We start from the raw sequence: 456041 nt of genomic DNA, 5'->3' as shown, positions 1-456041 counted from the left end.
GCCCGTGGCCGAGACCGTGTGCGGCGGGTCCGTGCCCTTGACCGGCCACTGGCTGCACACGACCGAGCTCCAGGCGATGTTGCGGCCGAAGATCGGGGCAGCCTTCGCCGCGGCCGCGGCCGAGGCGCGGAAGAAGGCAAGGTCACCGGTCTCGGGCCGGTCGACGCAGTTCACGGCATACAGCACCTCGAGCAGGTTGCCGGTGTACTGCCCCCCGGGGGTGCGCCGGGCGTAGGCGTCGGCGATGCGCATCATCTGGTTGCCGTCGCCGTTGACCGCCGCCTTGAGGGCCTCGGTCAGCGGCGCCCAGAACGACTGGTCGTACATCGCCTCGGCCAGGGCGATCGAGGCCCAGCCCTCGTCGAGACTGGTCACCCGCTGGTCGTCGGTCACCGGCACCGGCTGGGCGTCGACCCGCGCCAGGAAGTCGGCGAGCCAGCGCATGCCGTCGTCGACCGTCGTGCCGACGGGGCAGCCCTGCCTCTGGACGCAGTCCTGCACGTAGGCCCGGGTCGCGCGCTCGAAGCCCTCGGCCTGGCCGAGGTTGACCTGCTGCGAGGTCAGCTCGGGCGCCACCACCCCGTCGAGCACCATGCGCCCGACCTTGAGGGGGAACAGGTCGGCGTAGGTCGAGCCGATGAAGGTGCCGTAGGACTTGCCCAGGTAGTTGAGCCTCGACTCCCCGAGGGCGGCCCGGAGCACGTCGAGGTCCTTGGCCACGTCGACGGTCGAGACGTGGGCCAGCAGCTGCGGGTTCTTGGCCTCGCACCCCGCGCCCAGCGCCCGGCCCTGCGCGACCAGCGCCTGCTCCTCCGCACTCGTGTCCGGCGTGGGGTCGGTCGCCAGGAAGGTGTCGAGACCGACGTCGTCCAGGCAGTCGACCGGGGCCGACCGGCCGACCCCCCGCGGGTCGAAACCGACGACGTCGAAGCGGTCGCGCACCGAGGCACCGACGATGCGGCTCGCGTCCCTGGCGTAGTCGACGCCCGAGCCACCCGGCCCCCCCGGGTTGACCACCAGCGACCCGATGCGCTGCGAGGGGCTGCCGGCCGGCACCCGCAGCAGGGCCAGCTGGATGCTGCCGGCGTCAGGCTTCGCGTAGTCGATCGGCACGGTCAGGAATGCACACTCGCCGCCCGAGCACGACGCCCAGGTCAGTCGCTGCGTGTAGAACGACCTGAGCCCGGCGCTCGACGCCGGCGGCTCCTGGCTGCCGGCGGCCGGCGCCGTCGAGGCCGGCGGGTCGCCCTGCGACCCGAAGGGCAGACCAGCGCACGAGCTGAGGGCGACGGCCGCCGCGACAGCACCTGCGGCCAGTCGGCCGACCCTGCGTATGCGTGTGGAGCGCCCGCGGGCGCGACCTGCCTGACCACGGGTCATGGGTGCAGAAAACTCCTGGGTCAGGGGGGCGTCGACCCCTCGGCACGTCGTGCGAGCACGGTACCCCGAGACCCGAGGTGTCGCCTGTGGTGGCCTCACTGGGTGTGTCCTATTTCGGGACTCACCGGCTTCCCTTGACCACTCCCATGAGGGGTGTGGTGGGTGGTTGCCGTCCGAGCGCCCGCCGCACCCTGGTGGCGGGTCTTGCCTCGGTTCCGACCCAGGGCCTCTTGGTGGTGCGAGGTGGCGGTCGGCTCTACGGCCCGGTCCATCCGGGCGCGGACACGCTACGTGGTGTCAGGCGGCTGGCGTCGCACGCGAAGACGACGAAGGTGGTGGAGATGACGAGAGTGGGGGCGATAGTGGTGGGGTGTAGCGGGCGAGGTTGATGGCGGCGTTGAGGTCGCGGTCGAGGACCAGCCCGCAGGCCGGGCAGGTGTAGGTGCGCTCGGCTAGGGTCAGGTCGGCCTTGTGTGCATCGCAGCCGGAGCAGGTCTTGCTCGAGGGGAACCACCGGTCCGCCACGACCAGGATCGTGCCGTACCAGGCGGTCTTGTACTCCAGCTGCCGGCGCAGCTCCCCGAACGCCGCGTCCGAGACGACCCGGGCCAGGCGCCGGTTCGTCAGCATCCCGGCCGTGTTGAGGTCCTCGATGACCACGGCCGTGTAGCCGCGGGCGAGGTCACCGCTGATCTGGTGGAGTAGCGCGCTCCGGACTGCGGCGACCAGGGCGTGGACGCGGCCCAGGCGTCGTGCCGCCTTGCGCCGGCCGACGGAGTCTCTCTTGGTTCTCGAGTAGGACTGGTTGGCCAGCTTCAGACGGGCCTGGGCGTGCTGCAACGCTTTCACTCCCTGGTACGCCTGCAGCTGGCGTCCGGTCTCGTCCGCGACCACGGCGAGGGTCTTGATGCCGAGGTCGACCCCGACCCGCACCGGGTGCCGCCCCGTGGCGTCGGTGCCGGTGGCGCTGTTGGCGCGGCGTTGATGGTGGAAGGGTGCGGCGACCCCGGTAACGGACACGACCCACCGACCCCGCTCGAACCGGAACGATGCCGCGTACACGTGGAACCGACCCCCGTCGAGCAGACGGCGCAGCTGCCGGGTCGTCTCCCGGACCCGGACCGGCCCGAGCTTGGGGAACCGCACCGCCCGCGGCCCAACCGGGCGCACCGACGGGGTGGAGCCTTCGGTGTACTTCGCCCGCAGCCGGAACGCGGGGGTCGTGCGGTGCCTGGCCTTGAACCGCGGGAACCCTGCCGCCTTGCCTGCCCGCAGGCCGCGGCGGGAGTCGGACCAGTTCTTCAACGCCTGGGCGGCGTGGACCGACGCGGTCTCGAACACGTCTGCCGACACCTCCGCCCGCCAGGGCAGGCCACGAACGCCGTCCTCACCCACGGGTGCGTCGGGGGCGCGGCCGTCCTTCCACGCGTTCACGTGGTTGATGAACGACACCTTCGACCACGACAACGGCGGAGTCAGGTCAGCCGGCGCGACCCCATAGGTGGTCTCGGCGGCGCGTTGGTCGAGGTTGGCCTTGACCCGGGCTAGGTGGTGGTTGAACGCTAACCGGGAGGCTCCCGCGTGCGCCAGGAGCAGCTGGTGCTGGGCCGCGGTCACGTCCAGGGTGAACCGGAACGTCGTCGCCCGGGTCAACGCCACCCCGGCATGCGAGACCACGACAGGATCGTGCTGCGCAGCGGGCGTGGGCGCCGTCACCGGTGCCGTCCGGGAGACCTTCAGGGGCATGAGGCTCATGCTGCCGCCGACCACCGACATCCCCTCGACACCCATCTCGACGCCCAGCTCGAAACGTGGACGGGCTGCGGGGCACCCGGCTACGGGGAGAGTGCTCAGAAGTCAGCACAGGGGTGGGCAGGGTCGCGCACAGGCGGGCGCGGCGCTCTCCCGCTGACTGTGCTCGATCTCGTAGGCGCACTCCCCGCAGACCCCGTCGACATCGTTGCCGGTGCCGAGGTGCTCACTCCACAGGTGCCGGCACACGTCGCAGTCACCGAGTTCGGCCAGCCGACGCGCCACGTCACGCCGCGCACGCCACCGCTGCCACCAGGCCGTCATGACCTCAGCATCTCCCATCCACGCGCAACCGGGCCGCCCTGTGTCGCAACCACCCGGACCCGACCGGACCTGACCTCGTCCTCGTACCGTCATGACCTCCCGCCTATCGCACCCGATGAGGTGCGGGCAGAAGACCTTCCGCCAGCGTTCCGCGACAGGTGCTGCAGCGTCGTGGCGATGCACGCGACCTGCAACCAGCCCGTCGCCGAGACCGTGGTGTTCTCGAACGACTTCGCCAACCGCCGGGCCCGACCGAGACGGCCGTGGGCGACCTCGACCCGCCACGCATGCCGGATGGGCCGGAACACCGGCTGCTTGTCGTCCCACCCGACCCGGCGGACCTCCAGCCCGTGGTCGCGAGACAGGGTCCGGGCCGCGGTCGGGGTGACCCCCGGTCGACCAGCACCAGCTCCAACCGGTCCGTGACGCCCTGCCCCGCCAGATGAGTCAGCAGGAGGTCACTGGCCCGGTTCTCGTGGGTGGAGGGCGGCACCACGAGAGCACCGATCGGCAGCCCCGTCACGTCGACCGCGACAACCCGCTTCGCGCCCTTCGTGCGCCCGAACGGGCCGCCCCGGTCATGAACGTCGAACCACCGTTCGACGAGCCCCGCGCGAGATGGGTGTCGATCACCACCATCGACGGGGTCGCCTCGACCCGACCCTCGACGGTGCGGGCCGCCGCGTGCAGCACGGTCAACGCCCACGCCCACGTGCCGTTACGAGACCAACGGCGGAACTGCGACCACACCCGCGTCCACGGCCCGAACGACTCCGGCAGGTACCGCCACTGACACCCGGTGTGCGAGATGTACAGCATCGCGTCCACCACCCTGCGGAGGTCTGGGCCGTGCTTCGGGCCCCGCTTGCGCGGGCCAGTGAACACCGGCCCCAGGAGGGCCCACTGCTCGTCGGTCAGGTCACTGGAGTACGCCATGGCCCGCATCGTGCTTGCCGTCGTCCACGGCGCAGTCACCGTCGGCCAAATAGGACACACCCAGTCAGCCCGGGCCGAGCACGAAGGTGATGGCCATCGCCTCGAGCGCCAACAGCGGCGGCACGTTGGCGCCGATCCGGCTGCGGGCCTCGCCCACCGCGTCCATCGCCACCAGCAGCTGCTCGGGCGACGCCGACGAGGCCAGCGCCCTCACCACGTCGAGGCTGTCCTCGTTGACCAGGGCCACCCGGCTGTCGAGGTGGAGCACGAGGGCGTCGCGGTAGACCGACAGCAGGTCGAGCAGCGAGCGGTCGACGACGTCGCGGGCCAGACGCGTGGACCGGGTCTTCTGCTCCTTCTCGAGCGCGGTCACCTGGGAGCGCACGTGGGGCGGCTGGGTGCGGGCGGCTGGGTCGGCGCCGAGCGTCTCGAGCAGACGCGTCTTCTCGGTGGCGTCACGCTCGGTCGCGGCGGCTCCCGACTCGTCGTCGGCGATGGCGGCGAGGTCGGCCGCGGCACCGACGGCGTCACCGACGCTGCGGATCCGCACCGGCATCGAGATCACCTCGTGGCGGCGGATGCGGGCGCCCTCGTCGCGCGCCAGCCGCCGCGCCAGGCCGACGTGCGACTGGGCCGCGCGGGCGGCATACATGGCCATGGAGGGGTCGACGCCGTCGCGGCGCACGAGCAGGTCGGCGACCGCCTGCGTCGGGGGCGTGCGCAGGCGCACGTGCCGCGAGCGCGAGCGGATGGTGATGATGACGTCGTCGAGCGAGGGCGCGCAGAGCACCCAGACCGTGCGGGGGGTGGGCTCCTCGAGGGCCTTGAGCAGGGCGTTGGCGGGAGCGTCGGTGTAGGACGTCAACCGGTCGGCGTCCTCGACGATGATCACCCGCCAGCGCCCGACGGACGGTCGCAGCGCGGCCTCCTGGACGAGCTCGCGCATGGCGGCGACCTTGAGCGACAGACCTTCGGTGGCGACCACGTGCACGTCAGCGTGGGTGCCCTCGAGCGCGGTGCGGCACTCACGGCAGGTGCCGCAGCCGCCGTCGGGGCACTGCAGGGCGGCGGCGAAGGCGCGCGCCGCGACGCTGCGGCCCGAGCCGGGAGGGCCGGTGAGCAGCCAGGCGTGGGTCATCGCGGCCGGGTGCGTGGCGGCGTGCGAGAGAGTGGCCACGGCGTCGGGCTGGCCGATGACGTCGTCCCAGACACTCCCCACAGCACCCACGCTCACCCGAGCACCCCCGCCGCGGTGACCCGCTCCATCACGAACGTGTGCAGGGCCGTCGCCCCCAGGCCCGCGTCGAGCACCAGGTAGCGCCCGGGGTCGGCCGCCGCCAGCACGAGGAAGTGCTCGCGCACCGCCGCGTGGAAGGCGTCGCCCTCGGCCTCGAGCCGGTCGGGTGCGGCCTCTCCGCGACCGACGCGGCGGGCCCGGCCGACCTCGGGCGTCACGTCGAGCACGACGGTCAGGTCGGGCAGCAGGTCGTCGACGGCCCACCGCTGCAGGCGAGTGACGTCGTCGGCGCCGAGGTCGCGCCCCGCGCCCTGGTAGGCGACCGAGCTGTCGACGTACCGGTCGGTGACGACCACCCGGCCCTCCGCGAGGGCGGGCCGGACCAGCGTGTCGACGTGCTGGGCCTTGTCGGCCGCGTAGATCAGCGCCTCGGCCCGTGGCACGACGTGCTCGCCGTGCAGCACGAGCTCGCGCAGCGCCGCCCCCAGGGGGGTGCCGCCGGGCTGGCGGGTGACGAACACGTCGCGGCCGGCGGCCCGGAGCGCGGCCACGAGCAGTGCCACCTGGGTGGACTTGCCCGCGCCGTCTCCGCCCTCGAAGGCGAGGAAGAAGCCGGTGGGGCTCGCGGGCGTCGTGGTCACGCCCGCGAGCCTAGGCCAGTGCGGCGACACAGCCCGTCAGCCCTCAGGCGCCGCCCGCCTCCTCGCGGCGGTCGGCGTTCGCGTGGATGGCGTCGCGCAGGTAGGACGCCAGCCCCGTCGCAGCCTCCTCGTAGGTCGCGGTGAAGCGCGGGTCGGCGACGTACATGTCGCCGAGGCCGCGGTGCACCGCGAGCGGCACGTCGTAGAACCAGCGGGTGATGTGCTGGCGGTGCGCCTCGGCGGCTGCGGTGGCGGCGTCGGACGTGGGCGCGGCGCCGGAGCGCAGCGCCGCGACGAGCCGGGAATTGACCTCGTCGACCTCCGCCTTGATCGCCTCCCAGTCGGCCTTGGTGTAGTCCGTGGTCCGGGCCGTGGACTGCGTCCAGGCGTCGGTCTCGCCCCAGCGCTGTTCCGCCTCGGCGGCATACTCGTCCTGGTGCTCGGCGAACGGGCCGCCGAACAGCAGCTTCTGCTCGTCACGGGTGAGCTTCATGCCTGACTCCTCCTTCTGTAGTGCTGCGTCGATCGCGTCGACCAGGTCGTGCAGCTGACCCAACCTGGCGATGACCGTGTCGCGCTGTCGCTGCAGGTGGCCCCGCAGGTCGGCCGCGTCGGCGTCGAGCAGCTCGGCGACCTGCTCGAGCGAGAAGCCGAGCCGCCGGTAGACGACGACGTGCTGCAGCCGCTCCAGGTCGGCCTGCGTGTAGAGGCGGTAGCCCGCGGGCGTGCGGCCCGACGGGGTCAGCAACCCGATCTCGTCGTAGTGGTGCAGGGTCCGCACCGTCACGTCGAGCTCGTCAGCCACCTGACCCACGGTGAGCGCGTCCTGTCGGGTGCTCCTGGTCGACATCGTTCCTCCGGTCATGCCCTCGAGCCTGCGGCCTCACGTCGCGTGAGGGTCAAGACCATCGTGCCCGCCACCGTGGCCGACCACCCTCGTCCCACCGATCGAGCCTGTGGCCTTCTCGACACCCCGCTGTCCGGTATGCCGCACAGCTGGGGTGGCGCACAACGGACAGGTGGGTGCCGAGGAGACCGCCGTGAGTGCGTGCCCTGCCGCCGGGCGCGGCATACGGTGGGAGCGGGGCGGGTTGTTCCGGGGGCAACCTCACCCCAGACCCCAGGAGTCGCCCCATGCGCGCCATCGTCTTCACCGCCCCCGGATCCTCCGACGTCCTCCAGCTCGTCGAGCGTGAGCCCGGCACCCCCGGGCCGGGGGAGGTGCGCGTGCGCGTCGTGCGCTCAGCCGTCAACCCCACCGACTGGAAGTCGCGCACGGGCGCCGGTCAGCCGCTCGACTTCGACGAGGTCGTGCCCAACCAGGACGGTGCCGGTGTGGTCGACGCGGTCGGTGAGGGAGTGACCGCCCTCGCGGTGGGTGACCGGGTGTGGGTGATGCTGGCGCAGCACCAGCGCCCCACCGGCACCGCGCAGGAGCTGACGGTGCTGCCGGCCGACCGGGTGGTGCTGCTGCCCGACACGGCGAGCTTTGACCTCGGCGCCGACCTGGGCGTGCCGGCCGTCACCGCCCACCGCGCTCTCACCACCAGCGAGGGCGGCCCGACGCGCCTGACCGCCGGTGCCCTGAGCGGACGCACGGTGCTCGTTGCCGGCGGTGCGGGGGCCGTCGGCAACGCGGCGATCCAGCTGGCCGTCTGGGCGGGGGCGACCGTCGTCACGACCGTCTCGGGCGCCGACAAGGGCGCCCTCGCGACCGCCGCGGGGGCGCACCACGTCGTCAACTACCGCGACGGCGACCAGGCCGACACGGTCGCGGCGATCCGCGCCGTCGTACCCGACGGCGTCGACATCGTCGTCGAGGTCGCGCCGGCACAGAACCTGCGCCTCGACCTGCAGGTCATCCGCCCGCGCGGGACGATCGCGATCTACGCCAACAACGGTGGCGACGAGGTCACCCTCACGGTGCGGGAGACCTTCGGCACCAACGCCCGCTTCCAGTGGGTACTGCTCTACACCGTGGGGCAGGAGGCGCTGACCGCAGCCGCCGAGGACATCAACGCGGCCGTGGCGGCCGGGGCCTTCGGGGTCGGCGACCAGCACGGCCTGCCGCTGCACCACTACGCGCTCGAGGAGACCGCCGCGGCCCACGCCGCCGTCGAGGACGGCGTCGTCGGGAAGGTGCTCATCGACGTCAGCGCCGGCTGACAGGGCCCCCGCGCACCCCGGCAGGTAGGTGACATCGATGGGCGCTTGATGACACCTCTCTGGTTTTTCCAGGATGTGGACCCAGATGTTGCGTGGATGCCATAGTGTGGCAACATCGCTTCTGCCAGCCAGACCGGCAGTGGCCATTCCGGTCCGACGTGCTCGACGACTCCTGACCCAGATCAGGGGCCATCGCACGACGGGACTGGTCCACGAACGCGGTGCCCATGGCGAGACCCCCCGAGCCGTCATGGGCACCGCTTTCGTTTTCCCCCGGCGGTGACAGGCCCCGGGGGTGAGCGGCCTCGCCGCGGTCAGGCCCGCGACTCCAGCGCCAGCAACGTGGCCTTGGCCTCCGGCCCTCCCCGATAGCGGCCCGCACTGCCGTCCGAGCGCACCACGCGGTGGCAGGGCACGAGCAGGGGCAGCGGGTTGGTCGCGCAGGCCGTGCCCACCGCCCGCACGGCCCGGGGGCTGCTGGTGCGGGCCGCCAGTGCGGCATAGCTCGCCGTGCCGCCGTACGGCACGTCGGTGGCCAGGTGGTGGAGCACCTCACTGCGGTAGCCCGCCACCAGCCGCCAGTCGAGCGGCAGCTCGAACTGCCGTCGCCCCCCGGCGAAGTAGTCGTCGAGCTGGCGCGCAGCCGGGTCCAGCCGTCGGGGGGCGACGAGCACCCGAGGGCTGACCCGATCGGCGAGCTCGGCCTGTACGGCGTCGAAACCCTCGCTGGAGAACGCGACTCGCACCACGCCCTCCACCGTCGCGGCCAGCAGCAGGGCACCGACGGGGCTGTCCACCGTGCGGATGGCGACGTCGAGCAGGTCGTCCCTCTCGGCCGCCTTCGCCAGTCGCTGGCGGAGCCGGTCGAGGTCGCCGGGGGGGACGGCATACGCCGCACCGAGGGCCGTGGCGAGGTCGAGGGGGTCGGTCGTGCGGGGGTCGGTCATCTGTCCTCCAGGGACGTCGTGCGGCGCAGGGCGGCGACACCGTCAGCAGCAGCCCGCCGCACCGCGGCGGGAGTGCTGCCCACGAGGGCGGCGACCTCCGCGTGCGGCAGACCGGCGAGGTGGTGGTAGGCCACGGCCTCGCGCTGGCGGCGGGGTAGCGCCGCGACGGCGGCGGTCAGGTCGAGCGCGTCGGCGTGGGCGCCGGAGCCCACTGCCGCTCCCCCGCCGGGCCACCCGGCCGCGGGGTGGGCGCCCGCGGTCTCCGGCAGGTCGGCCACGGGCACGGCGTGGCGGGCCCGGCGGCGCGTGACGTCGACCGCCTTGCGGTGGGCGACGGTCACCAGCCACGCCTCGACGTGCGTGTCGGCCGGCAGGTCGGGCCAGGCGCCGAGCGCGGCCAGGAAGGTCTCGGACCAGGCGTCGTCCGCGTCGTCCCCGGCACCCAGCACGGCGCGCACGACCCGCAGCACCATGGCACCGTGGTCGGTGACCACGCCCTCGAAGGGCTGGCGGCCTCGCCCGACGCCTTGCCCGACGCCTCGCTCGACGTGGGCGCTCACAGCGCGAAGAGCGTCGGCCCCCGGGGCACGACGCTCTCCCCCTCGCCCAGCACGCCCTCCAGCACCAGCAGGTGCTGCTTACGGGCAAGGCCGCCGGCGTACCCGGTCAGGCTCCCGGTCGCGCCGACGACGCGGTGGCAGGGGACGAGCAGCGAGACGGGGTTCTGCCCCACCGCGTGGCCGACGGCCCGGGGGTGGGCCGAACGGCTGGCGAGGCGAGCCGAGAGCGCTCCATACGTCGTGGTCTCGCCGTGGGGGATCTGCGCCAGCAGCGCCCACACCTGCTGCTGGAAGGGCCTGCCATCGAGGCGGACGGGCAGGGTGAAGCGGCGGCGCGTGCCCGTGAAGTACTCCCCCAGCTCGCTCGCGAGCTGCTCGAAGCCGTCGGCGCGCCGCTCACCCCAGCGCGCGACGTCGGGCCGACGCGAGTGGCCCTCGAAGTAGAGGCCGGTGACCGCGCCGGCGTCACGCACGACGCTCAGGCGGCCGACCGGCGAGTCGAGCTCGGTGTGCCAGGTGGTCGGGTCCACGGGTGCCATCGGTCCTCCTGGTCGCGAGTGTCTCACCTTCCGTAGACGCGTCAGGTGCCCCGGATGTGAGGTGGCGTCAGCGGCGGTCGGCGACCGCCCAGGACGCGCCGGCGCTCACGGCGGCGACCGCGAGCACGGCCGGCCAGGCCCCGACCTTCTTGGCGAGGGGGTGCGAGGCGCCCATGCCGCCGACGTAGAGCGCGAGGAGGCCGGCCGTCGCGGGGCCGCCGGCCTTGGCCAGCCAGGTGCGGGCGGCATACGCACCGACCCCGGCGAGCACGACGCCGCCGAGGGGGCGCACCCCCGTCTCGCGGGCCAGGACGTAGCCCCCGAGCAGGCCGAGGGCGGCGAGGGGGGCGGTGGTGACGTCGGTCGCAGGGCGCATGCGGCGATCGTATGCCGCACCCGTCGGCGGCCACGGGGGAACACCCGTCTGCGGTCCGGGCGTTGTGCGGACGTGTCAGGAGAGCAGTCGGCGCGCGACGGGACGGACCAGCCGGCCGAGCTGGTCGAGCTGCTGGCGGCCCGACGGTCGCTGCAGACCGAGCGCGACCGGCTCGAGACCCGGGTGCGGGCCCTCGACGCCGACATGGCTGAGCTGGTCGAGGCCTCTCGGGACTCCAACGCTGACGACGAGCACGACCCCGAGGGTCAGACCATCGGCTACGAGCGGGCCCAGCTCGCGGCCCTGACGGCCGCGAGCCGGCGCCGGCTCGTCGAGGTCGACGCGGCGCTGGAGCGGGTGGGAACCAGCGCACACGGCCGGTGCGCCCAGTGCGGGGGACCCGTGGGGGCCGCTCGGCTCGAGGCCCGCCCGACCGCTCGCACCTGTGTGACGTGCGCGCAGCAGCTCGAGCGGGCGGGCATCCGCGGGCGTTGGGGCTGACCGCTCAGATGCGGCGGCGCGGCCTCTCGTGCTTGCTCTCCATGTCGACCACCGCGGAGGTGTATCCGCGCAGCGACGACGCGACCGTGCGGAAGAGCTCACCGGCCGCCTCGACCTCGGCGTCGGCCACGGACTCGAGGGCGTTCGTCATCCAGTGCCGCACCCCGGCGAGCTCGTGCTCACCCGTCTCGGAGAGGGCGACGATGCTGCGCCGCCGGTCCGAGGGGTCGCTGCGACGCTCGGTGTAGCCGCGGGCCTCGAGCCGGTCGATCATGGCGGTCAGGGTGCTGGTCGTGAGGTTCATCGCCCGGGCGAGGTCGGTCTGCCCCATCGGGCCGTTGACGAAGAGATAGCTGAAGACCTGGCTCTCGTTGACGGTGACGCCGAGGTGCACCGCCACGGCGAGCCGGTAGTGCTCCCCGGCGAGGATCAGCTCGCGCAGCGCCCTGACCGTCGTCAACCGCTGTTCGTCGTGCCCCTCGGTCGCGGCGCGCTCGTCGGTCGTGATGGTGGATGGTGCGGTCGCCTCGTCCATGTGGAGTCCCTGTCGTGAGTGCTGGGTGGCCACCGGGGGTCGCCCGTGGCTGAGCCGGTCGTTCGCTGTGCGACCAGTGTCACAGATGGACGACCACCCCGAGTGCCAGATACTCCCCAGAACTCTGACTCTTTGGACATTTATTGGCGCGATCGGCCCCCGGGCGCCTATCGCAGGTGGCTGGCGCCGTTGAGGTCGACCACCGCGCCCGACATCCACTCGGCGCCGGGGTCGGCGAGCGCGACGATCGCGCGCGCGACCTCCTGGGGGGAGGCGACCCGGCCGTAGGGGCTCTGGGCCCGGATGCCGTCGCCCTCGGGCCCGTCGAGCAGGGCCGCAGCCATCTCGGTGGCGACGAAGCCGGGTGCCACCGAGACGACGCTGATGCCGACCGGGGCGAGAGCGACCGCCATCGACTGGCCGAAGGCGTGCAGCCCGGCCTTGCTCGCGCCGTAGGCCGGCACGTGCGGCTCGCCCCGGTAGGCGCCTCGGGAGCCGACGTTGACGACGCGCCCGACCGGGAGACCGCCCCGCGGAGGAACCTCGCCCATGTGCCGGGCGACGCACCAGGTGAGGTTGGCCGGGCCCAGCAGGTTGGTCGCGATCGTCGTCTGCCACGCGCGCACCCAGTCGTCGTAGTCGACGTCCGTCACGCGGTGCTCGCCGCGGCGGCTGCCGCCGACCCGGGCCGGGTCCGGGTCGAGGAAGAGCGCGGCGTTGTTGACCAGCACGTCGACCCGCCCCAGGCCCGCCACCGTCTCGTCGGCCAGGTGCCGCACCTGCTGCGGGTCGGCGAGGTCGGCCTGCACCAGCACGTGCCCCTCACCGGGCAGGTCGGCCAGCACCGCGCGGGCCTGCACCTCGCCGGACCGGTAGTGCACCGCCACCCGGTCGCCCTGCGCCGCGAAGGCCTGCGCCGTCGCGGCGCCGATCCCCCGCGACGCCCCGGTCACCAGCACGCCTCGCCCGTCGTCTCGCATGCGACGAGCCTAGGTCCCGTAGGGGGTCGTGCCGGCCCGCGTCTCAGGCGAAGGCGTCGACGCCGGTGCGCTGGGCCGACAGCTGCCAGAGCCGCTCGGCCTCGGCGGGGTCGACGGCATACGGCATCACGCCGGCGCGTGGGCCGCCCTCGTGCCTCGGTGACGCGATGTCGCAGTCCTCGAGGTAGACCCCACCCAGGCCGTCGAGCTGCGCCGACGTCGCGGCGAAGGTCGCGGTGGCGGCCCCGGCCTGCGGCGACTTGAAGGCGGGGTGGAGCGAGCGACCCTGCTCGTCGATCCATCCCATCTCGACCTGCTCCTCCCGCGAGAGGTGGCGCTGGAGCGGAGTGAGGATGCCGCCGGGGTGGACCGCGAAGGCGCGGACACCCCGGTCGGCGCCGACCGCGTCGAGGTGCACCGCGAAGAGGGAGTTGGCCGTCTTGGCCTGGCCGTAGGCCGCCCACTTCTCGTAGCCCGTGGCGAAGTCGATGTCGTCCCACCGGATCGCCGAGCGGTGGTGACCGATCGACGAGACCGAGACGACCCGGGCGCCCGAGCCGGCGGTGAGGGCGGGCATCAGCCGGTTGACCAAGGCGAAGTGCCCGAGGTGGTTCGTGGCGAACTGCGCCTCCCAGCCCGGGCCCACCCGGGTCTCGGGGGTGGCCATGACCGCCGCGCTGTTGATCATCAGGTCGAGGTCGCGCCCGGTGGCGAGGAAGCGCCCGGCGAAGGCCTCCACCGAGCCCAGGTCGGCGAGGTCGAGCTCGTCGACCTCGACGCCGGCCAGACCGTCGAGCTGCTCGCGAGCGGTGTCGGGACGGCGGGCAGGGACGACGACGTGGGCGCCGGCCCGGGCGAGGGCGCGGGTCGTCTCGAGGCCCAGACCGGAGTAGCCACCGGTGACGAGGGCGATCCGGCCGGTGAGGTCGACACCGGCGAGGACCTCGTCGGCCGTGGTGTCGGCGCCGAAGCCGGTGCCGAGGGGCAGTTGGGGGGTGCTCATGACCTCAAGGCTAGGCACGGCAGCAAGCACCCGTCCACGACGGGTCCCGCCCCCACCCCCGGGGGTCAGTGCCAGCCGCTGCCGTCGACGCCACCGGGGATGTCGCGCGCCGGGTCGTAGGGCTCGCGGGTGAGCCGGAACGACGCGAGGTCGAGGTGGCTCACCGCCCCGGCACCGTCGCGGACCACCCGCAGCGGCTCGGCCGCGTAGTAGCCGTCGACGCCGACCCACTCGTCGGTGCCCGCGGGCCGGAAGCGCGAGCCACGGCCCTCGCCCGGCAGACCCAGCACGAGACCCCCCTCACCGTCGGCCCGCAGCTCCTGGCGGGTGGGACCCCAGTGCCACGACCCGACGAGCTCGACCGCCTCGCGGGACGAGCCGCCGGCGCGCCACACGACCGGGTCACGCGGTTCGCGCTCGGCGACCAGCTGCAGCAACTCACGACCGAAGGGCGACATGCCCGAGGTGGTGTTGGCGAAGCTGACGACCCCGTCGCCGCTCTCGAGGTCGACCTGCAGCCCGGCGAGGAATCCGGGCATGGAGCCGCCGTGCCCGACGTAGCGCCGTCCGTCGACGTTCCAGACCTGCCAGCCGAGCCCGTAGGCACCCGTCCACGGCAGGCCCGGCAGGTCGACGACCGCCTGCGGCTCGAGCATCTCGTCCATCGTGTCGCGGGAAAGGACATCGCCGAGGTCGCCTCCGAGGAAGGCCGCCCATCGCGCGAGATCCTCGACGGTGGACCAGAGCTGGCCCGCCGGAGCCATGGCGCCCGCGTCGTGCTCGGGCTCGCTCAGCAGCTGGTCGGTGAGCGGGTGCACCGCCAGTCCCTGCGCGGCCTTGCCACTGGGGCGGGTCGTCGTCCGGCCCATCTGCAGCGGTGTCAGGAGGTCTCGGGCCACGACCTCGTGCCACGGTATGCCGTGGGCCCGCGCCACCAGCTCGCCGAGGGCGGCGAAACCGACGTTCGAGTAGTGGAAGCGACGGCCCGCGCGGGTGCGCTGTCGGGGAGCCACGGGCGAGACGAGGTCGTCCCAGCCGCCGCCGGGGGTGCGCTCCCACCAGGGCCCGTCGGTCTCCGCCTGGAGCCCCGAGGACTGGGACAGCAGCTGGGCCACCGTGGCCCGCCCGAAGGCGCTGCCGGGCACGTGCTCCTCGAACCGGTCGTCGAGGTCGAGCGCCCCCCGGTCACGCAACCGCAGGACCGCCACCGCGACGAAGGTCTTGGTGATCGAGCCGATGCGGTACTGGGTGTCGGTGTCGGCTGCCGCACCCTCGGCCCGGCCGTCCACGGTGCCGACCGCGTCGGACCACACCAGTCGGCCCTCGCGCACGAGGCCTGCGGCCACGGAGGGCAGGCGGCTGCCCGCCTGCTCGACCCGCAGCCGGTGGCTGAGGGCCTGCCGCGTCGACGACTCGAGGACCGGCTGGGTCTCGCTCACGACTTCTTGACGGCGGTCTTGGTCGTGGTCGCCTTGGTGGTCGTCTTCCTCGGTGTGGCCTTCTTGGCGGCGGTCGTCTTCTTCGCCGCCGTCTTCTTCGTCGTCGTCTTCTTCACGGCCCGCTTGCGGGTCGACGGGCCGGCAGCCCGCTTGTCGGAGAGCAGCTCGAAGCCGCGCTCGGGCGTGATGGTCTCGGGGTCGTCCTCCCGACGAAGGGTCGCGTTGGTCTCGCCGTCGGTGACGTAGGGCCCGAACCGGCCTTCCTTGACCACCACCGGCTTGCCCGACACGGGGTCGGCCCCGAGCTCCTTGAGCGGCGCGGCCGCCGCTCGCCCGCGCTGCTTGGGCTGCGCGTAGATCGCCTGCGCCTCCTCGAGGGTGACGGTGAAGAGCTGGTCCTCGGTGACGAGCGAGCGGCTGTCGGTGCCCTTCTTGAGGTAGGGCCCGTAGCGGCCGTTCTGCGCGGTGATCTCCACCGGCTTGCCCTCGTCGTCGACGACGGTGCCGACGACCCGGGGCAGCGACATCAGCTGCAGGGCGGCCGCGAGGTCGATCGTCGCGAGGTCCATGTCCTTGAAGAGCGAGGCGGTGCGCGGCTTGACCTTGTTCTTGCCCTTGAGGTCGACGAGCTCGGGCGGCAGCACCTCAGTGACGTAGGGGCCGTATCTTCCGGCGCGCGCGATGATCTCGCGGCCCGACTCCGGCTCGATTCCCAGGACACGACCGTCGTCGGCCGCAGCCTCGAGCAGCTCGCGCGCCCTCGCCGGGGTCATCTCGTCGGGGGCGATGTCGTCGTTGATGGTGACGCGCCTCGGCGTCACCACGGGTGCGTCTGCGTCGTCGGCCGTGACCTCGCCCGTGGAGGGGTCGACGCCCTGGGGGACCACTTCCTCGACGTACGGTCCGTAGCGTCCGACCCGGACGACCATCCCGTCGCCGAGGTGGATGGTCGAGATCTCCTTGGCGTCGATCTCGCCGAGGTCGGCGACGAGGTCGCGCAGACCCTCGCTCGACGTCGCCTCGTCGCCGAAGTAGAAGCGCTTCAACCACGCGACCCGCTGCTCGGTGCCGCCGGCGATCTTGTCGAGGTCCTCCTCCATCGCCGCGGTGAAGTCGTAGTCGACCAGGCGGGGAAAGTGCTCCTCGAGCAGCCGGGTGACCGCGAAGGCGAGCCACGAGGGCACGAGGGCGTTGCCACGGTTGGTGACGTAACCGCGGTCGGCGATGGTCTCGACCATCTGCGCGTAGGTCGAGGGTCGTCCGATCCCCTTCTCCTCCATGGCCTTCACCAGCGTGGCCTGGGTGTAACGCGGCGGCGGCGACGTCTCGTGCCCGTCGGCCTCGGTGCGCAGCGTCGCGAGCGGCACCCCGACCGACAGCCGCGGCAGACGGCGCTCGTCGCCGTCGTCGCCCTTGCGGGCGGGAGCGGTGTCGTCCTTGCCCTCCTCGTAGGCCGCGAGGAAGCCCTTGAAGGTGATGACCGTGCCGCTGGCGCTGAACTCGGCGGCCGTGGCCACGGCGGTCGCGTCACCCGTCAGGGTGGCGGTGAGGCGGATCGTCGCGGTCGAGCCCGTCGCGTCGTTCATCTGGGACGCGACGGTCCGCTTCCAGATCAGCTCGTACATCGCGTACTCGTCGCCACGCAGCTCACCGGCGACCTGGGCCGGGGTGCGGAAGCGGTCACCGGCAGGGCGCACCGCCTCGTGCGCCTCCTGGGCGTTCTTGACCTTGGAGGCGTAGACGCGCGGCTCCTGCGGGACGTACTCGGCGCCATACAGGTCACGGGCCTGGCTGCGGGCGGCGGTGAGGGCCGACTGCGACAGGGTCGTCGAGTCGGTGCGCATGTAGGTGATGTAGCCGCCCTCGTAGAGGCGCTGGGCGACGCGCATCGCGTTGCGGGCGTTGAGCCGCAGCTTGCGCGAGGCCTCCTGCTGGAGCGTGGAGGTGGTGAACGGCGCGGCCGGGCGCCGCGTGTAGGGCTTCTCCTGCACGTCGCTGACGGCGACGACCGACGACGGCACGGCCTCGGCCACGACCCGGGCCATGCGCTCGTCGAGGGCCACGACGGTGGACGACTTCAGCACGCCGGCGTCGGTGAAGTCGCGACCGCTGGCGACGCGGCGGCCGTCGACCGCGGCGAGACGTGCGGTGAAGGTGTCGGAGGCATTGACCTCGCCCGAGGAGGAGCGGGTGGTGAAGTCGCCCTCGACATCCCAGTACGACGCGCGCACGAAGGCCATGCGCTCGCGCTCGCGCTCGACGACGATGCGGGTGACGACCGACTGCACGCGACCCGCCGACAGGCCTTGGCGCACCTTGCGCCACAGCACCGGCGAGACCTCGTAGCCATAGAGGCGGTCGAGGATGCGGCGGCTCTCCTGCGCGTCGACGAGGTCCTTGTCGAGCTCGCGGGTGTTGTTCACCGCGCGCTGGATGGCCTCGCGGGTGATCTCGTTGAAGACCATCCGCTTGACGGGGACGCGGGGCTTGAGCGTCTCGAGCAGGTGCCAGGCGATGGCCTCGCCCTCGCGGTCCTCGTCGGTCGCGAGGTAGAGCTCGTCGGCGTCCTTGAGGGCCCGCTTGAGCTCGGCGACCTTCTTGCGCTTGTCCGCGTCGACGACGTAGTAGGGCGCGAAGTCGTTGTCGACGTCGATGGCGAACTTGCCGAAGGGGCCCTTCTTCATGTCCGCGGGAAGCTCCGACGGGTTGGGCAGGTCGCGGATGTGCCCGACCGACGCCTCCACGTCGTACTCGCCGCCGAGGTAGCCCGCGATCGACTTGACCTTGTTGGGCGACTCGACGATGACGAGCTTGCGCCCCTTCCCTGCAGCCACGTGAAGACCTCTGTTCCTGCAGAGCCTCGTGCCGTGGATTCGTCACGGCGTGGACGACGCTCTGCGATGCAGACGATAACCCCAGTCCCATTTGTCCCTCGACCGCTGTCGAGAATGTGAGACTAATTGAACATTTAACTTGTTGCGCGTAGGCTCTCCCCATGACCACCCAGCCCGTGCTCTACCTCAGCCACGGGGCGCCGCCGCTCGCCGACGACACCCGCTGGACCGCCGAGCTCGCGGCCTGGTCAGCCGACCTCGCCGCGACGACCGCGAGGCCCACCAACGTGCTGATGGTCTCCGCCCACTGGGAGAACGCGCCGCTCGCGCTGTCGTCCACCACCAGTGCCCCCCTCACCTACGACTTCTGGGGCTTCCCCCAGCGCTACTACGACGTGACGTACGACGCGCCGGCCGCGCCACAGCTCGCCGACGACGTCACCGCCCTGCTCGCCGGCCCGGGCACCGAGGTCGTGCGCGACGAGGCCCGCGGCCTCGACCACGGCGCCTACGTGCCGCTCGTCGAGATGTTCCCCGACGCCGACGTGCCGGTGCTGCAGATGTCGATGCCCACCCTCGACCCGCGCACGCTCTTCGGCATCGGGCAGAGGCTCGCCCCCTTGCGCGAGCAGGGCACGCTCATCGTCGGGTCGGGCTTCACGACCCACAACCTCAGCGCTTTCCACCCCGAGCTGGGTCCCGACTACGCGGCCCCGGGCTGGTCGATCGAGTTCGACCAGTGGGCGCAGGAGGCGATGGAGCACGAGGACGTCGACGCGCTGCTCGACTTCCTCGACAAGGCGCCCTCGGCGCGCGTGGCCCACCCCCGCACCGAGCACTTCGCTCCGCTCTTCGTCGCTCTCGGGGCTGCGCACGGCCGGTCCGGCGGCGGCGCCGTGGCGAGCCGCAGCGTCATCGACGGCTTCTGGTTCGGCCTGAGCAAGCGCAGCTGGCAGCTGACCTGAGCGGCCGGCAGTGCGGCACCCGGGAATGAAGCGGGTGCGAGCAGTCTTGGTATCTGCGTGACCGACCTCGCCGACAAGACCGCCCAGGACCGTCGCGACGGTGTCGGTCTGCGCTCGGAGCGTGGCCCGATCCTGCTCGCGCTCATGGTCTCGACCGGCATCATCGCCGTCGACGCGACCATCCTCGCCACCGCCGTGCCGTCGGTCGTCAAGGACCTCGGCGGCTTCGCGCAGTTCCCCTGGCTCTTCTCGATCTACCTGCTCGCGCAGGCCGTGTCGGTGCCGGTCTACGCCAAGCTGGCCGATACCTACGGCCGAAAGCCGTTGATGCTCCTCGGGATCGGGCTCTTCCTGCTGGGTTCGGTGCTCTGTGGGCTGGCCTGGAGCATGCCGGCCCTCATCATCTTCCGAGCCGTGCAGGGTCTCGGCGCCGGAGCCGTGCAGCCGATGTCGATCACCATCGCGGGTGACATCTACTCGGTCGCCGAGCGCGCCAAGGCGCAGGGCTACATCGCGAGCGTGTGGGCCGTGTCGTCGGTCGTGGGGCCGACGCTGGGCGGGCTCTTCTCGCAGCTCGGCATCTGGCGGTGGATCTTCTTCGTCAACGTGCCGGTGTGTCTGCTCGCGGGCGGTCTCATCTGGCGCAACCTGCACGAGTCGGTGGAGCGCCGCCAGCACCGGATCGACTACCTCGGCTCCGTGCTGCTCACCGTGGGCATGACCCTGGTCATCCTCGGCGTGCTCGAGGGCGGTCAGGCCTGGGCCTGGGGCTCGCCGGTCGGCGTCGCGGTCTTCGTCGTCGGGGCGGCGCTGCTCGCGGGCTTCGTGGCCGTGCAGCGGCGGGCGGCCGAGCCGGTGCTGCCGCTGTGGGTGCTGAGCCGTCGGCTGCTGCTGACGAGCAGCCTGCTCTCGCTCGGCGTCGGCGCCATCCTCATCGGCCTGACCTCGTTCGTGCCGACCTACCTCGAGAACTCGCTCGGTGTCACGCCCCTGGTCGGGGGCCTCGCGGTCGCGGCCCTGACGATCGGGTGGCCCATCGCGGCGACCCTGTCGGGGCGGCTGCTCTACCTGCGCTACGGCTTCCGCCCGACGATCCTGGTCGGGATGGGGTTCACCGTGGCCGGAGCCGTCGTGCTCGCTGTCGCCGGTGGGCGGCCATCGGTCGCCGTCGTGGCCGCCTCCTGCTTCGTCATCGGCATCGGCCTGGGTCTGGTCGCCAGCCCGTCCCTCATCGCCGCGCAGGCGAGCGTCGACTGGGACCAGCGCGCCGTCGTCACCGGCTCCAACCTGTTTGCCCGGTCCATCGGCTCGGCCGTCGGCGCCGCGATCTTCGGCGCCGTCGCCAACCACGTCGTCTCGGCCAGCGGTCGCCCCGAGACCGACCCGGCGACGGCGACGTCGGCCGGGGCGGCGGTCTTCTGGGCCGTGCTCGTGGCCGCGGTGCTCAGCATCGCCGCCGGCGTGGCCATGCCCCGCGTCCGCGCCTGACCCCGTCGCCTTTCTGCACCCCTCACTCCGGCCGGAGCACCCGCTGCACCAGCCACGCGACGTCGTCGGCCGTGCGGGCAGGGGTCTGCGACGGGCGCATGACGTGGCTGAGGGTCAGGCGCACGACCATCTCGATGGTGGTCTCGACCTCCGGGGGCGTCAACGGCAGGTCGTCGTGCGCGAACCGTGCGGCGATGACTGCCCGCGCTGCGTCGAGCAGCGGCTCCGACCGGGAGGTCAGCAGGGGCAGGAGGTCTGACTCGGCGCCGTGCCCGGCGGACAGCACCGCGTGCAGGAGGGGGTTCGCGAGCGCCATCTCGAGCACCGACCGGGCTGCTGCCCGCACCGCCGCGACGAGGTCGTCGGGGTGGTGCCCGAAGGCGTCGTCGACCGCCGCGAGGAAGACGGCCAGCTCGTGCATCACCAGCGCCTCGGCGAGCGCGGGCTTGGAGCCGAGCTCGTTGTAGACCGTCTGCCGGCTGACCCCGACGCGGGCGGCCAGCCCGGCCATCGTCACGGCCGCCCAGCCCTCGGCACGGGTCATCACGGCAGCCTCGGCGATCAGCAGGTCGCGCCACCCGGGCCGGGCCGCCGCACCACTGGTCATGGGCGAAGTGTAGGTGTCTTCACCACCGACGGTGGTGAAGGCCGAGCCTGCGCGACCTCGCCGGCAGAGCATGGCGAAGCGCGCCCCCGGGTCTCAGGGTTGCTGCGGTGTGGGACGGTGGCCGCATGCCGGCCGTGACGAAGGTGATGTGGGCCTCGGTGACGCCGCTGGCCTCGATCCTCGGTTCCGGCCTGTTGATCATCGTGCCCGTGCTGGAGCGCATTCTCGGGTCGTTGTCGGTGGTCGGTGCCGCCGTCGTGTGCGCGGTGGCCTGGGTGGTGGGCACCTCGGTGCGCCACTGTGTCCGGGTCGTGGAACCAGCCCTCGCCGCCGGGTCGCCCGACCCGGTCACCGCGAGGCTCGACCGAACCGGGGACGCGGTCATCGTGGTGGCCTACGTCATCTCGGTTGCCCTGTACCTACGGATCATGGCTGAGTACGTCGTCGACTACGCCGTTCCGGGCGGCTCCGCGGCCTGGTCCCGGGGGCTGGCCTGCGCCGCCGTCGTCCTGATCGTGGCGGTAGGGGTCACCCGCGGGTTCGCGGGCTTGAACGCCCTCGACCGGTTCAGCGTGGGAGTCGTGCTGATTCTGACGACCGTGCTGGGCGGGACCCTGCTGTTCCACGACGGCCGTGGCCTCCTCGTCCCCGGGCTGGTCCTACCCCCGGTGCCCGACGTCGGGATCGGCGAGATCCTGCTGGTGCTGGGCGGCATCGTGATCACGGTGCAGGGGTTCGAGACGGTGCGATATCTCGGCGACGAGTACGACGCCGAGACCCGGGTCTGGGCCTCAAGGTTCGCGCAGCTGCTCGCGGCCTCGATCTACCTCGGTTTCGTCGTGGTCGCCACTCCGGCAATGGGGCTGGGAACCTCAGACGGTCCCGACACCACACTGCTTGACGTCACCGCCCGGGTCGCCCCGTGGCTGGCGCTACCACTGGTGCTCTCAGCCGTGCTCAGCCAGTTCAGCGCGGCGGTGGCCGACACCGTCGCGGCCGACGGCAACCTGCGGGGGCTCTCGCGCTCCATGCGCGGACCCACCCCGTACCTCGTCAGTGGTGGCGCCGCGATCCTCCTGGCCGCCACCGCGTCGACCTTCACGATCATCGCGGTCGCCTCACGGGCGTTCGCCGCGTACTACGCCATCCAGGCGATCCTGGCGATGCGCACCTCACGCGGCCTCGTCCGCAGGACCGGCTACGGCTTGCTGGCCGTCGTGATGGCCGCCGTGACCGTGTTCGCCCGGTCCGCGGGATGAGTTCCCACCCAGACCGGTGACCGCGTCGCGCCTCCCCCGCCCCCGCCGAGCGCAGGGCCACGAAGTCGGCCTTCTCGCGCACCCCGCAGTCGGGGCAGTACCAGTCGCTCGGGATGTCGGCCCACGCGGTGCCGGCCGCGACCCGGTGGTGTCACCGCGGCCGTCGGGCTCGACCGGCGCCGCAGGGGCTCCCCACCGGGCCAGCACCGCCTCGCGCCGGGCGGGCTGGATGTTGGCGCGGCTCACGTCACCGCCGAAGTGGGCCACGACCCGGAGGTCCATGACGCGACGCCAGAGCGGCGGAACGAGCGCGAGCAGGAGCATCCCGGCGTAGCCGGTGGGCAGCACCGGCGACTCCTGGACGTCGCGCAGCGTCTGGTAGCGGCGGGCGGGGTTGACGCGCTCGTAGCGGGTGCGACCCGCCGCACCGACCAGCTGCCGGCACATGCCGTAGTGCTCCATGTGGTTGACGTCCGCTCGAGCACGTCGACCGTCTCGAGCCGGTCGACGCAGGAGTGGCGCGACAGCAAGCGCCACCTCTGGCTCATCGGCCTGCTCATCCCCTCGCTGGCGTTCATCGCCTTCGGGATGTAGGCGCTCACCGGCTGGGGGTCTGCTACTGGATCACAGGTTCGCCACGGCGCGACCTCCGAATTGACACAGTATGCCCGAGTGTAAAGCAGCGGTCGAGCACTGGCGCCTGTCTGGCTGCTTGACAAGAGGTCACCATCTGTCAAGCACTCAGCCCGTCACCTAGGGTGAGTGCGTGACTGAGGCCGGGACGTCGTACGGCGAGACGTCGCCCGCTACCCGGCGCCACCTCTGGCGCCTGACCGTGGCCCTCGCCTGCGTGGCCTTCAGCACCCAGTCGCCGTCGCCGATCCTGCTCTTCTACACGCAGGATCTCGGCCTGTCGGCGACCGAGCTCACGGTCTTCTTCACCGTCTACGCCGCGGGTCTGCTGCCCGCGCTGCTGCTGGGCGGCCCCTTCTCCGACCGTCGCGGGCGACGCACCGTCGTGGTGCCGGTGATCGCGCTGTGCGTGCTCTCGCAGCTGGCCCTGCTCTCCGCTGCGCTCGTCGGCGAGCCGGGGCTCTACGTGGGGCGGGTGCTGCAGGGCCTGACGAGCGGCGCGGTCTTCACCGTCGGCACCGTGTGGATGCGCGAGCTCGCCGGCCCGTCGCGAGGGTCCGCGGCCGCGATGCGGGCCGGCGCCGCGATGGCCGTCGGTTTCGCTCTCGGCCCCCTCGTCTCAGGCACGCTCGTGCAGTGGGCTCCCGCACCCAAGGTGCTCGGCTTCGTCGTCCCGATCCTGTTGCTGGGCCTGGCTTTCCGACTGGTGCGGCCGCTGCCCGAGACCATGACCAGCCACCTCCCGGGCCGCCTGCAGATCGGCGTGCCCCCGGGCGCCGGGCGCGCCTTCGCCTGGTACCTGCTGCCGGCCGGCCTGCTGGTCTACACGTATGCCGTGCTGGGCCTGACCATCTTCCCGCTGCAGATCGCCCGGGCGGGCTTCGGCGCACCGATCTTCCTCACGGGCGTCTGCGCCCTGCTCGTGCAGGGCAGCGCCGCCCTCGCCACCGGGCCGGCCCGACGACTTGGCCCAGCCACGAGCGGGTGGCTCGCCGCCCTGCTGGCTGCCGTCGGCGCCGGCCTGGGCTACCTCGCGGTCCAGCCCGGCGGCTGGGCCTGGCTGCTGCCCGCATCCCTGCTCATCGGGGTGGGCGAGGGCCTGGCCCTCACAGCGGGCGTCGTCGTCTGCGACCTGGTCGCTCCACCCACCCGTCGCGGCGGTCTGCTCTCGGCCTTCTACATCGTCGTCTACTTCGGCTTCACCGTGCCGACCCTGCTGTCGGTGACCGCGGGGCAGGCGGCCCTCGACACGGGAACACCGGTCCTCGCGCTCGGCGGGATCGCGCTGCTCCTCACGCTCGTCCTCGCCGGCCCCGGCCGCCGCGTGGCGTTGCGCGCCACCTCACCCTGACCGGCCCTCGAGGTCTTCCCCCGGGGTTCATCGCGCAGCCACCCTCGGCACCGGCGTCGTTCACCACCCACCCGCGATGGTGGACCCCATGCGACGACTCTCCTTCCTCACCACCATGATCGCCACCGCCGCGGTCCTCCCGCTCACCGTGGCCGCCGTCCCCGCCCGGGCGTCCACACCGGCCGACGTCACCCGTGCAGCCCCGACCTTCGCCGTCATCGGCGACCTGCCCTACAGCACCACCGACCTCGCCTCGCTGCCCGGCTGGATCGACGACATCAACGCCGCGGACCCGCAGTTCACCCTGCACCTGGGCGACATCAAGAGCGGCTCCACCCGCTGTGACACCGCCTACTTCCAAGCCATTCGCCAGCAGTTCGACGCCTTCACCGGACCGCTGGTCTACACGCCGGGCGACAACGAGTGGACCGACTGCCACCGCACCGCCGCCGGCGCCTACAACCCGATCGAGCGGCTCGCGACGATCCGCAAGATCTTCTTCGACCAGCCGGGGGTGACCCTCGGCCAGCACCCGATCGCGGTCAACAGCCAGGCCAACCGCGGGCTCCCCGAGAACGTCAGCTTTGCCCGCGACGACATCTCCTTCGCCGCCCTGCACGTGGTCGGGTCCAACAACGACCTGCTCCCGTGGGACGGGATCGGCCACACCGCAACGACCTATCTGCAGCGACAGGAGCAGAAGCGTCGTATGTCGGCCACCATCGACGAGATGAACGCGACCTTCGCCAACGCGACCGCCCGGAGCAACCGCGCCGTGGTGCTCTTCATGCAGGCCGACATGTTCGACCCGACCTACACCCCCACGCCGGCCGACATCTCGGCCTTCACGCCGCTGGTGCGCAACCTCGTCAAGGCCGCGCACGCCTTCCCGGGCGAGACCTACCTGCTCAACGGTGACAGCCACGCCTACAACTCCGACCACCCGCTCGCGGCCGGCTCGGTCTGGCTCGACCGCTACCAGGTCAAGGGCTCAGCCGACACGCTGCAGCGGATCACCCTCGACGGCTCGTCGAGCGCCAACCTCGACTACCTCAAGGCCACGGTCAACCCCGAGGGTGCCGAGCACGTGCTCGGCTTCGAGCGGGTGCCGTACTCCACCCCCGCCTCCTGACCCGCCGGCACCGACGACGTCAGACCGGCTCGGCGACCCAGGGCATCGGGTCGCCCCAGCCCAGCGAGCCGCGGCCGTGCCGGTCGAGCGCAGCCGGACGAGTGCGTCCACGAACGCGGCGAAGGTGTCTGCGGGGGCGGACTCCGTTCGTCGCGCTGGCCGTGTCGGTGCTGCTCACGAGTCGATCCTCCCGCCGATGCCCCCTCGACGCCTGACCGTGCTTGCGCTGGTCCTCAGGCGCCGACCCCGACCCCCGTGGTCGCGGGCTCGAGATCGGCGGCTGAGCCGGCGAACTGCGCGGCATACAGGCGGGCGTAGGCCCCTCCGCGCTCGAGCAGCGCGGTATGCGTGCCCTGCTCGACGATGCGGCCCGCCTCCATGACGAGGATGAGGTCGGCGTCGCGGATCGTCGAGAGGCGGTGGGCGATGACGAAGCTGGTGCGGTCGCTGCGCAGCGCCGACATGGCCTGCTGCACGAGCAGCTCGGTGCGGGTGTCGACCGAGCTCGTCGCCTCGTCGAGGATGAGCAGGTCCGGCTGCGCGAGGAAGGCGCGGGCGATGGTGAGCAGCTGCTTCTCGCCGGCGCTGATGTTGCCGGCCTCCGAGTCGAGCACGGTGTCGTAGCCGTCGGGCAGGGAGTGCACGAAGCGGTCGACGTAGGTCGCCCTGGCCGCCTCGAGCACCTCCTCGTCGGTTGCCCCCGGGCGCCCGTAGGCGATGTTGTCCCGGATGGAGCCGCCGAAGAGCCAGGTGTCCTGCAGCACCATCCCGATGCGCGAGCGCAGGTCGTGCCTCGTCATCGCCGTGATGTCGACCCCGTCGAGGGTGATCCGGCCACCGTCGAGCTCGTAGAACCGCATGACGAGGTTGACCAGCGTGGTCTTGCCGGCCCCCGTCGGCCCGACGATCGCGACCGTCTGACCCGGATGCGCCACGAGGTCGAGGTCCTCGATCAGCGGCTGGTCGGGGTGGTAGGAGAAGGACGCGTGCTCGAAGGCGACCCGCCCACCCCCGCGCGGGACCGACTGCGCGGCAACGGGATCCGGCAGCTGCTCGGGGGCGTCGAGCACCTCGAAGATGCGCTCGGCCGACGCCACCCCCGACTGCAGCAGGTTGGCCATCGAGGCCACCTGGGTCAGCGGCTGGGTGAACTGCCGGGAGTACTGGATGAAGGCCTGCACGTCACCGAGGCTCATCGAGCCGCTCGCCACACGCAGCCCGCCGACGACCGCGATGGCGACGTAGTTGAGGTTACCGATGAACATCATCGCGGGCATGATGATGCCGCTGATGAACTGCGCGCCGAACGAGGCGTCGTAGAGCGTCTGGTTGGTGGCGTCGAAGCGCTCCTGCGCCTCCTTCTGCCGGCCGAAGACCTTGACGATGCCGTGACCGGTGAAGGTCTCCTCGACGATGCCGTTGAGGCTGCCGGTCTGCTTCCACTGGGCGGCGAAGCGGGCCTGGCTGCGCTTGGCGATGGCGCCCGTCACGAGCACCGACAGCGGGATCGTGACGAGGGCGATGAGGGCGAGCATCCAGGAGATCGAGAACATCAGCGCCACGACCGCGACGACCGTCAGCAACGACGTGAGCAGCTGCCCCATCGTCTGCTGCAGGCTCTGCTGGATGTTGTCGACGTCGTTGGTCACCCGGCTGAGCAGCTCACCGCGGGGCTGACTGTCGAAGTAGGGCAACGGGATCCGGTCGAGCTTGGCCTCGACGTCGGCGCGCAGGTCGTAGACCGTGCGGGTCACGACGTAGGCCAGGATGCGACCCGACACCCACTGCAGCAGGGCGGAGCCGACGTAGAGCGCGAGCACGAGGACGAGCACCTGCCCGAGGGCGGTGAAGTCGATGCCCCGCCCCGGCACCAGGTCGATTCCTGAGATCAGGTCAGCCATCTGGTTGTTGCCCTGGGCTCGCAGCCCGGCGATCACCTCCGCCTTCGAGGTGCCGGCAGGCACCCGCGAGCCGAGGTAGCTGCCGAAGTAGCCCTCGAAGATGATGTCGGTCGCCCGCCCCAGGATCTTGGGACCGATCGCGCTCAGGACCACGCTCACCACGGAGATGAGCAGCACGAAGAGGACTCGACCGCGCTCGGGCCGCAGCCGGCCGAGCAGCCGCCGGGCCGACGGGCCGAACTCGCGTGACTTCTCCCCGCCCATGGCCATGCCCATGGGCCCGTGGCCGCGACCGGCGTTGGAGGGCCCGCGTCGCGCGTCGGCCGCCTTCTCCTCGTCGCTCTTGACTCCCTCGCCACTCATACCGACACCTCCTGCGCCGCGCGCTGCGACTCGACGATCTCCTGGTACGTGGTGCAGCTCTCGACCAGCTCGTCGTGACGGCCCTGGCCGACGACCACCCCGTCGTCCAGCACGACGATGTGATCGGCGTCGATGATGGTCGAGACCCGCTGGGCCACGATGACCACCGTCGCCTCGCGCGTCACGGGCCGCAGCGCCTGCCGCAGGCGGGCGTCGGTCGCGAGGTCGAGCGCCGAGAAGGAGTCGTCGAACAGGTAGACCCCGGGGCGACGCACGAGCGCCCGCGCGATGGCCAGGCGCTGGCGCTGTCCGCCGGAGACGTTGGTGCCCCCTTGCGAGATCGGTCCGTCGAGCCCCTCGGGCATCTCCGCGACGAAGTCGGCGGCCTGCGCGATGCGCAGCGCCTCCCACAGCTGCTCGTCGGTGGCCTGGGGGTTGCCGTAGCGCAGGTTGCTGGCCACGGTGCCGGTGAAGAGGTAGGGCTTCTGCGGCACCAGCCCGATCCGGCTCCACAGCGTGTCGAGGTCGAGGTCGCGCACGTCGGTGCCACCGACGCTGACGACGCCGCCCGTCACGTCGAAGAGGCGCGGCACGAGCCCGACGAGCGTCGTCTTGCCGGCGCCCGTGCTGCCGATGACGGCGGTGGTCTGCCCCGGTCGGGCCCGGAAGGACACGCCCGTCAGGACTGGTGACGCAGCGCCCGGGTAGTGGAAGTCGACGTGGTCGAAGACCACCTCGGCGTCGGACGGCACCTCGGTCACCGGGTGGGCCGGCTCCGCCACCGACGACGCAGTGCCCAGGACCTCGCCGATGCGGTCGGCCGACACGGCAGCCCGCGGGATCATCATCGTCATGAAGGTCGCCATCATCACCGACATGAGGATCTGGATGAGATAGGCCATGAAGGCGGTCAGCTGACCGATCTGCATGTCGCCACTGTTGACCCGGCCGGCGCCGAACCACAGCACGCCGACGGTCGAGGCGTTGAGCAGGATCATCACGGTGGGGAAGATGATCGCCTGGAGGCGACCGACGTTGAGGGCCGTCGTGGTCAGCGACCGGTTGGAGGCGGCGAAGCGCTGCGTCTCGACGTCCTCGCGCACGAACGCCCGCACCACCCGGATGCCGGTGATCTGCTCGCGCAGCACCCGGTTGACGCTGTCGACCGAGGTCTGCATGGTGCGGAACTGCGGGATCATCCGCCGCACGATGAGCCCCACGACCAGCGCCAGGAGCGGCACGGCCACCGCGACGAGCCACGAGAGACCGACATCCTCCCGCAGGGCCATGACGATGCCGCCGACCATCATGATCGGGGCCGACACCATGAAGGCCAGGGCCATGAAGACGACCATCTGCACCTGGGTCACGTCGTTGGTCGTGCGCGAGATCAGGGTCGGGGCGCCGAAGCGGGCCACTTCCTGGGCCGAGAAGTCGAGCACGCGGTGGAAGACCGCTCCTCGCAGGTCGCGCCCCAAGCCCATCGAGGTCTGCGCGGCGAGATAGCTCGCCACCACGGTGACGACGATCTGGACCACGCTGACCCCCAGCATCCAGCCACCGATGCGGAAGATGTAGGCCGTGTCGCCGCGGGCGACGCCCTGGTCGATGATGCTCGCGTTGAGCGAGGGCAGGTAGAGCGAGGCGATGGTGCCGACGAGCTGGAGGACGACGACGACGGTGAGCCGGCCCCGGTAGGGGACGAGGTGCTCCCGGAGGATGCGGAGGAGCATCAGCTGGCCTTTCGGGTGGGGCGGGCGGGGGACGCGCAGGACACGGTGGGGCCGGCGGGGCCGGGGCCGGCGGGGCCGGCGGGATCGGCGGGATCGGCGGGCAGGAGCACCCCGGTGAGGAGCAGGTCGACGATCTCGTCGGGGGTGAGCAGGACGCCGTCGGCGAGGTGCTCGTGGCTGCCGGCGAAGGTCAGCAGCCGCATGTAGTGCAGGAGCCGGCCGGGCGGGCAGCGCAGCCGGTCGGCGTCGGGCTCGAGGAAGGCCAGCAGGTCCTGCAGACGGTGGTCGTGCCCGTCGTGACCGTCGTGCTGACGAGGGTCGCGCCCGGCGGGCCGTCCCCCGGCCGCGGGGTGGCCGTCCCCCGCGGCCCCGCCCACCCGGGGCACGACCCCGACGTGGCCGAGCTCGGGGGTGCAGCACTCGTGGGCGCCGGCAGGGAACCCGGGTGGGGCGGTGAGCCCGAGTGCGGCCATGAGTCCGAAGACCTCGACGAACCTGCGCTGGAGCAGGGTCACGATCGCCACCAGCCGCTCCCGCAGCGGCAGCGCGACGTCGACACCGGCCAGGCCCCGCCGGAAGAGCGCCGGGCAGAAGGCCGACGCCACGACGGCGTCGACAAGGTCGTCCTTGGTCTCGAAGACCCGGAAGATCGTGCCCTCGGCCACCCCGGCCGCCTCGGCGATCTCGCGGGTGGTGGGCACCGTGCCGCGGGCCGCGATGAGGTCGCGGGCGGCGTCGACGAGGCGGGCGCGCCGCTCCACGGGAGGCAGGGCGGTGGCGCGGGGGGTCATGACACGAGGGTAAGTGAGTGAGCACTCACTCAGCAAGGGCGACAGCGGCACCCGGCCACCGTGCACCCGTGCCCGGCCTTCGGGTCAACCGGCTTTCCCGGGGCGGGCGGTCGCCAGGCCCCGAGCTGGACTCGGCGCTCACCCCCCGAAGGTGTCGTCGACCCGCCTCCCGGTAGTGGTCCGCCCGACGACCGTTGCCTCCGCGGCGGAGGCCCGAGACGCCGTCGTACGGCGTGTCGCCGGGGGCAGTGGTCGTCGGGACGCCGCTCGCCATGCCCTCCGAGGCGCTGCGGAGGCTAACGGGGCCGGTCCGCGAGCGCCCGACGCAGCGTCCGGCCCATGACGTCGGCGAGGGGATGACCCCGCGGGGTGTAGTAGACGATGCCGCCCAGCGCCTGCTCGAGCGCGTTGACCCGGGCCCGCTCCCAGGTCGCGTCGTCGGCGCCGACCCGCTCCCGCAGCACCGACCGGGCCTGCGGGCCGAGGAGTGCCCACGCGCAGGCGAGATCGAGAGCCGGGTCCGCCCGCGAGAGGTAGCCCCAGTCGATGACGGCGCGGAGCCGGGAGCCGCGCACCAGGATGTTTCCCGGGATCAGGTCGCCGTGGGTCAGCACGGAGGGGACGGCGCGCGGCGCCTGCTCCGCCACCGCTCGGGAGGCCGCCAGGACCGACGTCACGGCACCGGCATCCACCCACCCGGGCAGGGGACCGGACGCGCCGTCGAGCCAGGCGTGGGCGCGCTGCAGCACGCCTTCGACTGGACCCCCGCGCTGACCCGTGCCCCGAAGGGGCACATCGAGGGCAGGTGCCCCCCGGAGGGCGAGCACCACGTCGGCCAGGTCGTCGGCCAGTCCGACGTCGTCGCGGTCGAGGTCGTGCCGGGCGTCCCACGCGTCCCGGCCGTCCAGCCAGGACAGCACCGCCCACGGGTAGGGGTAGGCCGCGGCCGGCTCCCCGAAATGCACCAGCCGCGGCACGGCGACCGGGACGAGGGGCGCGACGGCCCCCAGCGCCCCGGCCTCCTGGGCAAGGCTCGCCGCGGCACCCTCGGTCCGCGGCACGCGGACGACGAGGTGGTCACCCAGGCGCCACATCGCGTGGTCGGTTCCCGTCCCCCCGAGCGGGCGCAGCGGCCGCTGGGTCCACTGCGGACACTGCTCGAGCAGCAGCGCACGCACCACCGGCTCCCCGGTGTCGACCTCGTCGTCGTGGATCATCCGCATCGGGGACACTCTGCCAGCGCCCGGCGTCGCCGGTACGGGCCTGGCCCGACGACCCGGCAGCTGATGTCGAGGACCCCCGCCCGGACCGCCCGACGACGTTGTCAGGGTTCTTTCAAGGTTTTCTCAAGATCGGTTCAGCAACGTGGGAGTCCCATCCCCTCACCCGAGACTGGCCCGCCATGAACTCACGCCCCAGATCGCCCGCCCTACCGAGCCGGGCACGGCTCCGAGCCCTCGTCGCCAACCGATCCGAATCCCCGTCCCCCCGGCCCGGGAGGGCCCTCGCCGGTGGCACGGCCCTCGTGCTGTCCGCCGCCCTCCTCGCCCAGGTCCCGGGCACCGGGAGGGCGGAGGCCGCCCCCCTCGTGGGCAGCGGCTTCACCGTCACCGCCTCCGACCTCGCCTTCATCCTCAAGCAGATCAAGGTCTCCGAGCGACACGCCGCGACCCAGACCCCGGCCAACCCATGCGGCACGCTGGTCGGCACCCAGCCGAACCAGATCCCCGACCGGCTCACCGCCTACGGCCTGCGTACGGTCGACGGCTCGTGCAACAACCTCTTCGCCGGGCGGGAGACCTTCGCCGCGGCCGACGTGACGTTCCCCCGCCTCACGACGCCCCGCTTCGCGCCCGCCGACCCGGTGCCCCCCGGCTTCGGCCCGGCAGGGACGCCGACCTCGTACGCCCAGAAGAAGGGGTCGGTCTTCGACGCCCAGCCGCGTGAGGTGAGCAACCTCATCGTCGACCAGACCTCGACCAACCCCGCCGCCATCGCGGCGGCCGGCTTCCCGCAGCGCACTCAGGGCAACCCGGGCCTCTTCCCCTGCCAGGTCGACCCCGACCCGACGGCCGTCCCACCGGTGGAAGGCTCCCCGTCGAACTGCGTGCCCTCCCACCACACCCTCGACATCCCCAACGTCACGACCGACGTGGGGCTGTCGCCGCCCTACAACTCGTGGTTCACCTTCTTCGGGCAGTTCTTCGACCACGGCGTCGACCAGACGGTCAAGGGCGGGGGCACGGTCTTCGTGCCGCTGCACGACGACGACCCGCTCGTGACGGTCGGCCCGGACGGCAGGCCCGGCACCGGCGACGAGGTGCCGCCCAGCCAGCGCTTCATGGTGCTCACCCGGGCCCAGAACCAGCCCGGAGCCGACGGCATCCTCGGGGACAACCCGGCGACGCCCGGCGACGAGAGCGCCGACGACGTCCAGAACGCCGACAACACCGACACCCCGTGGGTCGACCAGAGCCAGACCTACACCTCGCACTCCTCCCACCAGGTCTTCCTGCGGCAGTACCTCACGAACGCCACCGGGGCACCGGTCTCCACCGGTCGACTGCTCGGTGGGATGCCGGGTGCGGCGGCGTCGGGCATGGCCACCTGGGAGTCGGTCAAGGCCCAGGCCGCGACGGTGCTCGGGCTGCGCCTCGACGACGCCGACGTGACGAACATCCCCATGATCGCCGCCGACCCCTACGGCAAGTTCCTCCCCGGCCCCGCCCGCGGGCTCCCGCAGTACGTCACCGGCACCGGACTCGTCGAGGGCGACCGGGTCACCCCGGTGCCGGTGCCGGCGAACGTCCTGCACTTCGACACGCCGTTCCTCACGGACATCGCGCACAACGCGGACCCCTCGCCGGCCGACCTCGACCACAACCCCGCGACGCCGCCCACGGCTCCGACGCCCGACCTCGACACCGTCGCCTCGGCCGACTTCGCCCTCCAGCCTGCGGGCACCTATGACGACGAGATGCTCAACGCGCACTTCATCGCCGGCGACGGGAGGGTCAACGAGAACATCGCCCTCACGGCGGTGCACCAGGTCTTCCACTCCGAGCACAACCGACTCGTCGACGCCATCAAGAACACGCTGTCGACCGACACCACCGCCGCCGGCGTCGCGGCCCTGCCGCAGTGGCAGCTCGCGACGGCGGACCACCCCGACGGGTGGAACGGTGAGCGGCTCTTCCAGGCCGCCCGCTTCGTCACCGAGATGGAGTACCAGCACCTCGTCTTCGAGGAGTTCGCGCGCAAGGTCCAGCCCGCCGTCCGGCCGTTCCACGTCTACACCCCCGACGTCGACCCGGCGATCAAGGCCGAGTTCGCCCACGCCGTCTACCGGTTCGGTCACTCGATGCTCGACGACGAGGTGGCCCGGCGCAACGCCGACGGGTCGAACAACTCGGTCCCGCTGCTCACCGGCTTCCTCAACCCGCCGGAGTACTTCAACGGCGGCTCCGCGGGGCGGCTGACACCCGAACAGGCCGCCGGCTCGATCATCATGGGCTCCTCCGACCAGATCGGCAACGAGCTCGACGAGTTCGTCGTCGAGACGCTCCGCAACAACCTGCTCGGCCTGCCGCTCGACCTGGCCACCCTCAACATGGCGCGGGCCCGCGAGACGGGCGTGCCCTCCCTCAACGGGGTGCGCCGCCAGCTCCACGCGGCGACGCTGGACGGTCAGCTCGCGCCGTACACGAGCTGGGCGGACTTCGGGCAGAACATCAAGCACGCCGAGTCCCTGGTGAACTTCGTGGCGGCCTACGGCCTGCACCCGTCGATCACCACTGCGACGACGCTCACCGGGAAACGCGCTGCGGCGAAGGCGATCGTCGACCCCACCACCGCCCCGGCCACCGACCCCTCGCTCATCCCAGCCGACGCCGCCGACTTCATGTTCGGAGCCGGCACGTGGACGGACACCGGCAACGGGACGACGAGCACTGGTGTGGACGCCGTCGACCTGTGGGTCGGCGGGCTCGCCGAGAAGACCAACCTCTTCGGCGGTCTGCTCGGGAGCACCTTCAACTACGTCTTCCAGAACCAGCTGGAGGACCTCCAGGACGGTGACCGGCTCTACTACCTGAACCGCACCGTCGGGATGAACCTGCGCACCCAGCTGGAGGGGAACTCCTTCGCCGAGCTCATCCAGCGCAACACCGAGGGGACCAACTCCCTCAAGGCGGACGCGTTCGCGACCGCGGACTGCCGCTTCCAGCTGGCCAACCTCGCGGGCACCCCCGCGGGCTTCACCCAGTTCGGCTCGACGGTCGCCGACGACCCGTCGACGACGGGTAAGTGCGACGAGTCCGTGCTGCTCCTGCGCAAGCCGGACGGGACGATCCAGTACCGCGCGACGAACGCCATCGACCCTCCCGGCATCAACGGCCAAGGCGTGTACAACGGCACCGACGCGGTCGACCGCATCTGGGGAGGCAACGACAACGACACCTTCTGGGGTGGCGCCGGCAACGACGTCATCGAGGGCAACGGCGGCGACGACGTGGCGCTCGGCGGCGACGGCAACGACCGGATCACCGACCTCGCGGGGGCCGACGTCCTCAAGGGCGGCCCCGGGAACGACTCGATCGACGGAGGGATCGGGGACGACATCCTCCTCGGGGGCGACGGCCAGGACCTGCTCAACGGTGGGGCCAACGACAACGAGACGTTCGCCGGTCCCGGCAACGACTTCGTCATGGCCGGCGCCGGAGCGGATGCCGTGTTCGGCGACGGAGGCGACGACTGGATCCAGGGCGGATCTGGCCAGGACCTGCTCATCGGTGACCACGGCGCGCCGTTCTTCGACGACCCCGCCGAGGTCCAGCCGGGCCACGACGTCTTCATCGGGCAGGTCGGCGAGAACGACTACGACGCCGAGGGCGGCGACGACATCATGTCGCAGAACGCGGCAGTCGACCGCAACGCGGGCGCCGGCGGGTTCGACTGGGCGATCCACCAGTACGACACCGTCGGGGCCGACGACGACATGGCCATCAACAACTTCCTTGCGGGCCAGCCCATCCAGGTCGTCGTCAACCGGGACCGCTGGCAGGAGACGGAGGGGAACTCCGGCTCGGCGCTCGACGACGTCATCCGGGGCGACAACGACGTCCCGAGGGCGATCGGGGGCGGTGGCTTCACCGGGTGCGACGTCCTCGACCAGGCCGGGGTGGACCGCATCGGCGGCCTCGCCCAGATCCTGCCGCCGTTGACCGGCGCCCTCGCCCCGGTGGTGGCGAACTCCGCCGCCGGTGCCTGCCCGCTCACGGGCCCGATCTGGGGTGAGGGCAACATCCTCATCGGTGGAGCGGGCAGCGACACGATCGAGGGCCGGGGGGGCGACGACATCATCGACGGCGACCGGGCCCTCACCGTGCGGATCAGCGTCAGGACCGACCCGGCCGTCCCCGCCACGGAGATCGGCTCGACCGACCTCCTGGAGCGCCAGTACCTCCGGGACGCGGCGGGTGCCCTCACGGGCCCGACCCTGCAGGCGGCCATCGCCGCCGGCACGGTCGACCCGGGCAACCTCGTCGTCGTGCGGGAGATCACCGTGACGCCGAGCGGGAGCGCGGTCGACACGGCCGTCTTCTCGGGACCGCGCTCCAACTACGTGTTCTCCGTCGTCAACGGGGCCCTGACGGTCACCCAGACCGGAGCGAACGTCGTGGGCCAGAGGGTCAGTGACGGGGTCGACACCCTGCGCAACATCGAGGCGCTGAAGTTCACGGACCAGACCCTCACGGTGCGCACCCCCGCGGCTCCCGGCATCGGGACAGCCGTCGCCGGCGACGCGTCGGCCACGGTCAACTGGACCCTCCCGACGCCGAACGGCGGTCCGGCGCCCTTCGGCTTCGAGGTCGTCGTCTCGACCGGTGGCACGCTGGTGAGGACGGTCACGGTGGCCAGCGCCACCGCGACGAGCGTCGTCGTGCGGAACCTCACCAACGGCACGGCGTACACCTTCCAGGTACGTGCGGTGAACACCTTCGGTGCCGGGGCGCTCAGTGCGTCGTCGAATACCGTCGTCCCACAAGGCGTCCCGGCGGCGCCGAGCCTCGTGACCGCGGTGGCCGGCAGCCAGTCGGCCACCCTCAGCTGGGTCCCCGGAGATCCTGGTGGCTCGCCCATCACGGGGTACCAGATCGCGGTCCGCGTGGCCGGGGTCACCGTGCGCACCGACAGCGTCACCGGAGCCGTCTCGGCGGCCACGGTAACCGGGCTGACCAGCGGGACGCGGTACACCTTCGTCGTGCGAGCCGTCAGCGCGGCGGGGCTGGGGGCGGCTTCGGCCCCCTCCAACGGCGTCGTCCCGACAGCCGCTGTCACAGTCCCCGGGGCCCCGGTGATCGGCGTGGCCGCGTCGGGACCCGTCGGCGGAGGACGGCAGGTCGTCGCCAACTGGAGCCCGCCCTCCAGCACCGGAGGGAGCCGGATCACCGGCTACGAGGTCACGGCCCTCCAGATGGCCGCGGACGGCGTGACCCCGACGGGGGTCCAGGTCGTCGTCACCGTGGGTGCCGCCGCCCGGACCCGCACCATCGCGGTCCCGGCCGGCACCTACCGGGTCGAGGTGCGGGCCATCAACGCCATCGGGACGGGCGCCTCCTCGGCCCGCTCGAACCCGGTGGTCGCGAGGTGACCCCCGCCTGAGCGTCGACGCCCCCCGGCCCCACCGGGGGGCGTCGGCGTGACCGGGCTCAGGGCACGAGGAGGCCGTCGGCCACGAGGTCGCGCAGGAACGGGAGGGCCCGCACGACGACGGTGTCGACCTCCTGCTCGAGCAGGTCGGCGATGGCGGCGAGGGCCGCCCCGGCCGTCAGGGTGCCGTCGCACACCGACAGCAACCCCGCGACGACGGTGTCGATCCGGACGACCCGGCGCAGGCCGCCGCCCTGCCGGGCCAGCACGACGCTGGGGTCGTCCTCCCCGAAGCGGCCATGGCTCTCCGACGTGACGTCGTCCGCGCAGCGCCAGGCGACGCCCAGCAGGTCGGCGTCACCATGCTCGGCCAGCCAGGTGCGCGCGGCCAGCGCCGCCTCGACCGTGGCCCCCAGCGCCGGGGAGACCGGGCCGGTCACCTCGAGCAGGTCCACCCAGGGGGCCCGGTCGGTCACCGGGCGCTGGAGGGTGACCACCCCGAAGCCGATGCGCTCGACGCCGCGGGTGGCGAAGTCGGCCAGCCACGCGGCATACAGGTCGGTGAAGCCCGCGACGCCCGGTCGGGAACCGCCGTCGCGGGCCCACAGCTCGGCATACTCCGCCGGGTCCTGGTCCTCGCGCTGCACGACGAGCGCGTCGAGGCCGGTGCCGCCGAGCCAGCCGACCCACCGGTCGCGCCAGGTCGCGCCCTGCGACACCTCCCAGTTGCCGAGGAACTGGGCCACGCCGCCGGGCTCGAGGTGATCCCCTACCCCCCGGACGAGGGCCTCGACGAGGCCGTCGCCGACGAGCCCGCCGTCGCGGTACTCGTAGAGCGGCGCCCCCTCGCTGCGCGGGGTGATGACGAAGGGCGGGTTGCTGACCACGAGGTCGAATCGCTCCCCCGCCACCGGATCGAGCAGGCTCCCCTCGCGCAGGTCGAGGTCGAGGCCGGCGAGCGCGGCGTTGAGGCGGGCGTAGGCCAGTGCGCGCACCGAGACGTCGGTGGCCACGATGCGCGCCGCGTGGCCGGCCAGGTGCAGCGCCTGCACCCCGCAGCCGGTGCCGAGGTCGAGGGCGGAGCGCACCGGTCGCCGGATCGTCCACTGGGCCGCCGTGGTCGAGGCGGAGCCGATGCCGAGCACGTGGGTCGGCAGCAGCGGCTCCCCCGTGGAGGCCTCCACCAGGTCCGAGGCGACCCACCAGTCGTGCTCGTCGTCGCCATACGGTCGCAGGTCGCACCGGGGCTGCACCTGGGCGTCCTCCCCCACCCGGACCAGCCGCAACGCCTCGGCCCCCCGGGCCGTCAGGGTCGGCAGGGCCGCGTCGAGGGCGGCGACGGTCACCGTGCGGCCGAGGGCGAAGAGGCGCACGAGCACCGCCAGGGCCCCTGGTGCGTCACGGGTCACGAGGTCGGCGGGCAGGATCTGCTCGCGCATGAGCGCGGCGCCTGCGACGGGGCCGAGCAGCGCCTCGACCCGGTGGACGGTGTATGCCGCTGCCGCGAGGTCGGCGCGCAGGGCGGCGACGAGCTCGGGCACCTCCGCGGGGTCGAGGGGGCCGCCGTCACCCGGTTGAGGCGTCATGCCGCCAGCGTAGGTGGGCGCCGCACCCCGTCAGACGACGAGGGGCCGCCCGCTCGTGCGGACGGCCCCTCGTGGCGGTGACGACCGCCCGGGTCAGACCCGCGAGCCGACGCCCTCGGACTCGTCGAAGCCGTCCTTCTCGAGGTCGACCGGGCCGGTGCCGGCGCCGGTCGTCTCGCGCTGCATCGGCTCGTCGTCGTCGTCGCCACCGACGGCGATGTCGCGCGACTTCGAGATGGCGACCGCCGCGACGACGATGACCAGCGCGATGGCCGCGATGCCGTAACGGACCAGCAGGTTCTTCCCGTCGCCGATGCTGAGGGTGATGATGGCCGGGGCGATGAGCACCGCCACGAGGTTCATCACCTTGATGAGCGGGTTGATCGCTGGGCCGGCGGTGTCCTTGAACGGGTCACCGACCGTGTCGCCGATGATCGCCGCCTCATGGGCCGCTGAGCCCTTGCCGCCGTGGTTGCCGTCCTCGATGATCTTCTTGGCGTTGTCCCACGAGCCGCCGGAGTTGGCGAGGAAGACCGCCATGAGGGCGCCGGAGCCGATGGCGCCGCCGAGGAACCCGGCGAGCGACCCGATGCCGAGACCGAAGCCGACGATGATCGGCGTCAGGGCTGCGAGCAGGCCCGGGGTGGCCAGCTCACGCAGGGAGTCCCTGGTGCAGATGTCGACGACCCGGCCGTACTCCGGCTTCTCGGTGTAGTCCATGATCCCCGGGTGCTCGCGGAACTGGCGACGCACCTCGACGACGATCGCCCCGGCCGCACGGGTGACCGCGTTGATGGCCAGGCCGGAGAAGAGGAAGACGACGGCCACGCCGAGGATGAGCCCGACGAGCACGTTGGGGGTCGAGATCTGCAGGTCGACGAGCGACGAGATGCTCCGCTGCAGCTCGACCACCTGGTCCTGCGAGATCGTGCCGGCCTGCACCTGCGCCGACAGGGACGCGACGATCGGTTTGAGCGCCCCCTGCCACGCGTCGGAGTAGGACCCGAAGAGCGCCGTGGCCGCGAGCACCGCCGTGGCGATCGCGATGCCCTTGGTGATCGCCTTGGTCGTGTTGCCGACCGCGTCGAGGTCGGTGAGGATCTGGGCTCCCTCACCGTCGACGTCGCCCGACATCTCGGCGATGCCCTGCGCGTTGTCGGAGACCGGGCCGAAGGTGTCCATGGCCACGATGACGCCGACCGTCGTCAGCAGGCCGGTGCCCGCGACGGCCACGAAGAAGAGCGCCAGCGTGGGCACGCCCGCGCCGAGCAGGAAGGCGCCGTAGACCGCGCCCGCGATGATGACGGCGGTGTAGACGGCCGACTCGAAGCCGACCCCGATGCCGGATAGGACCACGGTGGCCGCGCCGGTGCGGGTGGTGCGTGCGACGTCCATCGTGGGGCGCTTGTCGGTGCCGGTGAAGTAGCCGGTCAGCCACAGGATGACGGCGGCGAGCACGATGCCGAGCAGGACCGCGATCGACGCGCGGATCCGCAGCCCGTCGACGCTGGCCTGCGTCACCTGCTGCGTGGCGGCGTCGACCTTCTGCGCCACCGAGGCCGGAAGGTAGAGGAAGACCGCCACGATGGAGAGCACCGCGGCGATGGCCGCCGAGGTGTAGAAGCCCTGGTTGATCGCCGAGAGGGCGTTCTGGCCCGGCTTCACCCGGGTGATGAAGACCCCGAGGATGGCCGTGACGGCGCCGATGGCGGGGATCAGCAGCGGGAAGATCAGGCCGGCGTCGCCGAGTGCCGCGGAGCCGAGGATGAGCGCGGCGACGAGCATCACGGCATACGACTCGAAGAGGTCGGCGGCCATGCCGGCGCAGTCGCCGACGTTGTCGCCGACGTTGTCGGCGATCGTCGCGGCGTTGCGCGGGTCGTCCTCGGGGATGCCGGCCTCGACCTTGCCGACCAGGTCGGCGCCGACGTCGGCGGCCTTGGTGAAGATGCCGCCGCCGACGCGCATGAACATCGCGAGCAGCGCCGCGCCGAAGCCGAAGCCCTCGAGCACCTTGGGGGCGTCGGCCTTGTAGATGAGCACGACGACGGCCGCGCCGAGCAGGCCGAGCCCGACCGTGGCCATGCCGACGGTGCCGCCGGTGCGGAAGGCGATCTTCATCCCCTTGTCACGGTCGCCGTCGCGGGCCGCCGACGCGACGCGCACGTTGGCCTTCACCGCGAGCGACATGCCCAGGTAGCCGATGGCTGCCGAGAAGCCCGCGCCGACGAGGAAGAAGCCCGAGCGCCCCAGCTTGATGGCGACGTCGGGGGCCGGCAGCAGGAAGAGCAGGCCGAAGACGATGACGACGAAGTAGACCAGCGTCTGGAACTGCCGCCGGAGATAGGCCTGCGCCCCCTCCTCGACGGCGTCGCCGATGCTGCGCATGCTCTCCGTGCCGGCGTCGTAGGCGAGGACCTGTCGTCGGAAGTACATCCCGAAGGCGAGGGAGATCACCGCGATGGCGAGGACGGCCAAGACCAACGTGAGGTCCTTGCCGCCCAGAGCCGCAGCAGCGACGGGGGCGAGTTGGGGCATTCGGCACATCCTCCTTGAAGTGCGAGACCACCTCGGGCGCGATCGAGCGCGCACGGGGTGCCTGGTCGCTGGCGACGTTACCGTCCGGTCGCCGCCGCCCCATCAAACCAGAGTGTGACCGCTGTCACCCCATGGGGCCCGCTGCGCCAGCACTGCGGGCACGGTGGGTGACCGGCGCCACCGAAGGGCTAGCGGGCCGCGACGGCCTCGTCGACGGTGCGGTGGATCTCGAAGACCTTGTCGAGCCCCGTGATGGCGAAGACCTTGAGCACGCGCTCGTTGGCGGTCACCAGGCGCATGGAGCCACCGACCGCCCGCACGAGCTTGAGCCGCCCCACGAGCACCCCCAGCCCCGTGGAGTCCATGAAGGTCACCGCCGAGAGGTCGATGACCAGGTGGTGCTCACCGCGCTCGATGACCGCGTCCAACCGGTCGCGCAGCGTCGAGACCGTATAGACGTCGATCTCGCCCGCGACATGGACAACCGTCCGCGCGTCACCCTGTGACGTCGTGATGTCAAGATCCATGGCCGTGTCGTCGTCCCTCGTGTCTCGCGTACACCCTGCCCCGTGCGGATGACGCGAACCTTACTCGCCCTCGGGGAGTGACGGTGTCGGCCCGTAACGTGGGCCGGGATGTCGACCTCCTCCGGCCCGCCCCGGCGACCCCCCGCCGAGCTCCTCACCCTGCTCGCCCGGGGCGAGCGGGCGCCGCGGCTGCGCCACGTGCGCCGGGTGCCGGCGCGTGAGGCCGAGACCGCGCCGCTGCCCGGCTGGGTCACCCCCTCGCTGGGTGCCGCCCTGACCGGGTCAGGGGTCGAGCACCTCTGGAGCCATCAGGCGCTCGCGGCCGAGACGGCCCACGCCGGGGAGCACGTGGTGATCTCGACCGGCACGGCCTCGGGCAAGTCGCTCGGCTACCTGCTGCCCGTGCTCTCCGACGTCGTGGATGGCGCCTCCGCCCCGACGGGTCGGGGGGCCACCGCGCTCTACCTCGCCCCCACGAAGGCCCTGGCCCACGACCAGCTGGCCCGGCTCGAGGCGCTGGCGCTCCCCGGGCTGAGGGCGGCCACCTACGACGGGGACACCTCGCCCGAGGAGCGGCGCTGGGTGCGCGAGCACGGGGCCTACGTCCTGACCAACCCCGACCTGCTGCACCACTCGCTGCTGCCGGGGCACGAGCGCTGGGCCTCGTTCCTGCGGGCGCTGCGCTACGTCGTCATCGACGAGTGCCACGTCTACCGGGGCGTCTTCGGCACCCACCTGGCCCTCGTGCTGCGGCGGCTGCGGCGGGTCGCGGCGCGCTACCACGCCGACCCGACCTTCGTGCTCGCCTCGGCGACGGTCGCCGACCCGGCGGGGCACGCGTCCCGCCTGGTGGGGGTGCCGGTGCGCGCGGTCAGCCACGACGGCTCCCCGCGGGCGGCCCTGACCTTCGGGCTGTGGGAGCCGGGCGCCGTGCCCGGCCCGGCGCCGAGCGGGCCGATGGGTGCGGCGACGCCCGACGGCCGACGACGCAGCGCCGTCGCCGAGGCGGCCGACCTGCTCGCCGACCTCGTGGCCGACGGGGTGCAGACGGTGGCCTTCGCCCGCTCGCGCAGCGGGGTCGAGGTCGTGGCGTCGGCGGCCCGCGAGCGGCTGCGTGGGCGTGACCCCGCCCTCGCCGACAGCGTCGCCGCCTATCGGGGCGGATACCTGCCCGAGGAGCGGCGGGCCCTCGAGACGGCTCTGCGGTCCGGCGAGATCAGGGGCCTGGCCGCGACCAACGCGCTCGAGCTGGGCATCGACGTGAGCGGTCTCGACGCGGTGCTGCTCGCCGGGTGGCCCGGCACCCGGGCGTCGCTGTGGCAGCAGGCCGGGCGGGCGGGGCGCTCGGGTGAGGAGTCCCTCGCCATCTTCGTGGCCGGCGACGACCCGCTCGACACCTACCTGGTGCAGCATCCGGAGGCCATCTTCGACACCCCGATCGAGGCCGCGGTGGTCGACCCCGACAACCGCCACGTGCTGACCCCGCACCTCGCGGCTGCCGCGGCCGAGCTGCCGATCACCGCGGCCGACGAGGCCTGGTTCGGGCCGGGGATGACGGCCGGCCTCGACGACCTCGTGGCCCGCGGCATGCTGCGACGGCGACCGACCGGCTGGTTCTGGACCCGCGCCGACCGGCCCGGCGAGCACCTCAGCCTCCGCGGCATCGGTGAGACCGTGCGCATCGTCGAGGGTCGCACCGGGCGCGTGCTCGGCACGATCGACGCCACCCGAGCCCTCACCGTTGTCCACCCCGGCGCCGTCTACGTGCACCAGGGGCGCAGCTTCGTCGTCACCGACCTCGACCTCGAGGAGGCAGCCGCGGTGGTCGTGCCCGGCGACCCCGGATGGTCGACCCAGGCCCGGGTGGTCAGCGCCTTCGACATCACCGCCACGGAGCGCGAGCACGACCTCGGCGCGGTGCACTGGTGCTTCGGGTCGGTCGAGGTGCGCACCCGGGTGACATCCTTCGTGCGGCGCCTGCCGACCGGCGAGGTGATCGGGGAGCACGCCCTCGAGCTGCCGGAACGCACCCTCGCCACCAAGGCGGTCTGGTACACCGTGACCCCCGAGCGGCTCGAGGCGGCGGGTATCGACGAGGCCACGGTGCCCGGCGCCGCCCACGCCGCTGAGCACGCCGCGATCGGCCTGCTCCCTCTCGTGGCGACGTCGGACCGCTGGGACGTCGGCGGGGTCTCCACCGCCCTCCACCCCGACACGGGGCTGCCCACGGTGCTCGTCTACGACGGCCACCCCGGTGGGGCCGGCTTCGCCGAGCGCGGATTCCAGGCCGGGCGGGCCTGGCTGGAAGGCACCCGCGAGGCCGTGTCAGGGTGCCGCTGCGAGACCGGGTGCCCCTCGTGCGTGCAGTCGCCCAAGTGCGGCAACGGCAACCAGCCTCTGGACAAGGCGGCAGCGGTGCGACTGCTCGACCTGGTGCTGGAGGCCATGGGCCCCCGGACCGCCTCGCCGTCCCCCTCACCGTTCCCGTCAGCGTCCCCCTCACCGTCGCTGGTCGTCACCGCGCCGGCCCCGCCCGGGCCCGGGCCGAGGCCGGCCCGAGTGTGACGTCGACGACGACCCCGCCGCTGCCTTCGTCGGCGCTACAGGCCCGCAGGGTCGCACCGTTGGCTGACGCCACGAGGCTCGCCCTCGCGCAGGCCGCCCCCGCCGATGCTGCGCCCGCGAGGGACCCCGCCGCGGCAAGGGCCGCCAGGTCGGCCGCCGACCTCGCCTGGTGGGTGGCCCGCACCACCCCGGCCAGCAGCAGCGCGCACAACCCGACGACCGCCAGCAGGGCCAGGCCACCGACCACCAGCACGCTGCCCGACCCTTCGTCCCGGCGGCCCACCACCTCACCCTGAGGCCCCGGTGACTCCGACGCCGTGACCCTCACGGGCCGCTCCCGCCCCCGAGGTCGTCCACGGTCTCGAGGTCGGCCACCGCGGTCGACGAGACGTCGAGCCCCCAGCCCAGGAGGGGAAGGGACCGACGAACGGCGACGGTGACGGAGACCTGTGACCCCCCGACCACCGTGCTGGTCCGCGCCCCGGGTGGCCCGGCCTGCGACGCCGAGACCAGGGCCCGCGCCAGGGGGTCGCCCCTGGCCAGGCCTCGCGCGGCGACCCGGGCCGCGTCGACGCACCGCACCCGGTCGACCCCCACGGTCAGGGCCCCGAGCACGACGGCCAGGACGAGGACGAGCGCGGGGATGGCCAGGGCGAGCTCGGCCGTGACCATCCCCCCGTCGCGGACTCGGACGTGGACACCGTCGCGGACATGGCCGCGCGCCCGGCGACGCCCGACGTCCGGCACGTCAGCCCGCCACCCCGAGGGCGGTGGTGATCACCGAGGTCAGCGCCGCCTTCACCGGCCCCGACCGCACGATGGCGAGCAGCACGACGGCGAAGCCGCAGGCGGCCAGCGTGCCCACGGCATACTCCGCGGTGGTCATACCCGCGTCGACCCGGCGCCGCACCAGGCGCCATCGGGTGCTCAAGGACTGCTTCATACGAATCTCCCTCTCCTGCTTGACATCCCGAAGGACGGCGACCGATCGGGCCACTCCCCCATCGTGGGTTCGTCGGCCCTCGAGGGACCGCGTCCGCCAGGGAGGCTGTGGACGAGGCGGCGCCGCCGGGGGGTTGAGGACAACCGGGTAGGTTGACGCGATGGACCTTCGCGTGATCGACGAGAGCAACCACCTGGGAGCCTTCGCGGGCCAGCTCGGGATGACGTTCGAGAAGATGGACGGAGACGGCATCGTGGCCCGGTGGGAGGCTGCCCCTCCGCTGCACCAGCCCTACGGCATCGTCCACGGGGGGGTCCACTGCACCGTGGTCGAGACCCTGGGGAGCATGGCTGGTGCCCTGTGGCTGGGCGACCGGGGCCAGGTCGTCGGCGTCAGCAACTCGACCGACTTCTATCGGGCGGTCTCCTCCGGCTGGCTCACGTCGACCGCCACTCCCGTGCACCGAGGTCGCTCCCAGCAGGTATGGCTCGTCGAGACCCACGACGAGGAGGGCCGCCTGGTCGCGCGCGGCCAGCTCCGCCTGCAGAACCTCACCGCCGCCTCCTCCTGACGGCTCCCTCCACGGCCCGCCGTGGTGGGAGCGGATCCGCCCAGCATGCGCCAGACTGTGCCTGGTGTGGTGGCGCCCGCCGCAGGACCGCAGGTGCCGCACTGCGCTTCGCGCAGGTGGGCACCCGCCCGTGCACGACAGGTCGCGGAGCGCCACCACCGCCCACCGTTCAACGGCAGGACCGTGACCCGTGACCCCGATGAGCATCTGGCCCGCGCGCTGGCCTGGGGCTGCCTCGACGCGCCGGAGTGGACCCAGCGCGGGCTCGTCGCCGCCGGGGCCGAGACCCTCGGTCACCGGTACGGCTGGATGCGTCAGGTCGTCAGACCGGTCGCCGCGGCCTACCACCGCGCACCCGTCGACCGCCCGCACGAGCTGGCGAGGTTCTTGCTCGCGTCCACCACGCTGCTCACCCACACCGGGCGAGCCCGGCAGCGGGGCACGCCGGTCCGCGTCCGGACGATCGCGCTCGGTGCGGCTGGCCCGGGACCCCGACGGTGGCCCGTTCCGCCTGTGCACGACCTCGCATCGCTCGCTGGGCTGCTGGAGCTCCCGCTCGAGCAGCTGACCTGGGCTGCCGACACGAAGGGACTGCAGCGGCGGACCCCGCCCGGACCGCTGCACCTCTATCGCTATCAGTGGGTCTCGCGTCCGGGCGCCGTCCCCCGGCTCCTCGAGGCGCCCACGCCCCTGCTGCGGGCGGTGCTCCGACGCACCCTCGAGGGGGTGCTCAGGTGGGTGCCGGTCGACCCGGCCGCCCACGGGTTCGTGCGCGGACGCAGTGCGCTGACCAACGCGGCCGCCCACGTCGGGGCGCAGACCCTCGTCTGCCTCGACCTGCAGACGTTCTTCGCGACCATCACCGTCGCCCGGGTCAAGGGCCTCTTCCGCTCGATGGGCTACCCGGAGACGGTGGCCTGGACCCTGGCCTGCCTGTGCACCCACCAGAAACCGGTGGCCGTGCTGAGCCGGATGCCCGCGGGGGGCGACAGCTCCGACCGTCATCGGCTCCGGGCTCGGCTGCGCGCCCGGCACCTGGCGCAGGGGGCCCCGACCTCACCCGCCTTGGCCAACCTCGCCTGCGTCACCCTCGACCGGCGCCTCACGGGCTACGCCGCCGCCGCAGGCCTGACCTACACCAGGTATGCCGACGACCTCGCCTTCTCCGGACGAGAGGTCGAATCCGCCCGGCTGATCCGGGTCGCGGGCACGATCGCCCGCGAGGAGGGGTTCATGATCAACACGAGCAAGACGCGCGTCAGGAACGCCCACCAGCGACAGGAGGTCACCGGCCTGGTGACCAACGAGCGGCTGGGAGTGCCGCGCGACTACCACGACCAGCTCCGCGCGGTGCTCCACGACGCCAGGCTCCACGGCGTGGTGGTCGCCAACCGGTCGGGGCACACCCACTTCCGCGCCCACCTCGACGGCCGCGTCGGCTGGGTCGAGTCGGTCAACCCGGTGCGTGGCCGGCGCCTGCGCGCCGACTTCGAGGCGATTGCGTGGCCCGATCGATAGGTGGCTGCTCCGGTTCGGACGGTTGGGCCCAGCCCGGCAGGTCGAGCCACCCGCACAGCCCACGCCGCCACCACCGGTCGCCTCGAGCAGGGTCGTGAGGTCCTCGGGCCGCAGGAGCCAGGAGGATGGACCACGACGCCCCCATCCGCCGAGTGCTGGCCACCGCCTCCGACGGCTCAGGTCTGTCAACGTCTGGCCCGTGCCGCGGCGAGAGCAGGCATCTGCTGCGCCGGGACACCACGGACGCACAAGGACGGTCTCACCCCAGGACCTGCACCGACAGGGCGACCACGAGCGGGACCACGGTGGTCAGGAGGAAGGCCGGGAGGAAGGCCAGCCCCAGAGGCGCCACGAGCAGCACGCCCACCCTGGCCCCCGCCGCGTCGAGGGCGGCCAGCTCGGCGGCACGCTGGTCACGCGACGCCTCCACCAGCAGCCGTGAGGGCGGGATCCCGGCCCGTGCGGCCACGGCCAGGACCCGGGCCACGGACGTCCAGCCCGGGTCGGCCGTCGTCCAGGCCAGGCGCGCCCCGACCCCCCAGCGTCGGGCAGCGGAGACCGAGCGGAGATGGGCCGCCACCGTGCCGTCACTGACCCGGGCGACCGCCTCGATCGCCTCCACCTCACCGCATCCGGAGCGCAGGGCCACGGCGAGCAGCACCATCGTGGCGGCGACGTCGTCGACCTCGAGCGGGCCGAGCCGGCCGGGCGACCGGTCGGAGTCGGGCGTCGAGGACGTCAGGAGCCCGACCCGGACGGCGGACCGCCTGCGGGGCAGCAGCAGGACGGCCAGCGCGACGAGGACCGCCGCGGCGCCCCCGACCATCAGGGCAGCTCGGCAGCGGTGAGCGGGCGGCTGACCGAGCGAAGCAGCCGGGCGCACCAGGCCCGCCCGAGCAGGAGGAGCAGGAGCCCCGCCAGCACACAGACCGAGCCGACGCCGGAGTAGAGCTGCGGCAGCGAGATGCCCATCGCGGTCGCCACGAGGGGGCCGACGAGGGGCAGGAGGGTCAGGATCCGTGCGGTGGCCCGCGGGCCGGCGACGGCGACCTCGAGTCGCTGGCTCCTGGCGATCCGCGCTCGGACGGCCGATGCCGCCTCGGCCACCGACTCGGCGAGCGGCGCACCGAGCGTCTCCGACAGCTCCCACGCACGGGCCACGAAGCCTCCCTCGGTCGACCCGGCCGCAGCCGAGTGGACAGCCCAGACGGGGGCGAGCGGCCGACCGCAGGCGGCCTCCACCCGCAGCTGGTCGGTCAACGAGGCGACCCACCCCGAGGGTCCGGTCGCCTGGTCGTCGAGGTCCCCTCCTCGGTCCACCTCGCCCACCCCTTCCCAGTCCCCTCCGAGGGCCAGGGCGACCGGGAGCCCTGCTCGGAGCGCCGGCACGAGCAGGTCGAGCAGCGCCACCAGATCGGGGTCACCGGCGCGCCGGCGTCCCCGCCACCGACCCGCCCGCGCCGCCAGCCGTCCCGGGGCCCCACGGCGCCGTCGACGTCCCGGGAGTCCAGCGCCCAGCACCGACCCCCACGGTGACTGCCCCCTCGCCGCGTCCACCGACCCCCAGCGCGGGGGCCGGACCAGCACGGCCAGGGTCAGCAGGGCCCCGGCCAGTGCGGCGGCCCCCGTCGTCACGAGCCGACCCCGTGCTGCCGGGAGAGCCCGCCTGTCACGTCGAGACCAGCGAGCGCGGCCAGCTCGGGCCACGCCGGTCCCGTCGTCACCGAACGGCCGTCCCACGTCAGCGCCTCGACCGATCGCGGTGCCCGGTCGGGTGACCCCGCGGGTGCGGGTCGCACCACGGCCACGGTCTCGAGGCGACGACCGCGCCCGGACCGGGGGTCAGCCGCCACGCTCCTGCGCACGTGCAGGATCACCCTGACGGCCGACACCAGCTGGGCGTGGACGGCGGCCGGGGTCATGCCTCCCAGTGCGCCCAGGGCCTCGAACCGGGGCACGACGTCGTGCGCGGTGTTGGCGTGCACGGTGCCGCACCCGCCCTCGTGTCCGGTGTTGAGGGCGCTCAGCAGCTCACGGACCTCGGCGCCCCGCACCTCCCCGACGACCAGACGGTCGGGTCGCATCCGCAGCGCCTGCCGCACCAGCACCGCGAGCGTGACCTCTCCGGCGCCCTCGACGTTGGCCGGTCTGGCCTCGAGGCGCACGACGTGCGGGTGCTGCACGGCGAGCTCGCGCACGTCCTCGACGAGGACCAGCCGCTCGTCGGCACCCGTGAGCGCGAGCAGCGCAGCGAGCAGTGTCGTCTTGCCTGCCCCGGTGCCACCCGAGACGACGAAGGCGACCCGTCGCACCATCAGCGCCTGCAGCACGTCGAGCCACTCGACGGGGAACATGCCCGCCGCGCCGAGCTCGGCGAGCGAGACCCGTCTCGATCCCGGCACCCGGAGGGTGAGGTGGGGGCCGCCGGCGACGAGCGGAGGCAGGATCGCGTGCATCCGCACCCCCGAGGGCAGCTGGCCGTCGACGTAGGGCGCCGTCTCGTCGAGCCGGCGCCCAGCGAGCCCGGCCAGCCGCACCACCAGGTGCCGTCGCGCCTCGACGTCGCCGAGGTCGAGGTCGACCCGCTGCATGCCGGCTCCCCGGTCGACCCAGACCGATCCGTCACCGTTGACGGCGACGTCGGTGACCCCGGGCTCGGCGAGCAGGGGATCGAGCGGCCCGGCGCCCAGCAGCTGCGAGCGCAGGCCCCGGTCGAGCCCGCGCACACCGCCGGTGCCCAGGGTGGCCAGGCCGGTGGTGGCCACCTCGCGGATGGCGTCACCACCGGGGGCGACGCCCCGCCTGATCTGCTGCCAGACCGGGCTCTCGTCGCCGAGGCGGCGGCTCATGCCGGCGCCGGCCGGGGGTGGTGGGCCGGCACGTGGGCCAGCACACGAGCCAGCACCGGGTCGAGGGCGCGGACGAAGGGACCGGGCCGACGCCCGGGAGCGAAGCCGTGGGTCAGGTCGGCCGGCACCGATCGGTCGTCGGGGACGATCCCCCACACCGGCGCGCCCAGCTGGGCCTGCACCACGGGCACGAGCGCACCGGCCTCGGGGTCGGAGGCCGAGCGGGCCCGCAGGAGCACCCCGGTCCCGTCGGGGCGGGAGAGCATGCCGAGCACCGCCGACAGCGCCGCGACCTGCGTCAGGCTCGTGCCGGCCAGCACGAGGTGCAGGTCCAGCGGCGGGGCACCCCCGGGCATCCGGTCGGCGCGGGGCAGGTCGAGCACCACGAGGTCGCACACGGCGACCAGTGCCCGCAGGAGCGCCCCCACCACCTGAGGCGGGACCGGCTCGCCGTGACGCCCGTAGGAGAGCACCCGCACCCCGTCGGCCCGGGGCAGGGTCGGCAGCACCGCCTCGCCGTCGGCCTCTCCGTCGAGCGCACCCAGGTCGCTCCACCGGGTGCCGGGCGTCTGCTCGAGCCCGAGGACGATGTCGAGACCACCGCCGAGGGGGTCGAGGTCCACCGCGACCGTGCCACGCCCCACCGCCACGGCGCGCACGGCCAGCGCCGCGGTCACGACGGAGGCCCCCAGCCCTCCCGATGCCCCGGTGACCGCGAGGAGCGCGCCACCGGGCGGAGGTGGTCGCACCGCGGTGGCGGGGGTCGAGGTCATGACCCGAAGACTTCTGCGACGCGGCCACCGACACCAGCGGGGGGCCCCTCCCCTGTGGACAGCGGAAGCGGGAGCCGGGGTTGGGGATGCCCGGCGTGAGGTGGGCCCCCGCCGGTCAGACCGACGGGGGCCACCGGCGCGCTGACACCGGGGGGAAGTCAGCGGGTCGGTCGCTCGACCCCGAGGGGGAGCGCCTCCATTGTGCTCCCCCACGTGGTGATCACGCCATCTTCGTCACCATCCGGTTCCGCCCTCCCTGCACCAGTTGTCACCCGACCCGTGGACGAAGGTGGTGGCACCCTCCCCGGGGGGAGGATGCCACCGAACCGCAACTTCCTGCGGGTGACCAAGCGTGCACTTCACCGTAGTGTCGCTCCGGGACAAGCCCGGTGGTCGACGGTCCAGACAGGGACTGGCCGCGCGTGGGTGCCCGAGGCAACCGCGGTGGTCCTTCACGACCCTGAGGTCGTGCCCTCAGTTCTACTCCCCCTCGAGCCGGGAAACCAGTCTTGACGGCAGGCGCCCAGAAGAGGACAGTTCGCCCCTCACCCGAGCCGACCGGCCCTGACCGCCTCGCAGATCGCCTCGCCCTCTGCGGCGCCCACCACCACCGCGTCGGCGCACTGACGCAGCCACAGGGCGACCCCGGGACCGCCCCCCGTCGCGTAGGCCGTCAGCGCCCCGAGGTAGGCCGCTGAGCCACCTGCTCCGCCACCCAGGTGCCCGACCTCGGGGACCGCGACCCCGGTGGGGTCGAGCCCACCGGCCTGCACGATGACGCGCTCGAGCGCCCTGGCCACCAGACCGTTCCCGCGCACGAACGGTCGCACGGTGGCGACCTCGGCGTGCGCCAGGCCGGCGAGGACGACCACGGGGATGCCGTCGCGCGGGGCGGTGAGCAGCTCGGCGAGCGCGGCCAGCCGCAGGTCCACGACGGGGGCAGGGGGTGCCTCACCGAGGTCGACGAGCTCGAGCACCGGCTCGTCGTCGCGACGCGGCCGGCCGACCTGCTCGTCGGGCAGCAGCCCGCTCATCGCCGCCACGTGCAGGCGGGCGACCACCTGCAGCGGCGCCGAGAACACCAGCGACGCGAGCGACTCCGCCTCCGACGTCACCCTCGTCGCCGCCCGCACCACCTGCTCGACCGGATCAGGGGACGACGACCAGCCGACAGCTCCGCGCACCCGGTCCCGCACGAGGTCGACCGGCATCGACGCGCCGTCGAGGGCGGCACTGGCCCGGGCCCCCCGCACGCGCGACTCAGCCGCCGCCTCGGGGATCCGACGACGCAGGGCCTCGTGGAACCGCAGGCGGGTGCAGGCCTCCCGGGCCGCGTCAGCCGCCTCGGCGACGCCGGGGAGCCCGGCCAGGGCCGCGAGCGAGGCCCGCAGGGCAGCAGGGTCGGTCACCACGCGACCCTACGGCCCCCGGAGCAGCAGGAGCGTATGCGGTCCGTCACCCATCCACCCATCCACCCGCCCACGCGGGCCCGGGCCCTTCCCGGCGCCGTACGCTGCCCGCGTGAGCTCCAGCCTCGTCGTCGCCGCGCTTGCGGCGCTCGTGGTGCTCCTCGTCGTCGGGTTCGTGCTGCTGCTGCGCCGGCGGCGCTTCGTCGCCGAGGTCGACCGAGCGACCTACGAGACCCTGCACTCGGCCAGCCTGGCGGCCCGGCACCTGCGTGGTGGCCTGACCCCCGAGGCGGCGGCAAAGGCGACCCGGCAGCTGCGCCCGATGCTCGGCAGCCGCGCCATCGCGCTCACGGACCCGACGGCGGTGCTCGCGTGGGACGGGGTCGGCGCGCACCACGGCCCCGATCTGATGCGACACGCCGGCCCGGTGCTCACCGGCGGGGACACCGTCGTGCTCGGTGAGGGCGACGTCACCTGCGGCGATCCCGACTGTCCCATCCGCTCGGGGGTCCTGGCTCCCGTCACCGCGGACGACCACGTCGTCGGGGTGCTCGCGGCCTACGGCCCGTCGGTGTCCACCGGTCTGGTCAGAGCCACCGAGGAGCTGGCTGCCTGGATCTCGACCCAGGCCGAGCTCGCCGCCCTCGAGCGCCAGCGCACCCACCTCATGGAGGCCGAGCTGCGGGCCCTGCGGGCGCAGATCTCGCCGCACTTCATCTACAACTGCCTCAGCGCCATCGGGTCCTTCGTGCGCACCGACCCCGACCGGGCCCGCGAGCTGATCCTCGAGTTCGCCGACTTCACCCGCTACGCCTTCCGCCGCGGCGGTGCCTACACGACCCTGCGCGACGAGCTGCGCAACATCGAGCGCTACCTGGTGCTCGAGCAGGCGCGCTTCGGTGACCGTCTCGTCGTGCAGCTGGTCATCGCCCCCGAGGTGCTGGCGGTCGCGGTTCCCTTCCTCGCCGTGCAACCGTTGGTGGAGAACGCGGTTCGTCACGGGCTCGAACGCAAGGCGGGAATCGGCCACGTGAGCATCACGGCGCTCGACCTGGGGCAGGAGGCCGAGATCACGATCGAGGACGACGGGGTCGGCAGCGACCCGGAGGTGATCCGCGCCGTGCTCGCCGGAGAGAGCGACGCCGACAGCGTGGGGCTCGGAAACGTCGACGCCAGGCTGCGCCAGGCGTACGGTGACCGCTACGGTCTCGTCGTCGAGACCGCACCCGGCGCGGGCACCAAGGTGACCTTCAGGGTGCCGAAGTTCACTCCCGGCGTGCGCGTCGAGAACTAGACCCGAGGGGATCATGCCCGGTATGCCGTCGCCGTCGACCACCTCCGCGGGCCCCACGGGAGTCGCTCGCCTCACGGTGCTGGTCGTCGACGACGAGGCCCCGACGCTCGCCGAGATCACCTACCTGCTCGGTCAGGACCCCCACGTCGGTGAGCTCCTGACGGCCACCTCGGGCACCGAGGCGCTGCGCGTGCTGGAGGGCACCGCCGTGGACGTCGTCTTCTGCGACGTGTCGATGCCCGGGCTCGACGGGCTCGACCTGGCGCGCGTGCTGGCGCGCTTCGCCCAGCGACCCCAGGTGGTCTTCGTCACGGCCTACGACGAGCACGCCGTCGACGCCTTCGACCTGGCCGCGACCGACTACGTGATGAAGCCGATCCGCGAGGCGCGCCTCGCGGAGGCCGTGAGGCGCGTGGTGAACCGGCGCAACGGAGGCGAGCCCGAGGCCCCGCGCGAGCCCGAGGACGAGACCATCCCCGTCGAGCTCGCCGGGGTCACGACGTTCGTCCAGCGCAGCCGCATCCGCTACGCCACCGCCCACGGCGACTACGCCAGGCTCCACACCGACGAGGGCTCGCACCTCGTGCGCATCTCGCTCAACTCACTCGAAGAGCGCTGGGGGCCAGTGGGTTTCGCGCGGATCCACCGATCGACGCTCGTGTCCCTGGCCCACGTCAGCGCCGTCGCCATGGACGGTGGTCGGTGCACCGTGCGCGTAGGCGAGATCGACCTGCAGGTGAGCCGGCGGCACACCCGGGAGCTGCGCGACCGGCTGCTGCGCCCGACCCCGCGCTGAGGCGACCCGTGACCGACCTCGGCGCCCCCGATCCCCCTCCCCCGCTCGACCCCGACCCCGCACCGCCGCGCCGGGTCCGGGTGACGTCGCCGCGCCGTGACGCCCGTCGGCCAGTGGCCCGGCGGCCGGCCAGCCAGGAGCTGGTCGAGCAGACCGCGCTCGGCGAGGTCTACCTCTCGGCGCTCCTGCGGGCGCAGCTGCGACTGTCCCTCGGGATCCTGCTCGGAGTCGGCGTCGTGGTGCTGGGGCTCCCCGCGCTCCTGGTCCTCTCCCCCGGCCTGCGGGCCGTGCACGTCGGCCCCCTCCCGCTGCCCTGGCTGATCATCGGGGTGCTCATCTACCCCCTCGTCGCCCTCGCGGCCCGCGTCTACGTGCGGCAGGCCGGGCGCATCGAGCGCGAGTTCGCCGACCTGATGACGCACCGATGACCCCCCGATGAGGTCACCCGCTGGCGTGGCCGCGATCAGCCTGGTCTGCCTCGTCACCGTCGTGATCGGCGCCTTCGGGCTGCGCCTGTCGCGCACGACGAGTGACTTCTACGTCGCCGGCCGCAGCGTCTCGGCACGCTGGAACGCCTCGGCCGTCAGTGGCGAGTACCTCTCCGCCGCGTCGTTCCTCGGCGTCGCCGGCCTCGTCTACTCCCTCGGCGCCGACATGCTCTGGTTCCCGGTGGGATACACCGTCGGCTACCTCGTGCTCCTCGTGCTGGTGGCGGCCCCACTGCGCCGGTCTGGCGCCTACACCCTGCCCGACTTCGCCGAGCTGCGACTGTCGTCGCGCGGGGTCCGGCTCCTCTCGTCGGCTCTGGTCGTCGGGATCGGGTGGCTCTACCTGCTGCCGCAGTTCCAGGGCGCCGGGTTGGCCCTCTCGGCCGTGACGGGGGCGCCGCCACGGCTCGGTAACCTGATCGTGGCCCTCGTGGTCCTGGCCAACGTCGTCGCCGGCGGGATGCGCTCGATCACCCTCGTGCAGGCGGTGCAGTACTGGATCAAGCTGACGGCGATCTCGGTGCCGGCCTTCGTGCTGCTGGCGGTCTGGCTGCGGGCCGGACAACCCGGGCCACCCTCGGGCGCCGGGTGGGACGCCGCCTTCGCCGGCTTCGGCGCGCGCGACCACCCGACCTACGCCACCTACAGCACGCTGCTCGCCCTCTGCCTCGGCACGATGGGGCTGCCCCACGTGCTCGTGCGGTTCTACACCAACCCCGACGGCACGGCCGCGCGCCAGACGACCGTCATCGTGGTCGCCCTGCTCGGGCTCTTCTACGTGTTCACTCCTGTCTACGGCGTGCTCGCCCGCGTCTACGTCCCCACCCTCCCCACCGGGGTGCGAGCGGATGCCGTGACGCTCCTCCTGCCGTCAGCCATGGTCCCGGGGGGTCTGGGGGGACTGCTGTCGGCCGTCCTCGCGGGCGGCGCCTTCGCCGCCTTCCTCTCCACCGCATCCGGCCTGACCATCTCCGTCGCCGGGGTGATCGACCAGGACCTGCTGGGGCCGCGGCTGCACCGCGCCACCGGCAGTGACCTGCGCGGCATCCAGTCCTTCCGCCTGGCCGCGGTGCTCGCGGTCGTCGTGCCGTATGCCGGCAGCCTCCTGACGATCAACACCAGCCTGGCCGACACGGTCGGCCTCGCCTTCGCGGTGGCCGCGTCGACGTTCTGCCCGCTCCTCATCCTGGGCGTCTGGTGGCGCCGCCTGTCGGTGCCCGGGGCGGCGGCGGGGCTGGTCACGGGCGGCGTGCTCGCCCTGGCCGCGACCTTCACGTCGGTCACGGGTCTCGGCCGCTCGTGGGGTGGGGGCTGGGTCACTGCCCTGCTCGCCCAGCCCGCCGCCTGGACGGCCCCGATCGCCTTCCTCGTCACGGTGATCGTGTCGCTGGCGACCCCCGGCGGGATCCCGCGCAACAGCCTCCAGACGCTGGCTCGCCTGCACTCCCCGGAGGACCTCCAGAGTCCCGCCCACCCGTTCGGCGCGTGACCCAGACCACTCGGCGCGCCCACCGGGCCCACTCACCGAACACCCCTTCCGCCTGCCGCGCAACATCTTCCGCGGGTCGGCCACGGGACCCACGATGGCGTCAGCGCCCGGGGATCCTGGTGCCTACTCGACCCGACATCACCACTGGAGGTGGTCCGTGAGCAACGACGCTCAGGGCAGGACCGTTGACACCACGGACTACGAAGCAGTCCAGGCGTCCCCGGAGTTCACCGAGCTGCGACGCCGGTTCCGCGCGTTCGTCTTCCCCCTCACCGGCGGCTTCCTCGCCTGGTACTTCCTCTACGTCGCCTGCGCCGCGTTCGCGCCCGGCTTCATGGCGCACAAGCTCGTCGGCAACATCAACGTCGGGCTGGTCTTCGGTCTGCTGCAGTTCGTGTCCACCTTCGCCATCACCATCTACTACGTGCGCTGGGCCGACCGGGTCTTCGACCCCGCGGCCGACGCCATCGCCGCCACGATCGAGAGGGACGCCCGATGAGCGCCGCCTTCCCCGCCGTCCTTCCCGCCGCGACCCAGGTGGGCAACCCGGCCGTCAACATCACGATCTTCGCCGTCTTCGTCGTCGTGACCATCGGCATCGTGCTGCGTGCCTCGGGCAGCAACAAGACGGCCGCCGACTACTACGCCGGAGGTCGCGCCTTCACCGGTCGCCAGAACGGCATCGCGATCTCGGGCGACTACCTGTCGGCGGCGTCCTTCCTGGGCATCGCGGGCGCCATCGCCATCAACGGCTACGACGGATTCCTCTACTCCATCGGCTTCCTCGTCGCCTGGCTCGTGGCCCTGCTGCTCGTCGCAGAGCTGCTGCGCAACACCGGCCGCTTCACGATGGCCGACGTGCTGAGCTTCCGCCTGCAGCAGCGCCCGGTCCGGATCGCGGCTGCCATCTCGACCATCGTCGTCAGCTTCGTCTACCTGCTGGCCCAGATGGCCGGCGCGGGCGGCCTCGTCTCGCTGCTGCTGGGCATCAGCAGCAGCGCCGGGCAGAACCTCGTCATCGTGCTCGTCGGCGTCATCATGGTCGGCTACGTGCTCATCGGCGGGATGAAGGGCACCACCTGGGTGCAGATCGTCAAGGCCACCCTGCTGATCATCGGGGCCTTCGTCATGGCCGTCTGGGTGCTCGGAAAATACGGTTTCAACCTCTCGAGCGTCTTCCAGGGTGCCGTCGACAAGAGTGGCAGCGAGGCGATCCTCAACCCGATGAAGCAGTACGGCAAGAGCACCACGACGAAGATCGACTTCATCTCGCTGTCGCTCGCGCTCGTGCTCGGCACCGCCGGCCTGCCCCACGTCCTCATGCGCTTCTACACCGTGCCGACCTCCAAGGAGGCCCGCAAGTCGGTCGAGTGGGCCATCTGGATCATCGGTGGCTTCTATCTCATGACCCTCGTCCTCGGCTACGGCGCCGGCGCGCTCGTCGGGGCCAAGGCCATCAGCGCCGCACCGGGCAAGGTCAACTCGGCGGCGCCGCTGCTGGCCTACCAGCTCGGTGGCACCTTCCTGCTCGGGATCATCGCCGCCGTGGCCTTCGCGACGATCCTCGCCGTGGTGGCGGGCCTGACGATCACGGCGAGCGCCAGCTTCGCCCACGACGTCTACGGGCAGGTCATCAAGAAGGGCCAGATCTCGGCCGACTCGGAGGTGCGGGTCGCCCGCATCTCAGCCGTCGTGATCGGGCTCGTCGCCATCGTCGGTGGCATCTTCGCCAACGGACAGAACATCGCGTTCCTCGTCGCCCTCGCCTTCGCCATCGCGGCGAGCGCCAACCTGCCGACCATCCTGTACTCGCTGTTCTGGAAGCGGTTCAACACCCGCGGCGCGCTGTTCAGCATGTACGGAGGCCTGCTCACCGCCCTCGTCCTGATCATCTTCAGCCCGGTCGTCTCCGGCAAGAAGAACCCCGACGGCACGTCGGCGGCGATGATCAAGGACGTCGGTATCGACTTCCACTGGTTCCCGCTCGACAACCCCGGGCTGATCTCGATCCCGATCGGCTTCCTGCTCGGCTGGGTCGGCACGGTCACCTCGCGTGAGTTCAACGCCCGCAAGTACGCCGAGATGGAGGTGCGCTCCCTCACCGGCAGCGGCGCCGAGACGGAGGCCGTCAGCCACTGACGGGGACCGTCGTCGGCCGCCCGAGCTGCACCACTCGCCGTGCACCCGGGCGGCCGAGGCGTCACCATGGAGGTGCCCGCTGTGCGTCCGACCACCCTGCAGGAGCCCCTCGTGACCCCGACCCTGCTGCTGCATCGGCGCCGGACAGTGCTCGTCACCCTCGCGATCGCCGCGCTGACGGCCGTGCCGATGTCGTCGTCGGCCGGGACCCGGGCCGGCGCCTCGCCCGAGGCTGGCGCCTCGGCCGCAGCACCCGCGGGGGTGGCGAGCCGGTCGACGCCGGCGCCGATCGTGACACCCGACGGGCTCCTGATGAGCTATGTCGTCAACGCGACGGTCGACGGTCCCCAGGACATGGCGGCGGTGCAGCAGGCCGTGGTCGACGCGGGTGGGGTCGTGGTGGCGGCCTGGCCCCAGATCGGCGTCGTCGTCGCCCACTCCTCCCGCAGGCTCTTCCGCTCCCGCGTCGTGAGCCTGTCCAGTGGCACGGTCGGGTCGGCTGCGCCCACCCGCACGGTGTCCGTCAGGGAGGGGACGCCCCGCGGGGCCGCGCCGACGTGGTCGCCGGCGCCGGCCACCGCGGTCAGGCCCACGGCCGCCCCGGCCGCGCCGACACCCGACCCGCGCGAGCCCGAGCAGTGGGACCTGCGGATGATCGGCGCCGACACCGCCCACGACACCACCGACGGGTCGCCCGCCGTCGTCGTCGGGGTGCTCGACAGCGGCATCGACGCCAGTCACCCCGACCTGGCACCCAACATCGACGCGGCCGACTCGGTCAACTGCACCGACGCCGGTCGCCCCGACACCTCGGCCACCGGCTGGCTCCCCACGAACAGTGCTCACGGCACCCACGTGGCCGGCACGATCGCCGCCGCCCGCAACGGGATCGGCATCGTCGGTGTGGCACCGGGCGTGCGCCTCGCCTCGGTCAAGGTCGTCAACGACGACGGCCTGATCTATCCGGAGTACGCGATCTGCGGGTTCGTCTGGGCCGGGCTGCGGGGCATGACCGTGACCAACAGCAGCTTCTACGTCGACCCTTTCGAGTTCTACTGCGACGACCGCCCCGAGCAGGCCGTGCCGGCCGAGGCTCTGCGTCGGGCGGTGGCGTGGTCGACGGCACAGGGCGTGGTCCACGCGGCAGCGGCCGGCAACTCCTCGGTCGACCTGGCTCACCCGACCATCGACCTGCACAGCCCCGACGACGGCACGGCGGTGGCCCGCACCCTCAACAAGACGTGTCACGACCTGCCCGCCGAGCTGCCCGGCGTCGCCGCCGTGTCCGCCCTCGAGCGGGTCGGCTCCTCGCTCAACGGCACACTGGCGTCCTACTCCAACCGGGGCAAGGGCGTCATCGACGTCGCTGCCCCGGGATCGGCGATCCTGTCGACGCTGCCGGGCAACGGCTACGGCACCCTGAGCGGCACCTCGATGGCGTCGCCGCACGTGGCCGGTGTGCTGGCCCTCATGGCGTCGGTCCACCCGGGCGCCACCCCGGCGCAGCTGCTCGGCTGGCTGGCCGACCAGGCTGACGCGAAGTCCTGCACCCCGAGCCCGGGCGGCCCCGCCTGCCTCGGCCGCACCACCCTCAACTCCTTCTACGGCAACGGCGTCGTCGACGCTGCGTCGGCGGTGCGCTGAGCCCGGGTCGACCGGGCCCGTCGCGCGGTGAACCCGCTGGCCCAGACCAGCAGCACCAGAGCCGACAGGACCACGAGCAGCCGCAACGGACCCACCTCGTCGGCGGTCCTGGCCAGGACGGCCTGGGCCGTCAGCGCCGCGTCGACCACGGGGTCGCTCGTGCTCCCGCCACCCAGCACCCGCAGCTCGTAGACGCCGTACCAGGCGACGTAGACTCCGGCGAGCAGCAGCAGCAGACCGCTCGCCCGTCCGACCACGGCGGTCAGCCGACGCATCCGCCGCACGAGGGTGGAGCGGGCGGTGGCGACCGCCACGGCGAGGACGGCGACGAGCAGGCCCATGCCCGCGGCATACGCGAGGACGACGAGCAGGGCGGGCCCGAAGCCCCCCGCCCGGGTGGTCGAGGCGAGCACGGCGAGGAACGGGCCGACCGTGCACGAGAGGGAGGCCAGCGCGTAGCCGACGCCGTGGCCGACCATCGACCATCGACCGGACCCCGGACGCGCCGACCTGGCTGGTCCATGACCCCATCCTGCGGGACCGGTCCGAGCGGCGGGGGGCGACCGGTCTTACGAGAGGGTGACGTCCGGCCAGCCGTGGTGCTGGGTCAGGTGGGTCTCGACCCGGGCCACGTCGTCCTCCGAGGGCAGCTCGTCCGTGATCTTCGAGATCCCGACGGCGATGTCCGTGGCGCTGCCGGAGGGGTAGCGGGTCGCGATCTCGAGCGCGACCGTCGCCACCTCGTCCTGCGTCAGGCGCCGCCGCAGCAGGGCCAGCACAGGGATGTAGTCCTTCGCGGGGATGCCCGACGGATAGCCTGCGACGAGCCAGTCGATGACCCCTCGGAGCCGGTCGTTGAGCGGCATGCGTCCGTCCTACCTGGCCACGAAGGTCGGGTAGACATGCGCGAACGAGACCGCCTTGCCGAAGCCCAAGGCCACGACGATCGTGATCCCGAGGGCCACTCCGACGAGGACCACGAGGAAGCAGAGCACGCCGAGCGCGCGGCCGACGGGGTGGGGACGGGCAGAGACGTCGACCTCCGCCGTCCCTCCCTGCCCGTAGGCCATCGAGCGGATGCCGACCGCGAAGACCAGCGGCAGGCCGGCGCCGAGGGCGAGGCTGACGAGCAGCACCTTCCACGACCCCTGCAGGGCCAGGACGAGCTGGCTCACCGGGCCACCGCCTTCTCGCGGGCTGCGCTGACGGCGGGCTCGGGCAGCTCCCACGCGTCGTTGACGTTGCCGGAGTCCACGGGCTGCCGGCGGGCGCGCACGTAGATCGCCGAGGCAAGGCCGACGAGCACCAGGAAGACGACGACGGCCCCGGCCAGCCCACCGACGAGGTGCCCGAGCCACCACATCGCGGCCCCGACGACCGCAGCGGCAGGCAGGGTGATCAGCCAGGCCGCGACCATGCGCAGCGCGACGTTCCACCGCACCTGCGCCCCCTTCCGCCCGAGGCCGGTGCCGAGGATCGAGCCCGTGGCGACGTGGGTGGTCGACAGGGCGAAGCCGAGGTGGCTGGAGGCGAGGATCACCGCGGCGGAGGCGCTCTCGGCGGCGACGCCCTGCGGCGGGGCGATCTCGACCAGCCCCTTGCCCAGGGTGCGGATCACCCTCCAGCCGCCGATGTAGGTGCCCGCCGAGATCGCCAGCGCACAGACGAGCTTGACCCAGAAGGGGATGCTCTTCGTGTCGCTCCAGTGCCCGCTGCCGATCAGGGCGAGGGTGATCACGCCCATCGTCTTCTGCGCGTCGTTGGTGCCGTGGGCGAGCGAGACGAGCGAGGCGCTGCCGATCTGGCCCCAGCGGAAGCCGCTGTCGGTGAAGCGCTGGGCCACCCCGACGGTCACCCGGTAGACCAGCCAGGTGCCGGTCGCGGCGACGAGGCCGGCGATGAAGGGAGAGGCGAGCCCCGGCAGGATGACCTTGCCGACCACGCCGTCGAGCTTGGTGCCGGTGCCGACCCAGTGGACCCCGCTCAGGCCCAGGGCCGCGATGGCTGCGCCGATGAGTCCGCCGAAGAGGGCGTGGGACGACGACGACGGGATGCCGAGCAGCCAGGTCAGCAGGTTCCACACGATGCCCCCGACGAGACCGCAGAGCACGATCAGCAGCAACGAGTAGCCACCGTCGGCAGTGAGCTCGGGCAGCGGCCGACCCGCCTTGTCCTGGATGTTGATGACGGCGTTGGTCACCGTGAGGGCCACCTCGACGGAGAGGAACGCGCCCACGAGGTTGAGGGCACCGGAGAGGCCGACCGCGACCTTCGGGGTGAGGGCACCCGTGGCGATCGAGGTGGCCATGGCGTTGCCGGTGTCGTGGAAGCCGTTGGTGAAGTCGAAGGCGAGGGCCGTCACCACGACCAGCGCGAGGATGACCGTGGCTGATGTCATGGGGCCAGTGTGTCGGTGATCCACACCGTCGACCGACCCAGGAGTGTCTTGTTCAACTGCTGTTCACCCGACCAGCTCGCAGTACGAGCGGTCAGGCGCGCTTCCTCGCGTCGAGCGCCGCCTGCCGCTTGGCCTCGCGGGCTGCCTCGCGCCGCTGCAGCGACTCCTCCTCGAGCTGGCTGGCGACCTCCCGGGTCGGGGCGTCGCCGCCGCGCACGGCCGGCACCCACCAGCGGTCGCCGGCGTCGCGCGGGTCCTGGGGGTAGTCCTCCATCGCCTGCTCGAGCAGCGTCGCGAGGCGCGCGCGCAGCTCGGCGGTCACGGCATACGGGTCGGCGTCGGGGCCGGGGTGCATCGGCTCGCCGATGAGCACGGTGACCGCGGTGCCACGGCGCAGGCTCCATCGCGGCCCGGTGGTCAGCAGCCGCTGCGACCCCCACACGACGACCGGTAGCAGCGGCACCTGCTCCCAGACCGCGATCGCCGCCGCGCCGGCCTTGGCCCCCTTGATCGTGAAGGAGCGGCTGATCGTGGCCTCGGGAAAGACACCGACGAGCTCGCCCGCGCGGGCGGTGCGCACCCCGGTGCGCAGCGCCGCCACCCCGTTGCTGCGGTCGACCGGGATGTGCCGCATGGCACGCATGACCGACCGCACGACGGGCGGGTCGAAGACCGCCTCCTTGGACATGAAGCGCACCCATCGTCCGCGGCGTCGTCCCGCCCGGCCGACGAAGGTGAAGTCGAGGTACGAGACGTGGTTGCTCGCGAGCACCGCACCGCCCTCGCGGGGGATGTGCTCGTCGCCGCGCACGGTGAAGCGCACGCCGAGCAGCCGGAAGAGCGCGGTGACCGCCCCGTTGACGACCCAGTAGGTGACGTCTCTCATACCCCACCATCCGTTGCCGCACGGTCGGTCGGTTTGGCCTGCCCGTTGGTCGAGGATTTCACCCCGCTCGACGGGTGTCACCCCCACCCCCCTTGAATGCCGTGCGGTGCAGGGAGTTGAGTGGGGGCAGACCCACCCCGCACCGATGCCCGGAGGATGCCCGTGTCCAGCCAGACCCTCGAGAACCTCAGCCACGAGGACCGCTCCTTCCCACCCGATCCGGCGTTCACCGCACAGGCCAACGGCACGCAGGCGATGTACGACGCGGCCGCCGCCGACTACGAGGGCTTCTGGGCCGACCAGGCGCGCAGCCGGATCTCGTGGAGCAAGGACTTCACGAGCGTGCTCGACTGGAGCAACGCGCCCTTCGCCACGTGGTTCGAGGACGGCGAGCTCAACGCGGCCTACAACTGCGTCGATCGCCACGTCGAGGCCGGCCACGGCGACCGCGTCGCCATCCACTTCGTCGGCGAGCCCGAGGGCGACACCCGCGACATCACCTACGGCGAGCTGCAGGTCCTGGTGATGAAGGCGGCCAACGCCTTGACCGACCTCGGCGTGACGAAGGGCGACCCGGTCGCCATCTACCTGCCGATGATCCCCGAGGCGGCGGTGGCCATGCTGGCCTGCGCCCGCATCGGCGCCCCGCACTCGGTCGTCTTCGGCGGCTTCTCGGCCGAGGCGCTCAACACCCGCATCCAGGACGCCGGCTGCAAGGTCGTCATCACCGCTGACGGCGGCTACCGCCGCGGCGCCCCCTCGGCGCTGAAGCCGGCGGTCGACGCGGCCCTCGCGAAGGCGCCCACGGGCGTCGAGCACGTGCTGGTGGTCAAGCGCACCGGGCAGGACGTCGCGTGGACCGACGTCGACATCTGGTGGGACGACGCCATGGAGAAGGCCGCCGACACCCACGAGGCGAAGGGCATGGAGGCCGAGCACCCGCTCTTCATCCTGTACACCTCGGGCACCACGGGGAAGCCGAAGGGCATCTTCCACACCACTGGCGGCTACCTCACACAGGTGGCCTACACCAACGCCGTCGTGCACGACGTGCACCCCGAGACGGATGTCTACTGGTGCACCGCCGACGTCGGCTGGGTCACCGGGCACTCCTACATGATCTACGGCCCGATGGCCAACGGTGCCACCCAGGTGATGTACGAGGGCACCCCCGACACCCCGCACCAGGGCAGGTGGTGGGAGATCATCGAGAAGTACAAGGTGACGATCTTCTACAGCGCCCCCACCGCGATCCGCACGTGCATGAAGTGGGGCGAGTCGATCCCCGCCAGGTTCGACCTGTCGTCGATCCGCCTGCTCGGCTCGGTGGGTGAGTCGATCAACCCCGAGGCGTGGATGTGGTACCGCCGGGTCATCGGCGCCGACCAGGCGCCCATCGTCGACACCTGGTGGCAGACCGAGACCGGCGCGATCATGATCAGCCCGCTGCCGGGAGTGACCGCGCTCAAGCCCGGCTCGGCCCAGAGGGCCATCCCCGGCATCTCGGTCGACGTCGTCGACGACGAGGCGAAGTCGGTGCCCGACGGTGGTGGCGGCTACCTCGTCATCGACAAGCCGTGGCCCGCGATGCTGCGCGGCATCTGGGGTGACCCGGAGCGCTACCGGGAGACCTACTGGTCGCGCTTCGACAACCTCTACTTCGCCGGTGACGGCGCCAAGCGCGACGAGGAGGGCAACATCTGGCTCCTCGGCCGGGTCGACGACGTCATGAACGTCTCCGGCCACCGCCTATCGACCACCGAGATCGAGTCGGCCCTGGTGTCGCACCCGAAGGTCGCCGAGGCCGCGGTCGTCGGGGCGGCCGACGCGACGACCGGCCAGGCGGTCTGCGCCTTCGTCATCCTGCGCGGCGACGCCGTCGAGCTGGCCGACCAGCCCGGCGAGGGCGAGAAGCTGGTGCAGGAGCTGCGGGGTCACGTCGCCACCGAGATCGGCCCGATCGCGAAGCCGCGGCAGATCATGATCGTCAAGGAGCTGCCCAAGACGCGCTCCGGCAAGATCATGCGCCGGCTGCTGCGCGACGTCGCCGAGAACCGCGAGGTCGGTGACGTCACGACCCTCGCCGACTCGTCGGTGATGGACCTGATCAAGAGCGGCGCCAGCTCGGCTGGCTCCGAGGACTGAGGCGCCTCCTCCGACCGACGACCGCCACCCGCCCGGGTGGCGGTCGTCGTGCACGCCGGGGAGGTGGGGGCGCGGTCGAGGTGAGGGTCGGAGTGGGTGAGGTGGGGGATGACCGGCAGGCCCCGACGAGGTGGGGCTACCGCCGGCGGCCCCGCGGTCGCAGCCGCACCGACGGCATCGGCGGGGCGGCGAGCCGCTCCCCGCCCGGGTAGTCGACCTCGCCGAAGCGGGGGTCTCCCCCGGCGTTCCACTGATCCCGCGCCGCCACCACCTCGTCGTGGGTGCGGGCGACGAAGTTCCACCACATGACGATCTCCTCGTCGAACGGCGCGCCCCCGAGCAGCAGCACCCGGGCGTCAGGCGACAGGGTGACCTGCACCGAGGCCCGGTCGGTTCCCCAAAAGAGACCCTGCCCCACCCCGACGGTCACGCCGTCGACGGTCACCTCTCCCGCCATGGGCGCCAGCAGGTGCTCGTAGGCCGCATCGAGCCGCAGGCTCGCCACCGCCTCGCCCCCGCCACCCGCCGACGCCGGCACGAGCTCGACCCCCATGAGCGGGGTGAACCCCCACTGCGGACCCCTCACCCCCGCGAGGTCGCCGGCGAAGACGCTCACCCGGACCCCCTCGACGACCGCCTGCGGCGCCGGCTCGTGCAGCGTGAACGTGCGCGGCGTCCGGCGCTCCGACTCGGGTAGGGCCACCCACAGCTGCGCGCCGTGCAGCACCGACTCCTCCGAGTCTGCCGACTCGACCACCACGTCCTCGGCGTGCGCGATCCCGTCCCCCGCGGTCATCACGGCCACCCGCCCCGGCACCACGTCGGCGACCGAGCCGAGCGCATCGCGGTGACGCACCCGCCCTGACGCCAGCCAGCTCACGGTCTGCAGACCGGTGTGGGGGTGCGGAGGCACGTGCATCGCCTCGCCGTCGGCGACCGGTCGCGGTCCGAAGAGGTCGACGAAGCACCAGGCCCCCACCATCCGCCGCTCCCGGTGCGGCAGCAGCCGCAGCACCTCGCTGCGGGGGCTGATCCACGCGTGCACGCCGTCGAGCACCAGCAGCACACGCTCGTCGGCGCCACCCATCGACTGCTCCCTCCCCGCACGGCGAGCGCTCGGCGTCCCGCCTCCTTCCGAGCAACGGTAGCCCCGAGTGACGAGTAGGCTGGGGGCCTGGTGTGCCGGGAAGTCTGGTCGGCGAGCACGGGGCGCGCTCACGCGAAGCGCCCCACGTCCTGATCGACCCGTGATGACGCCGGTCGGCCCGCACTCCCGCGAAAGGCCCGTCATGCCCGACGACCGCCCGAACGACCAGCCCACCTCGCCCGACACCTCCGAGTCCGCCGAGTCCGCCGAGTCCGCCGACTCGACGGCAGCGGCGGCGGTGCAGGCAGTCGTCCCGGCTCCCGTGCGCCGCCTCCTCAGCCGCGGCTCCTGGCCGGAGGCGCACTACGTCGCGGGCGCCCTGCGCACCGAGACCGTCGGCGGCGCCCTGCTCCTCGGGGCGGCCGTCGTCGCCCTGGTGTGGGTCAACACCCCGTGGCACACGGCATACGAGAGCCTCCGCGAGCTGACCTTCGGCCCCGCCGCACTGCACCTCGACCTCAGCCTGTCGACGTGGGCGGCCGACGGCCTGCTGGCCGTCTTCTTCCTCGTGGCGGGCATCGAGCTCAAGCGCGAGTTCGTCACCGGCGACCTCTCCGACCGCACGCGGGCGGCCCTGCCCATCGCCGCCGCCGTCTGCGGCGTCGCGCTGCCCGCCCTGCTGTATGCCGCCACCGTCGCCCTCTCGGGCGGCTCCGCCGAGCAGCTGCGCGGCTGGGCGATCCCCACGGCGACCGACATCGCCTTCGCGCTCGCCGTGCTCGCGGTGCTCTCGACCCACCTGCCGTCGGCCCTGCGCAGCTTCCTGCTGACCCTCGCGGTGGTCGACGACCTGATCGCGATCACGATCATCGCGATCTTCTACACCGACAGCGTCGACGTCCTCGCCCTCGGCCTGGCGGTCATCCCGCTGGCGGTCTTCACCGGGATGCTGCGCCTGGGCTGCCGCTCGCCCCGGCTGCGGGCGGTGCTGCACCACCCCGTGCTGCTGGCCGTCCCCGCACTCCTCGCGTGGGGCCTGGTCCACGCCTCAGGGATCCACGCGACCGTCGCGGGCGTGCTGCTGGGGCTGCTGGTGCCCGTGAGCCGCGACCACGCCGGCAGTGAGGGCCACACCCTCGCCGAGACGATCGAGCACCGGCTGCGTCCCTTCTCGGCCGGCGTCGCCGTGCCGGTCTTCGCCTTCGTGGCCGCCGGCGTGCGGGTCGTGGGCGGCGGCTTCACCGACTCGATCACCGACGTCGTGGCCATCGGCGTGGTCGTCGGGCTGGTGGTCGGCAAGGCGGTCGGCATCCTCGGCGGCACGTGGCTCTTCGCCCGCTTCACCCGGGCCGAGCTCGACGACGACCTCGCGTGGAGCGACGTCGCCGGGCTGTCGCTCCTGTCCGGCGTGGGGTTCACGGTCTCGCTGCTCATCGGTGAGCTGGCCTTCGGTCCGGGCTCACCCCAGGACGAGCACGCTCGGCTCGCCGTGCTCGTCGGCTCGGTGCTGTCGGCCCTGCTGGCCACGGCGGTGCTGCGGCGGCGCAACCGCCACTACCGGCTGGTCCACGAGCGGGAGAACGAGGACCTCGACGGCGACGGGATCCCCGACGTCTACATCCGGACCGCACCCTCGGCCGGACTTCGTTAGGCTCGCCCGGTGAGCACCGACCAGCAGACCGTCCCGGGCAACGACCGCACCGAGCCCAACCAGCGCAGCATCGGTCAGCTGGTGGCGCAGACCACCCAAGACCTGCGCAGCCTCGTCGCGCAGGAGATCGCGCTGGCCAAGCTCGAGGTGACCGACGGGCTGGCCCATCTCAAGACCGGCGCCCCGCTGCTCGCGGTCGCGGGCTTCTTCGCGCTCTTCGCGCTGGGCTTCCTGCTCACCGCGGCCGCCTGGGCCCTCGCCCTCGTGGTCGAGACCTGGCTCGCCTTCCTCATCGTGGCCGTGGCGCTGCTGCTCGTCGCCGGCATCGCGGCCGCCCTCGGCATCCGCGCGCTCAAGCAGGTCAACCCCAAGCCCGAGAAGGCCATCGCCGGCGTCGGCCAGACGGTCGAGGCCCTCAAGAGCGCCCAGCGCTCGGGCGTCGAGCACGCGGCGGCCCTGCCCCCGTCGCGCAGCGAGGTCGCCCTGCAGCCGCGCAACGGCGCGGGTGGCGCCTGAGCCCCGTCCGGGTCGCTCACGGGTCGCTGGCGAGTCGCGCGTGAGCTGCCCATGAGCGTCTCGGGCAGCAACGACGCCGCCTCCGTCCTGCTGCCCGGCCCCTGGCAGCACCGTTTCGTCTCCGCTGGCGGCACCCGCTTCCACGTCGCCGAGATCGGCGAGGGCCCGCTCGTGCTGCTGCTGCACGACTTCCCGCAGTTCTGGTATGCGTGGCGCCACCAGCTGACGGCCCTCGCCGATGCCGGCTTCCGCGCCGCCGCGATGGACCTGCGCGGCTTCGGGGCCTCGGACAAGCCGCCACGCGGCTACGCCACCTACGCCGGTGCGGCCGACGCGGCGAGGGTCGTGCGCGCCCTCGGGGAGGAGGAGGCCGTCGTCGTGGGGCAGGGCCTCGGCGCCTTCATCGCGTGGACGATGCCGACCCTGCAGCCCGGGGTGGCCCGTGCGGTGGGCGCGCTGTCGATGCCCCATCCGCGCGTGATCCGTCGGGCCTCCTTCCTCGACCCGCGCCAGCGCCGGGCCAGCGGCTACGTCCTGGCCCTGCAGCGGCCCTTCGGGCCGGAGCGCGAGATGACCCGCGACCACGCCTACGTCGAGGGTCTGCTGCGCTCCTGGGCCTCGCCGAGCAGCGACTTCCCCACCACCGACGACGTGCAGCGGTATGCCGACGCGATGGCCCTGCCCTTCGTCGCCCACTCCGCGGCCGAGCACTACCGCTGGTTCGGTCGCAGCCAGCTGCGCCAGGACGGGCCGTTGTTCAACCGCCGCATCAAGCCCCCGGTCGACGTGCCGGTGCTGCTGCTGCAGGGCCGCGACGACGGCTGCGTCGTCGCCCGGGCCACCCACCGCCGCTCCCGCCGCTACGCCGCCGGCGCCTACGAGGAGCACCTGATCGCCGGGGCCGGGCACTTCCTCAGCGAGGAGGCACCGGCCCAGGTCTCGCAGCTGCTGGTCGACTGGCTGCGCCGACTCGAGCCCTGACGGGTCGGTCCGTCAGCCCGCGGCGCAGGACCCGGTCGACACGGGCTGCTGCGCCGTCGCGGCCCGGGACAGGACGGGCTGGGCCTCCGCGAGGGTGAGCGCGTAGCCGGTCGTGTCGTCGTCGAGCGACTTGGCGAAGACGATGCCGACGACCCGGCCCGAGGTCGACAGCAGTGGCCCCCCGCTGTTGCCGGGCTCGACCCGGGCATACAGAGAGTAGATCTCGCGGTCGATGCCGGGCTGGCCGTAGATGTCGGAGCCGCGAGCATCGAGCACTCGCCGCACACGGGCGGAGTCGAGCCGGTAGGGCCCGTCGAGGGGGAATCCGGCGACCACGGCCGTGGCGCCGCCGTCGAGGTCGCTGCCGAGGGCGAGCGCCGGAGCCGGAAGCCCCGGCACCGCGAGCACCGCGAGGTCGCGCTGGGCGTCGAAGACGACGACGGTCGCGGCATACGCGCGTCCGACACCGCCGATCTTGACCGAGGGTGCCTGCATACCGGCGACGACGTGGGCGTTGGTGACGACCCGCCCGGCGGCGGCGACCCAGCCGCTGCCCTCCTGGCCGCGGCTGCAGGCCTGGGCGACCCCGGTGATCTTGACGACCGAGGCCGATGCCGCGCGCACCGCGGGGGTCGCCCCCGCGGTCGCGTCGGGCGGCTGCACCGGAGCGATCGGCTCGGGCGAGAGGCCGTCGAAGACCCGGGGGAAGCCGCTGCTGTCGAGCGTCGAGCGGAAGCCGGCGAAGAGGCGCCCGGTCTGGGGGGGCACGATGCGGTCGATGGCCCCCAGCACCCGCGACTCGCCGATGGCCCGGGCCAAGGGGGCGGGGGCGGCCGGGCGCAGCGCGCCGGCGACGAACCACAGCAGCACCGCGACCGCCGACACGACCGCCAGGGCGCCCAGCATCGAGTCGAGGGTCTTGACCGACTTCCACCGCACCCGCGAGCGCACCCGGGCGCCCAGCTGCACCATCACGCCCTGCCCGACCGAGGCGATGACGAAGACCCCCACCACGAGCGCGACGACCCGCACGACCTCGTGCTCCTGCACCCAGGTCGACTGCTGCAGCAGCGGCGGCAGCAGCCACAGCGCGAGCGCCCCGAAACCGAGGAAGCCCAGCAGTGACAGCGCGCTCACGACCAGGCCCTGCCGCCAGCCGTTGACGGCGTAGGCCAGCAGCCCGAGAGCCAGGACGATGTCGATCAGCGTGCCGCCGGTCATCAGCGCCTCCAAGTGAATCGGTCGGGCAGGGGGCGGGTGTCACCGCGGTCCCAGGGCCGCTCGAGCCCGGCGAGGGTGAGGGCCTTGGTCACCAGCCCCGCGGTGAAGCCCCACAGGAGCAGGTCGTCGCCGAGGTCGACCGCCGGCCCGCTGTAGCCCGACGGGTGGACGACCGTGTGCCGCACGGCCGGGTCGGTGAGGTGGCTCACCGGGGCGAGGATGACGGTCGCGACCTCGCCGGGGTCGCCGACGCCGACCGGTGAGGGCTCGCGCCACCACCCGACGACGGTCGTCACGACGTGGCCCGAGGGCGGGAGGAAGAGCGCCGGCAGGGTGCCGAGCACCTCCACCCCCGCCGGGTCGAGCAGCACCTCCTCGTAGGCCTCGCGGAGCGCAGTCGCCACGACGTCCGTGTCGACGGGGTCGGCGCCTCCGCCCGGCAGCGAGATCTGACCGGGGTGGGAGCGCATGGTGTGACTGCGCTCGGTGAGCAGCACGCTGTCGACCCCGTCGGCGTCCGGGCCGAAGAGCAGCAGCACCGACGACTGGCGCAGGCCGTCGTCGTCGTCGGGCGGCAGGAAGCGGCTGAAGAACTCCGGGTCGACCTGCGCGGCGGCGGCCATCAGGGTGTCGAGGTAGGCGGGGTGCGCGAGGGGTGGGGCACCGGGGGGCGCGGCATACGGCCGGAGGGACTCGCCGTGGCGGGCCAGCGTGGGGGTGGGGCTCACCCTGTGGCCCCCGCCGGAGCCGGGTGAGCCGGGTGAGCTGGCTGGGCCTGAGCGGCAGCGACGAGGGCCGCCCGCTCGTCCTCGCGGCCGGGGGCCAGCTCGTAGGCGAGCAGCCGCGCGGCCCGGTCGGGGTCGGTCTCGCCGACGGCGGAGGACGGGCACAGGCGCGCGACCGGGCAGGCCCCGCAGGCCGGCTTCCTGGCGTGGCAGGTGCGGCGGCCGTGGAAGATCATGACGTGGGACATCATCGTCCAGTCGGCCCTCGGGATGAGGTCTCCGAGGGCCTGCTCGACCTTGACCGGGTCGTCGAGGTCGGTGAGCCCGAGGCGGCGGGCCAGGCGCCCGACGTGGGTGTCCACCGTGATGCCGGGCACCCCGAAGGCGTCGCCGAGCACGACGTTGGCGGTCTTGCGGCCGACACCGGGCAGGGTGACGAGGTCGGCCAGCCGGCCGGGCACCTCGCCGTCGAAGCGCTCGAGCAGCGCCGCCCCCAGCTTGAGCAGCGAGTCGGTCTTGGCGCGGAAGAAGCCGGTGGAGGCCACGATCGTCTCGAGCTCGGTGCGGTCGGCCGCGGCGTAGTCGGCGGCCGTGCGGTAGCGCGCGAAGAGGGTCGGGGTGACGAGGTTGACCCGCGCGTCGGTGGTCTGCGCCGAGAGGATGGTCGCCACCAGCAGCTCGAGCGGGGTGCTGAAGTCGAGCTCGCAGTGGGCGTAGGGGTAGTGGGCGTGGAGCGTACCCACGATCCGCCGGGCGCGGCGCTTGCGGGCGAGCGGGGACTCCTCCGCCGGGGCCGGGGCGTCGGGCGTCGCCGGGCGGCGTCGGCGCGGGGAGGGGGTCGGCACCGGGTCAGCCTACGGCGGTTGCCTCCGAGGTCCCGTCACGCCTGCGGCACCGGCGGGACGCCTCATGGCACACTGAGCGCCGTGGACCATGACGTCGTGCGGCGAGCGCCGCTGTTTGCTGCCCTCGACGACGAGGCGGGCTCGGCCCTGCTCTCCGGGATGAGCACCGTGCGGATGGAGCGCGGCGACGTGCTCTTCCGCGAGGGCGACCCCGGGGACACGCTCTACGTGATCGGCGAGGGCAAGGTCAAGCTCGGCCGCACCAGCCCCGACGGCCGGGAGAACCTCATCGCCATCCTCGGGCCGGGCGAGATGTTCGGCGAGCTCAGCCTCTTCGACCCGGGCCCGCGCACGATGACCGCCACCGCCGTCGCCGAGGTGCAGCTGATGGGGCTCGGCAACGAGTCGCTCACCGGCCTGCTCAGCGGTCGCCCCGAGGTGAGCAAGGCGCTGCTCGCGGCCCTCGCCCAGCGGCTGCGGCGCACCAACGAGCACCTGGCCGACCTCGTCTTCACCGACGTGCCCGGCCGCGTGGCCAAGGCCCTGCTCGACCTGGCGACCCGCTTCGGCCGGCCGGTCGAGAACGGCGTCATGGTCAGCCACGACCTCACCCAGGAGGAGCTGGCCCAGCTGGTCGGGGCGTCCCGCGAGACGGTCAACAAGGCCCTCGCCGACTTCGCCAGCCGCGGGTGGCTGCGCCTCGAGGCGCGCGCCGTGCTGCTGATGGACGTCGAGCGGCTGCAGCGTCGGGCCCGCTGAGCGTCGCTCTCCCGGGGGTGGCGTTTTACCCCGCTGCGCAACGGGGTGAAACGTCGCTCCATACGGCGAGGTTCTACCCCGGAGTCGGGGACGCGACCTTCTACCCCGCTGTTCCGGGGTAGAACCTCGCTCTTAACAGCGACGTTCTACCCCCCTACGCAACGGGGTAAAACGCCCAGCGCCCGCACCCGAACACCTACGCCGAACGGGCACCCCGACGGCCGCCGGCCCGCGCCTTGAGGTAGTCGGCGACGACGTAGGACCCGAGATCTCCCAGCTCGGGGGTGAAGACCCGACCCCCGTTGCGTCGCGCCACCGAGTCGACGAACCGGGCCAGACCCGGGTCGTCGCCGAGCAGGAAGAAGTTCAGCGCAGCGCCGAAGCGGGTCATCGCGTCGACCTCGGCCACGGTGGCGCGCACGGTCTGCGGGGTGGTGGGCCAGTGGAACACCGGTGACCCGTCCGACTCCAGGTGGGCCGTGGGCTCGCCGTCGGTCACGACCAGCACGACGGGCTCCAGCTCGGGGTGCCGGCGCACGTGCCGCCCGGCGAGCATCAGCGCGTGGTGCAGGTTGGTGCCCTGGATCCACTCGGGCTCGACCTGCGCGAGCTGCATCGCGGTCAGCGGCCGCGCCACCCGGTTGAAGCCGATGATCTGCAGGGCGTCCTGCCGATAGCGGGTCGAGATCAGGTGCGCGAGCGCGAGGGCGGTCTGCTTCATCGGCCCCCAGCGGTCCTCCTGGATCATCGAGAAGCTGAGGTCGACGCACAGGGCCACGGCCGCGCCCGAGCGCCGGGTGGTCTCGGCGACGGCGAAGTCCTCGACGTCGAGCCGCACGCCCGTAGGCCGCAGTGCACCCAGCGCACCCGCGGCACCAGTGGCACCCCTCGCGCCCCCACCGGCGGAGCGCAGCACGGCGTTCTGCACCGTGCGCACCGCGTCGATGGGCCGCTCGTCACCGAAGGTCCACGGCAGGAAGGCGCCGGTGCGCTCCTCGGCCGCCCCGGAGTGCGGGTCCTGGTGTGCTCCCGAGCCGCCGGCCTCGAGGTGCGCGAAGATCTGCTTGAGCGCCGTCTCACCGATGCGCCGCAACGCCTTCGGGGTGAGCGTCAGCCCGTCGTCGCCCTGCTGCAGGTAGCCCTGCCGCTCGAGCTCGCGCTGCAGGTCGCGCAGCGCGGCGACGTCGCGCACGGTCGCCTGGGGCAGCTGCCGCTCGAGGGCGTCGACGTCGAGGTCGTCGAGCGAGCCCGGGCCTCCGGCGTGGGACAGCTGCGACTCCAGCGCCTCGATGTCGGCGAGGTCGGCCACCGCGCCGACGGCGTCGGAGAGCCCGAGCGGCTGCCCGCCGCGGATCTGGCCGGGCCGTCCGCGCCCGGTGAACATCCCCGGCCGCAGCGCCCGCAGGTTGTCCGACAGGGCGCCCATCTCGGCCTCGAGACCGGCGTCCTGCAGGGCCTGCTGCATCAGCTGGGCGAGCTCGTCGCGCTGCTGCGCAGACAGCGACTCCATCATCCGCTGCGCGGCCGCCTGACGTCGGGCAAGTGAGTCGATGAGCTCGTCGACGTCCTGCGGGTCGTCGGGGAAGAAGTCACCGTGCCTGGCCATGAAGTCGGCGAACTGCTCCGGTGTGTCGTCGCCGCGCGAGTGGGCGGTGAGCAGCTGGTTGAGGTCGGCCATCATGTCCTTGACCGCCTGCATCGCGGCCGGGTCCTGCCCCGACAGCGCCTGCTTCATCCCCTCGAACTGTGCGTCGAGCACCTCGTTCCGCAGCAGGTCCATCGCGCGCTGGTACGCCTCCTGACCCTCGGCGCTGGCCCACTGGTAGTCGCTGAGGGCCTTCATCATCCCGGCCGTCTCGTCCGGCAGGGTGTCGAGCTCCATCTCCTTGAAGCGGGCGTCGTCACCGTCCTTGCCGGCCAGGAACTCCTGCTCGGCCCGGATGCCGCGGTCCAGCTCCTCGCGCACCTGCTTCATCGTGCCGCCGAGGTCACCCCGCCGCTCGACCTCGCGACGCCGCTTGGCCAGCTGGCGGCGCAGCTCGTCGAGGCCCGGCCGCTCGCCGACTCCCCTCTGCAGCAAGCGTTCCATCGCCTCGCGCATCGACGAGCCCGCCATGACGTCCTGGCCGAGCTCGTCGACTGCGGCGCGCACGTCGAAGGGCGGGGCCAGCGGGTCGGCCCCGCCGTCCCAGGAGCCGTAGCGGTAGCGACCGCGTCGCGACGGGCTCATCGGGTCAGCTCCCGTAGATCGTCTGGCCGTCGGCCTCGACCTTGGACAGCCGGCGGGTCAGGTGCAGACCCTCGAGCACGAACTCCACTGCTGCGGCGACCTGCCCGGGTGAGACCGTCTCCTCGTCGACCCCCAGTCGCTCGAGCACGAGCGCCAGACCGGGCGTCGTGCCGATCTGCTCGAGCACGGTGGCGGCGGGCACGAGGTCGCCGGTCTCGACGGTCGAGCCGTCCTCGAAGTGCGCGGTGAAGCCGGCGAGGTCGGCGCTGCCGATCCGCGCGCGGAAGGTGCCGGCCGTGGCCAGCCGCAGCAGGTGCCCGACGACCTCGAGCTCGCGCCCCTCCTCGCCCATCTCGAACTCGACCTTGCCACGCAGGGTCGGCAGCACGTCACCGAGGTCGCCGATACGCGCCACGGCGTCGGCCTCCCCCGTCATGGCTGAGCGGCGCAGGGCACTGGCCGCGGTGGCCTCGGCGGCGGCGATCGCGAAGCGGGCCGACACGCCCGAGCGCTGGTCGATCGACGACGACCCCCGCAGCTGGTGCACGAGCCGGGCGATGACCTCGACCACGTGGGCCGGCACCAGGGCGACCAGGTCGGCCTCCTGGCGGATGAGCGCGATCTCCTGCTCGAGGTCGTCGAGGTAGTGCGTGCGCACCTCAGCACCGAAGCGGTCCTTCAGCGGCGTGATGATGCGCCCGCGGTTGGTGTAGTCCTCGGGGTTGGCCGAGGCGACGACGAGCATGTCGAGGGGCAGCCGCACGGCATACCCGCGCACCTGGATGTCGCGCTCCTCCAGCACGTTGAAGAGGGCGACCTGGATGCGCTCGGCGAGGTCGGGCAGCTCGTTGAGGGCGAAGACGCCCCGGTGGCCGCGCGGGAGCAGGCCGTAGTGGATCGTCTCGGGGTCGCCCAGGGTGCGGCCCTCGGCGACCTTCGTGGGGTCGACGTCACCGACAAGGTCGCCGACGGAGGTGTCGGGGGTCGCGAGCTTCTCGGTGTAGCGCTCGTCGCGGTGGCGCCACACGACGGGCACGTCGTCGCCGTCGGAGGCCACGAGCGCCTTGCAGCGCGCGCAGATCGGGCCGAGCGGCTCGTCGTGGATCTCGCAGCCGGCGATCTCGGGCGACCACTCGTCGAGGAGGCCGACGATGGTGCGCATGAGCCGGGTCTTGCCCTGGCCGCGCTCGCCGAGGAGCACGAAGTCGTGTCCTGCCAGCAGGGCCCGCTGCACGTCGGGCAGCACGGTGTCGTCGAAGCCGACGATGCCGGGGAAGGCGTTACCACCGGCGCGGAGGGTCCCCACGAGGTTGGCGCGGATCTCCTCCTTGACGGTGCGGGCGGTGTAGCCGCTGTCGCGCAGCTGACCGATGGTGGCGGGAGTCGGGTGCGTGCTGGAGGTGTCGACCACCTCATGACGATACGTCCGGTCCCCAGCCGTGCCAACCGTGCTGGCGCGCAACGACCTGAGGAGTGCTGCTATTCCCGGTCAGGCTGGTGACCCGAGGTAGGCCAGCTGGGCCCGCACACTGAGCTCGGCCGCCGGCCAGACCTCGCGGGGGACGGCGGCATACACCGCCTCGACGACCGCGTGGGCGTCGGTGGCGCCGGCAGCGACGGCCGCCCGCACCTGCTCGAGCCGCTCGAGCCGGTGCTGGCGGTAGGACGCGAGCACCGCCCCGGCCTCGTCGCGCACCGGCCCGTGCCCCGGCAGCAGGGTCGTCACCTCGCCGCTGTCGGTGCGGCCGGTCATCACCGCCAACGACGAGAGGTAGGCCGCCAGCTCGCCGTCCGGGTGGGCCACCACGGTCGTGCCGCGCCCGAGCACCATGTCGCCGGTCAGCAGCGCACGGTCGTCGGGCAGCAGGAAGGAGACCGAGTCGCTCGTGTGCCCGGGAGTGAGGAGCGCCTCGATCGTCAGGCCCCCGGTGTCGAGCCGCTCCCCGTCGGTGAAGGGCTCACCCCGCCCGGCGCCGCGCACGCGCGCCCCGGTCAGCTGGGCGAAGCGCTCGGCCCCCTCGGCGTGGTCGCGGTGCCCGTGGGTCAGCAGCACGAGCGCCACCCGGGCGCCACGCGCCTCGACAGCGGCGGCGACCGCGTGCAGGTGCGGGTCGTCGAGCTCGCCGGGATCGACGACGACCGCGAGGTCAGACCCTGGCTCGAGCAGCACCCAGGTGTTGGTGCCGTCGAGGGTCATCGGCCCGGCGTTCGCCTCGAGCACGCAGGCTGCCCGCGCGGTCACGGCGCGGGAGCCCCAGGGGTCAGGTGAGTCGCTCACCCGGCGACCCTAGCCGTGGGTCACCCGACGCGGGGCCCGTCAGGGCAGGTCGGCCTGCATCACGACCCGGCCGTCGACCTCGACCAGCCGGGGCTCGATCGCCCGCATCGAGCCCGACTGCGCCACGAAGCCAGCGGCCGACGTCGCCGCGGCGACCGACTCGACGCAGACGACCGTCGGCGGCAGCATCATCGCGGCCCCGGTGGCCAGCTGCTCGAGCAGCACCCCCGGCACCGTCCAGTCGGCCACATCGGCCTCGGTGGTGTCGTCGTCGGGCACCTGGCCCTCGGGCAGCAGCGCGGAGAAGAAGAAGGTGTCGTAGCGTCGCGGCTCGAACGGCGGTGTCACCCAGCGGGCCCGCACCCCGAGCAGGTCGGAGCGCAGCACCAGCCCGCGCCGCAGCAGCAGCTGCGAGAGCGACTGCTCGCGGGCCAGCAGCGCTGCCCGCTCGTCGTCCCACTCGGGTGCCCGCAGGTCGGCGACGACGGTGTCGGCGGTCGGCCCGGCCAGGAGCACCCCGCACTCCTCGAAGACCTCACGCACCGCCGCGGCGACCATCGATCGCGCGAGCGACTCGTCGCACCCGAGCCGCTGCGCCCACTCGGTGGCGCTGGGGCCAGCCCAGGGCAGGTCCGGCGCGTCGTCGCGGGGGTCGACCCCGCCGCCGGGGAAGACCCAGGCCCGCGGGGCGAACTCCATCGACGACACCCGCCGCAGCATGAAGACCTCGACGCCGCTGACCCCGTCGCGCACGAGCATCACCGTGGCGGCGTAGCGCACCGGCGGCGGCTCACCGGCCTCCCCCGACAGCCAGGCTCGCGCCCGCGCGTCGAGACGGGCGAAGGGGAACTCGCGCAGCGGCATACGGGCGTGTGGAGGGTGTCGGTGGGGCAGCCGCGTCAGTCGCGGACGGCGACGACGAGCTCGACCTCGACGGGAGCGTCGAGCGGCAGCGCGACGACGCCCACGGCGGAGCGGGCGTGCACTCCCGCCTCGCCGAAGGCCTTGCCCATCAGCTCGCTCGCACCGTTGACGACGCCCGGCTGGCCCGTGAACGACGGGTCGGAGGCGACGAAGCCGACGAGCTTGACCACCCGCACGACCTTGTCGAGGTCGCCGATGACGGCCTTGACCGCGGCGATGCCGTTGAGTGCACAGACCTGGGCGAGCGCCTGCGCGTCAGCCGGCGGCACGAGGCCGTGACCGTCACCGACCTTGCCGGTCGCCGGCATCACGCCGGAGACCATGGGCAGCTGCCCCGAGACGTAGACCAGGTCGCCGTGCCGGACGGCGGGCACGTAGGCCGCGACCGGGGGCACGACCTCCGGCACGACCAGCCCGAGCTCGGCCAGCCGGTCCTCGACGGCCGACATCAGGCCTTCGCCCGCTTGAGGTAGGCCACGAGGTTGCCACCGTCGCCCTGCAGCACCTGCACGAGCTCCCAACCGTCCTCTCCCCACTGGTCGAGGATCTGCTTGGTCGCGTGCACGATGAGCGGCACGGTCGAGTACTCCCACTTGGTCATGCCTCGCACCATATCGGCCCGTCGCACGCTGCGCGCCACCCCGGGCGCCCGCGTTAGCGTCGGGGGATGCCCGCCGATGCCTCCGCCCCCCACCCCGCCAGCCGCACCACCTCCTACGGCGACGACCCCGCGCAGGTCTACGACGTGCGCGAGCCCACCACCACCGCGGACGACACCCGCGGCGTCACCGTCGTCGTCGTGCACGGCGGCTTCTGGCGCGCGTCCTTCGACCGCGCGCACGCGGCGCCCCAGGCGCAGGGCCTGGCCGACCGCGGCTTCCACGTCGCGGTCGTCGAGTATCGCCGGGTGGGCATGCCCGGCGGTGGCTGGCCGGGCACGGTCGACGACGTGACCGCCGCGATCGCCGCCGTGCGCGCCGACGCGACGCTCCCGACGCCCACGGTGCTCCTCGGCCACTCGGCCGGTGGCCACCTCGTCACCCTCGCCGCCTCGCAGCCGTGGGCCCTCGGCCTGCGGGGCGCCGTCAGCCTCGCGGGCTGCGTCGACCTCGTGCGCGGTGTCGAGCTCGGCATGGGCGACGGCGCGGTGGCCGACTTCCTCGGCGGCCCGCCCGCCGCCGACGCAGCCGACCCGCTCGCCGCCGCCGACCCCGCGATGACCACGCCCGCCGTGCCGGTCGTGCTGGTGCACGGCACCGCCGACGACACGGTGCCCCTCGAGGTCTCCCGCTCGTACGCCGCGAAGGTCGCCGCCTCGACGCAGCCCCACGCCCCCGTGCGGCTGGTCGAGCTCGACGGCGCCGACCACATGGTCGTCATCGACCCCGACCACGCCGCCTACGCAGCCGTCGTCGAGGTGCTCGAGGACCTCACGCGGGGCTGACCCGCACCCGCCCGTCCACGACCGCGAAGCGCACGGCCGACAGGTCGCCGACCACGGCGTCGGCGAGGTCGTCGACCGACAGCTCCTGTGCGGTGCTGGTGGTGACCACCGCGAGGGTCGCGCACCCGGCCGCCCGGCCGGCGCGCAGACCCCCGGGGGCGTCCTCGACGACGAGGCAGTCGGCCGGGTCGGCCCCGAGCCGCCGGGCCGCCTCGACGAAGGGATCGGGGTGCGGCTTCCCCCTCTCGACGTCGTCGACCGTCACCACCACCGCGGGCGCGACCAGCCCGCTCGCCCGCAGTCGCGCCCGCGCGAGGTCGCGCGTGCACGAGGTCGCGATGGCCGACCTGCCCTGCGGGGCCAGGGCGGCCAACGCCTCCGCGGCCCCCGGCAGCAGGACCACGCCGTCGGTGTCGTCGATCTCGAGCTGGGTGAGGCGGGCGGTCGCGGCATCCCAGCGGTCGGGCGGCAGCAGCGCCTCGACCGTGGTGCGGGCCGGGATCCCGTGCCGCCCCTCGAAGCGGGCGGGGTCGATGCCCTCCTCCTGCGCCAACCGGGCCCAGCAGCGCCCGACGGCCGGGGTCGAGTCGATGAGCGTGCCGTCCATGTCGAAGAGCACGGCGGCGAAGTCACGGCCCGTCAGGGCGCTGAGGTCGTTTGTCACACCGGTCAGCGTAGGCAGGTGGTGACGGCCCGGGTGACCCATCTCTCCTGCTGACGGCCCGTCGGTGGCGGGGTCTGCGGGACGCCCGAATCGGGCGGCACTAGATTTGACGTATGCCCGACCCCTCCTCCCTGCCCTGGGCCCGGGCACGCCTGCACGTCGTGACGGGCAAGGGCGGCACGGGCAAGACCACCGTCGCGGCTGCCCTCGCGCTGGCGCTGGCGTCGGGCGGCAAGCGGGTGCTGCTGGTCGAGGTCGAGGGCCGACAGGGCCTGAGCCAGACCTTCGACGTGGGGCCGCTGTCGATCGCCGAGACCCGCCTCGCCCGCGCGCCCGGTGGTGGAGAGGTCATGGGCCTGTCGGTCGACGCCAAGGCCGCGCTGCTGGAGTACCTCCAGATCTTCTACAAGCTCGGCCGCGCCGGAGGGGTGCTCGAGCGCTTCGGGGCGATCGACTTCGCGACGACGATCGCCCCCGGAGTGCGCGACGTGCTGCTCATCGGCAAGGTCTACGAGGCGAACCGTCGCCACAAGGACGGCCGCCGCACCGACCCCGTCGAGGGCGACATGGTCTACGACGCGATCGTGCTCGACGCCCCGCCCACCGGCCGGGTGGTGCGCTTCCTGTCGGTCAACGAGGAGGTCGCCGACCTCGCCCGGATGGGCCCGATCAAGGGGCAAGCCGACTCGATCACCAACATGCTCCGCTCGGGCCAGAGTGTCGTGCACGTCGTCACGCTGCTCGAGGACATGCCGGTGCAGGAGACCGCCGACTCCGTCGCCGACCTGCGCGCAGCCCGGATGCCCGTGGGTGCCGTCGTCGTCAACCAGGTGCGCCCACCCATCCTGCCCGACCGGCAGCTGCGCGCGGCCGCCCGCGGGCGGGTCGACCGCGACGCCATCCGGGCCGGGCTCGAGACGGCCGGGCTGGCCACCACCGACGTCGTGGTCGACGGTCTGGTCACCGAGGCCCGCGACCACGCGAGGCGGGTCGCTCTCGAGACCGAGCTGCGCACGAGGGTCGACGAGCTGGGCATGCCGGTCTTCTCGCTGCCGGCCCTTACCGACGGGATCGACGTCTCGGCGATCCGCGAGCTCGCCGACCTGCTGCTGGGTCAGGGGATGGTGTCGTGACCCCTCCCCGTGTGCGCCGTGCGGGCGCGGCCGGCTCCCGCAAGGCGCCCGCCGGTCCCGCCGCTCGGGCGGCGGCGCCCCGCCTCGACGTCGACGCGCTGCTCGCCGACCGCGGCACCCGCGTCATCGTCTGCTGCGGGTCGGGCGGCGTGGGCAAGACGACGACTGCCGCCGCCCTCGGGGTGCGGGCGGCCGAGCAGGGCCGCAGCGTCGTCGTGCTGACGATCGACCCGGCCCGTCGGCTGGCCCAGTCACTCGGGCTGACCGAGCTCGACAACCAGCCCCGACCCGTCGTGGGTCTCGACCTCGCGGCCGGCGGTCGCCTCGACGCGATGATGCTCGACATGAAGCGCACCTTCGACGACGTCGTGCTCGCGCACTCGACGCCCGACAAGGCCGAGCAGATTCTGGCCAACCCGTTCTACCAGGCCGTCTCCAGCTCGTTCGCGGGCACGCAGGAGTACATGGCGATGGAGAAGCTCGGCCAGCTGCGGGCCCAGTCCGACGCCGAGGGCACGTGGGACCTCATCATCGTCGACACGCCGCCGTCCCGCTCGGCCCTCGACTTCCTCGACGCGCCGTCGCGGCTGGGGTCCTTCCTCGACGGCCGCTTCCTGCGGCTGCTGACCGCCCCGGCCAAGGCGGGCGGCCGGGCCTACCTCAAGGTCTTCAACGCCGGCGTCAACCTCGTGTCGTCCACGATGTCGAAGGTGCTCGGCGGCGACATGCTTCGGGACGTGCAGACCTTCGTCGGGGCCCTCGACACGATGTTCGGCGGGTTCCGCGAGCGGGCTGACCAGACCTACGCCCTGCTCAAGCAGGGGTCGACCGCCTTCGTCGTCGTCGCGGCGCCCGAGCGAGACGCGCTGCGCGAGGCGTCGTTCTTCGTCGACCGGCTGAGCGCCGACGGCATGCCGCTGAGCGGGCTCGTGGTCAACCGGGTGCAGTCCATGGCGGCCCGGGGCCTGAGCGCGGGCCGGTCCCGGGCGGCCGCCGAGCAGCTGACCGAGGCGGGCGACCTGCTCACGGCCGCCCTGCTCACGGTGCACGCCGGGGTGGCCGAGGCGTCCGCGCGCCAGCGCAACCTCACCGACCGCTTCTCTGCCGGGCACCCGACGACCCCGGTGGTCGAGGTGCCGGCGCTCGCCGAGGACGTGCACGACCTCGCCGGGCTGCGCTCCGTCGGCGCGTCGCTCGCCGGCGCCTGAGGCGACGACCCGGGCCACGAGGCCACGGGACCCGGGAGCACGCCGTACGACGACAAGGCCGTGCACGCGGCGGGCGGTGGGGCCCTGCTCGCGTGCACGGCTTCCGCCTCGTGAGGCGGATGAGGTCACTCCTGCGGCGACGCCCCCCACGGCCGGCGCCCTCGGCGGGACCTCGTCCCCTGACCGTCACGGGCGCGATGCGCCCGAGCGGTCAGAAGGTGCGGGCCCCCGACGGGGCGGCAGTGCCCTGCTGGCGGTGCTCGTTGAAGAGGATCCACCAGGAGGCGACCCGGGGGTGGCGGCGCAGCATGGCGCGGCGCTCACGCTCGGTCATGCCACCCCAGACGCCGAACTCGGTGGTGTTGTCGAGGGCGTCGGCGAGGCACTCGGCGACGACGGGGCAGCGCTGGCAGATGAGCTTGGCCTGCTGCTGGGCGGCCCCGCGGACGAAGAGTGCGTCCGGGTCGCTCTTGACGCAGTTGCCGAGCGGGGCCCAGTCGGCCTGCAGGCCCGGGCGCGGTCCGCTGAAGTCCTGCGGGCTCCCGGTGGAGCCGATGGTCGTGGTCGTCATGTGCGTTCCCCTTGATTGTCCCCAGATGGTCCCCAGGCACCGGATCATCCTGACCCGGGCCCCCACCGGCCGCTCACCCCTGAGCAGTCCGGCGCCACCTCAAATCTAGGCTCCCCGTCGCCCCGTGCCCATGCTCCGATGGGATGGTTCGGTGGGGCCCGATTAACTAGTCATCCCGCCCACAGGCAGCACCCACCGGTCTCACAGCACCCCCTGCGCAGGTCAGGAGGGGGTCAGTGGTGCGGGTTACCCTTGCCGTATGCGCGCAGGACGAACGACGAACATCGCGAGCGTCATCAGCCTCCTCGGGGCTTTCGTGGCCACAGCGATGGTGATGGGGCTGCTGGCCGCGGGCGTGGCCATCCCGGCCGTCGGGGCCGTGGGCACGGCCGCCCGCTCGGGCATCGACGTCTTCGACTCCCTGCCCGACTCGTTCACCGCCGCCCCGCTCTCGCAGCAGTCGCGCATCATCGCCGCCGACGGCAAGCTGCTGGCCACGCCCTACGACCAGAACCGCGTCATCGTGCCGCTGTCGGCGGTCTCGCCCCTGATGCGCAAGGCCCAGGTCGCCATCGAGGACAGTCGCTTCTACGAGCACGGCGGGCTCGACACCCGCGGCCTCGTGCGCGCGGTCGTCTCCAACGCGCAGGGCACCGTGCAGGGTGGCTCGACCCTCACCCAGCAGTACGTCAAGCTGCTGCTGCAGGAGACCGCGATCAAGAAGGGCGACAAGGCCGCGGCCGACGCCGCGGCCACCCAGCGCGGTCTGGCCGCCTACACGCGAAAGCTCCAGGAGCTCAAGTACTCCATCCAGCTGGAGAAGTCGCTGACCAAGGACCAGATCCTGCAGGGCTACTTCAACATCAGCTACTACGGCGACCAGACCTACGGCGTCGAGGCCGCGTCGAGGCGCTACTTCGGCCACTCCGCCAAGACCCTCAACCTCGTCGAGTCGGCCACCCTGGCCGGTCTGGTGCAGAACCCGAGCACGACCGACCCGGTCAACTTCCCTGTCCGGGCCCAGGCCCGCCGCAACGTGGTGCTCGACCGGATGCTCGAGCTCAAGCTGGTCTCCAAGAAGGACCACGACGCGGCCCGGCGGACGCCGATCGCCAAGACGCTCAAGGTGACGGCGCCGCTGAGCTCGTGCGCCGGATCGGGGCAGTTCGCCTACTTCTGCGAGTACGCGCTGCAGTACCTCCTCACGAGCCCGCAGATGGCCGTGCTGGGCAAGACCCAGAAGGACCGCGAGACCAAGATCTACAACGGTGGCCTGACCATCAAGACAACGCTCGAGCCCGGGCTGGCCCAGGCCATGAAGCAGCAGATCGAGCAGCGCGTGCCCGAGGGCAACGAGCAGCGCGGCATCCGGATCGGGTCGGCCGCCGTGACCCTCGACCCCAACACCGGTGGGGTGCGGGGCATCGCACAGAACACCACCTACGACCCGGGCGGCAAGAACAAGCCGTGGAACTTCACCCAGGTCAACTACGCCGTCGACTACCAGTACGGCGGGTCCCGCGGCTTCCAGTTCGGCTCCACCGCCAAGCTCTTCGCCCTGGTCACGGCTCTCAAGCAGGGCCTGCCGATCACCACCCGGGTGCAGGCCCGGGAAGCCGGTCCGGGGAACCCCACCACCTACACCTCGAAGGACTTCCCGGGAGGGGCCGAGAACTGTGGCCTGTCGGGGTCCGAGACCTACGGCCCGGTCAAGAACGAGCAGAACGGCGAGGGCGGCAACCTCACGCTGACCCAGGCCACCGCGAAGTCGGTCAACACCGCCTTCATCGCGCTCGCCCAGCAGGTCGGGTCGTGCAACGTGCGCGACACCGAGAACCTCATGGGCATGCACCAGTCGATCGGCGCTCCGATGCCGCGCAACCTGTCGGCCATCGTGCTCGGCGCCACCGAGGTCTCGCCCATGACCGTGGCCAGCGCCTACGGGGTCATCGCGGCCAAGGGCAAGCTGTGCACCCCGGTCCCGATCCTGTCCATCACCGACAGCGCGGGCAAGGCGCTCAAGGTCCCGACGCCGGGCAAGGACAACTGCAAGCAGGTCATCGACCCCGACGTCGCCGCCGGTGTGGCCCAGATCGCCAAGGCCACGCTGCTGCCCGGCGGCACGGCGTCGGGCAGCGCCCTGGCCAACGGACACATCGCGGCCGGCAAGACCGGCACGTCCGACGGCAACAAGCAGACCTGGTACGCCGGTTTCACCCCCCAGGTCGTGACCGCTGTGTGGACCGGCACGCCGCTCGACACCAAGTACCCCCTCGACAACATCAACCTCGCGGGCCGGCCATATCCCGTGGTCTTCGGCGCCAGCATCTCGGCTCCCGTCTGGAAGGGCATCATGGACTACGCCCTGCGCAACGAGCCCAACGCCGACTTCCCGGCGCCCTCGGCCAAGATCGCCACCGGAGACCCGCAGCCCTTCAGTCCGTCGCCGATCGGCTACTCCGTCGCCACCGCCACGTCCATCCTGCAGGCCCAGGGCTACCAGGTGGTCGTCGGTGGCAGCATCGCCTCCAACTACCGGCCAGGGATCGTGGCAGGGACGTCACCGCGAGGTGGTGCCCCCGTCGGGAGCACCGTCAACATCTTCACGTCGTCCGGTCCCGGGTCCGGCTTCGTCAGTGGTGGCAACGGGCCCGGCCCGGCCGGTGGGGCCCCCCCGACCGGGCGGTAACAGCGGCTGACCCCTCGGGTCGGCGCTCAGCCAGCCAGCAGGCGCCGTACGACGGCCGAGATGCGGCCGCCGTCGGCGCGACCGGCGACCAGTGGCTGGGCCGCCTTCATGACCTGGCCCATCTGGGCCATGCCCGTCGCGCCGGTGTCCGCGACGGCGCGACGCACGAGGTCCTCCAGCTCGTCGTCGCCGAGCTGCGACGGCAGGTAGCCCTCGAGGACCGCCAGCTCGGCGACCTCCTGGTCGGCGAGCTCAGGGCGGCCGGCGTCGCGGTAGGCGGTGGCCGCCTCCTTGCGCTTCTTGGCCTCCTTGCTCAGCACCTTGAGCACGTCGTCGTCCGTGAGCTCGACTGCGGTGTCGCCGGCCACCTCGGCGTTCGTCACCGCCGTGAGCGCCATGCGCAGGGTGGCCGAGCTGGTCGTGTCGCGCGCCTTCATGGCGGTCGTGAGGTCGGCGCGGAGAGTGTCCTTCAGGGTGCTCATGGCCCCCAGTCTCCCAGCAGGGCGCAAGCGCATTGGTGGGACGTGGCAGCATGTGCCGATGCGACCTCTCGTGCGAGCCGGCCTGCAGCTCGGGATGGGTGCGGCCGGTCTCGGCGCGCTGGGGGTCGGCTACGGCTCGTTCGTCGAGCGAAACGCCTTCGTGCTGCGGCGTCGCGCCATGCCGGTGCTGCCCCGCGGGCACCGCTCCATCCGGGTGCTGCACCTCAGCGACCTGCACCTGATGCCCGGGCAGAAGCGCAAGGTCGAGTGGGTGCGCCGACTGGCGACGCTGCAGCCCGACCTGGTCGTGACGACGGGCGACAACATCGCGCACGCCGACTCGGTCGACGTCGTCCTGCGGGCCTACGAGCCCCTGATGGATGCGCCGGGGGTCTTCGTGCTGGGCTCCAACGACTACTTCGCGCCGGGCTTCAAGAACCCGCTCCGCTACCTCGTGGGTGACTCCATCCGGCTCGACCACTGGCACGAGACCCTGCGGCTGCCGACGCCGCGGCTGGTCGCCGGGATGGTGGCCGGAGGGTGGGCCGACCTGACCAACGCCCGTGCGGTGCTCGAGGTCGCCGGCGAGCCCGTCGAGTTCGTCGGGGTCGACGACCCGCACCTCGACAGGGACCGCTACGACCTCGTGGCGGGCCCCGCCGAGCCCAGCGTGCTGCTCACGATCGGCGTCACCCACGCGCCGTACCAGCGCACCCTCGACGCGATGACCCGCGACGGCGCCAGCGTGCTGATCGCCGGCCACACCCACGGCGGGCAGATCTGCGTGCCCTTCCACGGTGCGCTCGTCACCAACTGCGACCTCGACCCGAGCAGGGTCAAGGGGGTCTCGCGCTGGTGGCCGGGAGCGGGCCGCCAGCACTCGCGCCTGGCCCCGCCCGACGCGGCGTGGCTCGAGGTGTCGGCCGGGCTGGGGACCTCCCCGTATGCGCCGGTGCGCTTCGCCTGCCGCCCCGAGGCGACGCTGCTCACCCTCGAGCCCTCCCGCTGACCTTCCCGTCGGGAGGTCCCGAGCACGGCACCCGGCACCCACGCCTGCGTGGGTCATACCGATTGGGACGACCCGGGTGTGAGCAGATACGATTGGCAGCGCTGCTCGCCCTCGGATCACCCGGAGGTTGGCAGACCAGCCACGGGGTGTGGCGCAGCTTGGTAGCGCGCTTCGTTCGGGACGAAGAGGCCGCAGGTTCAAATCCTGTCACCCCGACCACCGTCTTCGCAGGTCACAGGCCCTTTGCCCGCTTCGGGTGGAGGGCCTTCCCCGTGGGTGAGTGACTAGCTGGGTGAAAGTCGCTCGACGGCATCGAGGGCGTCGAGGCCGAAGAGGGCATCCATGACCGTGGCGCCGGTCTGGATGACCGGGCGGATCTGGTGCCGGTAGACCAGCTCGGTCACGCTGGTGCCGCTGTGACCGACCGGGCGCGAGATGTCCTCCAGCGGGACCCCGGGAGTCGGACAGCAGCGAGACGAACGAGTGGCGCAGATCGCGCGGTGACCACTGCTCGGCGTCGAGCCCGGACACGAGCTCCAGGGCACTGCGGAAGACCCGACGGGCGTTGTCCTTGTCCATCGGAGTCCCGAGCCGGGTCGGGAGGACCAGGTCGGAGTCGACCCAGCGTGGGCCCACCTCGAGCCGCTCCTGGGCCAGCTGCACCCGCTGCCGGCGCAGGGACTTCCACGCCGACCGCACCGGGGCGCCCTCCACCATCAAGGACCTCGACCCACCGACGGTCGAGCAGATCGCCTACCTCAAGAGCCAGATCGACACAGCCGAGACCCAGATCTTCGCCCTGCTGACGAGCAGCACCGCCTACAACAAGCTCAGGCGCGTCATCGACGTGCGCAGCTACGACTCCTGGTACTCCAGCACCTACATGTACAAGCCCCGTCTCGGGAAGCTCGGCATGGGCCCGCTGTGGGACTTCGACCTGTCCATGGGCACCTACTTCTTCGGCACGCAGCCATCGAACGACGCCTGGGTGCGCGGCCGCTCACCGTGGCTCGACGCGATGCTCGACAACCCGACCTTCCTCGCCCTGGTGAAGAAGCGGTATGCCGTCCTGCGACCGACCTTCGCAGGCACGACCACGGCTCACCAGCCGTCGGTCAGCACCGAGTCGAGCGCGTGCAGCACGACGTCGGCGCTGTCCCGCGTCAGGCACATCGGCGGCTTGAGCTTCAGCACGTTGGCCCGCTCCCCCGCCGGCTGCACGATGATGCCAAGCTCGCGCAGCCGCTCGCAGACCGCCGCGCACTCGGCGGCTGCCGGCTCGAGGGTCGTGCGATCGCGCACCAGCTCGACCCCGAGGTAGAGCCCGGTGCCGTGGACCGCGCCGATGAGGGCGTGGCGCGCCATGAGCGCCGTGCAGCCCTCGAGCAGGTGGTCACCGACGGTCACGGCGTTGGCCTGCAGTCCCTCGTCGCGCATGACGTCCAGCACGGTCATGCCGGTGACGCACGAGACCGGGCTGCCCCCGGACGAGGAGAAGAACGAGCCGGCCGCCTCGAAGGCCGTGGCGATCTCGCGAGTGGTGATGACGGCGCCCAGGGGGTGGCCGTTGCCCATCGCCTTGGCGATCGTGATGACGTCGGGCACGACCCCCGACCGCTCGAACGCCCACCACCATCGCCCCGTGCGCCCGTAGCCGACCTGCACCTCGTCGGCGACCGTCAGACCGCCCACCGCCCGCACCGACTCGTAGGCCGCGGCGAGGTAGCCCTCGGGCAGGACCACCCCACCGGCGTTGCCGAGCAACGGCTCGCAGATGTATGCCGCCGGAGGCCGGCCGTCGGCGACCAGACCCTCGACCAGCTCCCGCAGCTCGGCGGCGTAGTCGGCGCCGGCGCTCGCGCCGCGGAAGCGTCCGCGGTAGGCGTTGGGCGCCGAGGCCAGATGGACCCAGTCGGGGCGGCTCTCGAGCGCCGACGGGTTGTCGTAGAGCGACGTCGTCACGGCATCCGAGAGCGCCGTCCAGCCGTGGTAGGCCTCGCGCACGGCGACGACATCGGCTCGGCCGGTGACCGTCTGGGCTATCCGCAGCGCCAGGTCGACCGCCTCCGAGCCGCTGTTGACCAGGAAGACCTGGTCGAGGCCGTCGGGGGCCAGGGCCGCCAGCCGCTCCGAGAACTGCACGATCGCCTCGTAGTGGAACCGCGAGTTGGTGTTGAGCAGGCGTAGCTGCGCGGCCACCGCGTCGGCCAGTCGCGGGTGCCCGTGCCCGATCGCCGCGACGTTGTTGACCATGTCGATGTAGGCGCGACCCTCGACGTCGACGAGGTGGTGGCGCCAACCGCGCTCGACGCGCATCGGCTCCACGTAGTAGCTCTCCTGCACCGACGCGAGTGCGCGGCGCCGTCGACGCAGCAGGTCGGCCGGGTCGGGACGAGGGGCGACGACGTCGACCCCGAGCAGCGGGGACGGGTCGGGGCAGAGAGCCAGCCAGCCCGCCGCCGTCGACGGGGCCGCGAAGGCCGGTGGGTCGAGCTGCGGTGCGACGCTCCACTGCAGGTGGACCGTCTCGCCCGTGACCATCCCCATCGAGGCGCCGACGTCCACCGGCTCACCGTCACCGACGGAGACGCCGACTCCGTCGACCAGGAGGCACAGCCCGCTGTCGTGCACCAGCCGGAAGGACGAATCCCGTTCGTGGACAACGACTCCACCGAGTGGGGCAAGCAGCTCGACGCCTTCCTGAGCAACGACCTCCACACCGAGGGCCACCGTCTCGGGCTCGGTGAGGCTGTCGAGCCGGGTGCGGGTGAGCCTCGCCTCACCCCACCGGGTCACTGCCGACCCTGCCGGCACCACCGGCACCGCCGACACCGCCCCCTTCCCTCGCCCCAGGCGTCCTGCCGCCTCACGCAGGATCTCGGCCTCGGCACCCGCCTCGAGGAACCGCCCGGAGTGCAGCAGGGGGCTGGTCACCGACAGGTCGACCACCGCCGTCTCGCCCGGACCCCCGGCCAGCACGGGCGCTGCCCAGCGTACCGCCGCATGCGCGGCCTCGTGCCGGTCTGCCACGGGCAGCCCGAGCCCGGCCCGCAGGAGCGCCTCGGCCAGGTCGAGACCGACTGCCCGGGCGGAGTCGAGGATGCGCCACTCCCCCTCGAGCGGCTCGGCGAGGTCGGCGTTGTCGGGGTCGAGCCCCAGCTGGTGCTCCGTGCTCGCGACCAATACGGCCCCCCGAAGCACCAGCAGCGGCCACAGCGCGGCGATCTCGGCGTCGGTCAGGGGCACCACCTCGTGGAAGGCGCGCACGGCCGGCAACAGGTCGGCGAGCCCCTGCCCGGGATGACGCAGCACGCAGGAGCAGGTCACCGCGAGGTCGCCCACGAGCCAGCTGCGGCTGAGGTCACCGAAGTCGATCACCGCGTCCGGGCGCACCCGGCCCGCCGCGTCACGCGACCCGACGACGTTGTCGTCGGTGAGGTCGGCGTGGATCGGCCCGGTGCGCAGCCGGTCCGCCACCTCGGCCAGCCGCGCGGAGGCGAGCGCCGCCGCCTCGGCGACCACGGCCCGACGTCCGGGGTCACCCACCGAGGGCAGGAGCTGCTCGATGACGGTGTCTGCGCGTCGCAGGTCCCACTGCGTGGCGCGGTCGAGCCCACTGTGCTCGAAGGCCGACAGAGCCGAGCAGACCTGTGCCGACATCCGCCCCAGGTCGGAGACCACGTCGGCTGAGAGTCGACGGGCACCCGACAGCGGCGTGCCCTCGACGTAGGTGAGCAGGCGCACCAGCACTGTGCCCTCACCGTCGCCCTCGCCGTCGGCCACCTCGTGGAGCAGGCGCCCGTCGAGCGCCGCCAGGGGCACAGGTGCGGTCAGCTCGCGGTGGTGGGTCGCCAGGTGCACCAGCGCGAGGTTCTGGGCCTCGAGCGCCGCGGCCCCCCAGCCGCGGTTGGCGACCTTGAGCACCACCCTGCGCTCACCGGTGTCGATCCGGAAGTTGCGGTCCTGCTGGCTGCCCAGCTCGACCACCGGCCCCGCGACGCCCCACAGCTCACGGGCGATGACAGCGGCGCGGGCCGCGTCGACCGAGGGTCGGGGGGATACCTCGAGGGAGAAGTCGTCGACCTGCATCGGTGTGTGTCGTCCGTCGTCGTGGCAGCCCGAGTCGTCGGGGGTCGATGGAAAGGTCGACCAGCTCGATCGTAGGGGGATCAGCCCCCGGGGACCCCGGACGGCACGACGACCACGGGGCAGTGGGCGTGGTGCAGCACGTGCTCGCTCACCGAGCCCAGGACCAGGCCCTTGAACAGGCCGCGCCCCCGGCTGCCGACGACCACGAGCGTGGCGTCCTCGGACGCGTCGACGAGTGCCCCACCCGGGCCACCCGCCGGCACCAGCACATCGACCGGCAGGCCGGGGAAGGCCGTGCGGGCGGGCTGGAGCATCGCCTCGGTCAGCTCCACCTGGCCGCGACGGACCGCCTCGCGGATCTCGTCGCGCACGCTCTCGACCGCGCGGACGTCGTCGATCGTGATGTCACCGGGCCAGGCGTGCACGACCGACAGCCGGCAGCCGTGCTCGGAAGCCCAGTGGGCGGCGAAGCGGAGGGCGGAGGTCGCGCTGGGCGACCCGTCGAGCCCGACGACGACCCGCGGGGCGGCCGACGGGCGCGGTGCGACCCGCACGACGACGACCGGGCACACGGCGTGCCCGGCGACGCGGGCGGCAGTCGAGCCCACCACCAGCGCGCCCGCCGCGGTGTGGCCCCGCGTGCCCACGACCACGAGGGCCGCGTCGTGCGACGCGCGGACGAGGGCTTGGGTGGGCGTCTCGTTGGACTGCGACGAGGTGGTGGGAAGGTCGGGGGCGATGGCGGCCAGGCGCTCCGCCGCCTGGGTCAGCGACCACTGCGGGTCGTACCACGCCATGGGCGCGACGAACAGCGGTGAGACGGTGACGGCGTCCATCTCGAAGGCGTGGAGCAGATGGAGCGGCCGACGAGCGCGACCGGCCTCCGCTGCCGCCCAGTCGAGGGCGAGCCCGCCGGCCCCGGAGCCGTCGACACCGACGACGATCGGGCGCACCACCGCCGGCGGTGGCTCGGCGTGCGACTGGGCCTCCTCGTGCGACTCGGTCTGCACGGCCTCGTAGGACGCCGCCTCGAGCCGGGTGACGACGGAGCCGGAGACGATCCCCCCCGTGTGCGAGGGCATCAGGCGTCCTGGGCCGGCACCAGCCGGGGTCGCACGACCGCGACCGGGCAGGGGACCCGGCGCAGCACGCCCTGGCTCACCGACCCGAGCAGCAGCCCACGCACGTCACCCCAGCCCCGGCTGCCCACGACCAGCAGCTCGGCGCCGTCAGCCTCGGCCACGAGGGCGTCGGTGGGCGACTTGCGGATGACGTGAGTGCGCACGTCGACGTCGGGGTAGAGCGCGGCATGGCCCGCGATCGACTCAGCGGTCGCGGCGACCTCGAGCTGCCCGGCCTCGCGGAAGCGGTTGCCGGACGGCGTGCGCACGTCGACCCCCTTCACGGCGTCAGGGTTCCATCCGTGAATCACCGTGAGGCCGATGCCGCGGGCGTCAGCCTGAGCGAACGCGAAGTCGACGGCCGCCATGGAGACGGCCGAGCCGTCGACCCCCACGACGACCCGGGGACGGCTCTCCGGGGACGGGACGGGAGCGGAGTGACGCACCACCACCACCGGGCAGGTGGCCTGCGAGACGACCTGCAGCGACGTGGACCCGAGCACCAGCGTGCCGAGGCGGCCGTGGCCGTGCGTGCCGACGACGAGGACATCCGCGGTGCGCGAGGCGTGCACGAGCACGTCGAGCGCGCGCAGGCGCTCTGCCGTGCCGTGGACGGCGTGGCCCGGCGCGAGCTCGTGCACCCGCGCCACGGCGGCGTCGAGCACCTCGGTCGAGCTGTCGTCGGCCGAGTCCATGACGATCGCGCCCGCCATGACGTCGGGGTAGACCGGCTCGGCGGCACAGACCAGGTGCAGGGGCCGGTGGCGGCGCACCGCGTCCTCGACGGCCCAGTCGAGGGCGGCACTGGCCGAGCCGTCGGCGTCGAGCCCGACGACGACCGCTCCGTGGCTCGGGTCGGTGGTCGACGTCAGGTCGGATCGGGTGGTGGTGTCGGCGGTGCTCATGCTGGTGCTCCTGTCGAGATGGGTGGGTGAGGATCCGGCGGGGGTCAGCGCAGGACCGGGAAGCGCCGCACGATGCTCAGCCGCTCGTAGGCAGCAGCGAGGCCCCACGTGTGCCCCGCACCGAGGCCGGCGATCAGCACGAGGGTCATGGCGTAGATGAGGTGGTCGTCCATGAAGATGTTGCTCGACGGGGGCAGGGCGGCCGACCACATCAGCACGAGCAGGAGCACGCCGGAGGTCGTGGCCAGGCGGGAGGCGACGCCGAAGGCGAGTGCCCCACCGATGCCGAGCAGAGCGAGCATGAAGAGCCAGTTGGCCCATCCGGCTCCGGCCATGGCTCCGTACATTCCTGAGAAGGGACCGGTGGCGTGCGAGAGGAAGCCCTTCGTCGGCGAGCCGCCGTGGATCCACGCGGCCGGGCCAAAGAGCGAGGTGACACCCGTCTTCGCGTCCTTGCCGGTCTCGTGGCCGAGGGCGAAGAGCTTGTCGAAGAACGCCCACAGGAAGACGAAGGCGATGCTCAGCCGGATGACGGCGGCGGTGCGGTGCACCAGCGGGCTGTCGTACGGCGAGCGTCCGGCCCGGGCCGGGGGCCCGGCGGTGCGGTCTGCGGTCGGCTGCGGGGCCTTGCGGGAGGTGCTGGTGCTCACGGTGTGCTCCTGGTCTCGGGGTCGGCCTCCCGGGCCGATAACGTCAGCCTCGTCTCCGAAGCGCCTGCGCGACAGGGACCTTGGGCCCCTCCTGCGCTAGTGATGATTCCCAGGAAGGGGAATGAGCCGCACCGGGCACTGCGCTTTGCGCTGGGCTGCGGCCGCGATCGCCGGGAAGGCCCCCAGCTGGTCCTCGCCCAGCACCAGGACACTGGCGCCGGTCGTCCTCGACACGAGCACCGCCACCGGATCCCCCCCGACCACCTCGAAGGTCGCGCGGACCCGGCTGTGCCGGGCCAGGGCGTGCATGGCAGCCGCGAAGGTGCGCTCGTCGGCATCCGGTGCCGTCGACGACTCGGGCAGCACCTGCACGAAGCGCACGGCACACTGGCGCATCGCCGCCTCCTCGACCGCCGCCCGCGCCACCGCGTCGGCGGACCCGTCGTTCACCAGGCCCGCCACCACCTCACGCATCGGCGAACGGCGGTGGTAGACACCCGGCAGTCCCGGGGTGGAGGCGAGCGGACCGGCGGTCTCTTGGTCAGGCAAGACGGATCCCTTCGTGGGTCGTCACCGACGGGCTACCCGACCGGCGAAGCAGCCCGTGGCAGCCACGGGGCTCGTCAGCCATGCTGGGCCAGGTCGACCACGGTCGGACACGGCCGAAGGTCCCGTGACCACCGCGCCGCAGAGCGGCATGATGTCGTCATGACGCCACCCCCACCCCTGTCGCGACCCCTTGGCGGGCCCGTGGGCGGTGGCCTCGCCGGGCTGGGCCACCTCGAGCTGGACGACCTGCTCACCGAGCTGCGCTCGCGAGCCGTCGCCGCCCAGGCCAGCCACGACCGACTGGGGCAGCTGCTGGCGGCGGTCGTCGCGGTCGGCTCCGACCTCGACCTGCCCGAGGTGCTGCTGCGGATCGTCCACTCGGCGTGCGCGCTGGTCGGTGCGCGGTACGGCGCCCTCGGCGTGCTCGGGGGCGACGGTGAGCGCCTCGTGGAGTTCATCACCCACGGGGTCAGTGACGAGGAGCGCGCGACGATCGGGGAGCTCCCCAGCGGTCACGGGGTGCTCGGGCTGCTCATCCGCGACCCCCGCACGCGGCGGATCGCCGACATCGGCGCCCACCCCGACTCCTTCGGCTTCCCCCCGGGCCACCCGCCCATGACCAGCTTCATCGGCACGCCGATCAGCACCCGCGGCGAGGTCTTCGGCAACCTCTACATCGCTGAGAAGATCGGGGCCGAGGAGTTCACCACCACCGACGAGTCGGTGCTGGAGGCGCTGGCGGCCGCGGCCGGTGTGGCCATCGAGAACGCCCGGCTCTACGACCTGTCACGCCGTCGCTCGCAGTGGAGCGAGGTGGCACGCGAGCTGACCCACGCCCTGCTCACCGACGACGACGAGGACGCCGCGCTCGAGACCCTCGTCGGCGCCGTCAAGAGGGTGACCGGTGCGGCCAGCGTCGGCGTCGCACTCGACGACGGGGACCTGCTCGTGCTGCGCCCGGTCGGTGACGCCAGCGAGGCGAGGACGCTGCAGGGTCCCCTGTGGGAGGGGCTGCGCTCGGTTCGCCAACCCGTGCGCTTCACGCCCAGCGGGCCGTCGGGTCTCGCGACCGGGGCGATGGAGGAGCTCGCGACCCTGCTCGGGGCGGACCGGGCCGGCGAGGGGGTCGTCGCCCCGCTGGCCCGCGTCGGCGACCGCACCGGGGTGCTGCTCGCCGTCTGGTCGGCCGCCGGGAGCAACGACGTGCCCCTGCACCTCGACGCCCTCGGTGACGTCGCCCAGCAGGCCGGGCTGGCCCTCCTCGCCGGCCGCGCCCGCCGCGACGAGGCCCGGTTGTCGATGCTCGACGATCGCGCCCGGATCGCCCGGGACATGCACGACCACGTCATCCAACGGCTGTTCGCCACCGGGCTCTCGCTGCAGGCCGCGACCGCCGTGGTCGACCAGGACGTGGTGCGCGAGCGGCTCGACAACGCGGTCGACGAGCTCGACACCGCGATCAAGGAGATCAGGCTCACCATCTTCCAGCTGCAGGACCCCCGCGCCCGACAGCTCGGAGAGCACCTGCGTCACCTCGTGCAGGTGCTGTCGCACAGCGCCGGCCCCACCCCGGTCCTCACGCTCGACCCCGCGCTCGCGACCCTGCCGACCACCCTCGTCGACGACGTCGTCGCGGTGGTCCGCGAGGGCCTGTCCAACGCGGTCCGGCACGCTCGGGCCAGCACGTTGTCGGTCGACGTCGGCGAGCACGACGGGCACATCGTCGTGCGGGTCGACGACGACGGCGTCGGGCTCGACCCCAGCCAGGTGCGCAGCGGGCTGGTCAACCTCGGTGACCGGGCGGCGCGCCGTGACGGCAGCTTCGTGGTCGAGCGGCGCGAGCCGAGCGGCACCACCCTGCAGTGGCGAGCACCGTTGCCGAAGAGCTGAGCCCGGATGGGGTGCCGCACGGTGGACACGGGACCAAGGTCCCGACGGCGCGGCCCCATACGGCGCAGGGTGGGTGGGGGCGCTTCGACGCGCCGACACCCGCCACCCCCCGCCACCACCCGCCACCACCCGCCAGAACAGCCGAGGAGGAAGACGTGCTCGTCCGCGACATCATGACCACCCCCGTCACGAGCGTCGGTGGGACCACCTCGTGCGCCGAGGCGCTGATGCTGCTGGGGCAGCGCCGGCTGACGGCTCTGCCCGTCGTCGACGCACGTGGCGCGGTCGTCGGCCTGCTCAGCGAGGTCGACCTGCTGCGCGCGACCCTCGAGGCCGACCCTCGGTCGCACCTGAGGCCCACCCAGACCCACGGCGAACCCCTGCCACCGGTGGTGGCCGACCTGATGACCCGTGCGCCTGTCACCGTGGTCGAGGACGACGACGTGGCCCAGGTTGCCCACCTCTTCGTCCGCACGTCGTTCAAGAGCTTTCCGGTGGTGCGTGACGGGCTGCTGGTGGGGGTCCTCAGCCGCAGCGACGTCGTCCGGGCCCTGGCCCGCCCGGAGGCGGTCGTCCTGGCCGAGGTGGCGGCCGTGCTGGCCGAGCTGGGCGCCCCGGGCTGGAGGGCGAGCCTCGTCCGGGGCGAGGTGCTGGTCACCGGTCCGGCCACTGCCCGCGACGAGGACCTCGCCACCCGGTTGGCGGCCTCGGTGCTCGGGGTGCGGTCGGTCCGGGTCGCGGCGACGGGAGCGGGGTCGTGATCAGGGTCTACCTGCTCGACGACCACGAGATCGTGCGCCGTGGGCTGCGCGAGCTGCTCGAGGCCACCGGCACGATCGAGGTGGTCGGAGAGAGCGGACTGGCGCACGAGGCGGCCCGACGCATCCCGGCACTGCGGCCCGACGTGGCGATCTTCGACGCACGCCTCCCCGACGGGTCGGGGATCACCGCGTGTCGCGAGGTGCGCGCGGTCGACCCGTCGATCAAGGGCATCGTGCTGACCTCCTACGACGACGAGGAGGCCATCGCGTCAGCGGTCCTCGCGGGCGCGTCGGCGTTCCTGCTCAAGGACATCCGGGGCAACGGGATCGTCGACGCCATCCACCGGGTGGCCGTGGGCGAGAACCTGCTCGACACGGCGCCCGCCCGCCTGCTCGCCAACCGGTGGAACGCGGGCACCGAGACCGACCCGCGGCTGCGGCTGCTCACTCCCCAGGAGCGGCTCATCCTCGATCACGTCGCGCGCGGGCTGACCAACCGGCAGATCGCCGAGGCCATGCACCTGGCCGAGAAGACGGTGAAGAACTACATCACCTCGGTGCTCGCCAAGCTCGGCATGGAGCGACGCACCCAGGCGGCCGTGTATGCGGTGCAGCACCCGAGGACGGGTCGCGGCGGCGGGGGCTGAGCGGGCTGCAGCCGGCCGGCCAGCCCGTCAGCCGTGCTGGCTCGGGGTCTGACGGGCACCGGGTGACAGGACGAGGCGCCGACCGCTGACCTCGACCGGCTCGATGCGCAGGAACCAGGGCTTGCGTCCCTCCTGCCACGGCACCAGCGGCAGGCGCAGCGCCGAGAGGGTCTCCTCCCGCTCGAGGATCTTGCGGGCGGTGCCCCGCACGACGACGCTCCAGGCGGTGCCGGCGGTCAGGTCGTGCCCGTCGACCTCGAAGGCGACAGGACGCCCGGCCGCCGCGGCGAGCTTGGTGCCGGCGGCCGTCCGGATGACGATGCTGCCGTGGTCGACGAGGTGGTTGACCGGGAAGATGTCTGGTGCGCCGAGGTGGGTGACCGCGAGGCGACCGACCCCCTCGCGGCGCAGGAGCTCCCAGCACTCGTGCTGCGCGAGCTCCTCGGTCGAAGCGGTCGGGGAGGTGTCGGTGTCGTCCATGAGGTCGACGATGTCGCCCCGACGCGGTGGTGGGCAGGGACGTTGGTCCCGCCACAGGTGGCGGCGGGACCTTTGGCCGTGGCCGCGACAGGGGCAGGACGCTGACGCTGGGGCCATGCCCTCCCCGGACCAGCTCCCCGCCCACCCCCCGCACCGGCGGGGCACGCCGGTCGAGGTGGTCGTCGGCATCCTCGACGACCTCGGCGCGGTCCCGCTGGTGCACACCGCCCTTGCCGAGGCCCTGGCCCGCCGCGGGTCGGTGCGCGTCGTGCGGGTGCTGCCCCCCGGATCCGCGCCCCACGAGGTGCTCGCGGCCGACTCTCTGGCGTATGCCGTGACCCGCGCCGCGTGGGAGGACGGGGTGACGGTGCCCTCGACCTTCGAGGTCGCCGTCGGCGACCCTGTCGAGGTGCTCACCGAGCGGGCCCGCGACGCGACGCTGCTCGTGGTCGGGGCCGACCGCGACGGCAGCACCGTCGCGCAGCGGTGCCGGGAGAGCGGAGCCTGCACCGTGATGACGGTGGACGTCGGCTAGCGACGGGCCGAGACCGCCGCGGGAACCGTGAGGCGGGCGACCCGGCCCAGCTCGCCGGACGCCCAGCAGACCGAGCCGCTCGTGCACTGCACCGAGTCGAAGGACCCGGTGTCGAAGGTCTGCCAGGTGCGGCCACCATCGGTCGTCACGTCGGAGCCCGTCGGCCCGACCGCGAGGGCCTCGGCGCCCGCGCCGGGCACCCACGAGGAGCCGGAGCGGTAGCCACCGGTGGCGGTCGTCGGCTGCTGCCAGGTGGCGCCGCCGTCGTCCGACCACGACGCGGCGTGGGCCGTCACCTCCGGCTTGCGGAAGTTGCCGCCGACAGCGATCCCGTGGCGGGCGTCGCGGAACTGCACCGAGAAGACCCCCGCCGTCGGGGCTCCTCGCACGGTCGTGTCGGCTGCCTGCCAGACTCGGCCCCCGTCGTCGCTGCGCAGCACGCGGGCCCGGGCCATCGCGCCTCCGGTCGCGAGGTACACCCGCTGGCCCTGGCCGGCGCTGAGGCAGGTGCCGCTGGCGGCGAAGCCCGCCTCACCGTCGAGCGCCGGCGGCATCCCGACGGTCGCCACGCGGGTCCAGGTGCGACCGCCGTCGACCGTCTCGACGAGACGGAACCTGCCGTCGACCGGGTCGCTGCTCGCCACGCCCCGGTTGGGCGTGGTGAAGGCGAGGCAGTCGTAGAAGGCGGTGGCCTCGTGGTTGACGAACGAGAGCGACCACGTGGCCCCGCCGTCCTGCGTGCGGTAGATGCGCGAGTCGGTACCCGTGCCGATCGAGAGGATGACCGCGGTCGTCGCCGAGAAGGCCTCGACGTCGCGGAACTGGAAGGCCGCGTTGGCCCCCGCGAGCCTCGGCCCCACCGACGCCCACGTGACGCCGCCGTCGATGGTGCGCAGCACGGTGCCGTTGGTGCCGCTCACCCACGCCACCTGGTCGTCGACCGCCGAGAGCCCGCGGAAGCGCTCGGCCGACCCGGTCGCGAGGAGCGACCAGGCCAGGGGTGGGGTGTCCGCGCCGGCAGCAGGGGCGGAGGGGGCGGAGACCACGGCCGCCGAGAGCGCCGTCACCCCCGCCAGGAGCAGGGCCAGGAGGGGGCGACGACGGGTCATGGGTGTGAAACCTAGACCCGCGGCGACCGGCTGACCACCGGCGGGCCGCCCCGCGCTGAGCGCGCCGGGCGCATATCATCATGAATCATGACGACCGGGGGGAGAGGTGCGGGTGGCTGAGACACCGACGGGTGCGGCCACCCAGGCGCAGCTCTACTCCTACGCCGTGGAGCACCCGAACTGGACCCGCGAGTCGGCTGCCGACCACTTCGGGCTCGGCCTCGACGACATCGCCCGCGCCGAGGAGGCGCTCGTCGGGCTCCGGCTGCTCCAGCCGACGGACGCGGCCGACCGGTCGTATGCCGCCGTGTCACCCGAGATCGCGGTGGCCGACAGCACCCACGACGACCTGAGACGCATCCGCACCCTCAACGAGGCCGTCGAGACCGCACGGTCGGGGCTGGCCCTCTTCGAGCAGGTCTACGCGACCGCGCGGTCCCGTCGGCAGCAGTCCGACCATCAGATCGAGCTGGTCGACACCCCGGCCACCGTGGCGCGGGTGGTCAGCGACGCCGCGGCCCGCTGCGCGGTGCGGGCGTACATCATGCATCCGCGCGTCGACTTCCGGGCCGAGATGCACCGGGCGTCCGCGATCTACGACCGGGAGCTCGTGGAGCGCGGCGTCGAGCGTCGCAACCTCTACCACGTCGGCACCCTGACCAACGCCGCCACCCGCAAGGCGGTCGCCGAGCTCGAGCCGATCGGGGTGAAGTTCCGCACGCTGCCCGTCGTGCCCGTGCACGCCATCATCTACGACGACGACCTCGCGATCATCTCGCGCCGCTCCTCGGACGACGACCGGGCCGCGATCGTCATCCGGGACCCCCAGGTGGTGCAGCTGGCCCGTCATCTCTACGAGACGGTGTGGGACTGCGCCGCGCCGTTCACCCCCGGTGACACCGGCCCCGCGGGCGTCGGCCCCACCCCGGCCCAGCAACGGATCCTCGAGGGGCTGGCGGCCGGTCTGACCGACGAGGTGGTGGCCCGACGCGCGGGGGTCCACGTGCGCACGGTCCGTCGCAACATCACCGTGCTCTGCGAGCTCACCGGGGTGGAGTCGCGCTTCCCGCTGGCCCTGCGGGCTCGTGAGCTGGGCTGGCTCTAGCCCGTCTGCTCGACGGTGGGGCCGAGGGTGACCCGGTCCATCACGGTGGCTCCGCGCACCCGCCGCAGCCGCAGGAACTGGGTCGGGCCGGCGTCCATCACCACGGCATCGGCGTCGGCGGGCAGTCGCTCGTCACCTCCTCTTCGCAGTCGGCCGAACTGCTCCTCGGCCTCGGGTCGGGGCAGCGGGCCGACGAGCTCGATCTGGTAGTTCGCCGAGGTGCGCTTGTAGCCGGTCTCGATGACGATCGCGTAGTCGTTCATGGTGAATCCTCTCGTGGGACGTGACGGGTCGGGTGGGGTGGCTGGGTGGGGTGGGGGTGGGACGTCAGTCGGCCCAGGCGTCCCTGCTCCAGGTGAGTCTGCCCAGGTGGGAGAGCAGGTCGGCGGACGTCGACTCGTAGTCCACCCGCAGGCCGAAGGGGGCGAGCACACCGTCCACGCCCTCCGCGTCGATCTCCAGGGCGGCGGCGACCTGCGAGCGCACGGCCGCGATGCGGTCAGCCGCGGTCGGCCCAGGCTCGTGCGTAGACACCGAGAACCGCCTCCTCCCGGGGCAGGAAGCCCAGTCGGTTGAGCATCATGTGCCCGTGGTGGAACGTCAGGTGCTGGGGTGAGCGGTCGACCCCGGCCGTCCGCGCCCGCTCGAGGTAGGCGTCGACGGCCGTGCCCCAGCGTCGACGCCAGGCGCCGACGCCGGGCAGTGCGCTGACCCGCTCCATCGAGTCCACCACCCTCTCACGCCGCTCGTCGACGCGCTCACGCATGGTGCTGCGCACGGCGGGCCCCCTGCGCCCGAGCTCGGCCGTCCACCACTGGAGGTGACGGTCCCAGTAGGCGTCGGCATCGACCCGCCGTCGGGAGGGCACCTGCGCGTGGGGTCCGCCCACGAGGGCCGCGACCCCGTCGGCGAGGAGCAGCGCGGCCAGCCCGGCGCGGTCGTGGCCCTTGTCGAGCCGGCCGCACGCCCACAGCCCGAGGTCGGAGGAGAACTCGAAGAGCTCCTCGGCGAGCCCGAGGCCCACGGCTCCGCCGTACTTGGCGACCTCCGGCTCGTAGATCGAGGCCCGCACGCCCGTGGCGGACCGCCCCTCGTAGGCCCGACGATCCACCGGGGCGATGAAGCAGTGCTCGGCGGGTCGGGCGCTCATCAGGTCGCCGAGGTCTGCCTCCAGCTCACGGTGGACCCGTTGGAGGTGGTCGAGCACGGGTCGCCGGCCGAGCACCCGCAGCCGCACGTGCGGACCGTAGTCGTCCAGGTAGCGGATGTAGAACCAGCGGCGGATGCCGTGGGCGCGCGCCTCGGCGATTACGGGCGGGAGCAGGTCGCCGATGAGCGGGTCGGCGCCGTCGAAGCCCTGGGTGTAGATGCGGACGAACCACCACTGGTCGGCGAAGACGTCGTCATCGAGGAGGGCGCCGGGGTAGGCGCTGCGAGCCGTGGTCACCGGCCCGTCCCCGGGTCGTCACCGTCGACCGCGGCAGCCGGGGCCGGCCGGGCCCACCGCAGGTGGGTGAGGTGCTCGACGACGGACGACGTGCCGTCGGTGGCGGTCAGCCACAGGTCGGTGTCGCCCGGGGCGACCTCGGTGAAGGTCAGGCCCTGCACGGCGCTGTCGAGCGGCGTCAGGAGCTGAGCGACGCTGTGGGGGCTGAGGAACGACAGGAACGAGGGCTTGCGCTCGTCGGTGGCGAAGCCTCCGCCGGCGGCCCTCACCCGCAGGAAGACGTGGTCGGGGATGCCCTCCCCGCGCCGCCAGACGTTGAGCCGGCGCAGGAAGGAGGCCGCCGACTCACCCGTCGCTGCCCGTGGCAGGTCGGCCGCCCGCACCGTCCAGGTGGCCCGTCGCACGACCAGCCGTCCGCGCTGGCGCCGGGGCAGGATGCGGGTGCCCTCCCCCTGCGCCGGCAGGGGGGGCAGCCGGCGCCAGGCCGACGAGGCCCCGTTGACCCAGGGGTCGGCCAGCATCGCCAGGACCCGCTCGGCCCCGCCGAGCAGGTGCGCCGGGACGAGACCCATGTAGACGGGGGCGACCGGGCTGCCGTCGCCCGCGCTGAACTCCAGCACCTGCCGCTCGGCGTCGTGCGTGAGCACCAGGTCGCCGAGGTCGAGGGAGCCCACCGGGTCGCCGGACAGCGGTCGCTCCGTGGGCCACCGCAGCCGGGGGAAGGTGCCCTCGCAGGCCGACTGCATGTCGTTGGTGTCGCACGAGGCGACGAACTCCACGACCCGGGCGCCGGGGTAGAGCTGCGCGGACCACGACTGCAGGGCCTGGCGCAGGGAGCCGCGGTCGAGGCCGTGGAAGCGGCTGACCAGCGAGCCGCTCCCGGTGTGCAGCTGGTTGACCACCAGGGCGAAGTCTCCCCGTCGGACGTCCTCGAAAGACGACGCGGCCAGCTGGTAGAGCACCGACGTCGACGGCGGTCCACTGGTGTGACCGACCGGGAGGCTGGCCCGCGGGGTGGGGGTCCCCTTGGTCGCCTCGTCGGCCCGCACGGCGCGCAGGACCCCGGCCAGCCCGTCCGCACCGGTGTCGAACACGGTGGAGAGGAAGTCGACGAGGTCGTCGCAGCTCCCCCCGACCCCGTAGCGAGCCGTGAAGCGATCGAGCAGCAGGTCGTAGAGGTGCGAGCGGAAGACCATGGGGCGCAACGCCGCTCCCAGTGAGAGCAGCTCGTCGTCCACGACCCGGCCCAGGGGCTCGCCCGTCAGGGCCGTCGTGGTGCTGATGTCGGAGTAGACGGTGAAGGCGGCCTCGGAGGCGGCGACGCCGAAGGCGGCGATCGCCTCCTCCGCCCGGGCCCGGACCGCGACGAGGGCCCGGCCCCGCTCGGGCCCGAGCACGGCGGCGAGCGCGGCGACGTCAGCGCCCAGCCCCCGCAGGGTGGTCGCGACGGCCCGGGCCTGCTCGTTGCCCAGCCGTTCGAGCGCCTCGGCCAGACGGCTGAGCCGGTCGGTCTCGCCGTAGGCCCACGGCGCGACCACCCGCAGCACCCCGACGTCGACGAGCCGTCGGACGGCGGCGAAGGCGTCCTCTCCGCCGACCGCGGCGAGGTAGTCACCAGCCGGTCGTCGGCCGAGGAGCTGCAGCTTGCCGAGGATCCGGCCGAGCTCCTGCAGGTGCACCGACCGGTCCTGGCGCCAGGCGAACCCCTCCTGGCGCATCACCTCCGGGACGAGCACGGCGTCGGCCAGCGGGTTGCGGCCGGGCGTCCACAACGGCTCGAGCTCGAAGGCCTGCAGCAGGTGCTCGTCGGCGGCCAGGGCGTCGAGCCATGCGACGAGGTGCACGAGCGAGACGGTGAGGCCCTCGACCGGCGCCCCCCGACGGGCCGCTGGACACTCCCCCAACTCCTCCGACTCCCCCGGCTCGCCGGTCAGGTCGATCGACGCGGAGACCGATGTCAGCCACGAGAAGGGGCTCGTCTTGCGGGCCGCCCGGGTGACGTAGGCCCCGACGCTGCGGGCGGCGCGCCTGCCCGGCCGCAGGTCTGCGGTGCGCAGCGACTGCCCCAGCCAGGGGCTCGCCTGGGCGATGCCCGCCGCCAGCCGCTCGTCGCAGAGCGCCTGCCGCAGCGCCTGCCCGGCCCGCTCGCTCTCGTCGGCGTGGGTCGTCTCGAGCTGGGCCAGCAGCTCCTCGCGCCGTCCGGTCACCAGGACCCACTGGTCGAAGAGGTCGCGAGCGCCCCGGTCGAGGCGGTCCTGCAGGGCCGTGGCCACGCGCTCGGTCTCGTCGGGGCGCGGTCGCCGGGTGCCCGAGGCGCACGTGCGCCGGACGGCGAGGACGATCCGGCGGGTGGCGGTGTCGTCGTCCAGGGCCGGCACCAGCCGGTAGAGCAGGTCGCTGACCGTCTCGGCCAGCTCCTGCACGGAGCGGTCGACGACCTCCAGCTCGGCGCAGACGTCGTCGAACGACGTGGCGTCGAGGTCGAGGGCGGCGACCGACAGGCCGGCGACCCGGTCGACCCGGAAGGGGGCGAGGATCGCCGGCAGCGGGGCCGTCGCCTCCTCGGCGAGGGCGGTGCGGGTGCCGACGGTGGTCATCACAGGGCTCCGATCAGGTGGACGAGCGAGCGGGCGACGGAGAGGGCGATGACGAGGGCGATGACGAGGGCGAAGGCCAGGCAGGCGAGGCCGTAGCCGACCATGACCCGTCGTTCGCGGTCGCTGACCCGGTGCAGGTGAGCAGGCAGGGGGCTGCCGAGCACGCGGTGCACGACCAGGGCGAGGGACTTGCCGCGCAGGTTGACGACGCCGAAGGCGGCGGTGACCGCGTGATAGCCGTCCGACGGGGTGAAGGGGTTGAGGTTCATGGCAGTGAGGAGCACCTGCAGGACGAGCATGACCATGGCGAGCTGGCTGGTGGCGGTGCCGGCGGTCAGCGCGACCACACCGGCGACGCCGAACCAGACCTGGTCGGACAGTGGCCCGGCCAGCGAGATGAGGACCCGGGCCGGCCGACCCTGGACCCGGTGGGAGTCGGTGCGGTCGACGTAGCCGACCGGCATGACGTAGAGCATCAGCCCGACACCCGCCGACCGGACGGGCGCGCGGTGGTACTGGCAGACAAGCGCGTGCGACAGCTCGTGCAGCCCGATCTGCAGGACGAGCAGGGGAAGCAGCAGCCACGCGTGGGCCGGCATCGTCTCGACCCGCACGTGGGTCAGGGCGAAGGCCCCGACGGCCAGGCCGATCAGACCCAGGGTGAGCCAGACGCTGACGATCGCGGTCGCCGAGACGCGTCGCGCCGGCGCCACGACGGGCTCGAGGACTCGACCGACGTCGGTGACGAGGGGGAACCTGACGAGGTGCTCCTTGAGGGCGAAGCGGGAGGCCCTGGCCCGCACGTCCTCGTCCTGCGCCGGCTCGGTGAGGAAGCCGAGCTGCCGCAGCTCGCTCGCCATGACGGCGACCCGGGCGACGACAGGATCACCCTGCGACCACCCGGCCCGGCTCACGATGTCGGCGCCGGTGGTCTGGCCGTCGAAGCACAGGGTCAGGCGGTCGGCCCCGGGGGTCAGCGCGACATACCGGCCGCGGTGGGGGTCGTGCAGCATGGGGCGCCCGTCGAGGCCGGGCACGTGCTCCACGTCGGCGGCGAGCTCGGGGGTCGTCATGAGGAACCAGCGCACGGCGCTCTCGTCGAGGCCGGGCTCGGGTCGGGTCAGGTCCATGGTCATGTCAGGTCCTCGGGCGATGATCCCGGCGGGGCCGGGACGGGGGTGAGCGGGGTGTGGGCGGGTGGGGGCAGGAAGCCGGTGGGGTGGGGGCCGTGGTGGCCCCCACCCCGGTCAGCCGGCCGACGAGGCGGAGCCGACCGTGCTGGCCGACGAGGCCGGGCACGAGGCTGAGCTCCACGAGCTCGCAGAGCCCCAGGTGCCGAGAGCGGTCTCGTCACCGAGACCCTCGACGTCGTAGGCCTCCGTCAGCTCGGCGGCCGTGAGGCCGATGGCCTGGTCCCCGGAGGGGGTGGTGAGGTGGTCCATGGGATGTCCTGTCGTGAGGAGGGCTTCGGCGGGGCGACGGCGTCGCCCCGCCGATTGGGGGGTCAGCCCCCGGCAGAGGAGAAGGAGCTGCCGCTGCTGGCCGACGAGGCCGGGCACGAGGCCGATCCGGCGCAGGCGAAGGAGCCGGCGCAGGTGAAGCCGGCCGCCGTGAGGTCGTCGAGGGCCTCGGCGTCGATGTCCTCGGCGACGAGCACGAGGTCGTCCGAGCCGTCGAAGGTGGTGAAGGCGTCCATGGGATGGGGTCCTTTCGTGGTGGCCCCGCGGGGCCGGGTGAGTGGGTGTGGTGGTGCCGGTCAGCCGAAGGAGGAGGCCGACCCGCCGGTGCTGGCGGTCGAGGCCGGGCAGGAGGCCGAGCTCCAGGAGCTCGCGGAGCCCCAGGTGCCCAGCGCGGTCTCGTCACCGAGGCCCTCGACGGCGAAGCCGTCGGTGAGGTCTGCGGCGGTGAGCTCGAAGGTCGAGCCGGTCTCGTCGTTCGGGGTGGCCATCGTGCTCAGCCCCACGAGCTGGCGGAGCCGGCGGAGCTCGCCGACGAGGCGGGGCACGAGGCGGACGAGCCGGACGACAACGTGCCGAACGAGGCCAGGGCCGCGTCGTCGGGCAGCGCCTCGACGTCGAAGACCGTCAGGTCCTCGGCGAACAGCTCGTCCCCGTTGTCCTGCGTGAGAGTGCTCATGTTGCTTCCTTTCCGGAGGGGTGGTGCAGGTGGTGTGACTGGTGGATCGCCTCCGTCCGCGGCAACGGACGAAGGAGCTGGTGGCCCTGTCCGCGCTCAGACGGGCGGGGTCTCGGGATAGGCGCTCGCACGGCCGAGTGCGACGGCGAAGACCTGGGAGAGGTGGTATCCGTCGGCGACCACGTGGTGGCGCAGGCCGCTGGGCAGGAAGCCGGCGAAGACGCTCCCGGTCAGGCCGCGGAAGGAGGCGGCGAGCAGCGTGGAGTAGCAGACGCTGCCGGCCCTCAGGTGGAGTAGCCTCAGCCCGTGGTCGCCCCGGGAGTGGACGGCGTCAGCCGGGGATCCCACGGCGGCCACGATGACCGGGGCATCGGCATACTCGACCTGCAGCACCATCTGCGCGACCGCGTCGCGGTCGACCTCGGCGAGCAGGACGTAGGTCGAGGTGGGGGCCTCGAAGCGATAGAGCCCCGGGGAGAGACCGACCACGCGCAGGGCGGCGACGACCAGCTGGGGTCGGGTGGCCCACTCCAGGGCTGACGGCCACAGGTCGTCGTCGGCGGCGAGGGCCGACCTCAGCGCCTCGGTGAGGACCTCGAGGCCGACGGGCTCGTCAGTGAAGAAGCGCTCGGAGCGGCGGCGCTCGAGGACCTCGTCGAGGCTCCGGGAGGGCAGCTCGGCGGGATGCCCGGCCGTCAGTCGCACCGGGCTCACGAGCCCACGTCCCCCGAGGGTCCGGGGACCCCCTTCCCGCGCGGGGAGGGGTGGCCGGTGCACGTCCTGGCGGTCGGTGCGCACGGCGGACATGAGCTCGGCGAGCAGCTGGCTCCCGCTGCGGGGGGTGGTGACGACGGCACTCATCGGACGGGTCCCTTCTCGAGGACGCCGAAGACCGCGGTGACGGGTTCGGCGTCGGGGTCGCTGGCCAGCAGCTCGGCGAGCGCGGCGTCGTCCCAGACCGGCACGGCAAGCAGCCGCAGACCGGCCGCGACAGCCAGCGCATGGGCCTGGGCCATCGCCGCGCCCGCGTCGAGGTGCAGGATGCGCCAGGCGAACGCGCCGTACTTCGTCGCGACGGTGTCCAGCCCGCCCGTGAGGACCACGACGGCCGGCACGTCAGGGACACCCGCGAGCGCCGTCTCGGGGTCGGCCCACGGCAGGAGGGCGAGCGACGCATCCTGGCTCTGGAAGCCGTAGACGCCAGGTCGCAGGCCGTCGACCCGACGCGCGACGAGGTAGGCCGACGGCGACCCCAGGTTGCCACCCGTTGCGCACCAGCGGTCGACCCGGGAGGAGCTGCCGGAGGGTCCGTTGCGCAGACCGACGGTCCGCACCAGCAGGTCACCGACGACGTCGAGGCGCACGGGGTGGCCGGCGTCCACCTCCCGAGCCGGCAGCGCGACCCGCGGCGACGCGGGCCACACGCGGTGGCGTCGTTGCAGGGCGATGTTGCCCGACTGGTAGTGCACCTGGTGGTCCTTGGGGTTCAGGCCGTCGCGCGGGGGAAAGGCCACCGAGTGCGTGTAGGCCCAGCCCAGCGGCAGGCCGCCGTCGCCGTCGGAGGCGCTCGGGTCCATGCACACGGGACACGACGGGTGTGGCACGACGACCCGGGCGGTCTGGACGAGGTCGTCGAGTCGCGTCGTCACGACGAAGCGGCTTGCGGCAGTGGTCCCCACGCGGGAGAGCAGGGCGACCACGTCACGCACCACGAGCAGCGCAGCGAGCTCGCGGTCGGCGCTGCCCGGCGTCGACGCCTCGGGCGCCTCGGGCGCCAGGAGCGTGCGCCGTTGGCGCATCGCACAGCTGGCGCAGGTGGTGTGAGCGCCGTCGAGCACCGGACCCGCGTGCACCGCAGCCCCGTCGACGTGGATCGGGAGGACGGACGAGGACCCGCGCGCGGACAACGCGGCCGCCTCGGCCTCGGGACCGTCCCCGACGACCAGCAGCAGGTCGCCCGCGGGTCGGTCGTCGCGCACCCGGTCTTCGACCCAGACGCTGCCGACCGACTCGGCCTCGAGCAGCCGGGCGACCAGCTCGGCCCACGGTGCGTCGGTCGACACCACGCCGACCACCGACCGGCGCAGCCGGTCGAGGGCCTCGGTGCCGTTGCGGTTGACCCGGGTGGTGTCGATCGAGCGGGAGAGGAAGCAGGCAGTGGGGTCGTCGTGGTCGACGGCCGCATCGCCCCGAGCCTCCTCCACCAGCCCGGTCGAGTAGAGCAGCGACAGGATCGTCCAGGCCTCCGCCCGGGCGAGACCGGCCGCCGTCGCGACGGCATCGACGTCGCGGGTGCCGTCGAGCAGGCCCATGACCCGTGGCAGGTGCGTCGCGGAGGCACCCTGGAAGGCCTGTCGGCTCGGTCCGCCGTCGACGATGACACCGGTGGGTGTGGTGACCGTGACGAGGCCGGGGACGGTGCGGGGCATCGCCGGGAAGGAGAACTGCGGGTCGCTCAGGACGGCCCGGGCCATCGCGGTGGCGTCGAGCACGTGCTCAGCCACGGTCGCCACCGCGCGATGCGCCCACGCCGCCCACGCCGACGAGGTCGGTCGCGAGGCCGCGCCAGGTCGAGTCGGCCAGTGGCGGGGTCGTGCGGCACCGGGGGCACCCGTGGACCCCGACGATCCGGTCGCTGCCGCTGGCCCCGGTGTGCAGGTTGAGGTGGGTGACCCGGCCCGCACCGGCCGTGCCCGCGGCCAGCTGCTGCGTGAGCCGCTCCAGCCAGGTGACCGCGAGGGCGACGTGGAGGGGGAGGTGTCCCCTCGGCTCGAGGGAGGGGTCGCGGTCGTAGGCCTGCAGCAGGGGTGCGACCTTGGCGTGGGCGCCGTCGTGCTGGGCCCGACGCACGTGGAGGCATCCGAGGCAGGCTGCCGTGCCGTCGACGAGGGGCCCGAGCCGCAGCCGGGGGTGCTCGACCACGACGGTCGCGGCCGGGGTGCCCGAGTCGACGACGCTGCGGTCGAGGACCCCCTCGAGGTAGGGCGACGGTCGGCCAGCCACCAGCACGCAGAGGTCGGACGGCGGCCAGAAGGCCGGAGCGGCGTGGGGGGTGACGGTGACGTCGCCGCCGGTGACCGCGTGACCCGCGGCGGCGAGGCGGTGGCCGGCCAGGGTGGCGACGGCGGCTCCGAAGGCGCCGAGCCGCAGGATGTGGACTCGCATGGTCAGTCTCCTAGGCGAAGGGCTGGGGGTCGTGGTTGAGGTCGGCCTCGGCGTGGACGGGGTAGCCGAGGCGGGCCGGGGCGTCGTACAGCCGCGGGTGGGCGAGGTAGCGCGCACCGTGGACGAAGGAGAGGGGCATCAGGCCGGGGACGACCACGCGCACCACCCGGAAGCCCGCGTCGCGGGCCTCGTCGGTCGTCAGCTCGACCACCAGCACCTCGTAGCCGGCGTGCGCGAGCCGCGCAGTCACCAGCGCGAGGTCGGCGAGGCTGTCACCGGTGGCCAGGTGCGGGACGTCGACGAGCCGGCGGGACGTGGTGCCGGAGCGGAGGAAGTCGAAGGCGCCGGCCTGCTCGGGTCGGCCCATGTGCACGGCTCCGTGGAAGACGTTGGTGTAGTCGGAGACCTGCTCGGGCAGGACCCGGTCGGCCTGCAGGGCGATGCGGGAGGACGCGGCCTCGCGCAGCATCTTGGCGACGGAGTCCACCGGGTCGAGCGACGTGTTGCACATGACGAGCTGGGTGAGGGTGCGGTGGTGCGGGGTGCGCTCCAGGGAGTAGAAGGTCGGGACCCCGAGGTCGGTGGTGGCGTCGAAGACCGTCACCTCGACGTTGCTGCGGGCGTGACGCTCGGCGAAGGGACGCAGCACGGCGTCGTCCCAGTCGATCTCGAGTCGCGGCCACGGGATGCGCTGCAGCCAGGTGAGCGCGATCGAGTCGCGCTCGATCACCTCGCACAGGCCGCCGAGCACGGCGCTCGCCAGGTCGCTGTGGGCCGCGCACCCGGTCGAGATGCCCGAGGTGAAGCGCTCGGCGGGTGTGCGGGGAGCCAGCCGCATCCAGACGGCCGCCGCCGGGACCCAGCACGGCTCCGCGCGGGTGAGCGACCAGCCCTTCACCCAGCGCTGCCGGCCGTCGATGTCGACGGGGGTGACCGGACCGCCGAGGCGGGACAGCTCGGTGGCCGAGCACTGGGGGAAGCTGGTGAGGTCGACGGCGTCGTCCCCGAGCTCCCTGGCCGTGGCCCAGGTCAGCTGCGTGGTGTCGACGATGCACGAGGCGTAGCGCTCGAGGGCCTCGGCGACGCCGACCCGGCGGGCCCGCTCGGGGTCGAGCGCCCCTCCCGCACCGTCCATCTCGGCCCGGGTGGGGATCCCGCCCACGGCCTCGGCGATGTTCGGCGCCACGGGCGAGAGGTCACCGAGGCTGGCGACGTGGATGGGAAAGGCCGGGTCGCCGGGGAAGGTGGGCAGCCGGCGGATGGACCCCACGACGCCCAGGGGTCCCACGAGGCGGTCGAGCTGCGGGAGGGCGCCGAGGGTGCTCTGGGCCCGACTGTGCTGCGGGACCGGGCGGTGGTCGGCGGGGGTGAGGGCGGTGGGCTCGGCGGGCGTGAGCGCGGCGGGGGTGAGCGCGGCAGGGGCAGGTGCGGTGGCGACCGGTGGGCGGGTCGGTGTCGTGGTCATCGGGCGTCCTTGCGGTCCCAGGTGAAGACGAGGGCCGCAGCCAGGGTGGCGGCGAACGCGATCCCGGCCATCAGGGCCCACTTGGCGGGCAGGCCGGTCGTGGAGCCGTCGCCGACCAGGCTCACGCCGATGGACTGGGAGAGCACCGAGGTGGGCAGGGCGTCGGCGACCCGCCGGACGCCGTCGGGCAGCAGCTGGGATGGCATCATCGAGCCGGCGAAGATCATCGCGACGGGGATCAGGAGCGACGCGATGGTGGTCGCGAGGTCCTGGTTCGACATCCTCGAGGCGAAGAGGTATCCGAGGGCCAGCACCATCACGAGGCCGAGGGCGCACGAGAGCAGGAGGGCCCCGGCAGAGGCGACGTCGAGGTATCCGAGGTAGGCGGCGTAGCCGGCGATCACCCCCACCTGGATGGCGCCCATCGCGAACCGCGCCGGGATCTGCGCGAGGACGAAGGTGGACCGGCGCACCGGTGTCGTCCCGAGCAGCCGCAGGGTCCCGCGCTGCCGCAGACCGACGAGCGGCGCGGCGGTGCCGAGGAACGCCAGCGAGAGCAGACCGAGCATGAGCACCGTCGGGAGGGACCCCCGCACCGGGTCGAAGACGGCCGAGCCGTCGGCGTTGACGACCTCGATCGCCCCCTTGCTCACCCCGGTGCTGTGGACGGCATCGACGACGGGGTTCTTCGAGATGCTGCTGCCCGTGGGGAGAACGATGCTCGCGGTGTCACCGTCGGCTCGGACCCTGATGTTGACGCCGCCGGCAGCGGTAGCGGAGCTGGCGGCGCTGGCAGCGCTGGCAGCGCTGGCGTCGGCGACGACCGTGATGCCGTCGGCTTCGAGAGCGGCGACGACCTCCGCTGCCGCCGGCCCGGTGACCGCAACCACCGGCGGGTCCCCGCCCTTGTCGATCATCACCCCGATCGCGCTGAACATCACGAGGAAGATGAGGGGGAAGACCATGGAGAAGAACAGGCTCTTGGGCTCGCGGGCCAGCTCACGCCAGTTGGTGAGCACCAGCTGGGTGAAGGCCGTCGGTCGCCGTGACGTGAGGGTCGGTCCGGCAGTCAGCGTCGAGGTGGTCATCGTCGTTGCTCCTTCCGCGGGGTCTGGGGATGGGGGGAGTCGGGGTGGTCGCCCGCGACGGAGAGGAAGACGGTCTCGAGGTCGCCGCGGTCGACGCCGATGGACCGGGGGCGCCAGCCCTCCGCGCCGGCGACCACCGCGAGCACGCGGTCGGAGTCGGTAGTGCGGACGCTCACGGTGGTGGCTCCGCGCTCGTCGGAGACCGAGACCGACAGGACGCTCTCCTCCGCGGCGAGGCGGAGCCGGACTTGCGCCGGCCCGGCCGCGGTCTCGAAGGTCACGACCTGCTCGGGGGCCAGCTGGCTGACGAGGCGCGAGGGCCGGTCGAGGGCGCGGACCTGGCCGTCGACGACGAAGGCCACCCGGTCGCACAGGGTCGAGGCCTCGTCCATGTGGTGCGTCGTGAGCAGCACCGTGGTGCCAGCGTCCCGCAGCCCCTCGATGACCGACCACAGGGACCGGCGGGCGGCGGGGTCGAGACCAGCCGACGGCTCGTCGAGCACGATGAGCTCGGGTGAGCCGATCATCGACACCCCGAGGAGCAGCCGGCGCCGCTGACCACCGGAGAGCTTGCGCACGAGCTGGCGCTGCGAGTCGCCCAGCCCGATGAGCTCGAGCACCGCGTCGGTGCCGTAGGAACGGGCATGGAACGAGGAGAAGAGGTCGAGGGCCTCGCGCACCCGGATGTTCTCGAAGAGGCTCGCGTCCTGGGGTTGGACGCTGACCCGCGAGGTGAAGCGGTGCCGGTCGGTCGTCGGGTCCATGCCGAGGACCTCGATGTGGCCCTCGTCCGGCTGACGCAGCCCGACCATGCACTCCACGAGCGTGGTCTTGCCGGCGCCGTTCGGGCCGAGGATGCCGAAGACCTCACCCGCACGGACCTCGAACGAGATCCCGCGCAGGACCTCGCGGTCGCCGTAGCTCTTGCTGACGGACTCGACCCGGGCGGCCGGAGCAGTCGTCGTGTCCACCGTGGCGGGGTGGTTCTCGGTGATGGTCATGGGATCTCCTCGTGGTGCTTCTCGAGTGCGGGTCGTCGACCGGTCGGTGGCGGGCTCACCAGTCCCAGCAGTCCGGTCCGGGGACCGGAGCGGGGACGGGAGCGGGGACGGGAACGGGAGCGGGGACGGGAGCGGGGACGGGAAGGGGAGCGGGGACGGGAGCGGGGACGGGAAGGGGAGCGGGGACGGGAGCGGGAGTGGCGACCGCAGTGGCGACCGGGACGGTGACCGTCGCTGCCGGGGAGGTGGGGCCGGTCGTCGCGGCATGGGCGACGACCGGGACGAGGACCAGCGCACCGCTGGTGAGAGCCAGGGCACAGAGCCTGGTGAGTGAGCGCATCTCGTACTCCTGGGGGGGTGTGGTCTCGGGGTGGAGACCGGTGAACGTGGCTGGCAAGACCCAAGAGTGCTCACTCGATCGACGGCGATCCACGGTTCTGGGCGCCCGGTTCGGGACGTGTCACCGGCAGGACAAATGACCCCTCAACCACTCGTGCGTCGAACTGGCCACCGACCCAGCACCCGACCCCTCCGCTACCGCAAACTCTTTCTCTCACAAGCATTTTCGCGCATTTTTCGGCATCCTCGAGCGCAGCCTGCGCGACGCCGGGGGGTGGCTCAGCCGACCCCGCGACGGTGTGTCCACATCGGGTCATGTCCCTGCCGGGCGACCCGCTGGACGGCCTGTCGAGGTCTGTGAGGATGTCGGGAGGCGCAGGAGGTGCCGGAGGTGCAGGGAGCTGCAGCGGACGCCGAAGACCCCCCGGTGCCCGAGGGCACCAGGGGGTCTGTCGTCAGGGGGAGACCGTCGGCGTCAGTTGACCTGGCGCTCGCGGCCCTCCCAGTAGGGCGCGCGCAGCTTGAACTTCTGCACCTTGCCGGTCGCGGTGCGCGCCAGCGCCTCGCGGAACTCGATGCTCGAGGGGGCCTTGTAGCGGGCGACCTGGCTCTTGCAGAAGTCGATCAGCTCGGCCTCGGTGACCGTCGCACCGGGCGTGAGGACGACGAGCGCCTTGATCGTCTCGCCCCACTTCTCGTCGGGGACGCCGATGACGGCGACCTCGGTGACGTCGGGGTGCGAGAAGAGGGCGTCCTCGACCTCGATCGAGGAGACGTTCTCGCCGCCGGTGATGATGACGTCCTTCTTGCGGTCCTGGATGGTGAGGTAGCCGTCCGGGCCGATGACCCCACCGTCGCCGGTGTGGAACCAGCCGCCGTCGAGGGCGGCCGCACTCTCCGCGGGCTGCTCCCAGTAGCCCTCGAGGATGACGTTGGAGCGGGCCAGCACCTCGCCGTGCTCGTCGATCTTCAGGGTGGCGCCGATCGCAGGCTGTCCCTGGCGGGTCAGCTTGCTCGCGATCTCCTGCGGCGGCAGCTCGTCCCACTCGGAGCGCATCCTGTTGATCGTCAGGAGCGGCGAGGTCTCGGTGAGGCCATAGATCTGGATGAACTCCCAGCCGAGCTCGTCGCGCACGCGCTGCACCGTGCGGGTCGGCGGCGGCGCCCCCGCCACGATGACGCGGACGGTGTCGCGCCCCGGCACCGCGCCGTCCCAGTCGGGCAGTGCGTCGAGCACGGCCGAGACCACTGCGGGGGCGCAGCACATCACCGTGACTCCATGGTCACGCACCCGGCGCAGGATCTCGGCGCCGTCGACCTTGCGCAGCACGACCTGGGGTACGCCCATGCCCGTCATGGCGAACGGCATGCCCCAGCCGTTGCAGTGGAACATCGGCAGCGTGTGGAGGTAGACGTCGCGGTCGGTGACCCCGGCGTGCAGCGCGAAGGTGACGGCGTTGGTCCAGATGTTGCGGTGGGTGATCTGCACACCCTTGGGGCGGGCCGTCGTGCCCGAGGTGTAGTTGATCGTCGCGGTGGCACCCTCGTCGGGCTCCCAGGCGCGCGGCTCGGTGTCGAACGCATACATCTGGCTGTCGTCCTCGCCGATGACGAAGACGTGCTCGGCCTCGATCTCGCCGATGAGCTCCGTCAGCTCGGGGTCGATGTAGACGACCCGGGCGCCACTGTGGTCGATGATGTAGCGCACCTCGGGGACCGAGAGCCGGAAGTTGACCGGCACGAGCACCCGACCAGAGCCGCAGACACCGAAGAAGGCCGCCATGAGGCGGGCGCTGTTGTGGCTGACGTAGGCGACCCGGTCACCCACCTCGAGCCCGAGGGTATCGAGTCTCGCCGCCTGGGCCCGGGCGAGCTCGCCGACCCTCGCGTAGGTCACGTCGCCGAGCGACTCGGCCGGCTGCACGGGCTCGTCGACGACACCTACGCGCTCGCCGTAGACCGCGAGGGCCCGGGCGAGGAAGTCGTCGACGGAAAAGGGAACGATCATCGGTGCCTCCTTGCACTGTGTGGATCTGTCTCCACTCTAGTGACGCCACCAGGACGTCGGGAGGTCTCTTGACAGGTATTCGAACACATGTTCGAATGAGTCATGACACACGAGGTGGCGGTGACCACCCGGGAAGCAGCATCCGACCTCGCCCACGAGGAGGCGGCCGTCATCGCTGCGCGCCTGCACCGGGCCGAGGCCGACCTGATCGACCTGGCCGTCCGCGTCGTCGACGACGAGCTGTGGGCCGGCGGCGGCATCCTGTCCCCGGAGCACTGGCTCGTGCTCCGGGTCGGGCTGTCGCCCACCAGGGCTCACGACGTGACGCGCATCGCGCGTCGGTGGGCGGCGATGCCCACCCTGGCCGCTGCGGTGCGCGCCGGGTCGGTCTCCCTCGACCAGGCCGCGGTCGTGGCCAAGCACGCCCCGCCGGACCACGAGCGCTCCGCCACCGAGCTGGCGGTGCGCGCCACCGTGCCTCAGCTGCGACGCGCCCTGAGCCGCTACCAGTTCGCCCCCGAGACGGCGGTCGAGAGGGCGGCGGAGGCGGAGGGGGCTGCGGAGACGGTGGCTGACGAGGCGACCCTGGAGCCGCAGACCCCGCCTCCGGCGCCAGCAACGGTCGTGATCCCCCCACTGCGCGACCCCGAGGGGGCGAAGACCGCCGGGTCCCTCGCGTGGGCCCTGCAGCCGCCCGAGCTGACGATGGGGCACGTCGACGGACGGTTCTGGATGCGTTTCTCAGCGCCGTCCGACGTCGGAGCCCTCGTCGAGCAGGCCGTGCTCGAGGCGAAGGACGCCCTGTTCCGAGCGGCCAGCACGGCCACCGCGGGCGACGGGCCGGACGGGTCCACGGCCACGGTCACGGGAGCCGATGCCCCGTCGATCACCCTGGGTGACGCGCTCATCGAGGTGGCCAGCCGGTCACTGTCGAGCATCGAGTCCGCGTCCCGGTCCCAGCGCTACCGCGTCTACGTCCACCTCTCGAGCGACGGGTCGTGGATCAACGGCCGAGGCGCCATCCCGCCGAGTCTGGCGGCCAAGTTCGCCTGTGACGGGGTGGTCCAGCCGATCTGGGAGGTCGACGGTGCACCGGTCAGCGTCGGCCGCGACCAGCGCATCGTGCCGGACCGCTCGCGCCGTCTCATCGAGGACCGCGACCGCGGCTGCCGCTACCCCGGATGCTGCGCCACCCGTCACGTCGAGGTGCATCACCTCGACCACTGGGCCCATGGAGGAGCCACGGACATCAACCGAATGCTCAGCCTCTGCCCCCGCCACCACGACGGGCACCACCGGGGGGAGTTCTCGATGGAGGGAGACCCCGACCGTCGCAGCGGGGTGGTCTTCCGCAACCACCGGGGGCGCGAGATCCGGGTGGGACCGCCGCCCGGTGAGTCGGGAGTCGACCTCGCTCCCGCAGCCTCTGCCACGTCCGCCACGTCCCCGACTTCCGCCTCTTCCGCCGGTCACGCCGGCGCGTCCCCTGTGGAGCCCTTGACGCCCTATCGCGGCCCTGCGGGTGACCGACTCATCACCAAGTGGGTCACTCTCCCCTCCGACGCTGCCCTCGGTCGGCAGGATGCCTGGAAGCTCAGGGTCGCCACTCCGGCCTCGGTCCCGCAGGTGTGCTGAGCAACCAGAGACCGCCGGTCCAACCCACGTCGGCCCAACGTCAGGAAGAGGGCGGGGCCAGGAGTGAGCTGAGGACATCGACGAGCACCGGACCGGCATCAGCCGAGAGGAACCCGTCGAGCACCAGGCTGGCGAAGCCGTGGACCGCAGCCCACGCCAGGAGGTCGAGCCCGTCGCGACGCTGCAACGCTCCGAGCGCGTCGAGCCGGTCGAGGGTGTCGACCAGTAGGCCGTAGGCCGAGTCGGTGTCGACGTCGGTGTCGCTCTCGGTCCGCGCGGTGGTCCCCGCGGTGGTCCCCGCAGTGGTCCCTGTGTCCGTGCCGATGTCGACGTGCGGGATCCTGGCGCAGTAGGGGCCGAAGGTGTGTCGGAAGAGGTGTGGCTCGTCGACCGCGAAGCCGATGTAGGCCACGCCGACGGCCGCCAGTCGCGTGAGCCCGGTAGCTGAGTCGTCGACCGTCAGCCCACCGGCGGCCTCGACGGCGCGGCGGTCGAGCTCGTCGGCTCCACGCTCGGCCACCGCGACGAGGATCGCCGTCTTGTCGGCGAAGTGGTGGTAGGCAGCGCTCGGGCTGACCCCGACCGCCTGCGCGACCGCCCGCAGTGACACCGCCTCCGCCCCCTGCGCCCTGACCCGCGACAGGGCCTCGGCCACCAGCGCCTCCCGCAGGTCGCCGTGGTGGTAGGGGGACGCGTCAGCAGACACCCACGCACCCTTCGCGGTGCCGGCACCCCTGGTCTTCCTCATCGGGACAGCATACGAACGGTGGGGAGCTGACCCGAACGGAGGTCTTGACAGTGTTAAGTTCAAGTGTCACCGTCACAGTATGAACACTGTTCAGATGACCCACCAGCGACCCGAGGGCACCAGTCCCTCCCCCTCGACCACCGTGGCGCCCCCCGGTCGCCTCGAGCGATTCGGCGCCCTGGTCGCTCGGCGGCCGCGCGCCGTCCTCGCCCTCTTCCTTGCCGCACTGGCCGTGGCGGGCGTCCTCGGCGCCGGCCTCTTCCCGCGGCTGCAGTCCGCAGGATTCGACGACGCCGACGCCGAGTCCGGACGGGCGTCGACGGTGCTGGGCGCGCGCTTCCACGTCCACCAGCCGATCCTGGTGCTGGCCGTCGACACCCCCGCCGGCGTCGACTCGGCCGCCGGGAGCGCTGCCGCGACCGCTCTCGTGCGGGAGGTGGGTCGCAGCTCCGGCGTCACCGACGTGACGTCGTACTGGACCTCAGGCCGCCCGGGGGCCCTCCGCAGCACCGACGGGCGCATGGGTGAGGTGGTCGTCGGCGTGGGCGCCGCCGACGACACCACCCGGGCCGAAGTGGGCGCCCGGGTGACCGCCCTCGTCGAGCAGCTCGACGCACGTGACCCGCTGCTCACGGTGGCGATCGGCGGCGCCGAGGCCGTCAACCAGGCCATCAACGACTCGATCACGGGCGACCTCGCCCGGGCCGAGTCGATCGCGATTCCCCTGACCTTCGTGCTCCTGCTCCTGGTCTTCGGCAGCCTCGTCTCGGCTGGTCTCCCCCTCGTCGTCGCCCTGGGATCCATCGTGGGAAGCTTCTTCCTGGTATGGGTCATCTCGCTGACCACCGACGTGTCGATCTTCGCCCTCAACCTCATCACCGGCCTGGGTCTCGGACTGGGCATCGACTACGCCCTGCTCGTCGTGACCCGCTTCCGTGAAGAGCTCGCCCTGGTGGACGACCCCTCGCGCGACGGGGTGCGCGCCGCCGTGGCCCGCACGGTCGCGACCGCCGGGCGCACCGTGATCTTCTCCGGTGCGACCGTCACCGTGGTGCTCGCCTCGATGATGTTCTTCCGGCAGTACTTCCTGCGGTCGTTCGGCTACGCCGGCGTGGCCGCCACGGCCATGGCCGTGCTCGCGGCCATCACCGCTCTCCCCGCCGCCCTCTCGCTGCTCGGCACCCGGATCGACCGGCTGCGGGTGCGCGGCCGGGATCTCGCACCACGCGACGACGGAGCCTGGGCGCGGGTAGCGGGGGCGGTGATGCGCCGACCCGTGCCCGTGCTGTTCGCCGTCATCACCCTCCTGGGCGTGCTGGCCTCTCCGGTGCTGGGGGTCAGCTTCACGCAGACCGACCAGCGCGCGCTCCCTGCCGACCACCCCGTGGCCGTCACCTCGGCAACGCTGGCGACGCGGTTCGCTGGGCAACAGGGCTCCCCGGTCGACGTGGTGCTGCCGGGGATGGCCTCGCGGGCGACCGACGTCCGGCAGTATGCCGAGACGCTGTCGCGTCTGCCACACGTCGTCACGGTCACGACCCCTACCGACGTCGTCGCGTCGGGTGCTGTCGTGGCGCCCAACCCCGACCCACGCTCGTGGGCCGCCGGGCCCGACGCCCGACTGGCCGTCGTCTCCGACGTCGAGCCGGTCACGAACGCCGGGCGAGACCTCGTCGCCAGCATCCGCTCGACCGCCCCACCGGTGCCCGACCGGCTCGTCGGGGGGACGGCGGCGCAGTTCACCGACTCGCAGTCAGCCATCGCCGACCGCGGCCGGTGGGCGCTGGCCTGGATCGCCCTCGCCACCCTGGTGCTGCTCTTCCTCTTCACGGGGTCGGTCCTCATCCCGGTCAAGGCCGTCCTGCTCAACGTGCTCAGCCTCACCGCGACGCTCGGCGTCCTCGTCTGGGTCTTCCAGGAGGGCCATCTCCAGTGGCTGGTCGGCGACTTCACCGTGACCGGCGGGGTCGACACGTCGATGGCCGTCCTCGTCGCCGTCACCGCGTTCGCGCTGTCGATGGACTACGAGGTGTTCCTGATCGCCCGCATCGCCGAGGAGCACCACCGCGGCAGCGACACCCAGCGGTCGGTGACCCTCGGCCTTCAGCGGTCGGGACGCATCATCACCGCCGCGGCGGTCCTGCTCGCCGTGGTCTTCGCCACCTTCGTCACCAGCGGCGTCACCAACATCAAGCAGCTCGGCTTCGGCGTGGCCTTCGCCATCCTCCTCGACGCCACCGTGGTGCGTGGGCTGCTCGTCCCGGCCCTCATGCGACTGCTCGGTGAGGCCAACTGGTGGGCGCCGCGCTGGCTGACGCGGGTGCACGGGCGGCTGGGGCTGCGCGAGCACTGACCTGGCCATCGCGAGGTCACAGGGGTCAGGTCGCAGGGGTCAGGTCACCGGGGATCAGCCCACAGTGAGCGCAGCTCTCTCAATCGGAGCCGTCTCCGGGCCAGCTACGGGCGCTCAGGTCGACGTTCTCCAGCACGACCGCGAGAGCCTGGCCCACCCCGATGCAGATGGCGGCCACTCCCCAGCGCTCACCGGTGTCGCGCAGGCGCTTGGCGAGGGTCGCGACGATGCGGCCCCCAGACGCGCCGAGGGGGTGGCCGATGGCGATCGCCCCACCCTTGGCGTTGACGATACCGGGGTCGACCCCCCAGGCGTCGACGCAGGCGAGCGACTGCACTGCGAAGGCCTCGTTGAGCTCGACCGCCGCCACGTCAGCCCATCCGATGCCGGCGCGCCTCAGCGCGGTGTTGGCGGCCTCGACCGGGGCGAAGCCGAACAGCTGCGGCTCCAGCGCGTGCGCCCCCCGACCGGCGACGCGCGCCAGGGGGGAGGCGCCCCCGAGGAGGCCGGACGCGGCCTCCGATCCGATGAGCACGGCCGAGGCACCGTCGTTCAGGGGCGACGCGTTGCCGGCAGTGATCGTGCCGTCCGGCCGGAACACGGGCTGCAGACCGGCCAGCTTCTCGAGGGTCGAGCCCCCGCGGATGCCTTCGTCGCGGGGCAGGTCGACGCCCTCGACCGGCACGACGAGGGCGTCGTAGAAGCCCTCGGCCCACGCCGCGTCGGCCAGGCGGTGGGAGCGCAGGGCGAAGTCGTCCTGCCGCTCGCGGCTGATGCCGAAGCGCTGCTGCAGCTGCTCGTTGCACTCTCCCAGCGACAGGGTCCAGTCGGTCGGCATCCGGGCGTTGACCAGCCGCCACCCCAGCGTGGTCGACACCAGCTCGGCGTTGCCGGCCGGGAACCCCCTGGCCGGCTTGGGCATCACCCACGGCGCCCGAGTCATCGACTCGACGCCTCCGGTCAGCACCAGCTCGGCGTCTCCGGTCTCGACCGAGCGCGACCCGAGCATCACGGCGTCGAGGCTCGAGCCGCAGAGCCGGTTGACGGTGGAGGCCGGGACCGAGACGGGCAGGCCGGCCAGGAGGACCGCCATCCGTGCGACGTTGCGGTTGTCCTCTCCCGCACCGTTGGCGTCACCCAGGACGACCTCGTCGATGCGCGCCGGGTCGAGACCGGGGTGCCGCGCGACGAGCGACGCCAGCACCGTGGCGGCGAGGTCGTCGGGCCGGGTGCCCGCGAGGGCACCGCCGAAGCGGCCGAACGGGGTGCGCAGGGCGTCGTAGACGTAGGCCGAGGTCATGAGGTCGACTCTCCTTCGAGATGGGGCCCCCACCCTCTCACCCTCAGCCCTGCGGCCACCCGGTGTAGCCCTCGGCCAGGTAGGTGCGACCGGCCCGGGACCCGACCAGCGTCGAGAGCTCACCGAGCTGGCGCTGCTCGTCGTAGTCACTCGCCTGCGGCAGGCTGTGGAGCATGGTGGTCATCCAGTAAGAGAAGTGCTGCGCCTTCCAGACCCGCGCCAGCGCGAGCTCGGTGTAGGTGTCGAGCACGCCGAGGTCACCCCCACCGAGCGCCTTCTCGATGATCGGTGCGAGCACCCGCACGTCGGCCAGCGCCAGGTTGAGACCCTTGGCGCCCGTCGGCGGCACGGTGTGCGCGGCGTCGCCGGCGAGCAGGAGCCGCCCGTGCCGCATCGGCTGCTGCACGAAGCTGCGGAAGGGGAGCACGGTCCGCTCGAGCACGGGGCCCTCGTGCAGCCGGAAGCCGTCCTCCCCCGCCACGCAGTGCTGCAGCCGCTCCCAGATCCGGTCGTCGGACCACGCCGACGCGTCCTCGGCAGGGTCGCACTGGAAGTAGAGCCGCTGCACCGTCTCGGTGCGCTGGCTCACGAGGGCGAAGCCGTGGGCCGATCTCGCGTAGACCAGCTCCGGCGCGCTCGGCGGGGTCTCGGCGAGGATGCCGAACCACGCGAAGGGATACTCCCGGAAGAACTGCCTGCGCCCCTCGACGAGGGCTCGACACAGCCCGCGCGACCCGTCGGCGCCGACGACGAGGTCGGCGACGACCTCCTCCGGGCGCCCGTCGGCGTCGCGCCACCGCACCCGGGGCAGCTCGCCTGCGGTGCTGCCGGTGATGCCGACGACCTCGACGTCCGACACGCCGTACCGCAGGTCGCCGCCGTCACGCACCCGGGCCCGGTGCAGGTCGACGAAGACCTCGGTCTGCGGATAGAGCCAGCACGACGCCCCGACGAGGTCCTGGAAGTCGACCCGGTGGCTCACACCGCCGAACCGCAGGTCGATGCCGCGGTGCTCGTGACCGTCGGTGAGCACCCGGTCCGAGACACCGGTCTCCGTCAGCAGGCGCACGCTGTCGCGCTCGAGGATGCCGGCCCGGTGGGTGGTCTCGATCTCCTGCACCCGGCGCTGGTCGAGCACCACGGAGTCGATCCCGGCGCGGGACAGCAGGTGCGAGAGCATCAGCCCGGCCGGACCGCCCCCGACGACGGCCACCTGGGTGCGCGACGGGGTCGGGCGCGGCGGCGTCTGGGGGCTGACGGCGGTGTCCATGGCCAGGACGCTAACGGCACCGGGCGTTCTGCGTCGATGACGGCGTGTCACTGAGTGACATACGCTGCCGAGATGGCCGGACGCTCCGCACCAGGCGCCTCCCTCGTGGCCAGGACCGTGGCGGTCCTGACCGCCTTCGACGAGCACCACCGTCGGCTGCGGCTGGTCGACCTCGCCCAGCGCAGCGGGCTCTGCCCGCCGACGGCCCTGCGGATCGCCCGCGCGCTCGTCGAGGGCGGGTTGCTCGAGCGTCGCGACGACGGCGCCTTCGTCATCGCCCGGGGGCTGTGGGACCTCGGGCTGCTCGCGCCGGCGCCGACGGGTCTGCGGGACCTCGCCGCTCCCTACCTGCAGGACCTGCACGCGGCGACCCGGGCGACCGTCCACCTCGCGGTGCGCGACGGCGACCGCGTGCTCTACCTCGACCGGCTCTCGGGCAGCTCCTCCGCGCCCGTCGTGAGCCGCCCGGGAGCCCGCCTGCCGCTGCACGCCACCGGCGTGGGGAAGGTCCTGCTGGCCCATGCCCCGTCCGAGCTCCAGCAGGAGGCGCTGCAGGACCTGTCACCGGTCACGCGCTACACCGTGACCTCAGCGCGGCTGATGCGCGGCCAGCTGGAGCGCGTACGACGTGACGGCGTCGCGACGACCGTCGACGAGATGACGCCGGGAACCTCGTCGATCGCGGTTCCCGTGCGCGACGGCTCGGGCGAGGTCGTCGCCGCTCTCGGCCTCGTCGTCACCTCGCTGCGCCGGGACCGGCACCGCCTCACTGCTGCCCTCACGGTGGCGGCCGCGGGGGTGTCGCGCGAGCTGCGCCGCGCGCGATGAGCCGTAGCCGACACCCCATTCCGCGCGGTTCCCCTTCCGAAGCCCGCACGAATGAGGCACGCTCAGCCTATGAAGAGCACCATGCAGACGACACCGCTGTTGATCTCACAGATCCTGCGCTACGGCACCACCGTGCACGCCGACCAGGAGGTGGTGACCTGGACGCCCGAGGGTGGGCGCTCGACGTCCTACGCCGAGGTCGGCACCAAGGCCGCCCAGCTCGCGCACGCGCTGCGGGGCATCGGCATCACCGGCGACCAGCGGGTCGCCACGTTCATGTGGAACAACGCCGAGCACCTGATCGCCTACCTCGCCATCCCGTCCATGGGCGCCGTGCTCCACGCCCTCAACATCCGGCTCTTCCCCGAGCAGCTGATCTACACCGCGACGCACGCAGGCAACCAGGCCGTCATCGTCGACAACACGCTGGCGGCCCCCTTCAGCAAGCTGCTCGCCCACCTGCCCAAGATCACCCACGTCATCGTCAACGGCCCGGTCGACGACGAGACCCGGGCGGCCCTCGAGGCCCCCGAGCACGTGCAGCAGGTCGTCGACTTCGAGGCCTTCATCGGCGGGCAGCCCACGACCTTCGACTGGCCCAACGACCTGGACGAGAACGACGCCTCGTCGATGTGCTACACCTCCGGCACCACAGGCAACCCCAAGGGGGTCGTCTACTCGCACCGCAGCAACTACATCCACGCCGTGACCGACGCCCAGACCCTCGCCGTCAAGCAGGGCGACCGCAACCTCGTCGTCGTCCCGCTCTTCCACGCCAACGCCTGGGGCTTCCCCTACATCGTCATGATGGCCGGCAGCTCGATGATCATGCCCGACCGGTTCCTGCAGCCCGAGCCCCTCGCGACGATGATCGCGGCGACCAAGGTCACCACGGGTGCCGGGGTGCCGACCATCTGGAGCGAGCTGCTGCGCTACCTCGACGCGCACCCCGAGGTCGACACCTCGTCGTGCTACCGCCTGATGGTCGGCGGGTCGGCCGCCCCGCCGGCGCTGATGAAGAACTTCCAGGAGCGCCACGGCATCGAGATCATCCACGGCTGGGGCATGACCGAGACCTCACCGGTGGGCTCGCTGGCCATCGCCCCGGTGCGCCTCGAGGTCGGCTCCGAGGACTACTGGTCCTACCGCGAGAAGCAGGGTCGGCTGCTCATGGGCTTCCAGGCCCGGCTGATGGGGCCGGACGGCCAGGAGCAGCCGTGGGACGGCGAGTCGGTCGGCGAGCTCGAGGTCAAGGGCCCGTGGGTCACCGGCAGCTACTACGCCAACGGTGAGGAGAGCGAGACCGACCTCTCCGAGATGGCCGCGAAGTTCAGCGACGACGGGTGGCTGAAGACCGGCGACGTCGGCCTGCTCACACCGGACGGCTTCCTCCAGCTCACCGACCGCGCCAAGGACGTCATCAAGTCGGGCGGGGAGTGGATCAGCTCGGTCGACCTCGAGAACGCGATCATGGCTCACCCGGGCGTGCGCGAGGCCTCCGTCATCGGCGTCCCCGACGACAAGTGGCAGGAGCGCCCGCTCGCCTCGGTCGTGCTCGAGGAGGGCGCCGAGGTCAGCGCCGACGAGCTGCGCGACTTCATCTCGGCGAAGGTCGCCAAGTGGCAGCTGCCCGAGCGCTGGGCCTTCATCGACGAGGTGCCCAAGACCTCGGTCGGCAAGTTCGACAAGAAGGTGCTGCGCAAGCAGTATGCCGAGGGCACGCTCGAGGTCACCCAGCTCGCCTGACCACCTCGTGCCTCCGCAACGGGGGCCGAGACCACGACGTCCGCGTCGCGGAGGGGAAGTACCCTCCGCGACGCGGACGTGAGTGGGAGCGACCGGCTGCCTGCCGGATCAGCCCTTGAGGATCAGCCCTTGAACGCGTCCTTGACGTCGGACGCGGCGTCCTTGACGTCCTCTCCGGCCTTCTTGGCGCTCGCCGACGCCTGGTCCTGCTGACCCTCGGCCTGCAGCTCCTCGTTGTCGGTCGTGTTGCCGGCGGCTTCCTTGGCCTTGCCCATGGCCTCTTCGGCGGCGTTCTTGGCCTTGTCCACGATGCTCATCGTGATCTCCTTCTCTCGGGGTTGGTGTCGACCGGCCGAGGTGGCCGGGGTCTGGAGGGTCAGCCGCGCGCGGTGCGCAGCCAACCTCGCACGGGGGGACAGCTGTCACCCAGTGCGGTGGCGAGGTCGCGGGACCCCGCCTCGAGGGCCGCGACGCCGTCGGCGAGGCGACCACCCTGCGGCAGCACCGCCGTCAGCTCGACGACGACCTGCCCGCGGTCACGGACGAGTCGGGCGGACGAGTCGCCGACCCCACGGGCCGCGGCCACGGCAGCGGCCGCCTGGTCGGCAGCGACCCCGAGGTCGGCGTCGAGACGACCACCGGCTCCGCTGCCGTCGAGGGCCACCCGGCCCGGCACCCGGTGGGGCAGGTGAGCGGCGAGCCAGCGCAGACCCAGCAGGGCGAGCACGACCGCGGCTGCGGTGGAGGCCCACGGCCACCAGGGGGTGCGGACCAGCGTGGGGAGCCAGCCGGCGTCGAGCACCGGGCCGACGACCGCGAGGCGGCCGAGCCACCAGGCGATGGCGCCGGCGCCCACGACGAGGAGCAGGAGACCCGCGACGAGGGTCAGGGCGCGGTCGAGACCGGCGAGCCGACGGGTCATGTCGCGTCCTTCGTGGCTGTGGTGGCGGCCGGCGTGGTCGGCGCAGTGGGCGATGGTCTGTGCGGCGTAGTGGTCGGCTCGGGTCGCGGTGCCTTCATCCGCACGGTGACCCTGGGAGGACGGGCCAGGGCGGCGATGGCCGTCTCCACCGCCTCGCGCACCGGGCTGTCGAGCTCGGTGGTGCCGGTGCGGTCGGTGACGGTCACCTGCACCGTCCGGCGGGAGGCGCCGGTCGTGACCGCCGATACCCCGCCCACCCGGGCGGCCGCCCCCCGGGCGACGCGGGCGACGTCGTGCGGACGCATCCACACGTCGGCCGTCGAGACGACCTCGAGGAACGGAGCCGGTCGTGGACGGAGGGACGCCGCGACGAACCACAGACCGATCAAGGCGAGGACGACGCCGCCGACGAGGACGGCGACGGACGGGGTGGCTCCCGACACGGCGTCGGCCACGGTGAGCACCCACGGGGTGCCGGCGAGCGCGCCGCCGGTGACCAGCGCGTCGCGCACCCCGACCACTCCGAGCCCGACGAGCCCGAGAGCCAGCAGCACGGACGGGACGGCGGCCCTCGGGGCCAGGACCGGCCGACGCGCGGACGGCGCCCGGCTCGAGTCGGTCGACGGATGCGTGGACGACCCCGTGGCCAAGGCGCTCGGGGCACTCGGGGCGCTCGGGGCACTCGGGGCACTCGAGGCACTCGGGGCGCTCGGGGCGATGTCGACGACGACGTCGGTGCGCTCGACGTCGAGCCCGGCATACCGGGTCACGGCGTCGTGGACGGCGTCGCGGGCGGCGGCCGTGGCCCCCGGCAGGGACTGGGGCCAGGTGACCGCGAGGTGCACGGTCAACCCGACCCGGTCGTCGGTGCGGTCGACGTCGACGCGGGTGCCGTCACCGGTGCCTGCCAGCGGGGTGGCCAGCGAGCGCCAGGTGCCGGCGCGGCCGCGGGTCACGGCGTCGACGTCGCGCGCCGCGCGAGCGGCGACCCGCTCGACCACCCGGTCACGCACGACCAGACGGCCGCGTGTGGCCGGGGGGGCGAGCTCAGCCACGACGACCACGCGCCATCTCGGGCAGGTCGATGCTGCCTTCGATCTGGGCGCCGACGAGCCAGCCGGCTCCACCGAGCACGATCGCCACGAGGAACCCGAGGAAGCCCCCGGCAGCGGCGGCGATGGCGAGCAGCAGGCCGGCGAAGAGGCCGATGGTGGCAGTGCGCATGAGGTGCTCCGATGGTGAGAGGTCGAGGGTTCGAGGAGTTCGAGGTTCAGCAGGGGATGGGAGGAGGGGGTGCGGGGTCCGGGTGGGGAGGCAGAGTCCTCAGAGCTGGGTCCAGCCCGAGCCGGAGCGCCGTCGGCGGTCTCGGCGCCAGGCACGCATCCGTCGGCGGGCCCGGTTCGGCAGCTGTCGCCAGCGACGCTGCCGGACCTGCACCGGCGTCACGGGGGTCGGGGCGTCACCGGGATGCGCCAGCAACTGCATGGCGGCGACGTAGGCGTCTGGATCGCCGCCGCGGTCGGGGTGCAGGTCGCGCGCGACCTGCCTGGCCCGGCGCCGGGAGTCGCGGTCGGAGTCATCTCCCGGCACAGGGCTCACGTCGAGGCAGAGGTGGGTGACTCGACGTCTTCGACGACCACGTCGACCGCACCGGGGACGACCAGCGCCACCGCCGTGCGCACCGCGGACGCCGTCTCGCGCACGGGGGCCCCGAAGAGCAGGGTGACGTGGACCTCGGTGGCCTCTGGCCGGAGCCGGATCCCCCGGACCAGGCGCCCCGGGAGGTAGGTGCCCACCTCACCCATGGCGCCCCCGTGAAGGTCGGCGACCCCGGGGACCTGACGCACGGCCAGCGCCACGGCGTCGACCTTGTCGGCCCGTGACCCGGGCAGCGGGGTCACTGAGGTCGACGGGGTCGACGGGGCCACCGGGGTCACGGTGCTCACTGCACCCGGGCCGAGGAGGTGCGCTCGCCGTCGACGGAGGTCTCGTCGTCGTCGTTGTCGTCGTCGAGGTAGACGTCGTGCACCGTGATGTTGACCTCGGTGACCTGCAGGCCGGTCATCTGCTCGACGGCCGCGATGACGTTCTCGCGGATGCCTTCGGCCAGGTCGGCGATGGCCACGCCGTAGTCGGCGACGATGTCGATGTCGACTGCCGCCTGACGCTGGCCCACCTCGACCGCGACGCCCTGCGACAGGTTCGTCTTGCCACCGGGGATGCGCTCGCGCAGCTGGCCGACGACGCGAGCCGCACCGCCACCGAGGGAGTGCACGCCGGGGACCTCGCGGGTCGCGATGCCGGCGATCTTCGAGACGACGACGTCGGCGATGGTGGTGGTGCCGTGACCGGTCGCGGCGGAGGAGTCCACTGCGTCGAGGGAGGTGCCGGGCGTCGAGCCGTCGGTGCTGCTCGAGGGGGAGCTCGAGGCGCTGCCTTCGGTGCTCTTCGTGGTGGTATCTGTCTGGGTCATGGGGTTGGCTCCGTTTCGTGTCGTTGGGTGCCGTGGGCATCGACCGCCGGGGCGACGATCGGCTGTTGGTGTCGGGATACCCCGATCGACCGGCTCTGTCACACATCCCGCCAGCTGCTGGGTCCCGCTCGATCTGCGACGCACTGCCATCACTTGCAGGGACAGCAGTGGGTCGCCGTGACCACGGCGATCCGCACGCACCAGTCCGTGTGACCTGAGTCACGGGTCGGGCCAGCCTCGACCTCCCCCCTCGTGGGCCCGGCCATCGGCATCGCGACCGGGCGAGAGACACCGTCAGACCCGGCGGCTACCCTCGGGGACACCCCCAGCCCCCCGGCGCTGACGACCACCACCAAGGAGCAGCGTGCCCGGTCTCTCGTCCCCGAGCACACCGCCCGGGCGGCAACAGACCCCGGGTGCGGCTTCGGGCAGTGCGTCGAGGCGACCGCCGCAGTGGGCCAGTGACGCGGCCCTTGCGCGGGCCGCGGGCCTGGGGGACCGCCAGGCCTTCGACGTGATCACCGAGCGCCACGGACCGGCGCTCCTGCGCTTCGCCCGCCGGATGCTGCGCGACGCGGACGAGGCCCAGGACGTGGTGCAGGAGGCCCTCGTCGCGGGCTGGCTCTCGGTCGAGCGATGGGACGGGCGGTCGGCCCTGTCGACCTGGCTCTTCGGGATCACCGCCCACAAGGCCAGGGACGTCCGCCGCCGCCACCGTCCGGCTCCCGTCGACCCCGAGGTGCTGCTGCGTCACGAGTCCGACGTGGTCGAGGACCGCGCAGGCAGCACCCCCGAGGAGGCGCTCTTCCGCAGCGCCCTGGCCGATGCCCTGGCCGACCTGCCCGAGCGTCAGCGGGCCTGCTGGCTGCTGACGCAGGTAGAGGGTCTCAGCCAGGCCGAGGCAGCGGCCGCCCTGCGGATGACCCCCGACGCCGTCCGGGGCCAGCTCGCCCGGGCCCGGCAGAGCCTGATCACCACCCTGGAGGACTGGCGATGACCGACGCCCAGCACGACCCCGGCGGCGGCGACGCCGTGCTGCTCCGAGCAGTCGGCGCCCTGCGCGACGAGCCGGCCGAGGGGTGGGCGCAGGCGTCGGAGAGGGTGCGTCAGACCCTCCGCCAGACGTCGCGGCGAGCACGAGCGCTCACGGTGACGGCGGCCGACCTGCCCGACGGCGGTGACCTCGGCCCGACTGACCGGCTGGCCGTGAGTGAGCGGGTCGTGCTCGACGCCCTGAGGCGCACGGTCTCGGGCGCAGCCGGTGTCGCTCCGGCCGCGATCAGGCTGGAGCTCGAGCCCGCCGACGGTGGTCGCCACCTCTGCACCGGCGTGCGGCTCGACCTCGTCGTCGGCTACGGCACGGCACTGATGGCCCTCACCGAGCAGCTGAGGCCGGCCGTCGCCCGGACGATCGACGACCTGCTCGGCCCGGCCCACCGGTTCGTCGACATCGAGGTGGTCGACGTGGAGCCGGACGACCCCACGCTGTGAGGCACGATGTGAGCCACGGGTGAGCAGCCGGTGGGTGACGACATCGCCGGGACCAGCCCCCCGGGCGATGGCCGCGAGCGCCGTGCTCGCAGCTGCCCTCCTCACCGGATGCTCGGGCGGCGCGTCCACGCCGGGCTCGAGCCCGCCCGCCCCGGCGACCCCCCGCCCCGGAGGCAGCTCGCCGAGTGCCGCTCCCCCGTCCACGACCGCCCCACGCGACGAGCCCGTCGTGGCCCCGCCCTACATCGCGAGCGTCCGCTGGGTCACGTTGGCCAGCGGCCGCAGCCTCCAGGTGCGGCCCACCGCCGCCGGTCGCGCGACCGACGCGCTCTAGCCAAAGGCCTGGAGCGAGGTGCTGCGCCTCGCTCCCGGAGCGGGCACCCCGGGGATGGAGGCACAGTTCTCCTGCCACTGGATCTTCGCCCGGATGCTGTCGCCCGGCAAGCCCTCGTGGAACCTCGAGCCCTGGCGCCCGGTCGTCAGCACGCAGGACATGCTCGCCGCCGGGTGCAACCCGGGCGGCGCGGAGGAGTAGCGCCCGTCCGCACGCCAGGGGGTGATCCGTCGCCGCTGGGCGCGACGGACCACCCCGCTGTCGTGGGGACGACGCCGCGGTCAGGCGCCGCGCAGCTCTGCGGCCACGAGCTCGGCGATCTGGGCGGTGTTGAGGGCGGCACCCTTGCGCAGGTTGTCGCCGCAGACGAAGAGGTCGAGGGTGTTGGGGAAGTCGAGGGCCTGGCGCAGCCGTCCGACATACGTCGGGTCTGAGCCGACCACGTCTACAGGAGTAGGGAACTCACCCGCTGCGGGGTCGTCGAGCACGACGACGCTGGGGGCCTCGACGAGCGCCTGACGGGCCGCCTCGACGTCGATGTCGGTGGCGAAGACGGCGTGCACGGCCAACGAGTGGGTGGTGACGACCGGCACCCGCACGCAGGTGGCCGAGACCTTGAGGTCGGCGATGCCGAGGATCTTGCGCGACTCGTTGCGCACCTTCAGCTCCTCGCTCGACCAGCCGCCGTCCCTGAGCGACCCGGCCCACGGCACGACGTTGAGCGCCAGCGGCGCCGGGAAGGGCGACTCCACACCCAGCTCGTCGGTGATCGCCGCACGCACGTCACCGGTGTGCGAGCCCAGCTCGCGGTGACCGGCAACGACCTCGAGCTCGTCGTGCAGCCGGTCGATGCCGGGCTGCCCCGCGCCGGACGCCGCCTGGTACGACGCCACGACCAGCTCGGTCAGCTGCCACTGCCGGTGGAGCGCACCGAGCGCGTCCATCATCGTCAGGGTGGTGCAGTTGGGATTGGCGATGATGCCCTTGGGCCGCACGCGGGCAGCCTGAGGGTTGACCTCGGGCACGACGAGCGGCACGTCGGGGTCCATCCGGAAGGCGCCGGAGTTGTCGACCACGACGACGCCCCTGGCCGCGGCGACGGGTGCCCACTGCGCACTGACCTCGTCAGGCACGTCGAACATCGCGACGTCGACACCGTCGAAGACCTCGGCGGACAGGACCTGGACGGCGACCTGCTCGCCGCGCACCTCGAGCAGCTTGCCGGCCGAGCGCGCCGACGCGACGAGACGGATCTCGCCCCACACGTCGTCGCGGGTCGACAGGATCTGGCGCATCACGGTGCCGACGGCGCCGGTGGCGCCGACGAGGGCGAGGGTGGGGCGCTCCGTACGGTCGCTGTTGCTGCTCTGGCTGTCGCTCATCGTCCGGTCCCTCCGTAGACCACGGCCTCACCCGACGCCGAGTCGAGGCCGAAGGCGGTGTGCACGGCGCGCACCGCGTCGTCGAGCTGGTCGTCGCGGGTGACGACGGAGACGCGGATCTCGGAGGTCGAGATCATCTCGATGTTGACCCCGCTGTCGGCGAGGGCCTGGAACAGCGTGGCCGAGACCCCCGGGTGCGAGCGCATGCCGGCGCCCACGAGGGAGAGCTTGCCGATGTGGTCGTCATAGAGCACGGAGGCGAAGCCGACCTTCTCCTGCACGCGCGTGATGGCCTGCACGCCCTTCTGGCCGTCGGTCTGCGGGAGCGTGAAGGAGATGTCGGTCAGGCCCGTCTCGGTCGCGGAGACGTTCTGCACGATCATGTCGATGTTGATCTCGGCGGCAGCGACGGCGCGGAAGATCTCGGCGGCCATGCCGGCGCGGTCGGGGACGCCGACGACGGTGATCTTGGCCTCGCTGCGGTCGTGCGCGACGCCGGCGATGATCGGGGCTTCCACGGTCTCTCCTTCTGCTGCGTGCGGGTTCGTGCCGGTGTAGGCGGTGTCGGTGACCCATGTGCCCTCGTGGGGCGAGAACGAGGAGCGCACGTGGATCGGCATGTCGAAGCGCCGGGCGTACTCCACGCAGCGCAGGTGCAGGATCTTGGCCCCGCAGGCCGCCATCTCGAGCATCTCCTCGTTGGACATCACCGCGATCTTGCGGGCCGAGGGCACGATGCGGGGGTCGGCGGTGAAGACGCCGTCGACGTCGGTGTAGATCTCGCAGACGTCGGCGTGCAGGGCGGCGGCCAGCGCGACAGCGGTCGTGTCGGAGCCGCCGCGACCGAGGGTCGTGATGTCCTTGGTGTCCATGCTGACGCCCTGGAAGCCGGCCACGATGGCGACGTGGCCCGCCTCGAGCGCCGTCTGGATGCGCCCCGGGGTGACGTCGATGATGCGGGCCCTTCCGTGCGCGGCATCGGTGATGACCCCGGCCTGCGAGCCGGTGAACGAGCGTGCCTCGTGGCCCAGGTTGGCGATGGCCATCGCCACCAGCGCCATCGAGATGCGCTCGCCCGCGGTCAGGAGCATGTCGAGCTCGCGGCCCGGCGGCAGCGGGGTGACCTGGTTGGCCAGCTCGAGCAGCTCGTCGGTCGTGTCACCCATGGCCGAGACCACCACGCAGACGCTGTGGCCGGCCTTGCGGGTCTCGACGATGCGACGGGCGACCCGCTTGATGCTCTCGGCATCGGCGACTGACGACCCGCCGTACTTCTGGACGACGATGCTCAACGTGCACAGCTCCTGGTGGACGGACGGCGGGCCTCGAGTCTAGCTACGCATCGTCCGGTGCCTGGTTCCTGGGTCGACCTCAGGGGTGGAGGGCGTCGAACTCGGCGTCGGCGAGGGTCTCGGCATCGACGTCGAGGCGCAGGTGCGACAGCACGGACTGCAGCACCCGCAGCGAGCTGGCCGCCCGGTCGCCCCAGGTGGAGAGGTAGCTGAACTGCCACCACCACAGGGCCTCCACGTGACGCCCGGTGTCGTAGTGCTCGAGACCGTGGCGCAGGGCGGCGCAGACCTCGACGATGTCACCCGAGAGAGAGCCCCGGGTCAGCTCGGCGGCGGTGAACGGGTCGACGACGTCGGCGTAGTCGTCGAGGCCCTCGAGGAGGTTGGACAGGCCGTCGCGCAGGGGCTCGACGTCGGGGTCGGGACCGAGGTCGGGCTCGAAGCGCTCGGAGGGCACCACGTCCCGGATCGCTCCGAGCCGCGAGCCCGCCAGCAGCAGCTGGGCCGTGGCGAGCAGCAGCACGGGGATCGCGGTGTCGGCGGCCGCACCGGCGGCGACCTCACGGACGGTGCTGAGGTAGATCTGCGCGTCGCGCGCCGACTCGGCGGCGAGGAGCAGCAGCTCGTCGCGCTCGTCGAGGTCGGCGGACGACGCCGCGGGCAGCAGGGAGTCAGGCACCGACGGCCCTCCGTCCCTCGAAGGCCCGGCCCAGCGTGACCTCGTCGGCGTACTCGAGGTCACCCCCCACCGGCAGACCGGAGGCGGGACGGGTCACCGCGAGCCCGAGGTCCTTCATGAAGCGCGAGAGGTAGGTGGCCGTGGCCTCCCCCTGGATGTTGGGGTCGGTGGCGATGATCACCTCGGTGACCGCGCCGTCGGACAGGCGCTGCATCAGCTCGGCGATGCGCAGGTCGCTCGGCCCGACGCCGTCCATCGGCGAGATGGCTCCACCGAGCACGTGGTAGAGCCCACGGAACTCCCGGGTGCGCTCGACGGCCACGACGTCCTTGGGCTCCTCGACGACGCAGATCATGCTCTGGTCGCGCCGCGGGTCGCGGCAGATGCGGCACAGCGCCTCCTGCGACACGTTGAAGCAGCGGTCGCAGAACCGGGCCTTGTCCTTGACCTCGGTCAGCACCTGGGCCAGCCGGGTGACGTCGGCCGGGTCGGCCTGCAGCAGGTGGAACGCGATGCGCTGCGCGCTCTTGGGACCGACCCCGGGCAACCGCCCGAGCTCGTCGATGAGGTCCTGGACCACGCCTTCGTACACGCGCCCACCATAGGCCCGATCAGGCCGCCGGGACGGAGGGGACGAAGAACCGCAGCCGCGTGCCGCCCGTGGGCACCCGCTCGAGACGGCACCAGCCCCCCGTCGCGGTGGCCCGGTCGGACATCGTCGCCACCCCTCGGTGGGCGGCTCGGGCCGGAAGGTGCTCGGGGTCGACCCCCTCGGGCAGACCCACACCGTCGTCCGTCACCCGGATCTCGACCCCGCCGTCGACGCCCTCGACCCGCACCTCGACGTGGGCGGCGCCCGCGTGCTTCCGCACGTTGACCAGCGCCTCCTTGACGATCCGCAGGGCCTGCACGCGCTCGGCCTCGGCCAGCACGACCCCGTCGGCGCTGGTCACCGACCACGCCACCTCGGGATGGTCCTCGAAGACCTGCTCCGCGGTCGCCCGCACGGCGCCGACCCATCCCTCCCCGTCGGGTGGGGGCTCGAGCTCGACGAGCAGGTGGCGCAGACCCTCGGACGCCGCCCGCACCGTATGGCTCACCTGCTCGAGCATCGGCACCAGGTCGGCCGCGGTGCCGCGCATCCGTCGCTTGAGCAGCCCCAGCCGCAGCTCGACCGCCGCGAGCGACTGCACGGAGTCGTCGTGGATGGTGGCCGCGATGCGGGCCCGCTCCGTCTCCTGGGCGGTCACGAGACGACGCATCAGGTCGCGTCGCTGGGCCGTCTCGCGCTGCAGCCGAGCCGTGGCCGCGAAGCCGTCGAGGGCGCGCGAGACGTTGTCGGCGACCTGCTCGAACAGCTCACCGACGCCGTGGTCGAAGGACCCGGGGTGGTCGGAGTAGAGGGTCAGGGCCGCGATGACGGCGCCGTTCTCGCGCAGCGGGAGGGATGCGGAGGCGCGGATGCCCTCGCGCGCCGCCTGCTCGTGCCATGGTGCGGTGGCGTCGTCGTGCAGGAAGTCCGAGCTGAAGCACGAGCGGTTCTCCCGCAGGGCGACCGCCGTCGGCCCCCGACCATGCGGGTCGTCGGGGTCGTCGGGGTCGAGGACGATGTGCAGTGACTCGATGTACGTGCCCAGACGCCCCTCGCGAGCCAGGAGGGAGACCCGGCCAGCGGCATTCGCCCCGGCGACGAACGCGCCGGCGTAGCCTCCCTGCTCGACCGCGATGCGACACGTCTCGGCGTAGAGCGAGGACGCGTCGACCGCCCTGATGACGGCCTGGTTGAGGTGGATCAGGGTCAGGTAGGCGGCGCTCAGCCCGGCGAGCCGCGCCTGCGCGCCGTCGACCACCGTCACGGGCCCGACCGATGGCTCCAGGAAGTCCACGACGTGCTGAGAGGACCCGCCTGACGACGGCTCGGTCGACGTTGCCATACCTGACGTTACCCCGTCGTGGGCCTAGGGAGCCGGACTCTCCACCGTCGGTTGGTGGGTCAGCTCAGCCTGGTGTTCCTGAGGGGCCTGCAGCGTGTGACGCAGCGCCTCGAGGGCATGCGGCACCGCCACCACGACGTGGCCCCGGACGCACCGGATGAGGTCGTCGACGAAGTGCTCGCTGAGGTCGCCCTTGGCGAGATAGGCCGAGGCGCCCGCGTGGAGCAGCTCGCTCACGGTGGCGGTGTCGACCTGGGCCGACACCGCGACGACGACCGGGGGCACGGCCAGGGCCCGGAGCCGACGAGCCGCCTCGGCTCCCCCGTCGGTCATGCGGACGTCGAGGACGACGAGGTCGGCACCGGTCTCGCGGACGAGGTCGGCCAGACCCGTGCCACTCGGGACCGCGCTGACGACGTCGAAGTCGCCGGTGGACTCGAGGACGTCGATGATCGCCGACCGCATCTCGTCGTCGTCGTCGGCGACGACGGTCCTGATCCGACCCATGAGACGACCTTCCCGGCCCCCCAGGGCCTGGTCGGGGCCGTCGAGACAGGCCCACGACCTCAGTATGGCGAGCCGCTGCGGGCGCAGCATGACTCCATTGCGCCATCTGAGTGACGCGTCGGTACTAGAGACGCGGAGGTGGGTGAGGTCGAACCCATCACAAAACCGTCCATTCTGTGGGAGCATCGGCATCGAGCCCGCGTCCGGTCAGCATCGACGCCTCCAGGCGTGGACTCCCGTCCAGAACAGGAGCCCCGTGACCGCTTCACCTCCCGACGACGGGCCGGGTGACCCCACGCCCGTGACCGTGAGGGTCCTCGTCGTCGACGACCACGAGGTGCTGGGCGGCAGTCTGGCGGTCGTGCTCGACTCCGAGGACGACCTGGAGACGACCGGGGTGGCCACGACCATCGAGCAGGCCGCCCAGATGCTGGTCTCGACCGCTCCCGACGTGATGCTGCTCGACCACCGGCTGCCCGACGGCGACGGGATCGCCGCCATCCCCCGCCTGCTCGCGCTGCGACCCGAGGTCAAGATCGTCGTCCTCACGGCCAGCGCCCCCGACCACCTGCTGCTCGCCGCCATCGAGGCCGGCGCCTACGGCTTCCTGTCGAAGTCGCGCAGCGTCGACGAGGTCTCTGCAGCAGTGCGGGCAGCTGCCGCCGGGGAGTCGGTCATCTCCCCCGAGCTGCTGGCCCGGATCCTGCCGCGTCTGCACCGCGGTGGTCCCGCTCCGATCGGGTCCGATCTGACGGACCGCGAGCGCGAGGTCCTCGACCTGCTCGCGCAGGGGATGTCGAATGCGGCGATCGCGACGGCGCTGACGGTCAGCGTGCACACCGTGCGCAACCACATCGCGAACCTCAGCGCCAAGCTGGGCGCCCACTCCAAGCTCGAGGCGCTCTCGATCGCCGTCAACCAGGGTCTGGTCTCTCGCCGCGACGGCTGAGCAGCCCCGGCAAGGCCCCGGTCGCACCGGTAGTCACGGGTGGTGCGGGTGGTGCGGGTAGTACGGCAGCACTAGGGCCTGCCCAACCGTCGCACCAGAGCAAATAGGCACCACTGCCCCATACCGCCTCACGCGTGGTCAGGACATGCTTGACCCTGTCAGCACGACGTGGACACGACCTGCACCGCAGGTCAGACAACTCCATACTCTCCTCCGCCGGACCGGTCCTTCCCCCACAGCCGATTCAGCATCCAGGCCCTCGGGTGGCGCTCCCCCGCCCCCCGCGTGGCACCGGCCTCGCCCACACCCTGCGTCCACGCAGACCTCGTGTCGAGACGACCCCCCTCCAGGGTCGGGCGCTGCCTCCCGACGAGCCCCGTCGACCGACAACCCCACTGTCGGCCGACGGGGCTCGTCTGCGTGCCGGGGCCGAGAGGAGTCAGCCGGTGTTGCGCAGCCCGGCGGCGATGCCGTTGACCGTCAGCAGCAGCGCCCGCTGCACGTCGGCGTCGGGCTCCTCGCCCGGGGGCGTCTGCCGCGACCGGGCCAGCAGCGACGTCTGCAGCGCGTGGAGCGGCGCGAGATAGGTGTCGCGCAGCTCGAGGGTCTGGCGCAGCACCGGCGCCGACTCGAGCAGGGACGACTGGCCGGTGACCCGCAGCACCTCGGCCACCGATCGCTCGTGCTCGGCCCGGATCACCTCGAAGAGGCCCTGAGACTCCTGCGGCACGAGCGTGCGCACGTAGCGGGCGGCGATGTCGAGGTCGGTCTTGGCCAGCGTCATCGCGACGTTGGACAGGAAGGTGCGGAAGAACGCCCACGAGCCGTACATCTCGCGCAGCGTCTCCTCGCGCCCGTCCTCGCGGGCCGCCGCGAGGCCGCTGCCGACCCCGAACCACCCCGGCAGGATCATGCGCGACTGGGTCCACCCGAAGACCCACGGGATGGCCCGCAGGTCGTCGAGACCCCCCTCGCCCCCCGGCCGCTTCGAGGGTCGCGAGCCGATGTTGAGCTTGCCCAGCTCGTCGACGGGGGTGGACGCCACGAAGAAGCGCACCAGCCCGGGGTCGCGCACGAGCGCCCGGTAGGCGGTCTGGCCTGCCCCGGCCACGACGTCCATCGTGCCGTTCCAGCCGTCGAGCACGTCCTGCGGCAGCTGCGAGGCGCGGTGCAGGACCGAGGCCTCGAGCACGGCGGCAAGCGCCCCCTCGAGGTTCCACCGGCCGAGCTGGGGCAGGGTGTACTTGTCGGAGATCACCTCGCCCTGCTCGGTCACCTTGATCGCGCCGCTGAGGCTGCCGTAGGGCTGGCTGAGGATCGCTTCGGCCGTCGGGCCACCGCCGCGCCCCACCGAGCCACCGCGCCCGTGGAAGAGCCGCAGGGTCACGCCGTAGGACGCTGCGACGTCGCGCAGCGCGCGCTGTGCGCGGTGGATCTGCCACTGGGAGGCGGCGATGCCGGCGTCCTTGGAGGAGTCGGAGTAGCCGAGCATGATCTCCTGCACGTCGCCGCGGGCCGCGACGACCCGACGGTAGGCCGGGTCGGTCAGCAGCGCGTCGAGCAGCGGGCCCGCGGCCTCGAGCTCGGCCACCGTCTCGAAGAGCGGGGCGAAGCCGATGCGGGCCGACCCCGCCACCTGCTCGGTGCCCGGGTCGACCAGGCCCGCCTCGCGTCCGAGGACGACGACCGCAAAGAGGTCGTCGACCCCGTGCGTCATCGAGACGATGTAGGTCTCGACCGCCTGCGGCCCGTAGGTGTCGAGCGCGACGCGGATGGTGTCGAAGAGGTCGAGGACGGCCGTCGTGCCCGGTGACAGCACGTGTCGGGCCGCGCCGACGGCGCCCACGAGCGGCCGGCGGCCGGCCATCTCGCGCGAGAGCAGGACGGTGCGCGCCGGCCGGTCGAGCTCGCCGTACGGAGTGTCGTGCTCGCCGAGGCGGTCGACGAGCTCGGCCAGCGCCTCGTGGTGCTTCTCGCTGTGCTCGCGGATGTCGAGCGTGGCGAGCCCGAAGCCGGTCGCCACGGCCGAGCGCAGCAGGCGCAGGATGCCGCCGTTGCCGGTGAGCTCGTCGCCGCCGGCGAGCATCGAGTCGCGGACGAGGGCGAGGTCGGCCACCAGCTCGTCGACGTCGAGGTAGTCGCGGCCCGGCTCGTGCGCGGTGGCCGCCGCCAGCCGGTCGCGGGTGCGCTGCAGGCGCACCCGCACGAAGCTCAGCTTGAGGCGGTAAGGCTCCTCGGCGTTGAGCCGGCAGATGGCGGCATACGTGATCGGCAGGGAGCGGGCGTCTGCGTCGAGGCTGGCCAGCAGGGCGTCGGAGGCCGTGACCACCCGGGTCGAGGAGCCGATCTCGGTCAGCAGGTCCTCGACCTGCTCGACCAGGACCCGCAGGCCCGCCGAGTGCTGCAGGCCGAGCACGTCGAGGGTGACGGCCGGGGTGACGTGCGGGTTGCCGTCGCGGTCGCCGCCCGCCCAGGCGCCGAAGCGCAGCGGTCGGGCGGTCGCGGGCAGCTCGATGCCCACCGTGGCGAGGCAGCGGTCGAGCTCCTCGAGCAGGTCGGGCACGACCTGGGTGGCGATCGACTGCAGGTAGTAGAGGGCGGTGCGGGCCTCGTCGGCGGGCTCGGGCCGCACCACACGCAGCTCGTCGGTCTGCCACAGCAGGTCGACCAGCTCGCGGAGGCGACGCTCGTCGCGGGGGGCCTGGGCGGCCGGGCGACGCGGGTCCTCGGTCGAGGTCACCACGTCGGCGATGCGGCGCAGCAGGTCGAGCACCGAGCGACGGCTCGCCTCGGTGGGGTGGGCGGTGAAGACGGGGCGGTACTCCACGCGGGCGAGCACGTCGACCACCGTCTGCCGCTCGAGGGTGCCGGCGTCGAGCGCGTCACCGATGCGGGCCACGGTCGCCGCCAGCGGGCCGACGGCCGAGCTGCCGGTCAGCTCCTGCCAGCGGTGCAACTGCTCGGTGACGTTGACCAGCTGGAAGTAGGCGGTGAAGGCGCGCGCCAGGAGCACGGCGGTCGCGTCGTCGACCCCGGCCAGGAGAGTGTCGAGCGCCTCGTCGCCGGGCTCGCGCGCCGCCGCCCGCACCTGCTCGACGAGGGCGAGCAGCTCGGGGCCCTCGTGCCGGGTCAGCGCCTCACCGAGCAGCGCGCCCAGCTGGCGCACCGACGCCCGCAGCGCGGCGTGCTGCGCGTCGGACGACACCCCGCCCGCGAACTGCGCGACGTCGGGGGCGCGGCGGTCGGCCTCGATCAGCTGCTCGGTGGCGCGGGAGCGAGGGGTGGTGGGGGGCTGAGACGCCGTCATGGGGCCCAGTGTGCCGATCTCGTGTGACGCCGGTGTGTCGCGGGTCACGTCGTGGACACGGCCCGGTGTCGAGGGCCGGTGCCCGACCGCGCCCGGCGACGAGCAGCTGGGAGAGGATGGAGGCATGAGCCCTCGTGACCTGGTCCCCGACGCGCTGCCCTCGCTCGCCGCGGGGGCGCACGACGCCGACGCCGGCGAGGCGTGCGTCATGGAGTACGTATCGCTTCTCGCGGGAGAGGAGTGGAGCGACCGGCCCGACTGCACCCACCCGCTGCTCGCCCACGAGGCCCGCACGGTCAACGACGAGCTCGGCGACCGCGACCGCCACCTGCTGGTGCCGCTGGTCGGTCGCCTCTTCGGCACGACGCAGGACACGCCCGAGCTGACCGCCCGGCTGCGGCTGCGCCAGGCCCGGTGCGCCGTGCAGCTGCTCGAGCCGGCGTCCCGCCCACGGGTGCAGGTGCTGCTGGACCGGGCGCAGGACGCGGTGACCGGCTCCGGGGTGGGCAGCGCCGAGGTGGGCATCGAGATGAGCGTCGAAGCGGCCCGCACGACGGCTAGGGCCTATCTGCCCGGGCTCGACGCCGCGGGCTCCGGGCCGCACGCCCAGGTGCACCGGCACGCGGCACGGATGGCGTTGGTGGCGCTGGCCGGCGACGTCGACGCCGCGCAGGCATGGGCCCTCACCGCCCTGGTGGGCACCCACACGGTCGCGGCCTCCGACGGGGCGGCCGAGTGCCGCGCCGACTGCGGCGACACCCTCGCCCACGCCCGGCTGAGGGTGCGCGAGCTCGGTCAGCTGCTCGACGAGTACGACGCCGCGACCGGCCGTGAGCCGCGTCGCCTCACCACGGCGGAGTTCACGGCGCTGGCCGACCTCGTCGACGCCTGAGCGCCCTCCTTGGTGGTCAGAGAATCCCCCCGGGGACGGGAGAGTGATTCTCTGACTACCCCACGGGCGCGCGGGGACTACTCGGCGACGAGACCGACCGACCAGCGCTCCTCGACGCGGCCGACCTTCCAGACCGTCAGCGCGATCGCCCACGTCAGCACGAAGAGGGCGACGATGCCGTAGCCCACGTGCTCGAGGTCGAGACCGCCGATCGCAGCGAGCGGGCCGGTGGTGATGCCGGCCTTGTCGGCCAGCAGGCCGATGATCTCGACCCCACCGATGACCAGGGCGACGGCGACCGACAGCGCCGTGACGGTGATGTTGTAGTAGATCTTGCGCACCGGCTGGGCGAAGGCCCAGCCGTAGGCGACCTTCATGAAGCTGCCGTCGATGGCGTCGAGCAGGGACATGCCGGCGGCGAAGAGGATCGGCAGCACGACGATGGCGTACCACGGCAGACCCGACGCCACGGCGCCCCCGGCGACGACGAAGAGGCCGACCTCGGTCACGGTGTCGAAGCCGAGCCCGAAGAGGAACCCCACGGGGTACATGTGCCACGGCTCGCGCACGGCGCGGGTGACGCGGCCGAGGATGCGGTTCAGCAGCCCCCGGTTGTCGAGCTGCCGCTCGAGCTCGGCCTCGTCGAAGTGGCCGTGGCGCATCTTGCGGAAGACCTTGAGGATGCCGACGAGCGCGATGAGGTTGACCAGGCCGAGCAGCAGGAGGAAGACCCCCGAGACCGAGGTGCCCCACACGCTCGTGATCCGCTGCAGCTGCGACTGGTCGTCGGCGAGAGCGCCCGCGAGCGCCTTCACCCCGGCGGCCAGCAGCAGCACCATGACGAAGACGACCGAGCTGTGGCCGAGGCTGAACCAGAAGCCGACGCTCATCGGCTGCTTGCCCTCGGCCATCAGCTTGCGGGTCGTGTTGTCGATCGCCGCGATGTGGTCGGCGTCGAAGGCGTGGCGCATGCCGAGGGTGTAGGCGGTGAGGCCGAGACCGACCCCCATCACCTGGCCGCCGACCTTGTACTGCGCCGGGACGATGAGGGTGAGGAAGACGCCCCATCCGACGACGTGCAGCAGGAGGATGAAGAGGCCCATGCCGGTGAGGCTGCGGCGCTCCTCGGCGGTGAACTGCGGGAATCGGCGGGTGCGGGGGTTCGCCGTCTCGCGGGGCGTGGTCGTCGTCACCTGCTGACCATAAGCAGGCAATCGATTTATTGCAACCAAGTCGCAACAAGAGCCGTTCCGGTGCTCAGGTCGCGATCGCCGGGCCACTGTCGGATGGCAGCTCGTTGTAGTCGCCGGCGAACTCCTGGCCCGACAGCGCGGCGATCGCGGCCATCACCTCGTCGGTGACCTGGCGCCGCGCCTTCCCCTGCGGCACCCCCTGGTAGCGCTCGGTGACGTGGATGGCCGGGCCGAAGGCGACCCCCAGCCGCGCGAGGCGCGGCAGGCGAGAGCCGATCGGCTGCACGTCGGCCGTGCCCGAGAGGGCGACCGGCACGATCGGGACGCCGGCGGTGAGCGCGAGGAAGGCCACCCCGGTGCGGCCACGGTAGAGACGGCCGTCGCGCGAGCGGGTCCCCTCCGGGTAGATGCCGAAGGCGCCGCCCGCCCGCAGGACCTCGAGCGCGGCGTCGAGCGACTCCTGCGCCGCACGTGACGAGCGCCGGTTGACCGGGATCGCCCCCATCGACGTCATGAACCCGCGCCGGGCAGCGGCGACCGGCCCGGACCCGCCCCAGTAGTCGTCCTTGGCCAGGAAGTGCACCTGCCGGGGGGCAGCGAGGGGGATGGTGAAGGAGTCGATGAAGGAGAAGTGGTTGCTGGCCAGGATCACGCCGCCGGTGGGCGGCACGTGCTCGGTGCCGGTGATGCGGGGGCGCCACAGGGCGTGGGTGAGCGGCTTCAGCACGAGGTGGCCAGCCCGGTAGAACATGGGGCGACCCTAGTCGCCCCGAGCGGTGCCCCCGCGCCGACCGAGGTCGCCTCCGAGCGGCGACGGCTCACGGGGTGGCACCTTGAGCACCAGGTGGGGCGCGTACGCGGGAGGGTGAACGCGAGTAGGTCGGGCCCACGCCCGGTTCCCGGACCCACGCGCTGGGTCAGTCCTCGAAGTCCCCCAGGAAGCGGCCACCCAGGACGCGCTCGATGACCTCGCGCCCGACCTTGCCCGACTCGGCGAAGTCCTCGTCGTCGGGGCTGGCGTCCTCGTCGCGGGTCACCACCGGCGTCACCGCCTCGCCACCGGCGCCCGGGTCGGCCGAGACTCGTTCGGCGGCCACGCGACGCACCCGGGCCAGCTCCTCGCGCACACCTGCAGCCTGGACCGACGCCTCACCGGAGGTCAGGCCGGTAGGGCCCGACACCTCGGGCGCGGGAGCTGCGGGCCTCGGCGCCGAGGACGGAGCCGAGGCCCAGTCGGGTCCCGGGCTCGCGGGCGAGGCGCCCCAGTCAGGACGGGCGTCGCCGGAGCCGCCGGGCACCGGTGGTCCCCCCGCGGCTGGCGTGACGGCACGTGGCACCGGTCGAGGTGCCGAGTCGGCCGGAGGGTTCTCCCCGCTCGGGGAGCGGTCAAAAGGGCGCGGCTGCGCCCCACCGGACGAGGCGCCGGGCGTCGACCGGTCTCCCGCCTGATCACCATGACGCGCGCCGCCCTCGTCGCGGGAGGGCCCGCCGTCGTCGGCGGGCAGGGGGAACTCCCTCGGCGGCGGCACGTCACTGGCGGGCACACCCTCGACGACGACGTCGAGGCCGATCTCGTCGATGAGAGCCTGACGCACCAGCTCGGCGTGGTTGCCCTGGCGGAAGGTGTTGGCCAGACCCACCGTGGCGATCCCGAGCACGAGACGGCGCCCGTCGTACTCCTGCACCTGGGCGTGCTGCGAGACGAAGGTCCACGTCGCCCGGCGCATCGAGAAGATCCGGGCCAGCACGTCGGGCCAGACCCGACGGATCGCCATGACGTCGAGGCCTCCGACAGCCGGACCCGGGGCGGGAGAGCTCGTGCGCTCCTCCACGTGCAGGCTCGTCTCCCGCGGCCCGGCCGCCGCGGTCGGCTCGACCGGAGGAGCCGGAGGATCCGGAGGAGGAGACGAGGAAGGCGGGGTGGCTGGGGCGGCTGTCTGGGGCGGGGCGGCTGAGCCCGCCGGAGGGGTCTCGGGAGCAGAAGCCCGCCGCTGGGGCTCACCCGTCTCGCCGGCGGGCCGCGGCGGCGACTGCGGCGGCGACTGCGGCGGCGACTGCGGCGGCGGCGGCTCTCCCGATCCGCGCGCCCCCGCGCCCCCCCCGACCTCGAGGCGACGCTCGATGCGGTCGAGCCGCGCGGCATACCCCTGCTCACCCGAGGCAGCAGGCAGCAGGATGCGCGCGCAGATCAGCTCGAGCTGCAGCCGGGGCGCCGTGGCGCCGGTCATCTCGGTGAGCCCGGTGTTGACGATGTCGGCGGCGCGCGACAGACCGCCGTTGCCGAAGCGGGCCGCCTGGCCACGCATCCGGTCGAGCTGGCCCTCGGGGACGCCCCGCAGCACGGCTCCTGCCCCGTCGGGCACGGCCGCCACGACGATGAGGTCACGCAACCGCTCGAGCAGGTCCTCGACGAACCGCCGCGGGTCGTGGCCCGACTCGACGACGCGGTCGATCTGGGCGAAGACGGCCGCCCCGTCACCCGCGGCGAAGGCGTCGACCGTGGCGTCGATCAGCTCACCGTCGGTGAAGCCGAGCAGAGACGCCGCCATCTCGTAGGTGAGGCCCTCGTCGGTCGACCCGGCGATCAGCTGGTCGAGCACCGAGAGCGAGTCGCGCACCGACCCGCCGCCGGCGCGCACCACGAAACCGAGCACGCCGTGGGCGACGGTGACGCCCTCCTGGTCGCACAGGCCCTGCATGTAGGTCGTCAGGGCCGCCGGCGGCACCAGCCGGAAGGGGTAGTGGTGCGTGCGCGAGCGGATGGTGCCGATCACCTTCTCGGGCTCGGTCGTCGCGAAGACGAACTTCACGTGCTCGGGCGGCTCCTCGACGATCTTGAGCAGGGCGTTGAAGCCCTGCGGGGTCACCATGTGCGCCTCGTCGATGATGTAGACCTTGTAGCGGCTGCTCGCCGGAGCGTAGGAGGCGCGCTCGCGCAGGTCGCGCGCGTCGTCGACGCCGCCGTGGCTCGCGGCGTCGATCTCGATGACGTCGACCGAGCCCGGCCCGCCGCGGGCGAGCGCCACGCACGAGTCGCACACCCCACAGGGGGTGGGCGTCGGCCCCTGCTCGCAGTTGAGGCAGCGGGCCAGGATGCGCGCGCTCGTCGTCTTGCCGCAGCCGCGGGGGCCACTGAACAGGTAGGCGTGGTTGATGCGGCCGCTGCGCAGGGCCTGCATCAGCGGACCGGTCACGTGCTCCTGACCGATGACCTCGGCGAAGCTCTCGGGCCGGTAGCGGCGGTAGAGGGCTGTGGTCACCTGCCGCAGCCTAACCGCCTCCGGTGACACCGCCAGGGCGGCCTGCGCTGGGCAGCGCAGGCCGTGTCGTCGTCGCCGCCCTCGTGGTGTGGGTGGCCACCCTGGTCGACGCGCGCACCAGGGCGCTCACGCTCGCGCCGGGCTGAGCGGTGACCCGCCCCCCCTGTCGGCGAGGACTCAGACCGTGACGGACCCGGTCTCGACGTCCAGCGTGATCTCGACCCGGCCGCCGAGGGCCTTGCTGATCACGCAGTCGCTCCGCGCGCCCTCGGCCAGCTCACGGAACCGCTCGTCGGTCAGCCCCTCGGCCCCACCGCGCAGGGTGATGGCACTGCGTACGACGCGGAGACCCCCCTCGGGATCGGAGCCGAGAGTGATGTCGACGCGCACCCCCAGGGTGGTCGGCGTGCCACCAGCCTGGGTGATCATCCACGCGAGGTGGATCGCGTAGCAGGAGGAGTGGGAGGCGGCGAGGAACTCCTCGGGGCCGGCCATGCCGTCGGCGTCGTCGGCCAGGCGACCGGCGACCGTGACGTAGTCGGGGCTGTCGGAGTCGACCTCGACGACGCCCTGCCCCCGCTCGAGCGTGCCGGTCCACAGGGTGTGCGCGGTACGCGTGGGCATCGGTCCTCCTCGAGCGCGACGTGGCCTGAGCTGACCTGCCGTCGCGGGCTGCGGTGACCACCGGGGTCGGGGTGGACACCACCAGTGAAGCAGCCCACCGCGGAACGTGCCGCCGATCCCGGCCTCACAGGAAGCTCACGGCCGGCGGATGGCACACTGCGAGCACTGCCGCCGGTGAGAGGACCACGATGAGCAGGTCACCCAAGGCCGCACGCCCGAAGGGCCCGGAGCCCACCCTCGTCGCCGCCGGGGTGAGCAAGTCGGTCGACGACCTGCCCCTGCTGGCCCCCGTCAGCGTCTCGGTCGCCCCCGGCCAGTGCCTCGTCCTGCGCGGGGAGAACGGCAGCGGCAAGACCACCCTCATGCGGCTGCTGTCGGGCACGACCGAGCCGACGACCGGCACGGTCACGCTGCAGGGGCGCACGGTCGACGAGCGCGACCCGACCTGCCGCCGCGCGCTCGCGTCCCTCGTCGGGGCACCGACGTCCTACCGCGACCTGACGCTCGTCGACCACCTCGTGCTCGTCGACGCGACCTGGGGGCGCGGCGACGGTGCCGATGAGCGGGCGCTCGCGCTGCTGGCCTCGCTCGAGATCGACCACCTCGACGACCGCTTCCCCCACGAGCTGTCGTCGGGCCAGCAGCAGCTCTTCCACCTCGCCCTCGTGCTCGGCCGACCCAGCGAGGTCCTGCTGCTCGACGAGCCCGAGCAGCGCCTCGACACCCACAAGCGGGCCCTGCTCGGTCACCTGCTCGTCGGGCGCAAGCAGCAGGGCACCTCCCTCGTCGTGGCCTGCCACGACCCCGAGCTGACCGAGGCGATCGCCGACCGGGTCGTCGACATCGAGCCGGCGTGAGCGAGGCCGACGCCACCACCGACCGGCGCAGGCTCGCCGCTGCGCGCCGCGTCATCACCGGCGAGGAGCACCAGGGCGAGGGCAACGCCGTCTACGTGGTCTACGTCGCGGTCATCATCGCCGGCGCCTACGGCGTGCCCGCCTCGCAGCAGCTGTTCCGCTTTCTCGACCCCCAGTGGATGGCCGACCACCTCTCGGGGGGCCGCGGGCTCGTCGCCGGGCTCGTGCTGGTCGTCGCCCTGCTCGCCCTCGCGGTGCGGGCCGGTGCCGTGCGCGGCCCGGTCGTGCCCGAGCTGCCCTATCTCGACCACGTCGCGTCGAGCCCGCTCGACCGCTACGTGGTGCTGCGTCGCTGGTGGCGCCTGGGCCTGACCGGAGGTCTGGTCGGCGGCCTGCTCACCGGTCTCGTCGTCGGCGCGGGCCTGGCCATCGCCCAGGTCACCGGGCCCGTCGTGCTCCTGCCCGCCGTGGCCCTCGGCCTCGTCATCGGCCTGCTGGTGACCGGGGCGTGGCTGCACGGCCAGGTGCACGCCGCCCTCACGGCCGACCGCGGCCGCGGCGGTGGCGTCCACCCCCTCGCCGGCCTCGACGTGTTCCTGCGGGGCGGCCCGGCCCTGCGCGGGCTGCGCCTGCCGGCCCTTCGCGCCCAGTCCGCCAGGTCGGTGACCATCGGCGGGGGGGTCCTGGCGGGCGACCTGCGCGCCGTCCGCCTCGAGGTCGCCTCGCCCACGACCCGCGCGCGCCGCACGCGGCTGCGGGCCCACGGACCGGTGCTCACCCTCGTGCTGCGCGACGTGCTCGGCCTGCGCCGCGCCCCCGGCGCGCTGGTGACGGGGGTCGTGCTGTCGGGCACGGCGGCCTACGGGCTGGCGCATGCCGCGACCCCGGGCGTGCCGAGCGTCGTCGCGCTCGCCGCGCTGCTCGTCGGCTACCTCGGCATCGGGCAGTGGTGCGAGGGGCTGCGGATGCAGGGTGACAACGCCGGCACCCCGCCCCTCATCGGCCTGAGCGCCCGCACCGAGGCGCTCGCGCACCTCGTCGCGCCGACCGCCCTGTATGCCGTCACGGCGCTCGCCGTCGGCGCCGCGGCGTCGGTGTCGGGCGGGGTGGCTGCGCTCGGCGTCGCGTGGGCCGTCGTCATGGTCGCGCCGCTGCTCGGCGGGCAGCTCATGGCCGCCTTCCGTGGGCTGCCGCCGGCAGCGGTCTTCGCGCCCGGACGAGGCATCGGCACGACCGCGCTGTGGTACTCCGTGCCGCTGCTGTCCCCCGCCGTCGTCGGCACGGCGGTGACCGCGATGCTCACCTCGAGCGCTCTGCGGACGCAGGCCCCGGTCGCGCTGGTGCTCGGCGGCTACCTTCTCCTGACGTGGGGCCTGCGCCGGGTGCGGACCCTCACCGACGCCCACCGGAGCTGAGCCGCGGCCGGTCCACCGCCTGGGCACCCTCTAGATTCGTGAGCGTGACGACCATCAACGCGCTGCGGCACCCCCAGGTCCTCTTCCGGGGCTTCGACGCCGACGACCCCCGGCTGCAGCGGATGCGGGAGCTGGCCGGGGCCTCGCACGTCATGCCGGGCGACAGCCTCGACGGGCTGCGGGCCGCCGACTGGGACGTGCTCGTGGTCGAGGGGGTGGAGCTGCCCCCGGCGATCCCCGAGAGCGTGCGCGTCATCGCCTTCGACAGCCCCGGCATGGGGCGGATGCCCGGGCACCAGGCGACGATGCAGTTCTCCGGACGCCAGCCCAGCCCGACCATGCACGTCAACCCCGACCTGCCCCCGGTCCTGCACGACCTGCTGGCCCGGGAGGCCGTGCCGTGGCTGGCGAGCCAGCCGGCGCGCCCCTACCTGCAGGAGGTCGCCAGGCCGCGACCGTCCTACGGGTTCTCCTTCCCCGGACGCGACCTCGGTGAGGGGGCGACGAGCACCTGCCTGCCCCTGGTCACCGACACCGACGGGCACCTGCTCGTGGGCGCCTTCCCGCGGGCGCGGGGTGGCTGGTGCTGGGCAGTGCCCTACCGCTCCGAGCGTCCCGAGCGGTGGCTGGCCGCAGCGCTCGAGTCGTGGCGCGCCGACGACGAGACCCGCTTCACCCGCCGCGACCCGTGGCTCGCCCGCGAGCGGTGGTCCACCCCGAAGGAACGGGCGGCCCGGGCCGAGCTGGCGGCGCTGCGCACGCGACGGGACAAGATGATGGAGTACCTCGAGGAGCAGGAGCAGGCCCTGGAGGCCGCGGTGCAGGCCGCTGCCGAGGAGGCCGAGCAGGGCGCCCGCCGGCTCCTCACCCGCGCCGGCGGCGACCTGGTCGAGGCCACCGTGGCCGGCTTCACCGATCTCGGCTTCGCCGTGGCCGGCGTCGACGAGGGACGGGTGGTCGACGGGGTGCGCGTCGTCGAGGACTTCAGCCTCACCGCCCCCGAGGAGCCGCAGCAGCACGTCCTGCTCGACGTCGTGGGCTACGCCGGTCCGGCCGAGCTCACCGACCTCGTCATGGTGGCCGAGCACGCGGCCCGGCACCTGCGGCGCGAGGGCACGATGCCGCACCGGCAGTGGCTGGTGGTCAACCAGTTCCTCGACATCGAGCCCGACGAGCGTCCCGGCCTCGTGTGGGCCGGCCCGGAGGACATCGCCTCCTTCGCCCACCGAGGCGGGCTGGTCATCGACACCCGCGAGCTGTTCCGGCTCCTCGACGCGGTCGCCAGCGCCCGCCTGTCGGCGCAGGACGCCCGGGCGGTGCTCGCCGACCAGCAGGGTGTGTTCAGTGCCCCCGACAACTGACACCGCGGGCGACTGACGCCGCGGGCACTCGGGTGGCCCGGGGGGACACGGGGGCAGACGAAGACACCCCACGTACCTGGAAGAGCCCACCTGCCCTTGCTGCATTCCTGCCCTGGGGGAGTTCGGTGAGGTACCACCACGCGGGGTGCCGGGCTCAAGCATAGCCCGACCCTGCGGGGCGCTCGTCCGCCCCACCCGCCGGCACCAGCGGCGGCGGGCGCACGCCGTTGACGTGCGGCGGCACCCGCCGCTCCACCGCGAGCGCGAGCACGGCGACGAGGGCGCACCCGCCGACGAGCAGGCCGATGTAGGCCGTGGCCCAGCCCCGCCCGATGAGCAGCCCGGCGACGGGCGGGCCCACCACCGAGGCGAGCTGCCAGGCGATGCTCATCAGCGCGTTGTAGCGGCCCCGCAGGTGGTCGGGAGCGAGGTCGTTGACCATCGCCGGAGCGGTGGGCTGGTAGAGGGTCTCGCCGAGACCGAAGACCGACAGGCACGCCCCGAAGAGCAGGGCCCCCAGCAGTGACCCCGACGCGAGACCGGACGCGCCGAGCGCCAGGAAGGCCACCACCCAGATCCCGCTCATCAGCACCAGCAGCCGGGTGCGTCGGCGTCCCTCGATGCGTTGCAGAACCAGCAGCTGGAGCACGACGATGACCAGGGTGTTGGCGGCGAACGCCCACCCCAGCACCTGGGTGGAGATCTGCGCCTGCGCCCGCCCGAAGGCCGGTATGCCGGTGCTCAGCTGCCCGTAGCCGACGAACGACGCGACGAAGGTCAGCAACAGCACCGGGGCCACCGACCGGTCCCGCAGCAGCGCGAGGTAGGTCGTGCCGCCCGCGGGCTCAGCATCCAGCGGCCGGCTCGGACGAGGCACCCGCCCGGAGACGTGCCGCAGCGGCCCCAGCAGGATCGCCAGCGGGGCCAGGTAGGTCGCGGCGTCGAGCAGGTAGATCGCGACAAAGGACCCCGGCCGGTGGACGTCGACGAAGAGCCCGCCGAGCACGCCCCCGACGCCGATGCCGAGGTTGAGCAGGGTGAAGTTGACGCCGAAGTAGCGCTGCCGCTGCCCGCTCGGCACGACGACCGCGACGAGGGCGTTGATGGCCGGCCACACGACCCCGCCGGAGAGCCCGAGCAGCACCATCGCCACGGCCGCCCGCACCGGGGTCCCGGCGGTCGCGAGCACCACCTGCGCCGCGACCTGGCCGAGCAGCGAGGCGATCACCACGCCCCGGGCGCCGATCCGGTCGATGACGATGCCGGCCGGGCCCACGACCAGCAGCCCCACGACCGCAGGGATCGCGAGCAGCAGTCCCACCTGGCCGAGCGGGAAGCCGCGCACCTCGTGCAGGTAGACCACCGAGAAGGGCAGCACCAGGCCGTTGCCCACGAAGTCGACGATCACGGTCGAGAGCAGCCACTTGCCCGGTCGCGGCAGGTCGTGCCAGAAGGCCGAGAGGGGGACCGGGGGTGGACTGCTCACCCCCGCAGTCTGGGGGGGACCACCGACACCGGCCACCCGATTACGGCCGCACCGTCCTGCTCCGGTAGCCTCCTCGACGGAGGATTCGCATAGTGGCCTAGTGCGCACGCTTGGAAAGCGTGTTGAGTGAAAGCTCTCAGGGGTTCAAATCCCCTATCCTCCGCCAGCAGGTCCTCACGAGGGCGGCTCCGCCGTGCGGAGCCGCCCTCGTCTGTGCTGGCATGGAGCCATGCGCCCACACCTGCTCGCCACCGCCGCCGTCGGGGCCGCCCTGATCGGGGGGTGCGGCAGCGCCACCACGGCGACCACCACCTCGGCCACCTCGGCCACCTCCGCCACCTCCGCACCGGCCCCCTCCCCGGAGGGCGTGTTTCCCGTGGTGCTCGCGCGCACCGGCGGCATCGCCGGGTTCGCCGACCGCCTCACGGTGGCGGCCGACGGCCGTGCGGAGCCCTCCACGAAGCGCGGCCGGGGGGCGCCGTGTCGTCTGACCGCCGGCGCCCTGCGGCGCCTGGAGCAGGCGGTCACGCTGCTGGCTGCCGCGCCGTCTCCCTCACCCACGAGCTCGGCGCGGGTCAGCGACGAGCTCGTCACGACGGTGCAGACACCCGCCTCCCGGCAGACCCTGCGGCTGACCGATGCCCCCCGGGGCACGGCGAGCGTGGTCGGCGAGCTGCTCACCGAGGTCGGGGCCGACCCCGCCTCGCGCACCCTCTGCCCACCCGGCTGACCCGGCTGACCCGGCTGACCCGGCTGACCCGGCTGACCGACGACCGTTCCACGACGACGAGGCCGGTCGCCACCCCAGCGGTGGCGACCGGCCTCGATCGTGGGGGCTGCCCAGAGGTCAGCAGGGGTCAGCTGGCGACCGACGTGTCGTCGACGACGAAGCTGGTCTGCAGCGACGAGTCCTCGGTCATGAGGAACTTGACCGTGACCGACTGCCCGGCGAAGGCCGCGAGCGAGTAGCTCTTCTGGGTGTAGGTCGCGTTGGTCCCGACGTTGCTGAAGGTCGCCAGGGTCGTGGTGGTGGCGCCCGAGACGACCTGCACCTTCATCGTGTCGTAGGCGGTGGTGCCGCTCTCGGACGTGTCGGTGCGCAGCCAGAACGACAGGGCCGGCGCGCCGGTCGACGGCACCGTGACCGTCTGCTGGCCCGACTCGGTGGTCGTCCGCCCGTTGCCTCCGAGCCACAGCTTCCACGAGCCGGTGTGAGCCGGCCGGGAGGTGCTGCTGGTGATGGAGCCGGTCGTCGCGCTCCAGCTGACGTTGCCCGACTCGAAACCGGGGTTCAGCAGGAGGTTGGTGCCGGTCCCACCCGTGGCCGCGCAGGCCTCCGTACCGGCGGGGACGCCGATGGCGGAGAACGAGGCCGCGATGTTGGTGCACACGGTCGGGTCGCTGGCGTAGAGGTCCTTGGCCGACCTGATCGCGCCGTTGCGGGCGGCGGCATAGTTGCTGCTCGAGGTCAGGTAGGTCGACAGCGTGCGGTACCAGATCTTCTCGGCCTTGTCGCGACCGACGGCGGTGACGGTGGAGGCGTTGCAGGTCGGGCTGTTGTAGGCGACGCCGTTGATCGTCTTGGCGCCCGAGCCCTCCGAGGCGAGGTAGAACCAGTGGTTGAGCGGGCCGGAGGAGTAGTGCGGGTTGAGGCTGCCGAGGGTGCTGCTCCAGCAGTCCTTCGACGCCCCGTCCTTGCTCGGCTTGTCCATGTAGCGCAGGGGGGTGCCGTTGCCGTTGATGTTGATCAGCTCGCCGATGGTGTAGTCCGGTACGTCGTTGGGGTTGTTGGCGTAGAACTCGACCGCAGTGCCGAAGATGTCGGAGGTCGCCTCGTTGAGGCCCCCTGCGTCACCCGTGTAGCCCAGGCCAGCGGTGTTCTCCGTGACACCGTGCGACATCTCGTGGCCGGCGACGTCGAGCTCGACCAGCGGGTGGGTGTTGCCCGCTCCGTCGCCGTAGGTCATCTGGGTGCTGTCCCAGAAGGCGTTCGAGTAGTTGTCGCCGTAGTGCACGCGCGAGCGCACGCCGAGGCCGGTGTTGTAGATGCCGGCGCGGCCCAGCACCGTGTTGTAGAAGTCGTAGGTCTTCCCGGCGCCGTAGTGGGCGTCGACCGCGGCCGAGGCGCGGTCGCTGATCGCGCTGTTGCCCCAGACGTCGTCGGCATCCGTGAAGGTGGTGCCGGTGCCCGTGGTGGCGCCCCGCAGGTCGGAGGCGAAGTTCCCGTGGACGTCCCTCATGGTGAAGCTGGGCGCCGATCCGGTCGTGCCGAGCGGCACGGTGCCGACGAAGATGCCCTTGCCGGTGCCCTCCTTGATGTCGTCCCAGCTCGTCAGGGTCCGGCCCGTGCGGGCGTCCACGACGGTGTGCAGCCGGGTCGGCGTCTGGTCGGGCTTGATGCCCTCCGTGACGACGTCGTAGGCCAGCACCGGGGTGGCGGCGGCGGCGTAGACCACGAGCTCACCGCGGGGGGTCTTCGCCTCGCGCAGACCCCTGGCCGAGACCTTCGCGACCGCTGCCGCGGTGGCCAGCGTCGGCGTGATCGAGGCGACGGCGACCGTGCCCGAGGCGTTCCAGGTCACGTTGCGCACGGCTCCCGCGCTGTCCTCGTGGGCGACCAGGTCTCCCCCGATGACCCGCAGCCCGTCGAAGGTGCGGTTGTAGCGCACGTGCGTCGCCCCGTCGGCGTCGCGGATGACGTCCTTGACCACGAGCCTCTCGCCCGCCGACAGGCCCAGGGCCCTTCCCTGCTGGGTGACCCGTGCCTGCGCGGCGCCCATGAGGGTGGCGCGGTCGGGGCGCGGCGCGCCGGCGCCCAGCGCGGTCGGTGCGGCGAGCGCTGGCACGAGGGCGGCAGCAGCGACGGTCGCGACCGCGGTCAGACCCGTGACGAGGTGTTTCACGAAGGCTCCTTCGAGGGGGACAGGGACCGGCAGGGTGGCGGCCCGGACTGCCCTGAATGTGTCGGCCCCCCGGCCTCTCGTCAATGCCCTTGGTGAGGTCTTGAAGGAATGCGGGGTGATTCCGGTGCAGACCCGGGTCAGGGGGTGACGGGGGCGCCCTGCGGAACGAACGACTCGGGCAGGCTCGGCGGCGCCGCATCCGTGACCTCGAGCACCCGGCGCAGACGCAGCGCCGCAAGCAGGGCCAGGACGCTCACGACCACGTGGATCCCGACGAAGACGCCGCCGTGACCGGTGCCGAGGGCCACGGCCGCCAGCAGCGGACCGGCGGCCGAGACGCCCGTCTGCAGGGCCGCGAGCAGGCCCAGGGTCGTGCCCGCCGTGCCGGCCGGGGCGTGGGCGGCGGTGAGCGGCCCCAGCAGCGGCGCGAAGAGCGTCTCGCCGACGGCGAAGATGCCGAAGGTCGTCACGAAGAGGGTCGCGGCGAGCTCCGGGGTGACGCTCGCCACGGCGAGCAGCCCCCAGCAGGCGAGCCAGATGACCCCCACAGCGGCGAGCATCGAGGCGGGCCGGCGGCCGGCGGTCAGCCGGACGACGAGCATCTGCAGGGCGACGATGACCAGGCAGTTGACGGCGGCGGCCAGGCCGATCGTCTGCTCGGGCACCCGCAGCACGGTCAGGGCGAAGGCCGGCAGCCCCGACTCGAACTGCGCGTAGAAACCGAGCGAGATGGCGACGGTCACGACCGCGATCCAGCGCAGGGCCGGCACGGCGAGGACGGCGCGCAGGGCGGCGCCGGTCGAGGCGGGCGAGTCGGATGGGTCGCGGTCGGGCTCGCCCGGGCCCCCGAGGTCGGCGGGCTCGGCGGGCACGGCGGCGCCCAGACCGCGCCCGGCGAGAGCGAGCAGGCCTGCGGAGAGCACGAACCCGCCGGCGGCGAGCGCGAACGCCCCCTGCATACCGTCGAGCCGGTGGAGATCAACGCTCTGCGCGGCGACGAGGGCGCCGAGCGCCATGCCGACCGACGAGCCCGTGAAGGCCCAGGCGAAGACGGTGCGGCGGTCGGCCGCACCCGACCAGCGCAGCAGCAGCACCGACTGGGCCGGCTGGGCGGCCGTGATGCCGAGACCGAGCACGGTCATGCCCACGAGGAAGGCGACCGGGCTGTCGGCCAGCAGCAGCACGACGCCGGCCACGGCTGCGACCAGCTTGGCCGCCACGGCCACGCGCACCGGGGGGTGCCGGTCGGCGAGACGGCCACCGAGCGGCGCCGAGACCAGCGCGGCGACGGAGAAGAGGCTGGACGCGAGAGCCGCCACGAGGGTGCCCCATCCGCGCGTCTGCGCGGCGTAGGCGTACTGGTAGGGCAGCACCGCCCCCCACCCGAGCATCCCGACCGACCCGGCGAGGACGACGGCAACCGGACGACGCTTCATCCCTCTGACCTACGACTTTCCGATCACCACACGTGTGCGCAGCAAGACTTGCTACAGCAATACTTCGACGTCGAAATATTACCATGAGAAGATTCACCACGTGAGAGCCGCGAGCAGCCAGGGCGAGATCATCACGAGCAGCGAGTACTACCGCGCCGCCGTCGCGTCGTACGTCGCTGCCGGGGGGGAGGAGACCGTGCAGCGCGTGGTCACCGCCATCCACGCCCTCCACCGGCGGCTCAACCAGTGGTACGACGCCCAGATGGTCGACCTGCACCTCAGCCAGGGCGAGTGGACCGTCCTGTCGAGCCTGGCCATGGCGGCGGAGGGGACGGCCCTCACCCCCTCTGCCCTGGCCGAGGCAGCGAGCGTGGCCCCGTCGTCGATGACCCACCGCCTCGACCGCATGACCGCGCGCGGGCTGGTGTCGCGCGAGACCGACCCAGCCAACCGCACCCGTGTCCTCGTGCGGCTGACGACCGACGGGTGGGAGCTGTTCACCGAGGTCGTCCGCGGTTCCGACCTCGTGGAGACCGACGTGCTGAGCGCGCTGTCCGGCGACGAGCGCGCCCAGCTCGCGGGGCTGCTGGAGCGGGTGGTCAGCGGCCTCGACGCCCACCTCGCCGAGTGAGTCCGGGGCCGGGGCGGGGTCACCGCGCGGCTAGGAGACGAGCGCCGGAGCCAGCCCCCCGGCCATCTCGGTGACCTCGGTGACCTCGGTGACCTCGGTGGCCCCGGTGGCCCCGGTGGCGAGGAGAGCGGCGAGGGCGGCGGCGAGGATCCCGCCGTGCTGCAGGAGGGCCGAGCGGGCGGCCGTGACCGGCACATCGGCCAGCAGGCACAGCAGGGCCGGCTTGAGCTCGCCGTCGGCAGCCCGCAGGGCGGCGCGGGCGGAGACGTCGTCGACGCCCGCCGCCTCGCAGAGGATGCGCACCACCCGCCCCCGGAGCTTGGCGTTGGTGGCGACGACGTCGACCATCAGGTTGCCGAAGGTGTGGCCGAGCCGCACCATGACGGCGGTCGAGAAGCCGTTGAGCACGAGCTTCTGGGCCGTGCCGGCCTTCAGCCGCGTCGACCCGGTGACGACCTCGGCCCCGGTGTCGGGGGCGATCAGGTGGTCGGCGAGCCAGGCCAGCTCGGCCCGCGGGTTGGCCGTCACCAGGGCAGTGAGGGCGCCGCGCTCGCGTGCCACCTCGAGGGCCCCCTGCACGTAGGGAGTCCTGCCCGAGGCCGTCAGCGCGACGACGACGTCGTGCTGGGCCACCCCGGCCAGGGCCAGCCGCCCGGCCTCGAGGTCGTCCTCGACCCCCTCGACGGCGTCGACGAGGGCCTCGTGGCCGCCGGCGTGGTGGGCGAGGACCACACCCGGAGGCACGTTGAACGTGGGGCGCAGCTCGGCGGCGTCGAGCACGGCGAGCCGCCCCGACGTGCCGGCCCCGACGTAGTGCACCGACCCGCCGGCGCGGATGCGCTCGACCGTCGCGTCGACGAGGCGCGCCAGCTCGGGAAGGGTCGGCGCGACGGCCGGGGCCACCTGCGCGTCGGCCTGGTTGAGCAGGGTCAGGATCTCGAGGGCCGACCCGCGGTCGAGGTCGTGCGACGCGGTGTTGCGTTCCTCGGTGGGCGCGCTGACTGTCACCTCGTCCACCTCGCCCACCTCCTGGTATCCCTCCCTGAGGTTAGTTTCTGTCTGCCAGGCCCGTCAATGAGGTCAATGCATTACCTCGGGCAGCGGACTGTCCGCAGCATGGACTGCTTCGGTCAGTCGACCCGGCGTCAGTCGACCCGGTGCCCAGCCACCGCGGCGCGGGTCTCGGCGACGGCCGCCTGCACCCGGGCCAGGTCACGGTGGGCCACCGCGATGTAGAGGCAGTCGATCACGGTGAGCGCCGCGATGCGGCTGGCCGTGGCGCCGGAGCGCATCGGCATCTCCCGTGCGGCCGTCAGGAGCACGATGTCGGCGTCGCGAGCCAGCCGTGAGAGCGGGAAGTTGGTCAGGGCCACGGTCGTGGCCCCGCGGGACTTGGCGGCGGCGATCGCCTCGACGGTCTCACGGGTCGTGCCCGAGTGCGAGATGCCGATGGCCACGTCACCGGCGCGCAGGAGCGCCGCGCTGGTCAGGCAGATGTGCGGGTCGTTCCACGCGAAGGACACGACCCCGATGCGGTGCAGCTTCTGCTGCGCGTCGGCGCCGACGGTGGCGCTGGCCCCGACGCCGTAGATGTCGACCCGGCTGGCCCCCGCGATCGCATCGGCCGCCCGCTCGAGGGCCAACCGGTCGAGCTGGGCCGCGGTCTCCTCCACCGCGCTGGCGTCGACGAAGGCGACCTTCACGATGATGTCGTCGATCGAGTCGCCCTCGTGGATGTCGGTGTCGGCCACGACTCGCGAGCGGGGCTGGGCCGACTCCGCGGCGAGCGCGAGGCGCAGCTGCGGGTAGCCGGGCAGGCCGAGCCGCTTGCAGAAGCGCAGGACGGTCGTCTCCGAGGTGGAGGCCTGGACGGCGAGCTCGCTGATGGTCAGGGCCGCCGTGGCTCGCGCGTCAGCGAGGACGCAGACCGCGACGCGGTCCTCGGCGGGAGACAGGGACGGCCGCAGCCCCCGCAGGCGCACGAGCAGGCCGGCCGGCGACTCCGGGGTCTGGCCAGGCAGCGTCCGGTCGTCGATGGAGGAGGACATGCAGGTCAACCTAGCGGCGTCGAGCACTGCTGGTCCGGCGAATGAGGTCGACGAGTTTCCTCGTCGCCAGCATTCGAGGCGAAAGGACTAGGCCTTGATCTCTCTCGCTCAGCGACCGCGGCGGGCCGTCCCGAAGAGGCTGCGGGTGATCTCGCGGCCGAGCACGGTGCCCGCCGAGCGCACCATCGAGCGGAAGGCCGACGACTTCACCACCTGCTCCACCATCGACGGCGTCTCCTTCGCGGGGCGCTGGGACCGCGCGGGCGCGGGCGCCGGAGCAGCCGGCGCCGGGGCATCCTGCGGTGCGGCGGCCGAGTCGGCCTGCGGCTCGGGCGCGGTCTGCAGCCGGGCCCGGAGCATCTCGTAGGCCGACTGCGGGTCGACCGCCACGGCATACCGCTGCAGGGGGGAGGCGGCGACGATGGCCGCCAGCACGGCCTCGGGCGCCGGGGCCATCAGCGACTGGGGTGCGCGCATACGGGTCCAGGCGACCGGGGTCGGCGCCCCCCGCTCGGACAGCACGGTGACGACGGCCTCACCGGTGCCGAGGGTCGTCAGCAGCTCACCGAGGTCGTAGGCGCTCTTGGGGTAGGTCGAGACCGCCGCCTTGAGGGCCTTCGCGTCGTCGGGGGTGAAGGCGCGCAGGGCGTGCTGCACGCGGTTGCCGAGCTGCGCGAGCACGTCGGAGGGCACGTCCTTGGGCGACTGGGTGACGAAGAAGATGCCCACGCCCTTGGACCGGATCAGCCGGACGGTCTGCGAGATGGCGTCGAGGAAGTCCTTGCTCGCGTCGCTGAAGAGCAGGTGGGCCTCGTCGAAGAAGAAGACGAGCTTGGGCTTGTCGAGGTCGCCCACCTCGGGCAGCTCGTGGAAGAGGTCGGCGAGCATCCACATGAGGAAGGTGGAGAAGAGCGCCGGCCGGTCCTGCACGGAGGGCAGCTCGAGCGCGGTGATGATTCCCCGGCCGTCGGGGGCCGTGCGCAGCAGCTCGGCGGTGTTGAACTCGGTCTCACCGAAGAAGGCCTCCGCCCCCTGGTCGGCGAAGCCGATGAGCTCGCGCAGGATCACCCCGGCCGTGGCCGCCGACAGCCCACCGAGCTCCTTGAGGTCAGCCTTGCCCTCGGCGCTCGTGAGGAACTGCACGACCTCACGCAGGTCCTTGAGGTCCACCAGCGGCAGCCCGTGCTTGTCGGCGTAGTGGAAGACGAGCCCGAGACTCGACTCCTGCGTGGCGTTGAGGCCGAGCACCTTGCTCAGCAGCACCGGCCCGAAGGAGGTGACGGTCGCGCGGACCGGGATGCCCGTGCCGATGCCGCCGAGCGACAGCAGCTCGACCGGGAAGGCCGCGCCCACCCACTGCTGGCCGACGTCGGCCGCGCGCGCGGCCGTGCGGGCGCTCGGCTCCCCCGCCGCCGCGAGGCCCGACAGGTCGCCCTTGATGTCGGCCAGGAAGACGGGCACCCCCTGCGCCGAGAGCTGCTCGGCCATCAGCTGCAGGGTCTTGGTCTTGCCCGTGCCGGTCGCACCGGCCACGAGGCCGTGGCGGTTGAGCACGCCGAGGGGGATGCGCACCGGCGCCGTCGGGAAGGCCGCGCCGTCGAGCACTGCCGCCCCGAAGTCGAGCGAGGGCCCGGCGAACGCGTAGCCCGCGGCGATCTGCGCCACCTGGTCGGGTAGCGCCGTGGCGGGGAGGACCACCGCGTCCTGCGGGGTCGAGGAGGCGGGAGGCATCGGCGCGTCAGTCACGATTCGAACTCTAGTCAGGGCGTCGGCCCGAGGGGGCCGGATGCCGTCCCTAGACTGCGGCGGTGATCTTCAAGGCCGTCGGCGACTCCCGCCCCTATCCCGACCACGGCCTCGTCACGACGCGTGACTGGTCGGACGTCGCCCCCCGGATGGTGCGGCTGCAGGACCTCGTGACGACCAAGCGCAACCTCGACCTCGACATGCTGCTGGCCGAGGACTCCACCTTCTACGGAGACCTCTTTGCCCACGTCGTCGACTGGCGGGGCGACCTCTACCTCGAGGACGGGCTGCACCGGGCCCTGCGGGCCGCCCTCCAGCAGCGAGCCACGCTGCACGCCCGCGTTCTCGTGCTTGACTGACCCCTGACCCGGCGGGTGACCCCGCCCCGCGAGAGGAGCCGTCATGAGCTACGTCGTCGAGTCGGCGTCGTCCCGACGTGCCCGCCGGCGGCGCCGGACGGCCATCACCCTCCTGGTCGTCGTGGCCATGCTCGTGGGCGCGTTCTACGTCGCGTCGTCCTACCGCAACACGCCCGATGCGGCCGCCGGGGCGTCGGGCTGTCCTCCCTCGAGCACCACGGCGACGGCGACCGGCAAGACCACCGGGACGGCGAAGTCGAAGCCGGTCAGCAAGGCCCCCACCCCGGGCCAGATCACGGTCAACGTCTACAACGCCACGAGCCGCAGCGGCCTCGCGGGTGACACCGCCAGGGCGGTGAAGGCCCGCGGGTTCGTCGTCGGGAAGGTGTCCAACGACCCGTTGAAGAAGACGCTCACCAGCCCCGGCGAGCTCCGCTACGGCAAGAGCGGGGCGGCGGCCGCGGCTGTGGCCAAGGGCCTGCTGCCCAGCGCGAAGTCGGTGGTCGACGGTCGGGCCGACGCCTCCGTCGACCTCGTGCTCGGCAACGCCTACACGGCGCTCGCGGCACCCAGGCCGGGCGCTGCCGCCGTTACCCCGGGCTGCTGACCCCGGCCCTCGACGCGATCACGTCGACGGCGAACTCGTAGCCCTGCACCCCACAGCCGACGATGACGGCGGCGGCGATGTCGCTGAGGTAGGAGTGGTGGCGGAAGGGCTCGCGGGCGTGCACGTTGCTCACGTGCACCTCCACCAGCGGCCCTGCAGCGAGCACCAGCGCGTCCCGCAGCGCGATCGACGTGTGCGTGTAGGCACCGGCGTTGACCACGATGCCCGCGCTGCCCCGCAGCTCCTGCGCCCAGGTGACCAGCTCACCCTCGTGGTTGCTCTGGCGCGCGTCCACCTCGAAGCCGAGCGCGTCCGCCCGGACGCGACACCGCCGCACCACGTCGTCGAGGGTGTCGAGCCCGTAGACCTCGGGTTGTCGGGTGCCGAGGAGGTTGAGGTTGGGGCCGTTGAGCACGGCGATCACGGGCCTGGACACAGGGGGAGCCTAGCCGCACGCAGGAGCCCGAGACGGATCTCGCTGTACCGCTTCACTCGTCATCAGCCCCCCCACGACCCCTCCCACTACGGGTCTGTCGCCCGAGTGGTCGTCGTCCTGGGGCGTCGGGGGCCTGCGAACACGCGGCCTACACGGAGTCGGAGCTGACCGCCCTGCGCTACCTGCCCGGGGTGGGTCTCGTCCTCGACGACAGCGCCGGGGTCGGTGCCGCGATCGACGGGGGTAACGCGGAAGCCGCTCTGCTGCAAAGGGTCGAGCGTGCCCACGTCGACTGGTCGCAGGAGCCGGTGGCGCGCCGCATCTTGCTGCGCTTCCACTCCTCGCCGCTGGAGATCCGGGGTGCGAGCCGCGCCACGGGAGTGGCCCTCGACGCCTTCACCCTCGAGACCCCGCTCGTGGTCACCTCGATCGGCCGCCGCGGACGAGCCCTGCCCGGCCTGCCCTTCGACGAGGCCCGCGGCACGGTGCCGCACTCCGGCGGTCGGGTCGTCGACCCGGCGACCGGTCAGACCCAGCCGGGGATGTATGTCGCGGGCTGGATCAAGCGGGGCTTCGCCAGCGGCATCGGCGCCAACCGCTTCGACGTCGAGGAGACCGTCGACGCCCTCGTCGAGGACGCGGCAGCCGGCGCCGCAAGCTCCTGGGCCTGACCTGCCCCCCAAGTCGACGTGTGGCGTTCCAGGCCCCGAACTGGGGCCCACAGAGCCCAGAAACGGTGCCCTGGACGCAACTAGTCGGGAAGTCGGAGGGTCGGTGAGCATGATGAGGGGGTGACCACTCCCCCCCCGCTCGCGGTCGCCTCGTGGCGACGCGAGGTCCACGCCCTGTACGCCGCCGTCCGCGACGAGCGCGACCCGGCCACCGCCCACGCGGCCTGGGTCGCGGGCCGCGAGGCCCTCTTCGCCACCCACCCCGCCTCGGCGCGGCAGCCGGGTCAGGAGCTGCGGCACGCGGCCTACGACCCGGCGTTCCGCTTCGTGCTGCCGGTGCAGGCGGCGGGCCCGCAGTCGTGGGCACCGCAGACCGGCAGCGACGGCGCCGTGCCCTTCGAGCGGACCGGGCGGCTCGAGCTGCCGGGGCTCGGCGGGCTCGACATGTGGTGGCTGGGGTCCTACGGCGGCGGGATCTTCGTGCCCCTGCGCGACGCGACGGCAGGACCGACGACCTACGGGGCCGGGCGCTACCTGCTCGACACGGTCAAGGGAGCCGACCTCGGCCGGGTCGGCGACGACTGGGTGGTCGACCTCAACTTCGCCTACAACCCCTCGTGCGCCTACGACCCGGCGTGGGCCTGCCCCCTCGCGCCGGCCGGCAACCGCCTGAGCGCGGCGGTACCGGTGGGCGAGCTGCTGCCCACGCACGCACCCTGACCCGAGCACCGTTGCGGGGCAACGCCGGAGAGGCGTCAGTCGGTGCGGGCGAGGGTCGCGCGCGCCTGGCGCAGCACCGGCTCGTCGACCATCCGCCCCTCGTGGCGGAACACGCCCTTCTCGGTGGCCGCGGCGGCGAGCACGGCCCGCGCCCGGTCGACCATCTCGGCCGTCGGCGCAAAGGACGCACGGATGACGCCGACGTGGCTCGGGTGGATGCACGCCTTCGCGCCGAAGCCCACGTCGACGGCCTCGAGCGACTCGCGGCGCAGGCCGGCGAGGTCGCCGATGTCGAGGTGCACGCCGTCGACCGCCGTCTTGCCGGCGGCCCCGGCGGCGAGCAGCACTGACAGCCGGGCGTGCTCGACCACCGGGTGGTATCGCCCGTCGTCGCCGCGGCTGCGTCGTCCACCCAGGTCGGCGACGAGATCTTCCCCGCCCCACATGATGGCCTCGCACGCGGGGTGCGCCGCGATCTGCTCGGCGTGCAGCACCCCGGCCGCGGTCTCGCACAGGGCGAGCACCCGCAGCCCCTCGAGCCGGTCGAGGTCATCAGCGCGAGTAGCCTTGGGCAGCATCACGTGCTGGTGCCCGGCGCGGCGCAGCATGGCCAGGTCGTCGGCGAACCACGCTGTGCCAGTGGCGTTCACGCGGACGAAGACCTGCTCCTCGAGCGCCGGCAGCGCCGCCTCGACAGCGGCGCGAGCCGCCTCCTTGTCGGCCGGCGCGACGGCATCCTCCAGGTCGAGGATCACGGTGTCGGCGCGCTCGAGCGCCTTGGCGAAGCGCTCCGGTCGGTCGCCGGGGCAGAAGAGCAGAGCGGGCCCGAAAGGGTGTGGTCCCAAGGGGTCCGGCGCTCCATACGTCGTCATGCGTGGGCCGGGGTCATGCGCCCGCCGGCGCGCGGCGCATCATCGCCGAGCGCTCCGCGACGGCGACGACCACCCCGTGCTGGTTGCGGGCCGTGTGCTCGAAGACGACGATCCCGACCTCCGGGCGCGAGCGCGACTCCCGCTTCGACAGCACGACCGTGCTGCCCGCGAGCGTGTCGCCCCCGAAGACCGGGGCGGGGAAGGTGACGCGGCCGAAGCCGAGGTTGGCGACCGTCGTGCCGAGGGTGAGGTGGCCGACCGACAGGCCGACGAGGGTCGACAGGGTCAGCATCGAGTTGACCAGCCGCCTGCCGTACTCGCCCTCGGCACCCGCCACCGCGTCGAGGTGCAGCGCAGCGGGGTTCAGCGTCAGCATGCTGAAGATGCCGTTCTCGGCGTCCTCCACCGTCTTGCCCGGGGCGTGCACGTAGCGCACACCCTCCTGCAGCTCGTCGTAGTAGAGGCCACGCTGCGCCACCACCGGCAGGCTCATCGGATCAGGTCGGGAACGTGCGTCGTCGCTCATTCCCGCACGCTATCGCCGATCGCCTCGACGACCTCGGCCGCCAGGCGGCCGAGCTCGGCCTGCTCCGCGCGGGTCAGGGCCCCGGAATGGACCGACCGCACGTGCCGCACGAGGTCGGGAGCCGCGTCCTCGATCGCGCGAAGCCCCGGCTCCAGGAGGATCGCGACGGTCATCCGGCCGTGGGAGGGCACGGGCTCCCGGCGGACGGATGAAGCCCTTGCCCTCCAGGCGACGGGCGAGGTGCGACAGCCGTGACAGCGAGCCGTTGGCCAGCATCGCCAGCTCACTCGTCCGCGCGGTGCCGTCGGGTCGCTCGGAAGGCACCCCGAGGACGGAGTCCTCGAAGAGACTCAGGTCGGCGTCGCGGCCCTCGTCGGGGTTGGGCCACACCTGAACACCTGCCCTGGACAGCCCGCAGAAGCCGGTCGCACCACCCACTCAGCCACTCCGGCCCCAGGCAACGACGAAACCCCCCGCCGAGCGACCTCAAACGGTCGCCCACGAGGGGTTTCGTCACCCACAGGACCTCACGTTTCGTCAAGGTCCCCTGGCGGTGGCGGTGGGATTTGAACCCACGGTGGAATTGCTTCCACACACGCTTTCGAGGCGTGCTCCTTAGGCCGCTCGGACACGCCACCGCCGAGCAGGTTACCGGAGTCGACGGGCCGCGAAGAAATCGAGCAGCAGCTGCGCGCACTCGGCCTCCCGCACGGAGCCCACGACCTCGACCGTGTGGTTCGCCCGGCGGTCGCGCACGAGGTCCCAGACCGAGCCGCACGCACCGGCCTTCGGGTCCCACGCGCCGAGCACGAGGGTCGGCACCCGCGCCAACAGCACGGCCCCGGCACACATGGGGCACGGCTCCAGCGTCACGACCAGCGTGCACCCGGTGAGCCGCCACGACCCCGTGTGCCGCGCCGCCGCCCGCAGCGCCACCACCTCGGCGTGCGCGGTGGGGTCGGTGTCGGCCTCACGTCGGTTACCGCCCTCCCCCACCACGTCGCCCTGCGCCGAGACGACGACCGCGCCGACGGGCACGTCACCGGCCGCACCGGCGCGGGCGGCGAGCTCGAGCGCCCGACCCATCCAGGCGGCATACCGGGGGTCGTGGGGCAGTCCGTCGGAGCCGACCGGCAGGTTGGCGCCGGCGCCGCTCGGCGCAGGCGACGACGCGGGCAACGTGGGCGACACGCGACCACGATACGTTTTCCTCATGCGCGTGCACGTCGCCGACCACCGACTCATCACCCACAAGCTGACCTACCTGCGCGACGAGCGCACCGACTCCCCCACCTTCCGGCGGCTCGTCGAAGAGCTGGTCACCCTCCTGGCGTACGAAGCGACGCGCGAGGTGCGCGTCGAGCCCTTCGACATCGTCACCCCGGTGGCCCCGACGACGGGTATCAAGCTGGCCAACCCCAAGCCGCTGGTCGTGCCCATCCTGCGCGCAGGGCTGGGCATGCTCGACGGGATGGTGCGCATCCTGCCCTCGGCCGAGGTCGGCTTCCTCGGCATGATGCGCAACGAGGAGACGCTCGAGGCGGTGACCTACGCCAACCGGCTGCCCGACGACCTCTCGGGGCGGCAGTGCTACGTGCTCGACCCGATGCTCGCGACCGGCGGCACCCTGGCGATGGCCATCCGCTACCTCGTCGACCGGGGCGCCACCGACATCACCGCGATCACGCTGCTCGCGGCCCCCGAGGGCATCGCGCACCTCGAGAGCGAGCTCGCCGGCCTCGAGACCCCGGTGACGCTGGTCACCGGCGCCGTCGACGAGAAGCTCAACGAGCTCGGCTACATCGTGCCCGGCCTGGGTGACGCAGGCGACCGGCTCTACGGATTGGTCTGAGCCCGGGGGCGCGGCATCCCCACCACAGTCGCCCCTTCTGTCACACTGGTCACTGGGCTATGGGGAGGCCCTCCCACACGTCGGAGGAGAGATCGTGCTCGAGCGCGTCAAGCAGGTCGGAGGGTGGCTCCTCATCGGCTTCCTCATCTACGCCGTGGTCAAGTCACCGACGCAGGCGGCCGACATCGTGCGCACGTCCGTCGACGTGATCATGCAGGGCGTGCAGGCCATCTTCACCTTCTTCAACGCCCTGATGAGCTAGTCGACCCCGTGGTGCGCGGCCCGAGCTATGAGCGCTACCTCATCGCCGACGAACGCCACTTCATCGCCGCGCACCGCCACTGGGGCGTGCTCGCGGTGCCGGTGTCCCGATGGGTCGGGGCGCTCGTCCTGGCCGTGTGGGCCGGCCTCGTCGCCCCTGACGGTGCTGGACCGGTCACCAACGCCCTGTGGTGGGTCTTCTTCGGGGTGACCGGCTGGCTGCTCTGGGACGTGATCCAGTGGCGCCTCGAGTGGTTCGTCGTCACCAACAAGCGCATGTTCGTCACCAAGGGCGCCTTCAGCAAGATCGTGCCCATGATGCCGATGACCAAGGTCACCGACCTGACCTACGTCCGCCCGCTCCTGGGTCGGGTCTTCGGCTTCGGGGAGTTCGTGCTGGAGAGCGCCGGCCAGGACCAGGCGCTGCGCGAGATCCGCTGGATCAAGGACCCCGACGAGACCTACCTCGCCATCTGCACCGAGCTCTTCGGCAGCCCTGACGACGACGCACCGCGCCGGACGGTCCGAGAGGCTGACGACGACGCTGACGACGAGGCCGATGACGCCGCCACCGACGACGCCGACGAGGGCTGGGCCCAGGAGTGGCTGACGCAGGAGCCGTGGGAGCCCGAGGCCGATCCCGCGCCGCGACCCCTCCCCTCCGCGGTCTCGCGGGAGGGCGACTTCTCTCGCCCGGTGCCGATCACCCCGGGTCGCCCCGCCCACGAGGAGCACCGCTACGACGCCTCGCACGAGGTCTACGAGCCGTGGCAGCCCGACCCCACCCGGGCCAGCGACCCGTATGCCAGTGAGAGCGCCGAGGGTGAGTCGCTCTACGCCAGCGACGACCTCGCCCGGCGGCACACCGACGACACCGGCCCGGTCGGCCGCGACGACGACTGACGTCGGCTCAGTGGGCTGCGCGCCCCCCGCACCTCCTCCTCAGAGCGCGCGGATGATGTCCTCGACCCGGTCCTTCGCGTCGCCGAAGAGCATCGCGGCGTTGTCGCGGAAGAAGAGCGGGTTCTGCACACCGGCGTAGCCGGAGGCCATGGAGCGTTTGAAGACGACGACGTTCTTCGCGTGCCAGACCTCGAGCACGGGCATCCCGGCGATGGGTGAGCCCGGGTCCTCCTCGGCGGCGGGGTTGACGGTGTCGTTGGCGCCGATGACGAGCACGACGTCGGTGTCGGCGAAGTCGTCGTTGACCTCGTCCATCTCGAGGACGATGTCGTAGGGGACCTTGGCCTCGGCGAGGAGCACGTTCATGTGCCCGGGCAGCCGGCCCGCGACGGGGTGGATGCCGAACCGGACCGTGATGCCGCGCTCACGCAGCGTGGCGGTGAGGGCTGCGACGGGGTACTGCGCCTGGGCGACGGCCATGCCGTAGCCCGGGGTGATGACGACCGTGGTGGCCTCCCGCAGCAGCTCGGCGACCTCGGCCGCCGAGGTCTCGCGGTGCTCGCCGTAGTCGGTGGCCCCACCGGTAGGGGCCTCGATGCCGAAGCCGCCGGCGATGACGGAGATGAACGAGCGGTTCATCGCCTGGCACATGATGTAGGACAGGTAGGCACCGGAGGAGCCGACGAGGGCGCCGGTCACGATGAGCAGGTTGTTGTCGAGCAGGAATCCCGACGCCGCGGCCGCCCACCCGGAGTAGCTGTTGAGCATCGACACGACGACCGGCATGTCGCCGCCGCCGATCGAGGCCACGAGGTGCCAGCCCAGCGCGAGGGCGACGACCGTGACCGCGATCAGCAGCCCGAGGGAGGGTCGGGCCACGAACCACGCGGTCAGGCCCACGAACCCGGCGAGGGCTCCGAGGTTGAGCAGGTTCTTGCCCGGCAGCATGAGCGGCGCGGAGCTGATCCGGGCCGACAGCTTGAGGAAGGCCACGATCGAGCCGGTGAAGGTGACCGCGCCGATGAAGACGCCGACGAAGACCTCGCCGTGGTGCACCCCGAGCAGCGACCCCGTCAGGGGGGTGTCCTCGAGGTAGCCGTTCCACCCCACGAGCACCGCGGCGAGCCCGACGAAGCTGTGCAGCAGCGCGATGAGCTCGGGCATGCCGGTCATCTCGACGACGCGGGCCCGCCAGAGCCCGATGGCCCCGCCGACGAGGACCGCGACCGCGAGCAGGGTCAGCCCGAGCCCGCTCGGGTGCTGCAGCAGCAGCGCGAGGGTCGCGGCGACCGCGACGGCCATCCCGAGGATGCCGTAGGTCACGCCGCGGCGGGAGGTCTCGTGCCGGCTGAGGCCGGCGAGGCTGAGGATGAAGGCGATCGCGGCGACGAGGTAGGCGGCGAAGGTGGCGCTCTGCGTGGTCATCGCGCAGCTCATCCTCTCGAGAACATGCTGAGCATGCGACGGGTCACGGCGAAGCCGCCGGCGACGTTGATGCTGACCAGCAGCACGGCCACGGCCGCGAGCAGCTGCACGACCAGCTGGGCCGACCCGATCTGCAGCATCGCGCCGACCAGGATCACCCCGGAGATCGCGTTGGTCACCGACATCAGCGGTGTGTGCAGGGCGTGGGAGACGTTGCCGATGACGTAGAACCCGATCACCACCGACAGCGTCAGCACGGTCAGGTGCTCCCCGAGCTGGCCGGGCGCGAAAGCCGTGGCGGCGAAGAGCACGAGCGCGGCGATCCCGAGACCGGTCCACTGCCTGGTCGGGGACGCCGGCGGCTTCACCTCCTTGACCGGCCGGGCCGCCACGGGAGTCGCAGCCGGGGCCGCGGAGACCTGCACCGGCGGCGGAGGCCACATCAGCTCACCCTCGCGCACGACCGTCATCCCCCGCTGGACGACGTCGTCGAGATCGAGCACGACCTGGCCGTCCTTGCCGGGGGTCAGCAGCTTGAGCAGGTTGACGAGGTTCTGCGCGAAGAGGTTCGACGCCTGCGTCGGCAGCCGGCCCGGCAGGTCGGTGTAGCCGATGACCTTCACCCCGTTGTCGCTGGTCACGACCTGCCCCGCCACCGACAGCTCGCAGTTGCCGCCGTTCGCTGCGGCCATGTCGACGATGACACTGCCCGGCTTCATCGACGCCACCATCTGCGCCGTGATCAGCAGCGGCGCCGGACGCCCCGGGATCAACGCGGTCGTCACGATGATGTCGACGTCCTTCGCCTGCGCGGCGTACAACGCCGCGGCACGGGCGTTGAAGTCGTCACTGGTCACCGTGGCGTACCCGTCGGCCGACGCCTGCTGCTCAGCCTCCGTGCGCTCGACCTGCAGGAACGTCGCACCCATCGACTCGACCTGCTCACCCGCCTCCACCCGCGCGTCGAACGCGCGGACCACCGCCCCGAGGCTGCCCGCCGTGCCGATCGCCGCGAGACCCGCAACGCCCGCACCGATGACGAGGACCTTCGCCGGCGGCACCTTCCCCGCCGCGGTGACCTGACCGGTGAAGAGGCTGCCGAACTCGTGCGCCGCCTCGATCACCGCGCGGTAGCCGCCGATCCCCGCCATCGACGACAACACATCCAGGGCCTGCGCCCGGCTGATCCGGGGCACCGCATCCATCGCCAGAACCGTCACCGGTCGCGCCGCGAGCTTGGCCACCAGGTCAGGCTTCAGCGCCGGGCTGATCAGGGACGCCAGCAACGCGCCGTCGCGGAGCATCGCGATCTCGGCGTCATCCGGCGCATTGATCTTCACGACGACGTCACTGCCCCACACGGCATCCAGGTCGGCCGCCCTCACCACCGCCGCACCCGCCGCGGCGTACGCCTCATCAGGGAACGACGCGAGCCGGCCCGCGCCCGCCTCCACCACCACCTCATAGCCCAAACCGATCAGCTTCTCCACCGACGCAGGCGTCGCCGCCACCCTGGTCTCACCCGGGGAGGTCTCACGGGGCACTCCGATACGCATGCGCGAAACCTAGACGCTCGGGAGCCTGGGCGGAAACTCTGCGCTCCTCGCCGCCGCGTGTCGGTGCTCACACACCTCGCGACGGGTACCCCGGGCAAGACTGAAGGCCCGCGAGACTCGGGGCTCATCGCGGGCCTTCAGGGTTCTTGGGAGCCCCGGAGGGTTCTGAGGGAGGTGAGGTACCTCCCGGCAGCGACTGTTGATGTCGCAACCACTTCAGAGTAGCCCCAGCACGCGGCAACTGTCCCGTGAATCGTCGAGATCGACCACCGGTGTGTCGCCGGTCTCGGCATCGGCCGGCCAGCCACCGGCGACCTCGACCGTGCCGTCGAGCCGGACCGCGCGCAGCGGCAGTCCCACCGACCAGGACCCGTCACCCCCACCAGGGTGGTCGAGCAGCCTCGTCGCAACCGCCCGAGCGGTGACGCAGTCGGCGGCGACCACGGTCACTGCACGCCACCGGGCCCGGCCCGGAACGGCGACCGTCGCGAGGGCGAGCCCGGTCGGGACGGCGATTACGCTGGCCGGCCCACCATCGACGTCCTGCACGAGCACGTCCCACCCGGAGTCGGCCGACGCGCCCGCGGGCCCCGCGGTGGAGATGTCACCGCCGAGGCTGACGAGGGTGCCGACCCCGAGCCTGGACGCGACGACCTGCGCGCAGCGGTCCGCGGCCCGGGGTCGGCCGTCAGCCGTGAGGTCCATGCCCGCGAGCACGTCGTCGACCAGCCTCCTCGCCGGCCGCAGCGCCCCCGGCTCTGCGGTCACGACCCGCACGAGCGTCGAGCACCGGCTCCACTCGGATGCCGGTCCGTGCAGCTCGAGGGGCAGGTCGAGCGGGTAGCGGGCCGCGGCGGGCATGGTCATCGGGACTCCTTCGACGTCGGACCCAGGTCCTCCGGGCCGTGGGCTCGACTCTGGGCCGCGGCGCTGGGGGTCGGCTGTGGGGCCGCTGTCGGCTCCCCGTCGGAGTCAGTCCGGCAGGGGGAAGGTGAGAACCACGGTGGTGCCGACGGCCACGGCGCTCTCCACCGTCAGCTGACCGCCGGCGTCCTCGGCCCGGGCGCGCATCGACACCATGCCGAGGTGGCCCTTGCGTGGGCCGATGTCGGCGCTGCCCACGCCGTCGTCCACGACGCTCAGCACGGTCTGGGTGGGCTCGACCTGCACCTGCACGACCACCTGCACCGCGTTCGCGTGCTGTCGCGCGTTGACCAGCGCCTCGCGCAGGATCAGCAGGGCTGCCTGCTGCTGCTCAGCCGTCAGCGGCAACGCCTCGGGGCCTGTACACGTCACCACCGTCTGGGTGCCGCGGAAGGTGCCATCGGCCACCTCACCCAGGGCGGCGACCAGCCCGTCCTCGAAGTCCTGGGGCGAGAGCGCGACGATCAGCAGCCGCAACCGCTCCATCGCGGTCTCGAGGATCGTGCCGATGCGCGCCGTCTCGTCGTGCGTGGGCTGTCGAGCCGGCCCGCCCTCGGCGGCGGCCTCCTTGTCGAGACGTCGGCCCAGGGCCATGACCCGCAGCCTCGCCGCGGCAATGAGCTGGATCGGCTCGTCGTGCACCGCCTCCGCCAGCAGCCGGCGCTCGCGCGACTCCGTCGCCGAGAGACGCTCCACCAGCCCGCGACGCTGGCTGCGGGCGTCGTCGAGCAGGAGGCTCTCGACCCGGCGCCGTTCGCGCTCGTAGATCTCTGACACCACGGCCCGGTCGGAGATGATGGCCGCGCCCGCACGGTCCGCGAGGATCTGGGCCAGGTCGATGTCGGCTTCCACGAAGGGCTCGCTGCCGTCCGTGCGGAGAATGGCCAGGAGGCCCACCACCCGCGCACGGTCGCAGACCGGGAGGATGACGAGGTGCCTCAGACCGGCGAACGGCGGCCGGCCCTCCTCGGCCTCGAACGCCTGCCTCCAGTCGGGGACGTCGTTGCTGTTCCAGGCTCGGCCGGTCTCGATGACCCGCTGCCGGAGGGGCCCCATCGGGCCTGGCACTCCGGTCGCCGAGCCGAACCACCGGGCCATGGTCTCCTTGGTCGCCCCGTCCTGGTGGCTGACGGCGGAGCGCACGAGACCTGAGCCGTCGGCCGAGAGCTCGGCCAGGCTGGTGCCGCCTCCCAGCGCGACCGCCGCCAGGTCGCTCACGGTCTCGATGATGTCGCCGATCGAGAGGTGCGCGGAGGTGAGCACGGCGCTGAAGTCGCGCACCATCGTCAGCCGGTCGGCGTGCACCCGCTGACGGGCCCGCTCGATCTCGGCCGCGGCCCTCGATGCGGCGGTCACGTCGATCTGGGTCGAGACGACCCGCAGGAGCTGACCCTCCTGGCCGATGACCACGTCGATCGTGCACTGGATGCGCCGTTCAGAGCCGGGCCGCACGTCGGCCCCGGGCCTGCTCCGGACCCGGTAGGTGACGGTCGCTCGCCCGCCGTCGACCCGCAGCAGGCGCCAGCTCGCGACGAGCCCCTCTCGGTCCTCGGGCAGCACGGCCTGCTCGATCAGCTCCGCGGCCTCGACCGTCGGGTCGTCGAGCCCCAGCAGGTCCATGGTGCACTGGTCGTGGTGCCACCCCGAGCGCACGTCGTAGGTCGAGACGCCCATGACGTTGAGGGCGGCGGCGTGCTCCAGCTGGGCCTCCTTGGCCCGCATCGCCGACAGGTCGGTCGACCGCGCCACGGCACCGATGACCGTCTCGCCGACCCCACGCAGGGGCCGGATCTCGACCCGGAAGAGTCGCCCGCTCACCTGGTCGACGAACTCGAGGTCGGCGTCCCGTCCCGCCACCGCCGACCCGTAGGCCTCGAGCAGGGCCGTAGGGGCGCTTGGTCCGAGGATGTCGGTCAGCTGCTGGCCCCGCAGCGCGTCCCCGTCCATCCCGGCTGCGGCCAGATCGGGCCCGCTGGCCGACACCATGCGCAGGCCGAGGTCGACCACGAAGGTGGCGCCACCCGACATGTCCTGCGCCAGCCGCAGCGACCGGAGCTCCTGCCCGAGACCACCGTCGCTGTCGGTCACTCGCTCACCCTCCCGAAACGTCCCGGCCCCGGCAAGAGCACGATAGTGGGAACCGGCACCCACCGCGCCAGAATAGCCCGAATTAGCCAGAGTGTGCCTGCTGTGCCTCACCAGCAGGCAACGCGGCCCCGGCCCGCGTGCATCAGCCGCGCAGCTCGCGGCGCAGGATCTTGCCGGTGACGGTCTTCGGCAGCTCGTCGACCACGACGACCTGCCGCGGGTACTTGTAGGCCGCCATCCGCTCCTTGCAGTGCGCGATGAGCTCGTCGGGCTCGGCGTGGGTGCCCGCCTTCAGGCTGACGAAGGCCTTCACCGTCTCGCCCCGCTTCTCGTCCGGCACCCCCACGACGGCCGCCTCCCGCACCGCGGGGTGCTCGGCCAGCACGTCCTCCACCTCGCGCGGCCACACCTTGTAGCCAGAGGCGTTGATCATGTCCTTCTTGCGGTCGACGATGAAGACCCAGCCGGCCTCGTTCATGAAGCCCACGTCACCGCTGCGCAGGGCTCCGCCCGGCAGGTTGGCCGCCGTCTCGTCGGGCTTGCCCCAGTAGCCGGCAACGACCTGCGGGCCGTCGGCGACGATCTCGCCTACCTCGCCGAGAGGCAGGTCGCCCCCCTGCTCGTCCTGGATCCGCACGATCGTGCTGGGGGCCGGCGCACCGACCGAGAGAGCGCCCGACGTCGGGTCGACCGGGGAGTCGGCGCCGAAGGGCGTCAAGGTCATCGGGCTGGTGGTCTCGGTGAGGCCGTAGGCGTTGTGCACCTGCTGCCCGGTGGCGACCCGGAAGGCCTTCTCTGCCGTCGGCGAGATCGCGGCGCCACCGGAGTAGACGGACGTGAACGACGAGAAGGCGTCGCGACTGAAGTCGGGTGACGCCAGCAGCGCGTTGAAGGCCGTGATGGCCCCGATCGTGACGGTCGGACGGTGCTCGACGAGTGCATCGAGCACGACCCCCGCCTCGAAGCGGTAGGCCAGCACGAGGGTCAGCGGCGACAGGAAGCTCACGGCGACGTGACCGATCAGGCCGGTGATGTGGAAGAGCGGCGCGATGCCGAAGACCGAGCCCCCCGAGGCGAACCGGGCGCAGTCGCGGTAGACCATCGCGGTGAAGACGACGTTGCCGTGGGTGTTCATCGCCCCCTTGGGCACGCCGGTGGTGCCGGACGTGTAGGTCAGGAAGGCGACGTCGTCGGCGGCGAGCGAGACCGGTGGGGGTGACTGCCCGGCATACCGGCTGATGACCTCGGAGAGGTCGCTCGTGCCGTCGTGCCGCGTGCGGCCCAGACCGGCGAAGAGGCGCGGGTCGTGGCGGGTCTGGTGCTCGAGCTCACTGGTGGTGAGCACGAGGGTGACGGCGGTGTCGGGCACGACCTCGCGCGCCACCTCGTCGTAGAGCGTCTCGAGCGAGACGAGCACCGTAGCTCCGGAGTCCTTGAGCAGGTAGGACAGCTCGCGCACCCGGCTCATGGGGTTGATCGAGACCATCACACCGCCGGCCTTCCACGTGGCCAGCAGGCAGACGACGAACTGGGGCACGTTCTGCAGGTAGACCGCCAGCCGGTCGCCGCGCTGGAAGCCGTGGTCGAGCAGGGCCACGGCGAGCGCGTCGCTCTGCTCTGCGAGCTCGGCCCGGCTCAGCGCCCCGTCGAAGTAGCGGATGGCGACCCCGTCGGGCTCGGCCGCCAGCCCGGCCTCGAACATCGACAGGGCGTCGACGAACTCCGGCGTGAGCTCGGCCGGCCCGCCGGCGTAGAGGGGCAGCCAGGGGCGCTCGTCGTAGACGCTCACGGCCCCTACTTGATCGCGAGGGGGTTGACCGGCGAGCCGCTGCCGAGAGCCACCTTGAGCGGCGCTGCGGCGTAGAAGAACTCGTAGACACCGTCGGCCGCGCAGTCGTCGGCGAGCAGCTCGAGGTCGGCGATCTCGGTGAGGGTCACGCCGAGGTTGCGCATCAGGGCGTTGTGCAGCACCAGGGCGACGCCGTTGTTGGGGTCGGTCGTCACCTCGTTGGCGATGGTGTCGGTGACGAGGTTGGGGATCTCCATGTCGGCGAACCACTGCACGAGCTCGGGGCTGTAGACCAGACCGGGCTCACAGAAGCCCTCGTAGAACGCGTCGCCGAGCTCGAAGAAGAGCTGGAGGAAGTTGGTGCGGATGACGATGATGTCGCGCTTGCGCAGCTCGACGCCCTGGGCCGCGGCGCAGGCGAGCAGGTCATCGTGCGTGTAGGTCTCGGCCGAGTCGAGGTTCGGCTTGCCGCGGAAGCGCGCCATGTCGAGCAGCACGGCCCGCCCGACGACGCCGCGCTGGGCGATCGGCTCGATGCTCGCCTTCTGCAGGCCGCCGATGGTCGTGCGCGCGTCGTAGCCGTTCCAGAGCTGCCCGTCGTACCAGACGTGCCCGAGGGCGTCGTACTGGGTGGAGCCCTGCAGGAAGGCGTTGATCTTGTCGTCGGCGTAGTGCAGGCCGCCGGGGTAGGCCGGGCCGCCGCCGCCGTCCCACGTCGACTCGTCGAGGATCTGCGTGCGCTCGGCGGGGGTGCGCCCCGGCCAGACCGGGTCACCCTTGGGGTCGCCGATGAGACGCTGGAGGGTGAAGACCTTTCCCGAGCGGATCAGCGAGGCCGCGGCGAGCACCTGCTCGGTGCCGAGGTAGTTCAGGCCACCGACCTCGTCGTCGGCTCCCCACTTGCCCCAGTTCTTCGGGGAGTCCTTGAGCAGGTCGCCCAGGGGCGGGACGACGGGGGTCGCGGGGGTCGCGGAATCAGACATGGGATCCTCCTGGGCCGGTGGGCAGCGTCGTTGCAGCAGACGTGGCCGACCGAGCGATTGCTCGGCATTGGATGTCGTCGGCCAGCCTGTCCAGCCAGAAGTGCTGTGTCAAGAGGTGTGTTCACCGACGGTCTCACCACATGGGATTCAGCATTGCTGAAAGGAGCACGACGTGCGGCGAGACACCGCTTCACGTGGCCGGGGCTCGGCGGCCCCGCTAGCGTGCCGTCATGACCTCGGCTGCGGCACCGACCCCGCCGCCTGCCGCGCCCATCGGTCACCGTGCCGCGCTGGGGGCGAGCATCCGTCGCGTGCGCCAGGGCCGCGGCCAGACCCTGCGCGACCTGGCCCTCCTCGTGGGCGTGAGCCCGGCAACCCTCAGCGGCATCGAGACCGGCAAGACCGGCGTCTCGAGCGAGCGGCTCACCCGGGTGGCGCGGGCGCTCGACGTGCCGGTGGAGCGGCTGCTCGCGCCCCATGGCGCGGCCGGTCACGGACCCGCCGTGCGCCGGTCGACGGAGACGACAGCTGACGTGGCGTTTCCCACCCCGGTCGACTGGCGCGCCTTCCCCCCGCTGAGCCTCGACGCCGCGCTGACGGGGGCGCTCTCCTCCTTCCTGGAGTTCGGCTACCACGGCGCGTCGATGCGCACCATCGCCGAGCGCGCCGGACTGTCGGTGCCCGGCCTCTACCACCACTACCCCAGCAAGCAGGAGATGCTGGTCGCGCTGCTCGACCTGACGATGCACGACCTGCGCGTCCGCACCGAGGCGGCCAGGGCCCAGGGACGCGATGCGGTCGAGCGCTTCGCGCTCGTCGTCGAGTGCCTCGCCCTCTTCCACACCCACCGCCGCGAGCTGGGCTTCGTCGGCGCCTCCGAGATGCGCAGCCTCGAGCCGGGCGAGCGGGCCCGCGTCACCGCCCTGCGGGTGCAGGAGCAGCGCGTCGTCGACGACGCCGTCGAGGACGGCGTGCGCGAGGGAGCCTTCACCACCCCTGTGCCGCACGAGGCGGCCCGCGCCGTCGTGACGCTGTGCACCGCTCTGCCCCAGTGGTTCCGCCCCGACGGGTCGGCGAGCGCCGAGCAGGTCGCCCAGGACTACGTCGCCTTCGCCCTCGATCTGGTGCGCTGTGACCCACCCTCCCACCGGGAGACGTAGGGCGACGCTGGTGCCGGGCGCGGGCCCGCTGGCGGGCCGTCACATCTGCGCGGGCGAACGCACCCCGAGCAGCTCCAGGCCCGCCACCATCACCCGGAGCGTGAGGGCGCACAGGGCCAACCGCGACTCGCGCAGCTGCGTCGTCGGCGCCTTGAGCACCGGGCACTCCTCGTAGAAGGAGGAGTAGGTCGAGGCCAGGTCGAAGAGGTAGGCGCACAGCCGGTGGGGCTCGAGCTCGTCTCCGACGGCGGCGACGACGTCACCGAACCTCAGCAGCGCCACGGCCAGCGCGCGCTCCCCCGGCTCGGTGACGACGACCGCGCGCTCGACGCCCTCGACCTCGACCCCGGCGGCGCGGAAGATCGAGCGCACGCGGGTCACGGCGTACTGCAGGTAGGGCCCGGTATTGCCGGTGAGGGCGAGCATCCGCTCGAGGTCGAAGACGTAGTCGCTGTCGTGGGCGACCGACAGGTCGGCATACTTCACCGCGCCGATGCCGACCTGCGGGGCGATGTCGTCCCGGGTCGCGTCGTCGAGGTCGGGACGCCGCTCGTCGAGCACCGCGTGCGCGTTGGCCACCGCGTCGTCGAGCAGGGCCATCAGGCGCATCGAGTCACCCGAGCGGGTCTTGAGGATCTTGTGGTCGGCGCCCAGCACGCTGCCGATCCGCACGTGCACGACCTCGACGTCGACGGGCAGCCACCCCGCCTTGCGGGCGGTGTCCCAGACCATCGACAGATGCAGCGCCTGGGTCGCCCCGATGACGTAAAGCACCCGGTCGGCGTGCAGGTCGCGCACCCGGTGCCGGATGGTCGCCAGGTCGGTCGTGCCGTAGCCGTAGCCCCCGTCGGACTTGCGGATGATGAGCGGCACGGGCTTGTCCTCGCGACCGGTGTAGCCGTCGAGGAAGACGCACAGGGCCCCGTCGGAGACCGTGGCGATCCCCGCCGCCTCGAGCTCGTCGCAGATCTGCGCCAGCTCGTCGTTGTAGGACGACTCCCCCGCCAGGTCGGCGTCGGTGAGCGTGACGTCGAGGGTGGAGTAGATCCGGTTGAAGTACTGCTTCGACAGGTCGACCAGCCGGTGCCAGATCACGAGCGTGTCGGCGTCACCGGACTGGAGGGCCACGACCCGCGACCGGGCGCGCGTGGCGAAGGGCTCGCCGGCGTCGAACTTCGTCCGGGCGCCCTGGTAGAAGGCGTTGGGGTCGCTTTGCAGCAGGGCGGCCTCGGCCGAGTCGTCACCGACGTCGAGCAGGTGCTCGATGAGCATGCCGAAGGGCGTGCCCCAGTCACCGATGTGGTTCTGCCGGATCACGGTGTGGCCCAGGTGCGTCAGGGTGCGCGCCAGTGCGTCCCCGACGATCGTGGTGCGCAGGTGGCCGACGTGCATCTCCTTGGCGACGTTGGGCGCGGAGTAGTCGATCGGCACGACCTGACGCTCCTGCAGCGGCACCCCGAGACGGTCGTCAGCGCCGAGGTCTGTGGCCCTGGAGGCGATCCAGCTGTCGGCGAGGGTGAGGTTGACGAAGCCCGGGCCACTGATCTGCACGCCGCTGCAGGTGCCGTCCACGTCGAGGTCGGCCAGGGCGGCGACGATCCTGGCCGCGACCTCGCGCGGCGGCAGGCCCAGCCGTTTAGCCAGCGCGAGCGGGGCGTTGCACTGCAGGTCGGCGAACTGACTCGGCCGCAGCACCGGGTCCACGCCGCGCAGGTCCTCGCCGAAGGCTGCGGCGATGGCCGAGGTGAGCAGGGGAGTGAGCGCAGCGGAGGGCGAGACCATGGGCACCAGCCTAGGGTCCGGTGTCACCCGCAATATCCGGGCCCGCCCGCCAGAGCGCGACGTCCGACCCCCCGCCGGAGACGGACCGGGACCGCCGCTCGTGGTCTGGCCCACCTGTGGCAGGACACCGGGTCCTCGCAGGTCGACCGCGCCCCTGATCTCAGGGAGCGGGTGCCAGCCCGAGGTCAGCGACGGTCTTCTCCCTCATCTCGACCTTGCGTACCTTGCCGGTCACGGTCATCGGGAAGTCGTCGACGATCCGCACGTAGCGCGGGATCTTGTAGTGCGCCAGCTTGCCGGTGGCGAAGGCGCGCACCGACTCCGCCGTCACGGGCTCGGCGCCCTCACGCATCCGCACCCAGGCGCACAGCTCCTCGCCGTATCTCTCGTCGGGCACCCCGATGACCTGGGCGTCGAGGATGTCGGGGTGGGTGTAGAGGAACTCCTCGATCTCACGCGGGTAGACGTTCTCACCACCGCGGATGACCATGTCCTTGATGCGGCCGGTGATCTGCACGTATCCCGACTCGTCCATCACCGCGATGTCACCGGTGTGCATCCAGCCGTCCCGCAGCACCTCGGCGGTCTTGGCCGGCTCCTCCCAGTAGCCGATCATGACCGAGTAGCCCCTCGTGGCCAGCTCGCCGGCGCTCCCCCGGGGCAGCACCTCGCCGCTCACGGGGTCGACGACCTTGATCTGCAGGTGCGGCCCCACCCGACCGACGGTGCCGACCTTGCGCTCGAAGGAGTCGTCGACCCGGGTCTGGGTGGAGACCGGTGAGGTCTCGGTCATGCCGTAGCAGATCGAGACCTCGTCGATGCCGGCCGCGATGACCTTCTTCATCATCTCGGCCGGGCACGGCGACCCGGCCATGATGCCGGTGCGCAGGCTGCTCAGGTCGTACGTCGCGAAGTCCGGCAGGGCCCACTCGGCGATGAACATCGTGGGCACTCCGTACAGCGAGGTGCAGCGCTCGTCCTGGACGGCGCGGAGCGTCGCAGCCGGGTCGAAGCCGGGCGCGGGGATGACCATCGCCGCCCCGTGGGTGGTGCAGGCGAGGTTGCCCATCACCATGCCGAAGCAGTGGTAGAACGGCACGGGTATGCAGACCCGGTCGGCCTCGGTGTAGCGGCAGAGCTCGCCGACGAACCAGCCGTTGTTGAGGATGTTGGTGTGGCTGAGGGTCGCGCCCTTGGGGAAGCCGGTGGTGCCGGAGGTGTACTGGATGTTGATGGCGTCGCCCGGACGGAGCCCACCCTGGATCTCGGCGAGTCGCTCTGGTGTGACGTCAGCAGCCTTGTCCAGCAGGGCATCCCACGAGTCGGTGCCCATCAGGACGACCGACTCGAGGGTCTCCACGTCGGGCTGGATCTCGGCCAGCATCGCGGCGTAGTCGCTGGTCTTGAAGGCGGGAGCAGCGACGACCATCGTGATGCCGGCCTGGGTGAGCACGTACTTCAGCTCGTGGGTGCGGTACGACGGGTTGATGTTGACCAGGATCGCGCCCATCTTGGCTGTGGCGTACTGCACCATCACCCACTCGAAACGGTTCGGCGCCCAGATGCCCACCCGGTCACCCGGGCCGAGCCCGGCCCCGACGAAGGCCCGAGCCAGCCGCTCGACCTCGGCGCCCAGCTCGGCGTAGGTCCACCGCCTCGCCTGCGCCACGTCGACGAGCGCCTCGCGGTCGCCGAAGCGGGCCACCGTCGCGTCGAAGCTGTCGCCGATGGTCACCTCGAGGAGCGGGAGGTCGGTCTCGCCGGCCGTCTGGGACAGGGCGGTGGTGGGATCGGACATCGATGGCCTTCCGGAGGGGAGCGACGTGCTGACCGCAGTCCACTACGGCCGGTGCCGTCACCGCAAGAGGCGGGGACGGCAGGCACCGGCCCTGCCACGCAGCGCCGACTACCCCAGGGTCACGACGAGGTCGGCGGCGTCCCTGGTCGCCACCACCCGCCGGGCGTTGGCCTGGTCGGGCCCGAGGGCCCACGCCCGGGCCTCGTCGGCCTCCTTGCCGAAGGCGACGTGCCGCTCGACGAGGCGCCGCAGCCGCTCGTCCTCGTCGAGGTCGACGTACCAGACCTGATCCATCGCCCCCCGGACCGCACGCCAGGCCGGGTCGTCGAGCAGGAGGTAGTTGCCCTCGGTGACGACCAGGCGCACCGACGGCTCGACGACGACGGCTGCGGCGATCGGCTGCTCCAGGTCGCGCTCGAAGCCCGGGGCGTAGACGGGTCGCCCGGCGCCGCTGCGCACCCGCTGGAGCACCGCGAGGTAGCCGTCGACGTCGAAGGTCTCCGGAGCCCCCTTGCGGTCGGCGAGACCGAGACGGGCCAGCTGCACGTCGGCCAGGTGGAAGCCGTCCATCGGCAGGTGGGAGACGACGAGGGGAGGTCGGGCGGGGCCACCGGCCACGAGTGCCGCCACGAGGGCCTCGGCGAGCGTGGTCTTGCCCGCGCCGGGGGAGCCGGTGACCCCGAGGACGACGGGCCGCTGGCCCTGCGCGTCGTCCACCAGCTCGGCAGCCCGGTCGAGCAGCGGAGCCAGCACGGCCTCGGCGAGCGGGGAGGTCGGCGGCGTCGGGACACCAGGTGACGGCATACCGACATTGTGGCCCCCGTCGGGATGTTGCAGAGCCACGAAGAGCGTGCGCGCCCGAGATGATGGTCCAATGGTGTCGTGGTGGACCTGACGGTCTGGTGGGCCCGCACGGGTGACGCCGACCCTGCTCGAGAGCTGCTCGTGCGCGCCGTGGCCCGGCACCTCGAGGTGGCTCCGCTGCGGGTGCGCATCGACTCGCTGTGCCCCGTCTGCGGGTCGTCGGACCACGGGCGCCCCGTGCTCGCCGAGCCGGCGGGCACCCGGCTGCACCTCAGCCTCAGCCGCGCACCCGGGCTCGCAGCGGTCGCCCTGACCGAGGCCGGACCGGTCGGTGTCGACCTCGAGGAGGTCGCCCGCACGGCCTTCGCCGGCTTCGCCGCGGTGGCCCTCCACCCCGCCGAGCACGCCGGGACGCAGCAGGACCGTGGCTGCGTCTGGACCCGCAAGGAGGCCTTCCTCAAGGCCGTCGGCACGGGGCTCGAGCTCAACCCCCGCACGATCCGCGTGAGCGAGCCCGGGCGCCGCCCGGCCGTGCTCGAGGCCCCCGAGGGGCTGACCGACTCACCCTCGTGGCTCGAGGACCTCCCCCTCCCCCCCGGATATGCCGGGGCGACGGCGGTGCTGGCCGCCGCCCGACCGCGACTGCGGTTACGCCGCATCGAGACCGTCGCGAGCGGCCCCCGCCGCTGATCTGCTGTCCGAAGCGGCCCGCCGGGGTGGACCCACGCGTAGGGTCCGTCGCGGGAGATGACGCGCGCGACGGCGGCAGGGTGCCATCACCGGTCGGGCGCCGTCGGCGGTCACCCCCAGGCGTCGGTGGCGGTCTCGACGCGCCCTCGCCGTTGCAGGTAGGCGTGCCACAGCAGCCGGGCCGCGCTGGCCCGCAACGGTTTCCACCGCTCTCCGATGAGCTCGAGATCGCTGGGGCCGGGCACCGCGTCGAGGTGCAGGGCCTCCCCGACCGCCACCTGCAGCGCACGGTCGCCGACCGGCCACACATCGGGCCGCCCGAGGCTGGCGAGCAGGTAGGAGTCGGCGGTCCACCGCCCGATGCCGGGCAGTGCGGTGAGGCGGCGGTGGGCCGTCTCGTCGTCGCAGTCCGACAGCGCGCCGAGGTCGAGCGCTCCCGTCACGACGGCGTCGGCCAGGGCCCGCAGGTAGCGGTCCTTCTGGCGCGAGACGCCGTCCTCGCGCAGCTGCGCCGAGGTGGTGCCCAGGACGCCCTCCGGCGTCATGGCCCCGATCCGCTCGCGGACCCGGCGGAACGCGGCCGCGCCCGACGCCAGCGACACCTGCTGCTCGAGCACCAGCAGCACCAGCGCGGCGAAGCCGGGGGGCCGGGCCCACACCGCCGGTATGCCGTGGACCCGCACGAGCGCGGCGAGGTCGGGGTCGCGCCCGACCAGGTCTCGCGCAGAGCGCTCGAACTCGGCCTGGTCCACCCGACGACGCTACCCCGCCGAGGCGGGATCCGATCTGGTCGCCTCGGCCTGGCGACAGACCGTCAATCCGGGGTGGCCTGGGCCATGGCCCGCCCGACCTCCACCGGCTGGTTCGTTTCGCGCGTCGGCAACCCGACAGGATGCTGGGCGTGCCCCCAGCTGAGCCCGGAGCCCTACGCGTGTCGCGTCACGCCACGCCGGCGGTGCGGGGTCTGCCCCTCGGACGGGCCAGCACCCACCGGGACGCCGGCCCCGGCGGCGTCGTCGTGCCCGGAGGGGTGAGCGTCCAGCGGCTCCTCGAGGGTCCCGTCGATGATGGCGTCGAGGTGGTCGAGGTCGAGGGGGGACGGGGTGAAGAGCTGCATCCAGGCCGGTCGGCGTGCCCGTCCCGCCGTCGCGAGGTTGGCAGCGTCGTCCGCCAGCGGGTCGAGGTGCTCCCACACGAGCGTGCCGACCACCGCGGCGAGCACGCCCGCCACCACTGCCCCGAGCACCACCGCGCGCTGGTGGACCTCCAGGTCCCCGCGGGCCAGGGCACCGACGGCGACCGCGGCCAGCAGCCCGCCGCCCAGCCGGCGGCGCAGGGGGACGAGGAGCGCGGCGGCGACGGCGGCATACGCCGTGAGGTCGAGGGGCAGGCGACCTGCGAGGGAGGCGAGCCCCACGGTGACGCCGACGGCGACGGCCGCACGGTAGGTGAGGGCGGAGCGCTCGGCGCGGCTCAGGGTCAGCCAGGTCAGGGCGACGACGACCAGCGCGACCACCGGCAGGGCGACAGCGCTGATCTGCAGGACCGCGGCGGAGGGGTGAGTGGTCACGCCCCCAGCATCACCCGGTCACCTGAGGGGCGACTGAGACGCCGGTGGGTGATCTCGGGTCAGAGCCGGCCGGCCGCCTGTGACCGGGTGACGAAGTCGACCGCCAGGCGTCGAACCACTGGCCCGAGGTCGGGCCGCCCTGGCACGGCCCGTCGGACTCTCCCGGGCTCTTGACCCAGAGGTCCCGAATCGCCCGCCTACGGATGGTGCGGTCTGGCACCACCGTCATCGGCAGTCTGAGCCGGTCGGCCCGGCCACCAGGTCCACCGCCCGAGGTCGACGGCCAGAGCGGGCACGAGCAGCGAGCGCACGACCAGGGTGTCGAGCAGGACGCCGAAGGCGACGATGAAGGCGATCTGGGCCAGGAAGAGCAGCGGGAGCACCGCGAGCGCGCCGAACGTCGCGGCCAGCACGATGCCGGCACTGGTGATCACCCCGCCGGTGACGGCGAGGGCGGTGAGCACCCCCCGCCTCGGGCCCTGTGTGGCGGTCTCCTCACGGGCCCTGGTCATCAGGAAGATCGAGTAGTCGACGCCCAGGGCCACCAGGAAGACGAAGCCGTAGAGCACCGTCGTCGGGTCCCCTCCGGGGAAGTGGAAGACGTGGTTGAAGACGATCGCCGAGATCCCCATGGTCGCCCCGAAGGACAGGATGTTGGCCAGGACGAGCAGCACGGGCGCGACGAGCGAGCGCAGCAGCAGCATGAGCACGACGAAGACCACGGCGATGATGGTCGGGATGACGACCTTGAGGTCGCGGTCGGCAGCGGTGCGCACGTCGAGGGTCTGGGCGGTCTCGCCGCCCACCAGCACGTCGGGGCTGACCCGCTGCAGGTCGGACCGCACGCGCCGCACGGTGTCGACCGCAGCCGGTGAGTCGGCCGCGTCGGCGAGCGTCGCCTGCACGAGCACCTTGCCCGCCACGACCTTGGCGGGCGCGCCGGGGGCCTGCCCGGCATACGGGTTGGAGACACCGGCCTCCGTGCCCAGGGCGGCGACCACAGCGTCGACGACCGCCGACGGGGCGATCACGAGCACCGGCGAGCCGGACCCGGCGTCGAAGTGGCGGGCGAGCACCTCCTGGCCCTTGACCGCGTCGACCTTGGTGAGGAAGGTGTCGGACTGCGAGATGCCGTCGCTCTTGAGGGTGGGCAGGAACGCCGCCGCCGCGAGCAGCACCAGCGCCGTGACGACCCAGGTGGCGCGGGGGCGGGCACCGACGAAGCGCGCGATGCGACCCCAGCCCCGACCGGCGTCGAGCGAGTCGGAGCGGTGGGCATGGTCGACCCGCGGGATGGCCGGCCAGAAGATCCAGCGGCGCCCCAGCAGGAGCAGGGCGGGCAGCAGGGTGAGAGCGGCGATGAGGGCGCCGAGGATGCCGAGGGCACCCACGGGCCCCAGGCCTGAGGTGCCCTTGAGCTCGGCGAGGGTGAGCGACAGGAGGCCGAGCACCACGGTGGCGGCGCTGGCCGCGATCGGCTCGACCGTGGCCCGCCAGGCGGTGCGCAGGGCGACCCACGTCGACTCCTGGTCGTGCAGCTCCTCCTTGTAGCGCGCCACCAGCAGCAGCGAGTAGTCGGTGGCCGCGCCGACCACGAGGATCGACAGGATGCCCTGGCTCTGGCCGGTGACGGTGATGTGGCCGGCCTCGGCGAGCTTGTAGACCACGAGACCCGCGGCCGAGAGGCCGAAACCGGCCGTGAGCAGCACGGCGAACGGCAGCACCGGGCTGCGGTAGACCACGAGCAGGATCACGAGCACGACGCCGAGGGCGACGAGCAGCAGGATGCCGTCGATGCCGGCGAAGGCCGAGACGAGGTCACCGATGAACCCCGCCGGGCCGGTCACGTAGGCCGTGTAGCCCTGCTTCTGCAGGCCCGTCTCGACGGCGGCCTTGACCGCCGTCGTGATGACCGTCAACGGGGTGGCGTCGCCGATCTTCTCCGCCGTCTTGGTCGTCGACAGGGGGAGCACGACCAGGAAGGCCGTGCCGTCCTTGCTCGGCACCGCGGCCACCTGCGGGGCGACGAGGTAGTCGCCGACCGTGGCGGAGGTGCCGGCGAGGTCGAGGGGCAGCCTCGGGAGCGTCGCAGCGAAGGCCTGGGCCGCGGTCAGGTCGGCCGGGGTGAGGGCGGCGCCTCGCTCGGCGACGACGATCAGGGGCAGGGTGCCCTGGTCGGAGAAGGCCCTGGCCGCCTCGTCGACCTTGGTCGACTCCGCGTCCGGCGGCAGGAACGAGGCGTTGTCGTTCTTCTGCACCGACGACAGCTGGCCGATCGACTGCCCGCCCACGCCGCCGACCGCGAGCCAGGCGAGCAGGACGACCACAGCCCCCAGGACGACTCGGGGACCGATGCGCGGGCGCGGAGGGCGGGCCGCGGGGTCGCTGCGGGTGGCGTTGTCGGTGCGGCGGGCGGCCACGAGAGGTCCTCTCCGGGTGGGATCATCGGCGGGGAGCTACGATGAGTCAACACCTTGGTTAACAGATACGTAAGTTGGTGACCTATTTCTAGCACGCAACCCGGCGCCAAGCGACCTCCGGGCGTCGCCGACGTCATCCCGGGCTGGCGTCCGAGCGAGACCCTGCGCACCCTGCAGACGCTCATCGACGTCGCCGGGTCGGTGCCGGCCGCCGTCGCCCGCCGGGCCGACCTCAGCACCTCCGAGCTGCACGCCCTGCGCCACCTGTCGGTGGAGCCGATGGGCCCCGCCGAGCTGGCGCACCGGCTCGGCGTCACCACGGCCGCGGCCTCGGGCGTGGTCGACCGGCTCGTGGGGCACGGCCACGTCGAGCGGCACCCGCACGCCCACGACGGTCGCCGCACGGAGGTCCACCTCACCGACGGGGGCCGGGCCGAGGTCATCGCGAGGATGGCCCCGATGTTCCAGGCCCTGGCGACCCTCGACCGGGACCTCGGCGACGACGACCGCGTGGCCGTTGACCGCTACCTGGCTGGGGCGATCGCCGCGATCCGCACCCTGCTCTGACCCTCCGGGGCTACTGGATCCCCGTGCGGGCGAACCCCTGCACGAAGTAGCGCTGGAAGACGAGGAAGAGCCCGACCATCGGCGCGACGGTCAGCAACGCGAAGGCCATCGTGGCGCCGTAGTCGGAGCCGAACTGGCCCTGCAGGTAGAGCAGACCGATGGGCAGGGTGAAGAGCTCGTCAGCGGGTGGGGTTGAGCCGCAGGGCCCGCTCCTCGGCCCGACGCACCTCGACGCGACCCGCGACCACCCGCACCTCGAAGGTCGAGGCAGGTCGGGTGGCCGGACCCTGCGCGACACTGCCGTCGTCGAGCGAGAACCTCGCGGCGTGCCACGGGCAGACCACGCAACCGTCCTGGATCTGGCCGTCGTGCAGCGGCGCGCCTCGATGCGTGCAGCGGTCACCGATGGCGACGATGCCCTGCGGACGCCGCACCAACAGCACCGGTGTGCTCTCGACGGTCACGGCGATCCCCTTGTCGGCACTCACGTCGGCCTCCGCGCACGCGTCGGTCCAGTCGGTCGGTGGCTTGAGGAAGGCGGTCGTGTCGACGCCGACCCCCATGGCGAAGGACAGGTGCCCACCGAGCCAGCCCGCACCCCCCATCACGGCGAGACCCGCGACCGACAGCGACCGGCGCACGGCTGGGCGGCCGGCGAGCAGCGACGCGCCGACCAGACCCAGCCCGATCGCGTTGCCCGCCGCGTGCACGAGGCCGACGCGGCGCTCGGCCCCGTTGGTCTCGTTCCAGTCGCTCCAGCCGGTGAGTACGGCCGGGAGCGCGCCGACGACACCGGTGGTCGCGAGCAGCCGGACGGCCTGCTCGTCGCCGCTGAGCAGGTCGAGCAGCGTGGCGCTGCCGATCGCCCCGAGCGGCAGCGTCACGGCGGCCGGGTGGGCCGGGTGACCGAGGGCGGTGCCCGAGAGCAGGTCCTTGACCGGGCCACGGGGGATCTTGCTGGTGACGCGCTTGACCGCGTCAGCGGGCGCGTCGAGCGCCGAGGCGCCCTCCACCGCGTCCGTGAGGCGCTCGAGGGCGCGGGTCAGGCCGGTGAGGAGCGCCATCAGCGACCCCCCTCGATCCGGCGCGAGCGCTGGTCGGTCCCGGGGCCGCCGTAGGGGTAGTCGGCCGCCCCCGGGTCGCTCACCGTGTCGAGGCGCGTGGTCTCCTCCGGCGTGAGGTGCAGATCGGCGGCGCCGAGGTTGTCCTTCAGCTGCTCGAGGGTGCGGGCGCCGAGGATGACCGAGGTGACCGACGGACGGTCGACCAACCACGCGAGAGCGACCTGGGCCATCGTGACGTGGCGCGCGTCGGCGACGGCGCGTACGGCGTCGACGACGTCCCAGGTGCGCTCGACCTTCCCGCGGCGGTCGTAGGCCTCCACCCCGCGCTCAGGGTCTTCCCCCAGTCGCGTTGCCCCCGTGGGCCGCTCGTCGCGGGTGTACTTCCCGGTGAGCCACCCGCCGCCGAGCGGCGACCACGGGAGCAGACCGAGGCCGTTGGCCAGGGCCGCCGGCACGATCTCCCACTCGATCTCGCGGACGAGGAGGTTGTACTGCGGCTGCAGGGTCACGGGCGGAGCCAGGTGGCGGTGCTCGGCGAGGTCGACGGCTCGCTGCAGCTGCCACCCCGTGAAGTTCGACAGCCCCACGTAGCCGATCTTGCCGGCCCGCACGGCGTCGTCGAGGGTGGACAGGGTCTCCTCGAGCGGCGTCAGCGGGTCGTAGGAGTGCACCTGGTACAGGTCGATGTGCTCGACCCCGAGCCGCGCCAGCGATGCGTCGATGGCGCGGGTGAGGTGGCGGCGCGAGAGACCCACGTCGTTGGGCCCGCCCCCCGTGGGGAAGCGTCCCTTGCTGGCCAGGACGACCCGGTCGGTCACCGACGATGGCCGGCTGCCGAGCCAGCTCCCGATGATCTGCTCGCTCTGGCCCCCGGTGTAGACGTCGGCCGTGTCGACCAGCGTGCCCCCGGACTCGACGAAGGCGTCCAGCTGCGAGTGGGCCCCCGCCTCGTCGGTCTCCTGACCGAACGTCATCGTGCCCAGCGTCAGGGTGGAGACGGCTGCGCCGCTCCTCCCCAGGGTCCGGTACTCCATGTGAGCTCCTCGTGCGTCGTCCGGCGGTGCCGCCGCGGTGCGGGCGCACACCCGTGCGTATGCATCTTCGTACCCCTCAAGGCGCCCGCGACACCTGCCCCACCTCGCGGTTAGTGTCGGGCGGTGAGCTCCTCGCGACCCGAGTGGGACGTCGTCGTGGTCGGCGCCGGCCCGGCCGGGGCCAGTGCCGCCCTCTCGGTGCTGCGTCGGGCGCCCGACACCAGGGTGCTGCTGCTCGACCGCGACGACTTCCCGCGCGACAAGTGCTGTGGTGACGGGATCGCCGCCCAGGCGGTCGACGTGCTGGGCCAGCTGGGCGCGGGCGACGTCGTCGACGACTGGTCGCCAGTGCAGGGCCTGCACCTCGCCACCGGGCGCCGCGAGGTGCGGGGCCAGATGGCGCGCCCCGCCTGGGTAGTGCCCCGGGCCGTGCTCGACGCCCGCATCGTCGCGCACGCCGTCGCCGCGGGGGCCGTGCTCGATCGCCACCGGGTGCGCTCCGTGCGGGTCGACCACCGCACCGACGGTGCGGTGGTCGTCGACGGCTCGGTCCGGGCGCAGGTCGTGATCGGGGCGGACGGCGCCCGCTCGGTCGTGCGCGGCGCCGTCGGTTCCCCGCCACGCGGCCAGACGGCGCTCGCGATCCGCGGCTACGCCCCGACGCTGCCGGCCCACCGCGGCCGGCAGGTGATCCGGTGGGGCACCAGACCACAGCCGTCGTACGCCTGGGCCTTCGACCGCGGCGACGGCTTCTCCAACATCGGCTACGGCGAGCTGGCGCACGCCCCGGGGCTCACCCGCCGGCTGCTGCTCGACGAGCTGGACCGGCTGCTCCCGGGCGTCGCCGCGGGCGCCGGGTCGTGGCGGGCCCACCATCTCCCGCTCTCGGGTCGGGGCTGGGGCCCGGAGCAGCCCGACGGTCCGACGCTGCTCGTCGGTGACGCCGCCGGACTGGTCAATCCCCTGACCGGAGAAGGGATCTACTACGCCGTCGCGACCGGGTCGCTGGCCGGGGCGGCCGCGGTGCAGGCGCTCGCCGCCGGCCGGCCCACCTCCGCCGGAGGCCGGCACCGCGCCGCGGTCCGGCGACTGCTCGACCGGCACCTACGGCACACGTGGGCGGCGAGCCGGCTCGCAGGGGTCGCCGGTGTCGTCGACGCGGGGCTCCTGGCATCGGGACATGACCAGGGCGTCTTCGACGACCTCGTCGAGGTGGGGCTGGGCGACGGTCTGCTCACCCCGAGGCTGGTCGGTGGGCTGGTCGGTGGCCTGGCCCGGGGGCTGGTGCGAGACCGCACCGGCAGGCCGACCTTGACCTGACCTAGCCCGACCGGGCCGACCTAGACCCTGAGGACCTCGACGCCCAGCCGCTCGATCTCCCTGGCCTGCTTGGGGGTCGTTCCGGTGTCGGTGACGAGCACGTCGATCGCGCCCACCTCGGCATACGTGAAGACCGAGACCCGACCGAGCTTGGTGTGGTCGGCGAGAAGCACCGTGCGGGCGGCGGTGCGCAGCATCGCGGCCTTCACCGCAGCCTCCGACGCGTCGGGCGTCGACAGGCCGTGCTCGACCGAGAGGGCATTGGTTCCCAGGAAAGCGACGTCGACCCGCACCTCCGACAGGGAGCGCAGCGCCCAGTGGTCCACCTCGGCGAGGGTGGTGGCGCGCACCCGGCCGCCCAGTGTGTGCACCGTGATCCGCGGCCGACCCAGGAGCGCCAGGGCGATCGGAAGCGCGTTGGTGATGACTGTGAGCGTCGCGGTGGGGGGCAGCTGCTCGACGAGGGCCGCGGTGGTCGAGCCCGCGTCGACGAGGATGGCGCCCTCCGTCGGGACGAGGGTGGCGGCGGCCACGGCGATGCGTCGCTTCTGCGCCGCCTCGCTCGTGCGCGCGGTGACGGCCGGCTCGAAGGACATCGGCTCGACGGGCAGCGCCCCACCGTGCACCCGCCGCAGCAGCCCGCGGCCCTCCAGGTGGAGCAGGTCCTTGCGCACGGTCTCGTGGGTCACGCCGAGGTCGCGGGCGACCTCCAGGGCGCGCAGCTGCCCGTCACCACGCAGCCGCCGCAGGATCGCCTCGTGGCGCTGGGTGGCGTGCTGCAGGTCGGTCCCCGAGCCCTGTCGGGGGGTCATAGTCGGACGAGCACCTTGACCTGGTCGCCGCTGGTCGACGCGGCGAAGGCCTCAGCGACCTGCTCGAGGGGGAAGGTGGCGGTGACGATGTCGTCACTGCGCACGGCCCCCGAGAGCAGCATCTCGATGCTCGCGGCGTAGTCCTCCGGCAGATAGGTCGCGGCACCCTGCACCCGCACCTGCTCGTCCTGCACCACCGGCAGGTCGAGGGTGACCGGCTCGGACGGGACCCCGACGATCACGACCGTGCCGGCCTTGCGGGCCAGGTCGACGGCCTGGTCGACGGTCGACTGGATCGCCACGCAGTCGAAGACCACGTCGGCGCTCTCACCGAGGGCCGACCGCACCTGGGCGACGACGTCGGGCGCAGCCGCGTCGACGACGACGTCGGCGCCGAGTCGCAGGGCCCGCTCGCGCTTGCTCTCGAGCACGTCGGAGACGACCACCCGGGCGGCGCCCTGGCTGCGCACGACGGCGAGCACCAGCAGCCCGATCGTCCCGGCGCCGAGGATGGCCACCGTCCGGCCCGCCACCGGCCCGGCGAGACGCACCGCGTGGACGGGGGTCGACAGCGGCTCGACGAGGCTGGCGGTGACGTCGTCCATCTCGTCGGGGATGCGATGCAGACGGTTTGCGGGCACGGTGAAAAGCTGCGCCATCCCGCCCTGGGCGTAGCCGCAGCCAAAGAACGTGAGTCGCTCGCAGAGGTTCTGCCGGCCGGCGAGGCACTGCTTGCACTGCCAGCAGGGCAGGGTCGGCTCGACCGTCACCCGGTCGCCGACGGCGACCTCGGTGACGTCCTCGCCCAGCTCCTCGACGACCCCGACGACCTCGTGACCCGGGGCGTAGGGGAGGGCGATGTGCGGGTGACGGCCGTGCTGCGCGTGGGTGTCGGAGCCGCAGACGCCCGACAGGACCGACCGCACGAGGGCTTCCCCGAGCAGGGGGCGCGGCGCCTCGACCGTGGTCAGGGTGACCTCGTGCTCGGCGGTGACGATGACACGGGTGATGGATGACATGGCTGACCTTTCAGGGGACGGTGAGGGGCACGACGCTGATGCCGTCGACGCCGAGCCGGCCGGGGTGCGGGTCGACGGTGGTCGGGGCGAGGCAGGCCGACCGGCCCCAGGCGACGGCGCGCGCCAGCCGGTCGCGCGGCGTCGGCGCGTCGACCAGCCACCCCGCGAGCAGCGCGTCACCGGCACCTGCGGTGTTGACCGGGGTCAGCACCGGGCCCCACCCGTGCAGCACCTGGCGCCCGTCGGTCCAGAGTGCGCCGTCACGACCGAGGCTGACGAGCAGCTCGGCGCCGCTGGGGCGCGCCAGGTCGCGGGCGATCTGCCCCAGCACGGACGCCGGCTGCGACCGTGTCCCGAGCCCCCCCTCGGGGACGAGGTCGCCGAGCTCGATCTGGTTGGGCGCCAACAGGTCTGCGCCGGCCTCGAGTGCTGCCGCGAGGGCGGGGCCAGACGCGTCGACCGCGACCCGAGCGCCGTGTCGGTGCCCCAGCGCGACGAGATCCGCCACGGCAGAGGGCTCCATACCGGGCGGGAGCGAGCCGCAGACGGCGAGCCAGAGCCCGGGGGCCTCGGCGAGCTGGAGGGCCGCCTCGGTGGCAGCGAGGAGGTCGGCCAGCTCCTGCGCCGACAACGCTGCCCCGGGGCCGTTGAGCTTGAGGGTCTCGCCCCCGGGGCGCAGCGCGGTCGTGTTGACCCGGGTCTCCCCCCGCTGCGCGACGGTGCGGCACGAGACGCCGGCGGCGTCGAGCAGCTCGCGCAGGTGACGGCCGGTGCCGCCCGCGACCGGGAGGACGGCGCACGTGGCGACCGCGACGCCGGCGAGCGCGCGCGAGACGTTGACGCCCTTGCCGCTGGCCTCGAGAGTCGTCGAGCTGGCCCGGTGCACCTCGGTGTCGTCGGTGTCGTGGGTGCCGTGGGTGCCGTGGGTGCGGGGCGGCAGGATGTAGGTGAGGTCGAGCCCCGGGTTGGCGGTGACGGTGACGATCACGGCCGGCCGCCCGCCGGGCCGACCACCGCGAGCAGCGCCGTCACCGTGTCGGCGACGGCCGAGCGCGCCGGCCCGAGGTAGCGGCGGGGGTCGGTGAGCGTCGGCTCCGACGCCAGCCGCTCGCGCACGGCAGCGGTGAAGGCGACGTTGAGGATCGTGCCGATGTTGACCTTGACGATGCCCGCCACCACGGCCGCGGCCAAGGTGGCGTCGGGCACCCCCGACGACCCGTGCAGCACCAGCGGTGGCCCGATGCGCCCGGCCAGGGCCGCGACCAGGTCGAGGTCGAGACCGGCGGTGCGGTCGACCATCGCGTGCGAGCTGCCCACGGCGACCGCCAGGCCGTCGACCCCGGTGGCGGCGACGAAGTCGGCCGCGTCGTCAGGGTCGGTGCGCACCCCCGGCGCGTGGGCGCCGTCCTTGCCCCCGATCTCGCCGAGCTCGGCCTCGATCCACAGGCCGTGATCGTGCGCCCAGGCCGCAGCCTCGCGGGTGGCCGCGACGTTGGAGGCGTAGTCGAGGCGAGAGGCGTCCACCATGACCGAGCTGGCCCCGGCGACGGCCGCCTGGCGCAGCAGGTCGAGGTCCTGGACGTGGTCGAGGTGCAGCGAGAGGGGTGCCGCCGACTCCTCGGCCAGCGCGCAGAGGGCCGCGGCCAGCGGACGGACCCGCCCTCCGTGGTAGCGCACGGCGTTCTCGCTGACCTGGAGGATCACGCCAGCACCAGCCGTGTCGGCGCCCTCGGCGATCGCCTCGGCGTGCTCGAGGGTGATCACGTTGAACGCGGCGACGCCGTGGTGCCCGGCGCGCGCTCGCTCGACGAGGGAGGCGGTGGTGACCAGCGGCATACGAGGGAACCTTCCGGGGAGTCGAGTCAGGTGGTGGTGGCGAGCGGCCAGAGCGGGGCGCTGGGCAGGTCGTCGTAGGAGGCGTAGGTGCCGTGGGCGAGGCCGGCGAGGAGGGCCGCACCGCGCGCGCCGGCCTCGGTCGCGCCGCTGCGGGCGAGGGCTCCGAGCGCCGCGGTCTTGGCCGCCATGAGGGCGGTGCTGTGGGACCAGCCGCCGGTGACCACGAGGTTGGCCCGCGGTCCGGTGGCCGTGCTGATCTGCTCGCTGAGCCGGGCGGCCTGGGCGGTCACCGCCTCCGTGGCAGCGCGCCATCGGTCGGCGGGTCTGACCGATCCGGTGGCGGTGACGGCGTGCCCGTCGTCCGAGACCGTCAGGTGAGCGGCTCCGGGGAGGGCGGCCAGCGCCTCGGCGTCGAGTGCCGGCAGGTCCTCGGTGCGCAGGCCGAGGTCAGCGAGCACCTGCTGCAGCACCAGACCCCCCTGGGTGGCGCCGAGAACGCACCAGCGGTCGCGCACGGCGTGCCACCCGACGGTCACTCCGGCTGTGGCGAGGGCCGCCACGGCGCTGCTCGGCAGGCCTGTCGGGATCGTGCGCACCAGCGCCTCAGCCGTGCCGCACGAGTCGAGCTCGTCGCCCGCGCCATGGGCTCCAGCCCCGACGACGGCCGCCTGGTGGTCGTGCCCGGCGACCGTCAGGGTGGCGCCGCGCGCGGAGACCAACGGGTGGTCGGCCGGGACGGCCCCCCACGAGGAGCCGGCCGTCCGCAGGTCGCCGAGCATCGCGCGGGGGGCCTGCGACCACTCCAGCGTCTCGTCCCACGGCTGCCCGGAGGCCAGGTCCAGCCACCCCGTGCGGGAGGCGAGGGACAGCTCGGTCGCGGCGTCACCGCCGAGTCGTCGCACGACCCACTCGGCGATGTTGTAGCGGCGCACGGCACCACGGGCCGGCTCGTGGTGGTCGACCAGCCAGCGGTGCTTCGTCAGGCTCCACTGCGTCCACAGCGGCAGGCCCGTGCGGGTCGAGAACCGCTCACCGCCGATCTCGTGCGTCAGCTGGGTCAGCAGGTCGGCGTCCCTCGCGTCGTGCCAGGCGATGACCGGCGCCAAGGGGCGGTCAGCAGCGTCGACCAGCACGCCCGACTCGGCCATGCTGGCCACGCCGATGGCGAGCACCTGCGCCCCGGGCACGGCGGACAGCGCCTCGCCGAGGGCCTGCTCGGCGGCTGCGGCGATGGTGTCGGGGTCGGCCTCGACACCGTCGCGCGTCTGGTGCCAGAGCGTCGGGGCACGACCGACCGCCAGCTCCAGCCCGTCGGTCGACATCACCAGGGCCTTGGCCGACGTCGTGCCGACGTCGAGGCCCACGACGACCTGCGAGCCGGTCACGCGTCAGGCCTCCCTTGGACTTGGTTTGATGTCAATGGGTATCGTTGCATTCCGCCGAGGGCCTCGTCAACGGCATCCGGCTGCGTTTGGTATCCAAAGCCCCACAGACACCGAAGGCTGTGGCGTCGAAGGCCCTACGCCCAAAGTTTCATCGACAACGAGCGGAGTACCCTACCGGACCCCGTCGCGGGTACGACACGTGGACCTTCCGTCACGGGGGCCTCCCCTGCACCTTCTTCCGACAGTAGGCAGTCGCTCGCCGACACCACCCCCGTCCACTTGTTGCGCCGGGAGTGCCCGTCTGTGCCCTGTCCACCGGCAGAAAGAGCGCATCTGACGCAACCAGCGGAAGTCACGGCGTGAAGCGGGTGGCCAGCTCTTCGGTGAGAGCCGGCCAGACCACCGGGTCGTGGCCCGGCACCAGCGGGTAGCCCTTGGCCGCAGCGATCGACTTCAGCCGCCGGATCGGCTCGATCGTCTCCTCGGGGGTCACGCCGATGTAGCCACCGATGGCCAGCTCGCCGTCGATGTTCTCCGTGAGGTCGGCCGCGTCGAAGGCGAAGACGAAGCCGCCGCCGCCGACCGACTCGTCGATCTCCACGACGAAGCTCTGGTGCCCCGGAGTGTGGCCCGGCGTGGAGATCGCCGTGACCCCGGTCGCGATCTCGGCGTCGCCGTCGGCCAGCCGCCAGTCGATGCGCGGGTCGTCGAAGTCGACCCGGTGGATCGCGTGCGCCTCGACGGAGGGGTCACCCGACAACCCGAACGTGTGCTCGCGCGCCTGCGCGTGCACCGGCACCCGGCCGGCGAAGAGCTTGAGCCCGCCGGCGTGGTCGACGTGGAAGTGGCTGAGGGCAACGGCTTTGACGCCGTCGAAGGGGATGCCGGCCTTGTCGAGCGCCTCCTCGATCGGCTCCCCCGGCCCCGGCAGGATCGCGGTGTAGCCGGGCACGTCGTGATATCTCGCGTGCAGCCAGGGGTCGCGGATCAGCGCGGTGTTGAAGCCGGTGTCGAGCATCAGCCACCCCGCGTCGGTGTCGAGCAGCACCGAGGGCACGGGCTCACGCATGACGATGTCAGCGCTCGCGCCGTAGACCGAGACCGACTTGGGCAGCTCCTCCCAGCCGAGGGTGAGCAGGACGACACGTCGTACGCCGGGCATGGGTTCTCCTAGAGGTGAGGCGCGAGCAACGAGCGAGCCCCCCCAGCCCCTCTCTTCATACCCCACTCGTTGCGGTGACAGCCGCGTTCGCAGCCTCTTGAGACCGGAATGTCCGGCGCTCACCGCAACAGGTCGGGGTGGATGGCTCCAGCGCCCGAGTCGGCCGCCACAGCGAGGACGGCGTCGACGCGCAGGTAGCTGTCGCGTGCCGGCGCGGGGCCGATCGGCAGGGCTGTGTCGGCCATCCGCACGTGGGGGGACGACCGGTCGACCTCGCTGAAGACGGCGACCGACGTACTGGTCGAGCAACGCCGACTTTCTTGCCCCGCGCCGGCTGGTCACCGGTCGGGCGGATCCACCGGCTCGCGCCCGTCGAGAGGCGGGGCTCAGGGCGACAGCGCTGCCGCGGCCCACCAGCCGAGGCCCGCGGCGACCAGAGCGAGGGCCGTCGTCCCGATCGCGTTGAGCGCGGCGAGCGGCGACTCGCGGCGCTGCGCCAGCCGCAGCGTCTCCACCGTCGCCGTGCTGAAGGTCGTGAAGCCACCGCAGAAGCCGGTGCCGGCGATCGCCGCGAGGTCTCCGCCCAGCACCCGGGCGGCGGTGAGCCCGGTCAGCAGCCCGAGGAGCAGCGACCCGCTCACGTTGATGATGATGGTCGCCCACGGTAGTGCCCACACGCCGCCGACCCGGCCGGCCCGGGCCCGGCGCCGCGTGACGAGGTCGTCGACCAGGAAACGACTGGCGGCGCCCAGCCCTCCTCCCAGCCCGATGAGCACGGCGAGCACCATCAGCCGCCCCCGCCGTCGCCGAGGTCGGTGTCGGGGTCGACCGGCTCGCGCCCCTGCGCCACGACCCGCCGACCGGCCGCCAGCCACACGCCCGCAGCCGCAGCGCCGAGCCCAGCGAGCAGGGTCAGCCCGACGTAGGCAGCGGCGAGGAAGCCGTCTCCGCCCGCGAGGAGCCGATCGGTCTCGACGGCATACGTGCTGTAGGTGGTGTAGCCACCGAGCGCACCGGTGCCGGCGAAGAGCCGCACGCGCCGCCCGACCCGCGACTCCGGTCCTCGCTGGGCGAGGGTCTCGAGCAGCACGCCCAGGGCGAAGGCCCCGGTCACGTTGGCGGTGAGGGTGCCCCACGGCCAGCCCGACCTCGGCGGCAGGAGCGACTCGACCCCGTAGCGCGCGAGGGTGCCGAGCACCCCACCCACGAGCACCAGGACGACCCCGGTGCCCAGGTGGTGACGACGGCTCAGCGGCTGCCCGGACACCCGCGTGACTGTAACCGGTCCGGCGAGACCGGCGATCGTCCGCCGTGACAAAATCGAAGGGCCGAGGACGACCTCGGTCATCTTCCATGCCCAGCCGACCGGAGGTCTCGTGGCCGACGACACCGAGCTCTACGACCGCGTCGCCGACGCGGCCGCGGTCACGGTGATCACGCACTACTCGTCGTCCTTCGGGCTCGCCTGCCGCCTGCTGCGCCAGCCCACCCGGCAGCGCGTGCACAACGTCTACGCCCTGGTCCGCCTGGCCGACGAGGTCGTCGACGGCCCCATCGGGGTGCACGACCCGATCCGCGCGGGGGTGGTGCTCGACCGCCTCGAGCAGGAGACGGCCGAGGCGATGCGCGACGGCTACAGCAGCAACCTGGTGGTGCACGCCTTCGCGTCGACCGCCCGCGCCTGCGGCATCGGCGCCGACCTCGTCACGCCGTTCTTCGACTCCATGCGGGCCGACCTCAGCGTCCACGACCACGACCCCCTCAGCTTCGAGCGCTACGTCTACGGGTCGGCCGAGGTCGTGGGCCTGATGTGCTTGCGCATCTTCGTCAGCGACACCCCCGGTGCGTATGACGACCTGGCCCCTGGAGCGCGCCGGCTCGGCGCCGCCTTCCAGAAGGTCAACTTCCTGCGCGACCTCGCCGACGACGTCGACGACCGGGGTCGGGCCTACTTTCCCGGGGTCGACCCCGACCACCTCACCGAGGCCGACAAGCACCGCATCCTCGACGACATCGACGACGACCTCGCCGCCGCCGCGGTGGCCGCCCGTGGCCTGCCGCCCGACAGCCGCCGCGCCGTCATGGCCGCGCAGGCGCTGTTCACCGAGCTCGCCGTGCGGCTGCGGGCCACGCCCACCGCCTCCATCCGCCGGACGCGCGTCCGGGTGCCCGGCCCGACCAAGGCCCGCATCGCCCTCGCGGCGATGGCCCGAGACACCCGACAAGCCCGCAGCACCCGAAGCACCCGAAGGAAGCAGTCATGAGCAGCAGACGCGCCGTGGTCATCGGCGGTGGGGTCGCCGGGTTGGCGTCCTCGATCCTCCTCGCCCGCGAGGGCTACGACGTCGAGGTCCTGGAGAAGAACGCCGCCCTCGGTGGTCGCGCCGGCACCTGGAGCCACGACGGCTTCCGCTTCGACACCGGCCCGTCGTGGTATCTCATGCCGCAGGTCTTCGAGCACTTCTACGAGCTGGTGGGCACGAGCGCCGCCGAGCAGCTCGACCTCGTGCGCCTCGACCCCGCCTACCGCGTCTTCTACGAGGACACCCCCGAGCCGGTCGACGTGCGCTCCGACCGGGCCGACGCGATCAGGCTCTTCGAGCAGCTCGAGCCCGGAGCCGGTGCCCGCCTCGACGCCTACCTGGTCTCGGCGAAGGAGGTCTACGACCTCGCGGTCGACCGCTTCCTCTACACCACCTACCAGTCGCTGCTCCCGCTGCTGCGACCCGACGTGCTGCGCAACGCCGCCCGCCTCGTACGCCTGCTGGTGCAGCCGCTCGACCGCTTCATCGCGCGCTCGTTCCGCGACAACCGCCTGGCCCAGGTGCTAGGCTACCCCGCCGTCTTCCTCGGCACCTCGCCCGACCGCGCACCGAGCATGTACCACCTGATGAGCCACCTCGACCTCGACGACGGGGTGCTCTACCCCCGGGGCGGGCTCACCGAGGTGGTCGCGTCGCTGACCCGCCTGGCCGAGGCCGAGGGTGTGCGGGTGCGCACCAACGCCACGGTCACCGAGATCGTCACCGAGCCGGTGCAGGCCTCTGCGGCCTCGTCCTGGCGACGGCCGTGGTCGCTCGCCGGCGACCGCCGCCCGGCCAGGGTCAGCGCGGTGCGCGTCGGCGACACCGATGCGACCGACGCGACCGAGCGGCTCGTCGAGGCCGACCTCGTGGTCGGTGCCGCCGACCTGCACCACATCGAGACCCGGATGCTGCCCTCGGCCCTGCGTACCTATCCCGAGAAGTGGTGGCGCAGCAAGGACTCGGGCCCCGGCGCGGTCCTGGTGCTGCTCGGCGTCAAGGGCGCCCTGCCCACCCTCGAGCACCACTCCCTGTTCTTCACGACCGACTGGAGCGAGAACTTCGACGCCGTGCTCGGGTCGCCCTCTCGCGTGCCCGACCCCGCCTCGCTCTACGTCTGCCGCCCGTCGGCGACCGACGCCACCGTCGCCCCACCGGGCACCCAGAACCTCTTCGTGCTCGTGCCCGTGCCGGCGGACCCCCGCATCGGCTCGGGCGGCGTCGACGGCGCGGGCGACCCGCAGGTGGAGGCCATCGCCGACGCCGCCATCGCCCAGATCGCTTCCTGGGCACACATCCCCGACCTCGCCGAGCGCGTCGTCGTGCGTCGCACGATCGGCCCCGGCGACTTCGTCACCGACGTCAACGCCTGGTCGGGGGGCGCCCTCGGCCTCGGCCACACCGCCCGACAGAGCGCGTTCCTGCGTGGTCGCAACGTCTCGCGCAAGGTCGCCGGGCTCTACTACGCCGGTCACAGCACGCTGCCGGGCATCGGTCTGCCGATGTGCCTGATCAGCGCCGAGATCCTGATCAAGGCCGTCCGCGGAGACACCTCGACCGGTCCCCTGCCGACGCCGCTCCCCCGCCAGCAGCCGGTGCGCGACCCGGCGGTCCGCGCGTGAGCACCGAGACGCGTCCGAGCCCGCACAAACCGACCGACATCGGGGTGCCCGGCCCCACCCCCCGCGACATGATGCGCGCCTTCACGGCCGTCCGCGCCGACCCGCTCGCCTTCCTCGGCTCGACCCAGCGCCAGTACGGCGACCTCGCGGCCTACCCGGTGCCGGGGCCGCCGGTGCTCCTGCTCAACGACCCCGCCGACGTGCGCCAGGTGCTGCAGACCGGCGCCCGCCACTGGGGCAAGGAGACGGTGCAGTATGCCGCGCTCGGCCGGGTCACCGGCCCGGGCCTGCTCGCCTCCAGCGACCCCAGCTGGATCGAGCACCGACGCGTCGCCGCCCCCGCCTTCCACCACCGCCGCCTCGACGACGCCACCGACGAGGTGCGGGCCGCAGCGCGGGCCGCCACGGCCAGCTGGTCGCATCTCCCGCCCGAGGGTGAGGTCGTCGACCTCTCGCAGGTCTCGATGCGGATCGCGCTCGACGTCGTGGGGCGCACGCTCTTCTCCGCCGACCTCTCCGACCGAGCCCACGACCTGCTCGACGCGACCAGCAAGGCCGCCAAGCTGATCGTGGCGCTGGGACGCTCCATCGTGCCCGTCCCACCGTGGCTGCCGACCCCGATGAACCTGCGGCTGCGCGCGACCGCCCGTCGCCTCGACGCCCTGTGCCACGACCTGATCGACTCTCGTCGCGCGCACGGCGAGGGCTCGCACGGCAACGACCTGCTGGGGCTCCTGCTCGACGGCGGCCTCAGCGACAAGGAGATCCGCGACGAGCTCGTCACCATGGTCGTGGCCGGGCACGAGACCGTCGCCGCCGCCCTGTCCTGGACCGTCATGCTGCTCGCCGAGGACCAGTCGGCGCAGGACCGCCTGCGGGCGGAGGCGCGTGCGCGGGGAACGACGACGTCCCTGGTCGCGGCCGCCGCCGACCTGCCGTGGACCCGCGCCGTGGTCGACGAGTCGCTGCGCCTCTTCCCCCCGGCCTGGGTGGTCTCGCGTCGCTCGTCGGAGCCCGACCTGATCGGCGGGATCCCCGTGCCCGCCGGCACCACCGTGATCATCAGCCCCTGGCTGCTGCACCGGCGCGAGGAGTCGTGGCCGCAGGCCGAGCAGTTCCGCCCCGAGCGGTTCCTCGACGGCACCGCGACCCGGGCCCGGTCTGACTACCTGCCCTTCGGGCTCGGCCCGCGCCTGTGCATCGGCCGCGAGTTCGCGCTCGGCGAGATGACCGTCGTGCTCAGCGAGCTGCTCGCCGACCACCGGGTCACCACCACCCCCGGCTGGTCACGCCCCCACGCGCAGACCCTGGTCGCCGTCCACCCCCAGGGCGGCATGCGACTGCGCGTGACCCCCGTTGCTCCCGGCACCTCGCAGGCCGCCCCCCGGACGTGAGCACCCTGCTCCTGCTGGCCCTCCTGCTGCTGGCCGGGCTCGTCGCCCACCTCCTGGTCGCGGACGCGCAGGATGTCCCCCGTGACACCGGAGCGGGCCCAGTCGGCGGCAGCGGCGAGGCCGCCGGCCGACTCCCCTCGTCGGTCTCGGTCGTCGTCCCGGCCCGCAACGAGGCGGCGAGCCTGCCGCTGCTGCTCGCGTCACTGTCCGCGCTCCGGACTCCCGCCCGGGAGGTCGTCGTCGTCGACGACGGCTCCGACGACGGCACGGCCGAGATCGCCCGGGCGGCCGGGGCCACCGTCATCGAGTCGGGTGGGCCGGCTCCCGGCTGGACCGGCAAGGCCTGGGCCTGTCACCGGGGCGCCACCACCGCCACGGGCTCGACCCTGCTCTTCCTCGACGCCGACACGGTGCTCGCCCCCGACGCCCTCGACGGGCTCCTGGTGCTGCTGGGGCGGCACGGCGGCCTCGTATCGGTGCAGCCGCGCCATCGGGCCGCACAGCCCTACGAGCAGCTGTCGGCCTACTTCAACGTCATGGCCGTGCTCGCCAGCGGCGCCTTCTCGCGGCGGCGTCCCGACCCACCGATGGCCTACGGCCCCGTCCTGCTCACGTCGGTCGCCGACTACGAGCAGGCCGGCGGTCATGCGGCGGTGCGCGCAGAGGTCCTCGACGACGTTCGTCTCGCCGCGGCCTACTGGCGCAACGGTCTCGGCGTGCGCTGCTTCCTCGGCGGAGGCTCCATACAGATGCGGATGTATCCCGTCGGGCCGCGTCAGCTGCTCGAGGGGTGGAGCAAGAACATCGCCTCCGGGGCCGGTGCCGCCCACCGCTGGTCGGCCCTCGCCGCCGCGCTGTGGGTCGCCAGCCACTGGGCCGTCACCGTGGGGGCGCTCCTCCTGCTCGCCTCGACCGTGGTCGGGCACCGGCTCACCGGCGTCGCCCACCCCGCCCTGTATGCGGTGGCCTGGCCGGCCATCGCCCTGCAGCTGCGGGCGCTCCTGCGCAGGGTCGGCACCTTCCGGTGGTGGACGTGGGCCGTCTTCCCGCTGCCCCTGCTCGCCTTCACCCTGATCTTCGCGCGGTCGACGCTGCTCACGACCGTGCGCCGCGAGGTGACCTGGCGGGGACGCCGCATCCCCGTCGTGCCGGGTCGGCGGGCCTCGCGGTAAGGCGTCAGCCGCAGCGGACGCCGGGCTGACCGGCCCGCGCCGCCGATCGGGACCGCACACCCTCGTCGGTGCAGAACCCCGTGCCGCTCCGCTTGAGGCAGAGCAGCCCCAGCAGGGTGCCGTCGTCGTCGACGACCGCTCGACGCCGCTCGCCCGCCGCCGTCATCGCCGCCCACACCGGCCCCAGCTCGTCGTCGGCCCGCGCTGTGCGGCCGTCCCGGGCGACGGTCAGCGCGAGCGCGTCCGCACCCGAGACCCCGCCCAGGTCCTCCCGCTTCACGGTGCCGAGCAGGCGACCGTCGTCGACGATGAGCAGGAGGTGACGGTGGGGGTTGTCCAGCGAGGCCGCCGCCTCGGCGAGCGTCGTCTCGGGCGGGTGCGTCACCGGGGTCGTCACCATCGCGTCGCCGACCGTGCGGTTCACGCCAGTGAGCAGGTGGACGGTCATGCCCCCATTCTGGGGTCCGTCACCCCTTGACGCCGCCTTCGGTGGCTCCACGCACGAAGTAGCGCTGGAGCGAGAAGAAGAGCACGGCCACCGGGATCGTCGTGAGGAGCGCGGCGCCCAGCTTGAGCGGGTACTGCGTGCCCGCTCCCAGCTGGCCGCTGGTGAGCGAGGCGAGCCCGGTGACCAGGGTCTGGTGCTCGGCCGTGCCCCGGGTGACGACGAGGAAGTGGGTGAACTCGTTCCACGACCCCTGGAAGGACAGGATCGTGAGGGTGATGAGAGCCGGTCTCGCCATGGGCAGGACGACCGACCAGAAGGTGCGGAAGATGCTCGCGCCGTCCATCCGCGCGGCCTCCTCGATCGAGATCGGGACCGAGTCGAAGAACTGCTTCATGATGAAGACCCCGGCCGCGTCGACGACCAGCGGCAGGATCATCGCCGTGTAGGTGTCGTAGATCCCCAGATAGTTGACCATCAGGAACTTGGGCACGAGGAGGGCGACGCCGGGCACGCTCATGACCGCGAGCACCGCGGCGAAGACGAAGCCGCGTCCCCGGAACCGCAGCCGCGAGAGGGCATAGCCCGCGAGGCTGTCGAGGAAGACGCGCGAGACGGTGACCACGACGGCGACCAGCACCGAGTTGCCGATCCACGTGGGGAAGGGCAGCGACGACGAGCCCCGGCCGAAGATGCCCTGCCACGTGGCCAACGAGAACGGGTTGGGGATCAGCGAGAGCGGGTTGTTGACGGCATCGGGGTCGGTCTTGAACGACGTGACGATCTCGACGATGAAGGGGTAGAGGAACAGGATGGAGAAGAGGGCCAGGGCCAGGTAGAGCAGTGCCTGGCGGGTGGGGGACGTGCGGCTGGTCACGAGCCTGCTCCCTTCCGGCGCCGCAGCAGCGACCGCCGCTCGTCCTTGTCGGTGAGGACGTAGCGCTGCATCCGGGTCAGCACGACGATGATCAGGAAGACGACGAAGGCCATCGCGGCACCGGACCCGTACTTGAAGTTGCCGAAGCTCTGCTGGTAGGAGAGGTAGGCCGGGGAGAGCGTCGTGCCCGAGGGCGCCCCCTTGCCCATGACGTAGATCTGGTCGAAGACCTGCCACGTGCCGATGAGGCCGAGGGTCAGCACGAGGAAGACCGCGGGCTTGATCATGGGCACGGTGACGAACCGCAGCTTCTGCCAGCCACTGGTGCCGTCGAGGGCGGCGGCCTCGTCCACGTCCAGCGGCAGGTCCTGCAGCGCCGCGATGAACATGAGCATGAAGGTGCCCGATGTGGTCCAGACGACCAGGATGATGATGACGCACATGGCCACCGACGGGCCGGAGAGCCAGTCCCACAGGCTGCGGCCGAGGAGGTCGTGCGCTCCCCACGCCGGGTTGTCGACCCCCACGGCGTTGAACAGCAGGTGCACCAGACCACGTGAGTCGGTGAACCACTGCGGGCCGTCGATGCCCAGCAGCTTGAGGAACGCGTTGACCGCCCCGCTGTTGGAGAAGAGGAAGAGGAAGACCGTCGAGATGGCGATCGAGCTCGTGACCGAGGGGAAGTAGAACGTCGTCCGGAAGAAGCCCTTGGCCTTGAGCATCCTGTTGGTGACCAGCAGGGCCAGGGCGAGGGCGAGGACGGTCTGGAGCGGCACCACGAGGAGCACGTACCAGAAGGTGTTGCCGATCGACTGCATGAAGTTCGACCGGGTCAGACCGTCCTGCGCGACGAGGGCGGTGTAGTTCTTCACCCCCACGAACTCGGCGCCGGCTCCACCGCCGAAGGGGTTCATCGAGCCGTTCCAGCTGGTGAGGCTGACCCACAGGGCCATGACGATGGGGATGACGAGGAACACCATGAGGATGACCACCATCGGGGCGATGAAGAGCCAGCCCGCGGCGGTCTCGTGCCCGCGCAGCCCCCCGCCCCCGCCGAAGCGGCGGCGGGGTGCAGGGGCCGTGTCGGGGGTGGTCCTGACGTCCGTGGTCCTGACGGGGATGGTCATGACGGAGGTCAGCCGCCGACGGCGGCGGCGCCGTTCTTCTGGAGCTCGGCGAGCATCGGGGCCGGGTCGCTCCCCTTGCCGAGCGTTGCGACCTCGGAGTTGAACTTGGCCATCACGTCGTCGACACCGGCGAGGTTGACCGGCCCCTGCCCGTATGACGCCCCGGCGACGAACGCCGCCGAATCAGGGTAGGCGGTCGCGAAGGCCGTCGCGCCGGCGGTCGTCGACGGCATGACACCGAAGGCCTTGGCGAAGGCCATCTGCTGGTCGGTGGCGATGAGCGACTTCACCAGGTCGACCGCCGCGGCCTGGTTGGGCGACTTGGCCGCGATGCCCCAGCAGTTGGAGAACAGCAGGGTGCCCTTGCCCGCGGGCCCGGCCGGCAGCTCGACGACCTTGTACTTGATCGCCGGGTAGTCCTTCAGACCGCCGGCGATCCAGTTGCCCTCGATGGTCATGGCGCCGATGCCCTTGCCGAACGCCTCACCACCCCATCCCGTCGCCGGCGAGGTGTCCGTGTTGAACTTCAGCGTCCCCGCCTTCATCATCTTCTGCACCTCCTGCAGACCCTGCAGGGCTCCCGGGCTGGTGGCGGTGAAGGCGCCCTCGGGTGAGACCACCCACCCGCCAGCCTGCTTCATGAAGGCCCCGCTGCGGTTGATGTCGTTGCCGATCACCAGCCCGGTGACCTTGCCCGAGGTGAGCTTCTTGGCGACGGACTCGAGACCCGCCCAGTCGGTGGGTACGTCGGCGTCGGTGAGGCCGGCCTTGGCCCACAGGTCGGTGTTGATCTCGAGCGCCAGGGTCGAGACGTCCTTGGGCGCGCAGTAGAACTTGTTGTCGTAGGTGAAGGCCGTCACGAGCGAGTCGATGAAGCCGGCGTCCTTGACCTGGTCGCCGTAGGCGAAGAGGTTGCCGGCCTTGGCGTAGGTGCCGATCTTGCTGGCGTCGGTGTAGAAGACGTCGGGTGGGCTGGTGCTCGCGAAGGCCTGCCCCAGCTGCTGGTTGAGGTCGGAGGCCGCGATCACCTCGACCGTGTTGCCGGTCTTGCTCGCCCACGCGGAGGTGGCCGCCTTGACCGCGGTCGTCTCGGCGTCACCGGAGCTGCCGATCATCACACTGAGCTTGACCGGGCCCTTGCTGGTGTTCTGGGCGGGCGAGCTGCTGCTGAATCCCCCTCCTCCGCAGGCACCCAGCGCCAGGGCTCCGGCGGCGGTCATCGACAGCAGTGCCGTCCCGCGCGCAGTACGTCGTGTCATGTCGTGCCTCTTTCGGTCGCGCGGTCTCCCGCGGGGGACGAGCTGGCCCGGATGACCAGCTCGGGAGTGAGCAGGAGCCCGTGGGGCTGAGGTGGCTCGGTGCCCCACGAGCCGAGGAGGTGCAGGACGCGGTCGGCGACGGCGGCGAGCGGCTGCCGCACGCTGGTCAGGTGCAGCGACGCCGCCAGGTCGGTGTCGTCGAACCCGACCAGCGCGAAGTCCACGCCGACGGCCCACTGCCTCTGGAGGAGCACCTGCCAGGCGCCGACGGCGAGGACGTCCGACGCGCAGACGAGCGCACCACCGCGCCCGATGGCGTCGATGAGGGGTGCGGCCGCCGCGGCCGCGGGCCCGAGGTCCTGCGCGCTCGCAGCGTGCCAGTCAGGGTGCGCGACGCCGAGGTCGGCCACGGTCCGGGCCCACCCGTCGAGGCGGTCGTCGCCGACCGGGGAACCGTCGGGCCAGCCGAGGAAGCCGACCCGGTCGAATCCGGAGTCGACGAGGTGCCGGACCCCGGCCTCCACGCCTGCGGCGCCGTCGACGTCCACCCAGTTGGCCTCGCTCGGGTCGTCCCAGATCCGGCCGAAGGACGCGAAGGGCACCGCGTGGTCGCGCAGCCAGCGCGGTCGAGGGTCACCGTGGCGGGTGTCGGTGAGGACGAAACCGTCGGCGATGCGGGACGCGAGCATGTCCTCGTAGGCCGGGATGGGGTCGTCGTTGTCGGCCGCGGTGAAGGGCACGACGTGGGAGTCGTGCAGGCGCGAGCTGCTCGTCAGGTGCACGAGGAAGGGGTCGAGCACGCTGCCGAGCCGCCCGACGCCGAGCGAGTTCAGCTCGAGACCCCAGGCGCCGGCACGCTCCTGGCGCAGCGTGCGGGCGGCCCGGCTGGGTCGGAAGCCCAGCCGGTCGATCTCGCGCCGCACCCGCTCGAGCGTCTCGGGGGCGACCTTGTGCGGCTGGTTGACGACGTTGCTCACGGTCTGGCGCGAGACCTCGGCGGCCCGCGCGACGTCGACGATCCGCGCTCGGTCGCGACTGCCTCGCTGTGTCGTCACCCTTGACGCCCTCCTCGACGAGTGGAACGTTCATACTGCATCGCGTAGGCGATTTGAACGTTCATACACACGGCAGGTTGGCCCTTCAGACGTCCTCCTGTCAAGACCCCCGACCCCCCGGGAGACCCGATGCCACACACTCGTGACCATGCAGGAGCGCCCGTGAGCCCCGGAGAACACGCCCCACCACCCCGCCAGCCGTGGGTGCACGACCTGGCCGTGAGCGTGCACGGCAACACCACCGCGCTCAGCGCCGCAACCGGCGACATCACGGGTGACGGTGCTCAGGGGCTCTACGTCGACGACGTGCGCGTGCTCTCCCTGCTCGTCGTCGAGGTGGGCGGACAGGCCTGCGTGGCGGTCGGTGGCGCGAGCAGCGGCGACCGCAGCGAGTTCCTCTCGTCGGCGCGCCATCTGGGCAGCCCCGGACCAGACCCGACGGTCGAGCTGCGCCGGCGGCGGCGGCTCGTGCCGGGTGGGCTCATCGAGTCGGTGCTCCTTACCTCCAGCGCGGCAGACCCGGTCGAGACCACGGTCAGCGTCGTCGCGGCAGGCGATGGCGTCGACATCGCGGTCGTCAAGGCCGGCCGCGCGAGCGGGTCGCCCCTGCCGGTGAGCCTCACCGGCTCGGGAGCCTCCTGGCTGTCGGAGCGGCACCGTACGCACCTTCGCGTCGAGCCCGCAGGCGAGACGGTCGCCGACCCCGGCGGCCCGGTCCGGGTCGTCGTCCCGGTGAGCGTGCCGGCCGGAGGCTCGGTCGAGGTGGTCGTCTCGGTCGACGTCGAGCGCACCGGCGCCTCGGGCTTCGACGCCGGGGTCGGATCCGAGGCCGTCGACTGGACGGGAGCCGAGGTCGGCGTCGACGCGTCCGACCCGCGGCTGGCGCGGCTCGTGCGCGCGTCGTTGGACGACCTCCAGCACCTGCTGCTGACCGACCCGGACGCACCGTCGGACGTCTTCGCGGCGGCCGGGACCCCCTGGTACCTCACGCTCTTCGGCCGCGACTCGATCTGGGCCGCCCGTCTCGCCCTCCCCTTCGGCACCACCCTCGCCGCTGGCACGTTGCGCGCGCTCGCCCGTCGACAGGGAACGCAGCACGACGACGCGCGGGCCGAGGACCTCGGCAAGATCCCCCACGAGCTGCGGCGCGCCGACGACGTCGACCCCTCGGCAGACTTCAGCCTCCCGCCGGTCTACTACGGCACGGTCGATGCCACCGCCCTGTGGATCTGCCTGCTCCACGATGCCTGGCGCTGGGGCATGCCGCAGGAGGAGGTGCGAACGCTCCTGCCGCACCTCCGGGCGGCCACGACGTGGCTGACCGACGTGGCGCCCGGCGACGACGGTCTCCTGAAGTACGTCGACACGAGCGGCGTCGGCCTGGTCAACCAGGGCTGGAAGGACTCCGGCGACTCGATCAGGTGGCGGGACGGCACGATCGCCGAGGCTCCCATCGCGCTGGTCGAGGCCCAGGCGTACGCGGTCGAGGCAGCGCGGTCTGCAGCCTCCCTCTATCGGGCGCTCGGCGCTCAGGAGGGTGTCGCGTCCGACCCCTCGGACGAGGCCCGGGCTGCCGCTCTCGAGACGTTCGCCGACGACCTCGCAGCACGCCTGCGAGCCTGCTTCTGGGTGGGACCCGACGACGGGCGCTGGCTGGCCCTGGCGCTCGACGGCCAGGGCCGCGCGGTCGACGGGCTGGGGTCCAACATGGGTCACTGCCTCGGCACCGGCGCGTTGACGACGGCGGAGGCGTCGAGCGTCGTGGCCACGTTGCTCGAGCCCCGGATGCTCGGCGCGCACGGCATCGTCACCTTCGCCCACGACAACGGCGGCTTCAACCCGCTGGGTTACCACACCGGGTCCGTGTGGACCCACGACACAGCCATCTGCGCCTGGGGGATGTGGCGCGAGGGCCACGACCAGGGCGCCTCGATAGTGGCCCGCCGCCTGCTCGACGCCGGTGAGGCGTTCGACTACCGGCTCCCCGAGCTCTACTCCGACGCCGGCGTGCTCGGCGCACCGGTGCCCTACCCCGCCTCGTGCCGCCCGCAGGCGTGGTCGGCCGCCTCCGCAGTCGTCCTGCTCACCGTCGCCCTCGGCCTGTCGGTCGACGTCCCCGCCCGGACGGTCACGGTCCGACCGCCCCGGCCGTCGACCTTCGGTGCCCTCACGGTGCACGGCATCCGGGTGGGCCCCGCCATCCTCACCGTCGCGGTCGGGGCCGACGGGACCGTGCGGGTGGACGGGCTCCCCGAGGACTTCACCCTCGTCAGCGACTGACTCCTGCGCGGCCCCGCCGATCAGGCGGTGGTGAACCTGCTGATCCCCTGACGCAGGTCGGCGGTCATCCGGGCCAGCTGCTCGGTGACGGCCTGGGTCTGGGACAGGGCCGAGGTGGTGGCGCTCGCGGCAGTGGAGACGCCGACGATGTTGGCGGTGATCTCGTCGGATCCCTGGGCCGCCTCGTTGACGTTGCGCGACATCTCGTTGGTGGTGGCGGTCTGCTCCTCGACGGCCGAGGCGATGGTGAGCTGGTAGTCGTTGATCGAGGTGATGATCGCGGCGATCTCACCGATGGCGGCAACCGCACCCCCGGTGTCGGCCTGGATCGCCTCCACCCGGCGAGCGATGTCCTCGGTCGCGCGGGCGGTCTCCTGCGCGAGCTCCTTGACCTCGTTGGCGACGACGGCGAAGCCCTTGCCCGCCTCACCCGCACGGGCGGCCTCGATCGTGGCGTTGAGGGCCAGCAGGTTGGTCTGCTCGGCGATCGAGGTGATCACCTTGACCACGGCGCCGATCTCCTGGCTCGAGGTGCCGAGCTTGGCGACGGCCTCGTTGGTGGAGCTGACCATGGTCACCGCGTCGCCGGCCACCCTGGCCGCCTCGTTGGCCGAGTGGGCGATCTCGCGGATCGCACCGTTCATCTCCTCCGCGCCTGCGGCGAGGGTCTGCACGTTGCGCGACACCTCCTGGGCCGCCCCTGAGACCACGTTCGCCTGCACCGAGGTCTCCTCGGCGCCGACGGCGATCTGCTGGGCCGAGGCCGACAGCTCCTCGGAGGCAGCCGCCACGGAGCTGGCCGAGCCGGCAACCGACACGATGATCTCGCTGACCGCGTTCATCGTCTGGTTCAGCGCCTTCTCCAGGTCGCCGATGTTGCCGGTCGACGTCTCGGGCAGCCGTCGCGTCAGGTCGCCGCCGGCGAAGGCCTGCACCATCGCGACGCACGCGGTCAGCGGTCGCACGAGGCTGCGGGTGATCACGAGGGAGAGCACGAGCAGGAGGGACAGACCGATGAGGACGACGAGGATGAGGGTGGTCGTGGTCGTCGTGTTGGTCGCCTTGAGGAGGGCCACCTGGGCCGCAGCGTCAGCGGTGTAGGCGTCGATCTGCTTGCTCAGCAAGCCGTCGAGGATGTCGTTGGCCGCCTGGACGTCACCGACGGTGGACCGCCCGTGGTCGGCGGTGGCGGCCGCGCGGTCGACGAAGGCGGCGATGCTGGCCTCGTAGGTCTCGAAGCCCGCGGTGATGTCCCTGACCCTCACCTGCTCCGCCCCCGTCGGGTCGAGGGCGGCGATCGCGCTGAGGTCGCCGAGCAACGCGGTCACCGTGGCCGTGTCATCGACGACGTCGACCTTGAGGGTCGCCGGATCGGGGGCCAGCACCGCCTTCAGTCCGTCGACCTTGAGCTCGCTGGACCGGGTGTCGAGGGCGTGGAGGAGCGCCGAGGACCGTTGCGCATCCTGGGCCCGCTCGGAGACCACGGTGACCTTGGCGCCACCCGTCATGCCCACGCCGAACACCGTCAGGCTCGTGGCGACGGCGACGGCCGTGATGGCAGCGATGCGGCGCGCCACGGTCCAGGTCAATCCGGGCATGCTGACTCCTCGAGTGGGGGCGGAGACGGGCGCTCGGGCCGCGTCAAAAAACTACATCGGTCCCTGTCGACAGGACATGAGGAAACGGTCCGGCCGCGATCGGGGTCGCAGGACATGACATAGTGCCGGTGATGGACGTGATCGAGTACGTGCCGACCCGTGACCGCTACGCCTACACGTTCGGGGGAGCCGCCCCGGTGATGCGGGTGACGCCCGGAGCCGTGCTGCGGCTCTGGTCGGACGATGCCTTCGGTGGGGCACTGCGCACCGTGGACGACCTCTCGAGCGCCAAGGTCGACCTGCGGTGCGTCAACCCGCAGACCGGGCCGTTCCACGTCGAGGGGGCCGAGCCCGGCGACACCCTCGCCCTGCACCTGGTCTCCCTCGAGGCCGCTCGCGACTGGGGTGTGTCGGCCGCCATCCCGTTCTTCGGGGGGATGACCGGCACCGACCGGACGGTGACCCTGCAGGAGCCGTTGCCGGACACCACGTGGATCTACGAGCTGGACCGCGAGCGGCGCACCGTCGCCTTCGCGGCCAGGCACAGCGAGCACCGGGTCGAGCTGCCGTTCGAGCCGATGCTGGGCACGATCGGGGTGGCTCCCGCGGGCGGCGAGGTGCGTTCCGCCCTCGTGCCCGATCGCTTCGGCGGCAACATGGACGCTCCGCAGGTGCGGGCCGGCTCCACCGTGTTCCTCGGGGTCAACGTCGAGGGCGCCCTCTTCTCCATCGGCGACGGGCACTACCGCCAGGGTGAGGGCGAGGCGTGCGGCACCGCGGTCGAGGGCGCGATGACGACCACCCTCATCGTCGAGCTGATCAAGGGAGGCGCCCCGGCCTGGCCGCGGGTCGAGAGCGACAGCCACCTGATGACGATCGGGTCCAGCCGCCCGCTCGAGGACGCGTGGCGCATCGGCAACGCCGAGCTCGTGGACTGGGTCGGCCAGCTGACCGGCCTGCACCGGATGGACGCCTACCAGCTGTGCTCACAGATCACCCAGGCCCCCATCGCCAACGTCGTCGACGCCAACTACAGCGTGGTGGTGATGGCGGCCAAGGACCTCCTCCCGGCCGCCGACGCCTTCGGCGGCATGCACGCCGAGCTCCGGGCCCGGGCCCGCGCCCTCACCCGGTAGCACCTCCCCACCTCATCGAAAGGCTCGACCCATGGACCTGATGCTCACCGGCATGCGGGTGCTCGTCACCGGCGGCACGCGAGGGATCGGCCGGGCGGTCGTCGAGGCCTTCCTCGCCGAGGGGGCGCACGTCGCCTTCTGCGCCCGCAACCCCGACGAGGTGTCGGCGACGCAGGAGGACCTGAGCGCGCAGGGCACCGTGCGCGGCGCCGTCGTCGACGTCGGCAACGGGGAGGCGCTCGCGGCGTGGGTGGAGCAGTCGGCCGGCGCGATGGGCGGGATCGACGTGGTGGTCGCCAACGTCAGCGCGCTCGCCATCCCTGACACCGAGGAGAGCTGGCAGTCGAGTCTCAACGTCGACCTCATGCACACCGTCCGGCTGGTGCGGGCGGCCATGCCCCACCTCGAGCGCAGCGAGTCCGCCTCGATCATCGCGGTCTCGAGCGTGTCGGGACGTGAGTCGGACTTCGCCTCAGGCCCCTACGGCACGGTGAAGACCGCGATCGTCGGCTACATCCACGGGCTGGCGATGCAATTGGCCAGCAAGGGAATTCGCGCCAACACGGTCTCGCCGGGCAACACCTACTTCGAGGGTGGGGTCTGGGAGGGCATCGAGACCGGCAACCCCGAGCTCTACACGTTGGCGATGGGGCTCAACCCGACCGGGCAGATGGGCACCCCGCACGAGGTCGCCGCGCCGGTCGTCTTCCTGGCCAGCCGGCTGGCCGGGCGGGTCAGCGGCACCAACCTGTTGGTGGACGGCGCACTGACCCGCGGCATCCAGCTGTGACGACCGGGGGTCCGCGGGGGCGGGCTGAGCGTGGGGTGGGCCGATGAACGGCGCTCACGCTCTGGTCCGCACCCTGGTCGACTCCGGCGTCGACGTCTGCTTCGCCAACCCGGGCACGTCGGAGATGCACTTCGTCGCCGCCCTCGACGACGTGCCGGCCATGCGTGCCGTGCTGACCCTCTTCGAGGGGGTGGCCACCGGCGCCGCGGACGGCTACGGACGGATGACGGGGCGCCCGGCAGCCACGCTGCTGCACCTCGGGCCGGGGCTGGCCAACGGCCTCGCCAACCTGCACAACGCCCGCCGGGCCAGGACCCCGGTGGTCAACGTCGTCGGCGACCACGCGATGCCCCACAAGCGGCTGGACGCCCCGCTCGAGTCCGACATCGACGCCCTGGCCTCGACGGTGTCGGGGTGGACGCGGCGGTCGCTCACCACCGGTGACCTCGGCGCCGACGCTGCCGCTGCCGTGGCCGCCGCCCGCTCGGCGCCCGGCTGCGTCGCGACGCTGGTGCTGCCGGCCGACGTGTCGTGGGGCGAGGGCGGTCGCCCGGCGTCAGCCCGGCGACACCGCTCCCCGGCGCCGGTGCGCGCGGCCGTCGTCCACGACGTGGCGCAGGCACTCACCGGTGGGGACGACCGCGTGCTGTTCCTCGGTGGCAACGCCCTGACCGAGCAGGGGCTGCTCGCCGCGGCGCGCGTGGCGGCTGCGACCGGGGCCCGGCTGCTGTGCGAGACGTTCCCCGCGCGGCTCCCCCGAGGGGCCGGCCTGCCCTTCGTCCGGACGCTGCCCTACCCACCCGAGCCGGCCCTGGCCGAGCTCGCCGGCACCCGGCACCTCGTCGTCGCCGGCGCGCGCGAGCCCGTCGCCTTCTTCGCCTACCCCGGCCTGCCCGGCGGCTTCGTCCCCGACGGGTGCAGCGTGCACGTGCTGGCCGAGGCCGGGGACGACGCCACCGAGGCGCTCTGCGCGCTCGCCGACGAGCTCCGCGGTGACGCGGCCCCCGAGCTGAGCCCGGAGCAGCGACCCGACCTGCCGACGGGTCCGCTGACGACGCGGACGCTGGCCGCCGCCATCGGCGCGCTGCTGCCCGCGGGGGCGATCGTCGTGGACGAGGCCATCACGTCCGGCGCGCACCTGGCCGAGGCGACCGCGGGCTGCCCGCGCCACGACTGGCTGACGCTGACCGGTGGCGCCATCGGGCAGGGGATGCCGGTCGCGACCGGCGCCGCCGTGGCCTGCCCGGACCGACCGGTGGTCTCGGTGCAGGCCGACGGCAGTGCGATGTACACCCTCACGGCGCTCTGGACGCAGGCCCGCGAGCAGCTCGACGTCACCACGGTCATCTGTGACAACGGCGCCTACGCCATCCTCGCCGCAGAGCTGGACCGGGTCGGCGCCGCGAGCGACGGCGTACGGGCGCGACAGCTGCTCGACCTCACCGGGCCCGCCCTCGACTTCGTCGCCCTCGCGACCGGGATGGGGGTGCCGGCCCGCCGGGCCACCACCGCCGACGAGCTCGTCGAGCACCTCCGCTGGGCCCTCGGCGAGCCAGGACCGCACCTGGTCGACGCCCAGCTGTCGTAGCTGCGCCTCACCGGAGTCCGTCAGGTGCGCACGGGCAGGGGCACCGCGCGGTGCATGAAGTCGCGCAGCACCTGCTGGAAGTGCTCGCGCTCCTCGCTCTGGGGCGAGTGACCGGAGTTCTCGAAGATCACCAGCTCGGCGTTCGGCACCAGCGTCGCGATGGTCTCCGACGAGCTCACCGGGGTCACCCAGTCGTGGCGACCGACCGTGACGAGCACCGGTGCCGTCAGGCTGCCGAGCCGGTTCTTGAGGTCGTAGGCGGCCCAGTTGTGCTGGAAGCACCAGTTGTGCGACTCGTGGCGGTAGCTCCCGGCCTCGACCGTCGCGGCGTCCCGCTCCGGGTCGTGGTCGTGGTTGTAGAGCCCGATCATCTCGCTCCAGCACTGCTTCAGGTCGGCGTCATCACGGATCTGCCCGCTCCAGTAGCGGTTGAAGTTGTCCCACTGGATCTCGACCCGGTCCTGGTTGCGGGCGTTCTCGAAGGCGATCTCGAGGTTCGAGCCATCGGCCGCGGTGTCGCGCAGCATGACAGCCTCGACGTGCTCGGGGTAGGCGAGCGCGTACTCCAGGGAGATGAAACCGCCGTAGGAGCCTCCGGCGACCGTGACCTTCTGCGCCCCGGCCCACTCCCGGAGCGCATCGACGTCGGCGGCCCACTGGGCGTGCGAGTAGGGCGGGACGGCCTCGCTCGCACCACACCCCCGAGCATCGAAGACGATGACGCGGTACTCGTCGGCGAGTGGCCCGAAGGTGTCCCTGGGCTCCTGGAGCGACCCGATGCCGCCACCGCCGTGGTGGGCGATGATCAGCGGGGCGTCTCTCGGACCGAGGTCCTCGACGTTGAGTCGGCAGCCGTTGATGGTCAGTTCCATTGTTCACTCCTTGGATCGAGGGGCCGGGGTGCCGGCCCCGCACGGTGGTCCGGTCCCTCAGAAGAGGGAGTGCCCGCCATCGATGGACAGGGTCTGGCCGCTGACCCACCCGGCATCCGGTGCGACGAAGAAGAGCGCTCCCCGGGCGATGTCCTCGGGCTCGCCGGTGCGGCGCACGGCGATCCGTTCGACGAGGCTCGCCTGGCCGTCTGGCCCGTAGCCGTCCCACTGCGCCTGCGTCGTGGGGTTGGACAGCACGAAGCCCGGCGCGATGCAGTTCACCGTGATGCCGTGCGGACCCAGCTCCCAGGCCATCTGGCGCGTGAAGCCGATCAGCCCCGCCTTCGAGGAGGTGTAGGCCTGGACGCCCGTCAGGCTGACGCTGCGACCCGCTCCGGAGGAGATCGTCACGATCCGGCCGAAGCCGCGCGCCTTCATCGCGGGGACCACCGCGCGCACGCAGTTGAACGCGCTGCGCAGGTTGGCGTCCACCACCGCGTCCCAGGCGGCATCGGTGACCTCCTCGACGGGCACATGGGTCTGCCTACACAGCCCCCCGGCCGCGTGCACGAGGATGTCGACCGGGCCGAGGTCTCGCAGGTAGGCCGTCGCTGCCGTCGAGTCGGCGAGGTCGACGTCGGCACGGTCGACCCGGTGCACGACGGCCCCCTGGGCCTCGACCTGCTCCGCGATCGAGCGCCCGATCCCCTGCGCCGTCCCGGTCACGACGGCCTTCCGGCCGGTCAGCACGCCCATGGTTCCTCCTCCAGCGGTCGGCACGGCCCCCGCTCGTCGGCTAGACGAAGGCACGGCTCGTCTCGCCGTCCCAGTAGCCGGCGAACATGGCCTGGCTGTTGTGCACGATGAGCGCGCGCCCGCTCGGGCTCAGGGCGATCGTGCCCCCGGTCGCCCGCCGGGCATCGAGCTCCCGCTCGTACGTGCACCGCAGCGCGTCCTCCAGGTCGACCCCGCCGTAGCGCATCCGCGCGACGACGTCGTGGGCCACGACCCCTTCGATGTAGGCCTCTCCCTCACCGGTGCACGACAGCGCAGCAGCGTCGGCGCTGGCGTAGGAGCCGGCCCCGATCAGCCCGGTGTCGCCGACCCGACCGACCGCCTGGCCCACCATGCCGCCCGTCGACGTGGCGCAGGCGATGCGCCCCTCGACGTCGAGCGCCACCGCGCCGACGGTGCCGTACCGCGGGGCCGTCTCACGCTCGGCCAGCACCCTCTCCAGCTGTGCTTGGCGAGCCTCGGTGACGAAGTACTCCGCCGGGGCGTTGACCAGCCCCCAGTCCACCGTCAGCTCCGGGGCGGGGTCGACGAGCAGGACGTGGTCCGTGCGCTCCAGGACCGCGCGCGCCGCGAGCACCGGGTTGCGTGCGTGCCTGCTGACCGCGACGGAGCCGGCACGGCCGTCTCCGGTCATCACCGCGGCATCCATCTCGGCGGTCCCCCGGTCGGTGAGCGAGGCACCGCGGCCGGCGTTGAAGAGCGCGTTGTCCTCGAGCTGCATGACGGCCGCGCAGACCGCGTCGAGCGCCGACCGGCCCGAGCGCAGCGCCTGCGCCCCGGCCTCCAGCGCGTCGCTCAGCCCCCGCTGGTAGTCCTGCGACTCCTGCAGGGCCAGCTCGGTGTGGCGTGGTCCGGCTCCTCCGTGGATCAGGAGCAGCGGCCCGGGACGGGCGTCGTCGGGCGAGGGTCTGGAGTAGAGCACGTTCACGGCCACTCCCCTCTCAGCGACCGCCGGCTTGGCGGGTGATGTAGTTGACGGCGACGAAGGACGAGAAGACGGCGAGCGCGTCGTCCGACTCGATGCGGATGGTGCGGGTGCCGTGACGCTCGGCGCCCTTGACCCAGCTGCCGATCTCGGCCATGTCGGCCGTCTGCACGTCGAGGTCCAGCTGGTAGGGACGCTCCAGGCCGGGCACGGAGAGCTCGCCCGCTCCGGCTCGGCGCACGCTCTCCTGCGCACCCTCACGGATCAGCCGGCGAGACTCGGCCGGGTGCAGGCTCTTGGCACTGAAGCGGGAGTCCGACCGCTTGGTGACGACCTGGACCGCGCCCCTCGCGAACGGCGCGGTCTGGTCCTGGGTGGCGGCGTCTCCCGTGACGAGCCCGATCGGCACCCCGAAGTGGTCGGCGACGAGGGCGTTGATCCCGCTCTCCCCGACCTCGACACCGTTGACCCGGGCGGCGCTGAAGACCTCGGGGTTGTAGGTGTGCGAGAGCGTGGAGGTCGGCCCCGAGATCGACCCGTGGTAGCCCACGAAGAAGATGACGTCGTAGCTGTCGTCCAGCTCCTGCATCATGTACAGCTGCTTGTGTCGGCCCGAGACGTAGGAGGCCCCGTGGGCGAGCGCGTCCGGGTCGAGGTTGCGCATCGTGGAGTGCGAGTCGTTGAGCACGACCTCGTCGGCCCCGCCCTCGACCGCACCCTCGATCGCAGCATTCACCTCGCCGAGCATCAGCCGGCAGCCGAGCTCGTAGGCGGCTCCACCCTCCACGCACTGCTGCCAGTCGACGATGCCGGCGACACCCTCGAAATCGAACGACAGGTAGACCTTCACTCGTGCTCCTTCTGATGATCGGTCGAGCGGGGCTGAAGACGCCCCGCAAAGAGGCAGGCTGCCGCGTGCCCGAGGCTGACCGCGACCAGCGGGGGGTCGTCGGACAGACAGGTCGGTTGCGCGTGGGCACACCGCGGGTTGAAGCGGCAGCCGGAGGGGATGTCGATCGGGCTGGGCGGCTCCCCCTCGATGGCCGGCGGCTGGTCGAGGTCACGCGGACGCATCCGTGGGACGGAGGCGATCAGGGCCTGGGTGTAGGGGTGCTGCGGTGAGGTGAACAGCTCGGCCGTGGGTGAGACCTCGACGATGCGTCCGAGGTACATCACCGCGATCCGGTCGACGAGGTGCTGCACCACCGCGAGGTTGTGGGCGATGAAGAGCACGGACAGGCCCAGCTCGTTGCGCAGCGACTGGAACAGCTCGAGGATCGTCGCCTGGACCGAGACGTCCAACGCGGACACGGCCTCGTCGGCGATGAGGATCTCCGGTCGGACCGCCAGGGCCCGGGCGATCGCGATCCGCTGTCGCTGCCCGCCGGAGAACTGGCTCGGGTAGGCGTCCAGCGCGTTGTCGTCCAGACCGACCAGGCCCATGAGCCGGGCCAGCTCGGCAGGGACCTCGCTGCGAGGGACCACCTTGTGCACCATGAGCACCTCGGTGAGGACGGCGCGCACCGTCATCCGCGGGTTCAACGACGAGTACGGGTCCTGGAAGACCATCTGGATCCGGCGGCGCAGGTCGGAACCACGGCGCGACGTCATCTCGTGGCCGTCGACGAGGACCCGTCCGGACGTCTGGCTCGCGCCGCCCGCCAGGATCTTGGCCAGCGTCGACTTCCCCGACCCCGACTCCCCGACCAGCCCGAGGATCTCACCACGGTGCAGCGTGAGGTCCACACCGTCCAGTGCCCTCAGCACGTTGCGACGGCTCCCGTAGTGCTTCGAGACGCCCTCGACGCCCAGCACCTCGGTCGCGACGTCCGTGGCGCTCATGACGTGGCTCCGTAGATCGCGTCGACCCGGTCGCAGGCCGACAGCCGACCGAACCCGACGGGGACCAGCGCCTTCGGCCCGGCGTCGCACTGCAGCACGGCGTGCACGCAGCGCGGCGCGAAGGGGCACCCCGGGGGTGGGGCCGTCAGCGACGGCGGCAGGCCCGGGATGGCGACGAGCTTCCGCTCGGGCTCGTCGAAGTCCGGGGCGGAGGCGAAGAGGGCCTCGGTGTAGGGGTGCCGGGGCGCCTCGTAGATGCCGCGCACGCTGCCCTGCTCCATGAGCCGACCGGCATACATCACGCTCATCCGGCTGCACGTCTGGCTCACGACCGCCAGGTCGTGCGTGACGAAGACCAGCGAGCTGCCCATCTCGTCGCACAGCCTGGCGAGGAGCCGGAGCACCTGGTCCTGCACCGTGACGTCGAGGGCGGTGGTCGGCTCGTCGCACAGGACGACAGCCGGCTCGCACGAGAGTGCCATCGCGATCATGGTCCGCTGCCGCAACCCGCCGGAGAGCTCGTGCGGATACGCCTGGGCCCGGCGCCGGGGATCTGGTGTGCCGGTCAGCGCGATCATGTCCACGGCGAGCCGGTCGGCGGCAGCCCTCGACAGGCCCAGGTGCCGACGGGGTCCCTCCGAGACCTGTCGTCCGACCCGCATCGTCGGGTTCAGCGCGGTCATCGGCTCCTGGAAGATCATCGAGATCCTCGGACCCATCAGGAGGCGCCGCTGACCGGCGGGCATCGTCAGCAGGTCGGTGCCGTCGAACTCGATCCGACCACCCAGCACCTCGACCCCCCGGGGCAGCAACCCGGCGATCGCCCGCAGGGTCATCGACTTGCCCGACCCGGACTCGCCCACGAGGCCGTAGCGCTCACCGGGAGCGACGTCGAAGGAGACGTCGTGCACGAGGGTGGTGGCGCTGCCGTCGTCGCGCGGGACCCCGACCCGCAGTCCCTGCAGGCGAAGCAGCGACTCGACGGGCTCGTTCCTGGCCAGGGCGCTCATCACTTCCGCCGTTCCGGGGAGAAGAGGTCGGACAGGCCATCGCCGATGAGTGACAGACCGAGGCCGGTGATCACGACGGCGAGGCCGGGCAGCACCGCCATCCACCAGAGGGTGGTGATGAACTCCTTGGCGTCCGAGATCATCCCGCCCCACTCCGGGGTGGGCGGGGTGATCCCGAGCCCGAGGTAGCCCAGGGTGACGATCACCATGATGTCCATGATGATGTCCGACATCGCGTAGGTGATCGCCTGGCTGATGACGTTGGGCCCGATGTGCCGGCCCAGCACCCGGGCGTGGCTCAGGCCGCCGAGACGGGCCGCCTGGACGTACTCCTGGCGGCGGGCCACGATCACCTCGCCGCGCACGATCTTGCAGTAGGAGACCCAGGAGACGAAGGCGATCGCGAGGTAGATGCTCTGCTCTCCCGAGCCGAGCACGAAGACGAGCGCGATGACGAGGATGTAGAGCGGAAAGGCGTAGAACACGTCGACGACGCGCATGATGACGTTGTCCAGCCAGCCCCCGAAGTAGCCCGCGACCGCCCCGAGGACCGAGCCGACCACGAACGGGATGAGCACGGCGATGAAGCCGATCCGCAGGTCGACCCGGGCACCGTAGAGCAGACGGGCGAGGACGTCCCGACCCAGCTTGTCGGTGCCGAGCCAGTGTGCGCTGCTCGGCGGCTGGAGGGTGTTGAGCAGGTCCTGCTTGATGGGGTCGTAGGGCGTGAGGACCGGTGCCAGGATCGCCAGCATCAGCATGATCCCCACGATGGCGAGCCCCGCGACGAGGTTGCGGTTGTGGTACCAGGGGCGCAGGCCGCGGGCGGTCGGGGCGGTGGTGCGCCGCCAGGGTCGCCTCAGGGCAACATCGGTCATACGTCGCTCCGGTGGGTGAGGTCGACCCGCGGGTCGAGCATGGTGTAGACGACGTCGGTCAGGATCCCGACCGCGACGACGAAGACGGCGACGAAGAGGGTGACGGCCTGCACCGAGGGAAAGTCCCGGGCGAAGATCGACTCGATCATCATGGATCCCAGCCCGGGGATCGCGAAGACCTGCTCGATGACCAGGGAGCCGCCTACGAGGTAGCCGACGTTGACGCCGACGATGCTCACGGCCGGGATGACCGCGTTGCGCAGCACGTGCCCGATGTAGAGGCCCCGGCCTGCGGCTCCCTTGGACTTGGCCGTGGCCACGTAGTCGCTCTCCAGCACCGTGAGCATCGAGGCGCGGAGGCTGCGGATGATGATGGGAGACAGAGAGATCGCCATCGTGAGCGCCGGCAGGAAGAGATACCAGAGGTGCTCACCGAACGTCTCACCGTAGCCACCGACCGGGAACCAGCCGAAGGTGACGGCAAAGATCAGCAGCAGCATGATCCCGACCCAGAACTGGGGCATGCCCAGACCCACCAGCGGGATGACCCGCACCACGTGGTCACGGACGCCGCCCGGCCGCGACGCCGCCGCGATCGCCAGCGGGATGCTGATGACGAGCATCAGGACCACCGAGTAGAGCACCAGCATCAAGGTCGCCGGCACGCGCTCGAGCACCAGACCGAGCACGGGGGTCTGGTAGATGTAGCTCTGCCCCAGATCCCCGTGCAGCAGGCGCACCAGGAAGTGCCAGTACTGCTGCACCAGAGGGTCGTTCAGACCCATCTGCTGCCGCAGAGCCGCCACCCGCTCAGGTGTCGCCTGGGCCCCGAGGAGCGCCTCGGCCGGATCACCAGGGATCAGGTGCACCAGGAAGAAGACCACCAGGGTCACACCGAAGGCCACGGGCACGGCCTGCAACAGCCTCATCGGCACGAACTTCAACCTGGTCAGCATGGCGTCTGCATCCTCGTCCGACTGCGCTTCCTCCCGTCCGGGACGGTCAGTTGCTCTTCCAGACGTCCATGATCGGGTAGTTCCCGAGGGGGGTCACGTTGAAGCCGTGCACCTTGTTGGAGAAGGCGTAGGCGTAGGGGGCGTAGTACAGGTAGGCAAAGGGAGCCTCCTCGGCAGTGACCTTCTGCAGCTGGCTGTAGGCCTCGGTCCGCTTGGCCTTGTCGCCCTCCGCCTCGGCGGCACGGTTGAGGTCGATCGCCTTCGTGCTGTTGTAGTTCGTGTACGCCGACTTCGCACCGCCCGCAGGGTCGACAGCGAACTGCGTCCACTCGTCGGGGTCGGGGATGTCCATCGTCCAGCCCGACAGACCCATCTCGTACTGCATGTTCTGCTGGGCGTTGTGGTTGGCCGTGGGGTCGAGCGGGGTGATGGTCACGTTGATGCCGTAGGGCTTGAGGTCGCCCTGGATGATCTGCGCCGTCGACAGCTTGGAGGCGTCACCCGACGGGATGAGCAGGGTGGTGTCGAAGCCGCTGGGCACGGTCGAGGCCGCCATCTCGGACTTGGCGAGGGCGTCGTCCTTCATGATGCCGGGGGTGCTCTTGTCGTAGAACGGGACGCCAGGCATGAGCAGGGAGTTGGCCGGGGTGCCGTTGCCGAAGAGCACGGCGTTGACGATCGCCTCGCGGTCGATCATCGCCGAGATCGCACGGCGCACGTGCACGTCCGAGAAGGGCTTCTTGTTCTGGTTGAAGGCGAGGTAGTCGAGCTCGGTGGACGGGAAGGTCTTGGCGGTGACGTTGCTCGCCGTGCCCAGCGACTTGAAGCTCGACCAGTCGGGGTACTCGTTGATGTCGACCTGGCCGCCCTGCACCTGCAGCTTGCGGGTGTTGGAGTCGGGCACCACCTTCCACGTCACCGAGCTCAGGTAGGGCTTCCCCTTCTGCCAGTAGGAGGGGTTGGCGACGAGCTTGAGGTACTGGCCCTTCTTCCACTCCCCCCACTTGTAGGCGCCGGTGCCGACCGGGGCCTGGTAGAACTCCTCCATGGTCTTGCCGCCGTAGTCCTTCGGCACGATCGCGTTGGAGAAGAGCGCGAGGTCGGCGATGATGGGCGCCCACGCGTGCTTGAGCTCGACGACGACGGTGTACTTGTCCTTGGCCGTGACCGTCTTGATCGCGCTGTTGATGAAGCCCCAGCCGGTGTCGGCGTGCTTGGTGTCCTCGTCGATGGAGAACTTCACGTCGGCGGAGGTCATCTCCGCACCCGACGAGAAGGTGATGCCCTTCTTCAGCGCAATGGTGTACGTCTTCTGGTCCGCGGAGACCGTGAAGCCCTCCGCAAGGAGGGGCTGCGTGTCCTTGCCGTCCGGGGTCACCGTGAAGAGCGGCTCCAGCATCTGCTCGAAGATGAAGATCGAGCTGTTGTCGAACGTCAGGATGTTGTTCATCGACTTCGCGTCCTGCGCCCGGGCGATCGTCAGGTCCCCGCCCTTGACCGGCGAGCCGGCCGCTGTCGAGCCGCCTGCCGCTGCTCCCCCACTGCTGCCGCGGGAGCAGGCAGTCAGCATCGCGCCGCCCAGCGCCATGGTCCCGACCAATGTCAGACTCACCAGCTTGCTCTTCACCGAAACCCACTCCTTGGTGCACGTCTGGTGCACGTCGCGCGGGGTCCCTCGTGCCGGATCCCCAGTGGTCAGGAGCCTAGGAACAGCGCTCCGTCGGCGATAGGGGGCCGGGCCCGACGTTACTCGATTGTTATTACAGATGTTTCTTGTGGACGGCTGATCTGCCAGTCTTGTAACATCCTGTTCATCACGGGGGGCGATCCGCTCAGCCGGCAGGACGACATGAGGAGCGACGGTGGACTCGATCACGGCCTCCGCCCTGATCCACGACCACATGGACGGGCTCACGGACGCCGAGCGGCGAGTGGCCCGAGAGCTGCTCGCCGACTACCCCGCAGCGGGGCTCGGCACGAGCCACTCCCTGGCGAAGCTCGCCGGCGTGAGCGCGCCGACGGTGGTCCGTTTCGCGACGAGGCTGGGCTTCAGCGGGTTCACCGACCTGCAGCACCACCTGCGCACGGAGATCTCGCAGGGCGGGAGCAGCCCCGTCCTGCGCGCCCTGGCGCACGGCTCGGCTCACCGCCACCACGAGCCGGTCGCGACCGCCATGCACCGGCGGATCAACGCGATCGAGGCGACGCTGCGCCTTCTTCCCCGCTCCGAGATCGACGCCGCAGCGGCGCTGATCGCCCACTGCCCCGCGAGGGTGCTGGTGACCGGGGGGTTCTTCTCCGTGTCGATCGCCCGGATCATGGCCCTCCAGCTGTCGCAGGTGCGGGCCGAGGTCGTCTTCCTCGAGGAGCCCCTGCGCCGGGATGCCGGGCTGACCCTCGACGCCAGGAAGCGGTCGGTCCTCGTGATCTTCGACCTACGGCGATACGAGCCGGCCGCGCTCGTCGTGGCGCAGCAGGCCAAGGCCGCCGGGCACGACGTCGTCCTGATCACCGACCGCGGCATGTCCCCCGTGGCGTCCTGCGCCGACGTCGTGCTCGCGGTCGAGGCCGAGGCCATCCCGTTCGACACCTTCGTGGCCGTGATGGCGCTGGTCGAGGTCGTGGTCGAGATGGTGATGACGCTGGGCGGGGACAAGAGCCTCAAGCGGATGAAGCAGTGGGAGAACCACGCGGTGAGCCACACGAGGACAGCCGGCCGCGGAGGCCTCAACCCCCCCGACGCACCGACAACGAGATCCACCCAACGACGAAGGAGAACCCCGGAATGACACGCATCGACGGCCGCACCGCCGTGGTCACGGGATCGGGCAACGGCATCGGAGCGGCGATCGCCAAGGCGCTCGCCGCGGCCGGCGCCAACGTGATGGTGTCCGACGTCCTCGAGGACGACGGCGAGGCGACGGCTCAGTCCATCCGCGACTCCGGCGGGTCCGCCGCCTTCGTCGCCGCCGACGTGGCCCAGGTGCAGGACAGCTCGCACCTGGTCGACGCGACCCTGACGGCCTTCGGTGGCCTCGACATCCTCGTCAACAACGCAGGGATCGGAGGCGGCCAGGCCCGCCTGCACGAGCTCGAGCCCGACGAGTTCGACCGGGTCATCGACGTCAACCTGCGTGGGACCTTCTTGTGCACCAAGTACGCCATCGGCCACTTCCTGACGGCCGGCGGCGGACGCATCGTCAACATCGCCTCGACCTACGGCCTCATCGGGGCCCCCAAGGCTGCGGCGTACTGCGCGTCCAAGGGCGCGATCATCAACCTCACCCGCCAGCTCGCCGTCGACTACGGCCCGGACGGCATCCGGGTCAACGCGATCTGCCCCGGATACATCGACACGGGGCTCGGACGGCGGCGCGGTCGACTGACCCCCGAGGAGATCGAGGCCGCGACGGCCGTCCGCGAGAAGGCCGCCGGGATGCAGCCGCTGGGCCGCCAGGCCCAGCCCTCCGAGGTGGCCGCCGTGGCGCTCTTCCTCGCCGGAGACGCGTCGTCGTTCATGACCGGGGCGATCGTCCCGGTCGACGGAGGATGCACGACGACCTTCAACTACGGGGAAGCCAGCAACTGACCCCACCTACCGGGGACGCCGCGGTCTCCGGTCGCTGTCGGTCGTGGGCCCCACGCCGGCAGCACCGTCATCCCTTGGCGTAGGTCACCGTCAGCGACGCCGTCGCGGTGGCCGCAGACCGGATGGCCGCCACGACCGCTCGCGGGTCGGCGCCGGCTGTCGCAGTGAACGGCGTGGCGAGTGCGACGAGGCTCAGCACGTAGTGGTGGGGCGGCCCCGCCGGCGGGCACGGCCCGTCGTACGTCGCCTCGCCGAAGTCATTGGTCAGCTCGCGCGCCCCCGGCGCCAGCACGTGCTGCTTGATGCCGACGGCGTCACCGGGCAGCAGCTGGATCCAGTGCACCCGGCCGCCCGGTGCATCGGTGTCGACCATCGTCAGCGCCAACGCGGCCGTGTCGGCCGGCACGCCGACGAAGTCGAGCCCTGGAGAGAGGTCGCCCGACCCCTCGCAGGTCGACTCGCGCGCGAAGGCCGTGGAAGAGGCGAAGCCCGTGGCCGGTGCCAGAGCGAAGCCGCTTCTCCCCGTGGTCGATCCGGAGCCAGGCACCGAGGACAGGTCGGGCGTCGCGGAACATGCGGAGAGCAAGAGGAACAGACCGACGACGACGGGGACGAGCCGGGCGGCCTGGGAGGAGTGTGGCACTGAGTCACCGTAAGCGGCGGGAGCCGACCCCGGCGGTTACGGGCCGGTGACGGCACGAGCAGGCTACGACGCGACGACCGCCGACCGGTAGCCCTCGATGATCGCCATGAACTCGGTGCTCTCCTCGGCGGGGACGCCTAGGTAGGACAGGGTGGACGCGATCTCCATGACGACGGCATCGAAGCCCTGGGCGTCGATGTCGAGGTGCTCGTGCGCCTCGCTCATGTCGTGCCCGATGTAGCAGGCGGGCCCGCCCGTGGCCTCGATCGACCAGGCAGTCACGAGGAACTTGTAGCCGGGGGCGTTCGCGTTGTTGCCATGGTGCTCGTGCACCGTGGCGTTGGCGTTGACGCTGACGTTCGCGAAGAGGCGGTCCACCAGGATGTCGACAGCACCGGCGATGCCGTAGGCGCCGCCCAGTCGCTCGTAGAGGGTCGCTTCCGACGGAGCGGATGCTGCGGCGGTCGACGGGTCGGCCTCGGGGGCGAGGCGTCGGGTGTCAGGGACGTTGAGAGTCATACAGGAGAACGTAGCCCACGTCACACGGGTCCGCACCGGGGAAAGACGAACCGGTCGGGCTCCGGCCGGTCGCGTCGCGGACGACGTCAGACCCCACGCTCCAGCTCGGCCACATCGTCGACGCTCAGCACGACGTCAGCCACGGACAGGTTCTCCTCGAGGTGGGCGACGCTCGACGTGCCGGGGATGAGCAGGACGTTGGCACGGCGTCCGAGCAGCCACGCGAGGCCGACCTGCGCGGCGGTGACGCCGAGCCGGGCGGCGACAGCCCGGACGGCGACGTCGTCCGTCACCTTGGGCAGGTGCGGGAAGGCCGAGCCGAGCGGGAAGTAGGGCACGTAGGCGACGCCGGAGCGGTGGCAGAGATCGAGCACGTCGGCGTCGCTGCGGTCGAGGAGGCTGAAGGCGTTCTGCACGCAGACGATGCCGCCCTGTAGGGCCCCGTGGGTGCACCGGACTTCCTGATGCCCCGGTTGTCGAACCGCACCACGCGCAGTCCGGCGGCCAGCAGGGCCGGGACCTGGAAACCCCAGGAGTCCAGGTCATCCGCCAGACCGTTGACGAGCGCGACCACCGGACCGTCGCTGAGCGAGACGTGGCTCGACGCGATCTGGGCCGCCAGGCCGCCGTCGCCGACGTCGATGGCGTCGGTGAGGGCCTCGTGCTGGAGTGCGGCCTTCTTGCGCGCCTGCGTGGTGTACGGCTCGGCTCCGAGGTGGAGACTGACCCGGGAGCGGATCTGCTCGTCGGCCTGTCGGGAGGCCTCCCTGTCACCAGCCTGCCGGTAGAGCTCGAGGGCCTTGCGGATCGCCTTGACGTCGCTGCGGGTCCGCCGCTCGGCGGCGGTGCGGGCGATGAGGGGCTCGATGAGGCACCGCGCATCGAAGAGCGCCTCGAATCGGTCCCCGTTGGGCAGCAGGTGCCTGCCGACCATCTCGGCGGAGTTGGGACCCCATCCCGAGAGAACGAACGAACCGCCCTGACGACCGCGACGCCCCTCGATGTAGCCCGCTTCAGCCAGTCGGTGCAGAGCCTCTCGCACGCCTGTGCGCGAGACCTGGAGCATCTGCGACAGGTCGCGTTCGGACGGCAGCCGCTGCCCGGGGACGTAGACACCGAGAGCCACCGCGGTCACCATCCGGTCCACGATCTGGTCGGCGACGTTGCGCGTGACGATGCGTCGGCCCAGCGGCTCGCCGGCATCCCGCTCGAGCTCACCGAACGGGTCGATGTCCAGAGCGCCGGTCACCGGTGGGCCTCCTGATCGGCAGAGGCAGGGACCAGGCTGCCCTGGGGCGCGGCATACCAGTCCACGAGGAAACGAGCCAGGGTGCGGGCCCCGGCCACGATCGTGTCGAGATCGACGCCGGCTCGACGCCGTGCGCGCCCTGGTGGGCCCTGGCCATGGTCCGGGTGAGCGCGTGGTCGTCCGAGAGCCAGTAGCCCGGCGCCCGGAAGCCGCTCAACCGGAGCGTGGGCTCGACCGGGAAGCCGCCGTCGCGCCTCGCCACGCTGGCCACCGCCGTGCGAACGGCCGCTGCCGCCTCGTCGGGGGTCCATGACCGGGGGTATCCGACCCGGACGCGGACCGTGGCGTCGACCGGGACGCTCGAGGGCCAGTCACCGCAGCGGATCTCACCGACGTTGAGGTTGTCGGGGCTCTCGGCACCGATCAGCATGTCGTCGGGGTGGTCGACCTGCAGGCAGCCCACTCACGCAGTCCGCCGAGCAGCCGCGCGAGCAGGTCGTAGGGGTTGACCGCCAGGTGCGCTGCCTCAGCGTGTGCCGAGCGTCCCACGACCTCGATGTCGCACCAGAGCACGCCGATCCCCCCGAGCAGCAGGTCCAGCCCGGTGGGCTCGAGCAGCACCACGGCGTCGACGAGGACGCCCTGGTCGGACGCGGCGAGCGTCCCGTCGCCTGTGCGCTCCTCCTCGATGACGACAAGGAAGTGCAGCGGCCCCGTCAGGAAATCCGGGCGCACGGCGAGCAGGGCACGAAGCGCGAGGAGGCCCATCGCGAAGCCGCACTTCATGTCGCCGGCACCACGTCCATGTGGCCGTTCAGCAGCAGTGATCGCCCCGTGCTGGGACCGAGGGTGCCGACGACGTTGTAGCGCTCCCCGGCCACCTCCTGCGGGACACCGGCGCGCGGGTCGGTGCCGAGGTCGTCGCCCAGGAAGACCTTGCGGGTGGTGAAGCCGAGCTCGCGGAGCTGTGCGGCGAAGAGGTCGAGCGCCGGCGCCTCACCGCCGAGCGCGCTGGGTGCCGAGACCAGCCGCGACAGGAAGGCGAAGGAATGGTCCGAGGCCTCGTCTACGGCCCTGTCCAAATCCGCGAAGTCGAGCCCAGCACTCCAATGGCCCATGGTCTAGTTCTTTGACCTCAACCCTCCCAGACCCGTTGCGGTAGAGGGCAGCGCACATTCCCACCGAGCTCCCTGACGCCGACCGCACTAGGCTCACCCGACATGAAGCTGCGCGAGGAGGAGGTGCGGGTCGCCGCGCCGGACTGCGAGATCCGCACGATCTGGATCCGCCCGGTCGGTGACGGTCCGTGGCCGGCCGTGCTGTTCTACAGCGACATCTTCCAGCTCACCGAGTCGACGCTGCGCACCGCGCGGCGGCTGGCGTCATACGGGTTCGCCGTCTTCGCGCCGGAGATCTATCCGCGCACGCTGGCCGGCGTCGCGCTGGAGTTCGACGACGCGGGCAAGGTCGCCGGGATGGCCGGGGCGGCGGCCACCACGACGGCGCAGTTCGACTCCGACCGCGTCGCACTGCTCGACCACCTGGCCGGCCGGGCCGACGTCACCGACGTCTTCTGCGTCGGCTTCTGCATCGGCGGTCACCTGGCCTTCCGCGCCGCGTTCGACGAGCGGGTGTCGGCGACGGTGTGCTTCTACCCGACCGGGCTGCAGGACGGCCAGGTCGGCGCCGACGCCGACAGCAGGACCCTCGCCCGAGCCGCCGACGTGACGGGGCGGATGATGGTCGTGTTCGGCACCAACGACCCGCACGTCCCCGCCGCTGCACGCCTCCAGGTCCTCACGAGCCTGTATGCCGCGGGCTCCGAGCACGTCGAGCTGCACGTCTACGCGGGGGGTGAGCACGCCTTCATGCGCGACATCGGGCCGCGCCACGACCCCGACCTCACCGACGCGTCCCTGGCGGCGGCGGTGTCCTTCATGACCCGTCGCTAAGGCGTCGCGACACCAGGCTCGACCGGTGTCATAGTTGGCGGGTGAGCAGCTGGCCGGTCATCGACGGAGTCCTCGAGCTGGGCGACACACAGGTGGAGCGGGGTGGCGTCATCCATGGTGCGCGCCTCGCGTGGCAGGCCCACGGCACCCTGAATGCCGCCAGGGACAACGTGATCGTCTACCCGTGCAGCTACGGCGCGACGCACACCGACCTCGCCGACCTCATCGGTCCCGACCTGGTCCTCGACCCCGAGAAGTGGTTCGTCGTCGTCCCCGACATGTTCTCCAACGGGCTGTCCTCCAGCGCCGCCGAGGGCGTGGACTTCCCCGCCGTCGTCACAGCCGGCGACAACGTGCGGGCCCAGCGGCGGCTGCTGCACGAGCAGTGGGGCATCGACCGGGTTGCCGCGACCTACGGCTTCTCGATGGGCGCGATCCAGGCCTACCACTGGGCGTCGCTGTTCCCCGACGTCGTCGAGCGCGCCATCGTGGTCTGCGGCAGCGCCCGGACGGCGATCCACAACCGGGTCTTCCTCTCCGGGCTGATGCGCATCCTCGAGGCCGCCCCCGAGCACCTCGGCGGCGGACGGTTCTCGGCCGAGCCCGTCGCCGCACTGCGCGCCTTCGCCCACGTCTACGCCGGGTGGGGCCTGAGCCAGGACTTCTACCGCGAGGAGCTCTTCCGGACGGTGCTCGGGGCGCCCGACCTCGAGACCTATCTGCGCACCGACTGGGAGGCGGGGTTCGCCACCAGCCGGGCCGCCGACCTCTACGCCCAGGCGCAGACGTGGTCCGATGCCGACATCAGCGCCGGCGGCGACCTGCCCGCAGCCCTCGCCGCCATCTCGGCCCGGGTCCTGTTGATGCCGAGCGAGACCGACCTCTACTTCCGCGTCGCCGACAACGCCGCCGAGCTGCCGCACCTGCGGTCCGCCGAGCTGCTGCCGATCCCGACCGTCTGGGGCCACCGCGCCGGCAACCCCGTCGGCCTGCCGGCCGAGATGGCCTTCGTGCGGGACGCCGTGCGGCGGTGGCTCGAGGTCTGACTGGGCGGCGAAGCCCCTCGAAACACCTCCACTCGGAGACGGACCGCGCTGCGCTCGATCATCGCCGCGACGTCACGCCCGGGCTAGCCCTGAGGGAAGATCGCGGCCCGTGCCAGCGCCTGCTGCACCGCTCTCGCCGACTCCCACGGCAGTGACCGACGCGACCCCGCCACCCAGGCCAGGCGGCTGGCCGCGTGGGTGGCGCCACGCCGTACGTCGGTGTCGGTGAGCCCGTCGCCGCCACCGCTCCAGCCCGCACCGACGAGCACCTCGGCCACCTCGACGACGGTGTCGTCGCCGGCCGGGCAGCCCGCGGCGACGTGCAGGAGCAGCAAGACGGAACAGTCGGTCTCGAAGGCGCCGACCGCCTTCGCACCTCGCGGGATCATCCCGTCAGCGACGACGCGCCACAGGGCGGCTGGGTCGTGCCTGGCGTCGCGGGCCAGGGGGGTGGCCTTGAGGCGACCCCGGTGCCGGCGCAGCAGCCCGTCCTGCATGACGATCGTGCGCGCCGCTGCCACCGGCGGGGTGAGGTCCTCACGGTTGCCCTTGCCGATCCACTCTCCACCCAGCCGCAGGGCAGCCCACACCTCCTGCACGACGGCTGGGACCATCCACCCCGCCGTCGTGAGAGGGATGCCGTCGTCACCGGCCGCGTCCAGCAGCACCTGCCACAGGCGTACGGCGCCGCGGGTGTCGAGCGGGGGCACGGTGCGGGGCCGTTCGTGCACCTCCTCACCGGGGCCTGCGGCCGTGGCGTGCGCGAGCCGGGTCAGCTCGGCCAGCGACGCGACGTCGTCCCCATGGGCTCGGGACACGAGATCGGCCAGGGCCGGGTGGAGGACGGGGGCGGCCACCTCGCTCGAGCCGCCCCGGCCGCCCACGCCACCGCTGATGGTGGCAAAGAGCTCGTCAGCAGTCAGGCCGACGAAGGAGAGGGCGATGTTGACCTCGTCGACGTCGAACTGCGCTGGGTCGTAGCCAGCAGGCACCGCGTCGGCTTGCCACTCATCGAGCGGCGGACCGCCGCCGAGGGCCGCGACGACCGCCTCGTGGCCCCAGACGCCACCGCTGTCCTCGAGCGGGCCCGCCCGACGGCCGGTGAGGCAGACCGCCGGGGGCTCGTCGCCGACGGCCGGCCGGACCGCCTCCAGCTTGAGGGTGTGGTCCCAGCTGTCGCCGAAGTCGTAGGTGTAGAAGACCCGGTCGCCGGGCTCACGCAGCACCTGGTCGACCACGACCGCGCTCTCGTGGCCGACGCCGTTGTCGACGGAGTCGTCCTCGTCGAGGTGGTTGACTAGGTGCGGCCCCCTCCAGAGCTGTTTGGTCGGTCCCACCCAGAAGCGGTGCAGGTGGCTGTCGGTCCAGCCCATGACTGCCTGGAGCACCTCGTGCATGGCACTCATGGTCAGGTCGCTCCGCACCTCCACCCGGCGCCAGACCGGAGGACGCGTGCCGTCGAGGTCGACCCGCAGCCGCAGGATGCGCACCTCGTCGGCCGGCTCGGGCAGCTGCAGGGTCGGCTCGAGGCACCGTCGACCGAAGCCGCCGAGAGACGCGAAGTCACCGAGGGACGCCGGTCCTCCCCTGGCCAGCATCTGCTGGGCCATCTCCTCGACGCTGGGCAGACCGGACGAGGCGAGCCAGGCCGCGAGCTCGTCCGAGGTCGCCCGCGAGGAGCCCTTCCCGTCAGGGGTCTCCGGGCTCGTGCGCTTGGCCATGGCGACTACCTTGCCATTCGCCGGACGCTGCCGGTGATGCTCACCGGTGTGTCGGTCGGCAGGCCGATGACGCCGATCCTGCCGACGAGGCCGAGGTGTCACGGTTGATGCCGTTTGCGGGGCTCGAGGGCGACGGCATCCCGTTGCTCGACCAGGTGTGGTTCGACCGGCTGCTCTGAGCGTCGCTCTCCGGGCGTACCCCCCGCGTCCGCGCGAGGTCGCGCCACCGTCGCCTCGTGAGCCGCTCAGTCGCCGCCCTCCACCTTCGACCCCGCGATCCTCTTCCCCAGGCCGACGAGCCCGCGACGCACGAGGGCGCCGTACCCGTCGTCGAGCAGGGCGCTCTGGGCAGTCAGCCCCGCCTCCAGCTGGGCCGCCGCGTCGGCCGTGCGCCCCTGCCGCAGGTAACCGTCGCCGAGGTTGAGGTGCAGGCTGGGGGCCAGCGCACGCGCCGAGGCGATGCCGATCGCCGCCAGGTCGTCCTCACCGACGTGCGCGTATGCCGCCCACGCCCGCTCGTCCCACGTCACCTCGTCGTCGAGCTGGGGCTCGAGGTCGGCGAGGTAGTGGGCCAGCACGCACCGCTGCGCGTGGTCCTGCTCGGAGGTCCCACCCCAGCAGCTGAGCAGCTCGCGTCGACCGTCGACCTTCTCCCCGCCGAGGGCCAGGCCGACTGCGGAGGTGATCTCGTCCCACGTCGTCATGGCCAAAGCCTAGGAGCGTGCTCCGACAGGAGCGCGGTCTCCAGCGCGACGCCGCGCCTCCGCGCCGTCGGACATGCGCCATACCGCCAGATCGGGCCCGTTCAGCGCCGCGGCCCGCACGGCGCATGTTGCGGTGGCCACGACGCAGCCCTGCCCTTGCCGGGCACCCCGACGCACCGGTCAGGGCCGTCGCGCAGAACGGCCCGGCCGCGTCAGGAAATCGAGGAGGTCAGTCCGTCGACGACGTCCAGCGCCCAGTTCAACGCATGGATCGCGGCCAGATCCAGCTCCTGGTCGGTGAAGCCGCTACGGCACGATGGGTTCGGTTTGGCCGACAGGTGATCGATCACGTCGCGGACCAGGCGTCCGGTGGTGCTCTGTTCGCCGAACGCGGCGTCCTGCAGCTCGTCATCCAACGACAGCGTGCTGAGGATTTGCTCAGTCGGAATGCCCATCAGGACATCGATCGCGGACAGCATCCCGGCCGTGAAAGCCAGGCTGGACCGTCCCGTCTCAAGCTGAAGGGCCAGGACCTCACTCATCTTCGCGCGGGTCAACGCGGTCGTGAAGTCATCGGTGCTGGTCACCCGACGATCGACCATCACCAACAGGGCGATCCAGTTCTGCAGGCGTTGCGAACCGATCATGACGAACGCTTCCCGGACGTTGCGAACCCGCCGGCGGGTCCCGGCGAGACCGCCGGCGCCAGCCATCTGCAACAGCTGCAACATCATGCCCGGCTCGGTGGCCACGATCGCCTCGAGCTCGTCGACCTCGAAATCCCGGCCCAGCAGCGCTGAGGCCATCCGGAGCCGACCCAGTTCGGAGGAGCCCAGGGTCTTGCCGGGCAGGATGACCGGACGCGCCAGGGCATAGCCCTGGAAGTAGTCGAAGCCGAGATCGAGACACCGCAGCATCTCCTCCTCGGACTCGACCTTCTCGGCCACGAGCTTGACGTCATACTGACGCAGCCGCTGGACCAAGCCCGGCAGGTCCTGTGGGGCAACGATGGTCAGATCAACCTTGACGATGTCGGCCAGTCCGAGCAGCCGCTCCACACCGTCGAACCACACGAAGTCATCGAGCGCGAGCCGGAAGCCCTGCGCCACCAACCGCTCGCAGCCCTCGATGATCGCGGCGTCGGGGACCACCGTCTCCAGCACCTCGATCACGGTCTGTTCGGGCGGGAGGCTGATCGGCACGGCTCCGGTGAGCAGGCCGCGGTCGGCATTGCAGAACGCGAACCGGTTGCCGATCAGGCGATGCAGCCCGATACCGGTCGCGCTGAACAGCACCATCGAGGTCATCAGATCCCCGCTGAGCGGTCCAGTTGCCGATGCCGAGGCATCGATCGGACGGAACAGCAGTTCATAGCCGTAGACGGCACGGTCACGGTCGAAGATCGACTGCCGGCCGACGACGACGTCCAACGCGGTAATTCCGATCACCAACTCCCCGAGTGCCTGCCCTGACTCTCTGGACCTATCGGCACTGACCCGCACGCTCTGAGCGGTTAGCCAACCCGCATCCTTCGTGGATGCGCTGATGTCGGTCGGGTCGGCGTCGTAGTGGCCATCTGAGGGCCGATTCTGTCTCAGGGGTGCGTCATGTGGCCCGCTGTCGTGCGGGTGGGCGCCGGGTTCCACAGACGGAGCAGCCACGTTGTCGGGGTACACATCGATGCCCACGCTCATCGTGACTTCTCCGGGCGAACGCCGACGGATGCGGAGCCGGCACTCCCGTCCCCCACGGCATCCCCGCGGTGCGGCGCACTCACAACCCGACACGCGTCTGCGGACTACGGGTCATCAGCCAGGCGTCGGTCGCCAGACGGGTGCTACGTGATGCTGTGGGGATGCTCACGGGTCGCCGGCGGCGGGATGTCCATGGTCCGGAGGGTGTCTGCGGACACGACGTAGGCATCCCCCCGCACGACGCCGTCGGCGACTGCTTGGAGCCACGAATTGGGCTTCGCTGGTAATCCGCTCTCGGCGATCCGTTGCCGAAGGTCACCCGCGACATCATCGACCGAGCGGTCCTGCTTGGCCCGCACCATGGCGTCGATGATCTCTTGCAGGGTGCGTTCACGGCACTCCCGCTGCGTCTGGCTGGCGTCTTCCTCGGTCACTGTCTGCTCCTCGGGACCTCTCGGATCGGCGGTCGCCACAGCGCCACGATCTTTCACCTGGGCTGATCCGGGGCGTGTTGACGTCCAGCCCTCGTCCAGCCCCAGGAGTACGAGCAGTGGCGCTGTCGCACCTGGTGGCACCTGGCGACTACCCCGGATCGTCAACCCCCATCGTGACTCCTGTCAATGTCCGTCCGCGAGCCGACCCCGATGTCGATGCGGTCGCTCCGGGCAGGACATGGGCTGGAGAATCGCCTTCTTCATCGGCTCATTCCCCGGCCTGGGCATCATCTCCCTTCGGCGCCACATTCTAGAGGGGACGCTCTCTGACGTTAGCCCCCTCGCCGAGCTGGTGCCCCGAAGAGCCCTTGGTCAACGCATCCATCCGGCGAGACCGCGCCTGAGACCTCGCTGAGACAGCCCTCAAGATGGGCTGAAGCCCTTGCGGTGGGTTGCGTGATCCTGGGAGATTGCGGTTTGTCAGCGAACGGCGGCGCCGTCGGCGCCTTGGGGCGGGAGGAGCACCTCATGGGATCTGGACCGTGGTTGCAGTGGCCGGTTTACCGGCAGTTGACCGGGGGGGATCCGCTGGGACGGGGTGCCGCCGTGGTTTCCTCGACGACGGCGTCGTTGCGGCCCCGCACGGCGACGGCTGACCGGGTCGTGGACTCCGTGTGCCCCTACTGCGCCGTGGGCTGTGGTCAGCAGGTGTACGTCAAGGACGAGAAGGTGGTGCAGATCGAGGGTGACCCCGGGTCCCCGATCAGCCGGGGCCGGCTGTGCCCCAAGGGTTCTGCCACGCTGCAGCTGACCACGGGTAGTGCCCGCGAGCACTTCGTCCTGCACCGGAGGCCGCACGCGACGACGTGGGAGCGGCTGCCTCTGGACGAGGCGCTCGACCTGGTCGCGCAGCGGCTGGTGCAGACTCGGCGCGAGGGCTGGCAGTGGGAGCAGGACGGGGCGCGGGTGCGTCGCACGATGGGAGTGGCCAGCCTGGGCGGCGCCACACTCGACAACGAGGAGAACTACCTGATCAAGAAGTTGTTCACAGCGCTCGGCGTCGTTCAGGTCGAGAACCAGGCGCGGATATGCCACAGCTCGACCGTCGTCGGATTGGGCACCACCTTCGGGCGTGGGGGGTCGACGACGTGCCTGCAGGACCTGCAGAACGCCGACTGCATCGTCATCCAGGGGTCCAACTTCGCCGAGGCGCACCCCGTGGGGTTCCAGTGGGTCATGGAGGCCAAGGCCCGCGGTGCCGTGATCATCCACGTCGACCCCCGGTTCACCCGCACCAGCGCGGTGGCCGACCTGCACGTGCCCATCCGGGCCGGCACCGACATCGCCTTCTTGGGCGGCCTGATCCACCACGTCATCGAGAATGACCTGTGGTTCCACGACTATGTCACGGCATACACCAATGCCTCCACGTTGCTGCGGGAGGACTTCCAGGACACCGAGGACCTCGACGGCATCTTCTCCGGGCTGAGCGAGGACGGTCGCTCGTACGACGATGCCACCTGGCAGTACCGGGGGATGGAGGTCGCGGCGGCATCGGGGGCCCGCGACGCGGACTATCAGGAGTCGGTCCAGCGGTCCGGTCACGGGGAGTCGCACGGCTCGGGCGGACCCGGCCCGCACGGTGACCCGGAGCGTGACGCGACGCTGCAGGATCCTCGCACGGTGTGGCAGACGCTTCGTCGGCACTATTCGCGCTACACCCCCGAGATGGTCGAGCGGGTGTGCGGCGTCCCGCCGCAGCTGCTGGCCCAGGTAGCCAACGCGCTTGTGAGCAACAGCGGACGCGACCGCACGAGTGCGTTCGCCTATGCCGTGGGGTGGACCCAGCACACCACGGGATCGCAGAACATCCGCGCCGCCGGTGTGCTGCAGCTACTGCTGGGCAACGTGGGACGACCCGGGGGCGGGGTCATGGCGCTGCGCGGACATGCGAGCATCCAGGGATCGAGCGACATCCCCACGCTGTTCGACCTGCTCCCGGGGTACCTGCCGATGCCGCACGCCCACCAGCACGAGGACCTCGAATCCTATATCGCAGCGGACTCCGCCCAGCGCGGATTCTGGGCGAACATGCGCGCCTACATGGTGAGCCTGATGAAGGCCTACTGGGGTGACGCGGCGACGGTCGAGAACGACTTCTGCTTCGACTACCTACCGCGCATCACCGGCTCGCACAGCACCTACGAGACCGTGGTGGAGCAGATCGAGGGCCGTTGTCGTGGCTACTTCCTCATGGGGGAGAACCCCGCTGTCGGCTCGGCCAACGCCCGGATGCAGCGCCTCGGCCTGGCCAACCTCGACTGGCTGGTCGTGCGGGACTTCTCCCTCATCGAGAGCGCCACCTTCTGGAAGGACGGACCCGAGATCTCCAGTGGTGAGCGCCGCACCGAGGACATCGCCACCGAGGTTTTCTTCTTCCCCGCGGCTGCTCACACCGAGAAGGAGGGCACCTTCACCAACACCAACCGCCTGCTTCAGTGGCACTCCAAAGCGGTCGAGCCCGCGGACGAGCAGCGCAGCGACCTGTGGTTCATCTACCACCTGGGTCAGCGGGTGCGAGCCCTGCTCGCGGGCAGCGAGGACGAGATGGACCGCCCCGTCCTCGACCTGACCTGGGACTACCCCACGAGCGGGCCGACGGCCGAGCCCAGCGCGGAGTCCGTCCTCCGCGAGATCAACGGTCATGGCGCCGACGGAGCTCCCATCGGCTCCTATACCGAGCTCGCCGGAGACGGCAGCACCAGCTGCGGCTGCTGGATCTACGCCGGTGTCTTCGCGGACGGGCAGAACCACGCGAAGCGGCGCCGACACCGCGACGAGCAGAACTGGTTGGGTCCGGACTGGGGGTGGGCCTGGCCGGCCAACCGTCGGGTCCTGTACAACCGGGCCTCGGCCGACCCCGATGGTCGCCCGTGGAGTGAGCGTAAGGCGCTGGTCTGGTGGGATGAGGACCAGGGTTCGTGGACCGGTCACGACGTGCCTGACTTCGTCGCTGACAAGCGGCCCGACTACGAACCGCCCGAGGGCGGAACGGGGCCGGATGGACTGTCGGGCACCGAGCCGTTCATCATGCAGGCCGATGGTCGTGGGTGGCTGTTCGCGCCGTCCGGGGTCACCGACGGACCGCTGCCCACGCACTACGAGCCGCAGGAATCCCCAATGGCCAACCCGCTCTACCCTGTCGACCGCAGCCCGGTCCGGGGGCTGATCCGCCACCCAGACAACCGGTTCCAGCCCAGCGGCACCGAGCCGGGTGCCGACGTCTACCCCTTCGTGGTGACGACGTACCGGCTGACCGAGCACTTCACCGCAGGGGGGATGAGCCGGTGGACGCCGTATCTGGCCGAGCTGCAGCCCGAGTTGTTCTGCGAGGTCTCGCCGGAGCTGGCCCGGTTGCGTGGGCTGGAGAACGGGGGGTGGGCGACTGTCGTCACGGCCCGGTCGGCCATCGAGGCACGGGTCCTGGTCACCGACCGGATGGCCCCGCTCTCGGTGGGTGAGCAACAGGTGCACCAGATCGGTCTGCCCTACCACTGGGGAGGCAATGGGATGGCGACGGGAGACGCGGTGAACGACCTGACGTCGATCACATTGGACCCCACCGCCCACATCGAGGAGGTCAAGGCGTTGACCGCTGACATCCAGCCTGGGCGACGCCTGCGCGGCCCCGCACTGCGCGCCTACGTCGGGGAGTACCGGCGCAGAGCCGGTGTCACCGAGCACACCGGGATGCCCTCGTGAACCGGTTGAGCGGGCCCGAGCCCGACGTTGCCGCGGACGCGGGCTGGACAGGGGGGACCCCTCGCAAGGGCTTCTTCACCGACACCAGTGTGTGCATCGGCTGCAAGGCGTGCGAGGTGGCCTGCAAGGAGTGGAACGCCGTCCCCGAGGACGGCCTGACGTTCACCGGTATGTCCTACGACAACACGGGTGGGCTGAGCGCCGACACCTGGCGCCATGTGGCGTTCATCGAGCAGGCCGCCCCGGTACTAGCCCCCGTGCCGTTGGGCATGCCCGGGATCGGACCCGCCCCCGCCGCGCCCGCAGACGGGGACCTCCCGGACCAGGGGACCGCCTTTGCGACGTCAGGGGTGCGTTGGCTGATGTCGTCGGACGTGTGCAAGCACTGCACGCACGCGGCGTGCCTGGACGTGTGCCCGACTGGGGCACTGGTCCGCACGGAGTTCGGCACTGTCATCGTGCAGGAGGACGTGTGCAACGGCTGCGGCTACTGCGTGTCCGCCTGCCCGTACGGCGTCATCGCACAGCGTGAGGACGACGGCCGCGTCTTCAAGTGCACCCTGTGCTACGACCGTCTCTCGGTGGGCCAGGAGCCAGCCTGCGCCAAGGCCTGCCCGACCCAGTCCATCCAGTTCGGCGACCTCGACGAGCTGCGGGAGCGGGCCGGGAAGCGTGTCGAGGTGCTGCACGGATCGGGGGTGCCCGAGGCCCGGCTGTACGGCAATGACCCCGAGGACGGAGTGGGCGGGGCGGGGGCGTTCTTCCTGCTGCTCGACGAACCGGAGGTGTACGGGTTGCCACCGGACCCTGTGGTGACCACGCGGGACCTGCCACGGATGTGGGCGCACGCCGCAGCCGCGGCAGCGGGTCTCGCGCTGGCCGGGGTCGCCGCCGTGTGGGGGCGGTCGAGGTGACCGGGGTGACCGAGCGCCGTCGCCGCAGACGGGGCGAGAACCTCATGGTGCCCGAGGCCTCCTTCGAGTCCTACTACGGTCGCCCCATCCTCCAGGAGCCGACCTGGTCGGCCACCGACATCGCCGGGTACCTGTTCCTCGGCGGCCTGGCCGGAGGGTCCTCGGTCCTGGCCGCGGGGGCAGCATTCGCCAAGCTGCCGGGGCTGGCGCGCGTGGCCCGTCTGGGTGCTGCCGGTGCCATCTCCCTCTCGCTCGCCGCCCTCGTCCACGACCTGGGTCGCCCCGCCCGCTTCATCAACATGTTGCGCGTGGCCAAGCCGACCTCACCGATGAGCGTCGGCACGTGGGTGCTCACCGGGTACGCCCCGATGGCGCTGGCGGGCGCGGGGATCGAGCTCACGGGGTGGATGCCCTGGGCCGCACCCGCGACCACTGCCGGCACGGCGCTCCTCGGCCCGGTCGTGGCGGCCTACACCGCGGTACTGATCGGCGACACGGCCGTACCGGCGTGGCACGAGCCGCACTGCGAGCTGCCCTTCGTCTTCGTCGGGTCCGCGGCCAGCGCAGCGGGCGGCCTCGGTCTCCTGCTGGCGCCCACCAGCGAGAGTGGACCCGCGCGACGGCTCGCCCTGATCGGTGCGGTCGCGGAGACGGTAGCCACCCACCGGATGCACGGCGCCGCGGGGCTGGCCGACGAGTGCTACCGCAAGGGTCGGGCCGGCACGCTCATGAAGGGTGCCAAGGCACTGACCCTGGCCGGGTCGGCTTTGGCCGTGGCCGGTCATCGGGCGCCAGTGCTGGGACGTATCGGCGGGGCCGCCCTCGTCGCGGCCTCGTTGTGCACCCGCTTCGGCATCTTCGCCGCCGGCGTCGAGTCCACCCGCGACCCCCGCTACGTGGTGCAACCCCAACGTGCGCGGGCACAGGCCGAGGCAACGGCGGAGGGTCGCTCCACCTCGCGGGATCCGGCGTGACGACCCGCGGCAGCCACGTGGGCCGACGTCAGTGCCGCAGCCATCTGACGACGTCGACCGTCCGGACAGCGAGGCCGACAGCGGCGATCACCACGACCACAGCGCCAATGTCGTACATGGTGTGCTGCACGAGCCCGAGCGCGATGAGGCCGAACCCGGCGAGCAACATCAACGAGGCGGCGATCACCACGAGATCCTTCCCCCTTCGGCGGGCAGACGTGTGGTCCTGCTGCCCCTCGCAAGGCCCGTCCAGTGGACACCCGAAGGCACACCAGATCCCCTGACGGGGGCTCGACGCGACTGGGGCACACCACCAGGCCCGACCCGACCGCAGCACCCCAGGTTCCATTGTTGAACCCATTCTTGGCCCAGGAACCCTCCTCCGGCCTCGACGGACCCCGGGGACGAGTAAGGCCCTGGCCAGCGTCTCCGCTGGTCAGGGCCCCACAAGTCTGTCTCAACACAGAGTGCGCCCGAAGGGATTCGAACCCCCAACCTTCTGATCCGTAGCCGGGCCCCGAGCCCGTCAGGATCCGCCCTCGCACGACCCGAGTAGCGGCGAAATCGCGCATCGTCGCAGGTCAGGGGCGCAATGACGGATCCTGTCGTCCTTTGTCGTTCGTTGTCGGATCGTTACACAAGACCCTCGATTCGAGGCGTCTAGGCCCAGTGTTGGGCCCACGATCGGCGATTCCGTAGAGGGCGATCCGGCGCGCTGGGCAATGGCCTCGAGGATTGCACCGGCAAACGCCTCGACCGCCAGCTGCGCGTCGGTCGCGGCGGTGGCCGCATCGGTCTCGGGGTGGTTGAGCCCGTGCTGGTCGACGTACGCGGTCGTCCCTTAGGCGTCGTCGTCGGCGAAGTTGGCGCGTAGATCCTCGAGCGCCGTTCGCAGCTCGACGGGCGCTCCGAGCCGCGTAGCACCACCTCGGCGGGCGATTCCGTTGCGCCCGAGCCGAGCTCGTCGATCTCGTCGTGGTGCAGCAGCACGAAGGCGATGTCGTAGTAGTCCTTGGCCTTGTGTCGCCCGTAGCCGCCGCGGTCTTGGCCAGCAGGAACCCCGCCAGGCCCGTGACGTGGACGTCGGCGACGCGTCGCGCGCCCTGGTCGTAGGCCACAAGCGTGCGCACGGTGTGGTCCCGTGCCGCGTAGCCCGTGCCCCGCAGGTTCACCGCCCCGAGGGCGGAGGTGCTGGTGAACAGGACGTTGTCGCCCTGGCGGGCGCTGTCGAGGTCGGCCAGCAGCTCGAACTTGATGACGGCCCGGTAGGTGCCGCCCTGGACCGTCTCCCAGCGCCACACCTGACCGCTGTCGGGCGAGAAGTCGGCGTTGCGCAGGGCCGTCTCCAGTCGCGGGGCGTTGTCGGCGCCCGCAGCGATCTCGAGGTCGACCTGCACATCGACGTCGGTGGTGCCGGCGTGCACCATGCCCGAGTCGGCGCACAGCAGCTGCGGTACGAGGCCGCCGAGCAGGACGAAGTTCGGGGTCCCGCCGTAGTGGTGGCACACCCGCACGAGGGCCAGCTCGGCCGCCCGGCGCGCGCGGGTGGTGCGCTCTGGCTCCTCAGGCATCTGCGGGCTCCATCGGCCGGTGGGCGCGCAGGTGCTCGGCTGCTTCTTCCCCGCGGACCCCGGTGCTGCGCAGGTCGGCGTAGACCCGGGGCCACGGCATCACCCGCACACCCGAGACCACGTCACTGAGCGAATCCTGCGCGGGCGTCGGGAACGGGCGCAGGACAAGCCTCCCGCCCGCAGCCTCGGAGAGACCCGCTTGTCGGGCGACCTGACGCAGGTCGGCCAGACTCTGGGCTTGGACGTAGATCTCCAGGGGCACCACGTCGGTCAGGAGCGGGGCCAGGACATCGGCGGCCAGAGCACTGGTCGCACTCCACCGCGTCCCCTGCTTCTCCCACTGCGCGCCGAGCTGTGCGGCCCCCCGATGGGGGTCGCGCCAGAGCACGCCGACGCGGACCGACTGCGGGCTGCGCAGCCGGGCGGCGGCCGCGGCGTAGGCATCGAGCAGCTGGTCCCCGTCGTCAACGACCCGCCGGGCGTGACGCCCGCGCTGGGCCTCAGCACTGAGGAGGTGCTCCGTCTGGAGGAACTTCAACGACGTGGACACGGTCGAGGCGGCGAGACCCGTCCGCTCGCTCACCCGCGCGACCGTCCCTTCGGCGCCCAGCAGAAGCGCCTCGCAGACGGCCAGGGTCGCCGGCGTCCAGCCGAGGTTCTTTCGTGGCGGCTTCGGTGCGGCCCGGCGGGTGTCGACCAGCACGCGCAGCCGGGGAGTGACGATCCGCGCCGCACCCGTCTCGTCGAACCACGAGACCCCAGCCGCAGTAAGGCGATCGCGCGCTCCGGGCGACAGCTCCGGGGCGGCGACGAGGTCCGGCGGGTGGGCGCGCGCCAGCAGCGCCTCGGCCTGGCGCGGCCACCCGACACCGAGCCAGACCGCCACGACCGGCTAACCGTCGAGGCGTGCGTCGAAGGTGTCGGGGTGATCGGTCGGGCCGACCACCTCGAAGTCGACGTCGGCGCCGATCTCGCTCAACGCACCACCGCAGAGACGCCGTAGGCGCTCGGGGTCCATGATGCTAATAGTACGGCAGATCAAAAACTTCGCTAAGGCAGCGAACTATCACTCTCTCCGGAGTCACGAGGATGGGTGCCTTCGTTCCCTGCCACTGACAGCACGGCCGCCAGGCGATGTGGGACGGCCGCTCTCGCGGCGATGTGGGACGGCCGCTCTCGCGGCGATGTGGGACGGCCGCTCTCGCGGCGATGACCGAGCGCCTCCAAAGCGAGTTGGGCAGCGCCTACAGCGTCGAGTACGGGATGTAGCACCTGGAACCAGCAGAAGTCCGCTCATGCCGCGGAAAGGGTGGTCCCTACGCGGCGAAGAGGGGCACCTTGCTCAACGTCCGACTGGCAGTAGGTCCGGGCGGTGCCCCGATGCTACGAGCCGGGTCTGTTCGCGGCAGCGCTGAAGGGCGAGACCGGGCGCTGCTGGATGATGCCGTCGACGGTGATGTCGACGAGTTCGTTGTAGAACGCGATACGGCCTGCCACCTTCTCGACGGCCGGGAGCGGTGACGTGTACGACCACGCCACGTTCTTCGCCTCGACGGATCCGGTGGCGTCCCAGTAGTGGTCCGCTTCACCCTTGTAGGGACAGCGGCTGCGGTTCGTGCTCGGGGACAGGGCTTCGAGGCGGACGTCCTCTCGGGGGAGGTAATAGCGGGTCGGCAGGTCGGTCTCGAACAGCAGGACGGGAGCAGAGCTGTCGGCCAGGACGACGCCGTCGAGGGCGACCGTGACGTGACGGGTGCTCGCCAGGGCTTCGACCCGCTTACGCGGGTCTCGTGGATGGACGTTCACCTCCTCTTCTTCTTCCATCCACCGGTCGATGAGCCCGGGTTGCCAGCTGAACACGAAACGATCCTGCAGATCGGGATCGTCTCGGGTCCAGGCAACGTGAGGGATGAGGCGCCCCCCGGCCTCGAGGTCGAACCAGTGGGAGACCGGGCCCTTGGGCAGGAAGAAGAACGGCTCCCGCGGCGGCTCGCCCTCAGCCGGACGCAGGAGATCCGTGCGTACGTCCGCCCTGGCGAAGGCGTACCCCGGGACGGGGAACGTCTCCTCGTAGAACAGCAGCGGCTCCCGGCTGTCCACGACCGTCGTGTCGCCGACGAAGGCCCTCACCCACTTGTCACTGCGCTCGGTGCGAACAGCCATGCCACTGACCTCCGATAGGACCACGAACCACGGACCACGGACCACGGACCACGAGAAGCGTCCTCCACATCACACCGACTGTCCATATGTCTGGGGGCTGCCCGGAGGGGGCGCGTCCATCGCAGCATCGATGAGGGATGCCCGCCGATCAACGTCCCGCATGTCCATCCGGCGCGGGCAACACTCGCTCCCTCTTCGCAGATCCGGTCAACATCCCATCGCCCACAGGCGGCGGTTAGACGCACCGGCTGACCATCGGTTGGGGTGCCGGGGATAGGCATAGGGTCGGTCGGCATGGATGCCAACCAGCCCGGGCTCTTCGACCTGCCCGACGGCGAGCGGCTGGGCACTGCGGCCGATCGGTCGCTGCGGGGGAGGAACCGGGAGACGTGGGCTTGCACCGTTACCGCGGAGATCACCGTCATCGACGCGGGGGCACTGCAGGAAGCCGTGGCGCAGGCCGCAGGGAACGCGGTGACGATCGGGCTTCGCGTCGATCCTGACGTCGAGGGCACCGAGCCAGGGTCCTCTGACGTGGCGGCTGCCGGCACAGCGTTCGACGCAGTGGGCTGGCTGATCTGGCCTACCACCGGTATGGACGGGCCGCTGGAGAGGGGGGCCTTCAGGGTCCTGTCGCTGGACAGCGAGGTCGTGGGAGAGTCAGTTGACCGGGGCACCGTCAGCTGGACGGTTACGGTCAAGCTCACCGACGTCGACGAGTTGCGTCGGCTCGCTACCCGGGCCCACCCGGAGGCGGCAGGGTTGATCGCGGAAAGCCTCGCGGTCGCCTGGGCGCGCGCGACCGACCCGTTCGCGCCGTTGCGCTCGATCCCGGGGATCGCCTGGCGGCCTGGGCAGGTCGACGTCGAACACCTGCCGGCGAGGGTGGTCCGGAACCGATGAGCCCTCTGCGGTGGCGGACCGTGGGTCGGGTCGTGCGTAGGGTCGAGTCCCAGCCAGGATGGCTGCCATCGTGCTGGCATGGTTGTGGGGTGCGCCCTCAGCTGCGGAGCCTCCGGGCCAACCCTGAGGCAAGGATCGACCTGTCCCGCGTGGCGGGCCGCCGCGTGGCGGCAGCGATGAGGACGCGTGCGGTTGAGGCGCCATACCTTTTGACCGATTGCGGCGGTGAACGGCCGCACCTGCGGCAGAGTGGGACGGCCGCACCCGCGGGAAGGACGCGCTCTCACTCGGGTCTGTGGGACGGTTCGGCGAGCGTGGCCGCCCCCGACGCGGGCATGACCGGAAGGTGGACGCCCTTAACGCGGCAGGTCGGATAGTCGCACTCAGCCAGCGGGGAGGCCGCGGTCATTGCGATAGCCCCGAACCTAACTCAGTGATGAGCCAATCCACCACCGAGAAGACGTGGAACACCATGCCGACGTGGGTGCCGCTGCCCTCGACGATGATTGATAACTGCTCGACGTGCACGTCACCACCGGCCTGCTGAACGGTGACGGTTCTCCGTGCGATCGACGAGGCGTTGTTGATCGGCACCGGCGCCCGCGCCCGCCGGAAAGGGGTTTCACCTTCCACTCGCGTTGAGCGCCGCCCGATAGGTCTGCAGGATCTGCAGTACGGACGCGACCGCCTCGGCAAGTTCTTCTGGTGGCAGTACGACGTCGCGTAGTTCGGCGCGTTCGGGCACGTCAACCACGGCGTCCCTGATGGTGCGGCTCTCCTCCGCCTCCACTTCATAGTCCTGACGAATGACAACCAGTGCGCGCCGCAGTTCTGACTGGCCCCACCCGGTCGCGGAGGACAAGGCCGTGACTGCGGCTCCCAGCCAGCGCGAGTCACCCATGTTGCTGCGCTCCAACGCATCGGTCACGGCGCCGAACAGCATCACGCTGGCCGCGAAGGCAGCCGGCGTCGTCTCCTCGTGATCGTCGTAATTGAGCGCCGTGGCCCGGCCGATCAGGTGGGTGGCGCGTTCCCGATCGCCAGCGGCCAGAGCACGCTCGGCTTTCGTCAACAGGTTCTCCGCTGCGGTCAACCCAGCCCTGCTGAACGGAGCGAGAGTTCGTCCGGACACGAGTTCGACGGCGCCGAACGGCTGGTCAGCCTGCTTTTGCAAGTACGAGTCCATCCGCTGCCGCACCGAATCGTCGCTCATTCGGACACGCTACCTTCGGCGGTCCTATACCAACGCCGGAGTGGGCGTGGGGACGCTGTGACGAGATGCCGGGACGAACCCTGGCTCGCAGACCGGCCTCGTCGACAGTTGGTCGAAAGGGGGACAGCCGCTCTCGCGGCGGTGTGCCTTGGCTGGCAGCTCCCCGCACTCATGCCGAGGACAGGGCGGTGACAGCCCTTGCGCCCAGGCTCGGCGGGCGCCACAATTGTGCCCATGTCTGTTGAGCCCCTGCGCGACGTCCGTAACCACTTCAGCGAGGTCGTGGACCGCGTCGAGCACGAGCACGAGCGCGTCACGGTGACACGCAACGGGCGTCCAGTCGCCGTGATCATCAGCCCAGCCGACCTGGAGGAACTGGAAGAGACGCTCGCGGTCCTGAGTGATCCCGACGCCCTAGGCGACATCCGCGAAGCCGACGCGGCCTATGCCGCCGGTGACGTCGTTCGCGGTTCCGAGGCCGTGCGCGCTCTGCGGTCGTGAGCGACAACAACTACGAGCTGGTCCTGACCCCTCCAGCGACCCGGGCCATCCAGTCTGGCCTGCCCGAGGGAGTGTCGGCGGCCGTCATCGAGTTCCTCACTGGCGCCCTCGTCGACAATCCCCAGCGAGTGGGCAAACAGCTGCGCGGCGACCTCGAGGGCATCCTCGCCGCACGCCGAGGCACCTACCGAGTGCTCTACCGGGTCAACGAGGTCAAACGGGAAGTCGTGGTCCTCCGTATCGAGCATCGGCGCGACGCCTACCGACCCAGGTGACGGCAACGGCCGCGATGTAAAAGTACTGCTCGCGGCGGTGTGGGGCGGCCGCTCTCGCGGCCGGTGTGGGACAGCCGCTCTCGCGGCGGATAGACACACAGCGACTCGTTGAGGGTCGTGGCCGCGCGCGCGTCGCCATCCGCTGCTCGGTTGTTCGCCGTGGCCCTCGAAGCTGGAGGGTGGGTGCCGGGCTGGGCACGGACTTTACCCGGTGAATCTGGTTTGCTCGCGCTGTCGTTCGGGTGGCTGTGGTGCGACGGGTGGCGGACCGCGGCTACTTCGCCTCGGTGTAGGAGATACCGCTGCGATCGTGGTTGATTCAACGGATGCCGTCGTCCTGGGCGGGAAGACGTGCCACGATCTGGTGAGCACGGCCGTAGATCAGGCCCCATTTCGACCCTAAGGACCTTTGTGAGCAACTATCCACACGGACCGGTTGTCGCGCCAGACACTGTTCATACCGTCTCGGTGCCGGAAGGCTGTCCCTCTTCGGCGGGGCTCGGTCGTTGGCGGATAGCTGTGTCGGCTGGTGTCGTGCTCTTGTTGATCAACGCTGCAGCGCTGGGCTACAGCCTGGTGCAGCAGCGGCAGAGCGAGGAGAAGATCTCACGGCTGACGGTCGCCCTTGGCCAGCAGGCGACCTCGGTCACCAACCTGCAGACGGACGTCGGGACCGTCCAGAAGCGTGTCGCAGGAGCAGAAGCCGCGGCTAAGGCAGCCGGGAACGACGCGATCAGCGCCAACAAGTCCGCATCGAAAGCCAACAGCGAAGCCAGCAAGGCCAACACCGAGGCGGGCAAGGCCGCCAAGGCTCAGCAGGAGGCGACCGCGGCCGCTCTCGATCCGAAGAGCGTGGCCGACCAGGCCACTCCTTCGATCGTCACCGTGCACTGCGGCTCAGTTCTTGGATCGGGGTTCGCCATCAAGGCCGACCTTCCAAGCGGCTACCAGACGGCCATACTCACAAATGAGCATGTCGTCGACGAATGCACGCTGTTGGGCAGCCCGGATGCCTACGTCTCGCAAGCCGATACGAAGTTTGCGGGTAGCTTGGGCGAATACGACGTATCCAACGATCTCGCAATCTTGTATATCAAGCCAAAACTTGTGCCCTTGGAGGTTGGCTCCTCAGCAGCAGTGGGCGACCCGGTTGCCGCCATCGGCTCTCCATTCGGTCTCGAAGGCACGATAACTACCGGAATCATTTCTCGAGTCACACAAGACTGGTACCAGACCTCTGCACTCATCAATCATGGCAACTCCGGGGGCCCGCTACTTGACCGCAAAGGTAAGGTCCTGGGCGTCAACACCATTGACGTTGCTGGCGGCGGGAGCGGACTCGGTGGCTCGATCAGGTTCCGCCTCGTGTGCCAAGTCATTGCCAAATCGGCCTGTAATTAACAGCGAGACCTCTGCAGGCCCTTTCGAAAAGATCGCGCAATCGCAAGCGTTAGGGTGTCTTGAAGACAGCGGCCCCCTTATCTCAGCTCAGATAAGTCCGGTAGGACTGGCGCGCCTTGCGCTTCGCAGGGTCCCGGGGCACAGGCCCCAACCGGGTCACCGACCTGGTGAATCCGCCCAGCGCGACACCGCCAACCAGATCTGGCTGCGGCTCTCCCGCCCAAGGTAACTCCGCCTGCGAGTCCACGGGCGAGTCAATCGCGGCGAAGTGGGACGGCCGCTCTCGCGGCGGAAGGGGACAGGGCGAGTTCGACGCGACCAGTAACTGCCGACCTCCGTTAGTCTGGTCAGGTGCTGGAGGTGGACGTCGACCGGGAGGGCTTGCGCGAGGTGTGCGAGCGCTACGGGGTTGCGTCATTGGAGGTCTTCGGTTCGATCGCCCGCGGTGAGCAGCGACCTGAGAGCGACGTCGACCTGCTCTACGTCCTGAAGCCAGAAGCGCGCCTGGGCTTCCGCCTGTTCGAGCTCGAAGACGAACTGAGTGCGCTCTTCGGTCGTCCGGTTGACCTGGTCGCGAGGACGTCCATCAACAAGTACCTGCGCGAACAGGTTCTGGCCGACGTGCAGCCGCTCTATGCGGCGTGAGCTTCTTCTGCTGCGTGAGATGCGGGACGCCGCCGTCGCGGCACGGGACATCGTCGGCACTCGCGCAGTGGAGGAGGTTGCCTCCGACGCGTTGCGGCGCTCAGCGCTGCTGTGGCACGTCACGGTCCTGGGAGAGGCGGCGAGCCAGGTTTCCACCGCCACACGGGAGTCCCACCCGGACATCGCCTGGCGGGCCGCGACCAGGCTGCGCAACCGCATCGTCCATGGCTACTGGGACATCGACATAGCGACACTGGTGGCGACTTCGGTCGACGATCTACCCGGGATGATCAGCCTGCTCGAGGCAGCGATCATGGCCATGCAGGAAAGCGATCAGGACCCCCAGGTGCCGCGTAACTCGCCGGGCGATTGACGGCGCCCTATCTGGGCGGAAGGACGCACCCGCTCATCGGCAGGTGCGCGGCCCTGGCGCCGGCTCCCCCGAGACAAGCACCAGGTGCGGCCGCCCCGCCGGAGATCGTGCTTTCGCGCATCCGTCTCCCCTTGCGGCCAAGCTCAGTGGACGGTGAGTGCGGACTCTGTACTGACGGTGGGCCACAGGGCGGAACCGATGCGGCGGGCGGCCTCGACCCTCAGCTCGTCGACGGCGTGTGAATACCGTTGGGCGGTGCCCATCTCGGTCCAGCCCATGATGGACATCAGGGTGCGCAGGTCGACGCCCTGGACGAGCAGGAGGGTGGCGGCGGTGTGGCGGGCGTCGTGCAGGCGGGCGTCGCGGACGCCGGCCTGCTGCAGCAGGGACTTCCACTCGCGGCGGTCGGTGGCAGGGTCCGTGGGTCGGCCGAGCTCGTCGGGGAAGGTGAGGTCCTGGTCGGACCAGAGCTCGCCAGCGGCGAGTCGTTCCTCGGCCTGACGGCGGCGGTGGGTGCGCAGCTCGTCGACGAGCTGGGGCGACAGGGCGATGGTGCGTCTCGACGCGTTGGTTTTGGTCTCGACCAGCTGGATACCGCCGTTGCGCCGCGAGGGGCAGTCGGCGCCTCGGCGGCGCCCGCAGGTCGGCTCTCGTGACCCCTCGGCCCGGCAGCCGTGGTCGTAGGTGCGGCGCTGGACGGCGCGGCGGATCCGCAGCGTCCCGGCGGTGAGGTCGATGTCGGACCACTTGATGCCCAGGGCCTCGCCCTGCCGCAGGCCCATGGCCAGGGCGACGGACCAGCGGGCGGCATTGCGGCGGGTGCGCGCGGCGGCGAGGATCGCCAGGCACTCCTCGCGGGTCAGGGGCTCGACCTCCGTGTGAGGCACCCGGGGTGGCCGGGCGATGGTCGCGGGGTTGGCGATGAGGCGTTGTCGGCGGACGGCCTCGTTGAGGGCGGAGCGCAGCACCCGGTGGACGGCGTGGACCAGGGCCGGGGAGCGGCCGGCGTCGAGCATCCGGCGGTAGTGCTGCTCGAGGACCTCAGCGCGCACGTCGCTCAGGCGCATGGGCCCGAGGGCGGGGATGACGTGCAGCCGCATCTGGCTGCGGTAGGTCGACAGGGTCTTCCACCGGATCGCCGTGGGGATGACGTTCTCGAGCCAGTGCTCGAGCCACTGGCCCAGGGTGGGGTCGGCCTCGGTCCAGGCGTACTGCCCCCGGTCGCGAGCCCGTTCGAGCGCCCGGACGGCCTGGTCGAGCTCGGCCTTGGTCTTGCGCGAGACGTGTCGCCGGTCGGGGCGGCCGTCGAGCCGGGTGCCCATCGTCACCCGGCCGTGCCAGCGGCCGTCGGCGCCGCGGTAGCGCGTCGACGTGGTCTCCTCCGCGACCAGGCGGCGCCTACCCGGCATCGCCACCACCCGCGCCGCCCCGGACGCCGCCCATGGCAGCGCCACCGAGCGCAGCGCCGCCCAGCTCGAGGTCGCGTAGGGCGGCGAGGTAGCGGTCGAGCTCGCGCCGCTCGACCCGGACGGCGCGCCCGACGTGGACGACGTGCAGGTGGCCGCCGGCGACCTGCCGCTCGACGGAGCGGCGGGTGCAGCGCAGGTGCGCCGCGACCTCGGTCAGCGTCAGGAGCAGCGGCAGCAGCGGGGTCGGGTCGGCGGATCGGTCGGTGAAGAGGTCGAAGGGTCGGCGGTCGGCGGTGAAGGTCTCCATACCTGTTTTACGCCCCGGGAGGCCCGTCCAGTGGACACCCGAGGGCACACCACCAGTCTCCCCACCCGTCCGGAGCACCCCGGTCTCCATTGTTGGGCCCATTCTTGGGCCCAGAGCCCCTCCGACGACCCCACCGGACCCGGCGAACGAGTAAGGCCCTGATCAGCGTTTCCGCTGGTCAGGGCCCCACAGGTCTGTCTCAACACAGAGTGCGCCCGGAGGGATTCGAACCCCCAACCTTCTGATCCGTAGTCAGATGCTCTATCCGTTGAGCTACGGGCGCTGGTGATCTCGCCACCCCCGACAACGTCCAGGGCAACGACGGGTAAGACTACCCGGAGCGCCCGGCTGCAGCGAAATCGGTTTCGACACGCCGAGCCGGCACCCGGCATACGCACGGGGTGGCCGCCGACGGCAGGCGGCCCCGTCGCCCCACGACCCGCTACTAGCAACGGTTTTCGCCGTCTTTCTGCAACTTCTTGCTGGTCAACGTTGTCATCCCTCGACCACACGGCGGTTGTGACTTGATTCACGAGTGAGGAGTCCCTCTGTCCCCTCGCCAGCGGTCGGCGCGGGCGTACCTTGACCGGATCGGCGCCCACGATGTGGACACTCCACCCCCGGGCGCCGCGACCGCGACAACGGAGCAGGCCCGACGCCGACGGCGTCCGGGGCGAAAGGGAACGGCACACTGCGATGACGACCGACACCGGCAACACGAGCACGACCACCGAGACCGCCGAGACCGACAAGCCCGCCGGCGGCACCACCCACGCCCGGCTGCAGGCCTGGGTCGACGAGGTCGCTGCCCTGACCACCCCCGACGACGTCGTGTGGGTCACCGGGTCGCAGCAGGAGTGGACCCGCCTGACCGACAAGCTCGTCGCCGCCGGCACCTTCACCCGGCTCAACGAGAGCATCAAGCCCAACTCGTTCCACGCCGCGTCCGACCCCACCGACGTCGCCCGCGTCGAGGACCGCACCTACATCTGCTCGGTCGACGAGAAGGACTGCGGCCCCACCAACAACTGGATGCAGCCCGACGAGATGAAGACCCTCATGCGCGGGCTCTACGCCGGCTGCATGACCGGCCGCACCATGTATGTCGTGCCCTTCGTCATGGGTCACCTCAACGCCGACGCCCCCATGTTCGGCGTCGAGATCACCGACAGCGAGTACGTCGTCGTGTCGATGCGCGTCATGGCCCGCACCGGTGTCAACGTGCTGCGCCGCATCGAGGAGCTCGAGGCCGACTACGTGCCGGCCCTGCACTCCCTCGGCGCCCCGCTGCAGCCGGGCCAGGCCGACGTCTCGTGGCCGTGCAACGACACGAAGTACATCGTGCAGTTCCCCGAGGAGCGCATGATCTGGTCCTTCGGCTCGGGCTACGGCGGCAACGCCCTGCTCGGCAAGAAGTGCTACGCCCTGCGCATCGCCTCGGTCATGGCCCGCGACGACGGCTGGCTGGCCGAGCACATGCTCATCCTCAAGCTCACCTCGCCCGAGCAGCAGACCTACTTCGTCGCCGCCGCCTTCCCGAGCGCCTGCGGCAAGACCAACCTCGCGATGCTCGCGCCGACCATCCCGGGCTGGAAGGTCGAGACCCTCGGCGACGACATCGCCTGGATGCGCTTCGGCAAGGACGGCCGCCTGTATGCCGTCAACCCCGAGTTCGGCTTCTTCGGCGTCGCCCCCGGCACCAACGAGCACACCAACCCCAACGCGATGCGCACCATCGCCAAGGGCAACTCCGTCTTCACCAACGTCGCCCTCACCCCCGACGGCGACGTCTGGTGGGAGGGCCTGGAGAACATGCCCGACCACGCCACCTCGTGGAAGGGCGAGCCCTGGACGCCCCACTCCGACGAGCCGAGCAGCCACGCCAACAGCCGCTACTGCACGCCGATCGAGCAGTGCCCCATCCTCGCCGACGAGTACGACGACCCCAACGGCGTGCCGATCTCGGCCATCTTCTTCGGCGGTCGTCGCAAGACGACGGTGCCGCTCGTGACCGAGTCCCGCGACTGGATCCACGGCACCTTCATGGGCGCCACCCTCTCGTCCGAGACGACGGCCGCCGCCACCGGCGCGGTCGGCGTGGTGCGTCGCGACCCCATGGCCATGCTGCCCTTCATCGGCTACAACGCCGGCGACTACTTCCAGCACTGGGTCAACCTCGGCAAGGACGCCGACGCGACCAAGCTGCCGAAGATCTTCTACGTCAACTGGTTCCGTCGGGACGAGGAGGGCGGGTTCCTGTGGCCGGGCTTCGGCGAGAACGCTCGCGTCCTCAAGTGGGCCATCGAGCGCATGGAGGGCAAGGCGGCCGCGGTCGAGACCGCCATCGGTCACGTCCCCACCCCCGAGTCGCTCGACGTGGAGGGGCTGGACATGACGCCGGAGGCCATCACCGCCGCCCTCGCGGTCGACGAGGACGAGTGGAAGGCCGAGATCCCGCAGATCGAGGAGTGGTTCGCCAAGTTCGGTGACGACCTCCCGACCCAGCTCCAGGTCGAGCTCGACGGCCTCAAGAGCCGCCTCGGGGTGCTCTGACCACCGCAGGCCCTTCCCCCCGGCCGATGCACCGGCCGGTACGAGCGCCCGATCCCCTCATGGGGTCGGGCGCTCCCTGCGTGGCCCGGTGCGTGAGGAAGATCTGGCCGAAGGCGCTCGTCCGGCACCGACGGCTCTGCGTCGACCTTCGGCCCGGCCGAGCAGGGCGACGTCATCGCCAGCAGCACGGATCTCGGCGCCTTCCGCGTCAACCACCCGGGTGGCACCCTCACCGTCTCGGCCACCCCGGCGGCAACCTCGGCGCCTCAACCTCGGCGCCTCGTCGGTGCCGCTCGCGGCCGGCCCCTCCTCCGTCACGGTGCAGGGTGCCGGGCAGGACGAGTCGCTCCGGACGGGCTACTCCGGCTACGGCAGCGAAGGGCGCTACACGCTGACCACACCCCGACCCCATGGGTGCGGCACGACGACGCCCCCCGACCCAATGGGTCGGGGGGCGTCGCTGACGTCATGTCAGGGGTGATCCTTCACAGGATCGACCGCGTGGTCTCAGACCGCGCGGACCTTCTCGGCCTGGGGGCCCTTGGGGCCCTGGGTGACCTCGAACTCGACGCGCTGGGCCTCGTCGAGCGAACGGTAACCGTTGGTCTCGATGGCGGAGTAGTGGACGAACACGTCCGGGCCGCCGCCGTCCTGGGCGATGAAGCCGAAGCCCTTCTCAGCGTTGAACCACTTCACGGTGCCTTGTGCCATGGGATGTGTATCTCTTTCGTGTGAGCGATGGGCCAACCCTCTGTGTGCTGACCCAGCTGCAACTCGGTCCCACAGCAGCGAGCGAGCTCGTGCTGGTAACCCACCAAAAAAAAGGCCCGCGAGTGGCGGGCCGGTCTTCGACGTGCGAGGAATGAACTGCAACCGCGGGAAGACTAACAGGTCTGTGCCGTATGCCGCGCGTTGAGACCGCGGCGATCTTGGGACGACCGGAAAAACCGGCGCGCAGCCCTCACCGCAGGGTGCGGGCGAAGAGGGCTTCCAGTGTCACGAAGCTGCGCTCCGCGGCGGCGGCGTCGTACATCGAGGTGTCGGCCATCGAGTAGCCGTGGGCGGCGCCTTCATACACCTCGTTGAGGGCGGTGAGGCCGCTTGCGGCGATCGTCTCGCCGAGGGTGGCGACCGCCTCGGGCGGCATCGAGCCGTCGTTGTCGGCGTGACCGAAGGCGAACTCTGCACGGGCAGAGGCGATCTCGAGGTGCGGGCTGTCGTCGTCGACGACCCCGTACGCATGATGTTCACCTCCGGCACCGAGTCGCGGCCCAAGGGTGCGCTGCTGACGAGCCGGGCCCTGATGTGGCAGTACGTCTCGTGCGCGGTCGACGGCGGGATGAGCGGCGACGACGTCGAGCTGCACACGCTGCCGATGTACCACTGCGCCCAGCTCGACTGCTTCCTCGGCGTCGACGTCTACCTCGGGGCGACGAGCATCCTGCTGCCCGGGCCTGACCCGGCGACGATCCTGCGGGCGATCGCGCAGCACAAGGTGACGAAGTTCTTCGCCCCACCGACGGTGTGGATCGGGCTGCTGCGCCACCCCGACTTCGACGCCGCCGACCTGTCGTCGCTGCGGAAGGGCTACTACGGCGCGGCCGCGATGCCGGTCGAGGTGCTGCACGAGATCCTGCGCCGGTTGCCCCAGCTGCAGCTGTGGAACTTCTACGGCCAGACCGAGATGGCGCCGCTGGCGACGATCCTGCGGCCCGACGAGCAGCTCTCGCACGCCGGGTCGGCCGGGCGGGCAGCGCTCAACGTCGAGACCCGCATCGTCGACGACGACGACCGACCGGTGCCCGCGGGCACGGTCGGGGAGATCGTGCACCGCTCACCGCACGCGACGATCGGCTACTACCGCGACGACGCGAAGACCGCCGAGGCCTTCCGGGGTGGGTGGTTCCACTCGGGCGACCTCGGCTACGTCGACGACGAGGGGCGGCTCTACGTCGTCGACCGCAAGAAGGACATGATCAAGACCGGCGGAGAGAACGTCGCCAGCCGCGAGGTCGAGGAGGCGATCTACTCCCTGCCCGGCGTCGCCGAGGTCGCCGTCTTCGCGGTCAGCCACCCCCGCTGGATCGAGGCGGTCACCGCCGTCGTCGTGCCCAGGCCCGGGGTGACGCTGACCTCGGACGAGGTGATCGACCACGCCCGCTCGGTGCTCGCCGGCTACAAGACGCCGAAGTACGTCGTCATCGCCGACGCGCTGCCCAAGAACCCCAGCGGCAAGATCCTCAAGCGTCAGCTGCGCGACGAGCACGGGGCGATCGCCGGGGGAGCCTGACGCCACCACCCCTGCGTCCGCGTCGTCGTGGGCTAGAACCCTCCGGGACGCGGACGCAATGCCTGCGGGTTGGCGTCAGGCGGGCAGCAGCACGCTGAAGCGCGTGTCCCCCGGGCGGCTGTCCATCTCGACCGTGCCGCCGTGGGCGGCGGCGACGGCGGCGACGATCGACAGGCCGAGGCCGGTGCTGCCGCCTGAGCGGTTGCGCGAGGTGTCGCCGCGGGCGAACCGCGCGAAGACCTTGTCCTGCAGGGCCGGCGGCACGCCAGGGCCGTTGTCGTGCACAGAGATCCGCACGCGATCAACCTCCTGCGCGAGGCTCGTGCGCACCACCGTGCCGTCGTCGGTGTGGGTGCGGGCGTTGGCCAGCAGGTTGGCGACGATCTGGTGCAGGCGGGCGCTGTCTCCGCGCACCTCGATCGGCTCGTCGGGCAGGTCGAGCTGCCAGACGTGCGCGGGGCTGGCGGCGTGGGCGTCGCTGACGGCGTTGATCAGCATCTCGGTCAGGTCGACGGTGTCGGTCTCGAGCGGCCGGCCGGCGTCGAGCCGGGCGAGCAGCAGGAGGTCCTCGACCAGCGAGCTCATCCGCTTGCCCTCAGACTCGATGCGCCCGATCGCGTGAGCGACCGAGACGGGCACCGGCTCGGGCTCCTTGCGGGTCAGCTCGGCATAGCCGCGGATGGAGGCCAGCGGAGTGCGCAGCTCGTGGCTCGCGTCGGCGACGAACTGCCGCACCCGCTGCTCGCTCTCCTGCCGCGCCTGCAGGGCCTCGTCGACGTGGTCGAGCATCTCGTTGAGGGCGGCGCCCACCTTGCCGACCTCGGTGCGCTCGTCGGTGTCCATCGGCCCGACCCGCTCGGCCAGGGCCACCTGCCCGCGGTCGAGCGGGAGGTGAGCGACGCGCGTCGCGGTGGCGGCGACCCGGTCCAGCGGGCGCAGGCTCCGGCGCACGATGAGCGTGCCGAGCGCCGCGACGACGAGCAGGCCGCCGAGCACACCGCCGAGGGCGACGGCGGTCGCCTTGCCGACGATGCGCTGGATGGAGGCGACGGGCAGGCCGACGACGGCGGTGCCCGGCACCGAGACGCCCGTGCTGCGGTTGGTCAGCTGCGCCGGTGAGGCGACGAGGCGGTAGGTGCCGATGGCGCCGCCGAGGTCGACGTCGGTGGGCTGACGAAAGCCGGCGACGAAGATCTCGTCGAGCTGGGTCGAGCTGAGGACCACGCGCTGGTTGCCCGAGCCGGAGGCGCAGCCGAGCACGACGCTCTGGTCGAGCGCCTGGAAGGCCGACAGCCCTTGGTCGCCCGGCCCGCGGAACTCGCTGTCGCTGGTCTGGCAGGTGCCGCTCGGGCCGCCCGGCAGGCGTCCGTCGGCCAGCGAGCGGTTCAGCTGGTCGTCCATCTGGGAGTAGAGGAAACCGCGCAGGAAGAAGACCGAGGCCGCGCCGGTCGCGAGCGTGACGACAGTGAAGAGGGCGACGATGGCGACGACGAGCTTGGCCCGCAGGGTCCACGCGCTCGGCTGTGCGGCCCGGGGCAGCCGCCCGGCCGCCACGGGTGGCACCGGCTCGTCCGGTGCAGGCCCTCCCGGCAGCCCGTATGCCGCGGGGTCACCGACCGCCCTCGGCGCCACTGGCGCCACTGGCGCCACTGGCGCCACTGGCGCCACTGGCGCCACTGGCGGAGCCGATGAGCCCTGGCGTCCCGAGAAGAAGAACCGGCGAGGGCCGGAGCCTGCCTCAGACGGTGGGCTTGAGGACATACCCCACGCCTCGCATCGTGTGGATCATCGGCTCTCGCCCGGCGTCGATCTTCTTGCGCAGGTAGGAGATGTAGAGCTCGACGACGTTGGCCTGGCCGCCGAAGTCGTAGTTCCAGACCCGGTCGAGGATCTGGGCCTTGGACAGCACCCGCTTGGGGTTGCGCATGAGGTAGCGCAGCAGCTCGAACTCGGTCGCGGTGAGGGTGATGTTGTCGGCGCCGCGCATCACCTCGTGGCTGTCCTCGTCGAGCGTGAGGTCGCCGACGACGAGCATCGACTCGTTGTCGTCGGCCGCGAGGATCGCCGTGCGGCGCATCAGCCCACGCAGACGGGCGACGACCTCCTCGAGGCTGAACGGCTTCGTGACGTAGTCGTCGCCACCGGCCGTGAGGCCGGCGATGCGGTCCTCGACGGCGTCCTTCGCGGTGAGGAAGAGGACCGGGATGCGGTCGTTGTGCTCGCGCATCCGGCGCAGGACCTCGAGGCCGTCCATGTCGGGCAGCATCATGTCCAGCGCCACGACGTCGGGGTCGAACTCGCGGGCGGCGCGCACGGCGCCCATGCCGTTCGCGGCCGACTTGACCTCCCAGCCCTCGTAGCGCAGCGCCATCCCGAGCAGCTCCGTGAGGTTCTGCTCGTCGTCCACCACGAGCACCCGCGGAGCGGAGCCGTCGGGTCGCTGGAGCTTCTGGGTCTTGGCCTGGGCCTTGTTCATGATGGGAATCCTGAGTGTCTCGGCTTGGCGTGGCGTAGGTCTTCGCTGTGACTTCTCTGTGAGTCCTCTGTGGCGCGACCAGCAGGTCGATATCCGGGCCACAGGTCCGGCACAGCCGCATACGGGAGCGTCAGCGGTGGCGACCGGTGACGGTGAGCGACCCCGTCCCCGAGCAACGCTCGGGGAGGCCACGGGGTTCGCGTGGTCGCCCCAGAGCTAGGTCGCCCGCGGCAGCGCGATGCCCCACGAACAGGAGGGACGAGATGGGCACCTGGTACGACGAGGCCCCCGCCGGGCCGCCCCGACCTGTGACGCTGGTGAGGCTGCCGGCACCCGAAGTCGCCGACGAGACCCCGGCGCGGGGGTTCGGGCGACACCACGGTCAGGGCGGCACCACGACCTGACGCCCCGACGGCGGCGGCGCGTCCACCGGGCAGGTAGCGTCCGGACCATGGACCTCATCACCATCCCTGTCCCCGGCGGCTCGGCCGAGGCATACGTCGCTCGCCCCGAGTCAGGCTCCGGCCCTGGCGTGCTCCTCTTCATGGACGCCATCGGCGTGCGGCCCGCGCTGGCCGCGATGGCCGACCGCATCGCGAGCTGGGGCTATGTCGTGCTCGTGCCCAACGTCTTCCACCGCAGCGGCACGGTCGAGCAGGTCGGGCCGCACGCCGACCTGCGCGCGCCGGGCGAGCGCGAGAAGTTCTTCGGCGAGGCGATGCCCCGCATCGGTGAGCTGACCACCGACCTCGCCCTGCCCGACATCGACGCCTACCTCGAGACGCTCCACGGCCTCGACGGTGTCACCGGCGAGCACGTCGGCGTCCTCGGCTACTGCATGGGCGCGCGCCTCGCCATCCGGGCCGCCACCAGCCACCCCGACGAGGTCGTCGCCTGCGCGGGCTTCCACGGCGGTGGTCTCGTCACGGGTGCACTCGGGCTCGATCGTCGACGCCGGACCCTCGATCGCCGGCAGCCGGGGCGGCCTCCCCGGCGGCGCACCGGGCGGCGCCGCCAATCGCTTCCCGGGAGGTGGCTTCCCCGGGGGTGGCTTCCCCGGGGGTGGCTTCCCCGGGGGCGCACCCCGTACCGGCGCACCGGGCGGCACGGCGACGCAGGGTGGCACCGGCTCGGCCCGTGGGGCCCGCGGTGGCGGCATGGGTGGTCTGCTCGACGCGACCACCCCCAGCACCGCCGTGGTCGCGGCGCTCTCGGCTGACGCGTCGAGCTACACCTGGGTGGCAGCGGCCGTCGGCTCGCAGACCGCAGCCGGCCTCCAGCTCGGCACCCAGCTGCCGGTGATGCCGATCGGAGGCTTCAACGGCAGCGACCCGTCACCCACCCTCGCGCAGTTCCAGCGTGATGTCGCCGACGGCAAGATCCACTACTTCCTCGCCGGTGGCGGCATGGGCGGGGCGAGCACGGGTGGCAGCGACGTCGGCACCCAGATCGCCACCTGGGTCGAGCAGAGCTACACAGCCGTCGACATCGACGGGTCGACGTTCTACGACCTCACCGCACCCCTGGCGGCGGGGTCGGCGTCCACCACGACCGGCGCCGCGACCACCGCGACGACCTGAGGCTGGCCACCCGTGACCACCCAGGCACCCCCGACGAGCGCGACCGCTCCGGCGGCTGGCCGCTCCGGAGGCCAGCTCGCCCGCTTCTCCACCATCGGTCTGGTGAGCACCGTGCTGCACCTCGGGCTCTTCGCCCTCCTGCGGGGCCCACTGGGTGAGCAGGTGGCCAACGGGATCGCCCTCGTGGTGGCGACGGTGCTCAACACGGCCGCCAACCGGTCCTGGACCTTCGGCGTGCGGGGACGACACGGCCTGGGCCGCCACCACGCGCAGTCGCTGACGGTCTTCGCGCTCACCTGGGGCCTGACCAGCGCCGCGCTGGCGCTGCTCGGCACCGGCTGGCCCCACGCCCCTGCCCTCGTGCAGGTCGGGTGCGTGGCGGCCGCCAACGTCATCTCGACGGCGGTGCGGTTCGTGGCCATGCGGCGCTGGATCTTCCGGCCTGTCACCGTCTGAGCGGCCACGCGAGCAGGCCCCGCGACCGAGGTCGTGGGGCCTGCTGGGTGTCTCGGCGGAGGCGGCGAGATTTGAACTCGCGAGGGGTCTTCAACCCCAACCCGCTTAGCAGGCGGGCGCACTAGGCCACTATGCGACGCCTCCAACACCGCCCTGCTCGCCTCGACATGGACTGATCCACGACGCGGGAGGCTGGGCCAGCACACACTACCGGGGGCCCCCACGTGGGCCAAACCGGGCCAGGGGTGACCGCCTCTAGCGGGTGGGGAGCGAACCTTTCTGCCTCCTCGCGCGTCTACCCTCGTGGGTCGCGCTCCGGTGCAGGGGGACGGGCTCCGGGCCCGGTGACCTCGCCGAACGCCCTCGGCCACGCGGGATCAAAAGGTATGCTGCCCACGGTTCGACGAGACAGACCAGGACGAGGACGCATGACCCCCGATGAGCGCCGCGCCCCCTCCGGTGGGGCCCGCACCCGTCGTCGTCGCGAGCAGCGCCACCTCAACCGGCGCTCCGCAGGCCTCACCCTGCTCGCGCTCGTGCCCGGTGCCGGTCTGACCCGCACCCGCTACCGCGCCCTCGGATGGAGCCTGCTCGCGCTCCTCGCGGGCGCCGTCGCCACCGTGGCGGTGCTCGTCCTCACGCAAGGTCCGAGGGCCCTGCTGGGCTCAGCTCTCAAGGTCGCGGTCGACCCCGGCCTGCTGCTGGTGACCGCCGGCCTGCTCGTCGGTGCAGCGCTCGTGTGGGTCGCCACGATCGTCCTCACCCACTGGGCCACCCGCCCCGCCGACGCCGACCCCGTGGCTCGCGCGGGGATGCGCATCCTGACGGCGGCCCTGTGCGTGCTCGTCGTGCTGCCGCTCGCCAAGGCGGTGAGCTACGTCGGGATCCAGCGCGACGTCATTACGACGGTCGCGGCCGGCCAGACGATGCGTAAGTCGACATCGACGGCCACGCCACGGGTGGCCGCCGCCGACCCGTGGGCCTCGACCCCCCGGGTCAACATGCTGCTGCTCGGCTCCGACGCCGGTGCGGACCGCACGGGCCTGCGCACCGACTCGATGGTCATTGCCAGCACCAACACCAAGACCGGTGCCACGGTGCTCATCAGCCTGCCTCGCAACCTCGAGCGGGTGCCGTTCCCGCCGAGCAACCCCCTGCACCGGCTCTATCCCAACGGCTACCACTGCCCCGAGCGCGGGGTCGGCAACGAGTGCCTGCTGAACGCCACGTGGGCCGAGGCCGTCGGCCACAAGGACCTCTTCGGCACCGATCCCAACCCCGGTCTGACCACGATCCGGGGCGTGCTCGAGGAGATCACGGGCCTCACGATCGACGACACGACGATCATCGACCTCGCCGGCTTCGAGTCCCTGGTCGACGCGATGGGTGGTGTCGAGGTCAACAACACCGAGCGACTGCCCATCAACGGCTACCACACCAGCAGGGGGGGGGTCGCCGGCATCGAGGGGTGGATCGAGCCGGGCTTCCAGAAGCTCGACGGCCACCGTGCGCTCTGGTATGCCCGCTCGCGGCTGCTCTCCGACGACTACTCGCGGATGCGCCGTCAGCGCTGCCTGATCGGGGCGATCGTCGACCAGGTCAACCCCGCCACGATGCTCTCGAAGTATCCCCAGCTCGCCCAGGTGGCCAAGCAGAACATCACGACCGACGTGGCGATCAGTGAGCTGCCCGCGTGGGTCGACCTGGTCGAGCGGATGCAGAAGGGCGGCATCCGCTCGCTGACCTTCACCTTCGACGTGATCAACGTGGCGCGACCCAACTTCGACAAGATGCGCGCCCTCGTCCAGGACGCCATCAACCCGCCGACCCCGGTCACGCCGCCGACCACCAGCGGGACGACGCCGACGACCCCGCCCACCCCGAAGGCTCCGGCGACCAGGGCCCCCGACACCGGCACCGCTGTGGACGTCAAGTCCGCCTGCTGAGGCACCTCACCCCGCCTGGGAGACGCCCCGCACGGCGTGGACCGGCATCCGGTCACCGCGCAGGCTCGCGACCATGTCGAGCACCCGCCGGGTCGCCCGTACGTCGTGGGTGCGGAAGACCGTGGCGCCGAGCCAGGCTGCGACCGCGGTGGCCGCGAGGCTGCCCTCCAGCCGCTCGTCGGCGGGCAGGTCGAGGGTCTCGCCGACGAAGTCCTTGCGCGAGATCGCCTGCAGCACGGGGTAGCCCAGCGCGACGACGTCGGCCGTGTGGCGCAGCACCACCAGGGAGTGCGCGGTGGTCTTGCCGAAGTCGAGGGTGGGGTCGACCAGCACCCGACTGGCCGGCACGCCGGCCTCGACCGCCCGCAGCGCCCCGTCGCGCAGGGTGGCAAGGACGTCGGCGTCGACTCCATACGGCTCGGGGGGGTAGGTCACGCCGACCGGGTCGGTGCGCGGCGGCAGGCCCCCCGTGTGCGAGACGACGCACCCCGCGCCGATGCGCGCCGCGACGTGCACCAGGTCGGGGTCGTGACCGGCCCACGTGTCGTTGACCAGGTCGAGCCCCACCACCGAGGCCGCGAGCGCGACCTCCGAGCGCCAGGTGTCGAGGCTGAGGACGAGGTCGGGGTAGGCGGCGCGGGCGAGCTCGAGGAAGGGCAGCACCCGGTCGATCTCCTGCGCGGCGGTGACGACCTCACCCTCCTGCCCGGCGCGGACGCCGCCGACGTCGACGATGTCGGCCCCCTGGTCGACCGCTTCGTCGAGCGCCCTCCGGGCGGAGTCGAGGTCGGTGTGGCGGTTGCCGGCGAAGAAGGAGTCGGGCGTGCGGTTGATGATCGCCATCACCGCCGGCCGGGAGGCGTCGACGGTGCGCCTCCGCAGCGTGAGCGACGCGGGCCGGGGCAGGGAGTCGGTCACGACGCCGATCCTGCCACCGGGCCGAGCCGCGTTCCCGGGTGGTCACGAGCAGGGCGCGGATGCAGGCGTGGCGGTGGGTGTGGGATTTGAACCCACGAGAGGTTGCCCTCTGGTCGCTTTCAAGGCGACTGCACTCGGCCACTATGCGAACCCACCTGGTGGCCCACATCCTCCCAGACGCCCGGCGCCTCCCGTGACCGAGGCCGGTGGTGCGGGTGCGGCGCTGCCCACGTGGCTGCCAGGCCCCCCCTGGGCCCACGGCCCCTCGTCTCGAGGTCGAGGCAGCGCCGCACCGGGACGCGGCTACCTCCGACGAGCGCCGCATCCGGTGTTTCCGACTCCCCCGATGGGCCGGACGAGGGGGAAGAGCCACGCCCAGGGCACCTGATACACCTCCGCGAGAACTTTCTCGAAAGACGTCTCTGCCGTCCGACGACGTATCAGGAGGCACGCATCCGCCTCCTCCGAGACACCCCCCGGGGCCTGCCCTGAGCCCTACGCTGAGCAGGGGGTGGATTCCGCCGATCGACAGGAGATCCGGATCATGGCCTACCGCACCACACCGTCCGACCCGCGACCCGCCGCGCAGCTGCAGCGCCCCCCGCTGCCCCCCATCGCGGACGCCGCCCTCCAGCGCTACCGCGGGCACGTCCTGGTGCCGGAGCAGACGGTCGACCACCTCGGCCGCCGGCCCAACCCCACCGCCTACGTCGCCGACCAGCTGCTGGTGCAGGGGTCGGGGTCCGGAGCGGCGCTCGAGGCGCTGGTCGAGGCGGCCAAGGCGACCGGTCACGTCGTGGGCGCGTCGCCGACTGCGCCGGGCAAGCGCGCGGCCTACGTCGACCAGCTGAGCGAGGCGGCGCTGGCCGAGCTCGCCGACAAGGTGTGGGTGACCCGCCTGCGGCTGCGACCCGACCCCGACTCGTCGGCGCCCACCCCGGATGCCTGGACCGTGCTGCAGAAGTACCGCTCGATGGTCGGCGACGAGCGCCCAGACGAGTGCACCGTCGGGCTCAACCACCTCGTCTCGCTCACCACCACCCGGGTCGAGGGCTCGCCCTACTTCTCCGGCCCGGGTATCCCCGGTGCGCCCTACTTCTCGGGGCCCGGCACCGATGGCGCGCCCTACTTCTCCGGCCCGGGGGCCGGGCAGCCTCCCTACCCCGGGCCCGGTCTCGGAGGTCGTGTGCCGGTGACCTGGCTGGGGCGGCCCCCCGCCCCGACGACGACCACGACCGGACGGCGCCCCGTCGTCGCGGTGCTCGACACCGGTCTCGGCGAGCACGACTGGCTCGTGCCGCCGCACGCCTCCCTCGGGGCGTGGGTCGGCGGGCACCCCATCGGCCTCGCCGACGACGTGCCCGACGCCGAGCTGACCGGCGTGGTCCGCGACCCGCTCCAGGGCGGCCTCGACCGCGACGCCGGTCACGGCACCTTCATCGCCGGCATCGTGCGGCAGGTCTGCCCGGACGCCCGGGTGCTCGCCATCCGCGTGATGCCGAGCGACGGCGTGGTCGACGAGCACCAGCTGACCATCGCGCTCAACATGCTGCTGGTGCGGCAGGCCCGGGCCCAGCTCGGTCGGACCGCGCGGGACCGCCGCGACCGCGACGAGGTCGTGGACGTCGTCTCGCTGTCGCTCGGCTACTACCACGAGAGCCCCGACGACGTCGCCTACAGCAGCGTGCTCGGCGGCACCCTGCGACGGTTTGGCGAGCTCGGGGTGGCGGTCGTCGCGGCCGCCGGCAACGACCACACGATTACCCCGATGTTCCCCGCCGGGCTGGCCTCGAGGTCCGGTGGCGCCGACCTGCACCGGGACGCGGTCCCCCTCACCAGCGTCGGCGCCCTCAACCCCTCGGGCACCGTCGCGCTCTTCTCCAACGCCGGCGACTGGGTCAGCTGCAGCCGCCCCGGCGCCAACGTCGTCTCCACCCTGCCGGTCACCTTCGACGGCAGCCTGCAGCCCGCGATCGCGACCCCCGACGGGCGCGAGGCCATCGACCCCGACGACTACGCCAGCGGCTTCGGCATCTGGAGCGGCACCTCCTTCGCCGCGCCGGTGCTCGCCGGCGAGATCGCGGCGCACCTCGTGGGCCAGGGCGGTCTCGACGACGTGAGCCCGGAAGCGATGGTGTCCCGCGGGTGGGCTGCGGTCGGCGCCGAGGTCGGGTGGCAGCGGCCGTGACGGCCGAGACCCCCGCCGACGTGCCCGCCGACGTGCCCGTGCACCCGCCGCCCGACTCCCTGGTGGAGCGCGCCTCGAGTGCCTTCGCCGCCTACCAGGCCGGTGACGCCCAGCGCCTGACCGAGCTCGTCGAGCTCGTCACGCCCCTGTTGTGGCACACGGTGCGCGCCCAGCGCGTCGAGCACGAGTCGGCGCAGGACGTCGTGCAGACGACCTGGTTGCGCCTCGTGCACCACGCCGAGACGATCCATGAGCCGCACGCCGTGCTCGCCTGGTTGATCACGACGGCGAAGCGCGAGAGCTGGCGGGTGGTGCGTCGCGCCGACCGTGACCGACCGCTGCCGACCGACGACGAGCGCGGCCAGCTGCCCGACCGCGCCGGGCCGGGCCCCGACCACGTGGCCCTGCAGTCGCTCGAGGGGCAGGTGCTCTGGCGGCACGTCGAGGCCCTGACGCCCCGGTGCCAGAGCCTGCTGCGCGTGATCGCCTTCGCCGAACGCCCCGACTACGGCGCGGTCGCCCTCGCCCTCGGGATGCCCGTCGGCAGCATCGGCCCGACCCGCGGGCGCTGCCTCGCCAAGCTCCGACTCCTGCTCGACCACGACCCGCACTGGGGGGACCAGCCATGACCGACCACCTCGACCCGTATGCCGCGGACGCCGCGCTCGACGCCGCCGCCGCCGGCTCCATCGACACCCTCGACGAGGTCGCCCTCACCGTGCTGCGCGCGGTGCACGAGCGACGTGACCCCGTGCCCGCGGGACTGGTCGAGCGGGTGCAGTTCGCCATCTCGCTCGACCACCTGGAGGCGGAGGTCGCCCAGCTGCAGCGCACGGGCGCGCCAGAGCTCGTGTCGAGGTCGGACCTCGACCGGGTCGACGGCGCGCAGAAGGCCCACTCGGTGACCTTCACGAGCGATACGGTGACCACCATGGTCACCATCACCCCCGTCGACGCGGCGTCGGTGCGCCTCGACGGCTGGGCGGCCCCGGGTGCGGGCCTGCGGGTCGAGCTGCGGCTCGGCGACCGCAGCCACCACACCACGGCCGACGAGGACGGGCGCTTCGTCTTCGACCAGGTCGAGCACGGCATGGCGCAGCTGGTCCTGCGTCCGGGTGACCCCACCAGCGGCCAGCGGCCGGTCGTCACCCCGGCGCTCGAGATCTGAGCGGTCGCGACGCCCCCGACGAGCGAGCACCTCCAGCAGGCGGATGAGCTGCACCGGCTCGCCCGCGCCTCGAACGACGCCGGTCACCCCGCGCGGGGGGCGCAGCTCGCCCGGCGGGGTCTGCGGCTCCTGAGCGGGGAGGTGCCGGCCGCGACCTCAGACGCCGACGACCTCGCCGTCGCGGCCCTGCGCGGGCGGGCTCGGCTGCTGCTGACCCTGGCCTTCTCCGACTTCGAGCTGCACGGCCTCGACCGCAGCCGGGAGTCGGTCTCCGCCGCCCTCCTGGCGGCGCAGGAGAGCGGCACGCCGGAGGTCGTCGCCCTCGCCCACGACCTGCGGGGCCTCATCCTCATCCGCGGGGGCGACCTGCGGGGCTCACTGGTCGAGCTCGACCTCGCGGTCGCGCTCGAGGGGCACCTGCCGGAGCGCGAGCGCGGGTCGCTGCTGCTCAACCGCGGCACCGTCCACCTCTTCCGCCGCGACCTCGCGGCGGCACGGGCCGACCTGTCCCGCAGCATCGAGCTCGCTGCTGCCACTGGTGACGGGCAGGTGGAGTTCAAGGCCCGTCACAACCTCGGGTACGCCGAGTTCCTCGCGGGCGACCTGCCCCGGGCCCTCGACACGATGGCCCGGGCCGACGCGCTCGACGTGCCCGTCTCCCGCAGCGTCTGGCTGCTCGACCGCGCGCGGGTGCTGATGGAGGCCGGCCTGCTCGCCGACGCCGAGGCCTCCCTCGCCTCGGCCGTCACCCTGCTCAGGAGCGAGCGGGCCGGTCAGGACCTGGCCGAGACCCAGCTCGAGCGCGCCCAGCTCGCCCTGCTGCAGGGCAACTGGGAAGCGGCCGTCGCGCACTCCACCCGGGCCAAGCGCGAGTTCGTCCGCCGCGGCGCCGCTGGGTGGGCGACCCGCGCCGACGTCACCCGGTGGCAGGCCCAGCTCGACTCGCCCCCCGGAGGACACGGTGCGACCCGGGTGGTGCGGGAGGTGACCCGGGGTGCCACCGACGCGCCCACCGACCCCCCGGACCCGAGGTCGCTGCTGCTGGCCGCCGAGGCCAACCTGCGGCTGGGACGGGTGGTGGAGGCGAGCAGCCTCCTCGAGCTCGCCGGTGCCGGGCGCGCCGACGACGCGCTGAGCTCACGCCTGCACCAGCACCTCGTGCGGGCGCAGGTCGCGACGGCCACGCAGGACCGGACGACGGCGCGCCGCGAGCTGCGAGCGGGACTGACGACCCTCGCGCGCGAGCAGGCCCGCCACCACAGTCTCGACCTGCGCACCGCCATGGCGGTGCACGGGCGACGCCTCGCCGAGCTCGACGTGCGCCTGGCCCTGGAGTCGGGCTCCGGATCGCGCGTCTTCGACGCCCTCGAGCGCTGGCGGGCGATGTCGCACCGCCGCACCGCGGTCACCCCACCCGACGACGACGGCCTGGCCGGGCTGCTCACCGAGCTGCGGCTGGTCGCGGAGGACCTACGCGGCGCGCCACCGGAGGCTCGGGTCGACGGGCTGCGACGACGACAGCGGCGGCTGCAGCAGGCCGTGCGCGAGCGCGAGTGGCAGCTGCGTGGTGACGGCCGCTCCCGCCCCGAGGCGCGACTGCGCGAGGTGCGACCGGTCCTCGCCGCGACCGGGAGCGACCTCGTGGCCTACGTCGTGCTCGACCAGCAGCTGCTCGCGGTCACGGTGCGGGGACCGCGCTGCACCGTCGAGGTGCGCGGCCCCTGGGCCGAGGTCGAGGTCCTGCTCACCCGGGTGCTGGCCGACCTCGACGCGCTCTCGGGGCCGCACCTTCCGGCACCGCTGCGCACAGCCGTGGCAGCCTCGCTGCGGCGGGACCTCGCGCGGCTCGATGCCCTCGTGCTGCCGAGTGGCCTGGCCGACTCGTCGCGTCTGGTCGTCGTGCCGTCGCGCACCCTCGCCTCGGTGCCCTGGACGCTGCTGCCCCGACGGCGGGGGCGGTCGACGACGGTCGCGCTCTCGGCCACGTCGTGGGTGCGGGGCTCGGGGGCCGCCCGTGCCCCCACCAGAGGCAGGCCGTTGTCGGACACGCCGCTGCGCGTCGGCGCCGTGGCCGGACCGGGTCTGCCGCTCGCCGCGAGCGAGGTGCTCGACGTGGCCCGCCTGTGGGCGGGTGCGGGCGCGGAGACCGTCTCGGTGCCGGCTCAGGACGGGGTCGCCTCCGTCCTCACGGATGCCCTGGTGGGCTCCGACCTCGTGCACATCGCGGCCCACGGCACCCACCACCGCAGCAACCCGCTCTTCTCCAGCATCACGCTGACCGGTGGGCCCCTCTACGCCTACGACCTGCCGCAGGACGCCCGCCTCGCCGGTCACGTGGTGCTGGCGGCCTGCGACCTGGGGCTCGTCACACCCCGGCCTGGAGACGAGGTGCTGGGCCTCACCGCCGCCCTGCTCAGTCTGGGGACGACCTGCGTCGTCAGTGCGGTCTCGCGCGTCGACGACGCCACCGCCCTCGCGACGATGCTGCACTACCATCGTGCGCTCGTCGCCGGAGCCGACTCGGCGAGCGCCCTCGCGCAGGCGGTCGACGGCAGCCGTGACCCCGAGGGCCCGGACGACGACCTCGAGCACCCCTCGCCGTTCGTCTGCTTCGGGTCGGCCTGGACGGCGCCGGCGCCGACACCTGCCGCCGGGCAGGCGCGGGGCTGAGCCGCCGACGCTCACGCCACCGCGTGCTCGTGTCCGCCCGTGGGCTCGCGGGAGTGCTCCGGGTCGCGCCAGGTCGTCGGGGCTCGCGCCAGCATGCCGTGGGGGCCGAGCTGGTCGGCGTGCCCGCTGGCGATGTCGGCCAGGCTGTAGAGCGACTCCGACCCCGGGTCGTAGTAGCGGCTGTGGTCCTTCTCGCCGATGAGGTCGAGCAGCCCGGGGCCGTCTCGCTCGACGCTCTCGGCGCGGAAGCGCTGGGCTCTGAAGCCCGGGTCGAGCGGGTCGGCGCCCAGCAGGGTGTCGGACGCGAGGTGGATCAGGTCTCGGCTGGCGGTGGCCACGTGCAGCTGGTCGGGCCGCAGACCGAGGTCGGCGACGTCGCGGGCCGACCCGCCCACCCCAGGGCTGCCGATGAGGGCGACCTGGTCGACGTCGGCGGCGAGACCGTGGTGCTGCAGCGCCAGGCCGGCTGTCGTGCTGCCGTAGGAGTGGGCGACGACCGTGATCACCGGGTCGCCGGCCTGGTGGGTGACAGTCAGCGCGTGGGCATCGGCGGCGAGCAGGGCGCCGCCGACCTCGGCCCGGTCCTGCCCGGCCACGGTGGTCCACTCCGGCGCGTCGTAGCCCTGCCACGCGACGACGGCCGTCGCACCGGCCGGGTCGGCCGCTGCGGCCTCACGCCACAGGGCGACCGCGTCCGTGCCCACCTGGTCGAGGTTGGCCACACGCGACTCGAGCCCGGGCACGCACAGCGCGACGTGCTCGGCGGTGTCGGGGTCTCCGTAGGCTACGGCGGCCCGCCCCTCGGGGACCGACCGCTTGGAGTAGGCGGCCGCGTCGTAGGTCACGAGATAGGCCGCAGGGCCGGCGGTGAGGGCACGAGCCACCGCGAGCGCGTTGCGGTAGACCCCCAGACGCCGCTTCACCTCGGGCAGCAGCATCCGGCCCGCGCCCCAGGGGCCGGGCAGCGACCCGAGCGCGACGACCTGGGCAGGCGACAGGTGGGCGAGCAGCGCGTCGAGACCGCTGACCGAGGTGGGCACCGCGATCCCCACCGACCGCAGCAGCTGCACGCCCTGCGCCTCGTCCGCCGTGCGGACCAGGCGGTTGGCCCGGTCGCGGTCGACCACGGGCACTCCCGCGAGGGCACCGACCATGCGAGGGTCGTTGCGCACCAGCGTCTCTCGCTCGGCGCTGCTGAGGGTGGCCCAGAAGGCGCGCACCTGCTCGGGCGAGGTCGGGAGGGCGGACAGACCGGCTCGCCCCAGGAACGCGGTGAGCCCGCCCGCCGTCAGCAGCACCAGCTGACCGGCGAGCGCCGACGCACCCCGCACCGATCCCAGCAGGGTGTCGGTGGCCGCCAGCCGCTCGAGGGCTCCGGCGCACTCGTCGCGGTGCCGCTCGACCTGACGGGCCAGCGCGGCATACGCCAGGTCGATCTCGGTGGTGGAGCGGAAGCCGCTGCGCGAACGGGCCAGAGCCAGGTCGCTGTCGGCGACCTCCCACTCGAGCAGCCGCTCGGGCGGCGGCGGCAGAGGTATGCCGCCGAGGGTCGCCTCGGCCGGTGCCAGCAGGTCGTGTGCTCGGCCGAGGTCCTCGACCCGGCGGCCGACCACCACGAGCGCGTCGGCGTAGGAGCCGAGGGCCTGGGCCGCGCTCTCGAGGACGGCGGGGGCACGGGCCACGTAGTCGGCGGTGACCCCGACGTCATGGGCGGCCGCCTCACCGGCCGGCCCTTCGGGCCACGCCGCGAGCAGCCGAGGCACGGCAGCGGACACCGAGGCGGCCAGCCGGTGCAGGCCCCGGGCGGCGTCGTCGACGCTCCGCTCCAGCGTCCTGACGGCCCGAGGGTCGTCGCCGATCAGCGCGTAGTGGCCACCCTCATCCGGCTGCGGTGCCCGCATCAGACACCGCCGCGCACTGATCGGCCAGCGGCCCCAGCCGACAGCCCCGCAAACCGGTGACGGGCCCGGTCCTCCTGCGCCTCGACGTCTCGGGCCGACTGCGCGCACCGCTGCTCGAGCAGGAGGAGCTCGGTGCCGAGGGCTCGCAGGCCGTCGGACCAGACCGCGAGCACCGGTGCGATCTCGGGACCGGCGCCCCTACCGTCGGCTGCCGGCGGCAGGTGCAGGCTCTCGAGCTCGCGGGCGATCATCTGGGCCGACGGGCCCAGGTCTCCCACGCTCGCACCGACCGACCGCACGGCCTGCGGATCCATTGCGAACACCGTCTGCCCCCCTGACCTGCCACCGCCGTCGAGTGCCAACGGGTGTGACCAGCATGTCAGTGGTCCAGGGGGCCAAATCCGTTGTCCACAGGGCAGTTTCGGGCCTGGGGCGGACGCCCCCCGTGCCTCAGATCCAGATCGCCGGGCTCTGGTCGAGCAGCTCTTCGGCGCTCAGCCCGGGCACGGGCTGCCTGATCTGGGCGGGGATCCCCACGGCCACCGAGCCCGCCGGCACGTCCTTGGTGACGACGGAGTTCGCGCCGATCTGGGCGTCGTCACCGATGGTGATGTCGCCGAGCACCCGGGCGCCCGCGCCGATGGTCACCCGGTCCCCGACGGTCGGGTGCCGCTTCACGCGCTGGAGCGAGCGGCCTCCGAGAGTGACCTGGTGGTAGATCATCACGTCGTCGCCCACGATCGCCGTCTCACCGATCACGACCCCCATGCCGTGGTCGATGAAGAAGCGACGGCCGATGGTCGCGCCGGGATGGATCTCGACCCCGGTGAGCGCGCGGTTGAGCTGCGACAGCAGCCGTGCGGGCAGCCGGGTGGCCGGGTCGCGCCACAGACGGTGCGCGAGCCGGTGCCCCCAGACGGCGTGCAGGCCCGGCGAGGCGAGGAAGGTCTCGACGCGGGACTGGGCCGCGGGGTCACGGGCGATGGCCGCGTCGATGTCCTGCACGACCTCGACGACGGCACGGGTCAGGACCCCCCTCGCCCGCCTGGGCGCGCCGAGTGAGCCGGCGGCACCGGCGGGGCGGCGGCGGGACGAGAGGTGCCTGACGTCGTGCACGTCAGTCGACCAGGCCCTCGAAGAGGATCGTCGAGAGATAGCGCTCGCCGAAGCTCGGGATGATGACGACGATGGTCTTTCCCTCGTTCTCGGGGCGCTGAGCGACCTGCACGGCCGCCGCGATGGCGGCACCGGAGGAGAGGCCGACGAGCAGACCCTCCTCGGTGGCGGCGCGACGGGCCCACGCGACCGAGGTTGCCGCGTCGATGTCGATCACCTCGTCGTAGATGTGGGTGTCGAGGATCTCGGGCACGAAGTTGGCCCCGATGCCCTGGATCTTGTGCGGGCCCGGTGTGCCGCCGTTGAGGATCGGCGACTCGAGGGGCTCGACCGCGATCATCGAGATGGCGGGGTTGAGCGCCTTGAGGCCCTGCCCCACCCCGGTGATCGTGCCGCCGGTGCCGATGCCGGCCACGACGATGTCGACCCGGCCGTCGGTGTCGTCCCAGATCTCCTGCGCCGTGGTCGCGCGGTGGATCGCCGGGTTGGCCTCGTTGGCGAACTGACGGGCGAGGACGCCGCCCCGCTCGGCCGCCAGCTCCTCTGAGCGCGCGACCGCGCCCTTCATGCCGGTGGCCGGGTCGGTGAGGACGAGCTCGGCGCCGAAGGCGCGCAGCAGCGCCCGGCGCTCCTTGCTCATCGACTCGGGCATGGTGAGCACGACCCGGTAGCCGCGGGCCGCCCCGACCATGGCCAGGGCGATGCCGGTGTTGCCCGAGGTCGCCTCGATGAGCGTGCCCCCGGGCTTGAGCTGCCCGGACGCCTCGGCGGCGTCGACGATGGCGACGCCGATGCGGTCCTTGACGGAGCTCGCCGGGTTGTAGAACTCGAGCTTGGCCGCCACGGTGGCCTTCGCCCCGTCGGTCACCTTGTTGAGCCGCACGAGGGGGGTGTTGCCGATGAGCTTGGTCACGTCGTCGTGGATGGGCACGGTGTGTCTCGCCTTTTCTGTCGTCACGTCGCGGAGGGCGTGCTGGGGGGTCTCCCCCATGAGAACTCACATCTGGTTATCCATGTTCCAAGATCGAGTTATCAATCGGCAAGTCCGTCTCACCCGCTACTGCTGCGGGGTACGCCGCCGTGGAGCTGGTTCCGTCGGTCGTGAGGCCGGCCTTGCGAGTCCGGTGCGGGTCAGGCGCGGACCGCGCAGGCCCGGTGCTGGCTGGAAGCCGGGGCCACGGCTGACGCGCGGCCAACGGCAGCGCGACCCGGATGCAGGGGTGTCGACCCTGTCTGCAGCACTGCTGCGGTCCGATCGATCCGGATGACCGGTCGGCCGACCACGAACGGACTCGTCGGCCCCACCCAGGTGGGACCGACGAGTCCGGTCAGACGTGGGGTGGGCGGGCTGCCCTCCGGCGTCAGCGGGGGGTCACCGCCCAGATGCCACGGCCATGGGTGGCCACGACGGCGGCCCGTCCGTCGGGTGACGTGGTGACGTTGTTGACCGAGACGTTCGGCACTCCCGTCACGTGCGCCCACCGGGTCGGAGTCGAGGCGCTCGCCGTGAAGAGCCCGGTGTCCGTGCCGAGGACGAGCTGCCCGGCCACCACGGCGAGGGCGTCGCCGGGGGTGTCGGGCAGGTTGCCGCTGATGTCGGCCCAGGTGCTGCCTCCGTCACGTGACTCGAAGACGACGCCCTGGCCGCCACCGGGGATCCACCGTCGCGAGTAGCCGTTGTAGACGGCGTAGACGTGGGCCGGGGCGGCCGGGTCGACGGTGAGTCCTGCGACGTAGCGCTGCGGCAGGTTGGGTGCCGCGATCCGGCGCCACGTGCCGCCGTAGTTCGTGTCGATACCCGAGGCATAGGCCGGGCCGGGGTTGCCCCCACCACCGATCCACCCGGCATACGTCGTCACGCCGCTCACGGCGATGGCGGTCGACTGGTTGTGACCGCCGGCCGCGTCGAGACCCAGGTCGTGCGCACGGGTGAAGTCGCAGGTCGCTCCGGCACAGCTGGTGCCCCAGCCCTTGACGGTGTCCCACACCGCCGAGCCACCGACGACCCAGTGGTTCGAGTCGTGCACGTCGGAGGCCAGGGGCGCGATGAAGCGGGCCACCGGGTCGCAGTCGGCGCCGGTGTAGGTGCCGCAGACGGGGCTGAAGGTCGTGTAGGAGTGGCCGCCGTCGCTCGTGCGGTACATCAGCAGGTTGGTGTACTCCCCCACCATCCGCGCAAAGCTGCGCGGGTCGGTGATGACCATGCCGCCGTCGCCACCGGCCGGCTCGACGGCGCCGCCGTTGGGTCCGATCTTGGCAGTCCCGTTGTCCTGCAACCCTCCCCAGTATCCGACCGTCCCCGGCGCCGCGGCTCCAGCCCTGGCGTCGTAGAACTGCAGGGTGCGCAGGCCGGTGTTGTGGTCGGTCCATCGGCCGTAGCCGGACACCGTCAGGGGGCGGGAGTAGACCCCGCCGTCGTTCCCGATGACGACCTGCCCGTCGGCCATGGCCGCGAGCGCGTGCTGGTCGGGGTGCGTGGTCTTCGGGCAGCCGGTGCCGCAGGCGAGTCCGAAGTTCCAGTAGGGGCTGGCAGTGGTGAAGGTCGCCCCGCCGTCGGTGGTCTGGAAGACCTCCTCGAGGCTGACGTAGACGTGCTGCGCGTCCGCTGGATCGACGAGCAGGGCCTGGTTGTACCAGGACTGGATACCGACGTGGTAGCCCGGCGAGCCGTGTTCGAGAGCCGAGCCCGAGGCCCCGAGCTTGGCCGAGTCGGCCAGCAGCGACCAAGGGCCACGGGGGTCACCGGTGGTCGAGACGAAGACGCCCTGCAGGTTGGTCGCCCGACCGGCCAGCAGCTTGCGCGGCGACTCGACGATCGCGTAGAGGCGGGAGCCGTCCGCGGCATACTGCATCGTCGTGCGACCGATGTCGCTCGCGTCGATGGCGCCGGTGGGCGCGTAGGCGGTGAAGGAGCCCGCCCCTCCGCCGGAGGTCGAGCGGTAGAAGCCGTTGTAGGACGAGCCGTTGCGCCACCCGAGCACCGCGGTGACGTCAGCACCTGAGGTGCCGGGGCGCACGACGACGTCGGTGATGATCGAGGTGAGGTAGGGCGAGCCGGTGGGGTTGGGGTCGGGCTTCAGCACGAGCTGCCAGGCACCGGTCGTCGTCGTCGAGCGGTGGCGCCACAGGCCGCGGCTCGTGGCGGCGAAGACCCAGCCGTCGCCGGCGTCGCGCAGCCGGTAGACCTGCGCGTTGAGCAGCTCGCTGCCACCGACGCGGGCGTAGGTGCGACCGTGGTCGACCGAGCGGTAGACCCCGACCCCGAGGTAGGAGTCCTGGTTGGTGTTGGCCTCGCCCGTGCCGACCCACAGGTCGTGGGACGAGTCGACCAGGAGGCTGCCGACCGAGAGGCTGGGCATGGAGTCCCACACCGGCTGCCAGGTCGCGCCTCCGTCCGGTGAGCGCCAGACCCCGCCGTCGGCGGCGCCGGCGTAGAGCCAGCGCCCGTCGGTCGCGAGCGCCGTGACGCGGCCGCTGACCGTGCCGAAGCCGGACCCGCTGTTCGACCACTCGAGGTCGGTGTACCCGCTCGGGTTCGCGTTGTTAGGCGGCGGTGGTCACCTCGGTGACGCGGGCTGACGCCGGCGCCATCCGCTGGGCCGCCGCCCGGGCGGCGAGGACGGCCGCGGCCGAGACGCTCTCGGCGGGGGCGGAGCGCTCGTGCGCGAACTCCTCCGCGCGGTCGGCGACCTCGAGGGCGTCGCCGTCCTCACCGGGAGAGTCACCGGCCTTCGCGGCCTGGGCGGCGGCGACCCGGGCGTGGGCGGCCGCCTCGCGGGCGGCCGCGCCGGTGAGCGGGGTGGGGGAGCCAGCTGCGAGCACCGGCGCGCCGGCGACGACGACGAGCGCGAGAGCGGCGCCCAGGGCGGTGACCACCGCACGGGCCGATCGTGGACGCCGGGTGAGTCGGCGGGTGGGCGGTGACATGGGGGCTCCGGTGGTCCAGGTGTCGTCCGACACGTGCCGGACGAGTGAGACCGTGCCACCGTGCCCGCCAGAGGCAACCCTTCACAGAAAATCCGCAGGCGACGGGCATTATTGACACAGGCGATCGCCGGCCGACCCCTGCGAGGGCTGTCACAGCCGGGCTGAGCGGGCGCTTACCCGACAGTAGAGTGACGGCCATGACCGTGCTCCAGATCATTGCCGCCGTGGTGAGCATCGCCGTGGCCCTCGTCGGCACCGTGCTGCTCGTGCTCGTGGTGGGACGCTTCGTCGCCACCTTCCGCCTGGGCCAGCCGGCACACCGCACCGACCGGCCTGCGGCCCGCACGGCGACGCTGCTGCGCGAGTTCCTCGGCCACACGCGCATGTCGCGGCTGCCGGTCGTCGCGACGGCGCACTGGTTCACGATGATCTCGTTCGGGGTCCTGTTCTTCACCCTGCTCACGGCCTTCGGCCAGCTCTTCTCGCCCGGTTTCGCGCTGCCCCTCATCGGCCACTGGGTGGTCTACGAGTGGGTGACCGAGCTCTTCGCCTGGACCGGGCTCGCAGGCATCCTGCTGCTGATGGCCGTGCGCCAGCGCCAGCACCCGCGCAGCGCCCCGGGCGAGGGCGGCCGCCGGTCGCGGTTCTACGGCAGCAGCTTCTGGCAGGCCTACTACGTCGAGCTGACCATCCTCGGCGTGACGATCTGCATCCTCGGGCTGCGTGGGCTGGAGTACGCGCAGGGACGTGCCGAGGCGGCCCGGTACGGCGCCTTGAACGACGACTACTCCTGGGCCTCGACGACCCACTTCCCCGGCACCTCCTGGATCGGCGACCTCTTCTCCGGGACCGGCCTCGGCACGATCGAGGCGCTCGTCGTCGTCGTGGCCGCGGTCAAGATCCTCATCTCCTTCGCCTGGATGATCACCATCGCGCTGACCCCGACCATGGGCGTCGCCTGGCACCGCTTCCTCGCCTTCCCCAACATCTGGCTCAAGCGCCACGCCGACGGCCGCACCTCCCTGGGAGCGCTCCAGCCGATCCACGTCGCCGGCCAGCCCCTCGACTTCGAGCACGTCGACGACCTCGACGAGGACGTGCCGCTCGGCGTCGGCAAGGTCGAGGACTTCACCTGGAAGGGTCTGCTCGACTTCTCGACGTGCACCGAGTGCGGTCGCTGCCAGAGCCAGTGCCCGGCGTGGAACACCGACAAGCCGCTGTCCCCCAAGCTGCTCATCACCACGCTGCGCGACCACAGCCACGCGAAGGCGCCGTGGCTGCTGGCCGCGGACGAGGCGCGTGGGGGCCTGTCCGACACGGTCAAGGCGGCCGCTTCGCCCGATCTGCTGCTCATCGGCAACACCGGTTACGACGTGTCAGCGCCCCTGGGCGCCTACAACCCGCACGGCCCCGATGCGGTGATCGACCAGGACGTGCTGTGGTCGTGCACCTCGTGCGGCGCCTGCGTCGAGCAGTGCCCGGTCGACATCGAGCACGTCGACGCCATCGTCGACATGCGCCGCTACCAGGTGCTCATCGAGTCGGCCTTCCCCGCTGAGCTGGGTGGCCTCTTCAAGAACCTCGAGAAGAACGGCAACCCCTGGGGCATGGCGCCGCGCATGCGGCTCGACTGGGCCAAGGACCTGCCCTTCGAGGTCAAGATCGTGGGTCAGGACGTCGAGGACCTCACCGAGGTCGACTACCTCTTCTGGGTCGGCTGCGCCGGCGCGCTGGAGGACCGGGCCAAGAAGACGACGCGGGCCGTGGCCGAGCTGCTCGACAGCGCCGGCGTCACCTTCGCCGTGCTCGGCGAGGGCGAGTCGTGCACCGGCGACTCGGCCCGCCGCGCCGGCAACGAGTTCCTCTTCCAGATGCTGGCGACGCAGAACGTCGAGGTGCTCAACGAGGCCAAGGCGACCAAGATCGTCGTGACCTGCGCACACTGCTTCAACACGCTGAAGAACGAGTACCCCCAGAACGGCGGGCAGTACGAGGTCGTGCACCACACCCAGCTGCTCAACCGGCTGGTGCGCGACAAGCTGCTCGTGCCCGTCGCCCGCCCGGGCGACGCGTCGACCGCGGGCGCCGCATCGACCGCTCCTGTCGTGACCTACCACGACCCGTGCTACCTCGGTCGGCACAACAAGGTGTATGCTCCGCCGCGCGAGCTGCTCGGCGCCCTGCCCGGCGTCGAGCTGCGCGAGATGCCCCGCAGCGGCGAGCGCTCCTTCTGCTGCGGCGCCGGTGGCGCGCGCATGTGGATGGAGGAGAAGCTCGGCTCGCGGATCAACATCAACCGCACGCAGGAGGCGCTCGCGACGGGCGCCGACCGGATCGCCGTCGGCTGCCCCTTCTGCAAGGTCATGATCAGTGACGGGCTGACGGGCATGCAGGCGAGCGGCACCGCCCGCGAGGACGTCGAGGTCGTCGACGTCGCCCAGATGCTGCTGGCCGCCGTCCGCCGCGGCGACTGACCGGCATACGCGCTGCACTCGGGCGGAGTGCGCTGGGTCAGGGCGCGACGGGCGTAGGGATAGCCCTCCGCGCCAGGGCGAGGGTCAGGGCGCCTAGGACCAGTGGGACGAGCCCGAACCACAGCGGGCTCTTCGCCCAGGCGTCGCCGATGACCATCGCCCGCACGAGGACGCCGACCAGCACCGCCCCGACGACCACGTCGACGACGGCGAGGGCGGTCGTGGGGCGCACCCCGGCCCCGCCCGCGCGCGCCAGCCCGACGATGGCCACCACGGTCACCGCGAGGTAGGGCAGGGTGACGACCGCCGCCGCCAGGCCCAGCGGCAGGAGCAGCCCCTCGAGCTCGGCATCCGGGCGGCTGCCCGCCACGACCATCGTCGTCTCCACCGCCACGGCGGCGACCGCGAGCAGCAGGCGGACCACGTTGGCGGCGAGGAGGGGGAGGACACCCGGCCGCACGTCAGGAGGTCGCGATCACGTCAGACCTCATCGGGGCCAGCCGGGCCACCCCGAAGAGCACCTCGAGCGCGAGGCGCAGCGCGATGGCCGGGTCGATGGCGCTCTTGGTCTGGTCGATCGCCGACCGCAGGGCGGTGGCCGTGACGACGTGGCGGTCGGCGACGGCAGCGCCGAAGAGCCGCTCGGTCTCGAGCACGGCCGGGCGCAGCTCGTAGGCCTGGCGCAGCGGCGGGCGGGCCGGTGCGTGGTCGGCCCCGACCGTCGTGACCACGGTGCCCGGCTCGGCGCTGATGAGCTGGTGCTCGGTCTGCGCGTAGAGCTGGGCCGCGTCGGGGAACGCCGACTCCGGCACCGCCCGCCCGGCGAGGGGCTCGAGCAGGGACCACACGGTCCCGACGGGGGCAGGGCTGGTCACCGGGTCGCCGGTCAGCCGCGCCCGGACGGCGTCGTAGGTCAGGAGCGAGCCGGGCACGAGGTCGTGGTGCTCGACGTCGAAGCCGGCCGCCGCCAGCGCCGCCTCGGCCGTGGCGGCCGCGAGCGTGGCGACGTAGTCCTCCACACGCACGCCCCCACCGGGCTCCTGCACCAGTCGGATCGCCGCCTCGCGGATGCGTGTCTCGGCGTCGGCCAGTGTGCCCATGCCTGTCCCTCCGTGGTCGTGGTGCCGGGTGCCGTGGTGCAGATCTGCCGGGTTCCGCCGGGGCTCAGCCGAGCCCGTTGGCCGCGAGGAACCCCTTGGCCACCTCGGAAGCATCCTTCTTGTCGATGACGACCTGCTTGACCAAAGCGGCCAGGGTGGTGGTGTCGAGCTTGGCCGAGACCGCGTTGAGCGCACCGTTGACCGTCTCGGTCGACTTGCTCTTGGTGATGAGCGGCACGATGTTCTGCGCGGCGAAGAGCGACTTGGGGTCGTCGAGGACGACGAAGCCGTTGGCGGGGACGTTGGGGTCGGTACTGAAGAGGTCGGCCGCCTGCACCTGACCGTTCTTGAGCGCCTGCACGGTGAGCGGGCCGCCCGCGTCGAGGGCCTTGAAGTCCTTGAAGGTCAGGCCGTAGACCTTGAGCAGGCCGGGGAGGCCGGTGGGGCGGGTCTTCATCTCGGGCGGACCCCCGAACACGACGTCCTTGGCCACGGGCGCGAGGTCGGAGATGGCCTTGAGGCTGTACTTCGCGGCGGTGTCCTTCGTGACGACGACGCTGTCCTTGTCCTCGGCCGCCGACTTGTCGAGCACCAGGAGCGTCGCCGGCAGCGCGGCCTTGAGCTCGGCGTAGACCTCGTCGGAGGTCGTGGCCTTCGCGTTCTTGTCGAAGTAGCTGTCGAGCACGCCGGTGTACTCCGGAACGAGGTCGATCGAGCCGTCCTGCAGCGCGGGGATATAGGTCTCGCGGCTGCCGATGTTGGGCTTGGTCGAGACCTTGACGCCCTTGGCCGACAGCGCGCCGGCGTAGATGTCCATGATCAGCTCGGACTCGGGGAAGTTGGCCGAGCCCACGACGATGGTGTCGCTCGGGGCCGCGGACGCCGAGGCGCCGCCACCGAGCGGGTCACCGGAGCTGCTCGACCCGCAGGCGGCGAGGCTCAGCGCGGAGACGAGGGAGAGTGCGACGAGGGCGGTGGGAGTGGTCTTCATGGGAAACATTCTCTCTTCTGGCGGAGGTCACGTGGTGCACGTGACGTCGGAGGGCGGTCAGGCCGAGGTGGGCAGGGCAGGTCGGTGGGTCGAGACCGCGGCCTCGGCGGGGTCGGCGGTCTCGGGTGATCCCCCGCGGCCCCGGCCGGCGCGGCGGTCGACCCGGCCGCTGACCCCGGGCGAGACGACGAGTCGCTGGACGGTGGCGAGCACGAGGTCGACGACGATGGCCAGCAGCGCGACGAGCAGGGCGCCCGAGGCCATCTGGGTGTAGTCGCGCACGGCGAGCCCGTCGATGAGGAAGCGGCCGAGACCGCCGAGGGCAGCGGTCGCCGCGATCGTCGCCGTGGCGATGACCTGGAGGAAGGCGGACCGCAGCCCCGAGAGCATCAGGGGCAGGGCGACCGGCACCTCGACCTTGCGCAGCACCTCGAGGCCCCGCATCCCCATCCCCTTGGCCGCGTCGCGCGCAGCGGGGTCGACCTCGTCGATGCCGGCGTAGACGCCCGACAGGATGGGCGGGACGGCCAGAATGACGAGCACGAGCTCGTTGGGCAGGTAGAACGCGAGGTCACCGCTCAGCCGGGGGCCGAGGAAGAGCACGACGAAGTAGAGCAGCCCCAGGGTCGGGATGGCCCGGGCCGCGCCGGCCAGCGTCACGACGAGGACCTTGCCCCGGCCGGTGTGCCCGATCCACAGCCCGAGCGGCACGGCGATGATCGCCGCCACCAGCACGGCCACGAGGGTGTACTCCAGGTGCTCGAGCAGCCGGCGACCGATGTCGGCGGCATGGGCCGGGTCGGTGAGCCACCCGAGGACGTCGCCGATCACGACGCCACCCGCAGCCGCTGCCACGGGGTGAGCACCCGGGTGAGCCCGACGATGGTGAGGTCGAGCACGAGCGCGAGGACCACGCAGGCGACGATGCCGATGACGATGGGGTCGAGGAAGTTGCGGTTGAAGCCGTCGGTGAAGAGCGACCCCAGCTGCGAGACACCGATGATCGCGGCGACGCTGACGATGCTGACGTTGCTGACGGCGGCCACCCGCAAGCCGGCGGCGATGACGGGCACGGCCAGCGGCAGCTCGACCCGCACGAGCCGGGCCAGTGGCTTGTACCCCATCGCGGTCGCCGACATCTGCACCTCGACGGGGACCGCCCCGAGCCCGTCGGCCACGGTGCGCACGAGCAGGGCCACGGTGTAGACCGTCATCGCGACGAGCACGTTGAACGGATCGAGGATCTGCGTGCCGAGCAGCCCGGGCAGCAGGATGAAGAGCGCGAGCGAGGGCAGGGTGTAGAGCAGGCCGGTCCCGATGATGAGCGGCGGGTAGAGCCAGGAGTACCTTCGGGCCAGCCAGCCGAGCGGGAGCGCGATGAGCAGCCCGATGAGCAGCGGGAGCACCGCGAGGTAGAGGTGGCGCCCGAGCAGGGTCGCGATGTCACTCAGGTGCGAGGTGAAGTAGCTCATGGATCGTCCTGCGCGGTGCTGCCGCTGCTGCCGGTGCTGCCGGTGCTGGCGGCCGACGCGTGGGTGGGCGACTCGCCGATCGCGGTCACGACCTCCTGCGGGAGGACAGTACCGAGCAGGACCCCGTCGGCGCCGACGACGACCCCGCGACCGGACGGGGACGACAGCGCCGCATCGAGGGCGGCGCGCAGCGAGCCGTCGACGGCCGCCACGGTGCCGCCGCGGTGGATCGACTCCTGGCGGACCACGTCGGTGACCTTCGACGGCTCGACCCACCCCACCGGGCGGTCCTGCTCGTCGACGACGAGCACCCACGGGGCCTGGGTCGAGGCGCGCAGCTGCTCCCCCGGCATACCGAGGGGGATGCTGGGCTCTGGTCGGATCGGCAGCGTGCCGGTGCGGAAGCTGAGCGACCGGTAGCCGCGGTCGCGCCCGACGAAGTCGGCGACGAAGTCGTCTGTCGGCTCCTTGAGCAGGTCTCGCGGGGCGGCGATCTGGGCCAGGTGGCCGCCGACGCGCAGCACCGCCACCTGGTCGCCGAGCTTGATCGCCTCGTCGATGTCGTGGGTGACGAAGACGATCGTCTTGCCGAGATCGCCCTGCAGGCGCAGGAACTCGTCCTGCAGCTGCTCGCGCACGACCGGGTCGACCGCCGAGAAGGGCTCGTCCATCAGCATCACGGGCGGGTCGGCCGCGAGCGCGCGCGCGACGCCGACGCGCTGCTGCTGCCCACCGGACAGCTGCGTGGGGTAGCGCTTGGCCATCGAGTGGTCGAGACCGACGCGCTCCATCAGCTCGAGGGCGCGGTCGCGGGCCTTGCGCCGGTCCCACCCCAGCAGCAGGGGCACGGTGGCGATGTTGTCGACGATCGTGCGGTGCGGGAAGAGACCGGCGTGCTGGATGACGTAGCCGATGCCGCGACGTAGCACGGCCGGGTCGACCGACGTGGTGTCCTGGCCGTCGACGAGGATGCGGCCGCTGCTCTGGTCGATCATCCGGTTGATCATGCGCAGCGAGGTCGTCTTGCCGCAGCCGGAGGGCCCGACCAGGACGGTGATCTGCCCTGACGGGGCCACGAGCGAGAGCTCGCCCACCGCCACCGTGCCGTCGGGATAGGTCTTGGTCACGGAGTCGAACTCGATCATCCGTCTCATCCTTGCGGTCGGGTGCAGAAGGGTCTGACTACGGGCAGCGGGTGAGACGGGCGGGGAGCGGGGCACGATATGCCTTGACGCAGTCGTCGAGCCTGCCACATGCTCCTGCTGGCCTCAACCGCGGCAGTGTCGTGCTCCTCGTCACCGAACACCGCCATACCCGCTCAAGGCTGGAGGAAACGTGCCGTGATCCTGCTCGATGGCGCCCACCTGACCCTCGAGGACGTGGCTGCCGTCGCCGACGGCGGCGACGTCGAGGTCGCCCCAGCCGGTCGTGAGCGGGTCGAGAAGGCGGCGGCGGCCGTGGCCCGGGTCGCCCTGACCCGGGAGGTCTACGGGCGCACCACCGGGGTCGGCGCCAACCGCGACCGCCCGCTCCCACCCACCCAGGTCATCCGCGCGGCCGGCCGCGACCAGCGGCCCGGGCTGGGACTGTTGCGCAGCCACGCGGGCGGGTGGGGCACGACGTACGACGAGCGCGTGGTGCGGGCCGGACTCGTCGTGCGGGTCAACCAGCTGCTCGTCGGAGCCTCCGGCGCCTCGACCGGCCTCGTGGACGCGCTCGTCGGGCTGCTCGCCGAGGAGTCCGGAGGCCAGGCCGTGGTGCACTCGGTGGGGGCCGTCGGCACCGGCGACCTCACCGCGCTGGCCGAGGTCGGGCTGACCCTGCTCGGCGAGCGGCCCCGCGCCGACGGGCAGGTGCGGGCCACGCCGAACCTCGCCCGGCTGTCCCGGCTGCACGACCACGACGCCCTGCCGCTGATGTCGAGCAACGCCTTCACCCTCGGGCGGGCGGCGCTCGGCTGCCTCGAGCTCGAGCGGCTGTCGCGCCGGGCGATGACGGTCTACGCCCTCTCGCACGTCGCCCTGGCGGGCAACGTCGAGGCCCTGGGCGCGGTGGTGGGGCGGGTCACGCCCTTCGTCGGGGCGGCCCGCACCGCGCAGACGGTCACCGGCCTGCTCGGCCCTGACCCGGTGGTGCCGGCGACGCAGCTGCAGGACTTCTTCGGGCTGCGCACATACCCCCAGGTGCACGGGCCGCTGCTCGACCAGCTGGCCGTGCTGCGGAGCGTCGTCGAGACCCTCGCCAACGCCGGGTCGGAGAACCCGGCCGTCGATGCGACGACCGACCCGCCGACGGTGGCGCACCACGGGGGCTTCCACACGGCCTACCTCACGCTCGCGGTCGACGCGACGCTGCTCGCCCTCGCGCGGTCGGCCGCCTCGGGGCTGCCGCGCATCTCGCACCTGCTCACCGACCCCGGCGCGGGGTTGCCCCGCTTCCTCGCCGGGGTCGACGCCGGGGCCTCCGGCCTGCTCATCGCGGAGTATGCCGCCGCCGCGGGCGTCGAGCGCCTGCGCGGTGTGGCGGCCGCCCCCAGCAGCCTCGGCACCGCCTACCTCTCGGCGGCGGTGGAGGACGACGCCAGCCACTCGAGCGCCGCTGCGGGCCGGCTCACCGCGGTCGCCGACGACTACCGGCACCTCCTGGCGTGGGAGCTGCTCACCGCGGTGCACGCGGTGCGGCTGCGCCGGGTGACCCTGCGGGGACCGCTCCGCCAGGTGCTCGACGCGTGTGAGGGCATCGTGGTCGACGAGAGCGACCACGACCCCGGGCCCGACCTCACGGCCGCGCTGACGGTGGTGGACGGGCTTGACGAACCGGCCTGAGAAGCGTTGGGGGACACGGCCGCTCGCAGGGCGTGCCTCAGAGGTGAGCGACCGTGCCCGCCGCGAGAGCAGCGCGCTCGCTCACCGACAGCGCGGGGTCGAGGGGCTCACCGAGCAGCGTCGCCCGCAGGTGGGCGGTGAGCAGCCGGTCCCACAGCCGCCGCCGGCGGATCATCGAGTGCTTGGCGCGGGCCAGCCCGACGAAGCTCGCGGCGACCCCGTCGGCCTGCAGCCGGCGCACGACCGCGCCGCTCGCTCGCGGTGACGTGACGGTGTCGGACAGGCCGTGGACGATCAGCAGCCTCAGCTCTGGGTGTGCCTCGTGCAGCTCGGCCTCGACGTCGGCCTTGGCCACCCACGGGGCCAGGGCCACGACGCTCGACACCCGCTCGTCACCCATCAGGCGCAGGGCGACGCGACCACCCATCGAGTGCCCCACCAGGGCAACCGGCACACCGGGGTAGCGCGCAGCCGCGTCCTCGAGGATCACCCGCACGTCGGTCAGCGGGCTCTGCGCCACGCCGTTCCAGCCGCGCACGGCGTAGCGCACCCGCGCGACGGCGAAGGTGCCGTCGCCGGCACGTCGTACGGTGCGCGCGAAGGGCACCATCCACCAGACCGGCACGGCCCACCAGGCGTTGCGCCGGGTGCTCTCCTCCTGCCCCCCGTGCAGCACGAGCACCACGGCCGTCGGGACGGACGGCTGGGCCTCCCAGCGCACGTCGGCGGTGGGGGTCGGCACGAGGAACATCGTAGGCGTCGGCCCGAGCCGCGAGCCGCCCCACCCGGGAGGTACTACGACCATCGCCCGATGGTGGGCCGCCCCCTCCTGCCGCGACGGTAGAGACATCGGAGCCGGACCGACCGGCCCACCACGTCCCCCCGGAGCGCGACATGTCCACTGCCACCACCGCCCTGCGCCTCGTCGGCGCCGGCGCCGTCACCATCGCCCTCGTCGCCTCGGGCACGGCGGCCGCCAACGCCAAGGGCGGCCACGACGTCCGCACCAGCGGCAGCTGCTCGGCGAGCAGCACCTGGAAGCTCAAGGCGAAGCCCGACAACGCCAAGGTCCAGATCGAGCTCGAGGTCGACTCCAACGTCGTCGGCCAGACCTGGGCCGTCAGCCTCCAGGACAACGGAGCCTCGGTCTTCGCCGGCACCGCCGTCACCGTGGGCCCCTCCGGCTCCTTCACGGCTCGCAAGCTCACCCCCAACCGGGCCGGCGCCGACAGGGTCGTCGCTGTCGCGACCAACGCCGCCACCGGCGAGACCTGCCGCGGCGCACTCACCCTGCGCTGACCCGACCCACCGTCGAGGCCCCTCGGGGCCCGGACCCTCCACTCCACCTCCCGTCCCCCGCCCGGTCGGAGCATCAAGCCCCGCCGGGCCGGGCCATGGGTGACAATCGCCTAAGGAACCCCTGATGAAACGTCTCGCCCTGTCCACCGCTGCCCTGCTCGTCGCGCTCTCACCAGCCGTCGTCGGGCTACTCGGCAACGCCTCCTTCTCCGGCGACATCCCCGTGCGGGTGCCCACCAGCGCCCAGGTCGTCGACGACGAGTCGCCCTCCCCGACGAGCACCCCGGCCCCCTCCCGCACGGCCGCCGCCACCCCCTCCCCCTCACGCACGCTGGAGTCGGCCGAGCCGGGTGACGACCGCGGCGGCGAGCGCCCGCCGGGCACCTCCGACGACCAGCCGACCTCGTCAGCCACCACGCGGGTCGGCGACGACCGCGGTGGGCTGCGCGGCAGCTCGTCAACGTCCGCGCCCAGCTCCTCGGTCGACGACCGCTCCGGCCGGTCCGACCACAGCGGGTCCGACCACTCGTGACGAGCGCCCCCCGGCACGTGGCCCCGCCGTCGGAACCCCCACCGGACCCGGCGGCGAAGGCCACGCGTCCGCTCCCGGTGCTCCCCCAGCCGCAGGAGACGCCGGCCGACAGCGGCCCGCCGCAGTGGGTGACGGTGTCACGGCCCTCCCTGCGCGAGGGCGGGGACGGCACGGTCTCGGCTCGCCGGGTCCTCCTCCAGCTGGTCGCGGGGGTCGTCGCCGTGCTCGCGTCCGTCGCCGTGCTCGGCACCCTCGCGGCGGGCCGACTGGCCGAGCGCGAGGCGGTCAACGACGCGGGCCGGATGACCGACCTGCTCGCGACGACCCTCGTCCAGCCGGTGCTGACCGACGACCTCGCGAGCGGTCAGCCCGCGGCGCTCGCGGCCTTCGACACGCTGGTCCGGGAGCGGATGCTCGGCCCGGACATCGCCAGGGTCAAGCTCTGGAGCCCCACGGGCACCGTCATCTACGCCGACGAGCCGCTGCTCGTCGGCCGTGTCTTCGAGCTCGACCCCGAGCAGAAGGCGGCGCTCGCGCACCCGGCGACGCGCGCCAACGTCTCCGACCTGACCCAGAAGGAAAACGAGTTCGAGACCGGCGGCCGGCTCCTCGAGGTCTACCGTCCGGTGTGGACCAGCACGGGACGCGAGGTGCTCTTCGAGATCTACGCGCCCTACGGCCCGGTCGAGGACCGCGCCTCGCAGCTGACCCGCGGCTTCCTCGGCGTCATCTTCTCGGCCCTGCTGCTGCTGCTCGTGCTGCTCACCCCCCTCGTGTGGAGCCTCACCAAGCGCCTGTCCGCCGCCCAGACCCAGCGCGAGCAGCTGCTCCAGCACGCCGTCGACGCGTCGGCCGACGAGCGTCGCCGGATCGCGGCGACCCTGCACGAAGGCCCGGTGCAGGACCTCGTCGCCACGTCGTACGCGGTCTCGGGCGCAGCCCTGCACGCCCGGACGCAGGGGCGCGAGCCCCTCGGGGTCGAGCTCGACCAGCTGGCCGGCACGGTGCGCGGCACCATACGGGTCCTGCGCACCCTGCTCGTCGACATCTACCCGCCGAGCCTCGCCGACGCCGGGGTCGGCGCCGCCCTCTCCGACCTCGCACAGGGGGTCGCCGCCAAGGGGGTCGACGCCCGGCTCGACCTCGATGCCGACACCGCGGCGTCGCTGGCGCCCGACGAGGAGCGGCTGCTCTTCCGGGTCGCCCAGGAGTGCCTGCGCAACGCGGCGAAGCACGCGGCCCCCTGCACCGCCACGGTGGCGCTGCACCGCGACGGTCAGGGGCGCGTGGTCCTCGACGTGCTCGACGACGGGCCCGGCTTCGACAGCGCCCGACTCACGCAGCCGGAGCACGGCCACTTCGGGCTGCGCGTGCTCCGCGACCTCACCACCGACGCGGGGGCCCACCTCGAGGTGGCCTCCGCGCCCGGCGCCGGCACCCACTGGCGTCTCGTCCTGCCCGAGGGATCCTCATGACCGGCGCCACCACCGTCCTGCTCGTCGACGACCACCAGATGGTGCGCACCGGCCTGGCCACGCTCGTCGAGGCCGCCGACGACCTGCACGTCGTCGGGCAGGCGGCCGACGGGCGCGCGGCCGTCGAGCTCGCCGCGCAGCTGACGCCCGACGTGGTGCTGATGGACCTCTCGATGCCGGTGATGGACGGGGTCCAGGCCACCCGCGAGGTGCTGCTCGCCTCGCCGGAGACGCGCGTCGTGGTGCTGACCTCCTTCTCGGACCGCGAGCGCGTCACCGATGCGCTCGCGGCCGGCGCGATCGGCTACCTGCTGAAGGACTGCGAGCCCGCAGAGCTGCTCGCGGCGGTCCGCTCCGCGGCCGCCGGTCACGTGCCCCTGGACCCGCGGATCGCGCGGGTGCTGCTGCCCACCTCGGGGGCACCCCGGCCGGGCGACGGGCTGTCGAGTCGGGAGCGCGAGGTGCTCGCGCACGTCGCAGAAGGCCTGGCCAACAAGCAGATCGGGCGCAAGCTCGGCATCAGCGAGCGCACGGTGAAGGCCCACCTGGGCCGGGTCTTCCGCGAGATCGGCGTCGCCGACCGCACCAGCGCGGCGCTCTGGGCGCGCGACCACCCCTGACCCGTGTGGCAGTGACGGCATACGGTCGGGGCATGGATCTTGGACTGGACGGTGTCGTCGCCCTCGTCGTCGGGGGTGGCGGGCTGATCGGCCGCGCCGTCGGCCGCGCACTGCAGGCGGAGGGCGCGACGGTGGTGCTCGCGGGGCGCACCCCGCAGACGCTGGCGGCCGCCGCAGAGGCGATCGGCGGGTCCGTCGAGACGATGGTGCTCGACTCGGGCGACGACGACTCCATCCGCCGTGGTGTGGACGAGATCGTCGCCCGTCACGGGGCGATCGGGGTGCTGGTCAACGCGGCTGCGCCGTCGGCACGCACCCTCGACCCGGCGCGCAACAGCGACCCGCAGCAGGTGGCGCAGGCCTTCGAGGCCAAGGCGATGGGCTACCTGAGGTGTGCCAACGCCGTGCTTCCCGGGATGCGGGGGGCGGGCTTCGGCCGGGTCGTCAACGTCAGTGGGCAGAACGCCTTCCTGACGGGCTCGATCACCGGGGCGGTGCGCAACGGCGCAGTGGCGATCCTCAGCAAGGGGCTCGCCGACGAGTGCGCGGGCACCGGGGTGACGGTCAACGTCGTGCACCCGGGAGTCGTCCGGGACGGCGCGGCGACCGAGGTCGCGGTCGGGGCGCCCGGGGAGTCGACGCCCGAGCAGGTCGCGGCGGTCGTGGTGTTCCTGGCGTCACGGGCGGCGGGAGCCGTGTCGGGAGAGTCGGTCGCCGTGGGGCACCGGGTGCGGGGAGTCAGCGCCTACTGACGCCAGGGTCGCACGGGTCTCAGCCGACGACCTCGTGCCTGACCCCGATCGCCTCGTAGGTCAGGCGAGCCCGGCCGTCTCGCGTCGCCAGGACCGCACCGTGGCGCATGGCGGCGAGGGCAACCACTGCGTCGTAGGCCGCACCGCCGACGATGCCTGCTCGCGCCAGCTCGTGAGGCAGATCGACCTGATCCGCTGGGTCGAGCACCAGTGGTGGCCCGAACCTGCTCGACATCAAGCGCGCAGCGTCGACCGCGGACACCCGGGCGTCTCCGGGAAGGCGCGTCAGCACCGAATAGGTCTCGACTGCCGCGTGCCCGCTCAGGACGACGTCTCGCCCGGCCCACCACCGAGCCACCGCGAGGTGCTCCGTGTGACTACGGACCAGCAGGGGGATGGCGACGCTGGTGTCGAGGGCGAGCAGGGTCACCGACGGCCGGAGTCGATGAGCCCGAAGACGATGTCATCGTCGATCGGCGTCACGGCGGCCACCACCAGGACCCCGGAGTCCGCGACGATCCGGGCCGTCCGGCCGGCCGGGACGAGCTGGAGGCCGGCGCCGTAGACCGAGATGTCGACCTTCGACCCGGGGAGCAGGCCCAGGGCATCGCGCATGGCTTTGGGCACCACCACCCGACCAACGGAGTCCATCGTCGCTTCCATGGGAAGACGTTACCAGTCAGATCCCAGTAGAGGTTCGATGGGCCTCATCCACCTCGCGGGCCTACGCCGGGGGGTGCTGCCACGGCTCCACCGGCAGGTGCGACCGGATGAGCGCGTCGAGGTCGACGCGGGCGGGTTCGCCGCAGGCACGCACCTGCGTCGTCGCCTCGAGCGAGACCCCGAGGAGGTCGAGCACCCGCAGGGCCGGCCCGAGGTCGACGCGGTCCTTGCCGTCCTCGAGACCCGAGAGCCAGCGGCTGGTCACCCCGGCCTGGCGGGCGAGCTCGCCCTGGGTCAGCCCCATCGCGCGGCGGGCATCACGCACCAGGTCACCGACGTCGGTCGCGGTGCGCAGTCGCATACAGCCTCCGAGACCGGCCGGGGTGAGGACGGAGGTCCTCACCTGATGTCCGGGAACGACACCTCGCTCCCGTTTCGTCCAGTCTGCCCCACCGCGTGCGCGGTGACCAGCCTCAGGCGGTCAGACCTGCGTGCGGTGGAAGTTCTCGTAGGACCGGCTCGCCGTCGGTCCGCGCTGGCCCTGGTAGTGCGACCCGTGCTTCGCGCTGCCGTAGGCGTGCTCGACCGGGCTGGACAGGCGGAAGAAGCACAGCTGGCCCACCTTCATCCCCGGCCACAGCTTGATCGGCAGGGTCGCGACGTTGGACAGCTCGAGGGTCACGTGCCCGCTGAAGCCGGGGTCGACGAAGCCGGCCGTCGCGTGCGTCAGCAGCCCCAGGCGTCCCAGGCTCGACTTGCCCTCGACGCGCGCGGCGACGTCGTCGGGCAGGGTGACGGTCTCGAGGATCGACCCGAGCACGAACTCGCCGGGGTGCAGGATGAAGGGCTCGTCGCTCGCGACCTCGACCAGCCGGGTGAGGTCGGGCTGCTCCTCGGCGGGGTCGATGTAGGGGTACTTGTGGTTGTCGAAGAGCCGGAAGTACTTGTCGAGCCGCACGTCGACGCTCGACGGCTGGACCATCTCGGGGTCCCACGGGTCCAGTCGGACGCGCCCGGCCTCGACCTCGGCGCGGATGTCCCTGTCGGAGAGCAGCACCTGCGCAGGCTATCGGCCCGCGGTCCCGCCCACACCGCCCGTCCCGTATGCCGTCGTCCCCACCGCCTGCGGTCGGCTCGCGGCAGATCGGTTATGCTGCCTCACGCGTCACCCGGAGACGGATGGCAGTGCGGGCGTAGCTCAATGGTAGAGCGCCAGCTTCCCAAGCTGGACACGCGAGTTCGATTCTCGTCGCCCGCTCCACACGCGAAAGCGCAGGTCACAGGCCTGCCAGTGTCGGCCCGCCTCACTCCCCTTGCTGGGGATCCTTGGCCGCGTGCCCACTACGTGCCCAATGGTCGGCGCGTTCATCGCTGCGACCGGCCGTCCTGCTCGGCCACGACGAGGGCATTCAGCCGCTCGGCCAGGGCTTGGGATCGTGCCTCGGTGGCGTGCTGGTAGATCAGTGCCGCTCGCATCGTGGAGTGCCCCATCCGCTGCATCAGCTCGCGGGTCGAGGCCCCGGCCTGGGCGACGAGGTGGTTCCCGGTGTGCCTCAGGTCGTGGAAGTGGAAGCCCGCCGGGATGCCGGCCTCGGCGACGGCGTCGACCCAGCCGACGTTGGCCCGCCAGTTCCCGCGCCGCGGGGTCGCGCCCCTCTCGCCGGTGAAGACCAGCGACTCAGCGCCCGCCGGCACTCGAGCTGCGAGGTGCAGCGACAGCTCGTCGACGAGCACCCTGGGCAGTGTCACCGTGCGGACGCTGTTGTTCTTCGGTGGGCCGACAGCCAGCCGCCCACCGGTCTCGATGAGACTCCGGTGCACGTAGGCCACGCCGGTGACCAGGTCGAGGTCCATGCGCCGCAGCGCGATCAGCTCGCCCCACCGCAGACTGGTCAGCGCCGCCGTCAGCACGAACGCCCGGTACTGAGGACCAATGGCGTCGGCCAGGGCGAACACCTGTGCCACCGACGCCACCGGGCGTTCGGCTGAGTGCGCAGCGTCGGCGCCCTTGAGCCGGCATGGGTTCCGGCCGATCCGCCCGTCGTCGACGGCGGTGTTCATCGCGGCACGCAGCAGCCGGTACGACTTGGCTACCACACCCTCGGAGCGTCCCGTCCGGAGCAGCTCGGAACGCCAGGCGCGCACCTTTTCCGTCGACATCACCCCCAGCGGGACCGCGCCGAGGTACGGCCTGATGTGCAGCCGGTTCAGCCCCTCGTAGAGATCGCGGGTACGAGGGCTCAACCGGTGCTCGACGATCCACCGTGTCACGTACTCGTCCACCGTGATCCGCCCCAGGTCGGGGTCGAGCCACTCACCACGCAGCAGCTCCGATTGCTTCACGGCCAACCAGGCCAGAGCGTCAGCCTTGGTGCGGAACGTCATCGGGGCCGTCCGCCGCAGACCGTCAGCACCGAGGTAGCGCCCCTGCCACCTCCCCGACGGCAGCTTGCGCACCGACCCGAAGTCCCGCTTCCGCCTCGCGGCGCCAGCCCCTCGATTCACGGGACCCGACCCCGAGCGACGCGCACGATCGGCTCGACGGTCCCAGCCGCCACGAACTCCTCGATGGCCGATTCCGGGATCCGCACGAAGCGGCCCACCTTCACAAACCGGATGCGCCGCTCAGCCACCAACCGGCGGGGAAACTTCGGCCCCACCCCAAGCCGCTTGGCGGCCTCGTTCAAGTCCAGCAAGATCTCCATGCCCTGCACCTCTCCCTCGTTGCTGCCCTCTCGCCTACCTCGCTGCGCTCGACGACATTGCCGAACGCGTATCCCCTCCGCCCAGACCGTCGGGCCGCGTCAGCCCGCCAACGGCACCGCCGCCGGAGAAGCCCGCCCTTCCGCCGCCGCCTTCGCCTCCTCGTACTGCTGTCGCCACCGGTTCGCCTGGCGCAGTGACGCGGCGATGACCGCGACGTAGTCGACGTCCCCGGGTTCGACGTCCCCCCACACGTAGCGGGGGGAGCCGTCGAGCAGGGTGCGGTCGGCGGCCATCTGGTCGGCGTCGCCGGGGTCGATCCCGGCCGCGGTGAGGACGGCGGTGACGACGGCGCGGCGATCGGCGCGGTGCTCGGTCAGGGTCTTGCCCGACCACTGCCGCGAGACCAGGACCCGCCGTCCGCCGAGGCCTAGGTTCTCCCTGTCGTGCGTCGGGGACTGGCACCGGCCGGGGGCGAGACCGGGGCCGGCCTCGGCGGGTTGCACGCCGTAGCGCAGCCAGTTGCCGCACGCAGGCCCGCAGGGCAGCAGTTGCACCTCCGCGTGGAGGCGGTCGATGTGCCGCTCATACGCGGCAGCGACCCAACCGCCGCGGCCACTCTCGCCCGTGTCGTCGCCGTCCGCGTGGTCGGCGGGGTGCTGGCCGATGTAGGTGTCCGCGATGTTCTTGGTCAGGTACTTGCACAGGTATCGCACGGTCCGATCGGAGTCGGGGGTGCCCCCGAGCAGGCCCTTGATGTCGACCTGACTTCCGAACCGGACGACGTGAGCGGGGTCCTCGACCTCGTCGCACGCCTGCTCCCAGGTCGGGAGCGGAGTCAGGGTGTCGGGGTCGACGTACGCCTCCAGCTCGGGCACCCAGAGCGGCACCGCATCGGTGCCAGGCCCACCGAGCACGGGGTAGGCGATCGTGTCGAGCGCCGGCCACCACGCCGCGTGGTACGTCGCCCGGGTGACGGCCTTGATCGTGGCCCGCGGGATCGTGCCGCGAACCGCGGCGTGCAGATGCGGGGCCAGCCGTCGTTGGGCTTCGATGGCGGAGAAGTACTGGACCTTGTAGCCGGCGCATCGGCGCAGGTTCTGCCAGAACCGGTCGAGCAGCCGCGGCCACAGGATCGCATCCAGCGCAGCCCGCCGGTAGTCGTAGCTCGTCGGGTCGGCCGGGACCCCGGTGCCGGGGATGATCCGCCCGTACGAGGGCAGGGTGAGGGTGACGAACATCGACGGCTGATAATGCTTCCCGGTCGCCTCGTCGGTGAAGGTCCGGCCGGTGGTGCGCTGGTTCATCGTAATCGTGGGCAGGTCCGGGAACCCGTCGAGGCGCCGGGTCGAGCGCACCCGCCGAGCGCCGGCAGCTCCGGGAGCCTCGTCGTCGGCCCCGTCCTCGAGCTGCTCTTTGTCAGCCGCCGGCTCGTCGGCCTCGTCGGCACCGTCCGGGTTGTCGTCCGCGAGGTCGGGGTCGGTGGCGCGGTGCCAGCCCTCGCGGCACTGATGCATCCGAAGCCGCTTCGCCTTCGTCGCACAGGGTGCGCAGACCGCTTCGCGGGTCGACCCGCAGGGGATGGGGACGGCGGTGGTCGCGCCGGTGGTGACGTCCGTGACGGTCTTGACGTGCGGGCGCACACACACCCCAGCCGACTCCGCCGCCACCCGAGCAGCGTCAGACCCGACGTCGAAGCCCTCTCCGAGCCGGCCACGGGCGTCGGCCTGAGAACGCAGCATCGGCAGCAAGCTCACGCGGCACTCCCCCCGAAGTCGGGGAAAGCGAACGAGCCCGGTCGACGAGCTGAGGATGGCTTGCCCGACTTCGTCTGCACCGGGGCGCGATGGTGTCCATGGTCAAGGACACGGTCAAGCACTTCCCCAAGTGGGGTCCCATCACGCAGCTGCGCAACGAGCGTGTTCCGTCGGCGGGCGCCGGTCCCAGCCCAGATCCCGAACTCCTCCTCGTAAACCAGCGCAACGGCCAGGCACTGCCGCCGGACGGGGCATTCCCCGCAGACCGTCACCGCCATCCGATACTCGGCGGTGGCCGGGCCAGCGAACCACCACCGGTCATCCTCCCGGGCGCACTCCGCGTCGCCGCGCCAGTCCCCGTGGTCGAGGTCCGCCCGCGACGGTCCCCCCGTGAAGTCAATCGGCACCCGCACCCCATAGGCGGGAGACCACCCCTCGTCCTGGGCCGGGGTCATCACGCCACCCCCGCACCAGTGGCTGCAGGCCGACTCACGTTCTCGTCCAGCGCGACGTCTTCTGCCCCGGCCTCGGTCGGAAGCACCCGCGTGCTCCGGCGCGGAGACCGCGGCTTGCGAGGTGGACGTGGCCGACTGGGCTGCGGCCCGGGCAACGGCGGGACCGGTTCACCCAGGGGGACGGTGTCGCTGCTGGTGTCACGCCCCGAGGACTGAACCGGGATCTCGGTGGTCTCGGCCGTCTCGGTGGTCGCCGCGGCAGGCGCAGCCGGCGACGATCCCCGCAGACCAGTTCCCCCACTGGCCGAGCCACCAGAGGCAGTGGCCACGGTGGGAGACCATCCCACCCGGCCACCACCGCCCGGTGCGCCGTAGAGCCAGGCGGCGTCGCGGATGGTGTCGTCGTCGGTGTATCCGGCCCGGACCCGCACGGGGTTCCCGCCGCCCTCGGGCAGGACGTACCCGGTGCCGGGGGCCTGGCGGGTGATCCGGTGGCAGGGGGCGAGGCCGACCAGGGCGCCGTCGCCGAAGATCATCGCGACCTCGGACGTGTCCCGCAGCCGCAGTCCGATGGTCAGCTGGAACAGTCCTCGTTGGGGGACGACGTCCTTGCGGGGGTCCTGCAGGAACGCCCAGACCACGAACCGTGGCGCCCGCCCCTGCGACAGCAGCAGCGACAGGGCCCGGTCGGCCCGGTCCCGCAGCTGCCGGTCCCCGAGGTACGCGGTGACCGCGGCCAGCTCATCGATGACGAGCAGGTGCAGCGGCTCGGTCACGGTTGGGGTGTGGGTCCGGACCCGCCCCGCCAGGAAATGGGTGCGGGTGACGCACTGCCCGGCGAGGTCCTCCAACAGGGCGACCGCCTCGTCCGGGGTCGTGGCCATCGTGGAGAACATGCCCCGGCCCAGGAGGAGCTCCATCCCGCCTTTGAGGTCGATCCCGTGCAACCGGATCAGCCCGGTCCGCACCCACGGTCCGAGGCCGAGGACGACACCCCACAGCACCGACCCCTTCCCCGCACCGGCCGCACCCGCGACCAAGGTCGAGGGGCCGAGCGGGACGTGCCAGTCGGTGCCGTCCTCGACCCGCCCGACCACCACCGACCCGGGCACCAGCTGCGGCACAAGGCTAGGCGTCGACTCCTGGTCGGGCAGGGTCGTCGGGAAGGGCTGCGCGAGCATGTCCGACGTCGTCAGCGTGAGCCGGGCGCCGTTGTGCCCGTCAGGGTCAACGAGGACCCGGGGCACGTCGAGGGCGACCGCCAGCCGGGGTGCGGACCGCTCGACGTCGAGCAGGGTCAGGCCGGCGACAAGCCGCACCCGCAGCACCACCACCGGCCCGCGGACCTTCACCGACTGCAGCCGCGGGACCACGGTGACCGACGACGGCAGCATCCGCGCCGAGGAAGCCTTGCTGGACCTCGTGGCCCGCCCCGACCAGGGCAACGACGCGGGGAGGAGTCGGGCCAGTCCTCGTCGTCGTCGGGCGAGGTGCTGGTCGGCGCTGCTGCGATAGACGGACAGGGAGACCCGTCCGCAGGTGACCTCCCAGTACCGGTAGTACCACCAGATCGTGTGCCACCGCTCGACCACCGCAGTCCACGACAGCCGGTGCACACCGGGCCAGGCGAGCAGCACCACGGCGACCGAGCCTCCAGCGAGCACCCACGAGGTCCGGTGCTGGTACCAACCGACCAGCACCACCAGCACGAGGGCAAGGTGCACCCGCGCCAGCAGCCGCACAGACCGGGTCACCGACCGCCACGCCACAGCGAGGAGACGCCAGCACCGGGCCAGCACCTGCCGGGCGAGCGTCGGCCATCCCGGCGCCGGGACATCGATCGCCGACGAGGCGGGTGCGGGGGTCGTGGTGCTGGCCGGGGTGATCATCGGTTGCCTCGTTCGTGGCGGGCGAACCCGGCGCGGACCTCGATCAGCTCACCCTCGGCGTCCTCGAGCAGCGACATCACCCGACTCAGGGCGGTCCCGATGTCACCGGGGCAGTCCGACAGCTTCGTCTGCAAGCGGGCCGCCGTCGACTCGATCATCGAGACCCGGAACCGCAGCTCCTCGACCACGCCGATCGCGTCGTCGTCGGTTGTGACCACCAGCGAGCGGGCCCACCCGTCCAGGTCGACGGAGCCGACCATCACGCCGCCGCCTTACCCGACCCACCGGACCCCGACGCCGAGCCCGACGACCCCGACGAGCCCGACGAGCCCGACGAACCCGACGAGCCCGACGAGCCCGACGCGCTGGCGACCGCCGGGACGTCCGCCGAGGCGGTGTCCGCGACACCCTCGGCGCGCCACGACTCCGAGAGGCCGCCGGCCTTCGTCAGCCGAACCTCGACCACCAGCCCCTCGAACGCGACCGTGGCGAACTCGCCCAGCACCGGCCGCACCGGCGACCCGACCCGCACCAGGCCCGTGGTGCTCGCAACCCGCCCGAACGAGGTCTGCTTGTACAGGACCTCGACCTCCCAAAGCGGCATCCCCGTGTCCTCGTCCCGGGCCTGCAGCTCCGACGGGCGACGCCGCCCCTCCGGGCCGTCCACCCACTCCTTGACCTCGTTGACGATCCCCGTCGACCGCATCCCCTGCTGCCGGCCATCCACCGCGTACGACGCCATCGCTTGCCTCCTGATCAAGTGGCCCCAAGGGGGCTCTGTCTCTGACCGGAGAAGCGTGGGGGAGTCGAGGCCGAGTACCTGCGACTTCTGTCCTACCCGCATCTTTGTGCGGTTGGAGGGTTCGGCTACGCGAACCGCGCCAGCAGGGTCGTGGGGTCAAAGGCCGCTGCCAGCGACGGTCCCGACCCTGACTCCAGAGGGCTGATCGTGCCCCTACCGCCTGCCAGGTCGACCATGGTGACCCCGCACCCGAGCAACAACGCCATGCTTGTTGCGGTGGCGGGATGACCCCAGAACCGTCGCCCGATCATGGGGACCGCGACCACGGGACGCCCGAGCGCGACGGCTTCGCAGAGGATGCCGAGGGCGTAGTTGTCGGCGATGCCGAGGGCCCACTTGTTCAGGGTGTTGAACGTCAGGGGAGCAACGATCACCGCTGACCCAGAGAACGCGTCCTGGCTCGGGTTCGCGGGCGATCGCTGCATCGACCTCGGTGCGTGACCAGTTAGAGCCTCGATGGCCTCCGCATCGACCCAGGCCGACGCAGACGGAGTCGTGACAACACAAACCCTCCAGCCCGCCGACGTGAACGCCCCTGCAATGTCCGCTGCCCGCTCAGCCAAGGGCGCCGCGCAGGTAAGCAGCGTCAGGACCCGGGTCGAAGGAGGGGTGGTCACACCAGAACACTGGCACGGACGGCTAGCTTGTCGAGCGCCGACGTCTGCGAGCGGCCCGACCGCGCGAGCATTTCTCTGATCAGCTCCCGGACAGAAACGTTGTAGTGCACCACCTGAGGGGCCACCTGCTCCGCCTCCAACAGGTGCAAGGTGGCCTCGGCGTCACGCTTGCGCTGAGCTTGCGCCCACGCAAGATCCAGGTGGAGTTGAGCCTTACGGCTCTTCAACCCTGCCGGGAAGTTGGTCACGTCGATCTCCATCGCCGCGCGCAGAGCCTCGCCTGAGTCCCCCAGTTCCGTTGCTACAGCTACCCGGTGGAGCGCGACGTTGGTCGGCCCGAACGCGGTCCACAGATGGTTGCCGTCCTCGCCCAGCAGTTGGGCGAGCCGCTCGGCACGATCGAGCCTCTCCAACGCCTCCGTCCGCTCCGTCCGGCGCGCCGCAATCACCGCACTGATGAGCCACAGAGCGCCGGCCACGGACAACGAGGCCGGGTCATCCGAGCGAGCCTCGCGATCGACTTGGGCCGCCATGGTGACAGCAAGATGCTCGGCGTCGTCAGTGCGGTCGGCTCGCAGGAGGGCGCAGGCGACCTGGTAGGCGGCCAGACCTCGCGCGGCGAGGGAGTCTGCCTCCATCGATGCCGCGGCGCATCGGTCCGCGGCGAGCATCGCCAGGTCCGGAACACCTAGCTTAGTCAACAGCTTCGCTCCTGCGACGTAGGCGTACACGTAGGCCAAGAGCGTCTCTCGACGGTTACTGTCCCGGCCGTTGAAGCGGGTGACATCCACGTGGCCCAGTAAATCCGGGAGATCCTCCACCAGGCCCCGGTACTCCGCTGCCTGATAGCGGGTGTGCGCTCGGGCGATGCGAGTCCGTAGGTCCTTCGGTGGCAGCGGGTCCGAAGCCACCCCGGCGAGCTCGTCGTAACGACCGAAGAACCGTCGGATGCCGACCAGCTCGTCCTCCTGAGCGCCACCGTTGGGAGCGAGGTCCCACGGTCGACCGATCAGTGCCTCAACGTCGACGTGGAGGATGCGCGACATGTCGAGGAGAACAGATAGCCGATCCACCGACCGGACGCCGCGCTCGACCTGACTCAGCCATGACTCAGATCTGCCGACCAAGCCCGCCAAGGCGGCCTGGCTGATCCCGCGACGACGGCGGTAAGCCGCGATGCGCTCACCCATCGAACCCGTGCTCGAGCCTGGCATAGCACCACTCTGGCACAGGAGCACGACACCCGGGCCGCCCATGTAGATCGCGACCTCCTATGCCGACACCGAACTGGTGGAGGCAATCGCCGCAAACCCTGGTCGGTTCAGGCTGGCAGCCGTGCCGGCCCCACTACGCCGCCAACCGTATGCCGGTGACACCGAGGTCGATTCGGCTGGCCGTGAAGCTGATCCTGCACTCGTGTGCAACTAGCTCAACCACCCTGCGCGGCCCTGGCGCGGTTCGACCGCGCGGCTTGTTCAAGTCCAGCAAGATTTCCATGTCCTGCACCTCTCCCTGGTCGGACCTCGGCTAACCACAGGACGTCCGCCGGTCTCGGGGTGTCGAACCGGGAGGAACTTAGTAGCCTCAGCGTCATGGCCACCACTTCAGAGACCGCACGTGACCCGAAGCCTACGCCCGAGCGGATTTTGCAGCTCGCGAACAGGGTGCTGATCGGAGACATCGTGCTCCCGGAGTTTCAGCGGCCCTTCGTGTGGAAACGTAAGCAAATCTTGGAACTAATGGACTCAATCTACAAGAACTATCCAATCGGGAGTCTGCTTGTCTGGGAGTCGAGCCAGCGGCTCGAAAGTAAGCGAACCATTGCGGACCTGGACGTGGCGGAGCGTAGCGAAAGCTACCCAGTCAACTACCTGCTGGACGGGCAGCAGCGTCTGTCCGCGGTATGTGGCGCAATCTACTGGAAGCCTGCTGAGGCAAAGGGCGAGGGAGACCAGCCAAATAGCGCCAAAAGTGTGTGGAATGTGATCTTTGATTTGCGGACGGGGCGCTTCCAACACTCCGACATCATCAACGACTACCCCTCACATCAGATCCCGTTGCGACGCCTGAGCAATGCGCCAGAATTCTACAAGTTCTTGGCACCGGTCGAGGATGCCGAACTGAAGGCACGAGCCGATCTGTTGTTCGTGCGTTTTCTACAATATCAAGTCCCATTGGTCACTCTGGGAGATATGACGATTGACGATGTGGCGCCCGTCTTCGAACGAATCAACTCAACCGGGACGCGGCTCACCATATATGACCTCATGCGTGCGGCCACTTGGAGTCCTGACTTTGACCTTGGTAAGACAGTAGATGATATCAAAGCGAACTTGGAGCCGAAGAAGTTTGACGGCCTAGATAATAAGACTTTTCTGCGAACGCTTGGGGCAGCGTCTGGGGGTGACTTCTCAGCGGCGAGCATCGATGGCCTGCGAGAGCTGAGCAAGAAGGAGCTGCAAGAGGCAGCCGACTCCATGAAGCAGGCTTCACTACGAGCGGCGGACTTTCTCACCACCGAGATCGGCGCACCCAGGGCGGAGGCGTTGCCGTACGCCAACCAGTTCGCCGTGCTTTGTGAAGTTTTTCGACTCCTGCCAACGCCAACCGACAGCCAACTGTCGGAAATCAAGCGATGGTTCTGGCTGACGACCCTCTCCGGTTACTTCGGCGGGTGGGATAGCGGGCAAATGACGCAGGACACTAAGCAGATCCGTGAGTTCGTGGCTGGGAAGCAACCCACTCTCGGGGAGGGAGGCGTCGTTCCGTCATCAGCTCTCTGGAGGATGCGTCCCTTCAGGTCCAATAGTGCGGTCTCCAAGATGCTGGGCCTTCTATTGGCTGATCACGGTCCTGTCGACCTGCTCAATGGGCAAAAGATCAGCGTCGACAAATCCTTGGCTTGGTCAAATGACAAGGAATATCACCACTTTTTTCCGAAGGCCTACCTCCAACGAAATGGAGTCGACGCCACCAGTGCGAACGTAGTTGGCAACATCATTCTCCTCACGTCTGCGAGCAACATCTCGATACGTGATTCCGCCCCAAGCGAGTATCTAGGAAGGCTAATCGAGCAGTCTGGCCGAGCTGCGGTAGTGACACGCCTTGCCGCCAATCTTGTCCCCGAGGCGGCGTTAAACGCAGCTCTGAAAGATGATTATCAGCTGTTCCTTGAGATTCGGGCCGATCACCTGCATAAGCATGTCTCGGCGTTGACGGGCCTGACACTCGGTACGGTTGGCGAGGGGGACGAGCTGGTCGTTGAAAACGGCGACGACTCAGATACGGACGCGTCGGACTAGCGCGCCGGCACGGATCGTGTGTTGATTCGGAGCAAAAACGTAGCTCGGGGAGGCAACTTGACCCTCTCCGCGAGGTGCCGATAGCAAGGAAGGCCCCGCTCGCCGGGCCTGCCAAGGCCGAGGATGAGCCGTACCGCAGTAGCGCGTCGGCGCCCAGAGGCCCCACTCGTGACGCAGGGCCGGCCCATCGAGCGATGCAGGCGAGTGCGAGGAGTAGGATCAGTGAGTCCGAGTGCCCAGAACAGCAGCCGAAGCCGAGGCCATCTGACATGACGCCGACCCCCGCTCCAAAAACTCCGTCAGCAGGGGTCGCCAAAGGGCAAATGGCCCCCCATACAGTTGGGCAAAAGAACAGCGGGCCGGATGATATTAATGAATCCGGCCACATAGAACAGGGACAGCGGAGCCCGGAAGAGATGTTGGCGGCCGACATCAAGCTTGAGTTGCGCCGTCTGCGGACTGTCGGAAAGTTGCTTGCTGTGGGCCTTTGCGTGGCCGCGATCGCCCTCATCTTTTATAATGTGGCCGCCAATTTCCTAAGCACCACTTACGGGCCCGCCTTAACGGTTGTTTCTATAGTCGCGTACTTGACTTTCTCGGTGGTCTCCCTGCTGTTCTTAATCGCTGGTTCGCCGAGCCCTTCTAACAAGACCGTGCCTTCCCCCACTGATGCTGAAAATGGTACCAAAGGCGCATCAACGCCCTTCAAAAAGGGGCTTGGTGCGTTGTCGGAGGCGGTCGGTCAATCCACAGCGATCACACTCCTAGTAGTCGTCATCTGGGGAGCCTTCAACGCCGTCATGCGCTATGTTGTGAGCTCTACCGCCATCGGAATCGAGGATATGCGCCTGCAATACATCGATCCGGCGCTTGTGGTGGGACCCCTAATTGGCATCGCATGGTGGATGATCAAGATGCAGGTCGCCCTCTCCATGTCCTCATTGGAAAGCTCAGAACTTTGGAGGCGTCGGCTTAAGGAGGGAGGGCCGCGGCCAATCCTTCAACGGATAATGATTTTGTCGGTTCCCGTAACTTGTGCGGTTCTGTCTGTCTTGGCTGGCACAGCAATCGTCTTTAGTCTGAAGGGCGCATGAATTCGTAAAGCGGTTGCTGGGTTTGAGGTGGGCGTGGGCTTCTCACGTTAAGGCGACGCTCAGGCGACAGATTTGCGCATCGACACCAATTGCGTAGGTCCGCGTTCCACTCATCGGCCTCGGGTACGATCACGGGCTCGTCGGATGCATCAATCATTAGACCTCCATGACCTTCGCCTGCACGAAGCGCCGCGAGAATGCCGTTCTGGTCACGCCGATGGCATCCTTCTGCGCTGCCGAGATTGCACGGCCGTCGGCGGCCTGCGCCTGCTGCTCGCCCAACACCTTGAGCTTGTCGTTGTCGTCAATCAAGGCCTGCCACTCCGCCTTGGCAGTCGCGGCCCCAGCCTTCGCCTCGTCCTGGGTTGGGCGCATCAGGCGACGCCTAAGTTGATGAACTCGTCGGACCAGATGGGTGCGGCGATGGGGTAGCTCCTTACGGTTGCGCGGCATTGGCATATCGCCTGTTGATGCTGCAGCGGGTGAAGAGAGGAAGATGGGGTGCATATGGGGGCATCAGTGGACCAGCGTTTTCTTACACCGCAGTAGAGACGTCGGTCTCGTGGACTCGTAGCGAAGACCCTTAGACGGCTCTTCGGATTTAAGCGTGGGGGCCCGCTCTGACAGGGCCCGGCGTGGCGGTCCGCACATGAGGGTGTCGAGGCCTTCAGGATCAACAGCGACCAAGCAGTTGCTCCAAGAGAAGGCCTCGACGTGGACCACTCTACGTGCGCCTCGAGCGCGACCTGGTGCCCTCGCACCGACCTGTTGTTCGACGTGCCGGGCATGCACGTCCTGACCGTCCAGCGCGACGAGACCAGGTTCGTTCTGACTATCGAGACCGACGCCGATGTCGGCGGTTGCCCGTCCTGCGGGGTCGTCGCGATCGGGCACGGCCGGCGACGACGGGTCGTCGCGGAAGCCCCCGCGTTCGGGGTGCCGGTGCGGCTGGTGTGGCTCGCCCGGCTGTGGCGGTGCCGCGAACCGGCGTGCCCGGTAGGGGTCTTCACCGAGCGTCACGACCTCGTCGCACCCCGGGCGAAGCTCACGAGCAGAGCGGCGGCGTGAGCCACGGACGCGCTCACCCTGGACGACACCACGGTGTCCGCGCTGGCCCGTCATCTTGGCGTCGACTGGCACACCTGCTGGGACGCGGTCGAGGCCGAGGCCACCCGCCGCGTGGCCGACCCGGCCCGCCTGGACGGGGTCGAGGTCCTCGGCGTGGACGAGCACATCTGGCGGTCCTCGAAGATCGGGGACGCCCAACGGGCCGTGACGGGGATGGTCGACCTGACCCGAGACGCCGAGGGGCAGCTGCATGCTCGCCTCCTGGACGTCGTCCCCGGCCGGACCGGCACCGCCTACGCGGGGTGGCTGAAGAAGCAGCCGAACACGTTCACCGCCGGGATCAAGCACGCCTCCCTCGACCCGTTCCGCGGGTACGCCGACGCCATCCGCGACGAGCTACCCGATGCCGTCGCCGTCCTTGACGCCTTCCACGTCGTGAAGCTCGGGACCCAGGTCGTTGACGAGGTCCGCCGCCGGGTCCAGCAGGACACCCTCGGCCGGCGTGGGCACAAGGACGACCCGGCTGTACAAGATCCGTGGGCTACTGCGCCGCGGTCGGGAGCACTTGCCCGAGAAGGCCGCAGCCAAGCTCAACGCGTGCCTCATCGCCGGTGACCCCGGGTGGGAGGTCACCCTCGCCTGGCACGCCTACCAACAGCTGCGGTCGATGTACCAGCAGGACGCCGCCGCCGGCCGCGCCGCCGCCGAGAAGGTCCTCGACTCGTTCCACCAGTGCCCGATCCCCGAGGTCGCCCGGCTCGGGCGCACGCTGCGGATGTGGCGTGAGCACGTCATGGCCCGGTTCGAGACCCACCGCATCTCCAACGGCGGGACGGAGGCCGTCATTATCTGGAGCCCTCCGGAGGGTGTGTCCGACGTAGCTCACGAGGCCGATCCGGTGCGTCAGCGACACGTTATCTGGAGCATGTCTTCGACGTCCCCCACGTGGCTGGCGGGTCGGAGTAGAAGAGTAGGTATCCGGCTGGAAGCCGGTGCAGGCCGACCTCGAGGTGGCGGTGCTGGTGAAGGCGCAACGGGTGCTCATGCCGGTGACGGGGGTGGAGTCGTGGACCGTCGTCGACGACGACTTCGGTCCGGTCGAGGCGGCGGAGCGGTACCTGGCGTTCCTGTCCTCGATCGAGCGGTCGCCGAACACGGTGCGGGCGTACGCGCACAGTCTGGCGTTGTGGCTCGAGTTCCTCGCCTTGAGACGCGTCGACTGGGCCAGCGCCGGAGTCGAGGACGTCTCACGGTTCGTGTCGTGGCTGCGGGCACCGGCCGCGAACGTCATCGTGCTGGATGCTGCAACGGCCCGCCGCAGCGAGGCCACCGTCAACCGTCACCTGGCGGGCGTGTTCGGCTTCTATGACTTCCACGCCCGCACGGGTGTGGCCCTGGCTGAGTCGTTGGTCGCGTGGCGCCGTGTACCGAGGGGGTCGTTCAAGCCGTTCCTGCACCATGTCACCAAGGGACGCCCGATCGCGACCAGACCCGTCAAGCTCAAGGCACCGAGGCGGCTGCCGTCCACGCTGAGCGTTGAGGAGGTCGCGGTGATCCTCGGCGCCTGCACGCGGCTGCGAGACAGGTTCCTGCTCGCGCTGCTGGCCGAGACCGGGATCAGGGTGGGTCAAGCGCTCGGGCTGCGCCACAGCGATCTGATCTCTCGTCGGTGCGAGCTGCGGATCGTGCCGCGTGACGACAACGCCAACGGCGCCCGCGCCAAGACCAAAACCGTTGCCGTGCTGCCCGTTTCAGCGCCGCTGGTGCGCCTGTACAGCGAGTACATGCACACCGAATACGGCGACCTGGACAGCGACTACGTCTTCGTCAACCTGTTCGCGGCACCGGTCGGGCGACCCCTGCGGTACGACGCGGTCGCGAAGCTCGTGGCCCGCCTGCGGGCCGGGACCGGGATCGAGTTCAGCCCCCACATGCTGCGCCATACCCGGGCGACGGAGCTGATCCGGGCCGGTGTCCCGATCGAGATCGTCTCGAACATGCTGACCCACCGCTCGGTCGTGACCACGAGCGAAACGTACGTCCATCTCGGTGTCGAGGACGTGCGGGCCGAGCTCGTCCGCGCGGGATTCTGGGTCGAGCGGCCAGCCACTCGCCCGGTCCTGCAGGCGGACCCGTCATGACCATCGCGCTGCACGCCAACCGGGCTGGCGCGCTGAGCCTGCTGGACAAGCTGGGAGCGGCTGTCCGACCGGAGTTCGCGGTCGACCTGATCCACATCGATCCCACCCACCCCGTCTTCGCGCGCGGGCAGTGCCGCGTCACCGACTGCGAACGCGGCGCCTGGACCAAGTTGCTGTGCAACAGCCACTACGGACGGTGGGTCCACGAGGGCCGCCACGACCTGGACCTGTTCGCGGCCACGACCGGCCCGGTGGTCGGCGGTCACAGCGACCGGATCGACGCGTTCGATCTTCGCGGGTTGCCGTTGCAGCTGCGGTTGGAGGTGGCCTACTCCATTCAGATCCGCCACGATCATCGAACGATCCGCCTCGTCCCGATGATGATCAACCGCCTCGTGAGGCTGGTCAGTACCGCCAGGGTCGACTCGCTGCTGGACCACGGGCTGGAGCGCTGGACCTTGCTGGCCCTCGAGCACGGCCTGACCGACACCGGTGGCCGGGCGATGGGCCAGCTGCGTTTCGCGTGGCGGCAGGTGCTCGACCTGGACGAGGGCATCGACGCCGAGGCCGAGTTCGCTCGAGACACCTGGCGGGCAGCCGCACTCGGGGCGCGACCGTCGCCGAAGAAGGTCCCACCCATTCGGTTCGACCACATCCCACAACCGTGGCTGCGTGAGGCGATCAAGCGAGCCTGCCGCTACCGGCTCGGCGCCGGTAAAGCGTTCGGATCGGTCAGCATCGACGAGCGTGCCCTGCGCTGGTTCGCCGGGTTCCTGCATCACCATCACCCGGACGTCGATGATGCCAGCGGGATCAGCCGGCAGGTCCTGGAGCACTACCTGTCCTGGCTCACCGCGGCGCCGCAGTTGTCGGGCAACACGACGAACACCTACCTGGTCATCCTGCGCAGCTTCCTGCAGGCCTGCCACCGCCACGACTGGATGCCCGGCCTCTCCGGTCACGCCGCGCTGTACCTGGACGAGCTGCCACCGCGGCCGCGTCCCCTGCCACGGTTCATCCCCGAGTTCGTGATGGCCCAGCTCGAGGACCCCAACAACCTCGCCCTGCTCCCCGACGAGACCACCCGACACCTGCTGATCCTCATCCAGGAGACCGGCCTACGCGCCAATGACGCCTGCCTGCTCGAGTACAACCCCGTCATCGTCGACAGCGCCGGCTGGCCCTGCCTGAAGTACGTCAACCACAAGATGTCCACCGAGCAGCTCGTCCCGCTGTCGCAGCGGGCCGCCGACGCCGTCCGCGCCCAACAACTGCACCTGAGCAGCCGCTGGCCAGCCGGATGCCCGAAGCTGTTTCCCTCGCCTCACGCCAATCCCGATGGGGCCCAACCATTCTCCTACGCCACCCTGCGCCAGCGCCTAGCCGACTGGCAGGAGAAGATCAGTCTCCACGACGAAGCCGGCCAGGCCGTGTCCGTCACCGCGCACCAGTACCGTCACACCCTCGGGACCCGGTTGATCAACGCCGGTGTGCCGCAGCACGTCGTTCAGAAGATGCTCGGCCACGCCTCACCCCAGATGACCGCCCGGTACGCCACGATCCACGACGCCACCGTCCGCGCGGCCTTCGACGACTACCAGCAGCGGCGCGTGGACATCCACGGTGACCGCCTCCCGTTCGACCCCCACGGTCCCAGCGCCGACGCCGAGTGGATCAAGCACAACCTCGCCCGGGTGCAGGCCAGCCTGCCGAACGGCTACTGCGGACGACCACCGCAGCAGGACTGCCCACACCCCAACGCCTGCCTGACCTGCCCGGACTTCCAAACCACCACGACGTTCCTGCCGATCCACCGGCGCCAACACGACGACACCCTCGAACTGATCGACCTGGCCGAGCACCGCGGCAACCACCGGCTGGCCGACAACCACCGCAAGGTCGCCGACAACCTCACGAGGATCATCTCCGCGCTGGAAACCCTCGAGACCCTCGGGATCCATGACGCCCCAGCCGGACAGGACACCCCCGATGCGCGCTGACAACACCACAGCCCTCACTGCCGCGAGCCGGCACCGAGCCGAATCGGCTCGGGAGCGGGCCCGCGCGGCCATCCATACCCTCGACCACGCTGGCACCCCCATCACCTACGCCGCCGTCGCTCACACCGCCGGCGTCTCGCGGACCCTGCTCTATCGCGATCCCCAGCTCCGCGAGCAAATCAACCGGCTTCGAGCTCCCGCCACCCGCAGCCCCCGTCAACCCGCAGCCCAACGGATGAGCCAAGCCTCCCGCGACGAACAGCTGACCACCCTCCGCCAGGAACTCCACACCCTGCGAGCAGAGAACCACGCGCTCCGCCTGCAACTCGCCACCCGCATCGGGCAGGACCGCACCGCCGGCCGCGACGCCCCCGTCAGCGACATGTAGCCGACGCAGACATGCAGGTCACCGGCCACATCCGACCAAGTGCTCCAGATAACCCTGAACCTCATCATCGAGAAGACCCGGCGCCTGGCCCACGGCTTCCGCAACTTCGAGCACGACCGCATCCGCATCCTGCTCGCCGTGTCAGGAACCCGCCCCTACCGACGAGGAAGACCCCACGCTTGAATCCGAAGAGCCCCTTAGACTGCGGCCATGACTTTAGGTGACGTGTGGGCGGGCGTGGGACCACTGGTGGGCGTGATCGTGGGTGGAGGTATCACAAGCGGATTCACCGTCTATCAAAGCAATAAGCAGCTGGAGAGCAAGCGTAAACAGGAGTGGCACGATGGGGTGCTAGGGCTAGCAGAGGATTGTGTACTAGCAAGCAATGACATCGCTGCCAACGGGAACTCTGGCGATGCGAAAAAGGACGCTGTGGGTCGCCTCATGCTTGCCCAAAATCGTGCGGTACTTCGGGGATACACCGGTCTCAGAGAGCCTCTGCGACTGCTACAGACCACGGCCATACGAATATTGGCTGACGATCATCTGCAGCTTGGAGAGGCACAGATGCTTGCTGATTATGTGAGCGCTGTCGTGAAGGAGGCTCGAAAGCTGGCTCTTGAGGGGCCGCCGAAAGAGTAAGGCAAAACAACTCAGCCCCGGTCCGTGCGTCGGCTTCCGAATTTCGTGAGACCCGTTCGGCCGATCTGGACCCCTCACCCGCCATACCCTCGCTCCTCACCTAGCTAGTCTCGCCGATGGGCGCGCAGTGGGGGAACAACCGGTGTGGCGATGAAGGCCACCAAATTCTGCATCTAAAAACCACTGCCTTCCGTTCACCTGACCCGTCATCGCACCACCTGACCGCAGGCCTTTGCTGAGTTGACCTATGAATAATCAAGGCGGCGCTTCGCGCCGCTCGGCCGGGGGCCCGCGATGGGGACCCCGCGCTTCGGGCGCTTCGCGCCCTGCGCGCACCCCAACGCACCCCGGCCACCTCACTCTCGACCTCGCGAGCTGACCTGTGGACAGGCCGCCCCGCTGAGGCCGGCACCGCCCCTCGGCTCGCCTTCTCGCAGTCGTCCACCGCGGCACGATGCGCCGACCTCCCAGACCGCGTCAAGGGCGCTCTGCGTCACTGCGTGATGGCCTCCGCCCATCCTTGGGCTGACCACTGCGCTTGGCTGCCTGCTCCGCTCTGGGACGACACCCCATGTGTGGCGGTCAGCAAACCTACAAGGGGCTCCCTGACCCAAGAGCTCTGACAGTCCGCCAGCCGCACCTGCTGGGCGGGCCGTAGGGCACAATGCGGGCATGGTTCTGAATACGTGGTGGAACGGTGATTCAAGGCAGCGCTTTTGGATGGAGGTGGCTACTACGGGTGAGATGGGCGAGCGCCTCATTGCGCCGAAATTTGATGGTGCCACGTGGTCATATGAGCTGGTGAGTCAGGTTCGCATGGGCGATCGCGTCCTCCACTGGGAGTCTGGAGATGAAGGTCGCGGACTGATGGGCTGGTCCGTGGCTACGAGCAATCCAGAGGTTGTGACAGGTTATACCTGGCAACCGCGGGGCACGGCGGGAAGGTCGCTCTTCGGCCCTCGAACCACCGATGCTTGGATGGTTGCCCTCGGCGGGCTCAACCGATTTGCACGCCCGCTGCTATTCGATGATCTTCAACGTGTCATGCGTGGCGTACTGCAGATCGGAGCAGAGCTCGAAAAGACAAACGGCAAGCCTCTTTATTTCCCATTCTATCTGTACGGTGGCCGCCAACTTCGCGCACAACAGGGTTACCTTCTTAAGTTCCCAGTCGAGCTGTTTGGTGTTTTCTCAGGCTTAGGCGCCGCGCAGACTGATTTGCCAGCCGCATCGGACCGTGACTTGGTTGCGGAAGTCCAGGACCGCAAGCAAGCGGTGGCGAGGGGTGCGCTGGCACGAGTTCAAGATCCTGAGCTCCGATCGGCGATTGAAAACCACGCCGTGAGCCGGGCTGTTGAGCTGTATCGCGCCGCAGGGGCCTCCGATATCGTTAAGCTCGGCAAGCCTTATGACGTCAGATTGGTCCTCGACGGAGAGGAGCGGCATGTGGAGGTTAAAGGCAGTTCCCTCCTGATACAGGCGGTGGAGCTTACGATAAATGAGGTATCCCACGCTGAGGACTTCCAGCACACCGATCTGATCGTCGTGGATAAAATTGAGTACACCCGTAAGTCTGACTCAATCGAGACCTCAGGCGGACGGGTGCGTATCTGGCATGACTGGACTCCCAGTGCGCAAGATCTTTCCCCAACGAAGTTTGCATACATGCTACCGCCGGAGTAACCGCCTTAAGGCGGCGCTAGTGCGACTGAAAGGTTGCGAGCAGCCGTGACCTGGAAAAGTTGGCATCAGGTACCGGAGACATTAAGTCCTGGGTGAGGTGTCGTGCCTCTGGCGAACGATGCGCCTTGATGCGTTCTTCAGCAGGGCACGTCATCCGCCATGTGTGACAGTCGAAGCCTGATCGCTGAGGTCCCAGGACAAGCGCACCGCGGCGACGAGCTGGGGAACCCTTGCGGGCGCCACCCTTTGCGGTTGTGCCCGTAACCACTCGGCGAGTTCTTCGCCGTGGACGAAAGCGCAGCGGCCCTGCACTTTCCGCTGCGGGAACTCTGCCCAGACGACCATGACCGGCTGCACCCAGACCCTGATCCTCGTCGACCGGAGAACACGCTCGTGAGTTTCACGGGCCAGACCCAACAGATGGCCGGAGCCAGGGTGCCGATAGACCAGCTCGGGGTCGTCGAGCCGGCGGACAGTCATGACCTCACCCTCCACCACGACGGACCCCCCGACTCGTTTAGAATCAAGCAAGAACACACCACCGGGCCCGACCACCACGTGGTCCACGTTGCCTCGGCCAGTGGGAAGGTCATGCACGACGACCCACCCCTCGGCCTCCATGGGGCCAAGAGCCTTGGCGGTCGCCTCTTCCCCCCACGCACCCAACTGCCAGTTCTCGATCCAGCCCGGCGGACTCAGCCTGGCGACGCCAAAGAAGGTCGCCGCACCCCCTGCGAAGCAGCCCAGCAACCATGACTGCCCCGGCCAAATCCGCGCAAGCAGCAACGAGGCCAAGACGATCAGGCCACAGACGAGCGCTAGCCCAACGAACACTCGACGGTTTCGTCGGCGCCACGAGCGCAGCAACTCCTCATACTTGCGCTGCGCCGAACCACCGGCCACCCCGGGCTGAACCTGCATGGGCCAACGCTGTCACCCATCCACGCACCACCGGATCCTCATTTCGGTTATATCGACCACGTCCGGAGCGCGCACGGACGGGCGCACTGGACGCCTCTCACCGTCCTACGGATCACAAGCACCCGGCTACAGCGCCGAAGTCGGCTTTACCTCCGCCCCCGACCCGTCGCAGTAGCGTCCGGCAGCTCGGGGAGGGTGTCAAGCCCCAGTCCCAGCCCGTCGAGGTGCACACTCCGTGTGCCTGCCCGCTCACCACTCGTCGCGCGGGGGCTTGACACCCTCCCCGCCCCACCGGCTTGCTCCGCTATGGCTCGACGGCTCATCCCTGGTCACGACGACCACACCCTGGCAGCGGCGTGCCCTCTACGTGCCCAATCAAGAGGTCCATATGGGGTCCAAGGGGGTACTGACCGCGCCTACCTAAAGCACGAGGACCATCTCCACGCGGGCCTCAACCGACTTCCCAAGCTGGACACGCGAGTTCGATTCTCGTCGCCCGCTCCACACGCGAAAGCGCAGGTCACAGGCCTGCCAGCGTCGAGCCACCTCGCTCCCTTTGCTTCGAATCCTTCGCCGCCCCCAGTCGGCTCACTCGGACCAGAAGCGCCGCAGGTCGTCACCGACCCCGTAGTCGGTGACCTGCTCAGCTTGAAGCTTGTGGTCCGGTCGGCGACTTTTCACGTCACCAGCCCCCACGGGCTCGGGGCTCTTACGCCGGCTCCGCGCCAACTTTCTGGGCTCGCCCTCCCGCACATAGACCCAGGCCAGAGGACACGCCTTCGCGAACATCATGCTCCCACCCGCAGCCGGGCCAGGGCCGTTGTGGAGAATCCACTCACCCACAGAGCAAACCCGGACCAGGTCGATCTCGGAGCATTGAACAACCCAGTCAGCGGCGTCGTCCTCGCCGTACGCTCCAAGATCCCTCGCCATGGGGCCTACGGAGGCATTCAGCACCCCCAAGGACGAACAGGCACCGCCTCCAACGGTTGCCCTCGATGGGGGGTACGCGGCGGCGTGGGTCACGGAGTGCCGGTTTGCACGGCGCGTCGGGAGATCTGCGGGCGACACCCCCGTAGCCGGCTACTCGACCGTGAGGTGCTGCCGCGCGGCTCCCCGCAGCACCCGCCGCCGGCCGCTCTCGGCCATGGCGGCCACCGTCATCATGGCGATGGCGCCGACTACTCGCGCGGCCACGACGAAGGTCGGCTGCGGGTGCGCGTCGTCGCGCCCGAGGACGAGGGGAAGCAGGTTGAGGACCCCCATCGTCGAGAACAGCCACGGCAGCCACCGCTGGGTCCGGGTCGACGCGACGACGGCCCGAGCCACGTCGAGGTCGTCGCCGGCAACAGGCTCTCCCCGGCGCAGCTGCTTCGCGACCCGTCGGATCGTCGCGCGGTCACCGCTGACGACGAGCCGCTGCAGCGACGTCGACCGGGAGCGCAGCCTGACCCCGACTACCGCCGACAGGCTGTAGAGCACGAAGACCCCGGCAGCGATCCACATCAACCGGATCCAGCGCACCGGCTCGTCCGGATGACGGGCGTGCGCGACGAGCGCCGCGACAACCACGGTGCCGACGGTCAGCACGGCCGCGCCCATCAGCAGCCACCATCGCAGCCGCCGGTCGCGGGCCAGCCCCACCACCTGCTCCTGCGTCAGATCCTCTTCCGACCCTGCATCGCTCGTGGACACCCTTGAACCCACACCCGCCGCTCGGCACCGGCGGGTTGTCCCCAACGACCTCCGCGCGGTGCTCCGAGCGACCACACGCGCCAATCAGGGCGTCGACCAGCCGGCCGACGCGCGCAGCCCTGGGGCAGGATGCTGCTATGACGGACGACGACTGGCCACCCGACTTCTTCGACCGGCAGGACGACGGTGACGACGCCGCCTTCTACGGGCCGCCGCGCCTCGTCACCCACCTCGACGACGGCGCGATCGCCGCGGTCGGCGCGCTGTACGACGAGCTGGGGGTGCCGGACGGCAGGGTCCTCGACCTGATGTCGTCGTGGGTGTCGCACCTGTCGAGGAAGCCGGATGGTGGGCTCGTCGCGCTCGGCCTGAACGCCGTCGAGCTGCGGGCGAACCCTGTGGCCGACGAGGTCGTCGTCCAGGACCTCAACCTCGACCCCCGGCTGTCCGTGGACGACGCGTCGTTCGACGCCGTGGTCTGCTGCGTGTCGATCGACTACCTCATCCACCCGGTCGAGGTCCTGCGCGAGGCTGCGCGGGTGCTGCGGCCCGGTGGAGTGGTCGTGCTCACCTTCAGCAACCGGTGCTTCCCGACCAAGGCGGTGCGCGGGTGGCTCGCCACCGACGAGGACGGCCGCGTCGCGATCGTGCGGGCCTACCTGGAGCGCGCCGGCTTCGAGGGGGTCACGACCGCGCTGCGGACCACGCGGCGGCGTGGGAGCGACCCGTTGTACGCGGCCTGGGCGCGGTCGACCTGACGCGGATCACCCACGAGTGCCCCCTGCCGTACGGAGCGCCACCGGCACCCCGAGCTCGCCCAGCAGCGTGACCACCCGCGCGCGGATCTCGTCGCGGATCAGGCGGACGGAGTCGACGCCATGGCCGGCCGGGTCCTCCAGCACCCAGTCCTCATACCGTTTCCCGGGAAAAATCGGGCACGTGTCGCCGCAGCCCATGGTGATGACGACGTCGGACGCCTCGACCGCCTCGGTCGTCAGCACCTTGGGGGTCTGCGCCGAGAGGTCGATGCCCTCCTCGGCCATGACGGCGACGGCCGACGGGTTGACCGACTGCCCCGGGGCAGACCCGGCCGAGCGCACCTCGACCGCCCCGCCCGACAGTGCCGTCAGGTAGCCCGCCGCCATCTGCGAGCGCCCGGCGTTGTGCACGCAGACGAACAGCACGCTGGGGCGGCTCATGACCTCGCCCCCGCTGTCGACGCCGTGACCACCGGTGGCGGGTCGGCGAAGAACTTCCTGGCCCAGAGCGAGACGTAGACCAGGGCCACGAGCACCGGCACCTCGATGAGCGGCCCCACGACCCCAGCGAGCGCCTCGCCCGACGTCACCCCGAAGACCCCGATGGCCACGGCGATCGCGAGCTCGAAGTTGTTGCCCGCCGCGGTGAACGCCAGGGTCGCCGTGCGCGGGTAGCCCAGCCCGATCGAGCGCCCGAGCACGAACGACGCGCCCCACATCAGGGCGAAGTAGGCCAGGAGTGGCAACGCGATCCGCGCGACGTCGAGCGGCCGGCTGGTGATCGTCGCCCCCTGCAGCGCGAAGAGGACCACGATGGTGAACAGCAGGCCGTAGAGGGCGACCGGCCCGATTCTCGGCAGGAACGCACCTTCATACCAGTCGCGGCCCCTGGCCCGCTCGCCGAGCAGTTGCGTGAGGAAGCCTGCCACCAAAGGGATCCCGAGGAAGACGAGCACCGATCGGGCGATGTCCCACGTCGACACCTCGAGCCGCTGCGTGCTCAGCCCGAGCCATCCGGGCAGCACCTGCAGGTAGAACCACCCGAGCCCGGCGAAGGCGGCGATCTGGAAGACGGAGTTGATCGCCACGAGCACGGCTCCGGCCTCTCGGTCGCCGCAGGAGAGGTCGTTCCAGATGAGCACCATGGCGATGCAGCGGGCGAGCCCGACGATGATCAGGCCGGTGCGATAGGTCGGCTGGTCGGCCAGGAAGACCCACGCCAGGGCGAACATCACCAGCGGCCCGACAATCCAGTTCAGCACGAGCGACGAGACCAGCAGCCGCGTGTCACCGGTCACGGTGCCGAGCTCGGTGTATCGCACCCGGGCCAGGACGGGATACATCATCAGCAGCAGCCCCACCGCGATCGGCAGCGAGACCGACCCGACCGATACCGCCTGGAGTGCGTCGTCGAGCCCCGGCACCCCACGCCCCAGCGCCAGCCCCAGCCCCATCGCCGCGACGATCCAGACCGGCAGGAAGCGGTCGAGCGTCGACAGCTGCCGCAGCACCGGGGTCTGCTCCGCGGTCAGCACGCGCGCCTCGCCGGGGGGCGGTGACTGGCCTCGGCGACCTGCGCCAGGGCAGTGCTCGCCCCGTCGAGGGCGCCGGGGGTGAGCCGGTAGTAGGTGAAGCGGCCGCAGGGCGAGGTCTGCACGAGCCCGGCCTCCCGCAGGATCCGCAGGTGGTGCGACACGAGGGTCTGCTTGGCGTCGAGGACCGCCTGCAGGTGCGTGGTGCACAGCTCCTCGGTGGCGAGAGCGGTGAGGATGCGCCGCCTCATCGGGTCGGCGACGGCGTCGAGCACGAGCCCGGCCGCTGTCAGATCAGCTTCGGTTGATATCAGCACACGCTGATCTGACCAGTGACGACGGGCGCGTGTCAAGGTCACCCCCATCCCCTCGTCTCGGGATCGAGCTCACTCCAGGTCGAAGGCGGCGCGGATCGCGTCGGCCAGTGCTCGCTCCTGGCGGTCGGGGAGGAACCCGACCTGACGACCGAGGTCCGACACGGACACGGTCGTCACGTTGTCGCAGGAGACCACGCTGTCGTGGTCGAGTCCGTTGTGGCGGCCCACCGCCACCTCCGTCGACAGCCCCCGGAACGTCGTCGTGAGCGGGGCGACGGTCACCCGCGTCAGGTGGGGCCGGACCGCCTCCCGGGTGAGCGGCGCCGCGCTCCGTCGCGGCTCGGCGACGCTCCCGCTCCAGGGCCCGACGCACTACCTCTGCCCGGCTGCCGGCGTCCCCGGCGGCGACCACGGCGTCGACGTAGTCGACCAACACATCGGGCAACCGCGCAGTGATCTCCGCAGGGTCGATCCCCCAACCTGCGGGCCACCACCACCACCCGCGGTGCAGACTGGCCCCATGGCCGACACCGACCCCCACATCCAGCAGCACATCAGCGACCTCGTGGCGGAGGAGCACGGTCTGCGCGACCGTCTCGCCAAGGGCAAAATCACCGCCGACGAGGAGCACGCCCGCCTCCGCGCGGTGGAGGTCGAGCTCGACCGCCTGTGGGACCTGCTGCGCCAGCGGCGGGCCAGGCGCGAGTTCGGCGCCGACCCCGACGGCGCCGAGGAGCGCTCGGGCAGGCAGGTCGAGGGCTACCTCGGGTGAGCCGCCTCCCCGCCCTGCCCACCCCCGAGCAGGTCGCGCAGCTTCCCCAGCACCTGGCCCTCGTCGTCCCGCCGGAGTTCACCGACGCGAACGGCCACATGAACATCGCCCGCTACCTCGAGCTCTACAGCCGCTCGGGCTGGGTCGCCTTCTCCCGCTTCGGTCTCGGCGAGGAGACCGCCCTCGCCGGGGGCCCGGCGACCTTCGACGCCGAGCACTACCTGCGCTACGCGGCCGAGGTCCACGCGGGCGACGAGGTCACCCTCCACAGCCGCCTCGTCGGCCGGTCGGCCAAGGCCGTGCACCACGTGCAGCTGATGCTCGACCGCACGACCGGCACGGTCGCGGGCACCTTCGAGGCGGTGTCGGTGAGCATCGACCTCGCCGTACGACGTCCCACCCCGTTCCCTCCCGCCGTGGCCGCGGCCCTCGACGCGCAGCTCGCCGTCGATACGGCGCTGCCGTGGTCGCCGCCGCTGTGCGGCGTCATCGGGGTGCGCTGACGTCCTCCCGGGCCACAGCCGGGGTGATCCGTCGCGCAGGACGGCGACCCTTCACCCCGGTGCCCGAGGGGGTGCCGAGTCCATGATGGGTCGATGACAGACATTTTCTCACGACTGGCGTCGGACCACGGTCTGGAGGACCGTCACGGCCACTCCGCCGAGGGGTTGACCGAAAGATACCTCTACTCGTCGGACATGGTCTTCAGGTACGCCTTCGCCCGGTGGTGGGGGAAGGCCGATCTCAGGACGACCGTCGTGCCGACGACGAGGTGCTTCGCGTCCTCACCGCAGCAGGCGCTACGTGTGCACCGACCTCCAGTGGTCCCACGACGTACGACGCGTCGCGGCCACCGCCGAGGTCCGCCCCGGGGTGCATCAGCTCACTTCACGCAGGGCACCCCGCCGCCCTCGAGCTGCGAGAGGTCGGTGGGCTTGGGGTTCGACCCGGCCGAGACCGGGGGCTTGGCCGTCGTGGGCGCGCTGCTCGGCGTGCCGGACGAGGTGCTGGGGGTGCCCGTCGCGGTCACCACCTCGCCCGGGATCCGGCCCGAGAGCAGCAGCTTGGTCGTGGCCCGCACCTGCTCGAGGTCGACGAGGTTGACGTCCTCGCCGCGGGCGTTCACGCCGAACGACTTCACCGGCAGCGTGTAGTAGCTGACGTTGCCGCCGGCCATGTCACGCGCCTGACCCAGGAACGAGAGCAGGTCGAGCCCGGAGTCGATGGCGGTGTTCTGCTTGATGACGTCGAGGATCCCGTTGATCTTCAAGGGATTCGTGAGGGTGCCGGCGTTCTTCATCTGGGTGGCCACCGACGTGATGAAGGCCTGCTGCCGACGGGAGCGGTCGAGGTCGGTGAACTCGAGCGAGGCGTTCTGGGTGTCGCGCCGCTGGCGCACGAAGGCCAGCGCCTGCGCGGCGTCCAGCTCCTGCGTGCCGGCCCGGAAGTTCGCGCCCGAGTAGGTGTCGACGGTCTTGTTGAGCAGACACACCTTGATCGGGGCGACGACCTGAGCGAGCTGGTAGAACGCGACCATGGTGACCTCGACGAAGTGGTCGATGTGCACCTGGAGGAAGTCCTGCACCGTCTGCACCTGCGCGAGCCGGCCTGCGTCGCGGGCCTTCTGGTACTTCTGCGCGGCGCTGAGCCCGGCACCCACCGACCCCGACAGCCGCCGCTGCTCCTGGTCGACCGCGAGCCCGTAAGCCTGCTTGATCTTGCCGGTGCACTCCTGGTCGGGGCACCCGTGCAGGGCGACCTGGTCGTCGCGGGGGATCGAGATCTCGACCGCCTTGCCCGACGCCGGGATGTGCAGCAGCATCAGCACGTTGGCGTTGAGACCGCCGTCGGTCTGGTCACCGGCGTGCAGCGCGTCGTAGATGTCCTTGGGCAGTGGGTTGCCCTTGACGTCGACCCGGCTGTCGAGACCCATCACCAGCAGGGTCGTCTCCTGGGCCGGCGTCGTCGGCCCGGTCGTCTGGGCGGGGGTGTTGCCCTGCAACGCGTCAGACGTCGTGAGGTCCTTCTTCAGCCCGATGTACTCGTAGGCGGCGAAGCCGATGACGGACACGAGGGCCACCACCACCACCGTGACGATCGTGGTGCGCAGTCGGTGTGATGGGGTGTCGGCGCGGTGGCGGGCCATGATGAGGTGCGGTCCTCCGTCGTGGGGGCAGGACCTCCGAGCATGCCGGGTCCTCCTGTGAGTGTGCTGGAGGCAGGTTGCGGTGACAAGCGGCGGTGCAGCCCCGGTCGCGCCCCTCGGTCGGCACGGGATTCAATGGACCCATGACGACGACGTCCAACGGCCCGGTCCGCGGCTTCACCCGAGACGGCATCCACACCTTCCTCGGCATCCCGTATGCCTCACCCCCCTTCGGCGCCCTGCGCTTCCGCAGCCCGCAGCCGCCACAGCCGTGGAGCGACGAGCGCGACTGCACGGCGTACGGGGCGACGGCGCCCGCGCCGCCCTACCGCGCCATCGTGCGCGACCTGCTCGCCGAGCCGGTCGTGCCCGGTGAGGACTGCCTGCACGTCAACGTCTGGAGCGCCGACCTCGAGGGCAGCGCACCGGTGCTGGTGTGGATCCACGGCGGGTCCTTCCAGAACGGCTCCAACGCCGTGCCGCCCTACGACGGCTCGGCCTTCGCCCGCGACGACGTCGTGACGGTCGGCGTCAACTACCGCCTCGGGGTCGACGGCTTCGCGCACCTGCCCGACGCTCCCGACAACCGCGGGCTGCTCGACCAGATCGCGGCCCTGGAGTGGGTGCGCGACAACATCGCGTCCTTCGGCGGCGACCCGGCTCGCGTGACGGTCTGCGGCGAGTCGGCCGGCGCCATGGGGGTGACGACCCTCGCGGCGATGCCCGCGGCGCGCGGGCTCTTCCAGCGCGTGATCGCCCAGAGCGGCGCCGGGCACCACGTGCTGCACCCGGCCTCGGCGCAGAAGATCACCGCCGGGCTGGCCGAGCTGCTCGGCGTCGAGGGGACGGCCGCGGCCCTGGCCGACGTGCCGCTGCCCCAGCTGCTCGCGGCGCACGACGAGCTGTCGCTCAAGGTGGGCACCGACCCCGACCCGAAGCGGTGGGGCGAGGTCGCGGCCAACATGATGCCCTTCGAGCCCGTCGTCGACGGAGACTCCTTGCCCGGTGTGCCGTATGCCGTGCTCGCCGCCGGCGAGGGCGCCGACGTCACCTTCCTCACCGGCTCCAACGACGACGAGCACGCGCTCTTCCTCCACCCCCTGCTCGAGCAGGTCGACGAGGCGCGGGTGCGAGCGACCTTCGCCGCCTGCCAGGCCGTCGACGACGCCTACGAGACCTATGTCGAGCGGCTCGGCACTGACCACCCCGGGCGGATCATGGTCGCCGGCCTCAGCGACTGGTTCTTCCGCCTGCCCGCGCTGCGCCTCGCCGAGGCGCGTGCTGCTCTCGGGCAGCCGACGTTCGTCTACGAGTTCGGGTGGAAGAGCCCCGTCATGGGCGGCGTGCTCGGCGCGGCCCACGCCATGGAGATCGGCTTCGTCTTCGACACCCTGGCCGTCCCGGAGGGACGCCCGATGGTGGGCGCCGAGCCGCCACAGGCCCTGGCCGACGACATGCACGGCGCCTGGGTCGCCTTCGTGCGAGACGGTGACCCGGGCTGGGCTCCCTACGGCACGGACCGGCAGACCCGCCGCTTCGGCGGCCACGACGACGGGGCTGTGCTCACCGACCCGGAGCCGCAGCGCCGGCAGGCCTGGCCGAGCCGCTAGCTGATCGGCGACGTCCGCGTCCCGGAGGCCTCTTACCCGCCACGACGCGGACGCAACGGGGCGGGGTCTCACGCGGGGCCGCCGCCGGGGCGGGGTCGGCCGACATCCACACCAGGGCGGCGTGGTCGCCGGTGCCCGTCACGGTCACGTGCGGCTACCAGCAGCGAGCGCCCAGGGAGCGTGACGCTCTGGCACAGCGACTGCCACGCCGTCGTCGTCGAGCACGCCTGCCCCGCCGGGCCGCGAGGCACGCACGCCGAGGACGCCTAGGCTGGCGGCACCGCCTGCGGCAGGAGGCGGGCCTCCGACGACGAAGGACGTGCCATGACGGCTCTCGACCGCTTCCGCCTCACCGACAGGGTGGCGATCGTCACCGGGGGCACCCGAGGTCTCGGGGCGGGGTTCGCCCGGGCCCTCGGCGAGGCCGGGGCTCGGGTCGTGATCGGCGGGCGCGACGACGCCGCCGGGGCCGCGCAGGTGGCGTCGCTGGGAGCCTCCGGCATCGAGGCGACCTACGTCGCGGGTGACGTGACGGTGACCGCCGACGTCGAGCGCCTGCTGGCCAGCGCCCTCGACGCCTACGGCCGGGTCGACGTGCTGGTGAACAACGCCGGCGCCTGCGTGCACGCCCCCGCGCTCGAGGTGACCGACGAGGACTGGGACCACGTGATCGACACCAACCTCACCGCGGTGTGGACGGTGGCGCGCACCGTGGGCCGGCACTTCGTCGCCCAGGGCTCGGGGTCGATCGTCAACATCGGCTCGATGTCGGGGATGGTCGTCAACCGGCCGCAGTGGCAGCCGGCCTACAATGCTTCGAAGGCCGCCGTGCATCACCTGACCCGCAGCCTCGCGGCCGAGTGGGGGCCGTCCGGCGTCCGGGTCAACGCGCTCGCACCCGGCTACATCAAGACCGACATGTCACCGGTCGACGACCCGCAGTTCCGCCGGATGTGGATCGACGACGCGCCGATGCAGCGCTACGGCACGGTCGAGGAGCTCGCGCCGGCCGTGGTCTTCCTCGCCAGCGACGCCTCCTCGTTCGTGACGGGATCGGTGCTCGTGGCCGACGGTGGCTACACCGCGTTCTGACCGCCCGCTCCCCTCCACCCTCCCACCACACCACCGAGAGGCCCCCGTGCTCTGGCTCTTCGACATCAACGAGACCCTGCTCGACCTCACCCCGGTCGAGGCGGTGCTGCAGCGAGCCGCCGGGTCCCCGGGCCCACCCCTGCTCACCACCTGGTTCGACACCCTCATCCAGACCGCACTGACGCTCACCGCGGCCGACCGGTACGAGGACTTCGGTCGGCTGGGGGGCGCGGCCGCGGCCGAGGTGGCGGGTCGCACCGGGGGGACCTGGACCGAGGCCGACGGCGAGGCGCTGAGGGCGGCCTTCGGGGCCCTCGGTGCGCATCACGACGTCGAGCCGGCGTTCGCGGCCCTCCGGGCGCAGGGCCACCGGCTCGTGCCCTTCGGCAACTCGCCGCTGGCGACGATCGAGAAGCAGCTGCGGGGGGCAGGTCTGCGCGACCTCGTGGACGACGTGGTCTCGGTGGAGACGGCCGGGGCGCTGAAGCCCTCCCCGCGCGCCTACGCGGCGGCGCTGGAGCAGCAGGGCGTGGCCGCCGCAGAGGCGGTGATGGTGGCGGCCCACGGGTGGGACGTGCTGGGCGCGGCGTCGGCGGGGCTGCGCACCGTCTTCGTCAGCCGTGACGGGCGGCGACCCCTGCCCGCCGAGCCACGACCGACCGCGGTGGTCCCCGACCTGCGGGCGCTGGCCGACCTGAGCCTCTGAGCCGCCCACCGCACCATTGTGGTCGACCTGCTTGCGCACGTTACCCGTCGGTAGCATCATGGTGTTACCGACGGGTAACCGATGGACCACGAGCAAGCGAGGCGACACCTGATGGGCCACTACACGAGCAACGTGCGCGACCTGGAGTTCAACCTCTTCGAGGTGCTCGGTCGTGGTGACGTCCTGGGGCATGGTCCCTACGCCGACGTCGACGAGGAGACCGCCCGCGAGATGATCGCGCAGATGGCGACCCTCGCCGAGAACGAGCTGGCGGAGAGCCTGCTCGACTCCGACCGCCACCCGCCCGTCTACGACCCCGCGACGCACTCGGTGGCCATGCCGCAGTCGTTCAAGAAGACCTACGCGGCCTACGTCGACTCCGGCTTCTGGAACGTCGACGTGCCGGCCGACCTCGGGGGCAGCGTGGTGCCCCCGTCCTTCAAGTGGGCGCTCAACGAGATGGTGCTCGGTGCGAACCCCGCCGTCGCGATGTTCGCTGCGAGCTACTCCTTCGCGCACCTGCTGCACCGCTTCGGCACGCCTGACCAGCAGAGGCTGGGCAAGCTGATGGTGGAGCGCAGCTACGGCGGCACCATGGTGCTGACCGAGCCCGACGCCGGCTCCGATGTGGGCGCGGGCCGCACGAAGGCCGTGCAGAATGCCGACGGCACGTGGAACATCACCGGGGTCAAGCGCTTCATCACCTCGGCCGAGCACGACATGTCGGAGAACATCGTCCACTTCGTGCTGGCCCGCCCCGAGAGCGCCGGCGCCGGCACCAAGGGCCTGAGCCTCTTCATCGTGCCGAAGTACCACGTCGACCTCGGGACCGGTGAGCTCGGTGAGCGCAACGGCGCGATCGTCACCAACGTCGAGGACAAGATGGGCCTGAAGGTCTCGACGACCTGCGAGATCACGTTCGGCGACTCGACTCCCGCGGTGGGCACGCTCTTCGGCGACGTGCACGACGGCATCGCCCAGATGTTCCGCGTCATCGAGCACGCCCGCATGCTCGTCGGCACCAAGGCCATCGCGACCCTGTCGGCCGGCTACCTCAACGCGCTCGACTACGCCAAGCAGCGCGTGCAGGGCTCCGACCTCGCGCAGGCGACGGACAAGGACGCGCCGCGGGTCACGATCACCCACCACCCCGACGTGCGTCGCTCGCTGATGCTGCAGAAGTCGTATGCCGAGGGCCTGCGGGCGCTCGTGCTCTACACCGCCACCCAGCAGGACGTCGTCGACCAGGCGCAGATCGAGAGCGGCTCCGAGGAGCTCGAGGCCAGCTCGCCGGCCGACCTCGCCCGCCGGGTCAACGACCTGCTCCTGCCGATCGTCAAGGGTCTCGGCTCCGAGCGCGCCTGGGTGCTGCTCGGCACCGAGTCGCTCCAGACCCTCGGCGGCTCCGGCTTCCTCAAGGACTACCCGATCGAGCAGTACGTCCGGGACGCCAAGATCGACACCCTGTACGAAGGCACCACCGCCATCCAGGGCCAGGACTTCTTCTTCCGCAAGATCGTCAAGGACCAGGGCGTGGCCATCGGCCACCTGGCCATGCAGATCGCCGAGTTCGCCAAGGACCTCGGGGCCACCGGCGGCTCGCTCGACCGCGAGCGCGGCCTCCTGGCCCAGGGTCTGGCCGACGTGCAGGGGATGCTGGAGTACATGGGGCGTGAAGCTCATCTGAGCGACCCCCGCTCGGGCGGCGACGTGCGCAACATCTACAAGGTCGGCCTCAACACCTCACGCTTCCTGCTCGGCGCCGGCGACCTCGTCGTCGGCTGGCTGCTGCTGCGCCAGGCCGAGGTCGCCCAGACCGCGCTGACCACCCGGGGCGAAGCGCTGTCGGGCGCCGACCGCGCCTTCTACCTCGGCAAGGTGGCGGCGGGCCAGTTCTTCGCCCGCAACGTGCTCCCGCGACTCACGTCCGAGCGGGCCATCTGCGAGGGCACCGACCTCGACCTGATGGACCTACCCGAGAGCGCCTTCTGAGCCGACCTGCGGCTTCGGACGACGAGGAGGCCCCCACCCCTGCCGGGTGGGGGCCTCCTCGTGCTCGCGGCGCGTGGTCAGAGGTCCTCGGCGCGACGCTCGTCGACCACTCGGCGCTCACCGGAGTCGACGACCGTGTCGTTGACCGAGCGACTGCGACGGTCGACCACTTCCTCGTGGCGTGTGTGGGTGCGCTGGTAGTTCTGGATCGTGCCGAAGATCAGGGCCAGGAAACCGCCGGCGATGATGATGAAGCCGACGGTGTCGAGGTTGGAGCCGATGTACTGCGTGTCGAGGGTCGTGAAGCTGAGGACCGCTCCGACGATGATGAGGAACACTCCGAGACCAATGCCCATGTCGCTGCCTTCTCAGTAAAGGAGGTCGTGGCGGGTGCGCCACAACGCGCCCGACCGTACCGGGGGAGGTCCCATACCCACCGATCCCTCCCGGCAAACCTGGAGCGGGGTGAGGCGCATCCCTCCGGCGCTGTGCCGTGCCCCACCAGGTGGGGCACGGCACAGCGCGGCAGACACAGCACGACGGGAGCGGTCAGACGGCACGCAGGTCGAGGGTCAGGTCGTGTGCGCCCGCCTCGAGCACCCGCAGGGGCACGCCCCAGTCCTGCTGGAAGAGGTGGCAGGCGGCGTGCTCGGTGTCTCCGGTGTCGCTGTCGCACGCAGCCGCCTGCACCGAGACGTGCAGCGTCCCCTCGTGGATGCCGGCCGCGAGCCGCAGCGTACGGGTGAGGCCGGGGGCCGTCCCCTCCCCCTCGAGCAGCAGCCCGGGCGGGGTGGCCGAGACGACGAGGCGGGTCGGGTCGCCATACCGGTCGTCCAGCTTCTGCCCCGGCGGCGGGGTGAACGTGACGCGGAGCGCGACGTCGCCGGCCGCGAGGTCGGTCGGGGGGCGCTGCGTGCGGTGGGCGGGACCCTCGACCCGCTGGGCCTGGGTCGGCAGGGCCACGCGCACCAGCCGGTGGGCCGCCGACTCGACGACGACGAGCCGCGAGCCGCCCTCGGGGTCGGTCTCGACGACGGCGTCGCTGGGCTCGAGCAGACCGGTCGCGAGGGTCGTCACCTGGTTGCTCGCCGGGTCGAAGCGGCGGATCGCCCCGTTGTAGGTGTCGCTGACCGCGACCGACCCGTCGGGCAGCACGGTCACGCCGAGCGGGTGCTGCAGCAGGGCGTCGCCGACCTGCCCGGTGCCGACGGGCCCGTGGGCGGTGCCGTCGCGGTGACCGAAGTCGAAGAGGCCGGTGCCGACATGGGTCGTGATGACCGGGCCCCGGTCGCCCTGGGTCAGCGAGCGCAGCGCTGAGGTCTCGGCGTCGGCGATCCACAGCGTCTCGCCGTCGGCGCTGGTGGCCAGCCCCGAGGGCTGGGCGAACCAGGCGGTGGCGACGGCGCCGTCGCGGATTCCCTCCTGGGTGGTGCCGGCCAGCACGTCGACGGTGGCGAGCTCGGGGTCGGCGCACAGGTGCAGCTGCCACAGCTGGTGCACACCGGCCATGGCCACGACGACCCGTCCCTGCCACCACGCGAGGTCCCACGGGGTGGAGAGCGGCTGCCGCAGCGCCCGGCCTCCGCCAGAGCGCTCGCGCAGCTGCTTCCCCGTGCCGGCGACAACGCGGATCTCTGTGTCCGACAACGAGATCCCGACGACCCGGTGGTGGACGGAGTCGGCGACCAGCAGGTCGTAGCCCACGGACGTCGCAACATCGCTCGGCAGGGCCAGCACGCCCTGGGGCTCGGCCAGCTCACCGCGACGGCCCCAGCGGCGGCGCTCCGTCTCGAGGTCGGCCTCGAGGTGCACGACCTGGTGGTGGGTGGTGTCGCTCACCACGAAGGACCCGTCGGGCAGCGCGACCGCCTTGCCGGGGAAGGCCAGGGCGCCGACGCGGGGAGCCGGGGCGACATAGGGCGCGTCGCCGGTGCGCAGGGTGCCCTTGGCGCGGTGCTCCTCCAGCAGCTCCTCGACCAGGGACACCAGGCCGGGGCCGTGGCCCTCACCCGACATCGACGCGACGACGTAGCCCTCGGGGTCGATGACCACGAGGGTCGGCCAGGCGCGGGCGGCATATGCGCTCCACGTGGTGAGGGCCGGGTCGTCGAGCACGGGGTGGTGCACCTCGTAGCGCTCGACCGCCGCCTCGACCGCCGCCGGCTCGCCCTCGTGCTCGAACTTGGGCGAGTGCACGCCGATGATCACCAGCTCGTCGGCGAACTGCGCCTCCAGCGGCCTCAGCTCGTCGAGGACGTGGAGGCAGTTGACGCAGCAGAAGGTCCAGAAGTCGAGCACGACGACCCGCCCTCGCAGCTGCTCCAGCGAGAGGTCGCGGCCCGCGGTGCCGAGCCAGCGGCGGCCGACGAGCTCGGGGGCACGCACGCGCGCGCGGGCGCGCGAGGACGGGGACGGGGTGCTCACGGCTGGGGCAACGCCGGGGTCCGGGCGCGGTGTTCCCGACGCGGCCGACGGCTCAGCACAGGCCCTGCGGCAGGCGCCGGTCACCGAGCACGGGGAACTCCTCGCGCCAGGTCGTGACGAGGTCGAGATCGACCTCGACGCTCAGCACCTGCTCGTCCGCGCCGGCCTCGGCGAGCACGTCGCCGGTCGGGGCGACCACGATCGAGTGACCGCCCATCAGGGTGCGGGCGTGGGTGCCGGCGGTGTTGCAGGCGACCACGAAGCACTGGTCCTCGATGGCGCGGGCCCGGGCCAGCAGGGTCCAGTGCTCGACCCGGCGCATCGGCCAGGCGGCAGGCACGACGAACATCCGGGCCCCGCCGTCGAGCAGGGCCCGGTAGAGCTCGGGGAACCGCAGGTCGTAGCAGGTGGTCAGCCCGGCGCGCACGGTGCCGGGCGTGCCGGGGGTGCCGTCGAGACCGGTGGTGCCGTCGGGCAGGTCGACGAGCACCAGCTCGTCACCGGCCTCCATCAACGCCGGCTCGCCGCCCTGGAAGCCGAAGCGGTGGATCTTGCGGTAGCGGGTGAGCAGCTCGCCGTCGGCGCCGAAGAGCAGCTGCGTGTTCCACAGGTCCTTGCCCTCGGCGCCCACCTCGGACCCGCGCTCGACGATCGACCCGGCGAGCAGGGTGACTCCGGCGTCGCGGGCCGCGGCCGACATCGCGGCTGCGACGGCGCCCGCCAGGTCCTCGGCGCGGTCGGCCCACAGTCGGTAGGAGAAACCGCCGGCGGCCCAGAGCTCGGGCAGGACGACGAGGTCGTGGCCGCGCTGCGCCCGCACCAGGTCGGCTGCGCGAGCGACCCGGTCGACGACGCTCTCGTCGTCTCCGTAGGCGAGCTGGACGAGGGCGATCTTCATACGGCCGATCCTAGGTCGCCGGCGTCGCGGCCCGGGAGGGCGACCTCCACCCGGGAGGACCCGCACCGCGTCGGGATGGAGCGTCGTCAGTCCTGATCGGGCACCCGCTGGGCGCCGCGCTCGCGCAGGCTCGCGAGCCGGGCGTTGTAGGCCTCGAGCTCGGCGCCGCCGTCGCGCGCGGCCTGCCGGTCGCCGCGCTTGGTCTCGGCGGCGTCGCTGCGCACCCAGGAGGCGACGACGAGCATCGCGAGCAGGAGGGTCGGCACCTCGCCGATGCCCCAGGCGTAGGAGCCGCCGAGGCGCTGGTCAGCCAGGATGTCGGGCACCCACGGAATCTGGACCGACTGGAAGAAGTCGGGCGCCAGCAAGGTCTCACCGGTCATCAGCCCGACCCCGAAGAAGGCGTGGAACGAGATCGTGACGAGCAGGACGACGAGCCTCATCGGCGCCGACCACTTCGGCGGGCCGGGGTCGATCCCCACGAGCACCCACACGAAGAGGTAGCCCGTGAGCAGGAAGTGGGCCACCATCAGCACGTGCCCGGTGTGGGTCTCGAGGGCCAGGCCGAAGAGTGGCGAGTAGTAGAAGACGGCGAGGCTGCCGAAGAACAGCACGGCCGCGACGACCGGGTTGCCCATCACCCGCAGCAGCCGGGAGTGGACGAGGCCGAGCAGCAGCTCACGCGGGCCGAGACTGCCGTCGCGCCGCGGCACCATGCCGCGCAGCGCCAGCGTCACGGGCGCCGCGAGCACGAGGAAGACCGGCGCCAGCATGGCGAGCACCATGTGCTCGATCATGTGCCAGGAGAAGGAGACCCGCCCCAGGACGCCGGGCGGACCGCAGACCGTCCAGGCGACGACGGCCCACCCGAGCACCCACGAGCAGGTGCGCAGCACGGGCCACCGGTCGCCACGGCGGTGCAGCCGCACCACCCACACGAGGTAGGCCGCCACCGCCACCACCGCGAGCACGCCCCAGAGCCAGTCGAAGCGCCACTGCGAGAGCCAGCTCAGCCCCACGGGATCCTGGGGCGCGGGGTATCCGGTCAGCCCCTGCGCCGCGTCGAGCGGGGGCAGCGTGTCGGGCACCGGCGGGGCGCTGCGGGCCAGGGCCGTCGCGAAGCCGAACGCGACCCCCATGACCGCGAGCTCGGTCACCGCCATCCGCGCGAAGAGGGCAGCCGAGGTCGGGTCGACCGCGAGCCGGTCGACCACCCGCCGCCGCTGCTGCAGGCCGAAGAGCCCCAGCACCACGAGGCACACCGCCTTGACCACGACCAGCACGCCGTACGCGGTGGCCAGTCCAGCGAGGCCACCGAGGCGCAGCCAGGCGCTGGCGACCCCCGAGACGAGCACGGCCACGAAGCACCACAGGGCGAGCGCGGAGTAGCGCGCGACGACCGGGGCGAGCCGCTTGCCGAGCAGCGGCCGCAGCACGGCGAGCGCCAGCAGACCACCCACCCAGAGCGCGGCACCCACGAGGTGGAAGGCGATGGTGTTGACGGCTGTCTCGTGGTCGCTGCTGCCGGCGGCGTGCCCGGCGAGCGCGAGCGGCAGCAGGGCGCCGACCGCGACGAAGGCGGCGCCGGCCAGACCCTTGCGGGTCAGGGACACGCCCGCGATGGTGGCGGCGACGGCCGCCAGCAGCGAGCTGATGATGCCCACCCGCAGCGTCTCCAGCTGCCAGACGAAGGTCTGCAGCTGAGCCCAGAAGACGGGGCTGGACAGCGGCGTCCCGGCGGCGTCGGCGAAGCCGAGCACGACCCCGACCAGACCGGCCGCGACCCAGACGCAACCCGACCACATCGCGAGCTTTCCCGCACGCAGCATGGTGGGGGGAGCGACCGCGTCCTTGCCCCCCCTGCCCCCCGTCGTGCCCGGCAGCAGCAGGGCGCCGACGACGAGCAGGCCGATGGTCAGCGAGGCAGCCACGTCGTGCACCACGCGCACGACCGGCAGGCCCCAGCGGACGACGGCTCCCGGGTCCTGCAGACCGGCCACCGCGGCCGTCGCCGCACCGCCGATGACGATCGCGACGAGACAGGCGAGCACGGCCACGATCCCGAGGCCGAGCACCGGCACGGTGGTGGGCCCGGATCTGCGCGGCCGGGGAGCGCGGGCGGCCAGGGGCGCCGGGGCAGGGGCTGAAGCCATGACTCCAGCGTAAGGACCTCGGCCGACATCCCCCACCCGGCGGCGAGGCTGGGCAGATAGTTGCTTGGCACATGCAATAGATCTGTGTCATAGTTGCTTGTCCCAAGCAACTTCTCACTGCACGCCGCGGAGCCACCAGACATGAGCGTCACCCCCGAGACCGCCAGTGCGCTCTCGAACACCATCGTGCGGGTCGTGAAGATCCTCACGTCGATGCGCAACCGCATGCCGCTGACGACGATGGTCGATGCGCCCGGCCTCGACCACTCGCACTTCGCGGCGCTCTTCACCCTGGCGCACGAGCCGCAGCGCGTCTCGTCCCTCGCCGAGAGCATCCACTCCGACATCTCGACCGTCAGCCGCCAGGTCACGCACCTGGTGGCTGTCGGCCTCGTCGAGAAGATCCACGACCCCGACGACGGCCGGGCCCAGCTGCTGTCGCTCACCCCGAGGGGCCGTCACGTGATCGACGAGGTGGTCACCCGCCGTGGCGAGTGGTTCGAGCAGATGCTGGCCGAATGGAGCGAGCAGGATGCCACCGACTTCCTCACCCACCTCGACCGCTTCGTCGACACCTGTGCCGCCTTCAAGACCGAGCTCTTCCTGCACCCGGCCGGCTCACCGGCCCTCGCGGCGCCCGCGCCCACCGACCCCATCACGCACACCACGCACCACCAGGAGCACTGACATGGCAGCAGCCACCCCCACCCCGGCCTCGGCCGGACTGCACGAACCCGCCGACGACGGCATCCTGACCCACCGTCAGATCCTCACCATCCTCACCGGCCTGATGATGGGCATGTTCCTGGCCGCGCTCGACCAGACCATCGTCGCGACCTCGATCCGCACGATCGCCGACCAGCTGCACGGGCTCTCGGCCCAGGCCTGGGTGACGACGGCCTACCTCATCACCTCGACGATCGTCACGCCGCTCTACGGCAAGCTCTCCGACATGTACGGCCGCAAGCAGTTCTTCCTGCTCGCCATCAGCCTCTTCACCATCGGCTCGCTGCTGTGCTCCTTCGCGACGTCGATCGGCATGCTCTCGGCCTTCCGCGCGGTGCAGGGCCTCGGCGCCGGCGGTCTCTTCTCCCTCTCGCTCGCCATCATCGGCGACATCGTGTCGCCACGTGAGCGCGCGAAGTACCAGGGTTACTTCCTCGCCGTCTTCGGCACCTCGAGCGTGCTCGGACCGGTCATCGGTGGCTTCTTCGCCGGCCAGTCCTCCATCCTCGGCATCACCGGCTGGCGCTGGGTCTTCCTGGTCAACGTGCCGATCGCCATGGCTGCGCTGGTCGTGGTCACCCGCACCCTGCACCTGAAGAAGCACGAGCGCCGTGAGAGCCGCGTCGACTGGTGGGGCGCCGTCGCGCTCTCCGTCGCCCTCGTGCCGCTGCTCATCGTCGCCGAGCAGGGCCGCGAGTGGGGCTGGGTCTCGGCCCGCTCCATCGCGACGTACGTCATCGGTGTCGCCGGCATCGTCGGCTTCCTGCTCGTCGAGCGGGCCATGAAGGAGGAGGCCCTCATCCCGCTCCGCCTCTTCGCGATCCGCACCGTCGGCGTCTCGTCGATCGCCTCGGTCTTCATCGGCATGGGCATGTTCGGTGGCCTCGCTGCCCTGCCGCTCTACCTGCAGATCGTCAAGGGTGCCTCCCCGACGCAGGCCGGCCTGCTGCTCCTGCCGCTGACCCTCGGCATCATGTTCGGCTCGATCCTGTCGGGTCAGCTCATCTCGCGCACCGGTCGCTACCGCCGCTACCCGATCATCGGCACCGGGCTGCTCACCGGGGCGATGTTCGCCTTCCACTTCGTCGGCGCCGACACAGCGCTGCCGATCACCATGGCGATCATGGTCTTCTTCGGCGTCGGGCTGGGGTTCAACTTCCAGCCGCTGACCCTCGCCGTGCAGAACTCCGTGAGCCCGCGCGACATCGGTGTCGCCACCTCGTCGGCCACCTTCACCCGCCAGATCGGCGGCACGCTCGGCACCGCCGTCTTCCTGTCGATCCTCTTCTCCACCGCCGGAGACAAGATCAGCTCCGCCTACCAGAGCGCGGCGTCGACGCCGGAGTTCCAGCAGGCCGCAGCCACCGCGACGGGCCCGACGAAGGCCTTCCTCGCCCAGCAGCAGAGCGGTGGCACGGGCGCGTCGCTGAGCGACACCTCGTTCCTCAGCAGCCTCGACAAGGCCGTCGCCCACCCGTTCCTCGTGGGTTTCTCGGGGGCCATGTCGACGGTCTTCCTCGTGGCGACCTTCATCCTCGCGGCGTCCTTCTTCGTCGTGCTGTTCCTGCCCCACGTCGAGCTGCGTGGTGGCTCGCCGAGCGCCGAGCGCGCAGCCGAGAGCAACAAGGCGGCTGCCGCTGTAGCCGCCGCGGCGCCGGTCGCTGGCGCGCCGGAGCCTGACCGGGCCCACGAGCCCGCACCAGTGCTGGTGCCGGCCGGTGGCGTCCTCGTCGACGACCCGCAGGCGTTCGCCGACCAGGCCGGTCTCCAGCCGACCAACGGTCACACCCCGGCCCATGGCCGGCACGAGGCCAGCCTCGACGAGCTCGAGGCCATGGCCGGCAGCCGGCCCGAGGTCACCCTCACCGCGGGTGACCCCGAGCCCGGCCGCCACCGCGCCGAGCCCGGCGACCTGGTCTGACCCGCTCGGCGTGAGCTGAGCGTCACGACCACCGCACCACCCCCTCCGGTATGCCGGGTGCCCCTCACGGGCACCCGGCATACCGACGTCGTGCGTGCAAAAGGTGTCGTTAGCACAACCGGGGACGGCAGTTCCTCTTGCCATACCGGCTCCCGGGCAGGAGAGTGGCGGCTGTCGCCGCCGGGCGACCTGACGGGAGACCACACCAGATGCGCACACTGCCACGCCTGGTCGCGATCGGATCGGCCCTCACCCTGGGCCTGACCGCTGCGGCCGCCTCGACCACCGGGGCCCTCGCCGCCGCGGCGACCGACACGACCACCACCACCACGGCGCCGTCCGCGGTTTACGTGCCGCCACCCCTGACGTGGGGGCCGTGCGCCAGCAGGACCCTGCAGTTCTACAAGGGCGAGTGCGCGATGCTCACCGTGCCGCTCGACTACGCGAACCCGCAGGGCACCAAGATCAAGCTCGCGATCTCGCGGATCGCGCACACCTCGTCGGCCGCCAAGTACCAGGGCGTCATGCTGACCAACCCGGGAGGCCCCGGTGGGTCGGGCCTGACCCTGTCGGTCCTCGGGCAGTACGTGCCCAAGGGCGCCGGCAGCAGCTACGACTGGATCGGCTTCGACCCACGCGGGGTCGGATCCAGCGAGCCCTCGCCCACGTGCAACGGTGACTACTTCGGCTTCGACCGCCCCGACTACATCCCGTCCAACCCGACGGTCCAGCGGCAGTGGTTCACCAAGACCAACACCTACGCCCGCGACTGCGCGGCCGCCGCCGGCCTCCTGCTCGACCACGTCAAGACGACCGACACGGTCGCCGACATGGAGAGCATGCGGATCGCCCTGGGGCAGCAGAAGATCAACTTCTACGGCTTCTCCTACGGCACCTACCTCGCTCAGGTCTACGCGACGCTGCACCCGCAGCAGGTGCGCCGCTTCGTGATCGACGGCACCGTCGACCCCCGCGGCGTCTGGTACCAGGGCAACCTCGACCAGGACATCGCCTTCGACGAGGTGATGCCGGCCTTCTGGGCGTGGATCGCCGAGAACGACAGCGTCTACCACCTCGGCACCGACCCGGTCGCGATCCAGAAGACCTACTACAAGATCCTCGGCCAGCTGCGCCAGACCTCCGTCCCGGTGGCGGGGATCGGCACGATCGGCCCCGACGAGTGGACCGACGCCTTCCTCGGCGCGGGCTACTACGTCTACGGCTGGGCCGACACGGCCAGCGCCTTCAGCGCCTGGGTCAACGACAAGAACTACACGCCCGTCGCCGAGGCCTACATCGGCGCCAACGGTCCCACCGGGCCGGGCGCCGACAACGGCTACCTGATGTACCTCGCCACCCAGTGCACCGACGCCAAGTGGCCCTCCCGCTGGACGAAGTGGGCCACCGACAACTGGACGATCTACGGCACCCACCCCTTCGAGACCTGGGCCAACGCCTGGTTCAACGCCCCGTGCCGCACCTGGGCCGCCCAGCCCGGCACGCCGGTGAAGGTCAAGGACAACGGTGCACCGGGGATGCTCATGATCGGTGAGACCCGCGACGCGGCAACGCCGTTCGAGGGCTCGCTCTACGTGCGGTCGATCTTCCCCAAGAACGTCCTCATCGAGGGCGTCGGCGGCACCACCCACGCCGGCTCGCTCTCGGGCATCCGGTGCACGGACAACACCATCGCCGACTACCTCGCGACCGGCGCCCTGCCGGCCCGGGTCGCCGGCAACGTGTCGGACCGGCAGTGCAAGCCGGTGCCCCCGCCGGCCGCCACGCTGACGACGGCCGCCGCCAAGGCGGCCGCCCCGGCGGCGACCGACCTGCAGGCCCTGCGGCGCAGCCTGCTGCCGACGGTGCGCTGACCCCGGGTCCCCACCCCCCGCGCGCCCGACCCCACCCACGTCGGGTCGGGCGCGCGGGTACGGTGAGGCTCGTGCAGCGGACCATCGAGGTGTCAGGACCGGCCTCGGTCGAGCAGGTGTGGCAGCGGTATGCCGTGATCTCGGCCTGGCACACCTGGTCACCACCGATCCGCACGGTCGAGGCCACGGCGCCGCGGATCGCTGCGGGGGTCACCGGCATCGTGCGCGGGGTGGCCGGGGTCTTCCTCACCTTCCGCATCGAGAGCGTCGACGAGCAGGCCCGCTCGTGGACCTGGCGGGTCAATATGGGGCCCCTGACCGCGATGCTGGGACACGGGGTACGACTCGCCGAGGGTGAAGCCGGCTCGGTCGCCACCCTCACGGTCGAGGCCATCGCACCGATCGCCCTGGGCTACCCCCAGGTGGCACGGCTCGCGCTACACCGTCTGGTCGCCGCGCAGACCTGATGCCTCGCCGGCCACGGTGACCGGCACGCCCGGCACTACCTGCGTCTCCGGCACGACCGGCGCAGGGCCGACGTCACCGACCGCACGCTCCGCGCGCGCGAGCGAGCGCGATCCGAGCAGGGCGAGCACGAGGGCGACGACGCTGGCGAGGACGGGCACCGCATACGCCGGCCGTGGCCCGAGGGCCTCGACCGCGGCGCCACCGAGGGCCGACCCGCCGGAGACGCCGACCACGAGACCGGTGAGGACCACGGTCATGCCCTCATTCAGCATCGCGGGCGGCACGAGCCGCTGGGCGAGCCCCATGCTGGTGATCAGGGTGGGCGCGGTGGCGACCCCGGCGACGAGCATCACGCCGGCCAGGGCCCACAGGCTCCCCGAGACCAGGAGCACCGGCACCTCGAGCAGGGCCATCAGACCCACCCCGACGAGCAGCCGCGTGACCACGCCCGAGCGGAACCGGCGGGTGCCGAAGGCCAGTCCCGAGGCTGCCGAGCCGAGCGCGAAGAGGCCGAGCACGACCGAGGCGAGGTTCTCGTGGCCTGCGGCCTCGGCGACCGCGACGGTGACCACCTCGTTGCTGCCGAAGAGGACCCCGGTGAAGGTCATGATCGCGGCGACCACGAGCAGACCGGGACGGGTGACCGCCAGGCCGCCGGGGCGGTCGACGCGGGCGACGACCCGGGGCTCGCTCTCGCGCGCGGAGCAGAAGAGCAGGGTGCCGACGAAGAAGCCCAGGCCCGCGACGATCGCCCCCGTCTCGGGCAGGAAGGTCGTGCTCAGCACGACCGCGAGCGCCGGCGCCACGACGAAGCCCAGCTCGTCGAGCACCTGCTCGAACGACATGGCCACGTGCAACGACTCGGGGTCACCGCGGAAGGCGGTGTTCCACCGGGCCCTGCTCATGGTGCCGAGGCTCGCGACGCCGCCGGAGAGGGCGTAGGTGACGAAGAGGGTCCACACCGGGGCGCGGGTGATCGAGCAGACGACCATCACCGCGAGCATCGCGGTCGCGACCACCACGAGGGGCACGGCGACCCGCCGCTGGCCGTAGCGGTCGACGAGACCACCGATGACGGGAGCGGCGAGGGCGAAGGTGAGGAGTCCGACGGCGGAGACCGCACCGGCCAGGGCGTAGGAGCCCTCGCGGCGGGCGACCATGACGACGACGGAGATGCCGAACATCGCGACCGCGACCCGCCCGAGCGAGGCACCGATGACGAAGCGCCTCGCACCGGCGACGGTGAGGAGCGGCCGGTAGGCGCGCAGCACAGCAGGACTCCTGTTCAGCGGGACGACCGGGTTGCCGGCCTCCTCGAGTGTCGCCCCTGCGGGCGCCGCTGTCCAAGTCGGTGGGAGCATCGCTCGTGCCCTCTCCCCTGCTGATCACGGCCCTCGGCAGCTCGTTCGCCGCCGGCCCCGGTCTCCCGCCGTATGCCGACGTCGCCGCCCTGCGGTCCCTGCACAACTACCCGCACCTGCTCGCCGGGGCGCTGGGGGCCGGGCTCGTCGACCTGACCGTGTCGGGGGCGACGACCGCGAGCATCCTGCGGGAGGCGCAGGTCACCATGGACGGCACGACCTTCGCGCCGCAGCTGGCCGGGGTGCCGGCGGAGGCCGACGTCGTGACGGTGACCGCGGGCGGCAACGACCTGTACTATCTCGGGTCGATGCTCTCGGCCTCCTGGCGACGCCATGACCCCCACCACCCGATGGTCGCGGTGCTCGAGCAGCAGCTGGGGGCGGGCGTGACCGAGCCGACGCCCGCCTCGACGGCGGCGGCGGCCGCAGGTCTGGTGCAGGTCGTCGAGGCCGTGCGCCGGGCTGCTCCCACGGCTCGGGTCGTGCTGGTCGACTACCTGACCGTCGTCGACGAGCACAGCGCCGACGACGCCCCGTTCGACACAGGCGACCTCGCGACCTTCCTGCGCATCCAGTCCGCGCTCGAGACCGCCTTCGAGCAGGCGGCGGCCCGCACAGCGGCCGAGCTCGTCCGCGCCTCCGCGCTCAGCCGCCGACACGCGCTGGGGGCCGACGACCCCTGGGTCTTCGGCTTCGAGACGTCACCGGCCCGGATCCCCGCCTCTTACCACCCGAGTGCCGCCGGGATGCAGGCCGTCGCGCACGAGCTGGCGATGCTGCTTTCGTGAGGGGCCCCGGGTCGGCGAGGATGGGGGCATGAGCGCCTACTGGATCAGCATCTACCGTGAGATCACCGACGAGGCCAAGGTCGCGGCCTACGCCGAGCTGGCGGGACCCGCCCTGAGGGATGCCGGGGGCACCTTCGTGGCCCGCGGGCTGCCCGAGCAGACGTATGAAGCCGGCGAGGCCACCCGCACCGTCGTGCTCCGCTTCGACTCGGTGGACGCCGCCCGGGCGGCGCACGACAGCCCGGCCTACCAGGAGGCGCTCGCCGCCCTCGACGGTGGCGCCGTGAGGGACATGAGGATCGTGCCCGGGGTGGAGTGACCAGGGCGTGAGCTTCACGACCCGCCCGACCCTCGAGGGCACCTTCGGCATGGTGTCGTCGACGCACTGGCTCGCGTCGCAGTCGGCGATGGGGGTGCTCGAGCGCGGGGGCAACGCCTTCGACGCGGCGGTCTGCGCCGGCTTCGTGCTGCAGGTGGTCGAGCCGCACCTCAACGGCCCCGGGGGCGACCTGCCCGCCATCGTCGTGACGGCGGGTGACCCGACGCCACGCGTGCTCTGCGGGCAGGGGCCGGCCCCTGCTGCGGCGACCATCGCCCACTACACCGATGAGGGGCTGTCGCTGGTGCCCGGCTCGGGCCCCCTCGCCGCCACGGTGCCCGGCGCGTTCGACGCCTGGCTGCTCCTGCTGCGGGACCACGGCACGCAGTCGTTGCGCCAGGTGCTCGAGCCCGCCATCGGCTACGCGCGACACGGGCACCCCCTGCTCGCGCAGGTGTCCGCCACGGTGGACGCGGTGCGTGAGCTCTTCACCGACGACTGGACCCCGTCGGCTCGGCTGTGGCTGGCCGCAGGGAGGGCGCCGACGGCCGGGGCCCTCTTCTGCAACCCGCAGTGGGCCGACACCCTCGAGCGGATCGTCGCCGAGGGCGAGGCCGGCGGCTCCGACCGGGTGGGACAGGTGGACGCGGCCCGGCGGGCCTGGTCGCAGGGCTTTGTCGCCGAAGCCGTGGATGCGTTCTCGCGCAGGCCCTTTCGTGACTCGTCCGGTGAGCGGCACGCCGGCCTGCTCACCGGTGCCGACCTCGCCGGGTGGGAGGCGACCTGGGAGCCTGCGACCACGCTGGAGTGGCAGGGCCACACCGTCGCCAAGACGGGCCCGTGGGGGCAGGGTCCGACGTTGCTGCAGGTGCTGGGGACGCTCGACGCCCTCGGTGACCCTGCGGACCTCGACCTGCTGTCCGCCAGCGGTATTCACGCGGTCGTCGAGACCTTCAACCTCGCCGCGGCCGACCGTGAGGCGTGGTACGGCAGCGGTGACGAGCCGATGCAGGCGCTGCTGTCGACCGGCTACGCCCGCGAGCGAGCAGGTCTCGTCGGCGAACGCGCCGACCTCGGCATCCGGCCGGGACGACCCGACGGTCGGGTGCCGCGACTGGCGTCCTTCGTGCTGGGCGGCGGCGGAGCCGAGACGCACGCAGCGCGCGTCGACGCGACCGTCGGGGAGCCCACGGTCGCGGCGTCGGGCGCGACCCGCGGTGACACGTGCCACGTCGACGTCGTCGACCGGGCCGGCAACATGGTGTCGGCGACCCCGAGCGGCGGCTGGCTGCAGAGCTCGCCGACGATCCCCGGCCTCGGCTTCTGCCTGGGCAGCCGGATGCAGATGTTCTGGCTCGAGGACGGGCTGGCGTCGTCGCTCGCGCCCGGGAAGCGGCCCCGCACGACGCTGACCCCGACGCTCGTGCTGCGCGACGGCGTTCCATACCTGGCCTGCGGGAGCCCCGGTGGTGACCAGCAGGACCAGTGGCAGCTGCTCCTGCTGCTGCGCACGCTGGTGCAGGGGCAGTCGCTCCAGGCGGCCATCGACGCACCGGCCTTCCACTCCATCGGGTTCACCGGGTCGTTCTATCCCCGAGGCCGGCAGCCCGGCGGGGTGGTGGTGGAGTCGCGGGTCGGCGCCGCAGGGGTCGCCGACCTCGAGGCGCGGGGACACGCGGTCACCGTGGCCGGCCCGTGGTCGCTGGGCCGGCTCTGTGCCGTGACCCGCTCGCCCGACGGCATCCTGAGGGCGGGAGCGAACCCCCGCGGGATGCAGGGCTACGCCGTCGGGCGCTGAGGCGTGGGGTGACTCAGCCCCAGACCAGCCCCCGGCTCGGGTCCTCGAGCAGCGCCGACAGGTCGGCGAGGAAGCGGCTGCCGAGCTCCCCGTCGATGAGTCGGTGGTCGAACGAGACGGCGAGCGTGGTGACCTGACGGATGGCGAGCTGGTCGTCGCCGTCCGCGTCGGTCACGACCCACGGCTGCTTCCTGACGGCCCCGAAGGCGACGATGGCGCTCTCGCCCGGGTTGATGATCGGGGTGCCCGTGTCGATGCCGAAGACGCCGACGTTGGTGATGGTGATCGTGCCACCGCTCATCTGCGCCGGCTGGGTGCGGCCGGAGCGCGCGGTCTCGGTGAGGGCCCCGATCTCCTGCGCCAGGTGCAGCATCGACATCTGGTCGGCGTCCTTGACGTTGGGCACCACGAGGCCGCGTGGCGTCGCGGCGGCGATGCCGAGGTTGACGTAGTGCTTGACCACGATCTCCTGCGCCTGCTCGTCCCAGACGGCGTTCATCCCGGGGTTGCGGCGGATGGCGACGAGCAGGGCCTTGGCAAGGACCAGCATCGGGGTGACCTTGACGTCTCGGAACTCGCGGTCGGCCTTGAGCCGGGCCACGAGCTGCATCGTCGCGGTCACGTCGATGGTGTTGAACATCGTCACGTGCGGGGCCGTGAAGGCCGAGCCGACCATCGCCTGAGCGGTCATCTTGCGGACACCCTTGACCGGGATCCGGGTCTCGCGCTGGTTCGGGGTGGGGGTCGGGGCCGGGGTCGCCTCAGCTCGAAGGTCTTCGAGCTGTGGCGCGGGGACGGTCCCGGGGGTGTGGGCCTCGAGGTCGGCCCGGGTGACGAGGCCGCCCGCTCCGGTCGCCGTGACGTCGCGCAGGTCGATCCCGCGGTCCTTGGCCAGCTTGCGGACCGGCGGCTTGGCCAGTGCCCGGGCGGATGACGCGACGGGGGTGGGTGGCGCGACGGGGGCGGTTGGTGCGACGGCGGCAGGCGGCATACCGGATGGTGGGGGTGACTCCGGGGCACCCTTGCGGGGACGCCGCTTGGCCTCGGTCTGCTTGACGCCGTAGCCGACGAGGACAGCGGTGCGGCCGGTCGAGGTGGTGCCCCCGATCTTGCCCTCCTCGATGGCCTCCTCGACGGTGTCCGCCGCCACGGGCACGACCACGGGCACGGCGACAGGCACGGGCGGGGCAGGCTCGACGGGCTCGGCGGCACCGATGCCGTCCTCGATCGTGATGATCGTCGTGCCGACCTCGACGGTCGCCCCCTCGTCGACGAGCAGCGCGGTCACCGTGCCCGCGAAGGGCACGGGCAGCTCGACGAGCGACTTCGCGGTCTCGATCTCGACGACCACGTCGTTGACCTTGACGGTGTCACCGACGGCGACCCGCCACGTGACGACCTCGGCCTCGGTGAGGCCCTCACCGGGGTCGGGCAGGCGGAAGCTATGGAGCGCCATGTCGTGGAATCCCTTGTCTCAGTAGGTCGTCAGAAGGCGAGCGCGCGGTCGACACCGTCGAGCACGCGGTCGAGGTCGGGGAGGAAGTCCTCCTCGAGCCGGCTGGGCGGGTAGGGCAGGTTGTAGCCGCCGACGCGCAGCACGGGCGCCTCGAGGTGGTGGAAGCTGCGCTGCGTGACCGCCGCGGCGATCTCGGCGCCGAGGCCGCCGCTGGTCGACGCCTCGTGCACGACGACCATGCGGCCGGTCTTCTCGACCGACGCGCAGAGGGTGTCGAGGTCGAGCGGCGAGAGCGAGCGCAGGTCGACCACCTCGAGGCTGCGGCCCTCCTCGGCCGCGGCCTGGGCGGCCTGCAGACAGGTCTTGACCATCGGGCCGTAGGCGACGACCGTGCAGTCGGTGCCCTCGCGGGCGACGGCCGCCGACCAGAGCCCGCGGGTGGGCGCGTCGATGCCGACCTCGCCCTTGTCCCAGTAGCGACGCTTGGGCTCGTAGAAGACGACCGGGTCGTCGGTGGCGATGGCCTGCTGGATGCCCCAGTAGGCGTCCTCGGGGTTGGAGACGCAGACGACCTTGAGCCCGGCCGTGTGCGTGAAGTAGGCCTCGTTGGACTCGCTGTGGTGCTCGACCGCGCCGATGCCGCCACCGACGGGGATGCGGATGACGATCGGCATCGCCACCGTACCCAGGCTGCGCGCGCGCATCTTGGCGACCTGGCTGACGATGTGGTCGAACGCCGGGTAGACGAACCCGTCGAACTGGATCTCGACGACGGGGCGGTAGCCGCGCAGGGCGAGACCCACCGCCGTGCCGACGATGCCGGCTTCGGCGAGCGGGGTGTCGATGACGCGCTCCTCACCGAAGTCCTTCTGCAGGCCCTCGGTGACCCGGAAGACGCCACCGAGCTTGCCGATGTCCTCCCCCATGAGCACGACCTTGGGGTCCTTCTCCATGGCGGCGCGCAGGCCGTTGGTCAGCGCCTTCGCGATGGTCAGCTGCGTCATGAGTGGCTCCCCTCGAACGAGGCGTGGTAGGCGACGAACTGCTCCCTCTCCGCAGCCAGCAGGGGGTGCGGCTCGACGTAGACGTGGTCGAACATCGACGGTGCGTCGGGGTCGGGCATCTCGAGAGTGCCTCGACGCACGTGCAGGGCGAGCTCGTCGGCCTGCGCCTCCACGGCGTCGAAGAAGGTCGAGTCGGCCCGGCCCTCGCGCGCCAGCCACGCCTTGAAGCGGGCGATCGGGTCGCGCAGCTTCCACACCTCGACGTCGGCCGAGACGCGGTACTTCGTGGGGTCGTCGCTCGTCGTGTGCGCGCCCATGCGGTAGGTGTAGGCCTCGACGAGGAACGGGCCCTGGCCGGAGCGGGCCTCCTCGAGCGCGTGCTTCGTCACCGCGTACACGGCCAGCACGTCGTTGCCGTCGACCCGCACCCCGGGGAAGCCGAAGCCGCGGGCGCGCTGGTAGAGAGGGATGCGGGTCTGGCGCTCACTCGGCTCGGAGATCGCCCACTGGTTGTTCTGGCAGAAGAAGACGACGGGAGCGTTCATCACCGCGGCGAAGGTGAAGGCCTCGCTGACGTCGCCCTGGGCCGTGGCCCCGTCGCCGAAGTACGCGATGACCGCGGCGTCGCGATCGGGGTCGCCCGTGCCGACCGCGCCGTCGCGCTGGATGCCCATCGCGTAGCCCGTGGCGTGCAGGGTCTGCGCGCCGATGATGATCGTGTAGAGATGGAAGTTCTTCTCGGCCGGGTCCCACCCGCCGTTGTTGACGCCGCGGAACATGCCGAGCAGGTTGAGCGGGTCGACGCCGCGGCACCACGCCACGCCGTGCTCGCGGTAGGTCGGGAAGGCGTGGTCCTGGGGGGCGAGCGCGCGGCCGGAGCCGACCTGCGCCGCCTCCTGGCCGAGCAGGCTGGCCCAGATGCCGAGCTCGCCCTGGCGCTGCAGGGCAGTCGCCTCGGTGTCGACCCGGCGGATGAGCACGAGGTCGCGGTAGAAGCCGCGCAGCTCCTCGTCGCTGAGGGCGTCGACGTATGCCGTGTAGTCGGCGGCGTCGGTCCCGCCCTCGACCCGCTGACCCTCGGGCGTCAGCAGCTGGATCATCTCGGGGCCACCGTCACCGACGGCGGGAACACCCGCCGTGAGGTCGGCCGCCGTGATCGGTGCCGTCGTGGTGTCTGCGGTCGTGGTGTCAGGGTCGGCGCTCACCGTCACTCCTTGCTGCCGGTCGGTCAGACCGGCGGTCGGGCCGCGCGCTCCCGGGGTCACCGTGGTGCGCAGGGCTTCGGGGATGGGCAGGCGCGGACGTGGTGTGACCGCACTCACCGTTGAGCCGTTCCCGGTTAATGTATCCCCCCGCCGCTACCGCGCGCCGAACGCCGCCGCGACCTCGAGGAGCCGGTCGTTCGCCTCGGGCTCGGCCACCGTCACCCGCACCCCGTCGTCGCCGTAGCGCCGGACGACGAGACCGGCGGCGTCGCAGGCGGCGGCGAAGGCCGCCGAGTCGGCGCCGATGGGGAACCACACGAAGTTCGCCTCGCTCGCCGACAGCGTCCACCCCTGGCCCTCGAGCGCCGCCGCCATGCGCGTGCGCTCCGCGACGATGGCCTCGACGCGGACGGTGAGCTCGTCGACGGCATCGAGGGAGGCGACCGCCGCCGCCTGCGCGATCGAGCTGACCCCGAAGGGCGTCGCCGTCTGCCGCAGCGCCGTCGCCATCCGGGGGTGCGCGACGGCGTAGCCGACCCGCAGGCCCGCCAGGCCGTAGGCCTTGGAGAAGGTCCGCAGGACCAGCACGTTGGGGTGGGCCCTCCACACGTCGACCGCGTCGGGCGCCTCGGGGTCGGCGACGAACTCGAGGTAGGCCTCGTCGAGCACCACGAGCACCGAGCTCGGCACCCGCGCCAGGAAGGCGTCCAGCTCGTCGCGGTGGACCACCGTGCCGGTGGGGTTGTTGGGCGAGCAGACGATGACGATCTTGGTGCGCTCCGTGACGGCGTCGGCCATCGCCGACAGCCGGTGGCGCGCGTCGGCGTCGACCGGCACCTGCACGGACACCGCGCCAGCGAGGGCCACGACGATCGGGTAGGCCTCGAACGAGCGCCACGCGTAGACGACCTCGTCGCCGGCGTCGCACATGGCCTGCACGATGTGCGCGAGCACGGCGACGCTGCCGGTGCCGGTCGCGATGTTGCCCGGGTCGACACCGACCGCCGCCGCGATCCGCGACGACAGCAGGGCGACCGCCATGTCGGGGTAGCGGTTGACCTCCCCCGCGGCGGCCGCGATGACGGCCTGCACCGCGTCGAGCGGCGGGTAGGGGTTCTCGTTGCTCGAGACCTTGTAGGTCACGACCCCCGGCACCGCGGCGGCCGGCTTGCCCGGCACGTAGGCCGGCAGCTCACCGAGGGCGGCCCGCAGCCGCACCTGCTCGGCCTGCGTCAGGGGCGGCTCACCGGACGTCCGGCTCAGGTCAGCACTCATGACACGACACGGTAGCGCCGCCGTGCCCGCGTGACAGGATGGCCGCATGAGCACCCTGTCGCGGCTGGCCCTGAAGACCGGTGTCAACGCCGTCGCCCTCTGGGTCGCCTCGGCTGTCGTCGCCGGCATCACCTTCGCCCCGCCGCGCTCGACCTGGACCGCGACGGTCGTGTCCATCGTGCTCATCGCGCTCGTCTTCGGGCTGGTCAACGCGGCGATCAAGCCGGTGGTGAAGCTCTTCTCGCTGCCGCTGATCTGGCTGACGCTCGGGCTGTTCACCGTCGTCGTCAACGCGCTGATGCTCGAGCTCACCGCGTGGCTCGCCTCGCACCTCGGGCTGGTCTTCGCCGTCGACAGCTTCTTCTGGGACGCCGTGCTCGGCGCGGTCATCGTCTCGGTCGTCTCGATGCTGCTCAACGTCGTCGTCCCCGACAAGGCCTGAGGCGCCCTGGTCATGGCCCGGTTCATCGACATCCACCCCGACGACCCACAGGCGCGTGCGGTCGCCCAGGTCGTCGACCGGCTGCGGGCAGGGGCCCTGATCGCCTACCCCACCGACTCCGGCTACGCCCTCGGGTGCCAGGTCGGCAACGTCGAGGGCAAGGAGCGGATGGCCGCCATCCGCCACCTCGACGACCGGCACCACTACACGCTGGTGTGCCACGACTTCGCCCAGCTCGGGCAGCTGGTGCAGATCGACAACCGCGTCTTCCGGGCCGTCAAGGCCGCCACCCCGGGGCCCTACACGTTCATCCTGCCCGCCACCAAGGAGGTGCCCAAGCGTCTCCTCCAGCCGAAGAAGAAGACTGTCGGCGTGCGCCTGCCCGACCACGCCGTGACCCGCGCGATCCTCGAGGCCCTCGGTGAGCCGCTGCTGTCGACCACCCTGATCCTGCCGGGCACGACCGACGCGATGACCGAGGGCTGGATGGTCAAGGACGAGCTCGACCACGTGGTCGACGTCGTCGTCGACGGCGACTGCGAGGCCGTGCCGACCACCGTCGTCGACTACTCCTCGGGCCTGCCCGAGATCGCGCGCGTCGGTGCCGGAGACCCCGCACCCTTCCAGTGAGCCGCTGACCGCGAACGGCGTCCCCGGGGAGTGCCCCTCTGAGAGGATGACGCCGTGACCACCGTCCGGCGAGAGCGCATCACGATCAGCGACATCGCCGCGCAGCTCGGCATCTCGAAGGCGTCGGTGTCCTACGCACTCAACGGGCGGCCCGGCGTCAGTGCCGAGACCCGGGCCCGGGTCCTCCACCTCGCCGACGAGCTCGGCTTCCACGCCAGCTCGGCCGCGGTCGCCCTGTCGGCCTCCCGCACCGGCACGATCGGCATCGTCATCGCCCGCGACCCCGCCGTCATCGCCGCCGAGGCGTTCTACATGCGCACGCTCTTCGGTGTGGAGCAGTACCTCAACGACGCCGACGGCCAGCTGCTGCTGCGGCTGACGGGCGAGAGGGGGGAAGACCTCGACGTCTACCGTCGGTGGGCCCGGCAGGGCCGGGTCGACGGCTTCCTGCTCTACGACGAGCACGACGACGACCCCCGCATCCCGCTGCTCGGGGCGCTGCGCATCCCGGCCGTGATGGTCACCTCCGTCGCCCTCGACGACGGCATCGGTCGCCTCGTGACCCCGGAGGCGCAGACCGTCGAGGTGATGCTCGACCACCTGCACTCACTGGGGCACCGCGACGTCGCCCACCTCGGTGGCCCGCTCCTGTATGCGCACGAGCGGGTGCGCGCCGAGACGATGTCGCGCGAGGGCGCGAGCCGCGGTCTGCGGGTCAGGCACGTCGAGGCGACCTACGACTTCGCCTCGGGGGCCGCCGCGACGACGGCACTGCTGGCCCACGGGCCGGGCGCCGCGCCGACCGCGATCGTCGCGGGCAACGACATCATGGCCACGGCGGTGGTCACGACCGCGACCGACCTGGGCGTGCGGGTGCCGACGGACCTGTCGGTCATCGCCTGGGACGACTCGGTGCTGTGCCAGGTGGGGCGCCCACCCCTGACCGCGATGGACCACGGGCTCATCGGCAAGGCCCGCCTCGCGACCGACCTGCTCTACGACCTGATCGCCGGGGGGACGCAGCTCCACCGCGAGTCGCCGGTCGGCACCCTCATCGTCCGCGGGACCACGGCAGCCCCTCCACGCTGATCTCGCCCGACCTCGGATGGTCACGATACGGTCACGAACTTAACCGGTTACGTTGACTCTCTTAACCGGTTAGGTCCATAGTCGCAGCACACCCCTCCCACCTCGCCGTCGGCGACCGGGAGCCTACTCGGACAAGGGAGTCTGACCGTGACTCGACGTGCCTTCCTCGCCGCCGCCAGCACCTGCGTGCTCGCGCTCGGCGTCGCCGCCTGCAGCAGCAGCGGCGGCAGCACCACCAGTGCCGGCGGCGCCACGGGCGCCGACGCCACCCTCACCTACTGGGCCAGCAACCAGGGCACCAGCCTCGACAACGACAAGCAGGTCCTCACCCCCGTCCTCGACGCCTTCACCAAGCAGACCGGCGTCAAGGTCAACCTCGAGGTCATCGGGTGGAACGACCTGCAGACCCGCATCCAGACCGCCATCACGTCTGGCTCCGGCCCCGACGTGCTCAACATCGGCAACACGTGGGCCTCCTCGCTCCAGGCCACCGGCGCGTTCCTGCCTTACGACAGCGCGGCGATGACGGCGATCGGCGGCCCGGACAAGTTCGTCAAGGCCGCCCTCGACACCGGCGGCATGGCCGGGCAGGACCCGACCTCCGTCCCGCTCTACGGCCTGGCCTACGGGCTTTACTACAACAAGGCGATGTTCACCGCCGCCGGTCTCCAGCCCCCGACGACGTGGGAGGAGATGGTCACCGCGGCCAAGAAGCTGACCGTCCCGGCCAAGCAGGAGTACGGCTTCTCGCTCGCCGCGGGCAGCTACACCGAGAACGTGCACTTCGCCTTCATCAACGGCTCACAGAACGGCGGCGCGTGGTTCGACGCCGCGGGCAAGCCGACCTTCACCAGCGACGCCAACGTGCAGGGCGTCCTGCGCTACCTCGACCTCATGCAGACCGACAAGGTGGTCAACCCGAGCAACGCGCAGTACGACAACGGCACCAAGTCGGTCAACGACTTCGCCGCCGGCAAGGTCGCGATGATCCTCAACCAGAACAACGCCGACAGCTCCATCGTCAGCAACGGCATGAAGAGCGATGCCTACGGCGTCGTGCCCTTCCCCTCCCCGTCGGGAGGCCAGAAGATCGCGACCTTCATCGCCGGCATCAACCTGTCGGTGATGAAGTCGACCAAGAACAAGGACGCCGCGCTCTCGTTCGTCAAGTTCATGACCTCGCCCGAGACGCAGAAGACGCTCGACAAGCCCTTCTCCGCACTGCCCGTCCTCCAGGGTGAGACCCCGGTCTTCACCGACAACGCCGAGGAGGCCAAGACCTTCCAGGACATCTACGCGACGATGTCGAAGCCGCTGCCCCTCGTCGCCGCCGAGGACCAGTTCGAGTCGACCGTGGGCAAGGCCATGAACGCGCTCTTCGCCAAGGTGGCCACGGGCGGGACGGTCTCGGCCACCGACGTCAAGACTGCGCTCCAGGACGCGCAGGACCAGGTCACCGCCGCGACCGGCGGCTGAGACCCGGACCCGGTCATGGCCACCTCCACCAGCTCAGCCACCAGCTCAGCCCCCACGGCAGCCCGCACGGCAGCCCCGTCGACCGCCGGGGCGGGCACCACCCGTCCCCGGCGGCGGCGTGGCCGCGCCACCTCGCGTGACCACAAGCTCCTGCCCTACCTGCTGCTCGCGCCGGCCGTCGTCATGGAGCTGCTGATCCACATCCTGCCGATGCTCGTCGGCATCTGGATGAGCTTCGTGCGCCTCACGAAGTTCTTCCTGGCCAACTGGTCAGCGGCCCCCTGGGCGGGTCTGGGCAACTACCGGCTGGCGCTCGACATCAACTCGAGCATCGGCGCCAAGCTCTTCCAGTCGTTCCTCGTGACCATCGGCTTCTCCGTCGCCGCGGTCGTGCTGTCGTGGGGGCTGGGGATGGCCGCGGCCGTGGCCCTCCAGCAACCATTCCGGGGACGAGGCATCGTGCGCACCCTCTTCCTGGTCCCCTATGCGCTGCCTGCGTATGCCGGGATCCTCACATGGAACTTCATGCTCCAGCGCGACACGGGCCTGATCAACCACGTGCTCGCCGACAACCTGCACCTCACCGGCGACCGGCCCTTCTGGTTGCTGGGCAACAACGCGTTCACCTCGCTCGTCGTCGTCGCCGTCTGGCGGCTGTGGCCCTTCGCCTTCCTCACGATCATGGCCGGCCTGCAGTCGGTCCCGACCGAGCTCTACGAGGCGGCCTCGGTCGACGGTGCGGGCAACCTGCGGTCCTGGCGGTCGATCACCCTGCCGTCGCTGCGCCCGGTCAACATCGTGCTCGTGCTCGTCCTCTTCCTGTGGACGTTCAGCGACTTCAACACGCCGTACGTGCTGTTCGGCACGGCCCAGCCCCCGGCGGGCGACCTCGTGTCGTTCCACATCTACAACGCCTCGTTCCTCACGTGGAACTTCGGCATCGGGGCGGCTATGTCGGTGCTGTTGCTGCTCTTCCTCATGGTCCTCACCGCGGCCTACCTCGTCGTCACCAACCGGAGGTCCAGTCGTGCGTAACACCAAGGGCTTCATGTCGTTCCGCGCCGTGACCGTGCTGCTGCTCGGTGCCTTCACCCTCATCCCGCTCTACGCGATGGTGACCGCGGCCCTCAAGCCGCTGCGCGACGTGCAGAGCACCTTCACGTGGTGGCCGTCGACCCTCACCGTCTCCCCCTTCGTCGACATGTGGACGACCGTGCCGCTGGCGCGCTACTTCGGCAACAGCCTGGTCGTCTCCGGGCTGGCCACGCTGGCCAGCGTCGTGCTCGCCGTGCTGGCCGCCTTCGCGGTGTCGCGCTTCAGCTTCCGGGGGCGCTCGATCTTCACCACCACCGTCCTGTCGACGCAGATGTTCCCGGGGGTGCTCTTCCTGCTCCCTCTCTTCCTCATCTTCACCAACATCAACAGCGCCACCGGGATCCAGCTCGTGGGCTCGCGCCTCGGGCTGGTGATCACCTACCTCACCTTCACGCTGCCCTTCTCGATCTGGATGCTCGTCGGCTACTTCGACTCGATCCCGCGCGAGCTCGACGAGGCGGCGATGGTCGACGGCTGCACCCCCCTCGGCGCCCTCTGGCGAGTGGTGCTGCCCGCTGCCCGTCCGGGAGTCATCGCCGTCGCGATCTACTCCTTCATGACCGCCTGGGGGGAGGTGCTCTTCGCCTCGGTGATGACCAACGACTCCAACCGCACCCTGGCGGTCGGGCTGCGGGAGTACTCCACGCAGACCAACGTCTACTGGAACCAGATCATGGCCGCCTCGCTGGTGGTCAGCGTGCCGGTCGTCGTCGGCTTCCTGCTCGCCCAGAAGAGCTTCGTCGCCGGCGTGACCGCTGGAGCCGTCAAGTGAGACAGCTGCTCGACGAGCCCTGGGTGCTGACCGCCACCGACGGCGCGGTGCCCGACGTCCTGCGCGGGGTCGAGGTCGCGGCGACGGTGCCCGGGGTCGTGCACACCGACCTGCTCGCCGCGGGCCTGATCCCCGACCCCTACCTCGACGAGAACGAGGCCGCGCTCCAGTGGATCGGTCGCACCGCGTGGCGCTACCGCACCCGCCTCCACCTGTCGCCCCCCGCGCCCGGCGAGCGGGTCGAGCTCGTCTTCGCCGGCCTCGACACCGTCGCGCAGGTGCGCCTCGACGACCACCTGCTCGGGACACCGAGCAACATGCACCGCACCCACCGGTACGACGTCACGGACCTCCTCGGTGACGAAGGTGCCGCCACGGCCAGGGTGCCGGGCGGGCACGACCTCGTCGTCGACCTCACCGCGCCGCTCGACGCCGCCGAGGCGATGAGCCAGGCGCAGGGGCCACGGGTGCACACCAACGAGCACCCCTTCAACGCGGTGCGCAAGATGGCCTGCAACTTCGGGTGGGACTGGGGCCCCGATCTCGTGACGGCGGGAATCTGGCGGCCGGTGCTCGTCGAGCGCTGGCACACGGCCCGGCTGGGCAGCGTGCGACCGCTCGCCACCGTCGACGGGACGACCGGTCGGGTCGAGGTGCACGTCGAGGTCGCTCGCCCCGCCGGTGAGGGCGCCACCCTCTCGCTGGCCGCGTCGCTCACCGCACCCGACGGCACTCCATACCTCGCGAGCGTGGTCGTCGGCAGCACCGGCAGCGACGTGGTCGTCGCTCTCGACGTGCCGCAGGTGGCGCTGTGGTGGCCCCGCGGCTACGGCGACCAACCGCTCTACGACCTCGTCGTCAGCCTCAGCAGCCTCAGCAGCCTCGACACCCCCGACACCCCCGACACCCCCGACACCCTCGACCCCGAGGGCCACGAGCTCGACCGCTGGCAGGGGCGCACCGGCTTCCGCACGGTCACGCTCGACACCGAGCCCGATGAGCACGGGACGCCGTTCGTGCTCTCGGTCAACCACCACCCCGTCCTGGTCAAGGGGGCCAACTGGATCCCCGACGACGCCTTCCCGCACCGGGTCGACCACGCCCGCTACGCCACCCGCATCGTCGACGCGGTCGAGGCGGGGATGAACCTCCTGCGGGTCTGGGGTGGTGGCATCTACGAGTCCGACGACTTCTACGACCTCTGCGACGAGCAGGGCGTGCTGGTCTGGCAGGACTTCCTCTTCGCGTGCGCGGCCTACGCAGAGGAGCCGCCGCTGCGCGGGGAGGTCGTCGCGGAGGCGACCGAGGCGGTGACCCGGCTCAGCCCGCACCCGAGCCTCGTGGTCTGGAACGGCAACAACGAGAACCTCTGGGGACACGAGGACTGGGGCTGGGCCGCACAGCTCGGCGACCTCACGTGGGGGCGCGGCTACTACCTCGAGGTGCTGCCCGAGCTGCTGGCCCGCCTCGACCCGACCCGGCCCTACTCACCCGGCAGCCCGTGGTCCTTCGACGAGCAGCGCCACCCCAACGACCCCGCTCACGGCACGACGCACCTGTGGGACGTGTGGAACACGCTCGACCACACGCACTACCGCGACTCCGTGCCGCGCTTCGTCTCCGAGTTCGGCTACCAGGGGCCGCCGACCTGGGCCACGCTGACCCAGGCCGTCCACGACCGGCCGCTCACCCCGACGTCACCCGCGATGTCGAGCCACCAGAAGGCGATCGGCGGCGACGACAAGCTCAACCGGGGCATTGCCCCCCACCTGCACCGGCCACCCGACGACCGCTTCGACGACTGGCACTGGGCGATGCAGGTGCAGCAGGCCCGCGCCGTCAGGTTCGGCCTCGAGCACCTGCGCTCGTGGCACCCGGTCTGCTCCGGGGCGATCGTCTGGCAGCTGAACGACTGCTGGCCCGTGACGTCGTGGGCTGCCGTCGACGGCGACGGCCGGCGCAAGCCGCTGTGGTTCGCGCTGCGCCACGCCTACGCCCCGAGGCTGCTCAGCATCCAGCCCCGCGAGGGTGGGCTGGGGCTCGCGGTCGGCAACGACACCGACGAGGCCTGGGTCACGCACGTCGCCGTACGCCGCCTCGACCTCCACGGTGACGAACGTGCCCTCACGACCCTCGCCGTCGAGGTCGCGCCGCGGTCCACGGTCACCGTGCCCCTCCCGGTGGCGCTGTGGAGCGACGTCGACCCGGCGCGCGACGTGCTGGTCGCGCAGGCAGGGATCCAGCGCGCCCTGTGGTTCTTCGCCGAGGACAAGGATCTCGCCCTCGCGCCGGGGTGGGCCTCGACGAGGGCGGAGCGGGTGCCCGGAGGCTACGACGTGCACCTGACGGCAGCGGGGCTCCAGCGCGACGTCTGCCTGCTGGTCGACAAGGTCGACCCTGACGCCACCGTCGACGACGGCATGGTGACGCTGCTGCCGGGTGAGAGCTGCACCCTCCACGTCACCAGCGACCTGACGGTTGCCCCCGAGGCATGGCTCGCGCCGAGCGTCGTGCGCAGCACCAACCAGCTCGTCTCCGCCCCCGACCTCCAAGGAGCCCACCGATGACCGACCTGTCGCCCGCCTCTCCCGAGCTGACCTTCCCCGAGCTGATCTTCCCCGGGGGCTTCCTCTTCGGCTCGGCCACCGCCAGCTACCAGATCGAGGGTGCCGCCGGGGAGGACGGCCGCACACCCTCGATCTGGGACACCTTCAGCCACACGCCCGGTCGGGTGCGGGGCGGCGACACCGGTGACGTGGCCGTCGACCACTACCACCGCATGCCGCAGGACGTCGCCCTGATGAAGGAGCTCGGCCTGCGCTCCTACCGCTTCTCCGTCGCGTGGTCACGCGTGCAACCGCACGGGTCAGGACCGTTCAACCCCCAAGGGATCGCCTTCTACGACCGGCTCGTCGACGAGCTGCTCGGGGCCGGCATCGCCCCCATCGTCACGCTGTACCACTGGGACCTCCCGCAGGAGCTGGAGGATGCGGGCGGCTGGGCCGCGCGGTCCACCGCCGAGGCCTTCGGCCCGTATGCCGCGGCTGTCGCCGAGGCGCTCGGTGACCGGGTGCACACCTGGACGACCCTCAACGAGCCCTGGTGCGCGGCCTACCTGGGCTATGCGTCGGGAGTCCACGCGCCGGGACGAACCGACGGCGCGGCCGCCCTCGCTGCGGTGCACCACCTCAACCTCGCCCACGGCCTGGCCTGCCAGGCTGTGCGGTCGGTGCTGCCGCAGGCGCAGCTGTCGGTGACCCACAACCTGCACGTGATCCGGCCCGCGGACCCGTACTCCGCCGACGACCTCGATGTGGTGCGGCGGATGGACGCCCTGGGCAACCGAGCGTTCCTCGAGCCACAGCTCGAGGGTCGGCTGCCGCAGGACCTCGTCGCCGACACGGCGGCGGTGACCGACTGGGGCTTCGTGCGGGACGGCGACCTCGAGACCATCCACCAGCCGATCGACGTGCTGGGAGTCAACTACTACACGACGTCGGTGGTGCGGAAGTGGGACGGCGTCTCACCCCGGGTCATGGAGGACGGGCACATGGTGAGCGAGCACGTCCCCTGGGTGGGCCTCGACGACTGCGACTTCGTCATCCCGCAGGGACCGCGCACCGAGATGGGCTGGCTGGTCGACCCGGCGGGCCTGACCGAGCTGCTGCTGCGGACCTCGAAGACCTACCCGGGCCTGCCCCTGATGGTGACCGAGAACGGTGCTGCCTTCGACGACGTCGTCGTCGTCGAGGACCAGGGGGCGGGCGCGGAGCGCCGGGTGCACGACGTCGAGCGGGTGGACTACGTCAGGCGCCATCTGGCCGCGGTGCTCGAGGCGATCGACCGGGGCGCCGACGTGCGCGGCTACCAGCTGTGGTCGTTGCTCGACAACTTCGAGTGGGCCTGGGGCTATGACCGTCGCTTCGGCATCACGCACGTCGACTACGCGACGCAGGAGCGCACCCTGAAGGACTCGGCGCTGTTCTACGCGGGCGTCATCCGGGCCAACACCGACGTCGGGGCCTGACCGGCGCGCCCCCGTCTTCGCGACGACGGGGGTAGGAGTCGACTCCTCGGACTCACCCGGAGTTGGGGCCGTGTAGCAGGATGGGCTCATGGAGCCGCTCGGTCACGTCGCAGTCATCGGCACGGGCGCCATGGGCGCGGGCATCGCGCAGGTCGCCGCGACGGCGGGGCACGTGGTGCACCTGGTCGACGCCGTGGACGGAGCGGCGGGGCGAGCCCGCGACGGCATCGCCGCCCGCCTGGACGCCCGGGTCTCGCGCGGCCGGATGACGGCGGCGGACGCGGCGGCGACGGTCGCGCGTCTCGAGGTGGCCGATGGCATCGGCGACCTGCCCGCGTGCCTGCTCGTCGTCGAGGCGGTCCGGGAAGACCTCGAGGTCAAGCGGGCGATCTTCGCCGAGCTGGCCGCGCGTCAACCGGTGACCGCGGTGCTGGCCAGCAACACCTCGAGCATCGACATCGACGCCATCGCCGAGGCCGTGCCCGAGCCGGGGCGAGGGCGGGTCATCGGCCTGCACTTCTTCAACCCGGCCCCGGCCATGGCGCTGGTCGAGGTGGTGGCTGGGCGGGGCAGCGCCGAGCCCGCCCTCGACGTCGGTGCCGAGCTCGTGCGGGCCTGGGGCAAGACCCCGGTGCGCTGTGCGTCGACCCCCGGCTTCGTCGTCAACCGGGTCGCGCGACCCTTCTACGGCGAGGCGCAGCGGCTGCTCGGCGACGAGGTCGCCGACGCCGCCACGATCGACGCCGCCCTGCGGGGGGCCGGCTTCCGACTCGGTCCCCTCGAGCTGACCGACCTCATCGGGCAGGACGTCAACCTCGCTGTCGGCACCAGCGTGTGGGAGCAGACCGGTCGCGACCCGCGCTACGCGCCCACGGCCCTGCAGCAGCAGCTCGTCGCCGACGGCCGGCTCGGCCGCAAGAGCGGCCACGGCATCTACGCGTATGCCGCCGACGGCAACCTCCTGACCACCGGGCCCGACGAGCAGCTGCTAGCCGACCTGGTCGGTGGACCGGTCACCACCGACCCGGTGGCGCGCACCCTGGCCATGCTCGTCAACGAGGCCGTCGACCTGGTCCACCGCGGGGAGGCGAGCAGCGACGACGTCGACCTGGCCATGCGCCTCGGCGCAGGCTATCCCCGGGGCATCCTCGAGTGGGGCCGAGAGATCGGCTTCGACGTCGTGGAAGCCCAGCTCCGCGAGCTGGCCGCGGCCTTCCCGGGGGGCCGCTACCGCCCGAGCCCCGGACTCACCACCGCATAGGCCGACACCAGGGGTGGGGGGTCGGACCCGCCACCAGCACCTCCCTCACGGCGGGTACCCCTGCATCGGCGCACCCCCACACGGAGGATGGCCCACGTACGACGGGAACCGACCGTAACGCCGCACCACGTGCGCCCAGGTGATGTACCGCGCCCACGACCACACGGGCCGCATCACCCACGGCACCCCCCGATGACGCGCCGTCCACCACGTGTGAGGGATCTTCAGCGGATACACGTGCCGATGCGCCGGCGGACGACGACCCGCTGCATCACGCACCCCCTCGTCCTCCACCCGCTGCCGCCAGAACACCACGATCTGCGCCGCCACCGGATCACGCGGACACGGCGGATCCGCCGGCTCACGCTGCCCCTCCGGCCGCCGATCCACCACCCCCACCTCGAACCCCACCCGCTCCAGCACCCCCAGCACCGCGGCGACCGCCCCACTGACGACGCCCGCCTCCCACCGCGCGACCGCCGACTTCCCCACTCCCAGCTGCGCCGCCAGCTCCCGCTGGCTCCACCCCCGCGCATACCGCACCGCGCGCAACGCATCCCCCACCTGACCACCGAACGACGACGACTCACCCATCTCCCGAGTCTCACCCGTCACCCCACCCACCACCCCCCACCCGCCGTCCCCCTGGGGACACCACCGCCGACCCCACCCCCTGTGGACAAACCCACCCCCAGCCGCCGGGACCCACCACCACACCTCGCCCGCCACAGACTGTGCCGTGCCCCACGACGTGGGGCACGGCACAGTCTGTGGCGGGGAAGTCTCCAGGCTACGTCCTAACCCACCCCACCCCCTCTCGGGAACCATCCGTCGCGCGCGGCCTTCAGCCGAAGCCCACCCCGTAGGCCTGCGTCACCAGCTCGGCGAAGAGCACCTGCTCGTCGACGTCGAGGCCTCTGGCCCGGAACCAGGTGCACATGTTGTGGCAGTCACGCAGGAGGAAGTCCTGGCCGGCCGGGTTGGCGACGATGTCGACGACCTGGGGAACGTCGATGACGACCAGGCGCTCGCCGGCGGCAAGGACGTTGTAGGGCGAGAGGTCCCCGTGGGCTGCGCCCATGGCGGCCAGGAGCAGCATCGCCTCGTGCAGCTGGTCGAAGTACGACGCCAACCGCTCGGGATCGGGACGGGTCTGGGCGAGCCGTGGGGCCGGAGTGCCGTCGGGCGAGGTCACGAGCTCCATCAGGATCTCGGTCCCGTCGATCTGCACGGGGTAGGGCACGGGCACACCGGCCTCCCAACAGCGCCCCAGGAACTCCCACTCCGCCCAGGCCCACTGGCCGGCCGCGACGGCGCGGCCGTGGGCGGTCCCCTTCGCGATCGCCCGGGCGTCCCTCGAGCTGCGCACCCGGCGCCCCTGGGTGTAGGTGGCGGCCCGGTGGAACTGGCGGTGCTCGGCGTCGCGATACCGCTTGGCGGCGAGGACCACACCCACATCCGTCCCCGGCACCGCGCGCTCGAGCAGGAAGACGTCGGCCTCCTTGCCCGTCTTGAGGACCCCCAGCTCGGTGTCGACCGCCGCCCGGTCGGTGACCACCCAGTCGGGCGCGGGCTGGGGGCCGCGGCTGAGAGGCTCGACGTCCCAGTAGGTCGAGAAGCGCTGGCCCTCGTCGACGTCCTCCACGGGCCGGAAGTCGAAGGTGAGCACCGGCTCGGCAGCCGCGGGGTGGCCTCCCTGACTCGCGGGGCTCGCGGGGCTGGCTGGGCTGGCGGGGCTGGCTGGGCTGGTGGTGGGGGTGGGCGGTGGGGTGCTAGCCGCGGAGGTCGCGCGGTCGATACCTCGGGTCATGAGAGGGGCTCCGGTGAGAGAAGGGGGCGGCGGGCAGGCCGAGGACAGGGATCGACATGTCACGGCTCCTCTCATCGGGCCGGGCGGACGCCCAGCGATCTGACCCCATCGTGAGAGCCTCGACCTGACGGCGCAACTGCTTTTGTCGGACGGGGTCAGGCAGGCGCTCAGGCCGGTGCGCCGACCGATCGGATGGCGTCGCAGACGACGGCCAGGGCCAGCAGCCGCACGACATCGAGGTCCGCATCGACCTCGCCGGTGGCCGCGGCCACGAAGGCGTCGCCGTCGTAGCGGGTGTGCGGAGGCGTGACCGCCCGGGCCAACCCGTCGTGCGCGCCCTGAGCGACCACGTGACAGCCGGTCTTGTCGAGACGGGCGTTGGTGACGACCACCCCGATGGTCGTATGGAGCCTCTCGCTCTCCACCTCGCTGGCGGGTCCCGTCGCGACGCCACGACGAGCCTCGACGGACCGCTGGAGGTGCTCGGCCACCTCGAGCGACGGGCTCGCCGACCCGTCGGCCAGGTCGCCGAAGGCGTTGACGGCGACCAGCGCCCAGACCACGACGTCGCCGACCTGCCGCACGGCCGTCCCGAGGCCCCCGGGTGAGCGCCCGCTCGGGCCCCGCCACTGACCGGTGTGGGCCCCGGTCCCGGCCCCCACCAGACCGGTGAGCTGCGCGTCGCCAGAGGCGGCGCACGCGGCGGCATAGCCGTCCTGCGCGGTCGGTCGCGCGTGGCGGTCGCCGGCCGTGAGGTCGAACAGCGCGAGGGCCGGCACGATGGGCACCCGGCCTGCCGACGTCGGCACTCCACGGTCGAGCTCCTCACAGCGACGCATCACCCCGTCGGCGGCGGCCAGCCCGAAGGCGGACCCCCCGGTGAGCAGCACCGCATCGACCCGGCTCACCGACTTGTCCGGCTCGAGCACCGTGAGCTCCCGCGACGCGGGAGCGCCGCCACGGCACTCGTAGGAGGCCGTCGTCCCGGGCGGCAGCACGATCACGGTGCACCCGGTCCGGCCGACCGGGTCGGTCCAGTGACCGACCCCCACTCCGGGAACAGGGATCCTCATCGACGTCCCTCCTGCAGGTCACCACCGCCCGCGAGCCACGGTAGCGGAATGCCCGGTGCTCCAGCCGTCGTTGCGACAGGATGAGCGACGCGATCCCCACCCCCACAGCTGCGTCCCCGGATGGCGGGTCGACCCCTGTGCGCAGGGTCCCGACCACAGCCCTGGTCCTCGCGGGCGGTGGGCTGGCCGGCATCGCCTGGGAGCTGGGAGTGCTGCAGGGTCTCGCCGACGTCGACCCCGCCCTCGCCGCGCGGGTGCTGGCCAGCGACGTCGTCGTGGGCACCTCGGCGGGATCGGTCGTCGGGGCCCAGGTCACCGTCGCCACCTCGGCCGACCCGTCGCCGACCCTCGAGCAGCTGTATGCCGCGCAACGGGTCGACGCGACCGCCGAGCTCTCGGCCGACCTCGACCTCACGTCGTTCGCCCAGCGTCTGGCCGCGGCCACCGCCGGTGCGCGGTCGGCGGCCGAGGTCCGGCGAGCCGTGGGGGCCTTCGCCCTCGCCGCCGACACCGTGCCGGCGCAGGAGCGGCTCGCCGTGATCCGCACTCGCCTGCCGCGCCCGCAGTGGCCCGAGCGCGACCTGCGAGTCGTCACGCTCGACGCGCAGTCGGGCGAGCGTCGGGTGCTCGACCGTCACAGCGGCGTCGACCTCGCCCTCGCCATCGCCGCGAGCTGCGCCGTGCCAGGCATCTGGCCCGTGGTGGCGATCGACGGCCACCACTACACCGACGGCGGCGTCCACTCCGGGGCGAACGCCGACGTCGCCGCCGGCTGCGACATCGTGCTCGTGCTCTCACCCACGCTCCCCGACGGGCCGACGATGCTCGGCCGCCCCCTCGCCGACGAGCTCGTCGACCTCGGCCCCGCCGCGGTCCACGTCATCTACGCCGACGCTGACTCCGTGGCCGCCTTCGGCGCCAACCCCCTGTCCCCGACGACCCGGCCCCCCTCCGCTGCGGCGGGCCGGGAGGTGGGACGGGCCCACGCCGCGCGGGTCGCGGCGCTGCTGGGCCCGACCGCCGCGTAGGTTCGACGAGGAGCGCCCCCCGCCTGCGACGATGGGTCGGTGCCCGCTGCCGCCGCTCGTGTCATCGCCCCCCTGGTCGGGATCGGCCTCGGGCTCGGGCTCGCCCTCGCCGCGTGCACCGACGGGTCAGCGCGGGTCGGCCCCACACCGTCGCTCCCGTCCGTCACCGGTCCGAACGCCCCCGTCACGCCGCGCGCCTACACGCAGGCGGCCCTCGACCTGATCGGGGGAGGCCTCGAGGTCGAGTCGAGCTTCGGCGTGCTGCGCGAGATCGCCCTGCGCAAGGCGGGCCCGGCCACGACGACGGCAGGGACGTACGACGCCCTCCGCACCGCCCTGACGGGGGTAGGCCAGAGCCCCGGCGACCTCATCACCCGTGACGCCGTCGCCCGCGTGCCGGCCTCACCCGGCGAGCCCGGCGCCGAGACGGCGGGCGGCATCACCGTGGTCACCCTGCCGGGCTTCGCCGACCTGTCGGCCCGCCCCGGCTCCGGCGCGACGACAGCCGCCGAGGTCGCCTACGCGCGCAGCGGGTCGGCGGCCGTCTCCAACGCCGCGCGCGACACGACCTGTGGCTGGGTCGTCGACGTGCGGGGCAACGGCACCACCGACGTGCCCGTGCTGCTCGGCAGCATCGCCGCACTGCTCCCCGCCGGCCCGGTCCTGTCGCGCGTCGACCGCGATGGCCGGCACTCGGACGTCGTCCTCACCGACGACGGCGTGCACACGGGTGGCACGCTGGCGCTGCCCCTCGACCCGGTCGCCCGGCACGACGAGCCCGTGGTCGTCCTCCAGGACAGCGGCACCTCCCGCGCCGGCGAGGCGGTCGTCCTCGCCTTCCGCTCCCGCAGCGGGAGCCACTCGATCGGGTCGGCGACCTTCGGGAAGGCCACCGACGGCACGACCACGCCTCTGAGCGACGGAGCGATGCTCTACATCACCCGCTGGCGGCTGGGCGAGAGCGCCGGCCCGGTCGCTTCCGGGGCCGTCCTCCCGCAGGAGTCCGCCGACCCCGCCGTGGCCCTCGACGCGGCGCGCGCGTGGCTGCGCGGTCGCTGCGGGCAATGACTCGGTCCGGACACAGGTCGTCGTGATGTCACACCCCCGCAACACGCGGGATGGCAGGATGCCACTCACACGTCCCGCCCCGCCCACGGGACCCTCGAGAGGACCTCACCCCATGACCCGCCGCCTGACCCCCCGCTCGACCCGCTCGACCCGTCGTACGCCCGTCGCCCTCACCGTGCCCGTCGCCCTCGGCCTGACCCTCGGCCTCGCCGCCTGCGGGTCGAGCTCGCTGTCGGGTGGCACCACGGCGCCGGCCAGCAGCTCGGGCGGCAGCACGGCCACCGCGACGGTCGACCCGGCCCTGGTCGCCGCGCTCCCCGCGAAGATCAAGGCCGCTGGCAAGATCGTCGTCGGCACCGACGCGACCTACGCGCCCAACGAGTTCCTCGGCGGCGACGGCAAGACCGTGCAGGGCATGGACGTCGACCTCTTCAACGCCGTCGCCGCGAAGTTCGGCCTGACGGTGGAGTACCAGCCGGCCGGCTTCGACTCGATCATCCTCGGCGTCACCGGGGGGAAGTACGACATGGGCATCTCGAGCTTCTCGGTGACCGCCGAGCGCAAGAAGGTCGTCAACATGGTCAGCTACTTCACGGCCGGAACGCAGTGGGTCACCGCCGCGGGCAACGCCAAGGGCGTCAACCCCGACGACGCGTGCGGCAAGTCGGTGGGGGTGCAGAAGGGCGCCACGCAGGTCGACGACCTCACCGCCCGGAGCAAGAAGTGCACCGACGCGGGCAAGCCGGCGATCAACCTCGTCATCCAGGAGGGCCAGGACCAGGTCACCGCCGACGTCGCCAGCGGCAAGACCGACGCGATGGCCGCCGACTCCCCCGTCGGCCTGTATGCCGCCAAGCAGTCGAACGGCGCGCTCGCCCCCCTGGGCACGCCCTACGACTCGGCGCCCTACGGCTACGTGATCCCCAAGGACGAGACCACGTTCGGCACCGCCCTGGTGACCGCGCTCAAGGCCGCGTCGGCCGACGGTACCTACACCGCCGCCCTGACCAAGTGGGGGGTCGAGGTCGGGGCGATCACCGACTTCGCCGTCAACCCGTGACCGACCTCGCCCCGGGGCCGTCAGCCCCGGCCGACCACGACTCGACCGACCGGCCCGGCGTCATCCACGCCCGGCCGGTCCGGCACCCGGGGCGGTGGGTCGCGCTCGCTGCGATCGCCGTCCTCGTGGCCATGGTGGTGAGCTCCTTCACCACCAACCCCCGGTGGAATTTCTCGCTGGCCTTCGAGATCATGTACCAGAAGCCCGTGCTCGAGGGGCTGCTCAAGGGCACGCTGCTCGGCACCGTCGGAGCCATGATCGTCGGGGTGGGCCTCGGCGTGCCGATCGCGGTGATGCGCCTGTCGAGCAACCCGGTGCTCTCGGGGGTGGCCTTCGTCTTCACCTGGTTCTTCCGCGCCATCCCCCGCTACGTGCTGCTGGTGGTCATCGGGAGCGGCCTCGGCTTCCTCTACCCCCAGACGACCTTCGGGGTGCCCTTCGGACTGCAGCTCGCCGGGTGGTTGAACCTGCCGACCGACCTCACCCTCAGCTCGGTCAGCACCTTCTCCGTGACCGGCTCCATCTGGGGAGGCATCCTCGGGCTCGGCCTGTCGGAGGCGGCCTACATGGCCGAGATCGCCCGGGCGGGGATCGGCTCGGTCGACCGCGGCCAGGCCGAGGCGGCCGAGGCCCTCGGCATGAGCAGCTCCACCGCGATGCGCCGGATCGTCCTGCCCCAGGCCATGCGGGTGATCGTGCCGCCGACCGGCAACGAGACCATCGCGATGGTCAAGGACACCTCGCTGCTGTCGGCCATCCCCATCATCACCGAGCTCTTCTACCAGACCAGGAACATCGGCCTGCGCACCCTGCAGATCATGCCCGCCCTCGTCGCGGCCACCCTGTGGTACCTCATCATCTGCTCGGTCCTGATGGTCGGGCAGTTCTACCTGGAGCGCTACTTCGGTCGCGGCTTCGGGACGACCAAGCCGGCGACGACCCGTCGCTTCGCCCGACCCGGCGGCAGCGGAGGAGCCTGACCATGACCAGCACCGTCCCCGACACGAAGCACGAGAGCCCGCCGGCCGCCCCCCTGGTGCGCGCCGTCAACGTGCTCAAGTCGTTCCACGGCACGCAGGTGCTGAAGGGCATCGACCTCGAGGTGCGCCCCGGGCAGGTCGTCTGCCTGCTCGGGCCCTCGGGCTCGGGCAAGACGACCTTCCTGCGCTGCGTCAACCAGCTCGAGACCATCGACGGTGGCCGCATCTGGGTCGACGGCGACCTCATGGGCTACGCCGAGACCGGCAGCACCCTGCAACGCCTCTCCGACAAGGCGATCGCCCGCCAGCGGGCCGACATCGGCATGGTCTTCCAGCGCTTCAACCTGTTCCCGCACATGACGGCCCTGGCCAACGTCATGGAGGCGCCCTGCCAGGTGCGCGGCGAGAAGAAGTCGGTGGTGCGCGAGCGCGCGCTCCAGCTGCTCGAGCGGGTCGGCCTCTCCGACAAGGCCGACTGCTACCCGGCCCAGCTCTCGGGCGGCCAGCAGCAGCGGGTCGCGATCGCCCGGGCGCTGGCCATGCAGCCCAAGCTCATGCTCTTCGACGAGCCCACGTCGGCCCTGGACCCCGAGCTGGTCGGCGAGGTGCTCGCCGTCATGCGCGAGCTGGCCCGGCAGGGGATGACGATGATCGTGGTGACGCACGAGATGTCGTTCGCCCGCGAGGTCGCCGACACGGTCGTCTTCATGGACGGCGGTGTGGTCGTCGAGGCCGGCGACCCCCGCCAGGTCATCAACAACCCGCAGCACGAGCGCACCAAGGCCTTCCTTCGCCGCATGCACTCCGACGAAGCCCGCGAGCGCGCTACCGAGAGCTGACCCCATGGCCTGGCAGGACGGGACGGAGCTGTCCCTCGACGAGCTGAGGGCGCTGCAGCTGCAGCGCCTTCAGCGCACGGTGACCACGGCGTATGCCGCCGTCCCCCACTACCGCACGGCCCTCGACGCCGTGGGCGTCCACCCCGACGACATCCGGTCACTGGGCGACCTCGCTCGCCTGCCCTTCACCGACAAGGCCGACCTGCGGGCCAACTACCCCTTCGGGATGTTCGCTGTGCCACGCGAGCAGGTCGTGCGCCTGCACGCCAGCAGCGGCACGACCGGCCGGCCGACGGTCGTGGGCTACACCGCCGACGACATCTCGATGTGGGCCGACGTGATGGCCCGCTCGATCCACGCCGCCGGCGGCCGACCGGGCGACCTCGTGCACATCGCCTACGGCTACGGCCTGTTCACCGGCGGGCTCGGCGCGCACTACGGAGCCGAGCGTCTGGGCTGCACGGTCGTGCCCGTCTCCGGTGGCATGACGCAGCGTCAGGTGCAGCTCATCGTCGACTTCGAGCCGCGGGTGATCATGGTGACGCCCAGCTACTTCCTGTCGCTGCTCGACGAGATGGAGAGCCAGGGCATCGACCCGCGCAGCACCTCCCTGCGGGTCGGCATCTTCGGCGCCGAGCCGTGGACCGAGGCGATGCGCCACGAGGTCGAGACCCGCACGGCGATGGACGCGGTCGACATCTACGGCCTGTCGGAGGTCATCGGCCCCGGCGTCGCCCAGGAGTCGGCGCAGACCAAGGACGGCCTGCACGTCTGGGAGGACCACTTCTATCCCGAGGTCGTCGACCCGCTCACCGGTGAGGTGCTGCCCGACGGGGAGATGGGCGAGCTCGTGCTCACCTCGCTGACCAAGCAGGCCATGCCGGTGCTGCGCTACCGCACCCGCGACCTGACCCGCCTGCTGCCGGGCACCGCCCACCCGACCTTCCGCCGGATGCAGAAGGTCACCGGCCGCACCGACGACCTGATGATCGTGCGCGGCGTCAACGTCTTCCCCACCCAGATCGAGGAGCACGTGCTGGCCGAGCCGTCGCTCGCGCCGTACTTCCAGTGCGTGCTGACCCAGCCTGACCGGCTCGTCGAGCTGACCGTGCTGGTCGAGAGCCTCGAGCCGATGGGCGAGGCGCAGGGTCGGGCCGTGGCCGACCGGCTGGTCACCCGCATCAAGGAGCGGGTGGGCACCACCTGCCGGGTCGAGGTGCGCGACCCCGGCAGCATCGAGCGCAGCGTCGGCAAGGCCCGGCGCATCGTCGACGAGCGCGGGACCAAGGTCCCTTCTCGCGGATCTACTACGTGACGTAGTATCTACTACCGACCGTAGTAGATACTTCTTCGCCGCAGGAGCCCCCCGCATGGATGCTGTAGACCTCGCCCGGTGGCAGTTCGCCATCGTCACCGTCTACCACTTTCTGTTCGTCCCGGTCACGATCGGTCTCTCGGCCATCGTCGCCTGGTTCCAGACGCAGTACGTGCGCAATCACCACGAGGAGGACCAGCGGCTGGCTGGCTTCTTCGGCAAGATCTTCCTCATCAACTTCGCCCTCGGGCTGGTGACGGGCATCGTGCAGGAGTTCCAGTTCGGCATGAACTGGTCGGACTACTCGCGCTTCGTCGGTGACATCTTCGGCGCCCCCCTCGCCGTCGAGGCCCTCGCCTCGTTCTTCCTCGAGTCGACCTTCCTCGGCCTGTGGGTCTTCGGTCGCGGTCGGCTGCCCGAGCGGCTGCACGCCGCCACCATGTGGGTTGTGCACGTCGGCACCCTGCTCTCGGCCTACTTCATCCTCACCGCCAACTCGTTCATGCAGCACCCGGTCGGCTTCCGCTTCAACCCCACCACGGGGCGCGCCGAGATGACCGACTTCCTCGCGCTGCTGACCAACCCGGTGCAGCTCGTGACCTTCCCGCACACCGTGCTCGCCTCCTACCTGGTCGGCGGCGCCGTCGTCATGGGCGTCGGCGTCTGGCGCCTCCTCCAGGCCAAGCAGGGCGCGCCCGACGTCGAGCCCACCACGAGCAGCACGACCGTCGTCTCGGAGGCCCGCATGTACCGCCGGGCCGCCCGCGTCGGCGCCCTCGTCACCCTGGTCGCCGGTCTCGCCGTCGCGGTCTCCGGTGACGTGCAGGGCAAGATCATGACCGAGGTGCAGCCGATGAAGATGGCGTCCGCCGAGGCGCTCTACGAGAGCTCCAACGGCGGAGCGCCCTTCTCCATCCTGACGATCGGCTCGCTCGACGGTCAGTCCGAGAAGTTCTCCGTGACCGTGCCGGGTCTGCTCAGCTTCCTCGCGACGGGCAGCTTCGACGGGCCGGTCAAGGGCATCGACGAGCTCAAGGCCGACTACCAGTCGACGTACGGGGCCTCGGGCAACCCGCTGGTCGCCGACTCGGCCTACGTGCCCACCATCCCTGTGACCTACTGGACCTTCCGGCTGATGATCGGCGTCGGCATGCTCGCGGCCCTCGGCGCGATGATCGTCCTGTGGACCACCCGCGGTGGGCGCACACCGACCCCGAGCGGGCGCCGCGCCGCCGTGTGGCGCTGGTCGGCCCTGGTCGTGCCCTTCCTGCCCGTGCTCGGCAACTCCTTCGGCTGGATCTTCACCGAGGCCGGCCGACAGCCCTGGCTCGTCTTCGGCCTGATGTCGACCCAGACCGGGGTCTCCCCGTCGGTGCCGCCCTGGCAGGTGCTGACCTCGATGGTCGTCTTCACGCTCCTCTACGGCGTGCTGGCCGTCGTCGAGATGCGTCTGGTCGTCTCCGCGGTCAAGGCGGGCGCCACCCCGGTCGAGCCCCTGCCCGACAAGGACGACGACAACGCCCCGCTGGCGTACGCCTACTGACGTCGGGCAGCCGACGCACCGACCCTCGACCACCCTTTCGTTCCCAAGGAATCCCGCATGGAGCTCACCACCGTCTGGTTCATCCTCATCGCCGTCCTGTGGACCGGCTACCTCACCCTCGAGGGCTTCGACTTCGGTGTCGGCATGCTGCTGCCGGTGCTGGGGCGTGGGGCGGACGCCGTCGACACCGAGCGGCGACGCCGGTTGCTGCTCAACACGATCGGCCCGGTCTGGGACGGCAACGAGGTCTGGCTGCTCACCGCCGGCGGGGCGACCTTCGCGGCCTTCCCGAACTGGTACGCCACGCTCTTCAGCGGGTTCTACCTCCCGCTGCTGCTGATCCTCGTCGCCCTCATCGTGCGCAACCTCGGCTTCGAGTACCGCCACAAGCGCGATGACCGCTCGTGGAAGCGTCGATGGGACGCCGCGATCATCGCCGGGTCGGTCCTGCCCGCCCTGCTGTGGGGCGTGGCCCTGACCAACATCGTGCACGGTGTGCCGATCGACTCGAGCCAGGAGTACACCGGCAACCTCTTCACCCTGCTCAACCCGGTGGGCCTGCTCGGTGGTCTGACGTTCGTGGCCGTGTTCCTCACGCACGGGGCGCTCTTCGTGGCCCTCAAGACCGACGGCCCGATCCGGGCTGACGCGCGCAGGCTGGCCACCCGCACCGGGGTCGTCGCCGCCGTGCTCGCGCTCGCGCTCCTCGCCACCCTGGGCGCCCAGCGGGGCGGGGCCCTCTCGTGGGTTGCCTCCGGCCTCGCCGCCCTCGCCCTCGTCGGGGGGCTCGCAGCCAACCGGCAGGCCCGCGAGGGCTGGGCCTTCACGGGCACGTTCGTGGCCATCGCCGCCACGGTCGCGGCGTTCTTCCTGCTGCTCTTCCCCGACGTGATGCCGTCGTCACTCGACCCGGCCTGGTCGCTCACGGTGACGAACGCCAGCAGCACCGCCTACACGCTCAAGGTGATGACGGTCGTCGCGGCGATCTTCACCCCGCTGGTCCTGGCCTACCAGTCGTGGAGCTACTGGGTCTTCCGGCGGCGGATCACCGTCGCCCAGATCCCCGCCTGACGCCGGTGGCACGCACCCCCCGCGGGCCCGTCGACCCCCGGCTGCTGACCGCGGTCCCCGAGAGCCGCGCGGCGATCGGGACCCTCGGTGCCGTCGGAGTCGTCACCGGGCTGCTCACCGTCGCCCAGGTGATCGCCCTGGCCTCCCTGGTGACCGAGCTCGTCGCCGGAGCACCGGTCGTCACCCCGGCGATCGTGGTGGCCGTGCTCTTCGTCAGCCGCGGTGCGCTCGCCGGCCTCGGCGAGCGCACCGCGGCGGCCGCTGCCGCGCGCGTGTCGGGAGGACTGCGTCGGCGCCTCGTTGCGCACGAGCTGTCCCGACCGGGCACGGAGGCCGAGTCAGACCTCAGCACGCTGGTGGCCCAGGGCTGCTCGAGCATCGAGGTCTATGTCACGCGATACCTCCCGACCCTGGCCGCAGCTGCCGTCCTGCCCCCGGTCACCCTCCTCGTGCTCGCTCTGGTCGACCCGTGGAGCGCTCTCGTCGTCGTGCTCACCCTCCCCCTGCTGCCGCTCTTCGCGGCCCTCATCGGCCGGGCCACGCAGGACGCCACCCAGCGCCGGTGGCGCGCCCTGGCCGACCTGTCGGGCCACTTCGCCGACGTGCTGCACGGGCTGCCGACCCTCGTGGGCTACGGCCGGGGGGAGGCCCAGGCCACAGCCGTGCGGGCGGTCAGCGAGCGCCACCGTCGCGCCACCACCGCCACCCTGCGCATCGCCTTCCTCAGCAGCACCGCCCTCGAGGTCGTCGCCACCATCTCGGTCGCCCTCGTCGCCGTGATCGCCGGCGTGCGGCTCGCCGCCGGAGACCTCGACCTGCACACCGGCCTGCTGGCCATCCTCCTCGCCCCCGAGGCCTACTGGCCCGTGCGCCGGGTCGGTGCCGAGTTCCACGCCGCCGCCGACGGCGCCCTGGCCCTCGACACCGTGCTGGGCCGCCTCGAGCGACCCGCGGGCGTGACGACCCCACCCCGCCGACCCGGCGCGCTGGTGCTCGACGACCTCACGATCTCGTATGCCGGTCGGCCCGATCCCGTGCTGGAGCACCTCTGCCTCACGATCCCGGCCGGCCCTGGCCTGACCGTGCTCACCGGCCCCTCGGGCGCCGGGAAGACCACGCTGCTCGAGGTCGTCGCCGGGCTCCGGGAGCCCACCGCCGGCACCGTCGAGGGCCCTGCCGCCCACCTGGTGGCCCAGCGACCCTTCCTCCTGCCCGGCACGGTGCGCAGCAACCTCCTGCTCGGCTCGGGAGCCGCCCACCGCGGCCTCGACACCACCAGCGCCCCGACGGACGACGACCTCTGGGCGGCCCTGCGGGTCGTCGGCCTCGACACGGTGGTCGCCGACCGCGAGGGCCTCGACACCGCTGTCGGTGACGACGGCACGGGCTGGAGCGCCGGGCAGCGTGCCCGGCTGGTCCTGTCCCGGGCGCTGCTGTCCACGGCCCCCCTGCTGCTGCTCGACGAGCCCACTGCGCACGTCGACGCCGACACCCGCGACCGGCTCGACGACGTCGTTGCCGACCTCGCCCGCACGCGGTGCGTCGTGGCCGTGGCCCACCGTGCCGGGCTGGTCGACCGCGCCGACCACCGGCTGGTGCTCGCCGACGGACAGCTCACCCGCCGCAGCCCGCTGCCGACGGGAGCGCGGTCGTGAGCACCGGTGTCAGGACGCCGGGAAGTGGCCCGACGGAGCCGGCGGCGAGGCGCCGCCGGGGGTGGTGGGCGGCCTACGGCCCGTCCGTGCTGCTGGGTGCCGGCGCGACGCTGTCGGGGGTGGCGCTCACCGCGACGTCGGGGTGGCTGGTCGTGCGCGCGTCGGAGCGGCCGGTCATCCTCACCCTGCTGACGGCGATCGTCGCCGTGCGCACCTTCGGCCTGGCCCGGCCGCTGCTGCGCTACGCCGAGCGGCTGCGCTCGCACGACCGGGCCCTGCACGCGCTGGCCCGCGCCCGCGAGGACGTCGCCCGACGCCTGGTGCCCCTCACCCCCGCCCGGCTGGGACGCCGCGGCGACCTGCTCACCGGGGTCGTCGACGACGTCACCGACGTCACCGAGGCCGCCGTCCGGGCCGGGGTGCCGGCGGCCGGGGCCGCCCTGACCGTGGTCGTGACCGCCGGGCTGACGGCACTCGTCGCCCCGACCGTCGCCCTCGTGCACCTCGGCCTGCTTGCCGCGGTCGTGCTCGTCGTGCGGCTCGCCCTGGGGGTCGAGCGACGCGGCCAGGCCCAGCTGGAGCAGGCACGGGCCCAGGTGCAGCGGGTCGCGGGGCTCGTCACCGTCCACCGCCGGGACCTGCTCGGCATCGGCGCCGGGGCGGACGCGCAGCGGTGGCTCGACGAGGCCCAGGGCCAGTGGGACGCGGCCGCGCGCGCGCAGTCTCGCGGGCGGGCGCTGACCCAGGCCGCCACCCCGGTGCTGGTGGGCGTCGCCACGGCGGTCAGCGCCGTCGTGGTCGCGGGGCTCGTCGCGTCGCGGGCCACCTCGCCCGCGCTGGGCGCCCTGCTCGTGCTGACCCCGGTGGCCCTCGCGGAGGCGCTCGCCCCGCTCGCCGACGCCGTGCGCGCCCAGGCCCGCGCGGAGTCGGCCGGCCGGCGGCTCACCCACCTGCTCGGCGCGACCCCCGCCGTGTCGCCGACCCGGTGCACGCCCCCTGCCGCGGTCCCCGACGGACCCGTCGGGCTCGAGCTGGTGGGCGCCGGCGCCGCGTGGGCGGCCGGGGGCGGGCCCGACCTCGCACCCGTCGACCTGCGGCTGCCGCCCGGGTCGCGCAGCCTCGTCACGGGAGCCAACGGCACCGGCAAGTCCACCCTGCTCGCCGTGCTCGCCCGCCACCTCGACCCCTCGGTGGGGTCGTACGTCGTCACCGGCGCGGCGCCGTCGGCCGCCGCCCCCGACACGGGTGCCGTCGACACGGGTGCCGTCGACGTGCGCGACCTGCCGCTCGATGCCGTCCGCTCCCGCGTCGCGGTGGTCGGCGACGAGCCCTGGGTCCTCGCGACCTCGCTCCGGGAGAACCTGCGGGTCGCCCGCCCCCAGCCCGACCCGCTCAGCGGCGCCGACCTCGACGAGCGCCTCGTCCAGGGCCTGACCCGGGCCGGTCTCGGGGCCTGGTGGGCGGGTCTGCCCGACGGCCTCGACACCCGGCTCGGCGTCGGCGGCCGCGGGGTCTCCGGTGGCGAGCGGGCCCGGCTCGCCCTGGCCCGGGCCCTGGTCTCCGAGCGGCAGGTGCTCCTGCTCGACGAGCCGGTCGCGCACCTCGACCCCGACACCGCGCGGGCCGTCCTCACCGACCTCGCCCTGGCCACCGCCGGTCGCACCGTCGTGCTGGTCAGCCACGACGCGGTGCCCGAGGGTCTCGTCGACCGCGTCATCACCCTCGGCGGGGCCGTCCCGCGCAGCCGCATAGGGTGAGGCGACATGAGTCCCCTGTCGTCCACGCTCGGCGGTCTCGAGCGGGCCGTCATGGACCAGCTGTGGGCCCGGGCCGACGGCACCGGGGCGACCGTGCGCGAGGTGCACGAGGTGGTCGGTACCGAGCGCGACCTGGCCTACACGACCCTGATGACCGTGCTCGACCGGCTGGCCAAGAAGGGTCTGGTCGACCGGGTCCGCGACGGGCGGGCCTGGCGCTACACCGCCGCCGCGAGCCGCGACCGGCTCACCGCCGACGCGTTGCGCACGATCCTGGCCCCGCTCGACCCCGACGAGCGGCGTTCGGCCCTGCGGCACTTCCTCGACTCCTGTTCCCCCGCAGAGCTCGACGACGTCCGGCGGGCCCTGCACGATCTCGAGGAGCGGCGGGCGGCGGCCGACCAGCCCTGAGCCGACGTGACGAGGCGTCAGGACGCAGCCGCGGCCGGGCGGCACGGCATACGGTAGGCGCATGCGCGTCCTCGTCAGCGGCGGTGCCGGCTACATCGGCTCCCACACCGTCCTCCAGCTCATCACCGCCGGCCACGACGTGGTCGTGGTCGACAACTTCGGCAACGCGAAGCCCGCCGTCATCGGGCGGCTCGAGTCACTGTCCGGGGAAACCATCCCGGTGCATGCGTTCGACCTCACCGACAAGGACAAGACGGAGGCGCTCTTCGCCTCGGAGCAGATCGACGCGGTCATCCACTTCGCGGGGCTCAAGGCCGTCGGTGAGAGCGTCCACATCCCGCTGGAGTACTACGAGAACAACCTCGAGTCGACCTTCTCGCTGCTGCGGGCGATGCGCCGCCACGGCTGCTCGACCCTCGTCTTCTCGTCGTCGGCGACGGTCTACGGCGACAACGCGCCGGTGCCCTACCACGAGGACTACGAGCCGCTCTCGGCCTCGAGCCCCTACGGCCGCACCAAGGTGATGATCGAGCACGTCCTGCGTGACGTGGGAGCGATCGACGAGTCGCTGAAGATCGCGATCCTGCGCTACTTCAACCCGGTCGGCGCGCACGCGTCCGGACAGATCGGCGAGGACCCGCAGGGCATCCCCAACAACCTCATGCCCTTCATCGCGCAGGTCGCGGTGGGGCGCCGCGAGCGCCTGCAGGTCTTCGGCGCCGACTACCCCACCGCCGACGGCACCTGCGAGCGCGACTACATCCACGTCGAGGACCTCGCCGCCGGTCACGTCGCCGCCCTCAACGTGATCGCCGACGCGCCCGCCGACCAGCGGGTGCGCACGTGGAACCTCGGCACCGGCACGGGCACCTCCGTGCTCGAGGTCATCCACGCCTTCGAGCGGGCGTCGGGGCGCCCCATCCCGTACGACGTCGTCGCCCGCCGCGGCGGCGACCTGCCGGCCTACTGGGCCGACCCCACTCGCGCACAGACCGAGCTCGGCTGGCACGCGAGCCGCACCATCGACGACATGTGCGCCGACACGTGGCGCTGGCAGAGTGCCAACCCGCAGGGCTACGACGACGCGGGCTGACGGGGGCCGGAGGAGCCGAGAGCTGCGATAGCAGCCGCCCACAGGGCGATTCGGGGCTCCTGGCCCTGCTGGTGGTGGCCGGCGGCTCGTGGTGGTCGACTCTGCCGCCCGGGTGCTGTCGGCGGGGCCGTTCGAGCAGGACTGGGGGCTCACTGGTTTGATCGGTGGATGCCCCCCGACGACTCCCGCCACCGGCCACCGTTGCACGTGACCTTCGTCTGCTCCGGCAACATCTGTCGCTCCCCGATGGGTGACGTCGTGCTGCGCGACCTGCTCGCCGAGGCGGGGCTGGCTGACGCGGTCACCGTCGACTCGGCCGGCACCGGCGGGTGGCACGTCGGCGACGGGGCCGACCCCCGCACCGTGCGCACCCTGCGCCGGCACGGCCACGACGGGGCCAGTCATGTCGCGAGACACTTCACCCCCGACTGGTTCGACGGGCGCGACCTGGTGCTGGCGTCCGACTCCGGGCACGTCGAGCAGCTGGTCCGGCTGGCCCGCAGTGACGAGGAGCGCGAGCGCATCCACCTCGTGCGCGAGTACGACCCCGTGGCCGTCGCGGCCGCAGACCTCGAGACCGACGACCCCTTCTACGGCGACGACGACGACTTCGAGCGCTGCTACCGCGAGGTCGAGGCGGCCTGCCGCGGGCTGGTCGACGAGCTGCGCGCGCGGCTCGGGCGCGGCGAGGCCGGTCGGGCTGACAGGCCCCGATCGTGAGGCCGCTGCGTCGCGTCGCGGTCTTCACCGGCTCCGCCTCGGGCCACGACCCCCGGTATGCCGCTGCCGCCACCGATCTCGGTCACCACCTCGCGACGGCCGACATCGGCGTGGTCTACGGGGGGGCCCACGTCGGCCTCATGGGTCTGGTTGCCGACGCGGCCCTCGCCGCCGGCGGTGAGGTCGTCGGCGTCATCCCCCAGGCGCTGCACGAGCGCGAGCTCGCGCACAACGGTCTGACCGAACTCGTCACGACTGCGACGATGCACGAGCGGAAAGCCGAGATGGCCTCTCGTGCAGACGCATTCGTCGCCCTGCCGGGAGGGGCCGGCACCCTCGAGGAGATCTTCGAGGTGTGGACCTGGCAGCAGCTGGGCTATCACGACAAGCCGGTCGTGTTCTACGACACCGCCGGCTACTGGCGGCCCCTGCTCGATGCGCTCGCCGGGATGACCGACGCCGGCTTCGTGCGCCGGCCCGCCCTCGACGCCCTGCTGGTCGCCGACCGGCCCGACCAGCTGCTCACCCTGCTGCGCGCGCAGCCCTGACCGGTGGTGGTGCTGCCGGTGGTGGTGCTGCCGATGGCGGCCCTCCCTCGCGTACGCCGGGTGCGTCTCGCTCTGGGAGACTGGGGCCATGAGCCCCAGTGCCACGCCATTCGCTGATGCCGTCCCGCCGATCGCCCTCGGCGCGCTCGACGGTCGCTACCGCGGGGCCGTCGCACCGCTGGTCGAGCACCTGTCGGAGGCGGCGCTCAACCGCACTCGCGTGCACGTCGAGGTCGAGTGGCTGGTCCACCTCACCGACCACGGCGTCGTGCCCGGCGTGCGCCAGCTGACGACGAGCGAGAAGGCCGCGCTGCGCGGCTGCGTCTCCGGCTTCGGCACCGACGAGGTGGCCGAGCTGGCCGAGATCGAGCGCGAGACCGTGCACGACGTCAAGGCGGTGGAGTACTTCCTCAAGCGGCGGCTCGCGGTGGTCGCCCCCGCGCCCACCGACCGCGGTCTCACCGAGCTCATCCACTTCGCCTGCACCAGCGAGGACGTCAACAACCTCTCCTACGCCCTCATGGTCCAGGGGGCCGTGCGCTCGGTCTGGCTGCCGCGCGCGACCGCGCTCGTCGACCAGGTCGCCGACCTCGCCCGCGAGCTGAGGTCAGTGCCGATGCTCGCGCACACCCACGGCCAGCCGGCCACGCCCACCACCCTCGGCAAGGAGCTCGCCGTGCTCGCGCACCGGCTGCGCCGACAGCTGGCGCGCATCGCCACCGCGGAGTACCTCGGCAAGCTCAACGGCGCCACCGGCACCTACGGCGCGCACCTGGCCGCGGTCCCCGATGCCGACTGGCCCGCCATCAGCAGAGCCTTCGTCGAGGGCCTGGGCCTGACGTGGAACCCGCTCACGACGCAGATCGAGAGCCACGACTGGCAGGCCGAGCTCTACTCCGACATGGCGCGTTTCAACCGCGTGCTGCACAACCTCTGCACCGACATGTGGACCTACATCTCGATGGGCTACTTCGCGCAGGTGCGGGGCCAGGGCACGGTCGGCAGCTCGACGATGCCCCACAAGGTCAACCCGATCCGCTTCGAGAACGCCGAGGCCAACCTCGAGGTGAGCAACGCCCTGCTCGACGTGCTGGCCTCGACGCTCGTGCAGTCGCGGCTGCAGCGCGACCTCACCGACAGCTCGATGCAGCGCAACATCGGCTCGGCCTTCGGTCACTCGATCCTGGCTCTGGACAACGTCGCTCGCGGTCTCGCCGGGCTCGACGCCGTGCCCGCGAAGATGGCGGCCGACCTCGACGCCAACTGGGAGGTGCTCGGCGAGGCCGTGCAGTCGGCCATGCGGGCCCTCGGTGCGCAGGGGGTCGCCGACATGGACAACCCCTACGAGCGGCTCAAGGAGCTGACCCGCGGGCGCCGGATCACCGGCGACGACCTGCGCGAGTTCGTCGCCGGTCTCGGGCTGCCCGACGACGTCTCCGCACGTCTCGGCGCCATGACCCCGGCGTCCTACGTCGGCGCGGCGCCAGAGCTGGTCGCATTCCTCGCCTGAGCCCCTGAGCCCCTGAGCATCCGAGGCGTCTCCACGGGTCGACGGGTCACCTCTGCCACCATGGGGCCATGGCCCAGCGAACGATCGTGACCGTGACCGACGACCTCGACGGCGGCGACGGCGCTGAGACCGTCACCTTCTCCTTCAAGGAGACGGTGTGGACGGTCGATCTCTCCAGCCGCAACCAGCAGCGGCTGCTCAAGGCGCTCGAGCCCTTCATCAACGCGGGCACCCTGGTCTCCCGCCCGCCGGCGAGGCTCCCTAGGGGTTGAGCCGCAGGCTCCGTCAGGCGGGCAGGACGGGTACGTCTGGCGCCGAGGCCGGGGGTGTCCGCGGTCGAACCCGGCCACCTCGGTCCCGCGGGTGGACGCTCAGACTGGTAGAGCAGTGTCTGAGTGGAACTGACAGGATGGCCTGCTCAGATGACGACGGGCCCGTCGGGGGTGGAGAACGTCACGGACAGCAGCCCGGGGGTGCCGCGCGGGGCGACGAAGTCGAAGTCGATGACCGTCGAGGTCCGGCTCGCCGGGAGCCCCAGCCACTCGGCGACACGCTGGGGGTCGCCGGCGATCTGGAGCGAGTCGATGTTGACCTCGGTTGTCGCCCCGCTCGACGGGTGGAGGCCCAGGTCGGCCCACTGGATGTAGTAAGGCAGCTGGGGGTCGCTCATCAGGCCCTTGATGCCGATCTGACGCCACCGCAGCTCGACCCCGTCGGGGCGGTGCCGGTTGCCGTCGACGGCCTGGCGGCCGAGCCGCTTCTCGACCGAGGCGATGTCGTCGACCTGCACGACCCAGCCGAGCCAGCCGCCGCCCATCGCCGAGCGGGCCTTGACCGCCTGACCGAAGGGCGCCTTGTCGGACGCGGGGTGGTCGAGGCACTCGACGACCTCGACGTAGCGCTCGTGAGCGAGCGGGAGCACGATGTTGCGGGTGCCGAAGCGCGGGTGGACGCCACCGGCGACCGGCGCGACCCCGATGAGCTTTCCAATCCGCTCAGCGGTGGCCTGGACACCGTCGTGCTCGGCAGCGTAGGAGACGTGATCGACCCGCATACAGACATCGTGACACACGAAACGGAAGCCTCTGACCACTCCCGCAGTGCTGCGCAGCGGGGCCCGGAGAGGGCGCCGTGAAGCCGGTCACTCTGCCCTGCTGTGCCCCGTAGGGCCTCTACCCCGGGATGCTCCGCGGCTGACGCGACGATCGCTGACGCACCGCCTCGTAGAGGACGACCGCCGCCGAGACCGAGACGTTGAGCGAGTTCGCCTGGCCGTGCATCGGGATGCGCACCCGCTCGTCAGCGGCGGCCAGCAGGGTCTCGTCGATGCCGTGCTTCTCCGAGCCGACAGCGATGGCCACGCGCCCGCGGTAGCTGATGTCGGTGTGCAGGGTGCTCGTCTCAGGGGTGGTCACGACCAGCCTGATGCCGTTGCCCTGCAACCAGTCGAGCGTCTCGCGGGTCGACCCGGCGCCCAGCGGCACCGAGAAGACCGTCCCCTTGCTGGCCCGCACCACATTGGGGTTGCCCCAGTCGGTCACCGGATCGGCCGCGACGACCGCCTGGCACCCGGCGGCGTCGGCCGTGCGCAGCATCGCGCCGAGGTTACCGGGTTTCTCGACCCCCTGCGCGACCAGCACGAGGTCGCTGCGGCCCACGCTGAGCGCTCGCACCGGCTGACCCACGGCGTCGACGACCGCGAGCAGCCCGTCAGGCCCCTCGCGGTAGGCGACCTTCTCGAACGCGGCACGACCGAGGTGCACCACCTCGGTGCCCGCCGAGCGCAGCCGCGCGACCAGGTCGTCCTGACGACCGATGTCCTGCGAGCCCGCCATCCCGGCCGGGCTGAAGAGCTCAGGGCATACGTAGGCCTCACGGGGGACGACGCCCGCGTCGAGCGCGAGGGTCAGCTCCTCGTGGCCCTCGACGAGGGTCGTGCCGGTCTCCTCACGGGTGCGCCGCCGCCGGAGGGCGACCAGCGCGCGGAGGCGGGGGTTGGCCGCAGACGTGATGACGAGGTCGTCGTAGGTGCTCACGGCCTGCCCTACCGGGGGTCTGCCAGCAGCGACTCGAGCACGAGCGCGAGCCCGTCGTCGTCGACGTCGGCCGTGACCTCGTCGGCCACCGCCTGCACCTCCGCCGGGGCGTTGCCCATGGCGACCCCCCGCGCCGCCCACTGGAGCATCTCGATGTCGTTGCGCTGGTCGCCGACGGCGACGGTGTCCCCGGGCTCGACCTGCATCAGGCGCCGCAGCAGCTCGAGCGCCGACCCCTTGGTCACACCCTCGGGGTTGATGTCGAGCCACGCGGTCCAGCCCACGGCGTAGGAGACGCCGTGCAGGCCGGCCGCCTCGACCTGGGCCATGAACTCCCCCGGGTCACCCTCGGGCTTGCGCAGGGTCACGCGGGTCGCCGGACGCCCGACGATCTCGTCCCACGACACCACCACCTGCTCGCCACCGAGCTCGCCGTCGGGGAAGGGCGAGCTGACCTTGAAGCCCACGCCGATGTCCTCGACCGCGACGAGCGCGTCGGGAATGGCCTCACGCAGCAGCGAGAGCGCGGGACGCGGGTCGAAGGTCACCGTGTCGGTGACCTCGTACCCGCTGGTCGTGCCCGGGGCGAGACGGATGGTGACGGCGCCGTTGGAGCACACGGCGTAGCCCTCGCGCAGGCCGAGCTGGTGCACGATCGGCATCGTCGCGACGATCGAGCGACCGGTGGCGATCGTGAGGTGGTGACCGGCCTGCACGACCGACGTCACCGCCTGCGCGACCCGCGGCGACAGCGCACCCTCGTGGGTGACCGTGGTGCCGTCGATGTCGATGGCGACGAGCTTGCGCACGGTCACTGGCGGCCTCTCGGTCGGGGTGGAGGGCCCGGCCGGACCCGCCACCAGCCTAGGGCGACGCACCCCCACGGCGTATGCCGGGCTGTCCCCCCGGCGGGCTCAGCCCGCGACGCGCAGCGCCTCTCGGACCGACAGCCGCCGCTGGGTCTGCAGGAGCGAGCGCGAGTAGAGCCGCTCACCGAGCAGCACGGCGCCGAACGCGAAGGCGCAGGTCAGCCCCAGCGACAGCACGGCCTCCCACCACGACGCCGTGCCGGCGAAGAGCCGCAGCGGCATCGCGATCGTCGACACGATGGGCACGTACGACGCCACGACCTGCACCGTGCCCTGCGCCACGAGACCGAGGAACAGGGTGGCGACCAGCACCGTCGTCAGCGCCGGCGTCGTCGACTGCAGGTCCTCGTTGCGGGTGGCCAGCGCCCCGGCCGCCGCCCAGAGGCACGCCAGCGCGGCGAAGTCGACCAGGAAGAAGACCAGGAACCAGCCCGAGGCAGCCGCGAGCGACGGCAGGATCGTGCGGTAGTCGGTGAAGCTCACCCCGACGAGGCCGACGCCGACGAAGAGCACCATCTGCACCATGGCCAGGGCCGTGGTGCCTGCGACCTTGCCCAGCAGCAGCTGCCGCACGGGCACCGCCGCGACGAGGATCTCGATCACCCTCGACTGCTTCTCCTCGACGACGCTCGAGGCGATCGCCATCCCGAAGAGCAGCGACGCGAGGTAGAAGAGGAAGGCGAAGGCGAAGGACACGGCATACCGCGTGGTCGTGTCCTGGGCTGGCTTCAGCAGGCGGTCGTCGACCTGGCTGCCGGCCGTCAGGGCCGTGACCGTGGTGCCGGCCGCAGCCGCGTTCGCGGTGAGGGTGCGCTGCTGCACGCTCTCGCGCACGAGCGCCGCGAGCGCGGCGTCGGGCGCCTCGCGCGAGACCAGTCGCCAGGTCGTGCCGTCGTGGACCAGACCGACGTCGGCCGACTCGTCCTGCACGGAGGCGTCGACCGCCGCAGCGTCGGCGCGGTCGGCGACCGTGATCTCGAGCGGCAGCTGCCGCTGCCCGACCAGCTGCTCGACCTGGGTCAGGACGTCGTGGGCCCCGGGCCCGGTCACCACGACGCTCTGGGCGTTGCTCCCTCCACCCACGACCGCCTGCAGGCCGAACGACCCGGCCAGCAGGGCCAGGGTGACCAGCGTCGAGACGATGAAGTTCTTGTCGGTCAGCCGGACGACGATCTCGCGACCGGCGACGACGATCCAGATCGGGCTGCGGTCGTCGTCACCACCTCGCTCACGGGCGCCACCGCCGGCCGGCGCCTGCTCCTGCGCGCCGTGTTGCTCGTGCGCTCGCTGCTGCTGGTCGCGCAGCTGCTCGCTCGTGTCACTCGTGGATGTGCTCATGCCGTGACCTCCCGGTAGACGTCGTTGAGCGTGGGGACGAGCGGGCTCAGCTCGCGCACCGAGCCGCGGGCCAGGGCCTCACGCAGCACCCGGTCGGCCGCGTCGTCCGAGAGCAGCTCGAGGACGGCCGTGCTCCCGTCGACCTCGAGCACGCTGACACCGTCGATCCCGCGCACCCACCCGACGTCGCTGCCGGCGACCAGGCGGTGCCGCACCCGCCCCCGCGACCGCAGCTGCGCGGTCGTGCCCGAGGCGACGACCCGGCCGCGGACGAGGATGACCAGCGTGTCGCACAGCCGCTCCACGAGGTCGAGCTGGTGCGACGAGAAGAGCACCGGCACCCCTCGCGAGTTGTGCTCGCGCAGCAGGTCGGCCATGGCGTCGACGGCGTCGGGGTCGAGACCGGAGAAGGGCTCGTCGAGCACCAGGGCGATCGGGTCGGTCATCACCGCCGCGATGATCTGCACCCGCTGCTGGTTGCCGAGCGACAGCGACTCGAGCCTTGTCGCCCGCCCGGTCGGCCAGACCGAAGCGCTCGAGGTGGTCGATGGCCGCCCGCGTCGCCGCCGACGACGACATCCGGTGGAGGCGCCCGAGGTAGGTCAGCTGCCGCAGCAGCGGCTGCTTGGGGTAGAGGCCTCGCTCCTCCGGCATGTAGCCGAAGCGCGCGCGGTCGGACCGCGTCGCCGGCCGCCCGTCCCAGAGGACCTCGCCCGACGTCGGCGCGAGGATGCCCATGATCATCCGCATCGTCGTGGTCTTGCCAGCGCCGTTGCCCCCGACGAAGCCGGTGAGCGTGCCGGCCGGCACGCTCAGGTCGACGGTGTCGACCGCCGTGAGGTCACCGAACGTGCGCGTCAAGCCCCTGGTCTCGAGCATCGTGCTCCCACCCTCTCGCTGCTGGCGACCGACGGCACACCCGACGGCACACCCCCACGCTAGGGCGGCCCGGGCGGGGGCGGATCACCCGCGAGGGGGAGAACGCGGCCGGCCCGTGTGCCGGGGAGTCGTCGCTACTCCGCAGGAAGGATGAGACCGGCCTCGTGGGCGAGCACGACGGCCGGCACGCGGTCGCGCAGATGGAGCTTGGCCAGCAGGTTGGAGACGTGGGCGGGGGCCATGTCCCCAGCGTAGGAGGCCGCCCACCCCGTGGGGCTGGTCAGCACGCAGTCAGCGCAGCGGCTCGAGCACATCCAGCCCGAGGAAGGGCCGCAGGGCCTGCGGGACCACGACCGAGCCGTCGGCCTGCTGGTGGTTCTCGAGGATCGCGACGATCCAGCGTGTCGTGCCGAGCGTGCCGTTGAGGGTCGCGACCGTGCGGGTGCCCTTGCCCGACGGGTCGCGCTCGCGGACGCCGAGCCGACGCGCCTGGTAGGTCGTGCAGTTCGACGTCGAGGTCAGCTCGCGGTAGCGGCCCTGGGTGGGCACCCAGGCCTCGCAGTCGTACTTGCGCGCCGCCGGCCCGCCGAGGTCCCCCGCAGCCGTGTCGATGATGCGGTAGGGGACCTCGATCTTGGCGAGCATGTCCTTCTCCCACTGCAGGAGGCGCTCGTGCTCGGCCTCGGCGTCCTCGACGCGGCAGTAGGAGAACATCTCGACCTTCTGGAACTGGTGCACCCGGATGATGCCGCGGGTGTCCTTGCCGTGCGACCCGGCCTCGCGGCGGAAGCAGGTCGACCACCCGGCATACCGCTTGGGGCCGGCGTCGAGGTCGATGATCTCGTCGGCGTGGTAGCCGGCGAGGGCGACCTCGGAGGTGCCGGTGAGGTAGAGGTCGTCGGCCTCGAGGCGGTAGACCTCGTCGGCGTGGGCGTCGAGGAAGCCGGCGCCGGCCATGACGTCGGCCCGCACGAGGGCCGGGGTGATCATCGGGGTGAAGCCGGCCTCGACGGCCTGGGCGACCGCCATCGACAGGATGGCCAGCTCGAGGCGGGCACCCACCCCGGTGAGGAAGTAGAAGCGAGCCCCGCCGACCTTGGCCCCGCGGTCCATGTCGATGGCGCCGAGGCGCTCGCCGAGGGCGAGGTGGTCGAGCGGCTCGAAGCCCTCGGCGGCGAAGTCGCGCGGCGCACCGACCGTCTCGCGCAGGGTGAAGTCGTCCTCGCCGCCGACGGGCACGCCGTCGACGATGACGTTGCCGACCCGGCGCACCAGCGCGTCGAGCTCGCGCTGCGCGTCGTCGGCGGCCTCCTCGAGCCCCTTGACCTCGTCGCTCAGGTGCCCGGCGGTGGTGCGCGCGTGCTGGGCCTGCTGCTCGAGCCGGTCGGCGTCGTCGGCGTCGGCCTTGCGGGCCTTCTGGGCCCGGCCCATGAGCGCGCCGATGTCCTTGCTCGCCGACTTCTGCGCCGCCCGCTTGCCCTCGAAGTCGGTCAGCGTCGCGCGCCGCCGGTCGTCGGCGGCGAGGATCTCGTCGACGAGGCCCGGGTCCTCCCCGCGGGCCTGCTGCGAGGCCCGCACGACGTCCGGGGACTCGCGCACGAGCTTGATGTCGATCATGGCGATCACCCTAAGCCTCGCGGGCAGACGTCGTCGCCCACCTGTGCGGTGGGGCTCGGAGCACGGCTCGTAGACTCGCACGGGTGAGCGACCTGCCGCCCGTCTTCGACGAGCTCTACACGTGCTCGCGGTGTGGCCTCGACTACGAGAGCGTCACGGTCGGCGGTGCGGTGCGCCTGGTCGACGCCGTGGTGGCCGAGCTGCCCGGTATCCTCGGGCAGCTGCCGACGGGCGCCCTGCGCCGCCGCCCCACCCCGATGGAGTGGTCGCCGATCGAGTACGCCTGCCACGTGCGCGACGTGCTGGCCGCCAACACGGTGCGGCTGCACCGCGGCCTCCACGAGGACGTCCCCGCCCTCGCCCCCCTGTATGCCGACCTGCGCGCCACCCGCTTCGACTACCGCGCGGCGTCGATCGAAGCCGTGGTGGAGGGGCTGCGCGCGCACGCCAAGGGCTTCGCGGCCGAGGTCGCCGCAGTCCCGACGCCGGACTGGGAGCGGCAGGTCATGCGCCGCGACGGCTCGCGGGCGCAGGTGCGCACGCTGCGCTGGCTCGCCCGGCAGGCGGCCCACGAGTCCGTGCACCACCGCAACGACATCGTGCGGGCCGGGAGCGACGACGCCTGACGGGCGAGACCCCGTCGGGGCCACCTCCGCGTCCCGCCATCCGGACGTGCCGTGGGTCACACCGCGATGGCCCTAGGGTTGTGATCGCGATCACAAGTGGACGTCAGCGTCGACGAGACACCTCCCCGCGGCCGCCCACGCCGCCGCGGCCGTCAGGACACTCGCCCCGACCCCTGCGAAGGACCGCCATGGCTCCCGTCACGATCCCTCCCCTCCATCCCGTGCTCGCCGAGGTCACCGCCCGGGTGACCGCCCGCAGCCGGGCCAGCCGCACGGCCTACCTGCGCCGCGTCGGCGCCGCGGCCCTCGAGAAGGGCCTGCGCCCTGCGCGCACCGACCTCGGCTGCTCCAACCTCGCGCACGCCGTCGCCGCGTGCGGGGGCAGCGACCGGGCCCTGATGTCCAGCACGAGCGGCGTCTCGATCGGCATCGTCACCGCCTACAACGACATGCTCAGCGCGCACGCGCCCTACGAGACCTACCCCCAGGCCATCAAGGCGGCGGCCCGCGACCTCGGCGCGGTCGCCCGCGTCGCGGGCGGGGTGCCCGCCATGTGCGACGGCATCACCCAGGGCCGAGCCGGTATGGAGCTCAGCCTCTTCAGCCGCGACGTCATCGCCATGTCGACGGCGATCGCGCTGTCGCACGACGTCTTCGATGCCGCGCTCATGCTCGGCGTCTGCGACAAGATCGTGCCCGGGCTCGTCGTCGGCGCCCTGACCTTCGGGCACCTGCCTACGGCGTTCGTGCCCGCGGGGCCGATGGCCAGCGGTCGCAGCAACGGAGAGAAGCAGGAGGTGCGCAAGCGCTTCGCGGCGGGCGAGGCCGGTGAGGACGAGCTGCTCGAGTCGGAGATCGCGTCCTACCACTCCCCCGGCACCTGCACCTTCTACGGCACCGCCAACTCCAACCAGCTGCTGATGGACGTCATGGGGCTGCACCTGCCCGGTGCCGCGTTCGTGCACCCCGACGAGCCGCTGCGCGCGGCCCTGACCGCCGAGGCCACCCGCCGGGTCAGCGAGATCGCGGGGGGCGACCGCTGCTACGGCATCGGCCAGGTCATCGACGAGAAGGCGGTCGTCAACGGCGTCGTCGCGCTGCTCGCGACCGGTGGCTCGACCAACCACACGATGCACCTGATCACGATGGCGGCGGCTGCGGGCGTCGCGCTCACGTGGGACGACTTCGACGCCCTGTCGGCCGTGGTGCCGCTCGTCGCCCGGATCTACCCCAACGGCTCGGCCGACATCAACCACTTCCACGCCGCGGGTGGCACGCCCTACCTCGTCGGCACGCTGCTCGACGCGGGGCTGCTGCACGACGACGTGACGACGCTCATGGGGCCCGGGCTCGCGGCATACCGCAGCCGGCCGGTGCTGGGCGCCGACGGTGCGCTGGGCTGGGAGCCGGTCACCACCTCCGGCGACCTCGACGTGCTGCGGCCGGCGAGCGACCCCTTCGCGCCCGACGGGGGGCTGCGCATGCTGCGCGGGTCGCTCGGCTGCGCGGTCGTCAAGACCTCGTCGCTCTCGCCGGAGCACCGGGTGGTCGAGGCGCCGGCGCGGATCTTCTCCGACCAGGTCGGTTTCCTGCAGGCGTTCTCCCGGCGCGAGCTCGACCGCGACGTCGTCGTCGTCATCCGCGAGCAGGGGCCGTCGGCCAACGGCATGCCCGAGCTGCACTCGCTCACGCCCAGCCTGCAGGTGCTGCAGCGTCAGGGGCATGCCGTCGCGCTCGTGACCGACGGACGCATGAGCGGCGCGTCGGGCAGCATCCCGGCCGCCATCCACGTCACCCCCGAGTCGACCCACGGCGGGCCGATCTCGAAGGTGCGCGACGGAGACGTCATCCGCCTCGACACCCTCGCCGGCACCCTCGAGGTGCTGCTACCGGCCGCCGAGCTCGACGCCCGCGAGCCCGCCCGCCTCGAGCACCATGACGTATGGGGCACCGGCCGCGAGCTCTTCAGCGCGCTGCGCGCCGCGGTGGGCCGCGCCGACCAGGGCGCGCACGTCTTCGGCGCACCGGGGGGAACCGGCTTCGACCAGCCGCCCGCCGACCACCACACGCCCGACGGCGCCCCCCACACCACCGAGCTCGAGGAGATGGCCGAATGACCGGTTCGACTGCCGCATCCACCCCCGTGATCCGCTCCGGCGCCGACGTGCTCGCGGTCTCGCCGGTGATCCCCGTCGTCGTCGTCGAGTCGGTCGACCAGGCGGTGCCGCTCGCCCTCGCGCTGCTGCGCGGTGGGGTCGGGGTCATCGAGATCACCCTGCGCAGCGAGGCCGGGCTCGAGGCCATCCGCGCGGTCGCCGCCGAGGTGCCGCAGATGGTCGTCGGCGCGGGCACCGTGCTGACCGCGGAGCACGCGCTCGCCGTCACGGAGGCGGGCGCCTCCTTCATCGTCACCCCCGGGTCGCCGCCGCGGCTGCTCGACGCGGTGCTCGAGACCGGCGTGCCGCTGCTCTGCGGGTCGGGCACGCTCACCGAGATGCTGACCCTCGCCGAGCGCGGGCTCGACGCGATGAAGTTCTTCCCCGCCGAGGCCAGCGGCGGCATCCCCTACCTCAGCTCGGTCCACGGCCCCTGCCCGACCCTGCGCTTCTGCCCCACCGGCGGCATCTCGCTGGCCAACGCCGCGGCCTACCTCGCCCTGCCCAACGTCGGCTGCGTCGGCGGGTCGTGGCTGACCCCGAAGGACGCCGTCGCCGTCGGCGACTGGGACCGCATCGAGGCGCTCGCGACCGAGGCGGCCGCGCTGCGGGTCTGAGGCGCGGCCCTCGGACTCAGGGCTGCTGGAGGTCCGCGACGTGGTGGTAGAGGTCGTGCAGGAAGTAGCGCGCCAGCGAGTCGACGGTGAACTCCGACCCGTTGCTGCGCAGACCTCGCCGCTCCCACTCGTCGCCACGCACCCGCGCGAAGGCAGCGGCTGCGAGGTCGGTGGCCTCGTCGACCTGCTCGGCCACGACCGCAGGGTCCTGCTCCCAGTAGCGCTCCTCGAGGGCGGTCGCGTCCTGGTCCCAGTTGGCGAAGACCGGCGCGTCCTGCTCGCGCATGAGGTCGACCCGCTGGGCGAAGACGCGGCACACGTCGCGCACGTGGCAGGCGTACTCCAGCGGCGACCACGTCGCCGGCGTCGGGCGGCGGGTCGCCTCCGGGTGGCGCAGCGCATCGGGGAAGCGCGACATCGCGTCACGCACCAGCGATGGCACGGCCGAGCGCACGACCGTGGCCGCGTCGTAGTGGCACTCGGGGCAGACCCGCGACAGCGTCCAGGTCCAGTCCTTGTCGTCGGGCACGGGGGAGACGGGCTGGGGGGACGCGGGCTCGCTCACGCGTGGAGGCTATCGCTGCCAAACCCGGTCCGAACCCGCTCCGCGCTCCGATAGCGTCGTCTCGTGCTCGACAACCCGTGGTTCTGGGTGGCGGCGGCAATCGTCGTCGTCGCCCTCGTCGCTGTGCTCCTCGACGCTCGCAGGAGCAGCAGCGGGGGGCACAGAGGGGTCGCCGGCCTGCGCCGTCGGCCGCACCGCAACGACTTCCGTCCCGACGGGGCCGAGGCCCTTCCACCCCCCGAGCCGCTGCGCCGGGCCGCCGTCGTCGCCAACCCGACGAAGTTCGCCGACCTCGGGTCCGTCCGTCTGCGGGTGACCACGATGATGCTCGCCGAGGGCCTGGGTGAGCCGCTGTGGTTCGAGACGACGGCGCAGGACCCGGGCACCGGGCAGGCCCGCCGGGCCCTGGCCGAGGGCGCGGTCCTCGTGTGCGCCCTCGGCGGGGACGGCACGGTGCGGGCCGTCGCCGAGGCCCTCGTGGGCAGCGACATCCCCATGGGCCTGCTGCCCGGCGGCACAGGCAACCTCTTCGCGCGCAACCTCGACCTGCCCGTCGACTCGCTGGAACGCGCGCTCGTCGTGGCCCTCACCGGGCAGAACCACCGGGTCGACGTCGGTCGCCTGCACGTCACGCGTGAGGAGGGCGGAGTGCCCGAGCAGGTGCTCTTCCTCGTGATGGCTGGGCTGGGGCTCGACGCGCAGATCATGGCCGACACGCCTGAGGCGCTCAAGGCCAGGGTGGGGGGCGCCGCCTACTTCGTCACCGGGGCGCGCAGCCTCGTCGGCCAGGCCTTCAAGGTGCGGCTGCGCCTCGGCGGCGAGACACCCGTCACCCGGCGCACCCGCACCGTGATCATCGGCAACGTCGGGCGACTGCTCGGCGGGCTGCGGCTGATGCCCGACGCCCGCGTCGACGACGGCCTGCTCGACGTCGTCGTGATCTCCCCCCGGGGCCCGATGGGCTGGGCGTCGGTGGCCACCAAGCTCGCCACCCGCAGCCGTCGCGGTCACGCCCTCGTCGACCACCACGCGGCCGCCGAGATCGAGGTGACCGTCGACCACCCCGAGGAGGTGCAGGTCGACGGCGACACCATCGGCCCGGCGCACTCGATCAGGGCGGTGGCCGACCACCTCGCCCTCGTGGTCCGGATGGCGCCCCGCCCGTGAGTCCGCAGCAGCCCACCCCAGAGCAGCCCGCACACAGCAAAGGCGGCTCGCTGGGAGAGCCGCCTTTGCCGAGCCGGGGGGGTCGACAGACCGAGTGGGGGTTTCGGGACGTCTCCGCGCACCATCCGGGTGAACCAGATTTTAACGTTGCCGGCAGGTGAGCGCACATCGGCCGCCGGCCGAGCTCGTGCGCGTGAACGACGATCTCAGAAATCTCCGCGACGCAGCTCAGCGAGCCACCGCTGCGCACGCAGGAAGTCGGCCTCTGCCGTGCCCACCGGCGCGGGGGTCGGCACCCCGTCGGCCCGGGGGTACGAGCCGAGGAAGCGCACCTGGGCACACACCCGCTGCAGACCCATGAGGGTCTCGCCGACCCGCTCGTCGGCGACGTGGCCCTCGAAGTCGATGGTGAAGCAGTAGGACCCCATCGCCGCCCCCGTGGGTCGTGACTCCAGCCGCGAGATGTTGACCCCCCGCGTGGCGAACTGCTCGAGCAGCTCGAGCAGCCCCCCGGGGTGGTCGTCGCGCTGGTAGAGCACGACGCTCGTCTTGTCGGCCCCCGTGGGTGGCGCCGTGCGGCCCGACCGGGCCACGAGGACGAACCGGGTGACCGCGCCCGGGTTGTCACCGATGTCGGTGGCGAGCACCTCCAGCCCGTGGTTCGAGGCGGCGACGGGCGCCCCGACGAAGGCCTGGTACGACGCCACCTCGGTCGCCGACCCGTCGAGCCCGGCCGCGGCGGCGGCGGTCGACAGGGTGGGCACGTAGGCCGCCTCCGGCAGCTGCGCGTCCATCCAGCCCCGCACCTGCGCCCACGCGTGCGAGTGGGTGCCGACGGCCCGCACGTCCGCGAGGGCGACCCCCGGGCGCACCCCGATCACGAAGGTCACCGGCACCAGCACCTCGCCCAGGATCACCAGGGACTCCCCGACCGACAGGGCGTCGAGGGTGGCGCTGACCCCGCCCTCGACGGAGTTCTCGATCGGCACCATCGCCGCGTCGAGGTCACCCGCGCGCAGCGCCGAGAGAGCCTGGGCCACCGAGCTGCACGGCACCTGCTCGAGCCCGCCCGCGGATGCGACACCACGCAGGTGCGTCGGCGAGGAGAGCCACGCCTGCAGGGCCATCTCGCAGAACGTCCCCCGCGGCCCGAGGTAGCCGTAGCGGGTGGTCATCGTGCCTCCTGGGCGCAAGGGGTGAGGACGAGGAGCGTGGCCGTCACGACGACGGGGGTCCTGCCCCTCGCCGTCACGGTAGTACGGACCGCGACCCTGCCCGGTGGACCGTCCAGCGCGGCTGCCCCGGGCCGCCGATCGAGCGCTGGCGGGTCGCCGGCCCACAGCCCCTACGCTGGGTCCGTGACGCGTCGACAGCTCGGGCAGGCGCTGGCCGGTCTGCTCGCGCTGGCCCTGGCGACGCTCCTCGGCAGCGCCCTCCACACCGATCGCACGCCGCCCCAGCCCCTGCGCCTCGGGCCCTCGGTGGGCAACAGCCTGGTCGTCGTCGGGGCCGGAGGGCTCGCGGCCACCGACCTCGACCCCACCGCCACGCCCGCCCTCTGGGCGCTCCTGCGCGACGGGTCGAGCGCCAGCCTCAACGTCACGGCCGTGCACCGCTCGACCTGCCCGGTCGACGGGTGGCTGACCCTGTCGGCCGGCGGTCGCGCCGCGCAGCCCGACGACGTCGCGGGGTGCCCGCCGCCGCAGGTCTCGGGCACGCAGGTCGACCGCTGGTCGACGTATGCCGCGGCCGCCGCCGCCCGCCCCTACGGCACCACCCCCGGCACCCTCGCCGCCGCGGCCGCCTCCCGCGGGCAGTGCCTCGGCGCGGTCGGCCCGGGGGCTGCGGTCGCCGCCGCCGACGCGGGCGGCGTCGCCGAGCACTACCGGGCCTTCGACCCGACCACCCTCACCGCGGGCATCGTCGAGTGCCCGACCACCCTCGTCGACGTCGGCGCCCTCGACGCGGCGACGGCCACGGGCAGCGCGCGGGCTGCCGCGGTCGCAGCCCTCGACCGGCGGGTCGGGCAGGTCGTCGCGGCCGCCCCGCAGGGGGCCGACCTCATCGTGGCGGGCCTGGCCGACGACGGCTCACCGCGTCTGCGGGTCGTCCTGGCTGCCGGTCCGCGGATCGGGGCGGGCACGCTCTGGTCATCCTCCACCCGCCAGCCGGGGCTGGTGCAGCTCGACGACGTCTCGGCCACGGTCATCGCCCACGTCGGCGCGCAGGCGCCCGAGTCCGTCGGCGGGACCGCGCTGCAGCGGATGCCCGCCTCGGGCAACGCCGAGCCCCTCACGTCGGCCCGCCGAGACGCCCTGGTCGACGCCGACGCGGCGTCCCGCGCGGTGAGCCCGGTCGTGCAGCCGCTCTTCACCACCTGGGGGACCGTCGTCCTGCTCGCCCTCCTCGGCCTCGGCGTGACCCGCCGCCAGGCCCTGGGCAGCGCCGCGCTGCGCGGGCGCGCCCTGCTGGTCGTGCGGCAGGGGCTGGTGGTCGCGGCCGCACTCCCGGTGGCGTCGTTCCTGGCCATGCTCGTGCCCTGGTGGCGCGCGCCGGCGCCGGGGCTGGTGCTCGCACTCGTGACCCTCGCCCTGATGGGCCTGGTCGGCGCCGTCGCCCTGCGGGGGCCGTGGCGCCGCTCCCCCACCGGCCCCTCGACGGCGGTCGCGACGACCACCCTGGTCGTTCTGCTCGCCGACGTCGTGGCCGGCTCCCGGCTGCAGGTCTCGTCACTGCTCGGGCTGAATCCCGTCGTCGGCGGGCGGTTCTACGGGGTGGGCAACGTGACCTTCGCCCTCGTCGCCGCGGCCCTCTTCCTCGTCGCCACCTCGGTCGCGACACGGCTGCGCGAGCGCAGCGTGCTCGCGGCCGGAGCCGTCGCGCTGCTCGGGCTGGGGGTGGTGGTCGTCGACGCCGCGCCGCAGTGGGGGGCCGATGCGGGCGGGCCCCCCGCGCTGCTGCCCGGGCTGGCGGTGCTCGTCCTCGCGGTGCTCGAGGTGCGGGTGACGTGGCGGCGCGCCCTGGTCATCGGCGGGTCCACCGTCGGTGTCGTCCTCGTGATCGCCCTGCTCGACTGGGTGCGCGGCCCGGCCTCGCGCTCGCACCTCGGCCGCTTCGTCCAGACGTTGCTCGACGGTGGCGGCGGCGACGTGATCACCCGCAAGCTCCAGCAGAACCTCGACACCCTTACCGGCACCTCGATCTTCGCGTATGCCGTGCCGGTCGTGCTGGTGCTCACCTGGTGGGCGCTGCTGCGGCCGGACTCACCGGTCGCCCGCCCGGTCGGTCCGCTGCTCCGGCGCGTGCCCCTGCTGCGACCGGCCCTGCTGGGCCTGACGCTCACCGTGACCGTCGGCCTGCTCGTCAACGACACCGGCGTCGCGATCCCGCCGGTGGCCTGGCTGCTGGCCGGACCGCTGGTGCTCGCCGTCGGGCTGAGGGACGTCGAGCTGCGCGAGCGCCCGGTGAGCCAGCCCGACGGGCGGGTGCTCTCGCGGCGGGAACGGTGGCACTCCTGAGCGCAGGGGCCTGACCCGGGCCATTCGGCTTGGGTCCCGTGCCGAGCCTCAGCGGGGGCGCAGAGCGAGCCAGACGTCGCGGTACTGCGCGGCCCGGTGCAGCTGGGAGCGCCAGTCGCGGCCGGTGACCCGGTGGTGGAGGTCACACGCCACCTCGAGCACCGTGGCGCCGGACCGCAGGACGTCGATGGTGAGCCCGACCTCGACGCCCCACCCCCGGGCGAGGGGCTGCGCCACGTCGTAGGCGCTGCGGCGCAGGCACCGCATCCCCGACAGGGGCTGGGTGGGCACCCAGCCGGTGCGGTCGACGATGCCCTTGCGCGCGAGCCGGACGACGAAGCCGTGCCCGCCGCCGGACTGCCGCTGGGGCGGCAGCACCGCGATGGTCATGTCGGCCGCTCCCGAGGCGACCGGGCCCACCAGCGCGGACAGGGCGCCGGCCGACTGCTCCAGGTCGGCGTCGACGAAGAGCAGCAGGTGGTCGACGTCGGGGCCGAGGTGCTCGCGGGCCGCGGCGGCACCCGTCGTCATCGCCGCGGCCTTGCCGCGGTTGGTGGGGTGGCGGCATACGAGCACGCCGTGGTCGCGGGCCACCGTCGAGGTGGCGTCGGTGCTGCCGTCGTCGACCACGACGACGAGGTCGACCTCGGCGAGCGCGAGCAGGGCCTGCAGGGTCGCGCCGAGGCGCGTCTGCTCGTCCTTCGCCGGGACGACGGCGACGACGGGCCGGTGGGTGCTCATGAGCCGGGGGACGCCGACCGGGTCAGCGCAGCGTGACCTGGCGGTTGAGCAGACCGGCGCGGGCGCGGCGCTGCTCCGGGGTGAGCGGGGCGTCGGCGGCGAGGGCCTCACCGAGCCGGCCCTCCATCGCGACGACCGCGTCGGAGAACGAGCCGGGGTCGAGCTCGACCGGCACCTCCCAGACGGGCACGAGCAGGCCGGAGGCGCGGAAGGCGCCGAGCAGCCGTGACCCGTCGACGAGCCGCGAGGTGTCGGCGGCCAGCAGCCGGGCGAGGGCGTCGGTGGCGTCGTCCTCGTCGTGGGGCAGCACCCACCGCACGTAGGTGCGGCCGTTGATCTCGCACCAGTAGGCCGAGGTGACACCGTCGACGCGCGAGGTCGGGATGGACGAGTCGTTGGCCTGCTTCAGCGACTCGCGACCGTCGTCGTCGAGCTCGGCCTCGCCGACCCAGAACTCGAAGCCATCGAGGACGGAGACCTCGAAGGGGGTCTCGAGGTCGAGCAGCTCCTGCAGCCGCGGGGTGTCGAGGGTCGGCGACGGCACGGTCACGACCGGAGTGCCCTCGTCGGCCGCCACGGCCAGGAGCAGCGCGGCGGCGATGTCGCGGCTGGCGTCGCCGCTGCTGGCACCCGACTGGGTCGCGACCAGCACCTGACCGTCGGCCCGGTGCAGCGCAGGCCAGGCCAGCGGCAGGACGGTGGCGATCGTGGCGGTGCTGATGGCGCCGGTGTCGCTCGTGTCACTCGTGTCACTCGTGGAGGCCTGCGGCACGGCACCCGGTGCGAAGGACACCTGAGCGGTCGCCGCGGGCACGAGCTCGCGCATGGCCACCCACTCGGTCTCACGGGGGAGCCCCGCGAACGGGCGCGCGACGAAGGGAGCCGGAGCCGACTTCGTGCTCGCCGGGTCGGAGGAGCGGGTGCTGCGTCGCTTGCTGGCCTTGCCCATGGGAGGCAACCCTAGTGGGCGCTCGGGGGCTGGTTGCGCGGGCTCGTCCTGACCGGCGGGTCAGCGCGAGCGACGACGGGACGGGCCACCCAGGGAGGCCCAGACGGTGCGCCCGTTGCGCTCCTCGTGGACGCCCCACTCGTGCGCGAGGCTGCGCACGATGCGCAGTCCGCGTCCGGTCGGGGCCCACACGGACCGCGGGGCGGCGCGAGGGGTGGACGGTCCACCTCCGTCGGAGACCTCGAGCTCGACGACGCCGGCCTTGACCTTCCAGTGCACCCGGATGGTGCCGTCGGGCAGCGGGCGCGCGTGGCGGATGGCGTTGCCGACGAGCTCGGACACGACGATCTCGGTCTCGTCGATCAGCTCGCTGGGCAGGTCGCGGCTCTCGAGGTCCTCGACCACGGCGCGCCTGATCTTGGGGACGGCCGGCGAGGCCCACGGCGCGCGGATGGTGCGGGGTCGCTCGCGGTCGGCCAACGACCTCCGCGCGCGAGGCGAGGCGGGCGAGGACGAAGCGGCCGGTCCCGTGGCGTCCTGGGAGGGGTCGGCGTCGTCGGCGTCGTCGGCGGGGTCGGCGTCGTCGAAGGGGTCGGCGTCGTCGAAGGGGTCTGAGGGCTCGACGGGATCGCCGCTGACCGGCTGGCCCTGGCTCGCCATCTCGTCACCTCTGTGGCCCGACTGCTGTGGGCCATCCCCTCGTCGTGCGCGGTGGTGCGCACCGGGCACCGTCCTCTCGGACAGGGCTCGCCGTAGGTTATCCGCTGAGGCGCGTCACGTCGAGAGCCCTTTGGGGGTGGTTGGTGATGATGGCGTCCACCTCGAGCTCGCAACACAGGCTCAGGTCGTCCGGCTCGTCCACCGTCCAGACGAAGATCTCGCGCCCGGCGGCCCGCTGGACTCGCACCACCTCGGGACGGTGGCGCACGATCCCCAGGTCGAGCCCCGCGGTGCCGGCCCCACCGGGCAGCGCCCCCCGCAGCGGGAGCAGGATCGACCCGGTGGTGACCAGCGCGACCGTCGGCAGCGACGGCAGGAGGCCCGTCATCCGGCGCACGGCGAGCGCGGAGAACGACATCGCCCGCGCCCACGGACGCCCCGGAGCGGCCCGGTGGGTCAGCCCGTAGCCGCGCAGCAGCTCGGCTACGGCGTGCTCGACGCGACCGCCGGAGCGGGTCGGGTGCTTGGTCTCGATGGCCAGGCCCATCGGGCGTCCCGCATCGAGCGTGAGCTCGACGAGCTCGCGGAGGGTGACCAGACGGTCGTCTCCGGGCGTGCGCGGCGTCCGCGGCGCAGCAGGGTCGGTGCCCGCGGCCGCCCGGTGCCGCCACGCTCCCCAGTCGATGTCGCGCAGCTGGGCGAGGGTCATCGTCGAGACGACCCCCGGGCCGCCGCCGGTGCGGTCGAGGGTGCGGTCGTGCAGGCACACCAGCTCACCGTCGGCAGAGAGCCTCACATCGCACTCGATGCCGTCGGCGCCCTGCTCGATCGCCCGTTCGTAGGCGGCCAGGGTGTGCTCCGGCAGCTCACCCGAGCTGCCCCGGTGAGCGATCACGAGCGGAGGGCGCACGCTCAATACTTTGACACGGGAGGGTCGGCCGCGGCCGACATCCCGGTGAACCGGGGATGACGATCGGGTGCTCTAGCGGTCGCTAGCGAATCCTCTAGACAGGGCGATCGGCGACTCGAGAGCCCCCACCGATCACAGGGCCAGTGCCTCGGGCGCGGTCTCGGCGGTGTCCCAGCGACGCAGCTCGGCGCCCGCGACCCAGGTCGCGTGCGTCCCGCTGCTGATGCGCTCGGGCAGCCGCAGGGTGCAGACGGGGCCGGCGGCGAGGTCGGTGGCGGCATACAGCACGCCGTAGGACGTGTCGGTGGTCAGGTCGGTGGTCAGCGTGACGAGGTAGCCGTCGTCCTCGCCGGTGCTGCCGACCCGCGGGGCGAGGTGGGTCTCGCTGCCGAAGACGCCGTCGCCGAAGGCGACCCGCTCCTGCGTACCCGCCACGACGTCGTGCTTGACGAGGCCGTCGAAGAGGAACCGGCCCTCGGCGCCGGTCACGGCATAGGCATAGCGGTAGGCCGCGCCGGCGAGGGTCTCGTTGCGCGTGCCGAACTCGGTGACGGTGTCGCTGAGGCGCTGCTCGGTCGTGCGGCCGGTGCGCAGGTCGAACCGCCAGCGGTGCAGGTGGGTCTGGAGGCGGTCGAGGGCGAGGAACCGGAAGGCCCGCATCCAGTGGTCGTCACCCTCGCGGCGACCCGGCTCGGGATCGTCCTGGTAGAACCCGTCGAGCACGACCTCGTCACCCTCCTCCCACGCCGCGACGAAGTGCAGGACGAAGGTCGGCGACGCCTCGAACCAGCGCACGTCGGCAGCGCCACCGCGGCGCGGCACGATCGCGAAGCGGCTCGGCAGGTCGCGGTGGAAGCGCGGCACGAAGGCCCCCCGGGCCGCGAGCCCCTCGTCCCAGAAGAGCGGGAAGTCGTTCAGCACCACGTGGTTGCGGGTGAAGGCCATGTCGTGCGGCATCCGCGGGCCGGGCAACGGCACGTCGGCCGAGTGCACGAGGGTGTCGGACTCGTCGACCACCCCCCAGCGCAGGTAGGGCGCCTCGCGCGAGTAGGAGAAGAAGAGCAGCTCACCCGTGACGGGGTCGACCTTCGGGTGGGCCGAGACGCCCCACTCGGGGAAGCGGCCACCCCACCCGGCCTTGCCCAGCGTGTCGGCAGTGCGCGGGTCGACGCGGTAGAGGTCACCGCACTGGTAGAAGCTGGTCAGGGCCTCGCCGCGGTGGACGACGACGTCGGTGCTCGAGGCGTCCTTCATCCCGCCGCGTGCCCCCCAGCCACGGTCGCGCACCGAGATCGCGGGCGGCTCGGAGACCCCGGACCACAGGGTCGCCCCCGCCTCCTGCTCGGCGAGCAGGCCGTCGGTGCGCACGAACCGGTTGCGGTAGAAGGCCTTCCCGTCGCGGAAGCCGAGCACGTGGACCATGCCGTCGCCGTCGAAGGGGTGGTAGGCCTTGAGCGCCGGGTGGAGCGGGTTCTCGGTGTTGCGCAGGTAGACGCCGTCGAGATCGGTGGGGACCGCACCCTGCACGACCTCGAGGTCGTCGGCGCGCCACTCCCCGGTCTGCGGGCGCCAGGGCCCGGTGCGGTAGGGGTGGTCGTCGTCCTCGGGCAGGGTCGTGAGCATCCGGGTGACGAGCTCGAGGTCCATCGGTGGTCTCCTCCGCCTCAAGGCGACGGCTGTGTCGTCGTCCCGCTCAACCTAGGTGCCGCGGCGCCCCGCAGAAAGAGGGGTGCTCGCCCGTCGCCGTCGCCGTCGCCCGGGGTCGGCCAGCAGCTGCGTCACCACACGAGTCTGCTCACCCGACTGCCACCGAACTGTCAGCGGGCATTCACCCCGCCGCCATTGTCGGGCCGTGATACTCACGGGGTGACCCGACTCCCGACTCGCCTCGCCCCCCGAGCCGTCGCCGCCGCCGTGCTGCTCGCGGTGGCCAGCGCCCTGCCCCTCGCGGGCTCGGCCGACGCGGGGCCGCGCTTCCCCGCCTACGACCACGTCGTGGTGGTGGTCTTCGAGAACCACGCCCGCGACCAGGTGCTCGGGTCGCCCGACGCGCCCTTCCTCACCGGGCTCGCGACCACGGGGGTCAACCTCACGCGCTCGCACGGCGTGACCCATCCGAGCCAGCCCAACTACCTCGCGCTCTTCTCCGGCTCGACACAGGGAGTGGTCGACGACACCTGCCCGCACGCCTTCACCACACCGAGCCTGGCGAGCCAGCTGCTCGCGTCGGGACGCACCTTCGTCGGGTGGTCGGAGGGCCTGCCGAATGCCGGGTCCGACCGCTGCGGCAGCGCGCTCTACGCCCGGCGACACGCCCCGTGGACCAACTTCACCAACCTGCCGCAGTCGCAGGTGGGCCGTCCCCTCTCGGAGCTCCCCACCGACTACACCCGGCTGCCGACGGTCTCGTGGGTCATCCCCGACGTCTGCCACGACATGCACAGCTGCCCGGTCACGACCGGAGATGCGTGGGCCCGCGCCCAGCTCGGCGGCTACGCGCGCTGGGCCAGGACGCACAACAGCCTGCTCGTCGTGACCTTCGACGAGGACGACGCCAACGGCGGCACCAACCACGTCTCCACCGTCCTCTCGGGGGACCATCTCGTGCCGGGGAAGAACGGCCAGGCCGTCGACCACTACGTCGTGCTGCGCACGATCGAGGCGTTCTACGGGCTCACCCCCCTCGGCGGGGCCGCGCAGAGCCGGCCGCTGACCGGGGTCTTCCGGTAGCGGCTCGGGGTGCCGGCGGCCGGAGCGTGGTTGCATGGACCCATGGCTTGGTTCCGCCGCAAGGCTCGTGAAGGCTCACCGGTGCTGCCGGACCGGGCCGATCCCGACGGGTCCCACGGCCCGTCACGCGGGCGATCCGCGGTGACGCCAGCCCCTGGCGACACCCCGGGGGCGTCGTGGGCCGGCCAGGACGAGACACCCGACACCACCTGGCCACCGCTCGGCGTCGGTGACGCCGACGCGGTGCGGCTGCTGGCTCGGGGAGCCTTCGCCGACCTCGGGCTCGACGTCACCATCGAGGGGGGCGACGCCGTGGACCCCACCGGACGACACTTCACGCTCGACGCGATCGCCCGGTCGTGCCGGGTCGACGAGCGGGGCCGGACGGCGTGGCCCGAGATCGTCCGCGAGGGCGTGACCGGTCTGGTCGATGCGCTGGACACGTCCCCCTTCGACGGCCGGGACGCCGCCTCGCTGCTCGCGTCGACCTACTCCCGCGTCGTCAGCGCTGACGACGTCACGTCCGGCGGCCTGGGGTATGCCCGCACCGTGGCGCCGGGGCTGGTGGAGGTGCTCAACCTCGACCTGCCCGAGAGCGTCGCCTTCTTCGGCGACGACGCGGTGCGCGAGCACGGCCCGATCGACGACCTGTGGAGGGCGGGCCGGGTCAACCTGCGGGGGGTCGAGCCCGAGGAGCGCCAGACGCTGGAGCGCGAGGGCGGGCGGGTCGAGGTGCTCTTCAGCGACTCGATGTTCCTCGCCTCGACCGTGCTCCAGCTCGACGAGGTCGTGGCCCGGGAGACCGGTCGGGAGCCCGACCCCGACCTCGGGGTGCTCGTCACCCTTCCGCACCGCCACCAGCTGGCCTTCCACGTCGTCGGCGACGACACCCTGCTGCCCTCGCTGGCCCTGCTCGCGAAGTTCGGCGCCGTGGGCCACACCGACAGCCTCGGCCCGATCAGCCCGGACGTCTACTGGTGGCACCACGGGCGCCTCGACCGCCTGACCACCATCGAGGGCGAGCGCATCCAGGTCGACGCCGACGTCGAGTTCACCCGGGTGGTCGAGCAGGTGACGGGCGAGCGGGGCGCCTGATGGAGGCGACAGCCCCCCTCGCCCCCCTCGCCCACGACCGGGCCGGACCTCGTGGCGCGACTCCGTTGCTGCTGCTGCACGCCGGCGTGGCCGACCGCCGCATGTGGGACCCCGTGTGGGGCGGGCTCACGTCGTCCCACGACGTGGTGCGGGTCGACCTGCGGGGCTACGGCGAGTCGTCGACGCGGCCGGACGGCCCGCTCGACGCCGTCGACGACGTGGTGCTCACGCTGCGCGCGCTCGACGTGCCGCGCTGCCACGTGGTCGCGGCGTCATACGGCGCGGGGGTGGCGGTGGAGCTCGCGCTGCGGGCACCCGACGTCGTGGCGTCGCTCCTGCTCTGCGCGCCGGGCGGCGAGCTCATCCTCGAGGCGACCGACCAGCTGCGCACCTTCTTCCGCGCCGAGCGGGCCGCCCTCGAGGCGGGCGACCTCGACGCCGCGGTCGAGGCCAACCTCGTGACCTGGGTCGACGGGCCGGCACGTCGACCGCTCGAGGTCGACGCCGGAGTGCGTGAGGCCGTGCGGATGATGCAGCGACGGGCATTCGAGCTGACGGCCGACTGGGATGACGTGCCGGAGGTCGAGCTTGAGCCTCCGGCGCTCGAGCGGCTCGGCGAGGTCACGGTGCCGACGACGGTGCTGCTCGGCGGTCTCGACGTCGACGCCATCGACTGCGCCGGTCGTCACGTCGTGCAGCAGGTGGCGGGGGCACGGCTGGTCGAGTGGCCCGACGTCGCCCACCTGCCCTCGATGGAGCGGCCCGACGACTTCGTGGCCCTCGTGGCTCAGCACGTCGGCGCAGAGAGCTGAGCGTCGCGGGCGACGATCGGGGGCTCAGACGTGTGGCGATGCGATGACCTCGCCCGCGGCAGGCCTGCGGCGACCCCGACGACGACGACGAGCGCACCGATGACCTGCAGGGGCGCGAGGCGCTCGCCCGCGAGCAGCACCCCGAGCAGGGCGCCGCTGACGGGGTTGAGCAGGCCGATGAGGCCGACCGTGCCCGCCGGCAGGGCCCGCAAACCGGCGAACCAGGCGACGTAGGCCACCGCCGTGCCGATCACGACGAGGTAGGCGAAGGCCGCGACCTGCGAGCCGGTGAGGGCCGCGGGCGGGCCCTCGACCGCGAGGGCGACAGGGGTCAGCAGCACCCCCCCGACGGTGAGCTGCCAGGCCACGAAGGTCGTCGGGCTGACCGGTGGCTCCCACCGCTTGGTGAGCACGAAGCCGACCGAGGCCGCGACCATCGCGAGCAGGGCGGCCCCGACGCCCAGGAGGTCGAGCCCGCCCGCGGCGGCGCCGACGAGCAGCACGACGCCACCGGTGCCGAGGACCGCCCCGGCCCAGGAGCGCCGCGCGGCCCGTTCGCCGAGCAGCAGGCGGGCGGCCACCAGCACGACGACGGCCGACCCGGCCATGAGGGTCGAGGCGACCGACGACGGCAGCCGCTGCCCGGCGACGTAGATCAGCACGAAGAAGCCGCTGATCGTCAGCGTCGAGATGAGCGCCGTCTTCCACCACCAGTCACCGTGCGGCAGCCGGCGGGAGACCAGCAGGAGCAGCAGCCCGGCAGGGAGGGCGCGCAGGGCCGACCCGGTGAGCGGGGTGTCGGCGGGCAGGAAGTGCCGGGTCACCCAGTAGGTCGACCCCCACGCGATCGGCGCGACCGCCGTGAGGGCCGCCACCCGCCCGAGCCGGGCTCCCGTGAGCGCAGCAGGTCGGGGCGTTATCGCTTCCATGGAAGCAAGCATACGCTTCCGTGGAAGCGATAAGGTCCCTGTATGCCGTCTGCCCCTCCAGAGCCCGCCGAGCCGGTCGAGGGTGCCGATCGGGTCGACCGGATCGTCGCCGAGTGGGAGCGTGAGCGGCCCGACCTGGACGTCGGCCCCCAGCAGCTGATCGGGCGCCTGCACCGTCTGGGGGCCGTGCTCACCTCACGCCTGGTGCCGGTCTACGCGGCGCACGGGCTGGGCGAGGGCGAGTTCGACGTGCTCTGCGCGCTGCGCCGGGCGGGGGCCCCCTACGAGCGACAGCCCGCCGAGCTGGCCCGCACGACGATGATCACCACCGGCGCCGCGACCAAGCGGGTCGACCGGCTGGAGGCTGGCGGGCTCGTCCGGCGCGTGCGGCGCGGGGGCGACGACGGGCGGGTGGTGCGGGTGCGGCTGACCGCGAAGGGGCGCCGGGTCGTCGACGCGGCGTTCGACGACCACGTGGCCAACGAGGACGCCCTCGTCGCCGGTCTCGGCCCCCGCGACCGGGCCGCGCTCGAGCGGATCCTGCGCACGTGGCTCTCCGACCTCGCCGGCGACGAGGCCTGAGTCGACGATCTGACGCAACACGTGGACGCTGGCAGGTGGGTGGGGTGGGTCAGGGGCGGCGGACGGGCAGCCAGGTGCCCAGCTCGACCCCGAGGGTGTCGACGAGCGCGTCGCCCCACAGGGTCAGCGTCTGCTGCCACGGGTGGCCGAAGGTGCCGAAACGCAGGTCGTCCGGGGTGTGCACGTAGTAGTCGCCATCGGGGAAGACGGGCACCGGCAGGGTCAGCTCCGACACGGCCAGACGCTGCGGCGAGTAGCGGTAGGCGGGGTGCTGCCAGTCGAGGGCGAGCAGCTCGTCGTCCCCGGCGAGCTCGAGCAGGACCCGGGCCGCCGAGGCCTCGACGCAGGCGACCCCGGCGGCGAACCGGGCCCGTCCGGCGGCGAAGACCGGTGCGAGATCGAGCACCAGGGCGCCCGCGGGTGGGTCGATCGCCGGCCGCTCACGCTCCGCGTAGCGCGGACGGAACGCAAAGCGGACGCTGAAGGCGCGCCAGGCGTCGTCGTACGGGGTCGTGGCCCAGGGCATGGCGGCGGGCTCGTCGCTCACGATCCCTCCTCTGTCTCGTCGCGCGACCGGTGTCGCGATCCGTGGTTCCGGAGCGTACGCGGCGTGGCTCAGCGGGTGGCGACGACGGCCATGGGGCAGGATGGCGTCGTGAGCGACAACGAATCGGTCTTCACCTACGCCTCCCCCCGCCTGAAGTTCGGCGCGGGGTCGAGCAACGAGGTCGGTCACGACCTGGCCGCGCTGGGGGTGACCCGGGCGCTGCTGGTGACCGACCCGGGCATCGCCGCGAGCGGGGTCTCCGACCGGGTCGCTGAGGCGATCCGCGCGGCGGGGGTGGAGGTCGTGGTCTACGACCGGGCCCACGTCGAGCCGACGGATGCCAGCATGAACGAGGCGATCGACGCAGCCCGCGGTATGGGGCGCATCGACGGCGTCGTCGCCGTCGGGGGCGGGTCGAGCATCGACACGGCCAAGGCCGTCGACCTGATGCTCACCTCGCCGGGCGACCTGCTCGACTACGTCAACGCACCCGTGGGCGGCGGTCGGGCGCCGCAGGCCCCGCTGCTGCCCTTCGTCGCCGTGCCGACCACGGCCGGCACGGGAGCGGAGTCGACGTCGGTGTGCGTGCTCGACGTGCTCGCGCGCAAGGTCAAGACCGGCATCAGCCACGAGCGCCTGCGCCCCGTGCTCGCTGTCGTCGACCCCGAGCTGAGCGCGACGATGCCGCCCGGTGTCACCGCCGCGTCGGGCCTCGACATCCTGTGCCACGCGCTCGAGAGCTACACCGCCCGCGCCTACGACTCGTTTCCCCGGAAGGCAGCCGACAAGCGAGTGCCCTACTGCGGCGCCAACCCCATCGCCGACATGTGGAGCGAGAAGGCGATGAGCCTGCTCGCCTCAGCCTTCCGCCGGGCCTACCGTGACGGCACCGACATCGACGCCCGCCTCGAGATGTCGATGGCCGCGACCTTCGCCGGGCTCGGCTTCGGCAACGCCGGGGTGCACCTGCCGCACGCCAACGCCTACCCCATCGCGGGGCAGGTGCACGGCTTCCACCCCGACGACTACCCCGGCGACGAGGCGATCGTGCCGCACGGCATGGCCGTCGCGCTCACCGCGCCCGAGGCCTTCCGCTTCACCTTCGACGCGTCGCCGGAGCGGCACCTGGCGGCGGCGCGGCTGCTCGCGCCGGAGCACGCACCCACCGACGACCCGCGTGACGACCTGCCGTCGGTGCTCATCGACCTGATGCGCGACGTGGGCCAGCCCAGCGGGCTCGCCGAGGTCGGCTTCGGCGAGGGTGACGTGTCGGCGCTCGTCGAGGGCACCCTGGCGCAGTCGCGCCTGCTCGCGATCTGCCCCAAGGAGCCGAGCGACGACGACCTGAGCGGGGTCTTCACCAGGTCGATGGAGAACTGGTAGCCCCCACAGGTTGCGCGGCGGTAGGCCGTGTGCTGAGCTCACGGGGCCGTTGAGGCAACACCACGCGGATGATCGCGGCCACGGTGGCCGCCGTGCCCACGCGCGGCTCGGTGGTGAGGGCCAACGCCGTCGCGTCGTTCACCCAGCTGACGCCACCCTCGGGCGACCTGTCGGCAGGGGCCGGAGCGCTGGTCCTCGCCGCCTGGGTCGTGCTGGCGGTCGGCGGGGCCGTCGTCGCGATCCGGCGTCGCGACGTCTGACCACGCACCGGCGTGGCTACAATCGCGTGACCACGGGGATTGGACCGGGCGCTGCGCCGCAGCACCCGCTCGGCATGACGGGGACACGATGCAACTGCTGGATATCTCGGAGCTGCACCAGTACCGCGGCTACCGCCACGTGCTCAAGGGTGTCGACCTGCAGATCGGGCGCGGCGAGATCGTCGGCCTGATCGGCCGCAACGGCTCGGGCAAGTCGACGCTCGTGCAGACGATCTGCGGCGCGGCGAGCCCGCGCAGCGGGTCGATGACGCTCGACGGGCGGCCCTACCGCCCGGCGAACGTCGCCGCGGCTCGTGCCTCAGGCATCAGCGTCATCGAGCAGGACTTCGCCGTGCCCGACGGGCTGACCGTGCTGGAGAACCTCGTGCGCCACACCGTCCTGGCGGGTCGCCCCCGCAGCGAGCAGCTCGGGCGGGCCGCGCTGGTGCTGGCCCGCAGCGGCTTCGACCTCGACCTCGACCGCCCGCTGCACGACCTCGACCCGGCCGGGCAGGCGCTGGCCGAGGTGCTGCGGGTGCAGGCCGAGGGTGCCCGGCTGGTCATCTTCGACGAGGTGTCGGCGGTGCTCAACGACCTCGAGATCGCCCAGCTGCACGAGGCGGCGCGGCACCTGCGCGACCTGGGCTGCTCGATCATCCACATCGCGCACCGGCTCGAGGACGTCACCGCGCTGGCTGAGCGGATCGTCGTGCTGCGCGGAGGCGTCGTCGTCCAGCCGGTGGTCTCCGGACGGGTCGGGATGGACGACCTCGTGCGGGCCATGCTCGGCCGCGAGCTCGATGTGCCCGAGCGCGAGCCGCGTGAGCGGGACGAGATCCTCTACTCCCTGCAGGGCCTCAGCGTCTCGCGGGCCGTGGCCCCGCTCGACCTCGACCTGCACGCCGGCGAGGTGCTCGGCGTCGCCGGTCTGCGGCACTCGGGCGCCCACGAGCTGGTGGAGGCCCTCGCCGGGCGGCTCGAGGCACGGACGGTGTCGACCGAGCTGGTGCCCGCGCAGGACGGGCAGGAGGGGGCTGTCGCCTACGTCGGTGGCACCGACCCCGAGACCCTGCAGATGCGGCAGTCCGACGTGCTCACCACCGGCCAGGAGCACCTCGACGACGAGCGGAGGCTGCACCTCGCCTACGTGCGGGCCATCGAGCACGACATGGAGACCTCCAACCTGCACAACCCCCTCGGCAGCCTCAGCGGCGGCGACCGCCAGAAGGCCTCGATCGTGGCCGTCGCCGAGACCACCGCCTCGGTCGTCGTGCTCAGCCACCCGACCCGGGGGGTCGACGTCGGCGCCAAGGAGATGGCCTACCGGGTGATCGAGCAGCTCGTCGCCCGGGGCAAGGCGCTGGTGGTGCTCTCGAACGACCTGACCGAGCTGGTGCGCATCAGCGACCGGATCGCCGTGATGCACGAGGGTCGACTGGTCGCGGTGCTCGACACGCGCACCGCGCACGAGGACCTCGTGATGGGCTACGCGCTCACCGGGGAGCCGCCGGCGGAGCGGGGTCGACGTCGGGGGCGCGAGACCGAGGTGCCGGTGGGCTGAGCGGGTCGGCGGGCTCGGGTTGACCGGCCTGGGCGCGGCCTACCCCGTCGAGCGGAGGTAGCGGCCGAAGTGGGGGACCGTGAAGGCGATGCGGCCGCGCTCGCCGGAGTAGATCAGGCCCTTCTTGAGCAGGCCGTCGCGGGCCGGCGACAGGGACTGCGGCTTGCGGTCGAGGAGAGCGGCCACGGCGGCCGTCGGGACGGAGTCCCCCTCGGAGGCAGCGGAGTCGGCGGTGGGAGGCGGCGTCTCCTCGGGCAGGGCGACGTCGGCCATCGCCCGCAGGTACTCGCGCTCGGCGGGGGTGGCCCGCTCGAGGCGGGAGCCGAAGAAGCCGACGGCGAGCTCGGCCTCGGCCTCGGGGGCGGCGACGCGCACGTCGTCGGCGGTGATCGGGGAGCCGGGCGCGAGGTCCCACACGACCTTGCCGTAGGCCTGCACGAAGTAGGGGTAGCCGGCGGTGATCTCGTACATCGCGTCGAGCGCCTCGGGGGTGAACTGCGCGTCCTCGTCAGCGGCGGGGGCGACGAGCGCGAGGTCGGCGGCCGCACGGTCGAGCCGGTCGATGCGCGAGTAGCGGAAGAGCCGCTCGCTGTAGGACTTGCTGGCCGACAGGACCGCCGGCAGGTGCGGCAGCCCCGCGCCGACGACGATCAGGGGCAGGCCCTGCTGCGAGATCTCGTGGCACGCGGCGCAGAGGGCCGAGACGTCGTCGGGGCCGAGGTCCTGCATCTCGTCGATGAAGACGCCCACACCGCTGCCGCGGTCGGCCGCCAGCCCGGCCACATCGGTCAGCAGCTCGACGAGGTCGATCTCGATGTCGCCGGAGTCGGCGCGCCCCGTGGTGGCGGGCACGTCGATGCCTGAGCTCCACCGCTCGCGCACCTTGGCGGCGGGGGCCTCGCGCAGGGCGAAGGCCTTCACCGTGCCGAGCACCTCGTCGGCCTGGTCCCTCGACGCCCCCGCGGGGTGCCCGAGCTCGCGCACCGCGACGTGCAGCGCCGCCGCGAGCGGTCGTCGCAGTCCGTGGTCGGGACGCGCCTCGAGCTTGCCCGTGCCCCACCCGGCGCGTACCGCCTGCGAGCGCATCGCGTTGAGCAGCACCGTCTTGCCGACGCCGCGCAGCCCGGTGTTGATGATCGAGCGCTCGGGCCGACCCCGGGCCACGCGTTCGAGCACGACGTCGAACTGCCGCAGCTGAGCGTCGCGGCCCGCGAGCTCGGGCGGCCGCTGGCCGGCGCCGGGGGCATACGGGTTGCGGATCGGGTCCATGGATCGCAGCGTATGCGGCTCTCTAGCGCACACCCGATATTGCCGCATACTCCCGTAGGCCGTGTCGCGTCGGGGGGTAGGGCCCGACGCGACGCAGCGTCGAGTGCGAGTGCGGGGCCAGTTCAGGGCACGGTGACCCCGGTACGGTGGGCTCGTGCCCCTCTCCTCATCGGCGGCCGCGGTCGCCGCTCTCGCTCAGGCCGCTGTCGGAAACCTCGAGCCGCTCGCGCCGGTCGGGGGCGGGACGACGGCCCTCGACTCGCAGCTGCGCGTGGAGGACCTCGCCCTCGGGGCGGTGGCCTTCTGCGCCAGCGAGGCCGCGCGCTTCATCGGGCACGAGCTGCCGGTCGACCCCGGGCGGGTCGGGGCCTGCTTCCGCAGCCCGTCGCACGTCGCACTCGACGGCGTCGGCTTCGCGGGGTTCGACCCGCTGTCGGGCTTCTTCGAGGCGGCCGACGGGTGGGTGCGCACCCACGCGAACTACCCGTGGCACCGACAGCGGCTGGCGCAGCTGCTGGGGCTGACGGAGGCGCCGAGCCGCGACGACGTCGCCGCTGCCGTGCGCGAGCGGTCGGCGCACGAGATCGAGAGCGGAGCCAACGCCGCCGGGGCGATCGCCGTGCAGGTGCGCACGCCGGCCGAGTTCGCTGCCGTCCCCGGCATGGCCGGGGCGCCGCTGCTGCGCTACCTGCCGGGGCCCCCGGCGGCCCACGACGCGCGCGACCCCAGCCGGCCCGTGCGCGTGCTCGACCTCACCCGCGTCATCGCCGGCCCGGTGGCGACCAAGACCCTGGCCTCCCTCGGGCTCGACGTGCTGCGCCTCGACCCGCCGCAGCTGCCCGAGATGGAGATGGCGCACCTCGACTCCGCCGCCGGCAAGCACTCGACGGTGGTCGACCTGCGCCTCAACGCCAAGCTGGTGCGAGACCTCGTCGACCGGGCCGACGTCGTCGTCACCGGCTACCGCCCGGGTGCGCTCGCCGCCTTCGGCCTCGACACCCCCGAGCTGCTGGAGCGTCGGCCCGACCTCGTCGTCGCCGTCATCTCGGCCTGGCCCGGCTCGAGCGCCTGGTCGCACCGTCGCGGCTTCGACTCGATCGTGCAGGCGGCGAGCGGCATCGCCCACCTCGAGCGCCGACCCGACGGCACCCCGGGCGCACTGCGGGCCCAGGCACTCGACCACGGCGCGGGCTACCTGCTGGCCGGCGGCATCCTGCACGCCCTCGCCGCCGGTGAGGGGGCCCGGGTCGGCGTCTCGCTCACCGGACCCGCGATGGCGCTGCTGCACCTCGGCACCGGAGTGCCGTCACCGGAGGCCGTGATCCCCGACAGCGACGCCGCCCACCTCGAGACCGTCGACTGCGCCGGCCGACGCCTCACCCGGGTGCGGTCGATGTGGGAGCTCGACGGCGTCGACGCCCACGCCGAGCCGCTGGGCGCGAGCATGCCCATGTTCCGGCGCGCGGTCGTGGCCTCCTGACGGGGCCCGGGCTACGGGCGCAGGGCCGCCTCGAGCGGGCTGGCCGGGTGACCGGTCAGCCGCTCGACGTCACCGGTGACCTCGGCGACCTCACCGTCGCGGATGGCGGTGTAGGTGCTCACCCACGCGTCGAGCTGCCACTGCTCCTGCGACCACTGGCGCCGTGAGGCATACGCCTCCTCGAGGCCCTGGTCGACGAAGCGGTAGCTGCGCCCGAGTGCCTCGCTCATCCTGCTCGTCGCCTCGGTGAGGGTCACGGCCTCGGGCCCGGTCAGCGTGTAGGTCGCCCCGCGGTGCGACGCGGGGTCGCGCAGCACCGCGGCCAGGGCGTCGGCGCAGTCCTGCCGGGTGACGAGGGCGACGCGACCGTCACCGGCGGGCCCGGCGATGACGCCGTCGTCGGAGGCGAAGTGGACCAGCACGTCGGCGTAGAAGTTGTCGCGCAGCAGCGTGGAGGTCATGCCGCTATCGCGGATCGCGGCCTCGGTGTCGGCGTGGTCGCGCCCGAGGGTGAAGAGCGCGTCGGGCGACGCCCCGGCGAAGGAGGTGTAGACGATGTGCCCGACCCCGGCCGCCGTCGCCGCCTCGACGAAGGTGCGGTGCTCCTCGCGGCGGGTGGGCGACTCCGAGGCGGAGACCATGAGGAGCACGTCGACACCCGCCAGTGCCGCCCGGGCCGCCTCCCCGTCTCCGTAGGCCGCGACCCGCACCGGTGGGCTCCACGGCAGCTGCGGTGCGCGGGCCGGGTCGCGGACGACGAGGTGGGTCACCGCGTCGCCGAGGACCTCGACCAGGCGCCCTCCGAGCTGGCCCGTGGAGCCGGTGACGGCGAGCGTGGTCGCCGGGCGGGTGGTCACAGCGAGGTCACCGCGAAGCGCTCGTCGGGGTGGGCGATCGCTTCCTGGGCACCGATGAGCATCATCTCCTCGCGGCCGGCCGCGTGGGTGGCCTCGAGCACGGCATACATCGTGGCCGCGGTGCGCGAGAGCGCGGTGCGCGGGCCGTCGGTGAGGGTGTGCGCGAGGAAGATCGCGGCGGTGGCGTCGCCGCCGCCGCGCACCGTCATGTCGAGCAGGGGGGTCGAGACGGCATACGCACCCTCGTCGCTGACGCACACCATCTGGATCTCGCCCGCCGGGGTGTCGCTGGTGAGCACGCTGGTGACGAGCACCGTGCGCGGCCCGGTGGCGCGCACCACCTCGACGGCTGCGAGCAGGTCGGCCTGCGTGGCGATCTCGCGGCCGGAGAGGAACTCCAGCTCGAACTGGTTGGGGGTGACGAGGTCGGCGGCCGGCACGACGTGGTCGCGCATGAAGCCGGGAATGCCCTCTCGCACATAGAAACCACGGCCGACGTCACCGAGGACGGGGTCGCACGCATAGACCGCGGCCGGGTTGGCGGCCTTGACCCGGGCCACGGCGTCGAGCACGACCTCACCGACGGCCTCGGCCCCCTGGTAGCCCGACAGCACGGCATCGATTCCCGGGAAGGCACCGCGGTCCTCGACGCCCTGGATGACGGCACGCACGTCGTCGGGGGCGATGAGCGGCCCTCGGGTCGTGCCGTAGCCGGTGTGGTTGGAGAAGGTCACCGTCAGCACTGGGTAGACCTCGTGCCCGAGGCGCTGGAGCGGGAAGACGGCGGCCGAGTTACCAGCGTGCCCGTAGGCGACGTGCGACTGGATCGAGAGGATCTGCACGGCTACTTCACCCGCGGCTGTGCGCCGTTCTCGGCGACCATCGGCTTGCTGGCCGCGGCCCACGACATCATGCCGCCGTCGAGGTTGGCGACGTCGTGGCCCTGCTGGGCGAGCCACTGCACGGCCTGCGCCGAGCGACCGCCCGCCTTGCACGTCACCGGCAGCGTGCCGTCGACCTGCGGCAGCTCGCCGACGCGCTCCGCGAGCTGGGAGAGCGGGATGTGCACGGCGTGGGGAGCATGGCCCTCGTCCCACTCGTCCTGCTCACGCACGTCGAGCACGAGCGCGTCGTCGGCGAGGTCGGCGGGGGACAGCTGCTGCATCGTCATGCGACGATTCTGTCACCGGAGGGTCGGGGCGTGCGCCCCGGACGCCGCGCGGCTTGCTGGCCCGCGGGACTCCGCACGGACTGAGGGGCAGAGGGTAGGCGTGGTGAGTGACCGTGAGTGACGTGGTGACGATCGTCGGTGGTGGCCTCGCGGGCGCCGCCTGCGCGGCGGAGCTGGGGCGGCTCGGCGTGCCGTGCCGCGTGCTCGACCGCGGTCGTGCCCCCGGCGGGCGGATGGCGTCGCCAGAGGTGCACGGCCGTCGGGTCGACCTCGGCGCGGGCTACTTCACGGTGCGGGACGCGGATTTTGCTGCGGTGGTGCAGGACTGGCAGTCACGCGGCCTCGTGCGGGAGTGGACCGACACGTTCGCGCTCGTGTCGGCCGATCCGCATCCGGGCGCCCCGACGAGCAAGAGCGGGCCGATGCGGTGGGCGACGCCGGGCGGGCTGCGGACGGTGGTGCGCGACGTGCTCACCAGGGTCGATGTCGAGCTGCGCCACGACGTGACCGCGGTGGAGGTCGTCGCCCTGCTCGACCGCGAGCGGGACGGGCCGGTCGTGCTGGCGATGCCCGACGCCCAGGCGTCGACGCTGGTCGGTGAGGTGCCAGGGGTCGAGTGGGTGGAGTCGGACGCGGTGATCGCGGTGGCGTGCGGCTTCGCCGAGCGCACCTGGGAGCTCGACGCGGGCTTCGTCGGCGACGACCCCGACCTCACCTTCGTCGCCGACGACGGGTCGCGGCGCGGCGACGGCGCGGCGGTGCTCGTGGCGCACACGACCACGCCTCTGGCCCGGCAGCACCTGGCCGAGCCGGACGGGGTGGCGCCCGTCGTCGTCACGGCACTGCGCCGGTTGCTGGGGGTCGGCGAGCCGGAGTGGACGCACGCGCACCGGTGGACGCTGGCCAAGCCGGCGTCCGCCCACGAGACGACGCACCACTGGGACGGGCGGCTCGGGCTCGCCGGCGACCAGTGGAGCCCGGGGGCAGCGCCGCGGGTGGAGAGTGCGTGGCGGTCGGGCGTGGATCTCGCGCGGGCGATCGCCGGCTGATCGAGCGGCCCGGTCCTCGTGCGCCCACCGGAACACCACTGCCCATGGTGCGGTTGGTGGCTACATGAACCCCCTCAGCGCCAGCGGCCGCCCCGTCATCCTGCTGGCCGCCGACCCCGAGCGGCAGGCCACCGTCGAGGAGGTCTTCACCTCCCGCTACGGCCACGACTACGACGTGCAGCTGGTCGGCACGGCGAGCGAGCTGCTGGCCCGGGCCCAGAGCCTGGTCGACGAGGAGCGGGCGATCGCGCTGGTGTCGGCCCAGAGCGAGCTGCCCGACGGTGACGGGCTGGCGGCGCTCGACGCGGTGCACCGGATCTCCGCGACCGCACGGCGCATCGCCCTGCTGCCCAACGGCCGCTACGCGGCGGCCCTGCCCCGTCTGCGGGAGGCCCTGGCCGAGGGTCGGCTCGACGCGTGGCTGGCCATCCCGACCGCCCCCCGCGACGAGGAGTTCCACAGCGCCGTCGGCGAGCTGCTCTCCGACTGGACCTGGTCGACCGGTGCGGTCGAGATCGACGGTATCCAGGTCGTCTTCGACGCGAAGTCGGCGCAGGTGGCGCAGCTGCTCGACTACTTCCAGCGGATGGGGCTGCCCCACCGCAAGTACCACGCCGACTCCGACGTCGGCCGGGCCATCGTTGCCGCCGCTGGGTCGGATGCGCGCTTCCCGCTGGTGCACAACGTGCTTCGTCGACCAGAAGGTCTCGACCCCGCCGTCGTGCGACCCGAGGACGTCAGCATCGCGCCGACCCTCGCTCAGCTCGGTGCTGCGATGTACGGCTCGCCGGCAGACCTCGGCCCCGACTTCGTGGCCGACCTGCTCGTCATCGGCTCCGGCCCGGCTGGGCTGGCAGCGGCCGTCTACGGCGCGTCCGAGGGCCTGGCGACGGTCGTGCTCGAGTCCGAGGCCGTCGGCGGCCAGGCGGGCACGAGCTCGATGATTCGCAACTACCTCGGCTTCCCCCGCGGCATCTCCGGTATGCGGCTGGCCCAGCGCGCACGGATGCAGGCCCTGCGCTTCGGTGCTCGCTTCTTCGTCGGCACGCCGGTCGGCTCGCTCGTGGCCTCGGACGCGCGGGAGACCCCGCACGAGGTGGTGCTAGAGGACGGGGGAGTCGTGCGGGCGCGCGCCATCGTGGTGGCGAGCGGCGCGGCATACCGGCGGCTCGGGGTGGAGCCGATCGAGGCGATGGTGGGGCTCGGCGTCACCTACGGCGCGGCGACGACGATGGCGCCGTCGATGACCGGACGGCACGTGGTGGTCGTCGGCGGAGGCAACTCGGCCGGGCAGGCTGCGGTCCACCTGGCGCGCTTCGCCGCGCAGGTGACGATCGTCGTGCGACGTGAGGGGCTCGCCGCGACCATGTCGGACTACCTCGTGCGAGAGGTGACGGCCAACCCGCGCATCGAGGTGCGCTCGCACACCGAGGTCGTCGACGGCGGGGGCGACGGGTGGCTGCAGTGGCTGGTGCTGCGCGACCGACGTGACTCGAGCACCGAGCGGGTGGAGGCCTCCGGGCTGGTGCTGCTGCTGGGCGCCGAGCCCTGCGCCGACTTCCTGCCCGACAGCGTCGCCCGAGACAACCGCGGCTTCGTCGTCACCGGTCGCGACGTGCCGTCGGCGCTGTGGCGAGAGGGTCGGCCGCCCGACTCGCTCGAGACCACGGTGCCGGGCATCTTCGCCGCCGGCGACATCCGGGTGACCTCGATGAAGCGCGTCGCCGCCGCATCCGGCGAGGGCGCCGCTGTCGTGCCGCTCGTGCACGCCTGGCTCACGCCACCGACCATCTGAGCGGGCCGCGGCCCACTCAGGCAGTCAGTCGCTCAGTGCCGCCAGCCGCACGAGGTTGCGCATGGCCATGGTCACCGTCATCGGGCCGACCCGGGGGATGAAGGCCGACGCCTTGGCCATCACCGACTCGTCGAAGTTGCGGAACTGGCTGAAGTTGACGCAGATCGCGCCGTCGGCGATCTCGTCGGCCGTCACCAGCGGGAAGGCTCGGGACGGCACGCCCGTGATCACCACATCGGCGCGGGACAGGGCCGAGGCCCGGTCTTCGTCGCTGTCGCGCACCGAGTGGGCGTGACGGCCGATCGCGGGCTCGAAGTGCACCGTGCTCGACTCGTCGAGCGAGACGACCTCGGCGCCGTCGTTGGCCAGCATCGCCGCGAGCGGGCGGCCGACGACGTCGCTGCGGTTGATCACGCAGGCGGTGACCCCCTGGAGCGGGGCCTGGTCGCCGGTGCGTCGCAGCCCGGCCTCGTCGAGCAGCTTGAGGACGGCCAGCGGTGTACAGGGCAGGATCGCCCGGTGGCCGGCGTCGATCGACCGCCTGTTCTCGTAGAGCATGCGGCTCCAGAACGAGTGCATGCCCTCGATGTCCTTGCGGGGGTCGACCAGCTCACGCAGCCACGGGTCGTCAGTGGGGCCGGCGAGCGGGTAGTAGCAGAAGATGCCGTCGACGCGCGGGTCGACGTTCGCTTCGGCCACCGCAGCCAAGCCGTCCTCGGCGGCGACGTGCCGCACCTCGAAGTCGATCCCGACGTCGGCGCCCCCGCGGGCGGCCCACTGCGCGTAGGTGTGGGCCGGCCCCTCGGCCTGGCTGAGCAGGCCGACGATGCGCAGTGGACGCCCCCGGGCGGCGCTGATCTCGGCCACGTCGGCGCGCACCTCGTCGCGGTATGAAGCCGCCACCACGGCGGGGTCGACCAGGCGCGCACTCACCCGGCCAAGCCTAGTGCGCCGCCGCGGCAGCGCGTGCTCCCGGCTACTTCAGCAGCCGCGACATCCGCCGGTCGGCGAGCGGCTTGCCGCCGGTCTGGCAGGTCGCGCAGTACTGCAGCGAGCTGTCGGCGAAGGACACCTCGCGCACCGTGTCCCCGCACACCGGGCAGACCTGACCCGTGCGACCGTGGACCCGCATGCCCTCGCGCTTGGCGTCCTTCAGCTCCTTCGCGGGCTTGCCCGAGGCCGCGGTCACGGCGCCCGTGAGGGTGGTGCGCAGGGCCTCGTACAGGCGCTGCACGTCGGGCTCCGAGAGCTTGCCGGCGATCGCGAACGGTGACATGCGGGCCACGTGCAGGATCTCGTCGGAGTAGGCGTTGCCGATGCCGGCGAGGAACTGCTGGTCGCGCAGCAGCCCCTTGACCTGGGTGCGCCGGCCCTCGAGCATCGCGGCGAAACGGTCCAGCGAGAAGTCGGCGGCCAGTGGGTCGGGGCCGAGGCTCGCGATGCGCTCGACGTCGGTGACGTCACGCACGAGGTAGGCGGCGAGCGACTTCTTCGTGCCAGCCTCGGTGAGGTCGAAACCCGACCCGTCGGACAGCCGCAGCCGCAGCGCGATCGGCCCCTTGCCAGGGCGGACCACCGTCTGGGGCAGCTGGTCGGACCAGCGCAGCCAGCCGGCCCGGGCGAGGTGGAAGACCAGGTGGGTGCCGTCGATGTCGAGGTCGAGGTACTTGCCGTGCCGGCTCACGCCGTCGACCGGCGCCCCCGCGAGCGACGACGGCGGGGGGTCGAAGGTCTTGAGCACCGAGAACGACGCCAGCTCGAGGGAGGCCACGGCGAGTCCCTGCGTGCGCTCGCCGAGGAAGTCGACGAGCGCCTGGACCTCGGGCAGCTCGGGCACGACCTCATCATGTCAGGACTCGATGTCGGCCGGTGGTGGCGCGATGTCTCCCCGCGACCCGCCGACCTTGCCCGCCTGCCTCAGGATCCTGAGCAGGCCGAACCCGTCGGGGGCGTAGAAGATCGGGATCTCGCGCGGCACCCGCGTCGAGCGCGACAGCTCGTCGGTCGGCACGGGGATGCCGTGGGACAGCAGCTGCTCGGTCGGCGTCAGCTGGCGGATGGCCACCGCCTCGACGCACTCGGGCCGCGCCTCGGCGAAGTCGCTGTAGACCGTGACGTCGTGCTGGCCGTCGTCGCCGACGAGCAGCCACCTCACCCCCGGGAAGTCGCGCACCAGGCGGTCGAGGCACTGCCGCTTGTGCTCGCTCCCGCTGCGGAACCAGCCCGTGTTGGTCGGGCCCCAGTCGGTGAGCAGCAGCGGCCCGAGCGGGTAGCCGTGGTTGCGCAGGAACCGGGTGAGCGCGGGCGCCGTGTTCCACGCACCGGTGGAGACGTAGACGCACGGCGCACCCGGGTGCACGGCGAGCAGCTCGCGGTAGAGCGGCGCCATACCGGGCACGACCCGGCGGTTGCCCTCGTGCTTGACGAAGGTGTTCCACGCCGCGAGGAACATGCGCGGCAGCATGGTCGTGATCACGGTGTCGTCGATGTCGCTCACCAGCCCGAAGGTGAGGTCGTCGCCGACCACGAAGACGTCGACGACCACCGGGTCACCGCCCTGGGCGCGCACCGTGGCCGTGTGCCAGCCCGGCGCGAGACCGTGCCCGCGGAAGGTCAGGTCGACGTGGCCCGAGCGGTCGCTGCGGGCGTGGGCGACGTGCCCGCCGACGCTCACCGTCACCGGCACGTCCATCGCGACCACGGTGAAGAAGACCCGCCACCCACGGCGCCGCGCCTCGAGCGAGCGCATGCCGCCGTAGGAGCGGTCGGGCGCCGGGTCGTGGGCCGCCCCGTCGTCGATGTCGTCCCTGCTGCGGCTGAGCACGACGCGGGCGAAGATCCGCACGAAGTCGGTGGATCCGTAGCCGACGTGGCCGATCACCCGGTTTCCCCAGCCGCGGCGGCGCAGGACCCGATCCATCTGGCGGTGCCACGCGTCCTCGACGATCGCAGCGGCATGCGGGCGCGACATGACCCCAACCTAGGCCATCGGGGGCCCCCTCGCGCTGGGCGAGGGATGAGTCCGGGCTTGGGTCGGGCTCGGGTCGGGCTCGGGTCGGGCTTGGGTGCGAGCGTGAGTCGGGCGTGAGTCGGGCACCAGCGACGACTGGGGCAGGATGGGCACCATGGAGTCCCTCGTCGACCTCGACGCCCTCTCACCCGCGCAGCTGCGGGCTCGGCGCACGCTGAAGTGGAGCCACTACCCCGACGACGTGCTGCCGCTCTGGGTGGGCGAGATGGACTTCCCGACCGCGCCCGCCGTCCTCGAGGCCGTGCGCCGCGCCGTCGACGACGAGTGCCTCGGCTACCCGCTCGACGCGCAGGCCAGTGGGCTCGGGGCCGGCCTCGCCGGGTGGCTGGGCCGCGAGCTGGGGTGGGCGGTCGACGCCTCGCAGGTGCACCTCGTGCCCAACGTCGTGCGCGGGGTCGGCCTCGCTCTCGACACGCTGTGCGACGACGGGCCGGTCGTCATCCCCACCCCCGCCTACATGCCCTTCTTCGACGTCGTCCGTCTGCGCGGCCGCGAGGTCGTGCCCGTGCCGATGCTGCGGGCGACCCCCGCCGACGACGCCCCGTGGGTGCTCGACCTCGAGGCGATCGAGTCGGCGCTGCTGCAGGGGGCGCGCGCCCTCATCCTGTGCAACCCGCACAACCCCCTCGGGCACGTCCACACCCACGACGAGCTGACGGGGCTGGCCGAGGTGGTGCAGCGCCACGGCGCCAGGGTCGTCTCCGACGAGATCCACGCACCCCTCGTCTTCGAGGGCACCCACCTCCCGTATGCCGCGCTGTCGCCGGATACCGCCGCGCACACCGTGACGGTCCTGTCGGCGAGCAAGGCGTTCAACCTGCCCGGGCTCGCGTGCGCGCAGGTCGTCACGAGCAGCGAGGCCGACACGGCGGCCTGGCGGGCCATCCCGCACGAGAAGACGATCGGCGTCGGGACGCTCGGCATCGAGGCCAACCTCGCGGCCTACGAGCACGGCGGCCCGTGGCTGGCGCAGGTGCGCGAGCGCCTCGCGGCCAACGCCCGGCTCGTCGCCGACGCGGTCGCCGCCATGCCCGGGGTGGAGCACCGTCTCAACGAGGCCACCTACCTCGCCTGGCTCGACCTCTCGGCCCTCGACCTCGACACCGAGCCGGCCCCGTGGCTGCTCGAGCACGCTCGGGTGGCGCTGAGCGACGGCGCAGCCTTCGGCGCCCCGCAGCACCGTTTCGCCCGGCTCAACTTCGCGACCACCGGGGTGATCCTCGAGGAGGCGCTGGGTCGGATCGCGGCGGCGGTCGCCGCCCGCTGAGCCCGGCCACAGCAATGAGCCTCGCGCCTCGCACCGGGGCTGCCGTCCACGAGCTCAGGCGCCGAAGAAGTCGGACTCGCGCTCCTGCGCGGGGAAGTGGTCGAGGTCGCGGATGATCCGCGCACTGGTGTCGGTGGTCGCCGACGGGTGGCCACCGGCGTGGACGACCTGCCAGTTGTAGACGTGGGCCAGCAGGGCGTTCGTGGCCGGCACGGCATACGGCCAGTCCTGCGCCGTGAACGGCACGATCACGCTGTAGTCGCCGGGCGACTGGTAGGCCTCCCGCGCATCGAAGGTCGCCGGCAGCGCCACGCGGCGCCCGGCGGTGTCGAGGGCGTAGCTGTGCTGCACGCTGAGGATCAGACCGCCGAAGTAGGGCCGCACCCGGAGGTCGCTGACGACGGTGCAGGCGGGGATGCCGGGGACGCAGCCGTGGATGGACATGACGCCGGTGCCGTCGGTGCGCACGTCGACGACGGCGTCGTGCACCGCCCAGCGCCCGGCGAGGCCGACCGGCACGACGGTCTCCGGCCGGGTCGGGGTGGCCGTCGCCGGCGGGGTGACGGCCGGCGGGATGGTCGAGGTGGAAGGCGTGGCCACCACGGTGACTGCGGAGGTCGGGGGGATCGTGGTTGCCCTGGGGGACGCGGGGCTCGAGATGGTGGCGGGCGGGGTGCGCGCGGGGCTGCTCGACGCTGCGCCGGGAGAGGGCGCCGTCGCGGCTGCTCCGGGGTTGGCGGCCGTGCACCCCGTGGTGAGGGCAGCGAGGGCGGCGACGCTGATCGCCAGCAGGAGGCAGTTCGGACGGAGCATGGTGCGTTCCCCTTTCCCGTGGCGACGCCGCCCGGGCTCGTGACGCCGTGAGCCGGTGGGCTGTGGTCGTCAGAGGGAAGACGCCCCAGACCCCGCAGGGTTGCGTCCCGAGACGCAACTGTGACCTGACCCCGTCGGCTGCTCACGGGTCTCGCCGGGCTCACCGGCGGACGTGTGAGGATGGGCGGCATGAGACCGGGGAGGCCGACGACCGTCGCTGCGCTGAGTGCCTTCGTGGTCGGGGTCGGTGCGCTGGCCGCGTGCGACACGATCAGCCCGCCGCCCGGGCCGGACGACGCCGCCAAGGCCCTCGCGGCGGGGCTGGCCAACGGCGCCCTCACCGCGATCCCCTTCGACGGCTCGACGGGCGAGGCGGCCACGACCTACGTCGCCACCGCCGTGGGCGACCTGAAGTCCGTCAGGCGCACCGTCGCCGTGACCTCGGTGACCACGGACCCGACCAACCAGAAGCTGGCCACGGCCACGCTCACCTGGGCCTGGGCCCTCTCGTCGACCGACGCCGCCACGGGGTCGACCGCCACCCCGAGCGCGAGCGCGACCACCACCTCGGCCACCACTGCGACCACGGCTGCGACGTGGACCTACACCGTCGACGCGACGCTCACCCTGGCGGCTGACAAGACCTGGCACACGACCTGGACGCCGTCCCTCCTCGCGCCCGACCTGACGGCCACCGAGCAGCTGACGGTGAGCCGCACCTCCGGCAAGCGCGCCGACATCGTCGGGGCCGGCAACACCCCGCTCATGACCAGCCGCGACGTCTTCCAGGTCGGCATCGACAAGGGACGCATCACCTCGGCCCAGGCACCGGGGTCGGCGGCGGCCCTGGCCAAGGTGATCGGCATCGACGGCGCGGGCTTCGCCAAGCGCGTCACGGCAGCGGGCGCCAAGGCCTTCGTCGTCGGGCTGACGGTGCGCGCCACCGACCCGCTCGCGACGTCGCGCGCGGCGCAGGTGTCGGCCGTGCCGGGCGGCGTCTCCATACCGGCCTCTGACGTGCTGGGTCCGACGCCGACCTTCGCCAAGGCGATGCTCGGCACCGTCGGAGAGGCGACGGCCGAGATCATCTCGGCGTCGAACGGCACGCTCAAGGCCGGTGACGTCGTCGGCCTGTCGGGCCTCGAGCAGCGGTATGACGCCCGGCTGCGCGGCACGCAGGGCCTGACCGTCGACGCGGTGGGCACCGATGCCGCGGGCAAGAAGGTCTCCCGGGAGCTGTTCTCCCGCGACGCCACCGACGGCACGCCGCTGCGGGTGACTCTCGACCTCGGGGCGCAGGTCGCCGCCGAGGCGGCCCTCGGCTCGCAGACCACGACACCGACGGCGCTGGTCGCCATCCGCCCCTCCACGGGCGAGGTCGTCGCCGCTGCCAACGGGCCCGCGGCCTCGGGTCAGGTCGCGACCACAGGGCACGCCGCCCCAGGGTCGACCTTCAAGATCGTGACCGCACTGGCCCTGCTGCGGGCCGGTCTGACCCCCGACACCCCGGTGGCGTGCACACCGACGGTGACGGTCGACGGGCGCAGCTTCAAGAACTACGACGACTACCCGGCCGACAAGATCGGCACCATCGCGCTGCGCACGGCCTTCGCCAACTCGTGCAACACCGCCTTCATCGCCAACCAGGCCAAGATCACCCAGGCCGGTCTCGCCGAGGCGGCCGCGTCGCTGGGGATCGGCGTCGACCTCGACCTCGGCATCCCCGCCTACCTCGGGTCGGTCCCGGCGACCGGGACCGGCACGACGCACGCCGCCTCGATGATCGGTCAGGCGCAGGTCGAGGTGGCCCCGATGGACATGGCCACCGTCGTCGCCAGCGTCATCAAGGGCTCGGTGGTGCGGCCTGCACTGGTCTACGACAACCCGGCCGTGTCGTCCTTCCCCCGACCGGCCAAGCCCCTGACGGGCCCCGAGGCCGCGTCGCTGCGGTCCCTGATGGGGGCCGTGGTCACCGAGGGCAGCGGTCGCGTGCTCGCGCCGAACGGCGTCACCCTGGCCAAGACCGGCACGGCCGAGTTCGGCACGGCCACCCCACCGCTGACCCACGCGTGGATGGTCGCGGGCAAGGGCGACCTCGCGGTCGTGGCCTACGTCGAGGAGGGGCAGTCGGGGAGCAGGAGCGCCGCGCCGCTGATCGCCGCCTTCCTCAGCCGGTATGCGGGCTGAGTGGGTATCCCGGTTGAGCCGCACCGCGACCGGGGGCCCGTCGGTTAGCCTCGTGAGCACCGCCAGACCCTGCTACACCCCCGCAACCGCCCGGAGTCATCGTGCTCAAGATCTACATCGTCCTCGTCGTGCTGGTCGCCATCGCCCTGGTGACCCCGACCATCCGCCGGTCGCTCGGCGGGCTGGGGCGCCTGCGCGACCGGGACGGGCGACGTGAGCTGACCGAGCAGGCCAAGGAGGCGGCGGGCCGGGCCGCCGACACCGCCCGCACCGCCGCCGGGACGGCGCGTGACGCCGCTGGCACCGCCGCTGGGGTCGCCATCGGCACGGCCAGCACGGTGCGCGGTGCGGGCGAGTCCGTGGCCCAGGGCCTCACCGACCGTCGGCTGCGCACCCTCGGCCGCTCCCTGACCATCGAGGGCGATGCCGTCACGGTGGGCCCCTTCCTGACGGCGGCCGCCGAGCGGGTCGCCGTCGTCGACGCCGTCGCGGTCCAGCCCGGCGAGGCGCTCGCCTGGCTGCACAGCGGGTCCGGCGACACCCGGTATGCCGCCCGACCCGGCCCGACCACCATGCCCACCACCGTCTTCGGCGTGGTCGGCTTCGACTACGCCTACGGCGAGCCGCAGGGCATGTCTGCCGCGGGCGAGTTCGCGGATGCCGTCACCTCGGCCCTCACCGAGGCCGGTGTCCGGTGGACCGAGGCGGTACTCACCTTCGAGCCGGGCCCCGACGACTCGAGCGACGGGCCACGTCGGCTGGCCTGAGCCACCGCGGCGCACGGCCCAGGGTTTTGACCGCCCAGCCCCCACCCTCCAGGAGCACCCATGTCGACGCAGCCGCCCACCTACGGAAACTCCGACGAGACCACGGTGACCCCGCTGACCCCGGTGACCCCCGAGGTGACGCCAGAGGTGACGCCTGAGGTACCGACCTACGGCACGCAACAGCCGACCTACGGCACGACCCAGCCCACCCCCTCCCCCGAGCAGCCCTGGTACGGCGCGGCGGAGCCGAGCTTCGGACCGCCCACGGGGGCGCCGTACGGCAGCGGAGAGGGCTACGGCGGCTACGGGGGACAGCCTCCCTACGGCTCACCGTCCTGGGCGCCGGCGCCGGCCCCGCCGACCTTCTCGTATGGCCCACCGGCCGGCCCACCGGCAGGCCCCGGTGGTCGCGCCTACGGCCCCAGCGTCACCGGCTTTCCCATTACCCCGTCCCCCCTCACTGGTTTCCTGGGCAAGCTCTTTGACCGCTCGTTCACGTCGTTCGTGACCCCCTCGATCGCCGCGGGCGCCTACGTGCTCGCCATGGTGCTGATCGTGATCGGGTGGCTCGGCTACTCGTTCGACGCGTTCGAGCAGGATCCTCTGCTCGGTCTGCTGGTGCTCGTCGTCGTGGGTCCGCTGGCCGGGCTCGCCTGCCTCGTGGTCGTCCGGGTCGTGCTCGAGACGGGGATCGCGGTCACCCGCCTGAGCGAGGACGCGCGACAGCAGGAGCTCGGCCGCGATCAGCAGGCCGAGTGAGGCGGAGGCCCCTCAGGGGTCGGTGACCACCGCGATGGCGAGCCTGACCTGGTGCTCGAAGGCCACCTCGGGCCGCGCGAACGTCTCGGCCCCCAGGTGCCCGAAGACCTCGCTGCTCACGGCGCCGACCAGCGCCGTCCAGAGGAAGACCCCGCGCGCCATCGTCGGGGCGTCAGCGGCCTGCGCCCCGACCTGGGCCTTGATCTCTTCGAGGTCCGGGCCCAAGACCCGGGGCAGCGCGACCCGGCCGGCCCCGGCCGGCACGGCCCCCGAGGTCACGCCCTCGTCGATTAGCCGCACCAGCCGCAGCAGCACCCGGGTGCCCGGCCCGACCGTCACCTCCCCGGGAGCCTCGTAGCCGGGCACCGGGCTGCCGTAGAGCAGGGCGTAGCGGGCGGGCTCGGCGAGCGCCCACCGACGCATCGCCGTCGCGAGGGTGACCACCTGAGCGACGAAACCGCCTCGGGCCGAGCCGGATGCCGCGTCGACCGCGTCGGCCAGCTCGGTGTAGGCGTCGACCACGAGCAGCGTCAGCAGGTCGTCACGACTGGCGACGTAGCGGTAGACCGCGCTCGAGACCATCCCGAGGTCTCGGGTGACCGCGCGCAGCGACAGGGCTGCCGCCCCCTCCTCGGCGAGGTGCCGGCGACCGCTCTCGATGATGCGTCCCCAGACCTCCTCGCGGCGCTCGGCACGAGAGGGACGGACGGGTCCGGAGGCGGTGGGCACCAGTTGACCCTAGCAAAGTGAGAGCACTGCTCTTGACTCGCGCTTCAGTCGCCCCTAGGGTTGCGGCATACGAGAGCAGTGCTCACACTTTGGAGGAACCCATGTCCCGCTACGTCGCTCCGACCGTCGCCACCCTGCGCTTCAACTCGCTCGTCGCCTGGCTCACCCGCCACGGGCTGAGCATCATGGGCTCGCGAGTGCTCACCGTCCGCGGCCGCACGACCGGCACGCCCCGCAGCACCCCCGTCAACCTGCTCACGCTAGACGAGGAGCGCTACCTCGTCTCCCCGCGTGGCCACAGCCAGTGGGTGCGCAACGCCCGGGTCGCCGGCGAGGTGGAGCTGCGGGTGGGACGCCGCGTCGAGCAGGTGAGCCTGACCGAGGTCCCGGTGCCGGAGCGCGTGGCCGTCATCAGGGAGTACCTGCGCAAGTGGGGCTGGGAGGTCGGCCAGTTCGTCGAGGGGCTGACCGCCAGGTCGGACGACGCCCGCATCCTCGAGGTCGCGCCTGACTTCCCCGTCTTCCGGCTGGCCCCGCGCGTCTGAGGAGCCCCCGCGCCACCAGTGGGCGTTTCGGCGAGCCGACAACGGGGGATGACGAGGATGGACGGGTCCGCGACATCCCGGGACCGCCCCACCCTCACAGGAGCTGCCCCGTGCACCAGACCACGACGGTCCCCGCACTCGCCCAGGCGACGCTGATCAACGCGTCCCCGGTCGACTACGCGCTGGTCGCCACCTACTTCGTCTTCGTGATCGGCATCGGTGTCGTCGCGCGACGACAGGTCTCCGACTCGGTCGACTTCTTCCTCTCCGGGCGCTCGCTGCCCGCGTGGGTGACGGGTCTGGCCTTCATCTCGGCCAACCTCGGCGCCGTCGAGGTCATGGGCATGTCCGCCAACGGGGCTCAGTACGGCATCCCGACCGTGCACTACTTCTGGGTCGGCGCGGTCCCGGCCATGCTCTTCCTCGGCGTCGTGATGATGCCCTTCTACTACGGCTCGAAGGTGCGCTCCGTGCCGGAGTTCATGTTCCGGCGCTTCGGCACCGGCGCCCACCTGGTCAACGCCTTCAGCTTCGCCGTGGCCCAGCTGCTCATCGCCGGCGTCAACCTCTACCTGCTGGGGTCGATCATCCAGGCCCTGCTCGGGTGGCCGCTGTGGCTGGCCCTCATCGTGGCGGCCGCGGTCGTCCTGTCCTACATCACGCTCGGTGGCCTCTCCGCCGCGATCTACAACGAGGTGCTGCAGTTCTTCGTCATCATCGCCGCGCTGCTGCCGCTCACCCTGATCGGCCTCAACCGCGTCGGCGGCTACAGCGGCCTCAAGGACAAGATCACCGCGGCGGCGGCCGCGGCCCCGGCCGACGCGAAGGTGGCCTCGGCCGACCAGCAGCTGCACTCGTGGCCGGGTCAGGCGCTGTCGAGCTTCGACAACCCGGTGCTGTCGGTCATCGGCATCGTGTTCGGCCTCGGCTTCGTCCTGTCCTTCGGCTACTGGACGACCAACTTCGTCGAGGTGCAGCGCGCGATGGCGACCAGCTCGATCTCGTCAGCGCGCAAGACCCCCATCATCGGCGCGTTCCCCAAGATGTTCATCCCCTTCGTCGTCATCATCCCCGGCATGGTCGCTGCGGTGCTCGTGCCCGAGATCCAGCAGCTGAAGGACGGCGGCTCGCCGTCCGGCGGCGCATCAGGCACCGTGAAGTACAACGACGCGATCCTGCTGCTGATGCGCGACATCCTGCCCAACGGGCTGCTCGGGGTGGCGATCGCCGGCCTGCTCGCCGCCTTCATGGCGGGCATGGCGGCCAACATCTCGGCCTTCAACACCGTCTTCAGCATCGACCTGTGGCAGCGCTACGTGCGCCCCGACCACCACGACGACTACTACCTGCGGATCGGCCGTCTGGCGACCGTGGGCGCGACGGTCGTCGCCATCTTCACGGCTTTCTTCGCCAGCTCGTTCTCCAACGTCATGGACTACATCCAGACGCTCTTCGGCTTCTTCAACGCGCCACTCTTCGCGACCTTCATCGTCGGCATGTTCTGGCGGCGGATGACGCCGACCGCCGGCTGGGTCGGCCTCGTCAGCGGCACGGCCTCGGCCGTCGCGGTGGCCTTCCTCAGCCAGGACGCCTTCGGCGCGGCCAGCCTCGGCGTCATCCCGCTGGCGGGGCAGGGCGCGGCCTTCGTCGCGGCTGCGGCGGCCTTCGTGGTCGACGTCGCGGTCTCGGTCGGCGTCTCGCTCGTCACGACCCCCAAACCGGTGAGCGAGCTGCGCGGCCTGGTCTACTCCGAGACGCCGCGCGAGGACCTCGTCGACCCGCAGGAGAAGACCTTCCCGTGGTTCCGCCGCACGATCCCCCTCGCGCTCGTGGCCCTCGGCATGGTCGTCGTGCTCAACACCATCTTCGCCTGACCCCCCAGAAAGGGAACCCCGTGACCGACTCGACCGACACGCCGGACTCGCCTGACTCGACCGGCAACCACCGCGCCGGCGCCTTCGACATCCGCAACATCATCGCCGGGCTCCTCGGCATCTACGGCGTCGTCCTGGTGGCCATGGGCCTCTTCGGTGACCCCGAGACGGCCAAGACCGGTGGTGTCAACGCCAACCTGTATGCCGGGGTCGCCATGGTCGTCGTCTCCGTCGCCTTCGCGACGTGGGCCCGGGTGCGTCCCGTCGTCGTGCCGGCGACCGCCGAGGGCGCCTGACCCACCCCCCGCCCCCGGCGCCTCTGCGGCCCGTGGTCGACTGGTGGCGGTGGGCACCTGTGTAGCCTCGGTGACCGGAAAGTCCGGCACCTCCCGCACCGCGTGAGTGGTGCCCACCGGCTCGTCATCGCTCGAAGGGGACCCACCGTGCGTCATCCAGACTTCCTGACCCGCTCGACCCGGCGCCGCCTGTCCGTCTCGGGCGGCGCGGCGGTCGCGGCGCTCGCCCTCGTGGGTCTCGCGGCCTGCACCAGCAGTGGTGGGAGCGACACGACCGGCACAGTGGGGGCGGTCGGATCCGGGCCCATGCCGACGGCGACGCTGCCTCCCAGCACGGATGCGTCCGGCAGCCCCAGCGCGACCAGCGCCTCGCCGAGCAGCACACCGGCGACCACCCCCTCCGGTGGGACCGGCGCCCCCGCCGGCGCCGACCAGGGCGCCTCGGGCCTGCCCACCTGCCAGCCCGCGCAGACGACCATCCGCATCGAGGCCGGGCAGGCATCCGCGGGGCACGTCGGGCTCCGGCTGGTGGTCAGCAACACCGGCACCACGCCGTGCGTCACGCAGGGCTACGCCGGGGTGTCGTTCGTCGCCCCCGGCACGGGCAAGCAGATCGGTGCGCCCGCCGACCGCGCCCCCGTCGTCCCCAGCCCCCTGATCCGCCTCGAGCCGGGCAAGACCGCAGTAGCCCTCATCCTGGTCGCGCAGGCCGCCAACTACGGCCCGACCTGTGACCTCACCCAGGCTGCTGGCTTCCGGGTCTACCTGCCCGGCACCACCAGCGCGGCCTATGTGCCGTATGCCGTCGACGCCTGTGCCGCTGCCTCGGTGCATCAGCTGAGCATTCAGGCCTTCACGATCTGACGGGGGGGTGAGGGCGCGGCCTGCTGGCCCGTTCCGACCGACCGACCGACGACCGGTACTCACGCCGTCACGGCGACCACCGCAGCGGCAGCCGGCTCGTGGCGCTGAGCCGGACCACGCTGAGCCGACCGCTGCTGACGCCGGTGACGGTGACGGAGTCGGCCTGCTCGCCCTCGACGACGAGGACGTCGCCCTCGCCGAGCAGCCGCCGCCACGGCCCGCCGGTGTGCTGGGCGAGGTGGCGGCCCGCGAGCACGGTGAGCACGATCGCCTCCCCCGCAGCCCGGTCGAGGACGACCGCGGCGGCGGCGCGGACGGGCCGCTCCTGCGCCACCACGACGACGTGGGCCGGGTCGGTCTCGGCGACGACCTCGAGGGCGCCGGCGGCGTCCCGGCGGCGGATGACACTCCACCGCCAGGTGTCGTCCCGCTCGCCGGAGTCGGGGCTCGCGGCCAGGGTCGCCGAGCCGTCAGGGGCCTCGGCGACGGCGTTGGCCCGCACCAGGAGCCACACGTCAGGCCGTCGGCAGGGGCGACTCGGCGGCCAGCAGGCGCGCCATGACGTGGCGGGCCTTGGCCACGCCGGCATCCTGCGCGACGAGCCGGTCGCGCTCCCCCGGCGGGCGGGAGGCGAGGGCGAGCTCCTGCAGCCGCAGCGCCTCGGCGTCCTCGTCGAGCACGACCCCGAGGCCGGTGCGCAGCTCCTCGGTGGCGGCGTCGTCGTCGACGGCGAAGTTGCGGGAGAAGGCGTAGTAGTAGTGGGCGGTGTGCTCGTCGAGCGGGGTGACCGCGTTGAGCACCTTGATGAGGTAGCCCTCCTCGCGAGGCCGGCCCTGCCCGGTGATGCCGGAGTGCAGGGTCAGGTGCCCAGGCACGTGGAACTGCGTGGCATGGAAGCGGTCGTAGAGACCCTCGATGCCCATGGTGGCGGCATACAGGGGAGGCGCCTCGACGCCCGGCATGAGCCGGTCGACCGTCACGGTGGTGCCGTCGACCTCGACGGTGATGCCGTGCTCGTAGATGTAGTCGTCGCCGACCGTGGTGCGGTGAATGAACGACTCGTGGGTCAGGTCGAGCAGGTTGTCGTGGATCAGGTCGGCGCGGCACTCGAAGCGGTAGGAGTGCGTGACCGTCGCCCACCCGGGGTCGGTCATCCAGTGCGTGTCGGGCAGGGCGGCCGGGTCGGCGAGGGCGGGGTCACCGGTCCAGACCCAGACCCAGCCGTCCTTCTCGTGCAGGGGATAGGTGCGCACGCGGGCCTTGCCGGGGACGGTCGACTGGCCGGGCACCCGCGTGCAGACACCGTCGCACCCGAAGGTGAAGCCGTGGTAGCCGCACTCGACCGAGTCGCCGACGACGCGGCCGGCCGAGAGCGGGTAGCCCCGGTGGGCGCAGCGGTCGCTGAGGCAGACGGCCGTGCCGTCCTGCGTGCGGAAGAGGACCAGCGGGTCGTCACCCACGCGGCGCGAGACCGGGTCACGGGCGACCTCGGTCGACCAGGCGACGACGTACCAGGCGTTCTTGACGTATCTCATGGGGCTCCTCGCGGGTGGGGCAGGCGCCGGGGGGGCCCGGAGCGTGCTCGTCGGCTGTGACAAGCACTGTAGGGCCGGGTCACTGCTGCGGGGGGAGCGTGGCTGTGGGAGGTTGGTGGGGTGACCGCCTACCGCCTGTGCTGCTCGTGAAGGTCCTCGTCGCAGGGGCCTCCGGCTTCGTCGGTCGACGACTCACCCCCGCTCTCGTCGAGGCCGGCCACGACGTCGTCGCCATGACCCGCAATCCGGGTGTCTACCACGGGCCGGGCACCGCCGTCTTCGGGGACGTCGACGACGAGAGCTCGATCGTCACGGCGATGGAGGGCTGCGAGGCGGCCTACTACCTCGTGCACTCGCTCGACAGCGCCGACTTCGAGACCAAGGACGCGCAGGCCGCCGGGTCGTTCGGGCGAGCGGCCCGCACCACCGGGATCGGCCAGATCATCTACCTCGGCGGCCTCGGCGACGACCGCGACGACCTGTCGGCCCACCTGCGCAGCCGCCGCGAGGTCGAGCAGCTGCTCGCCGACGCCCAGGTGCCCGTCACGACGCTGCGCGCGGGCATCATCGTCGGCGACGAGGGCATCTCCTGGGAGCTGACCCGACAGCTCGTCGAGCACCTGCCGGCGATGATCACGCCCAAGTGGGTGCAGACCAGAACGCAGCCGATCGCGATCGACGACGTCGTGCGCTACCTCATCGGGGTGCTCGGGCTCGAGGGCGCCTCGGGGGAGGCCTTCGACATCGGAGGCCCCGAGGTGCTGCGCTACGCCACGATGATGAAGCGGGTCGCCGACGTGCAGGGCCGTCCCCTCGTGCTCGTGCCCGTGCCCCTGCTCACGCCGTCGCTGTCGTCGCGGTGGTTGAGCTTCGTCACCGACGTCGACGGACAGACCGCACGCTCGCTCATCGACTCGATGGGCAACGAGGTCGTCGTGCGCGACGACTCCATCCGCCGTCTCGTGCCCTTCGAGCCGATGGGGTACGACGACGCCGTTCGCACCGCCCTGGCCGAGCGGAAGGAGCGGCTGAAGCAGGAGGACAAGGCGTGAGTGCGTTCGACCGGGTGCGCCGCCAGGCCCGCCACATCGTCGGGTGGCTGCCGCTGCCCATCACCGAGCAGACGCCGGTGGTGCCCAGTGAGAGCGAGTCGGTCATCTCGCGCCGCAAGCGCGTCGTGACCGCCGTCGGCCTCACCGGCGCAGGGCTGCTGGGGCTGTCGCTGTCGACGAAGCCGGGCTCGGGCCGGTTCTACCTCGCCACCGGAGCCGTCGCCGCGACCTGGACCATCGGCGCCTTCGCCTCCGGGCCCCTGCACGTGGGCCGCATCCGCGGACGCGACGACATCACGCGCCTGCCGATCGTCACCCCGGTGATGACGGGCGTCGCCGCCTTCGGCACGTTCTACGGTCTGGCCCTGGTCGCCCGGCAGATCCCGTTCCTGGAGAGCGCGATCGGCAACATCCTGCGTTTCGCCGACGAGGGCGACCTGCCGCTGGTCGTCCTCACCACGTGCGCCAACGGCATCGGTGAGGAGCTGTTCTTCCGGGGGGCGCTCTTCGCCACCGTCGGTGACGAGCACCCCGTGGCCACCTCGACCGCGCTCTACACGGCGGCCACCCTCGCCACGCGCAACCCGGCGCTGATTGCTGCCGCTGCCGTCATGGGCACCCTCTTCGGGGTGCAGCGGCGCGCCTCGGGCGGGGTGCAGGCCCCAGCCCTGACCCACCTGACCTGGTCCGTGCTGATGCTGCGCTACCTGCCGCCGCTCTTCGAGCAGGCCATCGCCGACGAGCAGGACAACGACCGGCACGAGCGTCCCCGTGGCTGAGCCGGCCCCCTCCGTCCTGTGGTTCCGCCGCGACCTGCGGCTGCGTGACCACGCCGCGCTCATGGCGGCGGCCGAGCAGGGCCCGGTGACAGCGCTTTTCGTGCTCGACGACGAGCTGCTGCATCGCAGCGGGGCACCCCGCACGGCATATCTCCTGCGCACCCTGAGGGCGCTGCACGCCGACCTCGAGAGCCACGGCGGCGGTCTGGTCGTGCGCACCGGCCGACCCGACGAGGTTGTGCCCGCCCTCTCGCGCGAGATCGGCGCCACGGCCGTGCACATCAGCGCCGACTACGCGCCGTACGGCGCCCGCCGCGACGCCCGGGTGGCGCAGGCGCTCGGCGAGGTGCCGCTCGTGCCCACCGGCAGCCCGTATGCCGTTGCCCCCGGCCGGGTGCTCAAGGGTGACGGCACGCCCTACAAGGTCTTCACACCCTTCTACCGCGCGTGGAGCGAGCACGGGTGGCGGCGGCCGGCCGACTCCGACCCGGCCCACGTGTCGTGGCTGGTCGTCGACGGCGACGGGATCCCCGACGACCCGGCCGTCGACGCAGAGCTGCCGCCCGCGGGCGAGGTCGCGGCCCACGAAGCGTGGAAGCTGTTCTGCGAGAACGGTCTTCGCCGGTATCCGAAGCAGCGCAACCGGCCCGACATCGACGAGACGTCGCGCATGTCGCCGCACCTCAAGCTCGGCACGATCCACCCGCGCACGATCCTCGCCGATCTCGACCTGGCCCACGAGGCCTATCGCCGCCAGATCTGCTGGCGCGACTTCTACGCCCAGGTGCTCCACCACTGGCCGAGCAGCGCGCACGACTACCTCAAGCCGGCGTTCAAGCACATGCAGTACGACACCGGTGACGTTGCTGCGCAACGGTTTTCGGCGTGGCAGCGGGGCGAGACCGGCTATCCGATCGTCGACGCGGGCATGCGTCAGCTGCTCGCCGAGGGCTGGATGCACAACCGCGTGCGGATGGTCGTGGCGTCCTTCCTGGTCAAGGACCTGCACCTGGAGTGGACCCAGGGGGCGCAGCACTTCATGGACCACCTCATCGACGGCGACCTGGCCAACAACCAGCACGGGTGGCAGTGGACGGCCGGCACGGGCACCGACGCAGCGCCGTACTTCCGCGTCTTCAACCCCGTCGCCCAGGGCGAGAAGTTCGACCCCGACGGCGACTACGTGCGCCGCTGGGTGCCGCAGCTGCGCGGCATACCGGGAGCGGCGGTGCACGCACCGTGGTCGCTGCCTCAGCCGCCCGACGACTACCCGGCCCCGATCGTCGACCACGCCGTCGAGCGGCGCGAGGCGCTCGAGCGACTGAAGGCCATCAGCGGCACCTGACCGTCTGCCACCCCACCCCCGACCTGAGGACCTCGACGACCATGACCGCCACGCTCCCCCGCTCCCTGCCCGTGACGGGTGCCGCGCTCGTGACCACGGCCGTCGTCGGCGGCCTCGGCACCGACGTGCGGTCGGCCTGGTACGCCCGGCTCACCAAGCCGGCGTGGGAGCCGCCCGGCTGGGTCTTCGGCCCGGCGTGGACCACGCTCTACTCACTCATCGCCGTCGCGTCGGCGCGTACCATCGACCGCATCGAGGACCCGGGCGATCGGCGCCGCTACCAGGTGGCCCTGGGGATCAACCTCGTGCTCAACATCGGCTGGACCTGGGTCTTCTTCACCGCCAAGCGGCCGAAGCTCGCCCTCGCCGAGATCCTCCTGCTCGAGGTGTCGACCATCGACCTGCTGCGCCGCAGCGCCCGGCACGACCCCACCTCGGGCGCCCTCCTCGCCCCGTATGCCGCCTGGGTCGCCTTCGCGACCACGCTGACCGCAGCGATCGTCAAGCGCAACCCCGACGCCTGACCCCCGCCCCCCGCCCCCGCCTTCCCCGCCCCCCGCCCCCGCGTTCCGAACTAGGGAAACCCTTGGTTCCAGGGTGAAGCGGGGGTCAGAACAGCGGGTTTCCCTAGTTCGGAACGCAGCAGGGGGGGTGGGGGGGTCAGGCGGGTGGGCGGACGACGACGATGTCGAGGGTCCGGTGCACGGTGAAGCCGAGGCCTGCGTAGACGCGCGCCGCACCCTGGTTGGTCGCGAGCACGTGCAGGAAGGCGCCCTCGCCGCGGGCGTGGATCCCGGCCGTGACGGCGGCGACGAGCCTCGAGGCCAGGCCCTGACCCCGAGCCGAGGGGTCGGTGCACACCGCGCTGATCTCGGTCCACCCCCGGGGGTGCATCCGCTCGCCGGCCATCGCGACCAGCCGCCCCTGCTGCCGCACCCCGAGGAAGTGGCCGAGCTCCATCGTGCGCGGACCGAAGGGCCCGGGTTCGGTGCGCCGCACGAGGTCGGTCACCTCATCGCCGTCCGACTCCGTATGGAGAGCCACCACCTCGCCGTCGTCGCCGCTCACCCGCGGTGCCTTCGGCCCCGGCCCCGGCCCCGGCCCCGGAGACGCCATCCGGAGCGTGCGGAAGGTCATCGGCGCCGACCACCCGTCGGGCAGCGGCGGGGGCTCCATCAGCGCCACACCGTCGTCCGGCCCCACCAGCCGCGCGAGGTCGGCCCAGTCGCCGGGGCCGGGGTCGGGCGCGAGGGCGGCGAAGGGCCCCATGTCGGGGTGGTAGCGCAGCGCCGACCCGAACGACACGGCATACGAGGCATGGTGACCTCTCAGTGCGTCTCCCACCGGGTCCCTCGGCGCGAGCTGGGGCGGGGTCGGAGCGGTCACGCCACGAGGTCGACGTGGCGCGGCACCCACGGCTCCCAGTGCAGCCGCAGCCCCGCCTCGGGCGCGCTCTTGTCACCCTTGCGGTTGTTGCAGGGCGAGCAGGACGCGACGGTGTTGAGCCACGACGAGGCGCCGCCGCGCGAGATGGGCACGACGTGGTCGACCGTCGTGGCCTTGCCCGCGCAGTAGGCGCAGCGGTGACGATCGCGCTTGAGGACGCTGCGCTTGCTCCATCCGGCATCGCGGTAGAGCCACTTGGCGGCGACGTATCGGATGAGGCGCACGACCCGCGGGCGTTGGTAGGGGCCGAACATCTGGCCCTCGATGGCCTCCTCGACCACGGCGACCTGGCGCACGAGCATGCCGATCGCGTGCTTGACCGAGACGACGCCGAGGGGCTCGTAGGAGGCGTTGAGGATCATCACCTCGGTCATCTCCTGCGCCCCTTCTCGCGTCGTTGCTCTTATCGTGCCTCCCCGCGGGCCGATCCGCCTCCCAATTCACGCGGGATTCACGCGACCACTCCTGACGGTGGCGACGTGAGGACGACCGCAGGACGGCTCGACACCAGGCGCATCCTCGTCGCAGCGAGCCTGCTGCTCCTCGTCGTCCTGATCGGCACCCGCATCGAGCGGGTGCTCTGGGTGAGCGGTGCCGGCGGGCTGGGCCGTCGCCGGCCGCACCCTCGGCGGTACCGAGATCTGCACGGGGGCGCGCACGCCCGGCGAGATGCCGACGGTCGTCGAGGTCGTCGAGGGCGTCGACGGGGCGACGGTCTGGCAGTACGCCCTGTCGGACGGCCGCTGAAAGACGGCTCGCCCGAGGGCTCGAGCGCGGTCACGGCTGGAGGTGGGCCAGCGCGTCACAGAGCGACACGACGTCGGCGTACTTCGCGTCGAGGTCGGCGAGGTTGGCCTCGTGCAACGCGACCGTGCGGTCGCCGCACGCGTCGGCCACGACCTGTGCGTGCAGGCCGTGGGTCAGGGCGTCGGTGGCGGTCGCTCGCACGCACCCCGACGTGGACACGCCGGTCACCACCACGGTGTCGACGCCCAGGCGGTCCAGGTGAGCCGCGAGCCCACCGCCGTCGGCGGCCCGGCCTCCGGTCGGGTCGCCCTGCACCAGCCCGGTGAACGCCGAGGCGTACTGCTTGACCACGACGACCTCCTCGACCAGGGGAGCGATCGTCAGCTCACCCCAGCCGCCGGCCGCCCCGTCGGCGAACGCCGCCAGCGCAGGCACCTTGCGAAGGAAGAGGCCACCGTCGGAGAGGTCAGCGGCATACTGCACCGCCGTCCAGACGACCGGGACGCCTGCCCCCCGCGCGGCGGCCACGAGGGTCCGGTTGGCCTCCACGACGGGGCCCACGTCGGGCAGCGCGAAGGGCCCGTCGGGCTCGGTGTAGGCGCGGCAGAGGTCGACCACGAGCAGGGCGGGGCGCGTGCCCCACCCGACCCGGCCGGAGAAGGACCCGCCGTGAGGCCCCAGCGGCCCCACGGTGGATCCGTTCACCTCCGACACGCCGGCGCCCGGCTCAGCTCGCCCAGACCGGTCGCTTCGGCGCCGGCAGACCCGTCTCCTCCTCGCACCGGGCGAGGATCTCGTCGAGGGGCGGGCCCATGTCGAAGACCGGCAGCTCTGCCGGGCGGCCGGCCCGCAGCTCGTCGCGCAGGGCGGCGGTCGCGGTGTCGTCGACGGCACCGTCGCCGGCCAGGACGACGCCGTACCGGCTCGCGCCCTCGGCGCTGACCAGCCCCCGTCGCACCTCCAGCGCGACCAGCGCGGGGTCGCGCTCGAGGGGGTCGCCCCAACCGCCCCCACCCCAGGTGACGAAGTGCAGCACGTCACCGGCGGCGACCGGTACGTCGTGGCACTTGCTCGGCAGCACCTGACGCGTGCCGTCGACCCGCTCGACCCACTTCGTGCCGCGGGCGCCGGGGGTGCCGCCGTTGACGCCCCAGGGGTAGGTCAGCCAGCGGTCGTCGTGGATGGCGATGGCGCCGGGCTCCTCGAAGACGTAGGCGACGTCGACGCCGTTGCCCCCGCGGTGCAGGCCCGCGCCACCGGTGTCGGCGATGGTCTCCCACTTCTCGATGCGCAGCGGGTAGTACGACTCGAGGTACTCGCAGGGGATGTTGACGAAGCTCGGCCACAGCGAGTGCCCGTCGGGGCCGTCGCCGAGCGGGCGGCCGGGGATGCCACCGAAGCCGATGGAGTAGAGCTGGAACCACTCGCCCGCGCGGTCGCCGGTCGTGTAGTGCCCGGAGTACATGAAGTGCGGGCTGGAGGAGAAGCCGGCGGCGTTGAGCAGGGCCGGGTTGGTCTGCCCGAGCAGGCCACCGAAGAGGTCGAAGACGCGGCCGATGCCGTGGTTGCGGCCGGAGAGCGCGGCTGGGTGCTTCGGCTTCCAGTACGACCCGTCGGGGATGGTCACGTCGACCAGCGGGTAGAACCCGTCGTTCCACAGGATCTGCGGGTCGGCGACGGTGATCATGTAGATGCCGAAGAACATCCGGGTGAGGTTCTCGTTGATGTAGTAGTTGATCGGGCCGACGGCCTGCGGGCTGGAGCCGGTGAAGTCGAGGTGCACCTTCTCGCCGGTGCGGGTCAGCGACAGCTTGAGCTCGTAGGGCCCGTTGCCGACGCCGTCGTCGCAGATGTAGTCGGTGAAGGACAGCGTCTTGCCGTCCTCGAAGACCATCGCCAGCAGCACCTTCATGGCGTCGTAGTTGCGCTGCAGCAGCGCGTCGAGCGCGGTGAGGTAGGTCGCCGTGCCGAAGCGCTCGCACATCTCGACCACCCGACGCGACGCCGTGCGGCAGGCGGCCACGAGGCCGTTGAGGTCAGCGCGGTTCCAGTCGGGCATGCGCACCTGGTTGAGCACGATGCGCAGGGCGTCCTCGTTGACGACGCCCTTGGCGTAGAGCTTGAAGGGCGGGATGACCACGCCCTCCTCGTAGATCGTGCGGGCGTCCGTCGGCATCGAGGACGGCGTCTTGCCACCGACGTCGCTCATGTGGCCGAACATCGAGGCCCACCCGACGACGCGCCCCTCGTGGAAGATCGGGACGACGACGAGCCAGTCGTTGGCGTGGCTGATCGCCGCGCCACAGGCATACGGGTCGGAGGTGAGCATGACGTCGCCCTCCTCGATCGTGCCGTCGTAGCCGGCGAGGAAGTCCGGTATGGAGAGCCCGAACTGGCCCACGACCATCTTGCCGTCGCGGTCGGCGATGAGCGGGAACTCGTCGTGCTGCTCGCGGATGCCGGGCGACAGGGCGGTGCGGAAGAGCACCTCGTCCATCTCGTAGCGGGCGTTGCGCAGGCCGTTCTCGATCAGGTCGAGGGTGACCGGGTCGACCGGAGCGTCGAGGGCCGACAGCGGGCCCGATGCGGTCTCGATGATGCGTGCCATCTCAGGCCTCCGTCGTGGCTGTGGGAGTGGTGGGTGCAGTCGACGTGGGGTTGATGAGCAGGCTGCCGGAGCGGTGGACCGTCGCGGTGTGGTCGGGCAGGAGCAGCGTGGTGGAGTCCATCTCGGTGACGATCGCCGGGCCGGTGAGCACGTCACCGGCTCGCAGGCTGGCCCGGTCGTAGACCGCCGCCTCGACCGCAGCGCCCAGGACGTGGATCTGCGTGGTGCTCACCGGTTGCGGCGGGCCGGTGGTGTCGTCGAGCGTGGTCGCGGCGACCTCGGGGCGGGGCCCGCTCACGGTCGCGCGGGCGTTGACCAGCTCGTGGTCGACGGTGAGCAGGAAGCCGAAGAGCCGCTCGTGCTCGCCGTCGAAGGTCGTGCCGAGCGACGCCAGGGCGGTGGTGCGGCCCCCGTCGGTCAGCCACGCCGGGTCGACCGTCACCGGGATCTCGAAGCCCTGGCCGTGGAAGCGCACGTCGACGGTGTGGGTGACGGTCTGGTCGGCGCGGGCCAGACCCTGGGCCTCGAGCCGGGCGCCGGCGTCGTCGGCGAGCTCCGCCAGCACCTGCGCCAGCTCGTCGCCGGTGAGGTCGGCGAAGCGTCGCAGCACGGTCCGGGCCGACTCGTCGCGGCGCGAGGTCGTCGCGTCGCCGAGCGCGCAGAGGACCCCGGGCGACGGCGGCACGATGACCGGCCAGGCGCCGGTGAGGATGCCGAGCGCGTTGGCGTGCAGCGGCCCGGCGCCGCCGAAGGCGACGAGGGCGAAGTCGCGCGGGTCGAAGCCCTGCTGCACCGAGACCAGCCGCAGACCGCCCAGCATGTTCTCGTTGACGATGTCGATGATGCCCGCGGCGGCGGCCTCGGGTGAGGGCAGACCCATCGCGTCGGCCACGGTCGCGACCGCCGTGCGGGCCGCGTCGACGTCGAGCCGGATCTCACCGCCGGCGAGGTCGGAGGGCAGGTAGCCGAGCACGACGTTGGCGTCGGTGACGGTCGGCTCGGTGCCGCCCTTGCCGTAGGCGGCTGGCCCGGGATCCGCGCCGGCCGACTGCGGCCCGACGCGCAGCGCCCTGGTCAGCTGGGGCACGTGGGCGATCGAGCCACCACCGGCACCGACCGTGCGCACGTCGACGCTGGAGGCGCGCACGGTGAGGTCTCCGACCTTGGTCTCGCGACCGATGCGGGGCGAGAGGTCCTGCACCAGCGCCACATCGGTGGAGGTGCCGCCCATGTCGAAGGTGATGAGGTCGCGGTAGCCGCACTGCTCGGCGACCCACACCGCCCCCGTCACCCCTCCGGCCGGGCCGGACAGCAGCATCGTCACCGGGGCGTCGATGGCCGCGTCGGCCGACGAGAGGCCGCCGTCGCTGCGCAGGATGGCCAGCTCGGCCTCGAGACCGCCCTCGCGCAGCCGCTGCGAGAGCGTCGAGACATAGCGTTTGACCTGCGGCTGGACGTAGCCGTTGGCCACCGTGGTGACGGTCCGCTCGTACTCGCGCAGCTCGGGCAGCACGTCGGACGACAGCGACACCGGGATGCCGGGCAGCACCTCGGCCGCGATCTCGCGGATGCGCCGCTCGTGGGTCGGGTCGGCGAAGGAGTTGATGAGGCTCACGGCGAGCGCCTCGATGCCGTTGCCGCGCAGCCGGCCGAGGGCCGCGCGCACGTCGTCGTCGTCGAGCGCGCGGATGACGGCGCCGTCGCTGGCGATGCGCTCGCCCACCTCGACCGTGTGCTCCAGCGCCGCGAGCGGCTCCGGCTTGGGCCAGATGATCCACCCCGCGAGGCCGCCGGGCACGTAGGACCGGGCGATCTGCAGCACCTGCCGGAAGCCCTGCGTCGTCACCAGCCCGACCGTGGCGCCCTTGCCCTCGAGGATCGCGTTGGTCGCGACCGTCGTCCCGTGCAGCACCTGGCCCACCTCGGCGAGCGAGATGCCGGCGTCCTCGCAGACCCGGGAGATGCCGTGGAGCACCCCGACGGCCTGGTCCTGCGGGGTCGAGGCGGTCTTGGCCCGCCACGTCGACCCGCTGTCCTCGTCGACGAGGAGCACGTCGGTGAACGTGCCCCCGACGTCGACACCGAGGCGGTAGCTCATGAGGGTGCTCCTTCTGCTGGGGCTGCTGGGGCTGCTGGGGCTGCTGGGGGCGGGTCGGCCAGTAAGGTCGTGGTGCGCACCATGACGGTGCGCGCGTGCCGGATGTGGGCGGTCATGACGGCGGCGGCCCAGGCCTCGTCACGCGCGCGGAAGGCGTCGACGATCTCGACGTGGTGGGCGAGGCTGCGCCGCAGGGCCAGCTCGTCGTACGCATGGAAGTTGCGTCGCTGCAGCGGCGTCTGGATCGCCGTGGCGAGCGCCCCGGCCAGCGCCGGGTGCCCGGCGACCTCGACGATGCGGTCGTGGAAGGCGCGGTTGGCCCCGACGAGGGCGTCGAGGTCCTGACCGGAGCCGGGGCGCCCGACCGCGACCGTCGCCTCGGCCAGCCGCCCGAGGTCGCCGACGTCGTCGGGGGTCGCCCGCGGGACGGCGAGCGCCGTGAGCCGCGGCTCGAGGGCGGTGCGCAGGTCGAAGACCATCTCGAGCTCGGCGGTGCTCCAGGTCGCCACCCGCGCCCCCCGGTTGGGCGCCGTGTCGACCAGACCCAGGGCGCCGAGCCGCGACAGCGCCTCGCGCACGGGGGTGCGGCTGACCCCGAGGCGGTCAGCGAGCTCCACCTCGCCGAGCCGCGCCCCAGGGACGAGGTCGCCGTGGAGGATCAGCTCGCGCAGCGTGTCGACCACCCGGTCGGTGGCCGTGCCGGACGGGAGGGCTGTCATGCGCGCCTCCCGTCCGGATCGGTGATTGTGTGCAATCTAGGCCGGGAAGGCTGGACCCACAAGGGTTTCGGGCGTACGTTTTCCCGCAGCACCATCCCACTGCATGCAAGTCTGGACACCTGTCTGCACCGACCCGCCTCACGACCCCGGAGGTCACCATGGGCACGCTCCTCCCCGACCCCGCCGCGCCGACGGGCAGCCCGTCGGCCGCGCGCCGCCGGCTGCGCGAGCTCATCGCCGCCCCCACGCCGCTCGTGGCCCCCGGCGCCTACGACGCCCTCTCGGCGCGGCTGGTCGAGCAGGCGGGCTTCGACGTCGTCTACCTGACCGGCTTCGGCGCGACCGCGTCGCTGCTCGGGCGCCCCGACGTCGGGCTGCTCGGCGCGGCCGAGATGGCCGACCAGGCGCGGCGCTTCGTCGACGCCGTCGACGTGCCGGTGGTCGTCGACGCCGACACCGGCTACGGCAACGCGGTCAACGTCGTGCGCACCATGCGCATGTGGGAGCAGGCGGGGGTGGCCGGGCTGCACCTCGAGGACCAGGTGACGCCGAAGAAGTGCGGGCACATGTCCGGCAAGGAGGTCGTGCCCACGGCCGAGATGGTGGGCAAGATCCGGGCCGCGGTGGCCGCCCGCCGAGACCCCGACCTCGTGCTCATCGCCCGCACCGACGCCGCGGCCGTCGAGGGCCTCGACGCAGCCATCGCCCGGGCCCGCGCCTACGCCGAGGCCGGGGCCGACGTGCTCTTCGTCGAGGCCCCGACGAGCGTCGCCGACATCGAGCGGGTCGCCCGCGAGCTGGCCGGGGTCGCCCCCCTCGTCTTCAACGCCGCCGAGGGTGGGCGCACCCCGCCGCTCGAGCTGGAGCGGGTCGCCGAGCTCGGCTTCAGCCTCGTGATCTACCCCATCGCCACCCTGCTCGCGGCGACCGCGGCGGTGCAGACGGTGCTCGAGGCGATCAAGCGCGACGGCACGCCCCGGGCGGTCGAGCTGCCCGCCTTCGACGACTTCACCGCCACCGTCGGGCTGCCCGAGATCAGCGAGCTGGAGTCACGATTCGGGGCCTGAGGGCCTCGCGCAGAAGGTGCCGTCCCCGTCCTGCGGTCCGGTGCTGGCGACCCGCACCGGCACCCGGCGCTGCATACTCCTGCTCATGAGCGCTGAGGCTGCTGCCGCGACCAGTCCCGTGGAGCGCAAGCGCAACCCCCGGCGTCGAGCCGCATGGAGAGTCGTCCTCGGTCTGCCGCTCCTGCTCGTCGCGGGCGTGGTCACCGCCCTGCGGTTCGACACCATCCGGGCCGGCCACCCGGCCTACGCCGTGCTGCTGGCCGTGGGTGCGCTCGCCGGGGTGCTGCTGCTCGCCGGCGCTCTGCACGACCTGCGTCGCGGGCCGGGGCTGCCCCGACGACGGCGCGGGGCGGTCGTCACCGGGCGCGTCCTGGCCGGTCTGCTCGCCGCCGTGGTGGTCGGGTCGACGGTCTACCTCGTGCCCTTCCCCGGCACTTCCGCGGCCATCGCGGCCCTCGCGGGGTCGGGCGAGGTCGCCGTCCGCGACAGCGCGACGACGATCACGCTCACGCCACGCGCCGGGTCGGCCTCCACAGGGCTGGTCTTCCAGCCTGGCGCCCGGGTGGACCCGCGCGCCTACCTGCCGCTGATGACGCGGATCGCGGCCAGCGGCTACCTCGTGGTCGTCGTCAAGCAGCCCCTCGACATCGGTTTCACCGCGATCGGCGCGCCCGACGCGATCGTCGCCGCGCACCCCGAGGTGGCGCACTGGGCCGTCGGCGGCCACAGCCTCGGCGGGGTCGCGGCGTCGTCGTATGCCGGTGGCCAGCACCCACGCGTGACCGGCCTGCTGCTGTGGGCGTCCTACCCGCTCGGGTCGCTCGCCGACAGCGGTCTGCGCGTGGCCTCGGTCTCGGGCACCCGCGACGGGCTCGCGACCCCGGCCGACATCGACGCGAGCCGACCCGACCTACCGGCCGACACGGCCTACACGGCGGTCGACGGAGGGGTGCACGCGTTCTTCGGCGACTACGGGCCGCAGCCGGGTGACGGCACCCCGACGACCGACCGCGCGACCGCGCAGTCGGCGATCGTCCGCGCGTCGGTGGAGCTCCTGGCGTCGCTGGCCCGCCCCTGACGGCGAGGTCCCTCAACGACCCCGGCGAGGCCCCGAACCCCGTGCTGCCCCCGCGGTAGGGGTTCGGGCTCGTCGCGAAGCAGACGCTACCGCCACGACCGGGCCCGAAGGTGGGTTGAGCGGACGCGGGTCGGCCGGTAACCGGCGACGGTGAGCTACCCACTAGATGGTCTTGGTAACGCGGCTGTCACCCGTCTCGGCAATACTGCCCGCATGTCGATCAAGGTCGCCCTCGAGCACCGCACGACGTACGACTTCGCGCACCCGGTGGTGCTGGGGCCGCACGTGGTGCGCCTGCGCCCCGCCCCCCACTCGCGCACTCCGATCGAGGCCTACTCCCTCGACATCAAGCCCGAGGGCCACTTCCTCAACTGGCAGCAGGACCCCTTCGGCAACTGGCTGGCCCGCATCGTCTTCCCCGAGAAGGTCACCCAGCTCGACATCACGGTCGGCCTCGTCGCCGACCTCATGGTCATCAACCCCCTCGACTTCTTCATCGAGGACTACGCCGAGCGCTTCCCCTTCACGTATGAAGCCTCGCTGGCGGCCGACCTCGCGCCCTACCTGCGACCCGTCGGCGAGAACGCGACCCCGGCCGACGCCGACACCCCCGGCCCGGTCGTCACGAGCTGGCTCGCGGCTCTGCCGCCGCTGCCCGCCGAGGGCGTCGAGACCGTCACCTGGCTCTCGCAGCTCAACACCGCGGTGCACAACGACGTCGCCTACTCCGTGCGCATGGAGACCGGCGTCCAGACCCCCGACACCACGCTGACGCGGGCGATCGGCTCGTGCCGCGACAGCGCGTGGCTGCTGGTCTCCCTGCTGCGGCAGTACGGCCTGGCCGCGCGCTTCGTCTCGGGCTACCTCGTGCAGCTGAGCGCCGACCAGGCCTCGCTCGACGGACCCAGCGGGCCGACCGCCGACTTCACCGACCTGCACGCGTGGACCGAGGTCTTCATCCCCGGCGCGGGCTGGGTCGGGCTCGACCCGACGTCGGCCCTCTTCGCCGGCGAGGGTCACATCCCCCTGTCGGCGACGCCGCACCCGTCATCCGCCGCGCCGATCGAGGGCCTGAGCGAGCCGGTCGAGGTGACCTTCTCCTTCCACAACGAGGTCACCCGCATCCACGAGGACCCGCGGGTCACCAAGCCCTACACCGACGCCCAGTGGCAGCGCATCGACGCCCTGGGCGAGGAGGTCGACCGACGCCTCGAGGCCGACGACGTGCGCCTGACGATGGGCGGCGAGCCCACCTTCGTCGCGCTCGACGACATGGTCTCGCCCCAGTGGAACACCGACGCCGACGGCGATGACAAGCGCCGGCTCGCGGGCGACCTGGCCGAGCGGCTGCGCGCCCGATATGCCGTCGGCGGGGCCGTGCACCGCGGCCAGGGCAAGTGGTATCCCGGTGAGCCGCTACCCCGCTGGCAGGTCGACCTGCAGTGGCTGGCCGACGGCACGACGCTGTGGAGCGACCCGTCCCTGCTCGCCGACCCGTGGGCCCCCGACACCGCGCAGGACGATGCGCCGGCGCGCGCCCGCACCGTCGCCGCCGAGATCGCGAGGGTGCTCGGCCTACCTCCCGAGGCCGTCCTCCCGGCGTACGAAGACCCCTTCGCCACCCTCAGCGAGCACGTCCGGCAGCCCGCCGGCCCACCGCCCGACGCCGGCGACCTCGACCCCGACCTCGCGGTGGTCGCCGCCCTGGACGCCCAGACGACCGAGCCCGCCGGGTGGGTGCTGCCGTTGGTCACGGGCGACGAGTGGACCTCGCCGCAGTGGAGCTTCCGCCGCGGCCGGCTGGTCCTGCAGTCGGGCTCGTCGCCGGTCGGCCTGCGCCTGCCGCTCGATGCCATCGCGTGGACCGACCCCGACTACCAGGGTGAGCCGAGCTATCTCGTCGCCGGCCCGCCGCTGCTCGTCGACCTGCCCGTCGTCACGGTCGTCGACCCCGAGGAGCAGCCGACCACAGCGTTGACGGTCGAGGCCCGCGAGGGCTTCGTGCACGTCTTCCTCCCGCCGACCGAGCGCCTCGACGACTACGCCCTCCTCCTGCGTCTGGTCGAGGGCACGGCGGCGACCCTGGGCGTACCGGTGGTCCTCGAGGGCTACGGCCCGCCGCCCGACCCGCGCCTGACCCGCCTGACGGTCACCCCCGACCCCGGGGTCATCGAGGTCAACGTGCAGCCGACGGGCAGCTGGGCGGAGCAGCGCGAGCTGACCACCACCCTGTACGAGGAGGCCCGCCAGGCCCGGCTCACGACGGAGAAGTTCGACAACGACGGCCTGCACACCGGCACCGGTGGCGGCAACCACATCACCCTCGGTGGACGGCAGCCGGTCGACTCCCCGATGCTGCGCCGCCCCGACCTGCTGGCCAGCCTCGTGCGCTACTGGCAGCGCCACCCCTCGCTGTCCTACCTCTTCTCCGGCCGCTTCATCGGCCCGACCAGCCAGGCGCCGCGCTTCGACGAGGGCCGCCCCGAGGCGGTCTACGAGATGGAGATCGCGCTCGCCGAGATCGACCGCCTGACCGCCCAGGCGGAGGACCTCGGCGGCGACCCCCGCCCGTGGCTGGTCGACCGAGCGCTGCGCCACCTGCTCACCGACCTGACCGGTAACACCCACCGGGCCGAGTTCTGCATCGACAAGATGTACTCCCCCGACTCCTCGCGCGGGCGGCTCGGCCTGCTCGAGCTGCGCGGCTTCGAGATGCCCCCGCACCCCCAGATGGCTCTCCTGCAGACTCTGCTCGTGCGCTGCCTCGTCACGATGTTCTGGGAGTCACCCGACCGCGGCGACCTCGTGCGCTGGGGCACGGCCCTGCACGACGACGTCCTGCTGCCGCAGGGTGCGACCCGCGACATCGCGCAGGTCGTCGCCGACCTGCGCGCTCACGGGCTGCCCTTCGAGGCGTCGTGGCTCGACCCCTTCACCGAGTTCCGCTTTCCCCGCATCGGCATGACGCGGCTGACCGGTGGCATCGAGCTCGAGCTGCGCTCGGCCATCGAGCCGTGGCACGTGCTCGGCGAGGAGGCAACCGCTGGCGGCACCGCCCGCTACGTCGACAGCTCGGTCGAGCGGCTGCAGGTGCGGGTCACCGGCATCTCGCCCCAGCAGCACCTCGTCACCTGTCAGGGTGTGCCGGTGCCCCTGACCCCGACCGGCGTGGCCGGTGAGTACTACGCCGGTGTGCGCTACCGCGCGTGGCAGCCGTGGTCGGCCCTGCACCCCTCGATCGAGGTGCACTCGCCGCTGCACGTCGACGTCGTCGACATCGCCTCGGCCACCTCCGTCGGCGGCGCGACCTACCACGTCGTCCACCCCGGCGGCCGCAGCTACGACCACCCCCCGATCAACGCCAACGAGGCCGAGTCGCGCCGCTCCAGCCGCTTCGAGCCCCGCGGGCACACCCCGGGCCGGCTCGACATCGCCGCGCTGCGCGAGACCGGACGGGCCGCCGCGAGCGCGGAGTACCCCCGCACCCTCGACCTGCGGCGCGCCGTCCCCCGGACGGCGCGGCCCATCGGCGAGACGGCGGTCGACCCCCGCTCCGACCCGCGGATGATGGCGTCGAGCGTCACGACCCAGACCACCGAGAAGGCCCAGACCGTCGGGGCGGCCGGGGCGGTCGGCGGCCGGGGCACCACTGACGCCGCCCGTGGGGCCGACGGGCACCCGGGCTCGCCTTGACCGCTGTCCCCGTCCTCACGGAGTATGCCCAGAGCCTCGGCCAGCCGACCCTGGGCGGCGGGGCCGCGGCCTACGACGAGGTCGTGCTGCCCGACGGGTCCCTGCGCCCGGCCTGGAAGGGGCTCGCCGAGGTCGCCGTCCGGCTGACCGACGACGACCTGCGCCGGGTCGACCACGACATCAAGCGCTTCCTGGCCAACGACGGCGTGACCTACGCGCGGCCGGGCGAGGATCCCGGCCCGTGGCGGCTCGACCCGATGCCACTGGTCATCGACGCGGTCGAGTGGGCCGTGCTCGAGACCGGCCTGGCCCAGCGGGCCGAGCTGCTCAACGCGGTGATGACCGACGTCTACGACGAGCAGCGGCTGATCTCCGAGGGGGTCGTGCCGCCGGGGGTGGTCTTCGGGCACCCGGGCTACCTGCGGCTGATGGCCCGACCGTCGATGCGCGACCCCCGCCCGCTCGTGCTGACCGCCACCGACCTCGGACGCGACCCCACCGGTGAGTGGCAGGTGCTCGCCGACCGCGTCCAGGCCCCCTCGGGGCTGGGCTACGCGATGGAGAACCGTCGCGTGATGTCGCGGGTGCTGCCCGAGCTCTACCGCGAGGCCGTGCTGCACCGGATGGGGCCCTTCTTCAGTGCCCTGCGCTCGGCCCTGATCCAGAGCGCCGACGAGGAGGTCGCCGACCCGCAGGTGGTGGTGCTGTCACCGGGCACCCACAGCGAGACGTCCTACGACCAGGCCTTCATCGCCAGCAACCTCGGCTTCCCCCTCGTGCAGGGCAGCGACCTGACCGTGCGGGGGGGCCGGGTGTGGCTGCGCAGCATGGGCGGGCTCGAGCCGGTGCACGTCATCCTGCGCCGCGTCGACGCCGCGTGGAGCGACCCCCTCGAGCTGCGGGCCGAGAGCCAGCTCGGGGTGGCGGGCCTGGTCGAGGTGGTGCGTCGGGGCAACGTGCGCATCGTCAACGGCCTCGGCTCGCAGGTGCTCGAGAGCCCGGCCCTGCTGCCCTACCTCGAGGGCGCCTGCGACCTGCTGCTGAGCGAGCCGCTGCGGCTGGGCTCGCTGCCGACCTGGTGGTGCGGTGAGCCGCAGGGCCTCGCGCGGGTGCTCGAGCACCCCGACGCGCTGCACGTGCGGGCCATCGACAGCGTCACCCCCCTCACCGGCACCGACGACGAGATCCGGGCGCAGGTGGGGGCGGCACCCCACCGCTACGTCGGGCAGCAGCGACCGACCCTGTCGAGCGCGCCCGTCTTTGACGGCTTCACCGTCGCCCCGGAGCCGGTGACCATGCGCACCTTCGCGCTGCGCTACGGCTCGGCCTACCGCCCCCTCGTCGGCGGTCTCGTCTCGGGCAACGTCTTCGACGCCCACCTCGGCCCGGCCCCGACAAAGGACGTGTGGGTGCTCAAGGCCGAGGCGGCGCAGAGCGACCAGGGCCTCGGCGACGTGCTGCCGCTGACCGCGAACCAGGCCCTCACCCCGGCGGTACCGCGAGCGCTCGAGCACCTCTACTGGATGGGCCGCTACGCGGAGCGGGCCGAGACCCTGCTACGGCTCATCGTCGCCTGCCACCCCCTCGCCGACGGCTCCCAGGGCCAGCCGCACTCGAGCGAGGGTCGGGGCCTGCAGGTGCTCGTCGACGCACACACCCGCCTCGCCGGCCCCCCCGACCGGGCCGGCGACCTCGAGGCGTACTTCCGCGAGCTCCTCACCGACCGCGGCCGGGTGGGGTCCGTGGCCCAGTCGCTCGACGGGGCCCGCGAGGCCGCCGAGGGCGTGCGCGACCAGCTCTCCGGCGACGTGTGGCGCGCCTTCGCCGTCATCGACCGCGCCGAGGGAGCGCTGGCCCGCACCCAGCGCAGCCACCAGACGGCCGACTCCGCCGGGCGCATGCTCAGCGGCTGCCTGGCCCTCTACGGCGTCATGGCCAACATGGTGCGCGACCCGGGCTGGCACCTGCTCGAGGCCGGCCGGGCGCTGGAGCGCGCGCTCCAGCTGTCGATCATGCTGCGCTCGACCACGGAGCGGCGCGGCTTCGAGGTCGACCGCACGGTGCTGGCGGTCGTGCTCGCCGCCTCGGAGAGCTCGGTCACCCACCAGCGGCGGTTCCGGGGCACGGTGCGGCCCTCGACCGTGCTCGACCTGCTGCTCAAGGACGACACCAACCCTCGCTCGCTCCACTTCGCCCTCGCCGCCCTGCGCGAGCACCTGGCCGCCCTGCCGACGTCGACCGGCTCCACCCGACCCGAGCGGCTGCTCGACGACCTGTGCGAGCACCTCGACGATCTCGACGTCGCCACGCTCGTCACCATCGGGGGGGCCACCCGACCCAACCTCGAGCACTATCTGGGGGGGCTGCACGAGCACCTGACCCGCCTGGGCGACGCTGTCACGCAGTTCCACCTGGTCGGTGCGCCCGCGCCCCGGGCCTTCGGCGCCGGTCGGAGGCTGCGATGAGGTATCGCATCACGCACCGCACCACCTACGGCTACGACGACGACGTCAACGACAGCCTCGGCATCGCCTACCTCACCCCCCGCACGCTGCCCTGGCAGACCCCGCTCTCGTCGACGGTGACCATCAGGCCCTACCCCTCCGACCGCTCCGACGACACCGACCACTACGGCAACTCGGCGCTCTTCTTCCAGGTGACGACCCCGCACCGCGAGCTGGTCGTGACCGGCAGCAGCGAGGTCGAGGTGCTGCCCACGGCCTACGACCGCGATGCCCTGGCCGTGCCGTGGGAGCTGGCGCAGCCGGCGAGCCGGGCCGACCTGCCGGGCGCCTGGCGCGCAGTCGACCTCACCCTGCCCTCACCGCAGGTCGAGCTCACCGAAGCGGCCGGCGCGTATGCCGCTCACTCCCTCGCGCCCGGCCGGCCCCTCGGCGAGGCGGTCGACGACCTCGTGCACCGGATCTTCACCGACTTCGACTACGACGCCACCGCGACCACCGTCACGAGCACCATCGCCGACGTGCTGTCCACGCGGGCGGGGGTGTGCCAGGACTTCGCGCAGCTGGCGATCGCGGGGCTGCGGGCGCACGGTCTCGCGGCGCGCTACGTCAGCGGCTACCTCTCGACGCTGCCCCCTCCGGGGCACGACCGGGTCGTCGGCGCCGACGCCAGCCATGCGTGGCTCGCGGTCTGGGTGCCGGGCGAGGCGGGCGGGCACTGGCTCGCGGTCGACCCGACCAACGACGTGCGCGTGGGCGACCGGCACGTCACCGTCGCGTGGGGGCGCGACTACGGTGACGTGCCGCCACTCAAGGGCGTGATCTTCACCGACGCCGAGACCTCGACCCTGAGCGTCGAGGTCGACGTCGAGCCGGTTGGCTGAGGCGGCGGGCCGCCGCCCCTCCCCTGAGACACGACGTTTGTCGATCGACCACGCGTGGCATGGTCGTCTGCGTGAAGGCCTTCGTCTGCCGCGTGTGCGGTAACCCCCTGTATGTCGAGAACTCCGTCTGCGTGTCCTGCGGGACCGCTCTCGGTTACTCCCGCGAGGAGCGCGAGATCGTGCCCGTCGACGCGCAGGGGCGCTACGTCGACGCCGCCGGGTTCGTCTGGTGGGTGTGCACCAACCTCACCCTCAACGGCTGCACGTGGCTGGCGCGGTTCCAGGCCAGCCAGTGCGAGAGCTGCGAGCTGACCCGCACCCGCCCCCACGACGCCGACCTCGAGGGTCTCGCGCTCTACCAGGAGACCGAGCGGGCCAAGCGTCACCTGCTGATCGAGCTCGACTCGCGCGGTATCTCCTACGTCTCGCGGCAGGACGACCCCGAGACGGGCCTGTGCTTCGACCTGCTCTCCAGCCGCGGCGAGGACGTGACGATCGGCCATGCCGACGGCGTCATCACCATCGACCTGGCCGAGAGCAACGACGCCTACCGCGAGAAGATGCGCATCCAGCTCGGGGAGGCCTACCGCACCATGCTCGGCCACCTGCGCCACGAGGTCGGCCACTACATCGAGGGTCTGCACGTGCAGGGCGACCGGCTCGAGCAGGCCCGAGCGCTCTTCGGGGACGACACGAAGGACTACCAGGCGGAGATCGACCGGCACTACTCGCAGGGCCCGCCCGCCGGGTGGGAGGAGTCCTACATCTCGGAGTACGCGACCATGCACCCCTACGAGGACTTCGCGGAGTGCTTCGCGCACTTCCTGCACATCAGCGACACCGTGGAGACGGCCTACGTCAACCGCTTCCTCGACCGGGGCACCGACCTGACCGTGCCCTTCAGCCAGCTCGTGGTCGGGGTCTGGATCCCCCTGTCGATCGGCCTCAACCAGATCGAGCGGTCGATGGGCAAGGACGACCTCTACTCCTTCGTCATCCCCGCCCCGGTGCTCGACAAGCTCGACTTCGTGTCGCAGCTGGCCGACCCCGTCGCCGCCGTCTGACCCGAGCCCTGCCTACCGACCTCACTCGTTGCGGTCAGCGCCGGATATTTCGGGCCTTTGGCCCCCTGAACGCGGCTAGCTCCGCAACAAGTGGGTCCGTATGGGGCGCCGGGGGCGCCTTCGGGGCCTGGGCGCAGTAGCGTCCTCCTCGTGAGTCCCGAGTCTCCCTCTCCTGCCGTGCGGCTGCGCGGGCTGCGCAAGGAGTTCACCAGCGGCGGACGGACCGTGAGTGCGGTCGACGGGGTCGACCTCGACATCGCCGACGGCGAGTTCCTCACCCTGCTCGGGCCATCGGGGTCGGGCAAGACGACGGTGCTGCGGATGATCGCCGGCTTCGAGCAGCCCACCGCGGGCAGCGTCGAGCTGGGCGGGGTGGACGTCACCGACCGGCCGCCGTATGCGCGCGACGTCAACACCGTCTTCCAGGACTACGCGCTCTTCCCGCACATGTCGGTCGCCGACAACGTCGGCTACGGCCTGCGGGTGCGCAAGGTCGGCAAGGCCGAGCGCGCGGCGCGGGTGCGCGAGGCCCTCGAGGGCGTGCGCCTCGCCGACCTCGGCGACCGCCGTCCCGCCGCGCTCTCCGGCGGGCAGCGGCAACGGGTCGCGCTCGCCCGCGCGCTCGTCGGCCGCCCCCGCGTGCTGCTGCTCGACGAGCCCCTCGGCGCCCTCGACCTCAAGCTGCGCGAGCAGATGCAGGTCGAGCTCAAGGGCATCCAGCGCGACGTCGGCATCACCTTCGTGTTCGTCACCCACGACCAGGAGGAGGCGCTGACCATGTCGGACCGCATCGCCGTCTTCGACCGCGGGCGGATCGAGCAGGTCGGCACCGCCGCCGACGTCTACGAGCGGCCGCAGACCCCGTTCGTCGCCGGCTTCGTGGGCACGTCGAACCTGCTGTCCGGCCCCGCGGCCCGGGCGCTGCTCGGGCGGGAGGGCACCTGGTCGGTCCGCCCCGAGAAGCTGCAGATCGACCTCGCCGGCGGGCCGGCAGGGCCCGACGGCGGCGAGCGCTCCGCAGCCGGTGTCGTGCGCGAGGTCGTCTACCTCGGCTCCGCCACCCGCTTCCTCGTCGACCTCGACGCCGGGTCCAGACTCGTGGCGTTGCAGCAGAACAGCTCGACCACAGCGCCCGACCACGATGCCGTCCGGGGCCGCCGCGTGCGGCTGCGCTGGCGGCCGGAGCACGAGGTGCCGGTCGGGGCCGCACCCAGCAGCACCACCCCCTCCTGACCCCACCCACCCCAAGGAGCCACCGTGCGCCGTACCACCCTCACCTCCGTCCTCAGCGCCGCGACCGTCGCCCTGCTGGCCGCCGCCTGCGGCACCAGCGCCGGCACCTCCACGGGCACCGGCTCGGGGGGCGCGTCCGGCAGCGGCGCGACCCGGGCCAGGCCCCCGGCCATGACGCCGCTGGCCGCGCTCGGCGCCGGCGAGGGGGCGGTCAACATCCTGGCCTGGGCTGGCTACGCCGAGAACGGCTCCACCGACAAGGCCGTCGACTGGGTCACGCCCTTCGAGAAGGCCACCGGCTGCAAGGCCAACGTACAGGTCGCCAACACCTCCGACGAGATGTTCGAGAAGATGGGCACCGGCACCTTCGACGTCGTCTCGGCCTCGGGCGACTCGTCGCTGCGGATGGTCTACGCCGGGAAGGTCGCGCCGGTCAACACTGCCCTGCTGACCAACTACGCCGACGTCCCCGCCTTCGAGAAGGACCGCACGTGGAACTCCGTCGACGGCGTCTCCTACGGGATGCCGCACGGCTGGGGCGCGCAGCTGATGGCCTACCGCACCGACAAGGTCAACCCGGCCCCCGACTCGTGGAGCGTCGTGTGGGACCCGAGCTCGCCCTACGCGGGCAAGATCACCGACTACGACTCGCCGGTCGACGGCATCGGCGCGGCCGCGGTCTACCTGATGTCGACCAAGCCCGAGCTCGGGATCAAGAACCCGTATGCCCTCGACCAGAAGCAGCTCGACGCGGCCATCGCGCTGTTGCAGGCTCAGAAGCCCACCGTCGGCGCCTACTGGGCGTCCTACACCGACGCCCAGAAGGCGCTCGAGGCCGGCACCACGGTCGTGGGCTCGACCTGGCAGATCATCGTCAACCTGGCCACGGCCGACAAGGCACCCGTCGCCTCCGTGCTGCCGAAGGAGGGCGCGACCGGTTGGGCCGACACGTGGATGCTCGACGCAAAGAGCCCGCACCCGAACTGCGCCTACCAGTGGATGAACTGGGCGACCAAGGCCGACGTGCAGGCCCAGATCGCGGAGTGGTTCGGTGAGGCCCCGGCCAACACCAAGGCCTGCGCGCTGACCACCGACAAGGGCCACTGCGACACCTACCACGCGGCCGACGAGGCGTACTTCTCCAAGCTGTGGTTCTGGACCACCCCGCAGAGCGACTGCGTCGACGGCCGCACCGACGTCAAGTGCACCGCCTACTCCGACTGGAGCAAGGCCTGGAGCAGCCTGCGCTCATGACGGCCAGCGCCACCCCCACCCTCCCGGCCCGGGTCTCGGCGGTCCTGCACCGCCGACCCCGCCTGCGGCTGGCCGCACTGCTCGCGCTGCCGGCCACCTGGCTCGTGGTCGTCTACCTCCTGGCCCTCTTCGCCCTGCTGGCGACGGCCTTCCTGTCGGTCGACGAGTTCACCAACGCGATCACCCGCACCCTCACCACCGCCAACGTCACCGACGTGCTGACCGACCCGGCCTACCTGCGGGCCACCGGGCGCACCGTCGGCGTCGCGGCGGCCGTGACCGTGCTCTGCGCCGTCATCGCCCTGCCGATGGCGCTCTTCATGGCCAAGGTCGCGAGCCCCCGCACCCGGGCGGTGCTCGTCGCGCTGGTCGTGACGCCGCTGTGGGCGTCGTACCTCGTGAAGGTCTATGCGTGGCAGGCGATGGTGCAGCCGGGCAGCGGCGTGCTCGACTGGGCGCTCCACCCCCTGGGGCTGAGCGGCCCGGGCTACGGGACGGGGGCGGCGGTGCTCACGCTCACCTACCTGTGGCTGCCCTACATGGTGCTGCCGGTCTACGCAGGGCTCGAGCGGCTGGCCGACTCGCTGCTCGACGCGTCGTCCGACCTCGGGGCCGGCCCGTGGCGCACCTTCCGCTCGGTCGTGCTGCCCCTGGTCTATCCCAGCCTCGTGGCCGGGTCGGTCTTCACCTTCTCGCTCAGCCTGGGCGACTACATCACCGTCCAGATCGTCGGCGGCAAGACGCAGCTGCTCGGCAACATCGTCTTCCAGAACTACGCGGCCAACCTGCCCTTCGCCGCGGCGGTGGCGATCGTGCCTGTCGTCGTGGTCATCGCCTACCTCGCGCTGGTGCGCCGCACCGGGGCCCTCGATCAGCTGTGACACCGACGCCAGCCGTGAGCCCCCGATGCCGGTGACGAACCGATGCTGCTGAGCCGCCGCGCCCGCGCCCTCCTCGGCGCCGCCATGGCCCTGGGGCTGGCCTTCGTCTACGTGCCGCTGCTCGTGGTGGTGGTCAACTCCTTCAACGCCAGCCAGATCTTCGCCTGGCCCCCGCGGTCGTTCACCCTGCGCTGGTGGTCGCAGGTATGGGGCAACGACGGCGTGCGCACCGCCGTGCTCACCAGCGTGCAGGTCGGGCTCGTCGCCACCGCGGCCGCCGTCGTGCTCGGCACGCTGCTGGCCTTCGCCCTCGCCCGCTACTCCTTCTTCGGCCGACAGACCCTGTCGGTGCTCGTGGTCCTGCCGATCGCCCTGCCCGGCATCGTCACGGCGCTGGCGCTGCGCACGGCCTTCCAGACCTTCCTCGGGGTGGAGCTGTCGATCTGGACCGTCGCGGTCTCGCACGCCACCTTCTGCCTGGTCGTGGTCTACAACAACGTGATCGCCCGGCTGCGGCGCACCGGGACGACGCTCGAGGAGGCGTCGGCCGACCTCGGGGCCAGCCCGCTGACGACCTTCCGGCTGGTCACCTTCCCGCAGCTGCGGGGGGCGCTCGTCGCGGGGGCGCTGCTCGCCTTCGGCCTGTCGTTCGACGAGATCGTCGTGACCCTCTTCACCGCGCCGCCCGGGGTGACGACGCTGCCGATCTGGATCTTCCAGAACCTCTCGCGCCCCAACCAGGCGCCGGTCGTCAACGTCGTCGCGGCCGTCCTGGTCGTGCTGTCGGTCGTGCCGATCTGGCTCAGCCAGCGCCTCTCGGGCGACTCCGTGACCTCGGGGCGGATGTAGCCGAGCGGACCACGGCCGTGGAGACCGCCCACGAGACGACCAGCGCGCGGGCCATGCCCACGAGGCGAAGGGACGAATCTGGCAGGCTGGACCCATGACGCCCCCGTCCACCGAGCGAGCCGCGCTCACCACCCCGGTGCCCTGGTCACCCTGACCGCCGCCGACTGGGGCCGGCTGGTCGCCGCCCACGTGCGCCCGGCGCCCGGGTCGGCGCTCACCCCGACCGGGGTGTGGGTGACGCTGGCCGTCGCCCTCGCGCTCGTCGCCACGCCGGTATGGAGCCTCGTACGCCTCGGCGTCACCCTGGTGCACGAGCTCGGGCACGCCTTCGTCGGGGTCGCGGTGGGGCGGTCGTTCACCGGCTTCGAGCTGCGCGGTGACATGTCGGGAGCAGCCGTCACCAGAGGCCGCCCGCGGGGGCCGGGCCGGGTCGCGACGACGTGGGCCGGCTATCCGGCCCCGGCGGTCGTGGGGGCGCTCCTCGTCGTGGCCGCGGCCCGCTGCTGGGCTGCGCCGACACTCTCCGTCCTGCTCCTGCTCGTGCTCGCCGCCCTCCTGCGGGTGCGCTCGGCCCTGACGCTGCTCGTGGTTGCCGCGGTGCTCGCCGCCGGCGGGGCGCTGTGGTGGTGGCGCGATGACCAGCTCCAGGCGCAGGTGCTCATGGGCCTCGGGCTCGTGCTCGTCGTCGGTGCCTGGCGCCACCTCGGCGCCGTGCGCTCCACCCGCGAGCGCACCAGCGACCCGGGGGTGCTCGCCTCGCTCACCCACGTGCCGCAGATCGTGTGGCTGGCCAGCTTCGCGCTGGTGTGCCTCGCCGCGACCGGGGTCGTGGGGTGGGCGGTCGTGGGGGTGGTGGGGTGACGGGCGGTCCGACCAGCACCCTCCAGTCCGTTTCGCCCCCTCGAGGTGATGGACAAAGGGGGTAGCAGGGTGTCGAGAGGACCGCTGACCTAGGGTCGAGCGCACGGACGTCGTCGTCATCGGGGGTACCGGCCACACCGGCCACCTCGTGCCCCACCTCGCCGCCGCCGGCCACGCGGTCACCGTCGTCAGTCGCGGCCGGCGCAGCCCCTGCCCCCTGCTCGGGCTCACCGAGGCAGTGGCCCGCTGGTGGGGTCACGAGGCGCAGGTCGAGCTCCAGCCCCTGCCCGTATGCAGCGCCTCCATCGCCCCCGAGCACGTCTTCACCACGGTCGACCTCCTGGGCTTCCGGCCGGCGTGGACCGGGCTCGAGACCGTGAAGGACGCGGTCGGGTGGCTGACCGACGACGGGCAGCTGCCGCCGCTCGTGGCGTAGCGCGGAGACGTCGCCCGTGGGGGGTAGCGTCGCAGGCGTGACCCTGCACCTCGTCGTCCTGCTGACCACCCGCCCCGGCCTCGGCCACCGCCAGGTCGAGGCCTTCACCCGGCTCGCGCCGGTGGTGCGGGCGGAGGTCGGGTGCCTGCGCTACGACCTGCACCCGGTGGAGGGTGAGCCCGACCGCTTCGTGCTGCTCGAGGAGTGGGAGTCGGCCGCGCACCTCGCCGCCCACGCGGCGTCGCCGCACATGCGGGAGGCGGGGCCGGAAGCCGCGGAGTTCCGCGCCGGTCCGGCCGAGCTGCTGCGGCTGGGGCCGGCTGTCACCGGGTGACGGGAAAGGTGGAAGCGCCGTAGGCCGATAGACGCCTGCTAGATGAACTCCAGCGGGTCGAACTCCTCGATCGGGATGATCCGCACGCGCGGCAGCCGGCTGTTGAAGGCCTGCACGTCGAACTCCAGGTCGATGAACTGCAGGCCGTGCTCCGCCAGCGGGATGTAGTCCTTGCTGCGGAACTCCTTGAAGCCCACGAGCGCGATGCGACGCCCGTCGCACAGGTCGCTCATCTGCGGCACGAAGTCGCCGTCGTGGCTGACGAGCATGATGTCGGCGTCGCGGTCCTTCAGCGCGTCGAGCGTCCGCTGGATGCCGATGTCGACGACCTTCTCGTGGGGCCCGCCGGACAGCGGCACCGGCCGGTAGCCGAGCGCGAGCAGCGCCTGCACGAAGGAGTAGGGCATCTCGCCGTTGACGGCGAGGAAGAACAGCCCCTGGGCGGGCTGCGGCCAGGCCTCCTGGGCGAAGGTCAGCAGCCGGTCCCACCGGGGCCGTTCGTCGGACTGCGGTCGCCGGCCGAGGATCGAGGT

General features: G+C 72.2%; 435 protein-coding genes, 7 tRNA genes, 1 other RNA gene and 5 pseudogenes (2 of these 448 only partly in view). 195 read left to right on the top strand and 253 right to left on the bottom strand.

What is annotated here, in order from left to right; translation table 11 throughout:
* The 7 genes from V3N99_13855 to V3N99_13825 all read right to left on the bottom strand — a co-directional run.
* Positions 1-1380: the 5' portion of an alpha/beta hydrolase gene (locus V3N99_13855; protein ID MEO3937825.1), read on the bottom strand. The gene continues 213 nt to the left of window position 1, outside the view; only the first 1380 of its 1593 coding nucleotides appear in the window; its start codon is at positions 1378-1380; its stop codon lies off the left edge, out of view.
* Positions 1381-1677: 297 nt separating this feature from the next.
* The gene (gene tnpB / locus V3N99_13850) at positions 1678-3135 is read right to left on the bottom strand and encodes an IS607 family element RNA-guided endonuclease TnpB (protein MEO3937824.1); all 1458 of its coding nucleotides are present in this window, start codon (positions 3133-3135) and stop codon (positions 1678-1680) included.
* A 102-nt stretch (positions 3136-3237) separates the two neighbouring features.
* Positions 3238-3456 (bottom strand): hypothetical protein, encoded by a 219-nt coding sequence (locus V3N99_13845; protein MEO3937823.1) that lies wholly within the window; start codon positions 3454-3456, stop codon positions 3238-3240.
* 519 nt (positions 3457-3975) lie between these two features.
* Entirely contained in the window at positions 3976-4392 is a 417-nt protein-coding gene (locus V3N99_13840; protein ID MEO3937822.1) for a transposase, read from the bottom strand.
* 64 nt (positions 4393-4456) lie between these two features.
* Positions 4457-5626 carry a DNA polymerase III subunit delta' gene (locus V3N99_13835; protein MEO3937821.1) on the bottom strand — a complete coding sequence of 390 codons (1170 nt, stop codon included), beginning with the start codon at positions 5624-5626 and terminating at the stop codon, positions 4457-4459.
* The gene (tmk, locus tag V3N99_13830; protein MEO3937820.1) at positions 5623-6270 is read right to left on the bottom strand and encodes a dTMP kinase; all 648 of its coding nucleotides are present in this window, start codon (positions 6268-6270) and stop codon (positions 5623-5625) included. The genes V3N99_13835 and tmk overlap by 4 nt, the downstream gene beginning before the upstream one ends.
* Before the next feature lie 43 nt (positions 6271-6313).
* Positions 6314-7135 carry a MerR family transcriptional regulator gene (locus tag V3N99_13825; GenBank protein ID MEO3937819.1) on the bottom strand — a complete coding sequence of 274 codons (822 nt, stop codon included), beginning with the start codon at positions 7133-7135 and terminating at the stop codon, positions 6314-6316.
* 269 nt (positions 7136-7404) lie between these two features.
* On the opposite strand from V3N99_13825, the gene V3N99_13820 reads away from it, so the two are divergent.
* Complete coding sequence (locus V3N99_13820) at positions 7405-8436, top strand: NADPH:quinone reductase (protein ID MEO3937818.1); 1032 nt, start codon at positions 7405-7407, stop codon at positions 8434-8436.
* Between the two features lie 314 nt (positions 8437-8750).
* Here V3N99_13820 and V3N99_13815 read toward each other — a convergent pair whose 3' ends face one another.
* The 4 genes from V3N99_13815 to V3N99_13800 form a co-directional block, all read right to left on the bottom strand.
* A complete protein-coding gene (locus V3N99_13815) occupies positions 8751-9383 on the bottom strand; it encodes a methylated-DNA--[protein]-cysteine S-methyltransferase (protein MEO3937817.1) in 633 nt (210 codons plus the stop codon).
* Positions 9380-9943, bottom strand: a complete 564-nt coding sequence (locus tag V3N99_13810) for a sigma-70 family RNA polymerase sigma factor (GenBank protein MEO3937816.1) — start codon at positions 9941-9943, stop codon at positions 9380-9382. Before V3N99_13810 ends, V3N99_13815 begins: the two co-directional genes overlap by 4 nt.
* Positions 9940-10482 (bottom strand): methylated-DNA--[protein]-cysteine S-methyltransferase, encoded by a 543-nt coding sequence (locus V3N99_13805; protein MEO3937815.1) that lies wholly within the window; start codon positions 10480-10482, stop codon positions 9940-9942. The genes V3N99_13810 and V3N99_13805 overlap by 4 nt, the downstream gene beginning before the upstream one ends.
* Positions 10483-10549: 67 nt before the next feature.
* Positions 10550-10858, bottom strand: a complete 309-nt coding sequence (locus V3N99_13800; protein ID MEO3937814.1) for a hypothetical protein — start codon at positions 10856-10858, stop codon at positions 10550-10552.
* Between the two features lie 72 nt (positions 10859-10930).
* Between V3N99_13800 and V3N99_13795 the strand changes: the two genes are divergently transcribed.
* Entirely contained in the window at positions 10931-11359 is a 429-nt protein-coding gene (locus tag V3N99_13795; GenBank protein ID MEO3937813.1) for a TraR/DksA C4-type zinc finger protein, read from the top strand.
* Positions 11360-11363: 4 nt separating this feature from the next.
* Here V3N99_13795 and V3N99_13790 read toward each other — a convergent pair whose 3' ends face one another.
* The 5 genes from V3N99_13790 to topA all read right to left on the bottom strand — a co-directional run bounded on the left by V3N99_13790 (position 11364) and on the right by topA (position 18150).
* Positions 11364-11894: a MarR family winged helix-turn-helix transcriptional regulator gene (locus tag V3N99_13790; protein ID MEO3937812.1), complete on the bottom strand. Its 531-nt coding sequence runs from the start codon at positions 11892-11894 to the stop codon at positions 11364-11366.
* A gap of 167 nt (positions 11895-12061) precedes the next feature.
* The gene (locus V3N99_13785; protein ID MEO3937811.1) at positions 12062-12874 is read right to left on the bottom strand and encodes an SDR family oxidoreductase; all 813 of its coding nucleotides are present in this window, start codon (positions 12872-12874) and stop codon (positions 12062-12064) included.
* A gap of 43 nt (positions 12875-12917) precedes the next feature.
* A complete protein-coding gene (locus tag V3N99_13780; GenBank protein MEO3937810.1) occupies positions 12918-13877 on the bottom strand; it encodes an SDR family NAD(P)-dependent oxidoreductase in 960 nt (319 codons plus the stop codon).
* A gap of 65 nt (positions 13878-13942) precedes the next feature.
* Positions 13943-15316, bottom strand: a complete 1374-nt coding sequence (locus V3N99_13775) for a serine hydrolase domain-containing protein (protein ID MEO3937809.1) — start codon at positions 15314-15316, stop codon at positions 13943-13945.
* Positions 15313-18150, bottom strand: coding sequence for a type I DNA topoisomerase (topA, locus tag V3N99_13770; protein MEO3937808.1), 2838 nt, complete (start codon positions 18148-18150; stop codon positions 15313-15315). Before topA ends, V3N99_13775 begins: the two co-directional genes overlap by 4 nt.
* 161 nt (positions 18151-18311) lie before the next feature.
* Here topA and V3N99_13765 point away from each other — a divergent pair, with 161 nt between their 5' ends.
* Positions 18312-19115 (top strand): class III extradiol ring-cleavage dioxygenase, encoded by an 804-nt coding sequence (locus tag V3N99_13765; GenBank protein ID MEO3937807.1) that lies wholly within the window; start codon positions 18312-18314, stop codon positions 19113-19115.
* Between the two features lie 144 nt (positions 19116-19259).
* Positions 19260-20603: an MFS transporter gene (locus V3N99_13760; protein MEO3937806.1), complete on the top strand. Its 1344-nt coding sequence runs from the start codon at positions 19260-19262 to the stop codon at positions 20601-20603.
* A gap of 22 nt (positions 20604-20625) precedes the next feature.
* On the opposite strand, the gene V3N99_13755 is transcribed toward V3N99_13760, so the two are convergent.
* Complete coding sequence (locus V3N99_13755) at positions 20626-21210, bottom strand: TetR family transcriptional regulator (GenBank protein ID MEO3937805.1); 585 nt, start codon at positions 21208-21210, stop codon at positions 20626-20628.
* Between the two features lie 125 nt (positions 21211-21335).
* Here V3N99_13755 and V3N99_13750 point away from each other — a divergent pair, with 125 nt between their 5' ends.
* The 4 genes from V3N99_13750 (at position 21336) to V3N99_13735 (ending at position 25585) form a co-directional block, all read left to right on the top strand.
* Positions 21336-22469, top strand: coding sequence for a hypothetical protein (locus tag V3N99_13750; GenBank protein ID MEO3937804.1), 1134 nt, complete (start codon positions 21336-21338; stop codon positions 22467-22469).
* A gap of 462 nt (positions 22470-22931) precedes the next feature.
* Positions 22932-23063: a hypothetical protein gene (locus tag V3N99_13745; protein ID MEO3937803.1), complete on the top strand. Its 132-nt coding sequence runs from the start codon at positions 22932-22934 to the stop codon at positions 23061-23063.
* A 172-nt stretch (positions 23064-23235) separates the two neighbouring features.
* Positions 23236-24453, top strand: coding sequence for an MFS transporter (locus V3N99_13740; GenBank protein MEO3937802.1), 1218 nt, complete (start codon positions 23236-23238; stop codon positions 24451-24453).
* Between the two features lie 88 nt (positions 24454-24541).
* The gene (locus V3N99_13735) at positions 24542-25585 is read left to right on the top strand and encodes a hypothetical protein (protein ID MEO3937801.1); all 1044 of its coding nucleotides are present in this window, start codon (positions 24542-24544) and stop codon (positions 25583-25585) included.
* Between the two features lie 19 nt (positions 25586-25604).
* On the opposite strand, the gene V3N99_13730 is transcribed toward V3N99_13735, so the two are convergent.
* The 5 genes from V3N99_13730 to V3N99_13710 all read right to left on the bottom strand — a co-directional run bounded on the left by V3N99_13730 (position 25605) and on the right by V3N99_13710 (position 31596).
* Positions 25605-25763: a hypothetical protein gene (locus V3N99_13730; protein ID MEO3937800.1), complete on the bottom strand. Its 159-nt coding sequence runs from the start codon at positions 25761-25763 to the stop codon at positions 25605-25607.
* A 55-nt stretch (positions 25764-25818) separates the two neighbouring features.
* A complete protein-coding gene (locus tag V3N99_13725; protein ID MEO3937799.1) occupies positions 25819-27849 on the bottom strand; it encodes an ABC transporter ATP-binding protein in 2031 nt (676 codons plus the stop codon).
* A complete protein-coding gene (locus tag V3N99_13720) occupies positions 27846-29582 on the bottom strand; it encodes an ABC transporter ATP-binding protein (GenBank protein ID MEO3937798.1) in 1737 nt (578 codons plus the stop codon). The genes V3N99_13725 and V3N99_13720 overlap by 4 nt, the downstream gene beginning before the upstream one ends.
* On the bottom strand, positions 29582-30373 hold the full coding sequence (locus tag V3N99_13715) for a helix-turn-helix domain-containing protein (GenBank protein ID MEO3937797.1): 792 nt from the start codon (positions 30371-30373) through the stop codon (positions 29582-29584). Before V3N99_13715 ends, V3N99_13720 begins: the two co-directional genes overlap by 1 nt.
* Positions 30374-30669: 296 nt before the next feature.
* Positions 30670-31596 (bottom strand): phosphotransferase, encoded by a 927-nt coding sequence (locus tag V3N99_13710; protein ID MEO3937796.1) that lies wholly within the window; start codon positions 31594-31596, stop codon positions 30670-30672.
* A gap of 179 nt (positions 31597-31775) precedes the next feature.
* On the opposite strand from V3N99_13710, the gene V3N99_13705 reads away from it, so the two are divergent.
* On the top strand, positions 31776-37025 hold the full coding sequence (locus V3N99_13705; protein ID MEO3937795.1) for a peroxidase family protein: 5250 nt from the start codon (positions 31776-31778) through the stop codon (positions 37023-37025).
* A gap of 58 nt (positions 37026-37083) precedes the next feature.
* Here the strand turns inward: V3N99_13705 and V3N99_13700 are convergent, their stop codons facing one another.
* From V3N99_13700 to V3N99_13690, 3 genes are all read right to left on the bottom strand, one after another.
* Positions 37084-38610, bottom strand: coding sequence for a class I SAM-dependent methyltransferase (locus V3N99_13700; GenBank protein MEO3937794.1), 1527 nt, complete (start codon positions 38608-38610; stop codon positions 37084-37086).
* Between the two features lie 93 nt (positions 38611-38703).
* The gene (locus tag V3N99_13695) at positions 38704-41148 is read right to left on the bottom strand and encodes a sodium-translocating pyrophosphatase (protein ID MEO3937793.1); all 2445 of its coding nucleotides are present in this window, start codon (positions 41146-41148) and stop codon (positions 38704-38706) included.
* Between the two features lie 188 nt (positions 41149-41336).
* Positions 41337-41675 carry an STAS domain-containing protein gene (locus V3N99_13690; protein ID MEO3937792.1) on the bottom strand — a complete coding sequence of 113 codons (339 nt, stop codon included), beginning with the start codon at positions 41673-41675 and terminating at the stop codon, positions 41337-41339.
* A 108-nt stretch (positions 41676-41783) separates the two neighbouring features.
* On the opposite strand from V3N99_13690, the gene V3N99_13685 reads away from it, so the two are divergent.
* Entirely contained in the window at positions 41784-44240 is a 2457-nt protein-coding gene (locus tag V3N99_13685; GenBank protein MEO3937791.1) for a DEAD/DEAH box helicase, read from the top strand.
* Here the strand turns inward: V3N99_13685 and V3N99_13680 are convergent.
* The 3 genes from V3N99_13680 to V3N99_13670 form a co-directional block, all read right to left on the bottom strand.
* The gene (locus tag V3N99_13680; GenBank protein MEO3937790.1) at positions 44191-44523 is read right to left on the bottom strand and encodes an Rv3654c family TadE-like protein; all 333 of its coding nucleotides are present in this window, start codon (positions 44521-44523) and stop codon (positions 44191-44193) included. The genes V3N99_13685 and V3N99_13680 overlap by 50 nt on opposite strands.
* A gap of 41 nt (positions 44524-44564) precedes the next feature.
* Positions 44565-44912, bottom strand: coding sequence for a TadE family type IV pilus minor pilin (locus V3N99_13675; protein MEO3937789.1), 348 nt, complete (start codon positions 44910-44912; stop codon positions 44565-44567).
* A gap of 76 nt (positions 44913-44988) precedes the next feature.
* Positions 44989-45183, bottom strand: a complete 195-nt coding sequence (locus tag V3N99_13670) for a DUF4244 domain-containing protein (GenBank protein MEO3937788.1) — start codon at positions 45181-45183, stop codon at positions 44989-44991.
* 160 nt (positions 45184-45343) lie between these two features.
* Here V3N99_13670 and V3N99_13665 point away from each other — a divergent pair, with 160 nt between their 5' ends.
* Both V3N99_13665 and V3N99_13660 read left to right on the top strand, forming a co-directional pair.
* The gene (locus V3N99_13665) at positions 45344-45754 is read left to right on the top strand and encodes a PaaI family thioesterase (protein MEO3937787.1); all 411 of its coding nucleotides are present in this window, start codon (positions 45344-45346) and stop codon (positions 45752-45754) included.
* Positions 45755-45937: 183 nt separating this feature from the next.
* Positions 45938-47272, top strand: a complete 1335-nt coding sequence (locus tag V3N99_13660; GenBank protein MEO3937786.1) for a reverse transcriptase family protein — start codon at positions 45938-45940, stop codon at positions 47270-47272.
* A gap of 259 nt (positions 47273-47531) precedes the next feature.
* Here the strand turns inward: V3N99_13660 and V3N99_13655 are convergent, their stop codons facing one another.
* The 5 genes from V3N99_13655 to V3N99_13635 all read right to left on the bottom strand — a co-directional run bounded on the left by V3N99_13655 (position 47532) and on the right by V3N99_13635 (position 52303).
* Positions 47532-48098 carry a type II secretion system F family protein gene (locus tag V3N99_13655; protein ID MEO3937785.1) on the bottom strand — a complete coding sequence of 189 codons (567 nt, stop codon included), beginning with the start codon at positions 48096-48098 and terminating at the stop codon, positions 47532-47534.
* A complete protein-coding gene (locus V3N99_13650) occupies positions 48098-48907 on the bottom strand; it encodes a hypothetical protein (GenBank protein ID MEO3937784.1) in 810 nt (269 codons plus the stop codon). The genes V3N99_13655 and V3N99_13650 overlap by 1 nt, the downstream gene beginning before the upstream one ends.
* A complete protein-coding gene (locus V3N99_13645; GenBank protein ID MEO3937783.1) occupies positions 48904-50121 on the bottom strand; it encodes a TadA family conjugal transfer-associated ATPase in 1218 nt (405 codons plus the stop codon). The genes V3N99_13650 and V3N99_13645 overlap by 4 nt, the downstream gene beginning before the upstream one ends.
* The gene (locus V3N99_13640; GenBank protein ID MEO3937782.1) at positions 50118-50894 is read right to left on the bottom strand and encodes a hypothetical protein; all 777 of its coding nucleotides are present in this window, start codon (positions 50892-50894) and stop codon (positions 50118-50120) included. The genes V3N99_13645 and V3N99_13640 overlap by 4 nt, the downstream gene beginning before the upstream one ends.
* Positions 50895-51439: 545 nt before the next feature.
* Positions 51440-52303 carry a Fic family protein gene (locus V3N99_13635; GenBank protein ID MEO3937781.1) on the bottom strand — a complete coding sequence of 288 codons (864 nt, stop codon included), beginning with the start codon at positions 52301-52303 and terminating at the stop codon, positions 51440-51442.
* A gap of 112 nt (positions 52304-52415) precedes the next feature.
* Between V3N99_13635 and V3N99_13630 the strand changes: the two genes are divergently transcribed.
* The 7 genes from V3N99_13630 (at position 52416) to V3N99_13600 (ending at position 60153) form a co-directional block, all read left to right on the top strand.
* Positions 52416-53597, top strand: coding sequence for a histidine kinase (locus V3N99_13630; protein ID MEO3937780.1), 1182 nt, complete (start codon positions 52416-52418; stop codon positions 53595-53597).
* A 22-nt stretch (positions 53598-53619) separates the two neighbouring features.
* On the top strand, positions 53620-54393 hold the full coding sequence (locus V3N99_13625) for a LytTR family DNA-binding domain-containing protein (GenBank protein ID MEO3937779.1): 774 nt from the start codon (positions 53620-53622) through the stop codon (positions 54391-54393).
* Between the two features lie 8 nt (positions 54394-54401).
* The gene (locus tag V3N99_13620) at positions 54402-54821 is read left to right on the top strand and encodes a hypothetical protein (protein ID MEO3937778.1); all 420 of its coding nucleotides are present in this window, start codon (positions 54402-54404) and stop codon (positions 54819-54821) included.
* A gap of 7 nt (positions 54822-54828) precedes the next feature.
* Positions 54829-56370, top strand: coding sequence for a cation acetate symporter (locus tag V3N99_13615; GenBank protein ID MEO3937777.1), 1542 nt, complete (start codon positions 54829-54831; stop codon positions 56368-56370).
* A 157-nt stretch (positions 56371-56527) separates the two neighbouring features.
* Positions 56528-56869 carry a DUF485 domain-containing protein gene (locus V3N99_13610; protein ID MEO3937776.1) on the top strand — a complete coding sequence of 114 codons (342 nt, stop codon included), beginning with the start codon at positions 56528-56530 and terminating at the stop codon, positions 56867-56869.
* A complete protein-coding gene (locus V3N99_13605) occupies positions 56866-58509 on the top strand; it encodes a cation acetate symporter (GenBank protein MEO3937775.1) in 1644 nt (547 codons plus the stop codon). The genes V3N99_13610 and V3N99_13605 overlap by 4 nt, the downstream gene beginning before the upstream one ends.
* A 66-nt stretch (positions 58510-58575) precedes the next feature.
* Positions 58576-60153 carry a S8 family serine peptidase gene (locus tag V3N99_13600; GenBank protein MEO3937774.1) on the top strand — a complete coding sequence of 526 codons (1578 nt, stop codon included), beginning with the start codon at positions 58576-58578 and terminating at the stop codon, positions 60151-60153.
* Here the strand turns inward: V3N99_13600 and V3N99_13595 are convergent.
* From V3N99_13595 to V3N99_13575, 5 genes are all read right to left on the bottom strand, one after another.
* On the bottom strand, positions 60111-60632 hold the full coding sequence (locus V3N99_13595; GenBank protein MEO3937773.1) for a hypothetical protein: 522 nt from the start codon (positions 60630-60632) through the stop codon (positions 60111-60113). The two genes, V3N99_13600 and V3N99_13595, sit on opposite strands and share 43 nt — an antisense overlap.
* Positions 60633-60722: 90 nt before the next feature.
* Positions 60723-61019 carry a DUF3349 domain-containing protein gene (locus V3N99_13590; GenBank protein MEO3937772.1) on the bottom strand — a complete coding sequence of 99 codons (297 nt, stop codon included), beginning with the start codon at positions 61017-61019 and terminating at the stop codon, positions 60723-60725.
* A 9-nt stretch (positions 61020-61028) separates the two neighbouring features.
* Positions 61029-61328, bottom strand: coding sequence for a hypothetical protein (locus V3N99_13585; GenBank protein MEO3937771.1), 300 nt, complete (start codon positions 61326-61328; stop codon positions 61029-61031).
* Complete coding sequence (locus V3N99_13580; protein MEO3937770.1) at positions 61325-62551, bottom strand: inorganic phosphate transporter; 1227 nt, start codon at positions 62549-62551, stop codon at positions 61325-61327. The genes V3N99_13585 and V3N99_13580 overlap by 4 nt, the downstream gene beginning before the upstream one ends.
* Positions 62552-62642: 91 nt before the next feature.
* Positions 62643-63437 (bottom strand): lysophospholipid acyltransferase family protein, encoded by a 795-nt coding sequence (locus V3N99_13575; GenBank protein ID MEO3937769.1) that lies wholly within the window; start codon positions 63435-63437, stop codon positions 62643-62645.
* Between the two features lie 162 nt (positions 63438-63599).
* Between V3N99_13575 and acs the strand changes: the two genes are divergently transcribed.
* Positions 63600-65582, top strand: a complete 1983-nt coding sequence (gene acs / locus V3N99_13570) for an acetate--CoA ligase (GenBank protein ID MEO3937768.1) — start codon at positions 63600-63602, stop codon at positions 65580-65582.
* Between the two features lie 136 nt (positions 65583-65718).
* Here the strand turns inward: acs and V3N99_13565 are convergent, their stop codons facing one another.
* Positions 65719-66669 carry a pirin family protein gene (locus tag V3N99_13565; GenBank protein MEO3937767.1) on the bottom strand — a complete coding sequence of 317 codons (951 nt, stop codon included), beginning with the start codon at positions 66667-66669 and terminating at the stop codon, positions 65719-65721.
* A gap of 202 nt (positions 66670-66871) precedes the next feature.
* On the opposite strand from V3N99_13565, the gene nhaA reads away from it, so the two are divergent.
* From nhaA to V3N99_13550, 3 genes are read left to right on the top strand one after another with little or no spacing between them, the layout of a single operon-like run.
* Positions 66872-68320 (top strand): Na+/H+ antiporter NhaA, encoded by a 1449-nt coding sequence (gene nhaA / locus V3N99_13560; protein ID MEO3937766.1) that lies wholly within the window; start codon positions 66872-66874, stop codon positions 68318-68320.
* 9 nt (positions 68321-68329) lie between these two features.
* Complete coding sequence (locus V3N99_13555; GenBank protein MEO3937765.1) at positions 68330-68836, top strand: phage holin family protein; 507 nt, start codon at positions 68330-68332, stop codon at positions 68834-68836.
* 51 nt (positions 68837-68887) lie between these two features.
* A complete protein-coding gene (locus V3N99_13550; protein ID MEO3937764.1) occupies positions 68888-69817 on the top strand; it encodes an alpha/beta hydrolase in 930 nt (309 codons plus the stop codon).
* Between the two features lie 12 nt (positions 69818-69829).
* Here V3N99_13550 and V3N99_13545 read toward each other — a convergent pair whose 3' ends face one another.
* Genes V3N99_13545 through nth form a run of 3 tightly spaced genes read right to left on the bottom strand, consistent with a single transcriptional unit; the run spans position 69830 to position 72608 of the window.
* Positions 69830-71038, bottom strand: a complete 1209-nt coding sequence (locus V3N99_13545; protein ID MEO3937763.1) for a MarP family serine protease — start codon at positions 71036-71038, stop codon at positions 69830-69832.
* On the bottom strand, positions 71038-71766 hold the full coding sequence (locus tag V3N99_13540; GenBank protein MEO3937762.1) for a CoA pyrophosphatase: 729 nt from the start codon (positions 71764-71766) through the stop codon (positions 71038-71040). The genes V3N99_13545 and V3N99_13540 overlap by 1 nt, the downstream gene beginning before the upstream one ends.
* Positions 71763-72608, bottom strand: coding sequence for an endonuclease III (nth, locus tag V3N99_13535; protein MEO3937761.1), 846 nt, complete (start codon positions 72606-72608; stop codon positions 71763-71765). Before nth ends, V3N99_13540 begins: the two co-directional genes overlap by 4 nt.
* 81 nt (positions 72609-72689) lie before the next feature.
* Here nth and V3N99_13530 point away from each other — a divergent pair, with 81 nt between their 5' ends.
* Positions 72690-73367, top strand: a complete 678-nt coding sequence (locus V3N99_13530) for a Crp/Fnr family transcriptional regulator (protein MEO3937760.1) — start codon at positions 72690-72692, stop codon at positions 73365-73367.
* Between the two features lie 196 nt (positions 73368-73563).
* Here V3N99_13530 and V3N99_13525 read toward each other — a convergent pair whose 3' ends face one another.
* The 6 genes from V3N99_13525 to V3N99_13500 all read right to left on the bottom strand — a co-directional run bounded on the left by V3N99_13525 (position 73564) and on the right by V3N99_13500 (position 79400).
* On the bottom strand, positions 73564-75597 hold the full coding sequence (locus V3N99_13525; GenBank protein ID MEO3937759.1) for a hypothetical protein: 2034 nt from the start codon (positions 75595-75597) through the stop codon (positions 73564-73566).
* Positions 75598-75601: 4 nt separating this feature from the next.
* Positions 75602-77008, bottom strand: coding sequence for a sigma 54-interacting transcriptional regulator (locus tag V3N99_13520; protein ID MEO3937758.1), 1407 nt, complete (start codon positions 77006-77008; stop codon positions 75602-75604).
* A gap of 78 nt (positions 77009-77086) precedes the next feature.
* The gene (locus tag V3N99_13515; protein MEO3937757.1) at positions 77087-77875 is read right to left on the bottom strand and encodes an MBL fold metallo-hydrolase; all 789 of its coding nucleotides are present in this window, start codon (positions 77873-77875) and stop codon (positions 77087-77089) included.
* A gap of 39 nt (positions 77876-77914) precedes the next feature.
* Positions 77915-78739, bottom strand: coding sequence for an NUDIX hydrolase (locus V3N99_13510; GenBank protein ID MEO3937756.1), 825 nt, complete (start codon positions 78737-78739; stop codon positions 77915-77917).
* Between the two features lie 35 nt (positions 78740-78774).
* Positions 78775-79248: a RidA family protein gene (locus V3N99_13505; GenBank protein MEO3937755.1), complete on the bottom strand. Its 474-nt coding sequence runs from the start codon at positions 79246-79248 to the stop codon at positions 78775-78777.
* Positions 79248-79400 (bottom strand): DUF4177 domain-containing protein, encoded by a 153-nt coding sequence (locus V3N99_13500; protein MEO3937754.1) that lies wholly within the window; start codon positions 79398-79400, stop codon positions 79248-79250. Before V3N99_13500 ends, V3N99_13505 begins: the two co-directional genes overlap by 1 nt.
* A gap of 66 nt (positions 79401-79466) precedes the next feature.
* On the opposite strand from V3N99_13500, the gene V3N99_13495 reads away from it, so the two are divergent.
* On the top strand, positions 79467-80243 hold the full coding sequence (locus tag V3N99_13495) for an alpha/beta fold hydrolase (GenBank protein MEO3937753.1): 777 nt from the start codon (positions 79467-79469) through the stop codon (positions 80241-80243).
* Here V3N99_13495 and V3N99_13490 read toward each other — a convergent pair.
* Positions 80230-80907, bottom strand: coding sequence for an HAD-IA family hydrolase (locus V3N99_13490; GenBank protein ID MEO3937752.1), 678 nt, complete (start codon positions 80905-80907; stop codon positions 80230-80232). The two genes, V3N99_13495 and V3N99_13490, sit on opposite strands and share 14 nt — an antisense overlap.
* A gap of 113 nt (positions 80908-81020) precedes the next feature.
* Here V3N99_13490 and V3N99_13485 point away from each other — a divergent pair, with 113 nt between their 5' ends.
* Together V3N99_13485 and V3N99_13480 are read left to right on the top strand one after the other, a co-directional pair.
* Positions 81021-82040, top strand: a complete 1020-nt coding sequence (locus tag V3N99_13485; GenBank protein MEO3937751.1) for an ArsA-related P-loop ATPase — start codon at positions 81021-81023, stop codon at positions 82038-82040.
* Positions 82041-82138: 98 nt separating this feature from the next.
* Complete coding sequence (locus tag V3N99_13480) at positions 82139-83248, top strand: ArsA family ATPase (GenBank protein ID MEO3937750.1); 1110 nt, start codon at positions 82139-82141, stop codon at positions 83246-83248.
* Positions 83249-83459: 211 nt separating this feature from the next.
* On the opposite strand, the gene V3N99_13475 is transcribed toward V3N99_13480, so the two are convergent.
* On the bottom strand, positions 83460-83819 hold the full coding sequence (locus tag V3N99_13475; GenBank protein ID MEO3937749.1) for a WhiB family transcriptional regulator: 360 nt from the start codon (positions 83817-83819) through the stop codon (positions 83460-83462).
* Positions 83820-84078: 259 nt separating this feature from the next.
* Here V3N99_13475 and V3N99_13470 point away from each other — a divergent pair, with 259 nt between their 5' ends.
* Positions 84079-86508 carry a transglycosylase domain-containing protein gene (locus tag V3N99_13470; protein ID MEO3937748.1) on the top strand — a complete coding sequence of 810 codons (2430 nt, stop codon included), beginning with the start codon at positions 84079-84081 and terminating at the stop codon, positions 86506-86508.
* A 26-nt stretch (positions 86509-86534) separates the two neighbouring features.
* Here the strand turns inward: V3N99_13470 and V3N99_13465 are convergent, their stop codons facing one another.
* Complete coding sequence (locus V3N99_13465) at positions 86535-86990, bottom strand: GatB/YqeY domain-containing protein (GenBank protein ID MEO3937747.1); 456 nt, start codon at positions 86988-86990, stop codon at positions 86535-86537.
* A gap of 58 nt (positions 86991-87048) precedes the next feature.
* Between V3N99_13465 and V3N99_13460 the strand changes: the two genes are divergently transcribed.
* The 3 genes and pseudogenes from V3N99_13460 (at position 87049) to V3N99_13450 (ending at position 89062) form a co-directional block, all read left to right on the top strand.
* On the top strand, positions 87049-87999 hold the full coding sequence (locus V3N99_13460) for a metallophosphoesterase (protein MEO3937746.1): 951 nt from the start codon (positions 87049-87051) through the stop codon (positions 87997-87999).
* Positions 88000-88141: 142 nt separating this feature from the next.
* Positions 88142-88218 (top strand) — tRNA-Pro (locus V3N99_13455).
* 628 nt (positions 88219-88846) lie between these two features.
* Positions 88847-89062 (top strand): annotated as a pseudogene (locus V3N99_13450) (CotH kinase family protein).
* 38 nt (positions 89063-89100) lie between these two features.
* On the opposite strand, the gene V3N99_13445 reads toward V3N99_13450, so the two are convergent.
* The 5 genes from V3N99_13445 to V3N99_13425 form a co-directional block, all read right to left on the bottom strand.
* Entirely contained in the window at positions 89101-92088 is a 2988-nt protein-coding gene (locus V3N99_13445; protein MEO3937745.1) for an aminotransferase, read from the bottom strand.
* Between the two features lie 80 nt (positions 92089-92168).
* On the bottom strand, positions 92169-93170 hold the full coding sequence (locus V3N99_13440; protein MEO3937744.1) for a universal stress protein: 1002 nt from the start codon (positions 93168-93170) through the stop codon (positions 92169-92171).
* A complete protein-coding gene (locus tag V3N99_13435; GenBank protein MEO3937743.1) occupies positions 93170-94114 on the bottom strand; it encodes a universal stress protein in 945 nt (314 codons plus the stop codon). The genes V3N99_13440 and V3N99_13435 overlap by 1 nt, the downstream gene beginning before the upstream one ends.
* 44 nt (positions 94115-94158) lie before the next feature.
* Complete coding sequence (locus V3N99_13430) at positions 94159-94764, bottom strand: hypothetical protein (GenBank protein MEO3937742.1); 606 nt, start codon at positions 94762-94764, stop codon at positions 94159-94161.
* A 96-nt stretch (positions 94765-94860) separates the two neighbouring features.
* Complete coding sequence (locus V3N99_13425) at positions 94861-95313, bottom strand: hypothetical protein (protein ID MEO3937741.1); 453 nt, start codon at positions 95311-95313, stop codon at positions 94861-94863.
* Positions 95314-95472: 159 nt separating this feature from the next.
* On the opposite strand from V3N99_13425, the gene V3N99_13420 reads away from it, so the two are divergent.
* The 3 genes from V3N99_13420 (at position 95473) to V3N99_13410 (ending at position 98611) form a co-directional block, all read left to right on the top strand.
* A complete protein-coding gene (locus V3N99_13420; protein MEO3937740.1) occupies positions 95473-97203 on the top strand; it encodes a GAF domain-containing sensor histidine kinase in 1731 nt (576 codons plus the stop codon).
* A gap of 155 nt (positions 97204-97358) precedes the next feature.
* Positions 97359-97964: a CBS domain-containing protein gene (locus tag V3N99_13415; protein MEO3937739.1), complete on the top strand. Its 606-nt coding sequence runs from the start codon at positions 97359-97361 to the stop codon at positions 97962-97964.
* Complete coding sequence (locus V3N99_13410) at positions 97961-98611, top strand: response regulator transcription factor (GenBank protein MEO3937738.1); 651 nt, start codon at positions 97961-97963, stop codon at positions 98609-98611. Before V3N99_13415 ends, V3N99_13410 begins: the two co-directional genes overlap by 4 nt.
* 27 nt (positions 98612-98638) lie before the next feature.
* On the opposite strand, the gene V3N99_13405 is transcribed toward V3N99_13410, so the two are convergent.
* Positions 98639-99091 (bottom strand): pyridoxamine 5'-phosphate oxidase family protein, encoded by a 453-nt coding sequence (locus V3N99_13405; GenBank protein MEO3937737.1) that lies wholly within the window; start codon positions 99089-99091, stop codon positions 98639-98641.
* 115 nt (positions 99092-99206) lie between these two features.
* Here V3N99_13405 and V3N99_13400 point away from each other — a divergent pair, with 115 nt between their 5' ends.
* Positions 99207-99626: a hypothetical protein gene (locus V3N99_13400; GenBank protein MEO3937736.1), complete on the top strand. Its 420-nt coding sequence runs from the start codon at positions 99207-99209 to the stop codon at positions 99624-99626.
* On the opposite strand, the gene V3N99_13395 is transcribed toward V3N99_13400, so the two are convergent.
* Positions 99623-100735: an oxidoreductase gene (locus V3N99_13395; protein MEO3937735.1), complete on the bottom strand. Its 1113-nt coding sequence runs from the start codon at positions 100733-100735 to the stop codon at positions 99623-99625. The genes V3N99_13400 and V3N99_13395 overlap by 4 nt on opposite strands.
* 112 nt (positions 100736-100847) lie before the next feature.
* Between V3N99_13395 and V3N99_13390 the strand changes: the two genes are divergently transcribed.
* Entirely contained in the window at positions 100848-101840 is a 993-nt protein-coding gene (locus V3N99_13390; GenBank protein MEO3937734.1) for a hypothetical protein, read from the top strand.
* Here the strand turns inward: V3N99_13390 and V3N99_13385 are convergent.
* The 17 genes from V3N99_13385 to V3N99_13305 form a co-directional block, all read right to left on the bottom strand.
* The gene (locus V3N99_13385; GenBank protein ID MEO3937733.1) at positions 101837-102103 is read right to left on the bottom strand and encodes a hypothetical protein; all 267 of its coding nucleotides are present in this window, start codon (positions 102101-102103) and stop codon (positions 101837-101839) included. The genes V3N99_13390 and V3N99_13385 overlap by 4 nt on opposite strands.
* Positions 102104-102167: 64 nt before the next feature.
* Positions 102168-102374, bottom strand: a complete 207-nt coding sequence (locus V3N99_13380) for a hypothetical protein (protein ID MEO3937732.1) — start codon at positions 102372-102374, stop codon at positions 102168-102170.
* Positions 102340-103287, bottom strand: coding sequence for a thiopeptide-type bacteriocin biosynthesis protein (locus tag V3N99_13375; protein MEO3937731.1), 948 nt, complete (start codon positions 103285-103287; stop codon positions 102340-102342). The genes V3N99_13380 and V3N99_13375 overlap by 35 nt, the downstream gene beginning before the upstream one ends.
* Positions 103284-105884, bottom strand: coding sequence for a lantibiotic dehydratase (locus tag V3N99_13370; protein MEO3937730.1), 2601 nt, complete (start codon positions 105882-105884; stop codon positions 103284-103286). Before V3N99_13370 ends, V3N99_13375 begins: the two co-directional genes overlap by 4 nt.
* The gene (locus V3N99_13365) at positions 105884-107020 is read right to left on the bottom strand and encodes a M50 family metallopeptidase (GenBank protein ID MEO3937729.1); all 1137 of its coding nucleotides are present in this window, start codon (positions 107018-107020) and stop codon (positions 105884-105886) included. The genes V3N99_13370 and V3N99_13365 overlap by 1 nt, the downstream gene beginning before the upstream one ends.
* A gap of 111 nt (positions 107021-107131) precedes the next feature.
* Positions 107132-107326, bottom strand: coding sequence for a thiocillin family RiPP (locus V3N99_13360; protein MEO3937728.1), 195 nt, complete (start codon positions 107324-107326; stop codon positions 107132-107134).
* Positions 107327-107388: 62 nt separating this feature from the next.
* Complete coding sequence (locus V3N99_13355; GenBank protein ID MEO3937727.1) at positions 107389-107580, bottom strand: thiocillin family RiPP; 192 nt, start codon at positions 107578-107580, stop codon at positions 107389-107391.
* Positions 107581-107640: 60 nt separating this feature from the next.
* Positions 107641-107832, bottom strand: a complete 192-nt coding sequence (locus V3N99_13350; protein MEO3937726.1) for a thiocillin family RiPP — start codon at positions 107830-107832, stop codon at positions 107641-107643.
* A gap of 5 nt (positions 107833-107837) precedes the next feature.
* Positions 107838-108020: a thiocillin family RiPP gene (locus tag V3N99_13345; GenBank protein MEO3937725.1), complete on the bottom strand. Its 183-nt coding sequence runs from the start codon at positions 108018-108020 to the stop codon at positions 107838-107840.
* Positions 108021-108116: 96 nt separating this feature from the next.
* Positions 108117-108881 carry a nitroreductase family protein gene (locus tag V3N99_13340; protein MEO3937724.1) on the bottom strand — a complete coding sequence of 255 codons (765 nt, stop codon included), beginning with the start codon at positions 108879-108881 and terminating at the stop codon, positions 108117-108119.
* Positions 108878-110524 carry a nitroreductase family protein gene (locus tag V3N99_13335; GenBank protein ID MEO3937723.1) on the bottom strand — a complete coding sequence of 549 codons (1647 nt, stop codon included), beginning with the start codon at positions 110522-110524 and terminating at the stop codon, positions 108878-108880. The genes V3N99_13340 and V3N99_13335 overlap by 4 nt, the downstream gene beginning before the upstream one ends.
* Positions 110517-111185, bottom strand: a complete 669-nt coding sequence (locus tag V3N99_13330; protein MEO3937722.1) for a TOMM precursor leader peptide-binding protein — start codon at positions 111183-111185, stop codon at positions 110517-110519. Before V3N99_13330 ends, V3N99_13335 begins: the two co-directional genes overlap by 8 nt.
* A 10-nt stretch (positions 111186-111195) precedes the next feature.
* Complete coding sequence (locus tag V3N99_13325) at positions 111196-112650, bottom strand: YcaO-like family protein (GenBank protein ID MEO3937721.1); 1455 nt, start codon at positions 112648-112650, stop codon at positions 111196-111198.
* Positions 112647-113738, bottom strand: a complete 1092-nt coding sequence (locus V3N99_13320; protein MEO3937720.1) for an ABC transporter permease — start codon at positions 113736-113738, stop codon at positions 112647-112649. The genes V3N99_13325 and V3N99_13320 overlap by 4 nt, the downstream gene beginning before the upstream one ends.
* Complete coding sequence (locus tag V3N99_13315) at positions 113735-114739, bottom strand: ABC transporter ATP-binding protein (protein ID MEO3937719.1); 1005 nt, start codon at positions 114737-114739, stop codon at positions 113735-113737. The genes V3N99_13320 and V3N99_13315 overlap by 4 nt, the downstream gene beginning before the upstream one ends.
* Before the next feature lie 55 nt (positions 114740-114794).
* On the bottom strand, positions 114795-115079 hold the full coding sequence (locus V3N99_13310; protein ID MEO3937718.1) for a hypothetical protein: 285 nt from the start codon (positions 115077-115079) through the stop codon (positions 114795-114797).
* 474 nt (positions 115080-115553) lie between these two features.
* A complete protein-coding gene (locus tag V3N99_13305; protein ID MEO3937717.1) occupies positions 115554-117086 on the bottom strand; it encodes an AMP-binding protein in 1533 nt (510 codons plus the stop codon).
* Between the two features lie 102 nt (positions 117087-117188).
* On the opposite strand from V3N99_13305, the gene V3N99_13300 reads away from it, so the two are divergent.
* A complete protein-coding gene (locus V3N99_13300; protein MEO3937716.1) occupies positions 117189-118721 on the top strand; it encodes a DUF222 domain-containing protein in 1533 nt (510 codons plus the stop codon).
* Between the two features lie 40 nt (positions 118722-118761).
* On the opposite strand, the gene V3N99_13295 is transcribed toward V3N99_13300, so the two are convergent.
* Entirely contained in the window at positions 118762-119427 is a 666-nt protein-coding gene (locus tag V3N99_13295) for a TetR/AcrR family transcriptional regulator (protein ID MEO3937715.1), read from the bottom strand.
* 136 nt (positions 119428-119563) lie between these two features.
* Between V3N99_13295 and V3N99_13290 the strand changes: the two genes are divergently transcribed.
* Positions 119564-121822, top strand: a complete 2259-nt coding sequence (locus V3N99_13290) for an MMPL family transporter (GenBank protein ID MEO3937714.1) — start codon at positions 119564-119566, stop codon at positions 121820-121822.
* Between the two features lie 79 nt (positions 121823-121901).
* On the opposite strand, the gene V3N99_13285 is transcribed toward V3N99_13290, so the two are convergent.
* Together V3N99_13285 and V3N99_13280 are read right to left on the bottom strand one after the other, a co-directional pair.
* Entirely contained in the window at positions 121902-123122 is a 1221-nt protein-coding gene (locus tag V3N99_13285) for a thiolase family protein (GenBank protein ID MEO3937713.1), read from the bottom strand.
* 43 nt (positions 123123-123165) lie between these two features.
* Positions 123166-124392, bottom strand: coding sequence for a 4-hydroxybenzoate 3-monooxygenase (locus tag V3N99_13280; protein ID MEO3937712.1), 1227 nt, complete (start codon positions 124390-124392; stop codon positions 123166-123168).
* A 72-nt stretch (positions 124393-124464) separates the two neighbouring features.
* Between V3N99_13280 and V3N99_13275 the strand changes: the two genes are divergently transcribed.
* Both V3N99_13275 and V3N99_13270 read left to right on the top strand, forming a co-directional pair.
* A complete protein-coding gene (locus V3N99_13275; protein ID MEO3937711.1) occupies positions 124465-125220 on the top strand; it encodes an IclR family transcriptional regulator in 756 nt (251 codons plus the stop codon).
* 69 nt (positions 125221-125289) lie between these two features.
* Positions 125290-126966, top strand: a complete 1677-nt coding sequence (locus V3N99_13270; protein ID MEO3937710.1) for a long-chain fatty acid--CoA ligase — start codon at positions 125290-125292, stop codon at positions 126964-126966.
* A gap of 122 nt (positions 126967-127088) precedes the next feature.
* Here V3N99_13270 and V3N99_13265 read toward each other — a convergent pair whose 3' ends face one another.
* The 7 genes from V3N99_13265 to V3N99_13235 form a co-directional block, all read right to left on the bottom strand.
* The gene (locus tag V3N99_13265; GenBank protein ID MEO3937709.1) at positions 127089-127283 is read right to left on the bottom strand and encodes a CsbD family protein; all 195 of its coding nucleotides are present in this window, start codon (positions 127281-127283) and stop codon (positions 127089-127091) included.
* Positions 127284-127342: 59 nt separating this feature from the next.
* Positions 127343-127888 (bottom strand): hypothetical protein, encoded by a 546-nt coding sequence (locus V3N99_13260; GenBank protein ID MEO3937708.1) that lies wholly within the window; start codon positions 127886-127888, stop codon positions 127343-127345.
* Positions 127885-128943, bottom strand: a complete 1059-nt coding sequence (locus V3N99_13255; protein ID MEO3937707.1) for a DUF6286 domain-containing protein — start codon at positions 128941-128943, stop codon at positions 127885-127887. Before V3N99_13255 ends, V3N99_13260 begins: the two co-directional genes overlap by 4 nt.
* On the bottom strand, positions 128936-129112 hold the full coding sequence (locus V3N99_13250) for a DUF2273 domain-containing protein (protein ID MEO3937706.1): 177 nt from the start codon (positions 129110-129112) through the stop codon (positions 128936-128938). Before V3N99_13250 ends, V3N99_13255 begins: the two co-directional genes overlap by 8 nt.
* A 99-nt stretch (positions 129113-129211) precedes the next feature.
* Positions 129212-129487, bottom strand: coding sequence for a hypothetical protein (locus tag V3N99_13245; GenBank protein MEO3937705.1), 276 nt, complete (start codon positions 129485-129487; stop codon positions 129212-129214).
* The gene (locus V3N99_13240; GenBank protein MEO3937704.1) at positions 129484-129816 is read right to left on the bottom strand and encodes a hypothetical protein; all 333 of its coding nucleotides are present in this window, start codon (positions 129814-129816) and stop codon (positions 129484-129486) included. Before V3N99_13240 ends, V3N99_13245 begins: the two co-directional genes overlap by 4 nt.
* Before the next feature lie 14 nt (positions 129817-129830).
* Complete coding sequence (locus V3N99_13235; protein ID MEO3937703.1) at positions 129831-130361, bottom strand: Asp23/Gls24 family envelope stress response protein; 531 nt, start codon at positions 130359-130361, stop codon at positions 129831-129833.
* A 252-nt stretch (positions 130362-130613) separates the two neighbouring features.
* On the opposite strand from V3N99_13235, the gene V3N99_13230 reads away from it, so the two are divergent.
* From V3N99_13230 to V3N99_13210, 5 genes and pseudogenes are all read left to right on the top strand, one after another.
* Complete coding sequence (locus V3N99_13230; protein ID MEO3937702.1) at positions 130614-130826, top strand: hypothetical protein; 213 nt, start codon at positions 130614-130616, stop codon at positions 130824-130826.
* Entirely contained in the window at positions 130726-131358 is a 633-nt protein-coding gene (locus tag V3N99_13225; protein ID MEO3937701.1) for an RNA polymerase sigma factor, read from the top strand. The genes V3N99_13230 and V3N99_13225 overlap by 101 nt, the downstream gene beginning before the upstream one ends.
* Positions 131355-131852 (top strand): hypothetical protein, encoded by a 498-nt coding sequence (locus V3N99_13220; GenBank protein ID MEO3937700.1) that lies wholly within the window; start codon positions 131355-131357, stop codon positions 131850-131852. The genes V3N99_13225 and V3N99_13220 overlap by 4 nt, the downstream gene beginning before the upstream one ends.
* Positions 131853-131886: 34 nt before the next feature.
* The gene (locus V3N99_13215; protein MEO3937699.1) at positions 131887-132186 is read left to right on the top strand and encodes a hypothetical protein; all 300 of its coding nucleotides are present in this window, start codon (positions 131887-131889) and stop codon (positions 132184-132186) included.
* Between the two features lie 15 nt (positions 132187-132201).
* Positions 132202-132387 (top strand): annotated as a pseudogene (locus V3N99_13210) (DUF2599 domain-containing protein).
* An 80-nt stretch (positions 132388-132467) separates the two neighbouring features.
* Here V3N99_13210 and V3N99_13205 read toward each other — a convergent pair.
* From V3N99_13205 to V3N99_13180, 6 genes are all read right to left on the bottom strand, one after another.
* Positions 132468-133568: an aspartate-semialdehyde dehydrogenase gene (locus tag V3N99_13205; GenBank protein MEO3937698.1), complete on the bottom strand. Its 1101-nt coding sequence runs from the start codon at positions 133566-133568 to the stop codon at positions 132468-132470.
* A complete protein-coding gene (locus V3N99_13200) occupies positions 133565-134860 on the bottom strand; it encodes an aspartate kinase (protein ID MEO3937697.1) in 1296 nt (431 codons plus the stop codon). The genes V3N99_13205 and V3N99_13200 overlap by 4 nt, the downstream gene beginning before the upstream one ends.
* Positions 134861-134939: 79 nt before the next feature.
* Positions 134940-135539 (bottom strand): DUF5063 domain-containing protein, encoded by a 600-nt coding sequence (locus V3N99_13195; GenBank protein MEO3937696.1) that lies wholly within the window; start codon positions 135537-135539, stop codon positions 134940-134942.
* Entirely contained in the window at positions 135532-136131 is a 600-nt protein-coding gene (recR, locus tag V3N99_13190; protein MEO3937695.1) for a recombination mediator RecR, read from the bottom strand. The genes V3N99_13195 and recR overlap by 8 nt, the downstream gene beginning before the upstream one ends.
* A gap of 19 nt (positions 136132-136150) precedes the next feature.
* Positions 136151-137473 (bottom strand): GAF domain-containing protein, encoded by a 1323-nt coding sequence (locus V3N99_13185; protein MEO3937694.1) that lies wholly within the window; start codon positions 137471-137473, stop codon positions 136151-136153.
* 24 nt (positions 137474-137497) lie between these two features.
* Positions 137498-137980 (bottom strand): response regulator, encoded by a 483-nt coding sequence (locus V3N99_13180; protein ID MEO3937693.1) that lies wholly within the window; start codon positions 137978-137980, stop codon positions 137498-137500.
* 256 nt (positions 137981-138236) lie between these two features.
* Between V3N99_13180 and V3N99_13175 the strand changes: the two genes are divergently transcribed.
* On the top strand, positions 138237-138929 hold the full coding sequence (locus V3N99_13175; protein MEO3937692.1) for a response regulator transcription factor: 693 nt from the start codon (positions 138237-138239) through the stop codon (positions 138927-138929).
* A 439-nt stretch (positions 138930-139368) separates the two neighbouring features.
* Here the strand turns inward: V3N99_13175 and ppc are convergent, their stop codons facing one another.
* Positions 139369-142236: a phosphoenolpyruvate carboxylase gene (gene ppc / locus V3N99_13170; GenBank protein ID MEO3937691.1), complete on the bottom strand. Its 2868-nt coding sequence runs from the start codon at positions 142234-142236 to the stop codon at positions 139369-139371.
* A 124-nt stretch (positions 142237-142360) separates the two neighbouring features.
* Here ppc and V3N99_13165 point away from each other — a divergent pair, with 124 nt between their 5' ends.
* A complete protein-coding gene (locus V3N99_13165) occupies positions 142361-143128 on the top strand; it encodes a hypothetical protein (protein ID MEO3937690.1) in 768 nt (255 codons plus the stop codon).
* 77 nt (positions 143129-143205) lie between these two features.
* On the opposite strand, the gene V3N99_13160 is transcribed toward V3N99_13165, so the two are convergent.
* From V3N99_13160 to V3N99_13150, 3 genes are all read right to left on the bottom strand, one after another.
* Entirely contained in the window at positions 143206-144321 is a 1116-nt protein-coding gene (locus V3N99_13160; GenBank protein ID MEO3937689.1) for a HoxN/HupN/NixA family nickel/cobalt transporter, read from the bottom strand.
* Positions 144322-144385: 64 nt separating this feature from the next.
* Complete coding sequence (locus V3N99_13155; protein ID MEO3937688.1) at positions 144386-145072, bottom strand: lysophospholipid acyltransferase family protein; 687 nt, start codon at positions 145070-145072, stop codon at positions 144386-144388.
* A gap of 166 nt (positions 145073-145238) precedes the next feature.
* A complete protein-coding gene (locus V3N99_13150) occupies positions 145239-147581 on the bottom strand; it encodes a DNA polymerase III subunit gamma and tau (protein ID MEO3937687.1) in 2343 nt (780 codons plus the stop codon).
* Positions 147582-147604: 23 nt separating this feature from the next.
* Between V3N99_13150 and V3N99_13145 the strand changes: the two genes are divergently transcribed.
* Positions 147605-147727 carry a hypothetical protein gene (locus V3N99_13145; protein MEO3937686.1) on the top strand — a complete coding sequence of 41 codons (123 nt, stop codon included), beginning with the start codon at positions 147605-147607 and terminating at the stop codon, positions 147725-147727.
* 31 nt (positions 147728-147758) lie between these two features.
* On the opposite strand, the gene V3N99_13140 is transcribed toward V3N99_13145, so the two are convergent.
* Complete coding sequence (locus tag V3N99_13140) at positions 147759-148205, bottom strand: OsmC family peroxiredoxin (protein MEO3937685.1); 447 nt, start codon at positions 148203-148205, stop codon at positions 147759-147761.
* Positions 148206-148393: 188 nt separating this feature from the next.
* Here V3N99_13140 and V3N99_13135 point away from each other — a divergent pair, with 188 nt between their 5' ends.
* From V3N99_13135 to V3N99_13125, 3 genes are read left to right on the top strand one after another with little or no spacing between them, the layout of a single operon-like run.
* The gene (locus V3N99_13135; GenBank protein ID MEO3937684.1) at positions 148394-149062 is read left to right on the top strand and encodes an ATP-binding cassette domain-containing protein; all 669 of its coding nucleotides are present in this window, start codon (positions 148394-148396) and stop codon (positions 149060-149062) included.
* Entirely contained in the window at positions 149059-150477 is a 1419-nt protein-coding gene (locus V3N99_13130; GenBank protein ID MEO3937683.1) for a hypothetical protein, read from the top strand. Before V3N99_13135 ends, V3N99_13130 begins: the two co-directional genes overlap by 4 nt.
* A 44-nt stretch (positions 150478-150521) precedes the next feature.
* A complete protein-coding gene (locus tag V3N99_13125) occupies positions 150522-151838 on the top strand; it encodes a hypothetical protein (GenBank protein ID MEO3937682.1) in 1317 nt (438 codons plus the stop codon).
* Positions 151839-151894: 56 nt separating this feature from the next.
* Here the strand turns inward: V3N99_13125 and ffs are convergent.
* Together ffs and V3N99_13115 are read right to left on the bottom strand one after the other, a co-directional pair.
* An RNA gene (gene ffs, locus V3N99_13120) (signal recognition particle sRNA small type) lies at positions 151895-151991 on the bottom strand.
* A 1-nt stretch (position 151992) separates the two neighbouring features.
* On the bottom strand, positions 151993-153324 hold the full coding sequence (locus V3N99_13115) for an MFS transporter (GenBank protein ID MEO3937681.1): 1332 nt from the start codon (positions 153322-153324) through the stop codon (positions 151993-151995).
* Positions 153325-153402: 78 nt separating this feature from the next.
* On the opposite strand from V3N99_13115, the gene V3N99_13110 reads away from it, so the two are divergent.
* Positions 153403-153490, top strand: a tRNA-Ser gene (locus V3N99_13110).
* Positions 153491-153553: 63 nt separating this feature from the next.
* On the top strand, positions 153554-154054 hold the full coding sequence (locus V3N99_13105) for a hypothetical protein (protein MEO3937680.1): 501 nt from the start codon (positions 153554-153556) through the stop codon (positions 154052-154054).
* Positions 154055-154181: 127 nt separating this feature from the next.
* On the opposite strand, the gene V3N99_13100 is transcribed toward V3N99_13105, so the two are convergent.
* Complete coding sequence (locus V3N99_13100) at positions 154182-156227, bottom strand: M4 family metallopeptidase (GenBank protein ID MEO3937679.1); 2046 nt, start codon at positions 156225-156227, stop codon at positions 154182-154184.
* A gap of 137 nt (positions 156228-156364) precedes the next feature.
* Positions 156365-157663: an MFS transporter gene (locus V3N99_13095; protein MEO3937678.1), complete on the bottom strand. Its 1299-nt coding sequence runs from the start codon at positions 157661-157663 to the stop codon at positions 156365-156367.
* 100 nt (positions 157664-157763) lie between these two features.
* Between V3N99_13095 and V3N99_13090 the strand changes: the two genes are divergently transcribed.
* Positions 157764-158294 carry a MarR family transcriptional regulator gene (locus V3N99_13090; GenBank protein ID MEO3937677.1) on the top strand — a complete coding sequence of 177 codons (531 nt, stop codon included), beginning with the start codon at positions 157764-157766 and terminating at the stop codon, positions 158292-158294.
* 30 nt (positions 158295-158324) lie between these two features.
* Here the strand turns inward: V3N99_13090 and murQ are convergent, their stop codons facing one another.
* From murQ to V3N99_13075, 3 genes are all read right to left on the bottom strand, one after another.
* The gene (gene murQ / locus V3N99_13085; protein ID MEO3937676.1) at positions 158325-159311 is read right to left on the bottom strand and encodes an N-acetylmuramic acid 6-phosphate etherase; all 987 of its coding nucleotides are present in this window, start codon (positions 159309-159311) and stop codon (positions 158325-158327) included.
* Positions 159312-159439: 128 nt separating this feature from the next.
* Complete coding sequence (locus V3N99_13080; protein ID MEO3937675.1) at positions 159440-160342, bottom strand: MurR/RpiR family transcriptional regulator; 903 nt, start codon at positions 160340-160342, stop codon at positions 159440-159442.
* A gap of 108 nt (positions 160343-160450) precedes the next feature.
* Positions 160451-162073, bottom strand: a complete 1623-nt coding sequence (locus V3N99_13075; protein MEO3937674.1) for a helicase HerA-like domain-containing protein — start codon at positions 162071-162073, stop codon at positions 160451-160453.
* 77 nt (positions 162074-162150) lie between these two features.
* Between V3N99_13075 and V3N99_13070 the strand changes: the two genes are divergently transcribed.
* Positions 162151-162447 (top strand): type II toxin-antitoxin system VapB family antitoxin, encoded by a 297-nt coding sequence (locus V3N99_13070; protein ID MEO3937673.1) that lies wholly within the window; start codon positions 162151-162153, stop codon positions 162445-162447.
* A gap of 43 nt (positions 162448-162490) precedes the next feature.
* Positions 162491-163054 carry a LytR C-terminal domain-containing protein gene (locus V3N99_13065; GenBank protein ID MEO3937672.1) on the top strand — a complete coding sequence of 188 codons (564 nt, stop codon included), beginning with the start codon at positions 162491-162493 and terminating at the stop codon, positions 163052-163054.
* On the opposite strand, the gene aroQ is transcribed toward V3N99_13065, so the two are convergent.
* Positions 163038-163490, bottom strand: coding sequence for a type II 3-dehydroquinate dehydratase (aroQ, locus tag V3N99_13060; GenBank protein ID MEO3937671.1), 453 nt, complete (start codon positions 163488-163490; stop codon positions 163038-163040). The genes V3N99_13065 and aroQ overlap by 17 nt on opposite strands.
* A 191-nt stretch (positions 163491-163681) precedes the next feature.
* Here aroQ and V3N99_13055 point away from each other — a divergent pair, with 191 nt between their 5' ends.
* The gene (locus V3N99_13055) at positions 163682-164161 is read left to right on the top strand and encodes a hypothetical protein (protein ID MEO3937670.1); all 480 of its coding nucleotides are present in this window, start codon (positions 163682-163684) and stop codon (positions 164159-164161) included.
* A 120-nt stretch (positions 164162-164281) separates the two neighbouring features.
* Complete coding sequence (locus V3N99_13050) at positions 164282-164881, top strand: DUF1684 domain-containing protein (GenBank protein ID MEO3937669.1); 600 nt, start codon at positions 164282-164284, stop codon at positions 164879-164881.
* A gap of 35 nt (positions 164882-164916) precedes the next feature.
* On the opposite strand, the gene V3N99_13045 is transcribed toward V3N99_13050, so the two are convergent.
* The 5 genes from V3N99_13045 to V3N99_13025 form a co-directional block, all read right to left on the bottom strand.
* Positions 164917-165726, bottom strand: a complete 810-nt coding sequence (locus V3N99_13045) for a CoA ester lyase (GenBank protein ID MEO3937668.1) — start codon at positions 165724-165726, stop codon at positions 164917-164919.
* A gap of 40 nt (positions 165727-165766) precedes the next feature.
* On the bottom strand, positions 165767-166279 hold the full coding sequence (locus V3N99_13040) for a MaoC family dehydratase (GenBank protein ID MEO3937667.1): 513 nt from the start codon (positions 166277-166279) through the stop codon (positions 165767-165769).
* Positions 166276-166452: a hypothetical protein gene (locus V3N99_13035; GenBank protein MEO3937666.1), complete on the bottom strand. Its 177-nt coding sequence runs from the start codon at positions 166450-166452 to the stop codon at positions 166276-166278. The genes V3N99_13040 and V3N99_13035 overlap by 4 nt, the downstream gene beginning before the upstream one ends.
* Before the next feature lie 375 nt (positions 166453-166827).
* A tRNA-Ser gene (locus tag V3N99_13030) sits at positions 166828-166917 on the bottom strand.
* 10 nt (positions 166918-166927) lie between these two features.
* Positions 166928-167365, bottom strand: a complete 438-nt coding sequence (locus V3N99_13025) for a nucleoside deaminase (protein ID MEO3937665.1) — start codon at positions 167363-167365, stop codon at positions 166928-166930.
* A 127-nt stretch (positions 167366-167492) separates the two neighbouring features.
* On the opposite strand from V3N99_13025, the gene upp reads away from it, so the two are divergent.
* From upp to V3N99_13010, 3 genes are all read left to right on the top strand, one after another.
* Positions 167493-168131 carry a uracil phosphoribosyltransferase gene (gene upp / locus V3N99_13020; GenBank protein MEO3937664.1) on the top strand — a complete coding sequence of 213 codons (639 nt, stop codon included), beginning with the start codon at positions 167493-167495 and terminating at the stop codon, positions 168129-168131.
* Between the two features lie 94 nt (positions 168132-168225).
* The gene (locus V3N99_13015) at positions 168226-168393 is read left to right on the top strand and encodes a hypothetical protein (GenBank protein MEO3937663.1); all 168 of its coding nucleotides are present in this window, start codon (positions 168226-168228) and stop codon (positions 168391-168393) included.
* Between the two features lie 8 nt (positions 168394-168401).
* Complete coding sequence (locus tag V3N99_13010; protein ID MEO3937662.1) at positions 168402-169295, top strand: PH domain-containing protein; 894 nt, start codon at positions 168402-168404, stop codon at positions 169293-169295.
* A 39-nt stretch (positions 169296-169334) separates the two neighbouring features.
* Here V3N99_13010 and pntB read toward each other — a convergent pair whose 3' ends face one another.
* The 6 genes from pntB to V3N99_12980 all read right to left on the bottom strand — a co-directional run bounded on the left by pntB (position 169335) and on the right by V3N99_12980 (position 178060).
* On the bottom strand, positions 169335-170720 hold the full coding sequence (gene pntB / locus V3N99_13005) for a Re/Si-specific NAD(P)(+) transhydrogenase subunit beta (GenBank protein ID MEO3937661.1): 1386 nt from the start codon (positions 170718-170720) through the stop codon (positions 169335-169337).
* Between the two features lie 8 nt (positions 170721-170728).
* A complete protein-coding gene (locus V3N99_13000; GenBank protein ID MEO3937660.1) occupies positions 170729-172276 on the bottom strand; it encodes a Re/Si-specific NAD(P)(+) transhydrogenase subunit alpha in 1548 nt (515 codons plus the stop codon).
* A 216-nt stretch (positions 172277-172492) separates the two neighbouring features.
* Positions 172493-173143, bottom strand: coding sequence for a hypothetical protein (locus V3N99_12995; protein ID MEO3937659.1), 651 nt, complete (start codon positions 173141-173143; stop codon positions 172493-172495).
* Between the two features lie 105 nt (positions 173144-173248).
* On the bottom strand, positions 173249-175288 hold the full coding sequence (locus tag V3N99_12990) for an ATP-binding protein (protein ID MEO3937658.1): 2040 nt from the start codon (positions 175286-175288) through the stop codon (positions 173249-173251).
* Positions 175289-175430: 142 nt separating this feature from the next.
* Positions 175431-177077, bottom strand: coding sequence for an AMP-binding protein (locus V3N99_12985; GenBank protein MEO3937657.1), 1647 nt, complete (start codon positions 177075-177077; stop codon positions 175431-175433).
* Positions 177078-177082: 5 nt separating this feature from the next.
* Positions 177083-178060: a cyclase family protein gene (locus tag V3N99_12980; protein MEO3937656.1), complete on the bottom strand. Its 978-nt coding sequence runs from the start codon at positions 178058-178060 to the stop codon at positions 177083-177085.
* 230 nt (positions 178061-178290) lie between these two features.
* On the opposite strand from V3N99_12980, the gene V3N99_12975 reads away from it, so the two are divergent.
* A complete protein-coding gene (locus V3N99_12975) occupies positions 178291-179220 on the top strand; it encodes a TetR family transcriptional regulator (protein ID MEO3937655.1) in 930 nt (309 codons plus the stop codon).
* 39 nt (positions 179221-179259) lie between these two features.
* On the opposite strand, the gene argS is transcribed toward V3N99_12975, so the two are convergent.
* From argS to V3N99_12960, 3 genes are all read right to left on the bottom strand, one after another.
* Positions 179260-181002 (bottom strand): arginine--tRNA ligase, encoded by a 1743-nt coding sequence (gene argS, locus V3N99_12970; GenBank protein ID MEO3937654.1) that lies wholly within the window; start codon positions 181000-181002, stop codon positions 179260-179262.
* Between the two features lie 160 nt (positions 181003-181162).
* Positions 181163-182800 (bottom strand): AMP-binding protein, encoded by a 1638-nt coding sequence (locus V3N99_12965; protein ID MEO3937653.1) that lies wholly within the window; start codon positions 182798-182800, stop codon positions 181163-181165.
* Between the two features lie 108 nt (positions 182801-182908).
* Positions 182909-183604, bottom strand: coding sequence for a nucleoside/nucleotide kinase family protein (locus tag V3N99_12960; GenBank protein MEO3937652.1), 696 nt, complete (start codon positions 183602-183604; stop codon positions 182909-182911).
* A gap of 78 nt (positions 183605-183682) precedes the next feature.
* Here V3N99_12960 and V3N99_12955 point away from each other — a divergent pair, with 78 nt between their 5' ends.
* Positions 183683-184294, top strand: coding sequence for a 4'-phosphopantetheinyl transferase superfamily protein (locus tag V3N99_12955; protein MEO3937651.1), 612 nt, complete (start codon positions 183683-183685; stop codon positions 184292-184294).
* 110 nt (positions 184295-184404) lie between these two features.
* Here the strand turns inward: V3N99_12955 and V3N99_12950 are convergent, their stop codons facing one another.
* The 3 genes from V3N99_12950 to V3N99_12940 all read right to left on the bottom strand — a co-directional run bounded on the left by V3N99_12950 (position 184405) and on the right by V3N99_12940 (position 188284).
* The gene (locus tag V3N99_12950; GenBank protein MEO3937650.1) at positions 184405-185046 is read right to left on the bottom strand and encodes a hypothetical protein; all 642 of its coding nucleotides are present in this window, start codon (positions 185044-185046) and stop codon (positions 184405-184407) included.
* A 173-nt stretch (positions 185047-185219) separates the two neighbouring features.
* Positions 185220-185864 (bottom strand): hypothetical protein, encoded by a 645-nt coding sequence (locus V3N99_12945; protein ID MEO3937649.1) that lies wholly within the window; start codon positions 185862-185864, stop codon positions 185220-185222.
* Between the two features lie 197 nt (positions 185865-186061).
* Positions 186062-188284, bottom strand: coding sequence for an MMPL family transporter (locus tag V3N99_12940; protein ID MEO3937648.1), 2223 nt, complete (start codon positions 188282-188284; stop codon positions 186062-186064).
* A 201-nt stretch (positions 188285-188485) separates the two neighbouring features.
* Here V3N99_12940 and V3N99_12935 point away from each other — a divergent pair, with 201 nt between their 5' ends.
* Positions 188486-188851 (top strand): MarR family transcriptional regulator, encoded by a 366-nt coding sequence (locus V3N99_12935; GenBank protein MEO3937647.1) that lies wholly within the window; start codon positions 188486-188488, stop codon positions 188849-188851.
* A gap of 179 nt (positions 188852-189030) precedes the next feature.
* Here V3N99_12935 and V3N99_12930 read toward each other — a convergent pair whose 3' ends face one another.
* Positions 189031-189915, bottom strand: a complete 885-nt coding sequence (locus tag V3N99_12930; GenBank protein MEO3937646.1) for a Rieske 2Fe-2S domain-containing protein — start codon at positions 189913-189915, stop codon at positions 189031-189033.
* Entirely contained in the window at positions 189915-190949 is a 1035-nt protein-coding gene (locus tag V3N99_12925; protein MEO3937645.1) for an aldo/keto reductase, read from the bottom strand. Before V3N99_12925 ends, V3N99_12930 begins: the two co-directional genes overlap by 1 nt.
* A 123-nt stretch (positions 190950-191072) precedes the next feature.
* Here V3N99_12925 and V3N99_12920 point away from each other — a divergent pair, with 123 nt between their 5' ends.
* Positions 191073-192269, top strand: coding sequence for a geranylgeranyl reductase family protein (locus V3N99_12920; protein MEO3937644.1), 1197 nt, complete (start codon positions 191073-191075; stop codon positions 192267-192269).
* 20 nt (positions 192270-192289) lie between these two features.
* On the opposite strand, the gene V3N99_12915 is transcribed toward V3N99_12920, so the two are convergent.
* The 9 genes and pseudogenes from V3N99_12915 to V3N99_12875 all read right to left on the bottom strand — a co-directional run bounded on the left by V3N99_12915 (position 192290) and on the right by V3N99_12875 (position 199750).
* Positions 192290-193081, bottom strand: a complete 792-nt coding sequence (locus V3N99_12915; GenBank protein ID MEO3937643.1) for a DeoR/GlpR family DNA-binding transcription regulator — start codon at positions 193079-193081, stop codon at positions 192290-192292.
* The gene (locus V3N99_12910; GenBank protein ID MEO3937642.1) at positions 193078-194100 is read right to left on the bottom strand and encodes an alcohol dehydrogenase catalytic domain-containing protein; all 1023 of its coding nucleotides are present in this window, start codon (positions 194098-194100) and stop codon (positions 193078-193080) included. The genes V3N99_12915 and V3N99_12910 overlap by 4 nt, the downstream gene beginning before the upstream one ends.
* Before the next feature lie 10 nt (positions 194101-194110).
* Entirely contained in the window at positions 194111-195088 is a 978-nt protein-coding gene (locus tag V3N99_12905; GenBank protein ID MEO3937641.1) for a PfkB family carbohydrate kinase, read from the bottom strand.
* Positions 195085-195936: a class II fructose-bisphosphate aldolase gene (locus V3N99_12900; GenBank protein MEO3937640.1), complete on the bottom strand. Its 852-nt coding sequence runs from the start codon at positions 195934-195936 to the stop codon at positions 195085-195087. The genes V3N99_12905 and V3N99_12900 overlap by 4 nt, the downstream gene beginning before the upstream one ends.
* A gap of 26 nt (positions 195937-195962) precedes the next feature.
* Positions 195963-197321, bottom strand: a complete 1359-nt coding sequence (locus V3N99_12895; GenBank protein ID MEO3937639.1) for an FGGY family carbohydrate kinase — start codon at positions 197319-197321, stop codon at positions 195963-195965.
* A gap of 352 nt (positions 197322-197673) precedes the next feature.
* Complete coding sequence (locus tag V3N99_12890) at positions 197674-198483, bottom strand: N-acyl homoserine lactonase family protein (GenBank protein ID MEO3937638.1); 810 nt, start codon at positions 198481-198483, stop codon at positions 197674-197676.
* A 119-nt stretch (positions 198484-198602) separates the two neighbouring features.
* Positions 198603-198770, bottom strand: a pseudogene (locus tag V3N99_12885) (biotin carboxylase N-terminal domain-containing protein).
* A gap of 99 nt (positions 198771-198869) precedes the next feature.
* A complete protein-coding gene (locus V3N99_12880; GenBank protein ID MEO3937637.1) occupies positions 198870-199271 on the bottom strand; it encodes a CrcB family protein in 402 nt (133 codons plus the stop codon).
* Positions 199271-199750, bottom strand: a complete 480-nt coding sequence (locus V3N99_12875; protein MEO3937636.1) for a CrcB family protein — start codon at positions 199748-199750, stop codon at positions 199271-199273. Before V3N99_12875 ends, V3N99_12880 begins: the two co-directional genes overlap by 1 nt.
* A gap of 109 nt (positions 199751-199859) precedes the next feature.
* Here V3N99_12875 and V3N99_12870 point away from each other — a divergent pair, with 109 nt between their 5' ends.
* Genes V3N99_12870 through V3N99_12855 form a run of 4 tightly spaced genes read left to right on the top strand, consistent with a single transcriptional unit; the run spans position 199860 to position 204974 of the window.
* Positions 199860-200747 (top strand): squalene/phytoene synthase family protein, encoded by an 888-nt coding sequence (locus V3N99_12870; GenBank protein MEO3937635.1) that lies wholly within the window; start codon positions 199860-199862, stop codon positions 200745-200747.
* Positions 200744-202408, top strand: a complete 1665-nt coding sequence (gene crtI, locus V3N99_12865; protein ID MEO3937634.1) for a phytoene desaturase family protein — start codon at positions 200744-200746, stop codon at positions 202406-202408. The genes V3N99_12870 and crtI overlap by 4 nt, the downstream gene beginning before the upstream one ends.
* On the top strand, positions 202405-203802 hold the full coding sequence (locus V3N99_12860; GenBank protein MEO3937633.1) for a cytochrome P450: 1398 nt from the start codon (positions 202405-202407) through the stop codon (positions 203800-203802). The genes crtI and V3N99_12860 overlap by 4 nt, the downstream gene beginning before the upstream one ends.
* Entirely contained in the window at positions 203799-204974 is a 1176-nt protein-coding gene (locus tag V3N99_12855; protein ID MEO3937632.1) for a glycosyltransferase, read from the top strand. The genes V3N99_12860 and V3N99_12855 overlap by 4 nt, the downstream gene beginning before the upstream one ends.
* A gap of 4 nt (positions 204975-204978) precedes the next feature.
* Here V3N99_12855 and V3N99_12850 read toward each other — a convergent pair whose 3' ends face one another.
* Genes V3N99_12850 through V3N99_12830 form a run of 5 tightly spaced genes read right to left on the bottom strand, consistent with a single transcriptional unit; the run spans position 204979 to position 209737 of the window.
* The gene (locus V3N99_12850; GenBank protein MEO3937631.1) at positions 204979-205422 is read right to left on the bottom strand and encodes a CBS domain-containing protein; all 444 of its coding nucleotides are present in this window, start codon (positions 205420-205422) and stop codon (positions 204979-204981) included.
* Positions 205423-205441: 19 nt separating this feature from the next.
* A complete protein-coding gene (locus tag V3N99_12845) occupies positions 205442-206296 on the bottom strand; it encodes a carbohydrate ABC transporter permease (GenBank protein ID MEO3937630.1) in 855 nt (284 codons plus the stop codon).
* The gene (locus V3N99_12840; protein MEO3937629.1) at positions 206293-207423 is read right to left on the bottom strand and encodes a sugar ABC transporter permease; all 1131 of its coding nucleotides are present in this window, start codon (positions 207421-207423) and stop codon (positions 206293-206295) included. Before V3N99_12840 ends, V3N99_12845 begins: the two co-directional genes overlap by 4 nt.
* 8 nt (positions 207424-207431) lie before the next feature.
* On the bottom strand, positions 207432-208682 hold the full coding sequence (locus tag V3N99_12835; GenBank protein ID MEO3937628.1) for an extracellular solute-binding protein: 1251 nt from the start codon (positions 208680-208682) through the stop codon (positions 207432-207434).
* On the bottom strand, positions 208679-209737 hold the full coding sequence (locus V3N99_12830; GenBank protein MEO3937627.1) for a substrate-binding domain-containing protein: 1059 nt from the start codon (positions 209735-209737) through the stop codon (positions 208679-208681). The genes V3N99_12835 and V3N99_12830 overlap by 4 nt, the downstream gene beginning before the upstream one ends.
* 162 nt (positions 209738-209899) lie before the next feature.
* Here V3N99_12830 and V3N99_12825 point away from each other — a divergent pair, with 162 nt between their 5' ends.
* On the top strand, positions 209900-212017 hold the full coding sequence (locus V3N99_12825) for a glycogen debranching N-terminal domain-containing protein (protein ID MEO3937626.1): 2118 nt from the start codon (positions 209900-209902) through the stop codon (positions 212015-212017).
* A 20-nt stretch (positions 212018-212037) separates the two neighbouring features.
* Here V3N99_12825 and V3N99_12820 read toward each other — a convergent pair whose 3' ends face one another.
* Positions 212038-213615, bottom strand: coding sequence for a methyl-accepting chemotaxis protein (locus V3N99_12820; GenBank protein ID MEO3937625.1), 1578 nt, complete (start codon positions 213613-213615; stop codon positions 212038-212040).
* Positions 213616-213746: 131 nt separating this feature from the next.
* Between V3N99_12820 and V3N99_12815 the strand changes: the two genes are divergently transcribed.
* Genes V3N99_12815 through V3N99_12805 form a run of 3 tightly spaced genes read left to right on the top strand, consistent with a single transcriptional unit; the run spans position 213747 to position 217129 of the window.
* Complete coding sequence (locus V3N99_12815) at positions 213747-214751, top strand: acetamidase/formamidase family protein (GenBank protein MEO3937624.1); 1005 nt, start codon at positions 213747-213749, stop codon at positions 214749-214751.
* Positions 214752-214782: 31 nt separating this feature from the next.
* Positions 214783-215541 (top strand): SDR family NAD(P)-dependent oxidoreductase, encoded by a 759-nt coding sequence (locus V3N99_12810; protein ID MEO3937623.1) that lies wholly within the window; start codon positions 214783-214785, stop codon positions 215539-215541.
* A gap of 43 nt (positions 215542-215584) precedes the next feature.
* Entirely contained in the window at positions 215585-217129 is a 1545-nt protein-coding gene (locus V3N99_12805; GenBank protein MEO3937622.1) for an acetolactate synthase large subunit, read from the top strand.
* Between the two features lie 20 nt (positions 217130-217149).
* Here the strand turns inward: V3N99_12805 and V3N99_12800 are convergent, their stop codons facing one another.
* The 9 genes from V3N99_12800 to V3N99_12760 are packed head-to-tail and all read right to left on the bottom strand — an operon-like array spanning position 217150 to position 226034.
* Complete coding sequence (locus V3N99_12800; GenBank protein MEO3937621.1) at positions 217150-218001, bottom strand: alpha/beta hydrolase; 852 nt, start codon at positions 217999-218001, stop codon at positions 217150-217152.
* A gap of 57 nt (positions 218002-218058) precedes the next feature.
* Positions 218059-218757, bottom strand: coding sequence for an SDR family NAD(P)-dependent oxidoreductase (locus V3N99_12795; protein MEO3937620.1), 699 nt, complete (start codon positions 218755-218757; stop codon positions 218059-218061).
* A gap of 40 nt (positions 218758-218797) precedes the next feature.
* Entirely contained in the window at positions 218798-219724 is a 927-nt protein-coding gene (locus V3N99_12790) for an isoaspartyl peptidase/L-asparaginase (GenBank protein MEO3937619.1), read from the bottom strand.
* Positions 219725-219737: 13 nt separating this feature from the next.
* Positions 219738-220571 (bottom strand): M55 family metallopeptidase, encoded by an 834-nt coding sequence (locus V3N99_12785; GenBank protein ID MEO3937618.1) that lies wholly within the window; start codon positions 220569-220571, stop codon positions 219738-219740.
* Positions 220568-221563 carry an ABC transporter ATP-binding protein gene (locus V3N99_12780; GenBank protein MEO3937617.1) on the bottom strand — a complete coding sequence of 332 codons (996 nt, stop codon included), beginning with the start codon at positions 221561-221563 and terminating at the stop codon, positions 220568-220570. Before V3N99_12780 ends, V3N99_12785 begins: the two co-directional genes overlap by 4 nt.
* A complete protein-coding gene (locus tag V3N99_12775) occupies positions 221560-222573 on the bottom strand; it encodes an ABC transporter ATP-binding protein (GenBank protein ID MEO3937616.1) in 1014 nt (337 codons plus the stop codon). The genes V3N99_12780 and V3N99_12775 overlap by 4 nt, the downstream gene beginning before the upstream one ends.
* Entirely contained in the window at positions 222573-223451 is an 879-nt protein-coding gene (locus tag V3N99_12770; protein MEO3937615.1) for an ABC transporter permease, read from the bottom strand. The genes V3N99_12775 and V3N99_12770 overlap by 1 nt, the downstream gene beginning before the upstream one ends.
* A complete protein-coding gene (locus tag V3N99_12765) occupies positions 223448-224407 on the bottom strand; it encodes an ABC transporter permease (protein MEO3937614.1) in 960 nt (319 codons plus the stop codon). Before V3N99_12765 ends, V3N99_12770 begins: the two co-directional genes overlap by 4 nt.
* A 46-nt stretch (positions 224408-224453) precedes the next feature.
* Positions 224454-226034, bottom strand: coding sequence for an ABC transporter substrate-binding protein (locus V3N99_12760; protein ID MEO3937613.1), 1581 nt, complete (start codon positions 226032-226034; stop codon positions 224454-224456).
* 235 nt (positions 226035-226269) lie between these two features.
* On the opposite strand from V3N99_12760, the gene V3N99_12755 reads away from it, so the two are divergent.
* Both V3N99_12755 and V3N99_12750 read left to right on the top strand, forming a co-directional pair.
* Positions 226270-227196 carry a MurR/RpiR family transcriptional regulator gene (locus V3N99_12755; protein MEO3937612.1) on the top strand — a complete coding sequence of 309 codons (927 nt, stop codon included), beginning with the start codon at positions 226270-226272 and terminating at the stop codon, positions 227194-227196.
* A complete protein-coding gene (locus tag V3N99_12750) occupies positions 227193-227996 on the top strand; it encodes an SDR family oxidoreductase (protein ID MEO3937611.1) in 804 nt (267 codons plus the stop codon). Before V3N99_12755 ends, V3N99_12750 begins: the two co-directional genes overlap by 4 nt.
* Before the next feature lie 67 nt (positions 227997-228063).
* Here the strand turns inward: V3N99_12750 and V3N99_12745 are convergent, their stop codons facing one another.
* From V3N99_12745 to V3N99_12720, 6 genes are all read right to left on the bottom strand, one after another.
* Positions 228064-228639, bottom strand: a complete 576-nt coding sequence (locus V3N99_12745) for a YbhB/YbcL family Raf kinase inhibitor-like protein (protein ID MEO3937610.1) — start codon at positions 228637-228639, stop codon at positions 228064-228066.
* Between the two features lie 63 nt (positions 228640-228702).
* Positions 228703-229158 (bottom strand): group 1 truncated hemoglobin, encoded by a 456-nt coding sequence (locus V3N99_12740; GenBank protein MEO3937609.1) that lies wholly within the window; start codon positions 229156-229158, stop codon positions 228703-228705.
* A gap of 86 nt (positions 229159-229244) precedes the next feature.
* Entirely contained in the window at positions 229245-229532 is a 288-nt protein-coding gene (locus V3N99_12735; protein ID MEO3937608.1) for an aldo/keto reductase, read from the bottom strand.
* Positions 229448-230407 carry a GntR family transcriptional regulator gene (locus V3N99_12730; protein MEO3937607.1) on the bottom strand — a complete coding sequence of 320 codons (960 nt, stop codon included), beginning with the start codon at positions 230405-230407 and terminating at the stop codon, positions 229448-229450. Before V3N99_12730 ends, V3N99_12735 begins: the two co-directional genes overlap by 85 nt.
* Positions 230408-230830: 423 nt before the next feature.
* Positions 230831-231193: a peptidase dimerization domain-containing protein gene (locus V3N99_12725; GenBank protein MEO3937606.1), complete on the bottom strand. Its 363-nt coding sequence runs from the start codon at positions 231191-231193 to the stop codon at positions 230831-230833.
* The gene (locus tag V3N99_12720; GenBank protein ID MEO3937605.1) at positions 231190-231525 is read right to left on the bottom strand and encodes a hypothetical protein; all 336 of its coding nucleotides are present in this window, start codon (positions 231523-231525) and stop codon (positions 231190-231192) included. The genes V3N99_12725 and V3N99_12720 overlap by 4 nt, the downstream gene beginning before the upstream one ends.
* Positions 231526-231627: 102 nt before the next feature.
* Between V3N99_12720 and V3N99_12715 the strand changes: the two genes are divergently transcribed.
* Together V3N99_12715 and V3N99_12710 are read left to right on the top strand one after the other, a co-directional pair.
* Entirely contained in the window at positions 231628-232359 is a 732-nt protein-coding gene (locus V3N99_12715; protein ID MEO3937604.1) for a dienelactone hydrolase family protein, read from the top strand.
* Positions 232360-232400: 41 nt separating this feature from the next.
* Positions 232401-233405, top strand: coding sequence for an alpha/beta fold hydrolase (locus V3N99_12710; protein MEO3937603.1), 1005 nt, complete (start codon positions 232401-232403; stop codon positions 233403-233405).
* 83 nt (positions 233406-233488) lie between these two features.
* Here the strand turns inward: V3N99_12710 and V3N99_12705 are convergent, their stop codons facing one another.
* From V3N99_12705 to V3N99_12690, 4 genes are all read right to left on the bottom strand, one after another.
* Positions 233489-235126 carry a hypothetical protein gene (locus V3N99_12705; protein MEO3937602.1) on the bottom strand — a complete coding sequence of 546 codons (1638 nt, stop codon included), beginning with the start codon at positions 235124-235126 and terminating at the stop codon, positions 233489-233491.
* A 245-nt stretch (positions 235127-235371) separates the two neighbouring features.
* Positions 235372-235830: a hypothetical protein gene (locus V3N99_12700; GenBank protein MEO3937601.1), complete on the bottom strand. Its 459-nt coding sequence runs from the start codon at positions 235828-235830 to the stop codon at positions 235372-235374.
* A gap of 212 nt (positions 235831-236042) precedes the next feature.
* Positions 236043-237524 (bottom strand): EAL domain-containing protein, encoded by a 1482-nt coding sequence (locus tag V3N99_12695; GenBank protein MEO3937600.1) that lies wholly within the window; start codon positions 237522-237524, stop codon positions 236043-236045.
* Positions 237525-237667: 143 nt separating this feature from the next.
* Positions 237668-237958, bottom strand: coding sequence for a hypothetical protein (locus tag V3N99_12690; GenBank protein MEO3937599.1), 291 nt, complete (start codon positions 237956-237958; stop codon positions 237668-237670).
* A gap of 528 nt (positions 237959-238486) precedes the next feature.
* Between V3N99_12690 and fdh the strand changes: the two genes are divergently transcribed.
* From fdh to nrfD, 3 genes are read left to right on the top strand one after another with little or no spacing between them, the layout of a single operon-like run.
* A complete protein-coding gene (gene fdh / locus V3N99_12685; GenBank protein ID MEO3937598.1) occupies positions 238487-241720 on the top strand; it encodes a formate dehydrogenase in 3234 nt (1077 codons plus the stop codon).
* Positions 241717-242634, top strand: a complete 918-nt coding sequence (locus V3N99_12680) for a 4Fe-4S dicluster domain-containing protein (GenBank protein ID MEO3937597.1) — start codon at positions 241717-241719, stop codon at positions 242632-242634. The genes fdh and V3N99_12680 overlap by 4 nt, the downstream gene beginning before the upstream one ends.
* Before the next feature lie 5 nt (positions 242635-242639).
* Entirely contained in the window at positions 242640-243608 is a 969-nt protein-coding gene (gene nrfD / locus V3N99_12675; protein ID MEO3937596.1) for an NrfD/PsrC family molybdoenzyme membrane anchor subunit, read from the top strand.
* Between the two features lie 28 nt (positions 243609-243636).
* Here the strand turns inward: nrfD and V3N99_12670 are convergent, their stop codons facing one another.
* The 4 genes from V3N99_12670 to V3N99_12655 all read right to left on the bottom strand — a co-directional run bounded on the left by V3N99_12670 (position 243637) and on the right by V3N99_12655 (position 247342).
* Positions 243637-243795, bottom strand: coding sequence for a hypothetical protein (locus tag V3N99_12670; GenBank protein ID MEO3937595.1), 159 nt, complete (start codon positions 243793-243795; stop codon positions 243637-243639).
* Positions 243796-245171: 1376 nt separating this feature from the next.
* Positions 245172-246065 carry a hypothetical protein gene (locus V3N99_12665; protein ID MEO3937594.1) on the bottom strand — a complete coding sequence of 298 codons (894 nt, stop codon included), beginning with the start codon at positions 246063-246065 and terminating at the stop codon, positions 245172-245174.
* Between the two features lie 6 nt (positions 246066-246071).
* Positions 246072-246197 (bottom strand): hypothetical protein, encoded by a 126-nt coding sequence (locus tag V3N99_12660; GenBank protein MEO3937593.1) that lies wholly within the window; start codon positions 246195-246197, stop codon positions 246072-246074.
* 365 nt (positions 246198-246562) lie between these two features.
* Positions 246563-247342 carry a DUF427 domain-containing protein gene (locus tag V3N99_12655; GenBank protein ID MEO3937592.1) on the bottom strand — a complete coding sequence of 260 codons (780 nt, stop codon included), beginning with the start codon at positions 247340-247342 and terminating at the stop codon, positions 246563-246565.
* Between the two features lie 294 nt (positions 247343-247636).
* Between V3N99_12655 and V3N99_12650 the strand changes: the two genes are divergently transcribed.
* Positions 247637-248245 (top strand): hypothetical protein, encoded by a 609-nt coding sequence (locus V3N99_12650; GenBank protein ID MEO3937591.1) that lies wholly within the window; start codon positions 247637-247639, stop codon positions 248243-248245.
* 405 nt (positions 248246-248650) lie between these two features.
* Here the strand turns inward: V3N99_12650 and V3N99_12645 are convergent, their stop codons facing one another.
* Complete coding sequence (locus tag V3N99_12645) at positions 248651-248839, bottom strand: hypothetical protein (protein MEO3937590.1); 189 nt, start codon at positions 248837-248839, stop codon at positions 248651-248653.
* Positions 248840-248867: 28 nt separating this feature from the next.
* Positions 248868-249458: a hypothetical protein gene (locus tag V3N99_12640; GenBank protein ID MEO3937589.1), complete on the bottom strand. Its 591-nt coding sequence runs from the start codon at positions 249456-249458 to the stop codon at positions 248868-248870.
* 234 nt (positions 249459-249692) lie between these two features.
* Here V3N99_12640 and V3N99_12635 point away from each other — a divergent pair, with 234 nt between their 5' ends.
* The 5 genes from V3N99_12635 to V3N99_12615 all read left to right on the top strand — a co-directional run bounded on the left by V3N99_12635 (position 249693) and on the right by V3N99_12615 (position 252653).
* Positions 249693-249959, top strand: coding sequence for a type II toxin-antitoxin system Phd/YefM family antitoxin (locus V3N99_12635; protein MEO3937588.1), 267 nt, complete (start codon positions 249693-249695; stop codon positions 249957-249959).
* Positions 249956-250234: a type II toxin-antitoxin system RelE/ParE family toxin gene (locus tag V3N99_12630; GenBank protein ID MEO3937587.1), complete on the top strand. Its 279-nt coding sequence runs from the start codon at positions 249956-249958 to the stop codon at positions 250232-250234. Before V3N99_12635 ends, V3N99_12630 begins: the two co-directional genes overlap by 4 nt.
* Before the next feature lie 534 nt (positions 250235-250768).
* A complete protein-coding gene (locus V3N99_12625; protein MEO3937586.1) occupies positions 250769-251635 on the top strand; it encodes a trypsin-like peptidase domain-containing protein in 867 nt (288 codons plus the stop codon).
* 351 nt (positions 251636-251986) lie between these two features.
* On the top strand, positions 251987-252280 hold the full coding sequence (locus V3N99_12620) for a nucleotidyltransferase family protein (GenBank protein ID MEO3937585.1): 294 nt from the start codon (positions 251987-251989) through the stop codon (positions 252278-252280).
* Positions 252281-252299: 19 nt separating this feature from the next.
* Complete coding sequence (locus V3N99_12615) at positions 252300-252653, top strand: HepT-like ribonuclease domain-containing protein (GenBank protein ID MEO3937584.1); 354 nt, start codon at positions 252300-252302, stop codon at positions 252651-252653.
* A gap of 143 nt (positions 252654-252796) precedes the next feature.
* On the opposite strand, the gene V3N99_12610 is transcribed toward V3N99_12615, so the two are convergent.
* The 3 genes from V3N99_12610 to V3N99_12600 all read right to left on the bottom strand — a co-directional run bounded on the left by V3N99_12610 (position 252797) and on the right by V3N99_12600 (position 254652).
* Positions 252797-254062, bottom strand: a complete 1266-nt coding sequence (locus V3N99_12610; GenBank protein MEO3937583.1) for a tyrosine-type recombinase/integrase — start codon at positions 254060-254062, stop codon at positions 252797-252799.
* Complete coding sequence (locus tag V3N99_12605) at positions 254052-254369, bottom strand: helix-turn-helix domain-containing protein (GenBank protein MEO3937582.1); 318 nt, start codon at positions 254367-254369, stop codon at positions 254052-254054. The genes V3N99_12610 and V3N99_12605 overlap by 11 nt, the downstream gene beginning before the upstream one ends.
* A gap of 210 nt (positions 254370-254579) precedes the next feature.
* Positions 254580-254652: transfer RNA gene (locus tag V3N99_12600), tRNA-Arg, on the bottom strand.
* A gap of 413 nt (positions 254653-255065) precedes the next feature.
* Between V3N99_12600 and V3N99_12595 the strand changes: the two genes are divergently transcribed.
* Entirely contained in the window at positions 255066-256922 is a 1857-nt protein-coding gene (locus V3N99_12595; protein ID MEO3937581.1) for a phosphoenolpyruvate carboxykinase (GTP), read from the top strand.
* A 507-nt stretch (positions 256923-257429) separates the two neighbouring features.
* Here the strand turns inward: V3N99_12595 and V3N99_12590 are convergent.
* On the bottom strand, positions 257430-257633 hold the full coding sequence (locus V3N99_12590) for a cold-shock protein (protein ID MEO3937580.1): 204 nt from the start codon (positions 257631-257633) through the stop codon (positions 257430-257432).
* Between the two features lie 250 nt (positions 257634-257883).
* Positions 257884-258123 (bottom strand): dienelactone hydrolase family protein, encoded by a 240-nt coding sequence (locus V3N99_12585; GenBank protein ID MEO3937579.1) that lies wholly within the window; start codon positions 258121-258123, stop codon positions 257884-257886.
* A 6-nt stretch (positions 258124-258129) separates the two neighbouring features.
* On the opposite strand from V3N99_12585, the gene V3N99_12580 reads away from it, so the two are divergent.
* On the top strand, positions 258130-259212 hold the full coding sequence (locus V3N99_12580) for an AMP-binding protein (GenBank protein MEO3937578.1): 1083 nt from the start codon (positions 258130-258132) through the stop codon (positions 259210-259212).
* Between the two features lie 75 nt (positions 259213-259287).
* On the opposite strand, the gene V3N99_12575 is transcribed toward V3N99_12580, so the two are convergent.
* Both V3N99_12575 and V3N99_12570 read right to left on the bottom strand, forming a co-directional pair.
* Entirely contained in the window at positions 259288-260844 is a 1557-nt protein-coding gene (locus V3N99_12575) for a HAMP domain-containing sensor histidine kinase (GenBank protein MEO3937577.1), read from the bottom strand.
* A 106-nt stretch (positions 260845-260950) separates the two neighbouring features.
* Positions 260951-261688, bottom strand: a complete 738-nt coding sequence (locus V3N99_12570) for a response regulator transcription factor (GenBank protein MEO3937576.1) — start codon at positions 261686-261688, stop codon at positions 260951-260953.
* 263 nt (positions 261689-261951) lie between these two features.
* Here V3N99_12570 and V3N99_12565 point away from each other — a divergent pair, with 263 nt between their 5' ends.
* From V3N99_12565 to V3N99_12550, 4 genes are read left to right on the top strand one after another with little or no spacing between them, the layout of a single operon-like run.
* On the top strand, positions 261952-262092 hold the full coding sequence (locus tag V3N99_12565; protein MEO3937575.1) for a hypothetical protein: 141 nt from the start codon (positions 261952-261954) through the stop codon (positions 262090-262092).
* A 47-nt stretch (positions 262093-262139) separates the two neighbouring features.
* On the top strand, positions 262140-262907 hold the full coding sequence (locus V3N99_12560; protein MEO3937574.1) for a dienelactone hydrolase family protein: 768 nt from the start codon (positions 262140-262142) through the stop codon (positions 262905-262907).
* Positions 262846-263268: a hypothetical protein gene (locus tag V3N99_12555; GenBank protein ID MEO3937573.1), complete on the top strand. Its 423-nt coding sequence runs from the start codon at positions 262846-262848 to the stop codon at positions 263266-263268. Before V3N99_12560 ends, V3N99_12555 begins: the two co-directional genes overlap by 62 nt.
* A 12-nt stretch (positions 263269-263280) precedes the next feature.
* Entirely contained in the window at positions 263281-263724 is a 444-nt protein-coding gene (locus V3N99_12550; GenBank protein ID MEO3937572.1) for a GtrA family protein, read from the top strand.
* Between the two features lie 56 nt (positions 263725-263780).
* Here the strand turns inward: V3N99_12550 and V3N99_12545 are convergent.
* Positions 263781-263868: transfer RNA gene (locus V3N99_12545), tRNA-Ser, on the bottom strand.
* Between the two features lie 284 nt (positions 263869-264152).
* Here V3N99_12545 and V3N99_12540 point away from each other — a divergent pair.
* Positions 264153-265670 carry an LCP family protein gene (locus V3N99_12540; GenBank protein MEO3937571.1) on the top strand — a complete coding sequence of 506 codons (1518 nt, stop codon included), beginning with the start codon at positions 264153-264155 and terminating at the stop codon, positions 265668-265670.
* 6 nt (positions 265671-265676) lie between these two features.
* Here V3N99_12540 and folP read toward each other — a convergent pair whose 3' ends face one another.
* The gene (folP, locus tag V3N99_12535; protein ID MEO3937570.1) at positions 265677-266588 is read right to left on the bottom strand and encodes a dihydropteroate synthase; all 912 of its coding nucleotides are present in this window, start codon (positions 266586-266588) and stop codon (positions 265677-265679) included.
* 68 nt (positions 266589-266656) lie between these two features.
* Positions 266657-266744, bottom strand: a tRNA-Ser gene (locus tag V3N99_12530).
* 355 nt (positions 266745-267099) lie between these two features.
* Here V3N99_12530 and V3N99_12525 point away from each other — a divergent pair.
* The 4 genes from V3N99_12525 (at position 267100) to V3N99_12510 (ending at position 272614) form a co-directional block, all read left to right on the top strand.
* The gene (locus tag V3N99_12525; protein ID MEO3937569.1) at positions 267100-268776 is read left to right on the top strand and encodes a S8 family serine peptidase; all 1677 of its coding nucleotides are present in this window, start codon (positions 267100-267102) and stop codon (positions 268774-268776) included.
* Positions 268773-269405 (top strand): sigma-70 family RNA polymerase sigma factor, encoded by a 633-nt coding sequence (locus tag V3N99_12520; GenBank protein ID MEO3937568.1) that lies wholly within the window; start codon positions 268773-268775, stop codon positions 269403-269405. The genes V3N99_12525 and V3N99_12520 overlap by 4 nt, the downstream gene beginning before the upstream one ends.
* Positions 269402-269944 (top strand): carboxypeptidase regulatory-like domain-containing protein, encoded by a 543-nt coding sequence (locus V3N99_12515; GenBank protein MEO3937567.1) that lies wholly within the window; start codon positions 269402-269404, stop codon positions 269942-269944. Before V3N99_12520 ends, V3N99_12515 begins: the two co-directional genes overlap by 4 nt.
* A 141-nt stretch (positions 269945-270085) precedes the next feature.
* Positions 270086-272614, top strand: a complete 2529-nt coding sequence (locus V3N99_12510; protein ID MEO3937566.1) for a CHAT domain-containing protein — start codon at positions 270086-270088, stop codon at positions 272612-272614.
* An 11-nt stretch (positions 272615-272625) separates the two neighbouring features.
* On the opposite strand, the gene V3N99_12505 is transcribed toward V3N99_12510, so the two are convergent.
* The 6 genes from V3N99_12505 to V3N99_12480 form a co-directional block, all read right to left on the bottom strand.
* Positions 272626-274515 (bottom strand): alpha/beta hydrolase, encoded by a 1890-nt coding sequence (locus V3N99_12505; protein MEO3937565.1) that lies wholly within the window; start codon positions 274513-274515, stop codon positions 272626-272628.
* Complete coding sequence (locus V3N99_12500; protein MEO3937564.1) at positions 274515-274829, bottom strand: hypothetical protein; 315 nt, start codon at positions 274827-274829, stop codon at positions 274515-274517. Before V3N99_12500 ends, V3N99_12505 begins: the two co-directional genes overlap by 1 nt.
* Before the next feature lie 136 nt (positions 274830-274965).
* The gene (gene epsC, locus V3N99_12495; GenBank protein ID MEO3937563.1) at positions 274966-275544 is read right to left on the bottom strand and encodes a serine O-acetyltransferase EpsC; all 579 of its coding nucleotides are present in this window, start codon (positions 275542-275544) and stop codon (positions 274966-274968) included.
* Between the two features lie 88 nt (positions 275545-275632).
* A complete protein-coding gene (cysK, locus tag V3N99_12490; GenBank protein ID MEO3937562.1) occupies positions 275633-276562 on the bottom strand; it encodes a cysteine synthase A in 930 nt (309 codons plus the stop codon).
* A 430-nt stretch (positions 276563-276992) separates the two neighbouring features.
* Entirely contained in the window at positions 276993-278990 is a 1998-nt protein-coding gene (locus tag V3N99_12485) for a hypothetical protein (GenBank protein MEO3937561.1), read from the bottom strand.
* Positions 278991-279174: 184 nt separating this feature from the next.
* On the bottom strand, positions 279175-279558 hold the full coding sequence (locus V3N99_12480) for a hypothetical protein (protein ID MEO3937560.1): 384 nt from the start codon (positions 279556-279558) through the stop codon (positions 279175-279177).
* Positions 279559-279755: 197 nt separating this feature from the next.
* On the opposite strand from V3N99_12480, the gene V3N99_12475 reads away from it, so the two are divergent.
* Complete coding sequence (locus V3N99_12475) at positions 279756-282032, top strand: (Fe-S)-binding protein (protein ID MEO3937559.1); 2277 nt, start codon at positions 279756-279758, stop codon at positions 282030-282032.
* A 37-nt stretch (positions 282033-282069) separates the two neighbouring features.
* Here V3N99_12475 and V3N99_12470 read toward each other — a convergent pair whose 3' ends face one another.
* The 6 genes from V3N99_12470 to V3N99_12445 all read right to left on the bottom strand — a co-directional run bounded on the left by V3N99_12470 (position 282070) and on the right by V3N99_12445 (position 286740).
* Positions 282070-282492 (bottom strand): hypothetical protein, encoded by a 423-nt coding sequence (locus V3N99_12470; GenBank protein ID MEO3937558.1) that lies wholly within the window; start codon positions 282490-282492, stop codon positions 282070-282072.
* Position 282493: 1 nt separating this feature from the next.
* The gene (locus V3N99_12465; GenBank protein ID MEO3937557.1) at positions 282494-283132 is read right to left on the bottom strand and encodes a hypothetical protein; all 639 of its coding nucleotides are present in this window, start codon (positions 283130-283132) and stop codon (positions 282494-282496) included.
* Positions 283133-283196: 64 nt separating this feature from the next.
* Positions 283197-284123, bottom strand: a complete 927-nt coding sequence (locus tag V3N99_12460) for an ABC transporter substrate-binding protein (GenBank protein MEO3937556.1) — start codon at positions 284121-284123, stop codon at positions 283197-283199.
* Positions 284124-284180: 57 nt separating this feature from the next.
* A complete protein-coding gene (locus V3N99_12455) occupies positions 284181-284954 on the bottom strand; it encodes an ABC transporter permease (GenBank protein MEO3937555.1) in 774 nt (257 codons plus the stop codon).
* Positions 284951-285595: an ABC transporter permease gene (locus V3N99_12450; GenBank protein ID MEO3937554.1), complete on the bottom strand. Its 645-nt coding sequence runs from the start codon at positions 285593-285595 to the stop codon at positions 284951-284953. Before V3N99_12450 ends, V3N99_12455 begins: the two co-directional genes overlap by 4 nt.
* Positions 285592-286740, bottom strand: coding sequence for an ABC transporter ATP-binding protein (locus V3N99_12445; protein MEO3937553.1), 1149 nt, complete (start codon positions 286738-286740; stop codon positions 285592-285594). The genes V3N99_12450 and V3N99_12445 overlap by 4 nt, the downstream gene beginning before the upstream one ends.
* Before the next feature lie 195 nt (positions 286741-286935).
* On the opposite strand from V3N99_12445, the gene V3N99_12440 reads away from it, so the two are divergent.
* Complete coding sequence (locus tag V3N99_12440; protein ID MEO3937552.1) at positions 286936-288420, top strand: aromatic amino acid ammonia-lyase; 1485 nt, start codon at positions 286936-286938, stop codon at positions 288418-288420.
* A 37-nt stretch (positions 288421-288457) separates the two neighbouring features.
* Here the strand turns inward: V3N99_12440 and V3N99_12435 are convergent, their stop codons facing one another.
* Entirely contained in the window at positions 288458-289162 is a 705-nt protein-coding gene (locus tag V3N99_12435) for an alpha/beta fold hydrolase (protein ID MEO3937551.1), read from the bottom strand.
* Between the two features lie 152 nt (positions 289163-289314).
* Here V3N99_12435 and V3N99_12430 point away from each other — a divergent pair, with 152 nt between their 5' ends.
* The 5 genes from V3N99_12430 (at position 289315) to V3N99_12410 (ending at position 293098) form a co-directional block, all read left to right on the top strand.
* On the top strand, positions 289315-289719 hold the full coding sequence (locus V3N99_12430) for a hypothetical protein (protein ID MEO3937550.1): 405 nt from the start codon (positions 289315-289317) through the stop codon (positions 289717-289719).
* Between the two features lie 124 nt (positions 289720-289843).
* Positions 289844-290251 (top strand): hypothetical protein, encoded by a 408-nt coding sequence (locus tag V3N99_12425; GenBank protein ID MEO3937549.1) that lies wholly within the window; start codon positions 289844-289846, stop codon positions 290249-290251.
* Positions 290248-291726, top strand: a complete 1479-nt coding sequence (locus V3N99_12420; GenBank protein ID MEO3937548.1) for an ATP-binding protein — start codon at positions 290248-290250, stop codon at positions 291724-291726. Before V3N99_12425 ends, V3N99_12420 begins: the two co-directional genes overlap by 4 nt.
* Positions 291723-292346 carry a response regulator transcription factor gene (locus V3N99_12415; protein MEO3937547.1) on the top strand — a complete coding sequence of 208 codons (624 nt, stop codon included), beginning with the start codon at positions 291723-291725 and terminating at the stop codon, positions 292344-292346. The genes V3N99_12420 and V3N99_12415 overlap by 4 nt, the downstream gene beginning before the upstream one ends.
* Positions 292347-292378: 32 nt before the next feature.
* Complete coding sequence (locus tag V3N99_12410) at positions 292379-293098, top strand: SDR family oxidoreductase (protein ID MEO3937546.1); 720 nt, start codon at positions 292379-292381, stop codon at positions 293096-293098.
* Positions 293099-293117: 19 nt separating this feature from the next.
* On the opposite strand, the gene V3N99_12405 is transcribed toward V3N99_12410, so the two are convergent.
* The 4 genes from V3N99_12405 to dcd all read right to left on the bottom strand — a co-directional run bounded on the left by V3N99_12405 (position 293118) and on the right by dcd (position 294818).
* Positions 293118-293528, bottom strand: a complete 411-nt coding sequence (locus V3N99_12405; GenBank protein ID MEO3937545.1) for a type II toxin-antitoxin system VapC family toxin — start codon at positions 293526-293528, stop codon at positions 293118-293120.
* On the bottom strand, positions 293525-293761 hold the full coding sequence (locus V3N99_12400) for an AbrB/MazE/SpoVT family DNA-binding domain-containing protein (protein ID MEO3937544.1): 237 nt from the start codon (positions 293759-293761) through the stop codon (positions 293525-293527). Before V3N99_12400 ends, V3N99_12405 begins: the two co-directional genes overlap by 4 nt.
* 61 nt (positions 293762-293822) lie before the next feature.
* Positions 293823-294122 (bottom strand): helix-turn-helix domain-containing protein, encoded by a 300-nt coding sequence (locus V3N99_12395; protein MEO3937543.1) that lies wholly within the window; start codon positions 294120-294122, stop codon positions 293823-293825.
* A gap of 120 nt (positions 294123-294242) precedes the next feature.
* Complete coding sequence (dcd, locus tag V3N99_12390; protein MEO3937542.1) at positions 294243-294818, bottom strand: dCTP deaminase; 576 nt, start codon at positions 294816-294818, stop codon at positions 294243-294245.
* A 130-nt stretch (positions 294819-294948) separates the two neighbouring features.
* Between dcd and V3N99_12385 the strand changes: the two genes are divergently transcribed.
* Positions 294949-295022 (top strand) — tRNA-Gly (locus V3N99_12385).
* Positions 295023-295126: 104 nt separating this feature from the next.
* Here V3N99_12385 and V3N99_12380 read toward each other — a convergent pair.
* From V3N99_12380 to V3N99_12345, 8 genes are all read right to left on the bottom strand, one after another.
* Positions 295127-296218 (bottom strand): tyrosine-type recombinase/integrase, encoded by a 1092-nt coding sequence (locus V3N99_12380; protein MEO3937541.1) that lies wholly within the window; start codon positions 296216-296218, stop codon positions 295127-295129.
* A 44-nt stretch (positions 296219-296262) separates the two neighbouring features.
* On the bottom strand, positions 296263-296466 hold the full coding sequence (locus V3N99_12375; GenBank protein MEO3937540.1) for a helix-turn-helix domain-containing protein: 204 nt from the start codon (positions 296464-296466) through the stop codon (positions 296263-296265).
* Positions 296467-296565: 99 nt separating this feature from the next.
* Entirely contained in the window at positions 296566-298206 is a 1641-nt protein-coding gene (locus tag V3N99_12370) for a replication initiator (protein MEO3937539.1), read from the bottom strand.
* A gap of 469 nt (positions 298207-298675) precedes the next feature.
* Positions 298676-300565, bottom strand: coding sequence for a hypothetical protein (locus V3N99_12365; GenBank protein ID MEO3937538.1), 1890 nt, complete (start codon positions 300563-300565; stop codon positions 298676-298678).
* Positions 300562-300828 carry a hypothetical protein gene (locus tag V3N99_12360; GenBank protein ID MEO3937537.1) on the bottom strand — a complete coding sequence of 89 codons (267 nt, stop codon included), beginning with the start codon at positions 300826-300828 and terminating at the stop codon, positions 300562-300564. The genes V3N99_12365 and V3N99_12360 overlap by 4 nt, the downstream gene beginning before the upstream one ends.
* Positions 300825-301307: a hypothetical protein gene (locus V3N99_12355; GenBank protein ID MEO3937536.1), complete on the bottom strand. Its 483-nt coding sequence runs from the start codon at positions 301305-301307 to the stop codon at positions 300825-300827. Before V3N99_12355 ends, V3N99_12360 begins: the two co-directional genes overlap by 4 nt.
* A gap of 125 nt (positions 301308-301432) precedes the next feature.
* Positions 301433-301984, bottom strand: coding sequence for a flavoprotein (locus V3N99_12350; protein MEO3937535.1), 552 nt, complete (start codon positions 301982-301984; stop codon positions 301433-301435).
* Positions 301981-303174: a helix-turn-helix transcriptional regulator gene (locus V3N99_12345; protein ID MEO3937534.1), complete on the bottom strand. Its 1194-nt coding sequence runs from the start codon at positions 303172-303174 to the stop codon at positions 301981-301983. The genes V3N99_12350 and V3N99_12345 overlap by 4 nt, the downstream gene beginning before the upstream one ends.
* A 402-nt stretch (positions 303175-303576) precedes the next feature.
* On the opposite strand from V3N99_12345, the gene V3N99_12340 reads away from it, so the two are divergent.
* A complete protein-coding gene (locus V3N99_12340) occupies positions 303577-305286 on the top strand; it encodes a DUF262 domain-containing protein (GenBank protein MEO3937533.1) in 1710 nt (569 codons plus the stop codon).
* A 269-nt stretch (positions 305287-305555) separates the two neighbouring features.
* The gene (locus V3N99_12335; protein MEO3937532.1) at positions 305556-306380 is read left to right on the top strand and encodes a hypothetical protein; all 825 of its coding nucleotides are present in this window, start codon (positions 305556-305558) and stop codon (positions 306378-306380) included.
* Positions 306381-306536: 156 nt separating this feature from the next.
* On the opposite strand, the gene V3N99_12330 is transcribed toward V3N99_12335, so the two are convergent.
* Positions 306537-306755 (bottom strand): hypothetical protein, encoded by a 219-nt coding sequence (locus V3N99_12330; protein ID MEO3937531.1) that lies wholly within the window; start codon positions 306753-306755, stop codon positions 306537-306539.
* A 339-nt stretch (positions 306756-307094) separates the two neighbouring features.
* Between V3N99_12330 and V3N99_12325 the strand changes: the two genes are divergently transcribed.
* Positions 307095-307448 (top strand): transposase family protein, encoded by a 354-nt coding sequence (locus V3N99_12325; GenBank protein MEO3937530.1) that lies wholly within the window; start codon positions 307095-307097, stop codon positions 307446-307448.
* 33 nt (positions 307449-307481) lie between these two features.
* Positions 307482-308063, top strand: coding sequence for a transposase (locus V3N99_12320; protein ID MEO3937529.1), 582 nt, complete (start codon positions 307482-307484; stop codon positions 308061-308063).
* Between the two features lie 33 nt (positions 308064-308096).
* Here the strand turns inward: V3N99_12320 and V3N99_12315 are convergent, their stop codons facing one another.
* On the bottom strand, positions 308097-308294 hold the full coding sequence (locus V3N99_12315; protein MEO3937528.1) for a hypothetical protein: 198 nt from the start codon (positions 308292-308294) through the stop codon (positions 308097-308099).
* Positions 308295-308440: 146 nt separating this feature from the next.
* Here V3N99_12315 and V3N99_12310 point away from each other — a divergent pair, with 146 nt between their 5' ends.
* The 6 genes from V3N99_12310 (at position 308441) to V3N99_12285 (ending at position 314302) form a co-directional block, all read left to right on the top strand.
* Positions 308441-309589, top strand: coding sequence for a tyrosine-type recombinase/integrase (locus V3N99_12310; GenBank protein ID MEO3937527.1), 1149 nt, complete (start codon positions 308441-308443; stop codon positions 309587-309589).
* Positions 309586-311589, top strand: coding sequence for a tyrosine-type recombinase/integrase (locus tag V3N99_12305; GenBank protein MEO3937526.1), 2004 nt, complete (start codon positions 309586-309588; stop codon positions 311587-311589). Before V3N99_12310 ends, V3N99_12305 begins: the two co-directional genes overlap by 4 nt.
* The gene (locus V3N99_12300) at positions 311579-311977 is read left to right on the top strand and encodes a DUF6262 family protein (GenBank protein ID MEO3937525.1); all 399 of its coding nucleotides are present in this window, start codon (positions 311579-311581) and stop codon (positions 311975-311977) included. Before V3N99_12305 ends, V3N99_12300 begins: the two co-directional genes overlap by 11 nt.
* Before the next feature lie 39 nt (positions 311978-312016).
* Entirely contained in the window at positions 312017-312160 is a 144-nt protein-coding gene (locus V3N99_12295; protein ID MEO3937524.1) for a hypothetical protein, read from the top strand.
* Positions 312161-312187: 27 nt separating this feature from the next.
* Positions 312188-312619, top strand: coding sequence for a hypothetical protein (locus tag V3N99_12290; GenBank protein MEO3937523.1), 432 nt, complete (start codon positions 312188-312190; stop codon positions 312617-312619).
* A gap of 672 nt (positions 312620-313291) precedes the next feature.
* Positions 313292-314302, top strand: coding sequence for a DUF3883 domain-containing protein (locus tag V3N99_12285; protein MEO3937522.1), 1011 nt, complete (start codon positions 313292-313294; stop codon positions 314300-314302).
* Positions 314303-314452: 150 nt separating this feature from the next.
* Here the strand turns inward: V3N99_12285 and V3N99_12280 are convergent, their stop codons facing one another.
* Positions 314453-315223, bottom strand: a complete 771-nt coding sequence (locus V3N99_12280) for a nuclease-related domain-containing protein (protein ID MEO3937521.1) — start codon at positions 315221-315223, stop codon at positions 314453-314455.
* Positions 315224-316306: 1083 nt separating this feature from the next.
* A complete protein-coding gene (locus tag V3N99_12275; protein ID MEO3937520.1) occupies positions 316307-316918 on the bottom strand; it encodes a hypothetical protein in 612 nt (203 codons plus the stop codon).
* Between the two features lie 137 nt (positions 316919-317055).
* Between V3N99_12275 and V3N99_12270 the strand changes: the two genes are divergently transcribed.
* On the top strand, positions 317056-317676 hold the full coding sequence (locus tag V3N99_12270) for a methyltransferase domain-containing protein (protein MEO3937519.1): 621 nt from the start codon (positions 317056-317058) through the stop codon (positions 317674-317676).
* 6 nt (positions 317677-317682) lie between these two features.
* Here V3N99_12270 and V3N99_12265 read toward each other — a convergent pair whose 3' ends face one another.
* The 4 genes from V3N99_12265 to V3N99_12250 form a co-directional block, all read right to left on the bottom strand.
* Entirely contained in the window at positions 317683-318117 is a 435-nt protein-coding gene (locus V3N99_12265; protein ID MEO3937518.1) for an arsenate reductase ArsC, read from the bottom strand.
* Positions 318114-319208: an ACR3 family arsenite efflux transporter gene (gene arsB, locus V3N99_12260; protein MEO3937517.1), complete on the bottom strand. Its 1095-nt coding sequence runs from the start codon at positions 319206-319208 to the stop codon at positions 318114-318116. The genes V3N99_12265 and arsB overlap by 4 nt, the downstream gene beginning before the upstream one ends.
* Complete coding sequence (locus tag V3N99_12255) at positions 319205-319525, bottom strand: metalloregulator ArsR/SmtB family transcription factor (GenBank protein MEO3937516.1); 321 nt, start codon at positions 319523-319525, stop codon at positions 319205-319207. Before V3N99_12255 ends, arsB begins: the two co-directional genes overlap by 4 nt.
* Positions 319526-319594: 69 nt before the next feature.
* Entirely contained in the window at positions 319595-319807 is a 213-nt protein-coding gene (locus V3N99_12250; protein MEO3937515.1) for a type II toxin-antitoxin system PemK/MazF family toxin, read from the bottom strand.
* Between the two features lie 238 nt (positions 319808-320045).
* Between V3N99_12250 and V3N99_12245 the strand changes: the two genes are divergently transcribed.
* Both V3N99_12245 and V3N99_12240 read left to right on the top strand, forming a co-directional pair.
* Positions 320046-320297 carry a DUF2630 family protein gene (locus V3N99_12245; protein ID MEO3937514.1) on the top strand — a complete coding sequence of 84 codons (252 nt, stop codon included), beginning with the start codon at positions 320046-320048 and terminating at the stop codon, positions 320295-320297.
* Positions 320294-320800, top strand: coding sequence for a thioesterase family protein (locus V3N99_12240; GenBank protein MEO3937513.1), 507 nt, complete (start codon positions 320294-320296; stop codon positions 320798-320800). Before V3N99_12245 ends, V3N99_12240 begins: the two co-directional genes overlap by 4 nt.
* 380 nt (positions 320801-321180) lie before the next feature.
* Here V3N99_12240 and V3N99_12235 read toward each other — a convergent pair whose 3' ends face one another.
* Positions 321181-322443 (bottom strand): LCP family protein, encoded by a 1263-nt coding sequence (locus V3N99_12235; protein ID MEO3937512.1) that lies wholly within the window; start codon positions 322441-322443, stop codon positions 321181-321183.
* A 143-nt stretch (positions 322444-322586) separates the two neighbouring features.
* Here V3N99_12235 and V3N99_12230 point away from each other — a divergent pair, with 143 nt between their 5' ends.
* From V3N99_12230 to V3N99_12215, 4 genes are all read left to right on the top strand, one after another.
* Positions 322587-324053, top strand: a complete 1467-nt coding sequence (locus V3N99_12230; protein ID MEO3937511.1) for a carboxylesterase family protein — start codon at positions 322587-322589, stop codon at positions 324051-324053.
* Between the two features lie 324 nt (positions 324054-324377).
* Entirely contained in the window at positions 324378-325145 is a 768-nt protein-coding gene (locus V3N99_12225) for a glucose 1-dehydrogenase (GenBank protein ID MEO3937510.1), read from the top strand.
* A gap of 46 nt (positions 325146-325191) precedes the next feature.
* The gene (locus V3N99_12220) at positions 325192-325851 is read left to right on the top strand and encodes a haloacid dehalogenase type II (GenBank protein ID MEO3937509.1); all 660 of its coding nucleotides are present in this window, start codon (positions 325192-325194) and stop codon (positions 325849-325851) included.
* Positions 325852-325962: 111 nt separating this feature from the next.
* Complete coding sequence (locus V3N99_12215) at positions 325963-327843, top strand: acyl-CoA dehydrogenase (protein ID MEO3937508.1); 1881 nt, start codon at positions 325963-325965, stop codon at positions 327841-327843.
* Between the two features lie 77 nt (positions 327844-327920).
* Here V3N99_12215 and V3N99_12210 read toward each other — a convergent pair whose 3' ends face one another.
* From V3N99_12210 to V3N99_12195, 4 genes are all read right to left on the bottom strand, one after another.
* Entirely contained in the window at positions 327921-328199 is a 279-nt protein-coding gene (locus V3N99_12210; GenBank protein MEO3937507.1) for a hypothetical protein, read from the bottom strand.
* Between the two features lie 193 nt (positions 328200-328392).
* Complete coding sequence (locus V3N99_12205) at positions 328393-330267, bottom strand: NHL domain-containing thioredoxin family protein (protein ID MEO3937506.1); 1875 nt, start codon at positions 330265-330267, stop codon at positions 328393-328395.
* Between the two features lie 52 nt (positions 330268-330319).
* Positions 330320-331165 carry a carbon-nitrogen family hydrolase gene (locus V3N99_12200; GenBank protein MEO3937505.1) on the bottom strand — a complete coding sequence of 282 codons (846 nt, stop codon included), beginning with the start codon at positions 331163-331165 and terminating at the stop codon, positions 330320-330322.
* Between the two features lie 86 nt (positions 331166-331251).
* A complete protein-coding gene (locus tag V3N99_12195) occupies positions 331252-333318 on the bottom strand; it encodes a cytochrome c oxidase assembly protein (GenBank protein MEO3937504.1) in 2067 nt (688 codons plus the stop codon).
* A gap of 141 nt (positions 333319-333459) precedes the next feature.
* Here V3N99_12195 and V3N99_12190 point away from each other — a divergent pair, with 141 nt between their 5' ends.
* The 4 genes from V3N99_12190 (at position 333460) to V3N99_12175 (ending at position 338303) form a co-directional block, all read left to right on the top strand.
* Complete coding sequence (locus V3N99_12190; protein MEO3937503.1) at positions 333460-334005, top strand: MarR family transcriptional regulator; 546 nt, start codon at positions 333460-333462, stop codon at positions 334003-334005.
* Between the two features lies 1 nt (position 334006).
* Positions 334007-335965: an MDR family MFS transporter gene (locus tag V3N99_12185; GenBank protein MEO3937502.1), complete on the top strand. Its 1959-nt coding sequence runs from the start codon at positions 334007-334009 to the stop codon at positions 335963-335965.
* Between the two features lie 209 nt (positions 335966-336174).
* Complete coding sequence (locus tag V3N99_12180) at positions 336175-337836, top strand: alpha/beta fold hydrolase (protein ID MEO3937501.1); 1662 nt, start codon at positions 336175-336177, stop codon at positions 337834-337836.
* A gap of 71 nt (positions 337837-337907) precedes the next feature.
* Entirely contained in the window at positions 337908-338303 is a 396-nt protein-coding gene (locus tag V3N99_12175; protein MEO3937500.1) for an SRPBCC family protein, read from the top strand.
* On the opposite strand, the gene V3N99_12170 is transcribed toward V3N99_12175, so the two are convergent.
* Entirely contained in the window at positions 338274-339665 is a 1392-nt protein-coding gene (locus tag V3N99_12170; GenBank protein ID MEO3937499.1) for an MFS transporter, read from the bottom strand. The two genes, V3N99_12175 and V3N99_12170, sit on opposite strands and share 30 nt — an antisense overlap.
* Positions 339666-339670: 5 nt before the next feature.
* Here V3N99_12170 and V3N99_12165 point away from each other — a divergent pair, with 5 nt between their 5' ends.
* The 3 genes from V3N99_12165 to V3N99_12155 are packed head-to-tail and all read left to right on the top strand — an operon-like array spanning position 339671 to position 342570.
* A complete protein-coding gene (locus V3N99_12165) occupies positions 339671-340453 on the top strand; it encodes a GDSL-type esterase/lipase family protein (GenBank protein MEO3937498.1) in 783 nt (260 codons plus the stop codon).
* A gap of 28 nt (positions 340454-340481) precedes the next feature.
* The gene (locus tag V3N99_12160) at positions 340482-340772 is read left to right on the top strand and encodes a DUF1330 domain-containing protein (GenBank protein ID MEO3937497.1); all 291 of its coding nucleotides are present in this window, start codon (positions 340482-340484) and stop codon (positions 340770-340772) included.
* 49 nt (positions 340773-340821) lie between these two features.
* Positions 340822-342570 carry a gamma-glutamyltransferase gene (locus tag V3N99_12155; GenBank protein ID MEO3937496.1) on the top strand — a complete coding sequence of 583 codons (1749 nt, stop codon included), beginning with the start codon at positions 340822-340824 and terminating at the stop codon, positions 342568-342570.
* Between the two features lie 13 nt (positions 342571-342583).
* Here the strand turns inward: V3N99_12155 and V3N99_12150 are convergent, their stop codons facing one another.
* The 4 genes from V3N99_12150 to hisC form a co-directional block, all read right to left on the bottom strand.
* Complete coding sequence (locus V3N99_12150) at positions 342584-344026, bottom strand: dihydrolipoamide acetyltransferase family protein (GenBank protein MEO3937495.1); 1443 nt, start codon at positions 344024-344026, stop codon at positions 342584-342586.
* Between the two features lie 29 nt (positions 344027-344055).
* Positions 344056-345030: an alpha-ketoacid dehydrogenase subunit beta gene (locus V3N99_12145; protein MEO3937494.1), complete on the bottom strand. Its 975-nt coding sequence runs from the start codon at positions 345028-345030 to the stop codon at positions 344056-344058.
* On the bottom strand, positions 345027-346130 hold the full coding sequence (pdhA, locus tag V3N99_12140; protein ID MEO3937493.1) for a pyruvate dehydrogenase (acetyl-transferring) E1 component subunit alpha: 1104 nt from the start codon (positions 346128-346130) through the stop codon (positions 345027-345029). Before pdhA ends, V3N99_12145 begins: the two co-directional genes overlap by 4 nt.
* Positions 346131-346388: 258 nt before the next feature.
* Positions 346389-347510 (bottom strand): histidinol-phosphate transaminase, encoded by a 1122-nt coding sequence (hisC, locus tag V3N99_12135; protein ID MEO3937492.1) that lies wholly within the window; start codon positions 347508-347510, stop codon positions 346389-346391.
* 46 nt (positions 347511-347556) lie between these two features.
* Between hisC and V3N99_12130 the strand changes: the two genes are divergently transcribed.
* From V3N99_12130 to V3N99_12090, 9 genes are all read left to right on the top strand, one after another.
* Entirely contained in the window at positions 347557-347952 is a 396-nt protein-coding gene (locus tag V3N99_12130) for a phage holin family protein (GenBank protein MEO3937491.1), read from the top strand.
* 12 nt (positions 347953-347964) lie between these two features.
* Positions 347965-348582 (top strand): L-threonylcarbamoyladenylate synthase, encoded by a 618-nt coding sequence (locus V3N99_12125; GenBank protein ID MEO3937490.1) that lies wholly within the window; start codon positions 347965-347967, stop codon positions 348580-348582.
* Between the two features lie 54 nt (positions 348583-348636).
* Positions 348637-349671 (top strand): LacI family DNA-binding transcriptional regulator, encoded by a 1035-nt coding sequence (locus V3N99_12120; GenBank protein ID MEO3937489.1) that lies wholly within the window; start codon positions 348637-348639, stop codon positions 349669-349671.
* A 147-nt stretch (positions 349672-349818) separates the two neighbouring features.
* Positions 349819-351147 (top strand): sugar ABC transporter substrate-binding protein, encoded by a 1329-nt coding sequence (locus V3N99_12115; protein ID MEO3937488.1) that lies wholly within the window; start codon positions 349819-349821, stop codon positions 351145-351147.
* A gap of 15 nt (positions 351148-351162) precedes the next feature.
* The gene (locus tag V3N99_12110) at positions 351163-352182 is read left to right on the top strand and encodes a sugar ABC transporter permease (GenBank protein MEO3937487.1); all 1020 of its coding nucleotides are present in this window, start codon (positions 351163-351165) and stop codon (positions 352180-352182) included.
* Complete coding sequence (locus V3N99_12105; protein ID MEO3937486.1) at positions 352175-353014, top strand: carbohydrate ABC transporter permease; 840 nt, start codon at positions 352175-352177, stop codon at positions 353012-353014. The genes V3N99_12110 and V3N99_12105 overlap by 8 nt, the downstream gene beginning before the upstream one ends.
* Positions 353011-355581 (top strand): glycoside hydrolase family 2 protein, encoded by a 2571-nt coding sequence (locus V3N99_12100; protein ID MEO3937485.1) that lies wholly within the window; start codon positions 353011-353013, stop codon positions 355579-355581. Before V3N99_12105 ends, V3N99_12100 begins: the two co-directional genes overlap by 4 nt.
* Positions 355578-357041: a GH1 family beta-glucosidase gene (locus tag V3N99_12095; GenBank protein ID MEO3937484.1), complete on the top strand. Its 1464-nt coding sequence runs from the start codon at positions 355578-355580 to the stop codon at positions 357039-357041. Before V3N99_12100 ends, V3N99_12095 begins: the two co-directional genes overlap by 4 nt.
* Before the next feature lie 88 nt (positions 357042-357129).
* Complete coding sequence (locus tag V3N99_12090; GenBank protein ID MEO3937483.1) at positions 357130-358302, top strand: 3-hydroxyacyl-CoA dehydrogenase NAD-binding domain-containing protein; 1173 nt, start codon at positions 357130-357132, stop codon at positions 358300-358302.
* A gap of 45 nt (positions 358303-358347) precedes the next feature.
* On the opposite strand, the gene V3N99_12085 is transcribed toward V3N99_12090, so the two are convergent.
* From V3N99_12085 to V3N99_12075, 3 genes are all read right to left on the bottom strand, one after another.
* Positions 358348-358896, bottom strand: a complete 549-nt coding sequence (locus tag V3N99_12085) for a helix-turn-helix transcriptional regulator (protein ID MEO3937482.1) — start codon at positions 358894-358896, stop codon at positions 358348-358350.
* Between the two features lie 250 nt (positions 358897-359146).
* Positions 359147-359971 (bottom strand): RIO1 family regulatory kinase/ATPase, encoded by an 825-nt coding sequence (locus tag V3N99_12080; protein ID MEO3937481.1) that lies wholly within the window; start codon positions 359969-359971, stop codon positions 359147-359149.
* A 308-nt stretch (positions 359972-360279) separates the two neighbouring features.
* Positions 360280-361185, bottom strand: a complete 906-nt coding sequence (locus V3N99_12075) for a P1 family peptidase (protein ID MEO3937480.1) — start codon at positions 361183-361185, stop codon at positions 360280-360282.
* A gap of 80 nt (positions 361186-361265) precedes the next feature.
* Here V3N99_12075 and V3N99_12070 point away from each other — a divergent pair, with 80 nt between their 5' ends.
* From V3N99_12070 to V3N99_11995, 16 genes are all read left to right on the top strand, one after another.
* Positions 361266-362213 (top strand): patatin-like phospholipase family protein, encoded by a 948-nt coding sequence (locus V3N99_12070; protein MEO3937479.1) that lies wholly within the window; start codon positions 361266-361268, stop codon positions 362211-362213.
* Between the two features lie 39 nt (positions 362214-362252).
* The gene (locus V3N99_12065; GenBank protein MEO3937478.1) at positions 362253-363281 is read left to right on the top strand and encodes a S41 family peptidase; all 1029 of its coding nucleotides are present in this window, start codon (positions 362253-362255) and stop codon (positions 363279-363281) included.
* A 112-nt stretch (positions 363282-363393) separates the two neighbouring features.
* Positions 363394-364341 (top strand): ABC transporter substrate-binding protein, encoded by a 948-nt coding sequence (locus V3N99_12060; GenBank protein MEO3937477.1) that lies wholly within the window; start codon positions 363394-363396, stop codon positions 364339-364341.
* Entirely contained in the window at positions 364338-365321 is a 984-nt protein-coding gene (locus V3N99_12055) for an amino acid ABC transporter permease (GenBank protein MEO3937476.1), read from the top strand. The genes V3N99_12060 and V3N99_12055 overlap by 4 nt, the downstream gene beginning before the upstream one ends.
* Before the next feature lie 2 nt (positions 365322-365323).
* Complete coding sequence (locus tag V3N99_12050) at positions 365324-366160, top strand: amino acid ABC transporter ATP-binding protein (GenBank protein ID MEO3937475.1); 837 nt, start codon at positions 365324-365326, stop codon at positions 366158-366160.
* 4 nt (positions 366161-366164) lie between these two features.
* Complete coding sequence (gene paaK / locus V3N99_12045) at positions 366165-367475, top strand: phenylacetate--CoA ligase PaaK (protein MEO3937474.1); 1311 nt, start codon at positions 366165-366167, stop codon at positions 367473-367475.
* 55 nt (positions 367476-367530) lie between these two features.
* A complete protein-coding gene (locus V3N99_12040) occupies positions 367531-369018 on the top strand; it encodes a cytochrome ubiquinol oxidase subunit I (GenBank protein ID MEO3937473.1) in 1488 nt (495 codons plus the stop codon).
* A 57-nt stretch (positions 369019-369075) separates the two neighbouring features.
* The gene (cydB, locus tag V3N99_12035; GenBank protein ID MEO3937472.1) at positions 369076-370089 is read left to right on the top strand and encodes a cytochrome d ubiquinol oxidase subunit II; all 1014 of its coding nucleotides are present in this window, start codon (positions 369076-369078) and stop codon (positions 370087-370089) included.
* A 5-nt stretch (positions 370090-370094) separates the two neighbouring features.
* A complete protein-coding gene (gene cydD / locus V3N99_12030) occupies positions 370095-371744 on the top strand; it encodes a thiol reductant ABC exporter subunit CydD (protein ID MEO3937471.1) in 1650 nt (549 codons plus the stop codon).
* Positions 371741-373501, top strand: a complete 1761-nt coding sequence (locus V3N99_12025) for an ATP-binding cassette domain-containing protein (GenBank protein ID MEO3937470.1) — start codon at positions 371741-371743, stop codon at positions 373499-373501. The genes cydD and V3N99_12025 overlap by 4 nt, the downstream gene beginning before the upstream one ends.
* A 6-nt stretch (positions 373502-373507) precedes the next feature.
* On the top strand, positions 373508-373912 hold the full coding sequence (locus tag V3N99_12020; protein ID MEO3937469.1) for a BlaI/MecI/CopY family transcriptional regulator: 405 nt from the start codon (positions 373508-373510) through the stop codon (positions 373910-373912).
* 61 nt (positions 373913-373973) lie between these two features.
* A complete protein-coding gene (gene galE / locus V3N99_12015) occupies positions 373974-375005 on the top strand; it encodes a UDP-glucose 4-epimerase GalE (protein ID MEO3937468.1) in 1032 nt (343 codons plus the stop codon).
* Positions 375006-375173: 168 nt separating this feature from the next.
* Positions 375174-375725, top strand: coding sequence for a low molecular weight protein-tyrosine-phosphatase (locus V3N99_12010; GenBank protein ID MEO3937467.1), 552 nt, complete (start codon positions 375174-375176; stop codon positions 375723-375725).
* Entirely contained in the window at positions 375722-376273 is a 552-nt protein-coding gene (locus V3N99_12005) for a TIGR00730 family Rossman fold protein (GenBank protein MEO3937466.1), read from the top strand. The genes V3N99_12010 and V3N99_12005 overlap by 4 nt, the downstream gene beginning before the upstream one ends.
* 88 nt (positions 376274-376361) lie before the next feature.
* A complete protein-coding gene (gene purB, locus V3N99_12000) occupies positions 376362-377783 on the top strand; it encodes an adenylosuccinate lyase (GenBank protein MEO3937465.1) in 1422 nt (473 codons plus the stop codon).
* A gap of 68 nt (positions 377784-377851) precedes the next feature.
* Positions 377852-378055, top strand: a complete 204-nt coding sequence (locus tag V3N99_11995; protein ID MEO3937464.1) for a histone-like nucleoid-structuring protein Lsr2 — start codon at positions 377852-377854, stop codon at positions 378053-378055.
* A gap of 146 nt (positions 378056-378201) precedes the next feature.
* Here the strand turns inward: V3N99_11995 and V3N99_11990 are convergent, their stop codons facing one another.
* The 7 genes and pseudogenes from V3N99_11990 to serS all read right to left on the bottom strand — a co-directional run bounded on the left by V3N99_11990 (position 378202) and on the right by serS (position 384522).
* The gene (locus V3N99_11990; protein ID MEO3937463.1) at positions 378202-378837 is read right to left on the bottom strand and encodes a VOC family protein; all 636 of its coding nucleotides are present in this window, start codon (positions 378835-378837) and stop codon (positions 378202-378204) included.
* Positions 378838-378955: 118 nt separating this feature from the next.
* Complete coding sequence (locus tag V3N99_11985) at positions 378956-379819, bottom strand: RNA methyltransferase (GenBank protein MEO3937462.1); 864 nt, start codon at positions 379817-379819, stop codon at positions 378956-378958.
* Between the two features lie 8 nt (positions 379820-379827).
* Positions 379828-380634, bottom strand: a complete 807-nt coding sequence (locus V3N99_11980; GenBank protein ID MEO3937461.1) for an HAD hydrolase family protein — start codon at positions 380632-380634, stop codon at positions 379828-379830.
* Positions 380635-380733: 99 nt separating this feature from the next.
* Complete coding sequence (locus V3N99_11975; protein MEO3937460.1) at positions 380734-382026, bottom strand: ABC transporter permease; 1293 nt, start codon at positions 382024-382026, stop codon at positions 380734-380736.
* Positions 382023-382905: pseudogene (locus V3N99_11970) on the bottom strand (ATP-binding cassette domain-containing protein). Before V3N99_11970 ends, V3N99_11975 begins: the two are co-directional and overlap by 4 nt.
* A 134-nt stretch (positions 382906-383039) precedes the next feature.
* Positions 383040-383135: pseudogene (locus tag V3N99_11965) on the bottom strand (DNA-binding response regulator).
* A 61-nt stretch (positions 383136-383196) separates the two neighbouring features.
* Positions 383197-384522: a serine--tRNA ligase gene (gene serS / locus V3N99_11960; protein ID MEO3937459.1), complete on the bottom strand. Its 1326-nt coding sequence runs from the start codon at positions 384520-384522 to the stop codon at positions 383197-383199.
* Between the two features lie 83 nt (positions 384523-384605).
* Here serS and V3N99_11955 point away from each other — a divergent pair, with 83 nt between their 5' ends.
* The 3 genes from V3N99_11955 to eda all read left to right on the top strand — a co-directional run bounded on the left by V3N99_11955 (position 384606) and on the right by eda (position 387921).
* Entirely contained in the window at positions 384606-385148 is a 543-nt protein-coding gene (locus V3N99_11955) for a DinB family protein (protein ID MEO3937458.1), read from the top strand.
* A gap of 188 nt (positions 385149-385336) precedes the next feature.
* On the top strand, positions 385337-387265 hold the full coding sequence (edd, locus tag V3N99_11950) for a phosphogluconate dehydratase (protein ID MEO3937457.1): 1929 nt from the start codon (positions 385337-385339) through the stop codon (positions 387263-387265).
* Positions 387262-387921, top strand: a complete 660-nt coding sequence (eda, locus tag V3N99_11945) for a bifunctional 4-hydroxy-2-oxoglutarate aldolase/2-dehydro-3-deoxy-phosphogluconate aldolase (GenBank protein MEO3937456.1) — start codon at positions 387262-387264, stop codon at positions 387919-387921. The genes edd and eda overlap by 4 nt, the downstream gene beginning before the upstream one ends.
* A 16-nt stretch (positions 387922-387937) precedes the next feature.
* Here the strand turns inward: eda and V3N99_11940 are convergent, their stop codons facing one another.
* Positions 387938-388486 carry a DinB family protein gene (locus V3N99_11940; protein MEO3937455.1) on the bottom strand — a complete coding sequence of 183 codons (549 nt, stop codon included), beginning with the start codon at positions 388484-388486 and terminating at the stop codon, positions 387938-387940.
* Between the two features lie 63 nt (positions 388487-388549).
* Here V3N99_11940 and V3N99_11935 point away from each other — a divergent pair, with 63 nt between their 5' ends.
* Positions 388550-389653 carry a diacylglycerol kinase family protein gene (locus V3N99_11935; GenBank protein MEO3937454.1) on the top strand — a complete coding sequence of 368 codons (1104 nt, stop codon included), beginning with the start codon at positions 388550-388552 and terminating at the stop codon, positions 389651-389653.
* A gap of 206 nt (positions 389654-389859) precedes the next feature.
* On the opposite strand, the gene pheA is transcribed toward V3N99_11935, so the two are convergent.
* Positions 389860-390828 (bottom strand): prephenate dehydratase, encoded by a 969-nt coding sequence (gene pheA, locus V3N99_11930; GenBank protein ID MEO3937453.1) that lies wholly within the window; start codon positions 390826-390828, stop codon positions 389860-389862.
* A gap of 183 nt (positions 390829-391011) precedes the next feature.
* Between pheA and V3N99_11925 the strand changes: the two genes are divergently transcribed.
* Entirely contained in the window at positions 391012-393171 is a 2160-nt protein-coding gene (locus tag V3N99_11925) for a hypothetical protein (protein MEO3937452.1), read from the top strand.
* A 48-nt stretch (positions 393172-393219) separates the two neighbouring features.
* Here the strand turns inward: V3N99_11925 and V3N99_11920 are convergent, their stop codons facing one another.
* The 5 genes from V3N99_11920 to V3N99_11900 form a co-directional block, all read right to left on the bottom strand.
* The gene (locus tag V3N99_11920) at positions 393220-393912 is read right to left on the bottom strand and encodes a glycosyltransferase (protein MEO3937451.1); all 693 of its coding nucleotides are present in this window, start codon (positions 393910-393912) and stop codon (positions 393220-393222) included.
* 22 nt (positions 393913-393934) lie between these two features.
* Positions 393935-394861 (bottom strand): DUF5926 family protein, encoded by a 927-nt coding sequence (locus tag V3N99_11915; protein MEO3937450.1) that lies wholly within the window; start codon positions 394859-394861, stop codon positions 393935-393937.
* A 60-nt stretch (positions 394862-394921) separates the two neighbouring features.
* The gene (locus V3N99_11910; protein MEO3937449.1) at positions 394922-395521 is read right to left on the bottom strand and encodes an ATP-binding protein; all 600 of its coding nucleotides are present in this window, start codon (positions 395519-395521) and stop codon (positions 394922-394924) included.
* A gap of 97 nt (positions 395522-395618) precedes the next feature.
* Positions 395619-396431 (bottom strand): glycerophosphodiester phosphodiesterase family protein, encoded by an 813-nt coding sequence (locus tag V3N99_11905; protein ID MEO3937448.1) that lies wholly within the window; start codon positions 396429-396431, stop codon positions 395619-395621.
* Positions 396432-396563: 132 nt separating this feature from the next.
* A complete protein-coding gene (locus V3N99_11900; protein ID MEO3937447.1) occupies positions 396564-398078 on the bottom strand; it encodes a carotenoid oxygenase family protein in 1515 nt (504 codons plus the stop codon).
* A gap of 219 nt (positions 398079-398297) precedes the next feature.
* Between V3N99_11900 and V3N99_11895 the strand changes: the two genes are divergently transcribed.
* From V3N99_11895 to V3N99_11885, 3 genes are all read left to right on the top strand, one after another.
* A complete protein-coding gene (locus V3N99_11895) occupies positions 398298-399161 on the top strand; it encodes an alkaline phosphatase family protein (protein ID MEO3937446.1) in 864 nt (287 codons plus the stop codon).
* Positions 399162-399302: 141 nt separating this feature from the next.
* Positions 399303-400256, top strand: coding sequence for a hypothetical protein (locus V3N99_11890; protein ID MEO3937445.1), 954 nt, complete (start codon positions 399303-399305; stop codon positions 400254-400256).
* Positions 400256-401068, top strand: coding sequence for an alpha/beta hydrolase (locus V3N99_11885; GenBank protein MEO3937444.1), 813 nt, complete (start codon positions 400256-400258; stop codon positions 401066-401068). The genes V3N99_11890 and V3N99_11885 overlap by 1 nt, the downstream gene beginning before the upstream one ends.
* Here V3N99_11885 and V3N99_11880 read toward each other — a convergent pair.
* Positions 401044-401997 (bottom strand): EamA family transporter, encoded by a 954-nt coding sequence (locus V3N99_11880; protein MEO3937443.1) that lies wholly within the window; start codon positions 401995-401997, stop codon positions 401044-401046. The genes V3N99_11885 and V3N99_11880 overlap by 25 nt on opposite strands.
* Before the next feature lie 42 nt (positions 401998-402039).
* Here V3N99_11880 and V3N99_11875 point away from each other — a divergent pair, with 42 nt between their 5' ends.
* Entirely contained in the window at positions 402040-402579 is a 540-nt protein-coding gene (locus V3N99_11875) for a MarR family transcriptional regulator (protein MEO3937442.1), read from the top strand.
* A gap of 49 nt (positions 402580-402628) precedes the next feature.
* Here the strand turns inward: V3N99_11875 and V3N99_11870 are convergent, their stop codons facing one another.
* Positions 402629-403126, bottom strand: a complete 498-nt coding sequence (locus V3N99_11870; GenBank protein MEO3937441.1) for a DUF2716 domain-containing protein — start codon at positions 403124-403126, stop codon at positions 402629-402631.
* Positions 403127-403234: 108 nt separating this feature from the next.
* Here V3N99_11870 and V3N99_11865 point away from each other — a divergent pair, with 108 nt between their 5' ends.
* The 3 genes from V3N99_11865 (at position 403235) to V3N99_11855 (ending at position 406330) form a co-directional block, all read left to right on the top strand.
* Entirely contained in the window at positions 403235-404509 is a 1275-nt protein-coding gene (locus tag V3N99_11865) for a hydroxyacid-oxoacid transhydrogenase (GenBank protein MEO3937440.1), read from the top strand.
* Between the two features lie 68 nt (positions 404510-404577).
* A complete protein-coding gene (locus V3N99_11860; protein ID MEO3937439.1) occupies positions 404578-404769 on the top strand; it encodes a hypothetical protein in 192 nt (63 codons plus the stop codon).
* 88 nt (positions 404770-404857) lie between these two features.
* On the top strand, positions 404858-406330 hold the full coding sequence (locus V3N99_11855) for an ATP-binding cassette domain-containing protein (GenBank protein ID MEO3937438.1): 1473 nt from the start codon (positions 404858-404860) through the stop codon (positions 406328-406330).
* Positions 406331-406369: 39 nt separating this feature from the next.
* Here V3N99_11855 and V3N99_11850 read toward each other — a convergent pair whose 3' ends face one another.
* On the bottom strand, positions 406370-407599 hold the full coding sequence (locus tag V3N99_11850; protein MEO3937437.1) for an ATP-binding protein: 1230 nt from the start codon (positions 407597-407599) through the stop codon (positions 406370-406372).
* Positions 407600-407753: 154 nt separating this feature from the next.
* Here V3N99_11850 and V3N99_11845 point away from each other — a divergent pair, with 154 nt between their 5' ends.
* Positions 407754-409079, top strand: coding sequence for a CoA transferase (locus tag V3N99_11845; protein ID MEO3937436.1), 1326 nt, complete (start codon positions 407754-407756; stop codon positions 409077-409079).
* An 11-nt stretch (positions 409080-409090) separates the two neighbouring features.
* Here V3N99_11845 and V3N99_11840 read toward each other — a convergent pair whose 3' ends face one another.
* The 3 genes from V3N99_11840 to V3N99_11830 are packed head-to-tail and all read right to left on the bottom strand — an operon-like array spanning position 409091 to position 411107.
* Positions 409091-409936, bottom strand: coding sequence for an SDR family oxidoreductase (locus tag V3N99_11840; protein ID MEO3937435.1), 846 nt, complete (start codon positions 409934-409936; stop codon positions 409091-409093).
* A complete protein-coding gene (gene pdxY, locus V3N99_11835; GenBank protein MEO3937434.1) occupies positions 409933-410778 on the bottom strand; it encodes a pyridoxal kinase PdxY in 846 nt (281 codons plus the stop codon). Before pdxY ends, V3N99_11840 begins: the two co-directional genes overlap by 4 nt.
* Positions 410779-410780: 2 nt before the next feature.
* On the bottom strand, positions 410781-411107 hold the full coding sequence (locus V3N99_11830; protein MEO3937433.1) for a rhodanese-like domain-containing protein: 327 nt from the start codon (positions 411105-411107) through the stop codon (positions 410781-410783).
* A 107-nt stretch (positions 411108-411214) separates the two neighbouring features.
* Here V3N99_11830 and V3N99_11825 point away from each other — a divergent pair, with 107 nt between their 5' ends.
* Complete coding sequence (locus tag V3N99_11825) at positions 411215-412156, top strand: NAD(P)-binding protein (protein ID MEO3937432.1); 942 nt, start codon at positions 411215-411217, stop codon at positions 412154-412156.
* Between the two features lie 64 nt (positions 412157-412220).
* A complete protein-coding gene (locus V3N99_11820; protein ID MEO3937431.1) occupies positions 412221-413951 on the top strand; it encodes an FAD-dependent oxidoreductase in 1731 nt (576 codons plus the stop codon).
* A gap of 24 nt (positions 413952-413975) precedes the next feature.
* On the opposite strand, the gene V3N99_11815 is transcribed toward V3N99_11820, so the two are convergent.
* From V3N99_11815 to V3N99_11805, 3 genes are read right to left on the bottom strand one after another with little or no spacing between them, the layout of a single operon-like run.
* On the bottom strand, positions 413976-414884 hold the full coding sequence (locus tag V3N99_11815) for a bifunctional methylenetetrahydrofolate dehydrogenase/methenyltetrahydrofolate cyclohydrolase (protein ID MEO3937430.1): 909 nt from the start codon (positions 414882-414884) through the stop codon (positions 413976-413978).
* A 43-nt stretch (positions 414885-414927) separates the two neighbouring features.
* Positions 414928-415788, bottom strand: a complete 861-nt coding sequence (locus tag V3N99_11810) for a DNA-formamidopyrimidine glycosylase family protein (protein MEO3937429.1) — start codon at positions 415786-415788, stop codon at positions 414928-414930.
* A 12-nt stretch (positions 415789-415800) separates the two neighbouring features.
* On the bottom strand, positions 415801-416922 hold the full coding sequence (locus V3N99_11805; protein MEO3937428.1) for a phosphatase domain-containing protein: 1122 nt from the start codon (positions 416920-416922) through the stop codon (positions 415801-415803).
* Between the two features lie 154 nt (positions 416923-417076).
* Between V3N99_11805 and V3N99_11800 the strand changes: the two genes are divergently transcribed.
* A complete protein-coding gene (locus V3N99_11800) occupies positions 417077-418249 on the top strand; it encodes an aminotransferase class I/II-fold pyridoxal phosphate-dependent enzyme (protein ID MEO3937427.1) in 1173 nt (390 codons plus the stop codon).
* A 54-nt stretch (positions 418250-418303) separates the two neighbouring features.
* Here the strand turns inward: V3N99_11800 and V3N99_11795 are convergent, their stop codons facing one another.
* On the bottom strand, positions 418304-419062 hold the full coding sequence (locus tag V3N99_11795; GenBank protein MEO3937426.1) for a hypothetical protein: 759 nt from the start codon (positions 419060-419062) through the stop codon (positions 418304-418306).
* 189 nt (positions 419063-419251) lie between these two features.
* Between V3N99_11795 and V3N99_11790 the strand changes: the two genes are divergently transcribed.
* The 3 genes from V3N99_11790 (at position 419252) to V3N99_11780 (ending at position 422775) form a co-directional block, all read left to right on the top strand.
* Positions 419252-421249: a penicillin-binding transpeptidase domain-containing protein gene (locus V3N99_11790; protein ID MEO3937425.1), complete on the top strand. Its 1998-nt coding sequence runs from the start codon at positions 419252-419254 to the stop codon at positions 421247-421249.
* A 101-nt stretch (positions 421250-421350) separates the two neighbouring features.
* Positions 421351-422016, top strand: coding sequence for a hypothetical protein (locus V3N99_11785; protein MEO3937424.1), 666 nt, complete (start codon positions 421351-421353; stop codon positions 422014-422016).
* Positions 422017-422076: 60 nt separating this feature from the next.
* Positions 422077-422775, top strand: coding sequence for a DUF4282 domain-containing protein (locus V3N99_11780; GenBank protein ID MEO3937423.1), 699 nt, complete (start codon positions 422077-422079; stop codon positions 422773-422775).
* Between the two features lie 12 nt (positions 422776-422787).
* On the opposite strand, the gene V3N99_11775 is transcribed toward V3N99_11780, so the two are convergent.
* Positions 422788-423504, bottom strand: a complete 717-nt coding sequence (locus V3N99_11775) for a TetR/AcrR family transcriptional regulator (GenBank protein MEO3937422.1) — start codon at positions 423502-423504, stop codon at positions 422788-422790.
* A gap of 101 nt (positions 423505-423605) precedes the next feature.
* Between V3N99_11775 and V3N99_11770 the strand changes: the two genes are divergently transcribed.
* The 4 genes from V3N99_11770 to V3N99_11755 all read left to right on the top strand — a co-directional run bounded on the left by V3N99_11770 (position 423606) and on the right by V3N99_11755 (position 427083).
* Positions 423606-424049 (top strand): nitroreductase family deazaflavin-dependent oxidoreductase, encoded by a 444-nt coding sequence (locus V3N99_11770; GenBank protein ID MEO3937421.1) that lies wholly within the window; start codon positions 423606-423608, stop codon positions 424047-424049.
* A gap of 110 nt (positions 424050-424159) precedes the next feature.
* Positions 424160-425923 (top strand): sodium:solute symporter family protein, encoded by a 1764-nt coding sequence (locus V3N99_11765; GenBank protein ID MEO3937420.1) that lies wholly within the window; start codon positions 424160-424162, stop codon positions 425921-425923.
* Between the two features lie 20 nt (positions 425924-425943).
* On the top strand, positions 425944-426219 hold the full coding sequence (locus V3N99_11760; GenBank protein ID MEO3937419.1) for a hypothetical protein: 276 nt from the start codon (positions 425944-425946) through the stop codon (positions 426217-426219).
* A gap of 147 nt (positions 426220-426366) precedes the next feature.
* Positions 426367-427083, top strand: coding sequence for a DUF4232 domain-containing protein (locus V3N99_11755; protein MEO3937418.1), 717 nt, complete (start codon positions 426367-426369; stop codon positions 427081-427083).
* A gap of 67 nt (positions 427084-427150) precedes the next feature.
* On the opposite strand, the gene V3N99_11750 is transcribed toward V3N99_11755, so the two are convergent.
* Positions 427151-427597 (bottom strand): hypothetical protein, encoded by a 447-nt coding sequence (locus V3N99_11750; protein ID MEO3937417.1) that lies wholly within the window; start codon positions 427595-427597, stop codon positions 427151-427153.
* A gap of 1 nt (position 427598) precedes the next feature.
* The gene (locus V3N99_11745; protein MEO3937416.1) at positions 427599-428618 is read right to left on the bottom strand and encodes an aromatic ring-hydroxylating dioxygenase subunit alpha; all 1020 of its coding nucleotides are present in this window, start codon (positions 428616-428618) and stop codon (positions 427599-427601) included.
* A gap of 137 nt (positions 428619-428755) precedes the next feature.
* Between V3N99_11745 and V3N99_11740 the strand changes: the two genes are divergently transcribed.
* From V3N99_11740 to V3N99_11725, 4 genes are read left to right on the top strand one after another with little or no spacing between them, the layout of a single operon-like run.
* Positions 428756-429670 carry an NAD(P)H-binding protein gene (locus V3N99_11740; GenBank protein ID MEO3937415.1) on the top strand — a complete coding sequence of 305 codons (915 nt, stop codon included), beginning with the start codon at positions 428756-428758 and terminating at the stop codon, positions 429668-429670.
* The gene (locus V3N99_11735) at positions 429667-430449 is read left to right on the top strand and encodes a CPBP family intramembrane glutamic endopeptidase (GenBank protein ID MEO3937414.1); all 783 of its coding nucleotides are present in this window, start codon (positions 429667-429669) and stop codon (positions 430447-430449) included. Before V3N99_11740 ends, V3N99_11735 begins: the two co-directional genes overlap by 4 nt.
* A complete protein-coding gene (locus tag V3N99_11730) occupies positions 430442-431794 on the top strand; it encodes a deoxyribodipyrimidine photo-lyase (protein ID MEO3937413.1) in 1353 nt (450 codons plus the stop codon). Before V3N99_11735 ends, V3N99_11730 begins: the two co-directional genes overlap by 8 nt.
* Before the next feature lie 41 nt (positions 431795-431835).
* Positions 431836-432318, top strand: coding sequence for a TspO/MBR family protein (locus V3N99_11725; GenBank protein ID MEO3937412.1), 483 nt, complete (start codon positions 431836-431838; stop codon positions 432316-432318).
* Positions 432319-432454: 136 nt separating this feature from the next.
* Here V3N99_11725 and V3N99_11720 read toward each other — a convergent pair whose 3' ends face one another.
* Together V3N99_11720 and V3N99_11715 are read right to left on the bottom strand one after the other, a co-directional pair.
* The gene (locus V3N99_11720; GenBank protein MEO3937411.1) at positions 432455-433180 is read right to left on the bottom strand and encodes a GNAT family N-acetyltransferase; all 726 of its coding nucleotides are present in this window, start codon (positions 433178-433180) and stop codon (positions 432455-432457) included.
* Positions 433177-433614, bottom strand: a complete 438-nt coding sequence (locus tag V3N99_11715; protein ID MEO3937410.1) for an HNH endonuclease — start codon at positions 433612-433614, stop codon at positions 433177-433179. The genes V3N99_11720 and V3N99_11715 overlap by 4 nt, the downstream gene beginning before the upstream one ends.
* A 217-nt stretch (positions 433615-433831) precedes the next feature.
* Between V3N99_11715 and V3N99_11710 the strand changes: the two genes are divergently transcribed.
* On the top strand, positions 433832-433987 hold the full coding sequence (locus V3N99_11710) for a hypothetical protein (protein MEO3937409.1): 156 nt from the start codon (positions 433832-433834) through the stop codon (positions 433985-433987).
* Between the two features lie 30 nt (positions 433988-434017).
* On the opposite strand, the gene V3N99_11705 is transcribed toward V3N99_11710, so the two are convergent.
* The 4 genes from V3N99_11705 to V3N99_11690 are packed head-to-tail and all read right to left on the bottom strand — an operon-like array spanning position 434018 to position 439412.
* The gene (locus V3N99_11705; GenBank protein MEO3937408.1) at positions 434018-434692 is read right to left on the bottom strand and encodes an isochorismatase family protein; all 675 of its coding nucleotides are present in this window, start codon (positions 434690-434692) and stop codon (positions 434018-434020) included.
* Positions 434693-434714: 22 nt separating this feature from the next.
* On the bottom strand, positions 434715-436595 hold the full coding sequence (locus V3N99_11700; protein MEO3937407.1) for a hydantoinase B/oxoprolinase family protein: 1881 nt from the start codon (positions 436593-436595) through the stop codon (positions 434715-434717).
* A 1-nt stretch (position 436596) separates the two neighbouring features.
* Positions 436597-438693: a hydantoinase/oxoprolinase family protein gene (locus tag V3N99_11695; GenBank protein ID MEO3937406.1), complete on the bottom strand. Its 2097-nt coding sequence runs from the start codon at positions 438691-438693 to the stop codon at positions 436597-436599.
* Positions 438690-439412: a GntR family transcriptional regulator gene (locus V3N99_11690; protein MEO3937405.1), complete on the bottom strand. Its 723-nt coding sequence runs from the start codon at positions 439410-439412 to the stop codon at positions 438690-438692. The genes V3N99_11695 and V3N99_11690 overlap by 4 nt, the downstream gene beginning before the upstream one ends.
* A gap of 158 nt (positions 439413-439570) precedes the next feature.
* Here V3N99_11690 and V3N99_11685 point away from each other — a divergent pair, with 158 nt between their 5' ends.
* From V3N99_11685 to V3N99_11625, 13 genes are all read left to right on the top strand, one after another.
* The gene (locus V3N99_11685) at positions 439571-440479 is read left to right on the top strand and encodes an isocitrate lyase/phosphoenolpyruvate mutase family protein (protein ID MEO3937404.1); all 909 of its coding nucleotides are present in this window, start codon (positions 439571-439573) and stop codon (positions 440477-440479) included.
* Positions 440480-440564: 85 nt separating this feature from the next.
* Positions 440565-441557 carry an alpha/beta hydrolase gene (locus V3N99_11680; protein MEO3937403.1) on the top strand — a complete coding sequence of 331 codons (993 nt, stop codon included), beginning with the start codon at positions 440565-440567 and terminating at the stop codon, positions 441555-441557.
* Positions 441558-441770: 213 nt separating this feature from the next.
* Positions 441771-445250, top strand: coding sequence for a transglutaminase family protein (locus V3N99_11675; protein ID MEO3937402.1), 3480 nt, complete (start codon positions 441771-441773; stop codon positions 445248-445250).
* Positions 445247-447715 carry a circularly permuted type 2 ATP-grasp protein gene (locus V3N99_11670; GenBank protein ID MEO3937401.1) on the top strand — a complete coding sequence of 823 codons (2469 nt, stop codon included), beginning with the start codon at positions 445247-445249 and terminating at the stop codon, positions 447713-447715. Before V3N99_11675 ends, V3N99_11670 begins: the two co-directional genes overlap by 4 nt.
* Positions 447712-448596 (top strand): transglutaminase family protein, encoded by an 885-nt coding sequence (locus V3N99_11665; GenBank protein ID MEO3937400.1) that lies wholly within the window; start codon positions 447712-447714, stop codon positions 448594-448596. The genes V3N99_11670 and V3N99_11665 overlap by 4 nt, the downstream gene beginning before the upstream one ends.
* A 71-nt stretch (positions 448597-448667) precedes the next feature.
* Positions 448668-449660: a putative zinc-binding metallopeptidase gene (locus tag V3N99_11660; GenBank protein ID MEO3937399.1), complete on the top strand. Its 993-nt coding sequence runs from the start codon at positions 448668-448670 to the stop codon at positions 449658-449660.
* Between the two features lie 150 nt (positions 449661-449810).
* Positions 449811-450893 (top strand): ABC transporter ATP-binding protein, encoded by a 1083-nt coding sequence (locus V3N99_11655; protein ID MEO3937398.1) that lies wholly within the window; start codon positions 449811-449813, stop codon positions 450891-450893.
* Between the two features lie 24 nt (positions 450894-450917).
* Positions 450918-452147 (top strand): ABC transporter substrate-binding protein, encoded by a 1230-nt coding sequence (locus V3N99_11650; GenBank protein ID MEO3937397.1) that lies wholly within the window; start codon positions 450918-450920, stop codon positions 452145-452147.
* Positions 452144-453028: an ABC transporter permease gene (locus V3N99_11645; GenBank protein MEO3937396.1), complete on the top strand. Its 885-nt coding sequence runs from the start codon at positions 452144-452146 to the stop codon at positions 453026-453028. Before V3N99_11650 ends, V3N99_11645 begins: the two co-directional genes overlap by 4 nt.
* Positions 453029-453070: 42 nt before the next feature.
* Positions 453071-453877: an ABC transporter permease gene (locus V3N99_11640; protein ID MEO3937395.1), complete on the top strand. Its 807-nt coding sequence runs from the start codon at positions 453071-453073 to the stop codon at positions 453875-453877.
* A 189-nt stretch (positions 453878-454066) separates the two neighbouring features.
* Positions 454067-454738, top strand: a complete 672-nt coding sequence (locus V3N99_11635; GenBank protein MEO3937394.1) for a M50 family metallopeptidase — start codon at positions 454067-454069, stop codon at positions 454736-454738.
* A gap of 148 nt (positions 454739-454886) precedes the next feature.
* Positions 454887-455174 carry a hypothetical protein gene (locus V3N99_11630; protein ID MEO3937393.1) on the top strand — a complete coding sequence of 96 codons (288 nt, stop codon included), beginning with the start codon at positions 454887-454889 and terminating at the stop codon, positions 455172-455174.
* A 37-nt stretch (positions 455175-455211) separates the two neighbouring features.
* Complete coding sequence (locus V3N99_11625) at positions 455212-455508, top strand: putative quinol monooxygenase (GenBank protein ID MEO3937392.1); 297 nt, start codon at positions 455212-455214, stop codon at positions 455506-455508.
* Positions 455509-455546: 38 nt separating this feature from the next.
* Here the strand turns inward: V3N99_11625 and V3N99_11620 are convergent, their stop codons facing one another.
* Positions 455547-456041, bottom strand: partial view of an NYN domain-containing protein gene (locus tag V3N99_11620; protein MEO3937391.1) — the 3' portion only. The gene runs 87 nt beyond the window's last position; 495 of the gene's 582 nt are visible here — the last part of the coding sequence; the start codon falls outside the window, past its right edge — the gene reads right to left on this strand; it ends in the stop codon at positions 455547-455549.

It is taken from the genome of Dermatophilaceae bacterium Soc4.6, from assembly GCA_039889245.1.
Taxonomy (GTDB): domain Bacteria; phylum Actinomycetota; class Actinomycetes; order Actinomycetales; family Dermatophilaceae; genus Lapillicoccus.
The sequence above is the reverse complement of the archived record's forward strand: the minus strand, read 5'-3'. Positions and strand labels throughout refer to the sequence as shown.

What these genes read in the sequence shown, in the direction of transcription:
- crtI (MEO3937634.1), top strand. Translation starts at nt 200,744, where the DNA reads ATGAGCAGCAGACGCGCCGTGGTCATCGGCGGTGGGGTCGCCGGGTTG.
- galE (MEO3937468.1), top strand. Translation starts at nt 373,974, where the DNA reads ATGCGCGTCCTCGTCAGCGGCGGTGCCGGCTACATCGGCTCCCACACC.
- V3N99_13605 (MEO3937775.1), top strand. Translation starts at nt 56,866, where the DNA reads ATGAGCGCCGCCTTCCCCGCCGTCCTTCCCGCCGCGACCCAGGTGGGC.
- V3N99_12345 (MEO3937534.1), bottom strand. Translation starts at nt 303,174, where the DNA reads ATGGGTGAGCGCATCGCGGCTTACCGCCGTCGTCGCGGGATCAGCCAG.
- V3N99_11680 (MEO3937403.1), top strand. Translation starts at nt 440,565, where the DNA reads ATGAGCGCTGAGGCTGCTGCCGCGACCAGTCCCGTGGAGCGCAAGCGC.
- V3N99_12880 (MEO3937637.1), bottom strand. Translation starts at nt 199,271, where the DNA reads ATGGTGCTCGCCGTGCTCATCGGGCTGGGAGGAGGGCTGGGCGCCGCC.
- V3N99_11850 (MEO3937437.1), bottom strand. Translation starts at nt 407,599, where the DNA reads ATGGACCCGATCCGCAACCCGTATGCCCCCGGCGCCGGCCAGCGGCCG.
- V3N99_12900 (MEO3937640.1), bottom strand. Translation starts at nt 195,936, where the DNA reads ATGCCGCTGGTCACCACCGCCTCCCTCGTCGAGCGAGCGCGCGCCGGG.
- V3N99_13640 (MEO3937782.1), bottom strand. Translation starts at nt 50,894, where the DNA reads ATGACCTCGACCCCCGCCACCGCGGTGCGACCACCTCCGCCCGGTGGC.
- V3N99_12075 (MEO3937480.1), bottom strand. Translation starts at nt 361,185, where the DNA reads ATGAGGATCCCTGTTCCCGGAGTGGGGGTCGGTCACTGGACCGACCCG.
- V3N99_12335 (MEO3937532.1), top strand. Translation starts at nt 305,556, where the DNA reads ATGACGCCGACCCCCGCTCCAAAAACTCCGTCAGCAGGGGTCGCCAAA.
- V3N99_12170 (MEO3937499.1), bottom strand. Translation starts at nt 339,665, where the DNA reads ATGCTCCCACCGACTTGGACAGCGGCGCCCGCAGGGGCGACACTCGAG.
- V3N99_13310 (MEO3937718.1), bottom strand. Translation starts at nt 115,079, where the DNA reads ATGCGCTCACTCACCAGGCTCTGTGCCCTGGCTCTCACCAGCGGTGCG.
- V3N99_12700 (MEO3937601.1), bottom strand. Translation starts at nt 235,830, where the DNA reads ATGACGACGTGGGACGAGATCACCTCCGCAGTCGGCCTGGCCCTCGGC.
- V3N99_12660 (MEO3937593.1), bottom strand. Translation starts at nt 246,197, where the DNA reads ATGGACCCCGAGCGCCTACGGCGTCTCTGCGGTGGTGCGTTGAGCGAG.
- V3N99_12995 (MEO3937659.1), bottom strand. Translation starts at nt 173,143, where the DNA reads ATGACCATGCCCGCCGCGGCCCGCTACCCGCTCGACCTGCCCCTCGAG.
- V3N99_13845 (MEO3937823.1), bottom strand. Translation starts at nt 3,456, where the DNA reads ATGACGGCCTGGTGGCAGCGGTGGCGTGCGCGGCGTGACGTGGCGCGT.
- V3N99_12340 (MEO3937533.1), top strand. Translation starts at nt 303,577, where the DNA reads ATGGCCACCACTTCAGAGACCGCACGTGACCCGAAGCCTACGCCCGAG.
- V3N99_13250 (MEO3937706.1), bottom strand. Translation starts at nt 129,112, where the DNA reads ATGCGCACTGCCACCATCGGCCTCTTCGCCGGCCTGCTGCTCGCCATC.
- V3N99_12890 (MEO3937638.1), bottom strand. Translation starts at nt 198,483, where the DNA reads ATGCCCGGCGTACGACGTGTCGTCCTGCTCACCCTCGGCTGGGAGGAG.
- V3N99_13510 (MEO3937756.1), bottom strand. Translation starts at nt 78,739, where the DNA reads ATGCCGCTGCGCGAGTTCCCCTTCGCCCGTCTCGACGCGCGGGCGCGA.
- V3N99_13370 (MEO3937730.1), bottom strand. Translation starts at nt 105,884, where the DNA reads ATGACCACCGTCGGCACCCGCACCGCCCTCGCCGAGGAGGCGACGGCC.
- V3N99_13475 (MEO3937749.1), bottom strand. Translation starts at nt 83,819, where the DNA reads ATGACGACCACGACCATCGGCTCCACCGGGAGCCCGCAGGACTTCAGC.
- V3N99_12605 (MEO3937582.1), bottom strand. Translation starts at nt 254,369, where the DNA reads ATGGAGACCTTCACCGCCGACCGCCGACCCTTCGACCTCTTCACCGAC.
- V3N99_12640 (MEO3937589.1), bottom strand. Translation starts at nt 249,458, where the DNA reads ATGAGCGACGATTCGGTGCGGCAGCGGATGGACTCGTACTTGCAAAAG.
- V3N99_13800 (MEO3937814.1), bottom strand. Translation starts at nt 10,858, where the DNA reads ATGCGCCCTGCGACCGACGTCACCACCGCCCCCCTCGCCGCCCTCGGC.
- V3N99_13550 (MEO3937764.1), top strand. Translation starts at nt 68,888, where the DNA reads ATGAGCGTCTCGGGCAGCAACGACGCCGCCTCCGTCCTGCTGCCCGGC.
- V3N99_12740 (MEO3937609.1), bottom strand. Translation starts at nt 229,158, where the DNA reads ATGACTCTCAACGTCCCTGACACCCGACGCCTCGCCCCCGAGGCCGAC.
- V3N99_11795 (MEO3937426.1), bottom strand. Translation starts at nt 419,062, where the DNA reads ATGCTCCGTCCGAACTGCCTCCTGCTGGCGATCAGCGTCGCCGCCCTC.
- V3N99_12570 (MEO3937576.1), bottom strand. Translation starts at nt 261,688, where the DNA reads ATGAACAAGGCCCAGGCCAAGACCCAGAAGCTCCAGCGACCCGACGGC.
- V3N99_12210 (MEO3937507.1), bottom strand. Translation starts at nt 328,199, where the DNA reads ATGGGCATTGGTCTCGGAGTGTTCCTCATCATCGTCGGAGCGGTCCTC.
- V3N99_11915 (MEO3937450.1), bottom strand. Translation starts at nt 394,861, where the DNA reads ATGGGCAAGGCCAGCAAGCGACGCAGCACCCGCTCCTCCGACCCGGCG.
- V3N99_13525 (MEO3937759.1), bottom strand. Translation starts at nt 75,597, where the DNA reads ATGAGCCCGTCGCGACGCGGTCGCTACCGCTACGGCTCCTGGGACGGC.
- V3N99_12230 (MEO3937511.1), top strand. Translation starts at nt 322,587, where the DNA reads ATGACGACGACGTCCAACGGCCCGGTCCGCGGCTTCACCCGAGACGGC.
- V3N99_12775 (MEO3937616.1), bottom strand. Translation starts at nt 222,573, where the DNA reads ATGAGCGCCCTGGCCAGGAACGAGCCCGTCGAGTCGCTGCTTCGCCTG.
- V3N99_12285 (MEO3937522.1), top strand. Translation starts at nt 313,292, where the DNA reads ATGGTTCTGAATACGTGGTGGAACGGTGATTCAAGGCAGCGCTTTTGG.
- V3N99_12180 (MEO3937501.1), top strand. Translation starts at nt 336,175, where the DNA reads ATGCGCACACTGCCACGCCTGGTCGCGATCGGATCGGCCCTCACCCTG.
- V3N99_12085 (MEO3937482.1), bottom strand. Translation starts at nt 358,896, where the DNA reads ATGGGTGAGTCGTCGTCGTTCGGTGGTCAGGTGGGGGATGCGTTGCGC.
- V3N99_12555 (MEO3937573.1), top strand. Translation starts at nt 262,846, where the DNA reads ATGGGTGGTCTGCTCGACGCGACCACCCCCAGCACCGCCGTGGTCGCG.
- V3N99_12010 (MEO3937467.1), top strand. Translation starts at nt 375,174, where the DNA reads ATGCCCCCCGACGACTCCCGCCACCGGCCACCGTTGCACGTGACCTTC.
- V3N99_11780 (MEO3937423.1), top strand. Translation starts at nt 422,077, where the DNA reads ATGTCGACGCAGCCGCCCACCTACGGAAACTCCGACGAGACCACGGTG.
- V3N99_12430 (MEO3937550.1), top strand. Translation starts at nt 289,315, where the DNA reads ATGTCCACTGCCACCACCGCCCTGCGCCTCGTCGGCGCCGGCGCCGTC.
- V3N99_11800 (MEO3937427.1), top strand. Translation starts at nt 417,077, where the DNA reads ATGGAGTCCCTCGTCGACCTCGACGCCCTCTCACCCGCGCAGCTGCGG.
- V3N99_13670 (MEO3937788.1), bottom strand. Translation starts at nt 45,183, where the DNA reads ATGAAGCAGTCCTTGAGCACCCGATGGCGCCTGGTGCGGCGCCGGGTC.
- V3N99_12070 (MEO3937479.1), top strand. Translation starts at nt 361,266, where the DNA reads ATGAGCGACGCGATCCCCACCCCCACAGCTGCGTCCCCGGATGGCGGG.
- V3N99_12820 (MEO3937625.1), bottom strand. Translation starts at nt 213,615, where the DNA reads ATGCCCGGATTGACCTGGACCGTGGCGCGCCGCATCGCTGCCATCACG.
- V3N99_13180 (MEO3937693.1), bottom strand. Translation starts at nt 137,980, where the DNA reads ATGGGTCGGATCAGGACCGTCGTCGCCGACGACGACGACGAGATGCGG.
- V3N99_13735 (MEO3937801.1), top strand. Translation starts at nt 24,542, where the DNA reads ATGCGACGACTCTCCTTCCTCACCACCATGATCGCCACCGCCGCGGTC.
- V3N99_12480 (MEO3937560.1), bottom strand. Translation starts at nt 279,558, where the DNA reads ATGTCACCGCCCACCCGCCGACTCACCCGGCGTCCACGATCGGCCCGT.
- V3N99_13665 (MEO3937787.1), top strand. Translation starts at nt 45,344, where the DNA reads ATGGACCTTCGCGTGATCGACGAGAGCAACCACCTGGGAGCCTTCGCG.
- eda (MEO3937456.1), top strand. Translation starts at nt 387,262, where the DNA reads ATGACCGGTTCGACTGCCGCATCCACCCCCGTGATCCGCTCCGGCGCC.
- V3N99_12720 (MEO3937605.1), bottom strand. Translation starts at nt 231,525, where the DNA reads ATGGGCCATTGGAGTGCTGGGCTCGACTTCGCGGATTTGGACAGGGCC.
- pheA (MEO3937453.1), bottom strand. Translation starts at nt 390,828, where the DNA reads ATGACCACCCGCTACGGCTACCTCGGGCCGCGGGGGACGTTCTGCGAG.
- V3N99_13820 (MEO3937818.1), top strand. Translation starts at nt 7,405, where the DNA reads ATGCGCGCCATCGTCTTCACCGCCCCCGGATCCTCCGACGTCCTCCAG.
- nhaA (MEO3937766.1), top strand. Translation starts at nt 66,872, where the DNA reads ATGCCCGACGACCGCCCGAACGACCAGCCCACCTCGCCCGACACCTCC.
- V3N99_11900 (MEO3937447.1), bottom strand. Translation starts at nt 398,078, where the DNA reads ATGGACCTCGAGCTCGTCACCCGGATGCTCACGACCCTGCCCGAGGAC.
- V3N99_13205 (MEO3937698.1), bottom strand. Translation starts at nt 133,568, where the DNA reads ATGAGCGACAGCCAGAGCAGCAACAGCGACCGTACGGAGCGCCCCACC.
- V3N99_13780 (MEO3937810.1), bottom strand. Translation starts at nt 13,877, where the DNA reads ATGAGCACCCCCCAACTGCCCCTCGGCACCGGCTTCGGCGCCGACACC.
- V3N99_13485 (MEO3937751.1), top strand. Translation starts at nt 81,021, where the DNA reads ATGCCCGACCCCTCCTCCCTGCCCTGGGCCCGGGCACGCCTGCACGTC.
- V3N99_12850 (MEO3937631.1), bottom strand. Translation starts at nt 205,422, where the DNA reads ATGACCGTCCACCTGCTCACTGGCGTGAACCGCACGGTCGGCGACGCG.
- V3N99_13470 (MEO3937748.1), top strand. Translation starts at nt 84,079, where the DNA reads ATGCGCGCAGGACGAACGACGAACATCGCGAGCGTCATCAGCCTCCTC.
- V3N99_13755 (MEO3937805.1), bottom strand. Translation starts at nt 21,210, where the DNA reads ATGACCAGTGGTGCGGCGGCCCGGCCCGGGTGGCGCGACCTGCTGATC.
- V3N99_12365 (MEO3937538.1), bottom strand. Translation starts at nt 300,565, where the DNA reads ATGATCACCCCGGCCAGCACCACGACCCCCGCACCCGCCTCGTCGGCG.
- V3N99_12810 (MEO3937623.1), top strand. Translation starts at nt 214,783, where the DNA reads ATGGACCTGATGCTCACCGGCATGCGGGTGCTCGTCACCGGCGGCACG.
- V3N99_12245 (MEO3937514.1), top strand. Translation starts at nt 320,046, where the DNA reads ATGGCCGACACCGACCCCCACATCCAGCAGCACATCAGCGACCTCGTG.
- V3N99_13260 (MEO3937708.1), bottom strand. Translation starts at nt 127,888, where the DNA reads ATGACCCGTCGGCTCGCCGGTCTCGACCGCGCCCTGACCCTCGTCGCG.
- V3N99_12930 (MEO3937646.1), bottom strand. Translation starts at nt 189,915, where the DNA reads ATGGCGCTCCTCACCGGCCTGACCCGCGCCCTCGAGCGCCTCACGGAC.
- V3N99_13705 (MEO3937795.1), top strand. Translation starts at nt 31,776, where the DNA reads ATGAACTCACGCCCCAGATCGCCCGCCCTACCGAGCCGGGCACGGCTC.
- V3N99_12215 (MEO3937508.1), top strand. Translation starts at nt 325,963, where the DNA reads ATGGGCCACTACACGAGCAACGTGCGCGACCTGGAGTTCAACCTCTTC.
- V3N99_13655 (MEO3937785.1), bottom strand. Translation starts at nt 48,098, where the DNA reads ATGGTCGGGGGCGCCGCGGCGGTCCTCGTCGCGCTGGCCGTCCTGCTG.
- V3N99_11640 (MEO3937395.1), top strand. Translation starts at nt 453,071, where the DNA reads ATGCTGCTGAGCCGCCGCGCCCGCGCCCTCCTCGGCGCCGCCATGGCC.
- cydB (MEO3937472.1), top strand. Translation starts at nt 369,076, where the DNA reads ATGGAGCTCACCACCGTCTGGTTCATCCTCATCGCCGTCCTGTGGACC.
- V3N99_12225 (MEO3937510.1), top strand. Translation starts at nt 324,378, where the DNA reads ATGACGGCTCTCGACCGCTTCCGCCTCACCGACAGGGTGGCGATCGTC.
- V3N99_13600 (MEO3937774.1), top strand. Translation starts at nt 58,576, where the DNA reads ATGGAGGTGCCCGCTGTGCGTCCGACCACCCTGCAGGAGCCCCTCGTG.
- V3N99_11690 (MEO3937405.1), bottom strand. Translation starts at nt 439,412, where the DNA reads ATGACAGCCCTCCCGTCCGGCACGGCCACCGACCGGGTGGTCGACACG.
- V3N99_12330 (MEO3937531.1), bottom strand. Translation starts at nt 306,755, where the DNA reads ATGCGCCCAACCCAGGACGAGGCGAAGGCTGGGGCCGCGACTGCCAAG.
- V3N99_12130 (MEO3937491.1), top strand. Translation starts at nt 347,557, where the DNA reads ATGAGCACCCTGTCGCGGCTGGCCCTGAAGACCGGTGTCAACGCCGTC.
- V3N99_13300 (MEO3937716.1), top strand. Translation starts at nt 117,189, where the DNA reads ATGACACACGAGGTGGCGGTGACCACCCGGGAAGCAGCATCCGACCTC.
- V3N99_13025 (MEO3937665.1), bottom strand. Translation starts at nt 167,365, where the DNA reads ATGGGTCGGGCGCTCGAGCTCGCCGCCCGCGCCGGTGCGGCCGGTGAC.
- V3N99_13065 (MEO3937672.1), top strand. Translation starts at nt 162,491, where the DNA reads ATGAGCTACGTCGTCGAGTCGGCGTCGTCCCGACGTGCCCGCCGGCGG.
- V3N99_12450 (MEO3937554.1), bottom strand. Translation starts at nt 285,595, where the DNA reads ATGAGCTACTTCACCTCGCACCTGAGTGACATCGCGACCCTGCTCGGG.
- paaK (MEO3937474.1), top strand. Translation starts at nt 366,165, where the DNA reads ATGGCCTGGCAGGACGGGACGGAGCTGTCCCTCGACGAGCTGAGGGCG.
- V3N99_13315 (MEO3937719.1), bottom strand. Translation starts at nt 114,739, where the DNA reads ATGACCATCACCGAGAACCACCCCGCCACGGTGGACACGACGACTGCT.
- V3N99_13700 (MEO3937794.1), bottom strand. Translation starts at nt 38,610, where the DNA reads ATGACGCCTCAACCGGGTGACGGCGGCCCCCTCGACCCCGCGGAGGTG.
- V3N99_12800 (MEO3937621.1), bottom strand. Translation starts at nt 218,001, where the DNA reads ATGGAACTGACCATCAACGGCTGCCGACTCAACGTCGAGGACCTCGGT.
- V3N99_13625 (MEO3937779.1), top strand. Translation starts at nt 53,620, where the DNA reads ATGCCGTCGCCGTCGACCACCTCCGCGGGCCCCACGGGAGTCGCTCGC.
- V3N99_13280 (MEO3937712.1), bottom strand. Translation starts at nt 124,392, where the DNA reads ATGGACACCGCCGTCAGCCCCCAGACGCCGCCGCGCCCGACCCCGTCG.
- edd (MEO3937457.1), top strand. Translation starts at nt 385,337, where the DNA reads ATGGCTCCCGTCACGATCCCTCCCCTCCATCCCGTGCTCGCCGAGGTC.
- V3N99_12650 (MEO3937591.1), top strand. Translation starts at nt 247,637, where the DNA reads ATGGATGCCAACCAGCCCGGGCTCTTCGACCTGCCCGACGGCGAGCGG.
- V3N99_13355 (MEO3937727.1), bottom strand. Translation starts at nt 107,580, where the DNA reads ATGGACGCCTTCACCACCTTCGACGGCTCGGACGACCTCGTGCTCGTC.
- V3N99_11995 (MEO3937464.1), top strand. Translation starts at nt 377,852, where the DNA reads ATGGCCCAGCGAACGATCGTGACCGTGACCGACGACCTCGACGGCGGC.
- fdh (MEO3937598.1), top strand. Translation starts at nt 238,487, where the DNA reads ATGGGATCTGGACCGTGGTTGCAGTGGCCGGTTTACCGGCAGTTGACC.
- argS (MEO3937654.1), bottom strand. Translation starts at nt 181,002, where the DNA reads ATGGTCTCGCCCTCCGCTGCGCTCACTCCCCTGCTCACCTCGGCCATC.
- V3N99_13815 (MEO3937817.1), bottom strand. Translation starts at nt 9,383, where the DNA reads ATGACCGACCCCCGCACGACCGACCCCCTCGACCTCGCCACGGCCCTC.
- V3N99_13460 (MEO3937746.1), top strand. Translation starts at nt 87,049, where the DNA reads ATGCGACCTCTCGTGCGAGCCGGCCTGCAGCTCGGGATGGGTGCGGCC.
- V3N99_12705 (MEO3937602.1), bottom strand. Translation starts at nt 235,126, where the DNA reads ATGGCCAAGCGCACGAGCCCGGAGACCCCTGACGGGAAGGGCTCCTCG.
- V3N99_11700 (MEO3937407.1), bottom strand. Translation starts at nt 436,595, where the DNA reads ATGGCACGCATCATCGAGACCGCATCGGGCCCGCTGTCGGCCCTCGAC.
- V3N99_13305 (MEO3937717.1), bottom strand. Translation starts at nt 117,086, where the DNA reads ATGATCGTTCCCTTTTCCGTCGACGACTTCCTCGCCCGGGCCCTCGCG.
- V3N99_12655 (MEO3937592.1), bottom strand. Translation starts at nt 247,342, where the DNA reads ATGGCTGTTCGCACCGAGCGCAGTGACAAGTGGGTGAGGGCCTTCGTC.
- V3N99_11830 (MEO3937433.1), bottom strand. Translation starts at nt 411,107, where the DNA reads ATGACGATGCAGCAGCTGTCCCCCGCCGACCTCGCCGACGACGCGCTC.
- V3N99_13220 (MEO3937700.1), top strand. Translation starts at nt 131,355, where the DNA reads ATGACCGACGCCCAGCACGACCCCGGCGGCGGCGACGCCGTGCTGCTC.
- V3N99_13565 (MEO3937767.1), bottom strand. Translation starts at nt 66,669, where the DNA reads ATGGGTGGCGCCGACGAGCGTGTGCTGCTGGTGCTCGACGGCGTGCAC.
- V3N99_12235 (MEO3937512.1), bottom strand. Translation starts at nt 322,443, where the DNA reads ATGGCCCGCCACCGCGCCGACACCCCATCACACCGACTGCGCACCACG.
- V3N99_12315 (MEO3937528.1), bottom strand. Translation starts at nt 308,294, where the DNA reads ATGACGGCCTCCGTCCCGCCGTTGGAGATGCGGTGGGTCTCGAACCGG.
- V3N99_12370 (MEO3937539.1), bottom strand. Translation starts at nt 298,206, where the DNA reads ATGCTGCGTTCTCAGGCCGACGCCCGTGGCCGGCTCGGAGAGGGCTTC.
- V3N99_11860 (MEO3937439.1), top strand. Translation starts at nt 404,578, where the DNA reads ATGATCGCGGCCACGGTGGCCGCCGTGCCCACGCGCGGCTCGGTGGTG.
- V3N99_13440 (MEO3937744.1), bottom strand. Translation starts at nt 93,170, where the DNA reads ATGCCCTCGCACACGGGGGGGATCGTCTCCGGCTCCGTCGTCACCCGG.
- V3N99_12400 (MEO3937544.1), bottom strand. Translation starts at nt 293,761, where the DNA reads ATGGAAGCGACGATGGACTCCGTTGGTCGGGTGGTGGTGCCCAAAGCC.
- V3N99_12960 (MEO3937652.1), bottom strand. Translation starts at nt 183,604, where the DNA reads ATGCCGTCACCTGGTGTCCCGACGCCGCCGACCTCCCCGCTCGCCGAG.
- V3N99_12150 (MEO3937495.1), bottom strand. Translation starts at nt 344,026, where the DNA reads ATGGCGCTCCATAGCTTCCGCCTGCCCGACCCCGGTGAGGGCCTCACC.
- V3N99_12290 (MEO3937523.1), top strand. Translation starts at nt 312,188, where the DNA reads ATGACTTTAGGTGACGTGTGGGCGGGCGTGGGACCACTGGTGGGCGTG.
- V3N99_12965 (MEO3937653.1), bottom strand. Translation starts at nt 182,800, where the DNA reads ATGTCCGATCCCACCACCGCCCTGTCCCAGACGGCCGGCGAGACCGAC.
- ppc (MEO3937691.1), bottom strand. Translation starts at nt 142,236, where the DNA reads ATGACGGCGTCTCAGCCCCCCACCACCCCTCGCTCCCGCGCCACCGAG.
- V3N99_13445 (MEO3937745.1), bottom strand. Translation starts at nt 92,088, where the DNA reads ATGCAGGTCGACGACTTCTCCCTCGAGGTATCCCCCCGACCCTCGGTC.
- V3N99_12505 (MEO3937565.1), bottom strand. Translation starts at nt 274,515, where the DNA reads ATGCGGGCACCGCAGCCGGATGAGGGTGGCCACTACGCGCTGATCGGC.
- V3N99_13235 (MEO3937703.1), bottom strand. Translation starts at nt 130,361, where the DNA reads ATGACCCAGACAGATACCACCACGAAGAGCACCGAAGGCAGCGCCTCG.
- V3N99_13675 (MEO3937789.1), bottom strand. Translation starts at nt 44,912, where the DNA reads ATGGTCACGGCCGAGCTCGCCCTGGCCATCCCCGCGCTCGTCCTCGTC.
- V3N99_13500 (MEO3937754.1), bottom strand. Translation starts at nt 79,400, where the DNA reads ATGACCAAGTGGGAGTACTCGACCGTGCCGCTCATCGTGCACGCGACC.
- V3N99_13750 (MEO3937804.1), top strand. Translation starts at nt 21,336, where the DNA reads ATGCCGGCCGTGACGAAGGTGATGTGGGCCTCGGTGACGCCGCTGGCC.
- V3N99_12910 (MEO3937642.1), bottom strand. Translation starts at nt 194,100, where the DNA reads ATGTCATCCATCACCCGTGTCATCGTCACCGCCGAGCACGAGGTCACC.
- V3N99_12415 (MEO3937547.1), top strand. Translation starts at nt 291,723, where the DNA reads ATGACCGGCGCCACCACCGTCCTGCTCGTCGACGACCACCAGATGGTG.
- V3N99_12410 (MEO3937546.1), top strand. Translation starts at nt 292,379, where the DNA reads ATGGATCTTGGACTGGACGGTGTCGTCGCCCTCGTCGTCGGGGGTGGC.
- V3N99_13080 (MEO3937675.1), bottom strand. Translation starts at nt 160,342, where the DNA reads ATGTCCTCCTCCATCGACGACCGGACGCTGCCTGGCCAGACCCCGGAG.
- V3N99_11665 (MEO3937400.1), top strand. Translation starts at nt 447,712, where the DNA reads ATGAGGTATCGCATCACGCACCGCACCACCTACGGCTACGACGACGAC.
- V3N99_12795 (MEO3937620.1), bottom strand. Translation starts at nt 218,757, where the DNA reads ATGGGCGTGCTGACCGGCCGGAAGGCCGTCGTGACCGGGACGGCGCAG.
- V3N99_12515 (MEO3937567.1), top strand. Translation starts at nt 269,402, where the DNA reads ATGACCGACCACCTCGACCCGTATGCCGCGGACGCCGCGCTCGACGCC.
- V3N99_13825 (MEO3937819.1), bottom strand. Translation starts at nt 7,135, where the DNA reads ATGACCGGAGGAACGATGTCGACCAGGAGCACCCGACAGGACGCGCTC.
- V3N99_11725 (MEO3937412.1), top strand. Translation starts at nt 431,836, where the DNA reads ATGACCGCCACGCTCCCCCGCTCCCTGCCCGTGACGGGTGCCGCGCTC.
- V3N99_13725 (MEO3937799.1), bottom strand. Translation starts at nt 27,849, where the DNA reads ATGAGTGGCGAGGGAGTCAAGAGCGACGAGGAGAAGGCGGCCGACGCG.
- V3N99_13575 (MEO3937769.1), bottom strand. Translation starts at nt 63,437, where the DNA reads ATGAGAGACGTCACCTACTGGGTCGTCAACGGGGCGGTCACCGCGCTC.
- V3N99_11675 (MEO3937402.1), top strand. Translation starts at nt 441,771, where the DNA reads ATGTCGATCAAGGTCGCCCTCGAGCACCGCACGACGTACGACTTCGCG.
- V3N99_11855 (MEO3937438.1), top strand. Translation starts at nt 404,858, where the DNA reads ATGCAACTGCTGGATATCTCGGAGCTGCACCAGTACCGCGGCTACCGC.
- V3N99_11715 (MEO3937410.1), bottom strand. Translation starts at nt 433,614, where the DNA reads ATGACCGAGGTGATGATCCTCAACGCCTCCTACGAGCCCCTCGGCGTC.
- V3N99_13545 (MEO3937763.1), bottom strand. Translation starts at nt 71,038, where the DNA reads ATGACCGGCGGCACGCTGATCGACATCGTCCTGGCTCTCGGGCTGCTG.
- V3N99_13345 (MEO3937725.1), bottom strand. Translation starts at nt 108,020, where the DNA reads ATGAGCACTCTCACGCAGGACAACGGGGACGAGCTGTTCGCCGAGGAC.
- V3N99_11695 (MEO3937406.1), bottom strand. Translation starts at nt 438,693, where the DNA reads ATGAGCTACCGCCTCGGTGTCGACGTCGGGGGCACGTTCACCGACGTG.
- V3N99_12540 (MEO3937571.1), top strand. Translation starts at nt 264,153, where the DNA reads ATGACCCCCGATGAGCGCCGCGCCCCCTCCGGTGGGGCCCGCACCCGT.
- V3N99_12270 (MEO3937519.1), top strand. Translation starts at nt 317,056, where the DNA reads ATGACGGACGACGACTGGCCACCCGACTTCTTCGACCGGCAGGACGAC.
- V3N99_13785 (MEO3937811.1), bottom strand. Translation starts at nt 12,874, where the DNA reads ATGCGAGACGACGGGCGAGGCGTGCTGGTGACCGGGGCGTCGCGGGGG.
- V3N99_13420 (MEO3937740.1), top strand. Translation starts at nt 95,473, where the DNA reads ATGACGCCACCCCCACCCCTGTCGCGACCCCTTGGCGGGCCCGTGGGC.
- V3N99_12460 (MEO3937556.1), bottom strand. Translation starts at nt 284,123, where the DNA reads ATGAAGACCACTCCCACCGCCCTCGTCGCACTCTCCCTCGTCTCCGCG.
- V3N99_12485 (MEO3937561.1), bottom strand. Translation starts at nt 278,990, where the DNA reads ATGCCCAGCCTCTCGGTCGGCAGCCTCCTGGTCGACTCGTCCCACGAC.
- V3N99_13400 (MEO3937736.1), top strand. Translation starts at nt 99,207, where the DNA reads ATGCCCTCCCCGGACCAGCTCCCCGCCCACCCCCCGCACCGGCGGGGC.
- V3N99_12695 (MEO3937600.1), bottom strand. Translation starts at nt 237,524, where the DNA reads ATGAGCGTGGGCATCGATGTGTACCCCGACAACGTGGCTGCTCCGTCT.
- V3N99_13690 (MEO3937792.1), bottom strand. Translation starts at nt 41,675, where the DNA reads ATGGATCTTGACATCACGACGTCACAGGGTGACGCGCGGACGGTTGTC.
- V3N99_13340 (MEO3937724.1), bottom strand. Translation starts at nt 108,881, where the DNA reads ATGAGTGCCGTCGTCACCACCCCCCGCAGCGGGAGCCAGCTGCTCGCC.
- V3N99_12595 (MEO3937581.1), top strand. Translation starts at nt 255,066, where the DNA reads ATGACGACCGACACCGGCAACACGAGCACGACCACCGAGACCGCCGAG.
- V3N99_12125 (MEO3937490.1), top strand. Translation starts at nt 347,965, where the DNA reads ATGGCCCGGTTCATCGACATCCACCCCGACGACCCACAGGCGCGTGCG.
- V3N99_12770 (MEO3937615.1), bottom strand. Translation starts at nt 223,451, where the DNA reads ATGACCGATGTTGCCCTGAGGCGACCCTGGCGGCGCACCACCGCCCCG.
- V3N99_12565 (MEO3937575.1), top strand. Translation starts at nt 261,952, where the DNA reads ATGGGCACCTGGTACGACGAGGCCCCCGCCGGGCCGCCCCGACCTGTG.
- V3N99_12780 (MEO3937617.1), bottom strand. Translation starts at nt 221,563, where the DNA reads ATGAGCGCCACGGACGTCGCGACCGAGGTGCTGGGCGTCGAGGGCGTC.
- V3N99_11805 (MEO3937428.1), bottom strand. Translation starts at nt 416,922, where the DNA reads ATGTCGCGCCCGCATGCCGCTGCGATCGTCGAGGACGCGTGGCACCGC.
- V3N99_12445 (MEO3937553.1), bottom strand. Translation starts at nt 286,740, where the DNA reads ATGATCGAGTTCGACTCCGTGACCAAGACCTATCCCGACGGCACGGTG.
- V3N99_13580 (MEO3937770.1), bottom strand. Translation starts at nt 62,551, where the DNA reads ATGACATCAGCCACGGTCATCCTCGCGCTGGTCGTGGTGACGGCCCTC.
- V3N99_11990 (MEO3937463.1), bottom strand. Translation starts at nt 378,837, where the DNA reads ATGCGGGTCGATCACGTCTCCTACGCTGCCGAGCACGACGGTGTCCAG.
- V3N99_13505 (MEO3937755.1), bottom strand. Translation starts at nt 79,248, where the DNA reads ATGTCGGCCGTCGAGGACCGGCTGGCCGAGCTCGGGCTGGTCGTGCCG.
- V3N99_13805 (MEO3937815.1), bottom strand. Translation starts at nt 10,482, where the DNA reads ATGGCACCCGTGGACCCGACCACCTGGCACACCGAGCTCGACTCGCCG.
- tnpB (MEO3937824.1), bottom strand. Translation starts at nt 3,135, where the DNA reads ATGAGCCTCATGCCCCTGAAGGTCTCCCGGACGGCACCGGTGACGGCG.
- V3N99_12095 (MEO3937484.1), top strand. Translation starts at nt 355,578, where the DNA reads ATGACCGACCTGTCGCCCGCCTCTCCCGAGCTGACCTTCCCCGAGCTG.
- V3N99_11880 (MEO3937443.1), bottom strand. Translation starts at nt 401,997, where the DNA reads ATGGAAGCGATAACGCCCCGACCTGCTGCGCTCACGGGAGCCCGGCTC.
- V3N99_11745 (MEO3937416.1), bottom strand. Translation starts at nt 428,618, where the DNA reads ATGAGATACGTCAAGAACGCCTGGTACGTCGTCGCCTGGTCGACCGAG.
- V3N99_12305 (MEO3937526.1), top strand. Translation starts at nt 309,586, where the DNA reads ATGACCATCGCGCTGCACGCCAACCGGGCTGGCGCGCTGAGCCTGCTG.
- V3N99_12725 (MEO3937606.1), bottom strand. Translation starts at nt 231,193, where the DNA reads ATGAAGTGCGGCTTCGCGATGGGCCTCCTCGCGCTTCGTGCCCTGCTC.
- V3N99_11645 (MEO3937396.1), top strand. Translation starts at nt 452,144, where the DNA reads ATGACGGCCAGCGCCACCCCCACCCTCCCGGCCCGGGTCTCGGCGGTC.
- V3N99_13465 (MEO3937747.1), bottom strand. Translation starts at nt 86,990, where the DNA reads ATGAGCACCCTGAAGGACACTCTCCGCGCCGACCTCACGACCGCCATG.
- V3N99_11975 (MEO3937460.1), bottom strand. Translation starts at nt 382,026, where the DNA reads ATGAGCACATCCACGAGTGACACGAGCGAGCAGCTGCGCGACCAGCAG.
- V3N99_13590 (MEO3937772.1), bottom strand. Translation starts at nt 61,019, where the DNA reads ATGCCGCTCAACGACCGGCTCCGAGGGGTCATCGACTGGCTCGTCGCA.
- hisC (MEO3937492.1), bottom strand. Translation starts at nt 347,510, where the DNA reads ATGAGTGCTGACCTGAGCCGGACGTCCGGTGAGCCGCCCCTGACGCAG.
- V3N99_13285 (MEO3937713.1), bottom strand. Translation starts at nt 123,122, where the DNA reads ATGACCTCGGCCTACGTCTACGACGCCCTGCGCACCCCGTTCGGCCGC.
- V3N99_13765 (MEO3937807.1), top strand. Translation starts at nt 18,312, where the DNA reads ATGACCACCCAGCCCGTGCTCTACCTCAGCCACGGGGCGCCGCCGCTC.
- V3N99_12980 (MEO3937656.1), bottom strand. Translation starts at nt 178,060, where the DNA reads ATGTCTGATTCCGCGACCCCCGCGACCCCCGTCGTCCCGCCCCTGGGC.
- V3N99_12155 (MEO3937496.1), top strand. Translation starts at nt 340,822, where the DNA reads ATGGTGTCGTCGACGCACTGGCTCGCGTCGCAGTCGGCGATGGGGGTG.
- V3N99_13325 (MEO3937721.1), bottom strand. Translation starts at nt 112,650, where the DNA reads ATGACCACGACACCGACCCGCCCACCGGTCGCCACCGCACCTGCCCCT.
- V3N99_13615 (MEO3937777.1), top strand. Translation starts at nt 54,829, where the DNA reads ATGAGGTCACCCGCTGGCGTGGCCGCGATCAGCCTGGTCTGCCTCGTC.
- V3N99_12590 (MEO3937580.1), bottom strand. Translation starts at nt 257,633, where the DNA reads ATGGCACAAGGCACCGTGAAGTGGTTCAACGCTGAGAAGGGCTTCGGC.
- V3N99_11910 (MEO3937449.1), bottom strand. Translation starts at nt 395,521, where the DNA reads ATGGCGAGCCAGGGCCAGCCGGTCAGCGGCGATCCCGTCGAGCCCTCA.
- V3N99_13265 (MEO3937709.1), bottom strand. Translation starts at nt 127,283, where the DNA reads ATGAGCATCGTGGACAAGGCCAAGAACGCCGCCGAAGAGGCCATGGGC.
- V3N99_12500 (MEO3937564.1), bottom strand. Translation starts at nt 274,829, where the DNA reads ATGGATCCGCAGGCCGTGCGGTCGGTCGGTGCGAGCGTGGGAGACCTG.
- V3N99_12635 (MEO3937588.1), top strand. Translation starts at nt 249,693, where the DNA reads ATGTCTGTTGAGCCCCTGCGCGACGTCCGTAACCACTTCAGCGAGGTC.
- V3N99_12615 (MEO3937584.1), top strand. Translation starts at nt 252,300, where the DNA reads ATGCGGGACGCCGCCGTCGCGGCACGGGACATCGTCGGCACTCGCGCA.
- V3N99_13595 (MEO3937773.1), bottom strand. Translation starts at nt 60,632, where the DNA reads ATGGTCGGCCACGGCGTCGGCTACGCGCTGGCCTCCCTCTCGTGCACG.
- V3N99_12090 (MEO3937483.1), top strand. Translation starts at nt 357,130, where the DNA reads ATGGAGCCGCTCGGTCACGTCGCAGTCATCGGCACGGGCGCCATGGGC.
- V3N99_11875 (MEO3937442.1), top strand. Translation starts at nt 402,040, where the DNA reads ATGCCGTCTGCCCCTCCAGAGCCCGCCGAGCCGGTCGAGGGTGCCGAT.
- V3N99_12200 (MEO3937505.1), bottom strand. Translation starts at nt 331,165, where the DNA reads ATGAAGATCGCCCTCGTCCAGCTCGCCTACGGAGACGACGAGAGCGTC.
- V3N99_13350 (MEO3937726.1), bottom strand. Translation starts at nt 107,832, where the DNA reads ATGGCCACCCCGAACGACGAGACCGGCTCGACCTTCGAGCTCACCGCC.
- V3N99_12840 (MEO3937629.1), bottom strand. Translation starts at nt 207,423, where the DNA reads ATGACCATCCCCGTCAGGACCACGGACGTCAGGACCACCCCCGACACG.
- V3N99_12815 (MEO3937624.1), top strand. Translation starts at nt 213,747, where the DNA reads ATGGACGTGATCGAGTACGTGCCGACCCGTGACCGCTACGCCTACACG.
- V3N99_13360 (MEO3937728.1), bottom strand. Translation starts at nt 107,326, where the DNA reads ATGGACCACCTCACCACCCCCTCCGGGGACCAGGCCATCGGCCTCACG.
- V3N99_13720 (MEO3937798.1), bottom strand. Translation starts at nt 29,582, where the DNA reads ATGCTCCTCCGCATCCTCCGGGAGCACCTCGTCCCCTACCGGGGCCGG.
- V3N99_13405 (MEO3937737.1), bottom strand. Translation starts at nt 99,091, where the DNA reads ATGGACGACACCGACACCTCCCCGACCGCTTCGACCGAGGAGCTCGCG.
- serS (MEO3937459.1), bottom strand. Translation starts at nt 384,522, where the DNA reads ATGATCGACATCAAGCTCGTGCGCGAGTCCCCGGACGTCGTGCGGGCC.
- V3N99_12375 (MEO3937540.1), bottom strand. Translation starts at nt 296,466, where the DNA reads ATGGAGATCTTGCTGGACTTGAACGAGGCCGCCAAGCGGCTTGGGGTG.
- V3N99_12195 (MEO3937504.1), bottom strand. Translation starts at nt 333,318, where the DNA reads ATGGCTTCAGCCCCTGCCCCGGCGCCCCTGGCCGCCCGCGCTCCCCGG.
- V3N99_12040 (MEO3937473.1), top strand. Translation starts at nt 367,531, where the DNA reads ATGGATGCTGTAGACCTCGCCCGGTGGCAGTTCGCCATCGTCACCGTC.
- purB (MEO3937465.1), top strand. Translation starts at nt 376,362, where the DNA reads ATGAGCCCCAGTGCCACGCCATTCGCTGATGCCGTCCCGCCGATCGCC.
- V3N99_12475 (MEO3937559.1), top strand. Translation starts at nt 279,756, where the DNA reads ATGACCGTGCTCCAGATCATTGCCGCCGTGGTGAGCATCGCCGTGGCC.
- V3N99_12050 (MEO3937475.1), top strand. Translation starts at nt 365,324, where the DNA reads ATGACCAGCACCGTCCCCGACACGAAGCACGAGAGCCCGCCGGCCGCC.
- V3N99_13035 (MEO3937666.1), bottom strand. Translation starts at nt 166,452, where the DNA reads ATGACCGTCGCGATCCTCCTGGAGCCGGGGCTTCGCGCGATCGAGGAC.
- V3N99_13320 (MEO3937720.1), bottom strand. Translation starts at nt 113,738, where the DNA reads ATGACCACCTCGACGCTGACTGCCGGACCGACCCTCACGTCACGGCGA.
- V3N99_12765 (MEO3937614.1), bottom strand. Translation starts at nt 224,407, where the DNA reads ATGCTGACCAGGTTGAAGTTCGTGCCGATGAGGCTGTTGCAGGCCGTG.
- V3N99_12425 (MEO3937549.1), top strand. Translation starts at nt 289,844, where the DNA reads ATGAAACGTCTCGCCCTGTCCACCGCTGCCCTGCTCGTCGCGCTCTCA.
- V3N99_13435 (MEO3937743.1), bottom strand. Translation starts at nt 94,114, where the DNA reads ATGAGCACCGCCGACACCACCACCCGATCCGACCTGACGTCGACCACC.
- pdhA (MEO3937493.1), bottom strand. Translation starts at nt 346,130, where the DNA reads ATGATCCAGCTGCTGACGCCCGAGGGTCAGCGGGTCGAGGGCGGGACC.
- V3N99_12925 (MEO3937645.1), bottom strand. Translation starts at nt 190,949, where the DNA reads ATGGAGTACCGGACCCTGGGGAGGAGCGGCGCAGCCGTCTCCACCCTG.
- V3N99_13135 (MEO3937684.1), top strand. Translation starts at nt 148,394, where the DNA reads ATGAGCAGGTCACCCAAGGCCGCACGCCCGAAGGGCCCGGAGCCCACC.
- V3N99_13330 (MEO3937722.1), bottom strand. Translation starts at nt 111,185, where the DNA reads ATGCGAGTCCACATCCTGCGGCTCGGCGCCTTCGGAGCCGCCGTCGCC.
- V3N99_13185 (MEO3937694.1), bottom strand. Translation starts at nt 137,473, where the DNA reads ATGGCAACGTCGACCGAGCCGTCGTCAGGCGGGTCCTCTCAGCACGTC.
- V3N99_12835 (MEO3937628.1), bottom strand. Translation starts at nt 208,682, where the DNA reads ATGACACGACGTACTGCGCGCGGGACGGCACTGCTGTCGATGACCGCC.
- V3N99_12465 (MEO3937557.1), bottom strand. Translation starts at nt 283,132, where the DNA reads ATGGGCACACTGGCCGACGCCGAGACACGCATCCGCGAGGCGGCGATC.
- V3N99_12145 (MEO3937494.1), bottom strand. Translation starts at nt 345,030, where the DNA reads ATGACGCAGCTGACCATCGCGAAGGCGCTGACCAACGGCCTGCGCGCC.
- V3N99_13140 (MEO3937685.1), bottom strand. Translation starts at nt 148,205, where the DNA reads ATGCCCACGCGTACCGCGCACACCCTGTGGACCGGCACGCTCGAGCGG.
- V3N99_12915 (MEO3937643.1), bottom strand. Translation starts at nt 193,081, where the DNA reads ATGACCCCCCGACAGGGCTCGGGGACCGACCTGCAGCACGCCACCCAG.
- V3N99_13275 (MEO3937711.1), top strand. Translation starts at nt 124,465, where the DNA reads ATGGCCGGACGCTCCGCACCAGGCGCCTCCCTCGTGGCCAGGACCGTG.
- V3N99_13645 (MEO3937783.1), bottom strand. Translation starts at nt 50,121, where the DNA reads ATGAGCCGCCGCCTCGGCGACGAGAGCCCGGTCTGGCAGCAGATCAGG.
- V3N99_12750 (MEO3937611.1), top strand. Translation starts at nt 227,193, where the DNA reads ATGACACGCATCGACGGCCGCACCGCCGTGGTCACGGGATCGGGCAAC.
- V3N99_13695 (MEO3937793.1), bottom strand. Translation starts at nt 41,148, where the DNA reads ATGCCCCAACTCGCCCCCGTCGCTGCTGCGGCTCTGGGCGGCAAGGAC.
- V3N99_13685 (MEO3937791.1), top strand. Translation starts at nt 41,784, where the DNA reads ATGTCGACCTCCTCCGGCCCGCCCCGGCGACCCCCCGCCGAGCTCCTC.
- V3N99_13365 (MEO3937729.1), bottom strand. Translation starts at nt 107,020, where the DNA reads ATGACCATGGACCTGACCCGACCCGAGCCCGGCCTCGACGAGAGCGCC.
- V3N99_12265 (MEO3937518.1), bottom strand. Translation starts at nt 318,117, where the DNA reads ATGAGCCGCCCCAGCGTGCTGTTCGTCTGCGTGCACAACGCCGGGCGC.
- V3N99_13095 (MEO3937678.1), bottom strand. Translation starts at nt 157,663, where the DNA reads ATGAAGCGTCGTCCGGTTGCCGTCGTCCTCGCCGGGTCGGTCGGGATG.
- V3N99_12715 (MEO3937604.1), top strand. Translation starts at nt 231,628, where the DNA reads ATGAAGCTGCGCGAGGAGGAGGTGCGGGTCGCCGCGCCGGACTGCGAG.
- V3N99_13790 (MEO3937812.1), bottom strand. Translation starts at nt 11,894, where the DNA reads ATGGACGAGGCGACCGCACCATCCACCATCACGACCGACGAGCGCGCC.
- V3N99_12110 (MEO3937487.1), top strand. Translation starts at nt 351,163, where the DNA reads ATGGCCACCTCCACCAGCTCAGCCACCAGCTCAGCCCCCACGGCAGCC.
- V3N99_13395 (MEO3937735.1), bottom strand. Translation starts at nt 100,735, where the DNA reads ATGACCCGTCGTCGCCCCCTCCTGGCCCTGCTCCTGGCGGGGGTGACG.
- V3N99_13075 (MEO3937674.1), bottom strand. Translation starts at nt 162,073, where the DNA reads ATGCCTCCCGCCTCCTCGACCCCGCAGGACGCGGTGGTCCTCCCCGCC.
- V3N99_13760 (MEO3937806.1), top strand. Translation starts at nt 19,260, where the DNA reads ATGGTCTCGACCGGCATCATCGCCGTCGACGCGACCATCCTCGCCACC.
- V3N99_12185 (MEO3937502.1), top strand. Translation starts at nt 334,007, where the DNA reads ATGGCAGCAGCCACCCCCACCCCGGCCTCGGCCGGACTGCACGAACCC.
- V3N99_12190 (MEO3937503.1), top strand. Translation starts at nt 333,460, where the DNA reads ATGAGCGTCACCCCCGAGACCGCCAGTGCGCTCTCGAACACCATCGTG.
- V3N99_13270 (MEO3937710.1), top strand. Translation starts at nt 125,290, where the DNA reads ATGAAGAGCACCATGCAGACGACACCGCTGTTGATCTCACAGATCCTG.
- V3N99_12560 (MEO3937574.1), top strand. Translation starts at nt 262,140, where the DNA reads ATGGACCTCATCACCATCCCTGTCCCCGGCGGCTCGGCCGAGGCATAC.
- V3N99_12300 (MEO3937525.1), top strand. Translation starts at nt 311,579, where the DNA reads ATGCGCGCTGACAACACCACAGCCCTCACTGCCGCGAGCCGGCACCGA.
- V3N99_12805 (MEO3937622.1), top strand. Translation starts at nt 215,585, where the DNA reads ATGAACGGCGCTCACGCTCTGGTCCGCACCCTGGTCGACTCCGGCGTC.
- V3N99_12355 (MEO3937536.1), bottom strand. Translation starts at nt 301,307, where the DNA reads ATGGCGTCGTACGCGGTGGATGGCCGGCAGCAGGGGATGCGGTCGACG.
- upp (MEO3937664.1), top strand. Translation starts at nt 167,493, where the DNA reads ATGCGCGTGCACGTCGCCGACCACCGACTCATCACCCACAAGCTGACC.
- V3N99_13105 (MEO3937680.1), top strand. Translation starts at nt 153,554, where the DNA reads ATGCGCCCACACCTGCTCGCCACCGCCGCCGTCGGGGCCGCCCTGATC.
- V3N99_12975 (MEO3937655.1), top strand. Translation starts at nt 178,291, where the DNA reads ATGACCTCGGCTGCGGCACCGACCCCGCCGCCTGCCGCGCCCATCGGT.
- V3N99_11920 (MEO3937451.1), bottom strand. Translation starts at nt 393,912, where the DNA reads ATGAGCACCCACCGGCCCGTCGTCGCCGTCGTCCCGGCGAAGGACGAG.
- V3N99_11885 (MEO3937444.1), top strand. Translation starts at nt 400,256, where the DNA reads ATGGAGGCGACAGCCCCCCTCGCCCCCCTCGCCCACGACCGGGCCGGA.
- V3N99_12160 (MEO3937497.1), top strand. Translation starts at nt 340,482, where the DNA reads ATGAGCGCCTACTGGATCAGCATCTACCGTGAGATCACCGACGAGGCC.
- V3N99_13840 (MEO3937822.1), bottom strand. Translation starts at nt 4,392, where the DNA reads ATGGCGTACTCCAGTGACCTGACCGACGAGCAGTGGGCCCTCCTGGGG.
- V3N99_11685 (MEO3937404.1), top strand. Translation starts at nt 439,571, where the DNA reads ATGGGCACGCTCCTCCCCGACCCCGCCGCGCCGACGGGCAGCCCGTCG.
- V3N99_13290 (MEO3937714.1), top strand. Translation starts at nt 119,564, where the DNA reads ATGACCCACCAGCGACCCGAGGGCACCAGTCCCTCCCCCTCGACCACC.
- pntB (MEO3937661.1), bottom strand. Translation starts at nt 170,720, where the DNA reads ATGACCACGCAGAGCGCCACCTTCGCCGCCTACCTCGTCGCCGCGATC.
- V3N99_12280 (MEO3937521.1), bottom strand. Translation starts at nt 315,223, where the DNA reads ATGCAGGTTCAGCCCGGGGTGGCCGGTGGTTCGGCGCAGCGCAAGTAT.
- V3N99_13165 (MEO3937690.1), top strand. Translation starts at nt 142,361, where the DNA reads ATGAGCCCTCGTGACCTGGTCCCCGACGCGCTGCCCTCGCTCGCCGCG.
- V3N99_12060 (MEO3937477.1), top strand. Translation starts at nt 363,394, where the DNA reads ATGACCCGCCGCCTGACCCCCCGCTCGACCCGCTCGACCCGTCGTACG.
- V3N99_13715 (MEO3937797.1), bottom strand. Translation starts at nt 30,373, where the DNA reads ATGACCCCCCGCGCCACCGCCCTGCCTCCCGTGGAGCGGCGCGCCCGC.
- V3N99_13155 (MEO3937688.1), bottom strand. Translation starts at nt 145,072, where the DNA reads ATGTTCTACCGGGCTGGCCACCTCGTGCTGAAGCCGCTCACCCACGCC.
- V3N99_13040 (MEO3937667.1), bottom strand. Translation starts at nt 166,279, where the DNA reads ATGAGCGACGACGCACGTTCCCGACCTGATCCGATGAGCCTGCCGGTG.
- V3N99_11820 (MEO3937431.1), top strand. Translation starts at nt 412,221, where the DNA reads ATGAACCCCCTCAGCGCCAGCGGCCGCCCCGTCATCCTGCTGGCCGCC.
- V3N99_13495 (MEO3937753.1), top strand. Translation starts at nt 79,467, where the DNA reads ATGCCCGCCGATGCCTCCGCCCCCCACCCCGCCAGCCGCACCACCTCC.
- V3N99_13710 (MEO3937796.1), bottom strand. Translation starts at nt 31,596, where the DNA reads ATGCGGATGATCCACGACGACGAGGTCGACACCGGGGAGCCGGTGGTG.
- V3N99_11790 (MEO3937425.1), top strand. Translation starts at nt 419,252, where the DNA reads ATGAGACCGGGGAGGCCGACGACCGTCGCTGCGCTGAGTGCCTTCGTG.
- V3N99_12395 (MEO3937543.1), bottom strand. Translation starts at nt 294,122, where the DNA reads ATGCGACTGCGCACCGCGACCGACGTCGGTGACCTGGTGCGTGATGCC.
- V3N99_12020 (MEO3937469.1), top strand. Translation starts at nt 373,508, where the DNA reads ATGAGTCCCCTGTCGTCCACGCTCGGCGGTCTCGAGCGGGCCGTCATG.
- V3N99_12610 (MEO3937583.1), bottom strand. Translation starts at nt 254,062, where the DNA reads ATGCCGGGTAGGCGCCGCCTGGTCGCGGAGGAGACCACGTCGACGCGC.
- V3N99_13000 (MEO3937660.1), bottom strand. Translation starts at nt 172,276, where the DNA reads ATGCGTATCGGAGTGCCCCGTGAGACCTCCCCGGGTGAGACCAGGGTG.
- V3N99_11770 (MEO3937421.1), top strand. Translation starts at nt 423,606, where the DNA reads ATGTCCCGCTACGTCGCTCCGACCGTCGCCACCCTGCGCTTCAACTCG.
- V3N99_13385 (MEO3937733.1), bottom strand. Translation starts at nt 102,103, where the DNA reads ATGAACGACTACGCGATCGTCATCGAGACCGGCTACAAGCGCACCTCG.